Source organism: Croceitalea marina (assembly GCF_042684265.1).
Lineage (GTDB): Bacteria > Bacteroidota > Bacteroidia > Flavobacteriales > Flavobacteriaceae > Croceitalea > Croceitalea marina.
In genome coordinates, this window is sequence record NZ_JBHULB010000007.1 from 1 (window position 1) to 461,373 (window position 461,373).

Here is a 461,373-nt window from a genome sequence, read left to right on the forward strand (position 1 = left end):
TTTTCAGCTTATGTTCTTGGGGACAGGTATAGCAGTCTGTATTCATATCATAGATGAAGTGTACCACTTCGTGTTGGGAGTCGGAGGCCTGCGATGCTCTTCCGGTGTCGGGTACGCCCACCAGGTTGTGAATTCCCCGCTCCAATTCAATCATAATTTTGTTTTTGGTAAATTTAAGAAATATTCCTACATCTATTTTTAATACTTTTTCTTACAGTAAGAAAAGTTAAGTATTAGTTATTTATCAGATTTTTTCTTTTTTGTTAGTAAATTTTTTACAATCTTTATCTCAAAGATATAGTTTAAGACTATATCTCTATTTGGCCCCTTCTTATCACTAATTCATGGTTAAGTTCTCATGTGAGTTAGAATAGCGAAGCTATATTATAATCCTTAGTAATTTGAGTTTTACCTACGGCTGGCATGTACTGTATGTCAAACCTCGATGGGAGCAAAAAGTTTTTGATTCTCTAAATGAAATTTCATTGGAGGCCTTTTTACCTCGAGTAAAGACAATTCGGCAATGGAGCGATAGAAAAAAGACCATTCTAAAGCCTTTGTTCCCTTCATATGTTTTTGTAAATATCCATTCTTCCTTGGAGCTCCATAAAGCATTGTCGGTAAAGGGAGTGTGCGCCTACATCCGTTTTGGAAGGGAGTACGCAATTGTAGGGGACAAAGAAATTGCCCAGATTAGGTTTATAATCGGGGAAAAGGATATTACCAATATAGAAACTGTCACGGAGCTCCCAAAAATTGGTGAGAGCAAAAAAATCCTATACGGTGCTCTGGCCGGGTTGGAATGCGAGATAATCCAGGCCGACAATCACAGCAAAATCATTGTGCGGATTGATTCACTGAGACAGAATATCATGGCCACTATCCCACTCCACAACCTGGAAAGGGCCTGATCCCAAAAAACAGACGATTTTAATGTCAATCAAAGAACACCGATTGGTGTCCAATAAATATTGGGCAAAAAAACTAAAAGGAACTGATCCGGTCGTTGGGCCTGGCCCAAGGGAAAAGTCGGTATGCAGCAAAACCGTTCACGGGGATGATCTGCGGTACTTTCAAAAGCTGACGGGTTCCAACGGCATATCGGAGTACACGGTTTTATATGGTATTTTCAACGCTTTGCTAAAAAGATATCTTGATGTAGGAACAGGGTTTATCCTATCGGATAAAGTCAAGGAACCCAAAAGATTGTTGCTGCTCAAATTACATTCCCACGGGAAAAAATCCTTAAAGGAATCATTGGGCGCGGCAAAGAGGGAAGTACAGGATGTTTATCGATTTTCCGAACATGGACCAAATTCAGCAGGGGGTTTTTCCTTTGTCGACTACGCTTTTATCGGATTGTCATACGGAAAGGGTTTAAAGAACAATTTCGACAAATGCCGTTTTGTTTTGGGTGCAAACAAAAACCATAATCATTTGGAGCTGACCGCTTCCTTTGATCCTTCTTATGTTGATGGGCATGTAGCCGATCATTTCTTGAAAACTCTTGGTGACTGGTTGATAAACCTGGAAGCCTATCTCGGAAAACAAATAGATGAAATCGATATATTGTCCGAAGGGGAAAAGGGCCGAATCCTGAATAAATTCAACAGCACAAAACGAGATTTCCCCACAAACAAGACCATTGTGGACTTGTTCGAGGAACAAGTCAAAAAATCCCCGGAAAACATTGCGGCAACCTATAAAAAGGAAAGTTTGACCTACTTGGAACTCAACAGGAAGGCGAACCAGCTTGCCGATTATATCTCCGGAAGTTGTCCGGAATGCAGGGGAGATGTTGTCGGTGTCCTTATGCCCAAGTCCATTGACGCCATAATCTCCTACTTGGCCATTTTAAAGTTAGGGGCGATTTATATGCCCATTGACGCCTCCTACCCAAAAAACAGAATAGAATACATTTTAAAGGACAGCAATGCGAAATTCATTATTGGCAATTCAGGAACATTGGCCTCTGTTGGTATTGAAAAAGAAAACATCGTCGACATAGAAAATGTGGACTATGGGGGTTTTTCAAATGAAAATTTAGATGAAAAAATCTCCCCCTCCGATGTCGCTTATTTGATCTACACTTCCGGTTCCACGGGGAATCCAAAAGGGGTCTTGGCCAGCCATTCCGGCAACGTCAATATGTCGCTGGATCAAACCCGACAGTTTCGGGTCACAGAAAATGATAGGATAGCTTGGTTTGCATCAATTGCCTTCGATGCCTCCATATCCGAAATGATGATGGCTTTCTATCGCGGAGCAACATTATCCATTCCAACCGAAGAGCAAATTAAAAACAACGGGGAATTACTTGATTTTATAAACAAAGAATCAATTTCCGTCGTTACCTTCCCTCCTTCCTATTTGGATTTAATTGATGCCCAAGATTTAAAAACGCTTAGATGTATTATTACGGCAGGTGAAGCGGCAAACCCCATCAAGACCAAAGAAATCCTAAGCCAAGGGATTGCCTGCTTCAATGCGTACGGCCCAACGGAATATTCCGTGTGCACCAGTATCTACAGTGTCCCAAAAAAATTTGATGCCGGTAAAGTCCCGATCGGGAACCCCATAGCGAACACCAAGGTATATGTCTTGGACGACAACCTAGTCCCTGTCCCGATAGGCGTAACGGGAACTTTATATGTTTCTGGGGTCGGTCTGGCAAAAGGGTATCTCAACCGGGACGAGCTTACCAATGAAAAATTTGTCCCGAACCCCTTTGACCAAGGTACCTTGATGTACAACACGGGAGATCTGGCAAAATGGCTCCCTGATGGGAACATTGTCTTCGAAGGCAGAAAAGACTTTCAAGTAAAAATAAATGGACATAGGGTCGAACTTGGGGAAGTGGAGAATGCTCTATATAAATATTCTGAAGACATCCTCCAGGCCGTGGCCGAACCCAAGTCATTGAACGGAACAAAACACCTTACAGCCTATTACACCATAAAGGCAGGGCATAGCATCGAAAAAACAAGATTGAGGACGTACCTGAAGGAAACGCTCCCCGAATACATGGTGCCCTCCTTCTTTGTCCAGCTCAAAGAAATACCAATCAACCAAAACGGAAAAGTCGACAGAAAGCTCCTTACACGCCCCAAGGCCAAAGATATTATCCAAAAAGAATACATAGCACCAAGAAATGAAACAGAGCGGCAACTGACAGAAATATGGCAAGAGGTACTAAGGGTGGACAAAGTGGGCATCACAGATGATTTCTATGAAATGGGAGGGAACAGTTTGATGGTAGTTCTGATTCTGAACAATGTCCTTAAGAATCTAGGAATGCAACTCAATTATAAAGATTTCTTTGCCAACCCTACCATTGAAGCCATTGCAAAAAAAACTAATCGGAAAGATTATTGTTCGATACCGAAAGCTAAAAATCAGGAATACTATCCATTGGTACCTTCCCAGCATCGGATTTGGGTACTGAGCCAATTAGATGAAGGATCACAGGCTTATATCATGTCAGGAGCTGTTCTTCTTAAAGGNACATAGCCTACTAATGATTAAATTAAAAAGCCTTATACAGTCTAGATTTAATGTCAACTTAAATATCAAAGACTTCTACGATTATAAATCCATCCAATCCCTTACAGAAGTTATCCGGTCTAAAGAGAAAGCGGATAACCATAAAATCCCTCCTGTTGATAAATCAGTAAAAGGATATGAAATATCCAGAGAACAATACCGAATATGGCTCGCTTCACAAACAGTAGGAGGTTCCATTTCTCACAATATGGTACTGGATTTTCAGTTGAATGGAGATTTTGATGTAACCTTACTAAAAACAGCTGTAAAAAAAACCATTAGTCGACACGAAATACTTAGAACTTATTTTTTGTTGAACGCCAATGGAATGGTACTCCAATATCTAAGAGAAACTGTAGATATTGAAAAAGTGATAACTGTAGAGAAAGCCCAAGCAGAAAACGTAGAAAGCCTTCTTTCAGAGTCACACAATATTCATTTTAGACTGGAGGAGTGTCCCTTATTCCACATTTTAATAATTCAAAAGAAAGTAAACCAGTATATTTTTTCACTTGTGATACACCACATCATCGGGGACATGGTGTCTTTGGATCTGTTTTTCAAGGAAATATTGTTGAGATACAATGCATTGTCTCAACGTAAGAAACTATACTTACCTGCGCTTAACATTCAATATAAGGATTATGCCAAGTGGATTAATGACAACCTGAAAAGCTCATATTTTGATGAGCAACGGGAATTCTGGCAGCAATATTTAAATGGCATAGGAGATGATTCCAAATGGTATACTTATCACGGTCAAAGTACTTTTGAAGGAAAGACTTTAACGGATTCCTTTGACCCTGAACTGACGGATAAGATCAAAAGTTATTGTCAACAAAACAATCAAAGATTAATGAGCTTCATGGCAACGGCTCTAGGCATTTTGATTTACAAAAAAACTCATCAAAGAGATATTTTAATTGGTATCCCATCAAGTCTTCGACAGCATCCGGATTTAATGGAACAAATGGGGCTGTATCTAAATGTATTGCCCTTTAGAGTTACTATAGAAAAAGATCAGACATTAAGTGAACTACTAATCAGAAATTCCCAAAATCAAATTCAAATACTGCAAGCCTCTTTATTTCCTTTTGATAAAATTATTGAACGATTCGAAAAAAATCATCAGTTTAATCTGGCATCAAGAATCGACATCTTCCTTAACGTCCTAATAAATGACAGCACCTATCTCGATATAGCTAAAGATTTGGCCATTAAACCTTTAGAGACAAATAACAAGAAAAGCAAATTTCCTTTGTGCGTTTACATTCAACAGTTTGATGAAAAACTCATCTATATGATCGAATACCAAACAGCTGTTTTTACAGAAAATGAAATCAAAAATTTTGAGAAACGGTTGCTGAAAACAATTACTCAAATGATTGATTTTCCCAATAAGTATATCAATGATATTGAGTTAATCGAAAAGGATGCGCTTCCTTTATTTCAAATGTAAACAGATAATAACACTCTGATAAAATGAAAACCATTGCCTCATACCATCAACAAAGAATGTGGTTCATAGATAATTTTGAAAATGATTATCTCTATGATGGAGGTCCGGTGTATCACAATATTCCTTTGGCAATTGAGATTAAGCAATCAATTACTGAAAATGCCTTAAAAGACGCCTTTGCCAGACTTTTGCGCAATCATGAAATTCTGAGAACCCAATTCATATTGGGAAATGATACGAATATTTATCAAAAGATAGTTCCTATTCAGGATATTGACCTGAATAAACTATTGATAAAGAAAGAACAAATTTTCCAAAATGCAGAAGTCTACCGGATGTTACCCTTCGATTATGGAAAGGACTTTTTATTAAGAGGATATTACGAAATCAACCAAGATGCTACCCACTTATTGCTTATACTCAATCAGGCGATTGTGGACAAATATAGTCTAAAAAAAATCCGTGAGTTTTTCCTCGACGTGTTAGAGGAAAAAGGCCTTACCAAAACTCCTCAAATAGTTCAGTTCCAAAGTTTTTCTAATTGGCAAAACGGCTTGGATGGAAATCACCTAGAACCTCTTTTATTCTATTGGAAAGCTCAGCTTAAAGATATTCAAATACTTTACTTCTCCACAGATTATAAACGCGAACATATTCACATTTATAAAAGTAACTCCTTACAGCTAGTCTTACCCAAAAAGAAGATTTTGGAATTTTGCACCCAACATGGTGGATCGGTAAAGGAGTTCATGCTGGCTATGTTCAAAATGGTTCTTTACAAATTCACCTCGCTCAATGATGTGGTTGTCGGCAGTATACTTTCCCTGAGGCCTAAAAGTGAGAAAATACTACTTGGGCCAGTTGACAATATAGTAGTTTTAAAATCGAACATTGAGCCCCAAAAAAATGTATTGGAGAACTATAAGGAGGTAAGGCGAACCTGGAAAATGGCAGAAAAATACAAGTCCATACCTTTTGACAAATTAGTTTCGGAAATAAATCCCAAAAAAGATAGAAGCCGTACTGCTTTGTTCGACATCTTTTTCCATTATGATTTAGTAAATACCCAAAATACGGAGCAAGAACGTAAGATCAACAACAGCAATCTTGGTTGGGGCAAATATGATCTAAATTTATTGGTTAGCGAGGAGACTAATAACTTACTGTTAACCTTGACCTATAATGATTTGTATTTCAAGGAGTATACAATAGAGTCTTTACTAAATGCTTATAAAAAGTTGATTTTTGAATCCATAGCGAACTACAATTTGCAATTAGAAGCGTTTGACATCCCTATTAATGGGGGGGGTAATAAATTATTGACCTTTCCACAAAATGTCTTGTCTGAACAGAACAATCAACTTACCATAACAAGTGAATTTTTTGCCCAGGTAATCAAAAGGGGAGAAAATCCTGCGCTAGTGGGAAGCGGTTTAAGGTCTTTATCCTATAAAGAATTAGACAACCAATCCAATCGATTATCAAATCTACTTCGATCAAAATTGGATATCCACCCGGGAGACAAGGTTGCAGCGCTCCTACCCAAAAACGATGAATTAATAATCACACTCCTTTCCATTTTAAAATTAGGGGCAACCTATGTACCCATAGATCCTAATTATCCTGAAGAAAGAAAACTATTTATCCTCTCCGATTCCAAATGTAAGCTGACCATTGATGAAGGATTCTTTATAACTTGGAGGGACAAAGTCAAAACTGAGAGCGAAGTATTTGAGGCCATCGCGGTGCAAGGCGATACAACAGCCTATATAATATATACATCGGGAACAACGGGTAAACCAAAAGGAGTCAGGGTTTCACATAGCAATGTTGTCAGTTTACTACATTCTTGTTATGCAAATATCAAAGTTAGTGTAGACGATACTTGGGTGCAATTTCATTCATATTGTTTCGATTTTTCGGTATGGGAAATATTTGGATGTCTAATGACCGGTGGGAAATTGCTGATGATTACCCCTGCAGAAGCACGTGACATAGAATCTCTATGTCAACTCATGAATCGATATGAGGCAACCATCTTCAGCCAAACACCATCGGCATTCTATAATTTCATCAATTATGAATCCTTGAAAGTGAAATTACGCTATGTTATTTTGGGTGGAGAAATGTTGTTGCCAAACAAACTGAAAGAATGGAGTGATAATAATCCTGAGGTCAAGCTTATCAACATGTACGGTATTACAGAAACTTCTGTACATGTAACCTTCAAGGAGTTGGGCGTAAATGATATGACCTCCGAACTAAGCAATATTGGGGTGCCTTTGTCCTTTGCCAGAGTATACATTCTGAATCAGCAGTTACAATTGTTGCCCTATGGCAGGATTGGTGAAATGTATGTTGGAGGTAATGGCGTAGCTCAGGGATATTTAAACCGGCCTAAATTGGAGGAAGAGAGATTTTTACCAGACCCTTATCAGGAGGGTAAAAAAATGTATCGAACTGGTGACAAAGCAAGATGGTTGCCCAATGGGGAACTTGAATTTATCGGTAGAGTAGATAGGCAGGTCAAAATCAGAGGCTATAGAATTGAATTAGATGAGATAGAAAATACCATATCACAATTTTCTAATAGCGTACAGCAAGTAGCAGTCGAGTCGAAGATAATCAATCAAGAAGCTATAATAGTCGCTTACTACGTTTCCAAGGAGACGTTCCCTGAATCTGAGATTCGGAACTTTCTACAAAAAAAACTTCCTGAATATATGGTACCCGGCTTCTTTGTAGAACTGGACTCCATGAAATTGACCTCAAATGGAAAAATAGACCGTGAGGCATTGCAGGATATTTGTAAAAAAGATTTGCTCAAGCGGGAATATGTAGCACCCAGGAATGAAATAGAAGAAAAGTTAGCCTCTATTTGGAAAGAAATTCTCGGAATACAACAAGTAAGTATAACGGATGATTTCTTTGAGTTGGGTGGGCATAGTCTAAAAATTATTATGATGAAAACCCGCATTCGGAATGCCACCGGCATTGATCTGGACATTTCTAATTTTTTTGACCACTCCATTCTCAGTGATTTGGCAAAATTCATCAGTGATAAATTAGGAAAAATGACTGATCTACCGGCTTTGGAGTCCGTGCCAGCAGCCCGGGAATACAAATCAACCAAAGCACAACAAAGGCTTTGGTTTATTCATCAGTTAAAACAGAATAAGAGCGCTTATAACATTGCATTTGCCCTTAGCCTATCCGGAACATTCCATTTTGAGGCTTTCCAGAAAGCATTGAATTTTATGTTTGGAAGACACGAAATACTGCGTACGGTCTTTAATGAATCAAATCAAGTGATAAGACCATCAAAGGAATGTCTTGTTGATTTATTAGAAATGAAGCAAGGGGAAGACCTAAAAGATAAACTGCTCAAAATAGCAATGGCTCCTTTTGACTTGGAAAAGGGACCGTTACTAAAAGTCACTGTTCTAAGAGCCAGTGATAAGGTCAGATATTTATTGTTCAATATTCACCATATCATTTTTGATGATTGGTCGGTGACAATTTTTATAAAAGAGTTATTGACCCTCTATGAGTCTTTTATTCAAAATAAAGCCCCAAAACTCAAGCCGATAACATATCAGTACAAAGAATATGCGCATTGGAAAAACAAGATAGCACAAAGCGATTGGTACAAAGTTTCAGAAAAGTATTGGCTGGAACAATATAGGGAGTCAATCCAAGTATTGGAATTCAAATATGATTTCCCAAGACCTAGAAGAAAAACTTTCAATGGCAATAACCTGTTTCTGGAAATCGAACAAGATTTAGTCAAGAGGATTCAGAGTAAAATCAGTAGGGAACGATTATCTACTGTTTCTTTCTTTTTAGCGTGTTTTAAAATACTCCTTTATAAGTATACCAATCAAAATGATATAGCAGTAGGAATACCTGTTTCAGATAGAGATCATTCTGAACTAGAAGATCAAATTGGGCTTTACCTGAATGTAATTGCGGTCAGGTCAAAACTGAAAACTTCGTCCGTATTGAATGAGGTACTTCATCATGAGCACCAAACACTGTTAAAAGCCCTCGACCACAAAGAATATTCCTTTGATGAGTTGGTGGAAAAGCTCAATAAAAATAGAGATATTAGCCGTTCCCCACTTTTTGATGTTATGTTTGCCCACCAATTTGAAGATCAAATCCTACCGAGTAAAGATTCCTGGAATTTTGGCGGTCTTCAAATAGAGCAAATACAATTGAACCCGCCTACCAGTAAGTTTGATTTACTGCTGAATTTGGTGGAGTCCACCTCTAGATTTAGATTGAGATTTTCTTATAATTCGGACTTGTTTGAAAAGTCAACAATCCAACAAATGATGGATCATTTCGTATCCATTCTGGATGTATGCAGTGGAACGGGAACCACTTCAATAGTACAATTATCCATCCTATCCAAGGAAGAAAAAAACTCCCTTTATCCACGTAGGGAAACAACCAAAATTAATCACATCTCTCTGTTTTTAAGAAATCAATTAAAGCTGAGCCCTGACAACATCGTTGTACGATATGGTGAAGAAGAGTATAATTTTAAAACTTTTCATCAGCTCGCCGAAAATATGGCCAGCGCGCTCTATCAAGACTATGGACTAAGGGAGGGGGATCGTATAGCAGTATTCAGTAAAAATCCTGTTATATATCCACTATCGTTGCTTGCCATCATCAAATTGGGTGCTTGTTATTTACCACTGGATGCCAAAACACCGGAAAAAAGAAGGGCATTTATTTTGAACGAAGCAAAGCCCAAGATAATCATTATTGACAAAGAAGTAACTGATGACATTTCCCCCTACAAAACCGTCTATTGTTCGGAACTCAGGAAGGAGCTTAAGAATAAAGTAGTCCTTGATTCGACAAACCTGGACAACGAGTCCTTCATTATCTATACTTCCGGGACTACAGGAATCCCCAAGGGAATCATTCATAGTTATCATAATATTTCAAACCTAATTCAATGGCAAAGGAAAAACTTGGATGTTCTTCAATCCGATGGTTATTTACAATTTGCGGCTTTTACCTTTGATGTGTCGATTCAGGATATTATATTCTGCTTAGCGACTGGATTAACTATTCATCTTCCTAACGAAGAGGAGCGGCGAGACTTTGACAAATTATTCGCATTCATTGGCAGTAATAAAATCTCCATTTTGTCCTTGCCTTTTTCGGTTTTGAGGTCATTTGTTACCGCCATCGATTTGGACAAATTAGATCGATTAAACCTGAAGCACATCATTACCTATGGGGAGCAATTGATCGTTACTAAAAAATTGGGTGCCTTTTTGAAAAGAAATCCCAATGTACAGGTTCATAATTATTACGGGCCCTCGGAGACCCATGTCATTACTTTTAATACATTTAGTGGCACCGAACCTTTAGAAGAATATCAAAACATTGGGAAGCCAATCAGCAATAATGATGTATATCTGCTCGATGAAAACTTACAACCGGTACCCAAAGGAGTAGTAGGCACGCTATATTTTGGTGGTAAGAATATATTCCTTCACTACGTGGATAAGAATCTGCCAAGCAATAAGTATGATATCCCAATGCTCTACAAGGGTGGCCCGCTATACAACACTGGCGATTTGGCCTATTGGCGGGCAGATGGTAAGTTACAATACTATGGTAGAAAAGATCAGCAAATAAAGATAGATGGGAATCGGGTGGAAGTGCGAGAAATTGAACGGGTATTGGCTAATTATAAAGATGTTGAAGAGTCGGTAATCCTTTGTCTGAAAAAATCAGGGAACTATTCCTTGCATGGATTCTATGTCTCAAAAGCCCCTATTTTCGACGCAGATATTAAGGAATTTATAGCCAAGTTCTTGCCCCCATATATGATTCCTCAAACAATCTCCAGACTGGAGGCTGTACCTACCAATAAAAACGGTAAGGTAGATTGGCGTCAATTGGAGAGTATGCTCCCGAGTTCAGCTACTTTAGCGGATGCTAATTTAACCACGCAGTTGAGCGAAACGGGCAAGGTGCTGAAATCTATTTGGGAAGACAATCTCGGAGTATCAATAAACTCACCTGACAGTAATTATTTTGAGCTAGGCGGCCATTCGCTAAGTGCGATGATCTTGCTCAATCAGGTGAGGGAGCAGTTTAACTGCGCAATGGACATTGAAGATATATTTGAACATCGGATCTTTTCGAGAATGATTCATTTTATTACCCAGGCTACTACGTCATTGCGAAAAGAAATTCCAAGAGTAAAAGAGAAGATTTTTTACCCCTTGTCCCCTGCACAATTGAGTTTTTGGTTGAAAATTCAAAATCAGATGGACAAAGAGGCCCACAATATTGCCTTAAGCTTTCGCTTGAAAGGAGTGATTCAGATTAAAGCTTTGAAGGAAGCATTAATGAAAGTTGTTGAACGACACGAAATACTTCGAACAGTGTTTGTTTTGATAGATGGAGAACCACATCAGCAAATACTAAATAGAGATGATCTTGACTATGACATCGAAGTAGTTCAAACACTACTTCCTCAAAATAGATGGAGTGAAGCCATTCAACTGGATACTTCTTTTCAAATAGACACTTGGCCGCTTTTCAATTTTAAGTTGACCGAAGTGAGTGCGGAAGTAAAATTAGTCCAGGTTGAAATACACCATCTCATTAGCGACGGTTGGTCAATTGAATTATTTATCAAGGAACTAATCGGTTATTACTATGCAATTATCAATGATGAAGTTTTGGAGAACTTTCCACCAAAGATTCAATACAAAGATTATTCTGCCTGGATAAATGGCATTAAGGATTCCCAGATATACAAAAATTCAGAGGATTACTGGAAGAAAAATTTGTCGAATTTGGTATATCAGGATAGCTTTAGAAAACTCCGTATCTGTGAAGCTACTTCGTCACTCGATGGAACCAATTTTGTCTTTGAGATTCCAAAACATAGTGCCCTAACCCAATTTACAGAGCGACAACAAGTGAGTCCTTATATACTTGTTCTCAGTGCTTTGTTTTTGCTGCACTATAAATACAGTAAGCAAACGGATTTTATAATTCCTAGTGTGTCCGCAGGTCGGATACACAAAGATATCGAAAAGATAATGGGTTATTTTTTAAACTCCTACTTTTTGCGTATCCTTTTAGAGCACCAAATGAGTTTGTCGGAATTGATAAGGCAAGTCAAAGACATTTCTATCAAGGCACTTAAACATCAGGTTTATTCTTTTGAGGAAATGATAAGCATCATCAATGAAGAAAAAAGGTTGATTCCAGATAAGCCGCTTTATGAGCTGGGAGTTACCTACCAAAAATCGGTTTTCAGCAGAGATCACAAGATAGATGAGGTCCAATTGAATCAATTGGACTTCGCGCCATTTCCTCCCAAAGTGATAAAAGTAAAAGATCCACTTTGGTGGTACTTTACAGAACACGATCAAAATATATTGGTGGACATTCACTTCAATACCGAAATTTATAAAGTATCTGCAATTAGAAACTTGGTCAATGATTTTAATGATTTGTTTGGGTCCCTTATACAAAGTCCTTTGAATAGGACGATTGAAGCCTTATGCAATTCGCGAAATGAATCCTTTGCTGAAATGCAACAAAAAGCCTATCAAAAAATAGAATCAGATTTTTAAACTATTACTAAATCTACCATTTTATGAAATGGGATAACCAAAAGGGATTACCCTATACGATTCAATGTCAATTTATGGCAAATGACAAAGGCTTTGGAGCTTGGTATCTTGATAATCAAGCAATGATTGAAGAAAAGTTAAAACTTAATGGTGCGGTCCTTTTCAAGCAATGCGGAATATCTACCATCAATGATTTCAACCAAGTACTGGACCTTGTCACCAAGAACCTAAAACCCTACATCGATGGATTCTCTCCTCGCTCGAAACTTCAGTCGAATATCTATACCTCAACCGAGTATGATAAAAGCCAATACATAACCCTGCATAACGAGCTGTCTTATTCTTCGAATTGGCCAAACAAACTATTTTTTTGCTGTATTGTTCCATCTGCAACAGGAGGAGAAACTGCCATCTCAGATTGTAGAGAAGTATTGCATTCGATTCCTGAGTCAATAGTAGCTGAGTTTAGGGAGAAAGGTGTTCGATATATCAGAAACATTCATAGTGGCAAGGGTGGCGGTCCATCTTGGCAAGAGACTTTTGAAACCCATGATAAAAAAGAAGTGGAGGCTTTTTGCGATGCCAACGATATTGAATATGAGTGGAGAGACTCAGAAATGCTCAGGCTGACACAAAATCGTTCATCGATTATCAAACATCCTGTTACCAAAGAAGAAGTGTGGTTTAATCAAGTTGATCAATTTCATCCCAGTCATCTACCGAATGAAATTTATGAGACTCTAATGATGCTCAACAAAAATGTTCCAGAAGACCTTCCTATGTATGGCTGTTTTGGTGATGGAAGTGAAATTCCACAAGAATATTTAACTGAAATAAGAAATATTGCCGACTCCAAACGAGTAACCAACAAATGGGATACAGGAGATATACTAATGGTAGATAATATTCTGACCTCTCACGGACGAATGCCCTATACGGGTGAACGACAAATTCTTGTAGCCATGGAGTAAACGTTTTTTAATAGGAAGAATGATCAATAATGGAATCACACAAAGTATATAAAGGAGAAAAGGCGGCATCCTACGACGAAAATGCACAGTTCGAAAAAGGAAATCGAATTCTGCACAAGTATCTTCTAGAAGACATCCTCACTTTTCTGGACTATACTCCAAAGACATTTATAGATCTGGGATGCGGTACTAGTTTCTTCTCGAGTTCCTTTTTTGATTTATTCCCTAATATTAAAGGTGTGTTAATCGACGGATCAGATGAAATGTTGGCTCAGGCCACAGAAAAATTATCACCTCGCGATATCCAAGTCGAATACGTACATTCCTCTTTTCAAGATTTGGTTTTAAAAGATGTCGTGGATCCAATCGATGTTATTTTCTCCTGTCTAGCCATACATCATATCGATGAGGCTCAAAAAGAAATCCTCTACAATAAAATCTTCAATCAACTAACCGACCGAGGAGTATTCATCCTTTTCGATCTTTTTGCTTTGAAAGACCCGAGTGAACAAAAACTTCTGGCTCATATTGCCTACAGAGATATTCAGCGAAAGCTCAAAAAGTATTTAGGTATTGAACAGGAGGGTATAGAACTGGAAGAACTCAGCCTAGGAAATATCAAACGAAATGATACCAGAGAAAAAAAGAGAGAAGGAGACCAAGAATCCTATTTAGATGACATAGTCGGCACTTTGAAGAAAATTGGATTTAAACATGTGATTTTGGTAAATCAAGAGAATAGATTTATTTCAATAGTAGCATTTAAAAAGAATTAAATGAATAAATACTTATTGCACACCTTTATTGAAAAACACAGTGCAGAAAACGGTCATTGGGATGCCATTGCCCAGGGAAATTTAAGAATCAATTATAAAGACTTGAACGAGTTGGCAAATCAATTAGCCCATTTATTACAACAGAAAAAGGTAAATAAAGGAGATTTAATTGGAGTACTGATGTCCAACTCTATTGAGTATTTGGTATGTCTTTTTGCGATAATGAAAAATGGGTGCATTGCCGTACCATTGGAGGCTAACTATCCTAAAAACAGACTTAAAAGTATTATTGCAGAAATAAAGCCCAAAATTGTTTTTTCTACCGAAGAAAATAATAACTTACTCAATTGTTTACGAGGTGATTATGTCAAGGACAGCATAATCTTAGGTTACAGTGAGGAAGGATTAAAGTTGCGCGACAATGATAGGCTAGTTGATATTGAAAGTTTAAGTATAGAGAATTTAAGTGTCGACATAGACGGCAAGGATAGTTGCTATCTTTTATTTACCTCAGGCTCTACCAATAAACCAAAGGGAATCGAAGGTATTCATAAAAGCCTTAGTCATTTTATACATTGGGAAGCTAGTATGTTAAAACTGGATCATACGGCTAATGTGAGTCAATTGGCACCAGTTTCATTTGATGTCAGTCTACGTGATATTTTTCTTCCCATCCTTGTTGGAGGTACCATTTGTATTCCTCCGGGTCAATTAAAATTTCAGATTGATAGATTTATCCAGTGGATACAATCCTCTGAAATAAAAATCATTCACTGTGTTCCTTCCTATTTCAGGTTATTGATAAAGGCATTAGAGGATGATAAGTTTCTAATTCCTTGCCTATCAACACTAAAGAGTATTCTTATCGCAGGAGAACCACTATATGGCAGGGATGTCAACAATTGGTTTGATCTCTTAGGAGATCAAATTCAATTGGTCAACCTGTATGGTCCATCGGAAACCACTCTGGCAAAGTTTTTTTACCAAGTACCTTTTCAAAATTATGCTTCAAATCAAATTATCCACCTTGGCAAACCCATATCTCATACAAGTGCCTTGTTGATTTCAAATGGGCGAATGTGTTCAGAAGGGCAAAAAGCCGAAATCTTAATAAAAACACCCTTTAGAACTAAAGGATACTATAATGATGATGAATTAAATAAAAATAAATTCATCCAAAATCCTATGCACAATGACTTTGTAGATATCGTTTTCCGTACCGGAGATATTGGAAGTTTTGATGCTGATGGTAACATAAATTTTCATGGTCGCACCGATGATGTGGTCAAGTATAATGGCAATCGAATCGAATTACCTGAAATCCAGAATGTTGCTTTAAAAGCAGATGACATAGATCTGGCTATTGCGCAAATCCATTCGCAAAGAGGAAAAGAACAAAAACTGGTTTTATATTACAAATCTAAAAGTGATTTGGATCAAAGCAATGTTTTGAAACAATTATTTAATGCCAACCTTCCTCTTTACATGCATCCAGCCTTATTTGTAGCGATGGAGGAAGTTCCCCGGCTTCCCAACGGAAAAGTGAACAAGAAGGAACTGAGCAGTATACCTTTGCCGAGCCATTCAGTGGGAGAAGAAGTCATAGATGAATTGGAAATGGAGATAGCTGAAATATGGAGAAAATTACTTGATGTACCTTCGGTAACCAGAGAACAATCCTTTTTCCAATTGGGAGGTACTTCCTTAAAGGCCATTCAAATGATTTCTCAAATTTATAAGAAGAAAAAAGTATTACTAAACCTTAAGGGCATTTTTAACCAACCTACGATAGCTGGCATTAAAGAATTGATCTTGGCAGAAGCGGCTCCGGATAACAATATTACGGATAAAACAGAAGAATTGGATGAGGCTAGCGACAGAAAATTATTTACTCAAGCACAACTTACCCATTGGATTGGAGGGGAGCGTGAATCCGTTGATTTCAACATGCCGTATATATATTCAGTAACCGGAAACTTGGATGTTTCTTTTCTGGAGGATGCTATCAATAAGGTCACTGATTCATACAACTTTTTTCAACAAAATTCGGGAGACAAAAATTTACCCTATTTTCAATCTTCATTGGACCTTATCAATATGGAGGGTTCTGAATCCCAAGCGGTAGCAGATTATATGGCGGAATACCGAGGCACACCATTTCGGGAAGGTGATCCCGTAATTAAATTTAAAGTAGTACGGCTAGGCGAAAAATCACATTTATTTGCCTTGCTTACTCATTTGACAAAAATGGATGGGACTTCTGTGCATCTAATTTTTAAGGAGATAAGGAAAGCTTATCTCACCCTTCAAAAGAAAGAAGGATATGAAGCAAATTCCAAGTTGGTTTCGCTAAAAGAAATCGTTAATGCATCGGACTTATCCAATAAGGAACATCAGGAGTTTTGGGAAAAGAGATTTCAATGGTTTAAAAATTCTGAGCGACTGACCCCTAGTGAAACATTTGATAGTAGTTTGCTTAAGCATCGGCAATTTGTAATTAAGTCCGAAGAATTAGAACAATTAAACGCTTTTGCTCAGCACTATAACACCTCTCTTCAGATTCTTCTTACCGCCATCTTCGAGCAGGTATTGGATAAATCATTCGATGGCTCTAGAATGATTTATCACAATGTTATTTCCTCTAGGCATCTGTATGAGCAGTCGGTTTTGGGAAATACTTTATATTTTATTCCTTTCCGCACAATCAGAATGAGTACACTTCAAAATCAATTGAAAAATGTGCAGGATAATCTATTCGCCACACTAGAAAGATTACCAATCGATTTGAACGCCAACAAATATGGTCGACCTTACATCGTTCTAAACATGGTGGATGTGGGTACGGTGAGCGAAGAAACTTTAGGCGGTAGTAATCAAAATGGTTTAAGCATAGAAAACTACCCTCACTATCAAGTTCCTGGTAGATTTCCTATCTCCATTACTGTAAGTATTCACCCGGAAAAGGTCTTTATCGACATAAGTGCCCTGGAAGAATTGGTAAACCATGTAGAAAACGCTGAAAAAACCATAAAAGAAATCTTTGAAGATTTTCTTCTAAAGCTTAATTAAAATGGAGTTAAGGACTCTTGAAAATACGAGTATGGAAGATTTGCTTCCCGTTTTCAACAAATCTTTTGAAAATTATTTTGTTCCCTTCAATTTGAGTTTAGAACAATTGCAGTTCAAAGTCAAAGCAGACAACATACAACCTGATCTCTCGGTAGGAGTGTTTGATAATGAAAAACTAGTGGGATTCATTATACATGGCCTCAATACTAAAGAGCAATGCATTTATAATGGAGGTACTGGAGTTCTCCCTCCATATAGAGGAAGAAGAATGACTAAAAAAATGTATGATTACATCCTTCCGATACTTAGAGAAAAAGGCATTAAACACTCCAAACTTGAAGTAATCAAGGAAAATGTTGTGGCAAAAAAGATATATGAAAGCATAGGTTTTGAAGAATATCGGCTACTGAGTTGTATGCGCACTGAAAAAGAAATAGTATACACTGACACCTATAAAATTCACCGTTATACATCGGATGAAATTATATCTGACCTAATCGTTAGCGATATGATTCCTGCCTGGCAAAGTTCTATTCAGTCTATTGATTCTCAAAAAGAAAAGTTGGTGCAGTACGTAGTGAAAGAAAATAACACAGTGGCAGGAAATTTAATCCTTAACCTTTCTAATAGAATTTTAAGACTTAACGTTAGCAAAGTTCACAGAAGACGAGGGATTGGGAAAGCACTACTTGGCCACGCATCCAAAAGGAACCCAAATCTGAGCGTTTTAAACCTCGATGCTTCCAACAATGTGGTTATTGATTTTTTCAAGTCTCAAGGTTTCGATGTTTATTTAAATCAATATGAAATGAGAATGGACATGAATTAAGAAAGCACACTATGAATTACGATACTTCACCAATTAATAATTTCCTGCGTTTCTTGTTTAAGGAGTTAAATTATTCCCCTTATTCTTTGATCTATCCTTACTCTGCCGTATCATGCTAGTTTTTCCATGATTGAACGATTCTTCAATTTCTGTTATTATCGAGCACACAACTTCATCAATGTAACGAAGCATCCCTGCTTGAATAGCATTGGATGGAGAATCAGTTGAATTTTTGTTTTTAAATATTGGGAATCTCAAGTTTAATTCGCTGGCAATTTCGTATCCAAGGTTAAAGCCTTTTTTGAATTTTGGTTACAACTATTCGATTTTCGCCATTGATTTCGATGGGTTGGTGCCACCCTTTTAGTTTCAAACGGTGCCAATAAAACAGTTTAATTGGTATGGATTATTTCGATTGATTAATTCTTTTAAACTGTCACGTCCTATTTTGGTCTTTTTTAATTGTACCACAATTGCACCTTTCACGGAACACATTAAAATCACTGGATGAATATATAATTGGAAATCTTGCTTGGATACTATACAGAGCTATGGAGGGTAAATTATACCCATAGAAACCATAACTTTTATCCAATGTACCTTTTGTTTTTCCCTTTCTGACATGGGTTTGGGTTTTGGTACACCATCGATTCCGTCCCTTTCCCTTTTCTTTCGGACAAGGATGGCTTCAAGCTCCTCTATAGTGAGGGTTTCTACCACGGCATCGAGTATTTTATTGTTCACCAAATCCACTCACAGACTTTTAAGATCTTCTCCTCCTTCTTTTTCTTTTTCGCTTGTACCTATCCTGTTCTTCAAGTTCCAGCCTAAAGGCGCTCCAGGGATTGTCGTCTACTAATGGCTTTACCCATCCAATTGTTTTATCCTTTCCCACATGGTATTCTGGTTTTTCATGAGCATTTTTAGCCCTCTCAACATCTCCTTTTGGAGTTCCAATAGCTCTTTTCGGTCCATGTCCGATTTCTCCAACAGCTCGTGCATGTCTTTTACTTGGTCTGCTATTTTCGAGAATAATTGAACAGTCTCTTGCTTGGTCATAATCCAGATGTTTGATGATATTGTTCCATGAATATTGTCTTCCCAGGGTGCTGCCCTTGTAAACCACCCCTTGGTGGTCAAAGGATATCCCGGTCACCCTTCCCGTGGTCACACTGGCATTGAACATTGGGTATACTTTCTTGTTTTTGAGCTCCCTGATGAAGGAGGTTATATCGTTCGAACGGAGCATCGCGCCATCTATCCTTTGCTGAAGGACCAATTTTATGGGAGCTTTCCCCGTGCGTATCGCCTTTTCGATTTCCTGTTGGGTAATGCCCGATTTCTTTTTAAGTTCTGGGCTTTCCAAAGTGGAAAGGCCATATTTTGCCTCCAGTTTCCGCACCAGTTGTTCACTTCGTCTATAATCCTTGCTATCGGAGACTACCTCTCCCGAGTACTTTATCCTATTGGCGATGATATGGATATGCTCGTGCTGGGTGTCCGTATGGCGGTATATGATGTATTGGTTACTATCAAAGCCCATTCCTTTGAGGTAGTCAAAGGCCAGTGCCGTGAATTCCCTATCCCCCAGATTCTCACCGGGGGGAAGGTTGAGCGATACGTGGTAGACTGCCTTTCCAAGTCGCGGACGCAGCTGTCGGACGATGTTGAACTCCTTTGTCATATTGACCACGGTATCATGGGTAATACTGCTGTCCAGCACATAGCCCTGGTCATTTTCGACCTTCTTCTCGTTATAGGCTAAGAGCCCATAGAAATCCTTTCCCTTAATCTGCTTTGCTATCATCGATTAGGATTTTTGATTTGAGTTCGTCCAAAAGGCTCTTAAGTTCCTTCAATTGCTCACCGAGATGTATTGGGTTCCGCATACCCAGATGTGCCTGTTTGGTCAGTTGGTTGATGTTGTTCCCGATACGGGAAAGCTCCACGTACACCTTTCGGTCGATGGGCGAATACCGCATCCTTGTCAGCACTGCACCGGATATCTTTTTTCGGATAAATTCTGGAATGGTAAGGCCCAAGGTCTCGGCATTGTTGGCCAATTCCAGGTACCTGTCCACATTAAGCCTAAAGCTCACGATTATCGCCTTTAATGCCCTTACATCCTTTTTTGGTCGTGCCATATCTAGGGGTTTGGGGAGGATCCCCAACAAGCCTTGCGAACAGAGTGAGCAGTTTTTGTTTACAAAAACATGGCTTGCTTCGTGACCTCCGATTTACTTAGGACAAACCTAGGATAGTATTAGATGTATTTTTGGTAGTAGCGTACTCGGGTTGCTGTACGCTACACAAGGTTAGCATTGCAGAATATCCCTGTAGGTTTCCTCCAGCGATAGTACCGCTTCCTTTATTCTGAAGTATAGTTGGGAATAGGTGACCAAATGGGCGAGCGTCTGTCGGTATTTTGCCTTTCTGAGACCATCGTTCTCATAATAGCTACAAGGGTCTTTTGGATGAACCTCGTTGGGTTTAGCAAAGGAATTCATGGCACGATGGGAAAACTCAAATCGTTGCGAAGCTTTTCTATGGATGCTTTCAAGGGTAAGCCCTTTTGGATATTCCTTGACATCATAATAGCCTTCTTCAAGAATTACGATAAAAGCGCGCCTACGGGATAATTTCGGTTTTTTTCGGGACTGGTCCAATTCCTTTTGGGCATCCATCAAGAGTTGCTGGGCCAATTTTATCTGCTCGGAGGTATAGGTATTTCCCTCGATCAAGGTCTCTGTCCCTTGGTCTCTTTTTTTGAGGTATCGCAACAAGGCACCGACGTCGCTCATGGTTTGGGCCCTCCCTTGTCCCTTCCCTTTGAACGGCCATTTTCAATGGTGGTCTTTAAAACTGTGGCCAATCTCTCCTTCCGCAAAGTAAGCCCGACCAAATTGGATTGAACGATATCCCCGGCAAGCATATAATCCATCAAGGTGTAATTCTGTTCCAATACTTTGGTTTTGGACATCAGCAACAATAGGCTTTTTTCATGGTCGTCCAGCTCGGTGCCAAAAAGGTCTAGGCGGTTATCTAAACCTTCGAGATAATCCTCTATTTTGGAATTATCTTGTCCAACGGCAAGCTGCTCGGTTTTCCAATCCACACTTCCCAAAAACGATGTAGCCATGTGGTCCATGGCATAACGGCCATATTCCCATTTCCGATACGAAACCGATGGGTCGATAAGTTCCATTTCCACAAAGTCCATAAGCTGTTCATTGGACAGCATATCCCTTAGGTTATGGTCCATCTCAAGGAGTTTGCGAAATTCCAACCTTGCCCCCTCGTCCAAATTGTTCAGCAAATGGGCACAAAAGGTCATTGGTATATCGAACAGGCCAAGTTCATTGTCCTTTATGGATTCCATAAAAAACGGTCTTTGTTCCTGACCGACCTCATCGTAATGAAGGCCGTAGGTGAACAGCACTTTCACAAGTGAAATGAACTGTGCTTCCGACAGTCGTAGGTTGGTGTTGTCAGGGGAAGAACTATCCGCATTCCGAAAGACCTCCCTGAAGGATAGCCTGCCTACGGGGCGTGATAGGTCCAAAACGGTATGGATGGTTTCTGACATAGGGTAAATTTAGGCAAAAGAAGTATTCTTTTAACCAACCCTTGCCAAGAGGAAAGAGAGCAAGGCTAAAAAACCCATGGCACTACATAGCACCAATGAAAGACTCATTTGAAAATCTATAATTCGATATTTTCTTGGCATTGGTGCTTTTTTATGGTTCTTTATCCTCAAGCCAAAATCCACCCTTTTTGGAATGTCTTTACTGAACCCATGGAAATAGCATTAGATACACCCATCGTCAGCAAAGCTGTAGTAGGAACCATCGGGAGCCAGTATGATGTGGTCAAGAACCTGAATGTCGAACAGTTTAGAGGCGTTCTGTATCTTTTTGGTGATGCTCTTGTCGTTGGCACTTGGCTTTAGGGTACCACTCGGATGGTTATGGCAAATCAGGATGCCCACGGTAAGACTCTTGAGGATAACTGCAAAAAGGATGCGCAGATCGACCAAGGTTCCCGTTATCCCCCCTTTGGAGATCTCGTAGATGCCTTTGACCTTATTGCTATTGTTAAGCAATACCACTTTAAAGGATTCCTGCAATCCAATCGTGCCCTTGTCCCAATGCTCGAACAAGACCTCGGCGGCATCCGCTGATGAACCTATTTTCTTCCAGTGGGATGCGGGTATCTCATGCCGATAACTCACTTCTATTTCATTGATTGTCCCCATACTCCGCAATACCATTTATTTATCTGTTTTTCAATACCTTAACTTACTTCAAGATACGGCCGTATCCCTTTAAAAACCAGTACAACCCCTTCAAATCCCACCTTTCACTTCTTTCTCCCTAACCACAAAAAGGCACCCTTTAGGGTGCAACGGAAAGTATGGGAAAAGCCCATGCGATAGGGCGGTTTCACGCCCTATCGCATTATTGATAAACACAGACCGGGCATTTCTGAACCTTCAACGGTCTCAGGCAATCGGCCATGGCCATTTGCTCGCCAGATAGTAGCCCCAAATGGACAGTTCCATTGCAGCGAATAGCCAGAGCAGATCCTTGATAAAGGGAACGGCCAATAGCAGGAACAGGAACAATAATAGGGGAAGCCGTAAAAAGCGTTTCAATCGGAACAGCCCTTTCAGGGTCAGGGCGACAAAGAAGGCAAAGCCCAAAAAGGGCAGTTTTGAATAAAGGGTCTCCAAGGGTAGCATAGGTTCTTTTTTTAGGGTTTATTCTTCTTTTTGTATGATTGGTCAATTGGGCATAGTGTAGGGAAATGGTGAACTTTTGGATGTCCCTTTCAATCAGGCCTTTACAGCTTTTTAGTATGGATTCTCTGTTTTCGGTTACACCTTCAATTTACCCCAAATCATCGATAAAGTATAGTATTTCAAAGGGTTACACCACCTCTCACTTCATTTGCCCTATCCAAAAAATGCGCCCCTATGGGGCGCTGCGTTACCGATTGCAGCGATAGCTCACCAAGGTGCCCACTAGAGGGTCACCTTGGGGACTTTAAGCGGAAAGCGGGCCCGAACGCCCAAAATATGCCATGAAAGTACTTTTGAAATGGAATGGAACTGTCAGGTAAGGATCATATGACATCCTCTTCAGTTCGTTTGGCTCAAACGTCTGTATACCTCATATTTGATGTTAAAGGAAGGCGCGGGATCCAATCGATTTCCGTCCTTGATGGTCTCATAGTGCAGGTGTGGTCCGGTCGAAAGGCCTGAGTTTCCGACTGTGCCGATATATTCATGAGGGGGAACTTTTTCCCCGATGGTGACGGCCACTTGGTCCATATGGCCGTATAGTGTCACAAACCCATGGGCATGGGTAACAATTACGTGGAGGCCGTGACCCTTTGGATCGTTGCCAACATGGGTAACGGTCCCTGCCGCTGTGCAATAAATGGGGGTTCCCGCGGTTGCGGCCAAATCCACTCCGAAATGGTGTTGCGTAAATCTATGGACGGGGTGGAACCGCTGCCCGTAGGGACTCGATACTACGAAGCTTTCCTTGTAAAGGGGGACACAGGAAGGCACACTGTCCAGAATGGACGGTCGCATGGCAAAAAAGCGCAGCAATTTCTCCGTTTGGGCGAAGTCGGTAATCTCCGATAGTTTTAGGGCCATGCCCTTGTAGAGCATATCACCTTGGAGCGTTTGCCTATTTTCCAGGGAAAGGGTCGGTGACCTTTCTATGATCACTTGCGAGTAAATGGAATCGTCCGCCCAAAAGAAACCTAGTCCCCAGCTAAGGAAAAACAGTCCAATAAAGGCCCAATAATATCCATTATTTGGAGTAAAATGGGATGTATCCTTGGAGTCTATCTGTTGCTGCACCCGGTCAAATCCATAGTTGGCCCTCCAGTTTTCGGTAAGGGACCTGAACTTCGATCTGAGGTTTCGGTGCCACATGCTCAGAAGGATTTTTGCTTTGGGTTGGTCATTTCCAAAATTTAATTATATTTGTAGTGTTATTTGCAAATATAATCGATTTTTACACATATAAAAATATACATATGAACAACAAATGGCGAAAATGGGACGACCGCCTGGACCTAAATGCCCTTTTCAGGTATTTTGGTTTTGAGCCCTTTCGCAGGGAAAGCGGCTTCCATAGCTATAAGATGGGAAAGGACCATACCTTGGTCATCCAGACCGAAAAGGGGCAACGCTTTTATAAGGCCCGCAGTCCGGAGCGAAAACTGAAAGTCTTTGACCTTGTGTTGGAACAGCTATCCAAAACAGAAGGCACTACAAAACAGGGGCTCTGGTCCAAGATCGATGCTTTTTATGGGAAGTTGGAGCGGGAGGGTCTTTTCCGCTTGGAAGGGAGCCAAAACGGTGCCTTCGAAATAAAGGGGAAAGATTACAACCATTTTGAAGGGATGATAGCGGCCCATTCCCTACGCTCCCATGAAGTCTCCAATGACCACGAAGGCCAGTTCGCGGGAAAAGTGTTCACCGATACCAAGGGGAGGCTGGTGTTTCCGTTCCACAATCTTGCCAATGCCCTGACCGGTTATGTCATTGCCGATGGCAACGGACATTCGCTATTGGGGGAAAGTGACCTATCGGCATCGGTTTGGTTCAGTAACGTGCCAAAGTCAATCGAACACTTGGTAGTGCTTAGAAGTCCCATGGAAGCCCTGGCCTTCCATGGCCGTTTCCAACTGCGAAATGTGGTATACTTGGCGTTTTTGGACATCAACTACGATACCGCAAAGATTTTGGCGCGTATCCACAAGACCACCAAATTGAACAAAATGGCCCTTAGTCTTACGGGGAGGTCCAAAGTAGAGGGATATATCCAAGATCTTATGCTGATGTCATTTTTGAACGATTCCAAATTTTTGGTGCGGATGGGCAAGGATCATTTGGGCATCCGTTTCGCCCCGGAATCCGACAAGGCCCTCACCAATCTATTCAATGAGATAAAGAAATTCAACAATTCACTGGCCCAGGATTATCTGGGCTTCAATAAGATGCCGGACCAATCCCTATTGAACCAGCACAGCATCGTACTCACACGGGAAAAGGACATGATCCTATGCCGTCTGCCCTTTGATGTAAACGCCCTCCGCTACTTTTTGTGGAGCTATTACAGAAACTATATGGGCAAGACCATAGAGATTATAAAACCCGTGGATGCGAACTGGGCCAAGGAATTGGAACGGAGCGGTGTCTATGGCGGCGAGAGGGCAATGGAAACCTTTCGCATGGCCGTATAAAAAAAAGGGGCGCTCCCGCCCCTTTTATCCTTAATTCCGGATATGAAAATGGAAAGACATATCCAGAGGGTAAAGTTAAAAATTATTATTAATCCTTAATTCAATTTTAAAATGGAAAGACAAATCCAAGAAAAGGTTTTCGTCAAAGTGAACCAAAAGTGGCAAAAGGGTACGGTCATCTCCGAAAAGGACGGTACCGTATCGATCAAGACCAACGAGGGACAGGTTTTTGACCTTCCCAGGAACAGTAGATGGTTGGAACCCCTGAAATCACCGGCGCAACGGTATGCATACGGTGATGTGAAGGAGCAATTGGAGGGACAGTACATCAGTTTTGAAAAACTGCCCGAAAACATCCAGGACAACCTTGTGCAAGGCAGGGAGTACATGCACGAATCCACCTACATTTCCGAAGGGCAGTTGAAGGACAGTTCGAAAATGATCCAAATGGTGTATGACCGCAGCCAAGGCTCCCGTCTTGATGTGCAGTACAAAAGGAACGAGCCGGTGACCTTAAAAAAGGCCGTAGCCTACAACCATACCTTCACTGCCAAGGAATTTGAGCGAATGGTCGAGAAAAAAGAATTCATCGTGTTCCAGGGAAGTACCAACGATGGGGAAATCTTCCAGAAACTGGCCTATTATGAACCAAGACTCCAGGATATACGGACCAAACCAGCCCTTACGCCCAACACCTATATCTATGGAGAGAAATTGACCTCGGAACAGGCCAATGCCCTTAACAGCGGAAAGGAAGTGGAAATCGAGATAAAGAGCAAGGCCAACGGCAGCAAACCCTATCTGGTCAGCTGGTCGCCCAGAAAGGAGACCTTTATCACCAAGAATATCGATATGGCCAAGGCCATGAAAATGGAAGTGGTCACCGATGAAAAAAAAAAGACGCCCAGTAGAGGGGTAAAACTTTGATTGGGAACTACCCATAAGGGCCGTCCGGTGCGGACGGCCTTTTTATCACCAGAATCGTATTTCAATGAAAAGTTATTCGGAAGATCCGGGCCACTACAAGGCCCTGATATCCAAGATCAATACGGAAATCAATTTTCCAGGGCATTTGGGGGCCATGGGATATCGCTTGATAAAGCGCAGCGCTGGTTCTTCGGAGTTTGAAAAGGACGGGGACCGCATTGTACTGCAGACCAAACGAAGCCCGGTCACCTATTTCAATCGCTCGGATTCGTTGGACAAGGGCCTATTCTTCACCTTCCTCAAGCGCAGATCGGCCAATTTCTATGAGGCGGTACGACAGGGATTGGAAAGCATAGAGCGGTCTTATGAAATCGTAGAGCCTACTGCCGAAAAAAAACAGCTTGCACCATCACCATCCCTTGAGGAAAAGTACCGTATCGGTCCCTTGAGCCGATGGGACTATCTGATAAAGGAACGTGGCCTAGACAGGGTGACCTTTGAGTCCGAATCCTTTAAGGGGCGTATTTTCAATGCGTTCCATGTCAATGACAACAAGGGGCGTATTGCCAATATCGCCGTACCGAAATACGGTGTTGATGGTATTGTCAAGAACTATACGCTGTACAATCGGCCCTATACGGACCGACGGGACGGTAGGACCAAAAAATTCCGACTGTTCCTCAACGAACGCTACCAATACCTTTTTGTCAGCAATCCGGATATCAAGGCTCGGAGGATTGTGTGCTTTGAAGGTGCCTTTGACGCCTTGGCCTACCACGAGCTGCACAAGAGGCCCAACTGTTTTTACATCTCGCTCTCAGGACATATCGATGACCTAAAGTTGGAACAACTTTTTCAATGGAAAGCATTGGTCGACCCTAATGACCACCTGCCCCTACTCCTCGGATTTGATTGTGATATGGAGGGCATGCGATATGACCTGAGGCTTTTGTCCGCTTGGATGAACCGGAAATCCAAAGCTGTTTTCATGGAGGTGGTCTGGAAACGCCCCGTTGCGGAAATCCGGCTGAACTACCGCTCCGGGGGACACGGGCAGATGGAAAGGGACAGTGAACGTCTCAATACCCGGATAGCTGAGAGGTTCCAGGGGCATCCAAAGGGTACGAAAAAGGCCCTTTGCTTCAAGGACAAGGTGATTTGGGAAATGGACCTTCAGCAGATTCTGGATATGGGCGACAACACCTTGATATCCCGTGCCTATTGGAAAACGGCGATGCATGCCTTAAGCAGGCTTTACACGGGCAACAAGATCCATATGGCAAAACCAAAGATGGGAAAGGATTGGAATGATGAACTCATCATGGTAAAAAAAAAGTCCGTTCGTTGGCCCCGGAAAAAATCAAAAAGGTGGAGCAAGGGATGGGAAGCGAACAAATAACACGAAAAAATGCACGATAGAAACCGGGGCTACATGGGGATGTACCTCTCGGCCTTTTATTTTACCCTGGTACTCTTTATGGAAAATTATGCCCTATACGTGTACTATTTCGGCAATCGATGGCTAGCTGATCGTGCCTACGTCTTTGTGCTCCGCAGCGGATTGCCGATATCGGGAATGGAATCACGTTGGATTCTTTGTGGGCTGCTTTTTGGTGGTATCATGATGTACCGACCGAAAAAGAAAAAAGGACTGCACAAAAAGAGGATTGTTATGGGCCTTGTGCTAAGTACGGCATTTTTGCTCATGCCCGTTTGGTTCCCTGCCAAGAGCCCGGGGTGGATGTTGCTTTCGATGGCCGGTTATGGGCTCTCCTATTTTGGGCTGATGACCTATGGGATGCTACTTTTTGCGCTTTTCAACTTTAGCAACCCGGCCGAGGAAGACCCCTTCAACGATAGCAATGAGACGTTTTTACAAATGGAGGAACGCCTGGATACCGAATATTCGGCCAACATTCCCTATACCTATGTCCATAAGGGCAAAAAGCGAAAGGGTTGGCTCAATTTTGTAAACCTTTTCAGGGCCCTTTTGGTCATCGGCACCCCTGGCAGCGGAAAGTCGTTTTCGGTCATCGAGGAGATCATGGGGCAGTTCATTTTCAAAAAATATGCCATGGTCATCTATGATTTCAAGTTCAATGCGTTGACCAAAAAAGCATACGGATACCTCCAAGAGGCCAAGGCGAAGTTGGGAAAGCCGGAGGCACGGGAACTGCCAAAAATGTACTTCATCTGTTTTGACGATATCCGAAGAACCCACCGCAACAATCCCATCGACCCCTATGGGCTGATCAACCAGTCGGATGCCATAGATACGGCGGTTACCTTGATGAAAAACCTGAATCCGGAATGGATTAAGAAACAGGACTATTTTTCACGCAGTGCCATCAGTTTTACCAGCGGTTGCATATGGTATTTAAAGAAAAAAGCGGAAGAAACCGGACTGTACCTATGCACTCCTGGACATTTGGCCCTTTTGACGACCGTAAAGATCGATGTGCTGATGGAAATCATGATGCAGGATGTGGAAGTACGTCAGATACTGGTGCCCTTTAGGGATGCCCTTGAAAAAAAGGCCATGGACCAATTGGCGGGGCAGACCAGTACGGTACAGATAAGCTTGTCAAGTATTGCCACCAAGGAAATCTTCTATGTGATGTCGGGCAACGATTTCAATTTGGAGGTCAATGACCCCCAACATCCCAAAATCATCTCATTGCAGAACAATCCGGGGCGCAAAGAGGTTTATTCCGCCCCTCTGAGCCTTTACATGAACACCATTCTCAAGCGGATAAACCGACCGGGGAAAAGGCATATGGCGCTCATTATCGATGAGCTTCCTACAATTTTTATCATGTTGCTGCGTACGATCATCGACACGGGAAGGGAAAACAAGATTGCCACGGTGCTCGGGATACAGAGCGTGGGGCAGCTCATTTTGGATTATGGCAGGGAACTGGCCGATGTCATCTACGACAATTGCGCGAATATCATTTGCGGGGCAGCGAAAGGGGAAACTGCCAAAAGGCTGAGCGAACTTTTCGGGAAAATCCACCAGGAGAAGGTATCCACTAATACCAATAGTAGCGATACCAGCACCAATCTGAGCACCCAGATGATGGAATTGCTCCCAAAAAGCAAGATTGCGGCCATGTCCACGGGATATTTTGCAGGCTTGACGGCGGACACCTTCGAGGACCAGATCACCGAGAAAAAATGCTATGGGCTGTTACGTCCCGATATTTCCGCCAAGGAGCGCGCCATAGCCCATGAACTTCCGATAGTGAAGGACTTTAAGCCCGACGATTTCAAAGACCAGCGGGAAGAGTATATGCGATTGGTCCATGAACTTGATCTTCTGGAAGGGGTTCTACCTCTTTTCCAAAAGGAGGTGGGGTATCTGGAGTTTTACGGGCCGCTATTGGATAAGGTAGCCAAAGTGCGGTTTCAAAAGGGTACCCAACGTACGTTGTTCAAGGACCTGGTGAAGCGCTTAAAGCTCTTTGATTACAGACAAGGGTTCGGGGAGGTTATGGACCGGGAAAACAAAAAAGGGGCTTTGCGGAGGCTCTATGTCGAGATCATAGCGGAATTTTTGGTCCGCTGTGAAATGGACCGAGTGGCGCAGGAGGTGTTCGACCGTATCGTGGACGAGGTGGATGCACTGGTGAAGATGGAATACAAGGGCGTTACGGGCACGCAACTCGAAACGGCCATATTTGATGAAAAGAAAATAAATGGTGAAATTGCAAGATCAATGAATCGGTCAAAGACCGAGGTTGGTGCTTTTTACGATCATTGGGGAAAGGGACTCGATACGAAGACCGCTGCAATGATCGATGAATTAAAGGATGATTTTGAGAACGAAAATGGGGAAGGTTTTTGTAGCTTTCCCGTAGAAAACATGGAGTAATGGACATCGAATCGATTATCAATTTGGATTCCAATGATTTGGGATATATAGGCGAACGGCTTAAGGAGATTCGCAAGGAACTCATGGAAATGGATGATATCCAGGACAAGCGGTTCAGTGAGTTTTCCCTGACCAAATTGAGCGAACGTCTGAACATGGCACGATCCACTCTGGCCAATGTGGAGCGAGGTTCCTCCATGGTCAATTCCATCAAGATCATTCTTTACTTCTACAGCCTTGGGTACAATCCTATTTGGATACTCTTGCCTGACAACGAGTTCGTCACCAAGCGAAACCTTGGGGAGAACATGGTATACAAGGAGGACATCCAGGAAAAGTACCGCGACCTCGAACAAAAGGTGACCGATGCCCTTGGGGAATTCAAGAAATCCCTTTGAGCAATTCTTTCCGTTTTTGCATTTTCCCACATACTTGAACTCCTTATGGGCACGATAGGTCCCTAAGGCAATACGGGCGTAAAAGCCCAGTAGGGAAATCCGGGAAAATCGATGGCCATTTGGGCATTGGACTATGCCTTTTTTTAGAGGCTACCGGGGCATATATAGCACTATGGATAGTATTGAATATTGCTATAATCATTGCTATCAATAGGTATAGCTATACTCATATATAGCGATAATCAATTCATCATTTGACCATGGCATGATTGCACCCTATGGCCATAGTGTTATTTCTTCAAATGGTAGAATATCCATGGCATCATATGGTCATATGGTACCCTGGTCAATTAATTTTATTTTTATGGAAACAAAAATTATTTCTTGTGCCGGTGAAAAAGGCGGTTGTGGAAAGACCACAATGAACATTATCCTGGCGACCAATCTCTCAAAATCCTACGGAAAAAAAGTGGTCCTTATCGATATGGACGACCCACAGTACTCCGTGTTCAAAAAAAGGGAACGTGACCTGCAAAGGGTTTCCCCAGGGAAGAGGGAGGATTTGGAGTTGTATCCTGTGCTGCGTTCCAATGTGGGGACTTTGGACCAATGGATACGAAAGTATTACGGAAAGGTGGACTACATCATCATCGACTTTCCCGGAAACCTCAACGAGGAAATGGTACAGGGGCTATTGTACATCGAGCACTTGTTCATCCCGTTTTTCCTCGATGAACTGGAAATTGACAGTACGGCCATGTTCTATAAGACCTTGGAGGCGAATTTCCTCCATAACGAAGATCGGGTGTTACGGTCGCTCAATCTATTTTTCAACCGATATGAACTGGTGAAGACCAACAAGTTCAATGCCGTTAGGAATACCTTTGAACGGGCCGGCATGCCTATCATGGAGGAGGTGGTCATGGACCGTACCGTGTATCGGGAGCGCTACAGAAACACACTTTACCCCATACCGGAGGGAAAGGAGAACAGTGAAATGGGGATACGAAAATTTATAGAGCAGGTAATCAAAATTTCAAAAGACTAAACTATGGGAAAGAAAATAGACGTCCAAAAACTACTGGATTCTGCAGTACTGGACAATGTGGATACCGGTCAGGAAACCAGGGAATTAAAAGCGCAACGCAATACAAAGCTGTCCGGCAGCGTTGAGAATGATGGTAAGAAAGGTAGCCCGGCCCTGACAAAAGGAAAGGGGTACACTGCCAACACCTTTAGTGGAAAAGCAAACGCTACCAGCCTATCGAAACTAAGCGCTGGTGAACGGAAAAAAATAGAAGCATTTATGGCCCTTATGGAAAGCGATAACTATCCGGACAGGAAAGAGCAATTTATTTTTAGGCTCAGTAAGGCCTGTTTTTTGGATTACGAAAAACTGACCAGTGCCTTTAACTACAAAATGGGAGAAAAGGCATCCAGGAACGACATCATGCGCAAGGTGCTCGAACACTTTCATACCCAGTACATACCACAACTGTTAAAAACCTTGGAGCGGATTTGAACTTAGCATGGGATCATATGGTATATATTGTTATCGGCACCCTGTGCCTGATATGGTATGTGGTGGTTTTTCGGATACTTCGTAAGGACCGCAAAAAAAATCTTTCGGGAAATAAGTCATTTGTGCAAAATATGAATATATTTGCTAAAAATGAATCGTATCAAAATGTAGACATGGACCAATTACTCAACCAAGTCAATGAAAATGAAACCAGCTCAGAGCTGTTGGATATTTTCAATGCGTCCGATACCGATGAACACAAACAATCCTTAATTCCGAAAGAAAATGAAAAACTCAAGGTCATCAAAAAAACCGATGATCCCCCGGAAGGGGATCCCAAGGACACGGGCTAAATATCTTCTGCCCTTGACAGTCCTATTGTTTTGCCACACCCTAGGTCTGGCCCAGATAGAGGAACTGGTCAACCAGGTCGATGCAGCCGAGCAAGGGGCTGAGCGCATCAGCAACAGTATTTTCAGAATTGTCAAATATTGCGCCGGGACGCTGACCGTTATCTCGGGACTCGCTTTTTTGATCATCCGCGAACAGAACCAGGATATGGCCAGAAAAGTGGGCAACTTGGTCCTAGGGCTATTGATCTTTTGGGTACTTTCAGCGATGGCGGATAATTTGGCCCAATGACCATGGAAAACCATACGGTCAAAATACCAAAGGCCCTACAGAAGGATGTCTTCTTTTTCGGGCTCAGAGCCAAATATGTGGACCAGGCCTTCAAAGGTTCCTTTCTTTCCTTGGCCATGGGCCTGGTCATCAGTGGCATCCTCCCTACCCTTCTGAGCATGCTCCTGTCATTTGCCGTGGCCGTACTCTACACGGGCCTGATGTTGTACTACTCCAAGGCTTATGGGAGCAATGGCTTTATCAAATCCCGGGCGGACCGATCTAGACCGGATAGTATCAAGGGACATGTGAACAAAAAAAAGTTGTTGGTATGGCGAAGAAAATGACCCTTATGGACGCCTTCCCCATTTATGGCTATGAGTACCCGATATTGGTCTCAAAGGAGTGTGGTTGTATGGGGATACCCTTGCAATTGAAGCTTCCCGAAGTATATACCCTTGATGAAGGGGACTATCTGGCATTGAACCGTTTGGTATCCGGTATCATCGAGATCATGGGGGAAAATTGCCTTATCCATAAACAGGACCTGTTTTTTGGCGAGTACTATACCATGGACCGGGAACGTTTGGGGCGCGATTTCTTTGAGGCCGAGGACGAATGGTATTTTCGGGATAGGCCCTATTTGGAGCACCGTTGTTTTCTGACCATCCATAAGGTGCCAAAAAATTACATCAACAGGACCCCACAAGGGGCCAATCAGTATTTGCGCAAGGACAGAAAGTACTTTTTCAATAATCATGTTCCCCAAGAATATCTGGATACCGAGATCGCGTCCGACTTTGAGTCCAAGGTCCGGGCGGTGAACGACCTTATCAACGAGTCGGAGCTGATGCAATCCCGAATTTTGGATTTTGAGTCCCTGTTCGGCGAAGGCGGGTATTATGACGCTTACTTGGAGGCCAGTTTTAGTCAAGGGATGGGAAGGGACCTTGATTTTAGTGACCAAAAACTGTATATCGGGGACAAACGCGCCCAGTTTTTCACTTTAGAAAACTTGGACCAGTTTTTTAAGGAGGACATGGCCCAGCATGAATATTTTGGAAAGTACTGCGTCGGGGAGAACCTTTTCCCAGTGGGCAACCTTTTCTCCTTGGGGTTCAAGATTCCGCAGGAGCATATCATCAACCAATACATCTACATCCCCGAAAAGGAGAAGGCCATGTCTCGGTTACGGGCCAAGGCAAGACGCTTGGACAAGTATGCCCGCAATACTAAGGGTGATAAGAACAGCACTTATAGGGACCAGATATACGAGTTCCAGCACCAAATATTGAACGACCACAAAGAACTGGTCTACTACCATTTGAACGTCATGGGCATGACTACTTCGGACAAGGGTTTCGGGGCCATGTGCAATAGGATCAGGTCCAGTTTCAAAAAATTGGGAATAAACGTCAAGGAAAACACAGTGGACCGAAAAAACCTGTTTTTAGGGGGATTAATGGGCAATGGCATCGGAACCAGCATGGAAATGTACAGCCCCCTATCCTCTGAAATGGCGGCCAGTCTATGGTATTTTGAGGGAGGGTACAAAAACCCTTTACATGGTGCACATGGACTCCGTATGGTGGACAGGACTTCTGGAAAACCGCTGTTGGTAAGCATCTACAAAGAACCTGAACGCATGGATTGGATATTTAACCGAGGGATGTTGGTCGCTTCCGGTTCGGGAGGGGGAAAGACCTTTTTTGCAAACAGCTATTTATTTTCAGAATACAGGGGAGGTGCCGATATCGTCATCTTGGAAAATGGAAATTCCTATGATAAGTTACTGGCCGTTCTTGACGGTGTGGTCGTTGAAAATGACGATGAGCGCCCGTTCACCTTCAACCCCTTCGCCCTGGATAGCTACGATACCGTGGTTAAAAATGGAAAGAGGGCACTTTCGGAGCATAAGTTGACGCAATTGATTGCCTTGGTACACCTATTGACCACCCATCATGGGGAAGCAGCAGAAAGCAAGGTCAGTGATGGGGTTTCGCAGACGCTCATAGAATTGATGGTCCAGGGATATTATGATGAAAATTTGGGCCAAGAAGCCCCAGATTTTTCCTTTAACGGGTTTTACGACCATGTAAGGGAACGCCTGCCCAAAGTCATAAAGGAAAAAGGCATCCGAAGAACGGTGTTTGACCTAAATGTATTTTTGTTGCTCTTGGGGAAATATGCACATGGAGGGGCCCGCGCTTATTTATTGAACAGCGATGACAATCGGATATCACGCCTAAGCCAAGAGCGTCTCATCTATCTCAAATTGGGCAATCTGATTGACAACGAACAATTGTTCCCCATTATCGCTTTTTTGATGATAGATGTTTTCAACAAAAAGCTAAAGGACCCTCAAAAATTGGCGGTGAACAAGATACTGAACGTAGACGAGGCATGGAACCTGTTCGACAACCCCATTATGGCCAATTACCTGAATGCCCAATCCAGAATGGCGAGGAAGTTCGGAGGACAGCCCATCTTTATATCACAGAAGGTGGACGATTTTGTGAAATCCAAATACATCGGAAACACCATTGTGGTAAACAGCCACATCAAGGTGCTTTTGGATCTGAGCGAGTTCAGCAATTCCTTTGACGGTATTCGCAGCATGTTGGGCCTTAACAAAAAACAACAGCAAGCCATCTTGTCCCTGAACCGAGACCTACCGAAGGGAAGAAAGTTGAGGGAGATGGCCATTTGTTGGAAGGACAGGGTCAAGGTCTTTGGCCTAGAGACCTCACTGCCCACCAAATGTATTTTTGAGACCAATCCCTATGAAAAGGCCAAGATAGCCGAATTGCATGAACAACATGGAAAGGATTGGCAACACACCGCAAAAGCCTATGAACGGATAAATAACCATAACCATGAAAAACTATAGGATACTATTCTTCTGCACTTGCATTTTTCCGGTCTTGGCTTTTTGCCAGATACCGGTAACGGATGCCGCTGCAAATTCCCAATTGGTCATTCTGAACAAGAACATTTTGGCCATGAACTCGCAGCTATCGACCTTGAACTCCAACATGGCGACTTTGCTCAAACTAATGGAGCGCAATACGATGGCCAACAGCAATTCCTCGCAATTGCACTCCCAAGAGGTTGCCGCGAAAAGGACGCCCGCCAGTTATGTATTGGGCTCCCCTGAAATTGCGGAGCTGTCAGCCCTGAAGGACAAGGTGTTGGAGGCGTACAAGGGTTCCCGAAAAAGTTTGGACACCTTCAGCTATTTGCAGGCAACGGAAAAAAAGGAAGCGATGGAGTTTTTGGCCCAAGTCGTACTCCAAGTATCCACTTTGGTGGCCCAGGGAACAAAGGTATCCTCCACCCCTGAGCTTATGGATTCGGCAGACCGTTTGTCCGCCCTGTCCACGATCAATGAAAAGATGTCCAAAGTATTGGAGGAGGTCATTTCGTTGAACAATGCACTTGTCCAGAAAAATGAGCATCGCAAGGCGATGTATTCCATGATAAAAATTGATTGAATGTACTTGGTAAGAACAGAAACGGGATTTAGGGGTGTGGTCAACACCATTTTCGACCAATATGTGGATGATGCTTTCAATTCACTTGGCCCCACTTTGGGCATCGGTTTCCAGGTGGCCAAGATTGGTCTGATCATATTTGCATTGACCCATTATTCATCAGATGATAGGGCCGATGTGCTCAAGGCATTGAAATGGTTTCCGCTCATGTTCATCCTTTGGAATTACCGTGAATTTGCCTATTCCATATTCGAGTTTTATGACAATTTGGGAAAGGCTTTTATAGGGACCCAGCATAATTGGGATTCCATTGGTGAACGAGTGGCCCTGGCACAAATTGACGTGGCCGCAAAGAACGGTCTCAGTTGGAACCTATTGGACATGGACATCGATGCATTACAGTCAATCATGTTGGTGGGAATGGCCAGTTCGGTAACGACCTTTGCCCATATCATATCGACTTTGATATTCGTCGGGATAAAGGCCCTTTCCATAATTTACCTGTTCATCATCATCATTTTCGGCCCCATTAATATCGGACTTTCCTTTATACCGGCCTTTTCCAATATGTGGAGGGCATGGTTGCAAAAGTTCATGAGCGTATGTCTTTGGATCCCTATGCTCTATGTGGTGGACCTTTTCATGGTGAACCTAGTGGACAAGCTCGTGGAACATTTGATCAATACGGCGGCAAAGGACATTGCATTGATATTGACCTCATCGCTACTCATCCTGATGACCTCGTTCTTTTACATCAAGGCCCCTACCCTTGCCAATTTTGTGGTCCAGGGCATGAACATATCGGGTTCAGGCATCGTTTCCAAACCAAAACATTATGGAAAAAAGGCGGTCCAAACGGCCATGGATGTAAAGACCGGTGGGGCGAGCAAGGGGGTACGCACTTTAATACAATGATAGTATGAAAGGAAAGTATGTCATTTTCAACGATTTGGAAAAAAGCCGCAAACAGAACCGCAGCATCATTTACCTGTGTCTTTGTTTGGTGGTGCTGAGCTTTGGTGTGGCATTGCTCTATGTAAACAGGGCCAACCATTTGGCCCGGAACAACGCTTATGTCTTACATGCAGGACAACGGCTGTCGCTCGAACCGTTACGCGATAGGCAGCGAAATCTAGAGATATTGTGCGAAGGGCATATCCGTAATTTTCATGAGCTGTTCTTTTCCTTGGAGCCCGACCTACAATTGATCAAGCGAAACATTGAGGAAAAAGCGCTTTTTATGACAGATAATTCTGGTAAACGGCTTTATAGTCGTTTGGTCGAAAAAAGGTATTTCCACGACGTGGTAATGCGCGATTATCGCTACATTGTTGAGTCCGATTCCATTGAGGTGGATTATGCAAGCTACCCCTTTCATTTTACCTTCTATGGGAAACAGGCAATTGAAAAGGGCAGGTTCACCACCTACAGGAACTTGACGACCAGTGGTTACCTGAAAGAGGTAGGCACGACCCCCAACAATTTGAACGGTATTAAGATCTTGGATTTTAAAGTACTGGATAATTCAGATATACGGGACCAATGAAAATAGGGAACACAAAAAACATACAGGCATTCAAAAGATGGGTGGTACGGTATCGAAATTTTGCCATTGCCTTGCCCATAGCATTGATATTGACCAGTTTCTTTGTGGTGGAGAACGTAAAAAAGTTCAATGGCTCCAATGACCGGGAACAAGTACGGGAAAATGGGCTAAACCTTGAGCTTCCCGGAAAACAACCTGATTTGGACGTCAAGGAAAATACCGGCCTACGTACCGTCCAACAGAACAGCGAAGCCACAGAGAATACCCTGCCCCCTGGACCATCAATGGAAGATGAAAAAAAATCCGAAAAGGATTCCCTTCAGGAAATCGTAAAGCAGTTGGAGGCACTTTCCTTGGACATCCCCAAGAAATTAGATGGCAACCCAAATTCCCCGTCAACCCAGCGGACAAGTACGATGACGAAGGTAAAGGAGCCCTTGAATGACGAGGAACAAAAACAACGCATGGTGGAGCAGCGTTTGGCCTATCGGGAAATGCTGCAGGAAGGCAAGGAAAAGATTGTGGGCAGTACGGGGAATACTCCTTCAAGAAATGGCAATATGGCCGATGAGACCAATACATCCGGTGTTTTTAGAGCGGCAGTGTACCGAGACCAGTTCATCCTCCCTGGAGACAATGTGGAGCTCATCCTTCTGGAGGACATGGTGCTCGGGGGAAAGTTCTTCAGGAAAAACACATTTGTGTATGCACTGGCCTCGATACAGGGGAACCGTGTGCTCTTGGATATCGATAATATCAATCACGTCCAGGTTCAGGTAACGGTCAAGGATTACCGTGATGGACGGGAAGGGATTTACAATAAAAGGGCGGGTGAACTTTGGCGTGAGTTCAGTGCTGAAGTAAGCAACGATGCCATTGAAAGGGCCTCCAATTCGGTTGTCAATGACTCCGGGGGACTCGTCCGTGATATGGTCAGTGAGGTTGGGACCTTATTACGAAGCAAAAGGCTCAAACAACGGGACCGGATTTTGCTGGTTAACGACCACGAAGTATTGCTTTTGATGGAATGAAACGATTTTGTATACATACTATGCTATTCTTTGGTGCGGCCCTTTGTGCGTACGGGCAGGTGGATACCATCCAGGTGGCAAGGGACTATAAGACTATGTTGGTTTTTCCAAGTCCCTATGATTTTGCCGTGAATGGCAAGGAGCTCAATTTTTTAGAGTCCTTTCCGCTGGGAAGTAATTCACCAACTGCGCGTAACATAGTTCTATTGATATACAATGATGTAGCCCCAGATAAGAATGATTACACGAATTATACGGTGTACACCAAGGACGGACTTGCCTACGATTTTATCTTGGAACTGGTGGACATTCCAGAGAAAAAGCGATGGTCCATAACCTTACCCATGGCCGATAACAAAAACCAGATGGTTCGTAGCGCAATGGTAAGGCAATCACAGGAAAATGGCTTCGATGAACCAATGCGAACAATGGAGAACGTGGACGCTCCAAGGCATAACTTCAGTACTTCAAGCCAAATCGGGGAATTGGGAAATGAGGGGAACAAAAAGGATGAGGAGGTTTCACAGCCCGTTACCATGGAACTTTACCAAAAGGATAAAAAGGAGTACATCCGTAGGCGCTGTTTTTACAACCAGTTCAATAAACCCAAGGTGGCGAGATTGTTCGATAGGTCGGGCAGGGTATTCCTCTGGCTGAACGGGGTGTACTACGATAACAATGAAATCTATCTTCAGTTCCGTATCGAGAACAAAGAACCCATTGATTACGACCTCAACTTTTTAAAATTCAGTATTGCCACCAATTACCGCAACAGTTCAAGCAACCAAAAACTGGACCATCGGCCCTTGTTTCAATATAAGGTCCCAAAGCGAATACAGGGCAATTCTGAAAATCACTTTATCGTCGTATTTGAAAAATTTACACTGGACCGCAAAAAAGTATTGGTGGTCGATATGGATGAGGACAAGGGGAACAGGAACCTTTCCCTGCCCATTGACCACTACTTGATCAATAAACCCCTAAGCTTTTAGCCTATGATAAAACGATTACGCTGCCCTATTTTTTTGATTTTGGTGTTGGCCGGTGTTTCGCTACAGGCCCAAATGCGTGGAAACCTGGCCTCTTCAGTTGGGGTCAGTGGAGGATACGTAGAGGATGGTTTTGGGGTGATGGGAACCTTCAACTTCCATCCGAATCGGTTCAAGTATTTTCAGATAAGTGTTCTGGCGGCTTTTGCTGAGGATGGCCCTACAGACATTCCCTATAACATATTTACCATACAGCCTGGGCTCTACTACAGGGTCTATATATCACCCCGTAGAGGTTTCAGCCTTTTTTTGGGCGGGGGCGGCCTGTTCGGTTATGAGGTTATCAATAATGGAAGCAACGAGCTTCCCACTGGAGCATTGATCGATGCCAGGAGCCAGTTTATTTATGGGGGCTATCTGGGTGCAGAGGCTGAGTTTGCATTGAGCAACGATTTTTCGCTTTTGGTCAAGGCCAATGAATATTATCACGTCAATTCCGATGTTGGGAACTTTTATCCCTATGCTGGATTGGGATTTCGCTATTTTTTGTTTTGAGAATTTATAGGAAACACTATGAGAACACACACCCCACGCTACATAGTATCCGCTACAGTACTGTGTCTGATTTTATTTTTTGCATGTAGTAAGGATTTTGAAAATATCATCGAAGACTCCTTCGATTTTTCCTTTTCGGGAACCAATGAAGAGGACATCTTCATTTTTGAGGCTTCCAAGACCGACTTTTCCCTTGAACCGGAACGCATGGTGTCCGACGTTACCTATTTTATGCGCTACGATGTAATCAACGGAAAAGGCTATTATCTGAGGAGCACAAACGATACGATACGGGAAAACGATACGATCCCCCTTACCGATTTCGATATGAGTCTGAACTATATGGCCATTGATACAGGTGCCCATAAAGTAAAGGTATATGCGTGGGATTCGAATCAACTGGCCAAGGAATTGGAGCTTACCTACAATACGAGCTTTGCCAGTTTCAGCTTTGTATTGACCAAAGGTTCGGATGTCCTTATCATTAATAGCAAAAATCCCATCAATGCCACGCTGATACGGGACAAAGAGACTGTCGGACCGCAAGGCGACGGTAATGGGGATTTCAAAATCACCTATCAATTGGAAAATGGCACAGGGCTTTTATATGTTGGGGATACCGCCCACGAGCCGGGCAAGGAGTTCCTTTTGCCAAAGGGGGTGACCGAGTTTGGCTATCAGCCTGAGACCTTGGGTGAGCACCGTTTGAGCATGACTGCAGTAGCCCCTGACGGGGCCAAGATAACCAGGGAACTCTTGTTACCCGTCGGCAATCTGAACTTTAATTTTCGAGCTACTGCAGGGTCTTCCCAAGTGGAATTGAATACCAATTTGGCCGTGAACATCGACTTGCAGACACAGGATGAGGAAAGCGATGTCACCTATGAAATAAGCCATGCCTTTGCTTCAGAGAGTGAGGGCGGAGGAACGGTAAGGGACCAGAATGGCGGGGTCATGGACCCTGGAACGAACAGGCCTATATTACCGGGGAACTATAACTATACCTTCCAAAGTGTGGAGCTTGGCCAGCGCAAAATCTATTTTGATGTCAGGGACAGTAACGGTCAGACAAAACGGGACAGTGTCGAGATAGCCGTAGCCAACATTCCCTTTACCTTTTCGGGAAATTCGGAAAGTAACTCCGTCTTTATCGGGGAACGGACCCAGTTGAACTTCAACATCAAGTCCAATGGGAATACCAGCAATATCGAGTATAATATAGCCTATGAGATATTGGATGGAAATGGTACGCTCAGGAATGAAAGTGGCACGGAGCTCAGGAATTCCACGGATTATCCCGTGAACTTTGGCAATTTCTCCTTGTTCTATAGTCCCGAGACCACGGACACACACAGGATTTCCTTTGTGGTCACGGACAATTTTGGACAGTCTTCCGAACCCGTCATCATTGATCTTGAAATCAAGCAGAATGAATTTGAAGTGACCTTTACGCCATCCAAGACCTCGGAATTCAGTAATATCCCGGTCCCGGGCATCATCAATATCGATGAGGAACCCGAGGGCACCAAGGATTCCTACGAGGCGTTTTTCACTTCCGGCAAGAGCGGTGAGGTAAGCATTAGCGGAAATACCTATGGCCCCGGCGAAAAATTTAATTTGGGTGCGGACACCAACAATATCTTTTATACGGGCTTTGAGCCCGGGGAACACGATCTCGTCTTCAGCGTGGAATCCGGCTCGGGAGTGACTCATGCCACAGATCCCATTACCATCATCTACCAACAGGTCGATTTTTCATTTACAGGAGGTATCCAGAAATCGGATATTTCCATTGGGGAGGTCACCTCGGTCAATTTCAATATTTCGGAAACGGTGGGATCTTCCGACTACACCATGCGGTTCACAATGAACGGGAACGCACTGATAAAGGATACGAATGGGAACACGGTAAGCCCTGGCAACAGTTATGACATTCCCAAGGGGAATTTCAACTGGAGCTTGGAGGGGGTAAGCGAAGGAACGGTATTGATAACCTTTTTCGCCCAAAATGAAACGGGATTGGAGAAACCTGTGGAAATAACGGTCAATGTCAGTCCCAAGGATTACAATTTCACGGCCAATGCAACCGGTCCCGGAGGTTTCATCGGGGAATCCACCACCATCAATTTCAACATCACCGAGTTGGGACTTGGGGGCGACACGTATACAATGTACTATTCCACGGGTAATGCCAATAGCAGTTTTGAATTTGATGGGAACACTTATGGCCCCGGTGAAACGTTCACCGTCCCCATAGGTTCTTTCAATGGGAACTATATCGGCCTCTCGGAAGGTGACCATGATATTGTATTCAATACCAGATCCTCATCCAATGTACCAAAGACAGCTGATGTGAGTTTATCCTATGAACGATACGTGGAACCTTTTGACCTTACCATAAGCCAGGCCCCTGGGGAACGCCTGGAAGGAGATGCGTTCAATATAACAGTAATCACAAATGCCGAGGGGACACATGACCCTACCGTTACCTATGAGATGGCCTTCTCCTTTCGAGGGAATCGTGCAGGATACATCATTTATTCGGGAACTCGTTATGATGAAGGGGAAACCGTTCCCTTAAATTATGGCAGCACCAATATGACCTTTTACCCTGATACCCAGGATAAGTTTTCCATTGATTTTGTGGTGGACAATTCAACGGGCGAGACCCGCAATGGAAGTACCTTTGTGGATACCTTACGAAGACCGGTGGCCTTGGTAAAAGGGGAAAAGCATAATGTGAGCTGTGGCGGATTAAACGGCTGTGATTATCAGGTACGGATATATACCTGCTTTGACATCGGGTGTTCCGAAGCCTATGGCGGGGCTACGCTCGACCGGGTTGAAATCAGGATTTACAATAGAAAGGACAACAGATGGGATACTCGGGTCTTTAATTACAATGAGGCCGTAGGCACTGGTGTGGACCGGTACTTCCTATTGGAAGAAGAGGCCAGGGAGAGTCGTTTGCGATATCTCGACCAAGACTTTGAAGTCAGGGTCAGGGACACTAATAATCAATGGAGTGAAGTCACTTTAGGAAAGATAATAAGGGTGTAACACTGAAAACTGTTAGGTTCTAAGATTGATTTTACTAAGACTAACTACGCTTTAAAACATAAGTAATAATTACGTCTCGATCATCCAAAAAGTCCTCCTCCTGAACCACCAGTCGATTTTGGGTAAATTCGATAATTGTCCAATTATTCCGGTTATCAAATTGGATGATTTCGTTGTTGACGAGCTCATAAGTGTCGCTTTCAACATTCTGAAAGGCTGGTACTTCGCCACAAGAAAGCCCATTTTCGTTAATAGTAAAAACGTCTTTTTCACCTGGCGCCCTATCATTGAAGAAAGTCAAATTGTCTTTTATGCACTGACGGATTTCATTGGTATTGTAAAAGTCGTCATTGACCGCACCATCACCATTGATGTCCACTGCGATATTAGAATTGATAGCCTCATACTCCCATTGCCCGAACAGGGCCTCTACCCTATTATCCATGGCAACGGTGCCATCGTCATCACTACAGGATAAAAGTAGCGCCACAACGAGTAAAGGTAACAGCAGAATTTTTGAAGTTTTCATTACCGTAGGTTTGTGGGGTTTAACATAAAGATAGTGATATCCAAGGAATGCTATTCAAAGAAACCTCTATGATTCAAAATATCAATAAATGGGTTGTTGAGTAGTTAACGCCTTCTGATCACTGATTTACCAAATTATTTTTAAAGAACCCTTTATTTGAACTATTGAACTGCCTAAACAACTCTTTACAAAAAGCGGATTTTGTAAATAGTTCTAGTTTTTTAGTGGATATTTCAGGGAATTTAACCGCAATCATGAAATCTTATCCAAAAGGCATATTGTAAAGAGTTTCGAAAAAGGGAAGCTTAAACAGTTCTCGAAAATGTTGGCCTTAAAATGTCATTAACTATTGATCTAATCAAGGCGTAAAATTAATTTACTTTACGCTTATCTATAAAATGCACATAACATTTTGAGTAATTTAGTACATACTTAACTACAAAAGGGAATGCTCAAAAATTTACTCCTGACATTTTTCATTTTTTTTCATTTTAGTATTCATTCGCAGATTGATACTTTTAAAGTGGTCTCATGGAATATTAGGGATTTTGGCAAAACAAAGAATAGTGATGAACTTGAAGAGATTGCAGAAATCGTTAGGGATACTGATATTCTAGCAATCCAAGAGGTTGTAGCTGGCTATGGGGGCTCCCAAGCTGTGGCAAAATTGACTACTATTCTTAATAGAAAGGGTGCCAAATGGGATTATGTCATCAGCGATCCTACCAATAGTTCTAAGTATGTTACGGAGCGCTATGCTTTTATCTGGAAAACCAAACACATTAAAATAAAAAACCGGGGATGGTTACTTGACGAACTTGATGCCGAAGTAGATAGAGAACCTTTTCTACTTAATTTTTATTTGGGTAAAAAGAAATTCGCAATAATTAATTTCCACTCCAGGCCTTATAATCAAAATCCAGAGAGTGAGATTAAGGCCATTAACGAGTTTGTTATTGATTCTTTACCAACGCCCCTAATAATTGCTGGTGATTTTAACGTAAATGAAAATAGACCAGTTTTCAATTCCTTAAAAGCTAAAGGCTACAAGGCATCTATCACTAACCAAAGAACAACCTTGAAAAAGACTTGTAAGCGAGGGAAGTATTTGAATTACCCAATTGACAATATTTTTTATTCAAGGGATATTAAAAAGATTGATGGGGGAATTCTTGATTTTGTGCGGTTTTGCTACCGACTAGAACAGGCTAGAAAACTGTCTGACCATTTACCTGTTTTTTTAGAGTTCTATTTAGAATAACAATCTAAAACCAATTTAATGGAACAAACCGAATTAATAACTTTGGCCGCAGCGTTGGGAGCTCCCTTACTTGTTTTCATTGGTGGACTTATATCATGGTTTCTCAAAACAAGAAAAGAGGATTTACAAGCAATCGAAGAAAGAGCATTAGAGAGACGTATTGAAACTTACAATACGATACTTCATCCTCTAATTACCATGTTTGCAAATAAATCAAATCAAAAAATGAGAGAGAAGGCCATTTCTGAAATTGGTTCAGTACAATATCGAAAAGCGGGCTTCAATCTAATTACTTTTGGTTCTGATAATATGGTAAATGCTTACAATAGTATGATGCAAGCCTTTTATAAAGGAGAATCTGAAAATGAACCTAAAGAAACAATGAGAAAATTTGCAATCTTTCTGTTGAGTATTAGAAAAGACTTGTATAATAAAAACACTAAACTGAAAGAATGGGATATGCTTAAATTTATGATTACCGATATTGAGAAATTCATTGGGGAATAAAATTTATTTCCACATCAATCAATACCGCAAGAATTCTTTCATTTTACAATTTTGATATCAAAATCCAAAAAAGCCCTTTTTGTCTTTGCCTTCTTTTTTGAGCGCTCTTAGTTCAAATATAAAAGTGGCGTCTAATCCTGATATTGATTTATTGACTTTAGATAGGTTCATTTTTAATTCTTCATCTATTCGTTGAATTTTATCTGTCAGGAGTTTTATTTGGTTATCCTTAAGCACTTTCTTTAATTGCTCATTGGTAGTTTCCGTAACCTCGTTTATGGCTTCTTTGCTTATTTCCAAAGTGTCAGAAATCGTTTTTTCCCCATCTGCGGCTATTTGTTTGATTTTTCCATTTGTTATAGCCTCTGCGGATGATAGTGCATCTTCAATTTCGACTTTAATATCCTTTAAACTCTTTTCATAGTTAGAGACTAGCATCTTTATTTTTCCGTAAATTTTTTCCAACTCCTCGTTACTGCTTTCCAAAAGCGGTTTTAATTCTTTGTTCTTGGTGATATTGAGTTTGGTTTTTTCCATTAGTTTTTCCAGCAAATCGTTATTGGTCTTCAATAACTGGGTAAGCGAATGGTAATCTGTACTTATGAACGTTGTGAGTTCGTTGAATTTTTTGGTGCTATTTTCATTAAAATCACTCGCTTTTTGCTCTAGTTTTTTTAATATCGTATTCGATTCTTCGCAATGAAGGGTCATGTTTGATTCTACCAATTGAATGCTATGGGTAAAAGAGGAATTGATTTTACGTAGTTCGCCTGAAATATAATTATGGTTATTCTGTTTATAGGAATCTAGATTCTTCATTAGCAGATATAGAACCACGAGGTGCGTGATGAGTAATAAGATGATAATATAAATCATTTTCTATTGAGTTATTTTTATTGCCAATTTGGTTTTTAATATCCATTTTCCGTCGTCAAGAATCATTTCGCCATCCCTACCATTTTGAGATATTTTAGTACCATTTCTGTCAAAGTCTTCACTTTTTAAATCACAAATCGGTAATAGCAGAATATCATAACTCTGTATTCCTGCTAACATCATATCTGAATATTCATAGAGTAATTGAAAAGTAGCGCACGTTTTGTTTTTTGGGTCTAAAGTGAGTTTGATGGCACTATCACGTTCCTTCTCTTTTGATTTTTTATCGTCATAAAGTATGCCTTGCGTATCTGCATAAGGAAAGTATAATTGACTGTTTTCCGCAATCATTTTCTCAATTGCCATTACAATAGATTCCCTTAGGTTTTGGACATCCATTTCAAGGTCACTTTTAGAAATGACGTTAGGCATTTCGTCATAGAACCTTTTTTTGAGCGTCAACACTTTAGACCGTATTTCTTCCTCTGAAATAATAGATGATGCATATTTAAGCACAAAATTCTCGATGTCTAATTGTCGTCCAAACTGTTGCCTTGCAGAATGCTTGTCCAATATTTGTGCTAGCTTTTGACCTATTTGGATTTCATGTTTTTTTATCAAGGGAGACACAAATTGTTCAAGCTCATGTATTTCTTTAAATTGTTGTGATTTACTTTTTTCAGAAATAACCAGCTCATAAGATTTGAGCGCATCAATTTGGGTCACTACACAATCTGGATGATGATTTGTAGCGAAATGGGCTTGTAGTTTTTTAAAAGCTTGTGAAACATAATCAGATACTTCTAAAGGGGTAAGGGAAGTAATTGGAACGGATGCTTGCTCTTTTTCAAGAATTACATCACTTTCTTGAACATTAGTTTTCTTAGTTCTATTTCTTAACCATAGTGTGCCTAGAAGCAGATTTGTAAGCAAGCTTATTGCCAATAAGACAAGTAGCAAGATGTTGTTGTTTTTTAATATGGAATCAGAATCTTTTACTAATTCATTTTTACTTTGCTGATAAGTTTTAAACTTATTCTCTATAGAGGTATCATGCTTTTTAAGCCATGTATTTTTGGGAATGATTATTTCAAATTTTTCCTGTGAAGTCTTTATAAATCCTTCCACTCGGTTAGTTAATTTTATATAAAGCGAATCTTCTGCCTTATCCTTTAGAATATTTTGGAGGTACATTTCGCTTTTTACAATCTCGTTGGTTTCGTTTACAAAAACGGATTTTGTACTAAGATTTTTTTTTAAAAAGCTTTTCCTTAGTTTAACAAATTCATCAATATATTTTCGAATTGCGCTATCATTTTTACTGGAGCCTTTTATCTTCGATTTCATTTCACCCAACTTTATCCCTTTTAATTTGGGAGCTTCATTTGGCTTTGATTCATAAGCTCTATCGGTAAGTACTAAATCAACACTTCTGTAGGCAACACTATCAAAGAGTGTATTCAACAGGGTCTTGTTCTTCTTTATTACATCAGCTTTGTAATTTTTATAAAGTGAATCTTTAAAAGCTTCAAAACCAGGTTTGACTTCAACAGTAGTCACTTCGGGCTCATTTGAACAACTAATGATGAAAAGGACACCTACAATAGCGATAAAAAAATTGAAAATACCTTTCATGTTTATACGCCTTTAAATTCATTGATTTTTTCAGAAACTATAATTCGTGAAAAGGCATAGAGGTATGACTTTATAGCATCAAAAAATAGGGAATCATTTAACTCGGGTTCTTGCTCTACCTCAATCTTGTGGTTAATTACTTCTCGTATGGTATCACTAATTTTTGATGCATCGGCGAAAAAGTCCCGTAGCTTTTCTGGGTTATAGGATTTTTCCAGACCAAAATTTTTGACGAAATCTGCCTCATGCCATAGTTCATCAAAAAAGAAATCAAAGAAGTTTATTACGTTCTCTGTAATTTCGTTTATGGTTGTATCCGATGATTTGATGAAATTTCCATACTTGAATTTTTTCCTGGCTTGTATATCCGTTTCACGGAACAAATCTTTATTATTACCCACACACAAAAAGTAATTGTCAATATCTGCGGTTGCGTTTTTACGTATATATTCTAAACCTTTTATTCCTCCAATCGCTGTAGATTCTTTAGGGTGGTCCAAAATTTGCAACTCTACTTTAGGAGCTTTTTCTTTCTCAAAGACTTTCTTGATAATCAACGAAACTAATGATGCTACTCCTTTGGGTTTATTTAAATCTGTTAAGCCATTAGTGATTTCTAAAAGCTTTGCTCCGTTACCACTTATTCCGATATAACTGGGGAGTTTGTCTATGTCACTCATTTTTAGAACTTGAAACGAGTGGTAAAAAATGGAACTATTGTGAAGCAGAAAGAGTAGTTTAAATTCGCTGTCCAACATTAACTTTCTGCTGAAAGAATTGTAAGAGAAAAAGTAACTAATTAGATCTGTAGAGAGCAAGCCCTTAGAATTTTTGATATAATCAATAATATCTGTTTTAGTAAACTCTTCTCCGAATTCTGAACGCATGATAGCTTCATATTTAGAGACGAATCCATTATCAAATGGGTTATTTCCACTTCGCGATTCAAATAAGCTGTTACCCGCAAAGCGGAAAGAGGTAGTTAAAGCCGGTTGGTTATTACGAAAGAGTATCAGGTCTGTAGTGCCACCACCTATATCTAAGTTCATATAAACTTCTCCAGCGCCAAATGTTCTATCGTAACTATAGAAAGGAGCCCAAGATTCTGTAATGCTCATGAGCTTTTTACTTCCACTGTATTTGCTGTAATAGTTATCATATAATTTTTCCCAAATGCCATTGAATACAGAAGATTGGTTACTACCCATGCTTAAAGGTTTAAACCAGAGTACATCTGCCGCTGCAGGATTAAAGCCTTCACTCAAAAGCTTATTCCGTCCCAACCAAATTAGTTGCTCAATAAACGCTTTTAATTTGTTCTGAGCCGCAACGTTAGTGCCATCAGTAACACCCCACTTAATATTGGAATGGGTAAAATCAAAATCTCTACGCAGTTGATTTTGGCCAAATCCAAAAGGGATGTTTACGTTAGATAGTAAAGAGATACTATTAGTAACTTCCGGATTCGTATCATTGTCAATATTGATAATGGAACGTATAGGGAATTTAAAGAAGGAATCTTTCCCCACCAACGTAGGTAAAAATTCCGCTATCTGAGTTGCACCATAAATTGCCTTAACATTTTTTAAATCATATGTTTTGAGTCTTTCAAAATTTTCTTTGGGCGCATTGAGCATTACCAAATCTGGCTGGGCAGTACTTTTTTTACCTTTGTAAGTGGATAGGTGCTCAGGTATATTTCCTGTTTTGAAAGCTACAAAACTATTGCTGGTGCCAATGTCAAAGGCAATTACAGGTTTACCATCCATTAACTGAATAGGTTCCCCCATAATCGGAATCAAGACACCTTTTGATGTTTCGTTTATGTCTAAAAATTTAACAACAACATGTACGGCATCAAATGTGACATCAATTTCTGTATCTGCTATAGCTTCGCCTTGCTTATTGGTTTTAATATTGGTCAACTCTAAATAATTAGAAACACAAGGGTAACTTTCTTCTTTTCTGGTTCTTGAAATTAAACTTGAAGTAACTTTGGTGTGCTGTGGTGCAGCGGTATCTTCCCTGAAAAATTGGTAGGCTATCTCTTCGCCCATCATATGATAAGACAGCACTTTATAGCGGTCATTAAAACGGGAGTCTGCAACTTTAAAAAAGGGATAAACACCAAAGGCCATTGACGATTTTAAAATAGCGCCGTAATCATCGTTATCGATTGTATCTGGACTTACTAAATCGTAAGTTCTTTCAAAAGTGACTACACCTCGCCCGTTGTCAGCAGCTACCGGAATATCTAACCGTACGACAATGGCACCTAGTTTTAGCTTAGTAATAGAAAGCTGTTCTCTTAAATCAGTAATGGTAAAGTAGTTGAAATACTCAGGCATAACTGGAAGGAGAATGTTCTGTACATCACCATCTGGCAACCAAAATTTAGTAGTATTGACGGCATAATCTAACTGAATCAAATGCTTGGAAAGTACATCATTCCTAGTAATCCAAGGATATGAGATTACCGAACCCGGAAGTTTTCTTTTCTCGATAGGGGAAGAGGTAAGCAGTTCTAGCTCTGGAGTAAATTTATTACTTCCGTAATAGGTCCATCTTTTTTTGTTCAATGCCTTGGCCAATGCCAAAGGATATCGTTTGAGGTTTTTACTGGTTTGAATTACATAATCACTTTTTTTAACGGTAGTTTCTTCTTCTTCAGCATCAAACTTATCGCACATATACGGAATGCTTCCTCCTAAAAAAGAAACCTCATTACGGTCTATTTCTAAATTGGCGTATCCTCTCAGAAATTCTTCACCTCCATTACGCTCAATAGTTTTTATGAAGTTCTTTACTTCATAATTTTCAATGTGCTTTCGATTTATTTTAATGTAATTATAAACTTCTTTGAACGAACCAGAAATGCGACTATTACCTTCAAAAAAGGCATTGATGAATTCTTGAAATTCCTTACCACGTTTGAATAACGGTTCGTTAGTAGTAAAAAAATAGCGATTGTTGTAGTTACTCTTTATGGTCTTTGGCAGTTCATCACCGATGGTAAAAAAACCTGTGTAAGGCGAAGTGCCTGCAACGATAGTATTGTCAAGATAAACTAGGGCAAATTCGTTAAAGGCATTCCCTATTCCGTTAGTTTTAAATCTACTGGCGTTGTTGTAGTTGTTGATGAATATTTTTAGGGTTTCCGCAAAGGTTTTTATGCCGGGGTTATGGCTTTTCAACAATTCGTTTAACTCTTCTTTCTTCCAAATTTCGACTGCGATACGGCCTCTTAATTTCAAGGTTTCATAACTGAATAGAAGTTCGAAAACATCTAAACAGCTTGATATGTAATTGTGATATGTCGTATTGCCAGATAAAGCCGATACATCATTATTCTCGCTCGTGTATGCTTTATTAATGAATGAAAAAGAAGTTTCAAACAAATGCATTTGGGCAAAAGGGGAAGGAATTGAAGTTACCGGCACCTCCAACTTCCCCATATTATCAGTAATATCGGCAATTTTACCTTCGTCATATGGGTTGTTTGCAAATTGCCCCCACCCAGTTTCACTAACGGTCTGTTCTTTTATTAAACTTAACTTATGTGGCATAGCTTCTTTTATTGATTTTGATACTAAAGTGAAAAGCGTTCATCGATTATTTTAGAGATGCCTAGATTTAACATCTCACTTACCATACGCTCTTTGTTACTGTATTGATTCGCGATAAGGTCTTTGCTTATTTTTGAAAATTCCTCATCGTATTTAATGCGGTCTTTAAAGAAAAAATTGGAACTGTCTTTTGCAGGAATTGCCGTAACCAATGTGAATAGTTTTTTCTCGTCTACTATCAGTTTTGCTGATTGAGCACCACTTACATCTTTGTCTAGATCTGTTTTGTTCCGAATTATGGATAAATCAAAAGGAAGAAATTTTCTGTCGTGCCTATCTGCTGATAGTTCATACAACCACCTGTAGTAATAGCGACTTGCAAAGGATGCCATATCACCATAAAAGCGCTGTTTTTCATAGTTATTAGCAAGTTTCAATTCGTTTCTCCACGCTAGCTTATCATTCTTTAAAGCAGGAGTCATAAAATTTGACACGTAGATGTTGTAATGATGAAAGCATAAAAAGCGTTTGATATTCTCATCATTTCTAAGGTGCTTTAGATGTATAGTGCCCGTATCTGTAGTAATGCCATATTCAAAAAATTTGGAGGACTGGGCAAGGTCGTCTATAGTACCGGCATTGGCATCATAGTCCATAAACTCTATTATAGAGGAGGCTGCAGCAAGTTCAATAAAGTTAGAAGGATTCTTTTGCTCTAGCCCGCCATCAAAATTCTCGTAGTTGCTTTGTCTGGTATCGCCTACATAAAACATGGCATTGACCAACTGTTTTAAGTTACGGTTGTAATAAGATAAGGCCGCTTTGGTTTTGGTGATAAAAGTGCTCGAATTTATGGCACTTTCACCGCTATTGAACTTCTCAACATCTACTTGAAAATAGGGAAGTACAGATACCCCACCAATGATAGCATTATTGATATACGTTTTGTTGTTCATCCCACTGGTTTCATCTCTAAAGACGTTCATGAGCAACGGAAAACCAGCTGCACCGGTACCGCCGAAAATTGAGCTAATGACGAAAATTCTATCGTTCTCTTTAAAATCTTGAGTAAACTCTTTGAATTCTGAAGATTCTACCACATTTTTTAGAACAACGCTACCAACATTTGGATTGCCTAAAAATCCTTTTTCTAAGGGCATGTCTTTATTTTCATTACTATAGAGTAAATCAAATAATCCTTTTGTTTTTCCAAATCCTTTAGAGCCTAAAGCATTGTAATCAATCATTTCTCGAAGCGTTCCGTAGTCCGTTCCGCTAATGTTCAATTCTTTGGGGGGCATAATTTGGGTCCTAAAAAAATGACCTTGAGATTCTTCATCAGGTACACCATCGAATATGGTCTTATGAATATTATTATAGGTTTTTATAGTATTTCTGCACTTTTCTACATCGCCGTTATTAATATCGGTATCAATAATCATAGGGATGATTTTCTCAGTATTCATTTTCATGCCCGTGGCAAGCAACATGGTCAAGGAATTAAGGACTCTTGAACCCGTACCACCAATAGCGAATAGATATAATTTTGATTTTGACATGGTCTTAAAATTTTACGGGATAGTATTTTGAAAAAATGGAAAAACGCTTGAATACAAGGGAAAACAAAAAGTACAGTACAAAACCGTACAGGGCATTTATAATGGTAAACATCCATATTTCATAATAGAATTCGCCAAAAACGGATAATTCGAAAACTTGAAAACCTTCTAATAGAAGCGTACTAATAAAAATGGTAATAAGGTTATATAAACCAAATAGAAACCAGCTGCCCATGCTAGAGAATCGCATACTTTTTCTTCCTAAAAGGAGGTAGAAAATAGAAAGGTAGAGTAGTGTTGAAAAAATTAAGACGATAAAACCAATGGTATATCCTTTCTGGTCCCAAATAGACCAATTGTTGAGGTCTTCAAATAAAAAGTAGAAATTTTCCATAATTAGTTTTGATGTTTTCTGAGGAGTTTGAATTCTAATAAAGCTGGTGTATCACGGTATGCTTTATCAAAAGCATCTGTGATAAAATGGAAGGCAAAAGTTTTGTGTTCTAAAGTTTCTGCAGGCACCTGATAGTCATCTGTTAGATGAGTTTCTTTAAACCACGTGGACGGAGGATTTTTTAGAGAAAAGGTAATCTCTGTGGTTGCTACATCCATATCAAATTGTGTTGGTTGTAAAAAATGGGTAAAGCCATTGCCTACATTTCCTTTAAGTTCGTTTTTAGTTTTTGTCTCTAAGGCAGTTGTATTGGTTAAATGAGAAGGTAGAATTTCATAGTTCTCAACATTCATAAACAGGTTCTCATAAAAAGTGGGAAGCTTTTCTAGATTCACTCCAATTGTAAATTGAACAGGACGTTTTTGCTCAACATCTTTCATCAATACTGTATTTTTAACGGGATTAATGGCTACTTTCCCTTTTCGGGGTTCTTTTAAGATTGCAAAAGGCATATCCTCCATTGAAATATTATAAGCGTATACTTTATCATAGTCTTCAAGAAATTTTTGAGATAAAAGTTCTTCGACAAGTTTTTTGTTCCCTAAGACCCACGCATAAAAAGGCCTGTTTTTTAAGATGGTATCGTAGTAGGGTCTTTTCCTTTGATTCTTACTCCCAGTATTTTTACGGTCATAATAATAGGTGCCGTTAAAATCACTTAGATACTTAAAGACCGCTACAGCCGCGTCGGGTTTATTAATCAGATGCCCGTATATTTTTGTAGTGACCGAAGACCCTTCTGTCATCGCATCATCATCTCCTAAATCTAAAATACAGTCAGATACCAGAATACTAATCGCATTGGACTGTAATGAATCTATAATAGGCCCGAATATATTTTGAAGTTTTGATGACCTTCCATTTAGTAAGTTACCCTTACGCAATTGGTCATTGAAGTGTTCTTTGGTTTGTACATACTTTCTTGGGGAGTCACTTACTGTATATATGGTGGTAATATCATCATATTTGTTATCCAAATCGGTAATCAAATAAGACACCACATCTTTTAAAGGATAATCACCAGGTTTGTTTACATTGACATAACCTTTCATACTGACGGAAGTCTCTAGAAAAAAATCGATTTTTTCTAACTTGGGTTTTACATCGGAAGGCGGGGCATACGGAACAAAATCAAACAGATGTTTTTCAGTACACCCAATTAAAAACAAACTTAGTACCACAATGCCCAATCTGACATTCGTTTTGTGTATAATACTTTTTATTTTTTCACTTAACATTTCAATCGTTTTTCAAAATTCGTTGGTTGATTTCTGTGGACTTAAATACTTCGTTCCGTGCAGAAATCAATAGTTTGCCTTCTTTGTCATTTATGATATAGTAGCCTGGTCTACAATGTTTAAATCGGCAGCTAAGTGCTTTTAGGCCTTTTAGCAGTCCATCTTTTTTGGTGATGTCAAACACGTAACGCGAACAACTTTTTTTAAAAAGGCATTTGTTTCTTTTTTTAGGAGGAATTAAAAGCCAATAACCTTTGATAAGCCATAAGAGTAGTATGCTCATTTTTTTTGAAAAACGACCATTTGTTTATTGGTTGTATGACCTGGGGTAGCTCCCAAACCAAAACAACCGCTTTCACCAGAAACATAAGTTGAAATGACTTCGACTCGTATAAACTTCCAGCCTTGAAGATTGTAATGATTTATAAATTTTTCAAGATAATCGGATGCATCTTTTGTGGAAGATGCCTTTAAATCTAAGTTTGGTTCTAACGGTACTACCTTGTATTCCATTTTCAGTTGATTTTTGGTTCTGCATCAAACCTAAAGACAATCACCATCAATACCTTACAGATATCCGTAAAGCAAAAAAGAACAGCTTTTGAGCTGTTCTTTTTTCGTGTTTATAGTTTAAATAATGGTTAATCTTCCCAGCCACAAAGTGTTCTTTTCATTTCTTTTGCTTTTTTCAGTGTGACCTCGAATACTTTTGTAGAGCAACGGGAAAGGCCTCGACAAGACTTTCTGTAGTGGTATTTTTTGCTTCCTTTTCCTTTGCAGATATAGACATTGGTTTCAGTAGTTCCAGTAAAAAAAATTGGCAATAGAAGAAATGCGATAAAGATTGTAATTGTTTTCATGAATTTTATTCTACTGGAACTCGAATTTTAGTTTCATTAATATTCATGCGAGTTTTATTCAAAGTCAAATATTCAGGCTCTTGGCGTTCTCTCTTATAGATTACATTTTCATAAATTTTCGCTTGTTTCACCGCCATTACTTTTATATCGACTTCAATTCCTCGCCATTCATTATCATTCAATAACCCGATATAGAAAGTGCCTTTTATTAATCTATCATTACGACCATAGGCTGCTCTTCCTTTCCCATTGTCAAATTGAAGGAATTGCTGCTTGTTGTAAAATAATTGAGCATTCTGATAATCTGAAATGAAGTAATAGTTTACATCTTCACCTGTTTGGGGTGTTATCAGACTTGAGATTTCACCAACAGCTATGCCTGCGAGTGGCGTTTGATAATACAAATCTGCAACTTTACCCAATGACTTTGTTATTGAGCTTAGGTTTTTCTTATAAGCTTCCCTGGATTCCTGGCCTACGCCAATCCAATAGGCCCATGCCAAAATTTGTTCCTCTTTCATTGCTGTATTGTAGACCGCAGGCAAATCAACCTTAAGAACAGCCCGACTAATATTCTCATTATAAAAAGAGTGAACTGTTTGGGTTTTTTCAAACAACATGATTTCTTCTAATTTTGTAGACTTCAATTCCCTAACAGTTTCTTGATATTTTACAGTTCTATACCCCATTAAACTATCTTGTTGATAGGGAGTATAAACCGTATCTCTTACTATATGCCATTTCCAATTGGTATTAAAGTTTTTAGTAGCTGGACTCACTGGAACTCTATCAATCCGATATCTACAGACCCGATTGGTCAATGAAGAACTATAAAACCGAAACGCATATAGGCCTTTGTTCCTGACCTTGATTCGCTTATCTCTTAAAACCATTGCTTTAAAGGCTGAAAAAACCACATTGTTCGGTAGTTCCACTATTTCAACTGCTTTTATGTGCTTGCCCTGTATCATATTCATATTAAATACAATCTCATCTCCCTTAGCAAAACTGTAAAATACCTCAGCTACTTGGTCAAAACCTAATGATAATGTTGTTTCTGTAACAACTATCCTTTGTTGAGAGAAAACATTGAAGGAAACTACCAAGGCAATTACTAAAAAAACATTATTCATTTTCATAAAAATCAACGGTTTTTAATAAGTCTTCTTCAAACTGATAGATTTCATCAATCGACGCTATAGCATGTCGGGTCTCATCCTTATTTTCGTCAATTATACCCAAGTATTTATTGCCGGAATTAAGGTGTAATCTGCATAAGGGCTTACGATTATTATCATCCAATAAAATACCAAAATACGATTGGGTGTCTCTGTGCACGATACGCTCAACAGAGAGTTTTCTTCTTAAAATAGCCACCACAATTCTATAACCTTCTAATTCTTCCTCGGTGGTTTCAATTTTGCTTACCTCCTCAGGTTCTTGGGTTTCTTCTTGCTGTTGTTCTGCTTCTTTGTTTAATGCAGAATTTAAACGATCATTCACTTTTTCACTTATGGTCTGTGTAAAGGCCTTCCCAACCAAATCAGCAAATTCCCCCATTACTTTTTCGGTAAGTCGGCCAGAATACACATTACCAGCAAATAGTTTTACAAAGTGATATGAAGGTGATTGTAATTCTTCGGCAATCAACTTCTTTATTTCCTTGGTGTACTTTAAGGCACTGGCATTATTTACAATTTTTGCAACATCAAAATTTGATTTATGGAATTTGGAAATTTCATGAATGGTGTGTTCTTTTAGCTTGGCAATGTCAAACTCTAAAAATGGTTTTTCATCCATTTTGTTAGCAGCTTCCAAATCGGTATAAAACCGATATTTAATTCCGTTGGTGAGTAATGCAAAACGGGTTTTTGAAGCATGAAAATAGCGGAACAGTTGTGAGTTGTGCACGTCTAGATTTTCTTTCCAATTTTTGCATTCGATAATGATAATGGGCTGCTCATTTTGAAAGATGGCATAGTCTACCTTTTCACCTTTTTTAAGTCCAATGTCCGCTGTAAACTCAGGTACTACTTCAGTAGGGTTAAAAGTGTCATACCCTAACAGATTTATAAACGGAAGCACAAAAGCGTGCTTCGTAGATTCTTCGGTATCTATTTTGTCTTTAAGCTTGCCAATTTTTTCGGCTAGGGCTTTTAGTTGTGGTTGGAGTTGCATGATTATAGACCTATTTTTTTAGCTTCCTCTTTTTCTATTTCTTTCCATTTTTTATAGTTTGCTTCATCATTGGCTTGTAAAAATGCAGCTGCGACATAACTTGCTTGCGTATAGGCATCCACGTCAGAACCGTTTCTTTTTGCAATTTCATATTGCTTTATAGCATCTTCGGCTACCTGAACTTCAATTTTATTTATTTCTATTTCGGCATGGCTTTCAAGCCCACCTCCATAGAAATATCCAATAAAAACAATGACCCCAATTATTATTAAAACAGCTTTAAATATTTTTTTCATTTTGGTTAATTTTTAGCGGAAATCGCCTCGATAAATATTTTATTGAAGAAAATCGTGATTTCTGTTTCCCTTCCTTTTGAAGTAACATATTCCAGTCCTAGGGCCTCTAATTCTCCAACTACAAAACCTCTTTTGATCAATAACTTTGAATTTGGATTACTCTTTAGGTTCCGAACTTTTTTCAACCAAATATGGTATGGTCCACCAGTAGCAAATCCATATTTTTTAAAGCCATTATTATCTTTAAAGCTTTTCAATTCCTTATATAAAGATTTGAATTCGTCAAATACTTCATTTTGAGTCGATTGAGCAATTAAACAGTTTGCTGCTATTAGGAGTAGAAGAGTCAATATTATTTTTCTTATTTGAGTTTTATGCATTTAATTCCAATTTTTATTACAGTTGTTTACTCTTTCCCATGCCATTGCTGCAGCTCTAGTAGTTATATTTCCAACTTGCGTTATGTGGCCATTTTTCCAATAATATCTTTCCTCATTATATAAAGTATATCTGCCCGAATTTTTGTGTTGACCCTCTCTAACCGCAAGATTGTTTGTAATTCCACAATGTACTCTTAGGTTTCCAACCTTGAAGTAATACTTATAGGTATCTCTTTTTTCTGCCATACTTCAAGATTTAATTTTTACATCCATTTCTATCACATGTGATAGCCTCTGTTGACCTTTCCAGTGACTAGCAGAAGTGTCAAGTCCACATCCTGTCTCTCCACCTTTATTTCCTATATGAACTTCTCCTGTCTCAGTGTTTTTTACAGCCATAATTTTTCGATTTAAGTTTTACTAAACAAACTTAAACTCATTAAAAGACAATCCCTTACAGATATGTGTAAAGGATTAATTTTTCTGTTTAAAAGGAATTAGTTTACTCTAGTAAAATGATTGTATCTACTTTACATAGCCATTTCTCTTTGCATTCGCAATACAATCGGATTTGTTTTTATACCCTTCAGTTGAGGCTCCTACAATATCTCCGTTTGGAGCAGTTCTTCTCCATCTCCATTCTTTTTTTTTGTCTTTGTAAAATTCCCACTTGTCCATAATGTTTAATTTTTAAGATTAATAATACCCAAACCTAAAACCATTCAAAGACAATGCCTTACAGGTATCTGTTAGGGATATAAATTTGTTTGAATATCAGAGAGTTTTCAGGAAAGATTAAGTGTCAAATTTTACCTTCCTTCGCGAGTTTGAAGAGTAGATTTGTGGTATTCTTGGCTTCGTACTCATCATAAAGCCTGCTTATTCTTTTATCAATGGTACTTTCACTATTAGGAGTTCTATTTTCCTTTTTAAACTTATCGGAGACTTCTTTCTTGGTAAGGCCGTTAGCAAGTTCTTTTAAGATAGCGCGGTCAAAATCATCAAGTTCAACAGCATTATTTGCAGCGGTCAAATTCAGTTGTGGCGACACATAGGTTCTATTATGAAATACTTCATTAATGGCATTGACCAACTCCACCATTCCGTTACGGCCCTTACATACATACCCGTTAATTTTATGCTTTTTAAAAAGGGTGTTGATGTGAATGGGATTGTTTTCCATAGAATGGACAATAATTTTCAAATCCGGTTGCAATGCTCTTGCCTCTTTAATGAGTTCGCTGCCGGAAGTCAACTTTCGGTCGACATGGTCCGCCTCAAAAAATAAATCGGTGACCAATAACTCGTAAGGCTCCTTATTTTTTAGGGCTACTTTTAAGCGCGTAAATGCCTTATCACAATAGAACTCGTTTTGCAATTCTTTAATGGCCAATTTTTCATGCAAGGTTTCAGCGATACCTTGGTTTTCACCCTGAAAATCTTCGGCTAATACTACTTTTTTGAACATGGCGTACTATATTACTTAGGGATTCGGATTTCGACCCGAAAGCCTTTTCCTTCTTCTGAATCAAAAGTAATGCTTCCGCCTATGGCTTGAATACGCTTTTCTGTATTCTGTAGGCCATTTTTTCGCAACAACGATGCTTTTGATGCTCCGACCCCATCATCTTCATAGTAAACAGAGAGTTCTTTCTTTTGGTCTCTGAATAAAATCACAGTTTGGTTTGCCCTACTGTGTTTCGCCATATTCATAACCAGTTCTAGTAATACCTTAAAAAGTATCATTTTAGGTTGATGATCTACTAATGACCAATCCAGTTCTTTACCACCATCGAAAGTCATGTCAACTTCGGTAGGTTTCGTATATTCCAAAGTTGCTTTAAGGCTCTTCCAAAAATTAGGCCCTGTATCTACGGCATTGATTTCACGGGAGAAATTTCGAATCTGATTATAGACCGATTCCAATTTATCTAAAATTGCCGATTTATCTGTATCCCGCTGCACCATTAGCATGGCTTGGTTGAGTTTGCCACCATGGTCATCATGCAATTTTCGGGAGAGTTCCGCCTCGGTTTCATGAATCGCTTCTAGTTTTTCAGTTATATTTTTTTGTTTTAATCGTTTGGTGCGTTGTCTAAAACTGTATAATGAAAGCCCAAAAACTGTGGTAATAAAAAGAAAGCTCCCCAAGTATATAATCTTTTGAGTTCTTTGTTGACTTGCTTCCAGTTCTTTTTCAGCATTTTCTTTTTCCAAATGAAGAATAGACTCTTGCTTGATTTTATCATCATACTTATACTTGGCAAATTGGGTTTTGACTTTAAGTTCTTGTTGGTAAAGACTGTCTTGTAAAAAAACATAACGGTCACGAAGTTTTACATTTTTAGGCTCCAAATCCATCAAAAATTTGAGCGCATCTTTTTCTGCTCTTGGGTTTTTTAGCGTTTTTGAGAGTTGTATGACCTTATCAAAATAGGGTTTTGCTTTTTCAGGATTGGCTTTGCTGTAAAATTCTCCCAAATGGGTATAGCTGGCAATTAGTCCTCGTTTATCATTGTTTTGTATCCGTATTTCTAATCCACCCAAGAAGGACTCAGCCTTGTGTTCCTTTCCCGAAAGCCATTTAGCATAGGCAAGGTTATCTAATACCCGGGCGTACTCGAGTTGGTCTTGTCCTAACAAAGAATCTTGGAGAGTATGTTCAAATAATTTAAGGGCATCAGCATAACGAGCACCATCAATATATGTTGCGGCCAGATTATTTTGATAAATCAATCTGTCTTTTTTGGAGATGCTCGCTGTTATCGCTTTGTTATAATATTTTATTGCTTCCGAGTAATTTAGCAGCTTACGATGGTTAGTGGCCAAAAGGTTATAGCATTGGGCAATATAAATAATGTCATCTTTAGGCACTAAAAATTGTAATGCCTCAGTAAGGGTTTCTTTACTACCGAAAAAATCATTGTAATCCTTTTGAATTGTACCCATATTCAAAAGATTTATACCTACCCAACTCAGATTCCCTATTTGTTCATAGAAGCTTTTTGAAAGCGTGTAATTTTTAAAGGCCTTTTCAGAATTATTAGCTATCTCCGTGTAATAGTAACCCATTAGATAATATTGCTTCGCTAAATTGATAATATCATCATTCTTTAAAGCATAATCTATAAGTTCATCATTGTAAATTGACAAGCTATCTTGTTCTTCCAAGGAAAGGTGGAGCATATTTTTTTGATAAAGGACGTGCCCATAAATAGTATCCTTTTCATTTTTCTTCAAATGAAAATATAATCTATTTACCGCTTTGAACCTATCATCAATTGGAAGGTTGGTATCTGTTGAAATATTAAAGTAAAACGAAATGCTGTCACTGATACTTTCGATCTTTGAATCATGTTTCACAGTTTTTGATATGCAAGAAAAACAAAAAGCTATTATAGTTAGCGGTAGTAATTTTTTCAAACCAATTTTTTAAAAAAGCATTTAACCAAAAAAAGAGCCATACTCGAAAGTATAGCTCAAATTAGTAAAAATTATCCTCTTCATTGATTTCCTCCTGGTGGTGGTTTAGGAGGCGGATTACCATCATCTCCTTCTGTTGCTAGGGTTTCATACAAAGATTCGTCTTCAGCGACATTTCCCTTATCGCAGGAGAATAAAAACATATTAAAAACCATTGCCATTAAGGCTATCATTACTTTTTTCATACTATTTGTTTTAAAAAATTGGACATAGGAGTGGCTGTCTGGGATTTTCCCAGATTCATTTTCACCAATTCTATTAGAGTTTGGAGTACTCCGCTTTTTGGAAAGTGGAAATCTTATGCGGCAGCATTCAGCTACTTTCCAATTGGCCAAAAACTGGCCACATTATAGATTTCCGTAAGAATGATTTTTCTAGAAATACTATGTTAGCAATGCATAGTGAATCATTCCTAAGAACAAATTTATATGAGGTAAAATGTTATTTTTATAAGTGATTCCAAGAATTCCGATAGTTCCCAAGAATTCCAGAGAAGTTCCGAAAATTCCAACCAAGCCATGGAGAATAAGACAATCAAAAGCTATCAAAAGGAGATTCTAGCCAAATATAAAAGGGAAAAAGGTGGAGAATTGAGGGGGTATCTTGCTGCGCCAACTCGTAGTCAGATTAGAGATGCTTGTGTTTATTTATTCCATAGGAGAAATGAAAAAAACGACGAATATATTTTAAATCGTTTTTTTCAATTTAAGAACGATGATAATAAGCTCATAGAAATTGAAAATTTTGGAGATGGGAGGTTCAGGTCTATTGAAAATTTTTTAAAAGAAGAAGTTGAAAATACTAGTGTAAGAAACCTTAACCTGATAAGTTGGTTGATAGATTTCAAACCCCGACCTTATGAGGAATATTCAAAATTTGAGAATTCAAATTCTGAAGAGAAACCAGCAGATAAGCCTGAATCTGAAATTAGTGATAAGTTCGATGATGATGACAATAATGATGGACTTAAAATAAATCAAGAAGAAGAAATAGAAGAATTCAAAAGGAAAAAAAGGAAGGAAGAAACAAAAAAGATTGTAATGATAATTGGCATTGTTATCGGAGCTATTTTAACGACAATAGGGATTTTAAAAAACCAATCGGTTACTAATGAAGTTGACGATTTGCCTCCAAATAATGAAGTAATAAATAATACCTCTAATCAATTAGTTAATCCGAGCAGTTGTATGACATGGGCAGATTCCATCTATGTCGAAGTTTCCTGTGATAATGGGCCATTTTCCAGATATGGAACCAAAGTAGATACACTAGACCAAATGAAATTGAAAAAAATGAAAAAAGTAACAGTGGATGCTGCTTATAAGTTTTTTTCAGAATCGAACGAGCCTTTGATTTGGTATTACAAAAAAAGTAGTAGGGAAATCGAATATTTTACAGCACCAGGCTTACATCCAACAAATGGAGAAACTTTGCGTAAAATAACGCCTTATATTATTGAAACTTATGTGCCTATACATTCTAAGAAGAAAAACTCTTTTATAAATCAATAAAAACAAGAATAGTTACTATATCTATTTCTTACAAAACTCTTTGCAGAACGCACCTTGTGTAAAGAGTTTAATTTGCGGCGAGAGTTTTAATATCTTCTTAAAAAGTTCAAAAAAACGATAAGTTCATATATACCCCTTACATTGATTTAACTTTTTCGTTAACAAAATTTGAAATATATTCAGCACCTACCAAAGCCAACCATGACTGAAAACATAAGAAGATTGTTCAAGCAGATGAATCATAATACCAAGGAGGAAGCCTTGGTCTGCCTAAAAAAAGAGTTTAACCTTCAAAATAGGAAATTAATAATAGACGCATGGATTTTAGGTGGACTAATACCCGAGGCCTATCAAGAAAGAACCGTCAAATTGTTTCAAAATCTACTTAGGAAGCAGCAGGCTTTAAAAGCTAAATAAAGGATTTAAAAACCATAGATTAAATTAAGCATTAAAATTTATGTAGTTATTCCCACCTAAAGGCACCTTCCATTAGCTGCATTTCACTGTTCTTGATTCCTATTGTCTTAGCAACATCTTTCCAACATCTAACTGCTGTCAATACTTCACTCAAAATGACATTCATTTCCTCTTCATTTAAACGAAAATATTCCCTCACACTTTTAGCCAAATCAAAGTCCAATGCATTATCATCCATATCGATATTTAACGACAATCCGTCTTTTTCTATAGATGGGTTTAAATCATAGGCTGGAGATAAAATCCAACCCTTATTCGTTAAAATAAAGCCATGGTTTCGCAAATGGTCATCAGTATTTGAAATGGCGATATTGAAGACAATACGTCGCCAGAGCTGGTGCAAGTTGGCTTCCACATCAATTCCGTAATTCTCTATAAATTCCACAATTTCAAGATAACTTGGTGCCGCCTCTTTTATGGTATCTTCTGTATTCCCTGTCATGGTCATTGCCGAGGCAAAGTGTATACGTTTCTCCTCTTCCCTATCAAAGCGTTTGGTCAAGAAGGTATGGTACTGGCCGCTAATTTTTTCCACTTTGGATGCTGCCATATCAATGCCTGCAGCTACGGCCAATCGATAGGCCAAAAATTCCCATAGCGCTTTGTCAACGGTATCTGTTTTGGATGGAAACTTTGCAATCCACAGGTTTTTCCTTATATCAAAAACATTGGCCTTGGGTCTGGCACCACCCAATGAGGAACCTGGCGCAATCAATACGGCGATCCATTTTTTCAGCGCTTCATCCTGAGCATCACTTTCCAACTGTTTGACAGCTTCCTGCAAGTCGCCCAAGGATGACCAGGGCGGTGTTGGTGTCTGGGCATCGTTATCCAAAAACGGACCTTCCAAGTCGGTCTTAAATCGTAAAGCGCCCATTCGGCTTTCATCAAAAACACCTAGTAGATAATCAATTTCGTAAAGGGTTTTTAGCTTTTCATTTTTCGCCCGAGCATCTTGTGCAGCCCTGCGTTTCATCAGGGTTTTGCCCCAAGTATCAGGCATACTGTCTAGAAAAATGCCAAAATTCTCTTTGTTGGTAGGAAACTGTGGCCCGGAATAAAACTCAATGTCAGGGTCGAGCAAACGCTGTGCATCGGTTTTTAACCAGGTTTTATCGTATTCAAAACTGAAGGCTTTCTTTCCTTTAGCGAAATGCGCCGATAGCGTACCGATGAGCGTTGGTTTTTCTAAACCGTCCCAATCTGCAAAAACATATATGTCAAACTTTCCTTCTGCCATTATTATAATAAATCAAGGTCTTGCAGTTTTCTTCCGAATTCATCGTCTACTGCTAGCTTTTTGAAGTCCTCTTCAAGATTCAATACTCTAAACACATTGAAGTAAGAACCTATAGCAACCCTTGGGTCGCCCTTTTCTATTCTATACAATGTAGTTCGGTTAATTCCCGCGCGTTCGGAAACCTGCTCGGTCGTAAGCTTTCTTCGCCTTCTCGCCAACTTTATATTCTCGCCCAACCGCTCAAAAATCTTATGGTACTTTGGCAATAGAATAACCTTCTTAGGATTCATTTTGTTGTATATTTTCAACAAATTTAATGTTTTTGTTGATATTATGCAACATTTATGACGATTCAATAGTATGCACAGCATTTTCAATCCAGACCACCATTTGTCCATTTCCATGGGCGTACCCCATATGTTTCGATTCCGACCGCCCAATGATTATACCCTAAGCGAAATTGAAGAAAACTACATTTGGTTTTCTGACAGGGATTCGTTGAATGACGAAATGGATTCAAATCCAGAATTTGTGAAGCTTTCAACCAATCTAGATGAAATTAAACTATTATACGATACCATAGCAGCACATATCCTGGACCCAAGAACAAAAAAGTATTTTGATGAACACATGACCGAAGAAACTCTTCAGGAATTTGCTTCTTCAAAAATCAAACCCTTTATATCGAGTTTTGGCATTGCCTGCTTTACGATGTACCCGATGAACGCAAAGCTATGGGAAATCTATGCAGATAATAACCAAGGCGTCTGTCTTCATTTTGATAGTAGCAATGACCCTAAATTTTTCCATAACATTCTTCCAATCCATTATGTCTCCGGGCTAAAGGAGCATGAATACAACCCTATTTCGCAACCCAACCATATTGTCGATTTGTTCTACAAAAAGACAAAAGAATGGTCCTATGAGAAAGAGCTTCGCCTTCTAAAAGAGAAAGCTGGAAGGGTTTATTATAAGCCAACTTCTTTGCTGAATGTGCTTATCGGTCGCGATGCCAAATCAGACTTCGTAAAAGAAGTTGTGAACGCAGTCAAACAATATCACAAACATGTAAAAGTTTTTCAGGTAGCAGGGCCAGTATCGATAGGTAAACTTTCTTACAGACCTTTATATATTCCAGAATAAGAATCTAACGGGTTTAGTCGTCATTCCAAGCACAAGTTGCACCACCTTCTAAACTAGTATTTGACAACACCCCTAATACCAATAAATTAGAAATGAGTCATTATCGTAGTTTATGACTATCAATTCTTCATCAAGAAAAATTGATTCCGTTCTTACCTCTTACTACCTGTATACCAAAATTTTATGAATAATCTCACTATTACCTTTTGCCTAATTCACACTAAAGCGCATTTAAAAAGGGTTACCCTACCGAACAAAATTTAGAGCCTTTAAGCCCTAGAAAACAACTTAAATATGACCTCCACACTAACTGTATCAACCTGATACAATTGCAGGAATAGCTAGGAACACAGAAGATGTCAAAATTTTGTTTTTTAAAAATAAATCGTACTTTTACACACTTGAAAAGCGTACACGCGACCGCACAAAAAGTACTATTTCAAGAAATTTAACAAAAATATTAACCTTTTGGTTTTCAATTACTTAGGGTTTTAAAAATACATCGCGGGGTAGAGCAGTAGGTAGCTCGTCGGGCTCATAACCCGAAGGTCGCTGGTTCGAGTCCAGTCCCCGCTACTACATAACCCATTGATTGACAGTATTCTAAAACTGTTGTCAATGGGTTCTTTTTTTGATATATTGCAAAGCGCATACGCTACCGCATACAAACACGGATTGGAAAGGAAAAAATATACGGAACCGAAAATATATCATGGCGGGGATAGTTTTGACCTCTCCAAAAGGTGGTATGTCTACTACTCCTTCGCTAAACCCGACCTTTTAGACAAATTCGGAAATCCCGTTTTGATTCGCCAAACGCCGATAACCATGAGCGTCAATAAAAATTTTAAGTCCAAAGCGGAAAGGTTATTGCACTTGGGGATTATCAAGGAAGTTCTGCTGGAAATGCTGAAAGAAGGGTATTCCCCTTATAAGGACAAGCTTAAGCTCAACTCAAAATCCTTGGAATATACGGCTGGAGCGGCACTGGATTATGCGTATGGCATAAAGCTCAGTGAACTTTCGGAAACTTCCGTCAAAGATTACAAAAGTCGATATGGCAGGTTTAAAACTTATTTGGATAAAAAGAATCTACTTGACAAAAGTATCCTCAGCATTACCAAACAGACCGTCAACGATTATCTTCAAGGTATTGTCAAAACGTCCAGTGCAAGAAATCGGAATAACACGCGTATTGTATTGAGTTCCCTATTTGGTGAACTTGAAAACAACGAAATCATCCCAAGAAATTTTATCGAGAACATAAAGGTACTTAATACAAAGTCAGTGAGCCATAAGACTTACTCCCTAGAAGTTTTGGAAGGTTTGTTTGCCTATATGAAGAAAAACGACCCCATTCTGTTGCTTTTCGTGAAGTTTGTTTCTTATAATTTTTTACGCCCAATCGAGGTATGTAGACTAAGGGCCAAGGATATTTTTCTATCTCAAAAACTATTGCGCGTTCAGGCAAAGAACAAACCTGAAAAGACTAAAATAATACCTGACATAGTTCTTCGCGAAATTCAAGATTTTGACTTCTCAATTCAAAACCAATTTTTATTTACTCCAACTGGTATCGGAGAATGGGAAGCTACGGAATCAAGTAGAAGGGATTACTTTACAAAACGGTTCTGGAAGCTCAAAAAGAAATATAACGAATATCTACTTACAAATGGGAAAACTCTGCAATTGGGAAGTGAATACACCATCTATTCCTTTAGGCATACTTTTATCACACTGCTTTTTAGAAAGTTCAGAAAAGAATTTACGTACACCGAAACATGTGACAAATTGATGCTGATTACAGGTCATTCTACCTTAGATGCGCTTAAGTCTTATTTGAAGGACATTGATGCGGAACTCCCAGAGGATTATAGTGGTTTGTTATCACTTAACTAGTTCTAGACCAACAAACGTAAAACAATGTTGTTGTTAGACCTAAACTTAGCGATAACTGCTAAATTCATTATTTGTTCAAATGTAGCTTACCCATAGAAAGGAATAGGTTTCTATAATGTTTTTTTAGTTTTTCTCTTTCAGTCATGGGTTTTGGTTTATGGTCAGGACGTGCCTTAGCTATCTTCTGGGATAGAATAGCTTCCATATCCTCTACGGATAAGCTATCCACCAGGGCATTTAACAATTTTTCGCTGACCAGGCTTCCTTCCATGACGCACTATAACCTCCTTTTTTTTCTTTTCTTCCTTCGCTTCCAACGGTCAAAATCCTCCAGCTCCATTTTGAAAGGAGTGAAAGGTTCATCATCTAGGCCATCTTTTTGAGTGCCTCCCAAATCGTATTTTGGTTTTTCACTAATTTGGATTGTCCCTCTCGTAGCATCTTTTGTTTCTCCGCCAACGTTCCTTGATGAGCCTGTATCTTGAGCAACAGCTCCTTTATTTCCTTGTTCTGGATGATTATTTTCGAGAATAACTGTACGGTCTCTGATTTGTTCATAATCAATTTGTTTTATGATGTTGTTCCATGAATATTTTCGGCCCAGACTGCTCCCCTTATAAATCACTCCTTCATATTTAAAGGAGATACCGGAGACCCTTCCCGTGGTCTTGCTTATATTGAACTTTGGCCAAATATTTTTTGAATGCAATTGATGGATGAACTCCTCCGTCGTTTCTGAGTGTTTCAATGCCTCTCTCAGTTGCTGTTGAAGTATACTTTTTATCGGTGCGTTACCGGTCCGAAGCGATTTCTCGATTTCCTTTTGAGTGAGTGCCACCGTTCGCTCCAAAGTTGCGTCCGGTAGCTCTGAAAGACCATATTTCTTTTCCAGTTTTCGTACCAAACGTTCACTACGCTCATAATCGTTGCTATCGCTGACCAGCGCCCCGGATAGTTTTACCCTGTTGGCAACGATATGAATGTGTTGGTGGCTTTGGTCGTCATGGCGGTACATGATGTATTGGTTGTCATCGAATCCCATTCCCTTGAGATAGTCAGATCCCATCGAAACGAATTCCTTGTCACTCATTTTTTCATTCGGCGGAAGGTTCAAGGAAACATGATATACTGCTTTGCTTAATCTGGGGCGTAACTTTCTGACCACATTGAACTCCTTGGTCATCTCCACCGTACAGTCCAAATCGATGTTTGCGTCCAGCACAACGGCCTCGCCCTGTTCTACCTTTTTTTGGTTGTAGGCCAACAGTCCGTAAAAATCCCTGCCCTTTATCTGTTTGGCTATCATTTGTTCTTGATATTAGATTTTAGTTCATGTAACATTCGTCTTACCTCTGCAAGTTGCTGGTGCAGAATTTTAGGCGAGTGCATACGCAAATGGGAATTTTTCGTAAGCTGATTAATGTTATTTCCTATCCGGCTCAGCTCGACGAAAAGTCTTCTATCCTCCGGTGTTATTTTGGTCCTGGGAAGCGGTCTGCCCGTGACCCTTTTTCGGATGTAGTCCGGTATGCCCATGCCCAACGTGGCCGCATTTCCCGAAACAATCAAGTATTCGTTGATCGTCATACGCACATTGACCCGTATCGCTTTTAGTGATTCAATATCCTTTTTTGGCCGCGCCATAATTCTGGGGTTTGGGGAGGATCACCAACAAGCCTCGCGAACGAAGTGAGCGGTTTTTGCTTGCAAAAACATGGCTTGCTACGTGACCTCCGATTAACTTAGGCCAAACCTAAAACATATCGCAAGTCAAGAGGGGCTTTGGCGTACATGGAGTGTTGTACGGTAAATGGATTCAGCAAAGTTGTACGTCTTCGAACAAGATTTCAAGGGAAGTTTCGGCTTCGGGAACTTCAAAGTACCTGTGGGATTCCAATACAAGGTGTTGTAATGCGGTCCTGTAGCGTGCCTTGGCATGGGAATTGTCCTCATAATAAGTGCACGGGTCTTTAGGATGCACCTCCGTGGGCGTAGTAAAGGATTTTACATCCCTGTTCATATACTCGAACCTTTGGGAAGCCCTTCTGTGGATTCCATCAAGGGTAAGGTCATCTGGGTATTTCGGGACATTGAAATATAGTTCTTCCAAGATTACGATAAAGGATCGCCTACGGGAAAGTTTCGGCTTTTGTGAAGCGATGCCGATTGCTTTTTCAAGATCTCGCACCAAACGTTCGGCCAATATTATCTGTGATCGAGAATACTGTTTCCCATTGATTTCCGGATGTTCTTCCTTGGCCAGATATTCCAGATACTTGAGCAGTTTTTCGGATGGAATCATAACTTTGGACCGCCCCTGCGTTTGTTTATGGTTGGGACATTCTCCAAAGCATTTTTCAAGGCCGTGCTAAGTTTTTCAGACCGCAAGGAGAGACCCAACAGGTGCTGTTGCGTTATCGAACCCGCCAACAAATAATCCGGAATGGTAGTCTTATCTGGCCACAGCTTGGCCTTGACAATAAGATGCAACAATAGTTGTTCATGTGCATCGAGATTATAGCTGGAATTTTCCAATTCCTTGCCAAAATTTTTGAGATAAACCTCGGAGCGCAGTTTCTTTTCTTTCACGGTTTTCTCCACATTTTCCCATCCGACCTTCATTGATAAATGTGCGGCCAAATAAGCCACAGAGAATCGGCCATATTCCCATTTTCGGTACGAGGTGGTCTGGTCCAGCAGCTCCATCTCCACAAAATCAACCAGCAGTTCATTGGACAGCGGCTGTTTCAAATCATATTCGATATTTTGGAATGATTCCAACTGTGATTTCGCAGAGCCATTCAGATTGTTCATTAGATGTCTTGCAAATGTTTGGGACAGGTCGAACAGCGGTTGTTTACCTTCCAGAATTGCCTTTAAAAGCAGCTCCCTTTGTTTTTCAGGGACTTCATCATAATGAAGCCCATAAGTAAAGATGACAGCGATGAGGGTCTTCAGTTGATCCTCCGAAAGTGTAAATCTATTGTGGGAAGGGGAAGTATTATCCAGCTCTCTGATGACCCCCTTAAATGACTGTCGGCCGATGGGCCGACCGAAATCCAATACTTTGTTCATGGTTTCAGACATAGTATAAAATTAATCAATGAAACGGGATAGATTCAAAAATTCGATCACATTATATTCGATCTTCTCTAAATTGCCTTTTTCTTTTTTTCGGCAAATAAGATACCAATAATAGAAAGGTGGTCTTATATATCCTAATTACTTCCGAGACGTAATTTATCTCCTCCCTAGTTAATTTTGGCATCGTTTACTTAGACTTGGGTTTTTCAATAGAGAATAGAATTAATGGAACAATGGCCATTAATGTAAAAATAACCAGAGTGAATATTCTTATCACAAAAACCACTTTAGTCTCTTGAACGTCCAATTTTGCAAAAAGCGGCACTATGAACGAAAACAGAGATATAGACAGTAGTAAAGCCATTACGCTTAAATACTTCTTCGAACTGACCTTCATAATTTTTCCCATTTTGTTTACAAATTGATTATTGTCAGATAAACCCGGTAACCTCACAAAAATTAATCATGTGATTCTTTGTTATTACTTTTTAATATATAAAGTTATGACCAAAACCTTTCCTGACTATTCTCAACTTTTAGGTTTTGGAAATTCCAGTTTCATTCTCCAATCCAAGGCGTTCATTCTTTGTAAAAAGGCTTGGATTCCCTTGACCAAATCTTCATAGGCTGGGGAATCTCCATAAATCATCTGCTCCTGCATTGTTCTATAATCCGACTTCCATGCTTCGTCAAAATCTTGAGATGGAATGGGCAGTATGTGCTGGGGCTGATGCAGATTATAATCGACTCCACCAAGTTTTGTAAAAACAAACCTATGATTTACAATTATCTCATATAACCCTTTATCGCGGATGGCATTGTTCGCAAATTCCGTTTTCGATAATTGGAAAATATCATAAAGATGACGGCTTAACCTATCAACTCTTATCTTTTCCTTTGGACGTTGGAATTCCTCGTGCAACAAGAACAGTTTTTCCAAAAAAGTCCTTTCGGGAGTTACGGAAGGAACGGATACGGGAGGTTCGACAAATTTTGCATCAGGATATTGTTCGTCTACAAAAGAGTATATCGGTTTAAAATCAAAAGGTTCTCTTAGGGAGCGGCAACCGATCTCGACCTGCACCCTCGGCTGGATATATCCGGGAGATTTCGTGATATAAGGATAGTAGATTTCAATAATGCGCGGATCTTGGTCGCTTGATTCAGCGGGAATGATGTTGAAATCGACATCCTTAAATCCTCTTTGCTTAAATCGCTCTTGTAGCTCCAGATAAAATTCCCCAGAAATATAGGAGCTTGTTTCTTTCCTCAGCTTGGTGAGCTGTTTTTTTGATAATTCCCCGGAATATCCAAAAAATCCACGGTCAACAGCAAGGTCAATGTCCTCGGAGAACCGCTCGATAAGTTTCCATGCCTTGCTTAGCGAGGTCCCGCCCTTAAAGACTAGGTGTTGCGCTATCCCCATTTCAAAGATGATCTTCAATGTCTGAACGACCCACCAGTCCTTTTCAACGGCAAAATCAGGTATTCCCGTTTTGTTCTCAACATTTTTATAAATGGCAAGCCTATCTTCTTCGGGTATATTATAAAATTTCGTTTTATCCATTGTTCAAGCCCTTTTCCATAATCTTCCTAATCCATACCGGTGCCAACGCAATATCGTGAAGTAGGTCTTTTTGGTCTTCTTTTTTCAAAAGGGCCACGATTTTTGCTTCTTCCTCATCTGTCAATCGTCCTTTTCCGATTTCACGAAGGGCCTGTATCGCCAACTTGCTTATTTCTCCCTTGGCCGATAAATTCTTGGGGGTGGTCTTCTTTAATTTTATACTTCGTTTTCCCAGTTTTATCTCCCGGGGAGCTCCGTCTGTAAGAAACACAAGTTTCATGGGAACTTGCGTGCTAAGCCCTAAGGCACTTAAGGCATATACTCCCGTAGGCACTAACCTGATTTTGTCCCTTTTGGCTATGGCCATTGCGATTTCCTCTGCGGTTGGCAATACCTCTCCCGCGTATTCACTTACCTTTGGGCGAACATAGATTCCTTGGGCCACTCTTTTTATAAAGCCTTCTTTTTCGATTCTATGAAGGGCCAAACGTATGGCCTCGGGCGAACCCAATGCCCTAAAATCATCGGGAAACAATAGTTCCCCCCGCTTCTTTTTGGAAACGACCTTTTTTATTTTGGACTCAACACTCTCCATACACGCAAATCTATTTTGTAACAAATTTAGTAAATATTTGTTACAATTTTAATGCCGCAATTATGAAAATAGGGTCGAACAAAATAGTATAACCCATTTGAACCGATAATACGAAAGGAAATGTATGGAATCCCCGTTGGGGACTTCCATACGTTTCCGTTACGTTTCGAGGGGGTTGTGCGAAAGTAAACCGCTCGGCCCCGACATACCGTAGGGATTTCGGAAGGCCGTTAAGGTGCGGCTTTTGTACAACTCCCGCAGAAACAATGGGAAGGGAGAGAAAAAGATGGGTCAATAAAAATGGGGGTTACTATGAACGGTCAAGAATACGACCACGGCCATCGTTTGGCAATACGATATCCCCATGCGGATAATTCCAATGCTCCGAAGAGCCACACCAAATCCTTGATAAAGGGAATACCGACCAATATGAAAAGAAAAAGCAATAACGGTATTCCCAAAAAACGTTTGAGCCTTTGCATGCCCTTGAAAATTATGACCATGAAAATGATAAAACCTAAAAAGGGCAATTTTTGATATAGAATTTCAATGGACAGCATATAGGCTTGGTTTTACTTTCGCTTGGTAATTTATTTCAGACATTAATCGAGTTTACCTTACCGCTCTCCAAATTCACAAATGCCCCGTGCTTTTGGATTTGCTTATGGTACAATAGCCGAAACAGGCAATCGGAAGCGTGGGCAACCAATACATCGTTGATAAACAATGACTGTTCTTGCAACTTGTCGGAATAAGCGCAACCATTGCCTTGCAAGGTCGGGGTATCGTGCGCATCCAAATTGGGAAAAAAATCAATGATGTTTTTTAGTTTATCCACCATTTCAAAATCTTCCCGTTCCATTTTCCGCTCCTCATCGAACAATGTTCCTAAAATGAACTGCCCTATGTTCCTACTGTTGCCCAAATCCAACCAGTAATATCTATTGGCGTAATCGGACCCTTTGTGGTGTTGTAGAATCGATTGCGCCAATTGCATCCGAAAATGGGCGCTGTCAACGCAGGTGATGATGATATTCGCCCGTACATCCTCTCCTTCGGGCAGGGCATCCATCGGAATGCCCTGCCATTGTAGACCAAAAGCCATATTGACTTTGCATACGGCATTGACCACTTTGTATTCCCCGATATCCGCTAACGTATAAAGTTGCCGTCCTACATTGTTCGGCTCTACCTTATCGGAATCATAGGCAATAACATGCAACCCTGGGTGTCCTACTTGCCGTAGGGCATAATCTATCCTTGCCAATCTTGCGAGCATCAACGAGCCTGTCCCACCGACCCCTATCAACGCAACTGTAATGGGATGTGTCGGGTCATAAAAATAGTTGGGGGCAAAGTGTATCCTAGTTTTCATAGAGTTGGTTTAAGGTCAATTTGTTGGCTATCAATACTTCATCGTCAAATGACATTTTTTCAAGATTTTGCTTCATTACGTTCACTATGTTGCCATCTACCAATTGGTTATGGTGCGTTTCGGTGAAAACGGAGCGAAAAAACTGTTGTTCCACAAATCCCATAACGTCCTCGTAGTATTCAAATCCATCATAATCCATTGAGGCATTGCCCATACACACATTGCCTTGCCTACCTATATTCAGCAAAGGGGCGTGGTACAGGGGGGTATCGTCCGATAGGGATTCCTTTCGGTTCAGGGCGAATACCTTCAAGGCGTTGCCCTCTAGTTTAAAAATCAATTTCGGCATGGGATATTTTCCCGATGGAATACCTGTTTTGGTATCGAAGTAAAGCATCCGTTGTCTGGGATGTACGTACCATATCATTTGAAAATTACCCTTAAAATCGAAGTGTATCAGGTTCTTTGGAAGCATTCCCTTGAAGCGGAACTTTATCAGATCGCCCTCTAGGCAGGTAAAGATGTTTCGGGCGGTGTCCTTTGTCAAAGGCATTCCTGCGGTCAATTTTGTTCCTGCTACTTCGTGGTACGAAAAGTAGTGGTCGTTGCGATAGTTCTCGTCTTCCCGTTCATATCCGATGATCGCGAATTTTGGCAAGAAGTGATCTTTGGCGTTCAAAACTGCTGTTTGTTCCATGTGCTAGAGTTTATTTAAGAGTTCGCTCAGGTCGTTGATAAATTCTTCCAATTGGTTCAATCGGTGGGGAATGCCATCATCGAAGGGTTCAATATTTCCGTTTTCGGCAACGGTATGTTGATAGGAGGAAATAATATCGTAATCGTTCGAGCAGTCGTTGAGCATTTGGATGTACCCATTGGCGAATGCACTATCTTCCCTATCGACTACAAGAAACGATTCCCAATGCTCGAACATACAGTCATACCCGTCCTTGACGCTCAACAAAAATGGCACCTGAAAATCAATGGTTTCTGCATTTAGCAATAATTTCTTGATTTGTTTGTAAATCGGTTTTTGAGGTTGGTATTTGTCCAACAGGGTTTTCCAATCCCTGATTTCGTAGGATTCCAAAAAGGTTTTATACCGTGCGTAGAATTTGGTCGAATGGTTCTTCATGACATTCTTGTTATCCTTGTAGTATGCTACATCCTCAAAGAGAAATTCCCATAGCCAGTCGATCCTTGATTCACAGCTTGGGAACAGTCCACCGTAGGGCAGACTTTTGACGAAGGACAACAGAATGTGAAAGAGTGGTTGGTTTCGATGCCTTAGTTCGATAATCGGACGGACGGGAATAAAGTACACCGTACTGCGGTTGCCAATAAACTTTTTCAATATCAACCTTAAGTTTCCATCATCTCTAAGAACTTCGACATGGTCGATATTGCCCCTCGTCCTCAACCTATGGGTACACCGTAGTACTACATCGTCCAAACTATCGGTTGGTATAAATTCCCAATGGTCGATGCTGCCCGTGAACTTTCGGGTAACGGCTACCATCAATCGGGCAAGTTCACGAATGTCGGTATAGGAATCCTCTTCTATTAATGGATGGGATAGAACGGGCAACAGGTTTATGTCAGAAATGGAAAAACCTTGGGTTGCAGTACCTTCGGTCTTTGCGTTCCCCGTTGATAGTGTTTCTGCTGTACCGCCCGAAACAGTCGGTCGTGAAATGTTGTTAAATCTCTTGAGGGGTTCAATTTGTATGTCGGCTTGCATTGGTCTTGTTTTAAAAATTCGTCTATCTTCAAAACCCTATCCCTTTGTTCCTGCCAAGGTCTTGAAGTGGATTTCATGGTAGCCGTTTACGATTCCCTTGTCCATGATGTTAGCGTTGGTCAGTTCTGCATACAGCTGTGCATAGTGTTCCATGACCTGCTCGTGGGTCAAGTTGTAATCTATGTCATCCAATTCTATCGAATTATTGTTACCATTTTGGTAAACGTACTTTCGTGTTATCGTAGCTACTTCCATTAGTTGAAAAGTTGAGGGTTGTCATATGCTTTCATATCGTCAATGACCTTTTTGGCTTCCTTGTGTTCAGGGTCTATCTTCAAAATTGCTGTGGCAAGGTCTGTAGCTTTTTTGTGGTCTTGCATCGGGTTAAAGCCCTTCTCCTTTAAGAGTTGCTTAAGCTCGGTCGCTTTCTTGGCGGTCGATTCCTTTTTCTTTTTCGCCCGTTGGGTCTTTTGTTCGGTTTCCTTTAAGGATTCTTCAAAGGCTACTGTATTCCTAAAAAGGGCTTTAGTCTGTTCCAAAGGCTTTTGGAGTATTTGAAAGAATTTCTCGTCCACTTCCGTAACGTTTCCCCGTAGGGTAAGTGGTTTTAGGGATTGAAGTGCCTTGTCCTTGGCGTTCGATTTAGGAAGTACGGATACGCTGACCGTCTCATCATCGAACAGTATACTTATGCCGTACTGTTCGATACCCATCTGTTTCAAGGTCGAAAAAAAATTGCTCATCTTGAAGAGGTATTTGCTTGTTATACAATCACTTAACTACCTTCAAGATACACCCAAACCTTCGGGAACAGCCATAAAATCAGACAAAAATCCACCCTTGACTTCTTCTTCCCCTCCCCACAAAATACGCCCCGAAGGGGCGTTGGAACAGGTGCTTGTATGTTGGGATTGGGCGGAGTTACTTCAATTCTTTGGATGGACTTTGTGTACGTCTATATTCGTTTGTAGGAATGATTGAAAATAACCCTCTAAAGATTGAGAACTGATGTCGGAATCAGTTTATTGAAAGTAGAATTTATTTATTTTAACGGCTAAATTTTTGATACTCAAAGTTTCCCATAAAAGGTCAATTAACGAAACTACTAAAAAAGACTAAGAATGGGACACCTCGCAAAAAAAATGGATTAGGCCGAACCATCCCTTAAATTGGCCAATTTATAGCGCTAGAAATATTCAAATCATCTGGAACTTTAATTAAATAGAAACATCTTTCTTTAAGTTCTAAATAATCAAAAAAATGGTTAATTCGACAATTAGTGATTCAGGAACGGACACGTTTACTATCTTACATGGAATAAACAAAATCAATCAATGATATTCTTTTTGTCATTTTGAAATTATGAAAGCGGACATGGTCGAGGAAATGGAACCGAAATTTGAAGTAAAAAAAGCCAACCGGTTCTTACCCTACATTATATTAATTGGCTTGGGAATCGGGACTGCCAATTTTACAATGAATGGGGGTCTGAATTGGGTTCAATGGGCAATTCAATCTTTATCGACCAGCATGATAGTTGGGTATACAACTGTATTAATTGGGACAAACGTGGCTTGGACAAATGGTTTTATAAAACCAACATGGAAATTATATTTGTCAGTTTCCGTAATGTTTCTTTTGGCAGGGATAATTGCTACGGAGATAGAGCATGTTATTCGTTCATTAGTCTTTAAAAGTGAATCATTCCGTCCACTAAATGGTGGGAAAATGTATTTGTTCAACGGAATAATCTCCTTGTTTCTAGGTTTTAGCTTTTTTCAAAGTAAAAAGTTGGCCTTGGATAAAAGTTCAGGTTTAGACGAAACCACTAATGATATGGAAAGTAATATTTCTAAAATCAAAGAGCCCAAAAAGTTCGAGAAAAATACTGGAAGTGTTCCTGTCAAACAAGGCGGTAATGTGCTTTTGGTTCCAACTTCGGATATTGCCTATTTTGAGTCCTACGACAATTATTCTTTTCTTTACGACACAGATGGTAACAGGAAACTATGTGACTACTCCCTATTATTTCTTGAAAAAAGATTATCGGAATCTTTTTTGAGGGTACACCGGAAGTACATTATAAATACAAATCATGTCAAGCAAATAAAACCACACATAAACGGACGTTATGTAATAGAGTTCTCACAAAAAAGCTTATCTACCATTACAAGCAGCAAAAGCTACTCTCAAACTATAAAAAAACTTATTAGGATAGAGTAGAAATAGTTTATATCGTTCAAAACTAGTTCTCTCACATTTCTTCTTATTCATTCGCATCTTCTATAATATCATTCACTGACTATATTGACCATTCGCCATTAATATGTTTTTTTGCGCTTTTATTTTGACGTATTTGCACGATAAGTTTAATGACCTATTTAGTCAACATAATTTAACATTTTAAAACTAATCCTATGAGAACTTTAAATTTTTTTATCCCACTAATTATTTTTTTAATGATTGGTTTCCTTTCTTGCAAAGGAACTCAATCTATGGGAGAGACACAATCCCATAGTGCGCAAAACCATCCAGTCAGAGCCTTGTTTCTATCCTCAATTGATAAATTTAACAAAGGTAATCTAAACGCATTTCTTGAAAATTTTTCGCCTGACATTAAAATGTATGGAACCGATGGAACCTATTTTGGGCAGGATGCATTGCGTAAACGTTTTGAAGTTGTGTTTCAGCAATTCCCAAATATGCAAATGGACATCCCTCAACTGGATGTGGAAATCCTTTCTGAGGATGTTGTACTTGTCAACTTTGAATGGAAATTGTACCCGATGGGTCAAGGACCTGCATTTTATGGAATCGGTTCCGGCATATATAAACATACTGAAGATGGATGGATGGAGATACTGGAAGTTGAAACTACTACCAATGTTGATGATGAATTGAAACGATAATTGGAATCATTTTGAAACAGGTAATTATCTTGAGCATTTCTATCAAGGTACCCCAATGTGAATTATTGACCAAGTCTATTAAAACAAACATTTTTTAGGATAGTGTATTGGTCTGTGCTGGGAAGACATTTTAAGTTTACATACTGGTCATCGTTAAATTTTAACCGCCCTTTTTCGTTTGAGTTCTTTGATATCCTGTCTTAAAACCTGCATCTTGGCCATCTTATCATCCGGAAAACCAATGGCCGTTTTCTTACGATGGGTTTCCATCGAGCGTAGGTTATAATCCAAATCGAATTTTTTCGATTTGATTTCACGCGCCACCTTTTGACATAACTTGATAAGTTGCATGGCCACTTTTTCAGGGCCGAAACGCTGCTGTTTTCTACCTGAAATATGTATGTTTTTAAATTCCAATCCAAAAGAGTAAAGATAATGCTCGTTCGAAGGCACATATTCCGCTTGAAAAACCAGATTCGCATTAAGAGTGGGCAAATGAGCGACTCTTTTATGTTTTTGAATGTTCAAGTTTAGTTTTGACCGTTCGACAATTGTAAGCCCCAAATGCCTGACAAATTCCTTGGACGGCATAGTTTCGAGTTCTTTGGAGATAAGAACGGAATTTGAAATAAGAAGGCTCAATCCTTTTTTTAATTGGGACCAATCCTCGAATGCACTTTCATCTATCGGCAAGTTGAAACTTTTAATTTCCTTTTGTACGCTTTCAAGTTCGACCAATTGGGAAACTATATGTTTGTTCTCCTTTTCGATGCGCTCGATGGCCTTAAAGGAATTTGCTTTGTTGAGTTCATGCAATCGCTTCTGTGACTGTAAAAACTTAAGGTCATCGGAAAGCTTGACCAATTGGAACTGGTCCATATCCCCTATCAATGCGGCCTGCATCTGTTCATAGGAGAGGCTCTTATCATCTGGTACCAAGTCGTCATAAACGCGCTTGTTCGGGTCGGCTTCCCGAATTTGCTCCCGAAACTTTTCTTTATGGGTATTGAGCGAATAGGAAAATATATCGGTAGAATCTTTTATGCCATAGAAACGTTCTACCACTGTATTGCCATAAATTTGCGCCACTTCATTGCCCTTACGCAGACCACGTCCAGCTCGTTGGTCGAAAGCATCAGGGGAATAAGGAATATCCATATGAAAGATGCCCACCACCCGTTTTTGGATATTCGTGCCCGTACCTAAAACTTGGGTACTGCCCAGAGCTACACGAATTGAGCCGCTTCGGATTTTTTCCTGCATTTTATCGGTTCTATTCCTTGCTTTTTCCTCTTGGGCCAGGGCGATTTCATTAGAAGGAATGCCGTATTCTTCTATTAGGATCTCACGAACCGTGTGGTACGAATTGTATTGTCCCGGTTTCCAAACGTTCAGGTCGGAGAATACCAAACACACGCCTTTGTGTTCCGATGTTTTTTTATAAAGTTCGGCGACATCACGGCACAGGCGTTGGAGTTTGAACTGGTCGAGTTCCGAAAAGTCGATGGCGAGATTGTCTTTCGCCAAAGGGTCGATCAAAAGTGACCTGTTGATATTGAGTGCGGTTATGTGGGCGGACTTCATTTGTTCTTCGCTATATATGGGCAATTTGAACAATGCATTCTGGTTCCGGTCCTTGGTAAACTTTAGCGAGGCCTGTTTGAGTTCCTCGTATGTCGGTGTCGATTCCAAAATAATAAATTCCCTGTCGACTTCGAGGTCATGGGTCTTGAAATGTTTGTCCCTACAGATATGGGTAAAGGAGTTGTACATTTTGCTCAGTTCGGGCAGATTGGTATAGTATCGAAATCGTGCGTGCATCCGGGGATCGCCAAAAATATTCGGCTCTATACTTACGCTCTGCTTCAGGAAAATAGAGGCCCAGGCATCGAAATTGAAGATATTCTTGCGCTTTAGTGCCATTGGGGTAAGATAGCGCTGATAAGCATAAAGTTCGGTAACCGAGTTTTTCAAGGGAGTTCCGCTATAGAAAAAGATGTTCTTGTCCGGCCCCATGCGGTGGTGGATGGATTTTATACTGATTTCGAGATCCAGATTCCTTTGGCTATCCGAATGGTTGTTTAGGCCCGATACGTTCTGGTGCCGTGTCGTGAAACCGATATTCTTGAAATAATGGGCCTCGTCGATCATCAACGCCTCTATGCCCAAATCGGTCAGGGTCGTTTCCGTTTCCCCAGAACGTTCCTCCAATTTCTTTAAGGTCGTCTGGAGCTTGTCCTCCAAATGTTCCTTTCTTTTAATCAGGCCCTTGATCAGTTTTTTGGATTCCTTGATGTTTCCGTATTCCCGGGCCGTTTGCAGGTCCTGTTCTATCATATCGATTTTTTCTTCGAGGGTTTCCAGCACAAATTCCCTTGCTTTGGGAATCTGTTTTAAATGGCCGTGCTCGGCGATGATTAGGTCTATGGCCCTGTGGTTTTTGACCGTTCGTAAGGTTTTGGGCCGCTTGCTTTTGGCCATGTTTTTTGAACTCAACCGAAGCACGTTCAAGTGCGGGAAATTGGCCCTAATCTCTTCCTCTATTTGTGGGGCCACGCTTTTCAGGGTAAGCAACAGGGTTCTCCTACTCTTCCCGTGTTGTTTCAGTTTATGGGCCAGCATGGCCATGGAAAGGGTCTTTCCCTTGCCGACCTGGTGGTCGTTCAGGGCACTTCCCATGGTAAGACCGAAGAGCGTGGAGTCAATCTGGTGCTGGTAGGGCGGGTACACCAAGGTGTCCGGAAAGGTAAGCCAGCCTTTGGGCACCGTGATATTGACATCGGCCAAAAAGGCCCGGTAATAGTTTTCCTCAATGGTGGTTTTCAGCTCTTGGCGCCCCTCGATAAAGGACTTGAAATGGAGCTGAAGCTCCTCGTAAAGGTTTTGCGCCATCAGGGTAGCATCTTTATCCAATTTCCTGATGGTCTTTCCAGATCTGTCCTTATACGAAGTGAAGATGACGGGATATCTATTTTCCGCAAAATGCTGTAAAATCCGTTTATAGTTCGCCTTGACCTCATGATGCAGCACCACACTAAAACGTTCGTGGGCCTCTTGGTTAAAGTCCCTTGGAAACATAAGGGTCAGGGTGGAATTGAACTGGGTCATGTTGATCTGGACCTTTTCGCCTATAAGTTCCTCCAGAAAGGATTCCTTTGCGGAAACGGGGATAAAATAACTCTCAAAATTGAACTCTATTTCATCCAGGTCCAACTTTGCCGGAAGCAGTTCCATCAAAGCCTGTTCCATCATTTCTGTTCCAATCTCGTAAGGCGGAGGGTGTTTCCTGACATATTCGACTTTATCTTGGATATAGCCGCTGGAAAACAGAAAATAGGGAACCACAGTATAGCCCGTTTCCGATTCCGCATCGGGTTCGAGAAAAAAGGAACGTTTCTCCAATCCGTTCAATAACAGTTCCCTTTCCGTTGTCTTAAAGAATGTTGCCATGGCGCCTATATCGATCTGCCCGATATGGTCAAATTGGTAGCGTGCCATTTGTTCAGGGTTCTCGAACCGGGGCTTGTCGAGTTTTGATGGATCCGGGGCAATCTGTGACGGTACAGCGGCGGTAGGCAGTGATACTGCAATGGAAGCATTAAGAAATCGTTCCAAAGTGAACGACGGGTTTTTGCCATAACCCTCTCCCTCCACCTTTTTCTCGAACTGTTGTCGGACCTGCTCGAAATAATGGTCGTCTTTCAGAAATATGAGATGCCCTTTCAGGGGCCCCCATTTAAAATGGAAGGTGTCCAGTTGGTAGTCCAGATCTTGGAAGCGTGTGGTAATTTCTTGTTCTGAAAGGCGCTGTTTTTCGATATTGAGTTCGAGCAGAACAAGGCCGTTACGCATTCGGGCATAGTCCGACACCAATTCCTTGATCTTATGGGGTACTTTTCTTGTGCTATGCGGGTCGGTATAGAACAATACCTCGCCCTTCTTGTTAAAGTTGTAGGTCCCAAAGAACAACCGGGAAAATTGTTTGGCCTCTTCATTGTGTAGCGTGATTACCGGTAAATCGGTATCGGCAATCGGTTTCTCCGTTGCTACCGGCGATTGTTTCTCGGTTTCAACCGTTTTCCGTATGGGTCTAGGTTTTTCCTGTGTGTCGGGTGGTACCGAACCGACCTTGAATTCAAAACCATTGGACCGTTCTTCCAAAAAGCCGGACAAGGGCGTTCCATCGGGTTCGAAGACAATATTCGGCCGGTTGTGAAAAAACCCGAGCTTAGGTGTTCCGTGAACATGCTCCGGATTGTTCTTGAAAAAACGATTGGTCAGAAAGTTTTGGCCCTCCAATTCTATTGCTTCGGTATCCGCAAAATCCATCTCGTCGGCGGATAGCGCTTTTTTGTTGGAAGTCCTACGATATACCAATAGATCGGATACGACCTTGGTACCCTCGTTGGCGAACAGATCGGTATTGAAACGGTTGGCAAGGAGCAGATCGTTCTCCAGCAATATGGATTCCCTAAAGCCATTGTAGGCGCTTCGCTCGGCAAAGGCCGAAGAGGTAATCAGGGCGGTGACCCCACCGTGGCGTACCATTTTCGGAGTATAGAAATTGAAATAATTGCCCACATTTTTAAGCGCATCTTTTATCAGGTAATCGTGGCGGTAGGCCTTGGTAATGGGAATGTCCCCAAAAGGGATATTGGTCATGACCAAATCAAATTTCCCCTGTTTTGCATGATTCAAATAGAATTCCTCGAAGGGGATGTTGAGCACCGTTACATTCGGACTTTTGATATTATTGGCCTTTAAAATTTCAAAGGATAATATATCGGGTTCCAAAGCGGTGATATGGGCCTTGGGGAAAGCCTTTTTCAGTTCCTGAACATAGGCACCGTTGCCCGCCGAGGGTTCTAGTATGGTTTTGGGCTCGAACCCGTTTTTTTTCAGAAGACCGATCTTATATTCGATAAGGGCATTTGGCGTGTAGTAACTTGTCAAGTGGTACCGCTTCAACGAATCCAGAATTTCTTTCGAGGTCTCCGGAAACGCTTGTTCAAGTGTATATAATAACTGTTTTCCCTGTTTTTCCTTTTTGGATGAAGGATAGAACAAGAGTTCCCCCAGCTTGGAAAGTCCGGCATTATTGATATAATAGTTCTCGGGATTCGATGCCTTTATCAGAGCAACGATCTGAATCAAATGTTCCTGTTTCATCCCGGACTATTGAAGGGTTCTCAGGATGGCCGCCCTGCCCATGGGCCGTTTTTCGTCCAAGGCCCCATAGATTTTCAGGAGTTCATCATTGGCATACTCCCTCGCAAGGGCCCCGACGTGACCGTCTTCCAGAAACTGTCCCTGTAATTTTGCGTGAAGGATATGGGCGTTGATGGCAAAATCAAAACGGTATTCAGCAGCATCCAAACGCGCGGTCAGGTTAGGAAAAGTTTTCAAAGCGAAATAGCAGAAATGAAGGTCAGGGCCACATTTGCCGTTGGCAAGCTGTTGCTCCCAGTCCTTGATCGTTTCCTGATGGTCGGCCCGGAACTTTTGGATTTCCGAGGTAAGTAAGAGTTCTTCTTGTGTCATGGTCTATGTCGTTTTATAGGGTTCGTTTAAATGTGTCTATTCGTTGGCGTTTTCCATGTCTCTAGACGGAGTTTCGTTCAGTTCGATAAGGTGCCCGTACAAAGCATTTTTGAATTGCATCACGGCATCAAGTGAATCGAAGCGATGCAAAACGTGACGATTCTTTTCGGAGGAAATAATAAGCTCATAGGCATTTTCCGCGGTTGGTCCGCTCCACGGTCGCAATACCCCCAAAGAAAAATCCAGCATTGTTGTGATACTTTCCATGTAAAAAGCATCCTTAAGTATTGGGCGTCCGGTTGTATCAGTAATCTTTATCTCAAAAACCATGGTGTCAAAATGATATATTAATTCCTCTTTTTTCCTTTGCCCTTAGTGGTTGCAAAGAATTGGCTTTGTTTACATATTCTCGATAGGCAGCGTAATGTTGGGGATATTTATCTCTTAAATCGGTAATGGGCCTATAATCGGCAGGCTTCGGTTTTTTGCCGTTTTGTTTGACGGCAAAATACGTTCTTCCCGAAGCGTAGTGCTTTTTTAGCAGTAAGATATCCTTGGTCGCACGTATGGGGATTTCGTCCAGCACTACCATAAAGTCCTTTTTTTCGACAAGATTTTTGGCAACCTCATATTTTAATCGTTTCGGGACGTTTTTTGATTCCAAAAAATCGTCCAGCAACATCCAATGCTTTAAGGAATCCGTATTTGCTCCCCCATCTGTAGCCTTCAGGTAGATTTTGTTCCCATGAATTCCAAGGGAAACTCCGTATCTCGTTTCGGCAAGAACGCTTATCGATTTTTGTTCAAGCAGGGAACGGAACTCTTGTACCGAAAGATAAAGACGGTTTTTTTCATTGGCGACTTTCAGATAGGGCGTTAGCACGACAAAGTTTTTCCCAATGGTTACGGGAACGAAAAGTCCCTCGGGCCCTTGTTTGAATTGAATAGGCAACCTATTGGAAAGTTTCGGCAATTTGCCGACAGGGAGCATAATCGGTTGGATACCGTTTTTCAGATACCGATTATGGGAATGGATATTTTGTAAGGCACCATTGAAAAGACGGCGCAATTTCTTTTGGATTCCCGAATCCAAATGTTCCACGTCCCTTTCGAAATACCTGTGTTTCATAAATAAGTGGTCGGATATGGAGGGATAGAGACGCTGGACAGTTTCCTTAAGAAGCGATGTGGCATAGTTATGCCAGACCGGGCAATTGTTCACGTTGTAAAAGGACATATAAGCCCTATCCTCGGTCTTATTATAGCCCAATAACAGCTTTATCAGCTTATTTTCGTCTTCGTGAACGGATATACGGCCCACGGGAACAATACCTTGGTCTTTTTGGAACAATAGGTCCCTGCTTTTTAAATGGGCCAATTGCTCTTTTAATGCGGTATTTATAAAACCGTATTTTGCCAATTCCAAGTCCCGTACATATCTCAACTTCCTTAGGTCGTTCATCTGATCGGTTGGAACTGCCTTGAATTCGAATTTTTTAAACGTATCGAAATTGGGGTCCAGAAATCGGGATACCAGATTTTTAATCCTTTGAAAGAGTTTGATGGAACTATGGCTGATATGGTACAACTTTGTTTTCATCGGTTCAATCGGATTTCAAATTGGAATACACCTCATATTTAAGGTTGAACGAAGGTGCGGGATCTACCCTTTGGCCATCCTTGATGACCTCGTAGTGCAGATGGGGGCCGGTGGATATTCCCGTACTTCCAACGGTTCCGATAAAATCATGGGCATCGAGCGCTTCCCCGATGTCGACCGACACGGATTCCATATGCCCATAAAGGGTACTGAAGCCATAGGCATGGGAAATAACAAGGTGTAGGCCGTGTCCGTTAGGGTTATTTTCAATAAAGGTCACCTTCCCCGCAGCGGTGCTATAAATAGGAGTACCCTTTTCTGCCGCCAAATCAACGCCAAAGTGTTTTTTTGTAACACGGTGTACGGGATGGTGGCGGTTTCCGTAGGAACTAGACAGCACATAACGCTCACGGAAGAGGGGAACCGCCGAGGGTACGCTGTCCAGGACTTGGGGCCGCAAGGGCAGGTATGGTTTCAACCGATTCATTTGTCCGAAATTTTCTATCTGGTACAATAGGTCGGTGAGCCTTTGGTAAACCAAATCCTTCTTTACCGCTTCGGTCATAGGTTCTGCTATATGACCAGTAAGGTTACCCAAACCCTCGGTACTATTGGTGTCATTATAAAAAAATCGATTGGTGGCGAAGCAAAGAAAGAACAGCCCGACAAAAATCCAATAGCTACTGTTTTGCGGGGTAAAATGATTACTATCCTCGGAATTGGTCACGCCGCCCACCTTTTTGGCGTATCCCTTTATCCAACCTATAGAGGCTTTCTTAATGTTCTTCCATGCACTCATAATCAATTGTTGCAAGCTGTCTTAAATAAAATTTTGATAGTTCAAAAAATTATTTATATTTGTGGTAATTATTACAAATATATGTAATTTTTACAAATATGAATAACAGATGGCGAAAATTTGATGCGGTGCTAAACCTGTCGGCCTTAATGAATTATTTCGGACTTGAAGTCCAGCGAAAAACGGATAGGTTTATCTGCTATAAATTGGGAAAGGAGCGTTATGTCGTTATCCATACCGAATCAGGGTATCGATACTATAAACCCGACGCGCCAAAAACAAAGCTTACCTCCTTCGACTTCATATTGGAGCGGCTTTCCCGAACCGATGCGCAGGGAAAAATAGGGCTGTGGACCAAAATCGAAGATTTCTATACCGAACTTGAAAAAAAGCCGGAACTATTTCTAAATGACCGCTCAAAGAATCCCCTTGAACCGGTTGACAATGATTTCAACCATTTTGAAACATTCGCCGAGGAACTTGCCCTAAGTCCAATAAAACTGGAGGGTACGGGTTCCGACATTTTCGAGGACCGTATTTACGAAAATCGGGAAGGCCGATTGTATTTCCCCTACCGTAATTTGGCCAACACCCTAACCGGATATGGAACCGAGAAGGATGGAAAGCTATCCCTTGTTGCGGAGAGCGATATTTCCGCATCGGTCTGGTTCAGCAAGGTACCCGATATGATAAAGCATTTGGTAGTACTCCTTAACCCCATGGAGGCCATGGCCTTTCATCGAAGGTTCAAATTGGAGGATGTGGTCTATCTCACAATTTCCGACATCAATTACGAGACCTCGAAATTACTGGTGCAAATATTAAAACGTACCAAACTTAAAAAAATGGTGCTCAGTTTTACCGGATCATCCAAAATAGAAGGCTATATACATGACCTGATGCTTATTTCCTTTATCAACGATTCCCGCTTTCTGTTCAGGGTGGGAAAGGATCATTTGGCCGTCCGGTTCGACCCGGAAGACCAGAAGCCGTTGGCGAAGCTGCACAACGAAGTATTAAAATACAACAGCAGCCTAACAAAGGAATATTTAAAACACAATAAGGTCTCGGACCAAAGTCTTCTGAACCGAAAGAGCATCGTACTGACCAAGGAAAAACAATGGGTACGATGTCGTATTCCCTTTGAGGTGAACGCACTTCGCTATTTTCTTTGGAGCTATTATCGAAACTATATGGACAAGACCGTAGAAATCGTAAAGCCCGTACATGCCAATTGGGCGTTGGAGTTCGAAAAGGAAGGAGCCTATGGAGGAACCGAAAAATTAAAGGCCTTTAGGATGGCCGTATAAATAAAGGGGGCGCTCCCGCCCCCTTCAATCCTTAATTCCGGACATGAAAAATGGAAATGTCATATCCAGAATTACAAAGTTAACAATTGTTTATTAATCCTTAATTAAAACTTGAAAAATGGAAAAACAAGCAGAAAAGGTTTTCGTAAAAGTGAACCAAAGGTGGCAGAGGGCCACCGTTACCGGAGAACAGGACGGAAAGGCATCCGTTATGACCAATGACGGGCAGTCGTTCAACGTGCCAAAAAACAAGAAGTATTTTGAACCCGTTAAATCTATGGATCAGAAATTCGCTTATAAAGACCTCGAAGAACAGTTGAAGGGGCAGTACATCAGTTATGAAAAACTCTCCCCTAGTGTACGCGACAATCTGACCGAGGGGAAAGAACATTTTTATGAAGGCACCTATGTTTCGGATGGCGAGCTCAAGGAAAGTGCCAAGATGATCCAGATGGTATATGACAGGAATCTGGGTTCCCGATTGGATGTCCAGTACCGAAGAAACGAAGATGTGACGCTGGATAAGGCATGGGCCTACAACCATAGTTTCAGTACCGATGAGTTCAAACGCATGGTCGACAAAAAAGAGTTCGTCCTCTTTCAGGGAAGCACCAACGATGGTGAGGTGTTTCAAAAACTGGCCTATTACGAGCCGAAAGTACAGGATATCCGCACGAAGCCCGCACTTTCCACGAACACCTATTTTTACGGAAGAACCTTGACGGCAAAACAGGCGGATGCCCTGAACAAGGGCCAAGAGCTCGAAATGGAGATCAAGAGCAAGGTCCACGGCACCAAACCCTATTTGGTGTCCTGGTCCCCAAGTCGGGAAACCTTTATTACCAAAAATATCGATTTGGAAAAGGCCAAAAAGATCGAGGTAAAGTCCGAAGTAAAAAAAAAGTCACGGAACCGAGGCATGAAGGTCTAATCGGTTGACTTATCAAAGGCCGTCCGATACGGACGGCCTACTTTTCATTTATACTATCACAAAATAAGGTATCCGGCATTCGCATATTCATGTGAAGTGCCGTCAACAACTCCCATACCCTTATGAAAAACTATTCCGAAAATCCGGAGCACTATAAACAGCTGATTGCACAAATCAATAGCGAGGTTGATTTTCCCGGTTACCTGGTTGCACATGGATACCGACTTCTCAAAAGAAGTTCGGGCTCACAGGAATTCGGTAAGGAAGCGGAACGCATCGTCCTACAGACAAAAAGAAACCCGGTAACCTATTTTAATCGCAATGACTCTTTGGACAAGGGACGTTTTTTTAAATACCTCCACAAACGCTCCGCCAATTTTTACGTGGCCATAAAACAGGGCTTGGGCATTATACAAAGGGATTATCCGGAACCATCTCCCGTCAAAGTAAAAAAGAAAAACAGTAAGCCCATCAGCTTGGAAAAATGTTATCATATAGAACCTCTAACCAGACCGATTTATTTGACGGAAGGTCGTGGGCTTAATATCGATACGCTCAAATCCGCGGCGTTCAAAGGCAGAATCTTTAATGCCTTCCATATCAATGACAATGATGGCCGTATTGCCAACATCGCCCTTCCCAAATATGGATTGGACGGCAACATCAAAAATTATACGCTCTACAACAAGCCTTATCGGGATAGAAAGGACGGAAAAATAAAAAAATTCCGGTTGTTCCTCAACAAACGCTATGAGTACCTTTTCGTTTCGAATCCGAATATCGAAGCGGAAAAAGTGGTATGCGTGGAGAGCGGTTTTGACGCCATGGCCTACCATGAGCTTCACGGTCGTCCAAATGTCTTTTATGTATCCTTATCGGGGCATATCGACGACAAGAAACTTGAACAGTTCCATCAATGGCACAATAAAGTAAATCGCTCACATGACCTTCCGCTTCATTTGGCCTTCGACCACGACATTGAGGGTTTGCGCTACGACCTCGTTCTTCTAAGCTACTGGCTCAATCGAAAGTCAAACCAAGTATTTATCGAAACGGACTGGAACCGCCCCGTGATGCGCTTGAAACTGAACTACCTTTCCAAATCCGTCGCTATGATGGAGCAGGATACGGATTATATTAATGCACAAATCTCCAACTGTCCCCGCGGGATGCCCAAAGGCCTACAAAAGGCCATCTGCTATCGCGATAAGGTAATTTGGGAACTGGACTTGAACAGGATAGTGCTGCTCGCCCAGCATTCCAGAACTTTTTGGAAGCTAACGGTGGAGGCACTTTCAAAATGCTTCGCACAAGATATCCTGAAAATGGATAAATCCCCGACGATGAAGGACTGGAACGAGGAACTGATTTCGGTAAAAAAAAAGTCCGGTTGTCGCCTAGCGAGCCTGTTATAAAACCCATTCCGGAAAGGAAAAAGAAAACACTCAAAAGGAAGGGATATGCAAGATAAAAATAGAGGGTATATGGGCATGTATTTATCGGCCTTCCATTTTGCGATTATCCTATTTCGGGAGCAATATGCCCTGTACGTATTCCACCATGGGCATCAGGAATTTTTCGACACTATCCATGCCTTTCTACTCCGGTCCGGACTGTCTTCCCAGGGCATGGTTGCCCGTCTACTTTTATTGGGGCTATTGATGGGCGGCATCATGATGTACCGGCCGGTCAAGAAAGATGGGGTCAACCGTAGAAAAAGTACATTGGGCTTTCTCGTTTCCTTGGCCTTCCTGTTTGTGTCATGGTGGTGTTACGGAGTTTCCGAACTGGGGATGTGGGCATCCATGACACTTCTTTCACTGGCCTACTTGGGATTGATGACCCACGGGATGCGGTTGTTCCAGTTTTTGGACTTTATGAACCCGGCAAAAGAAGACCCCTTCAACGATACAAAGGAAACCTTTGAGCAGACTGGTAATAGAATCGAAACGCCCTATTCCGCCAATATCCCTTATACTTATTCCCACAATGGAAAGAAACGAACGGGATGGGTCAATTTTGTCAATCTTTTCAGGGCCTTGTTGGTCATCGGTACTCCGGGGAGCGGTAAATCCTTTTCCGTTATCGAAGAGATCATGGCCCAGTTCATCGACAAAAAATTTGCCATGGTCATCTACGATTTTAAGTTCGATACGCTTACCCGTAAAGCATACGGATATTTGCAGGAGGCCCTGAAAAAACACGGGAACGATTCCGAAATTCCCTTTCCGAAGCTGTACCGTATCTGTTTTGACGACCTTCGGATGACGCACCGGAACAACCCCATGGACCCCTATGGTCTGGTCAACCAATCCGACGCCATCGATACGGCCACCACTCTCATGAAAAACCTGAATCCCGAATGGATCAAGAGACAAGACTATTTTTCGCGCAGTGCCATCAGTTATACCGGTGGCTGCATCTGGTACCTCAAAAAAAAGTCGGAAGAAACTGGAAGGTATCTCTGTACCCCCGGGCATCTGGCCATTCTGACCACCGTAAAAATCGATATCCTGATGGAAATCATGACCAAGGACGTCGAGGTACGACAAATATTGGTTCCCTTTCGGGATGCTTTGGAAAAGGAGGCCATGGAACAATTGTCGGGCCAGACCAGCACGGTACAAATAAGCCTTTCGAGTATTGCAACCAAGGAAATCTTTTATGTCATGTCCGCCAATGATTTCAGTTTGGACGTGAACGATCCCCGATATCCCAAAATCGTATCGTTACAGAATAATCCCGAACGGAAAGAGGTCTATTCCGCACCTTTGGGCCTGTATATGAATACCATTCTCAAACGGGTGAACAAACCGGGCAAGCGGCAAATGGCCCTGCTCATAGACGAGGTACCCACCCTGTTCATTATGTTGTTGCGGACCATTATCGATACCGGTAGGGAAAACAAGATCGCTACCATTTTGGGATTGCAGAGTGTTGGACAGCTTATTCTGGATTACGGCAGGGAACTGGCCGATGTCATCTATGACAACTGTGCCAACATCATCTGCGGTGCGGCCAAGGGCGAAACGGCCAAACGATTGAGCGAACTTTTTGGAAAAATCCACCAAGAGAGGGTGTCAAAGAATATGAGCAGCTCCGATGTAAGCACCAACCTGAGCACGCAGATGATGGAACTCTTGCCCAGAAGCAAGATCGCGTCCATGTCCACGGGATATTTCGCGGGATTGGTCGCCGATACTTTCGAACACCAGATCAAGGAAAAGAAATGTTATGGCCAGTTGCTACCCGACATCGAGGGAAAGCGTAGGGCCATGAAGCATGAACTGCCGGTCATCAACGATTTTAGGCCAGAAAATTTTGAGGACTTGTTCGAAGAGCAAATGACGATCGTATGGGAACTTGAACTTCCAAGAAATGCTGTGGATCTGTTTAAAAGGGAAATCGGGTACATCGAATTTTATGGCACCCATCTGGAAGAAGTGGCCAAAAACAAATTTACCAACGGCACTAAGCGGCGAATTTTCAAGGATGTTGTCAGGGAGCTTCGCCTTTTCGATTTCAGGGATACTATTTTAGAGCTGTTGAAATCGAATTCAGGGCACTCTGAGTGGAACCATCTATTTGAACATATCGTGGAGGAATTTCTGGTGCGGACGGAAATGGACCGTGTGGCCCAGGCAGAATTCGACAAGATCATCAATGAAGTGGACAGCTTGGTAAAAGAGGAATACAAGGCAGTTACCGGAAAGGAGTTAAAGAGTGCCATATTTGACGAAAAGAAAATAAATGGCGAGATTGCAAAGGCCATCAACAACTCTGAGGCGGCCGTGGAAAAGTTCATGGACGATTTCGGTAATGGTCTGGACGAGTCCCTCTCCCAAAGTTTGGCGGCACTTCAGGAAGAAACGGAATATGATTTTGGGGAGGAATTTTCCTCGTATCCCATAGAAAACTTTGAATAATGGATATAGAATCAATCATCAAATTGGACTCCAAGGATCTCGGATATATTGGGGAGCGCCTAAAGGAAATACGTCTCGAACTGGTGGAACTGGACGACACGGAGGACAAAAGGTTCAGCGAGTTTTCCGTAACCAAGCTGAGCGAACGTCTGAACATGGACCGGACTACTTTGGCCAATGTGGAGCGTGGCTCTTCCATGGTCAATTCCATCAAGATCATTCTTTACTTCTACAGCCTGGGCTATAATCCCATCTGGATTCTGTTGCCCGATAATGAGTTCGTACAAAAACGTAATCTTGGAGAAAATATGGTCTATCAAGAGGGGCTACGGGAAAAATACCTTGAGATGGAGGAACGGGTTTCCGAGGCCATGAAGGATTTTAAGTCCGCACTGTAGCACACTCTTGGTTTTGAATATTCCCTAATTTGATAGCTTCAATTTCCCCAATTCGTTCATACCCCCGAACTACCATGTACATTGCTATATAGCGTTATAGCAATGTATAATGCAATAATCAATCAATGCTATATAGCAATATAGCATGCAATGACTATATGGTCATATGACCATATGATTTTTAAAAGTATATATATGGAAACCAAAATAATTTCATGTACCGGGGAAAAGGGCGGTTGTGGCAAGACGACCCTCAATATCATCTTGGCGACCAATCTGTACCATCTATACCAAAAGAAGGTTGTGTTGATCGATATGGACAACCCGCAGTATTCCGTATACAAAAAGCGGAAACGCGATCTGCGGCAGATGGGCCCAACCGAGATGCCAATATTTCCCGTGGAACGGGCAACGGTCGAAACCTTGGAATCGTTGATCAAGAGATACTATGCTACTGTGGATTTTATCATCGTCGATTTTCCCGGAAACCTTAATGAGGAAATGGTAAGGGGGCTGCTTTATGTCGAGCACATCTTTATACCTTTTTTTCTCGACGAACTGGAAATCGACAGTACGGCAGTGTTCTATAAAACGCTGGAAAGAAACTATCTCCAGAACGAAAATCGGGTATTACGGTCCGTCAACCTTTTCTTTAACCGCTACGAGCTGGTCAAGGTTAATAAATTCGATACGGTGAAGAAGACCTTGGCAAAAGCAGGTATGCCCATGATGGAACAGGTCGTCATGGAACGCACAGTATACAGGGAGCGGTACCGGAATACTTTGATCCCGATTCCACCGACAAAAGAGAACGGCGAACTAGGGTTAAAACGATTTATGGAAGAGGTTATAAAAATTTCAAAAAATTGAAGATGGGCAAAAAAATGAACGTAAAGGACTTGCTGGAATCGGCAATCGTAGACAATATGGATACCAAGGAAGAAGTCGAGGGACTTAAAGAACAACGAAGTACAAAAATCAATGAAGCCGAAAAAAGTTCCATTGATATAAAAGAAAGAAGCGATAAAAACGTTGAGGGTAGTAAAGCGCGGACAACGGTACAGGGAAAATTTACAATGACAAAGTTGAGCCGAAGGGAACAAGAAAAAGTTGTGGAATTCGAGAGGTTAATGGAACAAGACCACTATACCGACAAAAAGGAGCAATTTATCTTTAGGTTGAGTAAGGCCTGCTTCAATGACTATGAACGGCTGGCCAGTGCGTGCAGTTACAAATTAGAAAAAAAGGTTTCCCGAAACGATATTATGCGTAAGGCCCTTGAGCTTTACCACCAAGAAAACATTCGGGAACTAAATAGAATTATTGATAAGATTTGAATTGGCAATGGGAACATATCGTATACGTCATCATCGGCAGCCTATGTCTGTTATGGTATTTGTTTGTCCTTGTCGCACTTAAAAAATCAAAAAACGAAAAAAAAGTTCAGGAAAATGATTCATATATGCAAAAATCACATATATTTGTAAAAAACACATCTTTAAAGGATAAAGATATGGACCAGTTACTCAACCGTGTCGATGGGAATGAAACCAGCTCTGAGCTGTTGGATATTTTCAATGCGTCCGATAAAGATGTTCAGAATGAATCCTTAATTCCAGAACATGAAAAATTTAAGATTATTAAAAATTCCGAACCCCCTCCGGAGGGGGAAGCGAAAGATTCCGATTAAAGTCTTCCTGACTTTACTCCTACTTATCACTTTACATGCTGCCGGCCTTGCCCAAATCGATGAACTGGTCGATCAAGTCAACGAAGCGGAACAGGGTACGGCACAAATCGGGAACAGTATTTTCCGAATCATCAAGATTGCCGCAGGCGTACTTCTAGCCATTGCGGCGTTGGCCTTTCTTATTATCAGGGAACAGAACCAAGACATGGCCCGTAAAGTAGGCAATGCCATTGTGGGACTGGTCATCTTCTACGGCCTTATCGAGATTGGGGAAAACTTGGCCAACTAATCATGGAAAACAAGTTGGTCAAAATCCCTAAGGCCCTGCAAAAGGACGTTTCCTTCTTTGGGCTTCGCGCTAAATATGTGGACCAGGCCTTTAAGGGCTCGTTCCTTTCCCTGATGATGGGGCTGTTCCTCAGTACGGTCATCCCGACCTTTCTGAGCCTTCTTCTTTCCTTCTGTACCGCTGCCCTATACATCATACTTATGCTTTTCTATTCAAAGGCGTACGGGGAAAATGGTTTTATTAAGTCAAGGGCTGACAGAAAGGGACCGGTTGGTGTAAAAGGCCATGTCAACAAAAAAATGTTAGTGCTATGGAAAAAAGAATAAATCTTTTGGACGCCTTTCCCATTTACGGTTATGAGGCCCCGATTTTGGTATCCAAGGAAAGAGGTTGCCTAAGCATCCCGTTGCAGTTAGAACTTCCGGAAATCTACACTTTGGAAAGTAAGGATTACCTGAACCTCAATCGTATGGTTTCCGGCATCTTGGAAATACTCGGCGAAAATTGTCTTTTGCACAAGCAGGACCTGTTTTTTGGGGAAAACTATTCCATGGACAGGCAGAGGTTGGAGCGGGATTTTTTTGAGACAGAGGATGAGCTTTATTTTAAGGACCGGCCCTTCTTGGAGCATCGTTGCTATTTGGCCATCCACAAAGTACCCAAAAACTACATCGGCCGCACCCCGCTAGGGGCCAATTCCTTTTTGAAAAAGGAACGTAGGTTCTATGGCCAGAACCACGTTCCCAAAGAATACCTCGATGAAGGCGTTATGGCAGATTTCGAGGCCAGGGTCGGGGCCGTAAACGACCTTATCAACGATTCGGGCCTGATGACTTCGAAAATCCTTGATTTCGAGGAACTGTTCGGAGGGGCGGGCTATTACGATAGCTATTTGGAAACGGGCTACGGGGAAGGCATGGGCAAGGATATTGATTTTTCCGATAACGGTCTTAGGGTCGGCGACAAACAGGGGCAGTTTTTCACTCTGGAAAATCTGGACCAGTTCTCCAAAGAGGATATGGCCTTTCACGAGTATTTTGGAAAATACAGCACCGGGGACAACCTCTTCCCCATCGGGAACCTGTTTTCCCTTGGTTTCAAGATTCCCCAAGAACATATTATCAACCAGTATATTTATATACCGGAAAAAGAGAAGGCCATGGCCAAATTGAGGTCCAAGGCGAAACGCCTGAACAAATATGCAAGGAACAAAAAGGGGGACAAGAACAGTACCTACCGCGACCAAATTTATGATTTCCAACAACATACACTAAACGAGCATAAGGAGTTGGTCTATTACCACTTGAACGTTCTGGGCCTTTCCGGTACAAAGAAGTCCTTCAGGTCGATGTGCAATATCGTTAGGTCGGCTTTTAGGAAACTGGGCGTCCGTGCGAAGGAAAATACGGTGGATAGAAAGAATCTATTTTTCGGGGGTATCCTTGGCAACGGTATCGGATTGAGCTCGGAACTCTATAGCCCCTTTTCCTCCGACATGGCGGCCAGTCTTTGGTATTTTGAAGGGGGCTATAAAAACCGGTTGCACGGCCCACACGGATTGCGTATGGTCGATAGGGCCACTGGCAAACCTTTATTGGTGAGCCTTTACAGGGAACCTGAAGCAAAGGATTGGATTTTTAACCGGGGCATGCTCATCGCTTCGGGATCTGGAGGCGGAAAAACCTTTTACGCCAATGCCTATTTATTCTCCGAGTATCGCGAGGGAGCCGAGATCCTTATTCTTGAGAATGGGAACTCCTATGACAAACTGTTGGACTATTTGGATGGGGTCGTTATTGAGAACGATGATCAAAATCCCTTTACATTCAACCCCTTTGTGCTGGATTCGGTGGATTCCGTTGACAAAGGTGGTGAAAAGGTACTTACCGAACACAAATTGACCCAACTCATCGCACTGGTCCATCTTTTGCTGGGACAGCAAGGAAACGGTAAGGAAGACGGTCATGATGATGCCGTGACCAAGACCATCATTGAACTGCTTGTTCAAGGGTATTATCGGGAACAACTTGGAAAAAGCCATCCCGAATACTCTTTCAATACGTTTTACGACCATACCAGCAAATGCTTGGGCCCACTTATGGATGCCAAGGGTATCCGAAAGGAAGTCTTCGACCCCTATGTATTTCTATTGCTCTTGGGAAAATATGCCCATGACGGACCTAGGGGATATTTGCTGAACAGCAGGGATTCAAGGATATCCAGACTGAGCCATGAACGTCTGGTATACTTCAAGTTGGGGAACCTGATCAACAACGAGCAGCTTTTCCCGATTCTGGCTTTTTTGATGATCGATGTTTTCGATAAAAAGTTGAAGGATCCCAAAAAACTATCCCTGAACAAAATACTGAACGTCGACGAAGCGTGGGACCTTTTCGACAATCCGATAATGGCCAGTTATTTCGACGCACAGTCACGAATGGCACGGAAATTTGGGGGTCAGCCCATTTTTATCTCCCAAAAAGTAAGCGATTTTGTCAAATCAAAATATATCGGCAAAACCATCGTGGTAAACAGCCATATCAAGGTCTTGCTCGATCTTGGTGAATTTGGCAACTCCTTTGAGGAAATCCAGCAAGTATTGGGACTGAACGAAAAGCAGAAGCAACTGATCCTATCCAATAACAAAGATTTGCCTATCGGTCGGAAATTGCGGGAAATGGCCATTTGTTGGAAAGACCGTGTCAAGGTATTCGGATTGGAGACCTCCTTGCCAACGAAATGTCTTTTTGAAACCAATCCCAACGAAAAAGCAAAGATCACCCGACTACATAAGAAACATGGCCATGTTTGGGAAAGAACGGCCAACGCCTATAAACAGCTGCAAACCGAACTGGCGGAATCCGGTTCAGAGAATTTGAACGGCAGTGACCTTAACCCAAAATATAGAAAATGATGATGTATGTAAAACCAAGAATTGTATGTCTTACTATTTTGATAGGGCTGATAACCCATTTTGGAACCGCCCAAATACCCGTGACCGATGTAGCGGCCAATGCCCAACTGGTACTGCTCAATCAAAATGTGGCCACGCTCAATTCGCAACTGGTCACCTTGAACTCGACCATGGGGAAGCTTTTGGCACAGATGGAGCGAAATGTTACCGCCAATTCCAGCGCTTCAAAAATCCTAAGCCAAGACCTTACCGCAAAAAGAACTCCGGCCAGTTATGTCATGGGAAGTCCTGAAATGAACGAACTGTACGCCCTAAAGGACAAGATCGTGGAAGCCTATAAGGGCACACAGAAAAACCTGCGCTCCTTTTCCAATCTAGAAAAAGTGGAAAAGGAAAGGGCTACCAAGATTTTGGCCGATGCCCTGTTACAGGTTTCTTCCTTGGTATCCCAAGGATCCCAGATTGCCACCACTGGCGAAATCATCGAATCGGCCGATAGGCTTTCGGCATTACGGTCCATCTTAGACAATATGGACACTATTTTAGAAGCCATAATAAAGGTCAATACGTCCCTCTTACAAAAAAATGAACACCGCAAAGCGGTCTATTCACTGATTAAAACCAATTGATATACATTATGCAATCGGATACAGGTTTTAGAGAAACGGTGAACACGATATTCAATCAGTATATCGACGATGCTTTTACCAATTTGGCCCCTACCTTGGGTATAGGCTTCCAAATGGCAAAAATCGGGCTGGGCATCTTCGCCATCATGCATTTTGTGGGTAACGACAGGGCCGATGTGTTCAAGGCCCTGAAGTGGTTTCCTTTGATGTTCATCCTCTATAACTACTCCGAGTTCGCGCATGCCATCTTTGAATTTTACAACAACTTGGGCTCTTCCTTTGTCAGTACGCAAAAGAACTGGGACACCATCGGGCAGAAGGTGGCCTTGGCCCAAATCGATGTGGCGGCCAATAACGTTGTGGAATGGAACTTGTTCAGCATGGATATTGATGCGTTGCAGTCCTTTGCCCTTACCGGTTTGGCGGGTTCCATAACGGCGTTTGCCCATATCGTTTCTACACTGATTTTCGTTGGTATCAAGGCTTTGGCCACCATCTACCTTTTCATTCTTATCATTTTTGGACCTATTAACATAGGGCTTTCGTTCATTCCAGCCATTTCGGGCCTATGGAAAGCGTGGTTGCAAAAGTTCATGAGCCTGTGCCTATGGCTTCCCATGTTATATGTAGTCGATATGTTCATGGTCAATCTTGTGGATGCGCTGGTGGATCATTTGCTCCGTAAAAGTGCCTATGACCTTGGATTGATCCTGAGTTCATCTCTCTTGATCTTGATGACCTCCTTCTTTTACATCAAGGCCCCGACGTTGGCCAATTTTGTAGTCCAAGGGCTCAACATTTCGGGCGGTGGCATCGTCTCGAAGCCCAAGCACTACGGAAAAAAAGCGATACAAACGGTCATCGACGCGAAGAGTGGCGGGGCCACAAAAGCTGCGAGGACACTCATCCAATAATAAAGATTCGCTTATGAAGGATAGGTATATGATTTTTAACGATATAGACAGAGGCCGAAGGCACAACAAGCGGCTGGTTTATGGGTGTTTGGTGTTGGTGGCCGTAATCTTTGCCATTGCAAGCTATTATGTAACGGCGGCAAACGAGCGGGCCAACAATAACGCTTATCTACTATACGGAGGGCAACGCCTACCAATAGCTCCCATCAGGGATATCAAGCAAAATCTCGAAATTCTTTGTGAGGGACATATTATCAATTTTCATGAACTTTTTTTCGCTCTGGAACCCGAGTTGGACCTAATAAGAAAGAATATCGAGGGAAAGGCCTTGTTCATGGTGGATGGGTCAGGCAACCGCTTATATGCCCGTTTGGTCGAAAAAAAGTACTTCCATGATGTGGCAATGCGGGACTATAACTACTTTGTCGAACTTGATTCGATTCAAATCGACTATGCAACCTATCCGTTTCCGTTCAACTTCTACGGTAAACAGGCCATAGAAAAAGGCAAAACCACAACGTATAGGAAACTGGTCACCAAGGGATACCTGAAAAAAACGGGAATCACCTTGAATAACCTGAACGGAATCAAGATTTTGGATTTTGAGGTCGTGGACAATTCGGACATCAAACACTAGGGACATGAAATTAGGGGACAACATAAAACGTTTGAAACGCTGGGTCGTCAGGCACCGAAACTTTGCCATTGCCCTACCCCTGATCCTGATACTCACCAGTTTCTTTGTTATTGAGAACGTCAAGGATTTCCAATTAAGGCCTAACTCCGAGACCGATGTGTCGAATGGCTTTAATCCGGAGTTGCCCGGCAAAGTCCCGACCTTGGAATCCAGTGCTACCGATACACCTTTGAAAATTACGGATTCTTTGGCAAAGAAAAAGGTGGAGAAATCCTCGGCTTTACCGGACGTTGCCCGGATGAACGATTCAGAAAACGATTCGCTCCAAAGGATCCTGAAACGATTGGAAGGACTATCCTTAGAATCGGACCAGCAGGATGTTCCACAGGCCGAAATTTCAGATAGTAATAAAACAGTGGAAAGGGAAAAGAAGACTATGATGACCGTGGAGGAACAAAAGCAAAAATTTGTGGAGAATCGCTTGGCCTATCGTGAAAAGCTATTGGAGGGAAAAAAGAAAATAATCGGGGAATCCTCGGGGCAAATTCCCCATCCTGAGCAAGAGCAAGAGGAGGTGCCCGAAAACGGAAAGCCGACTTTCTTTAGGGCAACGGTATATGGCGACCAGTTCATTTTGCCCAATGAGAATGTACGGCTGCTGCTCATGGAGGACATGGTTCTACACAAAAAACGATTTCCCAAGAATACGTTTATCCATGCCTTGGCTTCGATACAGGGAAACAGGGTCTATTTGGACATAGACAATATCGAACATTACCCGGTCGATATCTCCGTCAGGGATTTTAACGACGGTCGGGAAGGCATATATAACAAGAGGGCCGGAGAGCTCTGGAGGGAGTACAAGGCCGAGACGGCAGGCGATGCCCTACAGGAAGCCGCTGACGAAATCACGAGCGGGGCACCGGATGTCCTGAAAGGTATTACTAGGGGTTTGGGAACGTTCCTGCGAAAAAAAAGGTTAAAGGAGAAAGATAAGATTTTATTGATCGATGATTATGAACTGTTATTGGTAATGCAATGAAGATGAAATCCCTATTGACAATTATTTGGTTATTCGGTTCGTTGTCGGCAATGGCACAGCTGGACACTATTCCGGTCTCAAGGGACTATAAGACGATATTGGTCCTGCCCGCTCCATATGATTTTTCCATTAACGGGAAAGAGCTCAATTTCATAGAATCCTTTCCGGCAAAAATTGGTTCCGGGACGGTCAGGAATATCGCATTGCTGATCTATAACGATGTGGCACCCGATATAACAGACTTTACAAACTATACAATCTATACCCGTGATGGCCTAGCCTATGATTTTATCCTGAAATTGGTGGACATCCCCTCCAAGAAGCGATGGACCATAACCACCGCCATGGCGGATAACCTTGACGAGCTTTCCAAAAAGCGAGGGAATCACGAAATAGACAAATCCAACGTTTCACGACAACTGGATATGGAGCAAACCGAGGTTCCTACCGAGACTTTCCAGGAAAAATTGAGCGTTAAGACCGGGGAGACCGAAGGTGAGCCTTTACCGCTTACCCGGGAACTGTATGTCTTGGACCGAATGGAATACATACGTCGGCGATGTTATTACAATCAGTTCAACAAGGGCAAAATAATTCGCTATCTGTCCAAATTCGATAACGTATTTCTTTGGCTGGAGAACGTGTACTACGAAAACGATGAAATTTACCTGCAGTTCCGATTGGAGAACAAGGAGCATATCGACTATGACGTCAATTTTATAAAATTCAGCATCGCTACGAAATACAAAAACAGTTCAAGTAATATTAAGAAAGCACAAAAACCTTTGTTCCGGTACAAGGTTCCCAAAAAGGTCGAGGGGAATTCAGAGAACTATTTCATGGTGGTCTTCGATAAGTTTACCCTTGATCGGCAAAAAGTTCTTACGGTGGAACTGGACGAAGAAAAGGGCAATCGAAACTTGTCTTTGGACATAGACCATTCTGTCATTAACAATCCTTTAGGCTTTAAATCATGAAGAGAACAGGATTTTTTGTTACGATTTTATTTTGTCTGGTGGCCTCATCCATCTTTGGCCAAATGCGGGGCAACCTTGCCTCTTCGGTCGGCGTGAGCGGCGGATATGTCGAGGATGGCTACGGTATTATGGGAACGTTCAATTTTCATCCCGATCGCTATCGATATTTTCAGATAAGTGTTTTGGCCGCAATTGCGGAGGACAAAGGTGACCAAAATATTCCTTACAACATCTTTACTATACAGCCCGGACTGTACTATCGCGTATTCATCGCCCCTCAGCGGAAAAATTTTAGCCTCTTCCTAGGTGGGGGCGGACTGTTCGGATATGAGGTCATTAACAACGGGAGCAATGAACTTCCCAGTGGTGCCCTCATCAACGGCAAAAGCCAATTTATATACGGTCTATATCTCGGTGCAGAATTGGAAGTAGGCATCAGTAACGATTTTTCCATATTGGTCAAGGCGAACGAATACTACCACGTCAATTCGGACGTGGGAAATTTTTACCCGTATGCCGGTGTCGGTCTGCGGTATTTTTTGTTTTAAAAAGACGACGTTATGAAATTCAGTACCCCACAACGTATAGTCGCCATAGGTATGCTATGCATGATTTTTATATTGGCATGTAGCAAAGATTTTGAAGGAATAGTACAGGATTCCTTTGATTTCAACTTTGATGGCACCAATGAGGAAAACGGTTTTGTGTTCGAAGCCGTTAAAACTGATTTCAGCTTGGAGCCCGAGCGGATGGTCTCCACGGTTTCCTATTTTATGAAATATGATATCCTCAATGGAAGAGGCTATTACCTTGGGACTGAAAATGATACCATTCGCGAGACCGATACGATACCGGTAAAGGATTTTGACCCATCCTACCGCTACATGCCCATCGATACGGGTATGCACAGGGTCAAGGTATTGGCCTGGGATTCGAACAAAATACAAAAAGAGTTGGAGCTGACCTACAGAGTCAGACACGCTAGCTTTAGTTTTCTATTGACCAAAGGTACCGACGATTTCATCATCAATAGCCGAAATCCAATTAACGTAACGCTGTTACGTGATAGGGAGACTTTCGATCCCGGCAAAGAGACCGATCAGGATTTCGAAATCACCTATCAATTGGAGGATGGTTCCGGCAAACTCTTTTTAGGCGAAAACACCTATGATGCCGGAACTCCGTTTATGCTGCCAAAGGGCGTAACGGAATTTAGCTACCAACCAGAAACCTTGGGTGAACATAAGTTGACAATGACTGCCAAGGCCCCTGATGGGGCCACATTGACCAATGAACTGCTATTGGTGGTAGGAAATATCAACTTTACCTTTAGGGCTACGGCGGCTTCCTCGCAGGTTGAGCTAGAAACCAATTTGGCCATCAATATTGACTTGCAAACTCAAGACGAGGAAAGCGAAGTAACTTATGACATAAGCCACTCTTTTTCGTCCGATAGTCAAGGTGCGGGAACTGTACGGGACCAAAATGGAGGGGTTATGGATCCAGGAACCTTTCGTGCCATCGGGCCGGGCAATTACAACTTCACTTTCGAGGACGATGAATTGGGACAGCGTAAAATCTATTTCGACCTCCGCGATAGCAATGGCCAGATGAAACGCGACAGTGTCGAAATCGAAGTTGCCAATATCCCCTTTACGTTTAGTGGAAACTCGGAAAGCAACCAAGTGTTCGTGAACCAGCGAACACAGCTTAACTTCAACATCAAATCGAACGGTAAAACGTCCAACATCGACTATTTCCTGACCTACGATCCGGAGGAAGGAAACGGAACGGTTACGGGAATCAATGGCGATATAATCCGCAACAATACGGACTATCCCGTGGAATTGGGCAATTTTCCATTGTTCTATACTCCGGAAACTTTGGGCCCGCATCGAATCAACTTTTTCGTTACGGACAATTATGGGCAGGAAGTCGGACCTGTTGAAATCGATTTGGAGGCGAAACAGCTAGAACTGGAATTTAATGCCTCCGCCAATAGTAATGAGGTGTTGGTTGGGCAACGCGGAACTATTTCATTGAGCCTCATTGAAAAAGGTGATTATAGCGGAGTAGCTTATGAACTGAATTATTTTATATCGGGTGGTGAGGCCCAGCTTTACAATGGGAATTCCCCGATTGTGCCGAGCCAATATTTTACGGTAAGACCTGGAAGTTTTGCATATGATTTTATTGCACAAGAGGCCGGGACTTATGAAATTACCTTTTTACTTCGGGATAGTAATGGACAGATTTTAGAAGAAAAAGTTACGGTCGTCGTGGGGAATAATGATTTTACGGTAAGCATGACACCATCAAAAGCAACGGAATTTTCCAATATTCCGGTTGGGATTATTGTGGATATTGATGAAGTACCCGAGGGAGCGAACGATAGCTACTCGGCCTTCTTTTCATCAAGCCAGAACGGTTCGATGTCGGTCAATGGTGTGGCCTACGGTCCAGGGGAAGAGTTCCCATTGGGTGCAGGAGTCAATAATCTCACATATACAGGACTGGAACCTGGCCAGCACAATATCATTCTAAGCGTGGAATCCGGTTCGGATGTTACTCGAACGGCCAATACTACTATAACCTACGACCAAGTGGATTTTACCTTTACGGCGGGAACCCAAAAATCGGATATAACTGTAGGGGAAACTACTGGCCTTAATTTCAATATTTCCGAAAGTGTGGGGTCTTCGGATTACACCATGCGTTTCAGTATGAACGGGAATGCACTCATCAGGGATAACAACGGTATCGAGGTAAGCCCAGGTAACAGTTACGATGTCAATACTGGAAACTTTAATTGGACGCTTGAGGGAACCAATGAGAGCACGGTTCGATTGGCTTTCACCGTTCGAAACGATACAGGGTTGGAGAAAACAGTGGATATTACGGTAAACGTGGCGGCCAAAGATTATACCTTTACTGCATCAGGCACATTGCAGCAGGCCTATACCGGGGAACAGGTGGATATCAACTTCAATATTTCCGAAATCGGAATCGGCGGGGATACCTACGAGATGTATTTTTCAGCAAGTGGTAACAATGGTTCTTTTGAATACGGAGGTACTAGCTACTCCGCCGGTGAAAGTTTTGACGTACTTGTGGGGGCATTTTCGGGAAAGTATACTGGAACGACCGAGGGCAACCACAACATCACTTTCACAGTGCGCTCTTCATCGGATGTTGAGAAAACGGCCAGCGTCAATATAAACTATACGGTATATGAGGAACCATTCGAATTGACCATTAGTCAGGCCCCCGGAGAACGTTTGGAGGGGGAACCTTTTAACATTGCGGTCATTACCAACGCCATTGGCACACATGACCCGGATGTAACCTATCAAATGACATTCTCCTTTAGTGGAAACCGCGTCGGTTATTTCCTTTATGGTGGAAATAGATATGATGAGGGGCAAACGATTCCATTGAATTATGGAAGTACTAACCTTACCTTCTATCCCGATAGCCAAGATACGTTTACCATTGATTTTGAAGTGGAGAATTCAACGGGGCAATCCCAAATCGAAAGCACATTTGTGGACACCATAAGAAAACCTGTGGCGTTGGTCAAAGGGGAAAAGTACAATGTCAGTTGTGGGGGATTGAACGGTTGCGATTATCAAGTCAGGATTTATACCTGTTTTGATATTGGGTGTTCGGAGGCTTATGGCGGTGCGACGTTGGATCAGGTAGAAATCAGGATATTCAACAGGAGTTCCAACCGATGGGATACTCGCTTATTCAATTACAACGAAGCCACGGGCAGTGGAGTGGATAGGTATTTCATGCTGGAAGAGGAACCCCGTGAAAGCCGCTTGAAATATCTTGATCAGGATTTCGAGGTAAGGGTCAGGGATACGAATGGCCAATGGAGTGAAAGAGTTACAGGAAGAGTGGTCAGAGTTTAAGCATCATGGGCGCTTTCAATACTACTGACTAAAGGCAATTAAAACTAGCTTCTTTTAAAAGTATAGGTAATAACGACATCTTGACCGTCCAAAAAATCCTCTTCGTCAACAACCAATTGGTCGTTGGAAAACTCTACGATAATCCAATCGCTACGATTATCAAATCGTATAATCTCATTGTTTATGAGCTCGTACCTATCATCTTCGACATTTTGAAATGCGGGTACTTCCCCACAAGATAGTCCGTTTTCATTAATAGAAAAAGCATTTTTTTCTCCAGGCCCCCGAGAGCTGAAAAAAGTTAAATTATCTTTTAGACATTGACGTATTTCGTTGGTGTTGAACAAGTCAACGTTGACCGTACCGTCCCCATTAATATCAACGGCAGTATTGGAATCAATGGCCTCGTACTCCCATTGGCCCAACAAAGCTTGGCTCCTATCCGACTCCGCTACGCTGTCATCATCATTATTACATGAAAGAAATAGCAGCATTGGGAGTGCAAGAAAAACGAAAACATTTGATTTCATTTGATGTGCCTTGGATTAGTACAAATATATTAATGAGGATTATATCTTTTAAACAAGAATTTTCAAAATTAATTGTGCGGCGGCAAGATAAATGCAAACAGGCGATTTTTTTCGTCTGTTTGGGTTTATGCGCGGTTCAGAGGGTGTTCAAAAATCTGGAACTGAAAGACCCCGAATGCGAACCGGCGTAGCGGTTCGCTCGGGAAGTCTTGAAGTGGAAGATTTTTGAACTTCCGCAGGAACATGGCAAACAAAGCCAAAGCTTCAAAACTATTGGTGTACACTTTTGATTCCTTTTCATTGTGAGCGCTCATATTAAAATTTCTTCATAGGCTCAAATTTGTTGAAGTTGAAAAAAGATATGGTCCCACAATAATCCCGCCCCAATTATTTCTTGGCTGATTGTAGATGATGACTCGTTATTTTTGGGCGGTGGCATTCCTAAAATGTTCGGGGAATGGGCTGGCTCAAACAAGAAAGGACATGGCCCATATACCTATTCGTTGCAGCAATAACCTCAAATTTAATTTTAAGTTCTTAGAAGAACACCACTCCATAGGAAATGAAGTTGGATTACGAATTCAGTCGGTTGTATTTATACGCCAAATCGTATGCGTTTTATCATCGGTTACCAATAATGACCCATCTTGGGTAACTATTGCACCTACGGGCCTACCGTAAACTTCGTCTTCATTTGGATTAACTATAAAACCTGTTAAAAAATCTTCTTCAGGTCCCGAGGGCTTCCCATTCTTAAAGGGAATGTAGATGACCCGGTAGCCTGAAAGTTTTTCTTTGTTCCAAGAACCGTGTTGTACAATAAACGCACCGCCGCGATATTTTTCCGGGAAACTATTCCCATCATAAAAGACCAATCCTAGGGAGGCCGTGTGTGATTTTAGGGCATAATCCGGAATCAAAGCTTCGCCCCTTCTCATGGGCTTTTCGATTTTGACTCTCGGATCTTCGTGTCCAAAGTAGGTATAGGGCCATCCGTAAAAACCATTTTCTTGAACGCTGGTCAGATAGTCGGGCACCAGAAAGTTGCCCAGCCCGTCGCGTTCGTTGACCACCGTCCATAAAGCTTGGGTTTCTGGTTCCCAGTCCATTCCAACGGGATTTCGAAGACCGGAAGCATGTACTTCCAATTCCGAACCATCGGTATTGCAGCGTAAAATGTTAGCTTTCAACAATTCTTTTTCAATACCATTCTCTGCAATATTGCTCCCACTTCCCACTGCAATATAGATTTTCGATTCATCTCCGTTCGTTATGATGTTTCGCGTCCAATGTTGATTGGCCTTTCCGGCCGGTAATGTGGCTATTTTTTCCCCTTTGGCGGTAATGCTCATCTGTCCCTCTTTATATGGATATCGCATCAATGCATCGGTATTCGCCACATAAAAAGAGTTTCCAATGAGCAACATACCGAAAGGTTGGTTCAAGCCATCGTGAAGAAAGGTTTCCCGAACATCGGGCTTTCCATCGTTATCGATATCACGGAGCAAGGTAATCAGGTCGGCACTAGGGGAAAGATTTTTGGATTTCCCCGCACCGATAAGCCATGCACCGATACGTTTAAAGAAACCATAGTTCGAATTGCCCTGTGCAACCAAAATATCACCATTGGGCAGTTCGTACAACCAACGAGGGTTCTCGAAACCATCGGCGTATTTGGTAACGGTAAAACCTTCCGGTGCTTTGGGCGTCCTACCGTCTTCCCAACCTATGACATTCGAAAAGTTAGAAACGGATTTCGTAGCGAACGGTTCGGGAAGCGAATCTATCGCTTTATCCTGCCCCAAGCCGTAAGCGAATATAGTAAGGCTAAAAATTACTGCTAAAGTTCTCATAATGTGCGAATTTTCCTGTTGGAAGTCAAATCAAAATCAACCCTCCTCGTTTTCCAAGCCAAAGTAATCTAGCTATTCAGTCAGGTTTCGTGTTTCTTCGCCTAGCTTTCCTTCAAACTTGGGCAAGGGCCTGTTTTTCCGTTCTTCTTCTGTTTTTACTAGACCATTCTCTTTGATATCGTTGATCAGCCATTCCATTTCCATAATTTCCCTACGCTGTGCCTTTATAATTTCGTCAGCAAGTTTCCTTACGCGTATATCCTTAATTTGAGACCGCTCACTTGTCAAAATGGCGATGGAATGGTGGGGAATCATGCCTTCCATATAATCAACACCAGTGACGGTAACCTGACTTCTAACCAAACCGATACCACCGGCTATCAATAGGATACCCAATCCGATTATTGCTATGTTTACTCCCCGCTTTTTGTACATATTCAACATAAAGAGGAGCATTATGACAATCATGGAACCGGCCATGATCAACGTCATGAAAAATCGGGTTTCACTGTACCAGAAATGATCAATGATCTGGTACGAATGGGTATACATTAAAAAGAACATTGCTACCATTGCGGTAGCAATCATCGTAAAAAATTTACCGTAATTGTTGCCGTTTTCGTGTTTGTTTTCCATTTTTTTAGGTTCTATATTAAAGTTATGTTCTTGAATAAATTGAAATTAAATTCTTAAAAGCGTTCTTTTCCTCTGGACGGTATGAATGTTTGTGCATAATCTGGCCCATAAGAGTGATTTGATTTGATATTTCGTTTACAAAAAGTTCATACAACTATTATGACGAGGCGATGTTAATCAACTTTCAGTGGCTGAATCGAATACTGGCTATCTTGTAGCGCCTCCTCTAAATTATCCAGTGGTACCTCATGCTGTGACTCAATAGTTGCTTGTGCGTCTTCCAAATCGACCGATACATCGGCGACGCCCGTTACGTTCAAAAGTGATTTTTCTACATGGCCGCGACATCCGTTGCAGCTCATCCCTTCGATTGAATATGTTTTCTTCATTTTCTTATAATTTAATCAGTTATATTTCTATTACTTCATCAACCAAACCGCAGTCCATCAACTTTTCCCCAACACATGGATTTTTGATTTCCAGAAGGTTCAACACCATACTTGTACCCAAAACCTTCTGCGAAGTATTTGGCTACCCTATAAGTTTGGGCTGCAGCCTTGACTTCGTGAGGTGTTAGTACCTTTACGCTCTGCTTCATTTTACCTTCCAAACAGTAGGTCAGCACTAAAAATGGGTTTAGAAATACAGCTGTTCTAAAAATAATTTTCATCTTGCTGTATGTTTGAGGTTTCATATTTCACTAAAGTATCCTTGCAGGCAGCCGCACATTTTCTACAGGCTTCCGCACATTCAACACAATGTTGATGTTCATGTTTTTCACATTCCGTGGCACATGACATACACAGCCTATGGCAATACTTTATCAGGTCGCCAACGTCTTTATAGGTCGTGGCCAGTATTTTCGAGGCTGTACCGCAAATTTCGGCGCATACGCGATTGGCACGAATGCAGTCTACCATTGAAGCGATGTCATCTTCATCCAAGCAGGCATCGACACAACGATTGCACTGAACAACGCAATTGTTCAGGGTTTCTATTAAAATTTTTGAATTATTCATGAATGTTTCCAATTTTTTTAGCGTGTCGTCTAACGAATTCAAATGAACACCTTTCCTAAATTTCTATTAAAAATATCATTCGAAACCGCATAGGGTTGCCGTAAAAGATTTCATTTTTAATTCTATTAATAAAGGGTTAAGAGACTGCTGTGAAGTTTAGAATCGAATTCGATGCTTGAAGTATTCTTTGGGGCGAGGTAAAAGGTTGGAACGATTGTTCTATGAAGTTTTGGGCAAGTAACTTTTCTTCAAATAATATCTAAAGAATAGAAACCACAAAAGCCATTCTCGAAGTGGGCGGCCTTTATGGTTTTAATAATTGAAATATACTTTTATCTACGCAAATACAGTATAATAAAAATTACTAGCAATATCAGTATCGCAATCAATATGCGAGTGAGGTTTTTACAGCATTTTTCGATTAGTTCGCCTATACTGCTGGGGTCATCCGTGCCCGTATTCCCTCCATTGGTTGGATTATCGCCGCCCCTAAATACTGCACCCGTGAAGGTCTGTTCTCTTGTGAATGCCGTTCCTCTTAACGTAGCACCACGTGCAACAAACCGACAAAAATAAGTCCCAGAGATTTGCGCAGGGAACGATTTCTCGAACACACCAGCTTCTATTTCATCAAGTTGCAGAACAAATTGTGTATTGTCGGGTCGTTCTACCTCGACATTTATTACTGCCCTGTTTTCAACGGGTTGGCCATATTCATTAAGTGTCGCCCTTAATACCATCTCGGAGCCTGGTTCAAGACTATCCTGATAAATGGCGGCTTCCATCTTTAGATTGGAATACGTATTGACAACCAACGAATATCTGGCACCGTGTGTAACAAAAGATTGTATGGCATTAGGGTCATTATTTTTTGTATCCCTAAGTATCGATACATATTTTTTAAAATCATCTTTATCCACTTTAAGGTGTGCAATCCATTTGCCGCCATGATTATTGGCAGGAAAGGCAACAGGCATTGTGAATTTATAGTTCTTGCTTTTGGAACCTTCGCCGTAGGAAATACCGAGACCCGCTGCATTGCCAGAATTAATTAAGTCCCCTCCGGGAGTTTCCAAAATGATATCCACCACTGGATAATCGGTCAGTAAAATTACCGTGCCGTCAATATCAGCCTCGTTTACATAAAAAGGAATACTAATTGTTGTACCAGGGGCTATGTAACCATTTGGATCAAGAATAATATTGTTATTGGTTACTCCTGCAAGTATTTGTAAAAAATACTTTGTTAGCCTAAAGTAATCGTCAATATTCGCCGATAGCAATCCGGTTAATAAAAGATAACCAACCTTCGGTGGAGTTTGCAAGTGCTGTGAGCGCAGTGGTGTTTACTTGACTTTCATTTCCAAGACCAATGGCAAAGGTTTGGTTATCTATAGCCCCGGTTACATCGGCAATATCTACCGGTTCGTTTTCCAGACCATCGGTAAATACGATAATGGCCTTTTGTTGATATTCCGAAAGAGGGATTGGGGCCAATACATCCCTTGCCAGTTGCACTCCATCGCCTACGGAAGTTCTCGCTCCCGGATTCGTGGCATGGCTCGTTACCGCATTGATTGCCATAATGCGATTCGCATCCAACATACTGTCCGAATTGATTTTGGTCACGTTTAGACCGGGGAAGGTAGCATGATTTACTGGATAAGCATTTGAATCGAATCGAATCAACCCAAGACCGTTTTGTTGCGGAATGATTTCCGCAAAAGTCCTCGCCGCATCCTTAAGTACCTCGATACGAGTATTTCCCAAATTTCCTGCTGGATCGTTCATACTGCCCGATTGATCTAAAGCAAGAATTACTGCCACTGTTGGCCTCTCTATAGCATTCGCCTTGAGGGTAAAGGTAAATTCCTGTCCGCTCTCTATGCATTCAAACGTGACCGATCCATCCGGTACGGCAACACCCGCCGCACCAGCCGTAAATGCCAACCATATACGACCTATCTTAAAAGCAACAGGTTCGTGCGCTACGGTTATCGAACCGGATATCGGATGTAGAATTGAAAACGGTGACGATGGCTCTGATCCAGGTTTTACCCTAATTGTAGCCTCGGCACAACCGAATATATTGAATACGGCTGCACGGGCAGCTGTATCTCCTTCAGGTATATCTTTAAAATTAATTAAAGGTGGCGTACCAACATTATCCACTTCAACAATGGGCTCATTGTTCAAATTGGTATCGTAACAGGGAGGAATCACAACCGATATATGTTTGGAGTTTTTGACTTCTTGCTGATTATCGGGTGCCGCCCAAGGTCTTAGTCCAGAGCCACCTGCCCATGGTTCTAGGTTTTCGACTATGGAAGGATCATTGGTCTCGTTTCCGTAAGTGAATAGCGGATCCAAACGCCACTCTTCGCCGACTTCCGTCTGCCATCTGGCCCACAGGCGATCTATGTTCGCGTGCATCACAAACACGAACGGATCTTCAAAGGCGGTATGGGCAGGGCCGATGGTGCCCCCAATATAGCCATGAATGCTGTTATGGTTGGGAGAACCTTCGAGCCTTAATCGAAATTCATGCCATTGTTCACTTTGCGGAAAGCCATCGGATGAATCGAGAATGGTCGTGTCGGACTCAACGCTAGGATGTGAAGGAGCGGCTGCACCTCCTGCAACATCTCTCGAAATGGGTGGAAAGCCAGCAAATGGCGCTCCCACATTTCCGTTGGATTCGCCCATAAAGGAAGTCGTGAAAATATTGTATGTTCCTCCACTTACATTAGCGGCGGCACGTGGGTCTTCCGTCCAATCCCAATAATGCAGTGACAAATCGGGATCAATTTCCCTTAATAACTGTTCGTAGCGATTTAACAGCTCCCTATGCCAGGGCAAGAACGAAGGCCCACCATGTACATGGGTAGCTTCATGTATTTGATCTTGTTTAACCCATTTGGAAACCCCATCGGCATAATAACGACTATTTAGTTGTACGACCGCATTGATAAAACGATCTCTTTCAACATCCGATACATGTGCAATGTTTCTTCTTATTCCGTCTCCCAGCGCCATAATATTCTATTTTCGATTAAGTAATTGAATTGCCGTTTCTTCAGAAAAAAGCAGTCCAATTTCTAGAAAGGAATTGGCAATCTTTCTTGCTTAAAGAATATCCGTTTATGTATGACCGCTCTGATAGGGGAAGAATGAGTAAAAATAGGCAGAGCTTATTATAGGATTCAAAATTATCTTTTTTCTACAATTTGTAGGAAAAATATGTACAATCTGTATTCAAAATTGTATGTGTTGAAGAAAATCGGAGGTTTATGAACTTGATTTGCAAGTAATTATTACAATAACGGACTCAATAGAGGCTGTCAAACAAGTCACACCATTGAATTAATTATGACTTTTTGGGCTCGTCAGTTTTAGGTTCTTGACGGAAACATTCAACCAACATTTGATATAATTCGGGATGTTTCTTTTTAAGCAAGCTCGGGCGTTCAAAAAAATACTCTGAAGCAACGGCAAAGAATTCAGCTTGATTAGTGCCTCCGTATTTTCTGATATCAGAGTGGTTATCATTTATCGCTTCCATTTCTTTATGGATTAAGTTTAACCAAGGTATGGCATATTGATGTTCCAATAGCCGTTCTGGCACACCGTCTGTTCTATCGTCCAACTTATCTATAAGATGTACGAATTCGTGTATGCCAGTATTACTTTTATCGGTTGTATTATTAAAGCCGTGATACAATGCTTTTTTAGAAAGTATCATCTGTTTCTCGAATCTTCCATTACCAACTATTCCACCAATATTCCGTGAGTTATCCTTACTGCTGAATTGCATATCCTCATTAAAATTATCTGGATATAAAAGGATGCCACTTAAATTTGTGTAGTGCCATTCCTTGAAGCCAAAAACTGGAATGACGGCACTTGCTGCAATTAAAACCTTATCCAACTCTTCCAGTTCAAACTGCACAGCATCGATATAGACCTCACTTAAAAATAGCATCATTTTTTGCTGAAAAAGAAGCTGCCTATCTTTTGAAAGGTTTCTATAAAACAGCACATTATCCATTAATAATTTATGCCAATGCTCTGGAAATGGCTTTACGCTTTGGCGTTTGGCTTTTCTATAAAAATGAACAGCAAAGAGAATAATCACAACCGAAATTAAAATATAAACCATATTAAAAGAAAGGTTTTAATCTACAGGTTCTGCTTTAAATCCCACTTTTTGCAAAGTTGCCTTTACATCTTCTTCGGTTGCACCATCGCTCTCAATAGTAAGGATTTTATCAGGATTAGCGGTATCCACCTCCCAACTTTCTACACCTTCTTGTTTGTTTAAAAAAGGGGTTACTTTTGATACACACCCACCGCAGTTGATATTTGTTTTGAATTTTAGAGTCTTCATAATTTTGAATTTATAGTTTACATTAAAGCTTTATCCGTTTTAATCTGAGGCTATTGGCAACCACGGACACGCTACTAAATGCCATTGCCGCCCCTGCAATCATTGGGTCCAATAAAAATCCATTTACTGGATACAAAACTCCTGCTGCAATTGGAATACCAATGATGTTATAAATGAATGCCCAGAACAAGTTCTGACGTACGCCCAACACGGTTCTTTTTGATAGTTCCAATGCTTTTGGGATAGATTGTAAATCTGATGTTATCAAGGTCATTTTTGCAACATCCATTGCTATATCCGAACCTTTACCCATTGCAATACTAACATTGGCTTGCGCCAACGCGTGCGAATCGTTGATACCATCGCCTACCATTGCGACAATTTTTCCCTCCACCTGTAATTCTTCAACAAAAGCCGCTTTGTCGGAAGGCATTACTTCGCCTTGATAATTTGTTATTCCTACCTGATGTGCCACGGCAGAAGCCGTTTTATTGTTATCTCCCGTGAGCATATAGACCTCGATGCCTCTTTCTTGAAGCGTAGCTATGGCTTTTTTTGAAGTTTCTTTAATCTTGTCCGCGATGGCCAGTATCGCTAGCACTTGATTTTCGTTACCAAAGAATATGACTGTTTTTGCCTTTTCTTCGAGACTTTCTGCCGTTTGCATTAAAGTAGCGTCGATTTGAATATTCTTTTCGACCATTAGTTTATGGTTGCCCACATAATATTTTGAACCATTCTGCTGTTGCGCCTTTACACCTTTTCCGGTAATGCTTTCGAAGGAAGTAATTTCTGCTTGTTCAATATTTTCCTCTTTCAAATGATTAACGACTGCTTCTGCCAAAGGATGTTCCGATTGTGCTTCGATAGCCAAGAGAACTTCCTTGTATTTATTTTGATTTTCAAGGGTATCCTTCCAAAGTATATCGGTTACCAATGGTTTTCCTTCCGTAATCGTACCCGTTTTATCGAGGATGACTGCATTTACTTTATGGCCAAGCTCTAAACTTTCTGCATCCTTTATCAAAATATTGTTTTCGGCTCCCTTGCCGATACCCACCATTATGGCGGTAGGCGTTGCCAAGCCCAAGGCACAGGGACAAGCGATGACCAATACGGCTACAGAAGTTAATAAGGCTTGTGAGAAGGCATTATCGCCTCCTATTGACATCCAGACCATGAAGGTTACAATGGAAATGCCCAATACCACAGGAACGAAAATACCGGCAATTTTATCGACCAGTTTTTGAACTGGTGCTTTACTCCCTTGCGCTTGCTGAACCATTTTAATAATTTGTGAAAGCAAGGTTTCTCCACCTACTTTTTCAGCGGTAAATTGAAAGCTCCCTTTTTGATTAACGGTACCAGCGAATACCTTTTCCTCTTGGGATTTTTGAACTGGAACAGGTTCTCCAGTAATCATACTTTCATCTACATACGAGCTTCCCTTGGAAACTTCGCCATCCACAGGAATCTTTTCTCCGGGACGTACCAAAATGGTCTGACCTACCTGTACGGATGCAATAGGAATTTCCTTTTCTTCCCCATTCTCAATAATTTTAAGGGTTTTAGGCTGAAGGCCCATCAGCTTTTTGATGGCTGAAGAGGTATTTGATTTTGCCTTTTCTTCCAATAGTTTCCCCAAGGAAATAAAGGTAATAATCACAGTAGCCGCTTCGTAATACACGTGAGGCTCGATGCCACGACTCAACCAAAATTCAGGAAAGAAAGTATTGAACATACTAAAGAGGAAGGCGATTCCGGTGCTCAACGCCACCAAGGTATCCATATTTGCTTTTCCGTGTTTGGCCTGCTTGAACGCATTGATAAAAAAGCTACGCCCAAACCAAAAAAGAATGGGAAAGGCCAATACCAAAGAAATCCATTTGCCAGGTTCCCATTGCATATAGAACATTCCCAACACGAAAATGGGTAGCGTAAGTATAGCCGACCAGATGGTACGGTTTTTTATGTCCTGATAATACTTCTGTTGAAGTTCTTGTTGTATTCCTGAAGGGTCTTCAGCATCTATAATAATATCATAACCGACCTGTCTTAAGGCATTTTGCAATTGTTCTTCGGTAGTGGCTTCGTCGTAATCCACCAATACCGAACTGTTGGCAAAGTTAACTTGCGCGTCGTTCACACCTTCGGTATGTGAGAGTATAGATTCAACACTAGATGCACATGCCGCACAGGTCATCCCTGTTACTGGGAAGGATTTTAGTATTCCTTTTTTAGTATTCCTTTTTTTGGTTTCAAATATGTTGATTGCCTCCATAAATCCATTCTTATTTGTACACTACAAATTTCAGGATTTAATGATTTTAATGTGTTACGTAATAAGCCGAATGATTTGCAGAATTTTCACTTATCTTAGATTTAAGTATATGAAGAGTAATTCAGCAACAATTTTCATTAAGCTGTATTGAAGGACATTTTACTGAACCAAAACTACAATAGACACAACAATCTCCCTCGTTTGGTCTTAATACTTCTTTACAATTCTCACACTCGTAAAAGAATTGGCAAGCGTTTGTCGGCATATCTTCTACTTTTTTGTATCCACAATTTGGACAGGTAATTTCTGATTTTAATTGAATCTCCATTAGTTTTTTCTGTCTGTTACTTTATAACCTGTTGAATTAATTGCCTTTTCAATAGCTGCTTTAGAGGTTTTAGACTTATCAAACTCTACGACGGTACTTCCCTGTTCATAGGAAGGGGTTACATTTATAATGCCGTCCAATTCATTTACAGCGTGTTTTATGCTTTCTTCACAGCCAGCACAGGTCATTCCTTGAATAGTAAAGTTTATGATTTGAATATCAGATTGGCTTACAATGACCACTTCTTTTTTATTGTCCGGATAAAAAATGGTTGAATAATATGGAAATGCAATAGCAATGACAGCGAACAATGTAATAACGATTAAGAACCCTTTGGTTTGATACCATTTTGGTTTTGCATCAACTTCGCAACAATCATCTTCTTTTTGAGGTTTTAAGTAAGCATACCAGGCATAACCAATTGCTACAACGGCCAAACCGATTAAATAGGGTCTAAAAGGTTCCATCCATGATAGTGCTGATGCGCTACCACCCACTCCTGCAATTAGCGCAATAACTGGTGGTATGCAACAGGATGATGCCGCAACCGCAGCGAACAAACCTGTATAAGCTGCGTTTTTTGATGTCTTTTCTGCTTTCATATCGTTTCTAAAACTTTGTTTTTATCAAGTATTTCAAAGAAAGGATTCAACAATATTGAATATTCAGGGGTTAGCGAGTAAAAAATGGTTTGAGCATCTCTTTCGGTATCCAATAAATTTCTGTCCTTCATTTTTCTCAGATGTTGAGAGATGGCAGAAATATTCATTCCGAGAATATCGCTTAAGTCGCAAACACAAAGTCGTTTCTCCTCAAAGAGTAAGTAAAGTATCTTAAGTCTTACACTATTACCAACCAATGAAAGTCCATTTGCTAAATAATCAAATGTTTCGTTTAGTTCTGAAACTGTTTCTTTACAACGGTTTACCTGTTTAATATCCGCTTGCTGTCTTATACAAGAATTATTTTCCATAAAACAAAGTTACAATTATTTCTTATTTAAGCAAATGCTAAAATAAATATAAAATGATAAAGAAGTTAACAGCATTATGTTCCTTTTGTTTTGGTTTATGTGTGGGTAAAAAATTAAAGTGCCAAAATGTGCATCTGTTTTTTTTAGTTTGCAGGTAAAGATATTAGTGGCTTCACAGTTAATTGTCTTTTAAAACTACAAAACAGAAAATTCTGTGTGGTGTTAGATGGTGTTAAGTGGTCCTCAGTTATACATTGAATTTTGTCAAATCCTTTTTTTAATTCTGATGTTAATTCCTCTTCATTGTATTGTTTTATATCAAGTCCGCTACATTTTTTTGGTCCGTTTTGTGAAAAGGTTCCTATTATTAAATAACCACTTACAAATTTTGTCGCTATCTTAATATATTTTTTAATCTGTTCATCCGTAGTAAGAAAATGAAAAGTTGCTCTGTCGTGCCAGACATCATAAGACGGATGAGGTTCAAATTCAGTAATGTCGCTCACAATCCAATTTACTTTACTCGCCTTTTCCCCCAGTCTTTTTTTAGCTTTTGCAATTGCTTTTTCTGAAATATCAAGCACAGTAATATTATTATACCCTTCTTCAAGTAAATAGTCAACAAGCTTACTGTCGCCACCACCAATGTCTATAATTTTTGCGTTTTTGTTTAGTTCGAACGAATGTATAAACTCCAGCGAAGTTTTTGGTATTTCTTGCGTCCAACTTACTTGGTCTGGATTTTTAGTTTCATAAACTGTTTCCCAATGTTTCTTTCTGTCTAATTTCATTTTGATATCTAAATTCAGTTTAATGGTAACTCATTATATTATCTATTGATTAAAAATATCCCTCTAAGACTAGTAAAAACATCTTAAATCTCATCCAAGGATTTTCGGTTTTTGTCCACAGACTTCTTGAATTGTGTGGGTGTCATTCCTGTTACTTTTTTGAATTGGAAAAGTTGTCAATTTATTCTCTTTGAAACCACTTTCACAACTTCATTTAAAAGCACTTCTGTATCTAATATTTTAAAGTATTAGATACTTCTTTTTCAGACATTGTAGAAATAAGTTTGTTAGAACCTTCTAACAAATAGATGTTTCTGATGGATGCAGGATATTCCGGATAATCTTTTAGAAGAATGTACTTTTCAAATTCGGCTAAAACACCTACTCGAAAGTATAAACCTCGTTTACAGATTCTGTAACCCTAAAATACCCAAAAGCGTAATTTTCTGGGTTTTCTGGATTTATATAATTACCTCTTAGTCTTGTTGGCACGGTTGCAAAGGGATCTCCTGCATTATCGCCTTGCTCAATTAATCTATTCAAAAAATTGTAATATTGTTCGGATACACCAAATATATTAATATCTACTTCATCTCCTGGTAAAATCTCATCTTCTGCATCTGCCTCATCTTCTTCATATAAAAGAGACATTTCATTACCATTTGTAAACTCATCAGACATTATTTCTCTTGTGGGAAGCAGATCCTCTCCTTCTAAAAAGGTGATGTAATAAAAATTCACTTCATTTGCCGGATCGTCAAAATAGATGGTTAGGTCCAGTTCTTCTTCATCTGAACCACCTTCACGAGATTGTTCAATTCTATTTATTTCAGAAACAGAAATTAAGGTTTCTTGAGCAGTATATGTTTCGTTGTTGTAAATTACCTCTAAATTGTATGTATTGTTAATTATAGGCACAAAGTTTGTAGTTGTATAGCTGCCATCTTGTTGATCATTAAAGATAAAAACGTCTCCATTTGTAGTATTTTCAACTATTACGGATGCTCCACTTACAGGGTTTGGTGCTGTATCATAATAAGGTGTGGAAAGACTTAGCTTTATGGTCTGATTATTTCCTAAAGTCCCTTTTTCCCAATCTAAAGATGCCTCAATAACTAATCTTGGAGATTCGGTTGGTACAGTTAGGTCTATGGGCTCTGTACAAGAAAAAATAATGGCACTTAATCCTATAAGGCTTAATACTTTAATCTTGTTTTCTATTTTAAATATATTTATTATGTACTTCATGATTCTTAAAATTTAAAGTTATAGCTTACGGAAGGAATTATACCAAATATTGTAGTCCTCAAGGCCTCGTTTACTCCAGTATTATAGTTTTGGTTAAATGATATGGAGGCTGCATTTTGCCTATTGTAAAGATTGTAAATGCTAAAAACCCACTCACCTTTCCACTGTTTATTAGGTTTGCGGTTGGGTTTATAGGTCGCTGAAATGTCTAATCTATGATAAGCAGGTAATCTGTCGGCATTTCTTTCATTAAAAATCACAACAGAGGAGCCCTCATATTCAAATTGTCCAACAGGATAAGTTACAGGACGACCGGTTTGGTAAATTGCATTTGCACTAAATGTCCATTTATCGGTTAATTTATAGACTCCTGTAATAGAAATATCGTGTGTACGATCAAAAGGGGCATTGTACCAATTGCCATTATTAATTCCAGGACCTCCGGCATTTCCTCCAAAAGAACGCTGCTCGGATTTAGCTAAAGTATATGAAATCCACCCTGTATAGCGACCTTTGTTTTTTCTAAACAACAATTCAAGTCCATAGGCTCTGGCCTCACCATTTAAAATTTCGGTTTCGATATTATTGTTTCCTATTAAGCTTGCCCCATCAATATAATCAATACGGTTTTGGGTAGTTTTATAATAGGTTTCTGCTTCAAATGAATATGCGTTATTATTAAATTTTTTATAGTAACCAAAAGCATATTGGTTAGATAATTGCGGTTTTACATATGTTCCGCTAGTTGTCCAAACGTCTAAAGGAGTCACCGACGCTGTATTAGACAGTAAATGCAAATATTGTGCTGTGCGAGTGTAACTTCCCTTTATGGACGAGTTGTCTGTTAATACATAGGACAAGCCTAATCGTGGTTCTAAATTTCCAAATTTTTCAATAGTCTGTCCTTTTGAGTAATCTGTTTCTCCAATGGCTTCTCCTTCTTGGTAAATACCCAACTCTTGATTGTAAATTACAGGTTGATTATTAGTGTAATTTGTAATAGACTGCCCTCCTAAGCGGCTAAACGTGCTATAGCGCAAACCATATCTTGCAGTAAGCTTATCTGTAATTTTATGTTCTGCACTCACGTAAAGCCCTCCTTCAAAAGCCCTTTTTTGGTCTAATGTTAATGGATTAATAGGAGAGGTTGGGGTCGTTGGCGTAATTTCTCCAGGATTGAGATTATATGAGATGCCACTTGCTCCAAAATCTATTTTTAGTTTATCGCTTGCATAATATCCAAAATCGTATTTTAGGTTATAATTTGTTATGTCAGATATCCAATCTAATTGATCAAAGTCCAGTATTATCTGATAGTCATATTTACTATATATAAGCGATAGGTTAGAAAACAACTTATCATTGAAAACATGATTCCACCTAAGATTTGCAGAAATGTTTCCGTAATTACTGTCTATTAGATTTACAATATTAAAAACATCTCGCCCAAAATAACTTGATAGGTATATCTTATTGTTTTCATTAATTTCATAATTGGTTTTTAGGTTTATATCGTAAAAACTAATATTACTATTTCCAAGATCGTCTAGCAAACCCGAAAAGAGCTGTGCATAAGTTGTTCTTCCGGCTAATAGAAAAGAGCCTTTCTTTTTAAACAATGGTGCCTCAACAGCGAGCCTACTTGAAATTAGCCCAATACCCCCATTGAGTTCGAGTCTTTTATTGTTACCCTCTTTTTGTCTTACATCTAATACAGAAGCTGTTCTCCCTCCAAATTTTGCGGGTATATCACCTTTGTACAGTTTTACATTTTTAATTGCATCATTATTAAAAACAGAAAATAATCCAAAAAAGTGAGATGTATTGTAAATAATAGCTTCGTCTAAAAGCACCAGGTTTTGATCCACTGCTCCCCCTCTTACATTAAACCCGGCAGAACCTTCTCCATTATTTGTAACTCCTGGCAAAAGCTGGATGGTTTTTATAAGATCTACTTCGCCCATTACAGCTGGAGCTATTTTTATTGTTGATGCGCTTAAAGTGGTAACTCCCATTTGAGGTTTTCGAATGTTTAGTCTTTTTGAGTCTTCTGTTGATGTAATAACAACTTCGTCTAATGTGTTTAGAGCTTCTGTAATTTCAATGTTTAATTTTATATCTTTAACAAGCGATATTTTTTCTTGTACCTCTTTGTATCCCAGAGACGAAATAACCAAAGTATATTCTCCTTTTGGAGCTGTTAGAGAGTAAAAGCCATACTCGTTTGTTGTGGTTCCTATTGTTGTACCTTTAAGGTATACTGCTATACCAAATACTGTTTCACCATTTGTTTTGTCGCTAATTGTCCCACGCAAGGTAAATTCTTCTTGGGCAAATAGGGTGCTGTTAATTAAAATAAAAAATAATGATAAAAATGATTTCTTGAATAATTGATTTGAATACTCCATGTATAATTTGATTGTTTTAAAATAGATTATTTTGCTTTGCCTATACTGTCCAAAGGTTTGCCCTTGGCTGTGATGCAAGCCAGCTTTTAAAGACTATATTAGGTTATGATTACCATATTACTGGATCTGCTGCGTTGTAGATTTATTAGCGATTGATCTCATCCAATAATTTTTGTTTTTTTACAATCTTTAATACTATGTAAATCATTGTTGAAGCCAAAGCACCATAAAACCAGAATTCAAATTCAATAGCCTTTCCTTTTACCATTTTGCCTGTAAAACTAAAAACCCAAAATATTAGAAACACGGCTGCTAAACCGTTTTTCTCTTTTTTTAATGCCTTTTTTATGCTAAAGGGATATTTGGCTTTTTGATAATATTTAAATGAGGGTATAAATGCAGGTGTGTTTTTTGCCCAATCCAGATAAGTGTCACCAAATTTTTGTATTAAAAAACTTTCTTCGGCATACATGATACGTTCATAATAAAATGCATATAACAAAATGAAGGCTATCACAAACCAAGTGTTATTAGTGAGCATTGCCACGCCTAGCCACATAAAAAAATTACCCAAATATAAAGGATGCCTAACTATTGAATAGATGCCTGTTGTGTTCAGCTGTTCAGCAATTTGCCCTTCTTTTGTATTTCTTCCAGATGTGTTTTTAGGTGTATGAGCCACCGTGACCACTCTTATATATAAGCCAAATAAACTAATGCTAAGCCAGATGTAGTTAAATAGTTCCGGTATCCGATTGTCTATTATTTTATTTTGATATTCAGAATGGATAAATACCGATAGACCGATAACCAAAATAATCAATGGTAAATAACTTCTATTTTTAAATAAAAAGTCACCTTGTGTTTTCAATTCTTCTTGTAGTGCCATGCTTTTAAGGATTTAATTACCCAAAGAACGAGATATCAATATACAAGATTATTTGCCAGTTGTCCAGAATGCTTATTCTGCACCTATTCTCTTTTTTTCAGCAATAGAATTCTTAAACTGTGTTGGTGTTATTCCCTTGATCTTCTTGAAAGTAGCATTAAAAGTGGACTTGGAACTAAAGCCAACTTCTGTTGCAATCCCCAAAAGGGTAAAATGGCCATGTTGTTCGTTTTCCAGGTTTTTTACAAACGCTTCAACCCTATATTCATTTACAAAATCCTGAAAACTTTTCTCTAAATGCAAGTTTAGAACTTCAGAAATATACTGTCTTGGAATGCCTAATTCTTGAGATAATTTATGGATAGACAATTTTTGGTCTCTATATAATGCTTTACGTTGCATGGCATCCAACAACGCTGTTTTGTAGTTTTTAACTTGCTCTTTATTTAATTTTGAACCTTTGTATTTAGTTGGTTTGGATATTGGCAATAATTCTTTAGGCCAAATAATTAAATAATAGGTCATGCTATAGAAAAGAAAAGCATATATGAGTAGAAGATAACTTTGGTATTGCACACTTTCTGATACGGCTATTGTTTTATATTCAGCCAACTCGGTCACTTCATTAAAGTAATTAAACCCCATGAGCAGCACTATTGGTATTGTGAGGTATAAAATCCAATACTTTGATTTATTCTTAAACAAATCAAAAATGATATATACTAAATATCCCAAAAATGCAAAATCTATTAATTCTTCAGCAGCTTCAACAAACATGGTTTCTTCACCCTGATATAGCTCAATAGATTCCATAATAAAGTAAAGAATATTTGGTAAAAAGAACAATAAATCTTTTTTATTGAAATGTGTTTTTTCCGTTTTATAATACTTAAAGAATAGTAATAAAAAAGTAATGAACAAAGTACTATCAGAAAGAAGCCAGTCTGCTCCTTCTTGAAAAAGATTATTGCTATCATCACCAATTATGAATAAAAGAATAGAAATAATACTTCCAACAAATAACCAGAATGTTGGTGTCTTATATTTACTACCCTTATGAAATAAAACAAGCAGTATAAAGACCCCTTGTATAACAGCTATTATTTGTACAGTTTTTAACATCTTTAAAGAAATATAAAATAATTTAGATTTGGTTTTTCATTGGTCCAATTTAAAATGCCCTCTATGGCAAAACCATGGAGGGCATCCATTTTGTGGTAAAGAAAAGTGCGACTTAATTTAGATTTACTCGATTGTTACATTAAAGGGTGCTGCAATGTCTGTATTGCCACCGGCATCATCAAGCCCCGTATTTGGTTTAGTAGGCAGATGTCTCAATGTAAAGGTCAATACCCCTGAACTTGCTGCCCCAGCCGTAAGCGTAAATTCTGTACCTAAGGGATTACCGTTGACGTCAAAATTGCCATACTCCGTTGTCACATCGAGACCGCCAGCAGTAGTATAGAAAAACTGATGGTCTACATCTTCTTGTTCTATTTCTACGGTAACGTTTTCAGGCGGACTCACTGTTTCATTAAGAATTACAATACTACCATTGTACGTAACTCCAGCACTTAGGTTGCCCGAAACGGTAACGACTGGCGGCTCTGGGCCATCGTCATCCAAATCCCGAGTCTGTAAAGTAATGGGTGTGCCTCCTCCATCGGGTTCAAGTGTCACCGTGAAAGTGGTTAATGGTTCTTCTTCATTTACTGGTTCTGGCGCATCATCGTCATTTGAACACGATACGAACAAAACGGTTGCAAAAATTGCAGTGGCTAAAAATTTTACGTTTTTCATCTGTTTTTGGTTTAAAAAATTAATAATTGAGTTTGAATTAAAAAGTTTTGCATTCATTGTATTTTGATTTCAAAGGTTAATAATTGAATTTGAGATTTAATAAAAAGTTCCTGCCCAAATCGTCTGCGTAAAAGCGCAGGCGATTCAGGTAATTTCTATAGGGTGTATTAAATAGGTTTGTAATGCCAAAACCTATCGTGAGTACTGATTTTTCAGTGGTCTTAAAATCAATACTAGAATTAAAATTGATTAAATGAAATGCATCAGGTGGTGTGCTCACGTCAACAACTTCCATCGTTTGGGTTACTGGTAAGAACACTTCAAAATTGTTATCTGGAAATTCGTTTTGACGAAATACATACTCGCTTTGTAGTGCCAACCTTATATTCTTAAAGTTTGGGTTTTGATATACAATTTCGTTTTTTGTGTTTATGGGTGGTATGTTTATCAAGGGCTCATCCCTTTTACTGTCGTATCCCTTTACGAGAGAAAATTGGTGGTTTAAGCGAAGGTTTGGGGCAAAGGCGTAAGAGGCATCAAAATCTACCCCTAAAAGTTGGGCATCTGTCTGCCTGTATTCCCAAACTTGAAAGCTACCTCGTATGGTTTGTTGGATTTCTACAGGTTCTATAATCATAAAGTCTTTGATAATATTTATAAAAGGACTTATTGAAAAACTGAACTTTTCATTTTCCCGCTGAAAGGTCAATGCGATTTTATTTCCGATTTCTGAATTGAAACTTAAATCGCCCAACTCGATGCGAGAGGCAGATTGATGTAAGCCCTCGCTAAAAAGTTCGGAAGGGTTCGGTGCACGAGATGCCAGTGAATAGTTGAAAAACAGTTTATATTCATCGCTAAAAGAGTATGTGGCACCCAACGTTGCCGAAGCGTTGTAAAAATTAAGTTGTGGATTGGTTAAAATCTGATTGGTCAATTCTTCGACTATAATTTCAGGGAAGAGTTCTCCGTAATTACGTGATTCCCAAAAGGACGTTCGGTAAAATTTGAAAACGTCCATATATGTGAAATCAAAACGTCCACCAGCTTCTAAAAGAAACTTGTCGTTTAACCTATAATCTGCTATGGCATATATCCCAAAATCATATTTGTCATAATCAGGTATCAACCTTCGTACTCCCGTATTGGGGTCAGCAAAGTTGTTTTGATACCTTGCCATTAAACCAGTTTTTAGGTTTACTGCATCGGTTAAGTGCGAATCTAAATCGAGCATCAATGTGTGTGTGTCCAATTGCAAATCCAATGAAGCCTTATCCCTATCCGCACCACGCCTGATATCAAATTCCAAACGGTTATTACGCTGAAAATCATATTGTAGGCTCACTTTTCCGAAACCGTCGAACCTCTTAAAACCTTTTATTCGTGCCAAATGGTGCGTGACATCTTGTTTTGGTGCAGCGATATCGTAGGTAAAGTCATTTATTCTTAAAGGCCTAGCACTATTTAATGCCATAACTAGGTCTTGAATACCACCCAAATGAGATGCCCTTAAAATGCCAATTTCATTTTTAAAAAGTGAATAATATGCCTCTACACCATAATCAAATTGATTTAAACCTACCTTTAAAGACAGGTTACGCTCAAAAGTTCCCGTGTTACTCAACACATAATCAGGTGCCTCAAAATCACCAAAACGTTTTAATGTTCCTTGCAACGTTGCGTGCCATCCGCTTTGATAGCTTTTGGTCAATTGCGAAGTCAGGGAAGCACCACGACCGTTGCTTGCTCCTGTTAGTAAGGTCTTACCGTAAATACTATCTTTAACGGGAACTTTTGAAGCTTCGGCAACTATTACACCTCCCACGGCGTCTCCGCTATATTGTAATGCTCCTGCTCCTTTAATCAACGTTAGGTTTCCTGCGGAATTGATATCCACATTTGGGGCGTGCTCTGCTCCCCATTCTTGGTCTTCCATCCTAACACCATTGTTGATGATGACAACACGACTACTGTGAAGTCCATTAATTAAAGGTTTTACAACTGTATTTCCTGTGTTGAGGGAAGATACACCGCTCAAGCTATTTAACGCGTCACCGAGTGTGCCGCTGCTAAAACGCTCCAATTTATCTTTTGAGATTGTGTTTTCCTGTATTGTTTTCGTTTTATTACCGTAAGCTTTCCCCCTAACGGTAACTTGGTTCAATTCTTCTAAATGATGCTCCAGTTTAAAGTTCTTGACCGTGTTGCCAGATACCTTAATGGTAAACCCTTTGGTTAGGCAATAGGGGTGCGAAACCTGTATGTTATACGTATCATTACAGAGATTTCTAATTATAAATTTTCCGTAGAGGTTTGTAACCACAGCTTGTTCAGAACCAGCAACAATAAGTGTTGCGCCTACAAGCAGAGACCCATCGTGCAGGTCTGTTACTGTGCCGGAAAGGGTGTTGTCACAATTTTGTGAAAAAGATGTGATACTGTTCAATAGCAGTATCAATAATGCATACTTGCGCATATAAATTCTTAATTAAAATAAAACGTATCAGTTAATTTGTCTATTAAGAAAAAAATGGGGGTGCGCGTAGTTGTTTATTGGTTATTTTAAGGGAATGGAACTGTAATAACGTTAAGGTTTCATCAACCTTTACAAAAATTATAGGTAATAATAAATCAGTGTATTTAGCTATATCGTAGTTGAGGGATGTAAAAAGAAAACTACATATTTCACATTTTGAAATGGATTTATGAATATGTGTGACCTTTTTTGTACAGGTGATATTTTCGTGGCCTTCGAGTGTATGAAAAAACTGAATGGCAGAAGGTGTCATTAATGCTACAAAGAGCACTAATGCAACTATACTTTTACCAATCTGTTTTTTATAATTCACTGTTCTTTCTTTATGTTATAATGTACAAGTTGTAAATTGTCACGTAAGTTGACCATATATCTTATTCTTTCATAAAAGAATTTATTAAACATCGTCCAAAGATTTTAGGTTTTTGTCCACAGACTTCTTAAACTGTGTAGGTGTCATTCCTGTAACTTTTTTAAACTGATTACTCAAATAGGCTACACTACTATAATGTAGTTGAAAAGCTATCTCACTCAAGGTCAATTCATCGTAAACAATCAGTTCTTTAATACGTTCAATTTTTTGGTTGATAATGTATTGCTCAAACGTGACACTTTCTACTGATGAGAATAGGGAACTTAAATATTTGTAATCCAGTTTGAGCTCGCCACTTATAACATCTGCCCATTTTTCATCGGTTTCTTCATTGGAATGATGTATTTTTTCAACTACTAAATTCTTCATTTGCTCAATAAGCTGTGATTTACGGTCATTAATTATATTAAAACCAGACCCTTGAAGTTTTCTGGCTAACGCTTCTCTTTGTGATTCGTTAAGTTTTGAAATCAATTCTACTTCACCCAACTTAATAGCCTTGAAGTCAAGATTTAAATCTGACAAAATTTGCGATACTGTCGATATGCATCTCGGACATACCATATTTTTTATGTGAATAATTGAACTCATTTTTTTTAAAATAGATTTACTCCTGCTTTTGAAAGTGAATAATAATATGCGGCTACAGCAGCAATTATAAATATGGTAACTATAGCCAGTATGCAAATGATTTTATCTTTTCGAGAAACATCATTTTTAGACTGTCGCTTGTTCTTTTTTGCTCTTCTTCTATTTCGTCTACTTTCATTCATCATTATTCTTCTACTTTTTTAAAGCTAAAGAACTTCAAAAAACCTATACAAATCGTGTGTTAAAATCGTATTTTATTCTATAGTCTCTTTTACTTCACCACAGGTTAACATTGCTTCTCCGTAATATGGGTTACGAATTTCTTTTTCTAAACTCAACCAATAGGCTCCCTTATTATTATCTGCCATAGGGCAAAACTCACTATATACTGTTTGGTTAATCCCAAAAAGCCTTACGCTACTTATCATATGTGCAGAAAGATGTTTAAAATGTCCTCTTTGCGCCGCTATGTTCGAATTTTTCTCAATAGCACTGGCAGAGTTTTTTAATTCTTTTTGTATGGTCATCCAATGGTTATGTGCTTCGTTATCGGGCAACAATTTCATATCTACTTTTGCTAAATTCTTTCCTATGTTTTTTGCAACTGTTTGTGCTTCTTCAGAGTTGTCATTAACAAGAGCATCTTTCAATAGAATATAATCATCAAAAACTTCCTTTAATTGATTTTGAAATTTATTGGGAACTTCGATTCTTTTATTCATCTCTGAATGGTTAGCCTCTTCCTTTTTATCTCCGGAACCATTGTCTTGCATACCTAGATGCCCTTCGTGCCCAGTTGTTGTTTTACCTCCTTCGGTGTTCATCATAGATTTTTTACCCTGTAATTGGGCCGCTGCATCTACTGTAAATGTTCCATTAGTCACCACTTCATCTCCATTTTCAAGACCTTCTAATATTGTATAATTAGTGCCATTGGTATTACCTAAAAGAACTTCTCTCATTTCAAAAACAGACTCATTTGGCTTTGTTTTAATATAAACCACAGAGCGTTCACCTGTCCACATTACAGCAGTAGCAGGAACCGTAACCGTACTTTTAGAACTCGATTGAATCCCTTCAACTTTACCTTCAACAAACATTCCTGGTTTAAACTTATCTTTTTTATTGTTGAGCACTGCTCTTACAACGATAGTTCTGGTTGTTGAATTCAGTAATGGGTCTATGAAAGAAATCTTTGCATCAAAAACCTCATTGCGGTATGCATTTGTAGTAACCTTAATAGATTGACCTTCTTTTAGCAAAGCAATTTGATTTTCATAGGCATCAAATTCTGCCCAAACCGTATTGAAATTGGCTATTTTATAAAGAGGTTGTCCTTGTTTTACGTAGTCACCTTCTTCTACCATTTTATGAGTTACCGTGCCTGAAACTGTTGCAAATACGGGAAAGTACTCTTGTACTTTTCCAGCAGATTCAATAGCGTTTATTTGCTTTTCTGAAAGTTTCCAAAGTTTAAGTTTGTTTCTAACAGCTTTATATAATTCTGGCTGCGATTCTTTTAGGGATGAAGCCGTAAGCAATTCTTGCTGTGCAGCAACTAATTCTGGTGAGTAAATAGTTGCTAGACGCTGTCCAGCACCTACACGTTCTCCCGTAGAATTAACGTATAGTTTTTCAATTCTTCCGCCAAAATAAGTGACTTGTACTGCATTAGACTCTTCATTGGCCTTTATTTTACCTGATAACTTTAAAGAGTTATCTTCCATTTCTCCTTGTCCTACCACGGATGTTTGAATGTTAGCCAATGCTGTCGCATTGTCTGTCATTTTAATCTCATTTGCACTAAGACCATCTGCACCAGTTTCAGCTGGAATTAAATCCATTCCGCAAATGGGGCAATCTCCTGCTTCCGGTTGCATAATTTGCGGATGCATAGAGCAGGTCCACATTTGATTGGAAGCAATTTCTTCTGAATGATTATGGTTGTCCATAACCTCATTTGTTGCACTATCGGCAGAATCTCCACCAAAAATTAGAAAGCCGCCCAACAGGCCAACAATCAACGCAACACCTATATAAATGATGTTTTTATTCATAATATTTATTTTTTATTTTTTTTATTAATTTTTCTAATCGTTGGTGATGACGTATACCAAAGCAAGAATCCACTTAAAACGGTTATCAAACCTAAAAGTGAAAATGCTCTTAAAACAATGGTGTTGAAATTATCTCGTCCCTCATAGTCCATAGTATGCGTCATCCAAAGAAAATCGAACCATCGCCAATCTCGATGACGTACTGTTTGAAAAGCTCCATTTTCAATCGCCACATAAGCCTTAAGATTTTCATCGGTTTTATATGAAATCTCATAAGCTGGTAAAGGTCTTCCCCTATACTCGTGATGATTGCCTACGGATTCAATTCTCTGTATTTTGTCAAACTCTAAATCTGACAACATATAGCGTTCAGCTACTCTAATTGCTTCCTGTTGGGTAATTTCTTTCTTCTTAGCTCCTGAAACAGCGTTGTACAGATGCTCTTCATTTATCCAATAATAAGGTTTGTCATCAATTTCTAATAACTCTAAAGATTTTACATTCAACTCATTTTCCAACTCAGATAAACCAATCAAGTTCTTAAATGTAGCTTGTTCAGGAACGTCTTTTTTGAAATGGTCACCATGAATCTCATCAATGTCTGTCCAACTGAAATATAGACCACTAATAGTCCACATTAAGAATTGAATGCCGATGAAAAGGCCTAAATACCTATGTGTTTTTCTAATTTTTAGTGCTGTATGCCTATTTACCATATTACTGATTTACCTTAAAGTTGAACTTTATAGATACTTTCTCCCAACTCAATGAAATTGTACCTTCGTTATCATTAATCTTATTCACTTGATATGCCAAGTGTTCTGTTACTTCGTCTGAAATGATAGGCTTAACTTTGAAGCGCAAGACATCATCTTTTTTGTCGTATTCATCCTTTCCGTGTTGGTCCCAATTTGAATTAAAAATTATAGTCCATTCATCTTTTGATGGAATTGTGAAAAATCCATATTTGCCGGCAGGCAACATTTTACCATCAATAACTAAATCCTTATTCATTTCTACCCAGGTAGCCATATGAGCACCCGCCTGCCATACTTGGTCATAAGCCAACAATCCACCAAAAACGATTCTATTTCTTACTCCTGGTGATGAATAATCTATATGAATATGGGCATCGCCTATCATTGCCATTGTTGATGTATGTGGGCTTAAAGGTTTCTTTTTATCTGGTTGTGCAGAAGTTTCTGAAGCTTTTTCCTCAACAACTACCTCTTTCACTTCTTTCACCTCTTTTTTACAAGAGGCACCTAAAAAAGCGATAAGTAATACAGAAAGATGGATATATTTTTTCATTAGATTTTACTTTATATTTCTTGATGAAGAATGTGTTTTAATAATTTTCCATTTACCATCTATCTTCTTTAAAATTGATGTTGCCACTCCTTTTTTCTTTATGGTTCTAGAATTGCCCTTATCATCAGGGTTTAGAACGATGGTATAGATATAGGTTTCTGTTGTAAATGCATAAGGTGCATCTACTTGTACATCGATTTCATAATCTGAAAATGTAAAACTTTTAAAGTGCCCTAATTCTGGACCCAAATGATGCTCTATATAGTGGCTGTAAGTTCCTTCTACGCCTCCAGATTCAAACACTTTAGAGTCTTTTGTAAATAACTCGAATGTACCTTCTGTAGTAAGGTTTTGCAAGGCATCTTTGTATGATTTCATTACTTCAAGAACAGTTTCTTTCTCTGTTTCTAAATCTCTGTTTTGGCTATAGATTTGACTAGTTGCAAATAACAATAGCGTTAAGAATGCTGTAAGTTTTAGTGTTTTCATAATTTTGGTTTTATTAAGTTTTATTTATTGACGTGTATTCTATTTATGTTGGCTATACCAAATACGAGTACCAAAAAGCTTAAAAAAACTTCCATCATCACTAAAAGTTTTCCTGAAATAGTTAATGGTACTATATCTCCAAAACCAACAGATGAAAAAGTGATTAAGCTGAAGTATGTAAACTCAAAGAATTGCAAAAAAGAGGAACCATTGAGTACTGTAGCAATTTTAAAACTTTCTGAATTCAATACGTACAACGCTAGATAATCTGCCGAAAATGAAAGGACAATCAAAACAATTAATACGCCAAATAATGTTAGAACGTGCGTAAGCTGATGACTTTCCCCTATTATTTTACTTAATTGTATAAAAGTGAGCCTGACAATAAAAACTGTTTTAATCAGAGCCAAACCAACAATTAAAAACGGTAGGAATGAGCTATCCGAATTCTCATAAATCCAAAACAGATAACTCAATGACACAATAGTCACTACGCTAGTGGTAAACAATACTTTTTTAAAAAGCTGTTCGTAAAAGCCTGTGTTGTTTGATATTTTTGTTATGTTCTCCATACTCACTTTGGTTAATACTCTTAATCAAATAATTGAAGTGCCAATGCACCACCAATTATTAATATAAGTATTGCGTATACTATATAATTGAACCATTTTCTAACTACAGATTTCTCTGTTTTGTTATAGCAACCGTCCTTGCAGCAATCTTTCATTACACTACTCTAGTTAAATTAAATTATAATTTTGCTTCATTATTATTTTCTCTTTAAACAGCACCTGAAAATGAGAGTTAGACGCTATCCATCAATCAAAAAACAGGTTCTTCTCTCAAAATCAAGTGCATTTAATTAAACTTCTCTTTTTCAAAAGCTTATGTTTTGCCTGAAAAAGGAAGAGAGATACTATATTATAGGGGATTATTCTCTCTCCCTTGCACAGGCTGCTATTAACCAAATCAACTTTTCTTTTTCAGAAAATCCATTGTGCCTAATTAAGAGAAAGGGCCTCATAACCAACCAACTAAAAACATGCGCCCTTTCTCTTATTAGGACTTTTATTTTTGCCTGACCTGGGAAGGAACTAACACTAACCATCAACTATTTTTCCTTCCCACGACAGGACTTCTAACTATTCAGATATCCTTGTCATTTTATCATCTTATGTTAACTAATAAACCAGAAGAATGTATAAAGACATAAGGAAGGGATTATCTATTGAATAGTCTTTTGAACTTTCCCGCACTTAAGCATTTTACTTCCATAATATGGGTTTCTCACCTCTTCTTTTGTACTTAACCAAGAACTACCCTTATCGTACATTGGGCAAAACTGTTCATACAGCGTATTCTTAGTGCCAGTTATAGCTACCATATCCGTAATATCCTTACTTAATGTCTTAAAATGTTCTCTTTGATGGCCTATTTCACTTTTTGCAATATGCTCTGCGTGCTCTGTAGCATCTTCAATAATATCCGTCAATTCTTTTTGCTCTCCTGCGGTGTAATTTGACTTGTCAAATGCCTTTAGTGAAGCCGCCAATTTAGAACCTGCCTCAGCTGCTTTTTTAGAATCATCTGCTACCAATACATCCTTCAAGCTGAAATAATCACTTAAAATCGCTTCAGATTTCATATTCATCATTTTACTATGGCCCATTTTCTTACCATTTTTTTCCATTTTACCATGGTCATGATTATGCCCATCTTGTGCATAAGTGAAAGATACTGCTAACAATAGCATTGTTGCGATACTCATTTTTAAATTTTTCATTCTTTTCATTTTTAATTGTTCTTAATTATAAACTGTCTTTTAAATTTTCTATATACTTAACTAGCTGCTGGGTTTCTTCTTCTGAAAACTTTGCGTCTTTATGAATCAAAGTGTAAGAATCCAGAGGCATTTCGCCACTTTCAATCTGCTTAATAATGGATCTAAGTTTACTTGCTTTTCTTCTACTAGACAACGAATCCCATTCATTAAAATTCAATTCTGCCTTGCCTTCTTTTATATGGTCTTCCAGCAACCAGGCTACCGGTTGCACCTTGTTGTACCAAGGATATTTTGTGTTGTTACTGTGACAATCATAGCAAGAGACTTGTAATTTGTTCTTGATATCACTTGGGACATCATTTACCAACATAAAGTCGGTTTTTGGAACACCTTCACTTTGATTGCGTGTTGTGGGGATAAATTGAATCCCCACAAACACTACCAATAAAACTATCGCTATGATTTTTACTACTTTCATTTAGTTAATTTCTCGCTGTACTTTACCGCACTTCAGCATTTTGCTACCGTAATAAGGATTGCGGACTTCTTCCTTTGTACTTAACCACGCCGTACCGCCATCATACATAGGGCAGAACTGCTCGTAGAGTTTCATCTCTGTTCCTGTTATAGCAACCATATCTATTACATCCTTACTTAAAACTTTAAAGTGCTCTCGCTGATGTGCTATATCACTTTCAGAAATATGTTCTGCATGCTCCACAGCATCTTCGATGATATCTTTTAAATCTGCTTTTTGACTGTCTGAATAATTTGCTGAAATATCAAGACTCCCTAAAGATTTTGCTAAGGCTGCCCCGAGTTCTTTGGCTTTTAAATTATCATCTGCTACCAAGGCATCTTTAAGACTGAAATAGTCATCTAATACAGTTTGTGAATTGCCATTTCCACTCATTGCCATTTCCTTTTTCTCACCATCATGATGCCCATCGGAATTATCGTGGTTCATTTTTGAATGGTCTTCCTCAGTACTCGTTTCAGAATTGGTACTGCTTTCTGTTTTAGCATCTTTACAAGACACTGCTGTTAAGGTTACAAATGCTATTGCAACCACTCCAAATACTAATTTTAATTTGCTCATTTTTATTTGTTTAAAGTTTATCATTTATAGTTTTAAAATCTGGCTAAAAGGCCACCACCCCAACCATATACATTATTATAATTTCCTTGTATTGAAAAATTTCTTGAAAGGATATAAGAAGCTCCTACCAACCATTGGGTCTCACCTTCATAAGAACTATTATTTTCTAAATCATTGACCCAACCAAAGTCGGCTCTATATTCATATTCCCCTTCCAGAAAAATTCTTGGAAAAATCAATATCTCTCTATCCAACCGTATTCTTGGGCGCAATTGATGGTCCATACTCACATCTACGTTAAATCTGTAAGGCGTGAAATATTTTAAACCTACCAATCCTACGGTATTAAATTCATCATAAGAATTTGGGATTTCGGTTTCAGTATTTACACCTACATAAACACGTACCCAATCATTCAAATACCTGTTATAATTTACTTCTATTTCGGCATTTTGGTCATAATCAAATTCGGCACGTAATCCAAATTCGTTACGAATGTTGCTCGTCGTTAAAAAGAGTTCATTAAAGTTTGAACCTATCCGCGCAGCTCCCCACGAGTAATACAGGTCTGTTTCATCCACTAGCTTTTGAGCTGGAAATTCTTTCATCCTTTCGTCTCTTGGTGTATCATAACTAAATACTCTTGCCATACCACCCATCATATGATATAGTACGTGACAATGAAAAATCCAATCACCAACTTCTTCATTATAGAACTCTATAATCACTTTTTGCATTGGTGGCACGTTAACCGTGTGCTTTAATGGTGAACGCTCCCCATTTTCATTAATCACCCTGAAAAAATGTCCGTGAAGGTGCATTGGGTGATGCATCATTGTTATGTTATTTAAGGTGATTCTTGTAACCTCACCGCCTTTAATTTTAATATTATCGGTTTCTGACAATGGTACGCCATTCATACTCCAAATGTATCGTTGCATATTTCCGGTTAGATTAAGCAGTATCTCATTTACTGGCGCATCTGTCTCAAAAGTGGTATTCTCTTTTGCCTTTAAAAAATCATAGTTGAAATAGGTTTTACGAGTACTGTAATCGAAAACGGAACTGTCTTTTTTCATCTTGGACGTATCATGATTCATATGACCTTTCATTTTGTCCGATGTTTCGTTATGGTTCATTGACATCGAGTCCTTTTTCATCTCCATCGTATTGCCCATATTCATTTTCATCTGCCCATCCTTCATATCCATCTTCATCCCGTACTTTTGCATTAATACTTCTGGCGTTTTTTTCTTTTGATTGCCCACCATTGCAGGTGCACCCATCTTCATATCCATTTTTGCCATTTGCTTCATCATTTCCACTTTGTCTGGTCTGTCTATTACAACTGCGGGAAAAAGTGTTCCTTGTCCTAGATGTAAAGAGGTGTTACCAGAACCATCTTGCGTTGTGGCAGTAATCTCTAAAGTACCTTCCGGGATAGTTACTATCACATCATAGGTTTCGGCTATTCCAAAAAGAAATCGGCTTTTATGCACAGGTTCCACATCTATACCGTCACTCGCAACTATGATTGGGTTGCCTCCACCAAAATCCATCCAATAATAGGTGGATGCTGAAGCATTTATAAAGCGAAGTCTGACCTTTTCACCTGGCTTAAACTCTGGGTATTCTGCTACTTTTTTTCCATTGGTCAAAAATGCTGGATAGTAGATATCCGAAATGTCAGCTCCTTCCATACGGTCTCGCCAAAATTTAAATTGTGCGGCCAATGCACCTTCTTTAATGACTCGACTCAATGGTACTGCTGTACCTTTTTTTACCTGATACCACTCGTTACCTCTTTTGAGGTTGCGTAATACATTTAGTGGTTTTTCATTGGTCCAGTCAGACAGCATTACAATCAAATCTTTATCATAATCCAATGTTTTTTCTTTGGGCTGAATGATAATGGAACCAAAAACCCCCTTTTGTTCTTGAAGCATTGTATGAGAATGGTACCAATAGGTACCTGATTGGTTAATAGGGATTCTGTATTGAAACGTCTCTCCAGGTTCAATTGGCGGTGTATTTAAATAAGGAACACCATCATAGAAATTTGGAAGAATTAGCCCGTGCCAGTGTACTGAAGTTTCTTCGTCCATTTTATTAGTTACATTGATTATCGCAAGGTCACCTTCATCAAATTCTAACGTAGGACCAGGAATACTGCCGTTGATGGTCATTGCTTTTGCAGTTACACCACCAAGTGTCATTTCATTCTTCTCAATAGTCAGGTTATACTCCTTAATATGTCGCCCTTCTTCTTTTCTGTCATCGCCGTTTGTACCAACTTGGGCAAAAATTGAAGAGGTAAATAGTAATAGTGCTATTATATTTATTATTCTCATTTTTATTGTGTTAAGTAATTAATCAAGGCATATTGTATATAATAGCCCTTAATAGATTCAATAAGATTGATTTGAAATTTTAACTGTAACTCCTGAACGTCTAATACATCATTAAAATCAATAGTACCCGTCTCATAATTTCTTATTAGGATTTGTTCAGCATCATTGGCTTGCTTCAAATTATCTGATTGAATATTGAACTTAATTCTTGTTGTCTCTCTACTATATTGCGCATCTGCAAGTAACGTCTCTAGTTTGTTTAGCCTATCTGCTTTTTGAGATTGTATTTGTAACTGTTTTAATTCATTCTGCTTTGTTACAGACTTATACTTGTTATTGAAAATTGGAATTGAAATAGATACCATTGGCATTACTATATCTTTTCCGTTATCACTGAAACTCAAATCAGGACGTTCAGAAACTGGCACATAATCCAAACCAAAACCTATGTTGGGTGCACTTTCTTTCTGATTTAATAACTCTGATTGTTCAACCGATTCGTATAACTTATCATACCTCAGCAGTTCAGGATTTAACTGAAGATTTTCGGTTAATATTAATGCATCCTCCTCTGGAATAAACATCTCCTCAACAACGGTTACCGTAATAGTTTCATCACGATTTAATAGATTGTTGAAAGCTACTTGTTCAGCAAGGTAATCTTGCTCCAGTACATCTTTTTTCTGTACAAGTTCATTTTGTCTTATTTGAAGGCGCAGTACGTCTACTGCAGATGCCTTACCAACTTCTACCGAGGTTAGTGCAAGGCGTTCATAAGTTTCTAAAAGCTCAATATTCTCATCTAAAACACGTTGTTTTGCTCTGATGGCATATAGCTTATAATAAGATTGAGATACTGCTAGGGCAAGTTTTCGCTTGGCAATCGCAATATCTACATATTGAGTTTCTGCCATTGAACTTGCGTAATTTTCTCTAGCTGTAATGGTTCCAAACCAAGGCAACATTTGCTTAACTGAAAAACGTGCGCGTTGTGCTCCTGTGCGGGTTTCGGGTTCACTCACAAAATAGCCAGCACTTACTTGAGTATCTGGTAAGGTATTGACCTCATTTACTTTTTCTTCGGCTATGTTATACCGCAATTCAAAAGCTTGAATTTCTGGATTATTCCTTTCAGCTTCCTGAATATAAGACACTAACTCTTGTGCATTTGTTTTCGTGAAAGCGAAAACAACTATTCCTATTAAAATTATATATCTCATTTTGTAGCTCTTTTTAATTGAAACTCGTGTTTCCAGCTAAATAAAACTGGCACAACAAATAGGGTTACTAAGGCAATGAGCATTCCTCCAAAAGATGGAATAGCCATTGGTATCATTATATCACTACCACGACCTGTCGATGTGAGTACAGGCAGTAAAGCAAGAATGGTAGTTGCCGTTGTCATCAAACAAGGTCGAATACGTTTTTCCCCAGCTTCGACTACAGAAGCCCTTATTCCTTTTCTGTCTTTAGGTTTATTTTTGTCAAAGGTTTGCGTTAGATAAGTCGCCATTACTACACCATCATCTGTTGCAATACCAAATAAGGCAATAAACCCTACCCATACGGCAACACTCAAGTTTATGGTATGCATTTGGAAAAGGTCTCGAAGGTTTTCTCCAAAGAAGCTAAAGTTTAAAAACCAGTCTTGTCCATAGAACCAAATCATTAAAAATCCACCGGCAAATGCAACTGCGATACCTGTAAATACCATTAATGATGTACCAACAGAACGGAACTGGAAATAGAGAATAAGAAATATTATTGCTAGTGCTAACGGCACAACCACAGACAGGGTTTTTTCAGCGCGCAATTGATTCTCATATGTACCAGTAAATAGGTAGTTAATTCCTTTGGGAACAATTAATTCGCCACTATCAATTTTTTCTTGAATGAGCGCTTGTGCATTTTCAACAACATCTACTTCAGCATATCCATCTAATTTGTCAAACAGGACATAGCCTACCAAAAATGTGTCCTCACTTTTAATAATCTGTGGACCCTGTTCGTAACGAATAGTAACCAGTTCACTTAATGGAATTGGATTACCTTTTTCTACAGGCACATAAATATCTTTTAAATCACTTGGATTTGCACGTAGCTCTCTTGGATATCGTACACGTATACCATATCGCTCTCTACCCTCAACGGTTTGAGTTAGTACCATACCACCAACAGATACCTGAATGACTTGCTGTACCTGTTCTATGGAAATCCCATAACGTGCAAGCCGTTCTCTATCGATATCTAACAATAGATAAGGCTTCCCTACAATACGGTCTGCAAAAACAGCTTCATCCTTAACACCATCGGCTTGCTTGAGAATATCTTCTAATTGTACTCCAAATGCTTCAATCTCATTTAAATCCTGTCCTTTTACCTTAATTCCCATTGGTGCTCGCATACCTGTTTGTAACATTACTAAGCGTGTTTCTATGGGTTGCAGTTTAGGTGCAGAAGTAACTCCTGGTAGTTTAGTGACTTTTACAATCTCTTTCCAAATATCATCTGGGGATTCAATTTCAGGTCGCCAGTTTCTAAAATATTCTCCATCATCATCTGGTATAAGTTGTGAACGACGAACTGAAAATGGGTCTTTGGTTTTGGAAATGTCGTAGTCTGCCCCTTCATTGATTTCGCTATTTGGGTTGACAACCAAGCTTCCATCTTTAAGTATAAAAAGCCCATCATTGTCTACTTTAAATCGTTGCCTGGCTCTTTTTTCATTTAGAATATATTCCGACTTATACTGAATTACATTTTCATACATTGATAACGGTGCAGGGTCTAATGCCGATTCTGTTCGTCCAGATTTACCGACTACAGTTTCAATTTCTGGAATACTGGCTACTGCCATATCCAATTGCTGTAATACCCTTTTATTTTCTTCTACACCTGCGTGGGGCATTGATGTAGGCATTAAAAGGAAAGAACCTTCATTTAATGACGGCATAAATTCTTTACCTGTATTACGCATTATCATCACACCAAAAATTATGATTACTGTGGGAAGAGAAAGGAACAATAATTTATTGCGCAATGCCCAGTTTAAAATACGTACATAATAGCTTCTAAACAGCGTAAAAACACCTAAAAGTCCGAAGCATATTAAGCCTACGAATATTAAATTCCAAAGAATACTTCTATCTACTCCCAATGGTCTCCAATACTCGGCTAGTAAAAATATGATAGCGAAAGCCGATACAAATATGTTAATAGTATTGGCACGTTTTGAAGTTATTTTCTCTTTTAGTGAAAGAAAGCCAACGACACCAAATGCTATTAATATTAACCCAAGAGGATATCCAAAAATAATGGAAAGAACACCTAGAATAATCATTGCTCCATTGAGCATATAACTAAAGGAAGTCTTAATGTTTCGCTTTTTAAACAAATATGCTGCAAAGGGTGGTATTAAAAACAAGGCTACAATTAGAGAAGCCGTTAATGCAGAGGTTTTGGTAAAAGCCAAGGGTCTAAATAATTTTCCTTCTGCACCAATCATCGTGAATACGGGAATAAAACTTATAATAGTGGTCATTACCGCTGTCAATATGGCTCCAGAGACTTCGGCAGTTGCATTATACACAACGGTATTCATTGGTAGGTTTTCATCATTTTCATCAATATGCCGCAGCACATTTTCGGATAGAATAACACCTACATCGACCATTGTACCAATAGCAATGGCAATACCTGATAAGGCCACAATGTTTGCATCTACATTAAATAGTTTCATTGAAATAAAAACCATTAATACAGCTACTGGTAACAGTCCTGAAATTAGCACAGAAGCTCTTAAATTGAATACCATTATTATTATCACGAAAATGGTAATCAAAATCTCTAACGTCAGTGCTTCATCAAGTGTACCCAAGGTTTCTTGGATAAGTTCAGTTCTATCATAAAAAGGAACGATGGTTAACTGCGACGTTCTACCATCACTTAACGTTTTTGAAGGTAGTCCCGAACTTAATTCACTTATTTTCTCTTTTACATTATTAATAACCGCCATAGGGTTTGCACCATATCGCGCCACAACTACTCCTCCTACAACTTCGGCACCTTCTTTATCTAAAAGTCCTCTCCTAGTTGCAGGACCGTGAGATACTTTTGCAATGTCTTTTAAACGTATTGAAGTAAAATCTTCTGATGTAACTACTGCATTCTCCAAGTCGGAAATGGACTTGACATATCCTAAACCACGAATAAGATATTCTGCTTGATTGATTTCTAATGTTTGAGCTCCAACATCTCGATTACTTTGTTTAACTGCCTTTACAACTTCATTTAAACCAATTTTATATTGTTTCATCAACTCTGGGTTGACATCTACTTGATATTCCAAAACGTAGCCACCAATAGATGCTACTTCAGAAACTCCACTTGCGGATGACAGCGCATATTTTACATAGAAATCCTGAATGCTACGCAATTCTTGTAAATCCCAACCACCGGTAACATTTCCATTTTCGTCACGGCCTTCTAGGGTGTACCAATATATCTGTCCTAGACCTGTGGCATCAGGGCCAAGTGCAGGATTAACACCACTGGGTAGCAAACCTGCCGGCAATGAATTTAATTTTTCGAGAATACGACTTCGGCTCCAGTAGAACTCAATATCTTCTTCAAAAATGATGTAGATACTGGAAAAGCCAAACATCGAAGAGCTACGTATGGTTTTAACTCCAGGAATTCCCAGAAGTGATGTGGTTAGTGGATAGGTAATTTGGTCCTCAATATCTTGAGGGGAACGACCATCCCATTTTGTAAATACAATTTGTTGGTTTTCACCTATATCGGGTATGGCGTCTACGGCTACAGGATTACGTGGTAAAGAACCAGTATTCCATTCAAAAGGTGCATTTACAACACCCCATGCCACGAATAAAGCTAGTAACAAAACAGCTACTAATTTATTTTCTATTAAAAATTTGATGCTTTTATTTAGCATAAAAATGAGTTTTTAAGTAGTTATAATTTTTGTTTTAAAAAACAAAAGACAAGCAGTTTAGTCCAAACAATTTAATGTTGGACTACAGTACTAATTACTTAAAAATCAAATAAGGAAGGTTTGGTCTAAAACTTGAACGTCCCTGACCAAGGGAGGAGGAGAATAATCTCTAAAAGAAGTGTTTTCTGTTTGTTGTTCAGTAAACAGATTTATGTATGAATAGATGAAAGTAGCAACCAATAACTGTTGTTCCTTATCTAATTTATCGAAAGAAATTTTTAAATTATCTTGCCTATCAACAACCAACTGCTCATCACTACAACAGTTTTTTTTGTTAATAAGGTCACATTCTTTTGAAGATGGTTTCTGCTGAACTTCCATACCACAAGATTCAACTGAACCAAACACAGAAGAATCCACTAAAACATCGCCACAATAATGACTCTCAATAGTGAAAGACAATGTTGAGACAAACACTAAAAGTGCCATGCAAAAAGATGATATTTTGAAAAGAATTTTCTTCATTCCAACAACAAAACTACAAAAATTTTAACACGAAAACTTTGTTTAACATAATTTTAGAGGCAGAAAAAAGATCATATCACTGCTTTTTTTGTACAGATCCACTGATGTTCAATATAAATTCCACAAGATCCCTGATTTCTTCCGGAGGGTTTCCATGGTCAAAGCCAGACGATTCATAAGCCTGCTTTTTTAAGGAAATTTTCAGTTTGGCATGGGCAGCGCCATCAGCCAACCTTTTATCCGATGGAGCCTTTAAGTAGGGTATTCCTTTCAAAGGTAAATCTTCCAACAATTTAGCCAATCTTGCCCGTAGTTCATCCTTGATCTCCAAGCTATCGGCAGTCTTGCTGTTTCGTGAGCTGTGATAGATAAATATTTTTTCCTTGACCACTATCCTTTTGAACATCCCTCTGGTAAGGGTCCGATATTCGATAATATAATCATCAAGTCCCTCCTGTGAAAACAGGGAAAAGTTTAAAAAAAACAGCAGAAATAGGACTTTGCCAATTTTCGAGATCATTATGTGTTTTTGTTTTTCAAAGATAACCATACTAGAACCACGGAAATTATGATATTGCTCATAGTAGCAAGGTAGCGGCATCGGGAAAAATAATCTGAAATATTATTTAGAATCCTTCTTAATTATTTTGCGACTTGGGAAAACATGCCTAGGTTTGTACTCTATTTTTATCAAATCTAAATAAATATTATATGAGAAATTACTTGTTCTCGGCCATTGCGGCGGTACTGGTAGCGCATACCGGCCTTTCTCAACAGAATGAAACCGAAAAAGATTCGGCAACTGCAAAAATTGAGGTGCTCAATGAGGTGGTGGTCAGCGGCAGCGTAATCTTAGGGAGTGAATTCGAGGCGAGGAATAGGACCGGATCGGCGCAATTTATTTCGGAAAAGGAATTGAAAAGATTTGGTTACACCGACATCAATCGAACGTTGAAAAGAATTCCGGGGGTCAATATATATGAGGAGGATGGCTTCGGTCTACGGCCCAATATCAGCCTAAGGGGCACCTCCCCGGAAAGGAGCGCAAAAATTAACCTGATGGAAGATGGGGTCCTGATCGCCCCTGCACCGTATAGTGCCCCTGCGGCCTACTACTTTCCTACTTTGGGCAGAATGCAGGCCGTGGAAATTTTAAAGGGAAGCAGTCAGATCCAATACGGCCCGAATACAACGGGCGGGGCGATCAATATGGTTTCTGCACGGATTCCCGATCAATTTGGGGGTAAGGTCTCCCTATCGGCCGGCAATTATAATTCAAGGAACGCCCAAGTTATTGTCGGCAATGATTTCGGAAATTTTGGATTCGTAAGTGAGTATTACAATTATAATTCCGATGGTTTCAAAAACCTCGATGGGGGAGGCAATACTGGTTTTGATAAATCCGACTATTTGGCAAAATTCAGAATAAATACGGATGAAGATGCCAAAATCTACCAAGCGCTTCTGTTTAAAATTCAATTTTCAGAGGAAAAGGCCAATGAAACCTATTTGGGCCTGACGGATACCGATTTTAATGAAGATCCATATCGAAGATATAGGGCATCTTCAGAGGACGTTATGGATACGGAGCACCGGCAGTATCAATTGACCCATTTTCTTAAATTTTCGCCTGCACTCAGTTTCAGTACCACTGGATACGTGAACAAGTTTAAACGTAATTGGTATAAACTGGACGATGTCAACCTAGGGGAGCGTGTTGGAATAAATGAGGTACTCTCAGACCCTGGCACATATGATATGGAATACAGTGCATTGCTGGGAAATACGGATACGGTAGCTGACGTGTTTGGAATAAAGGCCAATAACAGGGCTTACAATTCCAAGGGCATACAGTCCATTGCCAGGATGCGTTGGGGCACGGATTGGCTGCAAAGCCTGGAATTGGGGATTAGGTACCACGTAGATGAGGAAGATAGATTCCAATGGGTGGACAGGTATGCCTTCTCCAATAATGAACTTATACGGACAACAGTGGGGGTCAAGGGAGCCAATGCAAATAGAATCAGCAACGCGAAAGCATTTGCGGCTCATACCTTGTACAAACTAAATATTGGCAGGTTTACCTTAACTCCCGGGCTTCGTTACGAGAAAATAACCATGGAGAGAATGGATTATGGAACAGATGATACTAGTAGATTGGGCACGGAGCTTTCCGAGCGATCCAACAGGGTGGATGTTTGGATTCCGGGAGTGGGGGCAAATTATACCCTTTCCAATAACCTATCGGTTTTCGGCGGGGTACACAAAGGATTTTCTCCCCCTGGAAACATCGATGGCCAGGATGCCGAAAAAAGCATAAATTACGAACTGGGGACCCGTTTTAACCATAAGGGAATTCGCGGCGAGGTCGTCCTATATTATAATGATTACCAAAACCTATTGGGCAGTGACCTTGCCGCTAGCGGGGGCACGGGCAGTCTGGATCAGTTTAATGCCGGAGCTGTAAGGGTCAGTGGAGCGGAACTGCTATTGGGTTACAATCTCCTGAAGAATACCTCCGAAAAATTCGGCCTACCCATATCCTTTACCTATACCTTGACGGATACCGAATTTCTAAGCTCTTTTGAAAGTGATAATGACATCTTTGGTGCGGTCACGGCAGGGGATGAAATACCCTATATAGCCAAAAACCAATTCAATTTGAACCTAGGGCTGGAACATGAGAAATTTGCCCTTGATGTGGGGGCACGTTACACGGATGCTTTCAGGACACTGGCGGGAACAGGTGCGATTCCGTCAAACCTAAAGGTGGAGTCGAATTTTGTTATCGATATGTCGGCGCGATATTTCTACAACAAACACTTTGTAATTTCCACTAATGTCATAAACCTGTTGGATGAAGTTTACGCAGTATCAAGAGTTCCTGCGGGCTTAAGACCGGGGCATCCTTTTGGCATCAACTTTTCAGTAGCGTACAATTTTTAAAAAATGGAAGATTCAATCTGAATGCGTAATAGTACAAAATGTCCATAATTGTTTTAGTTCTGTCCCAAATGACGAAAAAGCATGAATAATACTGAAAACTTTTCTCTCAATTTCTCCTTCAGTATTTTAATCGCTTTTGTAAGATGCCCTTCTACCGTTTTAAGGGAAACGCCCAGGTAATCTGCAATTTCATTATTGGTCAATCCTTCCTTTTTGCTCAACAAAAATACTTTGGAGCATTTTTTAGGGAGATTCAGAATCTCCCTATCAATGATTTCCATTTTGCGCCTTAAAATTTCCTGGTTTTCTGACCAGACAACAGAATCGAGTGTCTCAACAAAAGCGGTTTCCAATAAATAAGTCTCTTTCCTGTATTTTTTTACGTGGTCTAGGAACTTGTTGCGAACAGATTTGTACAGCCATCCCTTAATCACCACTCCATCGCTTAACTTGTCCCTTTTTTTCCATAACGTAAAAAATGTTTCTTGGGTAAGGTCCTTTGCCAAAGTGTCATCACGACCTAAACTTTTGGCATACCAATAGACTTCTTTGTAGTACAGATCAATGACCGTCCTAAATGCCGCTTTGTCCCCATTTCGGATTGCATTGACATCAACATTTATATTACGATCATTTGAATTCATAAACTATTTTAACAAAAATTTATCAAAATTATAGGTAAATGTAAATAAAAAGCGAGGGTATTGTAAAGTTCGGTCGTTTGGTTAGTATGCATTGGCATTATCTTAATATTTCACAATGAAAAAAAGGAATATCAAAACCATCGTTCATAAATTCCTGGGCAATACCGCCACTGTTGAGGAAATTGAATTTTTGACGAAATGGGTTAATAACAACAAGGCCAGCTTTCAAGAAGAGATCAAACTGCACCATCTCGTTACAGGGCTTTTTGAGGAAGAAAAAGCGGAACGCCTGAAAAGGGACTTGTTGGACAATATTGAACAGTTCGAGATCAAGGAAAGAAGAATTCGAAGGTTCAATGTACTGAAATATGCCGCTGTCTTCATAGGTATTGTTACGGTCGGCACTTTATTTTATTTGGGGGGAATTGCGGATAAAGATTTACCCCAAAAGCAAATCACCATTACTTTGGGTGATGGATCCACCAAGGAAATTTTGGAAGCCAAAACTTCGGAAGTGGTCTCCAGCTCCGGCACGTATGTGGCCGAGCAGGAAGGAAGTAAAATCATTTACAAAAAAAAATCGGCGAAAACCCTGAAAAACTCAGGGCCGTTGGTCTACAATACTTTGGAAGTCCCCTATGGTAAGAAATTCCAGATAGTATTGTCTGATGGTACCGAGGTATACTTAAACTCAGGATCATCCTTGACATATCCCGTGGCTTTTTATGATGAAGGACCTCGGAACGTGGTCTTAAGGGGGGAGGCTTACTTTACTGTCAAGTCAGACTCCTTGAGGCCTTTCTCGGTGGACGCCGGTTTATTGGACACCCGGGTTTTGGGCACCGAATTTAATATCTCCAATTACCCCAACGATGAATATTCCAAGGTTGTTCTCGTGGAAGGTAGTCTATCGGTGAACAAAGACAAAAATTCTGATGAAGAGGCTATTGTTTTAAGGCCAGATCAAATGGCCTCCTATAGTTTCTCTGATAAGGAACTGGCTAAAACAAATGTTGATGTAAGCAGTCACATTGCATGGAAGGATGGTATCTTATTGTTTAAAAACGAGGACTTTTATCGAATCACCAAAAAGCTTGAAAGGCACTATAACATAAAGATTGATTTCAACGACGTAGAAGTGGGGAAAGAGCGGTACACCGGAAGGTTTAAAACGGAGACTATTCAAGAAATATTACAAGCGTTTCAACGTATAAAAGATTTTGATTTCGCAATAAAGGACAAAGAAGTAATCATTAACCCTAAAAGATAAAAGTATGAAATAAACAAAAGAATCAGGGACTGCTCTAACAATCCCCGAATTCCAAACAAACTTAAAAACTGATTGACCAATTTCTAAATTTTTACAAAAATATGAAAAGCACACTATGTAAAAGCTATTTTACGATTAAAGTAGACCTGAAAATGAAGATAACCGCATTGTTATTATTGGTTGCCCTATTCCAACTTAGTGCCAAGAATGCGTATTCCCAAAAGGGGAAAATTTCAATGAATATGGAGGATGCCACCATTGAGTCCATATTTAATGAAATAGAAAGACAGACGGATTTCAACATCCTGTACAAAAATTCCACCTTGGACACAAGCAGAAAAGTAACGGTAAAGGCGGATAAAGTCAAAATTGAAGATTTAATGGGCCTTATTTTAAAGGAAACAAATGTTTCTTTTGAAATAAGGAGAAAACTTATTGTTCTTCTGGAAAAGAAGATGGTTCCGAGAACGGAAATTAAGACATCATCCTTAGATCCTCCGAAGATAAAGCAGCAGGCAATGACGGTAACCGGAATGGTAACCGACCAGCAAAATGTGCCCTTGGGCGGGGTAAGTATAGTGATTAAGGGCACCACAAAAGGGGTTTCCACCAATTTTGACGGGCAATATGAAATTGAGGCTTCAGAAGGGGACATTCTTGTATTCTCTTACATCGGTTTCGCCAAACATGAGGTACAAGTAGCACAAGAAACGGTCATCAACGTAGTCATGAAGGCTGATTTGATGGATCTTAACGAGGTAATCGTTACCGCAACCGGTGTACGCCGTAAAGTCGAGATGGGTAATTCCATCGCAAATCTCAACGTTGTAGACGACGTAAAACAGCGTCCGATCAGCAATGTTTCAGACTTGCTTCAGGGTCAGGCCACCGGTGTCCAAATTTCAAGTAGTGGAGGTTCTACGGGCATGGGCTCCCGTATTAGGGTCAGGGGTTCAAATAGTGCATCCCTTTCCAATGAACCGGTAATATATGTTGACGGAATCCTCATCAACAACGAGGCCAATTCCATCTCGTTTGAAACGGGCGGGCAGTCACCTTCAAGGTTAAACGATATCAACCCGGAGGATATTGAATCTATCGAAATCATCAAGGGCCCTTCTGCAGCGACCTTGTACGGTTCAATTGCGGCGAACGGTGTAATTCGGATTACCACTAAAAAAGGGAAGCAAGGGGAACCGCGATGGTCCGCTTTTATGGAGAGCGGTCTGGTAGAGGATGTGACGACTTATCCTAGAAATTATCAGGCACTGGATGCGCAAGGTAATCCTGGCTTCAATTTTGAAGCGGCCGAGGGCACTTTTGTCCCCAGTACGGTCAATTCCTTTCAGCCCTTGAACGACCCGCGGACCTCGCCCTTTAGAACGGGACAGTCCTATGGCGCCGGATTGAGCGTATCGGGAGGTTCGGAAGTGCTTACCTACTTCCTTTCAGGTAGTCTTACCGACGGTGAAGGTGTACTGCCGGTAAATAATATAAAAAGAACCAATTTCAGGGGAAATTTTGGGGCCAAAGTTACTGATGATTTAAAGATCAATTTAACTACGGGCTACACCAATAGCGATTTGGAATTGCCCTTGAACGACAATTTTGCCCTAGCGTTGATGAGCCAGGGCCTGAATGGAACTTCTTCGATAGATATAAATAGTGGTTGGGGCGAATTTACCCCGGATGAACTGTTCACGATCGATACCCGACAAAGAATCAATCGTTTTACTTCGGGTCTCGAAGCTATATGGCAACCCACCGAAAAACTGAATTTTAGGGCCTCCGGTGGACTTGACTTTACCTCCCGTTGGGACAGCCAGTTTTTTCCAACGGGAGAAGCACCGGCTTTTCTCAATTATGACGAAGGTGCCCGATTTTCCAATAGGTTTAACGACTTTGTTTATACCCTTGACATGGTAGGGTCTTACAAAACCGATTTATGGGAAGGTATAAATTCACGTACTTCCCTTGGGTTCCAGTATTTACAGAATTTATCACAGGGTACATTTGCGACCGGGCTTCTGTTGGTTGCCGGTAGCAACTCCATTGCCGGGGCCGCTGTTACACAGAGTAATGAACAGACCATCGAATCACGTACCGTTGGTGTCTTTTTGGAAGAACAGGTCGGTTTTAACGATAGACTGTTCGTAACCGGTGCAGTAAGGGCGGATCGCGGAAGTTCATTTGGTGCCTCGTTCAACTCTATTTTTTACCCCAAGGTGAGTGCCTCATGGCTAATTTCCGAGGAAGAATTCTTTAATAATTCCGATAAATATGGAATAAGTTCCTTACGGCTCAGGGGGGCATGGGGCGCCTCCGGGGTCCAGCCCGGCACTAATGATGCCTTAAGATTTTTCAATCCTATCGCAGCTACCTTGGACGGGCAAAGTGTAACCGGGGTAACCATTGGAAGTGTCGGCAATACCGGTTTAAGTCCTGAGATATCCACAGAAGTTGAATTCGGGTTCGACGCCAAACTATTGTCCGATAAAATCGGTTTTGAAATGACCTATTTCAATAAACGTACCGAGGATGCCCTTATTTTCAGGCAACTACCCTTGTCATTGGGTGTGGGTGAAGGACGTTTTGAGAATTTGGGTTCCGTAAAAAACTCGGGTATCGAAATAGCAGTGAATACCAGAATCATCGAGACCGACAAGTTTTTCTTTGGACTGGATTTGGTCGGTTCTTTTATCGATAACGAGCTGATCGAACTGGGCGAGGGTATACAATCGGTCATATTTGGTCAGCAACGTCATGTTGAAGGCTTTCCCCTCGGTGGATATTGGGACGAAACCTATACCTTTAGCGATGCCAATGGCGACGGTTTCATTGGGCAAGATGAAATACAGGTAGGGGAAATAGGGTATTTGGGCACCCCGTTTGCAACCACCGATATTTCTTTTACCCCGACACTGAGCTTTTTCGAAAATCAATTTGTGGTCAGAGGGCTCTTAAACTATAGGGGCGGTCAAAAACTTTACAATAACACCGGTTCATGGAGAAACGGGAACAGTAATAACCGAGAACTGAACGACCCCAATGCCTCGCTTGAAGATCAGGCCAGGGCAGTGGCCTCAAAATTTTTGGGGACAAATGCAGGTTATATCGAAGATGCCTCTTTTTGGAGGCTTCGTGAAATCTCATTAACTTACAACGCACCGGGCACCTTTTCAAGCCAACTTGGTTTTGACCGTATAAGCGTTACACTTTCCGGACAGAATTTGGGCGTGTGGACGGATTACTCCGGACTGGATCCCGAAATTAGTTCTGAAGGACAGGCCAATTTCACCACCGAAGAATTTCTCAGTCAGCCGCCTGTACGTTCTTGGAAAGCAAGACTGAACCTATCTTTTTAACATAAAAATCTAAGAAAATGAAAAAGTCAATTAATGCAGAAAAAAACTATTCCAAACTTCTTTTCAACGTCATTGTCTTGATGGTACTTACCTCGTTAGGTATGTCATGCGATTCCGTGGTAGAAGTCACAGATCCTGATATCGTTACCCCGGAATCATTAAATAGTGAGGCCGGTATACAAACCCTTCGCGCGGGCTCTTTGGGGGATCTAGCGGTGGCCATGAGCGGTTCCGCTGCGGGCCACGGCGCCACTACGGGCCTAATTATTATGAGTGGCCTTATGGCTGATGAGTATACCTATTCGGGAACCTTTCCCACCAGGCGTGAGGCAGACACCCGTAATCTTCAAGATATCAACAGTGACGTAAATACAATTTATGGCAACCTGCATAGATCGCGAACGGGTGCCGAAACTACGGTTGACCTTCTTGCCGATTTCGGTGGAAACCCAGAAATTGAAAGCGAGATGCAAAGCGTTACTGGCTATGCCTATGTCATGTTCGCGGAAACCTTTTGCGGGGGGGTCCCGTTCAGCAAGGCCCCGGCCGATGGTGGGGAATTGATCTATGGGGAGCCTTTGACGACCGAGGAAATGTTTAACACGGCAATTAGCTGGTTCGATCAGGCGGCTGCCAATGCCGGTAGCAATGCCAACTTGGCGAACTTGGCCCGTGTAGGTAAAGCACGCTCCCTTTTGGGCTTGGGCCAAATTGAGAACGCCGCCGCCGAAGTGGCCGGCATCCCCACCGATTTTGTGTACAACATAGAGCAATCCGACAATAGTTTTAGGCAAGAAAACGGTATTTACATCATGAGCACCGTTCGCCGTCAGTTTTCCATCGCCGACGGAAAGGGGGGGAACGGCTTAATGTTCCGCTCTTCCATGGATCCCAGGACGCCTTGGGACGGCGGTACGGAATTTGGGCAGGATGATATCACCCTGTATTACAATCAGCTCAAATATGATTCTTCCAATGTGCCCGTAGTCCTGGCTTCTGGAACAGAGGCAAGATTGATCGAGGCCGAGGCAGCCGCCAATGCGGATGATGCTGCCACCGTGGAGGACATACATAATGCACTTAGGGCTACTATAGGTCTGTCAGATTTAGACCTCTCAGGAATTAGCGGTGACGACCTATTGCTGGCCCATTTTTCTGAGCGTGCCTTTTGGCTCTTCAGTACCGGTCATCGCCTGGGCGACCTTAGAAGACTTGTGGACGTTTATGGCATGATGCCCTCCAATGTATTTCCGTGGGGGCCGTATTTCAAGGGAGGGGAATATAGTTCCACCCTTAAATTTCTCGTTCCACAGTCAGAATCGAACAACCCTAATTATCTAGGGTGTTTAGATTAAATTGATCACCAAAATAATAGAGGGAAAAGAGGCTGCTATAAAGCCTCTTTTCTTTTTATGACTATCGGATTTGTTACATAGCTTTTTTTGTAGTCGGCACGTCGATCAAGTTATCCTCTTTTTTTCCGGATCATACGATTTACGACTAAATTTAGGCCTACACACCCCTTGATCCCCTCTTTTTAGAAGGGATACGATTTCTTCCCTCCTAGAAAGGAGGGATAGAGGGAGGTGTTTTTTTTACAAAACTTAAAAGTTGACTTCATGTGCAAACTATCCGATAGTCATATTTCTTTTTATGTTTGTAAAATACCACAATGAACTGATTTAAACTTTTTACATTTAAGTAAACTACCTCCGGGCAAGCCCACGAGGCATTTAAAGAAAAAACATTTTGATTTCGAGGCAAGTCTCAGAGCATTCAAATCTCGATTATCGAGTGAAAATTAGCCATTTTTTATGAAGGATAAGTTTATGTCTCCACAATTTGAACGTTCGGGAAACTTCACTTTTTTATATGCTTTATTTTTTCTGTCCGGTACCGCCGGCCTAATTTTCCAGGTGGTCTGGATGTACCGTTTAGGGCTGGTATTCGGAAACGCCGCGTACGCAACCGCGGCAACACTCTCCGTTTTTTTTCTTGGGCTCGCAATTGGGGGAAGGTTTTTTGGCAATGTCGGCGCTCGTTTGAAGAGACCGTTCCGTGTATATGGGCTTATGGAGCTGGGCATTGCGCTAACTGCCTTGTTGATAATACCAAGTCTTGATCTATATGAAATGTACTATGCCGAGGTCGTATCCTTTTTGGGCGGTTCAAAAAGTGCGCTTTTACTGGCGAAATTCTTTTTTGGCGCTTTATTGCTTTTGCCTCCAACGTTCCTTATGGGAGGTACTTTTCCCATATTGGCACAGTATATCGGTAAAGATCGCAGGTACCTCGAAAGGCGCGGAACCATTCTATATGCGGTGAATACATTGGGAGCAGCACTTGGAGCCTTTTTTACGGGGTTTTATCTGATCAGGGAATATGGGGTAAGTTCAACCTATGGCCTTGCATTGATACTGGCAGCTTCCGTAGGTGTTCTTGCCATTGTTCTTGATAAATTCCTTGTGTCTTATTCCGTTGCGCCCACGATGGCCGAGGTAAAGCCAAAACCCAAAAAGAATACCGAACGTTCGGCCAAGTTAAGTTATACCCAGTTTGCCGTGGTGGCTTTTTTTTCAGGAGTATTGGCACTATCGGCCGAAACCTTGTGGACCAGGATGTTCGCTCAAGTACTACAAAATTCGGTGTATTCGTTCTCCGCAATTTTGGTGGTATTTCTTTTGGCTTTGGCATTGGGTGGGTTCGTCGCACATCTGCTTGTTAGGTCAAGGATGCCCTCAAAAAGTGCCTTGGCCATACTCCTCTCCGTATCGGCCATTTTAATAGGGGTTTCCCCGAATGTTTTCAATATCGCGACAAGCGGCCTTGGGTATCTGGCAATGGGCGCATCTTGGTACGCCTATGTATGGGCCGTTTTTAAATTGGCCTTTTTGGTGGTCTTACCGCCAACGGTTGTTCTGGGCGCAGTGTTTCCATTCTTGCTCAAAGTAGCTCCCATGACAGATAAGCCGTCAGGGCAGCTCGTGGGCAGGTTGGTACTTTTCAATTCCATGGGTAGCTTCGTTGGCCCCGTACTATCAGGTTTCGTTCTGCTCGACACTTTAGGCCTTTGGGGCGGTATAAAAATCGTTGCCGTTTCGTACGGAATCTTGGCCGTTATGGCCTCCCTATCGTTTTATGGGCGAAAGAAAATTGGTTGGGCCTTAATGCCCATTGCCGTAATTATGGGGATCCTTGTTCTGAAAGATCCACCCATAGTGCGCTTGGACGCTGATGAAACTTTATTGGATTCCTGGCAATCGAGCGATGGTGTAGTTTCCATTGTGCAAGTACCAAAGAATATTCAGATGCGCTTGGATAACTTTTATGTGCTCGGGGATTCCGGCTCCCTGTTGGTCGAACAAATGCAGGCCCACATTCCGTTACTTATCCATCCAGCACCAAAAAAAGTAGTTTTCTTGGGCATGGGAACCGGTATTACTGCGGGGGCGGCACTCCACCATAATGTAGAAAAGGTAGTCGCGGTAGAGTTGGTATCCAACGTAATTCCGGCCGCACAGCGCTATTTTGCCCCTTGGGCCAACGGACTTTTCAATGACGAACGCGTAAGCATTGTTGCCGATGATGCCCGAAACTATCTTTTGGGCACGCACGAGCAATTCGATGTTATTGTTGGTGATCTTTTTACCCCTTGGCACGCGGGTACCGGAAGCCTTTACACCCTTGAACATTTTAAAGAGGCGAAAAAGCGGTTATCTTCCGGTGGGATTTTTGCACAATGGTTGCCAATGTACCAGCTTACTTCCGAAAACTTCGATATCATTGCCGCCACGTTCGCTTCGGTTTTTCCCCAAGTGACCCTATGGAGGGCCGATTTTTCAGGAACACGGGCAAGTATCGTGCTAATTGGCCAAGAGAAAGGTACGCCGCTAGACGAAAATACGCTTAGGCAAAATAGTGCCCATATCGTTCGTGGGCAAGGCAGTTCGACCAAAGACGATCATATGGCAGGCCTGTTCTATTTAGGCAACCTCGATGCCGTTCGAAACCGTTTATCGGGAATTCGCCCCAACACCGACGACAAAAGATCGGTCGAATTCGAAGCCCCCATTTTATCGCAACAAGCCAATGCGGGGCGGGCCAAGTATGTTACAGGAACAGAATTGGAAAACTTTCTCAAAGAACTGGCCGGTAACCTCCCCCCAGAAGAGGATCCCTACCTCTCGGACCTGCCACCGGACGAAATCCGGTACGTAAAAGTAGGTTCGCTCTATCAGCGTTATATTCGGCTTATGAATGCGGGGAAAGACAAAGAAGCAAAAATAGTACTTGAACGGATACAGCTTCTGGCGCCCGACTTCTTGAAAAAGGAAACCGGATCCCTTGACGATTGAGCTTATGGTATGTTCTTGCCACTTTGAAATCAAGGGATTCGAAAACTAGGTCCCAAAAAGGCATGTTAAAAAGGTCTAATAAAAAGCAACAGTAGATTGGTTTTTTTCAACCCTTTCCTGATTACCTTAAAAGCCTTGGAGATATGACCTTCAACGGTCTTTTTTGAAACGTTCAAATATTGGGAGATTTCTTGGTTGGTCAATCCATCTCTTTTACTTAAAAGAAAGACCTCTCTACATTTTTTGGGAAGCAGCTCTATTGCTATGTTTACTTTTTCCAATTTCTTTACAAGATCTTGGTCTTCTAGCTGAATAAAGGTATGTACGGTTTCCAATGAGATCCGATCCAAAAAATCGATTTCCTTTTTCTTTTTTCGATAGTAATCCACAAATTCATTGTGAATAGACCTGTACAGAAAACTTTTCAACGAAGTTTCTATAAATAGCTTTCCTTTCTTTGACCATAGCCTAAGAAATACTTCTTGAACTATATCCTCTGCCACCGCCCTTTCATTAACAAGACCGAGTGCGTACACGTAAAGAATGTCATAAAATTGCTCGACCACAATTTGAAAGGCCTGCAGGTTTCCCCTATTAAGGTTCTCGATCAAGTCCTTCTCGCTATCAAATTCCAAATTCATCGGCACAACTAATTTTAACATACAATATCATAAATTTTTATTTAAAGGGGCAAGGGTAGTGGCATATTCGTTCGTCATACTAATAATAAGCAACATTTTTGCTCAAGAATTAATTTCGCAAAATGATAGATAAAGAGGTCGAATTATTGATTTTTAAATACCTGGACAAAACGGCCGATGACAATGATCTTCGTGTTCTGGGCAATTGGGTAGAAGCGAACGAAGATAAGTTTGCTGAATACATTCGTTTGAACACCTTGATCAAAGGGTCCGTTGCAACGGAAAATATCAAAAAGGCTCGGAATGCCCTTTTGGCAAAAGTTAAGACCAGAAGAAGAGTAAAAAATCGGATAGCCCCGTTCTATAAGTATGCCGCATTGTTTATAGGGATCGTTGGGTTGCTCTTTTTCTATAAAAATTACACTTCTGAAAATATTATGGAAGGCACCGGCGTTTCGAATGTTTCAGATGAAAACATTATACTTAAACTGGGAGATGGTACTGTTGAAGTTATTTCCGATAAAAATAAAAAAGAGAAACAGATTATTAATACAAATGGTGAGGTAACAGTTGTACAAAAAGGGAATAGCCTACTTTATTCGAGCGGGAACACGAGCGGTAATGTCATTTATAACGAATTACAAGTACCCTATGGAAAAATATTCGAGCTGGTACTATCGGATAAAACAAGGGTTCACCTAAACGCCGGTAGTTCGCTGAGATATCCGGTCAGATTTAAAGAAAGCGGCCAAAGGCAAGTATTCTTGAAGGGAGAAGCTTATTTTTCGGTAACAGAAAATAGTGAAAACCCCTTTGTTGTAAATGCGGATCAGGTAGACATTGAGGTGTTGGGTACAGAGTTCAATGTTTCCTTTTATCCTGAAGATCCTGAGGTAAGAACGGTTTTGGTGGAAGGTGCAGTGAAGGTATTCCGATCGAACCTTGAACAATCCTCGACTTTGCTGAATCCAGGACACATGGCCGCATTTAATAGGAAAAACGGCTCACTGGATATCACCAGGGTAGATACCTCACTCTACACCGCTTGGAAAGACGGTATTCTACTTTTTAGGAACACCCCTTTTTCCAGCATCAAAAAGAAGCTTGAACGCCATTTTAACATCTCCATAGTGAATAACTACAAATTTTTGGACAATCAAATATATACGGCCTCATTTTATAAAGAAGAAGATGTAAAACAAATTTTAGAGGTTTTTAAGGAAGATACTCCGTTCGAGTACCGCACGGAAGACAAAACAATAACCCTTACCCGACCGATTCGTTAATAAATACCAGAAGAGCCTATGGGATAGAAAAACAATGACTTCAATAAATCATGAATAAAAAATCGGAAAATGCGCCAACATTTCCCGATAGTAGCATGATTTAAAAAAGAATTTAAACCACTAAAAACTATTTAAAAGTATGAAAAAATCAATCATAGGTACGTTTTTCAAATTGAAAAACGCATATAAATTTGATCTCAAAATGAAAATTACCACTTTACTGCTAGTTATATCATTGTTTGAGATTCATGCGAATACCTACTCTCAAAATAAAAAAATCTCGTTAAGACAGGACAACGTCTCCCTTCAAAAAGTACTGGATAAGATTGAATCCCTTTCGGATTTCAAATTTACCTATAACCACCGAAAAGTAGATATTAACAGAAAAATAACCATAAACGTGGAGAAAAAACCTATTTCCGCAATTTTGGAAAAAATTTTTTCAGAAACGAACATTGCTTATGTGGTACGAAAAAACTATATCGTTTTAAGGCTTAAAAAAGAAAAGGACGATCAACAACGAGTACTGTTAAAAGAACAGCAGTCCATGACCGTTACTGGAACTGTAACCGACAAGGAAGGGGTTCCCCTCGCCGGGGTCAATATTGTAATCAAGGGTACTACAAAAGGCGTTTCCACGAATTTTGATGGTAAATATAAGATAGTTGCCTCCGCCGGGGATATTTTGGTGTTCTCATACATCGGCTTTCAGACGGCAGAAGTTTCAGTGCAACAAGATAATGTCATTGACTTGGAAATGGCCCCGAGTGCCAATCAACTGGACGAAGTAATCTTGACGGCAATAGGGACCAAGCAGTTAAAAGACGAAACGGGTGCAACCAGTTCATCGGTAGAACCGGAACGAATAGTAAAATCCGGGGAAACTGGGGTTATCAATGCCCTGTCAGGAAAAGTGTCCGGTCTTCGCATTGTCAGGCAGAATGGGGATCCCGGTGCAGGTGCCAATATACAGATCAGGGGCATCAACTCCATAGAAGGAGACAGCAATCCACTCATTATCATAGATGGCATCCCTGTAAGTAATGATTCTTTTGATGATGATGGTGTAGGAGGCAGTACGAGTGTTACCCAGCAGTCGAGATTGAACGACATCAACCAGAATGATATTGAAAATGTTCAAATTTTGAAAGGAGCATCGGCTGCCGCCTTATGGGGTTCACGAGCGGCCAACGGGGTTATTTTAATTACCACAAAAGGAGGATCATTTAATAGACGTCCTACATATACCTACAGCTCTACCTATTCCTTTGACGATATATCGGTAAGGGTACCCTTGCAAGACAAGTTTGGACAAGGCCGGGGTGGTGTACGGGCATTGAACCGAACCGAATCATGGGGAGACCGTATCGCTGACCGGCCCGGAGGAGAAGATGATTTTGACACTAGCGGGGAATACTTTGTCACGCCCTCCGGCGAAATATTCTACCCGATTGCCAATAAAAACTCCAGGCAAACATTTATTGATGAAAACTTCAATGCTGTATTTAGAAACGGTACATTTCAACAACACGATTTCTCGGTTGCCGGTGGTGGCCAAAAGGCATCCTATTTCTTTAGTTACGGAATCTTGGAACAGGATGGGATCGTAAAAAATGCAGATTATAACCGTCAGAACATTAGACTGAACACCAAAGTAAATCTCACTGATTGGTTGGATGTCCGAAACAATGTGGCCTATACCTTTACAAAATCCAACAGGATTCGAGGTGGTGGAAGTATCACCGGCCTTTATATAGGTCTTTTGAGGAACCCTGCGGATTTTGATATCAGGGGCCAAATTGGAACCTACGTCAATGATAACGGTGATGTTTTTCAGAACAGGCAGCGATCTTATCGAAATCAGATAGGGGCCTCTAATAATGCAGGGTATAATAATCCATTATGGACAATATACGAGCAACGTAACGAAACAAAGGTAGATCGTTTTTTAATGGCTCCCGAAATAAATATTCGGGCTTCAAATTGGCTTGACTTTACACTTCGTGGAGGATTGGACTATTACTCCGATGAAAGACTACAGTTTCTGCCGATCAATACGTCCGGGGGGGCTAGGTTCGGTGATATGCGTTCAACCGTTGCGGTAAGCAAGGAGTACAATTTTGACCTTCTTATGAAAACCAAGCATGATCTCACGCCGGACATAAATGTAAACACAACATTGGGTTTTAACTTCAATAACAGAAATAGAGCCACATCATCCATAAGATTGAGACCCTTTGTAGTAGATTCGAGACAACCTATTTCAGATTTGAATCCGGATGATGCTTCCACGAGCTGGAGCAGGAATTTACGTCAAATCCGAACCAATAGAGGTTATGCGCTGGTCAGTTTTGGCTTGTTCGACCAGTTGTTCGTCAATGCATCTGCCTCTTTAGAGGCATCTTCTACCATTGAAGGGGCATTCTTTTATCCTTCCGTGGATATGGCATGGCAATTCAGCGACCTTTTTGAAAGTGACGAGCAATTTTTCGGAAAATTGAGGGCATCGTGGGGAAAAGTGGGGATACAACCAGGACCATATCGTTTTGAGACCTTGGCCACAACAGGCTTTACAGACTTTGGAGGGGCTTTTGAAGTCTCAGATGTTCAAGGAAACCGAAACCTTAGACCAGAAATAAAAACGGAATATGAAATTGGGGCCGATTTACGATTCTTTAAGAACAGGTTGAACCTAGGGGTCACCTATTATGAAAATGAAATAGATGACATTCTGTTCGAGGTCAAGACCAATCCCAGTTCGGGTTTCAATAACAGTTACCGTAATGCGGGAATCATAGAAAACAAAGGCTGGGAAATAGACCTTACCGGCAAGATCATCGAAAAAAAGGATTTTTCATTATCATTCAATGCGAATTTCAACAACAACGAAAATCTGGTGGTAGATATATTCGGTGCCGAGACGGTGGATATCGGTGGTACTTCCAAAGCTGTCAAAGGATTCCCAATGAGTTCCTTTTGGTTGCCCGCATCCGTGCTGAACGAAGACGGTACCCGTGCCTTGGATGAAAATGGATTTCCTGAAGTAGATACCCAAAGGCGGGTGATAGGGGATCCCAACCCCGATTGGAGAGGGGGCGCAGGCATGCAACTGAATTTTAAGGGCTTTGATTTTAGTTTTCTTTTTGAGCATTCACAAGGTGGAGATTTCATTAATAGGGGAAAAATTGTGATGTATGGTTTCGGTACCCATGCCGATGTGGGCAATGAGGTTACCCTCACTGAAGACCTTGTTAATGTAAATGGCGATGTCTTTGCCGCAGGAACAACCGTAAGAGGAAATATCGCCGATTTTGGGGCGGGTAATGTATTGCTCGATGAATCCTTTTATAGAACACGGGGCGGAGGTCTGGGGTTCAACAAACTCAACGACCTTTATATTGAGGATGCCACATGGACTAAACTTCGGAACGTGACCTTAGGATATACATTCGATAGGAACAGGTACAAAAACTTTCCCTTAAAAAGTTTAAGGGTATCCTTGACAGGAAGAGATCTTATCTTATGGACCGACATTGTCGGCTCAGATCCCGAAACCAGTTATTACGGTATTAGCAATGCGTCAGGCATGGACTATTTCACCAATCCTTCAACGCGTTCGGTTCTCTTTAACGTAACGGCCACATTTTAATCCACGAACACTAAAACAGTATAAAATGAAAACAAAATATAAAACCCATATCATCCTATTATTATTTTTCACCTCCCTTTTTATCGGATGCGAAGAATTGGTGGATGGTATTAACGAAAACCCCAACAGTTTTACATTAGACGAATTGGATCCGGGACTTTTCTTAAATGGTGCGGAACTCAATTCAATAAATATTTTATTAGGTTCCACAAGTCGTATGGCAGGCTATTGGTCTGGGCAATTAATCGGGTTTGACCAAACCGAGCTAGAGCGATTTAATTACAATGTTACTTTTACGGATTTTGACTGGAATGGATACCAAGGAATTTTGACCCCGGTAAGGGAAATCAGATCGCGTACGCCCGACAATAATCTATATCAGGGTATCACGCGGGTTTTGGAAGCACAGATTATAGGAAACTATGCCTCGATGTATGGAGACATCGTTTATTCCAACGCCCTGAAAGATGTTCTCAACCCTGAATTCGATAACCAAGCAGAGGTTTTTGGGTCTTTGCAGGAATTGTTGGATGAGGCCATAAACAGTCTGTCAAATGTGGGGCCACAAGATGTTGTTTTGGAAGATTTTCTGTTCAATGGCAATGCCACGAAATGGCTGCAGTCCGCTTGGACCTTGAAAGCGAGGTTCTATATGCTGACCCGGCAATATGATTTGGCCTATGCAGCGGCACAGAACGGAATAGCATCACAGGACAACAGTATGATCTTTGTTCCCTTGGATCTTGAGGACGTGACCAGCACAAAAAACAAATTTTGGATATTGCTTAACAACACGCCTAGTGTGGGAACTGGAAACAGTTACCTTGTCCAGCTTTTGGATCCGTCCAGTGGTATTTCGAGAAACAATACAAAAACCGATGAAACTGCCAGGTTACGGTACTATACCATCAACGAGAACGACCCCGACGGTAATTTGGGTATCGCCAATGAACTGGAACCACAACCCTTGATCACCTATAAAGAGAATATATTGATCTTGGCCGAGGCCGGTGCCCGTACCCAAGGTTTCAATGTCGGTCTGGGCCATCTGAACTCATGGCGGTCCCAACTGGCCACTGGTGATTTTTTCAATGCCAGTGTTGCGGGGGAACCCATTTTATACGATGCCTACACCGGTGCTGATTTTGGCCCGGGCGGTATAGAAAACCCTGACAATATAGATACGGACACTGCATTACTTCGTGAGATTGTAGAAGAACGATACGTAACGGGCTTTACCACCTTCATGCCGTTCGACGATGCCAGAAGGTTGCGTAGGGAGAATGCCGTGGCGGTACCTTTTCCAAATAATACAACCACCGCCCCAGGAAGGGTAGAACGGTTTTTGTACCCAGAGGATGAAGTTCTAGCCAACACAAGCGTGCCAGATGATCCAGGTCTTTTTGCGCCAAATCCCATTAATCAATAATAAATATCAATTTTCTTAAAATTAAATTCAATGAAAAAGCAAGTAAAAAATTTTATGCTACTAATGTTTACCCTTTGTGCTGTATCCCTTGGTAATGCCCAAGAGAAATCGACAGAATTCGAGGTATTGGGCAACTGCAATGGCTGCAAAAAACGTATCGAGAAAGCAGCTAACTCAATAGAAGGTGTGGCCAGCGCCTCGTGGAACAAGGACAGCAAAATAATAGAGGTGGCGTATGATTCGGAAAAGACCTCATTGGAAGATATATCCAAGGCCATAAACGAAGTAGGCCACGATACAAAATTTGGGAAAGCAAGCGATAGCGCCTATGATGCCTTACCGGGCTGTTGCCAGTATGATAGGGAAGGTCCTGATAATTCAAAAGCTTCCAAAGAAGAGGCCGTAGCTTCTTTTAGTTTTATGGTTTCCGGTAATTGCGGTATGTGCAAAAAACGTATTGAAAAAGCGGCCAAAGGCGTGACGGGCGTAATCGAAGCGAACTGGGATAAAGAGACCAAGGTTGTCAATATCAAGGTTTCGGATGAAAGCACGACAAGGGATATGGTTTCGGAAGCAATCTCCGGTGTAGGCCACGATACCGAATTTCATAAGGCCGAAGCGTCAATATATAATGACTTACCGGGCTGTTGCCAGTATGATAGGGTGCAATAAACATTTTAAACTTAGGGCTGTTCGCATTATTCGAATCATGACAGGACCGGATTGGAAGAAAAATTTAGCGTTAGTTTTCCTTGTTTGAGTTAGTCGATCCCGTTCTGGGTCAATAATGTTAGAACAGCCCTTTTTATCACAAAAGGATGGTCGAAGAAAAAACAACTGCCCTTGAAACCTATTTCCAGGGTTTTAGAAGGGATATCATAGGGGTTACCCATGAAATAGAGACCCCATATGGAAAAAAACCGCTGGTCTACGCGGATTGGATCGCCAGCGGTCGGCTCTACGCCCCGATAGAGGATATCATGCGCAACAGCATCGGACCTATGGTCGGCAATACCCATTCGGAAAGCTCGCAAACCGGTAAATTGATGACCCATTTGTATGAAACGGCCAAGCAGCTTATTAAGGGGCATGTGAATGCATCAGACGAAGATGTCATCATTACGACGGACACGGGCATGACCGGTGTTCTCTGTAAGTTTCAACGGATTCTAGGTCTTAAGGTTCCCGAAAAACTTTCGCATTTGTTGGAAATATCCGAAAGCGAACGTCCCGTAGTTTTTCTGACCCATATGGAGCATCACTCCAATCAAACCACTTGGCTGGAGACCATTGCAGATGTGGTGGTTCTGGAACCTTCGGAAGGATTGTTCGTAGATGCGAAAAAGCTTGAACAACAACTGGATAAATATAAGGACCGCAAATTAAAAATAGGCTCCTTTACCGCCTGCTCGAATGTAACCGGGGTAAGTGCCCCCTACTACGAACTGGCAGAGATCATGCATGAACACGGCGGATTTTGCTTCGTGGATTTTGCGGCCTCCGCACCCTACGTCGATATGGATATGCATCCCAAAAAAGAATCCCAAAGGTTGGATGCCATCTTCTTTTCGCCCCATAAATTCCTGGGAGGTCCCGGAAGTTCCGGTGTCTTGGTCTTTAGTAAAAACCTATACAAAAACCGTATCCCCGATAATCCCGGTGGAGGAACGGTAACCTGGACCAATCCTTGGGGCGGACATCATTTTTTTGAGAGTGTCGAGGCCCGTGAAGACGGTGGTACGCCCGGATTTCTCCAAACCATGAGAACGGTGTTGGCAATTAAGTTGAAGGAAAAAATGGGAGTTGAAAAAATCCGCCAACGCGAAAATGAATTGGTACGCAAATGTTTTGAAGGACTTCATAAAATTAGGGGAATACAAATATTGGCAAAAGAAGTACGGTACAGGTTGGGGGTCTTTTCCTTCTATTTTGAAGATGTACACTACAATTTGGCCGTAAAACTTTTGAACGACCGATATGGAATACAAGTACGGGGCGGTTGTTCCTGTGCAGGTACGTATGGCCATTTGTTGCTCAACGTTAGCAAAGAAGAATCCAAAAGGATAACGGATCAAATAGATGAAGGTGTCCTTGCCGAAAAGCCGGGTTGGGTAAGGGTGTCGCTGCATCCGACCATGACCAATGATGAGCTGGACTATATTCTCAATGCAATCAGAGAGATTTCGGAGCATGGAAAGGAATGGTCGAGGGAATATCGGTACAATGCAAACAAGAATGAGTTTTACCACATCCAAGAAAAATCGGAAAACCCCAACCTGACCGATTGGTTCAGCCTATAATCCATGAATACTATATTTATATGAAATTGAGATACTTTATAAAAGCTGAACGGACTTCATTGTTCTTTGCCCTGGTCTTTGGCTTTTTTTTTAACACCATGATTGGTCAGGAAACCTTTCCGAAAAACGATGTGGCAGACAAGAGGCCCGAAGCCTTTGCCCTTACCAACGCCATGATCGTCACGGCCCCTGGAGCAAAATTGGAAAACGCTACACTGTTGATTAGAAATGGTATGGTCGAAACGGTGACATCCAACGGGACGGTTCCGGATGGCTACACGAAAATTGATATGGCCGGGCATCACATTTATCCCTCATTTATAGATATTTTCAGTACCTATGGACAGCCTGAGGTAACAAAACGGCCAAGAGGAAATCCTTACGTTAAAAAAGAACAGATACAGTCGGACACCAAGGGTGCCTATAACGCCAACGAGGCCATAAAGGCTTCCTATAAAGCGGCGGACGGATTTGAAGTGGATACCCAGAACGCCAAAAAACTAAGGGAACAGGGGTTCGGTGCCGTAGCGAGTCTGCGCCCGGACGGTATTGCAAGGGGTACGGCCGCTTTGGTGCTTTTGGGCGACAAGCGAGAAAACCAAATGGTAGTACGGTCACAGGTTGCATCCCACTTTTCATTTGATAAGGGCAGCTCTACCCAAGATTTTCCGATATCCCCCATGGGTTCCATTGCGCTGTTAAGACAGACCTTTTATGATGCCGCATGGTACAAGGACCTGGCTCCCAAACCTTTTACCGATCTTTCACTGGAAGCCCTGGCAAATAGCAACCCGTTACCAAAGATTTTTGAAACGAACGGTTGGTTGACTGCCTTACGGGCGGCAAAAATTGCCCAAGAATTCAATATGCGGTTCATCATCAAGGGAGGCGGTGACGAGTACCAACGTTTGGAGGAAATTAAAGCAACAAATTCCCAGTTAATAATTCCCTTGAATTTCCCCAAGACATTTGATGTAAGCAATCCGTACATCACCCAAAAAATTTCCCTGGCAGACCTCAAACATTGGGAAATGGCCCCGAGCAATCCTGCCCTTCTGGAAAAAAACGGTATCACCTTTGCGTTTACCGCGCATCCGTCGGCCAACAGTAGTGATTTTCTTGCCAACCTCAGGAAAGCGGTCAGTTTTGGGCTAAATGAAGAAACGGCTTTGGCGGCACTGACTACCGTACCTGCCAAGATGCTGCGATCGGAAAGCAGTTTGGGTTCTTTGGAAAAGGGCAAGATCGCCAACTTTTTGATAACGGACGGAAATCTATTTAACCCTAATACGAGCGTATTGGAGAATTGGATAAGGGGAACACGACATACCCTACAACAACTTCCTATTGCCAAAATTTTGGGGACATACCGGCTTAAGCTACCCGAAGGCCGGTTCGATCTGAAACTGGAGTCCGCCAAAGGAAAATATCGGGCCCATGTCATTAACGCATCAGGGGAAAATCTCAAAGCCGATTTTTCGATTCACGGATCTATGGCAAGCCTACAATTTAGCTTGCCGAGTAAAGGAACCTATACTTTGGGCGGCTTCTATACTTTCGAAGACCAAACAGTCCTTTTTTCAGGAACGGGCAGCTTGAACTACGAAAATGAATGGAGTTGGAGCGCACGGAAGATTTCCCCCTTAAAAGAGACTATCAATGACAATGATTTGATCGATAGACGAATCAGCGGAAATATTGTTTATCCATTTATGGCCTATGGAAATACAGAGAAAATTAGGCCAGAAAGACTACTTATCAAAAACACCAATGTATGGACCAACGAAGACATCGGCGTGTTGGAGAATATGGACGTATTGGTAACCAATGGTAAAATTGAGCGCATCGGAACAAATCTGGAAGACACCACTGCCAAAAGAATCGATGGTACAGGTAAACACCTTACCCCGGGCATCATTGATGAACATTCGCATATTGCCATCAGTGCGGTCAACGACATTGCGGCCAACTCCGGTATGGTACGTATGGGGGACGTCATCGATTCCGAAGATATAAGTATATACAGGGCGTTGGCCGGGGGTGTGGTGGCCGCCCATATTTTGCACGGGTCGTCCGACCCCATAGGAGGGCAGTCCGCACTGATCAAATTAAAATGGGGAGAAAACCCTGAAAATCTAAAAATTAGCAAAGCGTCACCCTTTATAAAATTTGCCCTTGGCGAAAACCCCAAGCGTTCCAAAAGTGCTCCGTCCCTACGTTTTCCGAGGAGCCTTATGGGTCTGGAACAATTCTACACCAATGCCTTCGTCGAGGCCCTGGACTATAAAAAAGAATGGAATGCCTACAACGGATCGGGGAAAAAACAAAGAACATCGGTTTCCGCTCCTAGAACGGATATCCTTAAGCAGACCATGCTGGAAATTGTAGAAGGGAATCGCTTTATCTCGTGCCATTCCTATCAAGAAAAGGAAATGCTCATGTTGATGGATGTAGCCGACAGGTTCGGTTTTACGGTCAATACGTTTACCCATGCCTTGGAAGGTCATCGCATTGCCGATAAAATGGCCGCTCACGGGGTCGGCGGTAGTACATTTTCCGACAAATGGAATTTTAAGTGGGAAACCCGAAACGCCATTCCGTACAATGCGGTTATTATGCATCGGGAAGGAGTGACAACGGCCATTAATTCCGACAGCAGGGAAACCATTAGGCACCTGAACCACGAAGCGGCCAAATCGATGAAGTATGGGGGAATGAGTGCCGAGGATGCCCTTAAACTGATTACCCTTAACCCCGCCAAACTGTTGCATTTAGATAAAACGATGGGCAGTATCAAAGAGGGCAAATCCGCCGATCTGGTCCTATGGTCCGGCCCACCGCTTTCTATCTATGCAAAACCGGAAAAGACCATTGTTGAAGGTGCCATTTATTTTGATATGGATAGGGATCTTAAGCTCAGGGCCGAAATCAAAAAGGAAAGAGCACGAATCATCCAACTTATGCGCTCTGAAAAAGGGACGGCCAAAGCTGAACAAAAAATATCCACCACGAAGCCTGAATTTCATTGTGAGTATCTGGGCGAAGAGTAAAAAAAATGTTTATATGAAAACCAAAGAGTTTATTCAAAAATGTAGCTGTGTCCTTGTCCTACTTTTCTTTTTTAGTATTGGAACCGCACAACTGGTGCCGAAACCCGCCGAGGCCCAACAAGAACCTATAGTGCTGATAGGAGGAACTATCCATACCGCTACCGGGGAGGTCATCAACAATGGAGCATTGGCTTTTGCCGATGGTAAAATTTCGTTTGTCGGCAAGGCCAGCGATCCGGCGTTCGACGCATCAGGGTATACTAGTATTGAAGTAAGGGGACAACACCTGTACCCCGGCCTTATTTTGCCAAATTCCTTAATCGGTATCGAGGAAATCAGCGGTGTCCCCCACTCCAATGACAAGTTTGAGGAGGGGTCGATCAATCCGGGACTAAAGTCCTTTTATGCGTTCGACACAGGCTCAGGGCATATTCCCACGCTTAGGTACACCGGTATACTTATGGTAGAGACGATACCCTCCGGGGGTACGATATCGGGCACTTCCTCCGTAATGGAACTGGATGGATGGAGCTGGCAGGAGGCGGTCCATAAAAAGGAAGCTGCGGTACACTTGCACTGGCCTTCTTCATTGTCCCGCTCCTACGATTCCGATACCAAGACCACTAAGATAAAAAACAGCGGTTCATACGAGAACAGGGTACAAGAACTGGAGGCTTTGTTCCTTGCCGCACTATCTTACGGTAAATTAAAGAATAGGCCCGCCAACCTTAAATTAGAAGCCCTACAAGGGCTTTTTAAAGGTACTAAGGCCTTGATGATACATGCCAATGAAGCGAAAGAAATTGTGGAGAGTGTACAGTTCGCCAAAGGCATGGGCGTACAAAAAATAGGTATCCTAACCTCTTATGCGGCCCTTGACGTTGTAGATTTTCTGAAGAGCAACAATATACCCGTTATAATACCCCCAACGTACAATCTTCCGAATATGGACGACATGGATTATGATGCCCATTACAGCCTGCCACGTTTACTTTCAGAAAAAGGCATAGTAGTGGCATTGAGCCACAAGGGAATGTTGTCCACTTCCAGAAATTTTCCTTTCTATGCAGGTGTTGCGGCCGCTTTTGGAATGGACAAAGAGGAAGCGTTAAAGTTGGTCTCCCTGAATCCTGCCAAGATTTTGGGCATCGATGGTCGGGTCGGATCCCTTGAAGTTGGAAAGGATGCTACTTTTTTTGTTTCGATGGGCGATGCCCTGGATATTTTGGACAATTCACTTACCCATGCTTTTATCCGAGGTAAAAAGATAACTCTTGATGGTCCGCACCAAGAACTTTATCTTAGATATTCCAATAAATTTGGCCAAGAACACTAGTTGCGCGGAATGGATATTGAAAAAATCCTTGTCGATTTAAGCAACTGGATATGGGATCTGCCCTTATTGATATTGCTGGTAGGCGGTGGCATCTATCTTTTATTGTACTCCAGATTTTTACCGTTCAAGCATTTTTGGCATGCAATAGCCGTTTTACGCGGAAAATATGATAGCAAAGCCAGTGTTGGCCAGATCAGTGCCTTTAGGGCGTTGTCGACGGCTTTGTCATCTACCTTGGGCATGGGTAACATTTCTGGTGTAGCTATAGCTATTGGCATGGGCGGACCTGGTGCTCTTTTTTGGATGTGGATAAGTGCCTTGATCGGGATGGCGACCAAATACTATACCTGCTCACTGGCCATTATGTATCGGGGCAAAGATGATTCGGGTGTTGTTCAAGGCGGTCCTATGTATGTGATTATGCAGGGGCTTGGGAAAAAATGGAAACCCCTAGCTGTTTTCTTCTCCATAACGGGTCTTTTTGGTTCCCTTCCAATTTTTACGGCCAATCAGCTCACCCAGGTCTTAAATGACGTTCTCTTGCCCGGTCTGGGTTATGAGGCGTCCACGAAATCCTCATTGCTCATCGGAATTGCTATTAGTGTTATGGTGTCCATAGTCATCTTTGGAGGGATTCAACGTATTGCTAACTATGCAAGCAAACTCGTTCCTTTGATGGTATTGCTGTATTTCTTATCCGTATTTTATATTCTAGCCATGAACCATACCAACATTATACCGGCATTTGAACAAGTGTTTACGGATGCCTTGACGGGAAATGCCGTTTTGGGCGGTAGTCTTGGGGCTATTATCATTATTGGCGTGAGAAGGGCCGCTTTCTCCAACGAGGCAGGTATCGGCACGGCCCCTATGGCACATGGCGCATCCAAGAATACGGAGCCGGTTCGGGAAGGCTTGGTGGCCATGTTGGGCCCTTTTATTGATACCATTGTGGTATGCACCTTGACCGCCATCGCCATTTTAGTAACCAAAAGTTGGGAAACCCCGGACATCGGCGGCGTAACCGTAACATTAAATGCCTTTACAACGACCATGCCCGATTATGGTGCAATATTATTGGTGTTCATTGTATTCATCTTTGCGCTCACTTCCTTGTTTACGTATTCCTATTACGGCACTAAGTGTATCGCCTTTCTTCTGGGAACGCGGCACAAAAAAACCTACAATTATATGTATGTGGCCAGCATAACGTTGGGTTCAATTTCTACGATGAGCGGTATTGTAGGTCTCATTGACATTAGCTTTGCCTTGATGGCCATACCCACTATGCTATCTGCCCTAATCCTTTCTCCAAAGGTGAATAGGGCCACACTTATCTATTTTAAAAAGGTATATCTAAAATCCAGCACTATTTAAACCAAAGGCTATGAAAAAGATCGTAATTCTTTTATATCTAGCGAGCCTCACATCGATCAGCGCCCAAACGACGAAATTTCAGGGGCAGCCGCCAATTAAAATTGTACCTACTACTTCCAAACCAATACAAAAACAATGGAAGGCCAACTTTAAATTCAACAGTGGGGACGTGGTTTTTTCCAATGATTTTGAGGGGGCTAGACTTAATGGTGTCCTACAGGAAAATGATAGTACGTACACGGCTTTAATTACCTCTGAAAACACCCCGGTCAATACCAGTCCATGGTATGCCTTTAAGGTATGGGCGAAGAAAAGAAAGCGGATCAATGTGGTCATGACCTACCAAGAATCCGCCAAGCACCGGTACTATCCAAAGCTTAGTACCGATGGAATTCATTGGTCTGCCCTTGACTCTATCGACTATTCCGAGTTTGAGAAGGGCGATAAGGCTTTCGGCCCAGGTTCCCTTCCCATCAAAGTGAACATGAACTTGCAAATAGGTCCCGATACGTTGTGGGTCTCAGGGCAAGAATTGCATAATTCGCATCATGTTTCCCATTGGGTCGACAGTATGGCCCAAAAGGCATTTGTAGCCAAAACGACAATTGGAAAAAGTAGACAGGACCGGGACTTGAATCTGTTAGCAATTGGGAAAGAAGATTCAAAGAATATGCTCATGGTCATCTCAAGACAACATCCCCCGGAGGTTACCGGATATCTTGCCATGAAATCCTTTTTAGAGACTATTGCCTCGGATACCAAATTGGCCAAAAAATTCAGAAGAAAGTTTGTTACCTATGTAGTGCCCTTGATGAACCCCGACGGCGTTGACAATGGCCATTGGCGACATAATGCCGGGGGGGTTGACTTGAACAGGGATTGGGCCAATTTCAACCAACCGGAAACCCAAGCGGTCAAACGTTTTATGGAAGAAAAGGTTGAACAGACCCAAGGAAAGTTCTATTTTGGCATAGATTTTCATTCCACTTGGGATGATATCTACTATACCGTTGACCCAAAACTAGAAGGGAATATGCCCAATTTGGTTACCGATTGGCTTACGGGCATGAAAGAGGAAGTTGAAGGGTATAATCCCAATATCAGGCCCAGTGACAAAATGCGGCCGACCACGGTCTCCCGCAATTATTTCTTCGTAGAACATGGTGCCGAAGCTTTGGTCTTTGAAATCGGGGACAATACTCCGAGGGAGTTTTTAAAGGAAAAAACACGTATTAGTGCCAACATTTTGATGCAACTGATGTTAGAACGTTTAAAATAATTTTGAATGAATCAATTTATCCATAAACCTTTTTTTGTTTTGGGCATCGGCCTATTTTTTTTCATTTCCCAAACTCGATGTTTTGGGCAGGATGATATTGTGGATAGGGTCATTGCCGTCTATGGAACAGCCAAGTTGAAAAGTGCGCAAGCTTCATTTGACTTTCGTGACCATGCCTATCAATATAAAAGAGATAATGGACAATTTACCTATACTAGGATGGGTAAAAACCGAGATGGAAGTCCGGTCCGTGATATATATAGCAACGATGGGCTCGTTCGTTATGTTGGCGATACCTTGGTTAGCCTAACCGAGAAAAGGAGAAAGGCCTATGCCAATTCCGTGAACTCTGTTATATATTTTGCGTTTTTGCCCTTATGGCTGAAAGATCCGGCCGTCATACTCCAAGACAAGGGAACATCCAAAATCAAGGGCAGGGAATACCATAAAATTAAAGTAACCTTTGGACAGGAAGACGGTGGTGATGATTTTGAGGATATTTTCTATTATTGGTTTGATGTAAAGGACCTCAGTATGGATTACTTAGCCTATAAATATAAAACGGGCAAAGGAGGTATGAGGTTTCGAGAAGCTTATAATATTCGTAAGGTCAATGGAGTAACCATACAGGACTACCACAACTTCAGGCCAAAGTTAAAGGGAAGCGTTCCTTTTGACCTAATCGAAAAGGCGTTCGAGAATGGGCAATTGGAAGAGCTTTCCATCATAGAATTGAAAAATGTAAAAATAAAGGCAATACCCAAAACGTGAATTCGTACAATGGACTAATTTTGAATATACCCGAAAACGGGGTTAAAAACAAAATATTCTATTCAAATACCCGCAACAGACTACCTGTAAGTTCCGTGTTAAATACCTTTAACGGATTGTTTGTGATGTTGTTCAAGGGAGCTCCCTCTTGATTGAATCTGGCCCCGTGGGTGGCACAACGGTAGATGCCGCCATCTTCGGTAATAAACCGCACCTCTTCGGTTTGTTGATGGCTACAGATTTGGCTGGCGGCCACATACTGTCCCTCCAAGTTTTTAGCCACAACCACAAATTCCTTTAGGATAAATCCCCCGTTGTTCTGTAAAGGCGTACTTTCCTGAGCGTCAAGGTCAATGGTAAAATCAATTCCGGTGGGGACCGGAAGACCCGTTTCGGCACTGTCTTTGGAACAACCATGAACACAGGGAAAAACTATAGCGAATGCCGCACCGGCACCCAGACTTCGTAAAAATTGCTTTCTTTCCATAACAGATTTGTTTATAAGAAATGAACGACTTTATTGGAAAAATAGTATTAGTCAATACGTCGCTATTAATTATTAGGTCGTTTTCAACTTTTACAACAATTTCCTACAAACATGATAATGGTCATGTTTTTGTTTAAACCCTTCACTTACATTTGGACAGTTAATTAGCTAAAAAATAATATAACTTATTTGTTTTTAGTAGTTTACATATCTAAAATATAAACAAGTCATTTTAAAACTTTAAACATTTTTTATAGATGGAATCCATTAGAACGTATTGGATTAAGAACATGGTCTGTAGACGGTGTCTGAAGGTCATAAAACATGAGCTTGAAGAAATCAATATCGAAGTATTTTCCCTTGAATTGGGAAAACTGACCGTACGCACTATCAATAGTACTGATAAAGAAATTGATAGTAAAGTCTCTGATGTACTTCATACCAATGGGTTTGAAATCGCCAAAAGCGAAGAGGAAAAGTTGGTAGAGGAGGTAAAGATCACGCTCATCCATCTTATTAAAGAGCTGCCAATGCAAATAAAGGAAAAGACGTCGGAACATTTGGCATCGACCTTACATCGTGATTACAAGATTTTGAGCAAACTGTTTTCAAAAAACGAAAGCACCACTATTGAAAAGTACTTTATAAAACTAAAAATCGAGAAGGTCAAAGAGCTGATACAGTTGCAACAATATAGCTTCTCTGATATTGCATACCTGCTTGATTATAGTAGTGTAAACCATCTGTCGAGACAGTTCAAGAATACAACTGGAATAAGCATGACAGATTATAAGAACCTTGAAAACTGGGAGCGAAATTTCTATGACGAAATTATATAGATAAGAAAGAAAATTATGCAGACGAACACTTTCAAGAAAAAATAGATTTGTTAACAACTTAATACCAATAAAATGAAAAACAAAAAATTCTTACCAAGTATAACAATACTAACCGTGATATGTTTCCTGTTTGTGGGATTCAATACCCATGCACAGGAAAAATGGGTGGCACCCGCGAGTGCTGACAAGATTGTAAACCCACTTAAAGGAGATGCCAATGCCGCTGCATCGGGCAAAAGAACCTATAAGATGCTGTGTGTCGTGTGCCACGGTGCCAAGGGCAAAGGCGATGGTGTAGGAGGCGCGGGCCTCACACCTAAACCAACCGATTTTACCAGTGCCGAAGTCCAGGCCCAGACAGATGGGGCCCTTTTCTGGAAATTAGAAGAAGGCCGCTCACCGATGGCCTCTTATAAAACTGCCATCCCTGAGAAAAAACGCTGGGAACTAATTAATTATATCAGAACATTAAAGTAATGAAAAAGCTACTAGTATTACTAACAGCAGTTGTTTTTGGCGGTCAGATGTACGGCCAAACATACAACACTTTTGAACCTAGCAACACCCAGTTTATGCTAAGGGGCTACGGCCATACTGGATTTGAATATATGGACTCTGGGGATGAAACCGAATCTACATTCTTAGGCTTAGCCTATGCCCCAATTTTTCTATATAAACATTCGGACAGATTGATGTTCGAGGCCGAACTTGAGTTTGTGCTTGAAGGAAATCAACTGGAGACCGGTTTAGAGTATGCCGATGTCATGTACGTACTCAATAAGAACATGACGGTTCGGGCAGGAAAGTTTCTTTTGCCTTTTGGTACGTTTATGGAAAGATTGCATCCCGCTTGGATAAATAGATTGCCCAATGCCCCTTTGGGCTATGGACACGACGGTATAGCACCCTCTTCAGGAATCGGTGTGGAGCTTAGGGGAGCCTTCGATTTGGGCGGTCCAACATTGAATTATTCGGTCTATGCCACCAATGGCCCAAGGCTAAATGACGGAAGCGATGAACCAGAGGAAGCCGGCATCCTCAGGTTTGAAAATTATGAGGATACCAACCTCGCCAAGGCATATGGAGGTCGCCTGGGGATATTACCTTTTTCTGATTCTTCCACGGAGATTGGTTTTTCTGCATATTCTACAAGTGACACAGGGGAACAGGACTCAGAATACGAAGATGTTGGGGCGTTTTTGTTCGCTTTGGATTTTTCTTTCGTTAAGCAAATATCCGGATTGGGCGGCGTTGTGGATGTCAAAGCCCAGTACAACAATTCAAACGTGGATACGGCCACTTATTTTGAGCTGGAGGATGACATACTGGAGGAATACTCTTTTGACAACCAAAGCAACTCCTTCTATGGGCAGCTGAGTTACCGACCGACTATGGCCAGCAGCGATTTTGTCAAAAAACTGGAGTTTGTGGGCAGATACTCGGACTTTAATGCTCCGGAAGGCGCAGAATGGGAAGAAAAATCGGTCCAGTACGCCTTCGGTCTAAATTATTGGCTGAGCTGGCGTTCCGTAATCAAACTTAGTTATCAGACCACTGAAACGGAAGGTGGTCATGACGGAGATGGTTTAACCAACACGGATGGCCTCTTTGTACACTGGGCCATCGGATTCTAATAACAGTATTAAAAAAATAGAAAACATGAAAATAGTAAATCAGATAATAGTCATAGGTTTTTTTGTCCTGGCTATCGGGTATAGAATTGTAATGAAACTATTTAAAATCGAATAACATGAAAACAATACACAAAATCGTAGTAGGCGTCATAGTAATGACAATTGTGGGAATTACGGCTGTTGCCTGTTCTTCCACAAAGAAGGGCTATACCGATGTTACCGATACAGCAACCGCAGCAGCGGAGGAAGAATTCAAGATCGAAAAATCGGGAGCCCAAATGTGGGGAGAAACCTGCAATAGATGCCATATCGCACCATCCCCTGCGGATTATAACGATACGGATTGGGAGACCATCAGCCTTCATATGAGGGTCAGGGCCAACCTTACCGAGCATGAAAGTAAGAAGATAGAAGAGTTTTTAAAATCGGCCAATTAAAATGACCAAAAACACTCCAATAGTTGCTTCAATAATACAGCAATAGAGGCAAAATAATGCCCGATTCCAAAAATGGAACAAGGCAAAACAGTACTAATTTAAATTATTATGAATATGGAAAAATTACCAAAAATTGCGTTACCAGCAATAATTATTTTTATTGTACTGGTTGTTTTAATAGCAAAATCTGCAGTAACTATTGGATCCGGGGAAGCCGGGGTACTCTACAAGACTTTTGGGGGCGGAGTGGTTACGGATCAGCCGCCTTTGGGCGAGGGTTTTCATATCGTGGCACCTTGGAACAAGGTTTTTGTATATGAGGTTAGACAGCAAGAAGTCTTTGAAAAAATGCAGGTGCTCTCTTCCAACGGATTGGAGATAAAATTGGACGCCTCCGCTTGGTTCGAGCCAAAGAGGGAATTTTTAGGAAAGCTTCATCAAGAAAAAGGTACGGAATACGTTAACCGTGTACTACTGCCCACGATAAGATCTGCAGCAAGAAGCGTTGTGGGGCGCTATACCCCGGAGCAATTGTATTCCAGTAAACGAGATGCAATACAGGCAGAGATCTACGAAGAGACCAAAAAAATCGTTGACGGACAGTACATTCAGCTCAATGAGATACTAGTACGAGATGTTACTTTGCCAGCCACCATAAAGGAAGCTATAGAGCGTAAGCTTAAACAAGAACAAGAGTCGTTGGAATATGAATTTCGTTTGGTTACCGCCAAAAAGGAAGCGGAAAAAGTAACCATTGAAGCACAAGGAAAGGCGGATGCCAACAAAATTTTAAGCGCTTCCCTGACCGATAAAATATTACAGGACAAGGGTATCGATGCAACATTGGAACTAGCAAAGTCGCCTAACTCGAAAGTAGTCGTAGTTGGAAGTGGCAATTCTGGACTACCTCTGATATTGGGCAATAATTGATTTTTTGTTCAGCACAATGGGACAAAAAGTTGAAGTGAACCCATTTAAACTTTTGGATTGAAGCGAAAATTAGGGCACTAAATATGCCTCTGAAACTTCGGAAGTAAGTAAAGGATAAAGTTAAAACGAATCGAGTAAATCTTAAATCAAATACAATGAAAACAGCAACACTAATTTTTTTGACGATCGGGTTGGTTGCCTTAAACGGTTGCAACCAGAAAACTGATGTTAACGCAATGCTCGACAACTCCGAGACACGTAGTGAAATTTTTGATGCCATTGCGAACAACCACTCATACATGACCGGCCTTATGGAAAACATACAAGAGAGCGATCATGCAATGCAAATGATGCAGGGCAACCATAAAATGATGGGCGGCATGATGAAAGGCGATGGTATGCAAATGATGATGAAAGACAGTATGATGATGAAGAACATGATGAAATCCATGATGAAAGATGGTAAGATGATGGGGAACATGATGAAAATGATGCACGAAAAAGGCATGATGAGCGAAGATTGTATGGAGTCCTGTACACAGATGATGGGAGAAAAAGGCATGGACATGATGGGAATGATGGATGATGACAACAAAATGAAATCATCTGAAGATGACCATTCCGAACACCACTAAAAACACAAAATTATAACGTAAATACAGCAATAATGAAAAGTCATTGGATATGGATGGTTATCGGTTGTGGGCTGCCCCTACTACTGATATTTTTTGCCCCAGCATTGGGAATCACAGGGTATAATGGGCTTTTTGCCTTTATAATCGTGATGTTCGTATTGCACCTGTTTATGCCGCATGGCTCACATGGTCGCAGTGGACATAACCATACCGGTCATAGCGATAAGAAGCACGGAGAGGGTAAAGAGGAAGTGTTAGATGGGGACAAAAAAGGACATGAAGGGCATCGACATCATTAAAAAACAGTAAAACTTGGACAATGAGACGCAAATTTCAAATCGAAGGAATAAGCTGTGGCGGATGTGTGACAAGGGTCAAAAGAGCTTTGGAGGAACATCCGTCGGTAGAGAAAACACAGATTTTCTTGCAGCCGAAAGGTGCAACGATTATCAGCATGAAGGAAGAACTTTCAGTAGATGAGTTACAAGAACAACTCAACGAACTTGAAGGCTATACCATAACAGAAATCAATTAGAATAACAATAATCTTAAATCTAACAGTATGTTTTATAGAGACGGAGTTTTTTGGGGCATGCACCTTATATGGTGGGCCATATGGTTTGTATTGCTGGGCTGGATTTTCTTTGCCCCGTCCAGTACATCCTATGATGAAATTGAACACGATGACCCACTTATATCACTCAAAAGGCGGTTTGCCAAAGGAGAGATTACCAAGAGTGAATATGAAGAATCAAAAAAGCTTTTAAAATCGGACGGATAGTCCACAAAAACAAGTATTAACAACTAAAATTCAAAACTATGCACTTTTTCGAAGGACATTACGGCGGTATGCACTTTTTATGGTGGATCGTATGGTTGATCCTATTGATCTGGATCTTTTTTGTGCCCTACGATCTTCCCTATACCAAAAACAGAAAAGAAGACCCACTACGCATTCTTAAAAAGCGATTTGTAAAAGGAGAGATCACGAAAGAAGAATACGAGGAATCAAAGAAACTTTTAAAATCTGAATAAGGAGTAAACTACTTCGCGGCAAGCCCACGGGGCATTAAATGGAAAAAAATGGATTCGAGGCAAGCCTTGGAACATCTAAATCTCGATTATCGAGTAAAATTTTAACACTTAAAGCAAAATGAAATGAAAACAACGATCAAAATGGCAGTAGGTCTGGTACTGGCCACTTTTATACTATCGGCCTGTTCACAAAAACAAGAGAGCGCCATAAAGGACAGACTCAAGGATCCGTCCCAACAAGAAGAGGTTTTGACTTTGATGACCGAAGACCATGAACTAGGCAAAAAATACATCACAAAAATGATGGATAGCGACCATGACACGGGGATGATGGTAGATGAATTGGTCAAAGCAGCGGCAAACGATACCATACTTGCCGGGAAACTTAGCGATATGATAACAAGATACCCGGACCTGATGTTGCTTACCACCCACCATTTTATGCCGATCATCGCCAACGACAGTCTTTTGAGCGACACCTTTTGCGACCATACTTTGGAGCATGAAAATTTGGCTAAGGCCATGCATGAAAAGATGGAGTACAAAAAGAGCTTAGAGTTAAACCACTAGTTACAATCCTAGTTCGGTACGGAATGAATTTACAAGAATAATTAACGTAAAAAAAAACAATCATGAATCGATTAAATGTAAAAAAATTTGGATTTGCCATGGGCCTTACCGCCGCGATACTTTACGCCGGCTGTATGATCGTCCTTGCCACTGCTGGACAAGAAGGAAGTATAAAGTTTTTTAACAGCTTGCTGCACGGTTTGGACACTACTAGTATAATAAGGATGGACGTGCCTGTTTGGGAAGCCCTAATCGGCATTGTACAGACCTTTATAATCGCATGGCTTACAGGTGCCCTGATCGCGGCATTTTACAATGCGCAACTAAAAAGAAGATAGACGAAAACTATGGATAGAAGAGATTTTTTGGGAACCGGAGCAGTTTCAACAGCAGGAATGTTATTTTTCCCTGGTAATTTGCTGGCGAGCGAAGCCAAAATAGATAATCAGACAAGGCTTGTGCAGCCTTTGCGATATAAAAGAGATGGTGAATGGAAAGAATTTGAACTATACATAGATCTTCATACACACGAGCCTGCACCAGGATATAAATACCACACCTTGGCTTTTAATGATATGATTCCTGGACCAGAAATCAGAGTCAATGCTGGTGATAAAGTAAGGGTAAAATTCATTAACAAAACAGATTTAAATCATACGATTCATTGGCACGGTATTTTTGTGCCATGGCGTATGGATGGTGTCCCCTTTGTTACACAACTTCCTGTAATGCCAAAAAATGAATTTATTTATGAATTTGTGGCAGAACCCGAAGGGACACATTTTTACCATTGCCATTGGGGAACACTAATGCATATGCAAGCTGGTATGTTTGGTAGTTTAATAGTAGAAAACCCAAAAGACCCTATAAAAGAAAAGTTTCCATATGAAAGAGAATACACCTTGGTTTATTCGGCTCACGATACCAATTACATCCGTGAAGAAATGAACGGAATGTTAGAAAGAATGAAGCAACGGAGTTATTTAATGAAGCAAGGTCGGTTTACTAGTGAACAGTGGGGTGTTTTTGATAACAAAGAACAGTTTCTCGCGAGTATGGAGAATGGGTATCAACCACCTTATGTTACGAATAGAAGGTCTAATGCAGAGCTGCCACAAGCCAACTGGTTTACTGTAAATGGAAAATCATACCCTTCAACACCATACTTGTTTATAAAGTCAGGTGAAAATATTAGGGTTAGGCTAATCAATGCAGGGGCAGAAACACATCATTTGCATTTACACGGACACGATTTTTGGATGGTAGCTGATGATGGAGTCCCACTTGAGCATCCTTGGAAAAGAAATACTGTGCCGCTTACACCAGGAAAAACTTTCGATGTCATAATAGAAGGTAGTAATAGAGGTATCTGGACATTCCACGACCACGACACGCGTAAAGTGACCAATAACGGTTTGTATCCAGGCGGAAATCTGTTGGCATTAGTATATGAAGACTTACCAGCTGATGAGTTGATTATTTCAAAACATTCAGGAAATCCAATGTACAATCCAAATGCAGGTATGGGAGATATGAAAGGAATGGAAAATGAAAAAATGGGTAATATGAACAAAATGATGTTTGGAGAAGATAAACTTCCAAAAATCGCTCTTGATGAATAATTCATAAAACAGTTAAAATGAAAAAACTCATATATCTAACCCTATTCATTACAGGGCTTGTTAATGCACAAATAACACCAGAATTTGAAATCGGAGCCAAAGGCGTTTTCTCTGGGAATTTAAACTTTAATTCCGAAGAGTCCAATGCAGTTACAGATTTCTCTGATACCCAATTGTTAATGGGGCTTAGTCAAAAGCTTTATAACAACTGGAGAGCACAATTTGTTTTGGGACTTCAATTTCCTGATGCCAATTCAAATTTGGGCGAGGTCTTTTACAATAATATTTTTATGAAATTGGAAGACCAAACCAATGTTATTAAAGTAGGACGTACACTTGCACAGACCAATTTAAATGAATTTCCAACCCTACGTGACGATGATGCACAACAGTTTGTCTATGCGCTTAATCCTTTCTCTGATGGAGTAAATACAGAACGTGACCAATATGCCAATGTGTTGGATTATACACATATATTCAAACAACGCTTTTTTGTTTCAATACACGGTGAAAACTTCTACGATAGTTTAGAGCCTGACGATTTTAGGTTAAACTCTATGGGGTTATCGTTGGTATACAGAGTACCAGAAAGTCAAAGGTGGAATAGAAATATCGTGCAACAAATTGGGTTGAGTTACAACAATTATTTCACTGATAGACCAGGCTATTCTAATGATTTTGATTCTTCGGTCAAAAACTTACTCTTTAGTACGATACTAAATTTAAAGCCAGACCCAATAGATTTTGTGGATTTTAAATTTCAAGCTATTCAAAACTTTGGATGGGACGAAATAACGGAGCTTAATGACTATTTCGACTATACAAGAACGCAGTCAACATCTCTCTTTGGCACCTTTAGATTTTTGAAACAAAAACTAGAACGCCCGCATTATCAAATTTCTATTGGCGGTGGATATAAATCTTTGGGCAATCTGTCTACTGATTCAGACCAATTAATATTTATAACAAACGGGTTTTATCGAATGGGCCAGAATTTTGATATTGGATTTCAGTATCGCTATACTGAAAATGCAGGTTTTACCCAAAACTTATTTGGGAAGAATGAGCACCGTTTTCAATTGGCATTGGTTTATTCTTTTAGTCAAATATTCAATAAGCAGTTTGGTGACCGTGAAGACTTATTAAACCTAGAACACAATTATATCAAATAAAAGTTAGTGACCTATACCACGCAACATATTAAAACAATAATTGTTCAAATAGTGATTTGGGCAGGCATTTTCTATTTCTTGGTACACCCTTTTACAATGGTCCTCTATTGGTTTGAGTATAGCAATACAGCATTTTCATTTCCTTTGTTTCAAGACGTTTTAAAAACTCGTTTTTTAGAATCTTTCACTTTCGATATGCGGGGAATGGGTATTCTACTCATGCTTTTAGGAAGTTTTCTGGGTATAATCTCAGGTCTGTTTTTCATAACGATTAAACAAAAGAATAAGCTCATCGGCACACAACAACGATTACTTGTTCGTGATATTGAGGCATTGATACAAGCTGGTGAAAATGAAAAGGTGGAATTCAAGTCTTCCATACGCTATGACTATTATCGCAAAGCAACCAACCGCGACCTAGAAAAGGTTATCGCTAAAACCATTACAGGTTTTATGAATGCAAATGGTGGAAAATTAATTATTGGTATAGATGATGATGGAAATGTTTTAGGATTAGAAAACGATTTCAAGACCCTTAAACACAAAAACAGGGATGGTTATGAGCGAGAAGTTTTCAGAATCATTTCTACTCAATTAGGCCATGAGGCTTGTTTCAGCAATCATATTTCATTCTACAGCTTAAATGAAAAAGATGTGTGTTTGGTAGACATCGAACCTTCTGAAAAACCTATTTACGTTAACGATACCGAAAATACCACCTTTTATGTTAGAACTGGCAATGCCACATATCCATTGACGGTCAAGGAAACTGTAGATTTTTTAAAAACAAAAAAAACCTAAAGCTATGCAATATGTCTGGTTCATATGGTCTCTTATCATCCTCACCCTTTGGGCGGTAATCTATCTATTTAAAAAGGATACTAGGAAAGAAATGCTCAAAATGAGTTGGATCACCATGCCCTTTGGCCTTACGGAACCCTTGTTCGTGCCCGAGTACTGGTTCCCTCCTTCCCTTTTCGACCTAGCGCAAAATACTGGTTTTGATATAGAGAGCCTTATCTTCTCCTTTGCCATCGGCGGCATTGGAACGGTGCTTTACAACCTTATTTTTAAGAGGGCATTTGTTGAAATGCCGCATTCGGAAAGAAGCCACCGGAGGCATTCACTCCACGTTTACATTCTTTTTGTTCCTGTTCTGATTTTTGCGGCACTAAGCCTTTTTACAGGTCTTAATCATATTTATTGTGGGGTCATCGCCTTGTTTTTCGGAGGACTGGCAACCCTATACTGCCGCCCCGATCTAAAGGGTAAAATCTGGGTCGGTGGTATGCTGTTTACAGTGCTATACTTTATCTATTTCGGAAGTATCCTTCCGTTTTACCCCCAATATGTGGAGCTGTACTGGAATCTGGACAACCTGACACATGTACTTGTTCTGGGAATCCCCCTTGAAGAACTAATATTTGCCTTCACTTTCGGGATGTACTGGTCAGGGCTATATGAGCACCTGTATTGGAGAAAAGTAATGAAACCGATAACCATTGATTAATGGTTGTTTATTAAGAACATAAAGTATCACTTATAAATTAAATGTCATGAAAATACTATTGGCCATAGACGGCTCGGACTACAGCAAGGCGGCAGTAGAAGAACTATCAAGGTTATCGTTCCCCTCCAATACGGAAGTACGTATTCTATCTGTGTATGAAAATCCCATACTGGCCACTCCGGGAATAGCCCCCTTGGGAGGTTCGTTGGGCGGTTATTATGAAGAAGTGCTATCCAACGCAAAAAAATCAGCGGAAGAGAACGTAAAGGTCGCCGCAAGGCAATTGCAAAACAAGAACACCAATTTATCGGTTTCGAAAATAACTGTGAACGGCCTTCCCAAAATGGCGATTCTGGATGAGGCGGAGACATTTGGTGCGGAACTGATCGTGGTCGGGTCACATGGCCATGGTGCGTTCAAACGTTTCCTACTGGGCTCGGTTTCCCAGTCCGTCGCAGTTCACGCCGACTGCTCGGTATTGATAGTTCGTAAACCGAATACAGAAGAGAAAAGGTAATTCGCTTCAACCTCAGCGAAAAAAAATGAAGGAAGAGTTGGTTTGAAAAATATAGATACGTTGAACACTACTATGGAAAATACTTGTAAAATTACCGATTTGATTTGCTTACCGGACACCAAACTACCCCGGGTGGTGGTGGTCGGTGGGGGTTTTGCAGGCCTTGCCTTGGTAGAAGGGCTAAAAAAGAGAAATGTGCAGGTCGTGTTGATAGACAAGAATAATTTTCATCAATTCCAGCCCCTGTTCTATCAGGTGGCCACCAGTGCACTCGAACCCGACAGCATCGTATTCCCTATCAGAAAACAGATCAGCGGTTACAAGAATGTTCAATTCCGCCTGGCGGAAGTCGTAGAAATAGAGCCATCCCGAAACCTACTGTTTACGAACAAGGGCAAATTGACCTATGATTACCTGATTTTGGCTACAGGAACGACCACTAACTTTTTCGGACTTGAAAATGTGGAAAAAAATAGTTTGGGGATGAAGGATATCCGTGATTCCCTGAACATCCGCCACATGATGCTGCAAAACCTGGAACAGGCAGCGATTACCTGTGATGATGAAGAACGCGATGCCCTGACCAATTTTGTGATCGTGGGCGGGGGTCCCGCAGGGGTTGAAATGGCAGGGGCCTTGGCAGAGTTTTGCAGGTACATCCTTCCAAAGGACTATCCCGAATATCCCTCTTCAATTATGAAGATCTATTTGGTGGAAGCCATGGACGAGCTACTGGGAGCTATGTCCGATAAGGCCTCGGAAAAAACATTGGAGTACCTTAAAAATCTTGATGTTGAAGTTCTATTGAACGAAGCGGTCAGTGATTATGATGGCAAAGTAGTACAGACCAAGAGCGGTAAAATGCTATTGGCAAGAAACCTCGTCTGGACAGCAGGGGTCAAGGGACAATTTCCTAAGGGAATCAGCAAAGAGTCCATAGTAAAAGGGAATCGCTTAAAAACAAACGGGTATTTACAGGTGGACGGCCATAAGAACATCTACGCCATTGGAGACATTGCCGCATTGATTTCTGAAGCTACGCCGAAAGGACATCCACAAGTAGCACAGACAGCCATTCAACAAGGAAAATATCTTGCCGAAATGCTGACCGATCTAATCGATGACAAACCATCAAAACAGTTTAAATATAAGGATAAGGGATCGCTGGCTACCGTTGGAAAACGAAGAGCGGTCGCCGATCTCGGTAAGCTCAAATTTGGTGGTTATTTTGCCTGGTTACTATGGTCCGTTGTACACCTGATGTCCATCAGTGGGTTTAGAAACAAACTGTTGGTAGGCTTTAATTGGGTCATAAGTTATTTTACCTATGAAAAGAGCAATAGGGTCATCATTAGGAATTTCAAACAAAGTTCCCATATAGACTCCCCATCGGATGAACAATTTGGAACATTGGAAAAGTCCGAAAATATGCAAAAAACAAAAATCGATGCTTAAAAACCGTAATGATATAGGCATTCGAAAATTCTTTGGCCATTATGCCAAGGGACTCAACAACAGTGGGGTTGTTCTCTTTGTTACCGTGGTTATTGCAATGGTCTGGGCAAATTCGCCTTGGAAAGAGTTTTATACGCGTCTTATGCAAACGGATATCGGTTTTTACATCGCGGATTTTCGGTTATCGGAACCTTTGCTTTTGTGGATCAATGATGGGTTGATGGCACTTTTCTTTTTACAGGTCGGGCTAGAACTTAAACGGGAAATACTAGGAGGCAAACTTTCATCCCCCAAAAATGCGGTATTGCCCATAGGGGCTGCAATAGGTGGAATGGTGATCCCCGCCTTCATTTACTATTTGTTCAACGGTTCCGGGGAGGCTTCCCAAGGATGGGGCATTCCAATGGCCACCGATATTGCCTTTTCGTTGGGGGTCCTGGCACTTGTGGGGAAAAGATTGCCCACCGCTCTAAGGGTATTTTTGGTCACATTGGCAATCGTGGACGATCTGGGCGGTGTAATGGTCATCGCCTTATTTTATACTTCCGGTATTTCGGGAATGGATTTGCTCCACGGGCTGCTCTTCTTCGGACTTCTCATCATAGGAAATTTTGTTGGGGTAAGAAGCACTTGGTTTTATGCTATTATAGGAATAGGAGGCGTGTGGCTGGCCTTCTTTTTTTCCGGGGTGCACCCTACAATTGCAGGAATTCTTACTGCTTTGGCAATTCCGGGTCGGGTAAAAATCAAAGAGGGAACCTTTCTAAAACGTTTGGACGCACTCCATAAAAGATTTCAGGAATCAAAGTCGATCAAAGGCACCCTTATATCCAACCAACAGTTGGAAATATTGGAGGATATTAAAACCACAAGTTCAGAAGCCGAGACTCCGCTACAAAAACTGGAAAGGGCTTTACACCCTCTGGTAAGCTTCATCATTCTTCCTTTGTTCGCCTTGGCAAATGCGGGGATACATCTTCATGGGGATTTGCTGAAGGTACTAACCGGCCCGGTCGGCCTGGGAATCGGTTTGGGGCTGATTTTCGGGAAATTCATTGGTATTGCGGCCTTTTCGAGAATTCTTGTGGCACTTAAACTTGCCAAGCTCCCTGAAAACGTGAGTTGGAATATGATTTATGGAACGGCCTTTTTGGGGGGCATCGGTTTTACCATGTCCCTGTTTATCAATGAACTGGCCTTCTCAGATGAATCTTTGATTTTCACTGCAAAAGTAAGCATCCTATTTGCTTCTCTGGTCTCCGGAGTAGTAGGTGCCATACTATTGTATAAAAACAGTAAAAAATTAATAACGATTAAATAAATACAACATGAAAAAAGTAGCAGTAGTAGGATACGGGGTCATCGGGAAAAGAGTAGCCGATGCGGTGCATTTACAAGATGATATGAACCTTGTCGGAGTATGTGACATCATCAGTGATTGGCGCATACATACTGCCTTGGAAAAAGGTTTTGCGGTATTTGCCGCAACCGAGGAAGCCGATAAGGAAATGCGATCGGAGGCAATTCCCGTTGCAGGTTCGATGCAAGAACTTTTGGCGCAGGTGGACCTTATCGTGGATTGCACCCCTAAAAAGATTGCGGCAAAAAATGTTGAAGTCTATAGGGAAAAAGGTATCAAATTCATTGTTCAGGGCGGTGAAAAACATGAAACCACCGGTCATTCCTTTAGTGCCGAGAACAATTATAACTCGGCTTTGAATTTGGACTCTACTAGAGTGGTATCCTGCAACACCACCTCCATTCTTCGCACGCTCACCGCGCTAAAAAGGGCCGACCTGTTGGACTATGCCAGGGGCACTTTGTTAAGACGTGCCACAGACCCTTGGGAAAGCCATTTGGGAGGCATTATGAACACCATGGTTCCCGAAAAGGATATCCCCAGCCACCAAGGTCCGGATGCCCAAAGTGTAGATCCCGATCTCGATGTAATCACAGCGGCGGTAAAGGTGCCCGAAACTTTGAGCCATATGCATTATTGGAACGTGAAACTAAAGAAAAAGGCCACTAAAGAAGAAGTGCTCGATGCCTTTAAGACCTCAAGCCGGATTAAACTGATACACTATGACCAAGGACTGGTTTCCAACAACACCATTAAGGAAATGTATTTGGATATGGGACGGCCATGGGGCGATATGTACGAAGTGGCCCTGTGGGAAGATATGCTGAAAGTCGTGGGCGACGAGCTGTTTTATGCCTATGTGGTGGACAACCAAGCTATCGTGATTCCTGAGACCATTGATGCGATACGGGCATTAACAGGTATCGAAAGTGATGGTCAAAAATCTATCGTCAAAACCAACAAAAGTTTGGGAATCAATTAAAAAAAAGACAATGAAAACATATGAACATATCGTAGAACTCTTGGGGGATAAAGCACCCTACTATTTGGACCATGTGAGCGAGAAAATCACGAAGGACGAATTGCAGTTGCCAGAAAAAAATGTGGTAGACAAGGTATTCGTGCCCAGTGACCGAAATACACGGGTCCTCGGAAACCTATCTAAACTTTATAATCACGGCAACCTTGGAGGCACCGGATACCTTAGTATTCTTCCGGTGGATCAAGGCATTGAACATAGCGCCGCATTTTCCTTCTATAAGAACCCCGATTACTTTGATCCGGAGAATATTATAAAATTGGCCGTCGAAGCCGGATGCAATGGGGTGGCCTCCACCTTTGGGGGCTTGGGCCTTTATGCTAGGAAATATGCGCACAAAATTCCCTTCATTGTCAAGATAAACCATAATCAGCTGTTGACCCATCCCACCAAATACGACCAAACCCTCTTCGGAACGGTCAAGGAAGCTTGGAACATGGGTGCAACGGCGATCGGGGCGACCATCTATTTCGGTTCCGAGGAAAGCAATCGGCAGTTGAGGGAGATTTCCGAGGCATTTGCGGAGGCACACAGTCTTGGAATGGCCACTATTCTTTGGTGCTATACCCGCAATGAAGCCTTTAAAACCGATAAGGAAGACTATCATTCATCGGCCGATTTGACATCACAGGCCAATCACCTTGGGGTAACGATAAAGGCCGATATCATCAAGCAAAAATTGCCCACGAACAACTATGGTTTTAAAAACATCGGATTCGGCAAATACGACGATGCCATGTATGAAACCTTGACCACGGAACATCCCATTGACCTTTGTAGGTTACAAGTGGCGAATTGCTATATGGGAAAAATCGGGTTGATCAATTCGGGAGGTGGCTCCAAAGGCGAATCTGATTTGGCCGAGGCAATTACCACCGCAGTCATCAATAAACGGGCCGGAGGGTCCGGTCTGATTCTGGGAAGAAAGGCATTCCAGCGGCCGTTCAAAGAGGGGGTTGAACTTTTGCACGTGGTACAAAGTGTTTATTTGGAAAAGAAAATAACAATAGCATAACAGATACTAAGGAATGTTCGATACGGAAATAAAATCACTGAAATCCCTTAACCACTACCTGAAAAAATTGGTAGAAGATAGGCTATGGCTAAAGGTTATCATCGCTCTGTTCCTAGGGGTGGGCCTTGGTCTTTTGTTAAGTCCGCAAAATGGTTGGATAACCAAAGGCAAAGCTGATGTTTTGGGCAATTGGTTGGCCCTGCCGGGCATGCTCTTTCTCAAGTTGGTACAAATGATCATGATTCCCTTGATCGTTGCCTCGATAATTACGGGCATTGCCAGTAACGACAAGGATAATTTAAAAAGATTGGGGGGCGGTGTGCTCTTGTATTTTGTATCCACAACCATTATCTCGGTAACCATAGGTACAATCCTTGGATTGATCTTTAGCCCTGGAAAGTATCTGCACCAACAAGCGGTTGCAGATCATGAACAGGCTTTGGCCGATACAGCCGAAAGCACAGAATTATCATTTGGGATAAACGATATTCCCGATGCAATAACAAATTTGTTGCCCGACAATCCACTGGCGTCCATGGTTAGCGGCGAAATGTTAAGTATCGTCATTTTTACCATTATAATCGGGGTTGCCGTATTATCCCTTCCCGATTATCTGCTAAGACCCGTAAAGTTATTGTTAAGTGCCATTCAGGAAATATGCATGACCGTGGTCAAGTGGGCCATGTTGTTGGTTCCGGTAGCCGTGTTCGGTTTGATGGCACAGTTGACTTCTAGCGTTGGATTGAATTCCCTTTCAGGTCTGGGCTTTTATGTGCTCGTCGTTTTGATAGGGTTGTTGTTGTTAGTCGCAATTTACCTCATTGGCGTAAGCCTTTTGGGCAAGGGGAATCCATTACGATTTTTACGTAAGATCAGGGATGTCCAACTGCTGGCCTTCTCAACCACAAGTTCTGCGGCGGTAATGCCCTTATCCCTTGAAACGGCCGAGGAAGAACTTGAAGTGGATCCGGCCATCAGTAATTTTATCATTCCCATCGGAGCCACCGTGAATATGGACGGCACGGCACTTTACCAGACCATTACGACCTTGTTTATTGCACAGGCCTACGGATTGGAAATGGGCCTTATGAACATTATCGTAGTGGTGATTACTATCGTGGCCGCATCCATTGGCACTCCGGCAATACCTGGTGGTGGGGTAGTGATTTTGGCCTCCGTACTGTCCAGTGCCGGGATACCGGCAGAAGGCATCATCATCATCATAGGGGTGGAACGATTGCTGGGAATGTTCAGAACTGCGGTCAACGTTACCGGCGATCTTACTGCCTGTATGGTATTCAATCGATTTTATGGAAATAAGCCCATCATAGGCTCAGATAAAGTATTAAAAACACAAAAAGAGTACTCCACTTTTTAAAAGCTAAAAAAATGATGAAGTCAATCAACGATATTGATCTTTCCCCAAAACCGAAAAAGGAATATTGGATAAACTGCCATAGGGAATGGCGAGAGGAAATCATATACTTTCTTATGGTAGACCGGTTTCATGACAGTAACAAACGGAGCTCTTTGGACTTCGATGTTCGACATTCAGGTTTTGGCAATGAAGACGAATTGCAAAAACCCTTTGGGGGCACAATCAAGGGAATCATCGACAATATCGATTACATCAAAGACTTGGGCTGTACGGCCCTTTGGCTTAGTCCTGTTTTTGAAAACAATCCTAAAGCTTACCATGGCTATGCCATCCAGAACTATTTGGATGTGGACAACCGCTGGGGCACCAAAAAAGATTTGGAAAGGCTTGTTGACAAAGCACATGAATTGGATATACGGGTTTTCTTGGATGTTGTTCTGCATCATTCCGGTGACAATTGGTCGTATCCTTTTGATCATGAGTATTACTATTTAGACGGACAACGTTTTCCATTGGGAGATTGGCGCGAGAATGATAGGCCACTCCCGATAGAACTGAGAGACCCGGAGCTTTACAACCGAAAAGGACAAATAAGGAATTTCGATAAGTATCCCGAAACCCAGGAGGGTGATTTTTTGACCTTAAAAACATTCCGTAATGATGGTACCCCCGAAAGCGAGAAGTTAGGGGAACTATTGGCAGCCATACATTGTTACTGGATACGCGAGACCGACGTGGACGGTTTTCGGTTGGATGCGGTCAAACACATGAAGGGACAGGATATTAGCCGTTTTTGTTCCACCATTCGTGAATATGCCTACTCCTTGGGCAAGAGAAACTTCTTTTTGTTTGGCGAGATTATCGGCGATGACGAGACGGGCAATCCGTATATCGGGCCGAAAATGTTACCGGAGGACCAGAACGTGTATTATGGGCTGGATTCCGTTTTGGACCATCCGCTGCACAGTGTTCTGGCAGGGGTCATCAAGGGTGTTTCCTCACCTGAAAGACTATTGGAACGATATGCTTCTTTACAACGAAATGCGCTCAGACGTGGTGAATATGGAGATTTCTTGGTGACCTATATCGATGATCACGACCAAGTAGGCGCTGATTTTAAGCATCGCTTTGGCTATGATGCCACTCCTGAACAGATTGTAGCGGGCATGGGCTTTCTGCTCTGTGCCCTTGGCGCACCTTGTATCTATTATGGAACCGAACAAGGCCTGGATGGAAATGGGATGGATGACCGATATATCAGGGAAGGCCTGTTCAATCCCAATGATACCAAGACCAATGTATTGAACCCCAATTCGTGGATATACAGGACCATTGCAGATTTGGCACAACTTAGGCAAACAGAACCTATCCTGAAATTCGGTAGGATGTATTTTAGGAAAACTTCAAAAAAAGCAGTTGATTTTCATTATCCCAATTGCGAAGAATGTCTTTTGGCCTTTTCCAGAATACTCCACAACGGGGAGATTTTGGTGGTCTATAATTCGTCCCCAAAAGATGCGAAAGAAGAGTATGTCCTAATCGACGCTACCATTAACAAAGCAGGTGGCCAGATGAAATGTATTTATGGAGGTAAAACTAAAATAAAAGTGCAAAAAAATTCAGATAGGCAAGATAGCCGACTTTATATCAAGTTAAAACTGAAACCCATGGAGTTTTTGATATTCAAGAACAGTTAGTTAAAACAAGGATATTGTAGTAAGAGCTAGATTATTTTTTACGAATCAAATACTAGTTATAATCGAGTAGAACCATGAAAGATTTCATTATTAAAACGGGAAAAAGGATGTTGGTCTTATTACTGGTAGTAGCCGTACTTTTTATTTCTATAGGTGGGTATCAATACCTTGTTGTTGCCGTAGCACCTAAGTATAATCCCGAAACCATGGCCTTGAATTTTGAAATAGTGGGCTCTGGGGATAGGAATCTGGTTTTTATCCATGGCCTAACGGGCTCCAAAAACTATTGGAAAAGGGATTTGGATACCAGTTCAGGCACACATAAACTTCTGTTGGTCGACCTGCTCGGTTTTGGCGACTCCCCAAAGCCCAATAGCGATTACAGCCTTGAGATGCAGGTGGGAACTTTGGAAGCGATTATTTCAAAAGAAGGTTTTGATGGGGGCAGAACCGTGCTCGTCGCACACTCCATGGGCACTGTCATCGCATTGGCACTTCTTGAAAAACATCCCGATTGGTTTAAAGGGGCAATAGCGATAGGTACCCCGGTCTATAAGGATATGAAAGAATTTAATGATATAATGTCAGAACATTCTCTTTTTGACAGGCTTACGGCAAACAAATATTCCAAATACCTCTGTTTGCTGCATCCCATTTTTATGACCCGGATATTCAAGCCCGATAACCTGTCGGATGACGTATTTGCAGATGCCAATAAACACACTTGGCAGAGCTATTACAATTCGTTGAACGAAATAATCCTGGATACTGACCTATATGCCATCGCCAGAAACATCGGAAACAAAAAAGTTGTTTTTATCCATGGCGATCAAGATACCACGGCTCCCCTGGTTAATGCGGTAAAATTGGCCAATACCGTTTCAAATGCCGAATTTCTGACCGTCAATGGTGGCGACCATCAACTTTTTTTGAAAGACCCGAACATCGTCTGGAAAGCAGTCACGGATTTTTTCGGTTGATCGGCAGTAAAAATGGATTAGAATAAGAACTGGAAAATAAGAACTGGAAAATAAAAATGAAGATGAAAAAAACAAATAACACTACGCATCAACTCTACGGATCGATGCACACCGACATCGAGGGAGTAGAAAACCTCATAGAACTTGCCCTCAATATACGATGGTCATGGAACCACGCTTCCGATGAACTTTGGCAACAATTGGATCCCGAACTGTGGGAATTTACAAGGAATCCATGGGTCATATTACAGACCGTTTCACGGGATAAGCTGGAGCAGCATTTGTCCGATCCCGATTTTCGGTCAACACTGGACGCTCTTTTAAAGTTGAACGACGAAGCCCTTTCCGCTCCCTCTTGGTTCCAGCAAAAGCATCCAAAGACGCAGTTGCGCACCGTTGCCTATTTCAGTATGGAATATATGCTGAACGAGGCCCTTCCCATATATGCCGGTGGCTTGGGCAATGTAGCTGGCGATCAACTAAAATCGGCAAGTGATTTGGGCGTGCCCGTCGTTGCGGTGGGACTACTCTACGATAAAGGCTACTTCCGCCAGGAAATAGACAAACACGGCACTCAAAATGCCCTGTTCCCTTACAATGACCCCGGTCAGTTGCCCATTACGCCCTTACGTCTGCCCAATGGGGAATGGCTTCGCTTAAAAGTGTCTTTACCTGGCCATCCACTATGGCTACGTGCGTGGCAGGTAAAGGTAGGTAGGGCAAAGCTATATTTATTGGATAGCAATGACGCCGCGAATTTACCGGTCCATCGGGGTATTACCGATGAACTATATGGAGGTGGTCCGGACCATCGCATTAAACAGGAAATTGTTCTGGGCATCGGGGGCTACAAACTGCTCAAGGCCCTGGATATCGATCCCGAGGTTTGCCATATGAACGAAGGCCATGCCGCCTTTCTCGTACTGGAACGTGCCAACGATTTTATGAAGGCGAACGGCACTTCGTTCGAAGAGGCCCTAGCCGTAACCAGGGCGGGCAACCTATTTACGACGCACACTGCCGTCCCCGCCGGTTTTGACCATTTCAGCCCATCGCTTATGGAGCAATTTCTTGGCCGGTATGCCAAGGAAGAACTAAGTATCGATTTCAACGACTTGATGGCCCTGGGCCGGGCAGATGCCAATAATCAATGGGAGAGTTTTAATATGGCCTATCTCGCCATTCGTGGAAGTGGTGCCGTGAACGGTGTTAGCCGGTTGCACAGCGAAGTAAGTAGAAATCTTTTTACCAATCTTTTTCCACGATGGCCCATATCCGAAATTCCAGTCGACCATGTGACCAATGGGGTCCATATGCCGTGTTGGGATTCCAAATATGCCGATGAACTCTGGACGGAGTCCTGCGGAAAAGATCGTTGGAGAGGGGAACTCACGGACCATGAAGCACATATTTCGAAAATTCCTGATGCAAAATTATGGCAATTCAGGAACCAATCGAGAAATCGGCTCGTTGGTTTTATCAGGGAAAGATTTGAAAGACAAGCTATCGTTTCCGGTCTTTCCTCCGATATAATTGCTACCGCGAAAAAGGTGTTTGACCCCAATACCTTGACCTTGGGCTTTGCCAGGCGATTTGTATCGTACAAGAGACCGGACATTCTATTGCACGATCCAGAAAGGTTTAAGCGCATTCTAACCAATCCAGAACATCCTGTACAAATAGTCTTGGCCGGTAAAGCTCCACCATTTGACGAATCGGGGAAAGCATTGATACAAAAATGGGTGCAATTTATCCAACAGCATAATTTGTACAAGCATGTGATTTTTTTGAGCGACTATGACATGATGTTGGCCGAGAATTTGGTACAGGGTGTCGATGTATGGCTCAATACCCCAAGACGCCCGTGGGAAGCGAGCGGAACCAGTGGCATGAAAGTACTTGTCAACGGGGGCATCAATTTATCTGAACTGGATGGTTGGTGGGCCGAGGCCTATACCCCGGAGGTAGGTTGGGCCTTGGGAGACGGTCAAGAACACGGCGATGACCCCGCTTGGGATGCAGCCGAGGCGACAGCCCTGTTTGACCTATTGGAACAGCACGTCGTGCCCGAATTTTATGCGCGCAATAAAAAAAACGTGCCCGAACAATGGGTATCACGGATGCGAAAAAGCATGGCGACCCTTACTCCCCAATTTTCTGCCAATCGCACCGTACGCGAGTATACGGAACAATTTTACCTTCCCGCGGCGGCAAGATATAAAAAACGGGCGGCAAGAAAAGGAGCCGCAGGAAAAAGGGTTTTAGATGCTGCGCATGATCTTGGGCATAAATGGGAGGCCATAAAATTCGGAAAAGTTCAAATTGAGAGCGAGCGCCATAAGCATCATTTTAAAGTCCCGGTTTGGCTGAACGAAATAAATCCTAAAAATATTATCGTAGAGCTTTTTGCAGAAGGTATGAACGGCAAACCACCGGAAAGAATCAAAATGAAATTTGACTGGATGGGAGAACAAGGGGAACATAATTTTTATGCCCAGGCCAATACTCCCCGGCCCACCAATCACTATACCGTTCGTATTCTACCGGATTACGAAGGCGTTGCCGTGCCCTTGGAGGATAACATGATTCAGTGGCAACATTAACATCTATAAGAATTTAAAAATAAATAAGTAATGAAAACGCTTGAATACCATGAAGTTGTACTAAAGAAGGTAAGCTTTAATGATGAACTGTTAAAGAAAGAATTGGAAAAAGCGGTCAGGAATACCACTTGTTCGGAACAGCCCGCCCTGTTAGCGTGGTGTGGGAGGGAACTGGGGCCAAAATATGAAAAGATTGCCGCTTTTTATATGAAGGACAAGGATTGTGCCTTGCCAAATAAATGATTCTTGATAAACGAAAGAAATGGGTCAATCGGTCGAATGGGTTGAATCTTCATTACTAAAAGCCAAAAATTTTAATCTGATACAAATAATGTACCCGGAAAATTCAAACATATTTACCATAAATGGTGGTTCGTCCAGCATCAAGTTCGCCATGTACGAAATGGCCAAGACTCCTAAGCCTCTATTTTCCGGGAGCATAAACCGCATTGGATTAAAAAATACAAGCTTCAATGTTACCTACGTCAATCAGGATAAAAAAATGAGCTATGATGTATACTGTCCAGGTTTTTACGAGGCCGCCATCTTTTTGATCTCATGGCTAAAAAGGCAAAAGAGTTTTGATAGAATTAAATGTATCGGCCATCGTGTCGTCCATGGCATGGAACATTCCCGTGCCGAAGTGATAGATGCAACTTTAATTAAGGAATTAAAGCGAATAAGGGATTACGACCCGGAACATTTACCTGCTGAGATCGAAATCATTGAACTTTTTAAATATAGATGTCCGGGAGTATTACAGGTAGCCTGTTTCGATACCGCCTTTCACACAACAATGCCACGCATAGCAAAAATATTGCCTATACCAAGGCGCTTTGATCGAGCTGGAGTTCAGCGGTATGGTTTTCATGGATTATCGTATGCTTTTCTTATGGAAAAGCTAAAGGAAATAGCGGGTGCCGGTGAAGCGAACGGACGCATCATTCTGGCCCATCTTGGGAACGGGGCCAGTTTGGCGGCTTTGAAAGATGGCAAAAGTATGGATACCAGTATGGGCTTTACACCTGCAGGTGGATGTATGATGGGTACAAGGAGTGGGGATTTGGATCCGGGGGTTGCTTGGTACATGATGAACTGTGAGGGAATGAACACAAAACAGTTCAATCATTTGATCAATCATGAAGCCGGTCTTTTAGGGGTTTCGGAAACGAGTGCCGATATGCAGGATCTTCTGAAAACGGAAAGCTCAGATGTAAGGGCTGCGGAAGCGGTGGCTCTATTTTGCTACCAGTTAAAAAAATGGATCGGCTCATTTATGACCGTATTGGAAGGCCTTGATACCTTGGTTTTTTCGGGCGGCATCGGGGAGAACGCACCCATAATACGATCAAGGGTTTGTGAAGGCCTTCGTTTTGCAGGAGTTGAATTGGACAAAGACCGAAACATCCAAAATCAATCCGAAATTTCGATAGAGGGTGGCAAAGTAAAGGTATTGGTAATCCCTACCAACGAAGAGCTAATGATCGCGAAATGTACGACGGACCTCTATATGGAATCAAAAATAAAGAACAACGGTTCAAAAATAAGTAAGACATGGAAAAGCAACATAGTGAAATAGGACAAGAGGAATTATCCAACGAACATCTAGGGAGAATAGATGCCTATTGGAGGGCCACCAATTATCTTTCTGTGGGGCAGATATATTTGCGTGACAATCCGCTGATGCGGGAACCGCTGAAACCGGAACATATCAAACCTATGTTATTAGGGCATTGGGGTACTACGCCCGGCCAAAATTTCATTTACGTACATCTGAACCGTATCATCAAAAAATATGATCTGAATATGATATACGTATCAGGTCCGGGTCATGGCGGACCGGCACTTGTTGGCAGTACCTACCTTGAAGGAACATATAGTGAAGTGTATCCTCACATAAGTCAGGATGAAGAAGGATTAAAAAAACTGTTTACACAGTTTTCCTTTCCGGGCGGAATCCCTAGCCATGTCTCCCCCGAATGTCCTGGTTCCATACACGAAGGCGGTGAACTGGGCTATTCCCTGAGCCATGCATTCGGTGCGGCCTTTGACAATCCCGATCTCATCGTGTCCTGTGTAGTGGGTGACGGGGAAGCGGAAACCGGTCCGTTGGCTACGGCATGGCACTCCAACAAATTCCTAAATCCGGTGACCGACGGTGTGGTGCTTCCGATTTTACATCTCAATGGGTATAAGATTGCCAACCCCACTATCTTGGCCCGTATCGGGAATGAAGAACTGGAACAACTTTTTTCTGGGTATGGATGGAAACCCTATTGGATCGAAGGGGAAGACCCAATGGCCATGCACCAAAAAATGGCGCAGCTATTGGATCAGGTAGTCAAGGAAATTAAAGCGATAAAGGAGAATGCCGCCCAGGATGACAATTCGGAACGTCCTCGTTGGCCCATGATCATTCTCAAGTCCCCCAAAGGGTGGACGGGACCCAAGTTTGTGGACGGCCTACCGGTGGAAAATCATTTCAGATCGCATCAGGTACCCTTATCGGATGTGGCAAATAATCCAAAGCACCTAAAGCAGTTGGAAGATTGGTTTAAAAGCTACAGACCTGAAGCGCTTTTTGATGAACAGGGACGATTTTTATCAGAATTGGCCGACCTGGCACCTAAAGGCGAACGGCGAATGGGGGCTAATCCGCATGCCAACGGAGGAATTTTATTAAAGGATTTACATATGCCCGACTTTAGGAATTATGCATTGGATGTTTCGGAACGGGGAAAAATGGGAAATGGCGACACCCGCGTTCTAGGCGAATTTGCCAGGGATATCATAAAATTGAACGAAGCACAACGAAACTTTAGGATTTTCGGCCCCGACGAAACGCTTTCCAATCGTTTAAATTCAGTTTTCGAGGCTACTGATCGCCAATGGGAAGCCGAAACCATGGCTACCGATGAACTCCTCAAAAAAGACGGGCGCGTGGTGGAAATGTTGAGCGAGCACCAATGCGAGGGCTGGCTAGAAGGGTATCTCTTAACCGGACGACATGGTCTGTTCAATTGTTACGAGGCGTTCATCCATATTATCGATTCCATGTTCAACCAACACGCCAAGTGGCTAAAAGTAACCTCAGAGCTACCTTGGCGCAGAAAGATCGCCTCCCTGAACATACTTTTGGCGTCCCATGTATGGCGACAGGACCACAATGGGTTCACCCACCAAGATCCTGGCTTTATTGATCATGTGGTCAATAAAAAAGCCGAAATAGTCCGTGTTTATTTGCCGCCCGATGCCAATTGTCTTCTATCCGTCATGGACCATTGTTTTCGAAGCAAGCATTATGTAAATGTTGTCGTCGCCGGTAAACATCCCGCACCGCAATGGCTCCCTATGGAGGAGGCGGTCATACATTGTGCCAAAGGCATCGGTATCTGGGCATGGGCCAGTAATGATATAGATGCGGAACCCGATGTCGTTATGGCCTGCGCAGGCGACGTGCCTACCCTTGAAACCTTGGCGGCCGTATCCATACTTCGCGAAAAATTACCAAATCTGAAAATACGGGTCGTAAACGTGGTCGATCTGATGAAGCTCCAGACCGAGACGGCACATCCACATGGATTAAAGGATGCCGATTTTGATATGTTGTTCACTAAAGACAAGCCTGTCATTTTCGCTTTTCATGGCTATCCATGGCTTATACATAGATTGACCTACAATCGTACGAACCATTCCAATTTTCACGTAAGGGGCTATAAGGAAGAAGGCACTATAACTACCGCTTTTGATATGACGGTATTGAACGATATAGATCGATTTCATTTGGTACAGGATGTTTTGGACAGGTTGCCGAACCTCGGCGACGAAGTGGCATACCTGAAACAGGAAATGCAAGACAAACTGATCGAACACAAGTACTACATCCGTAAAAATGGGCTGGATATGCCCGAGGTCAGGGATTGGAAGTGGAACGGGCAAGCCTAAAGTGATAGCAAAGCTCGACTATCGAGTAAATAATAGTTTAAAAAAAAAGGAAAATGGATAATAGTAAAATTAAACATATCGGGGTATTCACTTCAGGGGGCGATTCTCCGGGAATGAACGCTGCACTATACGGAACAGTAAAGGTAGCTGAGCAACATGGCATTAGGGCAAGCGGCATCCTAAAGGGGTACGAAGGCATGATAGATGGGCATTTTATCCCTTTGGAAAGCCAACAGCTACAAAAAACGGTACACCGTGGTGGTACGGTATTGAAAACCGCCAGAAGCGAGCGCTTTATGGCCGTGGAAGGAAGGCAACTTGCCTTTAAAAACCTTCAGGACAATGATATCGATGCTGTGGTAGCCATTGGTGGCGACGGTACTTTTAAGGGCCTGCTTGCTTTTTCAGAAATTTGTGACATCCCATTCATAGGTATTCCCGGGACCATAGATAACGATATTTCCGGCACCGATTACACCCTTGGTTTTGATTCCGCGGTCAACACAGCCATTGAAAATATCGATAAAATTAAAGATACTGCCGAATCTCACAATCGGGTATTTATTGTGGAAGTAATGGGCCGGGATAGCGGCTATATTGCCATTCATTCCGGATTGGGCGTTGGTGCTGATGCCATATTGATACCCGAGAGCGGTGAAGATTTTCTCCAGTTGCTTAAAAAAGTCAAGGACTATAAAAGTGAAGATGGGTTTATCGTAGTGGTTTCGGAAGGAGATGAATTGGGAGCAGGACTCGTGGCGTCAAAGATCAAGGAAATCAATTCAAAAGTGGACCTGCGGATTACAAAACTTGGTCATGTGCAACGGGGAGGTAGCCCTTCGTCCCTAGACAGAATGTTGGGAATCAGACTTGGATCGGCCGCAGTGAGGGCACTTTTGCTGGGCAGAAGAAATGCAATGGTCGGGGTTTTGGACAATCAATTGAGCCTTACCCCCTTTGAGCAGGTGGTAAAACAACACCAAGTGAACGATGAGTTACAAGAACTTTTAAAAATATTCGGTACTTAAAAATGAAAAAATCCTTACCCGACATATTGATCATCTTCCTGCTGACCGCGGCGACCATTATCTTTGAGATCAGTCTCTCACGATTGTTCTCCTACCTTCTCAGTTTTCATTTCGTGCTCATTATCATTGCCTTTTCCATATTGGGATTGGGAATCGGCCAGATAAGCTATGCCAAGTTCTACAATAGAATGGACAAGGCATTGGGTTTTTGGGCCGCCTTACCTGCGATTGCCATGTTCTTGGGTTTTTCCCTATTGCTCGCACTATCAAAAATCAGTGGTTCGTCCTTTAATGATTTGGGCCTGCTTGCTTTTATTGTCTTCTCTATCGTTCCTTTTATAGCCATCGGGGTTGTCTATACCTTTATATTCGAAAGGAATAAACGGCATGCATCTACCTTTTATGCTATAGATCTTATTGGAGCGGCCGGGGGGGCACTGGTATCGGTATATCTGCTCAATACGTTCAGCTTAGTCTTTGTGGTGGCAATAGCCATAGCACTTTTGCTGGTCGTTTGGGCTATACACGCATTCGCAAGCAAAAATCGCTATTCAATGGCATTGTCCCTTTTATCGGTGGCCATTATCATTTTGATGGGGCTTGGAAAGGATGCCCTCGACATCGATATCCCCATTTCAAAAGACCCCTCGAAGGATATGTATCGTCTAATGAACAATCCTGCCCTACAAAGTGAAAAACTGGAAAGTCGTTGGAGCGCTTTTGGCAAGACCGATCTGGTGCAATTTACTTATCCCGACAGTACCGTATCAAAAACCATGTTCATCGATGGGGCCGCGGGGACCGAGGTGGTGAACATTGACGAGTTGGCAAAGGACAACATAAAAATAAGAAAGGCACTATCGGGATTCCCGGCCGTATTTGCCATGAATTTTGTCAATGAAAACGATAAGGATTCAGTCCTTATAATCGGACCAGGTGGAGGGATCGACATTGCAGCGGCATATTTTTCGGGCTACAGCTATGTTGATGCCGTCGAGGTCAATCCCTCTTTTGTGCAGCTCATGGAAAAATACAATCCCGCTACATTCCTTGAAAAGGAGAATATAAAGGTAGAGGTAAACGAGGGCAGGAATTTTGTGATCAAGAACAAGGGAAAATATGATGCCATACTATTGACCATTCCCGTAACCAAGGGTTCCCGGGGCACCGACTTTTATGGGCTTACGGAAAATTACCTGTTTACTATGGAAGCTTTGGCCGATTACTTAGAGGGCCTGACGGAAAACGGAGCTATCTATTTTACAATGCACGGCAGGCAGGAAGTATATAAAATGTTGGCCAACTATATGGAACTCCAAGATCGGATGGGGATCGGCCAAAAGGAGGCACTCAAAAAGGTCTATATCTTCTCAAATGGGATGAATCCCGTACTGGTCATTAAAAAGACTCCTTTTGAACAGGAAATAATCGAGGAGGTCCATCGTATCGCACATTATTTGGAACTGGACCAAGATGCGTTTTACTTTCCATACATAAAACAAGAGGGTTTGGATACTATCGTCCGGAACGTAAATTATCAATGGTTTATGTTCGACGACCTGATCTATGATATTTCCTCCGGAACCTATCCCCATGATGAACTTTGGAAAACGGCATCCATAAACCTAAGACCGGTCAGCGATGATTCGCCTTATTTCTTTAATTATAACAACGGTATACCCGATGCCATGGCAACGCCCCTATGGCTGGGTATATTCATCATTGGGTGGTTTCTGTTCAATCATGTAAACAAATGGAAATCTGTTTCCTTTTATGAAGACACCGCTGTAACCGCTCAAAAAAAGTTCCGTGTCTTGGCCCTATTGGTCTTTTTATTAGGGTTTTCGTACATTCTCATACAAGGTTACCTGTTCCAGGTACTCAATTTAAAACTGTCGAGCCCGTCGCAGTCATTTTCATTGTTGCTTTTTACATTTCTATTGGGCAATGGTATGGGCAGCTTAATGACGAGGGCGTTCAAAAAAAACCTTCCCCAAAAACTGACGGTGTATGCGGCATTGATTATTATAGCATGTTTGGTCACAGTGTATGTACTGCTCCCTATGTGGTACGAACGGTTATCAGAATTTTGGGTGGCTATTCTTTTACTATTTCCATCCTTTTTCGTAGGAGTTCCCTTTCCCCTGTTGTTAAGAATAGCCACCTCATTTAAAGAGAAGCAGATAATTTCCTATTTATTGGGTATATCCAGCGTGGCAGGGGTCGCGGCCTCTATTTTTGCCATTGTCATCTCTATCCTATACGGTTACAGCTACGTATTCCTGCTTGGACTCTTGGGGTATGCGGTATTGATAGTAATGGCATATCGATTAAAAAAAACCGAAATCGTACAACTATGAAAAAATGGTCGTTATTTATAGGAAGCTACTCCGGCATCAAGGTATTTATCCATTGGACCTTTTGGATCATCATTGGATGGATTTTCATGATGCACTTTCAAATGGGACATGGCTGGGCGGAAGGCATAAAAGGGGCTCTGTTCATTCTCGTTCTGTTCGCCTGTGTGGTGCTGCACGAGTTTGGTCATGCCCTGATGGCAAAAAGATATGGGATTCCTACACGCGATATTACACTCTATCCCATTGGTGGCGTGGCCAGTCTCGATAAAATGCCCGACAAACCTGCAAAAGAACTGGCCGTGGCCCTGGCCGGTCCAGCGGTAAACTTCGTCATTGCCGGAGTTCTCTATATCTTTCTGTACGTTAACGACCAATTGTTGCCTATCTCGGAAATAGACCATATGAGCGGCGACAATTTCTGGTTCAATATCATGGCCGCCAATGTGATCTTGGCCGTTTTTAATTTGATACCTGCCTTTCCGATGGATGGTGGAAGGGTATTGCGGGCATTATTGGCATTCAATATGGGCAAATTGAAAGCGACCACAATCGCCGCGCGGGTGGGGCAGTTTCTTGCGATAGTATTTGTATTTCTGGGATTCTTTTCCAATTTCTGGTTGGTCTTTATTGGTCTGTTCATCTATCTGGGGGCCGGGGCCGAGGAAGTCCTGGAAAGCACCAAATCAGCACTCACCGGATATACGGCCAAGGATGTTCTGATTCGGCAATATACCCGTTTGTTTCCCGAGGAAACCTTGGAAAAGGCCGTACAGTTATTACGGAATACCCAGGAACAAGGATTTGTAGTTGTAGAAAACGATCAGGTACAGGGTGTCTTGACACGAAAAGAGCTAATCAAGGGATTATCGGCATATGGAAATACCTCTCCGGTATCCAAAATAATGCGGAAAGATTTCGTCGTTATTGTCCCGGACATGCCTTTACAGCAAGTATATGAAAAGCTCATGACCGACAATGCCCAACTTGCCCCCGTCCTAGAGGGAGGGCATCTTATAGGCATTGTGGATGCCACAGGCATTAACGAAATGGTAGTAATAACAAAGGGAATCAAAAGATAATGCAAGCACATCAAAACATCAACGAGTTGTTAAGCCCCTATATTTTGGGTGTGCTCCTCAGTACCGGAATAGGACTTATCCTAGGCTTGGAGCGGGAATATGACAAACTAAAGGACGAACAGGGGTTTGCCGGTATCCGAACCTTCCCGATAGTTACCGTTATCGGGTTCATATTGGGTAGTTTGAACGAGATGTATACCCCATGGTTGGTAATTATAGGTTTAGCCACTATTATCCTGTTCTTCGGCATCAGTCATTTATCCATTGTCCAAAAACATTCGATGACCGGTATAACCACCAATTTAGCGCTAATCACCACTTTTATCCTTGGCATCATGGTTTCGGCCCATCTTTATAAGGAAGCCATTGCCACAGCGGTTATTGTAGTAACGCTGCTATCACTTAAGACGACCTTTCGTTCGTTCATTAAAAACATTACCCCTGCAGAACTGTTCGCTTTTATCAAGTTTTCAATCATTGCCTTGTTGATACTGCCTTTTCTACCCGATAAAGATTACGGTCCCGAAGGCCTGTTGAATCCTTTTGAAATCGGTGCCATCATAGTAATCGTTTCGTTTCTGAACTTTATCGGTTATTTTCTGGTAAAATATGTAGGGTCAAAAAAGGGAATCCTATTGACCGCTGTACTAGGTGGTCTGATATCGAGTACTGCCGTAGCCTGGATATATGCTTCGAGAAGCAAGGAATCCCCTGAACTTTCTAAAAAATACGCTTCGGGTATCATCATCGCCTCGGCCATTATGTTTCCTAGGCTAGCCGTATTGGCCTATATTTTTAATAGTGCCATCCTGGGATATTTGGCGATACCCTTTGGCCTACTTACGCTAGTTTGTTTGGCGGCTTCCCTATTGTTGATCAGAAAGGATACCGATCAGCCCAACACCGATATAAATTTAGGCAACCCGCTCAACATATGGAATGCGATAGGGTTCGGCGGTATTTATGTAGCGATCTTGTTCGCTGTTTTTTATGGGAATAAATTTTTTGGTGAAAGCGGGCTGTATTATTCAGCTTTGATAGCGGGTTTAGCCGATACCGATGCCATTACCATTAGCATGGCAAAATTTGCCTTGTTGGAAGATAAACTTATTCTTGCGGCCAATGTCATCATAACCGCGACCCTAAGTAATATGGCCGTGAAATTAGGGATTGTCTTTTTTAAAGGCTCCAGAAAAACAGGAAACCTTGTTGGATATTCTTTTGGGTCGGTAGTACTTCTGGGAATCCTTTATATTTTGCTTAACGCATGGATAAATTGATAAATTGAGAGATAAAAGAATATGAAAACAACGGTATTTAGTGCACATAAATTTGAAGAAGCCCATTTAGTATCCGCAAACAATGGCAAGCATGAATTAAAACTACTTGAGCTGCGATTAACTGAAAACACGGCATCCTTGGCAGAGGGGGCCGAGGCTATCAGTCTGTTTACAAGTGATGATGCCTCGGAGAAAGTACTTGAAAAGTTAAGTGCCCTGGGGGTAAAATACATCGCGCTTCGTACGGCAGGTTACAATAACGTAGCCAGGGAAAAAGCGAAAGAATTGGGCATCAAAGTTTCCCGAGTTCCAGCCTACTCCCCCTATGCCATAGCCGAACATACAGTTGCCCTGATATTGGCCTTGAACAGAAAACTGATTAGGGCGCACAATAGGGTACGGGACATGAATTTCTCCTTAAATGGTCTCACTGGTTTTGATCTAAACGGAAAGACGGTTGGCATCATCGGTACCGGTAAAATCGGAGCAATCCTTGTTAAAATCCTTCACGGGTTTGGATGTAAGATACTGGCCCATGACACTTCTGAGGATGTAGGTCTTATAGAAAAGTACGGCGTTCGCTATACCGATTGCGAAACGCTATGTGCCGAATCGGATATCATTAGCCTACATGTTCCCTTGACTTCTGGAACTAAGCATTTAATTGACACGAATCAAATTGGAATGATGAAAAAAGGGGTCATGCTGATCAACACAAGCAGAGGGGGCTTGGTGGATACCAAGGCGGTCATCGAAGGTCTAAAAACAGGTAAAATCGGTTATTTCGGGATGGACGTGTATGAAGAAGAGGAAGGGCTTTTCTTTGAGGACCGTTCGGACGAAATACTACAAGACGATGTCATTGCGCGTTTGATGACCTTCAACAATGTTTTGATAACCAGCCATCAGGCTTTTCTGACCGATACGGCGTTGACAAATATTGCCGAGACCACAATATACAATTTGGATTGTTTTGAGAAAGGAAAAAATTCTGAAAATGAAGTCTCTTAATTGAGAAAAACAAAATATGAATACAATAATTATATAAACTTAAGATATGGATCGAGTAAAAAATAAGGTGGCTATTGTCACAGGAGGTGCCTCCGGCCTAGGAAAATCAAGTGCTATTTTGTTGGCGCGGGAAGGAGCAAAAATAGTTGTAACCGATATCGATGAAGAAAATGGAAATCAGGTAGTTCAACAAATAAAGTATAATGGCGGTGAGGCCATATACATTGAACAAGATGTATCCAAAGAAAATCAATGGGAAATGGTCATCGAAACTACGCTCAAAAAATTTGGAAAGCTACATGTTGTAGCTAATGCCGCAGGTATAGGACTCGGTGGAACGGTAGAAGAAGTTAGTCTTGAAGATTGGAAAAATCTTTTGGATATAAACCTCAACGGCACCTTCTTAGGTACCCAATATGGCATCAAGGGGATGAAAGAGACCGGAGAGGGCGGCTCAATCATTAATTTCTCGTCTATCGAAGGACTTATTGGTGATCCCAATCTACCGGCATACAACGCGAGTAAAGGCGGTGTTACCATATTTACCAAATCTGCAGCGCTCCATTGCGCAAAACAAGGTTACAAGATTCGGGTCAATTCTATTCATCCAGCTTATATCTGGACACCGATGGTAGAAAATTTTCTGAAATCCCAAGGTGATGTGGAAGAAGGCAAAAAACAATTGGAAAGTTTACACCCCGTCGGACATTTGGGAGAACCCGATGACATAGGTTATGGCGTAGTGTATCTGGCCTCTGACGAATCTAAATTCATGACCGGCTCCGAATTGGTTATCGATGGAGGTTATACCGCACAATAAATGTTACACCAAAAATTAGAAAGAATGAGAAATATACTAGTACCAACAGATTTTTCCGAAAACTGCAATAAAGCTGCCAATGTCGGAATAGCGATGGCCAAACTCTATAATGCGGAAGTCCATTTCTATCATTTGATACATACCCCTGTGGACTGGGTTAAATTGGATAAGCTAAAGGAAAAAAGATATCCCGAAACCCTTAGAAAAATCGGGGCTGCGAAATCCGCATTGAGGGAATTGGAAAAAAGGGCGGAAAAGGAAGGTTTAGAATGTCGGACCTTTTTGGAATATCAGGTGGAGACTACTAAAGTTCTCAAACATTCCGGTCATTTTCACCATGATTTTATCATCACGGGGAGCAGTGGAACCAAAGGGGCGGTTAGGGAATTATTTGGCAGCAACGTTGAACAAATAGTACGAAAATCGGATGTTCCGGTAATCGTGGTCAAAGAGGAAGAGGTTTCCTTTCCATTTAAAAATATTGTTTTTGTTTCAGACTTTGACGAGGATATAAGTGAAGCTTTTAAGCATGTAATCTCCATAGCAAAAAAATGCAATGCACATACCCGTCTTTTGCGCGTCAATACAAAAACGGATACCAATAGCATTGAAGCGGGACTAAATCCCATCAAAACATTTGTTGATAAGTTCCCAGAGCTGAAAAATTATTCAATGTACGTCAATAATGAACCTTCAGTAGAAACTGGTATCAATACTTTCTTAACCTATGAACCGGCTGATTTAATTGCAATGTGCACGCATGGAAATACCGGCTTTTTAAGTTTGTTTTCCAAAAGTATTGCAGAGGGCGTAGCCAATCATTCCACACTTCCGGTTATGACGATTAAAATTTAAATAAATCATATTAAGATGTCGGGAAGCTTAAATCAAATACGAGAAAAACCCTTTTACAAATTATTGTTGGGAAGAACGACCTTGCCCCTTGTTACCATTTTGGGCATTGGAACCTTATATGCTGTTTTAATGTCTATGGTAGATCATAAATCGTTGCCATTCCACATTATCATTGTTACAGCTGCATTGGGCAAGACCATCGTGATTACGATGACCACTTTAAAACGGTTATCAAAATTGATAAAAATCTGTCATTCATTGGAGCGATTGCTATGGGTTTTTGGTTTGATAATCATCATAAGTGTTTTTTCTTTTGCGACTGATTATGCCTGCCTTTTTCAATTCAACAATTCAACATTTGTAGGTGTACCCGATTATTCAAATTCGTACTTGTACAATTTGTACCACTTTTTCTACTTCAGTGTAATAACTTTTTCAACGGTAGGCTACGGCGATATAATTCCAACATCCGATGTAGCCAGGTTCGTTGTTATGCTCGAAATATTCTTAAGTTTTTTCTTGATCGTCTTCGCCTTGGCCAATATTAAAAAAATACACATCAATGGATAAGATATACATTATAAAGGCTAGCGGCGAGAAAGCACTTTTTGAGATAGAAAAAGTGATAAATTCATTAGAACGGGCGGGTGCCGATAAATTGTTGATCAAAAAGATAGTTCAAGATATTAACAAGGAGGTTCACGACGGAATGACTACCAAAAAGATATATCAAATGGCCTTTAACTTATTAAAGAGAAAATCTAGGGCTAGCGCTTCAAAATACAAGCTCAAAAAAGCCCTTATGGAGTTAGGGCCTTCGGGCTATCCATTTGAAAAATTTGTAGGCAAGGTGTTTGACCATGAAGGTTTTGACACAAGAGTCGGGGTAATCGTACAAGGCAACTGTGTACAGCATGAAGTGGATGTGATTGCCCAGAAAGATCATAAACATTATATGATCGAATGTAAATACCATAGCGATCAAGGCCGATTTTGCAATGTAAAGATTCCGCTCTACATCCAATCTAGATTTTTGGATGTACAAAAGCAATGGGAAAAACAACAAGGCCATAAAACCAAATTCCATCAAGGTGGTGTTTGTACCAATACCCGCTTTACTAGTGATGCCATCCAATATGGTACCTGTGCAGGTTTGATGCTGACGAGTTGGGATTATCCTAAAGGGCACGGTCTAAAGGAACGAATAGACAGACTTGGACTACATCCTTTAACCTCTTTGACCACATTGACTAAAGCTGAAAAATCCAAATTATTGGATAAAGGCATTGTGCTCTGCAAGGAAATTAACGAAAACCCATCACTATTGGAGCAAATAGGTATCCCTAAACAAAGACAAAAAAACATTCTCAAAGATTCGGAAGAATTATGTACAGCACATTAAAATAATAAAATAAACATTCAGTAATCCTAAAACTATACAGATGAAAACAAAAGAATTACAAAAACAGAAGAGCATAGAGTTAGAGCCATTTTACCAAGCAATGGAAGACGAGCCAATGTTGCTGGAAGAAGCCTTTGAAATACTATTGGAAATGGTCAACTCAGAACCTAAATCCGCTAAGAAACTAGCCCTTTTGATTAAAGAGGACTTTCACGATTTGTATAAGGAAATAGAAACGTTATGCAAATCGAACCAAGACAAAGGAAACACACCTTCCTGCTGTGGAGGACTCTAGTAATAGGTAAATTAAAGACCTCAACAACTTGAAGTACCCATTCAACAGGTCTATATCCGTGCTAAGGTGCGAGGTAGTGAATTAGGTGATGATTAAAATTGGTAATAATACAATATGACGTTGGGTTTGCAGACAAGCGGTAAAAGGAATTTAGAGATTTGCCAAAATTGTGCAGCCGGCATTAACGAATAATAGTAATGGAAACAAATACAATAAAAATTCATTTTTTAGGAGCGGCTGGAACCGTTACCGGCTCCAAATATCTTTTGGATACTGGGGATAGAAAAATACTTGTGGATTGCGGTCTATTTCAGGGGCTCAAGGAACTACGCTTAAAAAATTGGGAATACCCACCTGTGAACGTCAACGACATTGATGTGATATTGCTTACCCATGGCCACATGGACCATACGGGCTATCTTCCAAGGTTGGTAAAACAAGGTTTCAAAGGGCCAATTTATGGCACCTACCCCACTTTGGACATCGCCAAGATTATATTGAACGATAGTGCAAAAATACAGGAACAGGAAGCCCAACGAGCCAATAAGGAAGGGTATTCAAAGCACAGTCCTGCTGAACCGCTTTACGATTTAAAAGATGTAGAACAAACCATCCCACATTTTAAAGCAATTCCCCAATCCCAATGGATTCCATTGTTTGATGGTATCAAAGCTCGATTTCAATATAATGGGCATATTCTTGGTGCAACTTTCATTGAATTGGATGTACATGGAAAACGCTTTGTCTTTTCTGGAGACATTGGCAGAACAAACGATTTGCTGTTATATCCACCCTTAAAACCAAAAAAAGCAGATGTCCTTTTCATGGAATCAACCTATGGTGGCAGATTTCATCCTGAAGAAGCAGAAGCCATTCCGCAAATAGAAAAATTGGTTAATGAAACTATTGACAAAGGAGGCAGTTTATTTATTCCAAGTTTTTCGGTAGAACGTGCCCAATTGATGATGCTTATTTTCTGGAGGTTACTCAAAGAGAACAAAATTCCCAAAGTACAAATGATTATGGACAGCCCAATGGGTGCCAACGTATTGGAACTGTTTCATAGAACGCGTGATTGGCACAGATTGGAAGACAACGAATGTGACGAAATGTGCTCACACTTTACAGTTGTTAGCAGTTATCGTGAAACAATGGAATTAAGAACAGATAACAAACCAAAAATCGTGATTGCAGGAAGCGGAATGCTCACAGGAGGAAGAATGCTAAACTATCTTGAAACACAGGCACAGAACCCAAATAACACCTTGCTTTTTGTAGGCTATCAAGCTGAAGGCACTCGTGGAAGAAAATTATTGGAAGGAGAAAAAGAATTAAAAGTGTACGGAAAGACCGTATCCTTCAAAATGCAATTGGCCGAGATAGAGGGGCTTTCGGCCCATGCAGACCATGCCGAACTGCTGGATTGGTTGAGCGATATAGAAGAAAGACCGGAACGGATATTCATAATCCACGGAGAAAAGGAAGGAGCGGAAGCCTTAAAAAAGGGAATTAAGGAAACCTATGGTTGGGAGAGTGAAATTCCCCAACTCTATGGTATCGAAGAGATAAAATAGGTAAGAAAAATACAAAAGAATAACATGGAAATGGAAGAAAAATCAAACATTCTCAAATACAAACCTCTAGGCATTTACACGCAAAATGAAAACGTTGTGTACATGCGAGAAGATTGTCATGTCTGCATTTCGGAAGGTTTCGAAGCATTGACCCGAATAAGGGTATCGAACAATAGCACCTCGATAATTGCAAGCCTTCATATCATTACTTCAGATGTACTTAGGCCGGGCGAAATGGGGTTGTCACAAATAGCGGCAAAAAAACTCAAAGTATCGGACGGCGAAACGTTATACGTTTCCCATTTGGAACCCATAGAATCATTAAGTTTTGTAAGGTCAAAAATTTATAATCAAAGACTCGATTACAAAGCCTACAAAGACATCATAACGGATATCATCGAAGGGGATTATTCAAACATCCACCTATCGGCATTTATTACGGCCTGTGCTGGCGACCGAATGGATTTAGATGAAATCTCGGACCTTACCAAGGCGATGATAACCTCGGGAAAACAATTGGATTGGAACAAGGAAATAGTGGTGGACAAACACTGCATCGGAGGCCTACCGGGGAATAGAACAACGCCTATAGTTGTCGCAATTGCTGCCGCATACGGGCTGACAATGCCCAAAACTTCATCACGGGCCATTACTTCGCCAGCGGGTACGGCCGATACCATGGAAGTACTAACGAATGTTACCCTCTCTGGCGAAGAAATCAAACGTGTCGTGGAACAGGAAGGTGGATGTTTGGTGTGGGGCGGTACGGCACAATTAAGTCCAGCGGACGATATTCTCATCAAGGTGGAAAAAGCCTTGGATATTGACAGTGAAGGCCAGCTAATCGCCTCTGTATTGTCCAAAAAAGCAGCCGCAGGTTCTACCCATGTGGTCATCGACATTCCTGTTGGAGAAACGGCCAAGGTGCGCAGCGAAGAGGCCGCGCAAAAACTCAAGGAACATATGGAAGCCGTGGGCGATGCTGTGGGGCTTAAAATAAAGGTGGTCATTACCGATGGCAGCCAGCCCGTGGGAAGGGGTATCGGTCCCAATTTAGAAGCGGTTGATGTTCTAAGTGTTTTGCAGAATAAAGAGGATGCGCCACAAGACCTTAAAGAACGGGCAATATTGTTGGCGGGGCATCTCTTGGAGCTATCCGAAAAAGTGAAGCCCGAAAAAGGTCTTGAAATAGCGAAAGAACTGCTGGAAAGTGGAAAGGCCTACCAAAAATTCGAGGCCATATGCACGGCCCAAGGAAGATTTTCCAAAACCTATGTTGCCCCTTATCAATTTGAGATGCATGCACCTAAACGTGGGACGGTCAAAAAAATAAACAATCGAAAGATTGCAAAACTCGCAAAACTGTCAGGAGCGCCACAATCCAAATCGGCAGGCATTTCGATGAACGTCCGGTTGGGCGATGAGTTAGAAAAAGGAGAGTTGGTGTATATACTCCACGCGGAAACAAATGGGGAACTGAACTATGCCTTGGAATATTATGAGAATCATGATGATATTATCGAAATCGAATAATATATGGTAGATAAAGATAAAATATTAATAATCGGAGGGTACGGTACCGTTGGATCTATTGTCTCGCGACAGCTTGCATTGCAATATCCTTCAAAAATCATCGTCGGAGGCAGAAACAAGGATAAGGCCCAAATGCTTATTGAACAAAATGGACTTAATGCCAAGGCCATATATTTAGATGTTGAGAAAGAAAGATTGAAAGAAGTAGATTTCAATGAAATACATACTGCTGTAAGTTGTATAGAAACCATGAATATTTCCTTTATTCTTGAGTGTCTACAGTTCAATATTAATTATACAGAGGTTGGTGCCTCTTTCAAGGCACACAAACGATTTTTTGAACTATCGGATTACATCGACAATGCCGATTGTTTAGTAATTCCCAGTGTTGGTTTGGTGCCAGGTCTTTCAAATATATTGGCATTCAACGGTGCTAAGCAATTTGCCGAAATAGATGAAATACATACTTATGTGATACTTGGTTTGGGAGAATCACATGGTGTTGATTCCGTTAGGTGGATGCTGGAAAAGGCCAATAGTTCCTTCAAAATAAAGACAAAAAAAGGAAGTGTTGGCGTGAAAGGTTTTACCCACCCTAGATCGACCCGCTTATTGAACGAACAAAGAGAACGGACTTTCTATTTGTTCGATTTCTCGGACCATCACGCCATTCCACTTCTTGTGGATACCAAGGCCATAGATACCCGCATTGGTTTCGATTCAAAGGTGATTACGTATTTGTTCTATCTATTTCAGAAAATCGGTGTTTTGAAATGGTTTAAGAATATAAGTCCAAAAAGATTTAAAAAGGTTCTGGATTTTATCCGCATAGGTTCAGAACGGTTTGGGCTACAAATAGAGATTAATGGAAAAGACAGTCTAGGGATGCAGTACAGTATAAAGTATTTGGCGACAGGAGAAAATGAGGCACTGGCTACTGCAACGGCTACTTCATACGCCTCTGAACTGATGTACTTGAATAAAACCCAAAAAGGATTGAAACACATTGAGGAAGTTTGTGATTTTGATGAATTGAAGGGCTATCTGGAAAAACATAATGTTAAAATTTTAAATACAAGTGATTATGAAAACGATACTGTTCAGCCTTCCGGGAAACCAGGAACTTACGGCACAACTAGCTAAAAAGATGAACGCCGAAATCGGGGAGTGCAAATTGCGCAAATTTCCTGACGGCGAATCCTATACCCGTATCCTTTCCGATGTGAAAGGCAAATGTGTAGTAATGGTCTGTACCCTTCATGAACCCGATGAAAAACTGTTGCCGCTCTACTTTTTAAGCCATACTGCCAAATCATTAGGCGCTATGTGCACCTGTTTGGTGGCACCCTATTTGGCATATATGCGTCAGGACAAAGTGTTTCACGAGGGGGAAGGGGTTACCTCTTCTTATTTCGGGAAATTGATTTCAGGATTTGCAGATAGCATCACTACTATTGACCCGCATTTGCATAGAATAAGTTCTTTGGGCGAGGTATACGATATTCCAAATAGGGTCATCCGTGCCGCGGATGCCATCTCCAAATACATCAAGGAAAATATACACAATCCTGTACTGATTGGCCCTGATTCCGAAAGCGAGCAATGGGTCTCCGATGTGGCAAAAAAAGCAGGGGTTCCGTTTACCGTATTACAAAAGGTTCGTCATGGCGACAGAGATGTTGAAGTTTCCGTACCCGATGTAGAGAAATATAAAGAATCCACCCCGGTTTTGGTGGATGATATCATATCTACAGCCCGGACTATGATAGAAACTACGGAACATTTGAAAAATGCCGGAATGAAACCGCCTATTTGTGTAGGCATTCACGCCGTTTTTTCAGGAAACGCCTATCAAGATTTATTGGATTCCGGAGTAGAAAAAATTGTAACTTGTAATACCATACCACACTCTTCAAATGGAATAGATTTAAGTGATATTATGGCAAAAGAGGTAAAAAAATTAATGCACCATATATGAGAAAACAAGGCTTTATAGTACTAATCACTTTGTTCAGCATCACAATGACTGGACAAACTGAAATGCTTATTGGGCAGATTTCAGGTAGAGTTGTTGTTCGAGAAAATTTTGATGAAGAAGGCTCTTTTCTAAACAAACAAACTTTTGAAGCTGGTGAAACAATAAAGAAAAATGGATACTATGAAATTGAGGTGGTTACGGAATTGTTCTATGAAGACAAAAAATCGACCGATAAATACACCACAACCTATCGCTGTAAACCTGATGAAGCGAGTATAATGGTAATGGCTTTTCCTTTTTCAAACCCAAAATCAAAAGAGACCGAAATTAATACCACCTCTAAAAAATTTAAAGAGCTCTACGATTTGGACAGCCTTGAAGATATAGAGTTGGAAATGAGCTTTGATTCGGGCTTGTTGAATTTTTTTGGTTCAAAAAGCGTCATAAAGATTTACGACCGAACATTAGAGGGCAACAAAACCAACATTAATTCAAAAATCAATATTAAGGCCTATGCCTGGGGAATTCGCATTAAGCAACTCAACTATACTGTCAATGAAAAAATAAATGGTAAAGGCTTTCTGACCTTTCAGAAATTTACAGAGGAAGATAATAGTTATTTTACAATGACTTATAAATAGAACGAAAATGAACAACTACGACACACTTTCAGAAGCAATTAACGATTTGCAGGCAAATGGTTATACATATGATTTTAACCTAAAACCTGAATGTTTGGAGTGTGCTTCACTAAAAATTGAAATACACCCGGAAGATTTTAAAGTTGATGAGGTACATCGTTTTGAGGGAATGAGCAGTACGGATGACAATAGTATCCTGTATGCCATCTCTTCCAAAAATGGAATCAAGGGAACCTTGGTCGATGCCTACGGAGTATATGCCGAGAATATTTCAGAAGCTATGAGAAAAAAATTACGATAACACTTAAACAAGATAATAATGGAAAATCACGAACACCACAATCACGAAGAAATGGACCATTCAAAAATGGACCATTCGAAGATGAAACACAAAAAAGAAGACCATTCTAAAATGAACCACAAAGGTGGGGACCATTCGGGTCACAATCCGGGTCACGGTCAAATGGGTCACGACCATCATAAAATGATGGTCAAGGACTTTAGAAAACGGTTCTGGGTATCATTGATAATTACCATCCCAATTCTGTTCTTCTCGCCAATGATACAGGAATTTTTTGGTTATGATTATTTATTGCCGGGAAATCCCTATGTGCTGTTTATCCTATCGTCCTTTGTATATTTTTGGGGCGCATGGCCTTTCTTAAAAGGCTTTTATAAGGAAATTAAAGCTAAAGGTCCAGGAATGATGACCCTAATCTCCATGGCTATCAGTGTTGCCTATTTTTATAGTACGGCAACCGTTTTCGGACTTAAAGGCGAAGATTTCTTTTGGGAATTGAGTACGCTTATTGTCATTATGCTTTTGGGGCATTGGTTGGAAATGAAATCAGTTTTAGGTGCTTCCAAGGCGTTGCAATTATTGGTGAGCATGCTACCTTCGGAAGCGCACAAAGTTGTGGGCGATAAAATTGAAGATGTTAGTCTTGAAAACCTGGTGAAAGATGACATCATCCTAATAAAACCTGGAGAAAAAGTACCGGCAGACGGTATTATTACCGAAGGCACCAGTTACCTAAACGAATCCATGCTCACAGGCGAATCTAAACCAGTAAAAAAAGAATTGGATGACAAAGTAATCGGCGGTTCCATTAACGGCAACAGCACCTTAAAAGTAAAGGTTCAACATACAGGTAAGGACAGCTACCTCAACAAGGTTATTAAAATGGTCGATGAGGCACAACGTACTAAATCCAAAATGCAAAACCTTTCAGATAGGGCTGCAAAATGGTTGACCTACATCGCTTTAGTAATTGGTTTTGGAACATTAGCAGTTTGGCTGGCTTTAGGTTTTCCGTTCGTATATGCTTTGGAAAGAATGGTTACCGTTATGGTAATTGCCTGTCCGCATGCTTTAGGACTTGCCATTCCACTTGTGGTTGCGATTTCTACCGCAGTTTCAGCACAAAATGGCTTGCTTATTCGAAATAGAACTGCGTTTGAAGAATCCAGAAAGATATCGGCATTATTATTTGACAAGACTGGAACATTGACCAAAGGTGATTTTGGGGTTACCCGAATAGAATCTGTTATCCATAATTATTCAACAGCCGAAATCCTTCGATTGTCAAGTGCCCTGGAACAAAGCTCCGAACATCCCATTGCGGTCGGAATCATAAAAAAGGTAAAGGATGACAAGATAGCCATACCAAAACCTAAAAACTTCAATGCCATTACAGGAAAAGGAGTGGAAGCGATTGTGGAAGGCAAGGAAATAAAGGTGGTAAGCCCCGGTTATCTACGGGACGAAAAAATAACCATTCCCGAGGATGCCTATAGCGATGCGGCCGAAACAGTAGTGTTCGTTTTAATTGATGGAAAATTAGCAGGATACATAGCCCTTTCGGATGAAATTAGACCAGAATCCGCTAGTGCGATACAAACCTTTAAAAAGAACAATATTAAAGTATATATGGCTACCGGAGATAATGAAAAAACCGCTAAAGCCGTAAGCGATAAACTTGGACTGGATGGCTATTATGCTGAAGTATTGCCCCATCAAAAAGTTGAAATCGTGCAAGAATTACAGGGCAAAGGTGAATTTGTTGCCATGACAGGCGATGGCGTGAACGATGCACCTGCATTAGCACAGGCAAATGTTGGTGTTGCTGTGGGTTCTGGTTCTGATATAGCTGCTGAAACAGCCGATATTATTTTAGTGAACAGCAATCCAAAAGACATCGCTAACCTGATCTTATTCGGAAAGGCTACCTATAATAAAATGATTCAGAATTTAATATGGGCTACAGGTTATAATGTCGTAGCCATCCCGTTAGCAGCCGGTGTACTATATTCAACTGGATTCGTATTGGGACCAGCCGTAGCTGCTGTATTTATGAGTTTGAGTACGATTATAGTGGCCATTAATGCACAATTATTAAAGCGAAAAATCGGTAAAAAATAATGAACAAGAAAGAAAAGCTCAACAGGATATTTTTGGTTTTGTTGAGCCTATTTGTAGTAATGTTGGGGTACGGTATTCTACTGCCCATTCTTCCCTATTATACAGAAAGATTGGCATTAAAGGATAATCTGGATACCGACCTAATCAACTTCCACGTAGGGATGTTGACCAGCATTTATCCATTTTTTCAACTGGTATTCGTAATCGTGTGGGGCAGACTTTCCGATAAATATGGTCGTAAGCCCATAATTCTGGTTGGGCTTATCGGGTTTATAACAATGAACCTATTGACCGGTCTGGCAACTTCGCTCACCATGTTGTATGTAGCTCGTATAATCGGAGGAATATTTACCTCTTCGGTAATTCCCGTCAGCAATGCCTATCTAAGTGATATAACCTCGGAAAAGCGCAGAATCAAGATAATGGCATGGTCCGAGGTCGCGATCAGTTCGGGTGTTATCTTTGGCCCTGTTTTGGGGGGGCTGTTATCACAGACCAACGTGCACTTGAAATATTCTTTTGGCATATTTCATTTTGACCGATTTTCGGTTCCATTTTTCTTTGCTTCCATATTAGGGTTAATCATATTATTCGTAATTATGAAATGGTTGAAGAACACGGCAATAGTGACCAAGATCAGAGAAAAAACGATAAAATTTAATTTTACTTTTAGTAATTATTTTATCATACTGTTGCTGCTATCCTTTGTAATGCAATTTGTTGTGACCCTGTTTGAAACCGTATTTTCAATCTATGGCAAGGATGAATTAGCGTTCAATAGTAGTCAAGTCGGTATTGGCTTTATGCTTTGCGGTTCAGTGATGGCAGTCTTACAGCCTGTTTTTGCTACTTATGGGGAAAAGATAATGACCTCGAAACAGCAAATCACGTTAGGCTTAGTGATTACCGGACTTTCACTTATTGTATTCCCTTTTTTGCGCAATGAGCTATCTGTATATGGTATGATAATACTATTTGCCAGTGGTGGTGCGATGGTAACCCCAAATCTGCTTTCAGCCGTCTCTTTGTTATCTAAGGAAGATACGGGAAGAAACATTTCCATACAAAGCTCAACGAACAGTATCGGACAGATTTTGGGGCCCGTATTGGGAACTTGGTTGCTTGCAGGTGGCTTTTATTATCCTTTTATAATTGCAGGATTAGTCGTTTTAGTTGCAATAGGATTGGTTTATTATTTAAGGAAATAGTGATGATACAGAAATCAGCAGAAGATAATACCAAAAAAGTATTGCACGTTATGGACCATAATGAAGACTATATCGAGTTGGTGCATTCGGGCGAAGATTATTTTTATAGGTTGGAAAAAACAATTGAAAAGGCGCAAGAGGAAATACATTTACAAACCTACATTTTTGAAAACGATAGTACGGGAAATCGCATAGCTACTCTACTGAAGGAAGCCGCCAAACGAAAAGTCAAAGTGTATGTCTTACTGGATGCCTATGGCTGTGCTGCGCTCCCCGATAGTTTTGCCCATGATTTGGTACAACATGGTATTTCACTACGTTTTTTCTCCCCTTTGTTCTCTTGGAACAATTTTTATCTCGGTAGGCGTATGCATCACAAAGTAGTCGTTGCCGACGGAAAAACAGCACTCATCGGGGGAATCAATATTGCCGACAAATACCACGGCACAACTGAATCGGAGCCTTGGCTAGATTATGCCGTGCAGTTGTATTGTCCGGCCGCAGAAGATTTACAGAAACTGTGTAGGGATTATTTTTTTAAACAAAGTAGCTCAAAAAAAATAAAGCCTGTCTTGCATTTGGTGGAAAAAGCAAGGGTTGGAATCTTACAGAACGACTGGCTTAAAAGTAAAACTGAAGTCTGCGATGCCTATACTAATGCCATTCTCCATGCCGAAAAAGAGATAGTAATCGTAGGCTCGTATTTTTTGCCTGGAAGCATAATAGCAAAGGCATTGAAAAAAGCCTGTAAAAGAGGAATAAAGACAACGGTAATCTTAGCGGGCATTAGCGATGTGCCGTTGGTACGTAGGGCAACCGAACATTTGTATTCCTCTTTTTTAAACCACCATATGAGGATATATGAGTGGAACAAATCCGTAGTGCATGGTAAAGCCTCCGTGGTAGATAAAAAATGGTCCACCGTAGGCTCATTTAACCTGAACAGTCTTAGTTGCTACGGTAGTATTGAAATGAACGTGGAAATTCACTCCGTAGAATTTGCCGAAAACCTTCGCGCTGACTTTGAAAAGGTTATCAGCGAGTGTAGCGAAATTACAAAGGAGAGTCTCAAACAAAGAGCAGGTATATTCAACAGGTTGGCAAATTGGGTTTCCTATCAAATGGTTCGTACGGCGATGCTTTTACTCACCTTTCTTCCCCATTTAAGGTTTTTGAAAGACTACAGGTTATAGAATATTGATAAATGGTTATAAGAACTATGGAGCCCGATTAGAAAACTAAATGCTAAAAGATGATAAAAATGTGAACACAAAGTCATTTATACATTTTAAGATAGCGAAAGAATGAATGGCTTTTTAAAAGATTTGACAATGAAAAAATTCTATTACAACGAAGAACAGCAATCCTATGATGCGATTGTTGTGGGAACCGGCATCAGCGGTGGCTGGGCCGCCAAAGAACTTTGTGAGAACGGCCTTAAGACCTTGGTTCTTGAGCGTGGAAGGATGGTACGCCATATCGAGGACTATCCGACTGCCTATAAAGATCCATGGGACTTACGGAACGGAGGGAAACCAACCCAGGAAGATTTAAAAAAACAACCAAAGCAAAATAGGACCGGGTACACGACCAATGCGGCCAGTGCCCTTTGGTTCGTGAACGATTTGGAACACCCCTACAACGAAATCAAACGTTTTGACTGGATGCGTGGCTACCATGTGGGTGGGCGTTCTATCATGTGGGGGCGACATAGTTACCGCTGGAGCGATATCGATTTTACCGCCAACCAGCGAGAGGGAATCGCAGTGGATTGGCCTGTTAGATATAAAGATATTGCCCCTTGGTACGATAAAGTAGAGACCTATATCGGCGTGTCGGGGGAAAATCTTGGGTTGAAACAATTACCCGATGGCCAGTTTTTACCGATGATGGAACTAAATTGTGTCGAACAACGTTTTCGGGAAAAGGTAAGCGAGAATTTCGATGGCCGTGTGGTCACGGCAGGAAGGGTCGCCAATATCACGGGAACCAAGAAATTCGAGGGACGGCAGCATTGCATGTTCAGAAATCGCTGTATTAGGGGTTGCCCATTCGGGGCGTATTTTAGCAGCAATTCATCTACTTTGCCCGCTGCCGAACGCACCGGAAATATGACATTGAGACCAGATTCCATCGTACATCAGATAATATACGGTCCGGATACGAAACGGGCAACCGGAGTTAAGGTCATCGATAGGGTCTCCAAGGAAGCCTACGAATTCAAGGCCAAGGTAATTTTCTTATGCGCCTCGGCCATTGCCTCAACCTCTATATTAATGCAATCGAGATCCGATCGCTTCCCAAACGGGATGGGCAACGACTCAGATCAATTGGGAAGAAATATCATGGATCACCATCTCGGTGTCGGGGCACAAGGAAAGTTCGACGGCTTCGAGGATAGATACTATAAAGGAAGAAAACCTAATGGCATCTATATTCCGCGTTTTAGAAATCTGGGCGACAATACCAACAGAAACGATTACAAAAGGGGCTTTGGCTACCAGGGCGGTGGCGGAAGGGGCAACTGGGAAGACTTGATCGCGGAACTATCTTTTGGCAAGGAACTCAAGGAGGCCGTTCTAAAACCGGGAGGTTGGTCCATGGGCCTTGGGGGCTTCGGTGAAGTGCTCCCATATGAAGACAACAGAATGACCTTGGACTATGATAAATTGGACGGCTGGGGGCTGCCCACGGTAACCTTCGATGCCGAATTCAAGGCGAATGAATGGGCCATGCGCAAAGACATGAAAGAATCCGCCGTTGAAATGCTCCAGAAGGCAGGTTTTCGCAACGTAGAACCTTATGACACCCCCGGGGCACTGGGTCTTGGCATTCATGAAATGGGTACGGCCCGGATGGGCAGGGACCCTAGGACTTCTGTCCTTAATGGAAACAATCAAATTCATGACGTTCCCAATGTATACGTAACCGACGGGGCTTTTATGACCTCTGCCAGTTGTGTAAACCCATCATTGACCTACATGGCCTTTACGGCGAGAGCTGCCGATCATGCAGCGCAAGAACTTAAAAAAGGAAATATCTAATGGAAAGAAGAAAAGCATTGAAGAACATGGGGCTGTCTCTTGGTTATATTGTGGCAACCCCGACATTGATGGGCATTGCCCAAAGCTGTAAAAATGAAAGTGCAACTACATGGACACCGAAATTTTTTACAAAGGAAGAAGGTACGGTTATTACTCACTTGGTGGACATTATTCTTCCAAAGACCGATACACCGTCGGCCTCTGAGGTAAAAACACACCTATTTATCGACAAATTTTTCGATGAGGCCATGGAGAAGAATCAGCAGGATTTCGTTAAAATGTCAATGGGCCGTTTTATGGACAAAGCTTTAAAGGATTCTGGCAAGGATAGGGCATTTGACCTCACTCCCGAGGATTTAAAGCCGGTCTTGGCCTCGTCATTAAAGGTATCCAAAGAACAGGAGGCCAAAAATTTTGAAACGATAAACTCGTATCAAGAATCGGTTGCCCATGGTAACATTGCTAATCTGGATGACATTGTTGCCCGATTTGGCTTTGCGAACAATCTTCGTGGGCTGACTATCTGGGGCTATAAAATCTCTGAATATATGGGTGAGGAAGTACTGGCCTATCTCCCTATTCCGGCAGAATATATTTCATGTGAGGCTACACAAAAACTTACTGGAGGTAAAGCATGGTCATTATAATTAATCGACCTGTTCCAAAACAGTCTCTAAACGATTTGTAATTTTAAAAAAAAAAACGATGACAGATTTAACAACAAGCGCAAGTACGCGTGTCTTCAGAAACAACTACCTTGGCCACCTGGCCTATCTATGGCAGGGCAAACCCTATGTAATTCCCATTACCTATTATTTTGATCCTACTGACAATACAATCATTAGCTATACCTCGGAAGGCCATAAAATCGATGCGATGCGCAAAAACAATTCGGTCTCCGTACAGGTTGAAGAAATACAATCCATGTTTAATTGGGAATCGGCCATGGCACACGGCACATTCGAAGAACTTGAAGGCAGCGTTGCAAAGCAAAAGTTACACGTATTTACCGAAGGCATAAAAAATACAATAAAACGAAAAGAACACAAAGAGGTCGAGTTCATCAACGAATTTTCAAGCAAATTATACTCTAGGGGTATTCCAATTGTTTACCGTATCAAAATACTGGAAATTATGGGAAAACGCAGGGAAACCTAAAGATACTATCAATAATGGGCTAAAGCTATAGGGCAATTTTAAAAAATGATGAAATGCCAAGAATAGATACATTGAACGTTATGATAGAAAGTAACTTTATACTACTATAGCTATGTTAAAACGGGCAAATCTTTTATTACCCTTAATTTTGTTGATTTTATTGGCATGTAATAACGACGACCAAGGTTCACAACAGGTTAACCTATTGTTTACCGAAGATAATCTAATAGGAGATTGGAAAAGGATAGCTGAATTTAGGGGGCAACCCAATGATTCGCTGGGAATATTATATCAACGGAAGATTTGTTTGCCAAGTTCGAAAGTTGTCGTAAAGACGATATTCTCCGATATGAACAGGGCACGACTCCCCAAGAAAACATCTATTTCTGGGGAATAGGGGAAATTGCATGCCATAGCCAGATAGCCAACTCATTCTTTGAGATTGGTACTTGGAACATCGAGGAATCGGGGAAACTGACCCATTCCTATTCTGATGTTAGCAAATCGCTTATCGTGATTATATTGACAACTCAGAAGTTACTTATTAGGAATGAATCAGGCACGAAAGCACTTGACGGAACCGTCTATGAATTTACTGAATATGAACGTGTGAGATAAAATTAATTGCATCGGTTGAGTCACTAAATTAAAAGGAATAGCTAAAATAGGAGCCATCTTTTTCTTATCACTCCATGTCAAACCTCCAATCAACAGAAACAAGTCACCTCTTTTGATAGATCAAAATGGAATTCTCCTTAAAATTTGTAATGTATAAATATTCCATATCCAATAAAACATCCGTAGGATAATTTATCCCTTCTTCCAAAACTTGAAACAGTTGCCCATCATAGCCATAAAGCAAAACACGATCGTTCTCTTGATCTGTTACCGCTATTTCCTGACTATTCAAAGCAATACCAGAGGCCACGTTTATTTGGTCATTTAGACCAATCGTCTTTAAGTGTTTTCCACCAAAACCAAAGACCTGAACCCTGTGGTTATAGGCATCCGTTACATATACTTTCCCCTCTTTTAGCTTGACATCTATTGGATAGTACAGTTCGCCCTCCTTGTGGCCCTGCTTGCCAATGGTAAAACTTTCATTCGATGTCTGTACTAGAATCCGATGATTGTAAAAATCCGCTATTAGAATACTATCCCCATATACCGAAACACCGGCCGGGGCCTGTGGTCGTTTATTGATTTTCAAGGGGCGGGAGTTTCCCATTTTATATTGCCAGATGGTGTCGGTCAAAAATTCGGGGATATATAGTGCTCCCTTGTCAAAATGTATGTTCATTGGCCTTTGGATACCGGTGATTGAATCTAATACCTGCCCATTCAGGGCAATTTTATATAAACGAAAATGATCAGGATCCGAAAACCAAATGGTTTCCCCGTCCTTGGCCAATGCCAAGGGGCGGGATTCTATGGGTAGCTTAATTTTCCTTTCGAAATGCCATTGTTTTTTAACCTTTTTACAACTAGATATGACAAGAACCAAAAAAACAACGGGGAAGATGTACACCTTTCTAAAATTCATACCAAAAGTTTACTATCATAGAAATTAAAACCAGAGATGTAATTATCCATAGAGACCAGGAGTTGATACCACGATTGATTTTACCATCTTGGCACGATTTCCTCCGGCAAAGCCTCTTCGAACCTTCAAAATTTTTATAGTGTGCGACTCCAAGGCTGCCAACCGAAAATAGAGTCAGATAGATCTCGGCGGGGTGTACCCATTGAAAACCTCTACTTATAAATCCCAATCCGGCCACCACCGAAAGCAATGCGGGAATGAAACAACACATCAAGGGAAGAACGGCAGCAAGCAAACTGGAGCTCAATAACATTTTGACGAAAGACTTCATAAAAACTTATTTGACTTTTGTAAGTATTATGGCCCATCGGCCCGAAAGGTTTCCATCCTCCTCATCTTCTACCGTACCACTTACAATTGCCATTCCAGGAGTCAATGCTTGCACTAGTTCAGTCGGTGAATGCTGCGATATATCAAATAGCTCTTGGCCGGTTTCAATTACCCACAGCCCGTTTTCCTTCTTCACGGTTCCTGAAATGGTGATTTGGGCTTTCTTTGCTGAAAAACCATTCTTCTTTACTTCCTCTTGGATATTTTTGAGGCTTAAACCGTTATTTTTCAAAAGTTGCAAATAGGCTTTCCCGTCGTTAAGACTTACCCTTACATTTTGAAGTCCGTCCATTTTGTTTAGACCGCGTTCAAGACCATAGGCACAAGGTGCACAATCCATTCCATAGACCTCTTGGTCAACTTTTTGAATTTGTGCCTCGGAACTCAAAGTACCGAGTAATGCTATTATCATAACCAATGCTATTTTTTTCATCTTCTTAATTTTTAAATTTTAATTCTATTATAACCAATAACTTAGATTAATGGATACCCTATAATTTTCTTTTACGGCACTTGGCGTCAAATCCTGCACCACCGGAAACAAGGCTCCAAATGAAATCCCCCACGCTCCGTACAACCCTAAAAATGAAGGTCCCATCAATACTTTTTTACTTCTTGTATCACTAAAATTTTGTTGTCCGTTATATTTATTGTCACCGGGGAATTCTGCCATTGTTTCCAAAAATATCCTCCAATCGGGTTTTGGATAATCGCCCATAAAGATATTGGGGCGATACCCTACCACAGCACTCGCGTATGGCAGGTCGCCGAGTTGTTCGTTATCTTTTTCAAAGTAATATTGATAGCCACCACCTAACCACGCATACCAGGTACGTGAAGCATATCCCGTAGAAATTGCACCGTGAATGGAATTGCCCACGTTTACTTGCGCGCGGACATCATCGGTAGGTGCTGAAACCCCGAGGACAGCTGTTCCCTCAAAACGTTTTCCCACCCCAAAGGCATTGGAAAAAAATCGATACCAAAGAGATGCTTCTATATCGCCATTTGCGGGCATATTGCTATTCCCCCTTGTTCTCGGCGCATTGTCAAGCCGCTCTATCATAGTGGGTGTGGTCAAGTTAATCTGCAAATCTTCGGTGATACCATAGGAAAACAAATAACGCAGCATATAAGAAGTTTCGTTCTCGGTGCTCAAACTCATACTTGCGACATTTAGATCCACGCCACCCCTCGCGAGGGTCGGGGTCTGTAAACCATATAATGGCCCGTGTCCCTGCGCATTAAGAATGGATATTGTCGATGAGCAGAGTATAATGATTAGAACGATTTTGAGATGTAAATTAGAAATGGCCATAAATCACTTGTTTTTAAATGTTAAGCTGCCATTTTTTTACAACTCTCGGCACAGGCATAGCATTTTTCCGCACATTGCTGGCAAACCTCGCTATCGAATTTTGCACATTCATCGGCGCAGGCTTTACATAAGTCCGCACAAATGGCACATAAGCGCTTCGAATAATCAGATTGGCTGGCGAGTAATTGAACACAAGCGATACATAGCGCAATGCAATCCAAACAAAACTGATGGCATTTTTTCATATCGGGTTCGCCCAAATGTTGGTCAAGGCAGATTCTTGCCGCAGTAATACAGGCATTGCAATCATCAATACATTTTTGTAATTCAGAATTTAATGGTTTCATATTTTTTGGATTTTAAATGATATCCTGTTGGTACGGCAACAGGATAATTGGTGAAAATGGCCGTACCCAAATCTTTTTTTAATTTTGTCCAATACCCGCTTTCATCAACTTTTCTTTGGTAATGGCGGAATCCTTGCAGCAATCCAATAATTTTCCGTTTACGGCTACTGCGGGTATTTTTTGTACCCCATATTCGTTCATCTTGGTAAGATAAGTCTTATCATCGCATTGTTTTACCAAATCGTATGTTGTTACTTCACATTCATCACAGGCCAGTTCCTCAATCATTTTGACCACTGGGTCACAAACGGGGCAGTTGGCTGTAAAGACTTCTACTTGACGTTTCATAATCTCTTTTTTTTATTAGTATTTCATTTATAATGGCTTATCAATTAAGCACGGTACAAAGGTAGGTGGGTGCCCGGGGTGGTCTCCAAACATTATTTCAAAAAAAAATGACCCATAACTTTGGGCCATCAACGGGGGTTGTTTTTTTGCGAGTTCTATTCCTCGTTAGAGTCTTCCAATTTGGATTTGAGCGTGGCAATTTCTTTCATTTTGTCGGTAAGACTGTCCAGCTCCAAATCAGGGAACTGTTTCCGTATAAATTCAATACGGTCTTCATTACCACAATCTCCAGGACAAGCTTCCACGGTTTCTGAAATCTTGATTGCCAAGGCCTTTCTGTAAGTTTCGTCCAGTAACAGGAAATGAGCCTTGTCCAAACCCTTTTGTGCTGCTTTGAACTGTATCAATATCTTTTCAGGATCTGTATCCTCGTCCAGCATTTTAATGAGGCCGCTAAGTTGCCCATTAATACTTTGTAACCTTGTTTTTATGTCCTTACTTAAATCCCGTGGTATCATTTGTTAAAATTTTATTGCAATGTAAGTATGCTCGTAGGGTGGTCTCCAAATATTTTTCCAATTTTATTAGCAATATTTTGAACCTTCCTGAATAGGTGGACAGGCCACAGTTCCGTAAGAACAGAATACGCAGCAATCGCCTTCTTTTGGTTTTAGTATTTGTTTGCAATTATCACATTCATAAAAGAATTGACAGGCCGTGGTTGGCATCTCTTCAGCCTTTTTGTGGCCGCATTCCGGACAGGTAATCGTAGATTTTAATATAGTAGTTTCCATAAATAATAGTTAGAGCATATAGGTTAGGTCAGATGCCATTGTAGGATATGAAAATATCATTGTCCGCAAATCGCTTATGGTCATCTTGGTCTTTATCGCCATTGCGAAAAGATTGATGGTTTCTTCACAGTGAGGCCCGATAAGATGTGCGCCCAAAATGGTATTGTTATCTTTATCGATGATTGTTTTAAAAGCATATTTATCCACATTCAGCCGTCTCGCATTGAACCAATCATCCACTTTTTCAAAATTGACATTGATATCATATCCCTTTTCTTTGGCCTCATCTTCCAATAGGCCAACGGTTGCCATAGCGGGCAAAGTGAAAACTACGGAAGGCATTGGGGGATAACTGACTTTCTTCTCATTTCCTTTAATGATATTTGAAGCTACGACGTGTCCTTCCAAAACAGCTACGGGTGTCAGGGGCAACCCTCTTGAGTCCGCTGCATCGCCAGCTGCATATATGTTCGCGTTCGATGTGCTCTGAAGGTATTCGTTGACCTCTATGCCCTTTTTTGAGAAGGATATACCCGCTTTTTCCAATTCTAAATCAAAAATGGCTGGGGGACGACCAGCGGAATTAAATACCGCTGCCGATTTGAAGTTAGTTTCCTTTCCGTTTGAAATTCCTGTAGTTATGTAGTTGTCATCTTTACGTTCAATTTTAGAAACTTCAGTTTCAAGAACGAGCTTAACACCTAATTTACGTGTGGCATCGACCAAATGTTTTACAATATCCTTGTCAAAGTTTTCCAATGGACGTTTGCCTCGATGTACTATTGTTACCTCGGCACCGGAACGTGCGGCAATATGGGCGAATTCAAAGGCGATATATCCACCACCGATGAAAAGCAGGGATTGGGGTAATTCCTTAAGGTTTAGAAAATCCGTACTCGTTTTCGCAAGCTGTCCGCCTTCAAAATCTAAAACTTTTGGTTTTGAACCTGACGCAATTACAACTTTATCAGCTTGAATGGTCTCGTTACCTACACATAAGGACTTTTCATTTATAAACGTAGCGGAACTGTGAAAGGTGTCGATGCCGTTCTTCTTATACCCCTTTTCTATTTTCCTCGGCATTTCATCGACAAAGGTCTGTTTGAACGCCATTATATCCTTCCAGTTGATATTCGGAATGGTATCAATGCCTTTCCCTTTAAGTCTTTTAGCGAAGTCGCGTACTTCCGTGGCACCGATAATCACTTTTTTTGGGTCACAGCCTCGTAGGGCACAAGTGCCACCATAAGGCAGTTCATCAGTAATGCCCACCGAAAGACCTTTTGAAGCGCATTTATTGGCGATTGTCATACCTGACATACCCGAACCAATAATGAAAACATCATATTTTTTCATCTACTTATTTTCTTTAGTGGTTTTCTCGACAACTTTATAGCCGGTGCTTTCTATAGCTTTTCGTATTGCGGGCAAATCGGTTTTGGCCTTGTCAAATTCCACTATGGTGTTGGCATTTTCGTAGCTGGCTTTGACCGAAATAATTCCGTCCAATTTATTGACTTCACTTTCTACGTGTGCCTCACAACCTGCACAGGTCATTCCAGCGACTTCAAAAGTCTGCTTTTTGATATTCGATTGAGAGACATAGACGATATCCTTGGTGGGCTGTGCATAAAATAGGTTGGAATAGTACGGAAAGGCCAGCATCAATGCGGCGAATAGTGTTACTATCAACAAGAAGCGTTTGGATTGCCAAAATGATGGTTTCGCATCATCTTCACAGGCGCAATCTATTTCTTCCTGTGTTTTCGGTCGCAGTTTCTGATACCAGGCAAACACCAAAACAATAATGGTCAAGCCGATAAGATAGGGTCTAAATGGCTCGACCCAAGAAAAGGTAGATGCAATTCCGCTTGTTCCGGCAATTAATGCCAAGACAGGGGTTATACAACATATTGATGCTGCAACTGCGGTAAAAATGCCGGTATAGGCCGCGGTATTTGAAGTTTTATTCGGTGCCATAATGTAAACTTTCTAAGCTGTTTTCTTTCTTGCTGAAATTGAATTGAAAATTCCATTCAAAACATTGTCCTCACTCTTTACCAGCGAATAATATAATGTTTGCCCTTCACGTCTCGACAAAATAATTCCTGCATCCTTCATTTTACGGATATGTTGGGATACGGCAGGAACACTCATTTCAAGAATGTCAGCAATATCGCAAGGGCATAATTCGTTTTCTATGTTCAAGAGGAACAGGACTTTCAGTCGCACCTCGCTTCCCGCGAGAGACAAAACTTTGCTTATTGCTTCTAAGCTGCCCGAAGAATTCTCTATGGTTTCCTTGCATCTCGATATTTGCTTCTTGTCTGCTTCGTTCCGTGTACAAGTTATTTCCAAGCTCATCTTTTTTTATTTAAAGTGGTCACAAATATATCATTATTATATTATTTAAGCAAATACTTAAATATATATTGTTGTTGCACTTGCAAACATTTTTCAAGCTCGATATGACTGCTTTGCAATCAGGCGGATTTAAGCTGATAAATAGGATATCACTTTAAAAATAGGTGCTGATTCCAAAATACCATGTTGCGGTTTTTGAGGCAGGATTGTTCAATATATCCTGCTGCCATTGGTACCTATAATTAATCCTTAGAACGGTCTGGGGTGATGGCCTCAAGCTCAAGGCAGGGGTCAAAGCAAACAGGTCAGCTCCAATATCGGTGTTGGTCTGGGCAAACTTCCCGATATTGTAATCCACATAATCCGTCCTGAGCGACAGGTTCAGTATTGCATCTTCCCAGTCAAGTATTTTCGTTTTGAGCACGGGTTGAATAATATCAACAAAAAAGCCCGCTTGTTGATTTCCAAATTGTTGTGTGAAAGTATCCGGTACATCCACCCAAATGTAGGTCATCTCGCCTATTAACCTCGTTCCTGTCTTATTGATCGTTGTATTTAAGTCGAAGGCAAGAACATCGACCCTCCTTGATTCAGTGTCAACTTGGAGGCCATCTATTTCTTCCCTGTTGTATGTGCCTCCCATATAAGAGATACCCAGTTCTCCAATTTTTCGATGTTTAATCGCCAATTTTCCATTTAATAGCGGGTTGCCACTAAAATTGTTCTCAAATCGCTCAGAATTTTCCTTTACAGCAGGTAAAAATGTCCGTTCCTCTTCGTTATTGATAATGCTGGTGTCAAAACCATTGGTTAGATACCCTTCATATCCCAAGGTCCAATCTCCCTTATACGTCTTTCCATATATGCCAAAACCGGCATTGGAGAAAGTGGCAGGCAACAAATTGGTGCTAACATCCGGTCGCTCCACGAATTCCCATTTCGGACCGTCATGATTTTGATTAAATGAGCCGATGGGATTCAATACAATTCCTCCTCGAAGATTGAGCAAGGGATGTAAGGCGATATCCATTGAGGCAAATTCGATGGCGATTTCCTCAGTTCCGTTTTCAAATTCCAACTCAGTCAAAAACTTAATGCGCTTCGATATGGATGCCGAAACGAAAAGAGTCAATCTCCTGGCCTGAAAAGATAACCCTTCTGACAATCCATCCTCAATGCTATAGATTGAGTTCGCCTCCAGATAACCACCCAGATTGACGGGAAATTTGTCAAAAGTCAAAAAGGGACGGTCATAGACTGCATCCATATTCATGGATGCCCTGATACTGTCTTTATCGCTGGTTTGGGCGCTAATGGTCGAAATGTAAATATTCACTATGAAAAGGGCAGCGTATATTTTAGGAGACATGTACATAGATATGTTCATTATCGGTTGTTATTGGGAATGACTTTAAGTTTTCTTCTGCAGGCCCTTGCATGACCCCGCCCGAGCGATCAAATTCGCTGCCATGACATGGACAATTATATATGCCACCACCAATGTTGAGTTCGCAGCCTCTATGGGTACATTGCATTAAACTAGCCGTATAGTCAAGCTTTGGTGTTCTGAAAATGCCGATGGGATATTGCATGGAATCGCTTTGGATGACCACAAAATCCCGCTCTATTTGTTTCTTTCCTTTTATCTGTTTAAACTCACCTTTTGATATTCTCAACATCCCCTCTTCCTCAGCGAAGGAGGCATAGTACAGGCCCGCACAGCCGTGGAGCAAAAAGGAGGAAGCCGGGAGGGCTGTTGCTAGATATCCCAAACGCTTGATGAAATCTTTCCTGCGCATCTATAGGGAGTTAATGAATTGTATCAATTGTGACTTTTCTTCTGGCTCTAATAAGAGGTACTGTGCCTTTGAATTATTTGCCTCGCCACCGTGCATTTCAATGGCTTCCCCAATACTTGAAGCCCTTCCGTCATGTAACAGGAACATTTGTCCACCTTGGGAATTGGCGGACAGGCCGATTCCCCATAACGGCGGAGTTCTCCATTCGGAGGTCTCAACATTGCCCTCTGTGAATCTATCATCAAGACCAGGACCCATATCATGTAACAGTAAATCCGTATAAGGATGGAACTCCTTAAAGGACAAAGATTCAATTGGCGAAAACCCCGTTGTCAGGGTCGGCGTGTGACAAGCTGCGCATTGTATGGACTGAAAAAGCTCTTTCCCGGCAATAACATCCGGATCTGTCTGGTTTCTTGGAATAGGAGCTTTAAGAGTTTTAAGGTAAAATACAACATCATTCAAAGTTTGGGTGCTTATCTCCGGATCTTCTTCAAGACCGCTGAATGGGTCAATGGGGTCGAAAAGGGAGGTTATCCCAATGTCTTGATTATATGCACCTACGGTTTGATGCAACAAATCATAACTACTGGCCTTCTTACCAAACCTGAAGATAAAATTATTTCCAATTGGAACACTGTTTTCCCGAATCTCGGTGAATTTGGGAGGACGATTATAGTGGGGTCTTCCACTAATTCCATCTCCGTCCTCATCCATTGGGTCGGCCAATGCCAGAATATCCATATCGGGGACAGCATCCAGTAAACCCAATCCTGTTACTGCAGGTGCCACTAAAATGGAAAAGGGCAAACCATCAGGAACGGTTTCAGGCTCAAAACCTGGTATGGCCTTATTTTGAATTTGGTTCCTGCCATCGCCGATAGTTGGCATTGAGGGTAGACCCAAATCATTGTTGCCAAACCTGATAAGTTGGTTGAAAGGATGGCCCTTGCCATCCCCTGAATGGCAGCTAACGCAGCTAGTCCCGACAAATAAGGGGCCAAGGCCATTTTCAACAGTAAAAACGTCATCGTTAAAAGCAATGTCACCAGCTAAAAACCGTTTTTGCTCGCTTGTGGACAGGCCATCGATAGGTCCATCCAACAGCTCAAATTCCATAGGTTCCTCGGGTCCCAAATTTTCACAGCCACAAAGCAGAAGTAAAGAGACCCCAATAAAAATATAAATTATTTTAGACATTACTATAAAAATATTTATACGAATATAATTATATTTTTAGATATGCCTAAATATTTTAATATAATTCCTCAGGGCAAAACTTATGGAATCTTTGGAAGGTCTGCGTTAGTGGATTATGGAAATACTATATTGTATGAGATGCTGTCAGTTGTCCAGAAAGAAAATAATGATCTCTGTATTTGGTATGATTTTAATCCCACGTCATCCGCTGCAACCGAACCGCATTGAAAATGGCCAAAAGTGCCACACCCACATCAGCAAAAACGGCTTCCCACATTGTGGCCAATCCACCCGCACCGAGAATTAAAACTATGACTTTGACCCCAAATGCAAGAACAATATTCTGCCATACGATTCTTCGCGTTGATCGACCAATTTTAATCGCTCTTGCAATCTTGCTGGGTTGGTCGGTCTGTATAATAACATCGGCCGTTTCAATGGCAACATCGCTTCCTAAACCACCCATCGCAATGCCTACACCACTTGCTGCCAAAACGGGTGCATCGTTAATACCATCGCCAATAAATGCTACTTTGGTTTCGGGTTGCTTTTTGAGCTCTTCAACCTCATTGAGTTTATCTTCAGGCAACAGTCCGCCTTTTGCCCAATCGATGTTTAACTCTTTTGCAACCTGTTGTGTAATTGAGTCTTTGTCGCCTGATAGCATTATGAGTTGCTGAATTCCTGAATACCGAATTTGTTTAATGGCTTGGTGCGCATCATCTTTTAATTCATCTGCAATGGTTACATAACCTGCAAATGTTCCATCTATGGACACCATAACGATGGATTCTACAATACCATCTGTTTCCGAGGGGACTTCTATGCTGTTTGAGGTCATCAAGGCTTTGTTTCCTACCAGTACGGTTTTTCCGTTGACCGTTCCTTTTAGTCCCTTTCCTGCAACCTCTGAAACATTGGTTGCCTCGTAATCCGAGCCGTCCGCTTTGTATTCGAGAATCGCCTTGGCAATGGGATGGGTGGATTGTTCTTCCATCGCCATCAGGTATTTCATAAACTCGGCTTCCTCAAATGTGATGGAATTGATTTCCTTGATTTTAAAAACGCCTTTGGTAACGGTTCCGGTTTTGTCCATTACGACCGTGTTTACTTGGGTCATTGCATCGAGAAAGGATGCACCCTTGAATAGAATACCATTGCGCGATGCCGCACCCAATCCACCAAAATAGCCGAGAGGAATAGAAATGACCAACGCACAAGGACACGAAATCACGAGGAATATCAATGCTCTATACAGCCAATCCCTAAACACATAATCATCTACAAAAAAGTAAGGTAAAAACGTAAGTCCGATGGCAAGGAATACAACGATAGGCGTATAAATCCGAGCAAATTTTCTGATGAATAATTCCGTCTTTGATTTTCTGGCAGTTGCATTTTGCACCATATCCAGAATTCGTGCAATGGAACTGTCTTTAAATTCTTTAGTGGTTTCAATCTCGATTACACCATCAAGATTTATGCTTCCTGCAAAAACAGTATCACCTTTAGCAATCGTATCAGGTTTGCTTTCGCCTGTCAAGGCAGCAGTATTAAAAGAACCCTTTTCAGAAAGTAGAATACCATCAAGCGGAACTTTTTCGCCTACTCGTACCTGAATCTTTTCGCCAATTTCAACAGTCTCGGGATTTACTGAAACAAAGTCGCCATCACGATAAACCAAAGCTTCATTTGGTCTTACATCGAGTAAGGCTTTTATATTTCCTTTCGCACGGTTAACGGCCGCATTTTGGAAGAGTTCGCCCACGGCATAAAACAGCATTACGGCAACACCTTCGGGATATTCGCCAATGGCAAATGCACCTAAAGTGGCTATGGACATTAAGAAGAATTCCGTAAAAAAATCACCATTTTTGATACTCTTCCAACCTTCTCTTATTACCGGAAAACCAACTGGAATATAGGCGACAGAATACCAAACGATTCTTATCCATCCTTTAAAATGTGGAAATGCTTCAAAATAATCAATGGCAATACCTGCAATCAACATCACAAAGCTGAAAATAGCTGGTAGATAGGTTCTGAAATTAGATAGTTGTTCTGGACTGCTGTGGTTATGGCCATCATCGTGTGAATGCTCGCCTGAATGCTTTTTAGTGTCTATATCCCGTAGGTTTATTTTTTTCTTTTTCATATTGTAAAATTCTTTAAATTAAGTATGCGACGGAAGTGCATTTATTGTCCGCTACACTTTTCGCAAATTCCTTTGAGCACCAAATTGGCATCCTCAGCAACATAGCCATCAGGCAAATTGATATGCGGGATTTTTTGTTCCGTTAAACAAACCGTTTCGTCACAGTTATTGCAATGAAAATGCAAGTGCAAATCTTGTTCAAGTTCACAGTTGCAACCCGGTTCGCACAATGCAAATTTTGAAATATGGGTGCCATCATCTATTTGGTGTACGATACCTTTTTCCTCAAAGGTTTTGAGGGTGCGGTAAAGGGTAGTTCTGTCCGCTTTTGCGAAAGCATTCTCGATATCCGTGAGCGCAACCGCAATTTCTTTTTCGGCCATATACTTATAAATCAATATGCGCATTGCCGTGGGGCGAACCCCATTGTCATTCAATCTTTTTTCTATTTCTTTCATTTCTCATCGATGCTGTTTTTGATTTTTTGTGCTTTGGAATAAGCTTCCCAACCCTCTTTTGCCGCGTATGGCACTATCAACAATGCCGCAACGGGGTCGGCCCACCACCAGCCCAGCCATTTCACGAGCAATAGACCTATTAGGACTACTATGGTTTGATACAGACAGATAAAAGTATCCTTGGCATCAGCTAATAAAGCAGGGCTATCCAATTTATGTCCGTACTTTCTTTTGTAATAAATCAGAAATGGATTTACCACTAAGGAAACTATCAGTATTACGATACCTATCGTGGACCAACATGCCGTTTCTTGACTTATCAATTTTGAAATGGAATCATAGGATATGAAAATGCAGATGAGTGCAAAGGATATTGCGATGACATAAAGGGTTGTCATTTTTCTTTGCTCTACACGCTTTTCGTCCAGACCCTTGATATCGCCGTGCAATCGCCAACCGAGCGTTCCTGCACTAATGACTTCTATGGTGCTGTCCAATCCCCAGCCTATCAAGGCGGAACTGTTTGCCGTGAATCCCGCGATGAGCGATACGACCACTTCGATAATGTCATAAATGACATTCCATATCTGAAGCGTTCTTGCTTCCTTTAAATTTTGCTTTCTTTTTTGGTCCATTTTTTAATGTCCTTCTTCTTCGTTTTCCCCTTTTTTCATTTCCGCCATTAAGTAGTAGGCGTTATTAAAGGCATACTTAGTATTTGGTTCTTGTTCGGTAAGAAAATCAATGGCAATCCAATCGCCATCGTGAGTTCCTTTTATAATTTCCACGGGCATAAACTTCCAATCCTCGCCTTCCTTTTTTGCTATAAATACAAAGGACTTTTCGCCATCGGCTGAGATGGCACTTTCAGGAATTGCCGTGGTCATTGTGTTGTCGGTTTGGATGCGTCCTTGAATATACATTCCCGGTATCAGGTTGCCTTCTTTGTTCTCGATTTCGGCGTGTACGTGTATCGCTTTGGGGTTCTGCTCAAAAGTTTTTCCTACGGAATAAATTTCCGCTGTCAGTTCCTTTCCCGGAATGGATTGGACATTGAACCGAACGGTTTGTCCTTCCTTTACTTTGTACACATCCTTTTCAAACACCATCAAATCGGCGTGTACGTGATGGGTGTCCACGATTTCCATTAGGTCGGTCTGGGGTTCTACATATTGTCCTGTTTTAACGGCTACTTTTTCCACAAAGCCTTGAATGGGACTTCGTAGCGCAACCCTTTGATAAATAGTGCCATTTCTCACACCTGATGCACTAACATTTAATTGTTGTAATTGTGCTTCCAAACCGTTCACCATACTTCTGGAAGCTTGATATTCCGCTTCTGCTTTTTGGAAATTGGCACCGCTGCCCACACCTGCATCATAAAGAGTTTTTTGGCGTTCGTATCCTTTTTTGAGAAACTGACTGTTACTATATGCATTGAGATAATCCGTCTGTTTTTGTATGATATTAGGATGTGACAGATAGGCAACAGTCTGACCTTTGTTGACCTTATCGCCCTCGATGACCTCAATAGAAACCACGTTCGCACCCACGACCGTAGTGATGGTCGCTTCATTTTGTGGCGGAACTTCCAATTGACCGTTCGCTTCTACGTATCCGCTCATATTGCGCTGGGCAAGCGTATCGACTTCCATTTGTAGGGCATCATACTGTTTAGCAGTAAGTGTTACTATTTCATCTTCTTCAGAGTGATTTTCTTCTTTTTCTGAATGTGTTGCATCATCGTGGTCGCTTTCGGTTTTTGACTCGCCACAACTAATTATTGTCAATGCCATAAGCATTGCGGTAATCGGTATATATTTTAATTTTTTCATCTTTTTAGTTTTGAAAGTATTGTAGTTCAAACAAGGCATCTAAATAATTGTCAAGCGCATCGAGCGCATCCATTTCGGTGTTTATGGCATCCCTTATAATCTGCGTGAATGCAGAATAATCCACCGCACCTTCCTTGTAGGCAAGTAACGCACCCTTACGCTGTTCTTCTGCAAGTGGCAAAGCTTCATCTCTGTAAAATTCCCAAGATGTTTTCCATTTTTGATAGGCTTGTACTGCCTGCTGAAATTCAGATTGTAGTTGGCGTTGGGTATAGTCCGCATTTGTCTTTGCGATTTCGCTATTGATTTTAGCGGCTTTGGCTTGACTGCGCTGTGTGCCCGAAAACAACGGGACGGAAATACCTGCCTGATAGGTGTAGAATCCGCTATCGCCATTGACCTGTTGCAATCCACCTTGAAGGTTTAATTTAGGAAGTAGCTCGGCACGAGCTGCAACATAGTTTGCTTCGGCTTCGTCGATGCGCCTTTGTGAAAGTTCCAACTCTGGATGTCTTTCTAAATTCGCACCCAATCCCAATAGAGCCACCTCATTTTCTTCAAGCGAATCTGGTACAGAATAAAAAATGTCTGTTGCCAGCCAGAGATTTAGCTTTTGCAAGGCAATGGCATAATCGCTTTCGGCCTGTTGCAGTTTGTTACTGATTTGCAACGCTTGATTTTTAGCCGATGAATATTCCAATCTGGAAATGGCTTCTACTTCAAAGTTGAGTTGGATGGCCGTTTCAAACTGTGAATAGATGGAATCCAGCTCGCGGTACAGTTCAAATTTCTGTCGCTGTTGGTATGCCTGCGACCAAGCCTTTTTCACTTCCTGTTCCACTTGCAATTCAGACAGGTCGAGAGCGGTTTCGGCCAAAGCTATTCGTTGTTTTTGAAGTCGCTTTTTTGCACCGATACCCAAGAGGTCTAAATTTTGTTGCCCTACACCAACTAAAGTATATATACCTTGACCATCTGTTATTTCTTCGCCACCCGTAAAAACTTGGGTGTTCCCAAAATCATAAGCAATACCTTTAAGTGCGTCCTGTCGTTGAATTTCCAACTGTTTCGTTTTCAATAACGGATAGTTTTCCTTGGAAATTTCTACTGCTCTTTCCAATGAAACAATTGGTAAAGAATCTTGAGGTTGGACTTGTTGTGCTTTCCCTTCGACTGCGCTCTGGGCAGGCGCGAAAGCGGAAGTAAACAAAAGACAGACCACGGCTGTTGCGGTAACAAATTTTGGATTGAATTTCTTCTTCCGTTCCGACCGTTTTTCGACCCATTGGTAAAAGATGGGAAGGATAAATAGCGTCAAGAGTGTTGAAGTTATCAATCCACCTATAACCACAGTTGCTAAGGGTCGCTGCACTTCAGCCCCTGCCGATGCTGAAATGGCCATTGGAAGAAATCCTAAAATATCGGTAAATGCAGTTAACATTATTGGGCGAATCCTACGTTTTGTGCCTTCTACGATACGGTCTTTCAAGTTGGTCACGCCTTCTTCCTTCAGCTCATTTAGACCGCTGATCATTACCAGTCCGTTCAGGACGGCAACACCAAAGAGGACGATAAAGCCGACCCCTGCGGAAATACTGAAGGGCATATCTCTTAACCACAGGGCGAAAACACCACCTATGGACGCCATTGGTATGGCCAAGTAAATCATCAAGGTCTGTGGAAAGGATTTTAATGCGAAATAAATCAAGATAAAAATCAACAATAAAGCAATCGGGACCACAGTCTGTAATCGCTCGCTTGCTCTTTCAAGATTTTCAAATGCACCACCATACCGAATAAAATAGCCTGGTGGTAATTCAAGATTTGCGTCCAGTTTATCCTTAATCTCGTTAACTAAGGATTCCACATCACGTCCGCGCACATTTACACCCACGTAGGTTCTTCGGTTGGTATTGTCCCGACTTATCTGCATCGGACCTGGTTCGTATTCGATTGTGGCCAGTTCTTGAAGCGGAATCTGCGAGCCGTTAGGCAAATTGATGTACAGATTCCTAATGTCATTGATGTCAGTTCGGTTCTGCTCGTCGAGCCTAACGACCAAGTCAAAACGCTTTTCGCCTTCAAAAATCACACCTGCATATCCGCCCGCAAAAGCGGACTGCACCATTATATTCAGTAGGTCGATACTCACACCATACTGTGCCAGTTTGTTGCGATTGTATTTAATGGTCATTTGGGGCAATCCAGAAGTTGCTTCTGCCCTCATATCACCTATTCCTTCAGTACCCGCTATGATTTTTGTAATCTCATCGGCCTTTGCAGCAAGTACGTCTATATCCTCACCATAAATTTTAATGGCAACATCTTCTCGAATACCCTCTAACAGTTCATTAAAGCGCATTTCGATTGGTTGGGTAAACTCATAATTTACGCCCGGTATAATGCTTACCGCTTCCTTCATTTTATCAATAAGTTCATCCTTGTTATCAGCGGACACCCATTCGTCTTGGGGTTTTAGAATAACAAATACATCAGCAAAATCCATCGGCATCGGGTCCGTGGGCACTTCGGCCACACCGATACGGCTTACAATTTTTTCAACTTCCGGAAATTCGGCCTTTATAATACGCTCTACTTTAGTAGTGGTCTCAATTGTTTCGCTAAGTGAGCTTCCGGGTTTAAGTATCGTGTGAAATGCAATATCGCCTTCATCCAGTTGGGGAATGAATTCGCCACCCATTCTTGTAAACATAAAAACGGTAAGGGCAAATATGGCGACGGCAATTCCAACAATCCATTTCCCTTTGTTTAAGGTCTTAACCAAAAGTGGTTCATACTTCCGCTGTACCCAATGCACGAAACGGTCACCCCAAGATTTTTTTTCCGTCTTGGGTGGTTTTAGGAATAGGGCAGACATCATCGGAACATAGGTCAGGCAAAGAAACATAGCACCTATCATTGCAAATATGAATGTCAGCGCCATTGGTTTAAACATTTTGCCCTCAATACCTTCCAACGCCAGTATGGGCAAGAACACAATAAGGATTATCAGTTGCCCGAAGAAGGCAGCGTTCATCATCTTTTTTGATGCGTTTGCAGCTATCTCATCACGTTTTTCCTTGTTTAAAGACTTCTTTTTTAGGATGTAGCTTCCCATTAAGAATACGCTGGCTTCCACGATAATCACCGCCCCATCCACGATGATACCAAAATCGATAGCACCTAAGCTCATAAGGTTTGCCCATACGTCAAAAACGTTCATAAGAATAAAAGCGAACAATAGCGATAAAGGGATAGTCGAAGCCACAATAAGACCGCCACGCCAGTTTCCTAAAAGGAAAACGAGTACGAAAATCACGATGAGCGCACCTTCGAGTAGATTGTTACGCACCGTGCCAGTTGTTTCACTTATAAGCTTGCTTCTATCCAATAAGGGCTGAATAACAACCCCTTCAGGAAGGGATTTCTGTATTTCGGCCATCCGGTCTTTCACACGTACAATAACCTCGTTTGAGTTTGCCCCTTTGAGCATCATAACAAGACCGCCAACGACCTCACCTTCGCCGTCCTGCGTCAAAGCCCCATAGCGCACGGCAGAACCAAAACGCACATCTGCAACATCACTTATGGTAATAGGCACACCATTTTCATTTTTGATGACGATTTTTTTAATATCATCAAGGCTTCGCACCAAACCTTCGCCTCGAATGAAGTTCGCCTGATGGTTTTTCTCAATGTACGCACCACCTGTATTTTTATTGTTCGCTTCCAATGCTTCGAACACATCGGTAATAGTAAGGCCGATTGCCTTTAATTCATTAGGGTCGACGGCCACCTCATATTGCTTTATTTTTCCGCCGATTGTATTAATTTCCACAACGCCAGGCACCATTGCCATTTGCCGCTGTACAATCCAATCTTGCATTGTGCGCAAATCGGACAATGAATACTTATCTTGAAATTCAGGTTCTACCTTCAGGGTGTATTGATAAACTTCCCCCAAGCCTGTTGAAATTGGTCCCATACTTGGCTGCCCAAAACCTTCTGGGATTTGTTCACGTACTTCTGTTAGTTTTTCAGAAACAAGTTGACGCGGTAAATAGGTACCCATATCATCGTCAAAAACGACCGTTACTACGGAAAGCCCAAAGCGGGATACCGAACGGATTTCCTTGACGTTGGGCAGATTGCTCATTGCAACTTCCACGGGATAGGTTACAAATTGCTCAATATCTTCCGTTCCCAGATTGGGCGATTGTGTGATGACCTGTACCTGATTATTGGTAATATCCGGCACAGCATCGATAGGGACTTGGGTCATACTGTATATGCCGGCACCAATCAATGCCAGCGTGAGCAGACCGATTATAAATTTGTTATTGATTGAAAAATCAATGATTCTATTAATCATAGATAAGGGTGTTAATTCAGTTGAAATTCTTGTTTTGTACTTTGAATAAAATGCAATGCACAATGTTGACGAATCCAATAGATGGACACGTCAAAACAGGATATAGTTATCCTATTAAAACTGAATTATGCCCGAGGTGGCTGAAAAAGGGAATGGGGAATATCTTTGCCAAGGTCATCAAAATGGACAAAGAATTCTTGAGGAATAGCACGCTGTAGCGGTTGAAATGCAACAAGCCCAAAATTTATCGTGTGAACGTGACAACAATGGCATTGGCAAAAAGGCGAGCATAACTCACAGTCTTGGTCGTGGTCCCCATCAATATCAATTACTGTAACAACTTGGGTATCATCGGCACTATTTGTCGCATCGCTACAAGGCACTACATTGAGTGCCAAAAAATAAAACGATAGTATGATTGCTACAACTTTCACGATGCAAAGATAAAAATATTTTGGTGCAACTGTGTTGCAAAGAAGTCCTGAAGGAGAGATAACTCAAAAATATTATTTAAGACTTAATAAACCTGAAAGCCTTAATAAATGGCTATCTACGCTTGTGCGAATACGAATTAAATAGCCCTTTTTTTACAAATTCCAACTACCATTCGGATTCTTCTTTTTTCAATTCAGGATATAGGACGTTGAGCAAGGGTATGCAATCAACTTTCTGTTTTGGATTCGTAGCATGGAACTTTGCCAACTTTTTATGAAATGTTTTCTTTTTGTCCAATAGCATCAATTTTTCCCAGATACCATAGTTCTTAAAGGCCTTTTCGATGTAACTCCAATAGTCGGTATAACTATGAATAGCATTGTTTGCAAAGGCTATCCATTGATTTTTCTGGTATCTGTAGCCAATAATCTCATCTCTTTTTGCGCTTTCAATTATGCAAATAAGAGGTTTGTGTTCGAAAAGTTCATCGATCATATAACTGCTATTAAGCTCATTTGCCAAACGAAAAATTATTAATGTCGATTCGTATTCAACAGGATCTGTTTCGATTTGGGCCAATATTGTTTCGTCCTCTTTTTTTAGTGTATATCCTTTTCGGATAAGCTTTCTTAAAAGCCACATTTTATGCTCAATAGCTTTATTTCTAAACATCGTTCCAAGAAGCGTAGCATTGTCCTTTGATTTTTCGTTTAAATCGATTTCCAAATATGCACTATCGATCATATGCTCAAGAAAACCCATATGGCCCTTTTTTGCAATTGAAAACCAATGGTGGATTCTTGGCTGACCATCTTTAGGTTTAAAAGCATCGGAATCATTCAATACAGATAGTTCGAATTCGTCCAAAGCTTCCATGTGTTCTTCGATTGAAGAAAAATTATAACCTTTACTTTGCCATAAGAATCGAAGGTCATCTATTATAGAACTTGCTTTTTCTTCCGCCACTACCTGCCTTCGATGCTCTTGATTTTTGATTTCCTCTTGCTTTTCCTTTTGAAGAAGTTTGGCATGTTCCTTCTCTCTAATCTTCAATTTTCCTCCATAGTCAAAATAATAAATCTGATAGGATTCAACATTGAACTTGAGTTGCTGAATGCTGACTGATTTTTCCAGCCATTTGCTGAGCAATTTATTGTCATCCGTCAGAAATGGATATTTGTACGTACACAGTAATCTAAAAGGTTCTGATTCTTCATCCAGTTTGAAGAAGTTTTGATAATCCGTAAGATATTTGATATCGCGTTCCATTTGTCGCTGGCCATGAACATCAAAATCATCCAATATCCAAATTAGAAAGATTCCTTTCCGTTTGTAAAAATCATGGCGGTCATAGATATAGCGCAGGGATAAATCGGATAACTGTATTTCGAAAACCAGTTCTTTGTACAAATATTTACAATACACATCGGGCCTGCGTTTTTCATTTTCGTCGTAAATAAAGGTATCGTCCACGCAGATAGAATGAACACCATCAATGTTGGATAGTTTTTCGGCTATTTTGTTCTTGAGTGTTTTATGCCTTGCACTTTCTTTTCCCCGATAAAGCTGTGCCATTTGGTCCGTTTCCTCTTGCGATAGGTTGGCTTCTTTTAAATAACAGAACGACGCATTTGGTTGGTGCTTAAAATGAAGTCTATCGTATTTGCTACTGGAAACATTCAACTTTTGGTCACACTCGCAGCAGTAAAGTTCTACTTCATCTCTATGATACTACCTGCGAAGTTCAAATGAATTTTTGGCTGTGTCAAAGACATCATCCGCTTCAAGAATCTCTCCAGAAGTTTTGTCAAATGCTACCTTTATAGATCTTTGAAACGTCATTTCTATTATTAAGGAGTGGTAGGGTTCGAAAACAAGTTTTGTAACTCTTGTTTTTTTACATTCAATTTCTGCAATCGAAGTATCGCCTCCTTTAACAATTCCATAAAATCCAGTTGCTTTTGTACAATTGGCAGTTCATTGATATAGATGCTCTCTGGATTGATTCCATTTTTAGGATACCTTGTCAATGAACTATGTTGAATGGTCAATAGCGCACAGAAGTAAAACGTATAATCAATAAATATAGAATCAAGTTGAATCGGAAAATAATGGCGCATTAAATTTTGAAAATATATATCCGATTTTTTCTCATCCGCAAGCAATTCCATGATTTCCTTTTCTGTTTTTGAAGCATCTCCCGTACCAAATTGGCCAATGTATTTTGCCATGGCTTGCATTTGGGATCTAAGTGTTGAATTGCTATTTTCAGGAAACTGATACGCTATGGTTTTTAACCCTTTTAGCAATTCTAGATAGCCATCGAGATCTTCCAATGTAAAATTGACCAAATCGTAATTTTTCAAACTGTCTATGACGCGAACGCCATCCGAAATTGATCTATAGTATTTGGCAAAACCTTCATTAGAAAACGGCTCTAAATCCTTTGGCATTGGATAGAGTTCAAGAAGTCCTATTGCAGCCTTCATTTTCTCTTGTTTTTGCACCATAATTTTTCTGGGGATTTTAAATTGATTGTGGGATGCCTCCTCTACTTCCTTTTCTGTAAAATCGCCGGAGAAAAGAGCCGCCGCTTTATTGGCTTTCTCGCTTGCCTGCTGGAACAGGAAATAGGAGTTTCTAAAATGTCCTTTTTGATGCAGTATGATTGCAGATTCCAAATCTTTATAGGCAATATTTAGCCAAGTGTTAACAGCTATTCTCATAAGGGATGTACGCGTTGCGTGAATAATATTGATATTTCAATCAGTTTGTAAAACATAAACCGGCATGCCGATATACTTTCTTAAATTTACGAATAGCAAATGATAAGTTCTTACCATTTTTCAATGGTCATTGACAATTAGTATTGCAAAAAATATCAGCGAATGCAATTAATAGATAGAAAAGATCTAGAAAACTGGGCAGACACTTATGATTCCATGGGCTATCTGCCCTACTTGATGTTGCGTTTGGTAAGGGCTTCTACACCGAATACGACTTTCGTTGATATTCCGTTCGGAAGTGCTGTGACCGTTGGAGGTTGGGACGGAGTTGTAAAATGTTCCGGATGTGGAAACCATGTTCCCGATGGAATTTCATTATGGGAGTTTGGGACAGATTCAAATGTCAAGGGCAAAGCAGAAAAAGAATATTCCAAACGAACTGCCGATCCCTTGGGTTATGACATAGACCAATCCACTTTTGTTTTTGTAACACCAAGATTTTGGAAGTTCAAAGAGAAATGGAGAAAGGAAAAGATTGCCGAAAAGAAATGGAAGGATATAAGGGTATACGACTCTTCTGATTTAGCGCAATGGTTGGATTCAACTATGGCTGTTGCCAGATGGTTCTCAAGTTACATCGGAAAATATCCTATGGACGGTATTGTAACGGCTGATGAATATTGGGAGGAATGGTCTTCAGGACCGGCTGGAATTTTGCCTCCTGAGACGGTTACCTCCGGACGGCAAAAGGAAATGGAATTATTGGCAAATTTTCTAAATGGCAGTCCTGCTATTAAAGGTATTAAGGCTTCTACCAAGGGGGAAGCGATCGCCTTTATCATTGCTTGTGCAAAACAATTTGATCAACCACTGAACGAGACATTCTTTTCTAAAACGCTATTGGTCGATACTGAAGGAAATTATAGAGGTATTCGCATTAACACGACGGCTCTCAACCTAATCCCAAGATTTGAAGACACCCAACCCCTCTATGCGGCAATAGCCAAAGGTCATCATGTGCTTGTTCCGCTCGGAGGGGATGATTCTTTCAATCAAGATACCATTGTGCTCCCAACGATTGAAAAAGATGGACAAGTAGCCAGTCTAATTGATATGGGCCTATCCAGGGAAGAGGCAATAAAGTATTCTAGGGAATCAGGTCGCAACATTACAATTCTAAAAAGGTTGATAGGTTTTCCGCATTTTTCCGCAAATTGGCTATATAAGGAAGATATCCGAGATATAGTACCTGCGTTACTGCTCGGTAGATGGAACGAAAACCACCTTGGAGATAGGGAGCTTCTGGAACAACTATCGGGTCAGACCTATTCTGACTATATCAAGGTCATAGCATACTGGAGGGATATCGATGAGTCTCCGATAATTCAAATAGGCGAAACTTGGAGGCTACTCTCCCCATTGGATGCATGGACGCATTTGGCACCTGTACTACTGGAAGAAGACTTAAAACTTCTAGGGCAGTGCTTTCTAAACGCTTTTCAAAATGGAAATCCCGATATAGAGGATGCCAATCCGTTATTTTCTGACGTACAATATTTAAGTCGGGAGAAAAAATTTTCTGGTTGGGCGCGAGAAGGATTGATACAGTCTTTGATACTGATAGCGCACTTTGGGAAAAATCTTAAAATTCCCCAGCTTGCTATGCCACAAGATTGGGTGGATGGACTACTAAGTCGATTGCTTAATGATGCGGACGGCAAAATTTGGATATCGTTCGATCATGAGTTACCACTAATTTCGGAAGCTTCCCCAGAAGTTTTCCTTAATTCGGTCGATAGATCGCTGTCTAAGGACCCGCCCCCAATTATGGAAATGTTCGAGGAGCATGAAGGGTTCTTATATAAAAATAGTAATCATACCGGTTTGTTGTGGGCATTGGAGGGATTGGCTTGGGCTCCTGAATACTTGTATGAAACAACCGTTCTATTATTAAAGTTATCTAAATTGGATCCAGGTGGAAATTTATCAAATCGACCTATCAATAGCCTTGCAGAAATTTATAAGCCATGGCACTATCAGACCCTCGCTGATTTTTCCGAGAGAATGGATGTATTGAAAAGGGCGGTATTTGAGGAAAAAGAATTAGGTTGGGTACTATTGTTGAGTATGCTGCCCGATAGCTTGGGTGTTGCACAGCCAACCCACAAAATGAGATGGCGTTTGTTTGCCGAGAATCTAAATCTTACGTACACCTATGATGAAATCTTTGGCACATATTCCACTGTCGTCGATTTACTTATTTCAATTTTTGACGACTCCGATGAGAAATTGGCCGAACTGATAAAAAATTCTGTGAAACTTTCCCCGCCTGATAGGGTTAAAATTTTAAAATTGGCGAATCAGAGTGTTCCAGATTTGAAACGTAACAAATTTGTTACTTGGGATGCCATTAGGGAAATCCTAAACCATCATCGGTCACACCCCGAAACCGATTGGGCTTTACCGGAAAAAGTATTGGCTGATTATGAAGACCTCTACAAAAAACTAGAGCCTCAAAATACCGTCAAAAGACATATATGGCTTTTTAACGACCACTGGCCCCATTTTCCAGAGGGCTTTAAAGATGTTGAAGATCTGGCCGTCGATCGTTATAAAACACAGGAAATAAAGATTGACGAAGAAAGAGAAAAAGGTTTAAAGGCTATTTTAAAGGAAGTGGGCATTGGAAAAACTCTTGAATTAGCTTCCGACGTTAAGGAGAAATGGAGTTTTGGCAAGGCGTTGGCCAATATAACGGATAACCATGGATCTGTGTTGACAGTAGTACTAAAACTTCTGAAAACAGGAGATTTTGAAGAATGGTTTGTGCACAGCTACATATACTTTAAGGTTCACGAGAATGGTTTTGAGTGGCTTTTGAAATTTTATGAAGGAATAAAAGGAGATTTTAGCAATGAACAGTTGGCGCATTTGTTCATACCATTGGATCAATCGAAAGAACTTTGGGATTTCATAGACGACACTAAGGACGAATTGGTCGAAAAATATTGGCTCAACATGTTACCTAGATTTCATAATTTAAGCCAAAAAGAAAAAATATATGGTACAGAACGGCTGATATATTTTAAGAGATTTTTTACAATTATCAATAGTGGACATACAATTTTTAAGGACATCCCATCGGATTTGTTGGTTGAACTATTAGAGAAAACGGCCTTAGTCAAGGCAAATGAAAAAGTCAACTTCAGGGAATATGAACTCTCCAAAATTTTTGAGGTGCTTGACGCAAGGAACGATGTTGAGCACCAAAAGCTCATAAACTTAGAATGGTTGTATCTTCCTGTGTTGGCAAGGTATGGTGCCCACAGAAGTCCAAAAATTCTTCATAAAGAACTTTCTGAAAACCCGGATTTCTTTATTGAATTGTTAAAGTGGGCTTATAGGCCGAAAGCTAACGATAGAGCAGAGGCCGAAGCAAAAGACACTTCTGATCCGGATATTCAGGAGCGTGCAAAACAAGCCTATCAGCTTTTGAGTTCATGGAAAGGTATTCCTGGGGTTGGAACAGATGGAACCATTGACACGGATAAATTGTTGAGCTGGATCGATCGCGTAAGAAGTTTGGCCAAGAAAGCAGATCGTATCGAGGTAGCTGATGCACAAATAGGGCAAAGTTTGGCTCAGTATCCGGAAACCGATATGGAATGGCCGCCCGATGAAATCTGCAAAATTATCGAGCGAATAAATACGGATAGCTTAAAAAGGAATTTTTCAAGTGCCACCAGCAACAAGAGAAGTTTTTCCTCAAGGGGTGCCTTAGAAGGCGGCGACATAGAACGTAATAAAGCCAAGTATTTCAATAAATTGGCTTCAAGGATAAAATCAAAATATCCTAATGTTGCCGCGATACTTCAAAGGTTATCAAAAAGATATTTGATAGACGCAAAAAGAATGGATGATCGCGCTGAAAGAGATAAATTGGAGTATTGACCCAAATTTTAAGAATCCTCCTTTTCTGAGGGTGTAAACAGAGCTTCTGTCTGAAATAAAATTAATGTCGCCATGATTGCCCACAAGTGAAGGTGGTATAATTATTTCTAAAAAATCTATACGAATCTTTTTGAAACAAAACTTTTTTATGATACTTTTACCGTATATGAAACCGCATACGCTGTATGTAGTTCATGAAATTTAAGCGATTATTAACTCGCTGTTAATTAAAGAGTTATAAAACCGCGGGATAGAGCAGTAGGTAGCTCGTCGGGCTCATAACCCGAAGGTCGCTGGTTCGAGTCCAGTCCCCGCTACTAAGAAAACCAGCTAAATTTAGCTGGTTTTTATTTGCGCAAAAGTCAAACCTGTTTGTGCATTAGAGCGAATAAAAAACAAAGCAGACACGAAGTGGCTGGTGGTATTCTTAGTTAAGCCACCCCAAGGCCGATTGCAGAATGAAATGAAGCAATGAATCCAGTCCCCGCTGCAAAAGAAAAAGCCTTTCAAAAAATGGAAGGCTTTTTCTTTATAATTTGCCCTCTAAATAAATCTATTTAAGATCTATAGCCGTAATGTAATTGTGGGTAGTCATAAAAAGCATTTTCTCATCTGTTCTTAAAGCACAATTTGCAGTTAATTGACCAGTATATACCCTTGCCAACAATTTACCTTCCATATTAAAAATCAATAAGCCCCGTGGACCAGTTGCAAGTACATAACCTGATTTTGTAATCTTTATACCATCCGGAAGACCTTGGTAACCTTCTTTGACCAACATATGGCCCACAGTATAAAATGTTTTTTTGTTGGATACTTTACCAGGTGATTCAATATCATAACTATAGTACGCCGGTTTCTCTATATTGGAAACGGCGACCATAAGTTTTTTTCCATCAGGGGAAAGGCACAAGCCATTCGGGTATTTCAGTTCTTTATCCAACAATATCAGCTCTCCGGTTGTAAGTAAGCAGTATACTCCTTGAAAATCCAACTCCTTTTTAGAGTCCTCTAATAATCCAGGTAGCCCATAAGGCGGATCTGTAAAATAAAGGTTTCCTTGTGCATCAAAAGCACCATCATTAGGGCTATTCAATCTTAGACCCTTGTAGTTATCCGCTAAAAACTCATAGTCTGCTCTAGGGGACTCTATCGGTGCTTTCATTTTACCCACAGCCCTATTACCGTGTTGCATTAAGATCAATTCTCCTTTGTTACTTAAGAGTAATCCGTTAGATCCCGGTTCTGCCCCCGTAAAATCATCACCCGACATTCCTGTCGGGTGCAGATAGGTAAGTGTATCCAAAGCTTTATCCAACTTATAGACCTTATTGTTAGGAATATCTGAAAACAATAAAAATTCACCTTCGTTGACCCATAGAGGACCTTCCGTCCACGTAAAACCACTAGCCAAAATATTAATTTTGGTATCGGCGCTTATTATTCCTAATGCTTCATCATCAAAAATCTCTACACCAAACATTGACTCCATTTCTTCCCTTGATCTAGGCTCCCATAATGCTCTCTGTGTTTTTAATTCTGTAATTGAATAGCCTTCATCATTTTCTGTTTTGACCTCTTGTTTTTGAGTTTCTTTACAGGAGCAAAGAAGTATTGAACAAAAAAATAGTAATCCTGAAAATTGTTTCATTATTTTAAATCTATAATCTACCATTCGTTAAAATTTCCATCTTTACCGCGCCAAATAGGATTGCTCCAATCATGGCCTATTTTAGCCCCTTCAATCAATTTTTCTTCGTTTATCGCTACACCAAGGCCGGGTTTATCAAAGAGCTTGATATGACCATCTTCAAGGTCAAAAACCTCGGGATTCAAAACATAGTCTAACAAATCAAAGCCCTGGTTGTAGTGGATACCTATACTATTTTCTTGTATTATGGCATTTGCCGATACAAAATCTACATGCAATGCAGAAGCCAATGAAATGGGTCCTAGAGGACAATGGGGTGCCAAGGTTACGTCATAGGCTTCAGCCATAGTAGCAATACGTCGTACTTCTGAAATTCCACCAGCATGGCTTAGATCTGGTTGAATAATATCTACCGTTCCCTGTTCAAATAAGGGCTTAAAATCCCAACGGGAAAACATACGCTCGCCAGTGGCTATCGGAATACTCGTATAATTGTAAATATGCTTTAGCGCTTCATTGTTTTCACTTAAAACGGGTTCTTCAATAAACAAAGGCTCAAAGGGAGCTAGTTCATCTATTAAGCGTTTCACCATACCCTTGTGAATTCTTCCGTGAAAATCTAACCCCACGTCTAAATCATATCCAAATTCTTCTCTGAGCAGTTTTATGTTATTAGAAACTGTTTTCACTTCTTTCATGGAGGAAATCCAATCCATTCCTCCGGTAGCATTCATTTTTACCGCCTTAAACCCCATCTTCATCTTCTCATGTGCTTGCTCTAGCACAACATCAGGGTTATCGCCCCCGATCCAACAATACATTTTCATCTGATGCCTCACAGCACCACCTAGAAGCTCATGAACCGGAATGTCCAGTGCTTTTCCCTTAATATCCCAAAGGGCTTGGTCTATCCCCGAAATCGCACTCATTAGCACTGGCCCGCCGCGATAAAATCCACCACGATAAAATACCTGCCAAATATCCTCAATATTTTTAGCCGACTTACCGATAAGATATTTTTCCATTTCCTTTACACAGGCCTCAACTGTAGATGCCTTACCTTCTACTACCGGCTCTCCCCAACCAATAATTCCGTCTTTAGTAGTTATTTTAAGGAACAACCATCTTGGAGGCACCTTAAATAAGTCTATTTTTTCAATTATCAATGAATCACTCATTCGTGTATCGTTTTTATCACATCTTTTGCCAAGGAAACAATGCTATCAAAATCTGATTGGTTATGAATAGGTTTTACCAAATTTCCACCGAGACCGAAACCTTCAACACCAGCCCCTTTCCATTCGGGAATGGTATCAATAGCCATTCCGCCGACGGCGAAAAATTTCACTTCACTCAACGGCCCCTTTACGGCTTTAAAATATTTTACGCCCATACTGGCAATAGGAAATAATTTTATGATATCGGCACCGATCTCAACGGCCCGACAAATTTCCGTTGGGGTCAGTGCACCCATTAATACAGGGACATTATTCTTATGGGCCACTTCGACAACTTTAGCATTTGTATTGGGTGTTACCAAAAATTGAGCTCCCGCCGTAACGGCCCTATTTGCTATTTCTGAATTGATGACCGTTCCGGCACCCACAAGAACATTTGGATATTTGGTTCTGGCCTTAGCGATTTCTTCAAGAAAACCAGGGGTATTTGATGTTATTTCTAAAACCTTAATTCCACCGGCCACTAAGGCATCAACGACCTTGGGGATATATTCTTGTTTATTCAATCGAATAACAACAACCAGTTTATGGCTATTAATAATTTGTACTATATCGTTTCTTGTCATCTTAATACGTGTCCTGATGTGTTACCATCCATTATAGAAAGTATTTCGTTTTCGGTACTTGTATGTTGGTCTCCTTTAATCGTATGTTTTAAAGCAAAAGCGGCCGTAGCAAAATCGACACACTTCTGTGAACTCCACTTCTTACTCAAACCATGCAAAAACCCTGCAGCAAAGGCATCACCTGTTCCAAAGCGGTCTAAAACATTTACGTTATAGGTGCTTGAAGTTGTTAGTTCTCCATCAACCGAACATATTCCGGAAAGTCTATTCTCACTGGCAGAATCGTGTTCCCTAATCGTAAACGCAAGATTCTTGACGCCAAATTTTTCCTTGGCTTTTTCTAATGCCCTTTCAGTTCTACTATAAGCATTTTCACCTTCAAAAGACATCTTATATACATCTTGAATTACCCCGGAATTACCAAAAAGTAAATTCGTATGTTCTAAAATGGAGTCAAAAATATGTCTTGCATCATTTTTATCCTTCCAAAGTGTACGCCTAAAATTCATATCAAAACTGACTTTTACACCCATTGCCTTAGCTATTCTGGCTGCTTTAACGGTCTCTTCAGCACAACTTTTAGATAAAGCAGGAGTAATGCCTGAAATAAAAAGCCATTGTTTTCCCTTTAGAATACTTTGCCAGTCAAATTCATTGGATGAGATGGTGCTTATGGCAGAATCGGCTCTATCATAGACCACGCTAGAAGGTCTTATTGATGAACCGATTTCAATAAAATAAGCGCCTATTCTTTTTCCACCTCTCAATATATCTTCTGTTCTCACACCAAAACCTTGCAAAGACATTAGACAAGCATCGCCAAGGGCGTTCAAAGGCAACTTGGTTACAAACTGCACCTCATTGCCTAAAATGGCAAGGGAACTTGCCACATTAGATTCTGAGCCAGCATAGTTTACTCCAAAACTCTGTGCCGTCCTTATTCTAGTGGCATGATCACTAGGGGTTAAACGGAGCATTATTTCACCAAAAGTTACAAAAGCCATTTAATTATTTTTCATTAAGATAGGAATCTATTGATTCTTATTAGTAATTAAGCGTTGGGGTTCACTGTTTTTTATATTGAAATTCTTTTTCGAAACCTACCTGCTTATAAGCTTCTGTTTGGGGTAACACAAATTGATATTCATGAATCTCATCGATTTCGATTTTTAGGTTTTTTGCCTCAAACTCCATAACATGACCTGCAAATTCCTTATCGTCAGAAATAAAATGTAGATGATATCCTGATGCATTGATATCTCCTATAAATTCAGGACAGAAAAAGCCCACCATTGTACCTGAAAAATTTTCCCTTTCAAAAATTGGTCTATTCGGAATCAAAATATCCAATCCGTCATTAAATGGTTTTGCCTGCTTATGCAGACCGCCGCATTTCATTCTTTTAAACTCGCCATGAATTTTAAAAGCGTAGAACATATTCTTAGATGATAATTTGCGATTTATATGTTTTCGTAAAGTTTCATAATCGGCGACCGATTCCAATTCAAAAGAATCGTCAACATCAAAAAATGTGGCATTGGCATAAACCACCTTAGTGGTGTCATTCGGGATAACTACAGTGCCATCTTCTTTTGCCTGGTAGAGTTCTCCATCCAACATTATGAGTTCTCCATCCAATAAATTATAGGATCCCAAACCAATGTCCCCATTTGCCTTTACTTCAGCCGCGGTAATGTCACCTTCAAAAATCTTATTTACAAAAGCATGCCAAATGGAATAGTGGTAAAATTTATCAGACTTTTCATTTTCCATTTCCGATTTAGAGAAATTATCCTTCTCGCCCTCATTTTTGCAGTGCAGAAAAAGCAGAACAATGCAACAACCGAAGACTATTTTTATGATGTTTTTTATCATTAATTACTCTCTTTTTAAAAACAATTGGCTTCTAAAACTTTATTTGACAGCCATTATCGCATTGCTTTTACTTCATTCAAATCTTCTACAACTTCTAAGGTGAGCGCATTCCAATCCAATAAATTAGTGCGCGCCAACATTTGGGGTCTATAGTTTGCGCTAGAAACCTCAGCATACTTTTTCCAATGTTTCACCGCAGTTTCCAGCAGCGAAATTGCTTCTTCATGAAATGACTTCGTATCTTCTTTCATGTAAAAGGCCAATGCTACCGCCGCATCTATTTTATCTGCATAGTAGTTGCCCAAATGCCCCATAGCCTTTATATCATCTAAAAGTGTTTTGTTTTCAGAGGATAGCCCATCAGCACCCTCTAGCTTATCGGCACCCATTAATGCCACCTTTGCATATGCTCTTAATTCTTCGGAAACATCTAAAGGGGTCTTGTAAGAGATTTTCAAACCTTCCGTTTTGGCCTTTACATAGTCATTTGGATTAAGCATACCCCCACCTTGAACCGTAGGATTATCCATAAAATCCGTAACCCGTCTGAAACCTCCCTCGACCGGTCTGGCAAGGCATGCTTCAGGAGACCAGAGATGATCCCAATCGCGCCAATGAAAACTATTAACCTTGGGAATAATTCTTGACGCCGATTCCCAAACGGATTTTAACTCTTTTGCAGTAAGACCTTTATGATGTTGTTCTATTTTTCGTTCAAAAAAGTTATCGCTCAAATCATTCTCATACCCCAAGCGCCCCCACAACATAAAATTGTACCAGTGTTTTTTTATTTCTAGTTCACCCGAAAGTTCTTGGCTCTTACTTATAAATTCCCTACCCCATACATAACCGTCGGAGCCATAATAATAACCGGCTGTTTCCTTTTTTGGAAGGTGTCGTAAAAATTCACGCACATAATCGGAATCTCCCCAACGATAAACAAAAATGTCATCGTTTCGTAAGTTCCACCATGACTTCAAATTATAAGATTTCATAGTCTCTAGGTGCGAATTTGCGAATGGAGGATTGGTGATAGAAAACAGTCGAGCTTTAGCGTATTTAAAACTTACTTCAAATGAATCTGGATAGTTTTTGAAGTATTTCATTATTTGGTCCATATCGGAATACCAAACCCTATGAATAAAGGCTACTTCCCTTTTGGGCTGAATAGCTTTAGCATCTATTATGCCCAGGCCATAAGTCTCCCAAAGCCATTGCTCCCTATTGTATCCTTCCCAACTGGGCGGCATGTATTCACCGGCAGTTACTCCTATTCCTTTTACATCAGGATATGTGAGTAAAAATATTTTAACCGCTTCACGGTAATAAGCGATGGTCTTCTTATTGTTGATTTGGTGTGATATACCGTACTTACCTGGTTTTTCTTCCCAAATCTTTCTGCCAAATGTTTTATGATAGGGCTCAACAGGATTTGCGACACTGTTCGGGCAAATATTCCATGTAATCCAATATACATCAATACCTCTCTTTTTTGCGTGGGCCATTACCTTTTTCCAAAAAGCAATCTTTTCATCAATAGTTATTTTTTTTACCGTTTTAAGGTTTTGCATCACATTGGTCGTCACCAACTGAGGATCTCCCCACTCATTTTCCCTACCCAATGGTTTTAGGGTAGTTACCTTAACATCATCTAAAGCGATATCAGGATAATCGGGCAGTTTTATCATAGATGGAAAAGGATGTGGGTTCCACAGCGATAAAGTATTATACCTGTGGATGGCCATATCATCAATAAATTCTTCCCAAAACTCCCAACTCCACATTTCTAAGATATTGCGCTGGGCAGCATCTCCGGAATCATCGTAACTTGGTGTGCGGGCATCTAGTGGAATATTAAATTTGATGCCTCTTTTTTCAAGAAAGGGTTTACACTCTTTATCGGTTATAATTTTATAGATTTCTATTTGTTCAGCAACCTCTAAACCACCATAAAGTAGGCCCTTACCATCACCTCCATAGATATTGACTTGTTTGCCATCGACCCTGACTTTAAATGCCTGGGAAACCAGATTTATAGAATCTAGTTTAAAATGAAAAGTATAACCTGAGAATTTTTCGGAATTGTTTGCGACAGCACTATTTATCCGTTGCTTAGCAAAATCTATATCGACCCTATTTTTCGCGTATAGGTTGGTCTTTAAAAAGAAGCTTATGCCTAACAGAAGAAAAACAAACGCTATTGTTTTTTTCTTCATCGAAAATAGACCGAGACCAATTTGATTACCCATTTTAACAAAGGCTTTGCGCGCCAATTACTATGAATGTTAAAATTAGGCAATGCACCTGCCAAAGGTTTAGCATCATGTTCTAAAGACTAACACAAATGATTAATCTCTGAGCCAATAAAAACCGGAAAGTTATTGCTCAATATCCCTGGCCTCGAAACCTACCAGTTCATTATCTTGAAATTGAGGACTAATTTCAATAGGGTTGCAGCATACCTCACAATCTTCGACATAGGTTTGATTGGAAATGGAAGTATCTAAAAGCATCGATATTTCTTCCCAACAGTATGGGCATTGAAAAAAGTGCTCAAACATCTTATAAAGCTATATTTAACAATTGTCCCGTCAGCTGTAACAGCTGCAGTTCGGCGAGTTTTGCGTTATATTTTGCCAGGTTTTTACTGGTCTTTGCATTTAATAAATTCAACTGTGCTTGGCGAAGTTCTACCGAAGTGATCTGACCGAGTTTATAACGCTCGCTCGAACGTTCATAATTGTTCACAGCTGTGGATACATTCTGTTCTTGCAAACGGTAAATCTGGAGTCTATTTTCATAGTTGCCTTTAGAATTGGCAATATCCCTAAGTATCTCTTGTTTTATCTGCTGTTGCAAGGTTTCTTGAGAATCCAGTAAAATTTTCGCATTCTTGATTTGGGTAATTCCGGTTCCACCATTAAAAAGATTCCATGATAAATTTACCCCGGCAGAAAATCCTGTTGAAGCACTAGAGGCCAAGAAATTTGTAGCAGGAAAATTACCTTCGTTCCACCCATAAGAACCCGTAAGACCTATGGTAGGAAGTAAGACCGATTTCCCGGCCTTTAAATTATAATCATTGATCATGATGTTCTTTTCCGCCTGTAGCATTCGAATATTATTTGACTCACCCTCATTTAAAAACTCCTCTAAAACAATCTTATTTGTAAAGGTTATTGTAGTATCAACCTTAAAGTTAACATCCAAATCTCTGTTCAACAATACGTTCAAATCGCGTTGGGTATTCATTAAGGCCTGTCTTTCGTTCATCAAATTGATACTATCATTTACCAAATCGACCTGGGCGTTTAAAACATCTAATTTGTTATTCTGCCCGTATTCAAAACTGTACTCCGCTCTTTTTAAACGATTTTCTGTATTCTCGTAAGTGTCTTTGAGAACCCCTATATTCTCTGTAATTCTTGCTACCTCAAAATACACAGTAAACAGTTGCAACATGGTAGTTTCGATAGTTTCACGGGCTTGTAGCTCACTTAAATTGTATTCTTCTTTAAGGCGTTTGTAATTGTACCACCTACCCAAACCATCGAATAAGGTATAGTTAAGATTAAGGGAGGCATTGTATCGGGTTGTTTCTGCTCCATCAATGGCCCTTACCGAGCCATCTTGAAATGTGGCCTCTTGATCGTTATTGTCATATGAAGCTCCAGTATTCGCAGTTAGGGAAGGTAAAAAACCAGAATTCAATACCCCTTTATTGTTTTCGGCGACCTTTACATTGTTTTTGGCGATGACGATACCGAAATTGTTCTCTAAAGTGAGTTTTACCGCTTCCTCTTTGGTTAGTTTTTCCTCTTGACCTTGTAATGGAAGTATCAAAACCATTAAAAATATCGGAAGTAAAATGTATGTTGTTCGCATCACGTTTCTTCTAATTATTTTGAGGTTTTTCCGTCAACACCATATGTTCTTCTTCTTTCTGCTCTTTTATAGCGCGTTCTACTTCTTCTTTACTGATTTTATTACCCGTAATCAGCCATTTCACGCCAACTTTTACACTGTTACTAAACGAAAGAAACAACGGTAATAATAACAAAGTTAAAATAGTAGCGAAACCAATTCCGTAAGCAATGGAGATGGCCATAGGTTTTAAAAATTGGGCCTGCCTACTTTTCTCAAGTAATAGCGGTGCCAATCCGGCGATTGTGGTAATAGAGGTTAGAAAAATAGCCCTAAATCTGGAGCGGCCAGCTTCAAAAATAGCATCATCAAAACGCATACCTTCTCTAAGGTTGCCGTTGAATTTGCCAATTAGTACCAATCCGTCATTGACCATAATACCGATGAGTGCAATAATACCCAACATCGAAAGAATATTTATCGGAAAACCATGAATCCAATGCCCCCAAGATACCGCGGTCAGGCTAAAAGGTACCAGAAGCAATAAAAGTAAAGGCTGGCTGAAACTTCTAAAGGTGAAAGCTATGGTGATATAGATTAGAAATAATACTGATAACCCAACAAAATTCAAAGAGTTCATCAGTTTCAATCGTTCTCTGTTTTGCCCTTCATAAGATGCTGTAACCGTAGGGTATTTTGACTGTATCTCTGGCATAATATCATTCTGGATCCAACTCATGATATCAGGCGCACTAGTAGTTTCGGCGTTCTTTAAATCTGCATTAATTTGAATTTCTCTTTGCCCGGCCAAATGATTTATGGCCACATCACCTCGAGCAATTGTATAATTTGCGATTTCTTTTAGGGGTACTCGAGAGCCCGCAGGGGTAACCACACGCATCTCATCCAAATCGGTAATGGAAGATCTGTTTTCTTTATCATAGCGTACCCAAACCCGAATTTCATCTTGTCCGCGTTGAAAGCGTTGTGCCTGAACACCAAAGAATCCTGACCGCACTTGGCTCATCACCATTCTAAGATCTAAACCCAATGCATAGGCATTTTCTTTAAGTTCTAATTGTATTTCTTTTATACCTGCCGGATCATTATCCGCTACATCTTTGAGCAATGAGTTATTGAGTAAGGCGGATTTTAATTCGCCCTTGGCAGCCTTTAACTCTTGAATGTTGTTGCCCAACAAAGAAACTGACACGGGCGAACCACCAAAATTACCGCCCGAACCATAAATTAGACTTTCAACGCCGATTACAGGCCCTACCAGTTCTTCTAACCGAGTCGTAATCAAATCTGCCCTGATGGCATCCGGTCTTTCTTCCCCTGGCAATAAGTTTATTGTCAGCGTTGCGCTTGATGCACCAGGACCTACGTTTTTAATCATATTCTCAAAGAGCATTTTATCAGTACCCTTTAAGTATTTTTCTGTCAGCTCTTGGTTAACGATAACTGCTTTTTCTTCGATTAAGCTGATGATAGAATCTGTAATTTTCTCGTTGGTTCCATTAGGCATCAACAATTCAATTGCTACTCGATCACTCGCAATTCGAGGAAAAAAGGCGGTTCTGATAATTCCGCCACCTATCGAACCAAAAGTGAGTATCAATGCCATTAGAAATAAGGCAAAGGTCAGTATCTTGTATTTTATGGCAAATCGCAGTGCAGGGCTATATAGTTTATCGCGCATCCAGACCATAAATCGGTCTCCTGCTTTATTGATTATCCGAAGTTTTGCAAAAAGTTTTGCAATCCCCTTCTTAGGTTCATCAGACTGTTTTTTTAAAGCTTTTGAGTGGGCCAAATGTGCAGGCAAAATGATAAGGGCCTCTATCAAAGACACCACAAGTGTAAGAATTACTATAACAGAGACCTCACCAAAAAAGTTACCTATTCGACCATCTAGAAAAAGGAAAATAGAAAATGCCAGAATCGTGGTGATAATTGCAGAAACTATTGGCGGAATAACCTCCATCGTTCCATCTACGGCAGCCTGTATCGGGCTTTTTCCTTTTTCGTAATGTTGGTAGATATTTTCTGCTATTACAATACCATCATCTACCAAAATACCTATTACGATAATCATCCCAAATAACGATAACACATTAATAGTAACATCGAAGTACCCAGCAAAAACAAACATCCCTAAAAAAGCCACAGGAAGTCCAAAAGCTACCCAAAATGCCAATCTTGTATTTAGGAATAGGGATAGAAATATGAGAACCAATATCATTCCCACAATGGCATTTTCTGCCAGTAATTCCGTTCGTTGCGTTAGTGTTATAGACCGATCATCTACAATACTTAACCTTACGTTATTATATTTTTGGTTAAAATCTTTTACATATTCTTTTACCTTCTCGGCCGCACCGATCAAATCTTCCGTATTGGTGCTGGTTATTGAAATATTTACCGCTAAATCTCCATTGAAGTAAGATGTATTTGGTGTTTCAGAAAACCGGTCACGTATTTCAGCAACATCTTTTAATCTGATGGAACGCCCTGAAGTATCCCCTCTTACTACAATATTAGAAAGTTCATCACCATAATATGAGCGATTATTGGCTCTAATCAAGTATTCTTCAGCATTTGTTTTGATATTACCCCCAGTTACCAAAATGTTCGCATTTGTTACGGCTTGAGCTACATCACTAAAGGATAGGTTAAAAGCAAGTAGGTCATTTTCATTGACGGCAATTTCTATTTCTTCTTCAGGATATCCGGAAACGGCAATTTGAGAGATACCATCCAAAGCGCGTAGATCATTTTCTACCTGTCTACCGATTTGTTTTAAGGTAGCCAGAGAAATGGCATCGCCACTTATAGCAAAACTGATCGTCTGCCTGACTGCTTCTAGCTTAGAAACTACCAAGGGTTCCATACCTGTAGGGAAAGTGGGTACCCTATCCACAGCATTTTTAACCTCTAACAACATGAAATCGATATCCTGTCCTTTTTCAATTTCCACATTGATGGAACCGGAATTCTCTCTTGAGGTAGATGTAACCCTGTCAACACCTTGAAGTCCTTTTAAGTTGTCTTCAATCTTGAGCACGATGCCTTCTTCGATTTCTTGGGGCGAAGCACCGGGATACGTAATACTTATTAAAACATTTTGGGACTCAGTAAGTGGAAAAAATGAGGATTTTAAAGAATATGCACCAACAATCCCAAATATAAAGAAGGCAATGATGATGACATTAACGGCAACATGATACTTGATAAAGTATTCTATTATCTTTCTCATTTCTTGGTTTTTTCAGCGGTCTCCGCACCGTAAACTTTCACTAGCATTCCCGCATAGGCACCAACTACTGGCTTAGAAATAATCATTTCACCGTTTGGCACATCTTTTAAGACCACTTTTTTGTCAGTGAAGTAAACAGGGGAAACGTTTATTAAATCTAATATAGAATCTCGAACTACATAAACTTTGCTATTATCTACCAAGAGTGAACGGTCGATCTCTATAGCTTCTTTCTCGCTTTTGGCATTGAGTCTTGCCTCTAAATATTGCCCTGCTTTTAAATTCTCACCATTTACTTCGATAAAAGCGGTTATCGTCTGTGACGCCTGATCTACCCTACCGTTCAGTCTTACGACCTTTCCAGTATATGATTGGGTGTTGTTAAGGTTGGCCAATTTAACCTCTGCACCGACCTTTAAAAAATCAGCATAAGTCTTACTTACCGCAACCTCAAGTTCGTAGGCACCTGTTTTGATAAATTCCCCAAGTTTTTGCCCTGCCCTTACCAATGTTCCTTCGGTTACCAAGGCCTCGGTGAGGATGCCCGAAAAAGGAGCTGAAATACTATATTTAGAAAGCCGCTGCTCCAGATTTTTAACGTTATAGTAACTACTAAAGATACCGCGACCTGTAATAAAATATTTTTCCTTATCTGAACTTATTTCTGGAAGTTTCGGTGTGGTTCTGTCTAAATCAAAATTAGCCAAATACTTCTGCCACTTTGGAAAATACTCTGGGTAATCAAGTTGTAGATCTGGCATAATTGAAGTTACCAAATTGTACAGATTGCTTTTTGCCGATTGAACACTTGCATAGTACTCCGAAGCATCTATTCGAATCAGGGTTTGTCCTTGTTTGTATTCTTGACCTGGTTTAAAGAGCTTGCTGCCAGTTTTAAATATACCCTGAACCTCAGCATAGAGCTCTACCCTGTTTTTGGCGACTAGATTGCCATTTGCGGATACCACTATTGGTACCATACCATTTTCGACAGTGTCGACAAATACCGTTTTTATAACCTTCTTAGGTCTTGGCCTTCTGTTTTCCTTACTGTTAATGATGTATTTAGCGGCAAAAATAGATCCTCCGATAATTAGGATTCCTGCCAAGACAGAGATAAGTATTTTACGCATTAAAGCAGTTGATTAGTGTTTGCAAAACTAGTGTCAAGATACTAGCTTATTGGTTAAAGATTTCATAAATGTTTAAGGTTTTGCACAAACTACAAAACAAAAAAAGGGATGCACCTCTGCATCCCCAAACCAAACAAACTAAAGTATAACTAACTACTCATTATCGTCTACATCCTCAAACTTTGTATCTGCCAAACGAGCGTTGATTATGGCATTTTCGTTAAATCTTGAATTGTATTTTTCCTCATCTGTATCAAAAACCAAAAATGATTTTGATTTCATTTTTTGTATTCCCCTGAAAGATTTAATATTATTATTCTGAATCTGTAATACTTTTAGGCTTGCCAATTGGTCTAGCTCTTCTGGTATTTCACCAGCAAGCTGGTTATTTGCCAAAACTAATTCTTCAAGATTTTGAAGATTACCCATTTCTTTAGGGATTTCGCCTTCTAAGGCATTTTCAAAAAGACCTAAAGTTTTAAGGTTTTTAAGATTACCTAAACTACTTGGTATTAATCCTTTTAAATTGTTACTTGACAAATTAAGAACTTTTAGATTCGAAATATTGCCAAAACTGTCCGGTATATCTCCAGTTAAAAAATTATTAAACATTGAAAATTCTTCCAAGTTTTGCAGACTGCCTATGCCTTCTGGCAAGCTACCTTTAATTCTATTCATTTCTAGCTTAAGTACTTTTAAGCGTTTTAATTCTACAATGTCTTTTGGCAAAACTCCCGTTATACTATTAAAAGCGAGATTAAGATTTTCCAACTTTTTAAGTTTACCTATACTTTCTGGTAAATAGCCGTTTAAATTATTATGGAATAAATTGATACTTACAACATGATTTTCCTTGATTTCAATACCTCTCCACGTTGAGACTGGTTCATTAAGGTTCCATCCCGTATTCCATCTTTCGCCCTGCGTGCTATTATATAAGTCTAACAGTGCCGCTTTTTCTGTTGAGGGTATTTCCTCGATGGAGGCGAAAATGAATGTACTCATAAAGAAAAAAGAAAAGCTTAAAAAGGTAAATTTTTTCATATGGCCTTATTTACAATGATAGGAATTTACCTACAAATTAAATCTACTTGTGGTTTACAGCCAAATAAATGCAGTGAATAATTGAAATATTGTTGTGAAAGTGCTAAAAAGTGTGGTGAACTGATTGTTTACTTGTAGGAATTTACCTATATTTTGAATCTATTTCTAAAGATATCCGCTCCCATTCCTTCATTAACTTCTCTAAATCTTCTTTCTTACCATGATAGCCATCAAAGAAGTTAGGAATCTTGACAGTTTCATCGTAATTGATCAAAAGTTGGTGGTCTAACTCGGCGATAGCCTTTTCCAATTCACTTATCTTACTTTCAACACTACTAAGTTTATTCTTTAAGGATTTTAATTTTTTTTGAACCTTGTAATCGTTTTGCTGATTAGGCTTATTATTTGCTTCTTTTGATTTTTTCTCGCCTTTTTCAATCTTTCTAAAATCTTCTGCTTTACGTTGTTCAAGGTAAAAATCAATATCGCCCAAATACTCTTTTATACTTCCGTTCTTAAATTCATAGACCCTATCGGTGAGCCCTTGTAGAAAATCACGATCATGAGAAACCAATATCAAAGTACCTTCAAAACTTTGTAAAGCTTGCTTTAATACATTTTTTGACTTAATATCTAAATGATTGGTGGGTTCATCCATCACCAAAACATTAAATGGTTGCAATAGCATTTTTGCCAAGGCCAATCTATTTCTTTCGCCACCAGATAGCACACGAACATATTTTTCGACCTCATCACCTTGAAAAAGAAATGAACCTAGAATATCACGAACCTTACTGCGGTTCTTTTCATTGGCCGCATCGATCATGGTATCTAAAATAGTTTTGCTACCATCTAAATATTCTGCTTGGTTTTGGGCAAAATACCCTATTTGCACATTGTGCCCCAACTTTAAATGTCCATGGTAATCTAACTCACCGACAACTATTTTGGCCAGTGTAGTTTTGCCTTGTCCATTTTGCCCTACGAATGCTGTTTTGCTACCTCGCTCGACCATCAGCTGGATATTCTTTAAAACTTCTTTGGGTCCGTAACTTTTAGAAAGCTGCTCAATTTCGGCGACCACTTTACCCGGAGTTACGGAAATAGGAAAACGAACGTTCATTACGCTGTTATCGTCAGCATCAACTTCTATTCTATCGATCTTGTCCAATTTCTTGATCAGAGATTGTGCCATAGATGCCTTACTGGCTTTAGCCCTAAACTTTTCAATAAGCTTTTCCGTTTGCTGAATCTGCTTTTCTTGGTTCTTTTGGGCATTTAGCTGTTGCTCCTTTATTTCCGAACGTTGGATGAGGTATTGGGAGTATGGTTTATTGTAATCATATATCCTACCCAAAGAAATTTCAATGGTTCTATTGGTAACGTTGTCCAAAAACATTTTATCGTGGGACACAATCACAACTGCACCAGAATAGTTTCTTAAAAACTGTTCTAACCAAATAATAGATTCTATGTCTAAATGGTTTGTTGGCTCGTCTAATAAGAGTACATCATTACTTTGTAGTAATAGCTTTGCCAATTCGATACGCATGCGCCAACCACCCGAAAAAGTATCCGTAGCTTTATCAAAATCATCTCTTAAAAATCCTAGTCCTTGTAATACCTTTTCAGTCTCTCCCTGGTAGTTGTATCCTCCTAAAATCTCGTAATGATGCGTGATATCATTTAAATCTATCATTAGTTGATTGTAGCCTTCGCTCTCATAATCGGTTCGTTCGGCTAGTTGGGTGTTGATGTCTTCAAGTTTGGTTTCTAGCTTTTTTATTTCATCAAAGGCTTGATAAGCTTCGTCTAAAACCGTTCTGCCCTCTTCAAAATCTATATCCTGCTTTAAAAAACCAATTTTCACTTCTTTATCAGAGGCAATAGTTCCCGAATCGGCTACCATCTCCTTACTTAGCAATTTCAGCAAAGTAGACTTGCCAGCACCGTTTTTTCCTATCAATCCAACCCTATCTCCGGCATTCAATCGAAAAGCGATTTCTTCAAATAAATATTCTCCACCAAAAGCGACGGAAAGGTTATGGATATTAAGCATAAGTGCTATACAGTTTCATTATTATTAAATCAACTTTAAGTATTGGTCAAGCATCGTAAAACTGCTTGAATACCTATTTTTGTTTAAAGTTTTGCAAATGTTAAAAAAAGGAAACAAACTCTACAGCATTTTAACAGGAAGTTGCCCAAAGTGCCACAGTGAAAGTATGTATGTAAACAGGAATCCTTTTATTGTTTCACAACTATTTAAAATGCACGAAAGGTGCTCACATTGTCAAACAAAATATAAAATAGAACCTTCTTTCTTTTATGGCGCCATGTATGTCAGCTACGGTGTCGGACTAATATTTGCCGGAATAGCTTTTGCAATAGCTTTTTTGATTATAGGAACGTCTTTAAAAAACACTTACATAACCATTGTGATCACTTCGGTTTTTTTGTTACCTGTGATAATACGGCTCTCTAGAAATATTTGGATAAATATTTTTATGAAGTACGATAAAGACTTGGTGAATTAACCAAAATAATGCTTAGCGGTAAATCTGTAAATATCCATTTCGATGTTAAGCTTATCGCCAAGTTCTATAAATTGAAATAATTGTTTTGAAGCATAAGGGGCGATCATGACCCCGCGTGAACCAAAACCGTTCAAAATATAAAGATTATTGAACTTTGGGTGCCTACCAACCAATGGTCTTCTATCGGCTACCGTAGGTCTGACCCCAGCCACATGTTCTACTACTTTAAAATCACATTTTAAAAAAGTTTTCAGTTTTTCTATGAGTTCTTCCCTAGATTCTTGTGTGGGTAAGTTTGTTTTATCTTTCCATTTGTAGGTGGCACCTATACGATAAAGGTCATCACCTAATGGTATTATAAAAACCGAAGACTTGATTACATTAGACTCTTTTAATTTAGGGGCTTTGATGGTAAGGAGCTCGCCTTTTGTACCATTTAGGGGTAAATAATTAAAGAAAGGATTCTTTTTAAGTCCATAACCCTCTGAAAAAACAACTTGCGTGGCTTTCATATCCTTATAAATAATTTCATTCTTCAGGATTTCTAGAGCATCAAAATCACAAGTTTCTTCAACTAGCAACCCTTTATCATTAAGGTAACTAGTGTATCGTTCTAAAAGGGTTTTGGTCTTAATTCTACCTGTATATCTAACCTGTCCGTATCCGAATGGGGAATCAAGGTTTGTATTTGCGTTGGAAATTATGTTTTGGTCTAAAAAATAATTTAGACCAGGCTTATCAGAAGCTTCAAACCAACTATTTTGCTCTTCTGCCGAGGCAAAACGTCTTAATACCGGAATTTTATAATCTAATTTTACCTTTAGCTTTTTTTCTAGTTCTTCGTAAAAAGGAAGCGCCAAATCCAGTTGTTCTTTGGCGTTCCAGGCCAAAGTAAATCGTTTTAGAATTACTGGGTTATACAACCCCCCTGCAACCATAGAAGCCTGTTGTGAATTATCGGAAACTACTTTAAACGATTTACCCTTACGCTCTAACTGTTCACAAAAAGAAATACCGGCAAGGCCCAAACCAACCACTAAATAATCTAGCATTCGGCTAAATTAGTCCATTTAAGAAAAAGAACATTGGTAGATTTATTATCAAATAAAAAACGCCGCACAAATGTGCGGCGCTTATATCTATTGAATTGGAATATTCTATTTATCTAGGCCTAATAAGCCCACATGTCTTGCTCTTTATCTCTGATAGTTTCTTTGATACGCTTGGCCTCTAATAATTGAAACAAAGCATTATCAAAAACGTAATCATCAATTTTACGGTCACCATGAACATTATCTTCTTTATAGATAACAGCGTTAAATCGGCGCGCATTCAACAACATATCAAAAGTGATCGGTTGTGCAGAATTACGCTGATTAAAGACCTTCGCCTCATGTAAAATCTCTCTTACGCTTGGGTACCACACCCAAAACAGCTCAACTTTATTGGCATTTTGGTCTGTAGATTCGTCATCGATAAAGTTAACATCTGGTGCAACAGGAGCAATACCTAATAAACGGTACTTAAGCTCACCTTGGCGCTTATCAAAATACCAGATACCCTTAATTCTGTACTCTTCAATATCAGCGGCTCCTAAATCTCTTCGGTTTATAAATTCCTGAGAAATCTGCTCGCCAGCATTTATTTGTTCGTACCCTAAGTCTGTGGTATCTATTTTCTGCAAGGTTGCAGTTAGGTCACCAAAATTTCGCTTTTCAGTAAAATATGAATCCGTATACACATCGGTCAATTTTCCATTTTTGATATTCTTCATCAAAACGTGGTACAAAGACCTTCTGTCTGCACCGATACCAATGGTATCGGTTGGATAGTATAACGGAAAGTTTACACGCTCATCTAAATCGATGGTCTCCCACACAGTTTTTGACCAAAGAATATCTCTATCGTCAACATAACCATATGCTAGAGGTGCATCATTATCCGCAGCCATTTGGGCCTCGGTTTTCTTACCTACTTCTTGAGGCTTTTTGGCATTTAAAATATTAGCCTGTGCCGCGAGAGTTATAGGTAGGAAGCTGAACGCTCCGATTACTAAAACATTTTTCCAATTCATCATTACTATACTTTACTTTATTAGTTTGTAAGCTCAACTACAACAGGAGATACTTTCTTCAACTTATAACTCTTGTTATTTGAAATGTAAGCTTGAATGTCAAATATCTGTACTGCGTCTCCTCTTCTTGCTCTCTTAAGGGCAGATTTAGCAGCACCATTTAATTTATTACCATTTACAACTACTGTCGGTTGACCAGGAACTTTAAATTTAAATCCGCTAATACCGAGATTTAAATCAAAATCAAAGTCTTCTAACATTGCCGATACTGTAGAAATCTCAAGGTTTCTTCTAGGCATTTTTACACTACCTGCTTCACCTCTAATAGCACCAGAAGGTCTTGGTATATCTTTAATACGGAATTCAGATGTTGTAGAGATGCCTTGTCCATCAGGTAAAGTACCAGAAGCAGTAATCTTAACAGTTCTACCTTTACCAGGATTCATAATATACTTGCTACCACTAACCGCTCTTAATCCAGGAGCTCTAGCAGACACTTTATTGTTAGGTATACCTGGAATAGAGATACTCATAGGGTTAGCTACACCACGATAAACTACATTCATCTTATCAGCAGCGATCAAAGCAGAATTAGGCTTAGAAATTGTTGCAAAAGAATTTTTAACTTCTACAGGAATTTCTTCTCCATCTTGCATAAAGAACATAGTACCCTTGATTTCGTGGTCGCCTGGGTTACCAGCACCAATCAACATTTGAATACCACCAGCTTCTAATCTATAATCTTTGTCTTCAGTCAATTTTCTACCATCTAAAGTCAATTCAGCTCTTACGGGAGTAGAAGTTGCATCAGTTTTGCTAATGATAATTTTACCATCGTACTTATCTCCATTATAGAAAGCAGATTTTGATGCTGCCAACGAAGTTGCAAAATTCTTTAAAGAAACCTGATTGCTCAAGTTACCCTCTAACATTGCTTTTAACGCATCTTCTTCAGTAGCTTTGATATCAGACTGCAAAGCAGTTAACTTAGTCAAAGAAGCAATCAATGGAAAACCTTCATAGTGATAGTTGATCCAATCTTGCTTTGTACCGTCACGCTTTTCAACTTTACCATTTGCATCACCTGTGTTAAAACGACTTTTAACAGTGGCTTGCAATCTTTCTGGTACTAAAGCAGATACTTCTTTACTATATGTTTCAATTCTGTTCAAGAATTCTTTACCGTCTTTGCTCAAGTTATCACCTTGAAAGAATTTTTGATCCAAATAATCAGACTTGTCCATCACTTGGTAGTCTGTAGGGTCTTCAATTCCTTCGGTCATTTCTTTTTTAAGACCTTCTAAATAATCATAATACTCTTGGGACATTTTCTGCACTTTCTGTGCATTCTCATAGTCCTTGGCATATTTAGCAGCGTTTTCTTCTGCTTTCGTTTCTAAACTTCCAAGAAAAGCTAAATTGTCTTCTGAAGTTTTTGCATTAGCTTGTTCCATTTTTACATTCATAAGACCGAATGCCGCTAATACCTCTTTACTCATGTTCAACGCCAACATACAAATGAAAACCAAGTACATTAGGTTTACCATTTTCTGACGTGGTGACTGTTTTCCTCCTGCCATCTTTTTCTAATTAGATTTAATTAATAATTGGGTTTGGATTTGAATTAAATCTCTAATTAGTTCTTAGACATTGCAGATAACATACCACCATAAACACCGTTCAATGAAGAAAGGTTAGATGATAAAGATGCCATTTGTTCTTTAAGCGCACTTGCATTCTGAACTACTTCTTCATTAACAGAAGCTTGCTTGCTCGCACTTTCTAACTGTACTTTATAAAGACTGTTCAAAGATTCCATTTGAGCGGCAGCATGCACCATCTCTTCAGAATACTTACGTGTAGATTCCATTGCATCTGTTGTTGGGGCAATACCTTTGGCAGCACCTTCAAAATTTCTAATGCTTTCCCCTAGACTTTCCATTAGGTTAGCATCTACACCAGCTTCTTTTAATAAGTTATCCAGCTTAGCAGATAAAGAAGCCTCTGCTTCTTTCATTTGAGCTTTTTCATTCTTTTTACCCGTAGAAGTAGCACCTGCCAATTCTGGGTATACTAAAGACCAATCGTATTCGTCATCAATTGGTTCGAATGCACTAATGGCAAAAATTAATGCTTCTGTAATAAGACCTACCGCTAGTAATAAACCTCCGTTAAGAAATCCAAATTCCCAGTGTAGAATTTTAAACAATGCTCCGATAATTACAATCGATGCTCCAAGCCCGTAGGCCATGTTAAACAGCTTTTTTGTTGATTTTGACTGTGCCATAATTTTAATTTTAAATTAAGTGTATATAAATAAGTATTTGGTTACTAGGTTTATATAATGTTCTCTCTTAATTGTTTTATAATCCGTTATTTCCTTTTGTTGAATCTTCTTCACCCATATAATCTTGTACGGTTCTGAAGCCGATGTAACTTCTTGCTGAGTCTTGATATTCATAGTCTCTTGTACTTACTTGCAAGAAATAAGCAACATCTTTCCATGAACCTCCTCTGATAACTTTTCTTTTGTTTTGACCAGAACCTGCATTTGGGTTCATAGTTGAAACATATTCATATGCTCCCGGGTCATAACTTGAGTTTGTCCACTCCGATACATTACCAGCCATATTATAAAGGTTATAATCATTTGGCTCGTATGATTTTGCTTCTACTGTATATAAAGCAGCATCGGCAGCATAATCTCCACGTTGTGGTTTAAAGTTTGCCATGAAGCAACCTGTATCACTTATAACGTAAGGACCACCCCAAGGATATGTTCCACCTTCTATTCCGCCTCTAGCGGCGTACTCCCATTCGGCTTCCGTTGGCAATCTGAACTGATTTACAAATTGCTTACCACGACTTTTTTGATCATCGTTTTTGAACTTTGTTCTCCAATTACAGAAAGCTTTTGCTTGTTGCCAGCTCACCCCTACAACAGGATATTCGCTGTATGCATCGTGCCAGAAGTAATCGTTGTGCATAGGTTCGTTGTACGAGTATGAAAAATCTCTAATCCACACTGTTGTATCAGGATAAATACCTAATTCTTCTTGACGGATAAAGTCTTTTCTGCTACCAGCTTTTGCTCTGGCCGCAGCTTCGATATCCATCCAATTGTACTTGTACTTTAATTTGGTAACATCAACGCTACGCTGACCATTATAGGTCTCTTCATCAGGTAAATAAATAGAATCTACCATGATTTCTGTGTAATATTCATCTGGATAATCTTCTCTATCCCAGATAAGGTCTACTTCTTTATTTAAGGCTCTACCTTCATAACCGGTATCTCCAAGACCAGCATAGTTATCTAACATATATTTATCATACGCGGACATTTTCGTGGTATCGGCATCTTTAAATGCATACTCACCTATACCTTCATCTTCTGGGCCTATACCTAACTGATCAGCAAGAATTGCCAATTTCGTTCTAGTAATGGAATCTTTTACCCATTCTACAAACTGACGATATTCACTGTTTGTTATTTCTGTATCATCCATATAAAATGAACGAACAGTTACAGTTCGTGTCGGAGCATTTTGAACTTTGGCTTGATCCTCTTCCGCTTTTCCCATTATAAATGAGCCACGAGGGATAAGTTCCATTCCATACGGTTTCTCAGGATACCATTTCTTACCCTGGACGCCTACCAATTCACCTTTTGATCTTGATTTTGAACCACAACTGGTCAATAAAAAAACAAGTGCTATAGATGACAACAATAGCTTTCTCATACTTTAGGTTAAATTTTTCGATTTAAGATTACAAACTGTAAACACAAATTCACTATTCACTAAAACTATTTTTTGAATAAATTATTGTGTAAATACAATTTATACTTAAAAATAATTTGTTTAGTTAAAGCCCTTTTTATAGGCCTTGAACCACCTTTCAGGAATGTTTTGGTTGCAAGCATCCAAATAGTCCTGCTCGGCGCAAGGTAATAACGCAGGTGAATTCGTTTTAGTATGTTCAGGTAAAATAGAAGGCACTTCTACCCACCATCTTTGGGTAAGATGGCTCTTGAAGAAAACGAGCTCATCTGAATCTGTTGGTACTGTAAACTTTGTAAAATCGTCACTGTTAGAGCTTGGTACTTCTCTTATACGATAACTTAAGCCCTCAATAAAGTACCAGATAATTTGGGCCACTAATTGAAATGATAAATTAGAATTTTCTATTTCATAAATACCAAAGAGTGATACATTATCGCTTATACCGGCATATCGTGCTATGGCACAAATCTCTCGCCCCGTAAATCCGTTAGGCGAAAACCCTGTTGATAAGCCCATTTCACTTGCTCGAATAGCACGGGCGTCTAGACTTACCAAATGTGCGTTACGCAATACCGGTTCTGCCAATTGAATATTGGAAGCGATATCTCCCAAACGGTAAGCATCAAAAAATAAGCGCTCCATTAAATCTATCTCTTCTTGGGCATTAAAATAACTTTGATAGCCTACATTAGAAAAATTATAAAGGTTATTGGGTTTATCCGTAATTATTTTGCTCATATAAGAATGTGAAGAAATCAGTTCATCATCCTCACCAAAATCAAAACGGCTATCTATTGCAACCATATTGATCATATCTTTAATGCCATCGAAAGCTCGGTACGTCGGAAAAGTAATATCTTGAGTAGCACCTATTACAATAGGTATGATGTTTTCTTCTAAGAGACCTGCAACAATTTCTTTAACAACAAAATAAGTATCCTCGACCTTATTACCTTCTTCAACATCACCAATATCGATAATTGTTGAATTCCAGTTACCTGTCATTAATCTATAAAGCTGAATGCGGATGGCATCTACATCGAGTTTTTCGGTTTTCTTTTCAAAAGCATTTCTTGACTCTAATACACCAAAAATTGCAACCGTAGCGTTCGCAAAAACGGGCAATCCTTTTTTCTCTGTATGCTTGTAAATACTTTTTCCTAAGGCTTGCGGGGGTAAAAATTCGGAAAACGCCAAGACCTTATCTTTGACGGGAACCAAAAAATCAAATGCCATAATAAATTGCTTGGGGTGTTATACTTACTTTTTTGCTTTGGTCTTCGCTTTTGCTCTTGTTTTTTTCTTCGGGGCTTTCTTTTCAATTAATGCCTTAGCTTCTTCTAAAGAAATTTTAGTCGCATCCACATCTTTCGAAAGTTCTACTTTTACCTTTCCTTTTAAAATGTTATGCCTTCCCCATCTAGCCTTTTCAATTCGAATACCTTCTTCGGGCCATTCTTGAATTAGCTTTTCTATCTCTTTTTGTTTTTTGGCTTCAATTAATTCAACAATATCATCCTTTGTCAAATTATCGTAATCGTACTTCTTGTTTACATTTATAAATAACCCGTTCCATTTAATAAAAGGACCAAATCTTCCTACCCCTTTGGTAACTTCCTCATCTTCATAATGAGCAATAGGGGCATCAGCAAGTTGTTTTGCCTTTATCAACTCAATCGCCCTATCCATATCTACCTCAAATGCGCTTTCCCCTTTTTCAAGGGAAATAAATTTCTTGCCAAATTTTACATAAGGACCATAACGACCAACATTGGCCTCAACCTCTTCACCTTCATAAACGCCTAGCTTTCTTGGAAGTTCAAAAAGTGTAAGGGCTTCATCGAACGTAATTGTGGTTATCGATTGGTCGGGCAATAAGCTGGCAAACCTTTTTTCTTCATCTTCTGCATCACCAATTTGCGCCATAGGCCCAAAACGACCTAAGCGAACTAGCAATGGTTTACCTGTCTTTGGATCTTCGCCTAAAATACGTTCTCCACTTGCTCGTTCTGCGTTCTCTTCAACATCCAATACGGTTGGATGAAAGTCTTTGTAGAAGGACTTCATTACTTTCTGCCAGTCTTCATCACCAGTGGCAATTTCATCAAAATCTTCTTCAACCTTTGCTGTAAAATTATAATCTAGAATATTGGTGAAATGACTTACCAGAAAGTCATTTACAATCATTCCGATATCTGTTGGCACCATTTTACCCTTATCGGAACCTATTGTTTCGGTAAGGTTCTTTTCATTGACCGTACCTTCTTCTAAAATTAACTGAGTGTATTTGCGCTCAACACCTTCTATCGTTCCTTTTTCAACATAACCACGATTTAATATCGTAGAAATCGTTGGCGCATATGTAGAAGGACGACCAATACCTAGCTCTTCAAGTTTTTTCACAAGAGATGCTTCCGTATATCGATAAGGTGGTCTTGTAAAGCGCTCTGTAGCAGAAATATATTCATTCAATAAGGTTTCATTAACCTTCATTGCAGGTAACATACCTTCTTGTTCTTCAGCATCTTCATCATCACTTCCTTCTAGATAAACTTTTAAGAATCCATCAAACTTCACCACTTCGCCATTGGCAGTAAACTCTTCTTGATGTTTATTTGCACTTATTCTAACATTAGTTCGCTCTAACTGCGCATCGCTCATTTGAGATGCTAAAGTCCGTTTCCAAATTAATTCATATAATTTGGACTGATCACGCTCCAAAGACGGAGACTGCAATTTCATATCGGTTGGGCGTATGGCCTCATGTGCTTCTTGAGCACCTTTAGATTTACCTGTATAATTTCTTACTTCACTATATTCTTTACCATAATTCGAAGTAATGGCTTCCTTGGCAGCATCCAATGCCTCTTTTGAAAGGTTCACACTATCGGTACGCATGTAGGTAATCAAACCTGCCTCGTACAAACGTTGCGCCACTTGCATGGTACGGCCAACGGAAAAGTATAACTTTCGAGAGGCCTCTTGTTGCAATGTGGATGTGGTGAACGGAGCTGCAGGAGATTTTTTAGCAGGCTTCTTATCTAATTTAGCCACCGAAAAATCAGCTCCAATATTTTCTTGAAGAAAAGCTTCGGCTTTTTCCTTTGATGAAAAGGCCTTGCTCAGTTTTGCTTCAAAAACTTTTCCGCTTTCTGTTTTAAAAGCTGCCTTTATTCGATAAGAAGCTTCGGGAGTAAAGCCTTCAATCTCTCTTTCGCGTTCAACTATCAAACGCACCGCGACTGATTGCACCCTTCCTGCAGAGAGTCCCGGCTTGATTTTTTTCCATAATACCGGAGATAATTGATAACCTACCAATCGATCTAAAACCCTTCGTGCTTGTTGGGCATTGACCAAGTTGTAATTAATCTCTCTTGGATTTTCAATTGCTTTTTGTATTGCAGATTTGGTAATAGAATTAAAAACAATTCTTCTGGTCTTACTTTTCTCCAGACCAAGTTCTTCTGCCAAATGCCATGATATCGCTTCTCCCTCTCGGTCTTCATCACTTGCGAGCCATATGGTGTCAGCTTTTTTGGCCAAGTCTTTCAACTTTTTGACCAAAGCCTTTTTATCCTTGTCGACTATATATTTAGGTTCGAAATTATTGTCTACATCTACTCCTAATTCTTTAGATGGTAAATCGGCAATATGGCCAAAACTGGATTCTACCTGAAAGTCTTTTCCTAAAAATTTTTCGATGGTTTTTGCCTTTGCAGGGGACTCAACAATAACTAAGTTCTTTGGCATTCAATAGGTTTTGAGGTAACAAAAGTATATCAATTTTTTGATTTCAGATTTTTATTAAAATTTCTGCGCAAAAAAATATCCCGTTAAAAACGGGATATTTACTTTAATCAGTCGTAATTCTAATTGAGTTGTAATTGACTTATGAGCTGAATATCATTGTCTAAATACCTATATTGATAGAGCACACCGTCACCTATCATAAGCAACTGTTCTTGCATAGGAATAACGTCATAAGTGACAATATCCTTAAAATGGTTTAACTGAGGTAGATCAGGCACATTGGATTTATCGTATACCTTTAGCCCAGAAGACCCATCACATATAAACAACTTATCATTTTTAGTACCTAGCCCATAAGGCTCATCCATAGGATATATGACTTTAAGTTCAGGGTTTTCAATATTAGATATGTCAATGACATAAAGTCCGCTTTCAGTAGCACCGCAGAAATTACCCCCACGAAGGGTCACATATGCATAATTACCATCTACCACTACTGGATCGCACGCGGTACCATGTTCAAAATCTGAAACAAATGTTGGAGTAGCTGGATTTGAAATGTCGTATATATACATTCCCCTATTTCCTCCTAAAAACAATAAATCACCTTGATTGAAAATGGTTTCAATTCCTCCACTTGTATAAACTTCATCCAATACCTCTGGAGCATCAAGGTCTGAAATATCAAAAACATTGATGCTTGACCATTCTACCGCATACAAATAATCGCCTACAATTCTAAAACGTGCCAAAGAACCCCCTTGCCCAGAATCTGAACTTGGTGAAGCGTCCGAATTACTTAAAGCGCTGTCTTCGGCAAAAGTATAGCCATATTTTTCATTGAATTCCTTTTCGGACATGATTACTTTTTTGGTCTCCCACCCTACAATGGCTTCGCGGTTTGCATCTAAATCACTGTAATCATAGGCATCGGCCGTAGGCCAGTCAACATCAAAGCCAACAGTACACCAAAATTGTTGGTAAATAGCATTTTCTAGACGTTTTATATTTCCAATATTATTCATGTCAGAAATATCCATTACAACCAAATCGCCATAACTATCACCATATAAACGGTCATTTTTTATCGAAATATCTTGATTACCTTCTAGTTTTATGAATCGAATTTTTTGTGGTGCCTCTGGATTGGTATTATCCAACACATGGACCCCTCTACCTATATCATTCACAAAAATGTAGTTTTTGTACGCATATATTTTACCAGACTGCACAATATCAATTGGGTCCGTAACCTCAACGGCCTCTTCTTTAAAAGTGATTAAATCGGTAGTCAAAGGAGTGGCGATTATATATTCGCTGTAGCCTGGGAGCAAATCATCAGAATCATTGCAAGCAACAAAACTGAGTAGAAAGAATAAAACGATAAATACTGGATTCTTTTTCATACTTGTTTAATTTTTGGATAGTAATTTTAAATTAATGATGAAAAAGATTAAACAAAGTTGCGTTGCGAACACATAAAATTTTAAAACTCGTACAAGGTGCTCACAATAACCCCCTTGTTATAATATTTCCTGACGAGCTCTGTATTCTTTTTTGCTTTTAGGTTAAATGGGGGCTTATGAAGAACAACCCCGCTACCCCTTGAAAGACGAATACTTGCACCTGTACTTTTATCCATATTGGCAGTAAACTCTTTTTTAGGTAGGTGTTCTGTAACAACTGCGTATTTAAATTTTTGAAGTTTTGGCAATACCTTTTCGATGTCATCATTTGATAAGTGCTGTAATACCTGCCTAATCAAAACACAATCGCCTTCAGGAAGCTTATCCTTAATAATATCAACACAATCAAAAGTTAGTTTTTCATTTTTGTACAAATTTCTATTTCGAACTATAAGCTCATCTACCACATCAACAGCTTTATACGCACTAGTAAAGTTCACAAGCTGTGAGCCTACGTTAAAATCTCCACAGCCAATATCACAAACAACAAACTTATTTTGATGAGAATCGAAAAAACGGCGTATTGCCTTAACATATGGTTTCACTACTTTTCTTGAATGTGAGCCGAAACCTGAATAAAAATCATGCTTTTTACCTCCCCATTTTTTGTTCAAATAAATATCGCGCATTATTTTACCTGCACTAGTCTCTTTGAATTCTGTTTGATCTTTTTGTTTTGGGGTATTTCGCTTCTTACGAAAAAAGGCTTTTAAGACATTCATTCTTTAATTAAAATCTTGGTTGGTTATATTTTATAAAGGTATACTTAAAATTTAACTGTCATATTGTCATCAATATGCATTATGCATTATCTTTGCAGACGCAAATGATGTATGATGAATCCTAACGAAGGAATAGAGAAAAAGATTGATGAAAGTGTACAGGGAGCAACCCTAACGCTGGAAATCAACGAAAAAAATACACGTAAACTCTATATAGAAAGTTACGGGTGTCAGATGAATTTTTCTGATAGTGAAATCGTAGCTTCCATTTTGGCCAAAGAAGGTTTTAATACTACTCAAGAACTTAGTGAGGCCGATTTAGTTTTAGTAAACACCTGTTCTATTCGAGAAAAAGCCGAGCTAACCGTTCGCAAGCGTTTAGAAAAGTTTAATGCGGTCAAAAAAATAAACCCAAATATGAAAGTTGGGGTTTTGGGCTGCATGGCCGAGCGTTTAAAAGATAAGTTTCTGGAGGAAGAAAAAATTGTGGATATGGTGGTTGGCCCCGATGCTTATAAAGACTTGCCCAACCTTATCCAAGAAATTGATGAAGGAAAAAACGCTGTTAATGTTATTCTTTCTAAGGATGAAACGTATGGCGATGTTGCTCCTGTCAGATTAAATTCCAATGGGGTAACCGCATTTGTATCTATAACCAGAGGTTGCGACAACATGTGCACGTTTTGTGTAGTTCCGTTTACCAGAGGAAGGGAGCGTAGTAGAGACCCTCAGTCCATTTTGGAAGAGGTAAACGATTTATGGGACAAAGGATTTAAAGAGATTACACTACTCGGTCAAAATGTAGATAGCTATTTATGGTATGGTGGAGGATTAAAGAAAGACTACGATAAGGCCTCTGAAATTCAAAAAGCAAGCGCTGTTGATTTTGCCAAACTTTTAGAACTTACAGCATTGGCCCAACCTAAAATACGTATTCGTTTTTCCACTTCCAATCCGCAAGATATGACGCTCGATGTAATACGTGTCATGGCGAAGTTTGAAAATATTTGCAACTATGTTCATCTACCGGTGCAAAGTGGAAGCAATCGTATTCTAAAAGCGATGAACCGCTTGCATACCAGAGAAGAATATTTTGAGCTTATAGATAATATTCGCGAGCTAATACCAGATTGCGCTATTAGCCAAGATATGATTACAGGCTTTCCTACAGAGACCGAAGAAGACCATAAAGACACCTTATCTTTAATGGAGTATGTAAAATACGATTACGGGTTTATGTTCGCATATTCAGAAAGGCCTGGAACCTTGGCCGCAAGAAAATTAGAAGATGATGTTCCGTTAGAAACCAAGAAAAGAAGATTGGCAGAAGTTATCGAAGTACAGCGAAAATCTTCTTTATACCGAACGCAACAACATGTAGGTAAGGTACAAGAAGTTTTAATTGAAGGACCCTCTAAAAAGTCAGACGCGCATTGGATGGGTAGAAATTCGCAAAATACGGTTGTGGTTTTTCCAAAAGAAAATTACAAGATTGGGGAGTTTGTAAACGTAAAAAGTTACGATTGCACCTCCGCTACTTTAATAGGCGAGGCAGTCGGTTATTCAAAGAACAATTAGTATGGAAGGTATACAATCCATTAAACAGCGTTTTGAAATCATTGGCAATGATGTAAAACTGAATCGGGCTATCGAAAAATCGATTCAAGTGGCGCCAACGGATATTTCAGTCTTGGTGACCGGTGAAAGTGGGGTTGGTAAAGAGGCCATTCCGAAAATCATACACTCGCTTTCACATCGAAAGCATGCAAAATATATAGCGGTTAACTGCGGTGCTATTCCTGAAGGAACTATAGACAGTGAACTTTTCGGACATGAAAAAGGCGCCTTTACCGGGGCAACGCAAACACGTAGCGGCTACTTTGAAGTAGCTGACGGAGGTACCATTTTTCTAGATGAAGTAGGCGAATTACCATTAACTACGCAGGTTCGTTTACTACGTGTTTTAGAAAATGGGGAATTTCTTAAAGTCGGTTCTTCACAAGTACAAAAAACCGATGTTCGTATTGTTGCAGCCACAAACGTCAATATGTTCGAGGCTATCAAAAAAGAAAAGTTTAGGGAAGACCTTTATTATAGGCTTAGCACTGTTGAAATTAATATTCCTCCTCTACGCGAGCGTCAAGACGATATTCATTTATTGTTTAGAAAATTTGCCTCTGACTTTGGGCAGAAGTATAAAATGCCCACTATCCGCTTAGAAGACAATGCTATTAATCTGCTTCTAAAGTACAGATGGCCGGGCAACATTAGACAGTTGCGTAATATTGCAGAGCAGGTATCCGTTCTCGAAGAAAAGAGAGTGGTTACGGCCAATACCCTGCATGGCTATTTGCCAAATTCGAATGCGAGCAACTTGCCAGCGGTTGTCGGGTCTCAAAAAAAGGAGAGCGATTTTAGCAACGAAAGGGAAATCTTATATAAGGTGCTCTTTGATATGAAAGGCGATTTGACCGACCTTAAAAAATTGACCTTAGAACTTTTAAAGAACAATGATTCTGAAAAAGTACAAGAAGAGAATGAAACCCTTATTCGCAAAATTTATGGCAGTAAAGATGATGAAATACGAGATGAGGAAGACACGCTGACCGAAGTATTACATTTGCCAGAACCTATTATTGAAAATGGACTTCAAAATACTCCTGTTCAAGAAGACCGTTATCATTTTGCAGAGGAAATTCAGGAAGAAGAAACCCTATCTTTACAAGAAAAGGAAATTGAACTCATTAAAAAATCTTTGGAGCGTAATAGAGGAAAAAGAAAGGCCGCAGCTGCAGAGCTTGGTATTTCGGAACGAACCTTGTACCGAAAAATAAAGCAATATGATTTGTAGCCAAATCGAGAATACAGAAAAATGAAAAGAAATATTTTAAGCTTATTGGCGATTATCGCAACAGTGCTTTTTAACGGTTGTGGGTTTTATAATTTTTCTGGTGCTAGCACCGGTACCGCAGAGAGTTTTCAGGTAAGCTTTTTTCAGAATTTTGCTGACCAAAGCCCAGGTTCTACTATAGAACCAGGACTGGACCGAGATTTTACCAATGCTTTGCAAGATGTTATTACCACTTTGACCAGTCTTAACTTAACCAATAACAATGGCGACCTTTTATATGAAGGAGAAATTGTTGAATATCGTGTCTCGCCAATGACGGCAACAGCGAATCAAACCGCAGCTCAGAACAGACTTACCATGACCGTAAATGTTCGTTTTTACAACAAAACCAAAGAAGACTCCGATTTTGAACAACGTTTTTCATTTTTTTATGATTTCCCCGGCACTTCGTTATTAGAATCCGTAAAAAGTGAGGCCCACGAAGAGCTTTTTGAACGAATCACACAAGATATTTTTAATAAGTCCTTAGCGGATTGGTAATTATACTATGAACGTTTCAGATTTTATACATATTCTTCAAAAATCAGACACTATTCTTTCTCCAAAGCAAACAAGGGAGTTAGAAGATATTTTAGAAGAATATCCTTATTTTCAAGCCGCACGGGCATTACATTTAAAAGGACTTAAAAATCTGGACAGTTACAAATACAACAACGCTTTAAAAATTACTGCTGCACACACGGCAGATAGAGAAGTACTTTTTGACTACATTACTTCGAAGGAATTTACCCAGAACGGTATCGCCGATAGTATTTTAGGAAGAACCCAAAAGCTCGAAGAAAAAGAAACCATATCCGAAGAGATCATTCCTAATCCGGAGACCGAAGTTTTTCTAGGAGAATCAGAAGAAAAAAGTCCTTTACCACAAAATATCAAAGATGCAGAGCAAATATTAGACCCTGCACTATTCGAGTCTAAAAAAGAAGAACCTGTTGACAATCAAAAAATTGAGGAGGCAGAAGAAAGTTTACAATTGGGTAAACCCCTCCCTTTTACTAAAACTGAAAAGCATTCTTTTGGTGAATGGTTGCAGATTGCGTCTCCAAAACCGATTCAACGGGAAGAAAATACACTTGAAAAAAAGAAAAAATTCGAGCTTTTAGACAAGTTTATAGAGAGTAAACCTAAGATAATTCCAACAGCGGCATTAGAAACCAAGGTCGATATAGAAGAATCGATAAAAATCGATAAAAACCAGTTGATGACAGAGACTTTGGCAAAGGTTTATTTAGAACAGAAAAAGTATAAAAAAGCCATTCAGGCCTTCAAGATTTTGAGTTTGAAATATCCGGAAAAAAGTGGTTTCTTTGCAGACCAAATTCGGAGAGTCAAGAATTTGCAGAAAAATAAAGATCGATAGTATGAGTACGTTTAGCATATTTTTAATTCTAATTATCGCCGTTTGTTTACTTCTAGTATTGGTGATTATGGTGCAGAACCCAAAAGGTGGTGGATTGTCATCTTCCTTCGGAGGTGGTGGAACACAAATAGCTGGTGGTGTAAAAAAGACAGGGGACTTTTTGGATAGAAGTACTTGGACTTTATCAGCGTTATTAATTGTTCTTATTCTTTTATCTAATGTGGCATTAAAAGGAAATTATACTCAGGCAGATTCAAAGCTGTTACAAGGTGATGATATTGAAGCTACGGTGCCAGAAACAGTACCGGAAGAAGTTCCAGAGGCAGTTCCAACATCAAGTGGAACAAATCCTTCGGATACCCTTCAATAAAGTTCAGCTATAGAGAAATAAAAAAATGCCAGCTTAGTGACAAGCTGGCATTTTTATTTTAACATATTGTCAGTTTTTATGCGTTGGCATAATTTCTGTCAATTACAAAGCATTCAACATAAAATTAATACCTAAAAATTTAATAAAATGGCTAAAGTTAACATTAAACCATTGGCAGATAGAGTTCTAATAGAACCTATGCAAGCTGAAACCAAAACTGCATCTGGCATTATCATACCAGATACGGCAAAAGAGAAACCGCAAAAAGGTAAAGTTGTTGCCGTAGGCCCAGGAACCAAAGATGAAAGCATCACCGTAAAAATTGGTGATTCCGTACTTTATGGAAAGTATGCCGGTACCGAATTAAAATTAGAAGGAAAAGATTACTTAATGATGCGTGAAAGCGACATTTTAGCAATCGTATAATTATTCTTTGTCATTCCCACAAAGTGGGAATCAAAAAAACTAACAGAAAGTATAATCATATAGATTCTCGACTTCACGGGAATAAAAAAAACAAAATTTAAAAATGGCAAAAGATATTAAGTTTGATATAGATGCACGTGACGGCCTTAAAAGAGGTGTCGATGCATTGGCAAATGCTGTAAAAGTAACATTAGGGCCAAAAGGTAGAAACGTAATTATAAGTAAATCTTTTGGTGCTCCACAAGTAACCAAAGATGGTGTTACCGTTGCAAAAGAAATAGAATTAGAGAACGCCCTTGAAAATATGGGTGCACAAATGGTGAAAGAAGTTGCTTCTAAAACCAATGATTTAGCAGGTGATGGTACGACCACCGCTACTGTTCTAGCTCAAGCAATCGTAAAAGAGGGATTAAAAAACGTTGCTGCCGGCGCAAACCCAATGGACCTTAAAAGAGGTATCGACAAAGCTGTAGAAGCAATTGTTACAGATTTGGCAAAACAATCTAAAAAAGTTGGTGACTCGTCTGATAAAATCAAGCAAGTCGCTTCGATTTCGGCCAATAACGATGATACTATTGGTGATTTGATTGCGCAAGCCTTTGGAAAAGTTGGAAAAGAAGGTGTTATTACCGTTGAAGAAGCCAAAGGTACAGATACATATGTTGATGTTGTTGAAGGTATGCAGTTCGACAGAGGTTACTTGTCTCCGTATTTCGTAACTGACTCTGAAAAAATGATTGCTGATTTAGACAATCCGTATATTCTTCTTTTTGACAAGAAGATATCTTCAATGAAAGATTTGCTTCCAATCTTAGAGCCGGTTGCGCAGTCAGGAAAACCACTTTTAATTATTGCTGAAGATGTTGATGGAGAAGCGTTGGCAACATTAGTAGTTAACAAGTTAAGAGGTTCTTTAAAAATTGCTGCTGTTAAAGCACCTGGTTTTGGAGACAGAAGAAAAGCAATGTTAGAAGATATTGCCATCTTAACCAACGGTACCGTAATTTCTGAAGAAAGAGGTTTCTCTTTAGAGACTGCAACCATCGATATGCTGGGTACTACAGAAAGAGTTACCATTGACAAAGACAATACTACTATTGTAAACGGTGCTGGTGCTGCTAAAAACATTAAAACAAGGGTAAACCAGATTAAATCTCAAATAGAGAGTACTACTTCTGATTATGATAAAGAGAAGCTACAAGAGCGTTTGGCCAAATTGGCCGGTGGTGTAGCCGTACTTTATGTTGGTGCCGCCTCTGAGGTTGAAATGAAAGAGAAAAAAGATAGAGTTGACGATGCACTACATGCTACAAGAGCAGCTGTAGAAGAAGGTATTGTTGCTGGTGGTGGTGTCGCTTTGGTTAGAGCTAAATCTGTTCTTGCAAAGGTTGCTACTGAAAACGAAGATGAAGCTACTGGTTTGCAAATCGTAGCTCGAGCAATTGAAGCTCCTCTACGAACTATCGTTTCTAATGCAGGTGGTGAAGGCTCTGTAGTAATCGCTAAAATCCTTGAAGGAAAAGGAGATTATGGTTACGATGCAAAATCTGACAAGTATGTTGAAATGATGAAGGCAGGAATCATTGATCCTAAGAAAGTAACAAGAGTAGCCTTAGAGAATGCTGCCTCTGTTTCAGGTATGATTCTAACTACAGAATGTGCTTTGACAGATATTAAAGAAGATGCTCCTGCTATGCCTCCAATGGGTGGCGGTGGCGGTATGCCAGGCATGATGTAATAATAAGAATTCAATACAAAAAAGGGCTTCCCTATATATGGGAACGCCCTTTTTTTGGTTAAAAAATTAATTATCTTTAAATGTGCGAATTGAATTCTTTATAAAGTATCTTTTATTTGTTTGTACAATAGCTATTTGCGCAAAGACGGAGCGTTGTTTTTCACAAAATAAACTACAGAAAGCTTACCAAGAATACTTTCAAATAGAACGGAAAGACATTCACCTACATATAAACAAAACTTCATTTGTAACAGGAGAAAATATTTGGTTTAGCACTTATCTATTTGACAAAAAGAATAGCAAAATATCGTATCGGCCAGAATATATATATGTAGACTTATTAAGTAATGAAGGGAACTTATTAAATACTAGAACTGTGCTATCCTTAAATGGAATAGGAATGGGAAGTTTTGATTTACCTCCAGAATTAACCTCCGGAATATATCATATACGCGCCTATACTATTGCAATGAATGATTTTGTTGAAGACGAATCATCGCTGTATACTATTGAAATATTAAACCTTGATTCTGAACACAGTATCGTAAACAAAAAAGTTTCAAAGGGTTTCAATATACGTTTAAATATTGAAGGCAATCACAGTATTGAAAATGTTTTTGCAACCTACGTCTTAAGAATAACAGACCTGCTAAACAATTCAATAGTGCCCGACTCTACTTTTTTAGAAAATTTAAACTCCGGTAAAAAAGTGTCAATAAAAATAGATTCTTTAGGTATTGGAAAATTTTCGCTAATACCTTCTAAAGAGTCTAGATTTACAATAAAAAGTTTTTTCAATGACAACATCTATACCTATAAGATTCCCAAAGCTAAACCCTTAGGATATAACATAGCGATTGATAATGATTATAGAAAAAAGAGACTATTAATTACTTTAGGCACTAATAATCAAACTCTTAAAACAAATAACCCAAACATTTCATTGTATGCCCATAAAGATGGAAAAATCCTAAAACTTCCCTTAGAAATAAGTTCAGACAAGACAACACAGGAGCTATTAGTTAGCTATGATCTATTATTTCCTGGAATAAATACGATTTCACTTTTTGAAAATGATTCTACTCTCTTAGCTCAGAGAAGTGTTTTCTGTAGCTCCCCATTAGACCAATTAACCCCTCAACTTTTAAATACGGAATTTACAAGAGACTCCATCAAGTTTATTTTTAGAAATAATAGAAAATATAACTCTTCGAAGAAAATTGAAAGTCTTAGTATTGCTGTACTACCATCCAATAATACCGGTGCATTTAAAAGAAGAGCTATTAATAATTCATTCTTAATTTCAAAATACATATCATCTTCCGATCTTAATATTCTTAGTGAGCTTGGCTCCCTAAAAAAGAACAAATCCAAGTATGATTTAGATTATTTGCTAATATTAAATAGTCAAAACAGATATACCTGGAAAAATATCTTAAAAGAAAATAAACCTAAAAAAAGACATGGTACTTCCAGTATCGAAGGTTATGTGAATCTTTTTGATACTAAAAATGACTCCCTTAAGGTTGTTTTGTATTCATCTTCTAATAACCTCTTTAAGTCAACTTTTCTAAATCAAGACAGAACATTCGTTTTTCAAGATTTATTACTTCAAAAAGGAAGTACTATTACTTTTACTTTAATAAATAATAAAGGTAAACCTGTTTACGCTAATTTCTTTTTTGTAGAAAAACCAACTTCAGTAAAATTTATTAAGTCATTCAAACAAAAACAGTCATTTGCTTTAGATTCTGTATCTACCTTGGAGAATTCAACACTTGTTAAAAGAATTGAACAATTGGATGAAGTTGTTCTCACAGCTGAAAAGTTAAAAAGGAGCCAACTTTTTGGCGATTTTCATGGACATAAAATTGATAGTTCTTTTTATGGAATGACCACCTTAGGAAGTTTTATGAAAACAAAAGGACTTCGAATGGTTACCGTTCCAAACAATCATCCAGACATACTTAAAGCAGGTTCTAGACAATTAGCTAGAGTTGATTATCCTGGAGGTTTTCTATCATTTCCTTATCTCATGGTTGATGGTGTTTTTCAGACTAATCCCATGAATTATATAGACTTACAAATGCAAGATATAGATGAAATATATTATAGGAAAGGTGGTCGAAAGGATCCCGGATTTTTTATAGTTTACACAAAAGACTCCTTTAAGAACAAACCCTTGCAAGAAAGTGATATAAAAACAAAGAGTTTTATTGTGAAAAATGGTTACGATTTACCTATTCCCTTTGTCAGACCTTTGTATTATGATTTTAAAAGCAAGGTTTTCAAAAATTACGGCATCGTTTCTTGGCATCCAAATATAACTCCAAATGAAAAAGGCATCTACTCTATTAAAATACCTAATGATGGTTTGGAGAAAATAAAGATTTATTTTGAGGGATTGGGAGAACAGTCTTATGTATCAGATAATATTGAAGTAAATCTTAAAGAATACCATGACAGTAAGTTTTAATCCATCTTTTGATTTAGTGTAATTGAGGTGTCGGCGGCAAATTTATACAGATCATAATTTAGACCTTTATAAACTGTATACTGGAAACAACAATCAAAAAATTCCCACTTAAATTAGGTGCGGTTTTGTTTTTTAAATCTTTTTCGAATGCTTGGGGAACTAATAAACCAAAGGCTAAAACCACTTAAAACTGTAATCAAGCCCATTAAACTAAATGCTCTTAAAACAAGTGTATTAAAATTGTCACGCCCTTGATAATCCATAGTGTGTGTCATCCACAAAAAATCGAACCAACGCCAATTTCGGTGCCTCACAGTTTGAAAAGCGCCGTTTTTTAAAGCTACATAAGCTTTAACATTTTCATCGGATGCATATGAAATTTCATAAGCCGGTAATGGTCTACCTCGATACTCATGGTGTGGCCCAACACTATCGATTCGCAGAACACTATTCACTTTCAAATCTCTCTTAACATATCTTGAGGCAACCTTTAAAGCCTCATCAGATGTTATTTCTGACTTTTTCTCTCCCGTTTTCGCATCAATCAGAATACTATCATTAATCCAATAATAAGCTTTGTCTGCAATAGCAGTAAGTTCCAATGAAGTGATTGTAGGAATAGATTCGATATCTGAAGTACCCAATAAGTTAGAAAAGGATGGTTCTGATGGAGGTAATTGTTTAAAATGGTCTCCATGAATTTCGTCAATGTTAGTCCAGCTAAAGTATAGCCCGCTTATAGTCCATAACAAAAATTGAATGCCAAGAAAAAGCCCTAAATATCTATGCGCTTTACGAATTCTAATTGCTACTTTTCTATTTACCATTTATTCTTTTTAGAAAACTTTAGCCAACATGCTAAATGCCATCACCAACATAATACTATTTTCGATAAAAGTAGCTTCTGCCATCGACAATTTCAAAGTGGTTTTTATGTATCTATTTTCTTTTATTCCTTCCACAAGCAATTGTTAAACATATCATATTGGATTATAATTCTTATTAACTTTAAGAAAATCCTTGTCAAAATGAATGCTAAGTATTTAATATTCTTTCTTCCTATCCTTTTTTTATTCAATGGCTTTACCCAAAAAAGTTACTCCCAACAACTTAAAACTGCGTACGAAGAACATTTTCAGCACCAACGTGAAACAGTTTATCTGCATTTGAACAAAACCTCTTTTTATATTGGAGAAGAAGTTTGGTGGACGGCTTATATATATGACAAAAAAATTGGCAAGCCTTCTATTGAAACTACAAATCTACATTGCGGTATATATGATATCGATGGAAATCAAATTAAAGAAGGATTGTTTCTAGTGCAAAATGGAATAACCAGTGGTAGTTTTAAATTAGAAGAGACCCTTAAGAGTGGAAAGTATTTTGTTAGAGCCACTACGAGTTGGATGCAAAACTTTGAAGAGGATAATGATTTTATTATACAAATTACAGTTATCAATAAGAGTTTTGACAATCCTCAAGTAGATAATTCTTTAGCGTATAATTTAAAAATACTTCCTGAAGGAGGGCATATCGTCAAAAACACCCAATGCAATATTGGGGTAAAATTAACCAATGAAAAAGGTAAAGGAACATTTGCAAGTGAAGGAAAAGTCATCAGCAGTTCAAATACCAAAGTTGCTGATGTGTATTTAAATGACTACGGATTGGGTAAATTCAGTCTTCCCGCCAATGCAAGTTTTCCACTTAGGGTAGAATTTTTACTTAAGGATGGAACCATCATTAAAAAAGACATTCCAGCTCCCAAAGAAAAAGGCATCGTATTGAACATAAACAACATCATTAACGATAAACTTTTTATTTCCTTAAAAACAAACCAACCTACATTAGAAAAAATAAAAGGAAAAGAGTTCTACTTAGCTGTTCATAGGGATGGGCTGATGGCGATAAAGACTTTTAAGATAAACGACTTGGAAAAAGAAATAAAGATTGACAAGTCAAAGTTGTTAAACGGCACCAATATCATCACCCTTTTTGATGAGGATTTAAATCCTATATCGGAACGATTGGTCTTCAATTTTCAGAATATTAAAATTGGTAAGCTCATTGTGGAAAGACCAAAAAGAAAAAACAAGGATTCTATTTCATTTAAGATAAATGCATTTTCCAAAAGTCAATCCTCGTTATCTTTAAGTGTTTCTGCACTTCCTTCAGAGACTAAGGCCAAAAAAAGCGAACCCAACATTATATCCGATTTTTACCTTATGCCCTATTTAAAATCAAAGGTGGAGAACCCTGCCCGATACTTTAAAGATAAAGATAGAGTAAAAGAATACGAACTTGATTTGGTCTTATTGACCCAGGGCTGGAGCAGTTACAAATGGGACAGTATTTTTATGGGGGCACCTAGAATTGAATATCCATTTGAAAATGGTATTAGCCTTTCTGGAACTATAACTTCCAAAACCAAAAAAGATGATGAACTAACTATTAGCCTTGGTGATGTTGCCAATATGGGGTTTATAAGACTAAATGACTCTACAAATTTTAGAGTAAATAACCTTATAAGCTACAACAACGACACTCTATTTCTTGCATTGAGAAACAGAAATAAAAAACTAAGGAAGCCAGAAATCGAAACCACTTTTTTGAAAGGTTTTGAATTAGCAGAAACCAATTTTAAAACCCCTGATGTTTTAAATACCCCTTTTGACTTTGAAGTTGATGAAACAAATGTTGAAAGTGCTATCTCACCGCTTTTTGTTGAGGACAGAACCATTGTCCTTAATGAAGTTGAAGTAACTGAAGAACGAATCGAGAAAAAATTAACACGAGCTTCGCCCTTAATAAATGATGCTTTTACCGGAATAAAAATTGGGGAAAAAGAACTAAGAAAAAACCCAACATTAACACAGCTCATCAACAAAAATGGATTTCGAGTGGTTAATGACTTGGCAAATAATATTTTTGCCATTATAAACACAAGACCCTTTTCTCCTCCAGCTAGGGTTTTCATCGATGACTTTTTAGCCAGACCTATAGACATCAAACGTTTGGTAGAAACCCCTTTAGATCGATATGATGAAATTTATTTTGAAAGAAACGGTCTTTCGGGTGATGTAAATGCTAACGGCGGTGTCATTAGGATTTATACAAAACTAGGAGATGCAACAATCAGACCTATCAATTCTAGCTTTGCAGAAAAATTGGTTGAGAATAGCTTTACAAGGCCCAAAAAATTCTATAGGCCTGATTACGTTTCCTATGACAGTCAAGATTTTGCAGATTATGGTGTTGTGCATTGGGAACCCAATTTGGTTACCAATGAAAAGGGTGAAACCACCTTAATAATTCCGGATAACGGCATCAAAAATATCACACTCTTTATGGAGGGCATGGCAGCCGATGGCACACTGGTATCAAAAGTTCACGAAGTCTCATTAGATTAGCATAAAGAGTGCCATTACCAGCATAATGGTATTTTCAATAAAGGTAGCTTCTGTCATTGGTAATTGTAATGCGGTTCCCAAACAAGCACAGCGTATTGATTTTCTGTCCAAAAGTGTTTTTACAACACCAAATGTCGTGATTCCTAAAATCAGGATTGTTGCCACCAAAGCAAATGTAATTTGAAATCGCATCAAGAAAAATAGCCCCAATGTCAACTCTAAAAAAGGATACATCCAACCATAAAAAGGTATTGCCTTAGCCAACGGGTCATACATTCTAAAACTCTCTGGAAAACCTTTTAAATCTAGGAATTTAAAGAAGCTAAAGACAATATAGAACAAGCCCATAAAATCCAGCATTGCTTCTGTAGTATTCCAATTCCTATAGTTCAATAAAAAAGCCGCTGAAAACAGATATAGGAATATGAGCAACAAGGGCTTTAATTGTTGAAGTTTAGTTTTTTTCTCACTTACCTCTTCGTTCAAGCTAGTGTGGGAATCTGCAAAAGACTCCTGTTTTTCTTGAATACTATACTTCTCAGGTAGCGCACTTTTAAATACCGAAATAGAAATAGGTACATCCATTTCTATTTCGGCTTCACCTTTTTGCAAATCAACTTCAACTGCCTCTACTCCATTTATACTTGAGAGCCTTTCCTTGACTGAAGCTACACAGCCTTGACATGTCATTCCCTCAACTTTAAAAGAATTTCTCATGACTCCATAACAACAGGGTTCAGGGTGTAAGATGATAATTTTCCATTTCTATAATTAATAATGTACAAAGTATTGTTCATAATAATCATATCCGTTGGCTTTTCAATCTCATCTTTTAATGTTTGTTTGAGATTGCCATCTTTATCAAAAATTAACACACGGTCGTTTTCAAAATCTGTTATAAACACCTCATTATCCGAAACATAAATTCCCGTAGCAGCGTTCATTTTTTGGTCGTCTCCCATCATTTTCACAAAACTCCCTTGCTTATCAAAAACCTGAATGCGATTATTATAAGCATCTGCTACCCAAATTAGACTATCGGTAATTTGCACATCGGTAGGATAATAGAATTCTCCTTGTTTCTTGCCTTCTTCTCCGAAAGAAATCCAATTTTTACCATTGTTATAAAGAATACGATTATTATAAAAATCGGCAATCGCTTTTTCTCCTCTAAAAACACCTACACCAGCTGGGGCATCCAGACTATCCTTTAAAAAAAGCTCTTCCATTGTGCCATTTTTATAAACGGCAACATTATCCCTACCATACTGGGGGATAAAGAGCGACGACCCATCAGTAGCTATGTGCATGGGCCTATCCAAAGAATCTATCGCTTTTATGATTTCGCCTTTGCTATCTATTTGAACTAAACGGTTATGGTCGCCATCTGATAACCATAAGTTTCCGTCCATTTCAGCTATTCCAATAGGGTTCACACCCTCTAATTGAACAATATTTAACAGTTCCCATTCTTTTGGCACTTCTTGTTTTTGCTTGCAAGAGCTGAACAGAATAGTTGCCACAACTAGTATATACAAGTATTTCATAACCCTATTTCGTTAAACGTTCGTAATGGCAACAAGCAGGCAACTCATCGTAAGTTCCGTTTTGCGCTTTGTGATTTTTAGTGTCGTGACCAGCATTGACAACCGCCATTTCAATTTCAGACAAACTTGTACTACCTGAATCAAAAGAGACCTTCATCATCTTGGTATCTTTATTCCAAAAAACTTCTGAAACACCGTTCACACTACTCGCCGCTTTAGAAATACGTGCTTCACACATACCGCAATTACCAGCAACCATCACATTTTTTGTAATTGTCCCTTTTGTATTTTCAGACAAAGTAGCACCCATAGATTCCTCAACCTTACCGTTTGCTCGCTCTATTTTAGAAGTTACCGGAGTATAGCCCGCTTTTTCAACTTGTTTTTCTACAGCTTCCATGGTCAAAGCCTTTTCTGCTGGGTAGTTAAAACTAAAATCCCCAGTTTCAATATCAATCTTTACGTTTTTAATTCCTTTAAATTCTTTAAATTTTTTCTCTAATCCGTATGCACAGAAAGGACAGCCCAAGCCGTCTACCTGTACCATAAATTTATCCATCGCTTTTTGTGCATTTGCACCAAACATTGTCATCATACCGACAACCAATGTCATTATTATAGTTTTTTTCATTGTTGTATTTTTTATTTTATTAAAATGTAAATCGGGTACCTAAAAAGATACTTTGCCTTAATCTTCGTCCTGCATCAACATCGTTGACCAAAGGAACTTGAACTGCCAAATCAAAAGTTATATTTTTCCGTGCGTATTGAATGCCTTGTGCATATAACAATTGATACCAATCACGCTCTACTAACCAAGAATTAGTATATTCAAAATATAAGTTTAACTGCTTATTTGGGTATTGTGGTTTTAGAAGCGGAAGACCAAAACCCAGTTTGTACCTAAACTCGTCAAGAGTTCCATTGGGCATCCAATTATAGCCTACTTCGTTCGAAATACCATACTTTAGGGTTTCATAACCTGCTACAATACCATAATACCCAGAATACTTACCGGTACTTAGTTCCATTACATCCAGTTCTTCGCCGGTAGGTAAACTTTGTAATGTTTTTGCTACTACCCTAAAAGTCTTTCCCGTAGCATCTTTTCTAAAGAACTGATATTTTCCTAAAATTTTGATATCGGCCAAAGAGCTTCCAGAAGCACCATTTTCAATATCATAATTTATATATGGCAAATGTACCGCTACCAGAGAATTTGATGTTGGTAAATAGTGCAACATAACTGGAACATAAACAAAGGTTCCGCGTTCAGTTGTTCTAATTTCCGTTAAGGTTTTGGCAGTAAAACTTCCACCGCCCAGCATAATTGGCTTATCTGCTGTAATGGGTGGGCCTTGAGCTGCTGCCATACTTGAGAACAATAGCACCAAGGTTAAAATTACATATGTGTTTTTCATTATTTCTTAATTTGATTTTAATTCTTAAACTATTGAAACCATCCAAAAATGGATGATATCAGATTTCCAAGGTATTGGAAATCCATTATTCAAGAATGAATCAAATTAGAAACACTTCATCAAGTAGTTGAATATCCTTGATGAGTATAGGAGGTGGATAGTATTCGTAAGAAAGCTTTTCGCTTTCAATCTTTTTGTTGAGATAAGGTAAGGATAAAGTATATGCAACTAAAAAAAGTTGTTGCTCAAATTCAAAATCATTAAAACTCAGTTTTAAATCATTCTGACCCTCAACAACGAAAGTTTCATCATCACAACAATGGTTCTCAACACCCTCTTCTTCCAAAACGGCAATGGCAGCCTCCATACCACAATCCTCAGCTTTTGCGAAGAGCGCAACATCCATGACCCTGTCCATGCACAAATGCTTGTCTACAGTCCAAGAGACGGTCGATAGCAATAGCATAAGTGCCATTATACTGGATAAGATTTTTTGTAACCTTAGTTTCACGCTGTAAAGATATAAAATATAAAAATGCCCAACTTACAATATAGCAATATGTTAACGAATATTTAGGTTACTAATTATTGTTAGTTAGTGTTTAAAAATCGACTTTTGACATTAGAAATCAAATTTCATTCCATGTTTGAGAAATTACAGAAAGAAGTGGTCACCTTACTTAAATCGGAAGGGGGCAAAGACTCAAAATTATTAGCAATTTGCAAATTATTGAAGTCCTCGGTTCCGTACTATGACTGGGTAGGTTTTTATTTTAAAAACGGTGATAAACGTGAACTAAAACTAGGCCCATACGCAGGTGCACCAACGGATCATACCATCATCCCGTTTGGAAAAGGCATTTGTGGACAGGTTGCCGAAAGCAATGAGAACTTTGTCGTGCCCGATGTACAAGCTCAAGACAATTACATTGCCTGTAGTATAACCGTGAAATCAGAGATTGTAGTACCACTTTTTAAAGATGGAGAAAATATTGGTCAAATTGATATCGATTCTAACACACCCGACCCATTCACTTCAGAAGATGAGCGCTTTTTAGAATTTGTAAATAGGGAAGTAGCCAAAATTCTTTAAAACTTATAGGTTTTTGTTGATAACCCGATGAATTTGTTGGCCTTAAAAAAAGTATTTTTGAAGCTTAATTTTTTGCATCAAAATACACATGAGCACTACCAAAAAAGCTACTTCGGCACTGATTTCGGTCTTTCATAAAGACGGTTTAGAGCCTATTGTAAAAAAATTCGATGAATTAGGTATTACCATTTACTCTACTGGCGGAACCGAAAAATTCATAAAAGATTTAGGAATAAATGTGGTTCCGGTCGAAGATGTCACGAGCTATCCTTCAATTTTGGGAGGACGCGTAAAGACATTGCACCCAAAAGTTTTTGGAGGTATTCTGAATAGGCAAGATCACGATGGTGATGTTGCCCAAATGGAAGAATTTGAAATTCCGCAGTTAGATATCGTCATAGTAGATTTGTATCCTTTTGAGAAAACGGTTGCCAGTGGTGCTTCTGAGCAAGATATCATTGAGAAAATCGACATAGGCGGCATTTCGCTCATACGTGCCGCTGCGAAAAATTATAAAGATGTGCTTTGTGTTTCTTCGATGGAAGACTATTCTGATTTCCTTCAAGTAATTTCAGAAGGAAATGGTAATACTACTTTAGAAGACCGAAAACGGTTCGCGGCAAAAGCATTTAACGTTTCTTCGCACTATGATACAGCTATCTTCAATTATTTTAATCAGAACCACGAAGAGGCGGTTTTAAAAATAAGCGAGCAAAAAGGTCAGGTTTTAAGATATGGTGAAAATCCGCATCAGAAAGGATTCTTCTTTGGTGATTTCGACGCCATGTTCGATAAGTTACATGGTAAAGCACTTTCATATAACAATCTTTTAGATGTCGACGCTGCTGTGCTTTTGATGAACGAATTTAAAGGAGATGCACCAACCTTCGCCATTCTAAAACACAACAATGCCTGTGGTCTGGCACAACGTGACACCGTTCATCAGGCTTATGTAGATGCCTTGGCCGGAGACCCGGTTTCCGCTTTTGGCGGTATCCTCATAAGCAATACCGAAATAGACTTGGCCACTGCGGAAGAAATTCATCAACTTTTTTGTGAGGTTGTTATTGCGCCTAGTTATTCTGATGAAGCACTTGTCGTTCTAAAAGGAAAAAAGAACCGAATTATCCTAATTCAAAACGAAGTCAAACTTCCTGAGACAATAGTTCGCACTTGTCTTAACGGTGTTTTGGTTCAAGATAAAGACCACAAAACAGATACGCTGGCAGATTTGGCCTATGCAACCGATACGAAACCGTCAGCGCAACAATTAGAAGACTTATTGTTCGCCTCTAAATTATGCAAGCATACCAAAAGTAACACCATCGTACTCGCAAAAAACAAACAACTATGTGCTAGTGGTACCGGGCAAACTTCGCGTGTAGATGCTTTAAATCAAGCCATACACAAGGCTGGTTCGTTCGATTTTGATTTGAACGGTGCCGTTATGGCGAGTGATGCATTTTTTCCGTTTCCAGATTGTGTTGAAATAGCCCACAAGGCCGGAATTAAAAGTGTCATACAGCCAGGGGGATCCATTAAAGATCAATTAAGTATCGATTATTGTAATGAAAATGGGCTTTCGATGGTAATGACCGGCACTCGTCATTTTAAGCATTAATTTTACTACTTTTGCCGATAAATTTTACCGTTAATCCGATAAACAAAAACTTTTATGGGCTTTTTTGACTTTATGACCGAAGAGATTGCCATTGACCTTGGTACGGCAAACACTTTAATTATTCATTTAGATAAGGTAGTAGTCGATAGTCCTTCCATAGTAGCTCGTGATAGGGTTTCAGGAAAAATCATTGCAGTTGGTAAAGAAGCCAATATGATGCAAGGTAAAACCCATGAAAATATAAAAACCATTCGTCCACTTAAAGATGGGGTTATTGCGGATTTTGATGCATCTGAAAAGATGATCAACATGTTCATTAAGAACATTCCTGCATTAAAGAAAAAATGGTTTCCGCCGGCCTTGCGAATGGTCATTTGTATTCCTTCTGGAATTACCGAAGTAGAAATGCGCGCGGTACGCGAATCTGCTGAACGCGTAAATGGAAAAGAAGTTTATCTTATTCATGAGCCAATGGCCGCGGCAATTGGTATCGGTTTAGATATCATGCAGCCAAAAGGAAACATGATTGTGGATATAGGTGGTGGTACTACCGAAATAGCAGTTATTGCCTTAGGTGGTATTGTTTGTGATAAATCGGTGAAAATTGCGGGTGACGTTTTTACGAACGATATCATTTATTACATGCGCACGCAACACAACCTTTACGTTGGTGAGAGCACCGCGGAGGCTATAAAAATAGAGATTGGTTCTGCGACCGAAGACTTACAGTCTCCCCCAGATGATAAATCCATTCAAGGACGTGATCTGCTAACCGGTAAACCAAAACAAGTTCACGTTTCATATAGAGAAATTGCAAAAGCATTGGATAAGAGTATTTTACGCGTAGAAGATGCCGTAATGGAGACCTTATCGCAAACTCCTCCCGAGTTGGCTGCCGATATATACAATACAGGTATTTATCTCGCCGGTGGTGGTTCAATGCTGCGTGGATTGGATAAAAGGCTATCGCAGAAAACGGATCTTCCTGTTTATATAGCAGAAGACCCTTTAAGAGCTGTAGTACGAGGAACGGGCATTGCACTTAAAAATCTTGAGCGTTATAAAAACATCTTGATAAAATAATAAAAAAGGTCTTAGGGCTAATTTCTTTGAACTCAAACAAAAGAATTGAATGCAACGGATTATCAATTTTATCCTAAGCAACAGAAATGCATTTCTTTATGCTTTTCTACTATTCATATCTTTAATACTTACGTTTCGCTCACATTCATTTCATCAATCAAAAGCCTTTAATTCTTCGAAATGGTTAACAGGAAATGTATATGAGACCTCTGCTAATATTACTTCATACTTCAATCTAAAAAAAGAAAATAAAAGCCTGGTTGAAGAGAATAGAAGATTGAGAGAACAATTATTCAACGTAAAGATTTCAAATTCGATTGACTTAGATAGTTCTGCTTCTAACTTTGATGTCGTTAATGCTCAAATCATTAAAAATAGTTATACCTCTCCAAGAAATTACCTTACCATCAATAAAGGAAAAAAACAAGGCATTAAGCAAGATATGGGCGTCATTACCACAAAAGGGATATTGGGTATCGTCGAAAATACTTCAACCAATTTTTCTACCGTACAAAGTATTTTAAACACAAAGTCTAACATAAATGCTAAAATTAAGAATACCGATTACTTTGGCTCTTTAGTTTGGAATGGAAATGATTACACCACCGTTCAGTTAACCGATATCCCTAGATTGGTACCGGTTGCTATTGGAGATACCATAGTAACGGGAGCAATGTCAAGTATTTTTCCTGAGAATATTCCGATAGGTCTTATTTCAGCATTTAATCTTAACGATGCAAAAAGTTTTTACAATATTGATATTCAGCTTTTTAACGACATGGCCAATGTTAAAAACACCTATATCATTCGCAATAAAAATAGAGAAGAAATCATTGAATTAGAAGCACGTACAGACAATGTTCAATAATAATATCGTCTTAAATAGCATCCGATTTATCCTTCTTGTGTTAGCACAAGTATTGATTTTTAATCATATGAATTTCATGGGGGTAATAAATCCTATGATTTATATCATTTTCTTGTATTGGTATCCGCTACGCGAAAATATTGCGGTCTTTTTACTTGTGAGTTTTTTATTAGGCTTCACTATTGATTTCTTTTCCGATACTATGGCGATTCACTCAGCGGCAATTGTAACAGTGGCCTTTGCTAGACCTGTTCTTATGCGCTTTTGTTTTGGAGCGAATTTTGAGTTTCAAGGATTTACATTCAAAAATACCACCAGGGTTCAGCGAATGACCTTTTTAGGCTTATTAACTGTATTTCATCATTTGATATTCTTTTCGCTAGAACTTTTAAGTTTCTCACATTTCCTGCTAATTTTGAAAAAAGTATTTATGACGGGGATAGCTACTTTTTTGATTTGCTTACTGTTAAGTTCACTTTTTGCAAAAGAAACCGAATAAAAGAGACTAACTTCCGTTATAGAATTAATTGCGGTCAATGAAAAAATTATTACTCTCATCCATAATAATTATAATAGGAATCACCTTTTTAGGTAGACTATCCTACATGCAATTATTTAGCTTTTCACCAAACCAAATTTTAGAAGATCCCGCGATTAAAATTGTTTACGATTATCCCGAACGAGGCTATATTTATGACCGAAACGGGGAGCTTCTGGTTGGTAATCAACCGGCCTATGATGTCATGGTTATACCGAGAGAGACAAAAGCATTGGATACCCTTGAATTCAGCCACCTGTTGGGATTAAAAAGAGAGGAATTCATCTCAAAAATGAAGAAAGCGAGGCGGTATTCCCCCCGTTTACCTTCGGTTTTGGTAGCACAATTGTCTAAAGAAGACTACGCACGACTACAAGAAAAAATGCGAAAGTATGCAGGTTTCTACATTCAGAAAAGATCGCTTAGAGATTATGTCACCAATAGCGCTGCAAATGTTTTAGGATATATTAGTGAAGTGAATGAAAGTGATTTACGGGTAAACCCTTATTATGCCGCTGGAGAATTAAAGGGGCGCACAGGAATCGAAAAACAGTATGAAGATGTTTTGCGAGGAAGAAAGGGTGTAAAGTACATACAAAAAGATCGTTTTAATCGTGATATCGGTAGATTTAAAAATGGTAAACTTGATACGCTGCCAGAATTAGGAACAGAAATACATATTACTATAGACAAAACGCTTCAGGAATATGGAGAACGTTTAATGCATGGTAAACGTGGTGGAATTGTCGCTATAGACCCTTCTTCCGGTGAGATTTTAACAATGATTTCCGGTCCAACCTATGACCCCGATCTTTTGGTAGGTAGAGAACGTTCTAAAAATTATACAAAGTTACATTACGATAGTATTGCTAGACCAACCTGGGATCGTTCTATTTTAGCAGAGCCCTCGCCAGGCTCACCATTTAAAACCCTAAATGCTTTAGCTGCCCTCCAAGAAGGTGTAATTCAACCTGACACAAAATTTAGATGTTACAACGGTTTTTATGTTGGTAAGAACAAAAAAGGATGTCATTGTGGGGGTGGCGTACGTGATCTGAACTCTGGCATATTTAATTCTTGCAACGCCTATTTTGCCGGTACCTTTAGAAAGATATATGGCAAGTACAAAACAACAGATGAAGGTATGGATGCCTGGGAAAAACATATGAAAAGTTTTGGACTTGGAGATTATTTAGGAACTGACCTACCTACAGGTCGACCAGGCAGAATACCAAACAAAGCCTATTATGACAAAGCCTATGGTGATGGTAGGTGGGCCTCATCATTTATAATATCAAATGCTATTGGCCAAGGAGAGGTAGCCGCCACTCCGATTCAACTGGCAAATATGACCGCTGCAATAGCCAATCGAGGATTCTTTTATACTCCACATATCATTAAACAAATTGGTAATAGTAGTACCATTGACCACATATATACGCAGCGACGCTATACCACTATCGATAAAGAGCATTTTGAACCTGTAGTAGATGCAATGACAAATGTTTACAAATACGGAACTGCAAAATGGCTTCGAGTTCCCGGAATTGAAATTGCCGGAAAAACAGGTACCGTAGAAAATTTCACCCGAATTGATGGAGAGCGGGTGCAGTTAACAGATCATTCCATTTTTGTAGCATTCGCACCGGTTAAAAACCCTAAAATAGCCCTAGCAGTTTATATAGAGCATGGGTATTATGGAGGGCGATACGCGGGGCATATGGCTTCTTTACTTATTGAAAAATATTTGAAAGGTGAAATTACCCGCACTGATTTGGAAAAAAAGATGTTGGAGAAAACCTTAGAACATGAGTATGCCAAACCTTTAAGTGGTGAGCCTTTTAAGATAAATGAATATGTCTGGTAATAGTATGCTAAGACGTATTGATTGGTTAACCGTTTTCTTTTATGCCTTATTGGTTTTCTTTGGCTGGATAAATATTTATAGCACTACTTTATCGGATACTTCGCTATCTCTTTTTGACACCTCTACTCTATATGGAAAACAACTCCTTTTTATTGGAATAAGCTTTTTAGGCATTCTGGCAATTTTGTTCGTTGATTCCAATTTTTTTGAAAAATTTTCCGGAGTCTTTTATGTAGTAGGGCTTGTTTTACTCATTGGATTATTTCCTTTCGGAAAAGTAATAGGAGGTGCTAAATCATGGTATGACCTAGGCTTTATGAATTTACAGCCCTCGGAATTCGTAAAGGTAGCGGCCGCTCTAGCACTTGCGAAATACTTAGGGGATATTCAAACTGATATCAAAAACAGAAAACATCAATTCTATGCCATCTTAGTAATCCTAATTCCTGTTTTATTGGTGTTACCACAACCAGACCCTGGGAGCGCACTGGTTTTCTTTGCCTTGTTCTTTGTTCTTTTTAGAGAAGGCCTGCCTATCTATTACTTAGGCCTTGCGCTATTGTTTATAGCGCTTTTTGTATTCACGCTAATGTTTGGCACTATTTGGGTAGCAATTGGCTTAGGTATGCTGGTATCGCTATTTTTTTTCTTTAAAAGACCTGATTTAAAAATACCAACATTACCGCTTGTTGTTTTTATAGTCGGATGCCTAGTTGTTTCACTTTCCGTAAACTTTGTGTTTAACAATGTTTTTGAACAACGACACCGAGACCGTTTTGGACTTTGGCTTAATTTAGAAAAAGACCCTGTAAAACTAGAGCAAATCAAGAAAACCATTGGTTACAACACCTACCAAGCAGAAAAAGCAATTGAGTCCGGCGGTTTTTTTGGCAAGGGCTTTCTTGAAGGTACCAGAACAAAAGGAGATTTTGTGCCAGAACAACATACAGATTATATTTTTAGTTCAGTCGGCGAAGAATGGGGTTTTATCGGCACATCACTAGTCATTATTATTTTTACTTTTTTCTTTTTAAGATTGGTTCAGCTAGCGGAGCGACAGAAAAGGCAGTTTAGTAGAATGTATGGCTATGGTATAATCGCTATTCTACTGATACACTATTTTATCAATATTGGTATGGTTATCGGGATACTGCCAACTATCGGGATTCCCTTACCTTTTTTTAGCTATGGAGGTTCAGGATTGTTATTTTTTACCGCTATGCTATTTATCTTTTTGAAGTTTGATGCTTCAAGACTGAATGAGGGTATTTAAAATTTCCATTCTTTTTTTGAAATCTTTTTTTCGAATTCATGCTGCAATTCTTCAGATTGTTGGTGAAAAAAATCTATCCCCGTTCTTGCTTCTAAAGCATCAATAGAAATTATAAAATTAGTTAATGGTTTGCTACTCTCTTCATGCGGAAATAAAAAAGCAAGCGCTTGTATTTGTTCATTCTTTTTTCGAAAGACCACTTTATAAAATGATTTGGGTACGTCTACATCCTCATCTCCTATCTCCTCTAATCCTTCTTCCAACACACCCCCAGTTATCACATACAAATCCCCGCCTTTCTTACACCATTGACGAATCTTCTGTTCGAGCCTATTCCATACCCCTGCATTAAAATCTTTTTTTTGTGGTGAAATATTACTAGTATAAAAAGTCTCATTGTATGCATATTCAGAAAATCTTCTGTCACCAGCGGGGCATAAATGGCCCCTGTCATAACCAGAATTCTTATAGTTTCTCCAGTCTGCAGATTTTGATTTTACCTTTGGGTCTTCAATAAAATAAGGCCTTCTTCTATCATCATAGGTTAAATGGTCTTTTTTTAGCTCATACATTACCCACTCCGCTTGTTCAAAAGGTTCGTTGTAAGATAACATATAATAATCGTGAGACACAATTGCATTTGTACTTGAACTGGGCAGTAAATCTGAAGGGACATTAGAAGTAGTCCTTCCTATTTCGGTACTTGAATATGTGTTCGGGGTATAAAAATTCTCGAATAGCCAGAATCCGACAATACAAACTATAATCAAAATGGAATAAACCGTTCTATTTTTCATTTCCTCATAATAACAGGCTAAATATAGAAACAAAAAAGTCCGGTAAAAACCGGACTTAAAATATATTTTAGCTTTTAAACTTATCCTTTTACGGCAAGTTTTGAATTATTATGTTTTAACGCATTAAGTTTCAAGTCTTCAAGTACGTTAATAGCTTCTTCTACATACACATCTTTGGCCAAATCAATGTGCCATCTATCTCTTTTCTCTCTTAATATCGGGTCTTGAGTAAATAACTCTTGTTCATATTTTAAAGATTCGAATGTAAGTTTAGAATCATAATCCGTTAGCGACTTAAAGTAATTTGACCTTTGTCTGTTCTTTTCTTGAAGACCCTTATAACTGTCATAGTTCAACGAAACCGTAGTCTCATTTTGCTGGTCACGCAGCCATCTTGCATTTTCTTCAATCAATTTTATTTGAGGGTTACCTTCCATTCTTGCCTTGCTTCTTGCAATGGTTTCTTCGTAGTCAATGTAACCATCCCACACTTTATAATCAGCAGGAGATATCTTATCCCAACCTAATGGATTTTCTTGATCACGCTCACCCAAATCAATATAACTATATCTATCTGGTACAACAATATCACTCTTCACCCCTTCTAACTGGGTAGAGCCACCGTTAATACGATAGAATTTTTGTGTAGTAAGCTTAATGGCGCCTAAATCACCGTGCTCATTACTTCTTACAATATTGTCTAAAGGAATTACATTTTGAACGGTACCCTTACCAAAAGTTTGTTTGCTTCCGATAACGACCGCTCTTTTATAATCTTGCATCGCTGCTGCAAGAATTTCAGAGGCCGATGCAGAAAGTTCGTTTACTAGAATCACTAATGGGCCATCCCATTGAATTCGTTCATCTTTATCTTCATGAACTTCTTTTCCTTGACCAGAAGAACGTACTTGAACTATTGGGCCATCTTTAATAAAAAGACCTGCCATTTCAACCACGGTTTTCAATGAACCACCTCCGTTATCTCTTAAATCTAATATCAATCCCTCTGCTCCAGCTTGTTTTAAACGATCCACTTCTTTAGCTACATCTGAAGCCGCATTACGGTTGGTATAATCATCAAAATCAACATAGAATTTAGGTAGATTTATTAGGCCGAATTTGCGGTCATCTTTTATTACAGTGGCAGATTTTGCATAAGATTCTTCTAATTCGACAACGTCTCTGGTAATGGAAACCACATCGACCGTACCATCGACTTTACGAACGGTTAAATCGACCACGGTACCTTCAGGACCCTTTATCAGTTTAATGGCATCATCGATGCGCATTCCAGCAATATCGATAGGCTCCTCACCTGCTTGACCTACTTTTATAATCTCATCACCAACTTCAAGACTCTTTGCTCTCCATACGGGTCCTCCAGAAATAATTTCTACAACTTTTGCGCCATCTGGTTTCTTTTGTAAACGAGCTCCAATTCCTTCGAATTTGCCTGACATACTGATGTCAAACTTGTCTTTTTCATCAGGAGCAAAGTAAAATGTATGTGGGTCAAATTCGTCAACAATAGTATTTATGTATTGCACAAACCAATCTTTACGCTCAAGGTCATCTACAAAATCAAAAAACTCATCTAGAGTATTTTCAGTGGTTTCCCTTGATTTTTTTTCAACCTCCGCAACGGTCAAGTTTTTCAATTCGCTTTGCTCCTTTGGCAGTTCAACAGAGGTATCTACACTCACTAAATCTTCACTTTTACCGGTGCCCGCAGCAATCGCTTTGTCTCTAATTTTTATTTTATTGTCGAAAACGCTTAAAGAATTATATTTCAACTGCTTTCTCCAACGCTCTTTAAGCTCCTTTTTGTTCTTGGCAAATGGCTGATCTTTATAATCGATTGTAATTTCTTCGTTTGCATTAAAGTCAAAAGGTTTTTCTAGGACTTCTTTATAGATTCCCTTCGCGTCATCCATTCTTTTCATTAATCTCTGATATACAAGATTGAAAAAAGTAATATCGGTGTTCTTTATTTGATCATCAATCTGATACTTATACTGCTCAAATTCTTTGATATCGCTCTCTAAAAAGTACCGTTTGGTCGGATCTATAACATCAATAAAATCTTCGTAAATGTTTGCCGAAAAATTATCGTTGATATCCTTTGGTTCATAATGACCACGCTCTAAAACATAGGTAATGAGATCAAGTAATAACTTGTCTTTATCGTTTGTTTCAAAAGATTTATTGGTAAAGCTACAGGAAGCAACGGCAATTAAAATTATTAGAAAGCCAAATGCAAAATTCTTCTTCATATTATAGTTTTTGGGACTGTAGTTAACTGATACTAAACAAAAGCGCTAAGCTTCAGTCTTAATTTTTATCGATATTAATTCCCTAAGATACTGAAAAAATCATGCCAGTTTTTTAGCTAGCTTTTAATTTTTTGTTAAACACCAAGATTATCATATCCTATTTAAAAACGTATTTTTACGTCATTAATTATATCCCATGAAAAAACCTTTGATTCTGGTCACAAACGATGATGGAATCACGGCTCCCGGGTTGCGAGCTCTTGTGAAGTTTATGAGTACCATTGGTGAGGTTGTTGTGGTCGCTCCTGACAGTCCACAATCGGGTATGGGGCATGCGATAACCATAGACAATACTTTATATTCAAAAAAGGTGAAATTGAGCGATGAAAAAGATGCTCCCATAGAGTATAGCTGTAGTGGAACACCTGCGGACTGCGTAAAATTAGGGCTTCAGGAAATTTTGGATAGAAGACCCGATATCGTTGTCAGTGGCATTAATCATGGTTCAAATTCGTCGATAAATGTAATTTATTCGGGTACGATGAGTGCCGCAATCGAGGCGGGCATTGAAGGTATACCTGCAATCGGGTTTTCGCTCTGTGATTATTCTTGGAATGCCAATTTTTCAGGAGTTGGCGAGATTGCCAAAAAAATTGTCTCAGAAGCCTTGAAGAATGGCATGCCCAAAGGAACGGTTTTAAACGTTAACATCCCAAAAACTGATGGCGCTAAGCCAAAAGGCGTAAAAGTCTGTAGGCAAGCCAAAGCCAATTGGAAAGAAAAATTCGATAAACGCTCAAGCCCCGCAGGAAAGGAATATTATTGGCTTACTGGTGAATTTGAATTATTGGATAAAGGAGAAGATACCGATGTGCACGCCTTAAACAATGGTTTTGTATCTATCGTTCCCACCCAATTCGACTTAACCGCGCATCACGCTATTCAGAATATAAATAATTGGAATTTAAATGAATAAAAAAGAAGTCTTAATAGGTTTTGTTGTTGGAATTATTGCTAATACGATTGGAACATTACTTTACATACTCCTTTTCTCTGATTTTGGTATTGAAGAAACTTTTAAGGCAGCAATAGCCCAAGAACATATTGGAAGTTTATTGGCTTTAGGCGCTATTCTAAATTTAGTTGCTTTTTTCGGTTTTTTAAGACTAAAACGGGATTATAGGGCAAGAGGTGTGATGATTGCAACCATCTTAACAGCTATGATAATCTTATATTACAAGGTTTTCTAAAATGAAATATTACATTATCGCCGGTGAGGCATCAGGTGACCTTCACGGGTCAAACTTGATAAAAGCCTTAAAAGAAAAAGACACGGCAGCAACCGTTCGTTGTTGGGGGGGCGACTTAATGCAAAAGGCCGGAGGTGATTTGGCAAAACACTACAAGGAAATGGCCTTTATGGGATTTATAGAGGTCATAAAAAACATACCCGCCATTTTTAAAAATATAAAATTTTGCAAAGAGGATATTTCAAGATTTCAACCTGATGTTATTGTTTTTATTGATTTTTCCGGTTTTAATCTTCGCATAGCAAAATGGGCGAAACAACAGAATTTTAAAACAAATTATTATATATCACCTCAAATCTGGGCCTCTCGTGAAAGCAGGATTCATAAAATTAAAAGGGATATCGATAAGATGTATGTTATTCTTCCTTTCGAAAAGGCCTTTTACAAAAAGCATAATTATGAGGTAGAATTTGTTGGCCATCCTTTACTTGACGCTATTTCCAATAGTCCGATAGATAAAGAAAGTGAGTTTAGAACAAAAAACAAGTTACATTCTACCAAGCCTATAATCGCACTACTTCCTGGGAGCAGAAAACAAGAAGTACAAAAAATGTTAGCGTTAATGCTTTCGGTCGTTAGCGATTTTGATGGGTACCAGTTTGTAATTGCTGGCGCACCAAGTCTTGATGATTCTTTTTACGCGTCATTTTTAAAGCGTGAAAGTATTGGTTTTGTATCCAATAAAACCTATTCACTTTTAAAACACTCACATGCAGCTCTAGTGACTAGCGGCACCGCAACCTTAGAAACCGCACTATTTAAAATACCCCAAGTCGTATGCTATAAAGGAAGCTGGATTTCTTATCAAATAGCCAAACGAATCATTACTTTAAAATATATTTCTTTGGTGAATTTAATCATGGATAAAGAGGCTGTAAAAGAATTGATTCAGAAAGATTTAACCACTAAGAATCTTAAAAAAGAACTACATAAAATTATCGGTGGTGCTCATCGCGAAAAGATGCTTGAAGACTATAGTATTTTAGAGCAAAAACTTGGTGGAAAAGGGGCAAGTGAAAAAGCCGCCGCTTTAATTATAGAAAATGTTTAATTTTATGCACCAAGAAGAAACTTAGTTCTTGGATGTATAAAAAAATCCTCATTTTAGGTATTGCCATTTTGCTATCGGGTTGTTTTGCAAAGAAAAAGACAAGCTATAGCAAAACGCACACTGTTACCGTTGAGTCTTCAGATACTACAAAAATTCTTAAAAAAACGAGGGCGAAAGTCGAAGAGAACCGAGAAGCTGATAAGGTTATTGCTTCGGCGATGGCATTCAGCGGTGTACGTTATAAATACGGTGGAACGACCAAAAAAGGCATGGACTGTTCTGGTCTTATTTATGTCGCACTGCAGGAAAATGATATTGTTTTCCCTAGAATATCGCATCAAATGGCAAACGAAGGAAAAAAAATTCGCGTTGATGAAGTGCAGAAGGGAGATTTGTTATTTTTTAAGACCCGCAAGAACAGTAAAAGAATCAACCATGTTGGTTTAGTAGTAGCCATTGATGATGACGAAATTAAATTTATACACTCCTCAAGTTCAAGAGGAGTTATTGTCTCTTCCTTAAGAGAAGGGTTTTGGAATTCTGCCTTTATAAAGGCCACTCGAATTTTATAATGCGTCAATTTAATTTTATTTCGGTCAAACTTACAATCGCTTTGATTTTAGGTATCATTTTTGGGTTCTATGCTGAACCCAAACTTCATTTTGTTCTTACTGCCCTAACTATTTTAATAGTAGTATTAGCCATTACTTTTAAAAAACAGCAAAGGGATGGATTCCCTTTCTTTGGGCTTATAGCTTCTTTTACCGTTGTGGCCTTGGGAGTATCTATAGTCGCGATATCAAATCCGAAAAACGGTAAAAGTCATTTTTTACATCAGCTTAAGACCGACAAAAATGTTTGGGTCATAAAGGTCGATGAAATACTAAAACCATCGCCCTTTTCTAAAAGATATATTGTAAAGGCAAAAAACCTAAATGAAAATAAGGTAACAGGAAAATTAGTTTTACGAATTGCATCCGACAGCTTAGGCCATTCGTTACAAGTAGATGATGAGCTTCTTGTATATGCTAATGCAGAAACCGTGCCTGGGCCATTAAATCCAAATCAATTTGATTATCAAGGATTTTTAAAGAAGAAACAGATCTATCATCAATTAAATATAACAGAAAGCCAATTTTTATTGCAATCCAATTCCCAAAAAACGCTATTTGGTTATGCATCGTCCATAAGATTTTCTCTAATAGAAAAACTTAAAAAAGAGAACTTTGGTGAAGAGGAAAGGGCCATTATCCAAGCACTACTATTAGGGCAACGAAATGATATTTCTGAAGACACCTACAATAACTATAAAAACGCTGGGGCCGTTCATATTTTGGCTGTTTCAGGGCTACATATCGGTATTCTTCTATTACTACTGCAATTTATCTTAAAACCCTTAGAATTCTTAGCCCATGGCAAGATCATCAAGCTAATCGCAATAATGGTTTTTCTTTGGGGTTTTGCCTTTATTGCCGGCTTATCTGCTTCAATAGTTCGTGCGGTAACCATGTTCTCTTTTATCGCTTATGCCCTATTTTTAAACAGGCCAACAAATACCTTTAATATTGTTGCGCTATCCATGTTCTTTATTTTGCTCGTGGAACCCTTATTTCTTTTTCAGGTCGGATTTCAGATGAGCTACGCTGCTGTAATCACAATCGTTTGGATTTATCCAAAACTACAGCGGTTTTGGCATCCTGAAAATAGGAGTCTAAGAAAGGTATGGCAACTGCTCTCGGTAAGCATTGCTGCTCAATTAGGCGTTTTACCATTAAGCCTATTTTACTTTCATCAATTTCCAGCACTCTTCTTTGTTTCCAATCTTGTTGTAATTCCGTTTTTAGGACTCATTCTTGGTACTGGAATTTGTGTTTTAATCTTAGCTAGTCTAAATATTCTACCAGAGTTCGTTGCAACATTCTACAATTTTTTAATTGGATCTATGAATTCGGTAATCGAGTTTGTAGCTGCACAAGAAGCTTTCGTTTTTCGTGATATTCCTTTTGACAGTATTCAATTGCTCTTATCCTATAGCATAGTGGTCTTTTTTGTAATTTTTCTTTCCAGACCTAAGTTCAAAAACCTTGTTTTTGTTTTGGTCGGTTTGATTATTTTTCAAGCTTGGGTAGTTTTAAAAAATGTAGAAAGCGCTTCAAAGGAAGAATTAATTCTTACCCATGAAATTGCGAACACAACATTACTAAAGCAGAAAGGCAAGCATTTACAGGTTTTTGGCAAACCCACTCAACTTTCAAAACAGCTAGTGAGCGACTATAAAACGGCCGAACGCATTGATACTATAAGTAGTTATTCGCTACAGAACAGTTTTTCAATTGAGAACTCAAAAATATATGTAATGGATAGTCTTGGAATTTACCCACGAACCGAATTAGACCATCTAGTATTAACCCAATCTCCAAAAATAAATCTTGAACGCCTGCTAGATAGCATCAAGGTTAAAAACGTAATAGTCGACGGAAGCAATTACAAAAGCTACATTAATCGTTGGAGAGCTACTTGCCAAAAACAAAAACTCCCTTTTCACTATACAGGCGAAAAGGGAGCTTATTATTTTAAATAGTTTTTTTAATGCACGTTGCCCATTAACCTTTTAATTAAAGGTGACGCTAGCAGTACTATTAATCCTGCTCCAATGGAATATTTTGCTATCAACATAAATCCGTCTGTATACACCGTTAAGGTATCAAAACCACCAACGTTCGCATCGGTGCTTTCTATAGCTAATTGTTTGCCTATAAAACCAACCACCTGAAATGCAAAGGCAGAAGACAAAAACCAAACCCCCATCATGAACGCAACGATACGTTTTGGAGATAAATCAGTGATTTTTGATAAACCAACTGGAGACATAAACAATTCACCGACCGAAAGTAAAAAGTACATTAAAAGTAGGTAGGCGAACGGTACCAATCCGTTATCATTTGCGCTAGCACCGCTAATTGCCAACACATAAAAACTAATACCCGCAAACAGAAGTCCAAGTCCAAATTTATAAGGTGTTCTAGGATTTTTACCAGTCTTTGACAACCATGTCCACATCATGGATATTGGAATAGCTAGAATAATAATCCACATAGAGTTTAAGGAATTCGTTTGTGCCGCTGTCATAATACCATCTAGGGCAACGTTTCGTGAAGCAAACAATGTTATTACACTACCCGAAAGTTCATGAAAGCCCCAAAAAATAGTCATGAAAAAGGTAATCAGTACAGCAACAAAAAGCTTCTTTCGTTCATCTAAGGTAGCCTTGAACATGATGTATGCTATGTAGCCGAGAACTGCTATGCCAATAAATTTAAAAATAACATTTACTATATTCTGATCTGCGAAAAAGCCATCGGTCGCAACTGCTTTATAAGAAGATAATAAATATGCAATGAAAGGTGCTGAAAGTACAGCCAACGCCGGAACTAAAATTCCTTGTTTGATACCTGCAAAGGTTTTGTTGATACTTCCATTTTCTGGTGGTAATCCTCTATCACCAAAAACCCCTTTTTTTATTCCGCTCCAGAAAAATATAAGTCCAGTTAACATGCCTATTCCAGCAAGTCCGAAACCGTAATGCCAACCGTAGGTTGCAGCTAACCAACCACATAGTAATGGTGCAACCCAGCCGCCAATATTAATACCCATATAAAAAATGGTGAAACCCGAATCTTTTTTAGGGTCACCTTTCTCATAAAGTGTTCCAACGAAAGTAGAAATATTGGGCTTAAAAAAACCATTTCCTACTATGATAAATGAAAGTGCCAAAAAGAAAGCAATATCATTTTCTATTGCCAATACAAAGTGCCCAACAGACATTAAAATTCCCCCAAGAAAAATAGAGTTTCGCATTCCTAGAATAGAATCCGATATTTTTCCTCCTATTACTGTAGAGGCATAAACTAATGAGCCATAAGAAGCATAAACGGCGGCAGTAGCATAATCACGTTCTGCCAAGGCCTCAAAGATTACATTGACCATGTATAAGGTAAGCAGCGCACGCATACCATAGAAACTAAATCGCTCCCATAACTCGGCAAAAAACAGATAAAATAATCCTTGCGGGTGGCCTAGTATTTGTTTTTCGCTTGGTTTAATGACTTCTGACATATTAATTTGGTTTGGTTACTATTCTTTTATTATCCTTTTATCTCTTCAGACTTAATTGTTTTATCTGTTTTAGGTCTATCGCGCAGGTTCTTATGGGCGAATTCCGTCATTTTTTTATACAAATGGTTTCTTGTGTTCCCTCCAAAAATACCATGATTTCTATCTGGGTAGATGGCCCATTCAAAATCTTTATCAGCCTGAATCAATGCTTCTATCATTCGCATGGAGTTTTGAACATGTACATTATCATCACCAGAACCGTGGACTAATAAATAGTCTCCTTTCAACATTTCTGGATAATTAAAAGGGGAATTATCATCGTAACCACTAGCATTTTCTTGCGGTGTCTGCATGTAACGCTCCGTGTAGATGGTATCGTAAAAACGCCAGCTGGTGACAGGTGCAACGGCAATTGCCATTTCAAAGGTTTCACTTCCTTTTAGTAATGCATTGGTAGACATAAAACCTCCATAGCTCCAACCCCATATTCCGGTTCTGTCGGCATCTATGTAGGGTAATTCACTTAATTTGTCGGCAGCGGCAATTTGATCTTCCACTTCAAGTTTACCTAATTCTAGTTGTGTTACTTTTTTGAAATCTCTTCCTTTTAAACCTGTTCCTCTTCCATCTACGCAGGCAATAATATAACCCTCAGATGCCAACATTTGATACCAGTAATCGTTAGCACCATTCCAACGGTTTGCAACAGATTGTGAGCCTGGTCCGCTATATTGATACATAAGCAGCGGATACTCTTTATTGGCATCAAAGTCTGTTGGTTTGATCATCCACATATTTAAATCGTTTCCATTTATCGAAATAGTAGAAAACTCTTTAGGACTGATTTCATACGCTGCCAACTTAGACTTTAAAGCTGTATTATCTTTAATTTCTTTTACTTTTTTACCATCAATAGCCTTGTGCAGCGTATATTTAAAAGGGGTATTGGCGTTAGAAAAGGTATTTATAAAGTACGTATAGTCAGCACTAAAAGCAGCTGAATTTGTGCCTTCGGCATTCGACAATCTTTTCTTGTTTTTACCTGAACTTGAGATACTGTAAACATCTCTATTAATCGAGCCATTTTCTACTGATTGGTAGTAGATTCTATCATTATTTTGATCATAACCATAATAATTGGTTACCTCCCATGGGCCTTTGGTGACTTGATTCATTAATTTACCATCTTCATCATGCAAATAGATATGATTGTAACCATCTCTTTCACTTGTCCAGATGAAGCTATCATCGGCCAAAAAAGTTAGGTTATCGTGAATGTCGACATAGGCGTCATCTTTTTCTTCCAATAAAATAGAAACCGTATTGTCTTTTGCATTGACCTCATGTAGTTTTAAATGGTCTTGATGGCGGTTTATGGTCTGCACACTCAGATAGTTCGGGTTGTTCATCCATTTAATTCTTGGAATATAATAAGCCTCTCCCAAATCAATCGTAGAAGTAATTGCTTTTTTCACATCGTACATATGCAAACTTACGACGGCATTATCCTCTCCAGCTTTTGGGTATTTAAATTGATTTTGGGTCTGATATAAATTAGCACCATAAACATCCATCGAAAAGTTAGGTACGTTGGTCTCGTCAAATCGTAGAAAAGCAATTTTAGTGCCATCGCTGTTCCATTCATAGGCCTGTACAAATGCAAATTCTTCTTCATATACCCAATCAGTTATACCATTTATGATACTACCTTTTTTACCATCTGTGGTAATTGGCTTAACCGTATTGGATTTTAAGTCGCGCACATAAATATTGTTTTCAAAAACGTAGGCCACTTTTGAGCCGTCTGGTGAGAGTTCGGGCTCTTGAATTTTTTGTTCGGCTATTTTAGTTAAAGATTTACTGGCCAGGTCATATATATAATAAACGCCAAGTCTGGAACGCCTAAAAATGGGCTCAACCTCCGTTGCTAAAATTAGTTTTGATTCATCCTTATTGAACTGATATGAACTAAAAGGAGGTATTTCTTCTGAAGATGAAACAATAGTACCTACCTTTTGTTGGGTTTTATAATCATACTTATCAATGCTTCTGGTCCCCGTGCTTCTATCGAAATTGAGCACAGTATACTCCGTTCCGCTTTTCATAGAACGAAGCACGTCAAGGCCTTCTGTTCTAAAGGTTCCACCCCAAATTTCTTCTAAAGAAATTTTCTTTTTTTGAGCAATAGAAATATTGGTAAAGAGTATAGAAATAAAGAACAGGCAACTTAGTTTTCTCATGTTTGTGAAAAATTGATTAAAAACTATCAAGTTTACTAATAATTTATCGAAAAAGTAAACTTTGAATCACAATTGTGTATCAAGAATCAGACCGCAATAGGCTAATCTATTATCTTTGAAATTTAACTTTTACTATGCAAACTCCAGTAGCGGGATTTTCAAGATTTACCAAAGCCGAAAAAATTGATTGGGTAGCCAAAAATTATACCGACAATTCTGAAGAAACAAAAGCACTATTAGCATCATATTGGAATACTGATACCAAACTTCAACAACTGCATGATGAGTTTATAGAAAATACATTATCGAACTATTACCTACCCTTTTCCGTTGCCCCCAACTTTTTAATCAATAACAGACTCTATACCGTTCCTATGGTTATTGAAGAAAGTTCTGTTGTGGCTGCGGCAAGTAAAGCTGCTAAATTTTGGCTAGAAAGAGGAGGGTTTAAGGCTACAATTTTAGGTACGGAAAAAGTGGGCCAAGTTCATTTTATGTATCATGGAGAACCTTCTAAACTGAAGTCTTTTTTTAAGGATAACAGGTCCGTTTTTTTTGAAGAAGCAAAGAGCATTACTCGAAGTATGAAAAAGCGCGGTGGTGGTATCACCAGTATTGAACTACGCGACCTCACACATAAACTTGATGGTTACTACCAACTGCACTGCACTTTCGAGACCTTGGACGCCATGGGCGCAAATTTCATTAATTCATGCCTCGAACAGTTTGCCAAAACATTGGAAGCACTGACAAGTGGTTCAAGTATTTTTTCTGAGGAAGAAGATGCCATAGAAATTGTAATGAGTATTTTGAGCAATTATGTACCTAATTGCGTAGTAAGAGCTGAAGTCAGCTGCCCTATTACAGCGCAAGGTGATAGTAGTTCAGTCTCTAAAAAGTTTGCCGAAAAATTGATGCAGGCGGTGACTATCGCAAAGACAGAGCCCTATAGGGCAGTTACCCACAATAAAGGCGTTATGAACGGTATCGATGCAGTTATTTTAGCTACTGGGAATGATTTTAGAGCAGTTGAAGCGGGTGTTCATGCATACGCCTCAAAAGATGGTAGTTATTCAAGTCTAACGCATGCCGAAATAGAGGAAGAAACTTTTAGATTTTGGATTGATGTACCATTAGCGCTCGGTACGGTAGGAGGTCTAACCTCTTTACATCCTATGGTAAAAATAGCCTTGCAAATATTGCAAAAACCGACAGCGAAAGAATTGATGCAAGTAGTTGCCGTTGCCGGGCTAGCACAAAACTTTGCAGCCCTGCGCTCTTTAGTAACTACGGGTATTCAAAAAGGGCACATGAAAATGCATCTCATGAATATTCTAAATCAATTGGGTGCCGATAAAACCGAAAAAACAACACTCATAGACTATTTTAAAGATAAAACGGTCAGTAACGCTTCGGTCAAGGAAGCCTTGGAAGATATGCGCAACTAATGCAACAAGAGTTTTACAGTAACGGTAAATTATTGCTTTCTGGTGAATATGCCATATTAGATGGGGCCAAAGGACTTGCCGTACCTACAAAATTTGGTCAATCGTTACAGGTAAGTCCAACCCAAGACGATAGTATTCATTGGAAAAGTATTGCCTTAGACGCAAAAGTCTGGTTTTCGTGTCAGTTTAACCCGTATGATTTAAAGCTTATAAAGAGTTCAGATAATCTCATAGCGAATACCCTTCAAAAAATCTTAGTAGCGGCTAGAAATAGCAATCCTGAATTTTTAAATACCCCTAATGGTTTTGAGGTTGTTACCAAGCTCGATTTTCCAAGGGAATGGGGACTGGGAACTTCGTCGACCTTACTTAATAATATTGCAATGTGGGCTCAGGTGGACGCGCACGAGTTACTTTGGAATTCTTTTGGTGGAAGTGGCTATGATATTTCATGTGCACAACACAACAGCCCTTTAGTATATCACATAGAAAAGGGGGTGCCAAAAACAGAATTGGTCACCTTTAACCCAGCATTCACTAAGTCCATTTTCTTTGTCTACCTCAACCAAAAACAAAGCAGCAAAAAGGCGATCGCGAATTACCGAACCAAACAATTTAACAAGCAAGACCTAATCAATTCTATTGATGTGCTCACCTCAAAAATGCTTTCTGCCAATAAATTGTCAGCTTTTGAAGTTTCGGTACAGGCACACGAAGAGTTATTATCAAAAATATTAGGGCTTACCCCAATTAAAGAACAGCTTTTTCCCGATTATTTCGGAACAGTAAAAAGTTTAGGTGGATGGGGAGGTGATTTCGTCATGGTCACCGGAAACAAAAAAACCCCTGAATATTTTAAATCCAAGGGTTTTGATATTGTCATTCCTTTTACGGAAATGGTTCTTTAGTGTTGTATTTATCCTAGTACAGACTCAAGACGACAATACAACACCTTAGCAAGTCAATTTTAATAAAAGGTTGCTCTTTTGTCTTCAATTTCAGCGCCTTCTTTTAAGGCATTGTAAACCGCACTATTCACACGATTTGCATTTGAAGTACTTAATGTTTTGGCGTAGGTACTAAAGTTCTGAATTTCTGCCGCCGGAGTTTTCTTGGTTACTTTCACCATAAATACCCCTGTCTCACCTTTTAATAAGCTAGATGAAGCCCCTTCATCTAAGGCGAAAGCACTACCCACTACAAATGGCTCTCTACCCGCCCCAGGAATTGTTGGAGACTTCATTGTTAGTGCAGAAGCGGTAGAAACCTTTACATTGTTCGCAGACGCCAGATCTTCTAGTGATTTTCCTTTGTTAGCTGCAATGATTTGCTCAGCTTTGCGCTCTTTTCTAATTTTTGGCAGTGCAGTTGCAGAAGCATCTTCTGAACTCATTACACCTTCTTTATACTTTTTAGTAAGCTGCACAACGGCATAGCCGTTTGTTAAATCAAATCTTTTAATGGCCCCTACTTTGGTATCGTCATTAAAAGCCCACTGTACAACAGCTCGTTGCGAACCCAGACCTGGCAGGTTTTCATCCATCTCTTTAATCTTGTTCACCGGTCTTACGGTAAACTCACTTTCTTTGGCGATATCAGAAAAATCATTCGCATCGGCATCTATAGAGGCCATTTCGAATTTCGTTGCTTCGGTAAATAAAGTATTTATGGTTTCTTCAGAAGATTCTACCTCTCTAGATAGGGTGGCAACCTTAACAATATCTACCTTATCATCTACCCTAATCACATGGAAACCAAAATCAGTTTCTACAAGACCAACTTTACCTACAGCATTTGCAAAACAGAAATCATTAAATTCATCAGCCATAATTCCTTCTTGAAAATAACCTAAGTCCCCTCCTCTTGGTGCCGAAGGACCGTCAGAATTATCTCTTGCCAAGTTTGCAAAAACAGCATCTTCTTTCTGAGCTTCGACTAAAATCTTTTTAGCTTCTGCTTCTGCCTCTTCTTTTGTTCTTTTTATCTCTGGGTTAGCCCTAGTAGCACCTTCATATGTGAAAAGAATATGACTCGCTTTAACAGAACCATTAGGCTTTCTTTCCATCATTTTAGATAACTTAAAGAAATCTCCGTCACGATATGGTCCATAAATTTCACCTACTTTTAAACTCATTATTGAATCTGCTGCGACCGCAGGCAGGTCTTTTTTAGCTTTAAAAATAGTATCGTATTTAGAATCAGAGTTGCGATCCAAGAACGCGGCCATATCGGTGGCGTTTCTAAAACCTGCAATAGTATCGTTCTGGTCTGTAGATTGATTATATTCTACAGTATCGTCCAACAAGGCTACAAGACCATCTTTAACGGCATTCTCATCTTCAAGAGAAGGTTTCTCTTCAAAGAATACAAAACGCACGTCTCTTGCCTTATCTTGCTTGTAATCTTCTTTATGCTCTTTTACATAAGCTTCTATTTCTTTTTTAGAAACCTGAATGGTACTATCGGCAATTGAAGAATAAGGCACTCGAACGTATTGTAGGTCTACCTTGTTGTTCGTTAGATTGTAATCGAACTCTCCCTCATTCAAGGTTGCGCCAGCACCCGCCTTGACTAAATTAAAATATAATTGCTCCTTGGCCGCTTGCATAATATTCTTCTCGTCTTGTAACCAAGCATCGTAACGTAATGGATCGTTTACCTTCCAATCTGCAATAGCGCTTTTGAAAATCTCTGCATTAAAGATTCCGTTTTCATCTTGAAAATCAGGAATCTGTGCATATCCTGAAGTTTTTACAAACTCTACAATCTGATCGCTTTCGATCGTAATACCTAAATCCTCGAACTGCTGATTCAGTAGTGCACTTCTTATCTCTTGGTCATACACTGTATTTACCAATTGGGTAGATGAAAAATTAGCTCCATATCTTCTAGAAGCCTGCTCTACCTTCTGTCGGAATTCATCAATGGATAAATCTTCTCCATTGACCTCGGCCACCGAAGAACCTATTTTAGCACCACTATCATTTCCTGTAAAGATTCCTGATATTACAAATGCGAACAATGCAAGACCTATAATTAAAATAAGTACCGTAGTTCGTTTTCTTATATTCCCTAGAATTGCCATCTTACCGCGTGTTTTCTTTCAAATTAGTGCGCGAAAATACCATTTTCTTTTCAAAAAAGAAAGCTAAAAAATAGTTGATAAATGCTTTGGTAATAACAGTTACAAATTATTGCTCCGGTTCTGAAACATGAACACTGACCAAATCTATTTTGGTATTAGATACTTCAAGAATTTTAAAAAGGAAGTTTTCCACTTTTATTTCTGAATTCAGCTCAGGTATCTCACCTGTTTCGTTCATGATAAGTCCGCCTAAAGTTTCATATTCATCACTCTCTGGCAATTCTAACTTATAGTTCTCATTGATATGGTCTACCTCCATCCGTGCCGAAAATTTATAGGTAGATTCATCGAGCTGCTCTTCAATTAAATCAGTGGTATCATGTTCATCCTCTATCTCACCAAATAGCTCCTCTACAATATCTTCGACAGTCATAATACCCGACGTACCGCCATACTCATCAAGCACTACGGCAATACTCTTTCTGCGTTTGGTAAGTACGTTCAATATCTCATGAATTAGCATGGTTTCGGGAACAAACTCTACCGGAAGCAGAATGCTCTTTATCGTTTTAGGCTTTTTAAACAGCTCGTAAGAATGCACATAGCCAATGATTTCATCTATGGAATCTTTGTAGACGATAATCTTTGAATATCCGGTTTCCGTGAATAGTTTTGTCAAATTCTTTGGCGTTTCGTGAAGCTCCACCCCCATAATCTCTGTTCTTGGCACCATTACTTCTCTTGCCTTGACCTCAGAGAACTCTAATGCATTCTGAAAAAGCTGGATTTCTGAATCGATATCATCCTCTTCTTCTACAGACTCCATCTGTTCTGTAATATAATCGCCCAGCTCTAATTTGGTAAATGCCAACTGCACTTCGTCGCCATCGGTTCTAAAAAAAGTTTTTAAAATAAAGTCGGAAACTTTTATAACAAACCATGAAATCGGATAAAAAAACAAATAAAATACATACCCAGGTACCGCAAGTATCTTAAGTAAGGTATTTGAATATATCTGAAACAATACCTTGGGTAAAAACTCAGCCGTTACTAAAATAACAAGGGTTGAAATAACCGTTTGGGTCAAGAGGTTAAAATCTATAAAAAGGAGATTTATAAGATTAGAAGTCGACGGAAGAAAATTCTGAAACCATGCCATTAATATATCGCCCATAAAAAACCCATAAACCACAAGAGCAATATTATTGCCAATTAACATGGTAGCAATAAATTTAGATGGTTTTTTGGTCAGCCAAGTTAATAGCTTGGCAAGAAAACCTTCTTGCTTTTTCTCTATTTCGATATGAATTCTGTTCGCAGAAATAAACGCAATTTCCATTCCTGAGAAAAAAGCGGAAAACAGCAAAGAAACTATAATAATTAGTATAGAGGCACTCAAAATTTATTCTTGATTTTCACGCTTTCGTGCTTCGAACTTTTTACGGTAGTTTCTTCTAAAAAAGAACATTGCTAAAGAAATCACAGCAAAAAAGACAAATAAATATGCTGAGTTTTTGTCCGTATTCCAATCCGTAAAAATTCGATATATCGAGAAAAAAGCTACTACGATATAAAGATATTCGGTATATCTTAAAATCTTGACCATATTAATCTTCTTCTGAAATGGTCATAAGACCATATGTTTTATGAGCGTTAAAAAAAGTAAAATCCCTATTAAAATCCATACCTTCGCCGTCCATAATAGTTCCATCTTCCGGATTGGTATATTTAAAGGTCTCTTCGGTAAAAATCCAATTATCAGACCTATCCCAATATAACTGGGGCGTTTCGAGTTTTTTGCCGTCATGGCTCTCGATGACCACATTACCTTGTAAATCTATCAAATTTGTGCTAGAATAAACAATTCCGTAATCTGCAGTAATGACACTTTTTTTATTGTCTTCATCATAAAAATCTACTTGCAGACCGTCTGGAAAAATGCGGTGCTTAAAACTAAGATTATCGTAATTTTTAGTTAGAGGGCTTTTTAGAACCGCAATTATTCTAGTTTCAGATGAATCTTGATTACTTAATTCTTTAACGGCCTCAGTGTAGGTTAAAGTGAAGTTTTTAGCCACGCCTTCAGGAAAAATATTGGTTGCCGCCTCTTCGCCTACCCTTTTATAATTATCTTGACATGCCGTAAAAAGGATTGCCACGGTTAAAACCGTGGCAATTAAACCTATTCTATTTTTTAAGGTGTATAACACTCCTTATAAGTTAGGCACTTTTACACTACCACCAACCCAGCAGTTGAAAGTTACTGTTTTGCCTCCCATACCTGAGTTGAATATCATTGTCTTGTCCGGTGCTTTAGCGTTATAAGATGCCGCAGCTTGGTTTGCCCTACCACTTAAAGATGGGTCTACCCTTGCTGCTTTTCTAGCCATATCCGCAGCTTTCCAATAAATCGCTCTTTTTTCGAAAGCCGTTGTTCCGCAAGCATTGGCACTAGAGGCGTATAAACCTGCAATTAGTAAATATGCCTTACCATTAGATGGGTTTTCATTTATAGCTTTTTGAGCATAGTTTCTTGCCTGCGATTTACTACCTCTCTTTTTCATCATTGTAGCAACTTTATAAAGGATGTCCGATTTTCTATTACTATCAGATTCCAATTCCACAGCTTTATTAAAATCTGCAACCGCTCCATTAGAATCTCCAGACTTAGACTTCAAAACGCCAGAGTAAAAATAGGCATCTGCCGAAGGGTCCATTGCAAGTTGCTGCTCAAACAATTTTTGGAACATTGGGTCATCTGTACATTCTTTGGCGTACATTCTACCTACGGCTCTTTTCACCCATTTAATATCACTTTTCTTAGCATCAAAATTCTTTTGGTATAAAGGAATTAAGTTATTACAATCTGCCAAAGCACCTAATTTACTATCGATACTGCCAGAAACTTTACCTAACAACTCAGAGTTACGAGAATAAATTCCTAAGTTCTTTTTTTCCTTGGCAGTCAACGCCGTACCAACTTCTTCTTTTTGAAGGTACTTGTTAATATTACTTGTATACCCTTTGTTAATAACCTCCATTTGACCAGTTACATCATCATATACATCAAAAACCTCTTGTAAATCTTTGCTTCCGGCATTATGCAAATTCACTAAGCTAGAAAAATAGATATATAACACCTTAGCGTTTTTAAAACCTTTTAAGTTTGAGTCGAACTGAGGCTTGATCATGTCGTAGAACTGCTGATCAGATGCCAAATCTTCATCACTTTTGAAAACCACCTTGTCCTCTAGAACGGCTATTTCTGAATATTTAGCAGGAAAATATTTGTTGCTATCGTCGTACATCTTTAACAAATCTTGGATGTAACCATCCTTGTCCGCCCCTGAAGAGTTCTTAATCTTATGCTTTAAGATTTTTTCTCCTAAAGAAAAGTTTGCCTTATTGATATCAGGGCAAGCCTCATACGTCTTTTTCCAAGGCTCGTAAGCTGCATCATAATTTCTAACTTTTGCATGCTCTGCATAAATAGACAGATTTGTCATGCATTCTGGATTTTGTGCTTGAGCCATACTTAATCCTATCGACATAAGTATCGCTATCATCGTTAAGTAGAGTTTCGTCTTCATTTTTGTATTTTTAAAGTGGTTAATGTACAAATTTTTATAAAATGTTTCTCTTAACTAACTGTTTATCAAACATAAATTATTGAATTAAGAAAAAACACCGTGTTAGTTTATCTTTCTTTTAATGAACCATTTGTCATTTAATGAAAGTCCTACGTTTACTTTAAAGTAACTTTCTTCAATTAGACCGGCATCAGTAGTACCTCTTCTGCCAAGTTCAAAACCTAGATTCAAATTAGAAAAATTGTTTCCTAACGGTAGACCAAATCCAAAAGTTATGCCAAAGTTGTTTATCTCTTTATTATTAACTACCATACCGGTTTGATCATAGCGCAATCCGGCTCTGTAGGTTATTCTCTTAAAGTAACTGGTAAAAGAATCATAATCAGGAACAAAGTAGCCACCAAATGCTATACTACTTGCATCATCATACTGTATATTTTCGATTCTTAAAAAGGTGTTCTCAAAAGAACTTAATTGCTGAAAACTATATTCGGCACCCATGAACCATTTGCGTTCTTCGCCAAACCCAAGACCTAAAGTTGTATTGGTAGGTATCTTTAATTCTGTATTTCTTAGGTTTTGTGCATCTAAATCTACATCTATGACTTCAATCTCTTGCCCGTTAGTCGTTGAAAAAGACCCAATGATTTCGGTATTTTTAGACACAAGGTTTACTTGGGTGTTAACCCCGGCATGGGCAAAAAAAGTATATTTTTCCCCCACCTTTTTCATGTAATTGGCTGCGTAGTTAAAATCAAAGCCATTTACTTTAGATTCTCTATTATCAATAGTACCAAACTGAACGCTTTCGACAGTTTGCAAACGGTCATAATCTAACTTACCGAAATTGTAATTTATAGTTGCCCCTAGGCTGAGATTTTTAATTGGCTCAAAGCCAATAGAAAGGTATACCCTATTTAATCCGCCTTCACCAGAAAATATATTTGTAGTTTCACCGCTAACCGAAGTAAGGTTATAACCTACCGAAGAATAGGGCATTAATCCGAAACCAAGACCTACCTTATTCGCTATTGGAAAACCAATGGCCAAATAATCTAAATTGGTAACCGAAGTGTTCTGTTGTTCTGTAAAATCTTTTAAACGTAAGGTGTTATTAGAAATACCGGCGGTATATGTTGTTAAAGCCAGTCTCGAATATGCTGCCGGATTGCGTAAATTAATGTGAATACTGTCTGAATACATTTGCAAACCGCCCATCATCTGGTTTTCTACGGTTCCGTTTGAGCGGGAGTCTCCAATACCAAAGTACGAATAGGGAGAAACTGTACCATTCTGCGCATATATACTAAAAGAGATTAGGCATGCACAAGAAATCAAAAAATTCTTAATCATCTAGCTTTTATTGTATTCCAGCAGGTAATTTAACCCCTCCAACAGAAATTTAGAATTCGCAAATATGGAATTTTTTAGCCGTTTACCAAAAAAATGAGCGTCACCGCCTGTTAAAATAACTGTTAAATCTTTAAAGCGCAGTTTATATTGTTCGATTACACCATCTACTTCGTTTGTCAATCCATTAATTACACCGCTTTGCATGCTACTTTCCGTAGTATTTCCAACAAAATCTAGCAGTTCATTTGGCTCTAATAATGGCAAGCCATCTGTCTGGTTGTGCAGCGCCTTATATCGCATGGCCAACCCCGGGGAAATTGCACCACCTAGGTATTCACCATAATCATTAATCATATCATAGGTAATACAAGTACCAGCATCTATAACCAAGGTGTTTTTTCGAGGGTTTTTGTAAAAAGCGGCGGTTACCAGGGCTATTCTATCAACACCCAATGTTTGTGGCGTTGCATAACTATTTTTAAATGGTGTTTTTGAGGTATGGGCCAATACATGAACCTTACAAAACAGTGCAAGAATAGCAGGCTCTTTATCAAGTTTTCTGACCGATGAAATAATGGCATTTTCAATTTTTGGAAAAGCCTCAAACATTTCTTTAATCTTTGAAAGAAAAATTACTGAGGTTATTTTCTCATCGATTATCAATTTTTGATTCTCAAAAATGGCGAGCTTTATGCGCGTGTTTCCAATATCTACGACCAGATTCATATTACAAAGATGCCTATTTGTAAAAAAATGGAAGTGTTTTTTAAAGTTTTTGTTTGGATATCATAAATTTGAAATTATATTTGCAGCCCCTTACAAAGGGCAGAAAGGTACCTTAGCTCAGTTGGTAGAGCAACGGACTGAAAATCCGTGTGTCCCTGGTTCGATTCCTGGAGGTACCACAAAAAACCCCGAAGTTTTCGGGGTTTTTTGTTTAATAAGGTCTCGTTTTGATATGTTTTAAAACTCTTAAAGTTTTTATAAATATTAAATACTGATGATTCTATTGATACAAAATATGGTAACCTTACTTTTTTTTTATAGATTACCGCATAATTTTACATAAAAATGACCAAAGAATTACTTGAGAAGGCAGATGAGTTTGAGAATAGAACATTAAGTCACATGTCTACTAGTGACCGTGTAGCTGCATCTAGAGAAGCAAAAGCACTTATACTTTCTATCAACGAAATATATAAAGAGACCAAAGACTCCAACTTAATGGATATCATGAAGCGTCTTACAGAAAAAAAGAAGAAAATTGAAAAACGATTAAAAGGCAATCCGCTTGCTTAATACCTAAGTCTTCACTTTTTATTTTTATAGAACTTACCTCCAACAACAAGGGCGGCAGAAATTATCATTACATTTTTAACTATGTATTGACCTTCTAGTGTAGGCAACAAATAGTTTCCTTTTTGAAAGGTTATTTCTGGCAGAAATACTAGGGGCATAAAAGTGCCGACCATTTGAAGAAATAACAATCCTATTGCGATTTTTGTAGTTTGCTTAAATAGAAATGTAATTCCGATAAGCATTTCCCACCAACCTATAATGCTCAACCATTGTTGTGGCCCACCAAAAGGAAGCCATGCCACAGTTGCCTTAAGTAAAGGCTCTGCCGAAGAAAGACCCAATGGTTTTAATATGCCAAACCAAAAAAATAGTATCGCAAAAGATAAGCGTATGGCAGGCATCCCCAGCTTTCGCATATTTTTAGAGATATTTCGATCTACAGTCTTAAAGTCCATTCACAACTTATTTACTACCATCTATAAAATACTACCTACAGGCTATATAGTTGTTCTATTTTAAGGCTAATTTATTAATAATTTAGACCTATCGACAACCATAGATAAACACAAAACTTCAATCAAATGAACACTGTAGAAGAAAAATTGGGTTATGCTTTTTGGTATCTAGTTTTAGCAAGTTCGCTTGTTTTGCTTGCCAATAGTCTTTACCTATACATTAACTAGCCTTAATCCCAAATTGATGACATTTTAGCTATGCTAAGGTCTTTTAAACTAAGCCCTGCCATGGCATTGGTATTTTTAATATACAAATCTGTATAATTTTCATTAGGAAAAAGCTGCTCAGTCATAACATACTGCCCTCCATTTATAAACAACTCCATCGAAGATCGGTCCATTAGAATTTGAACTTCAAATTGTGAAGCCGGTAAATTATTTATTGGCATATAGTGAAGTTTATTCCCAAACTCTGGCTGAAAATCCGTTTTACCTGACTTTGTCCTATCAATAATTACCAATTCAGAAGCTGAATCGAACTTTATTGAAACAGACTCTCCAGCTTTATTTCCCAATTTTATCTTGAAATCTTTAGAATCTGTTTTGAAAGTGATTTTTGTTTCGTTTAAATTATCATATATCAGCTTCTTCTCTTCATTTGATGCGATATTTAAAGTTTCCTTGTTTGTTTTTTGCATCAATGTACTTAAACTTTCCAATGGATAATTTTGTAAGGTATACGACTCATTGTGCTTTTTAAGGCTTAATCTTCTAGGAACGGTCATAGCACTTCGCCATGTTGTTGTTGGAGTAGATAAGGCGTACTGCCAATTGCTCATCCATCCAACAAAAATTCTATCATCATTAAGACTATTATTATAGGTGACACCAGCATAATTATCGGTTCCCCAATCGAGCCACTTAAACTCTGTCTGTTCTGAAGTAAATGTTGTTCCATCAAAATCGCCTACAAAATATTGTGTGCCGCTACCACCGTTTGGTCCTCCGGAGCCAATGCTAATAATAAGCACCCACTTTTCTTCGTCCGTTCCCTCAACTTTTAGTTTAAATAAATCTGGGCATTCCCATACTCCTCCGTGCGCACCTTGGTTTTTTCCAAAATCGCTTATATAATTCCATTCTTTTAAATTCTTCGACCTGTAAAACTTTGCATGATCACCTGCAACTAAGGCCATTACCCAACTTTGTGTCTCATGATGCCAAGAAACTTTAGGGTCCCTGAAATCTTTAATTCCATTATTCTCAATTACCGGATTTCCGTTATATTTTATCCAGCTCTCTCCATTATCCAAACTATAAGCTATTCCTTGTGTTTGAAAATCCTTTCGTCCCGCTTTCTCGCCTTCCATTAAATGGTAGGTATAAATGGCAACTAATGGGGTTTCACCCTCTTTGCCAAAACCACTGGTATTGTTGTTATCAACAACAGCACTTCCAGAGAATATTAGACCATGCCTATCAGGGTATAACGCTATCGGCTTATTTTCCCATGTGACCATATCTTTGCTAGTGGCATGACCCCAGTGCATTGGACCCCAAACAGTCGCATCAGGATAATATTGATAAAACAAATGATATACCCCATCATTATATACCAGTCCATTTGGGTCGTTCATCCATTTTTCAGGCGGAGAAAAATGAAATTGCGGCCGGTAAGTTTCTTTATAACTTAACTTACTTTCTGCAACACCAATTTCTTCTTGCTTTTTTGCATTCTTGCAGCTAAAAATAACCGTGCCAATTAGCAATAAATAGGCAAATTTCTTCATCTTTACTTCGTATTTTGTCCAAGCAATATAATCATTAAAGCAAAAACAGTTCTTTTAATACTTTATCTTTGCCATTGAATTTTACCGCGTGCGACCAACTGTTCACATACTCTTTTTTTTCTTTTTTTGTGTTGAAGTTTTTTCTCAAAAATCCATTGATCAAACTTTGGGAAAATTCAATAGAAATACGGTCACCTATATTTCTGTAGATGAATTAAAGTCTTTAAAAGAAGTAGCCCTTTTAGACACTAGAAAGAAAGAAGAGTACATCATCAGCAAAATTGAAAATGCTATCTGGGTAGGGCATAAAAAGTTTAGAATAGATTCCGTACAAAAAATTATCCCTAATAAAAATACACCGATAATAGTTTACTGTTCTATTGGCGTACGTTCTGAAAACATTGGTGAAAAATTACTACAGGCCGGTTACTCAAATGTCAAGAACCTTTATGGTGGAATCTTTGAATGGAAAAATAAAGGAAATCCGGTATTTGACAATCAAAATAACCAAACGGAAAAAGTACATGCATTTAGTAAGCATTGGGGCAAATTATTGACCAATGCCGAAAAAATTTATTCAACCAAATCTAAAAACCTTGAAGAAAACTTCAGATAACCTTCTACTTATTTTTACTAGAAACCCTGAACTGGGCAAATGTAAAACCCGATTGGCATCAACCGTCGGAAACGAAGTAGCCTTAGATATCTACAAATTCTTACTTGAGCATACGGTAGCAATTACCAAAGACTTGAATTTTGACAAATACGTTTATTATTCCGAAGAAGTCTGGGAAGATGATGTTTGGGATTCCAAAATATTTACAAAAAAACTACAACAAGGTATCGACCTCGGAGCTCGCATGGCAAGCGCTTTTGAACAGGCATTCAGTGGCGGATACAAGAAAATATGCATCATAGGCAGTGATATGTTCGACCTTTCGCAAAAAGACCTTGAAAATGCTTTTGCCGAACTTGACACTCATGATTTTGTAATCGGACCGGCGGAAGATGGTGGCTATTACTTATTGGGCATGAAGACTTTAGAGCCTAAATTATTTCAAGATAAAGCGTGGGGCACTGGTAATGTTTTAAAACATACCTTACTCGATTTGCAAGAGCGAAGCTTCAACACCTTGGATACCAGAAATGATGTTGACCTTTATGAAGACATTCAAAATATTGATGCCTTTCAACCTTTTTTAAAAAATCTAAAAAAATGACTCAAAAACAACTAGACGAATCAGTAGCACATTTAAAAACCAAAGGTTTTGATACCCCAGAGATCGGTATCGTATTGGGCACAGGCCTCGGGCAACTTGTTAATGAGATAGAAAACCCGATAGAGGCACATTACAATCATATCCCCTACTTTCCACTTGCCACCGTAGAATTTCATACCGGGAAATTGATCTATGGAACTATTGGCACTAAAAAAGTAGTAGTCATGCAGGGCCGTTTTCACTTGTATGAAGGTTACGATTTTTCGGATGTGACCTATCCTATCAGAGTAATGCGGCAGTTAGGAATTGATAAACTTTTTGTTTCTAATGCGGCGGGAGCGATAAATCTAAATTTTAAGAAAGGTGATATTATGCTTATTGAAGATCATATTAATCTTCAAGGTGGTTCACCTTTGGCCTTTAAGAACGTTGCCGAGTTCGGAGACCGTTTTGTGGATATGATGGAACCTTATGATATTGGCATGCGTAAAAAAATTGAAAAAATTGCGGAGCGCGAATCCATTTCATTACAAAAAGGCGTTTATGCCTCGGTTGTTGGCCCACAATTAGAGACAAAGGCGGAGTATCGAATGTTAAAAATAATAGGTGCAGATGCGGTAGGTATGAGTACGGTGCCCGAAATTATCGTCGCCAATCATTTACGCTTGCCAGTAGTTGCGGTTTCTGTATTGACCGATGAGTGTGACCCAGATAATCTGCAGCCTGTGAATATTCAAGAGATTATCGAAATTGCAGGAAATACAGAGCCAAAAATGATTAAGCTCTTTAAAGAATTGCTGAAAGAAATTTAGATTATTGCTGTAAGTTTTGGTAATTCTTTACTACCTAAAATGGGTAACTATATATGATGACCAAGGTTAAAGAACCCAAAATAAGTATCATAATACCTGTTCTAAATGAGGCTGCTGGAATTGGCAGATTGCTTGACCATATTCTGGGCATAAATTCAAAATACATTTCTGAAATCTCCTTAATTGATGGTGGTAGTGCCGACGGCACTTTAGATATTTTAAAAGATTATAATATCAAGGTTTTTTCATCTAAGAGGGGGCGGGCAGCGCAAATGAATTTTGGTGCAAAAAAAGCTTCGGGCGATATCTTATATTTTCTTCATGCCGATACTTTTCCTCCAGATGATTTTGACAGATTAATAGTTGACGCATATAAAAGCGGTGCTGAAACTGGGTGTTTTAGAATGCAATTTGACTCCAAAAATCCCATTCTTAAATTTTTTGCTTGGTTATCTCGCATAAACCATACGTTATGTCGAGGCGGTGATCAGTCTTTGTTTATAGATAGATTACTTTTTGAAAAACAAGGAGGTTTTAATGAAAACTACCTCATTTATGAAGATAGCGAGTTTATTTCTAGGCTCTATAAAGAAACACGTTTTACCATTTTACCGCAAAGCGTGATTACATCCGCAAGAAAGTACCGCCAAAAAGGATGGATACGAGTGCAGTTTCATTTTGGAGTAATTCATTTAAAAAATTACTTAGGCGCAGGCCCTAATGAGCTGTATCGCTACTATGCCCAAAACTTACTGTCTTAGATTTCTATTTATCAAAAGAGGTTGAAGCCTCAAAGTCTAAAATAACCCCTTCAGAAATCCATTTGGCAAGGGCCTGTCTATTATCAGGGTCTAGAATACGTCTTTGATCTTTTTCACTACGAATATTTCCCACCTCGATATAAACCATTGCAGGCAATGTTTTTTTCACCAAATAAAGAGAACTGCGGTCTTCAAAAGTGCCTTGATAACCTCTATTTGGCTGAAACTTGGCGTACTTCTTTAAAAAAGTCTGGTGAATACTTTCTGCTAAACGCTTTCCATTTTTGCTTTTTTCATGATGATAAAAGAATACATCTATATTGGTTCCTTTACTACGACTATCTACATGGGTAACCAATAGGCGTTGATACTTGCCTAGGTTTTCTTTATAAAGCTTATTGATCACCTTTACCCTTTGCTTTAGCCTTGCCAGTTGGCTTAGAGGAATTTCTTTGTTTGGATAGGTAACCTCATCAGTATCGAGTTCTAATCTTCTACTATCTCTAATACCATCATTTTCATCTTTAATAATCAGAAATACCTCAGCACCGTGCGAAATTAATTCTCTTGCCAACCGCAATGTAATGTCATAAGCGTACTCGTCTTCCGCTATCAACTTTCCGTTATAATTCTCCACTGCTCCAGGGTCAGGACCTCCGTGACCAGAAACCAGATAATAGATATTGCCTTTTAGGCGATTGCTGAGTGAATCTATTCGTGCAAAATCTTCTCCAAAAATTGGATACTCTCTAAAAGCTGATAAATTCACATTTTTAACCTTACTTAATACCGTTGTATCTGGAATAAAATAAGTTTCGCCGATTTTTAAAAACTCTTCTTCCGAAAGTTTGGCTTTATTTACCTCAACGAAAGCATTGTAAAACTTGCTGGGATTCACCCCATTTTTTCGGAGAAGGGAATAGATACCATCACCTTTTTCCGCAGTCACGGTTTTTAAGGAATCTTGCGCAGTTATACCTGCGCACATAAAAAGAAAAAAGAGTAAGAATGATTTGCCCAATTTTTTTAAGCAAATCTAACAGCTATTTTTCAATTTCTAAATCGGCATAATCATTTAAAACCCCGCTTGTGATAATATTTGACAGTAACTCTTGATTCGCATTTACAAGAATCGTGTCTTCAATGGTAGGTTTTTTTCCATTCCCAATCTCGATCAAGGTGATTGCCGGAAGGGCATTCTTTGCCAGGTACAGATTATTCTTATCAATAAAAATCTCTGTATATTCTCTAAAGGGTTTACTTTCTATACTGTTTTCATTAAAAGTGCGCTGTATATTGGCAGCAATACGTCGTCCATTTTCGCTAGAGTTGTGATGGTAAACAGAAACCTCACAATGTTCGTCAGTGATATCGTCGTTTACCCTTGTAATCAGTAAGCGCTGGTATTTACCTTGATGTTTTAAATACTTCTTATTAATAATTTCAACGTACTCTTGCATCTGACTTAAGGGAGCCATAGCACCTTCTGTCTTTTTATATGGTGATTTTTGCACTAGTGCATGTTTATTTTCTGCCTCACTTTCTATTAAGTATACCTGGGCACCGTGCACCATTAATTCTTGAGCTAAATTTAGCGTGATTTCATCCGTTAGTTTATTTACAGATGCAGATGTTCCGTCAACACTATTGCCTGAAATAAGGTAAATCACAGCATTCTTAAGCTTCGTACTCTTTGGTGAAATTTCCGCCAACTCCGATTTAAAAATCGATTCTTCCATTTTATTATCAGTTCGAACTTGAACTGCAGTTTTCTTAAAAGAATCCGCTGCATAGGGTATAAGGTATGCTCTACCTAAATGAAGTTCACTTCCATTTCTTAGGTTCTTCTCATTTAACGCTACAAACTCCGCATAATACTTTGTCGGATTTAAGCCTTGCTTTCTGAGGATTGAGAAAATGCCATCACCACTTTCTGCAACAGCAATATAATTGCTGTTTTGCCCAAGCATTAATAACGGACATAAAATCCAAAGGACAGAAAATACTACTTTCATGATAAATTATTTATGCAGTGGGATGCCCTGCAAATATGCATAAATATCGATGAAATGCAAAAAAATACGATGAAATGTATTAAAATATTTATTTCATAAAGAAAAATATTACAAGCCAGTGTCAAAAATACTGTCCAATTCCAAAAACTACGCCCCTAGTAGCATCCTTAGTAATGCCATGGCCGTAGTCAATTCTGAAAATGGCATTAAAAATACGTTTATGGATAAATCGAATACCGATTCCCGGATATATCCTCAGATTTTGGTTGTCGGCAAAATCTCCGAAATCTCCTCCAGGATTACGCCAACTACCTCCATCAACAAATAGATTTCCTTGCAGTACGAACCAATCTTTGTCTACTAACGTATGTCGATACTCGGTATTCAATACAATGGCCCCGGTACCGCGATCAATCGTATTACCAACGCCTCTAATATTTAGATTATTATCTACTGCGAAAGGGGCAAAAGGCGTATTTAAATTACTTGCCAGGCCCAATCTTAATCTATTGGCCCAATTACCTCGCTTGCCCACTCTTGTAAAATAAGAGAAGTCATTAAACCCTATTGCAAATTCTGGCAACGTCGTATTGGCGCTGTTTACATACTGAAAATTCAAGGTACTTCTAAAGCCTGATAGGTATTGGTAATAGTATTCAATGCCATCATAATTATAGATGAACTTATATAAATACTTATCTACGTTAAGACTTTGCGGTACGTTTGGGTCGGTAGCACCCGAAATATATTGGTAATCTTCCGTAAAGAAGTTTACTCCAAACTCAATTCTATGTTTATAATTGAACTCGTAAAGTACCAACAGTTCAATAGATTCATTGTTGTACCTATAATCTGCATTACCATTTTCAAGAAAAACAGGTTCTTGTGTAGTCAAATCTTGGTAATTAATTGCTAAGCCTAAATGTTTTGAAAACAAATAAGGTGCTCTCACATTAATACCAAATGAATTAAAGATATCGTATTGATAAAATCCCCCAAGGGTAACATTTTGTCCTAAAAAATTAAATTCTTGTAGGCCTACCCTAAATGCAAACTCATCGTTGTTCGATGTGAAAATATTCGCAAAAGGTATCAAGGTGAAGTTTTCTTCAATACCATAGACGACATCTGCTTTTTCTTGCTTGTCGTTATAGAAAACCTGATAATAGGCATGCGATACTGATGGCAATCGCTTTAATCGGGCAATGTCATCTTCAAGGAGAACGGAATCTAACAACATACCCGGTTCTAGTCTTGTGACTTTTTTTACAAAAGAAGTTTTGGTTCTTTTATTTCCATGTATTTTCAATTCTACCACAGTACTTTGTGCAAAAATCCCTGTGGAAAACAGCAGTATTAAAATACCAGAATATTTTAAAATGGGTTTCAATTTTTTTCTTTAAATATAGTTGAAAACATACTAAGGAATATTAAATGGAACAGTAGAAAACAGATTTACCCAGTTATCTTCACTTACGGCCAAAAGTGTAAAATCATAGCCTTCACCTGTTTCCAATATTGGAGGTATCTCTTCCGTGATGTTTAATACAACATTATCCAATTTGTAATATTGAAACCTCTTCTCAAACGTATAGGTGCCCGATAACAAATCGTTATTAGCGCTTGAAACCACATGAAAATATATTTTCGTATCATCAAAAACTCCATCTTGCCAAGTAAATACCGGCATGTTGGATGATTGAACCATAACATTTTCAGACAAATACTCGGTCGGCTTAGAAGTTTGCTTTAATCTAATTGGGTTTGAAAGGTGAATTTCTCCGCGCTCTTCAAAAGATACGATTATCCATTTCTCTTCTTCTGGCACTATTTCATATTTTAAAAGATGACCGTTAAAAACATCAATTAAATCACCTTCTCCTTTAGTGTATTCCGCAAAATTATTCTTATCAACATCTACGGTTTTGGTTTGATAAAAATTTATGTTGCTTACCCCTGATCGAGGGTATAAAAAAACGCTAACCACGTTCGAATCTATATTGCTGGCTGCGCAGGCAATTACATTATCAATACTAAATTCTTTGTTTCGCAATGCCTCTTCTAAAGAAATTTTAGAATCTGCAGAACTGTCATCAGAAGAACAGGAATAGAAGAATATGAATACTAAAAAGAAAAAAGAAGCTTCCCTTTTCATCGGCATATTTTTCTTTAATAGTCGCCGTAATACGCTCTAATTACATTTTCAACTGGTTTATTTTGGGGGGTAAAACGATTATCCTCAATTCCGCCCGATTTTTCGTGATTTATAAACCATTTCCATACAAATCCTCCAGCGAACCAATCTTCCTTCCAAAATTCTTCAAAAATAGCTTTTGTGGCATCTACCTGCGCTTGAAGATTTACCGCCATTTCATTTCTATCTACTAACCATGGCTTTTTTGCTGTATAATCCATACTGCGATAACCAAATTCGGTAAATAAAATCGGCTTGTCTTTTTCGGTAGAAACCGCTTTTAACTTTGTCTTCCATTTTTGCCAACCTTCTTGCATTTGCTCTTGAGATGGAAACTGTGCTTCATTGAGGGGAAAATAGGCGTCTACCCCTATAAAATCAAGTTGGCCCCAAAAAGGTGTTCTGGTATATTCATCCCAATTTGCGGCATAGGTCAGTTTTCCTGTGTAAACTTTTCTTACTTTTTTAATGAGCCCTTGCCAATAGTCGGGCCTATTCTTTACAAACTCTTCCAATTCCGTTCCAATACAGTAGATATCTGCCTTGGTTTCTTGCGCTAGCTCCGCATAGGTCACTATAAAATCTGTGTAGGTCTTTTCTAAAGTCTTCCAGTCTTCTTCAGACTCCATAAGCATATCTCCGGTAAACTCACCATGCCAAACCCATATTTGAGGTTTAAGCATTATTTTCACTTTGTTCTTTTGAAGTAGTTGAATATACTGTTTGGCACCAGCTCTAGTCTCGCCAAACCATTGCCTATCCGTATTAAAAACGACATTCGGCGTGCTCAGGCTTCTTATGAAGCCAAAAGGCATAATGGCCGCATAGTTCGCATTTACCTTTACGACCGGGTCTACATTTGACTGCGTGACCTTGTTTCTTGAACCAACAAAACTTACTCCGTTTATCTTTTCATCAATTTGACTGACACAAGAAAACTGGAGTAGGCATAAAAAAAGAAGCCCTAATCTTTTCATAGTTAAAAAATTAAGACTTCTAAAATACATCATTGTTTGCTAGAGACTAAAAAACTGCCCGCAAACCTATGTTAAATGTTTCTCCAAGACCGGTATCCCTGCCCTTTACAAAATTAGTATATAGTACCTCAACGTTCAGTTCATCCGTTAATTGATACTTGGCACCACCGCCTAAAGCCGTGAAGTTTTGGCTAAAATTATTGCCCAAATCTATCAGCTCTGTATGTTGTCCCAAAACAAGAACAGTAAATTTAGAACTTGGAAAATAGCTTAAGAATAACCCAGGAGTAACTCGAAGGCTGTTGTTAGCAAAACTACCCTCTACAGTAATACCGTTGACATTTTCAACTGCGTCTTTACCAAAATTATATTCAGAATTAATCTCTGTGAACAATTGCCATTTCTTTCCTGGAAAGGTATAGTCATAGAAGAATCTGTTCTGCCAGGTAAACCCATCTTGATCCAAAAAGACTCCGTTATCATCTTCTTCTTGACTTATCAAAGGAATTGAAAATGCACTTAAAATCGAGAAATTACCTACATTTTTAAAAGGTACAAACTTAATAGCCGGAGCAATAGATGTAATCCCTGAGGTAGTCCTACGCTCGGTACTCCCATCTCCTAAAACAAAATCCCTTCCATTGGCCCTATATTCAACAATGGCCCCAATATTTACTCTTTTGTTTTCTGAAACCCCTGTAAAAGCTTCTAGAGTAGAAGTAAAAAAGTTTTGTCGAATTCCATCCTCAGAAGCAAAAGTACTCTCTGTTTGGGTGTAAAGATTATTGAACAGTTTAAGATCCCATTGGCCTTGGCCTATCAATTTAGAAGGGGTAAGGTTTTGAATAACACTTCCGCCATCATCACTGTCATCTTGTGCAATTAGGCTAATTGTGGACAATAAAAGCCCAGCCATAAGAATATGGTTTTTTAAAATTTTCATTTCAGTTGTTTTTAAAGGATTGTTGTTTTAATTATTTAATCTCGTTCAAAGTCCAGTCATAATTGTAGTAACTTACTTTAGCCCCTGAATCTATTTTTTCGTTTCTATATTGGTTTACAAAATCGACTTGGCTTTTTCCGTCTTGCGTAAAGTCACCTTTGTACCATTCAAAAAGTTGCGAAAGCTGCACTTTATTACCCTTGACTTTGATAAAATTAGGGTTGTTCAAAGCCTTTTTCGTCTGCTTTTGCAATTGCGTTTCTAGCGTTGATGGTAAATAAGCATTACTGACAATAGGAGGGCAGCCCAAACCAGCACAAACCAGCACGAAATGAAAACGTGCCTCTTCAGGAAAGTTACCTCTCAGTAATTTGTTCTCTATATCATTTAAAGTGATGGCCTTTCCACCTATGTTATATTTGGTTTTATCAAAGAAGCCTGCCTTGTCCAAGGGAGATTTTATAGGATAGTTATCGACAATGCCCTTTATAACAGAAAGGTTATACCCATTAATCCAAAAAGCTTGATAAGTGGTTTTGTCACTTTTAGAAACTGAAATATTCTCAGCTATATCTACCAATTCGTTTAAAGAAGATGGATTTTCCTTAATACGCTTGTAGTCTACCCTACCGTTTTTTACATAGGTCTTAAAGAAAGTATCTGATTTTGAAAAGAAATCAGAAGTGCTTTGTCCTATACTAAACTGAAAAACAAGCACGAGAAAAATACCGGTTAGTGTTGTTCTATTTATCATTTTAAAAAATTTAGTTGATTAAAATCTTGTGCTTAAGTCGTACATAACTAAAACTACCTACAAAGAATTTAAATTTTATGAATTATTTAAGATTTTACAAATCAAAGGGTTACACGTTCGTAATTACCATAATTACCTTACGAAACCCAGATATATTTATATTCTTTCTAAATTAAGGTTTTGTTTTAAGTTCCTATCTTTAAAAACGACATTTAGTAAACAACCAATAAATATTCAATGGAGAACATTGTTATTATAGGAAATGGCATTGCAGGAGTTTCCGCTGCAAGACATATTCGAAAACTCTCAGATAAAAGAATCATAATAGTTTCTGCCGAAACAGATTACTTTTTTTCCAGAACCGCACTCATGTATGTTTATATGGGTCATATGAAATTCGACCACATACAACCATATGAGAATTGGTTTTGGGAGAAAAACCGCATAGAACTGGTCAGGGCTTATGTAAATAAAGTGGATACCAATAAAAAACAGCTATTATTGGATGGTTCAAGAGCTTTGAATTATGACAAACTGATTATCGCCACAGGTTCGAAGCCTAATAAATTCGGATGGCCAGGCCAAGACTTACACGGGGTTCAAGGTCTTTATTCTAAACAAGACCTTGATTTATTAGAAGTAAATGCCCCCAATAAAGATGTTTGTAAAAGGGCAGTAATCGTTGGCGGTGGCCTAATAGGAATAGAACTTGCCGAAATGCTGCGAAGTAGAGATATCCCTGTCACGTTTCTTGTAAGGGAAAGCAGCTTCTGGAATGGGGTCTTGCCAGAAGGCGAATCACAATTGATCAATGAACATATTAAAGAACATCATATCGATTTGCGCCTTTCAACTAATCTTAAAGAAATTGTTTCTGATGACAACGGCAAGGTAAAATCGGTAATCATGGATGAAACCGGTGAAGAATTGGCCTGCGATATGGTCGGTCTAACAGCTGGCGTAACCCCAAATATTGATTTTCTTAAAGGTTCGGGCGTTGAACTAGGTAGAGGGGTGAAAGTAAATCGGTTTTTAGAAACAAATGTGAGTGACGTGTATGCCATAGGTGATTGTGCCGAACAGCAGGAGGCAATTGGCAATAGACGACCCATAGAGGCGGTATGGTATACAGGGCGTATGATGGGCGAGACAGTAGCTCAAACGATTTGCGGTAATAAGTTGGAATACAAGCCCGGACATTGGTTTAATTCTGCCAAATTCTTAGATATTGAATACCAGACCTATGGTTGGGTTTTTGGTGCCAGAGGTCAAAAAGATTACGAAGAGCAATTTCATTGGAGACATTCCAGCGAAAAAGTTTGTGTTACAGTATCCTTTCATAAAGAGACAAATCTGTTTTTGGGCATCAACACATTCGGCATCCGTATGCGTCACGAAATTTTTAATAGATGGTTGACCGAAGAACGTGATGTTGATTATGTAATGGAACATTTAACAGATGCCAATTTCGACCCTGAATTTTACAAACAATACGAAAAAGAAATTGTTTCTAAGTTCAATTCTGATTTCAACAAATCGATACAAACAAAAAAGAAAAGTTTAAAACGAATATTTCAACTCAAATAGCGTACAATGAGTAACTACGATAGAAGTATGGCCTTAACGGGTCAACCACCTACAACTTTAAGCAGAAACCAAAAAATTGCAACACTAATTGGCCTTGCAGGCCTAGCTGTAATTCTGCTTGCGGCTTTTAATATTAGCTTTCCAAATAAGGGATTATGGTTAAGTATTTCTTTGGCCGCCATTTCTACAGGTATTATCTGGTTTTCTTGGGATGCTTATTCCAACAAAGAACCAGGGATTAAAAACGATGGCGTTTGGTTCAAATCCATTTCGAGTAAAGGATTTTGGGGTTGGATAGCTGGTATCGCCCTAACGAGTTTCTATATTATTCTTTATTTCTATCCAGAGTATTTAGGATTGGTCGCCAAAGGTGACAACAAAGGGGTTATTGGCCTTTTTGATCCTTTAAGTAGACTTTTAAGTGGCAACCCCGCCAGCCAATGGTTTGTTTACGGAACCCTATATACTGTTGCTATTTTGGCATTTGGCATAAAATTCATGTGGAAATATCGCCATAACAGGTATGAGCGAATTCGTACGATGAGCGTTATGTTCTTTCAAACGGGTTTTGCATTCATCATACCTGAGTTAATGGCTCGTTTAAATGGAAGTTCGGTCTTAAATGGTGGTAGTCTGCCCTACTATGATCTAAAAAATATGTGGCCTTTGAACTACTATAATTTTGAAGGCTATCGAATAAAAGGCTTCTTGAGTTCAGGAGATATCGGTTTTGCGCTCTTGATTTTTGGTGTTGCAACCGTATTCATTATAAGCCCGATACTAACCTACAAATACGGTAAACGTTGGTATTGTTCATGGGTTTGCGGCTGTGGCGGTTTGGCAGAAACTGCGGGAGATTCTTTTCGCCAACTTAGTGACAAAACCGTAAAAGCTTGGAAAGTTGAGCGCTGGGTTGTGCATAGCGTTGTAGTTTTTGTAACCTTAATGACGACTGCTGTTGTTTACTCGTATTTAGGAACGGACACCAGTAAATATTGGCTCACCAAAAGCACCTTCTTGATTGGCGTTGCAGCATTACTTACCACCGTTTTTACCTTGGTAATGATTTTTAAAAGGGAGCAACTTCAACAAGATGCTAAATATGGCGCGATAGGTTACTTGGTCATAATACTTGCTTTAATAGGTATCCATTTTTTTAGTGGAGAAGGCAATGTGTTTTTATTCAAATCAGAAACGCTGCGTAAGTCGTATTCTTTTTTAATTGGCAGTATTTTCTCAGGGGTAATCGGAACTGGATTCTATCCAATCTTTGGAAACCGTGTTTGGTGTCGCTTTGGATGCCCTATGGCGGCCATTTTAGGTTTTCAACAACGCCTATTCTCAAAATTTAGGATAACAACGAATGGAGGGCAATGTATTTCTTGTGGTAACTGCTCCACTTATTGCGAAATGGGTATAGATGTACGTGCGTATGCCCAGAAAGGCGAAAATATTGTTCGTTCTAGTTGTGTTGGTTGCGGTATCTGCTCAGCCGTATGCCCAAGAGGGGTTCTAAAATTAGAGAATGGCCCTTTAGAAGGTCGCATAGATAGCAATCAGGTTTTATTGGGTAATGATGTAGATCTAATGTCTTTGGTAAACAAAAAATAAACATGCTACGTTTTAGTTTTGTTATTTTATTTTTGGTTGTTTCATCTGCAAAAACCTATCATCGCGACTATTATGAGAACGGAAATCTAAAAGCGCAAGGTTGGAAAGAAGGAGAATCTAAAGAAGACTTCTGGAAATATTATCACCAAAATGGTGGCATAAAAGCTCAGGGGCACTATAGCCAAAATCGTGAAATAGACTATTGGTATTTCTACAATAAGAACGGGACATTAGAGATGGAAGGCCATTTTAAAAATGGACAAAAAGTAAAGTGGTGGCTTTTTTACGACGAAAATGGTAAAGTTAACCACAAATGCCAATTAAAAGATGGTATTAAAAATGGCTATTGCCTTAAATACATGGATGAAGAATTAACGTCGGCCGAGAAATATAGAAATGGAAAAAAAATAAAGGAGTGGTTTAGCTTTAGTAGTTTTAAAAAAGAAAACAAACTTTCTGACCTCAAGTAATGGCTGATATTAAAGTTATTATTCCTGCTTACAACGAAGGTGATTCTATAGGCCATGTGGTATCCGAGATTCCGAAATCGGTTTCTGAAATTATTGTGGTCAATAACAATTCTACTGACGATACGGTTACAAATGCACAAAAGGCAGGGGCTACTGTATTAACCGAGAACAAAAGAGGCTATGGTTATGCCTGTCTAAAAGGAATGGATTACATAGGCAAACAGTCCAAACAACCTGATATTATCGTATTTATTGACGGAGACTATTCTGATTATCCAGAAGAATTGGATAAAATTGTAGCTCCTATCTTAAATCAGAAAATGGATTTTGTAATAGGAGCTCGAAAAAAAGAACTTAGGGAAGCAGGCTCAATGACTTTTCCTCAAATCTTCGGCAACGAATTGGCCACTTTTTTAATGCGTATATTTTTTAGTGCAAAATTTACGGATTTAGGACCTTTTCGTGCAATTCGATATGAAAAACTCAAAGAATTGCAGATGGAAGACAAAACTTATGGATGGACGGTAGAAATGCAGTTAAAAGCCTTACGTAAAAAACTAGCATATACCGAAGTACCAGTGCGTTACAAAAAAAGAATTGGTGTCTCAAAAGTTTCTGGTACCGTAAAAGGTGCTATATTTGCAGGCGTAAAAATTTTAGGTTGGATATTCAAATACAGCATTAAATAACTATGGGACTCACAATAGCTTATATTATAATTGCGGTTTACAGTTTAGCCTTAATTCTGATTTTTTTCTACAGTCTGGCGCAATTGAATTTATTGGTCAATTATTTGAGTAATAAAAAGCAAAACGATGAGGCACCCAAATTCAATCTTTTAGACCCTAGGGAAATTCCTCATGTTACCATACAACTCCCTGTGTATAATGAGGAGTATGTGATGGAACGATTACTTGAAAATATATCCGAAATAGAATACCCAAAAAGTAAGTTAGAGATCCAAGTTCTAGACGACTCCACCGACGATACCGTAATAGATACCGCAAAACGTATTGAGGCTCTTCAAGAAGCTGGATTGGATATTAAACATATATGCAGAACTAACCGCCAAGGCTTTAAGGCCGGAGCTTTGAAAGAAGGACTTGAGATTGCAAAAGGGGAGTTCATTGCCATTTTCGACGCTGATTTTCTACCTGAGCGCGATTGGTTAAAAAAGACCGTACCTTACTTCAAGGATAGTGAGATTGGTGTTGTTCAAACAAGATGGGGGCACATCAATAGAGACTATTCCACTTTAACAAGAATTCAGGCTTTTGCTTTAGATGCCCATTTTACTTTAGAACAGGTCGGTCGTAATTCAAAAGGGCATTTTATCAATTTTAACGGTACTGCAGGCATTTGGAGAAAAGAATGTATCCTCGATGCCGGTAATTGGGAAGGTGATACGCTGACGGAAGATTTAGATTTGAGCTATCGCGCACAACTTAAAAACTGGAAGTTCAAATACTTAGAAGATGTAGAAACTCCTGCAGAGCTACCTGTTGTAATGAGTGCAGCGCGTTCGCAACAATTCCGTTGGAATAAAGGTGGTGCTGAAAACTTCAGAAAAACAGTGTTAAGTGTAGTAAAGTCGAAGAATATTGATTTTAAAACCAAATTTCATGGGGTGATGCACTTACTGAACAGTTCAATGTTCCTTTGTGTATTCATTGTTGCCTTGTTGAGCATACCGATGCTTTACATCAAAAATACATATGGTCATCTAGCATGGGTTTTTGAGGTAACAAGTTTTTTCATTGTTAGTACTATAATTTTATTCTTTTGTTATTGGTATACCTATAAGAGTATTCAAGGCAGTGGCTTTGATAAGTTTATTGATTATATCAAGTTATTTTTTACCTTTTTCTCGGTAGCCTTAGGCCTTTCCTTGCACAACTCTATCGCAGTTATGGAAGGTCATTTAGGTAAGCGAAGTGAATTTGTTCGCACACCAAAATTTAATATCAATAATCTAACGGATAGTTGGAAAGGTAATCGCTATTTAGCAACCAAGCTTTCTCCAAATATGATTATTGAGTTTGCCCTAATGCTTTACTTCTTGTTTGGAATGTATAGTGCCGTTCCTTTAAATGATTATGGGCTTTTTCCTTTTCATTTAATGTTATTCTTAGGTTTTGGTTTTGTTTTCTTTAAGTCCTTGACGGCAAAAGCCTAACGAATGTATTCTTACTGGAAATTACACAAATACCCCATAATCATTGCACTGGGTTGTGTTTTTTTCTATTACACATTTGCCTATCATTTAATTCGTGAAGACTTCGTAAAACTACTTAGCCTATATTCTGTGCTTTTCTTCTTTTATTACAAGCTTATTCAGTTTGAAAAATGGAACTTTAAATTTCTTTTAGTTACCGGTATACTTTTTAGGCTTATTTTTCTTTTTTCAGACCCTAATCTTTCTCAAGATTTTTACCGTTTTATATGGGATGGGGAACTCATCAAGAATGGCATTAATCCCTATTTATATACACCTAATACTTTAATAGAACAATCTGATTTAGCTGTAGCGAACCCGCAACAGCTCTACGAAGGAATGGGTTCTTTAAGCGCTAGGCATTTTAGCAACTACCCTCCGTTAAACCAACTTATTTTCACCATTTCTACCTTTATAGGAGGTGGAACCATATTAGGGTCATTAGTTGTGATGCGTCTCGTCATTATTTTAGCAGATATTGGCATCCTAATTTTTGGAAGAAAGCTGCTATTGCATTTAGGGCGTTCAAATCATCTTGCTTTCTGGTATTTTCTAAACCCCCTAGTTATAATAGAGCTTTCGGGAAACTTGCATTTTGAGGGGGTTATGCTCTTTTTCTTTGTTTGGGCGATGTACTTAATTTCAGTTCAAAAATGGAAATTGGCAGCTCCCGTCTATGCGCTTTCAATTCTGGTAAAACTTGTTCCCATTTTATTTTTACCCTTATTTTTAAAACATTTAGGGCTTAAAAAAAGTACCCTATTCTATAGTTTGGTAGGTTTTACCTGTATCATATTTCTCCTCCCGTTTTATTCGTCAGAGTTCATTACTAACTATGCACAAACTGTAGGGCTATGGTTTTCTAATTTTGAGTTTAATGCTTCCGTCTATAATTTAGTTAAAAAAGTAGGCGTTGTCTATTTTGAAGCCAAACCGTGGGAGCTTGTTAAAGCTTACGGAAGTCTAGTTCCAAAATTGGTCATTAGCATTGCTTTGCTTCTCACTTTTCTAAGAAAAAACCAAGACCTAAAAAAATTACTTGGTTCTATGCTTTTATTGCTTTCTAGTTATTATTTTCTTTCTAGTACGGTGCATCCTTGGTATATCGTATTCCTCTTGGTGCTGGCAATTTTCTCTGATTACCGTTTTGCTATGGTGTGGTCTGCCACTGTTGTTCTTAGCTATTTTACCTATGCAAATCCTGATTTTAAAGAGAACTTATGGTTAATTACCCTTGAATATTGTTTGGTATTTGGGTACTTCATTTATGAAATTTTCAAAAATCATAACATAAAAGCAAGGTTTAGTAAAAAAATCAACCTTGGTTAGGTGCTTTAAAATTAATTTGTACTTTTGAACCATAATGAACGAACAAAACTACATATCCACACTTGAGAGCTACTCAGCTCCAGTACGTCCGTTCGCTCGTCGCCGTCGCCCGTAAGGGTGCATTATATCTATGGGAATAGGTGAGTCCATTCCCGCAAGTCTCAAAAACAATTTTATTATTTATTCTAAAACATTTAGCAATGGAAATCATTGTTGCTAACGAATCACATTTTAAATACGCTCAAATTATAAGCGATACCATAACCGAATCTGCAAAGGTTAGGGGTACCGGTATTGCGCAGCGTACACCAGAATATATTCTGAAAAGGCTCGAAAATGGCAATGCGGTAATAGCATTAGAGGACGATAAATTCGCTGGCTTTTGCTATATAGAAGTTTGGGGAAATAAAGGATTTGTAGCCAATTCTGGATTAATTGTTCATCCTGATTTTCGTAATCAGGGCCTTGCCAAAAAAATCAAAAAGCGAATCTTTGAATTGTCACGAGAAAAGTTTCCTGATGCCAAAATTTTTGGAATCACTACCGGGCTTCCCGTAATGAAAATGAATTACGAGTTAGGTTACAAGCCTGTTACCTTTTCGGAATTAACGGATGACCCTGATTTCTGGAAGGGCTGTCAGACCTGCAAGAACTTTGATATTCTTACCCGGACAGAAAGAAAAATGTGCCTATGTACCGGTATGTTATACGACCCCGTAACCAAATCAAAAGATAAAGAGAAACTAAACAGTAAGGCCTTTCAAAGACTAAAAGGAATTAAAGAAAACCTGTTTTTAAAGAAAAAATCGAAATAACCCTGTCACATCGAGCGCAGTCGAGATGTATAGTACAAAAACTCGTTCTCGACTACGTTTAAGCTGACATTTAGCTATATAAGACAATGAAAAAATTAATACTCGCATACAGTGGTGGATTAGATACTTCGTATTGCGCCAAATACCTTTCAAAAGAAAAGGGATATGAAGTTCACGCCGTAAGCGTAAACACCGGCGGATTTTCGTCTGAAGAAATTGTGACCATAAAAGAAAAGGCTCTTGCCTTGGGCGCAACCAGCTATACTTCTATCGATGCCGTGCAGAACTTTTATGATAATGTAGTAAAGTACCTGATCTTCGGTAATGTTTTACGAAACAATACCTACCCGCTTTCGGTTAGTGCAGAACGAATCGTGCAGGCCGTTGAAATTGTAAATCACGCTAAAAAGGTAGGTGCTAAATACATCGCGCATGGTAGTACCGGTGCCGGTAATGACCAAGTACGGTTCGATATGATTTTTCAAACCTTGGCTCCAGAGATTGAAATAATTACCCCAATCAGAGATAATAGATTGGCCAGAGAGGAAGAAATTGAATATTTAAAAGCTAATGGGGTAGACTATTCTTGGGAAAAAGCGAAGTATTCAATCAATAAAGGGCTATGGGGAACTTCTGTTGGTGGTTCAGAGACATTGACATCTAACCTGCCACTGCCTGATAGTGCCTACCCAAGTCAACTGCAACAAAAAGAGCCTTCAGAAGTAAAATTAACCTTCAAAAAAGGGGAATTAACAGCTATAAATGATGAAAAAAATACTCCTGTAAAGAACATCGAAAAACTTGAAGCTATGGCTTCAAAGTACGCTATAGGCCGAGATATTCATGTGGGAGACACCATTATCGGTATTAAAGGCCGGGTAGGTTTTGAAGCTGCAGCGCCACTGATTATTATTAAGGCCCATCATTTATTGGAGAAACATACGCTAAGTAAATGGCAGCAATATCAAAAAGAGCAACTGGGAAATTTTTATGGTATGCTCTTGCATGAGGGTAATTATTTGGATGAAGTAATGCGAAATACCGAAGCCTTTTTATCGGATACTCAAAAGTATGTTTCTGGTGTTGTATTTGTAGGCCTTTATCCTTTTCAATTCAGATTAAACGGTATCTTCTCTGAACATGATCTAATGAACGCCTCCTTTGGAAGCTATGGCGAAATGAATAAAGGCTGGACAGCAGATGAAGCTAAAGGTTTTATAAAAATAGCATCCAACGCTGGGAAAATTGCAAACCATGTAAATCAACATCATGATTAAGGCAGGCATTATAGGGGGTTCTGGTTATACCGGTGGTGAACTGATCCGATTGTTATTGAATCATCCTGAAGTTGAAATTGATTTTGTCTACAGTACAACAAAAGCGGGGACAAAAATCTCATCGGCGCATCAAGATTTACTTGGTCAAACCGATTTAAGGTTTTCTAGCACCGTAAATGAGCGCATCGATGTTTTGTTTTTATGCCTTGGGCATGGTAATTCTTCTAAATTTTTGAAAGAATATACCTTCGCAAATCAAACAAAAATCATAGACCTCAGCAATGACTTTAGACTACGGGCAGATGCAACTTTTGATGGAAAAACATTTGTTTACGGATTGCCAGAACTGTTCAAATCAAAAATTGAACAGACACAATGTATTGCAAATCCTGGATGTTTTGCGACAGCAATTCAATTGGCATTACTACCATTGGCAAAAGCAGAACTATTAGCCAATGAAGTTCATATCAATGCAATTACAGGTAGTACCGGAGCAGGTATAAAACCTTCAGAAACCTCCCATTTCAGCTGGCGCAACAATAATGTAAGCTGGTATAAACCTTTTACCCATCAACACTTAGGTGAAATTGGTGAAAGTTTAAGCTCATTTGGGCATGCTACGGGAAAACTACGTTTTCTTCCTAATAGAGGTAATTTCACCAGGGGGATATTGGCAACAGCCTATACCAAATTTGATGGTTCTTTAGAGGATGCTATTAAATTGTATAGGAGTTTTTATTCCGAAGCATTATTCACACAAATCTCAGAAGAGCCTATACATCTAAAACAAGTTGTAAACACCAACAATTGCCATATTCATTTGCATAAAGATGATGACGTTTTATTGGTAACCTCAGCTATCGATAATTTACTAAAAGGCGCATCCGGGCAGGCCGTACAAAATATGAACCTTATGTTCGGTTTTGAAGAAGCAAAGGGCTTACAATTAAAAGCAGGCGTATTTTAAAATAAAAACAATGAAAATAGCAATTATAGGAACAGGTAACTTAGGGCTAGCCATTGCCAAAGGAATTTTGCATAGTAACGGTGCTACAACAATGTACCTTACGAAAAGAAATACCGCTGATATCGAAGATTTTGAAAAGTATGGCAATGTAACGGTAACTAATGACAACAAAGAGGCCGTAAAAAATTCGGATATTTTAATTTTTGCCGTTCAACCAGGGCATTTTGAGGGCATTTTGCATGACATTAAAAATGAATTGGGCGAAAAGCACGTAATAATGAGTACTATTACCGGTTTTGGTATTGATAAGATAGAATCTATAATCGGTTCCGATAATTACATTATTCGAACAATGCCCAATACGGCTATTTCGGTCGGTAAATCAATGACATGTATTTGTAGTAATGGCTTGGGCCAAAAACGAATTGAATTGGCCAAAGCTATTTTCAACAGAATGGGACATTCTTTAGAAATACCGGAAGAACAGATGCAAGCGGCAACGGTTATTTGCGCAAGCGGAATTGCTTTCTGGATGCGACTAATCCGTGCGACTACCCAAGGTGCTATTCAACTGGGTTTTGATGCCAAAGAAGCCCAAGAATTGGCAATGCATACTTGTAATGGGGCCGCCAGTCTATTGATTGAATCCGGCAGTCATCCTGAAGAAGAAATTGATAGAGTAACCACACCACAAGGGTGTACCATTTCAGGGCTTAATGAAATGGAGCATCAAGGTTTAAGTTCTTCACTGATACGAGGTATTGTAACCTCCTTTGAAAAAATAAGTGATATTAGAAAAGGTTAACACTGTCAGGTCGAGCGGAGTCGAGACCTAAATAATGAGATTCCCGTCTACGCAGGAATAACAAAAAAGTAATTATGGAACTATTTGATGTATACCCCCTTTATAATGTAACTCCGGTTTCCGCAAAAGGAATCGAAGTTATAGATGATAAGGGGCAAAAATATTTGGATTTTTATGGCGGACACGCTGTTATTTCAATTGGGCACTCGCACCCGCATTATGTTAAACGCTTAAAAAATCAGCTAGATAAAATTGGATTTTACAGTAATTCTGTTCAAAACCCATTGCAGGCTGAGCTTGCTCAAAAATTAGGTACACTTTCAAAATGTGAAGACTACAACCTGTTTTTGTGCAATTCTGGAGCCGAGGCCAATGAAAATGCACTTAAAATGGCCTCTTTTCATACAAAAAAGTCTAAAGTTATCGCGTTTAAGAATGCTTTTCATGGTAGAACTTCGGCAGCGGTCGCGACTACGGATAACCAAAAAATAAATGCCCCCTTAAACCAGCAACAAAAGGTTACATTTCTTGATTTTGAAGATTTTACGGGTTTAGAAGGCGAACTAAAAACTGGTAATTACTGCGCTGTAATTTTAGAGGCCATACAAGGTGTAGGCGGCCTTGATGAACCAAGCTCAGAATTCTATCAATTTATACAAGAAAAGTGCAAAGAAAACAATGTTTTGGTCATTGCAGATGAAGTACAATCAGGTTTTGGTCGCAGCGGTAAATTCTTCGGTTTTCAACATCATGGTATTCAGCCAGATATCATATCAATTGCGAAAGGCATGGGCAATGGCTTTCCGGTAGGTGGAATACTGATTCACGAATCCATTAAAGCATCTTACGGACTTTTAGGAACCACTTTTGGCGGCAATCATTTAGCCTGTGTTGCAACACTGGCAGTTTTAGAAGTTTTAGAACGTGAGAACTTAATTGAAAACGCATCAACACTTGACTCTTATTTTAAAGAAATTGCCAGTACCATTCCTGAGGTAAAAAGAGTAAAGGGAAGAGGTTTAATGTTAGGGCTTGAGTTTGATTTTGAAGTTTCCGATTTAAGAAAAAAATTAATCCATAATCAACATGTGTTCACAGGTGGTTCGGCCAATAAAAAACTCCTCCGATTTCTACCTGCCCTAAATATTACAAAAGAGCAAATCACTAGTTTCTTTAATGCGCTTAAAGCAGAATTATAATGAAAAATTACCTTCATATCAGCGATTTAGGAAACCTGCAAGATGCCGTTAAAGAAGCTATTGCACTAAAGCAAAATCCGTATCAGTTTAAAGAATTGGGCAAACAAAAAACCATTTGTCTATTATTCTTCAATAATAGCCTTCGTACCCGTTTGAGCACGCAAAAAGCAGGTATGAATTTGGGGCTTGATGTCATGGTCATGAATTTTGGAAGCGAGGGGTGGCAGCTAGAATATGAAGATGGAACTGTAATGAATCAAGGAAAATCGGAACATATTAAAGAAGCGGCACAGGTAGTTTCACAATATGCAGATATTGTCGCCATAAGGGCATTTGCAGGTTTAATTGATAAGGAAAAAGACGAAGCAGAAATAGTTCTCAAAGGTTTTGAAAAATATGCTAGCATTCCTGTTGTGAACATGGAAAGTTCAGTGGGCCATCCACTACAAGCCCTAGCCGATGCCATTACCTTAGAAGAACATAAAACCGTAAAGAAACCAAAAATTGTCTTGTCTTGGGCACCCCATCCGAAGTCCCTACCCCATGCCGTGGCAAATTCCTTTATTGAAATGATGAAGCTGCAAGATGCCGAGTTTGTAATAACGCATCCTGAAGGGTATGAACTAAATCCAGAAATCACAAAGGACTGTAAAATTGTGTATGACCAAGAAAAAGCCTTGGAAAATGCGAACTTTGTATATGTTAAAAATTGGAGTAGTTATTCGAATTACGGAAAGGTTTTATCTGAAGACAAGAATTGGATGATGACCAAGAAAAAATTGGGTGATGCCAAATTCATGCATTGCCTTCCTGTGAGGAGAAATGTGGTGGTAGAAGATGCTGTTTTAGACAGTAACCAAAGTTTGGTTATCGAACAGGCAAATAATAGAACTTATTCGGCACAATTGGCCTTAAAAAGAATTTTAGAAAAACTGTGAATCAGCAATTATCCATAGTAAAAATTGGTGGTAACATCATTGAGAATGAGGTAGAACTCTTAAAGTTCTTGACTTTGTTTTCAAAGCTAGAGGGTTCTAAAATTCTAGTTCATGGGGGGGGCAAAAAGGCAAATCACATTTTAGAAAAAATGGGGATAAGCCCTAAAATGGTGAATGGGAGAAGAATTACCGATCTAGAAAGCCTAGATGTGGCCATTATGGTTTACGGCGGGTTGACAAACAAGAAAATAGTAGCCCAACTTCAGGCCTTAAATTGTAACGCAATCGGAATGAGTGGCGCAGATGCAAATGCAATTCAAGCCCATAAAAGATCTGTAAAGGAGATTGACTATGGCTTTGCTGGTGATATAGATGGGGTTTCAAACAATACGTTGAATTCCATTTTAGAATTGGGCCTTACACCTGTTTTTTGTGCATTGACCCATGACCAAAAAGGACAATTATTGAATACCAATGCCGATACTATTGCATCTGAATTGGCGATTGGTATGAGCAAAAACTTTGAAACGACACTTTATTACTGCTTTGAGTTAAACGGTGTTCTGAGAGATTTTGAAGATAAAACTTCGGTTATTAAAAAAATTGATTCTGCTTCTTATGCAAATTTAATTTCTGATGGAATTATTGCAGATGGAATGCTTCCGAAGATGCATAACTGTTTTCATGCCCTAAATAATGGTGTCAAAGAAGTTAGAATGGGTAATTTAGCCCTATTCGAAAAAGAAAATACAAACTATACAAGATTAGTTTTATGATTATCGATAAAGATACTTTGGCCCAAGAGGCCATTACTCTGTTAAAGCAATTGATTTCCATTCCTTCATTTTCGCAAGAAGAAGATGAAACTGCTGAAGCTATTGATGTTTGGCTCAAAAAATTTGGTGTGGAAACCAAACGCCAATACAATAATATTTATGCGTTCAACAAGTATTATAATGAAAACAAACCCAATTTATTACTTAACTCGCACCATGATACGGTTAAACCTAATTCTGCATACACCAAAGACCCATTCAATCCGCATGTGGAAGATGGAAAACTGTATGGTTTAGGAAGCAACGATGCCGGGGGCTGTCTGTGTTCGTTATTGGCGACTTTCGTTCATTTTTATGAGCGAAACAATTTAAGCCATAACATTATAATGTCGGCAACCGCAGAAGAGGAAGATGCTGGTGAACTAAGTATTTCGGCCCTATTACCGATTTTACCAGAAATTGAACTTGCCATAGTTGGTGAACCTACTTTAATGCAACTGGCAATTGCTGAAAAAGGACTAATCGTGTATGATGGTAAAGTAAGTGGTACTCCTTCTCATGCGGCACATCCAAATGACAACAATTCTATTTACAATACCATTGAGGTTTTAGAATGGTTTAAAAACTATCGTTTTCCAAAAGTTTCCGATGTGCTTGGCCCTGTAAAGATGACCGTTACCCAAATTAAGGCAGGTTCGCAACATAACGTAGTTCCTGCTCATGTAGATTTGGTGATCGATGTACGTGTAAATGATTGTTATACGAACGAACAAATAAATGAGATACTACAACAAGAAGCACCTTGTGAGCTCATACCGCGCTCCCTTGATAAAAGCAGTTCAGCTATCTCGATAGACCACCCTTTGGTAAAATCGGGCATTGCGCTCGGAAGAGAGACTTACGGTTCACCTACCCTTTCTGACCAAACCGAACTAAGTTGCCAGTCTTTAAAGTTAGGCCCTGGCGATAGTACACGTTCGCATTCGGCCGATGAATTTATTTATGTAAAAGAGGTAGAAGAAGGGGTTAAGCTTTATATCGCAATTTTAGAAAGATTTTTAAAAAAGTAGATTTGAGATGTTAGAATTAGAAAAGAAGTATAAAGGAATACCTATTAAAGGATTAAAGTTTTACCAGTTACTTTTTGAATCTGAACAATTTACATCAGAACTAGGAAAAATGGCATTGGCAGCAAGCAATCTCGAAGCGAAATTAATTATGCTGTTAATCAACAATAAAGTAAAGGGAAATTATCAAGAAGCTCCTTTAGGCAAATTAATAGACCTTGCTCAACAAAGTCAACTCCTTGGTGAAAACACTATTCTAGCTCTAAAATCTCTCAAAACCCAAAGAAATTATTTAACTCATAAACTTTATCAACTTTTTTCTTATTCTATTAATGAAACTATAGTTGAAAGGAATAATTTATTAGACTCCGATGTCTTGATATTTACTGAGTGGGCGTGGCAACTTCAAGAAAACCTTAAACATTTAGCAGATATTATTCTAAAAGAAAAGTCAGAATACTAGACACAGAAGATGCTTTTCACTAAAATTCTAACATCTAACATCTAACATCTAGCATCTGGCTTCTAACATCTATAACACTATGAAACTCTGGGATAAAGGTTTTAGTACCGATGAAAAAATAGACCACTTCACTGTCGGTAATGACCGTGAACTCGATTTGCTTTTGGCTAAATATGATGTTATCGCATCTAAGGCACATGCGAAGATGCTAGGCAAGGTTGGTCTAATCAAAGATGAGGAAGCAAAACTACTTGTCAAGGAGCTGGACATTATAGCAAAATCTATAGAAAAAGGAACTTTTACCATTGAGGACTCTTTTGAAGACATGCATTCAAAAATTGAGTTTCTACTAACCGAAAAACTAGGTGACACCGGAAAAAAAATCCATTCTGCACGTTCTAGAAACGATCAGGTTTTGGTGGCCATGCATTTGTATTTAAAAGATGAGCTTACCGAAATAAAAGCAATGGTAAAAAGCCTTTTCGATTTACTCTTACAATTGGCAGAGAAACATCAAAAAATATTACTCCCAGGGTATACCCATCTGCAAATTGCAATGCCTTCCTCCTTTGGGCTTTGGTTTTCAGCCTATGCGGAAAGTCTTATTGATGATCTATATTTTGTAAATGCTGCTTACAAAGTTGCCGATCAAAACCCTTTAGGGAGCGCGGCAGGTTATGGAAGTTCCTTCCCTATCGACCGAAGTTTTACGACCCAGGAAATGGGTTTTGAAACTATGAAATATAATGTGGTTGCCGCGCAAATGAGCCGAGGAAAAGTGGAGAAAGCAGCAGCTTTCGGAATGGCCAATATCGCCGCTACGCTATCAAAAATGGCCATGGATATTTGCCTATATATGAGTCAGAATTTTGATTTTATTTCTTTCCCAGATGAATTGACTACTGGCTCTAGTATCATGCCCCACAAAAAGAACCCCGATGTATTTGAATTAATAAGAGCCAAATGCAATAAAATTCAGGCAATCCCCAATCAACTTACATTAGTCACAAACAACCTCCCTAGTGGCTATCATCGTGATTTGCAGTTGGTAAAAGAAATTATAGTACCTGCCGTTCAAGATATGAAAGCGTGCCTTGAAATTCTGACCTTTAGTCTTAAAGAAATCAGGGTCAACGGAGGTATTTTAGAAGACCATAAGTATGATTATTTGTTCAGTGTAGATACGCTAAATGAAATGGTCAAAAACGGCATGCCGTTTCGTGATGCTTATAAAACAATGGGAAAGGCCATCGAAAATGGAAACTTTAAACCAAAAAGAGATATTTCACATACTCACGAAGGCAGTTTGGGCAATTTGTGTTTGAAGGAGATAAGGGCTAAAATGGACAATCTACCTTAGGGAAAATGCTTTATTCCAAAACTTCAATAGTCTCTATTTCTTGTGCATCGATGGTTTGTGGATTAAAAACCCTAATTAAGATGATAATAATGGGCAATGCTATAATGGTCGTAAATAACAACTTGTAAAAAGTAGCTTGGTCATTTTTAAACCATATGAGAAGGCAAAAAATGACAAAACAGACCAAACCGAATACTCCAATAATAATGATTGTGAAAAAAGTTCCAAGTCCGTCTGGGCCTGCATCCGCATAAAACATAAAGTAATAGCACAGAATCGTAAAAACCCATGTTAATACGGCAAAGACTAGAGCTGATTTTTTCATTCTAACGGGTTCATTTGTATTATAAAACAAACCTAAGAAACTTCTACCATAGTTATTTCTCTGTTACCAGGGAGTAATAGGTAAGTAATTCGCCCTAGTTTTAAAGTGATCTATTAGAATTAAAACATGAAAGCACCAATAAAATCTCAGTCTTGTAGTAATTTGGGATAAGTCCCTAAAAGTTTGGAATTCATACTTCATCCTAATATCTTTAAATATAGCAAATCATTGTTTCCCCAAAAATGCACAGATTTTTACCATTGTATTTTCTCTTTTTCGGTTTTATTGCAATTGGCCAGTTACCAAAATCTTCAGGGCAAAAAGATTCCGTAGCGGTTTCAAAGGCTAACTTTTATCTAAAAAAGCTTCGAACAGAATATAAAAATGGAGATTACCAATCGCATAAACTATATAGCGATTCGCTTTATAGGTTATCCAAAGAAAAGGGGTTACCGAAATTTCAGATTTTAGGTATGGTAAATCAAGCGGTTTACTATAATAATCGAGCCGAGCACGATAAATCGATTCGACTATATAGAGATGCCCTGGTTCTTGCAGATAGCATTCCTGAAGATTATAGAACCAAAATCATTGTCTTGGTCAATTTAGGCAATGTTTATACGAATATCGATTCTCATAAAAAGGCTATCGCCACAATGCACGATGTTCTTGATATGCTAGATAAATATGAAGACAATCCGAAAATAAGGGCATCGGCCTACAATGGTCTTGCCAATAACCATGAAGGTTTAGGTGAAATAGAAAAGTCTTTAGGCTATCATTTTAAATCAAAAAAGTTAGGAGAAGATATAGAAAATGAATCTATTGTGGTAACTGCTTTAAGCAATATCAGTGATGCCTATATTAAACGTGAAAATTATAAAGAGGCCATAGAACATATAAATACCGCACTATTGTTTGAACATGCTCAAAAACCGACAAAACAAAGGGCTTGGTTGCTGTTGAACTTAGGTATAGCAGAACATGGATTAGGAAACAATACGAAATCTATTGAAGTTTTTAAGAAAACGCAAGAATTGGCCGCAAGCAAAGGCCTGCCAAAGATTGAAATGGAAGCTTACAAACATATGGTCGATTCCTATAAAGAAAATAATGATTTTAAAAGCATGAGTCTTGCCAATGAAAAATTCTTGGCTTTACAGAACAAGATTTTAGCAAATCGCCAAAGTGCTACCAAAATGGACTTTGAAGAGGACATCTCAGCTAAAAATGAGATTATAAAGTCCAAAGAGTCGGTTATTTCAGGTTTATTAAAAAACAAGAATAGGCTTCTTCTTTGGAGTGGGGCATTTGCCAGTATCTTAGCCATCGTTTCCCTATTGTTTTTTGTAAACCACAAAAGGTTTAAGAAAGAGCAAGCATTGCTTCAAGAGCAATTTATATCTCTTAGGGATAGTTATCAAAATCAGCCTGAAGATTCTTATTCAGATTATCCCGAATCTACAAAGACAAGAATGGCGGTTTATAAGAACTCTTCGCTGACCGAGGAAGATTTTACCAAGTATAAAGCGCAATTGTTAAGTTATATGGCAGAACAAAAACCGTATCTTAATAACGAATTATCGCAGTCTAATTTAGCTTCGCAATTAAACATTAGTAGCCATCATTTATCGGAGGTTTTGAATACTGGTTTTGATCAAAACTTCTACAATTTTATTAACTCTTATCGGGTTCTAGAAGCACAAAGACTTATGGAAAAAGATGAGTTTAAGAACAGTAAAATTTTAGCAATTGCTTTTGATTCCGGTTTTAAAAGCAAGACTTCTTTCAACAGGGTTTTTAAAGCGCATACGGGTACCACGCCATCAGAATATAAGAAAAATCTTACCTCTTAGTGCCCGTAAACAGTGGAATTTACCAATAAACTGGTCTCACTCCCTTGAGTGGTACTTTCTAGCATACTTTCGGTCTTGTCATTGCGTTAGATATTCGAATATTTGATCAATGTAAAATCTATTCTTTGCCCCAAAGCATGCATTTTCAAAAGCTTTCACTGTTTTCAGTGTAGCATCTAACCTTGGTTACAGATAGTTTTACAACAAAAATTGAAATAAGTTCTTATCAAATAAGAATATAACTTATCAGCCGTTGAAAAAGAACACCAAACAAAAACAAATGCTTAGAAAACTACCCCTTCTTTTACTATTCTTTAGCATAAATATATTTGCTCAAGAATTTAGAGCCATTTGGAATACCGCTAATATTGAACCAGGTTCATCAGCAACGGATCAGGTGACCATTCCTACCAATCCAGCTTACACAACATACAACTATGATATCGACTGGGGCGACGGAACCTCTGATACCGGGGTCACCGGAAACATTACGCATACCTATCTATCAGGTGCTGGAACTTATACAATTTCGATAAGCGGTGATTTTCCAGCGATTTATTTTAACAATGAAACAGCAAGTGATAGGTTAAAAATTGAAGAAATTTTACAATGGGGCACCATTCAATGGAAAACCATGGAGAATGCATTCTACGGTTGTCAAAATATAAATTTTGATGCCATAGACTCCCCTGACTTATCTCAAGTCAGCTCTTTGAAGAATATGTTCAGAGGAGCAACATCTTTCAATGGTATCGTGAATAATTGGGATGTCAGCACAATCACGGATATATCCGGGATTTTTGCTGAAACTGAAATCTTCAATAGACCATTAGATAATTGGACTACCGCCAATATCACGGATATGTCATATGCTTTTTATAGAGCAAGACAATTCAATGAGCCACTTGACAATTGGAATACAGGTGCCGTGACCAACATGGAATATCTATTTTCGGAAGCATCTAGATTCGACCAAAATATAAATAACTGGAATGTGGCCCAAGTAACGAACATGTCAGGTACTTTCAGATATGCAAGCAGTTATAATCGGCCTTTGAACAATTGGGTTGTAGATAATGTTACCAATATGTCATACATGCTTGCGGGTTCCGCCTTCGATTATCCAATAGAAAATTGGAACGTAAGTAATGTAACCGACATGTCGGGTATGTTTTACCAAGCTTCTCAATTTAACCAACCTATTCAAGGTTGGGACGTATCCAATGTTACTGATATGAACAGTATGTTCGCAAGAATGCCACAGTTTAACCAACCTTTAAATGGGTGGAATGTATCAAATGTAACCAACATGGCTAATATGTTTGATGGATGGCCATCACTAAACACCCCATTCGATCAACCTTTAAACGGATGGGATGTATCGAATGTAACGGATATGAGCTATATGTTTCGATATACTGGGGATTTCAACCAACCCTTGAATAATTGGGTTGTCGATAATGTAACCGATATGGAACATATGTTTGATAGAGCTTTGGCTTTCAATCAGGATATAAGTGGCTGGAATGTCGCTTCAGTTACCGATATGGGTTCCATGTTTCGACAAGCAATCCTATTTAATCAAGATATCAGCAGTTGGAATACGGCTGGCGTTACTGATATGAGCTATATGTTTTACAGTGCTGAGGTTTTTAATCAACCTATAGGCAGTTGGGATGTTAGTAATACCAGAAATATGTCTTATATGTTTGGCCAAAATCTAGCATTCAATCAAAACTTAGACAGTTGGAACACCTCTAGCGTCACGAATATGCGTCAAATGTTTGAAAATGCGAGCGCGTTCAACCAAAGCCTTGCTTCGTGGAACATCGGTTTGGTAACGAATATGGTGTCGATGTTGTCCGATTCAGGACTTTCACAAGCAAATTATGATGCTACTTTAATAGGTTGGGAAGGACAAACTGTACAATCAAATGTCAGTTTAGGAGCCACAAATTTGAACTATTGTGACGCTTTAGACGAAAGACAAAATCTAATTGATAATTCCGGATGGAACATTTCAGGAGATATAGTCAATTGTTCTTTTGTACTTTGTACCAATTTGGTCTCACCAGTAAATGGAGATACCAACGTACCTGCCAGTGCGAACCTTACGTGGGCACAGACCCCCAATGCCACAGGGTATCGTGTTACCGTAAGAATTATAAGAGGTGGTGTAGAGTCCATACCATTTAATGACCATGATGTTCCCGGGGGAAACACCGTTGGCCTTAACCTTGAAACAGGCGGAGGTGCTGATTTATTGGAACCAGGAGATGAAGTTTTCGTAACGATAGTGCCATACAACGACACTGATGGACCAGCTACAGGGTGTACAGAAGAAAGTTTTACGGTAGTCCCTTCTTGGGTAAACAGTCCTGCCGCATTTAAATTAACTTATGATACAAGCTTGATAGATACGGGTACTACCCCCGCAAATCAGCTTAGAATCGAGACACTTACCGGTTATCCTGCATATCTGGATTATGATTACTCAATAGACTGGGGTGATGATCAATTTGACAATAATGTTACAGGAGACATTGTACATACCTATTTAACTCCAGGTATTTATACTGTTTCTATTATTGGAGATTTTCCTGCGCCCTTTCATGACTACTCCGGAACGGACAGTTACAAACTTATTTCAATAGATCAATGGGGTACGCAAGTATGGCAATCTATGGAAAGGGCATTTTACTATTGTGAAAATATGGAGTACAATGCAACAGATATTCCAGATTTATCGAATGTTACTAGTATGAACAGCATGTTCTCAGGTTGTAATTTATTTGATGGAAATATCAATTCTTGGGATGTAAGCAATGTCACCGATATGAGTTCATTGTTCATTGGCGCACGAAGTTTCAATCAACCATTGAACAATTGGAATGTTGAAAATGTTACATCGATGTGGGCTATGTTCTTGGCGGCAACTAGTTTTAATCAACCACTTAATAATTGGAATACGGGCAATGTCATTACCATGTCAAGAATGTTCGAGCAAGCGGAAGTATTCAATCAAAACATCAACGGTTGGAATGTCAGTAATGTGACAGATATGTCAGCGATGTTCGAAAGGGCCATAGCCTATAATCAGCCTTTGAATGGTTGGAATGTAAGCAATGTAACGAACATGAGCAAAATGTTCGATGGCTTCGTTTTCGATATGGTTTTTGATCAACCTCTTGATAATTGGAATGTTAGCAATGTGACTGATATGAGCTTCATGTTTCGCAGAAATATCACTTTTAATCGGCCATTAAATGTTTGGAATACATCAAACGTTACCAGCATGGCTGGTATGTTCCAAGATACAGATCTCTTCGATCAACCTTTAAACAATTGGAATGTTTCATCAGTCACCAATATGCAGTCAATGTTTTCAGGTGCCGGAGTTTTCAATCAAAATATTAACGTTTGGAACGTTACCAATGTTACTACAATGAGTTCGATGTTCAATGGTGCAGTAGCATTTAACCAACCTTTGAACAATTGGGACGTAAATTCTGTTGTTAATATGTCATCAATGTTCCGGGGTGCATCAGCCTTTAATCAACCTTTGAACAGTTGGGATGTAAGTGCGGTGGCTACAATGGCCTCCATGTTCGAAAGAGCATCATTATTTGACCAGCCTTTAAATTCATGGAATGTTTCCTCAGTAACACTGATGAATTCTATGTTTCAAGAAGCTTCAGCATTTAATAACCAAATCGAAAATTGGAACGTTGGTTCAGTAACTAATATGGAAGCCATGTTCAAAGATGCTATTGCTTTCAATCAAGTGATTCAAAACTGGGATACTGGAGAAGTACTAACAATGGAAGAAATGTTCCATGGCGCATCTTCATTTAATGAGTCTATTGATTCATGGAACACCTCTTTTGTAAGAACAATGGAAGGCATGTTTGAAGATGCTACTTCTTACAATCAAACTATGAATTCTTGGAATGTAGCCTCAGTGCTAACTACAGAGAAAATGTTCAAAGGGGCAATAGCATTCAATTCAGATATAGGTGCTTGGAATGTTAGGGGCGTAGAAACAATGGAAGAAATGTTTAGTGGTGCATCTGCTTTTAACCAAAGTATCAATAACTGGCGCGTATCAGGTGTGAACAACATGAACGAAATGTTTAATGAAGCATCCTCATACAACCAAGCCATGGATTTATGGAATTTAGGAAACGTCAGTATGCGATCAACTTTCTTCAATGCTACATCCTTAAATCAGAATTTAGCCGATTGGGACGTAAGTGGAGTAAGTGATATGCAAGATATGCTTGACAACACTGCACTGACTCGCGAAAATTATGACAACACCCTAATCGCCTGGTCTGAACAGACCTTAACAAGTGGTATTACCCTTGGGGCGGAAGGTCTACCTTATTGCGATGCACAAGAAGAACGACAATCAATGATAGATAATTTTGGCTGGTCTTTTAGTCTAGATGTACGTGATTGTCCTATTCCTGAATGTACGCAATTAGCTTCTCCGCTTAATGGTGATACCGATGTCCCCGTAAACACAAACATAACATGGGACGCCACTCTTTTCGCACAAGGTTACCGATTGACAGTTGGCACATCTCCGGGCGGAAACGATGTTGTGAACAATCTAACAATCACTAACGAGACCTCATATGAATTTGCAACTGATTTCAATACAAGTGATGTTGTATATGTAACTTTAATTCCTTTCAATGACGAAGGCGATGCCGTAGGACCATGTGTTGAGGAGAGTTTTACGATTTCAAGTGACCCGGCTACAATACCGGATTGCACCAATTTAAACCAACCTTTAGACGGTACAAATGACGTTGTAGTGACAACGGATTTAGGTTGGAATCCGATTTCAAACGCTGATGGGTATAGGTTAACCGTAGGAACGACCTCAGGAGGCAAAGACCTTGTAAACGATGAAGATGTCGGCAATACTACAACCTATGAGTTTGGTACAGACCTACCTGAAGACACAGACATTTTTGTAACCATTACGCCTTACAATGATGAAGGAGATGCAACAAGCTGCCTTGAGGAAAGTTTTGATACCGAGTTGATTCCCGTTCCTCCCATATGTACTAATTTGACAAGTCCGGCAAATAATGACACAAACGTACCTGTAGACACAAACTTAAGTTGGGCACCCGTCGCCAATGCTACAGGATACCTAGTAAGTATAGGAACAACCTCTGGCGGAATAGAAGTAGCCAACAATATTGACGTCGGCCCTAATACAACCTATGACATCACTGATGACCTTCAAGGAGACAGATTACATTACGTAACCATCATTCCTTACAACGATGAAGGTGATGCGACTGGTTGCACGGAAGAAACTTTTAGAACAATAGATTCAGCTATCCCACCGCCATCATGTACTGAGCTTATAATACCGGCCAATGGAGATACAGACATTGCAATTGACCTAGTGTCTATTACATGGAATAGTACGCCAGGGGCAACACAGTATCGGATTACCATCAACGGAAGCACCAGTAATGCCAACGATGTAACCGACTTGGTCGTGAATGGCACCACACACTCATTTGCCAATAATTTTGATAACGGTGAGAACGTTACGGTTACCATCGTTCCCCTAAACGGAACAGTCGAGCCTACATCAACATGCAATACAGAAACTTTTACCATCGTTGATTCCGCTCCTTCGAACAACGCATTCATTACTACTTGGGAAACCACTGTGGCCAACGAAACCATAACCGTACCAACATTTAATACAGAAACTTATGATTATGATGTCGATTGGGGAGATGGAAATATTGATACAAACGTAAATGGAGATGCTACCCATACCTACACAACTCCAGGCATTCATACGGTTTCGATCACTGGGCTTTTTCCAAGAATTTACTTTGACAACTCAGGCGATAGAGAAAAAATCTTAACAATTGAGCAATGGGGCAGTATTGAATGGACCTCTATGGAAAGTGCTTTTTATGGCTGTACTAATCTAAATATTACCAATCCTTCTATTGATGCTCCAGATTTATCAAGAGTAACATCTCTAGAGAATACATTCCGTGATACCTGGCAGTTTAATGGAATGGTCAACAATTGGAATACCGAAAACGTTACCACACTTAGGTATATGTTTGGAAATAGTTTCTTATTTAACCAAGATATTAGCAATTGGGATGTAAGACAAGTGGAAAACATGTCTTTTATGTTTTCTCAAGCTAGTTTTAACCAAAGCTTAAACAACTGGCAAACAGATAGTCTCGTAGATTTGCGAGGCATGTTCAGTAGAGCTAGTGCATATAACCAACCTATGGATAATTGGAATACAGAAAACGTTACCATAATGTTTGGAACATTTAGCGAAGCTAGCTCATTTAACCAAGACCTAAGTGCTTGGAACGTGGATAAAGTGACTACTATGAGAAGCATGTTTGATAATGCTTTGGCTTTTAACCAAGATATTAGTGGTTGGAATGTAGGTAATGTAACTGAAATGCGCGCCATGTTTAGAGCAACACCATTTAACCAAGACATTAGCGGTTGGGATGTAGGGAATGTAACAACAATGCAAGATATGTTTGTAAATGCAACAAATTTTGACCAAAATCTTGGAAATTGGGATGTTAGTAGTCTAAATAATGCTTCATCTATGTTCAGTGGTGTACAGCTCTCTACAGCTAATTATGATGCACTTCTTATTGGCTGGAACACAAGAGTCTTAATCGCAGACGTTGTCTTTGATGGTGGCAATAGCCTTTATTGTAATGGTGCTGCAGCCAGAAGTGCAATGACCAGAAATGATAACTGGACTATCACTGACGGGGGCACTACAGGTCCTGAAATTGAAAGTATAATTGACCAGAACAGCGTAGATAATTTTACATTTCCTGCAATTACAGGAACACAACTTACAGGTGGTGAAGCCTATTATACCGAACCCAATGGTGGAGGAACTCGATTCGATACAGGTGATGTCATTAATTTTGTAGATTTCCCAAGTTATCCTGTCACGATATACATCTATGATAGTTCTGGAACTTGTTTTGACGAGGAAAGTTTTGCACTCAACATCACAAATACAGGAACGACCCCTGCTTGTACATCTCTTATAGCACCAGCCAATGAAGACACCGATGTTTCAGTTGCCACAGACCTTACTTGGAACGCGGTCACCGACGCAAACGGCTACCGATTGACTATAGGAACTTCAGCAGGGGGGAACGATATTCTAGACAACGAAGATGTAGGTAACCTACTTACCTATAATCCACCGAATGACCTCCCTGGCAACACCGAAATATTCGTAACTATTGTTCCTTATATAGGAACGGAGAATGCTACTGGGTGTGCGGAAGAAAGCTTTACTACAGAAGTTGCCCAACCTGGTTGTGCCAATTTGATTATACCTACATTTGATGCAACAGATGTACCCATAGACACCAATTTAACATGGAATACGGCCACTAATGCAGTTCGCTATTCTATTGCTATTGGTACGTCCACAGGATTGGATGATATACTCGCTACAACTGATGTAGGCAACAATACCACTTTTGACCCACCTGCAGACCTGCCGGCAAATACAAGGGTATTTGTAACTATAACTTCGTTTAATGCCGCTGACGAATCCATTGTTTGTGGTGATGACCAATTCACCACTGGAGATAGAACCGCTGTCTTACCAGATTGTACCGCCTTATCAAGTCCATTAAACGGAGATAGCAATGTTTCGGCAGATACCGACATTTCATGGAATGCCGTGGCCAATGCCGATGGATACCGATTGACAGTAGGAAGCTCGCCTGGAGGAAATGATATCATTGACAATTTTGACGCAGGAGATACCCTGACATTCGATTTTTCCGGTCCTTTTGCTGAAGGAATAACTGTATATATCACTATAACACCTTATAATATGGATGGTGATGCCCTTAATTGCGCCGAGGAAAGTTTTACCATCGCTTCTCCAATGGCAGATGTACTTTCATGTACCGTATTGACCACACCATTGAATGGGGCTACCGATGTTATCGAAGATACAAATATTGCTTGGAACGAAGTTCTAAATGCTAACGGTTACCGTTTAAGCGTGGGCACAACTGCTGGAGGAAATGATATTTTGGATAATGAAGATGTGGGTATTCTTACCTTATATCAATTACCAAATAACCTCCCTTTTGAGCAGCAAATATTTGTTACTATTATACCCTATAACGCTGACGGAGATGCCGAGAATTGTGAAGAACAGTCTTTTACGACCATTGCAGAAGTTTCTCCTGAAATTGAATCACTTAACGGCATATCTCCTGATGGTGATGGTATCAACGAGTTCTGGAGAATTGAAGGAATAGAAGAATACCCCAACAATACCGTTGTTATCTACAACAGATGGGGCGATATGGTCTATAAAGTTGAAGGTTATAATAACACGACCAATACTTTCAACGGTGAAGCCAACCAGTTAAATGGTTTAGGAGCTTCACAATTACCGGAAGGCACCTACTTCTTTAATATTATCATCCCCGAAACAAACAATTTAAAGCAGACCAAAGGCTATTTGGTGCTAAAAAGATAATTATGAAGAAAAATTACCCCATATATTTCTTGATACTCACGGTATTAGGGAGCACGTTAAGCCTTCAGGCTCAACAGACCCCAGTATTTACCGAATACAATTACAATCCGTTTTTGATCAATTCTGCCTACGCGGGTACTAACCTTGATGCAGAAGCGACCCTAAGCAATTCAGGTTTTAACAATCAGTTTCCCGGTACGCCTAAAAACTTTGCCTTTACATTTAGCACTGCTCTAAACGATGGTAAAATGGGCCTGGGAGCCGGAGTCATTAATGATGAAATCGGGGTAACCTCATCTACCCAAGTGTTTGCCGCATATTCGTATAAGTTGTTTTTTGATTTTAAACAGAATAGACCTTATTGGCAGCTATACGAGCGTACGGTACTTTCTTTTGGTGTTACTGCTGGAGCTCTACTTTACAACGAAGATTTGCTACAACTAGGCATTCAAGACGACCCTAATTTTGCTGAAAATATAGACGCTACCCTACCATCAGCAGGTGTTGGAATTCTTTTCGGGCATTCAAACTTTTTTATTGGAGCATCTATGCCAAATGTTATTGGAGATGCTTTTTCGAATCAAGACAATCTAAAACTTTCAAGGCCTGTTTATGGCTATACAGGATATTATTTTTCTACGAGCAGGTTTAATGATGATTTTATTTTAAAGCCCAGTATGCTATTTAAATACGAGAATGGGGCTCCCTTTCAAATAGATGTAAATATGGGCATTAGTTACAAAAACAGTTTTGAACTAGGCTTGGGGTATCGAACGAGCAGTTCTATAAACTTTGCTGCTGGTTTCTATCTACTTAAAAATTTTAGGGCCATGTACAACTATACCCAAAGAGGTGGTGATGCCCCTATTGGAAATACGCATGGTATTATACTTAGTTATCGAGCTGGGAATGGGTTTGCATCAAGATGATAAATCTCTGCTAGCTAGAATTTAATTACTTATTAAAACCCTTGAAATTTTTACCTAATTTATAGGAAGAGTAAGCTAGTGTAAATTGAAAAATAAGAAATATTCCTAAGGAAATATAGTATGCCAATCTCCAGGGTTCATCTATAGGGGTAGCATCCTTTGTATTATTAAAAATAACTCGGTTAAACATAAATTGAATTTTTAATACCATAGATAACAATACAAGCATATTAGAAGTAATAAGTATTATGTTTGAGGTTTTGCTTTTATAACCAAAAATGGCACTTCTAATTAAATAACTAAAAAAGAAGATTAACGGAATACATGAAAACCACAAATATAAATTGGCTATTACAAAGTATGTATCATGAATATTAATATCGATTACACCATCTGGGGTATATATAACTAAGCATGTAGCAATAGCAATTAAGAAAGTAATACTAAGCCAAATTAGGTCTCTCCTTTTCACTTTATCATCCCTAAATTAATCACCTCTTGTGGGGTTAAATTCCGCCAATGCCCTCGCGGTAAATCTTTTTTGGTAAGTCCTGCGAAAACTACACGGTCTAGTTTGGTTACTTTATATTCTAAATGTTCAAATATTCGGCGCACGATTCTGTTTCGCCCAGAATGAATCTCAATACCCACCTCTTTTTTGGTACTTCCCTGAATGTAAGCGGCTTCATCTACTTGTACGGGTCCGTCTTCAAGTTCCAAACCATTTTGAATTTTCTTGAGGTCGGCGGCAGTTACATTTTTATCTAAAACCACATGATAAATCTTTCGAACTCCAAATTTGGGGTGCGTTAGCTTTTTGGTCATATCACCATCATTGGTGAATAAAAGTAATCCTGTTGTGTTTCGGTCTAAACGCCCTACCGGAAAAAGACGGTTATTGGAAGAACTTGAAATAAGTTCCATTACAGTTCTTCTGCCCTTTTCATCATTCGTGGTAGTAATAAAACCCTTGGGCTTATTTAGCAGAATATATTCCTTTTTTTCAGGATTCAAACGCCTTCCGTCGTAACGAACATCATCGGTACGTTTTACTTTATACCCCATTTCGGACACTACTTTTCCGTTTACGGTTACACTCCCTGCAGCGATATAGGTATCCGCTTCTCTACGCGAACAAACGCCGGCGTTGGCGATAAACTTGTTTAACCGAATCTCATCAGGATTTGTATTTGTTTTTGGAGGTGCTTTTCTTTTGTTATGAGGTATGCTTTTTGAAAAGCTTTTCTTTTTGAATCCGCCACCCGCGGGTCGCTTCTTACTGCTATCGCTATTGGGTTTTCGATTACCCTTATAGTCTGATTTCGCCATCAGTCATTTAATTTTTGCAAAGGTAGGCCAATAATAACTAAACTAGCATATCACTTTAATATTACTCCATCTTAAATTTCTCAAGATAATAGAATTCTATACTAAAAAGTAAATGAAAAGTTGAACAAATAGTATCTATCTAAAAGGTTTACTTGAAAAGTATTTGCAGAAATTTCACCTATATTTCTTTCAAAAAAGAAATTTTCATTCAATAAATTAACCCCTGAAAAACCAACTTCCCAATTTTTATTTTTTGGTTTAAAAACAAGTTTTGTACTTAAGAAGGAGTAGTTGTTCGTATTATCTTCTATGCTTGGTATAAAATAATCGTAAGTTACAGCACCCGACAATTGTTTTGATGGTGTAATTGTAAGCTCAAATTTATTTTGTAACAAATTGTTTGAAAAAACACTCTGGCCTTTATTTTTTTGAATAACCAATTTAGTGGTATTATTAAAATTAAACATTGAATTAAAAGCAGTTTTAACCAACAAGCTATTACTCATAAAAGTGCTCTTATTATCTACTAAACTTGAATTATTGATAATATTTTTAAAATTAAAAATTCCATAATTTGAAGTTACCTTAACGTTAGTTTTAATAAATGGTACTAGTTTACTTAAGACTAGATAGAAATCTATATTCTCTGTTCGCTCTGGCAAAAAAAAACTTGTTAATCTAGTAGTGTTTTCGGTAATCACTGCGTTTGTAAAAAAATTACCTTTTTGAGCTAAATACTGGCCACCGAAAGACAGTTCAAATTGGTTGTACAAATCGTTTTTAGAAAAAGAAAGACCGTAGTTTTGACTTCGCTGTAAAGTTATATCAGGAGTGTTGTTTGTAACAATGCGGTTATTGATTAATATCTGATTTGAAAAAAATCTGTTTGTAGCTTGTGTATTTCTATTGAAGCCACCATAAACAGTTAGCAAAGAAGTTTTATCAACTTTATAACTAAGACTTAACGAGGGCTCAAAAATTAAATTTTTAGAAGTAAGGTTTGTAGTATTTTGTTCTAAATCTTGACTAAGATAGGTGAGCGAATATTTTGGTGCTATCACAAGTTTACCTAATCTCCAATTGTAGGTTCCCTGGTTATAGATTTCATTTTTAATAAACTCAAAATTATTATTGCTAATAGCTGCGATCAGCTCTTGAGCATTATTTTGATTACTTAAAAAAGAATTAAAACCATCCTTAGTTCTATTTACCCCAAATAATACGCTATAATTATCGTTGCTTGGTCTTTTACCCAACAATATAGCATTCAAATTACTATTGTACTTGTTCGAAGTAATATTCTGTTCATCAAGAACATTATCTGCATCATTAAAAACAGAAGGATCAATGTCAAAATCTTGATTAAGATTATTCACCGTATTAAGAATATTTACTTGCACTGCTTTAGTTGAAGAAACCTTTTTTGTGTATTGTAAATTCTGTTTTAACAATTGATTGCGAGAAGATAAATTCGATTTAAAATCGTTCTCTTGGTTAGATAGAATTATTCGACTTGTATTTATTGTTTCGTCTCGGTAACTTATATCATATTCTAGTAAAGAAGATTTAGACAGATTATACTTTAATTCTGCATCACCACGATATTGGGTGGGTTTTTTTGTAATAAAATTATTATCGAACGTTGTAAACTGGTTTTCTAAGGTATTTATTCTACTTTCTAAAAATTGATTGCTATTTAAATCGTCGTCCAAATAGTAAAAATTCACTTTTGCTTTCATTTTTTTTGATAGCTGAAAAATAGTATTAAGATTACCAAAAAACTGATTGTTAATATTAGATAGATTATTGTTAGTTAGTTGAGATACTGCAAATTCTGGAATTATTACTTCAGTATAATAGTCCCTATCTTTAATTCCCTCAATCGTAATGGAATTACTGTAATAATCAAATGGCGATACATTTTCACCAATTGTATTAAAAGCAGCCACTGCAAAAGATTTATATTTTTTATTAATGCCCAAAATATCTAAAGAGGAATCTACAGGTACTGTGTCATCATCAGCATAACCAAGTCCTAAATTTGCGGTACCAGATATATCGCTTTTATTATCTTTTAGCTTAAGATTTAAAATAACCTTATCACTACTCTCTATCCCTTTAAGCAATTTGTTTTCAGAATAATTTTCAATGGCTTCAATCTCTTTGACCAAATCTATATTTATATTTTTAGTGCCAATACTGTAATTGTAGTCAAATAAATTATCCCCTTCTAGTGTTACCGTTTCAATGGATTTACCTCTATATTTTATAACACCGTTGGCATCGTTAATCTCAATACCAGGTAATTTTTTTAATAAATCTTCCACTTTTTTTTCAGTACCATCGGCATAAGAATCAACATTATAAACCACGGTGTCTTTTTTTATGGTAAAGGGTTTTTTACTTTCTACAATCACTTCATTAAGCTGATGTATTTTTTCTTTTATTAAAGTAAAATTGAACTGTAGCTCATCTTTTAAATCGGTCGGTTTAGTATACGCTTCGTAACTTGTATATCCTGTCGCTACTACCTCTAGAAAAAGACCCTTTAAATCATATGATTTTTTTAAAGTATAGCTAAACTTTCCTTTAGGAGACAAAATAAACTCCCTTATAACTTTTGAGTCTTTGCTAGTTTTTATAAGGATTTTTGAAGGTATTGGGTCGCCTAATGTATCTAAAACAGTACCTTTTAACAATTGTGCATGACCAATACCAAAACCAACAAATAAAAAAATATAGAGATTAATTTTTTTAATACTTTTTTTGGTCAAAATTAATTTTTAGAGGCTTCTTTTAATGCTTTATTATATTCTTCGTCATCTTTGGCAATATAGTTCTCAATACCTCCTCTAGAGGAGATGATACCCGCAGAATATTTATTTGGTCTATAACTAATAAGTTCCAATGCTTTTTTCTTGTAAAGTGCCTTGAACTCGTTCCAAGTAAGAGTTTCTTTACCGTCAAAAGGATTATCAATTAATTTTTCTTGGCTTAGCTTTCCGTTTTTTATAGCTATAGTTTTAAAAGCAATAAAATTGTCTATCGATTTCAGCTCTAAAATCATACCCGGAAGTCCATCGTACTTCCAAGGACCGCCAACAGGAAGTTTAGGAGCAAACCATGCTTCATAAGTTCTACCTCTAAAATCCATGGTAGCAAATTGGCACTTAAACCCTAAAATTTCTTTTGTTTGTTCTTCGATATTCCAATTAAAAATATCGAGACTGTCTTGAACAACAAAGTATTTGTAAGCAACTTCATGTTTAGAATAAAAAACAGCGTCATTATAGTCTTTGTAAACAGCAGTTACATTTTTACCAGATGGTGTAAAATATAAGATACTATCATCATCTTCGTCTTCACTTAAAACTGAGGTAGTTTTAATTTTGTTTTTCTTACCGTATAGTGATTTATTAATCTCTATAAATTTTGTGTATTCATAATTAGCAACCAAGGGTTTAGGATTTTTCTCAAGTGTTAATGTTCTTTCATATTCGATTTGATAAACATTTGTAGAATCTTGAAAAGCGTAAATATTTATAATTGAAAAAATTAAGGAAAATAAATTAAAAAAGAATCTCATTTAGTCATTCATTTAAAATTTTAAATTAAACTAAATTTCTCTTATAGTTGGTTTTCGCGAAAAATATAAGACTTGATAAATCTCAAAAAAAATAAAAAAGAACAGTTATGTAAAAACCTTAGAAATTTTGAGGGTTTTCTCTATTCTATGTTATTTAACTTTTTATTAACCAGATAAATAACGTTAAATTAATTTTTTGCAAGAAAAAACTTAAATTATTTAGTTATCCTACTAAAAACTCAATCTTCTATGACCACTGTACTTTGCCTTTCCCTATTTACAGTAAGTTTGGTGACATCCGGTCTTGAATAATGCCCAACGGCATCAAAGTTTTGACGCTCTTCATATATACGATTGAAGTCCAAGGTATGATAAATCAATCCTTCTTTGTTCACAACCGGTTCTACAAGCCATTCGCCATCGGGGCCTGCGATACAAGAGCCTCCGTTACCTAAAACTTCGGGGGCTTTATCCAAAATCTTATCTAAATGCGGGGTATTCTTGGGAAAGTCTTTCTTTTGCATTAACGACGAAACAGAAATCACATAGCTGCGCGATTCGCGGGCAATAAAACGGGTAATATCCTTGGTATTATTCAAATTTCCGGGCCAAACCGCTATGTGTAAATTTTCACCTTGACCATATAGGGCGGTTCGTGGTAAAGGCATCCAATTTTCCCAACAATTAAGGCCTCCTACAGTAAACTGTTTTAATGGGTGTACTTGAAGACCATTACCATCGCCAGGGGCCCAAGTCAAACGTTCATCATAAGTGGGTTGTAATTTACGATGCACCGATTTAATTTCTCCTTGTTGATCAATATAGACCAAAGAACAGTACAAACTATGACCTCCGCGATCTTTAGCTCGCTCCATAATGCCCAAGTATATAGAAATATGATGCTCTTTTGCCAATTTACGAATGCCGTCAAGCTCCCCTGCTTCAATCTGAATTGAATTTCTGGCATAATGTGCATGTAATTCTTTGTTCACTTTTAAATCCCATGCAGCACCTTCAGTATACGCCAACCAAAACGGATAGCCTGGCAACAGGGCTTCTCCAAAAACAATTAATTCACTGCCGTTCTTGGCGGCTTCAATAATTGTTGTCTCAATTTTTTCCAGTGTTGCTTTTTTATCTAACCAAACCGGTGCTATTTGAGCAAGGGCGACATTAAGTAAGTTTTCCATTATAAAATTCGATTTAGAACCAAATCCACATCAATCAAAAGAATACTGAACACTCCTGATATGATTATAAGCTTAAGAATATTATGTAACCAAACATAGTCTTTTTTACTCTTTGCTTTCCATAATAAAAAGATAAAAATTACAAGTAATAGGCTACTGGCCCCAAAATAGAAATACATATAACCAACATCAAATTGGTTAGTTAACAACCAAGCAGGAACAAGTGTCAATACAATAAGAATACCTATGATAAGTTTAGACATTCTTGGGCCATACAGTATTGGCAAAGTCTTATAGTTTTGGGCTAAATCACCGGCCATACTCTCTAAATCTTTAATAAGTTCACGAGCCAAAATCAATAAGAATAGAAAAAGAGCATGAAAAAAGATGACGGTTTCAAAATTTCTATAGTACACAAAAACCACAAAGAAAGGTGCTATGGCCAATATCGCCGATACTATATTACCTAAAAACGGAATGCGTTTAAGTTTATGGGAATACAACCAGATTCCAAAAATATAGGCCGAAAAGAACAGTACTGCCCTAAATGAAATATAACTTGCCAAAAAAGCAGCGGCAAAGTTCAATATAAAATATGTGGTTAGCTTAAAACGTTGGCTTACCAAACGATCTAACATACTTTTGGTTGGTTTATTGATCAGATCTTTTTCTGCATCGTAAAAATTATTGATGATATAGCCCCCTGCGATGACCAATGCCGACGCTGTTACAATAATGAAAAGGTTTATGTCAAAAACAACTTGACTTAGCGGCAAATCGGGTGAAAGAATAAAAATAGAGGCCAAGTACTGGGCAAGGGTTATCATTAAGATATTATAACCTCTAACCACCGAAAATAGGCTCAACAACTTGTAGAGTAACAGCCTATTTTTTCTATTAAGCATTAGAATTTTTCTAGAAATTGTAAACCACTTCCAATTTGTGGTCTTGAAGTGCTTTTCTAGCCTTATCGATATCTTCTGTAAAGCCCAAAATATAACCACCACCGCCCGAGCCGCAGAGTTTTAGGTAATAATCATTGGTTTCGATACCCTTTTTCCAAAGATTATGAAACTCTTTTGGAATCATAGGCTTAAAATTATCAAAAACCACATTTGACAATTGCTTTACATGACCGAAAAGCGATTTAATATCACCATTTAAAAAGTGTTCAACGCAAGCATCCGTATGTTTGATAAATTTATCTTTTAGCATGCTACGGAAGCCTTCTTGCTTCATTTGCTCCATAAAGATTTGTACCATTGGAGCAGTTTCACCGGTGATTCCGCTATCTAATAAAAATACTGCGCCTTTACCCTCTTTGTTTTGGGTAGGAAGGCTAGTAGATTCGATATTATCTTGAGAATTTATTAGAATCGGTAAACTTAAATAACTATTTAAGGGATCTAGACCAGAGCTCTTTCCGTGGAAAAAAGATTCCATGTTGCCAAAAATAGTTTTAAGCTTTAATAGCTTTTCTCTAGTTAGATTTTCTAAGACGGTAATCTTATCTGATGCGTATTTGTCATAAATAGCGGCGACCAATGCCCCACTGCTACCAATACCGTACCCTTGAGGTATGGAGCTCTCAAAATACATTCCATCTTGAACATCTTTACGGAACGAATCAATATCAAACTGCACCAAATCCTCACTTTGAATTTCCGATAAATACTCACAGAATTGCTCTAAACTTCTGTTAGATTCTTTTGCCTCTTTAGAAGTATTGTCATCTGTTTTTAAGGCTCCTTTAAAAAAGTTATATGGTATCGAAAGTCCTTTAGAATTTTTAATAATTCCATACTCCCCGAAGAGAAGTATTTTAGAATAGAATAAGGGTCCTTTCATAGCTATTGTCTAGACTTTAGTACGTTAAAGGTAAACATTATTGGTAGTGATATCAAATTGCTTCGTTCTAATTCCTGTTTATCCTTTCAATTGCTTGGCGCCATGACCAATTCGATCACAAATATAATGTCCATTTTCACAGAACGCAACTAGTTCATCCTGAATAAATTGAAATACCTCTTTCTTTTCGGACTCAGGATATAAAACATGAACATTGGCCCCTGCATCCAATGTAAAACAGACATGGGTTTTTGATTTTTTACGAAACGCCCAAATTCTATTGATAATTTCAAGTGTATTCGGTTTCATCAATACAAAATTAGGTAAGCTGGTCATCATCATTGCATGTAGCGTTAAGGCCTCGCTTTCCACAATTTTAATAAATTCATTGAGATTACCTTTTTCGAACACTTCTTTCAATTTATCTAAATTATGGTGTGCCTGTTGAAAGCGTTGTTGCGCAAAAGGATGGTCATGCATTAAGTCATGCCCAACTGTACTACTTACAGTTTTTTGGCCTTTATGCACCAGTAAAATAGTATCGTGATAGTTTTTAAAAACGGAATCTACTCTGAAAGGATACCGTATTCCATATAAATCAGAGCTTTTCGAGATGGGTTCATAAGCGCCCCATTGAATCAAGTCTCCTTCTATACTTCTGCAGGCACTACCAGAACCTAATCTTGCCAAAAAAGAAGCTTTCATCTTTAAATAATCTTCTCCTAAAGTAGGATTAGCTAATTTTTCAATTGATAACAAACAAAGGGCCAAAGCGGCCATTCCGCTGGCGGAAGAAGCAATTCCACTGCTATGCGGAAAGGAATTGGAAGTCTCTATGATAAAGTGATACCCTTTTAAAAAAGGGACATATCTTTCAATTCTTTCAAAGAATGTGATGATTTTAGGGGTAAAATCTTCCTTAGGTTTTCCTTCAAAGAAAAGATCAAAGGAGAATGTATCTGACTTTTTATCCAGCTTTTGAAAAGCCAAGCTAGTTGTCGTTGCACAAGCATTTAAGGTAAAGCTAATTGAGGGATTTGCAGGTATTTGATTTGGTTTCTTTCCCCAATATTTTACTAAGGCTATATTACTTGGTGCTTTCCAGGCAACTTTACCTTCGTTAGGGTATTCAAAACCATCTTTTAAAATAAACTCGCTCTCTGTCATGCAAACAAATTTTGGCAAAGATAACAATGCGTTTTTGACTACATCATTTGCTAAAAATAAATTGCTATTTTAGTGCAAATAGTGCCCCTTATGAAAAGAAAAATTCTTAAGATAACTATCACTGTTGCCATTTGCCTGATTATTGGGTTTCTTTCAAGTTTTGCGACCCAAAGCTCGGTGAATGACTGGTACCTTACCCTCAATAAGCCCAGTTTTAATCCACCCAACAGTATTTTTGCCCGTGTTTGGAGCGTTCTTTATTTAATGATGGGTGTTGCTGCCGGGGTAGTTTGGGGAAAAGGCTTTCACCATATCTGGGTTAAAACTGCATTATATCATTTTGGCTTTCAACTGCTTTTAAACTCACTTTGGAGTATGGTATTCTTTGGATTGAAAAATGTTCTGGCCGCGCTTTTCATAATCATTGCCTTAGTCGTAGCTATAATTCTTACTATAAAATGGTTCAATGTCGTGAGCAAAAAGGCCGCGTTGCTCATGGTTCCCTATTTACTTTGGGTATGCTTCGCTACCATACTTAATTATAAAATTTGGGAACTTAACTAAGAAGCAAGTAAGAGCATTTTTTGCATTGTTCTTAAGTTTCGGGTTGTGGCCGTTACCTTCAATTTTTTCTCTATCAAATTGTTGTTCAATTTTGCCTTTCCGGCACCCCCCTTACAATTTAAGTAGACGCAGTCTTCTGCAATTAAGAAGTCCTCCGTATTAAATTTAAGGGTATTGAACCCGTCTACTAAGTTTGCATCGGGCTTATCGAACAACAAGGTGTAATATTGATTCTTATCATCGGCATCTTTAAATGGATATTTCTCTAGAATAACACCCAACACCTCTTTTGTTGTTACTAAAACTGGCACTTCTAAACCAAAATCTTTTAAAATAACTTTTCTGATACCCTCTTTGATAGAACAGATATCTTCTTCACTATTTAAAATAATATTTCCACTTTGAATATAAGTTTGAACTTTTTTATAGCCTTCTTTTTCAAGACTGGCCTTCAATTCTATCATTTTAATTTTTTTTTGACCACTTACATTGATTCCTCTCAAAAAAGCAATAAAAGTCTTCATTCTAATGTAATTTTTACTTTGACATACTTAAATCTACTATAATTATTTTTAGTAATTTCCGTGAATTAAAATACCGCAATGAGTCAATACATTTTAGCCTTAGATCAAGGCACTACAAGTTCTAGAGCAGTTGTTTTTGATAAAAAGGGCGCCATAGTCTCTACTGCCCAAAAGGAGTTTACACAGATTTTTCCGAAACCGGGATGGGTGGAACACGATGCTACAGAAATTTGGTCTACTCAAGCTGGTATGGCCGCAGAAGCAGTGGCCAAAAAAGGTATTCAAGGAAATCAAATTGCAGCTATCGGAATCACTAACCAAAGGGAAACCGCGGTTGTCTGGGACAGGAAAACGGGCGAACCTATCTACAATGCCATAGTCTGGCAAGATAAAAGAACGTCGGATTTTTGTGATGAATTAAAAAAAGCTGGCAAATCGGCTTTGATCCGAGAAAAAACAGGTTTGGTAATCGACTCTTACTTTTCTGCAACCAAGGTAAAATGGATATTGGACAATGTGGATGGCGCACGAGCACGAGCTGAAGCTGGAGAATTAGCCTGGGGAACCATAGATTCTTGGTTAATCTGGAAAATGACCCAAGGCAATCTTCATGTGACCGACGTGACAAATGCCTGCCGTTCATTGATTTTCAATATCAATACCATGGCTTGGGATAATGAGCTTCTTGAGCTTTTTACCATTCCAAAAAGTATACTCCCCGAGGTAAGACAATCAAGTGAAGTATATGGGCATACAGCCCCTAATTTCTTTGCAAGTGAAATACCAATTGCAGGCATTGCAGGTGATCAACAGGCTGCGCTATTTGGCCAAATGTGCACGCAGAAGGGCATGGTAAAAAACACCTATGGCACTGGTTGTTTTATGTTGATGAATGTTGGTGACAAACCGGTTCCATCAAAAAACAATCTCTTGACAACCGTTGCATGGAAGATTAACGGAAAAACCACCTATGCCCTCGAAGGAAGTATTTTTATTGCGGGTGCCGTTGTTCAATGGCTTCGCGATAGTTTAAAAATTATAAAAAAGTCTTCAGATGTGGAGCAGCTAGCTGGTGCTGTAGAAAGTTCTGAAGGGGTATATTTTGTTCCCGCCTTTGCTGGTCTTGGTGCTCCGCATTGGAATCAACAGGCACAAGGAACCATATTCGGATTAACCCGAGGTAGCACCGATGCCCATATTGCTAAAGCGGCCTTAGAATCAATTGCCTATCAAACCATGGATGTTTTGAAAGCTATGGAGGCGGATTCTGGAATCACCATCAAAGAACTTCGCGTAGATGGCGGTGCAACGGTAAATAATATGCTAATGCAGTTTCAGGCAGATGTTTTGAATACGGTTACTGTTAGACCTAAAATAATAGAAACTACTGTGATGGGCGCGGCTTATTTGGCAGGCCTAGCGGTCGGTTTTTGGAAAAGCCCCGAAGAAATTCAAGATATTTGGCAATCTGATGTCCACTTTAAACCGACTGAAGAACGAGAGGTAATCGATAGCGGTATCAAAGGCTGGTATAGAGCGATTGAAGCTTTGGAACATTGGACAAAACAGTAGGCAGTTGTCGAAACAACAAAATCAGCATTAACCCTGAACTAAGATTAACATGACTCCTTTTATCGCAGAAATTATAGGGACCTTTCTTTTAATATTGTTGGGTTGTGGTGTAAACGCCAATGTTTCCCTTGCCAAAACCTATGGTAGCGGTTCAGGTTGGATTGTAATCACTACTGGCTGGGCTATTGCGGTTTACGTAGGTGTTGTCGTTTCGGCGCCTTACAGTGGGGCACATTTAAACCCGGCAGTGACTGCAGGGCTGGCTATGGCAGGTAAATTTTCATGGAGTGATGTTCCCTTGTACATTTTAGCTCAGTTTATAGGTGCTATTTTAGGCGCCTTTCTAGTTTGGCTAATTAATAAAGATCATTTTGATGCAACCTCGGACGGAAATACGAAAAGAGGGGTTTTTTGTAACACACCGGCCATACCGAATGTGCCAATTAACATTCTTAATGAGATTGTCGGCACTTTTGTTCTGGTATTTACTGTACTCTATTTTTCGGATGCTACAATTAAGGATACCACTATTGGCTTAGGTTCTTTGGGTGCTCTTCCTGTAGCACTATTGGTCTGGGGAATTGGCTTATCCCTAGGAGGTACTACCGGATATGCCATAAACCCCGCAAGAGACTTAGGCCCACGAATAGTACATGCATTGGCCCCTATTAAAGATAAAGGTTCGAATGGTTGGGCATATTCTTGGATTCCTGTAGTTGGCCCAATTTTAGGCGGATTACTGGCGGCAGGATTATTTCTGGTCTTGCAATAGGCTATGTTCTTGCCATTGCTTTAGCAGCAACATAGGCTCCCGTCCAGGCATTTTGAAAGTTAAACCCACCAGTAACGGCATCAACATTAATAACTTCTCCGGCAAAAAACAGATTCGGCAATTTTTTACTTTTAAAGCTTTTAAAGTCAATCTCTTTTAAACTTACTCCGCCAGCCGTAACAAACTCTTCTTTAAAGGTGCTTTTTCCTTCAACTTTAAACGAGCTTTGAGTAAGTTGTTGTGCCAAGTCTTTAAGAATATCTTTTGTCGCATCGGCCCATTTTAATCCCTTGTCAATTTTGGCCGCGGCGACTAAATTTATCCATAAACGTCTGGGTATATCAAATGCATTTGTGCGAGCGATTGTTTTTTTACCCTCTAATTCTTTAATTTCAAATAACACCTGTTCTAGCATTTCGGTAGAATATTCAGGTATCCAATTTACGTTGATTTTAAAATTGTAGTTGTATTCATTAAGAATGTTCGCCCCCCAAGCAGAAAGTTTTAAGATTGCGGGGCCGCTCATACCCCAATGTGTTATCAGAAGAGGACCGTCACTTTCTAAAATGGGCTGTTCGTTCACCTGACTTTTAAGTTGTACTACAATTTTCGAGTTGTATTGTTTTTTAGCAGGAATTTTAACCTCAACATTTGTGCTTAAACCAGGTATATTAGCTATTCTTTCGTCCTTAATATTAAATGTGAAAAGTGAGGGAACAGCAGGTACTATAGTGTGACCTAAATCATCTAATTGCTGCCATATCTTAGGGTTACTACCAGATGCGATTAAAAGGGTTTTACACTTATAATGCTTGTTCATTGTGGTAATCTGCCAACCGTCATTTTCTTTTAATGGCAAAAAAGATTTTACCGAGCTGTTTTTAAGAATGCTTATTCCCAAACGCTCGGTCTCTTTTAAAAAACAGTCGATTATACTTTGTGAAGAATCGCTCTTTGGAAAAATACGACCATCATCCTCAATCTTTAAAGGCACTCCCCGTTCCTCAAAAAAAGCCATAACATCACCCGTAGAATGGGCATGGAAAGGACCTAAAAGTTCTTTCTTGCCTCGCGGATAATTACTCACAAGTTCTTTAGGATCAAATTCTGCATGCGTCACGTTACATCGCCCGCCCCCGGAAACTTTCACCTTACCCAATACGGTTTTTCCACGTTCAAAAATTGCAATATCTAAACTAGGGTTTTCGATAGCCGTTTGAATTGCTGCATAAAAACCCGCAGCTCCACCACCGATAATTATGATATCGTACATTAATTTGCCCTATCTGGATAGTTGGTAAAGATCCCGTCTACACCGAACTCTCGCATTTTGGCGATATCTTCAATTTCATTTACTGTATAAGTATATACTTTAAGACCTTCTTTTTGTATGGCTTCAGTTTGTTCAGCTGTCAATTTTTCGAACCAAGGATTTATGGCAATTGCATTTAGTTCTTTTGCTACTGGAACAGCGGCAATAGGATTTTCTTCTGTCAATATAGCGATAGCAATATCCGAATTAATTCTTCGCATCTCGCGAAGCTCATCCCAATTAAAACTTGATATGATAAAATTTTCTGCTGACCAGCCTCTTTTTTTTATATAGAAATCGGTAATAAAGTTAACCCTATTCGCAGTACCAGCACCTTTCAATTCGATATTAAGGGCAACCTTATTATCGATCAGTTTTAAAACATCTTGAAGCAAGGGAATTTGATGATTACCATCAAGAATGACCTTTTTTAAATCCCCAATATTATATTCTTCAATATTTCCAGCTGCATTGGAAAGTCTTTCCAAACTCTCATCGTGGAAAACGACGGTTTCGCCACTTTTAATATTAAACACATCAATTTCAATCATATCAACTCCAATATCCATTGCCTTTTGGATCGAAGCTAAGGTGTTTTCAGTTTCATAGCCCATAGCTCCTCTATGACCAATAACTAAAAAATTATCTTCTTCCATTTTACAACTATTCAGAAAAAAAAATAAAACAAGTGCGAGTATAGTAAGTTTATTCATGCGTCCCATTTTAGAATCTAAAAATACAATTTGAAAATGAAAAACGTACTACTTGCTTTTAGCAATTAAAATATCTTCTTAGGGGGTTTTTAAAGTGAAATCTAATCAATTATTTTATATATTGTATTGATTATTAACCAACTAAATAAATTATTATGTTTTCAAAATCTAATTTATTAGCTACCCTGATAGGGGGTATCGCTATGTTTGTATTAGGGTATGTTTTATGGGGTATGCTAGGCGAGAGCTTAAATGGGGACAATGTCTTGACCAATGTTATGAAGACCGAGCCAGATTTCATTCATTTATTTTTAGGCTGCCTGTTGAGTGCTTTTGCCATGAGTACACTTTATGGAAAATGGGCACGTGGTCATCACAGCGCTAAAGAAGGGGCTGAATTTGGTATTTGGATTGGAATCTTCGTAGGACTGGGGATGGGACTAATTTGGTACGCAACCTCTACAATGATGAATTTAACCGGGCACTTAATCGACGCCGTCTTAAACATTATTTACTACCTGTTAATCGGTATTATAATTGCTCTTATTTACAAATCAACTAGCAAAAAAGCAGATTCCTGATGGTGCATAAAAATTGAAAACTAGGCGGACTTCAAGTCCGCTTTTTTTATTCCATAACCTGCAAAATAAAAGATTCTAGTGGTCTTAGTCGTAGATTAATCAGGCCTACCTCATTTTCAATATTTAATTCATAGTCAGTACCGTCATAAAGTTGCTCCTGCAATTTATATGTATTTCTACATAACCTCCATTTTTTAATAATTTCAGTTGGAAGCTTAAATTCAATATCATACGATTTTTCAGCATCAAAATTGGAAATCACTACCAATTTTTCATCATCGACCCATCGAACATAAGATAGAATCCTATGGTCATAGCCTTCTGTATGTTCTTTGTTATAAAAGTGAATCTCTTGATATTCGCCCATTAAAGCGTCACTTGTTATTGTAAAATTCAAAAGCCGTTTGTAAAAATCTCTAAGGTCCTTTTCATCATCAGTAAGTTGACCTCCATCAAACTTTTTATTGTTTACCCATCTTTGATGGTTTGGAACCCCTAAATAATCGAAAATCGAGGTTCTTGTCGGGCTACCAAAACCTGCGTTTTCTTGAGCCGGTTCTCCTACCTCTTGCCCAAAATATATCATGGTCGGTGAGGTACTTAAGGTTGCAGAAACAACCATTGCAGGTTTTGCAATCTCCGCTTTGCCCACAAAGTCTGGGCTTGCAATTCGTTGCTCATCATGGTTTTCAAGAAAATGTAACATATGATGCTCAATATCTTGCATCCCTTTTTGCACAACGGGGATGTGATCTGTCCAACCGTGGCCCTGCATAATATGTTTTATACTATCATACAGTTCAACTTTATCATAGAGATAATCCATTTTTCCTTTTTGGATGTAATCTCGATACAATTGCGGATTGTAGACTTCGGCCAAAAGAAAAGCCTCAGAATTCTTCATTTTGATAGCTGAGTTCATAAAACTCCAAAACTCAACAGGAACCATTTCAGCCATATCAAAACGGAAACCATCGACACCAAAATCTAACCAGTAGAGTGCTATATCGCGAAACTTTTTCCATGAATCTGGTACATCCTTAGCTTCCCAAAACTCAAAATGTTCTTTGAAGTCTTTTTCGGCATAAGAGTCTGGAAGTTCTTCAAATTCTTTGCTTCCATCTGGTCGAACGCCATAATTGATTTTTACGGTTTCGTACCAATCATTAAAATTGGGTTGAGGTAGTCTCGATCCATTACCTGTCCATTTCGCAGGAACTTCGATAAACATATTATCCTCTAACGTATTCGTATTATCTCCTAAAGGAGAGTAGCCGTTTTCCCAATTTGGCACTTTGAATTCTGATCCCGGGATGTAATAAAAATTGTTATCCCTTTTATACTCTAAAGAAGTATCGTCATCCACCCCGAAATCAACAATACCCTTAGGGTTAGTGAGTCCCTCGTAATTTCTAGCAACATGATTAGGTACGATATCAATAAGAACCTTCATACTGTGGCGATGCGTTCTATCAATAAGCGCCTTAAACTCTTCAAGTCTCTTATCTGGGTCTACAGCCAAATCAGGATTTACATTGTAATAATCCTTAACAGCGTATGGCGACCCTGCCCTACCTTTTACGACATCGGGATCATCATTTGAAATTCCGAATTCTGTATAATCAGTGATTACGGCGTGGTGTGGCACCCCTGTATACCAAATATGGGTGATACCTAAATTTTTAATCTCGGTAAGCGCATTACTATCAAAATCTTTGAACTTACCTACGCCATTTTCTTCAATAGTTCCCCAAGGTTTGTTTGTAGTGTTTGTATTTCCAAAAAGTCTTGTGAACACTTGATAAACAACTGCCTTTTTCTTCTTCATGATTTTAACTTCATTTTTATTTGAATCTTCATTGGCGCATGCTGCAATTAAAAGAATGATCAAGCTTAATGAAGTCCAAATAGTCTTCTTCATACCTTTACTATCTTACCAGGAATAAGAACTACTCTTTGGCCATTAACCCGAATTGACATTTCTTCTTTGCCGGTCAGCTCAAAGCTTGATTCTTTAGCCGATACCGTTACCTTAATAATTCTATTTCTAAAGTTGATTTTAAAGGAATAAGATTTCCATTGTTCAGGAATTCTTGGGGTAAAATGTAATTTATCATCTAACACGCGCATACCTCCAAAACCTTCTACTACGCTCATCCAAGTACCGGCCATAGAAGTTATATGAAGTCCTTCTTCGACTTCTTTATTGTAGTCATCAAGGTCTAAACGAGAGGTTCTTAAATAAAATGCATATGCTTGGTCCATTCGGCCTAATTTTGCAGCCTGTATGCTATGGACACAAGGCGACAACGAAGACTCGTGAACCGTGAAAGGCTCATAAAAATCGAAATGCCTTTCTAATTCTTCATTGGAAAAGTGATCTTCAAAAAGATAAAAACCTTGTAAAATGTCTGCCTGTTTTATGTAAGGAGAACGCAAAATACGATCCCAACTCCACTTTTGGTTTATGGGTCGTTCCGATAAAGCCAAATCATCTACTTTGACCAGTTCTTTATCTAAAAAACCATCTTGTTGTAAAAAGACCTCATGCTTTTTAGAATAGGGGAAGAACATATTTTCAGCGACCTCTGACCATAAATCGGTTTCGGCTTTGGTAAGTTTTGTCTGAGCCACTATTCTATCATAATCTACTAAATACCCATCTTTTACCTTTTCAAGCTGTTCTAAAGTATATTGAATACACCATTTTGCTAAATAATTGGTATACCAATTGTTGTTGACATTATTTTCATATTCATTGGGGCCTGTTACTCCTAAAATCACATACTTTTTCTTCTTTTTGGAATAATTGGCTCGTTGATGCCAGAATCTAGAAATTCCTATTAAAACCTCTAGTCCCATTTCGGGAATATAGCTGTAGTCACCTGTGAAACGGTAGTAATTGTAAATCGCAAAAGCTATAGCCCCATTTCTGTGAATTTCTTCAAAAGTGATTTCCCATTCATTGTGACACTCTTCGCCATTCATGGTTACCATGGGATACAAAGCTGCTCCATTAGAAAAGCCAAGTTTTTCGGCATTTTCTATTGCTTTCTCTAAGTGATTATAACGGTATTCCAATAAATTCCAGGCTACGGTCTGGTTTTTTGTAGCCATATAAAATGGTAGACAGTATGCTTCAGTGTCCCAATACGTACTCCCACCATACTTTTCTCCGGTAAAGCCTTTTGGACCAATATTTAATCTAGAATCTGTACCTAAATAAGTCTGATTCAACTGAAAAATATTGAATCGAATTCCTTGTTGCGCTTTAACATCACCGGAAATAGTAATATCGCTCATTTCCCATATTTCAGCCCAAGCCTCTTTCTGTTTTTTAAGAAGAGTCTCATAACCAAGTTTTGAAGCTTGGTCTAAAGTTGTATTGGCAGCTTTTACCAGATTATCCGTTTTATGATTTCTAGAAACAGTATACCCCCCGTATTTCACCAGGCTTACTTTCTGATTCTTCTTTAGGGCTTGTTGAAATTCGATAGAAACAAGATTTTCAGACTTTTCAGATTTTGTTGCGGCTACTCTGTTTCCTTCTAAAAAAGCCTCCGCCTGCATAAAAGTGCAGGTGGCGAAGTTAGTCTTCATAGTATACGCTTCTATAAAAGCTCTATCATCTTTATAAGAGACATTAGTGGTGTTCCAGAACTTATCATCCCAGTTACTGTCCTCATTCTTAATTCCAGAATCCAAATAAGGAATTAGTTTTACATCCGCATCAGAGTTCAATACTTCGAGCGTATACTCGATGGCACCAAGTTCGTCTATGGTCAAGCTCAAAAATCGGGTGGTAGAGACTGAAACTTCTACTCCATTAGGCATTTCGGCAATAAAACTACGTTTATACCAACCTTCTTTCATGTTAAGCTCCCTTTCGAAGTCTTTAACCATTTTACAGGTATTCAAATCTAGTGCTTCCTTATTAACAAAGACATTGATACCTATCCAGTTTGGTGCATTTAAAACCTTAGCAAAATACTCTGGATATCCATTTTTCCACCAACCTACACGGGTCTTATCAGGATAATAAACGCCTGCAATATAACTTCCTTGAAACTTTTCGCCGGAGTAATGCTCCTCAAAATTGGCTCGCTGCCCCATGGCCCCATTTCCAATACTAAAAAGGCTTTCTGAAGATTTAACTCGTTCATAATCAAAGTCTTTTTCTATAATTGACCATTCATTAGGTTGTATATAATCTTGGTTCATCTAAACTTTTGCTAATTTTTTTAAAAAATCTAAATCTATTTCCGTGAAATCGCTAAAATTATAATCTGCTTCCTGTAAAATTTTTGCATCTCCTATTCCAATGCTTGTCATATTTCCGGCATTAGCAGCTTCAATACCTGCAACGGCATCTTCAAAAACGATACAATTCTTTGGAGGAACATCTAACTTTTCAGCAGCGATAAGAAAAACTTCTGGGTCTGGCTTCGCCTTTGATACTGAGTTTCCATCTATAATGGTATCAAAATAAGATAACAGATTTACTTTCTCAAGTATGGGTTGCGCATTTTTACTTGCCGAACCCAATGCAATCGGTATGTTGTTCTTTTTTAAAAAATCTAACACTTTGGGTACATCTGGCAAAATTTCGGAAGCATCCATCTTCTCAATATAAGCCAAATAATCTCTATTCTTTTCGACCATCCATATATCAAACTGTTCTTCTGTTGCTGTTGCATCTGCTAGATTCAAAAGTATATCCAAACATCTTTTTCTACTTACACCTTTGAAAAGTTCGTTGTGCTCTTTGGTAAAATCAAAATTCAACTCTTCTGCCAACTTTTTCCATGCTAAATAGTGGTATTTAGCGGTATCGACAATTACCCCGTCTAGGTCAAAAATAAATCCGACTTTATGCATGCTCTAAATGTTTGGGCAAACTTAATTAATTGTAGAATTACGTTCTATCAAAGTAGGCTCTAAAATTTTCGTTTGATAGGTCTCTTCCTCTTCTTCACTTTCTATTTTCTGAATCAACATTTCTGCTGATATTTCGCCCATTCTTTCGCCATGCTGGGCAATAGATGTTAAACTCGGGTTTGCATACTTCGATAATAAGCCATCGGTAAAACCGATAAACGAAATATCATCCGGAATTTTCAAACCCAGATCCTGCGCTACTTGCATACCATAAATAGAGAAAATCTCGTTTACGGTTAGAATAGCGTCAACCTTAGAATTTTTAATGAAATTCTCTATCAATTGACCATCCATTTCCATAGAAGGCATTTTTAATATCAAATCTTGTTGTTCGCTAACCCCAAACTCTTTTAGGGCTTTTTGATACCCAGTTGTTCTAGCCTTACTCACACTTAAATAATCGTGTGTGGTAATGAGTCCGATACGTTTTCTTCCTTGTTCAATAAGTTTCTTGGTAGCCAAGTAAGCTCCCATAGCATCGTCAATAATAACCTTATCACATTCAACTTCATTTGTAATTCTATCAAATAAAACTAAAGGTATGCCTTGCTCTGTTACCTCTTTTAAATGATTGTAGTCATTTTCTTTTTGGGTTCCCGAAGATAAGGACATGATAAAACCATCGATACTGCCATTTGCAAGCAGTTCCATATTTATGACTTCCTTATCAAAAGACTCATCAGATAGACATACAATTACATTATAACCTTTAGTATTGGCATATTTTTCAACACCCCGAACCACAGTGGTGAAAAAGTGATGTACAATGTCAGGAATAACGACCCCAATATTTTTTGTACGCTTGTTTTTTAAGCTAATCGCAATGTTATTGGGCTTGTAATTATAAAGTTTTGCAAATGCCTGTATCTTTTCTTTGGTTTCTCTGCTGATTTCCTCACTATTTTTTAGGGCTTTGGAGACTGTGGATATAGAGACCTCAAGTTCTCTAGCTATATGTTTAAGTGTTATTTTTTTTTTGAGCATTTTCCGATTTTAAAAACTTCATAAAAATAGCATACTTTTTGGGTAAAATATCTCTAACATATTAACCTTTAGTTAACGCTTAGATCACAATTTTATCACCGTTCAAAGTAAATACAATAAAGAACAAAAAAAACATATTCCAAGGTATTTCCACCGAATTTGCATATATTTCGCTCATTAATTATGAATTATGTATTTTCTTCCTTGTTGAATTATCTAGCCCACAATCACGAGAAGTTATCAACACGAAATCGTTTTCGAAAGCTGGAGTTCTTAAATAAAGGGGATTTAACATAATTTTTATATATGTTTAACTCTTGAATTTAAATTAACTAAACTTAAAATTAATTATTTATGAAGATTACGCTACTTAAAGGTTTACTGCTACTTGGAGCATTTGTTTGCTTTAATGCGGTAAAAGCCCAGACGGTATCAGGTACTGTTTCCGATGCAAGCGGTCCCCTGCCGGGTGCCAGTGTTGTTGTCAAAGGGACTACCAATGGTACACAAACAGATTTTGATGGTAATTATACCCTCAATGATGTAGCTGCTGACGCGGTGATTGTATTCAGTTACATCGGTTTTTCTGCACAAGAAATACCAGTAAACGGTCAATCAACAATCGACGCAATCTTGCAAGAAAATGCAAGCGAATTAGATGAGGTTGTAGTTATTGGTTACGGTACAACTACCAAAAGAAGTACCACAGGTGCTGTAGAAAGTGTAAAAGCCGAAGAATTCAACAAAGGTGTTATCGTTAATCCACAACAGTTGATTCAAGGTAAGACAGCTGGGGTACAGATTGCCACAACCAGTGGAGAGCCTGGAGCCGCGGTCAATGTAAGGGTAAGGGGCACCGCCTCTGTACGTTCGCAGAACAATCCTTTATTCGTGGTTGACGGGGTTCCTTTAAGTGGGGCCAATACTACTCCGGCCACAAGTGGAGGTGCCGACGGGGGTAACGATATTGGTAGTTCTGGTTCTTTAGATCCCTTAAGTTTCTTGAATCCTAATGATATTGCCAGTATCGACATCCTACAAGATGCTGCTTCCACAGCTATCTATGGTTCCAGGGGTGCCAATGGGGTCGTTTTGATCACGACCAAGTCAGGGACTTCGGGAAGGGACGTTTTAGAATTTTCTTCCACATTTTCTGTTGGTTACATAGGCAATCGCCCAGAAATAGCTTCCAGAGAACAATTCTTGGCTGCCCAAAACACCATCACCGGTGGTACTTTTATTGATGGAGGGGCCAATACTGATACGTATGATGTAATATACCGTACATCTTTTACCCAGAACTACAATCTGGCCTATGGAGGAGGAGGCGAGAATGGGAACTACAGGATTTCTATGGGGTATCAAGATCAAGAAGGTGAAGTAGATGACAGTACATTTGACAGGTTGACCGCTCGATTCAATGCTTCACAACGCTTCTTTGACAACAAATTGAAATTGAGTACCCAAGCAACTATTTCCAATGTTGAGTCCCAAAGACCTCCAATAACCAACAACCCCAATGCAAGGGGTGATTTACTCTCCGCTTCCATTGGTTGGGATCCAACCCAACCTTTAACAGGAGATGGCACGAGAGACCAAGGTTTTATAGCTGGATTTAACCAGCCTTCCAACGAAAGAAGGAATCCATTGGCACTTTTAGAGCTGACTCGCGCAACCTCTAGCACAGTACGGGCTCTTATAAATGTGTCAGCACAATACAAGATAACTGATAATTTGAATTTTAATACTTTGGTAGGGCTCGATAAATCTGCATCTTCTGCCAGTTCTGCGAATTCAAGGAATTTCGCCGGTAATGGTATTCTAGATAACGGTAGAGCCGACTTAGACGAAATTGATTTGACTAATACTACATGGGAATCCTATTTAAATTATAATAAAGAATTTGGTGATGATGTATTGGATATGGTGCTAGGACATTCTTATCAAGAATTTGTAACGGAAACCATTAATTTAAGAGGCTTTGATTTTGATACCGCTGATTTGTTTCAAATGGTAAACAATATTGCTGGAGCACAAGACTTTGCTGCAAACTCCTCCCTTGAAAGAGATGAATTACAATCATTCTTCCTAAGAACCAATTATTCTTTAAACAACAAATTCAATTTTTCTGGTACAATACGTATTGATGGTTCTTCAAGATTTGGTGGAAACAACCAATATGGAACCTTTGGTGCGGTGGGTGCTTCTTGGTCATTAGATCAGGAAAGCTGGTTTCCAGAATTTTTTGACACGTTCAAACTTAGGGCCAACTGGGGGGTAACCGGTAATCAAGAAGGTTTGGGATCCAATCGGTTCATAGAACGACAACGTTTTGGCATTGGAAACCAAAACGATCCTGGTGCTTTAGGAACGGTCGCCTTTAATAATCCTGATTTACAGTGGGAAGAAAATGAGCAATTAAGTATTGGTGTGGACTACGGGTTTTTGAACAATCGGGTTTCAGGATCTGTGAACTACTTTAAAAGGACTACGTCACAATTCTTATTAGAAGTGAACAGTGCACAACCTGCACCACAACCTTTCGTTTTTGCCAATGTGGATGGTGATATTGTCAATGAAGGTTTGGAATTTACAATTAATGCCATTCCTGTTCAGACTGAAGATTTTTCATGGGATTTGAACTTTAACATTACGTACACGGATAATATCTTGGAGAACTATGAAGGCCCAGCTATTGATGCGGGCCAAATTAATGGACCTGGATTGTCCAGGGCTTTTGCGCAAAGATTAGCCAACAATCAGCCTTTGTTCAGCTTTTTTACAAGGGATTGGCAAGGTTTGGATGAAGATGGAGGTAACATCTTTGCAAACAACGGAGCACAGGTTTTTATAGGTGAAAGTGCCCTGCCGGACTTCTCCCTTGGTTTTACCAACAATTTCAGTTATAAAAATTGGGATTTGAGTTTGTTCTTTAACGGACAGTTTGGACAGTCTATCTATAACAATACTAGAAATGCCTTCTCCACCATCCCTAACCTATCCCAAGGTAGAAACGTGTTTGCTGATACCTTACCACTGGTTGGCGTTGAAAACCCTTTTAATCCCCAATCAGTTTCTTCGAGATTTATAGAGGATGGATCCTTTTTGAGGTTACAGAACCTAACTTTGGGGCATAATTTTACCGTGGGAGACGATAGTGTGTTCAGTAGTTTGAGATTGTTCTTAAATGCGCAGAATTTATTTGTTATTACAGATTACACTGGACAAGATCCTGAAATCTCAACAGACAGAACGTTAAATAATTTACCCTCTTTAGGTATTGATTTGACCTCTTATCCAAGACCTACTACTTTTTCGCTAGGTGTTAATGCAAGTTTTTAAAAAAAAAAAGAAATGATGAAAAAAGATTTATTAAGTAACAGATTAGCAAAGATGCTCGGATTAAGTGCACTGATAGTCACTTTCCAAGCATGCACAGATCTAGAACCCAATTTTGGGGATTCAATTTCCGTTGAATCGATTGGGGGTAGCTTTAATGGAGTATCAAACACCTCTGCAAGTCTTGAAGCACTCTATACCAGCGGGGATAGTGACAATTTAGGACTTTACCGCCAAGATACCCAAGAAAACTCATATGCGCTTATGGAGGTATCCGCAGACAATATCGCGGTGCTGACAAGAGGTGCTGACTGGGGTGATAATGGGGTTTGGCGTACCATGCATAACCATACCTGGGATGCCAATCACGTTTATGTACTGCAAGCATGGAACAGACACAATGCTGCATCTTTCCGTGCTAGTCAGTTGTTGGACTCCAGATCCAATGCAAGCCCTAGCGAAACTGCCCAAGCCCAGGTGATTCGTGCGTTTAATATATATTCCGTACTGGATTTCTTTGGTCAAGTGCCCATTAGGGGAGTAGATGATGGCCCCGATGTTGACCCGACTGTAATCTCCGCTCAAGAGGCACTTACCCTTATCTTGGACGATTTGAATGCTGCAATTTCTAGTGGAAACCTTTCGGATAATGGTCCCGGTGTAGCTTTGAGACCCGCAGAATCAGGAGGAGATAGGGCTGGAACCTTAACTGGTATAGGAGAGGCATTTGCGCGTTTTTTAAGAGCAAGGGTTCAATTAAATGCCATTCACCTTGTTGGGACTGCAGGAGATATGAATCAAGTCATTGCAGATGTCAATGCTATAGAAGCACTAGGTTTTCAATTGGACCCTGTTGGAGCAGAGGATCCTGATGGGGATGATAGCTACTTTGATATTTGGGATCCAGCTAACAACACCAATCTAGAAGTGATTTTTATGTTGGATGGTGATGTACGGACCCGTATGTATAACCAACTACACCCCAACCAAGGTGGTTGGAATGGTTTTGTTACGCTCACGGAAACTTTTAGGCTGTTCGGTACCGATGATATCAATCAGGATGCGAGACTCGGCTTGCCAGGAGAGGAAGTTGATGGTGTATCTACCGGTTACATTAGGGGTCAACAAAGAAGTCCGGCCGGAACCAATCTGACCGATAGACAAGAGAATCCTTTGGTTTATGAAGATGTTATTCTTACAAATTTAGAAGTCAACAACGAACGCAATGGCATTCGTATTGTTAAAAACCCCCAAAGGAATGATGATGGCAATCTGCCGGGAGATACCGCTAGAGACTTCACTTGGATTCGCTTTGCAGATGCCATGCTAATGCGTGCTGAAGCTACTTTACGTGGCGGTGGCGGTGGACCCACGGCTTTGGAAGATGTAAATGCCATACGTGAAAGAGCAGGTGCTGCTCCACTTGGTAGTGTATCATTGGATGATATGCCAGACATTATTGCAAGGGAATTGAACTCCGAAGGAGTAATGGGAGGTAGAAGAGCTGTACAATTGCGATTTGGAAATTTTGCCTCGGGCACTTGGGAAATGAAGACAGTTAATGAAGATTTCAGGGTTAAATTTCCTATTCCTGCGGCTGCTTTGGCAACCAACCCAAATCTAGTTCAAAACGAAGGATATTAATAAAATTTTTATTTGATATTTTCAAAAAAGAGGGCTTAATAAAGCCCTCTTTTTATTTTTTGATTTGACCTAATAAATATACTTAATGTACAATGTTTCTGTAAATATTCAAGATACAGTTATGAAATTCATACATAATTAATTAGATTGAACTTAAAGGAATTGTTATCAGTCATTTCTTAATCTAAAGAAATAATTAGTAAAACCTATTTTATAAAAAATAAATGAGTGAACTTAATAAAATTTATTATTTCTTGCTTATGTTCTTATGTCTAACTAATTGCACAAATGATTTAGAAAAAAATAAGACTCAAAGAGCAGAGAATAAACTATTTACAAAATTAGAAACCCAAACTACCGGTATAGATTTCATTAATACGATTGAAAATGAGGAAGACTTTAATATTTTTCTCTATCGTAATTTTTATAATGGTGGTGGTATAGGTATTGGAGATATTAACAATGATGGCTTGCCAGATATATACCTTACTTCAAATAGAAAGCAAAACAAGCTATACCTGAACAAAGGGAATTTTAATTTTGAGGATATTACTGAAAACGCAGGGGTTTCAGGCACCAAAGCTTGGTCTACCGGTGTGATATTTGTAGATATCAATGCAGATGGACTTTTAGATATATATGTCTGCAATGCAGGAAATATTGAAGGCGATGATCAAAAAAATGAACTCTTCATTAATAATGGCCCTTCGGCAGGCTCAGGACAAGTAACTTTTACCGAAGAGGCTGAGGCATATAATCTAGCAGACAGCGGCCTTACCACACATGCCGCTTTTTTTGACTACGATAAAGATGGTGATTTAGATGTGTATCTATTGAACAACAGTTTTATACCAGTTGCTAGTTTAGGATACGAAAATAAACGAAATGTTAGGGCCAAAGATTGGAATGTGCCTGAAAAATTGAAAGGCGGTGGCGATAAGTTGTTGAGAAATGATAATGGTGTTTTTATAGACGTGAGTGAAGAAGCTAAAATATATGGAAGTCTGATTGGTTTTGGTTTAGGTGTGACCGTCGGTGACATAAATAACGATTTATACCCTGATATTTATGTCTCTAATGACTTCTTTGAACATGACTATCTCTATATAAACAATCAAGATGGAACTTTTAAAGAGGATATTAAAAACTGGGTGAGTCATTTAAGCCTATTTTCTATGGGAGCCGACATGGCAGATATCAATAACGATGGTAAGTCAGATATTTTCGTTACAGATATGTTACCAGAAGGCGATGAAAGACTTAAAACCACAACTAATTTTGAAACTTATGACACCTATCAGCTTAAATTAAGAAACGATTATTACCATCAATATATGCAAAACACTTTGCAGTTGAATCAGGGTAATACCTTCGCAGAAATTGCAAACTATGGTGGTGTTTCTAACACAGATTGGAGCTGGGGAGCACTACTTTTTGATATGGACAATGATGGTTTTCGTGATATATTTGTCAGTAACGGCATCTATCATGATTTAACCAATCAAGATTTTATTGATTTTTTTGAAGATGTAACTAGACAGCAAACAGCAATAAGTGGTAGTAAAGATGAAAAACAAAAGGTAATTGATGCTATGCCTTCAGTACCAATTGCCAACTATGCTTTCAGAAATAATAAAAATCTATCTTTTACAAATAAAGCAAGCGATTGGGGTTTAGATACGCCAAGCTTTTCTAATGGTTCTGCTTATGGAGACCTCGATAATGATGGTGACCTTGATTTGGTTGTAAACAATGTAAATCAAGAAGTGTTTGTCTATAGAAACAATAGTGAAAAATTGGGTAACAGTTATATCAAGTTAAAATTAAAAGGTCAAGACAAAAATACATTTGCAATTGGTAGTATAGTAGAGCTATATAAGGATAATAATATAATTAGACATGAGTTAATCCCTTCACGTGGTTTTCAATCATCTATTGATTATACAATTACTTTAGGACTAGGCAAAAGTACCGAAATAGATTCGCTAAGAATAATTTGGCCCAATGATAAAGTGCAACTATTAAAAAAAACCAATCTAAATACGGTTTTAACTTTTAATCAAGAAGAGGCAGATTTAAATTATAGTTTGGTAGAACCAGAAACTAAACCCCTACTCAAGGAAATTGAAAATAATTTTTCTAAGCATATTGAAAACAAACATAGTGATTTTGACTATGAGGGCTTAATATCACAAATGCTTTCACAAGAAGGTCCGGCTGTTGCAATAGCGGATATTGACAATGATGGAAATGAAGATGTTTTTATCGGAGGATCCAAAGGACAAACTGCAAAATTTTATTTGCATAAAGGTGGTGGAAAACTAGTTCCTAAAAAGACTTTAGATATCTTTCGTGAAGATCGCTCTTTTGAAGACATTGAGGCTAATTTTTTCGATGCTGATAACGATGGTGATAACGATTTAATTGTAGGCTCTGGGGGTAATAATCCGAATGAGGTAGACGAATATTTAAACCGGTTGTACTTAAATGATGGAAAAGGAAATTTTAGTAAAAGTCCAAATCCTCTACCAAGTTTCAAACAAAATGTTTCCGATATTTTACCTTATGACTTTGATAATGATGGGGATATTGACATTATCATAACCAGCAGAAGTGTGCCTGGTATATACGGTGTTAATCCAAAACACCTGTTTCTAGAAAACTTGGGAGGGAACATTTTTTCTGATGCAACTGAAAACAGGGCGTTTGCCTTAAAAGATATTGGAATGGTAACTTCAGCAGAATGGGCTGATATTGATCAAGACTCAAAGAAAGATCTTGTTGTTGTTACCGATTGGGGAGCGCCAAAAATATTTAAGAATAATGGCAGGCGTTTAAGCCAACTAAAAACAAATTTAGATAGCTTAAACGGTTGGTGGAACGTTGTTAAACCAATAGATATTGACAAGGATGGAGACATAGATCTAATTTTAGGGAATAGCGGTAGCAACATCACCTACAAGGCTTCTAACAAAAATCCTGCTAGAATCTACATCAATGATTTTGACGAAAATGGTACCATTGAGCAAATCATGACACAAAGTATAAATGGTAAAGACTATCCAATAATTTTAAAGCGAGAGCTAACAAACCAAATTGTTTCTTTAAAAAAAGAGAATCTAAAATTTTCAGATTACGCCCAAAAAAGTATTGATCAACTATTCCCTAAAGATGTTCTTAATAATGCTATTGTAAAGACCGCTAACACAATGGCAAGTGTTATCGCCATAAACGATGGAAATGGCGATTTTAATATTCAAGAGCTTCCTCAACAAGTACAATATTCCTGTGTTTGTGCCATAAACTGCACAGACATTAACAAAGACGGTTATATGGATATTATTTTAGGAGGCAACAATCATGACCTTAAACCACAATACTCCAGGCAAGATTCAAGTTACGGTGATATAGTTTTAGGTTCAGATAATGGCAATTATGAATGGCTTTCTCATGCTAAGTCGGGTTTTTTTCAAAAAGGAGAAATAAAACATATCGCCTCCTTTAAAGATGTCAATAATAATAGTTTCTTATTTGTAGCAAGAAATAATGACACACCTATAACCTACAAATTCAATTAGTTGCTTTCATATCTAGAGTTTTCGTCGGTATAAAATAAAATGTAAACGTTTACATTTTATTCGTATGTTTATCAAAATTTATTATGCTAAATAAATTAGCTACATACGGTATTGTATGCCTTGTTTTTATAGGAGTGCTTTTCAGTTTTATTTCACCCGCTTTGGCATTGGGTCTTGGTATGTTAAGTGGTATTTTTAAACTGGCAAACGAAGATTTGGTGTCAATAAGTAAGCCTTTTCAGAAATACCTTCTTCAAGCATCGGTAGTAGGTTTAGGGTTCGGCATTCATATTAAGCAGGCCATTGCGATAGGCTCAAGTAGCTTTTTTATAACACTCATTACAATAGTTTGTGTATTTATAATAGCCTTTGCAATTGGTAAATTACTCAAATCAGACAGAGTAACAACAATATTGGTTGCCTCTGGCACTGCAATTTGTGGAGGTAGTGCAATAGCCGCTGTTAGTCCAAGTATCAAAGCAAATTCTAACCAAACATCTATCTCATTGGCCATTGTATTTTTGCTTAATGCTGTGGCGTTATTCATTTTTCCTTCAATAGGGAATTATTTTAACCTTAGTCAGGAGCAATTTGGCTTATGGTCAGCGATAGCAATACATGATACAAGTTCAGTGGTAGGTGCCGCAGAATTATTTGGTGAAGAAGCATTGAATATTGCAACTACTACGAAATTAGTGAGGACATTATGGATTATTCCTTTGGTATTGATTATATCTTTTGGAACCGACTCTAAAAAAGGTTTCACGTTTCCTTGGTTTATTCTAGGTTTTTTGGGTGCTATGGTATTGGCCTCTTACATTTCTCAAATACAAACCATAAATGAATATATAGTATGGGGAGCCAGAAAATTATTAATTCTTACATTGTTTCTAATTGGACTTCAAATCAATATTTCACAATTAAAAAAACTTGGTTTTAATATTTTAATAGTAGGTGTTCTTACTTGGCTTATCTTAGCAATCATCTCTTTGGCATATATCATTAACTATTTATAAATTAATCCATATCGCTGCAATAAGCTATGGCAGGAATAAAGGACATTGCAAAACTAACGGGACTTTCTCTCGCAACAATTTCTAGGGTTTTTAACGATAGCCCTTTGGTATCAAAAAAAACCAAGGATAAAGTGTTAAAGGCTGCCAAAAAGCTTGACTATCAGCCCAACCTCATGGCAGCTGCCTTAAGAAGTGGCAAAAGCAAAATTATTGGAGTAGTTGTCCCAGAAATAAATAACTCTTTTTTTAGCAAAATTATAAACGGTATTGAACAAAAGGCCAACGCCCATAAATATACCATTATCATAGCTCAATCCCATGAATCTAAAGAAAGGGAAACTAAAGCTATTCAATCTTTAATTCAGTCAAAAGTAGATGGGATATTAATATCAATTTCAAAAGAAACTGATGATTTTGATATCATTAATCGGTTAGACTCAAACGGCACCCCAATTGTTTTTTTTGACAGAATCCCTCCGTTAGAAAACGTAAACCAAGTAGTTTTTGATGATTATGAAGGTGCCTATATAGCCACTAAACACTTAATTGAACAGCGATGTAATAGGATAATACATATTGCCGGAAATCCTAAAATATCAATTCATAAAAAAAGACAAAATGGATTTATTGATGCGCTCAAAAAGAATAATTATCCCTTTATTGAATCTGATATTATTCACCTAACCATGGATGAATCTGAAGATATAAAAACAATTCAAAAACTATTAAAAAATAAAATATCATTTGATGGGGTTTTTGCCCATGGTGATGAAAGTTGTCTTTATCTTTTAAATGTCTTGAAAACTATTGGAGTTAGTGTTCCCAAAAATGTGAAATTGATTGGCTTTGGCAATAATAAGTTCAGCGAACTAATACAACCTAAACTCAGTACTATAGATCAAAGATGTCTTGAAATGGGCGAACTGGCTACTTCAAGGCTTTTAGAGTTACTGAAATCTAAAAATCGTATGAACCCAGAAACTACGATTCTTTCTCCTAAACTTATAATTAGAGCGTCTTCTTCTTTTTAAAACTTTAAAAGTTGCGAAATCTGTATCTGCAATGTTTTTGCAGTTTCATCATTTACTTTATTAGATTCTGCATCAAGTAATTTATATATTGACGAAATAGGGTTCTTGTTAGAATGAACATTTATACCCAAGTGATTCAATACATCAGCTAAATGATCCATCCCCCTTAAATTTCCTGCCCTGCCTGAAGCTATACCCGTAATACAGGCTTTTTTATCGTTAAAGCTATTCTTGTATTCCCTAACAGACATTGAATCTAAAATCAACTTTACTATTCCTGGATAACTGCCATTATATTCAGGAATAAAAAACCAAAATTTAGTAGCAGGTATAAAGTAAGTGTTTTGAATGTGCTGTATAATTTCTGGTTGATTGGAATCTTTATACATAGTTTGGCTAACTACACTTCCATCTAAAGTGGATAAATCTAAGAATAAAACCTTCTCATCGGTTGTTTTTTGGAGCAGTTCAAAAGCAAATTTGGCAAAGTGTAGTGTCTTATTGTTACTCCTATTAGAACCTGAAATAATTGTAATCATTAATTACGGTTTAATCATTCATAAATCAAGTAGTAAAATTAGGTTATTTTTTAATGTAAACGTTTACATTTTGAATAATTTGGTTACATTTGATTAAATCATTTCTCTATATGCTTTCAAAAGAAAATATATCCCCGTTCATTATAGGCACTATGCGTTTGGGCAAGTGGGGCAGCAATTTATCTACCAAAGAGTACGAACGATTTATCGAGGGATGTCTTGATTTAGGTTTAATTGATTTTGATCATGCCGACATTTATGGCCATTACACTACAGAAACCGAATTCGGTACAGTTTTAAAAGATAGGTCAGATCTTCGTAAAAAAATGAGGATAACCACAAAGTGTGGTATTAAATTGACTTCTGAAAATAGACCTCAACATAACATAAAATCTTATGACTTATCAGCTAAACATATAAGAGATTCCGTAGAAATTTCATTGAAAGAACTCAGTACCGATTATCTCGATGTACTATTGTTGCATAGACCAGATTACCTTTTTGACCCAAACGAAATTGCGGAAGTTTTTTCCGATTTAAAAAAAGAGGGTAAAGTACTTTCTTTTGGTGTTTCAAATTTTTCACCCTCACAATTTGATCTTTTGAATGCCTACACTCCATTGATAACAAACCAAGTTCAAATATCATTGCTACATAGAAATTCATTTGAAGATGGTACCCTGGACCAATGCCAAAAATTGGGTATAATACCTTGCGCATGGTCGCCTTTAGGTGGTGGTGAGTTATTCAAAGAAACAACTGATAAATCTATTTTAAGAATACAAAAGACCTTAAAAAAACTATCCAAAAAATATAATTTAACAGAAGACCAGTTACTATATGTCTGGTTGAGAAAACACCCAGCGGGAATTATACCCGTTCTTGGCACCTCAAAATTAGAACGCATTATAACAGCACAAAAGTCATTAAATACAAGCCTTTCACATGAAGAATGGTATATGCTATGGGAGTCCGCTTTGGGAAGAGAAGTTGATTAAACATAAATAAACACAATGAAAAATAATAAGATACAGATTAGATCTCCACATTTAGAAGGCGCAGAAGTTTCTTGGTTTGCGCCAATATGTAATGGAGACGATAGATACTTGGGCGAGCGAAACATGGAATATAAAAGCACATTTGAGAATGCTTCGCAAATTCTCTTAACTGCCGATAGAAATGGGTATCGAAATATTTTATGCCCTTCATCATATCAGGTAGGGCAAGATACATTACCGTTTGCCGCTGCAGTCGCTCCAATGACTGAACAGATAAACATTTTGGCCGCTGTACGATGTGGTGAAATTCATCCGCCCATGCTTGCCAGAACATTAACAACAATCGACCATATCCTAAAAGGAAGATTTACTATAAATATTATTTCTTCCAATCTTCCGGGAGAAGATTTATCATCAGAAGATAGGTATCAAAGATCAAGAGAAGTCATCGAAATCTTAAAACAAGCTTGGACAAAAGACGAGATTGACTTTAAAGGAAAGTTTTATAATATGAAATTACCTTCTAGTCCGGCTAAATCATACCAAAAAAATGGCCCATTACTTTATTTTGGAGGATACTCCCCTGCCGCAGTAGATTTATGTGCTGAGCATTGCGATGTGTATCTTATGTGGCCAGAAACCGAGGAAAACCTGAGGACCTTAATGGAAAACATGAGTGAAAAGGCAGGCAAATATGGTAGAAAAGTAGATTTTGGACTTAGGGTACATGTTGTAGTTAGAGAAACTGAAGAAGAAGCAAGAGCATATGCTGACAGTATTATCTCTAAATTAGGTGTAGAACAAGGTATAGAAATGCGTGAACGTGCATTGGATGCCAAATCTTACGGGGTTAGTAGGCAAGCTGAAATGCGAGAAATTTCTAAAGATGATGGTTACGTAGAGGATAATTTATGGACCGGTATAGGTAAAGGACGTTCGGGCTGTGGAGCGGCATTGGTTGGAACTCCTGATCAGATTGTAGCAAAACTTAATCGTTATATGGATATGGGAATAAGGTCATTTATCTTTTCTGGTTATCCCCATAAAGAGGAATGTGAAAGATTTGCAAAATTGGTGCTACCAAAAATTAAGACCTTTTCAATGCCTATTGCGCAAGGAAAAGTTACTGATGAAGAATCCTTATCTCCATTAGCGGCTGGTATACGTGTATAACAATGTTTGAAATACCTTTTTTAACAACAAAAGCCTTATATTACAGTATTAAACCAACCGAATAAGTACCACATTTTATGATTGACTTACTGATTGTTTGTGCATATTTTATTATTGTCTTTGTAACTGCGATTACTGGTAAAACCTCTAAGGATGCCACTACAGAAGAATATTTTTTAAGTTCTAGAAACCTTCGTTGGCCGTCTATCGCTTTTTCAACAATTGCTACAAATGTACAAGGTTATCAGTTTTTAGGTTTTATGGGTTCTGCTTACTTGTATGGTTTGGCACAGGCAAATTTTGAAATCAATGCCATTCAAGGCTTACTATTAGCAGCTTTCATATTTGTTCCAATGTATCTTCGGGAGAAGATTATTACGATAACCCAGTTTATAAAAACCCGTCTGGGAAGTACCATTGCGTTATTATATTCTGGATCTAATATCCTACTCTTTTCTACAATAACCCTTGGTGCAGCACTATTTTGGGGTGCTTATTCCGTTGATTTGGTTTTTGGTGATTACTTGTCATTTATCCATCAAGATAGGTTAACACGTATCGCCATTTTGATTGTTTTTTTAGGATTATTCTCAGCAACATATACCTATTTTGGAGGCTTAGCAGCGGTTGTACGTACTGATGTCATTCAGTTTGCGATATTGCTTTCCGGAGGAATAGTGGTCATGCTCATCGCTATTCACCATTTGGGTGGGTGGTCACAATTGTATACCAAAACTGGCGATTTGATGCACTTACATTTACCAGCTGATCATCCTAAGCTGCCTTGGATACATGTTTTTGGAGCTTTTTTACTTAATATAAACTACTGGTGTGCCAATCAATCTGTGGTACAACGCTCTTTGGCGGCAAAAAGTCTAAAAGATGTTCAAATTGGTCTTATGGTAGGTGGTCTAATGAAATACTTTATGGCTGCCATTATTATTCTCCCGGGTATTGCACTTGTCGGTATACTTGGAGAGAACGGGTTGACCGATCCAGATTCTGCTTTCCCATATTTGGTGAATACATATCTTCCTGTGGGTCTAAAAGGGCTTATTTTATGTGCCTTATTTGCATCTCTGATGAGTACAGTTGATTCTACTTTTAATTCATTAGCAACTCTATGGTCAATAGACATTTATAAAGTCTATATCAAAAAAGATGCTACGGACCAACAAATAGTAAAATCGGGTAAAAAAGCCATCTTAATATCTTTTATATCTGGGGTAATCATTGGAATTGTATTACTCTATATCAAATTTAAAGACTCCGGCGCCGCATTTACCCACACACTCAATGAGTTGCGATATTTTATCAATTGCGGAATAGTAGTGTTGATATGTGCTGCCGCTTTCTTAATGGCTCCAAAACATCGCGTGGCATTGTTTGGTTTTGTGGCGACTATACCACTTCAGTTTTTGTTTATCTACCTGTTCCCAGATATGAATTACCTTGTTAGGGCCATGTGGGTAATGTTAATTGGGTTTACCATTATTTGGTTAGGGTCAAAAAGTAGTTTTATAAAAGATAAATTAAAACCCGAACCCGCATCTCCTTTATTGGGTAAAGTAGGTATTGGCATGGCATTATCCCTAATTGCACTACATATTATTTTTCATTAAAACGCATAAAATAAGGTAATCTCTTACCATTAAAAAATAGGGCTAGCAACATTCGCAATTCTTCAAATAGACAACACGGTTTATTTTAGCAAAAACATTAACTAAAAGTACTTTTCCCATATAATGGTTAATCCTTATATTTCTCTTTTCATAAAATGAAAGCTCATCTCTTCACTATTATTGGTATTAGTATTCTTTTTTGCGGATGTAATCAAAAGAAAGAAACTAGCCTTTTTATAAAAATACCCTCCGCTACTTCTGGTATTAAATTTAAGAATGAACTAAAAAGTTCGCCAGAACTTAACATCCTCAATTACCTATATTATTATAACGGTGCAGGGGTGGCCGCCGGTGATTTTAACAATGATAAACTAATCGATCTATACTTCACTTCTAATCAAAAACATGATAAATTATACCTGAACAAAGGAGATTTTAGGTTTGAAGATGTTACCGTCCAATCAAAAATCTCTAGTGTTGGAAATTGGACCACCGGCGTAACACATGTAGATATAAATAACGATGGGCTGTTAGATATTTATGTCTGTAAAGTTGGCGGTTATAAAGATTTTAAAGGATGTAATCTATTATATATTAATCAAGGAATAAATAAAGACGGCATACCGGTTTTTAAGGAAGATGCTAGCAGATATGGATTGGATTTCTCAGGGTTCTCAACCAAGTCTGCTTTTTTTGACTATGACCTTGATGGTGATCTTGATATGTTTTTATTAAACCATTCCTTACACCCAAAACGCACATATGGCAAAGGAATTAAGCGTAAACAAATTGACGAAAAATCTGGTGATAAGCTTTTTCGTAATGATGATGGTAAATTTGTAGATGTTTCTGCCGAAGCTGGAATATTTCAAGGAAATATTGGATATGGATTAGGATTAGGAATCAGTGATTTAAACAATGATGGATACCCTGATATCTATGTTGGTAATGACTTCTTTGAAAATGACTACTTATACATTAACCAAAAAAATGGAACTTTTAAGGAAATCATCAATACGAGTGATACTCATTTAGGGCATACGACACACTTTTCCATGGGAAATGACATTGCAGATTTAAACAACGATGGCCTGACCGATATTGTCTCGTTAGACATGCTACCAGAGGATTTAAAAACCTATAAAACATCAGGGCTCGAATTTCCATTCTCTACCTATCGGCAATATTTAAGAAATGGTTATGCGCCACAGTATATGCAAAATACGCTTCACCTAAACTTGGGTAATACCAATTTTAGTGAAATTGGAAATTTAAGCGGTATCTCTGCAACTGAGTGGTCTTGGGGAGCATTATTAGCTGATTTAGACAATGACGGCCTTAAAGATATATTTATTTCAAACGGTATAAAGGGAGCTACAAACGATATGGACTTTATCAGTTTTATTGCCAACGATAATATTCAGAAAAGAATAAACAAGGGCATGACAGAAAAAGAAATGATCTTCATTAAAGAAATTCCAGAAAAAAAAGTGGCAAATTATTTTTTTAAAAATAAGGATGGTGTCACATTTGATAACGTAACCGATACTTGGTTTAAAAGTGAAGAATCTTTTAGTAACGGTTGTGTTTATGCAGATTTAGACAACGACGGTGATTTGGATATTATAGTAAACAATATCGACACAGAAGCTTATATTCTGAAGAATACTTTGCATAATAAAAACAGATCTCTGAAAATCAGTTTAAAGGGAAATGAAAAAAATAGATTTGGTATCGGCTCTAAAATTATTGCGTATAATGACAGTATACAAATGACTATTGAGAACTATCCCTCTAGATCTTATTTATCTGCGGTACCAAATGAATTACTAATTGGTATTGGCAACGATAGCATCATAGATTCTTTAAAAGTTATTTGGCCCAACCATCGATATCAAACATTGAACAAAGTAAATAGTACTGTCCCACTTCTTCTAGATTATGCTAATGCTTCTGGAGACTATTTCGAGTCAAACAGTCTTAAAGGAAACATCTTAGCCTCCCAAAAAGACCTTCCTTTTAAGTTCGTACATAAAGAAAACACAACAATAGAGTTTGATCGTGATCCTTTAGTTCCTTTTGTAAATTCCAATGAGGGTCCATCAATTTCAGTTGCAGATGTAAATAACGATGGGTTAGACGATTTTTTTATTAGTGGTGCCAAAGCACAACCTTCAGCATTATATCTTCAAACTTCAGATAAAACATTTCAATTGACGCAAGAAGAGTTATTTTCTATAGATGCCATGAGTGAAGACATTTCGCACGTTTTTTTTGATGCTAATAACAATGGTTTTAAAGATTTATTAGTTGTAAGTGGTGGCAATGAATTTAAGACCTCAGATAATATTAGACCTAGAATCTATTTCAATAACAACGGTATTTTTTATAAAGATTCAGTTCAATTTGAAGGGATAGAATTAAATGCCGCTAAAGTAAGTGTTTCCGATTTTGATAATGATGGTGATAGTGATATTACTATTGCGTCCGACCAAGTGCCAAGACAATTTGGAAAAAACCCTAAACAATATCTTTTTGAGAATGATGGAAAAGGATACTTTACTACCATTACAAAAACTAAAGCACCTGATTTTGAAAATATCGGAAACGTAAAAGATGTTTACTGGATAGACGTTGATGGCAATGGTTTTCAAGACCTTATTTCAGCTGGGCACTGGATGCCCATATCTATATTTTTAAATGATGGAAAGACACTACAAAAAAAGGAGTTCGGCGGATTAAAAGACACGAACGGTTGGTGGAATACTATAAAAGCTGAAGATTTTGACAATGATGGCGATATTGATTTAATTGCTGGTAATTGGGGCAAAAACAGCAAGTTTGCAGCTTCAAAAAAAGAGCCCATTACACTTTATAATAACGACTTTGATAGTAATGGCTCAATAGAGCCTTTGGTGACTTATTTTTACAAGAACCGAGAAACCCCATTCACATCAAAAGATGAATTGGTCAAGCAAATGCCTTTTTTGAACAAAGAGTTCTTGTCTTATAATGATTTTTCCTCAGCCTCTATAGAAACCTTATTTGGGGCAAAAAAGCTTGAAGAATCAGATAAAGAAAATGTATTTGAATTGGCAAGTTGTTACTTTGAAAATGATGGAAAAGGAAGTTTCATCAAAAAAGAACTCCCCCTAATGGCACAAATAACTACTGTTCAAGATATACTCGTTAAGGATTTTGATTACGATGGATTTAAGGATGTGTTGCTTGTTGGGAATACATATGAAATAAGTACGCAATTAGGTAGAATGGACGCTTCTCATGGCATATTTTTGAGATTTGATGAAAAAAATGGATTCGAGCATGCAAAAAATTGGCAAATAGACATTTCTGGTCCAGCAAGAAATATTACAGAAATCGATATAGATGGTGAAGTCAATTTTCTAGTTGGCATTAATAACATGAAGCCTATTCTATTTACAATAAACAGAAAGTGAAACGCTACTTTATGAAAAACAGTATTTATATTTTATCTCTATTATTCATACTAGGTTGCAAAAACAAAGAAGGGGAGCTTTTTTCAAATGCCAATCCTACTGACACTGGCATTACTTTTAAAAATACGCTTAATAGTAATGACGACCTGAACATATTAGATTACCTCTATTATTACAATGGTGGTGGAGTAGCTGTAGGCGATATCAATAACGATAATTTACCCGATATTTTCTTTTCTGGAAATCAAGTTAAGAATGCTTTGTATTTAAATGAAGGCAATCTAAAATTTGAAGATATTTCTGTTTCTGCTGGGATTCAAGGTAATAGTACATGGAATACTGGTGCCGTAATGGGCGATGTAAATGGGGATGGCCTCTTAGATATTTATGTATGCGCAGTTGTAGGTTTAAATGGTTTTGATGGTTACAACGAACTTTATATAAATAATGGCCCTTCTCCAGGTTCAGGACAAATTACTTTTACAGAAAGTGCAGGCAAATATGGTCTAGATTTTGATTCTTACAGCAGCAATGCGGCTTTTTTAGACTATGACCTTGATGGGGATTTAGATTTATACTTATTAAATCATGCCGTACATACCCAAAAATCTTTTGGGAAGATGGATTTGAGGTATGAAAGAAATTATCAAACCGGAGATAAATTAATGCGAAATGATGGGGGTAAGTTTGTAGAAGTAAGTGAACAAGCGGGCATTTATGGGGGAATTAACGGATATGGACTAGGTATATCCATTGCAGATTTTAACCAAGATGGTTACCCGGACATTTACATTGGAAACGATTTTCATGAAGATGATTACTATTACTTAAATAATGGCGATGGCACTTTTAAAGAAAGTCTTAGAGACTACTTTGGCCATACAAGTAGGTTTTCAATGGGTAATGATGCCACTGATATTAACCATGATGGATTTCCTGATTTAATTTCTTTAGATATGTTGCCCGAAGACGAAATTCCTTTAAAATCCTCGGAAGGTGATGATAATGTTCAAGTTCAAAAATTGAGAATTAAAGACTATGGCTACCATTATCAATTTACCAGAAATATGCTTTATATCAACCAACCTTCTGGTCAATATATGGAAACTGCATTATTAAGCGGCGTTGCTGCCACAGACTGGAGCTGGAGTGCACTTTTTGGCGATTACGACCTTGACGGTGAGCAAGACCTTTTTGTTGCCAACGGAATCTCAAGGCGTCCAAATGACCTTGATTTTGTGAAATTTGTTTCAAGTGAGCAAATACAAAAGAAAATGGATAACACAAAACTGGTTGATCAAAAAGCCATCAATATGATGCCCTCGGGTAATGTCCATAATTACATTTTTAAGGGGAGTAATGACTTGACTTTCAAAGATATGTCGGGTCAATGGATGGACAAAGACACCATTATCTCTGGGGCCACTGCAATAGGTGATTTAGATGGGGATGGAGATTTAGACTTAGTCACTAACAACGTTAACAAGGCGCCATCAATTTATATCAACAAAATAAATGATGCTGCCAACCATTTAAAACTAAGATTTGATTATACCTCCAGAAATACGCAAGGTATAGGCACTAAAGTATATTCTTATCATAATGGCAAATTACAATATAAAGAACTCTTCCCTACTCGAGGGTTTCAAGCCAGTTCTGAACCTATAATTCACTTTGGTTACGGAACAGCACAAAAAATTGATTCCATTAAAATCGTTTGGCCAAATATGACCTATCAACTACTAACAAATGTAGACGTAAACCAAACTTTGACGATCACTCCTAAAAACACTAAAACGTTCGATTATAATACCTTAAGAAGGAAAGAGCTCCCTTTGTTTAAAAAAACAGCTCATAATTTAGGGATTGATTTCAATCACAAAGAAGATAACTTCAATGATTTTTTAAAAGAAAAATTAATACCCTACAAGGCTTCGGATAGAGGCCCTGCGGTCGACGTGGGTGATTTAAATAATGATGGCAAAGAAGATATTTTCTTCGGAGGATCCAGATTTATTCCTTCGCAGGTATATGTTCAAAAAGATTCAGGTTTCGTAAAGCAGAAAATAAACACTTTTGCCAACGATTCCATTAAAGAAGATGTTGCGGTCGCCATTTCAGATTTCAACCAAGATGGCAAGAACGATATTGTTTTGGGCTCTGCCGGTGCACATTTTTTTGGAAACTCAAAACCCCTTTTAGATAATTATTATATCCAAGGTGATACAGGTTTCTTACTAGGCGATTTACCAGAATACTTTCAAAATGCATCGGTAATTCGACCTCATGATTTTGATAACGATGGTGATTTGGATGTTTTTGTTGGTGGGCATACTGTAAGTTCGAGCTTTGGAAAAATTCCAGAGTCGGTATTATTGGTAAACACCGACGGTAATTTTTCAATTCTTGAGAATTTTGCAGCTAAAGAAATCGGCATGATAACTGATGCCATTTGGGACGATTTTGATGGTGATGGCATAAAAGATTTAATTGTAGTTGGCGAATGGATGTCTCCCACATTCTTTAAAAACTCAAATGGAACGCTGGTAGAATCCAATTCCATCAACTTGAGCGGACTTTGGCAGACCATTCTACCTTTCGATATAGACAATGATGGCGACAAAGACTATCTTTTGGGCAATTGGGGCACAAATTCAAAATTCAAGGCTTCGGAAAAAGCACCTTTAAAACTATATTTTGGAGATTTTGACAAAAACGGACAAACAGAAACCGTTACGGCAATTCAAAAGAATGGAAACTATTACACCTTGGAAGGGCTTGATGAACTTAGCTCACAAATGGTATCATTGCGCAAGAAATTTAGTAGCTACAGTTCATTCGCTGGAGAAACAGTAGAACAAATTTTAGGAGAAGAAAGTTTAAAAAAAGCTACAGTTTTAAAGGTAACCCAACTTGCATCAGGGTATTTAAAAAATGAATCGGGAAATTTTGAATTTGTTCCTTTTTCAAATGAACTTCAAGTTTCTCCCCTGCTGGATTTTCTATCCTATGATTTTGATGACGACGGCAAAAAAGAAGTATTGATAGCCGGCAATTACTTTGGGGTAAAACCTTACCAAGGTCGTTTCGATTCCTTTTCTGGAGCACTGCTTAAAAATGAAAATGAAGTAACTTTGGGAAATGTATTGGGACTAGATTTTACAAAAAAATCCATCCGCCACCTGAATATTGTAAAATTTAAAGACAAACCATATTTACTAGCTACATTTAATGATGATAAAGCACAGGTATATGAATTCAACCATAAATAATAAATAGACTATGAAAGAACGATTGTTTGCAGCAGCATTAGCGCTTTTAGTGTTTACTGGCTGTCAAAAAAACACAGAACCTATTGTAATAACCCCAGAACATTATCATAGTTCTGTTGACAAGGTCACGAAGATTATGATTCATGATATTTTCTCACCTCCAGTAGCTAGTAGAATATATGCCTATCCTAATATCGCTGCCTATGAGATATTAACTCATAAAGAGAACTCTTATACATCACTTTCAAACCAATTACATGGTTTTAAAGGTATTCCAGAGCCCAATAATGGTACAGAAGTTAATTTTGACCTTGCCGCTTTAGTTGCCCATATTGACTTAAGTAAGAGGTTAATTTTTTCAGAAGAGAGAATCGAAGTTTTTAGGGATAGTCTTTATTCAATTTGGGAAAGTCAAAATGAAAAAGAATTTAATGCTTCAAAAACGTATGGGCTTCAAGTTGCAGAGCACATTGCAATATGGATGGATAAAGACAATTATAAGCAGACCCGTACTATGCCAAAATTTTCGGTTGACTCGGAAGACCCATCAAGATGGCAACCTACCCCACCTGCATATATGAGTGGTATTGAACCACATTGGAATAAAATTAGGCCTTTTGTTATTGATTCAGCAAGTCAATTTAAACCTACACCACCGCCAACATTTTCTATGGAAAAAGAATCCGATTTTTATAAAGAATTGAAAGAGGTTTATGATATCAGTAACGAAATCACAGCCAAAGGTGATACTTCAGAAGAAGTAGCAATTGCACAGTTTTGGGATTGTAATCCTTATGTTTCCATTACTAGAGGGCATTTGATGTTCGCGACCAAAAAAATTACTCCTGGCGCTCATTGGATTGGCATTACCAAAATTGCTACTCGAAAAACAAACTCAAATTTGACAGCGACTGTACATGCCTATACCAAAACATCTATAGCCATTGCAGATGCATTTATCAGTTGTTGGGATGAAAAATATAGAAGTAATTTAATTCGTCCAGAGACATTAATCAATGAACATATTGATGATAGTTGGGAACCTGTATTGCAGACGCCTCCTTTTCCTGAATACACTAGTGGTCATAGTGTTGTTTCTGGTGCAGCCGCAACAGCACTTACCAGTATTTTTGGTACCGATTTCGCTTTTGATGATGATACTGAAATTGCTTATGGGCTCCCGGTCCGTAGTTTTAATTCTTTTCGCGAAGCTGCTGATGAAGCTGCTATAAGCAGAATGTATGGTGGTATTCATTATAGAAAAGCCGTAGAAATAGGGGTTAAACAGGGTAGGGATCTGGGTGATTTTGTAATAGCCAATTTAAAAATGAAGCAAGCCCCAACTAATTAATTCTTTAAATGAAAAAAGTAATTCTAGCAATTGGTGGTATAATAGTAGTCACCGCTTTTTGGTATTTTTTTATTAAATCATACGATTACCAAGTCAACTTTAAGGCAAAAACATTTCCAGGCGCTATCAACCAAGTTATCAAAGCTTGGGGGGTTACCATGGAAGGTTCAGAAATTCTTGATCAAAAAGATATTACTAGACTTACACAAAGCTTAAAGTTTGGAGATTCCACACATATTTATACTTGGAAAATCAAAAAAATCAATGATTCTTTATCTCAGATAAAAGTTTTTGCTTCAGATAAGGATTATAGTTTAAAGAATAAACTTCAGATTCCTTTTTTAGACACGGATTTTGAAAAAAATACTCGAAAAACTTTGGAGGATTTTATTAAAACCCTAGATGAGCATTTAGAAAAATTCAAAGTTGAAATTGCCGAAGAAGAATCTACCAGAACAACTTATTGTGCCTGCACTGAATTACAAACCTCTCAAATTGGTAAAGCTGAAGGAATGATGGGAGATTTTCCATTACTAACCGCTGTTATTAGTGAAAATAATCTTAAATCCAATGGACCTCCCTTTTTAGAAGTAATAAATTGGGATAAAGAAAAGGATAGTATTCAATTCAAATTTTGTTTTCCAATTCAGCAAATGGATACTCTACCTGAACACCCAGAAGTGGAATACAGAAATTATGATAGTCGGCCAGCACTAAAAGCTATATATAATGGTAATTACATCACTTCGGATAGAGCTTGGTACGCCCTAATAGATTATGCAAAAGAAAATGATATCAAGATTACCGGCCTTCCGATTGAAGTGTTTCATAACAACCCAAATATGGGCGGTAATGAGCTGGATTGGAAAGCTGAAATTTACATGCCTATCAAAGTGGATTTAAATGAATAAACTGGTCATTCTAAGCAGTTTCATTATACTACAGGCTTGTGCCCAAAAAACATGGCACGGTGATTTAAATCATTTAGGAAAATTTCCGAACAATTTAAGTGAAGTCTCCGGTATTGCCATATACAATGATCACCTTATTTGGGTTATCGAAGATAATGGCAATAAAGATGATATTTATGCCGTAAACCATCAGGCGATAATGGTCAAAAGTCTTGATGTTAAAGATGCTGAAAACAAAGACTGGGAAGATTTGACTACGGACAAAGAAGGTAATCTTTACATTGGGGATTTTGGTAATAACGGTAATTACAGAAAAGATCTCTCTATTTATAAACTACCAAATCCTGAACGAGAAAAAGGGAATAAGATTCCATCTGATAAAATCACATTTCATTATCCTGAGCAGAAGAAATTCCCCCCGAAGAAAAGTCGCCTGATTTACGATGCCGAGGCTTTTTTTCATTGGGATGGCCATTTGTACATCTTCACAAAAGACCGTTCCAGACCATATTTAGGGAAAACCTTGGTCTATAGAATTCCTGATAAAAAAGGAAATCATAAAGCGAAATTGGTAGGCACTATAAACCTGTGTAATGACCAAGACCATTGCTCCGTAACTGGTGCCGACATTTCAGAGGACGGAAAAACCATTGCCTTAATTGGATATGGCTATTTATATTTAGGAAAAGACTTTAATATAGATATAATTTCAGAAACCAAATTTGATTCCATTTATTTGAAACATGAAACTCAAATTGAATCGGTTTGTTTTTTAGATAATACTACAATTTTGATTGCAGACGAACAGTCAAAGACTAAGGGGAGAAACCTTTACAGCTATACGATTAAGTAAATTCATTAATTAGGAATCATTTCCATTAATTACTAAAACCCAAACCCTACTCCAAAAGCAAATCGCAATCCATCTGTACTGTTGAACAATCCAAAATTTGCCGAAATTAAATCGGAGCCATTTAAGAAAAAACCTCCTCCATACGAATTGTGCCAAGTATCAGAATCTTCTTCTGGAAGCCATACCCTTCCATAATCAAAACCGCCATAAATACCAGGGGTAACAGGTAATAGACCTGTATTTCTTTTTCTAAAACTCAATCGCAAGTCAGTATTCTGAAAATAGGCAGACTTACCTGTAAAACGTTGAAAACGGAATCCTCTTAACCCATTATTGGCTCCAATACTAGCTCCTTGGTAAAACTCAAAATCATCTCCAATATTAAAATGTCCTTTAAACTTGGTCGCCAATACCAAACTGCCATTGGGAACTAATTTATAGTCAAAAGACAAACTGGGTATAAAAAATCCGAAGGCACGACCAGATTCACTCAAATTGGTTTTGTAGCCGCCATGCAATGAAAAAGCCATCCCCATTGTGGGAAAAGCTTCATTGTCTGAATTGGCGTAGCTATATTCTGCATCAACCCCGAAAAAGTCTTGCTGAGTATCTCTCCCTGTATTGGTAAAAAACCCTTCTATAAAACGATTTTCAGTTTCTTCAACGTCATAATTTTCATAAGAGGCCCCTAACCTTACTTTTGATCCCAAATTACCTCTCCAAACTAATGATGGCGCAAACTTAATCGTTTCAATTTTTACGCGATTAAAATCAAGCTCCAACGGATTCTCCTCATCTGTATTCACCGTTTCGTTACCAAATCCGAAAAAGTTAATTGCAAAATTTGGACTGGTGAACTTAGCTGCCAATTCAAGGTTTATACCTTCAAAAATATTAGCGAATTCCCCTTTATAACCTAAATCAAAGCCACTAGTTGCAAAGTAATACGCAGCATTAATGGTATGTTGCTGTGTAAAAGGATTTTGTCGAAATCCATTAAATGTATAGGTATTGGTCAAACCTACTCGAAAACCATCGTCTGGGTTAAAACCAATGGTCGGCAACAATTGGTTATTACTTGCCTTAATTTTTAAAAACTGATACGTATTGGCGTCATAATCATTGATTTTATGAATTCTACCGCCAAATGCCTCATCATAAGTATTGTTTTTAGTTTTAAAATCATAGGCATGTACGCCGCGGGCTTTTTCATGGATTTTGTACACATCATTATTCTGACCACCAACTAAACGAATCTTTATTTTTCCATCTGTATTATTGACATCAAAAACATCATCATCGTCCAAACCATAAATCCAGATTTCTTTGGTGGTATCGGGACTGTAAACTTTGTCAAAGAACAAATCGGTTTTAGTTCCATTTTTAATTCGAAATGCTTTGACAGCAACACCTCCATTTTCAAGAGAATTGATTACAAAATAATCATCCTTGTCCGTACCTGTAACGACGCTATATTTATTGATGATACTAAAATATTCTTTTGCCGTAGATAGTAAGTCTGATTTTCTGGCCAAAAGCGTTTTCCTTATTTTGGTAACAGTCTCATCCCTCACTTCATCAGGGAATTCACCTAAAGCTTTATCAATAATTTCTTCAGTTATGTTCTTTTGAATAAATTTTGCTTGGTCTTCCCAATCGTGAATAGTAGTTTCCGGCAACAAAGCCATATCTAAGGCAAATGTTCTTGGTGAAGCATTAAATCCTTTTACACTTCGTATTTCTTCATTGAAACCCTCAAAAATTCGTAGCGAAGGCACCGTTCTTGAGGCAAAATTCAATAGCGCACCGTCTCCCCAAATAGAATATGCTTGGTCCCTATCACGGGGTATAGGCCTAAAAACGGTATTTCCGCTATCATCTTTAAATCCTGCCCAACGCCATTGATCCACATGCCTATCCCAATCACCAATCAACATATCGAACAAACGTGCTTTTACATATTCTTTTGTATCAATGCTATATTCTTCATCTTTTCGTAGCTTATTTATAAGGTCATAAGTACTTTCAATCTTTTTAGTTTTTCCAAAACTTTCAAGACTGGTATGTCCCTCTGACACATGCTCTTCAATCATATACAAACTATCACCAAAGTCATTATTGTAATCTCCAAGAGCATTTTGTTTTGGTATGTAATATAATTTAGGATTGGTATGATAGATACCGACCGCATCTGAAAGTACCCCAACAGTAAATGGTGCATAAGGATGCGCGCCCGTATAAATATCCATAAGAAATTTTTCGGTGAACGAGTCTTCAAAGTCCCCAATGACATATTGATTTTGAAAAGCAATTGCCTGTAAATAGCGTTCCGCGCTCTTTCGCAAAGCCCTCATTACAAATTGCCTACCATCTTTATGTTGAAGCCTTAAGGAATTCGATTGGTTTCCCCCACCTTTCTTAATTACCGTTAGCCCTCCGAGTAAAGTGTCTAAAAGCACAGTAGGGGCTTTTACTTTAGTGGCATAATGTTCTCTATATCGATTACCCCAAAGCCATTTATAAAAACCACTTTTATCAATCTCTTCATCAGAATATATTGAGGCCTGCATTTCGGATGGGAACTTATCCTTAAAATCTACTACTTTTCTATTCTTATCAGCTTCTAATACGTTTGTACTGTAGGTCAATTTTTCCTTATCGTTTTCAACTCCAAAAAAATCGACATTTGATGAACCATCTTTAAAGATTTTTAAAATAGCGAACCCCATCTGTCCGGTAGAAAACTTGCTCCCATTTAAAAGTCTGGTCGCGCCGGTTTTTGCTCCTGAACCACTTACGATTTGAGGAATTCCATTCTCTACAATATATTGTAAACTATGCTCATGGCCAGAGGCGAAAATTACCTTTTTAGAATACTGCGCTAGGGTAACTATTCGATTTTTCAGGTGATTGTAGTGTTTATTAGATTGATCTTCAATACTAGCTCCTGAAGTTCTTCTTAAAACGTTGATAAAAGAGCCGATAAAAGGTAATGGCAATCCGCCACCACTGGGAAAAATATGTTGTTTAATGGAAAACTGCCCCCCATGTGAGCCGTAAGTAAACATAGGATGATGCATCACAATAAGCGTAGTTTTGTCAAGATTTTTCTTAATCAAACTTTCCAGTTCTTCAAAAAATCTACCACGGTCCTTAATTTCACAATTGTCATTTATTGTGGGGTGATTGTCCCAGTTAACCAAATACCATTCTGTATCAATAGCAATTACAACAATGTCATCATTAATTTCAATTTTTTCGATTGGACATCCGTTCTTAGGTAAAAACACTTTTTTACTTTCTAGTGCTTTCTGAACGTATTCTCTCTCTCTCTTGAGTCCTTTTAAACCATTACTATACCAATCATGATTACCAGGAATGAAAACAGTTTTTCCTTTAAAATCAGCAACTGTATTAAGTTGGGCATCTATATGGTTTTTTGCATTAGCATGACCCGTTGCATCATCTCTCTTACTTGGGAAGCCTGCAGGGTAGATATTATCACCTAAAAATATCGCAGTACTATTTGAAGGCGCGCCATCTAACTTAGACTTAAAAGATGTAAGAACGGGGTTCATTCCCCCTATTGGCGACAATCCTGCATCGCCAATCAAATAAAAAGTATGTATTGCCTCTTTATTACTATTTACTGATTGCCCAGAAAATTCTTCCGCATATTTGGACTTATTGGTTGCGCAACCTAAAATAAACAATGAAAGTGTGGCCAGGTAAATTTTTTTCATATCGCAGGGCTTCGTTCCAAAATTTTGTATTTTGGATTATTCAATATACAACTATGTCAGAGATTGTTCAAAAAGCTGAAGAATTTGTTACCGAAATTCTTAAAGATAAACTTGATAAAAAATTTCTGTACCATAATTTAAAACACACACAACGTGTTGTCAAAAGCACTAAAGTGCTGCTTGAAAATCATGATTTAAACAATGATGACCATGAAAGGTTACTGGTGGCAGCTTGGTTTCATGATACTGGTTATACCACTGGGGTTGAAAATCATGAAGAAGCCAGCTGTAAAATAGCAACTGAATTTTTAGAAAAAGAAGCCTATCCAGAAGAAGATATAAAAGAAGTAGGAAGTTTAATAATGGCCACAAAACGGCACTACATGCCGCAAAATCTTAGTGAAAAAATAATTAGAGACGCCGATTCTTCACATTTTGCCCAGAAAAGCTATTGGGAAACAACAGACTTTTTAAAAGAAGAACTGAAAATGTTGGGTATTGCCAATTATAGCGAAAAGCAGTGGCGAAATGAGAATATAAAAATGTTCAGAAACGAACATCAGTTTTACACCCCATATGCCAATGAAAATTGGGAAAGTACCAAACAAAAAAATCTTAAACAGCTTCTAAAAGATAAAAAAACCGAGAAAGAAATAGCTAAAAAAGAGCAACTTAAGGCAAAGTATAAAAGTGAAAGTCCTGATAGGGGTATTCAGACCTTATTCAGGGTTACCTTAAAAAATCATTTGACGCTTAGTGATATTGCCGATACCAAAGCCAACATCTTATTATCGGTAAATGCCATAATTATTTCTGTAGCACTATCTAACCTTATCCCGAAATTGGATAATCCTTCAAATGGCTATTTAATTTATCCAACATTAATTTTCATCACCTTTAGTGTTATTTCTATGGTTTTGGCGGTTCTAGCAACAAGACCAAACGTTACCAGTGGAAAATTCACAAAAGAAGATGTAGAAAAGAAAAAAGTAAATCTCTTATTCTTCGGAAACTTTCATAAAATGAGTTTGTCTGAATACGAATGGGCCATACAAGAACTAGTTAAAGACAATAAATTTATTTATTCATCTTTAACTAAAGACTTATATTTTCTTGGTTTAGTTCTCAATAGGAAATATAAAATACTACGACTTACTTATACCATTTTTATAATAGGTATCGTAATTTCTGTACTGGCATTCGGAATATCATTTCGGTTTTTTGGGCCGGATAGAATGGTTTTCTAAACTATTTATAATCAAGCCTTTAATTCCTCCATCAAATCATTATAGGTAAACGTTTTGGCAGATTTTTCATCCTTTTTGTAAAGAATCTCAGCTCTAATGGCTTTGAGCCCTGTTACACCTTGTAAACCTTCTAATTCAACAATTTCAATATTGTTCGTAAAATAGCCTTTTGACTTTAAGAATTTCACATAACGTAAATATTCTTTTTCATCTTTCTTTTGAGAATATACAATAGCAAGTTTACCCTTTTGCGTCAAACGCTCATTGGTTCCTTTGATATATGACTTATCTATTCGTTTTTTAATTATCTCATAGCGCGCATTATAGGTGCCGTCAACATCAAATTTTTTCTCATCCATTCGAAAACGAATGGCAAGCGGAGTACTATACACTAGCATTAAAGAGGCTACATCTAATTGTAAGGGAAGATTTGGTTTTAACTCATAATGTTTATTTTCCATTTCAACCATTACCTGCAACTGCCACAATCTCAAATTATTGAGATAAAGAGAATCGAAATTTCTATCATTTGCAATTTCCTTCCCGATATACATATTATGCTCTACGCCATCAGTCTTATAACGTTCAAAATAATGCGGGAACATTTCTTGCGCCTCTATCTGTTTTTTATCAAGCATAGCGGCCAATTTCTTGTTTATTTCCATAACACTTTCATCGTAATTACGGCGATGATCGTAATACGATTCCGTACCCATATCAATACCACTCTCGTAGGCTATGATTAAGTCATTTAAGTATTTGTCTTCACGCTTTAAATGATGAAATACAGGGTTGATTTCTTCCTGTACAAAGTCGAAAATAGCCTGCTCGCTATTTGTATATAAGGTTTCTTTTATCTCTTCTAAGTAATCATTTACCCGAAATTGAAGCTCTTCATAAATCGGCAATTTAAATTTCTTTAATGCCTCTGATAAAATGGAATTAATCTCTGAAAGTTGAATCATTAAATCTCGCTGAATAGCCAAATTACGTTCCCTTGAAGAATCTTTAATGTCTATTTGACCATATAGCGGATATACATCTTTAAAAACTATTTCTTTAAATGCCGGTTGATTGCCACTAAGTTCATCCGTCATAAATCTTTTGGCCTCTTCTTGAAATTTCCAATAAACCGACGAGTGTACTGTTGTACATTCATGCTGTATGATTGCATCTATCAAATTCTGCTCTTCTTCAATAGATCTTAGTACCGCAGATACAATGTACGGCATAACATCAACGAGCTTATTTGCGTTTATACTATTGAGCTCATTTACCTTTGTGGATACCAATTCTAACACTCCCAAAAGATTTCCTTTATCCGCAATTGGGGCTAGAATAGCACTTTTAATACCTTGTTCATATAGGTTTTTATAGGGTTGAACCTTACCCTTAGATTTCTTATAATATTTCTCCACATTCGAAATAGCGTAATATGTGCTGTCTTTCAATAGCTTTCCATAAGAATAATCACATAACATCGCGTCACATGACTCCATTTCTTGCCCTTTTAAAAGATAACTTTCTATTCCCTTACCATGTATTTTAAGAAATTTATTAGTGTTTGGGTCATAGCCCGCAAAACCTACATTTATTCCGTTCAAATTAAAGAGAGAACTAAATGTGTTTTGAAAATCAAGCATGAAATTATCACTCCCGCGCTTGTTGCTCCCTATGAGAGTCGACTTTATTTCAGAGATGGAATGCTCGGCCGTTACATCGAACATATTAGAAATAACGAAACCTTTTGATATAAAACTATTAGGCGGTATTTTCTCTTTCCAAAGCTCTAAGTCTTCAAAATTCTCTAGTAGTTCATCAACATCGTTCTGATTTAGTTTTTTTGCTTTTTCCGTCGGAATAATCTCCATAAAATCGGCATTGTACAAAATGCGATAATGGCGCATAACACCATTTTTATCAGGAATATCATAAAAAAGCGGTCTTTTAAAATCAAGCATATAGCCATAATAGAAACCCAAAATAACCGTGCATTGCATGATGTAATGCAAATGATCGGGCATATTTCTCATCTCAAGCTCAAAACCCTCTCCTGCATCTTCAATAATTTTTTGAAAACGTTTTGACGAATTAAAGACCAAATTTTCAAATGCTATTGAGGCAGTTTTAATCTCATTATGAGTTAAAACCGGCGAAAAGGTATCTGCCAAAATAGTGCTAATGACCTCTTTTCTTTTCTCCAAAACGGAAAGGTCATCAAAGCCATCTCTTAGTTCAGGATACGGTGCTTGTTGTTCAAGCACATACTTTGCCCTTGCCACCAGCGATTTATCTTTGCTTTTCAGCTGCTCATCATAATGATTAAGGAGCTTATTAAAACTAACCAGCTGCACCATAGGTGCCTCACCATTGTAATCCTGTTTCATACCTCTATTGGTCTCGGTTTCTCTAGTAAAATTACAAAAAGAAGAAATACGTTATTGTTAACGTAATCTTTATGGTTTTGAGTACTTTTTTATGATATTTAAAGAAATTTAAAGCATGTCTTCATTTTCAAGATTGAACAATGCCTACGCCGCCGCAAAGCGGATTTCTTTCAATGATGCTACCAAGTTGGTTTTTTTTAGTGATTGTCACCGAGGCGACAATAGTTTTGCGGACGATTTTGCCAACAATAGAAACATTTATTTTCATGCCTTGAATCATTATTACAACCAAGGTTTTCAGTACTGTGAGCTTGGTGATGGAGATGAACTTTGGGAGAACTTGAATTTTGAATCCCTTTTTGAAGCACATAAAAACGTTTATAAGCTCTTACGTCAATTTCACTTAGAAAATAGATTACACATGGTTTGGGGCAATCACGATATGGTTTATCGTGATCAGGCCTACGTAGACAAACATCTATCAAGCTATTTTGAGCCTATTGATGGGGTAGACAAAGAACTTTTTGAAGGCTTAACCTATAGCGAGGCATTGCTGCTTACCCATGAAAAAACCGGACAGGAAATTTTTTGCATGCATGGACATCAAGCAGATTGGTGGAACTATAGATGTTGGCGTATTGGACGTTTTTTAGTTCGTATTTTATGGAAACCTTTACAGGTTGTGGGTATAGCAGACCCGACTAGTCCTGCCAAAAATTATAAAGAACTTATCAGAATCGAAAAGCGGATTAAACGCTGGATCTTAAAGAAAGATTTAAAAATAACCATCGCTGGGCATACCCATAGACCTCGTTTTCCAGAGCCAGGGCAAATTCCGTTTTTTAATGATGGTAGCTGTGTCCATCCAAGAAGTATAACTGGTATTGAGATTGAAAACGGGCAAATTTCCTTAATTAAATGGCAAATTGCCACCAAGCCAGATGGCACTTTACAAATTGTGCGTTTGGTGTTAGAAGGCCCTGAAAAGTTGGTTGATTATATAGAAAACTAAAATTGGACAGCATTCAGCAAATAATAGACCAGATACCCATAAGACATAATCTTGCGTCCCAGCTTATGTTTTTGGGTGTGGTTCAAGGTTTTTTTCTCAGCTTATTGTTATTTATCCGTACTAAAAATAATTCTGCAATCTTATTCTTAGGTTGGTCCTTATTCTTTCAAGCGCTTGTTTTTCTTGACACTTATTTATGTTATACAGGCCTTATTAAATATGGATTGATTTTTAATGACTCTACCGAATCGTTCGTGCTTATGATTGCCCCTACTTTTTATTTATTTATCTATTGTGCCATAAAAAGGGAATTTCCAGTCTTTAGAAAGCAATTGCCACATTTTATAATTCCACTTTTTTATGCAGTAACCCAATTTTCATTTTATACTGCCCCAAAATCGGTAAAGCTTAATGCATATTTAGGGGCCTACTATGATCAGCTTGAAACTGCAAGCGTACCCGATACATTTAACTACAATTATCATTGGATCAAAGATGAATTTGACTGGCTCATCCTTTTCAGTTTTTCATTCTATTCAATATTGGTTTTTAGATTGGTTTGGAAAGAACGTAGTCGAATAAAAGAAATACCGCACCAAGCCAACTTAAACAAATACTTGTTTACCAGAAACTCAGCAATTTTATTATGTATCTTATTGGGAATTATATTTCTTGTCTTATATAATTATGACGATGATGGTGGCGACCATTATATTGGAATGGTACAAACTCTAATTGCTTTTTCCACGTCCTATGTGATTTTTATGGAATCTCGTTTTTTTGAAAAATCATGGTTCGCGGACAAATACGAAACTTTAAAAAGTCAAACAGTAGATTTTGACAAAATAGAGGGCTATATCTATTCCACGAAATACTTTCTTTCAGAAAAAGCAAACTTAAAAGAGCTTTCGGAAAAGCTGAACAGTAATCCCAACTCCGTTTCAAAAGCAATTAATACTAAGGAAGGAATCAACTTCAACGATTATATCAATAAAAAGCGTGTTGAAGTCACTAAAGAACGACTTCTCGATTCAAATTTTTCCCATTTAACCATTGAAGCAATTGGTAACTCTGTAGGCTTTAATTCTAAATCTGCCTTTTACAATGCTTTTAAAAAACATGTTGGCACTTCTCCATTAATGTTTGTAAAAGGAAGAAAGCACCAAAACTAACCTAAGTTCTCCTGAATTGTAATTCAGTACATTTTCAAAACCAAAAAATTTCAAGATTCGAACCATAGATTTCATCTTTGGCTAAAACAAATTAGTCATGGAAAAAACTATTAGAAGATATGATTTAGATTGGTTACGAGTTATTGTATTTGCCCTTCTTATATTCTATCATGTAGGAATGTTTTTTGTTCCCTGGGGTTGGCATATTAAAAATAACGAAACCTATAATTGGATCCGTTGGCCAATGGCATTCTTAAACCAATGGCGATTGCCTATTCTGTTTGTAATCTCTGGTATGGGTACCTATTATGCCCTTTCAAAGAGAAATTTGAGACAATTTTCTTTAGAACGTATTAAACGTTTAGGCATCCCTCTTTTAATTGGAATGCTACTAATTGTACCACCACAAATTTATATTGAAAGAATCGTTAATAGTGAATTCGTTGGTTCGTATTTAGAGTTTTACCAAAAAGTCTTATTTAGGGGCGGCACCTACCCTAAAGGAAATATTAGCTGGCACCATTTGTGGTTTCTGCCTTATCTTCTATGTTTCTCACTTATTTTAAGCCCAGCCTTTATTTACATAAAAAGAAGAGAAACAAAATTGATTAGTTGGGTGAAAAAATTAATTCAAAAGCCTATAAACCTATACCTCTTCATAATTCCGTTGTACTTGCTAGAAGCCTTTATGGAACCTTTTTTTGATGTTACACATGCTTTGATCGATGATTGGTTTAACTTTAGTTTTAGTATCGTTTTATTTTTTTATGGCTTTATTTTAATTGCCACAGGGCAAGTTTTTTGGGAAAGTTTAAAAAAGATTAAGACAAAAGCCTTGGCCATAGGTTGTTTTGCCTTCTTAGGGCAAGCAGTAATTTGGTCTTTCTTTGAAGACGGCTTCGTAATTCATTTTACGGAAGCCCTACTAAAAGTCACCAATATTTGGTCTTGGATTTTAGTACTTTTTGGTTTTGCTGCAAAGTATCTAAATAAACCAAGTAAGAAAATAGCTTATGCCAACAGAGCAGTTTATCCATTCTATATATTGCATCAAACCATTACAATAACTATTGCTTATTATTTAATCGATTTGAATTGGAGCTTTATTGCAAAATCTTCTATATTGATTGTTGGCACATTTGGACTAAGCTGGTTGATTTATGATTTGATAATTTTAAGAATCCCTTTTTTACACCCATTATTCGGACTAAAAAAGAACCCTTTGTCGAATGTAGCGCAGTTTTAACAGCTCTTTATCAAGACTATGGCAGGGTATTTGTAACTTTATTAATCTATTTCGACTTAGTTTTTACATGAAACATGTTTTTCTATTTCTGGTTTTCATTTTCTTTTGCAATGTCTCTATCGCTCAAGGAGATATTCCTACCACCAAACCTTTAAAGGTTGGTGCCAAGAATAATCTCGATGTTAAAGCCAGTAATAAAGGTACATCATTAAGAATGCCCTCTGTATTGGATGAAAACCTCACCTCTAAAAATAATAAGCCAACAATTCAAATGTTACCTACTAGAGAATTGGTGCGTGCAGGACACGATTTAGTCATTGACCCAAAGGTTGGAGTTAGAGAGAAAAAAGGGTCTAAAGAACATTTTGGAGACCAATATTTAGGCGATGTTAAAACCGGAGCCAAATTTATAGGTATCGTCTGTAGGGACCATGAATATGTAGATGGTGATCGCGTCAAGATTTATTTAAATGGTGAAGTGGTAGAACCCAATATTTTACTCACAGGTTCTTATAAAGGCATAAACATTGACTTAACAAAAGGCTTTAATCGAATAGATTTCGAAGCATTAAATCAGGGGTCATCTGGCCCTAATACCGCTCAAGTCATAATTACCGACGATTTAGGTAAAATCATACATAACAACAAGTGGAACTTATCCACGGGCTCTAAAGCTAGTATGATCGTAATTAAAGAAGGAAAAGAATAATTACTCTCCTGGTCTATATGTTCTTTTGGCCCTTTTTAAAACATCTTCCCTATAATAAGGTACCTCTTTCCAATCCACATAGGCATATTTCTGAATCTGGTCATTAAAATGAGGTGATTTTGGGTCGCCACTTTGCCCACCCGCTAGAATCGTTTTTGCTTTTACTATATCACCAAATTCTACTGCAGCGACAAAACTATTACCACGCGTTCCATAAATTTTCTTTGCCCCGTCGGTGGTATACCTTGCTCCGTACGCTGCTAAAGCACCCCATCTGCCAGAAGCAAACCCAATTGGGATACTTGGTTTACTATCATCAAAATTTTGACGGATATCACCGTTCAATCTTTGATAACGATTTACCTCTCCCCAAGGCATCTGCCATGTTCCAAAGTCTTCATCTAATTTATCTATTACTAATTCAAATAGTTTAATCATATCACTGTCAGAACATAGGTTTTTAGGATTCGAAAGAACCTCCAACTGAGTTGGATATGTTTTCATTTTTCCAGCAAAGCTCCATTTCAAGAAATTAATACCATAATAATTGGCTAGGGTCATCGCAACCGATTTTTTAGAGGTTTTAAAATCCCAATCTTTCAATACATCTATAGCTCCCTGCAGTTTTGGGTTCCTATCATGATGTTGATAATACGCTTTAACTAAACTTGGTATCAAAGATTTAAAAGCCGGCAAATAGGGGTCATGGGCAATTTCAATTAAACTATCCAAGGTATAACCACTCCTATCTTTTAATAATTCTATAGCGTGAACACCACGAAAATTTTCTTGGTCACGAGACATATAATAGGGATAGTCTTCTTTCTTAGGGCTAAATTCCGCTGCCGAAGTGTATGGTGTAGAATTGCAATTTTGAATCCATCCGTTTTCAGGATTTAATACCAATATATTTTCATCTACAGTATGTAAGCCTTGCCAATCTGTCTTTGGATTAAAACCATCCACAGGTTTTGAGTAGTCAAAACTAACATCTCGTTTAGGGACAAAATTCCCATGGAAATAGGCAATATTCCCGCCAGCATCTGCATAGACGGTATTGTTACTGGAGTTGGTTCTAATATCCATCATCTCACGAAACCCTTTGTACCCGTCTTGCTTTGTTCTTATAAAAGATTGTTCTAAAGCTTTTACAGGTTCCCACATCATCGCAGATGCCGTCCACATACCTTCTGCCTTATGAGTTATGGGGCCATGATGAGTTCGGTATGCAGGATACGTTTTTGTTTGCAGACTATCACCTACTTTGTATTTTAAGTTAATCTCTGAAACTTCAACGGGTCTCATTTCTTCTCCATACTGATATATCACCTTACCATCTAGTGAAGTGATGTTTTCCTTAAACTCATCCATCACATCTGTATAGGTAGAAGTATGCATCCAACCTGTTTTCTCATTAAAACCTTGGTAAACAAAAAATTGCCCCCATGTAACTGCTCCGTAGGCATTTAAACCTTCTTCCGAAACAACATGAACCTCTCCCCTAAAATAAAATGAAGTATGCGGATTAATCAACAACATGGCATTACCAGATTGTGTTAATTTTCCCGAAATAGCTATACCATTAGAACCTTGTGGTTCAGCCATCTCTTTTTCTTTTTCAAGAGAAATTAATTCAGCTTCCGGAATCTCCATATTCCCTTCATAAAATGCTTTTATTTTTCTTGTGCTTATTCTTTCAATATCACCGCCAATAGACCCTTCGCTAAAATACATTGGCATCCAAGGCTCAAAACGAGTTAGTAGTTTTGGTTTTACTTGAGGATGCGTATGTAAATAATAGTTTATCCCATCTGCAAATGCATCACATAGCTCCTTTAGCCATTCGGGGCTTTTCTCATAGTTCGCTTTTGCTTCTTCTTCGGTCATAAAAAGTTTAGCTCGTAAATCACTATACAAGGCCTCTTCACCTTCTACTTCAGCCAATCTACCAGTTGCCCAAATATAATTCTGCTCTACACGATTAAAGTCATCTTCACATTGCGCATAAAGCAATCCAAAAACGGCATCTGCATCCGTTTTACCATAAATATGGGGTACACCATAATCATCGCGAATAATTTCAACATTATCAGCTTGTTGCTGCCATTCTTCGAGCTCCGTATTAGGTTTATTATCCGTCTTACATGCAACTACTAGGAGAATTATAAAAATGAAATTAAAGACTCGCATATTTTTAATATTTAATATTATGAAAATACAAGAAATACAGGGTAATTGCTAATTACCAACTACCACTAGCTCCACCACCACCAGAACTACCACCACCTCCAGAGAATCCTCCTGAACTACCGCTAGATGAACTAGAACCAAAAGAGTGCGAACCAGAAGAAGAAAAGGTTTTTCTCATATAACTCTTATTGGTTTTAAACCAAGAAATATCTAAATCCTCTTTCCCTTTTAAACGAATCTTTATTAATGCAATTAACAAAGCAATCCCAAAAAAGGGCACCAAAAGCCATAAAAATTGCTTGGGCTTATCTAATAAATATTCATATTTTTTTAAATCAGCACCAAAAATAGCAGAACCAGCAATTAAAGGAATAATAATGAAGACCAACCCAAAAGAGCCGCTTAACCCTGCAAACGGAACCATGAAAAGCCCATGAAAAAATCCAAGCTTCCCAATAAACATCCCCCTAAAAACTTCGATTAAATTTCGATATGATTTAACAAAAAAGAACCCTCCAACACCTACAAAAAGGGATAAAAACCCAACCATAAATATGATTCCTATGTTTTTATTCTTTTTTTCACTTGCTGCTATCTCAGCTTTGAGTTCATCGAGGATTTCCGGGTTTTTTAGATATAGGATTATTTCATCAGTTGCAGCATTAATTCCTTCAAAATAGAGTTCTTCTTTAAACCTAGGAATCATTGTATTCCTGATAATACCGGAAGCAATTGCATCAGTTATAAATGGTTCTAAACCATAGCCAACTTCAATTCTAACTTCTCTATCATTACTAGAAAAGAGTATTAAAATACCATTGTCTTTGTCTTTTTGGCCTAGTCTGTTTTTATTAAAAGTGCCGTTCGCATACCCTTCAATAGTTTCATAACCTAATTCTCTTATTGTTAGCACAACCAATTGATTGGTTGTTTCGGCTTCAAAACTGGTAAGCTTTGTTTTGAGTTCTTCTAACTGATTTGTCGTAAATATTCGAGCGCTGTCGGTAACTATTTCACGCAATTCGGGGTAATTGCTTTGAGAGAAAACAGAAAATGAAATTGATAAAAAAAGAAGTAAAATACCTTTTTTGAACATAGAACAATTAAAGACCAACATCTCAAAGATACATTAGTTGCTTAAAAGTTAAATTGAAGTCATTACATCAACATATCTGTATCCTTTTTTCTACAATTTCAAGTACCTTGCAACTTACTTTCGAAACAATTTTTATGGCAGATAAAAAAGTTAGCATTTTAAAAGCATTTAGAACCATTATTTGGCCAAGACGTAAACTGGTTTTTATTGGTCTATTCTTAATTGTAATAAGTAAGGCTGCTAGTTTTGTTGCACCTGTCTCATTGCGCTATTTTTTAGATGATATTGTTCCAAATAAAGATTATGACTTCTTAAAAATTTTGGTCGTTGTAGTGGTGCTTTCATTTTTGGTGCAAGCTATTATGTCTTTTCTTTTGACGAAAGTATTAAGTATACAAGCGCAATACATGATTTCCGAACTAAGGGCTCAAGTTCAAAAACAAGTACTTTCTTTACCTATTCGCTTTTTTGATAACACAAAATCCGGTGCCTTAGTTTCTAGAATTATGAGCGATGTTGAAGGGGTTCGTAATCTAATTGGAACCGGATTAGTTCAGTTGGTTGGCGGAACAATTACAGCAGTAGTATCTCTTATCCTCTTATTACAGATTAGCCCAGCAATGACCTTACTAACTTTTGTGCCGCTTATTCTATTTGCTGTAATTGCTTTAAAAGCCTTTAAAATTATACGTCCTGTATTTCGAGAGCGGGGTAAAATAAATGCCGAAGTTAAGGGTAGATTGACTGAAACTTTAGGAGGGATTCGAGTTATAAAAGGATTTAATGCCGAAGAACAAGAAGGGAAAGTTTTTGAAACAGGAGTTGAAAGATTGTATCAAAATGTAAAGAAAAGTTTAACTGCTACTGCCGTTATGACTAGCTCTTCTACTTTTCTTCTTGGCCTTGCCACGACTGGCATTATGATGGGCTTTGGTGGATATAAAATGATGCAAGGAGAACTTACCACTGGTCAATATTTTGAGTTTACTTTTCTACTGGCACTAATGGTAGCTCCAATTGTTCAAATGAGTAATATAGGAAGCCAGTTGACTGAGGCTCTAGCTGGCTTAGACCGAACAGAAGAATTAATGAATGAGGTATCTGAATCTGATGAAAAAGAACGGACCATTGAACTTTCAAACATTCATGGTGACGTTTCTTTTAAAGATGTTTCTTTTGCCTATGAAGAAGATAAAGACGTATTACACAATATCAGTTTTGAAGCTAAATCTGGAGATGTTATTGCTTTAGTTGGCAGTTCTGGTTCTGGAAAATCTACTATTGCGGGTTTAGCAGCCACTTTTCTTAATCCAGATTCTGGTCAAATTACCATTGACGGTAAAGATTTAGCTAAAGTTGACTTAACCAGTTTTAGGCAGTTTTTAGGTGTGGTTCTGCAAGATGATTTTCTATTTGAAGGTACTATAAGAGCTAATATTCTATTTCCTAGACCCAATGCCTCAGAACAAGAATTAAAGGAAGCAGTAAAAGCTGCTTATGTGGATGAATTTACTGAACGGTTTGATGATGGTTTAGATACTTTAATAGGTGAGCGAGGTGTAAAACTTTCTGGAGGACAACGACAACGCATTGCTATTGCGAGAGCTGTTTTAGCAAACCCTAGAATTTTAATTTTAGATGAAGCAACTTCAAATTTAGATACCGAAAGTGAAGCTTTAATTCAAAAAAGTTTAGCGGAACTAACTAAAGGTAGAACCACTTTTGTAATTGCCCATCGTTTAAGTACTATTCGTAAAGCAAACCAAATTTTAGTGATTGAAAATGGTAGAATTGCAGAGCAAGGGACTCATGAAGAACTAATTGCTACCGAAGGTAGGTATTATAACCTGTTTACGTATCAGGCTAGGATTTAAACTTCCTCAGGTGCCAATTCTACCTCAAGTCCATCCAATTCTTGGGTCATATGAATTTGACATCCTAAACGAGAATTATCCTCAACATTAAATGCTTCAGAAAGCATGGCATCTTCATCATCTGATTTTTCTGGGAGTTCGTGTGCTGACTTTACATAGCATTGGCAGGAAGCACACATTGCCATACCACCGCAAATACCAATAGTTCCCTCAGGAGCTAGTTCGTAAGAGCGAACCACTTCCATCAAGTTCATATTCATGTCTGTTGGTGCATCAATCTCGTGAGTGACACCTTCCCTGTCTGTAATCTTAATTTTTATGTCACTCATTAGAATCTATGAAAGTATTACCCTTCGACTGCGCTCAGGGTGACATTCGTTATTAATTAATCAATTGTTTTTACTACCGCTTTAGGTGCTTCTTTTTTACTTCCATCAAAGCCAGTTACACCCCCTACTGTAGTATATTTCATAACATACTTCTTATCCGGAAAAATACGTTGATAGGCACTTTGGCACATTAATGTAGCTTCATGGAAACCACAAAGTATCAATTTCAATTTTCCTGGATAAGTGTTTACATCGCCTATGGCATAAATTCCAGGGATATTCGTTTGATAATCTAGGGTGTTATCTACTTTTATTGCGTTTTTTTCAATTTCTAATCCCCAATCCCCAATTGGTCCCAATTTCGGCGAAAGCCCAAAAAGTGGAATAAAATTATCTACTTGAACCTCAATGTTCTCTTTTGTATCAGTTTTTTGAACTACAACACTTTCTAAACTATTTTCTCCTTTTAGTTCAACAACTTCGGCCGGTGTAATTAGATTTATATTACCAGCATTTTTAAGCTCTTGCACTTTTTCAACTGAATCTAATGCTCCCCTAAATTCATTTCTACGATGAATTAAAGTAACCTCAGCAGCAACATCAGCTAAAAAAATGGACCAGTCTAAAGCAGAATCTCCACCGCCAGCAATTAGTACTTTTTTATCTCGATAAACTTCTGGGTCTTTAATAATATAAGCTACTCCGTTATCCTCAAAAAAGTCAAGATTTTCCAATTTTGGTTTACGTGGCTCAAAACTGCCCAAGCCTCCTGCAATTGCAACAATTGGGGCATTATGCTTTGTTCCTTTTGTTGTAGTTATTACAAAAGAATCATCGGCTAACCTTTCTATCGTTTCTGCGCGTTCCCCAAGTGTAAAGCCAGGCTGAAAAGGCTTTATTTGTTCCATTAAATTATCCACCAAATCTCCTGCTAATACTTCAGGAAAACCTGGAATATCATAAATTGGTTTCTTAGGGTATATCTCTGAACATTGCCCACCTGCTTGGGGTAGTGCATCAATAAGATGGCATTTTAGTTTTAAAAGTCCAGCTTCAAAAACAGCAAAAAGCCCAGTTGGGCCCGCGCCAATTATCAATATATCTGTTTTAATCATGAAAATCTCTTAGAATTGGTCAAAACTAAGTAGTGTAGTCTATGGAAAACTATGACTTATACGATTTAACTAAGGTTTATTACTTCTTCAATTTGAGGCACATATTTTTTGATGGTCATCTCAACACCGCTTTTCAATGTCATTTGATTAACACTACAACCGATACAGTTACCTTCTAATTTTACTTTTACCGATGTATCATTATCGATAGATATCAAAGAAATATCCCCTCCATCACTTTGCAAAAAAGGACGAATTTCTTCTAATGCTTTTTCTACATTTAATCTTACTTCTTCTGATGTCATAAGAATTATTTTTTAACAGCGGCACAGCCTGCCATTGTTGTGATTTTAATTGCTTCCGTTGGTGGTAAAGCCGTATTTCTATTCACCAATTCCTGCACTACATTTTTGGTCAATTCCTCAAAAGCTACTTCGGTCGTTGTAGCGGTTTGCAATGCAGCCGGTCTTCCTACATCTCCTGCTTCCCTAATACTTTGAACCAAAGGAACCTCCCCTAAAAACGGAACTTTCAAATCTTCGGCCAAATGCTTTGCTCCATCTTTACCAAAGATATGGTATTTGTTCTCGGGCAGTTCTTCTGGTGTGAAATACGCCATGTTTTCTATAATCCCTAGAACCGGCACATTAATTGCCTCTTGCTGAAACATTGCTACGCCTTTTCTTGCATCTGCCAAAGCAATCTCCTGTGGAGTGCTAACTACAACTGCACCGGTCACAGGAAGTGACTGCATGATACTCAAATGAATATCTCCGGTACCTGGGGGCAGATCCAATAATAAAAAATCAAGTTCTCCCCAATGTGCATCAAAAATCATTTGATTTAGAGCCTTCGATGCCATGGGGCCTCTCCAGATCACGGCCTGATTTGGCTGCGTAAAAAAGCCGATGGATAATAATTTAACACCATAATTCTCTACAGGTTTCATTTTATTTTTACCATCAACATTGATAGAAAGTGGTTTTTCTAAAGCAACGTCGAACATTATGGGCATAGAAGGTCCATAAATATCAGTATCTAAAACACCCACATTAAAACCCATTTTAGCCAATGTAACGGCCAGATTCGCCGTGACAGTAGATTTACCAACCCCTCCTTTGCCTGAGGCGACAGCTATAATACTTTGTATACCTGGTATTGGTTTCCCTTTAATTTCATTGACCTTCGGTTTTGTTGCAGCCTCTACCTTTAGGTTTACCTTAATCTTAGCCTTCGTATATACCTTTTCATGGATAATTTTTAAAATCTCAACTTCGGTTTTTTTGCGGGCCTGCAGACTAGGATTTTTTATTGTTAAATCTACTTCTACCTCATCGCCAAAAACCTGAACGTTGGTAACCGCACCACTTTCAATCATATTTTCGCCTTCACCAGGAACGGTAATATTCTCAAGAGCTTTTAAAACTTCTTTCTTATCTATCTTCATTAATCAAATTTGTCTTGTGATTCTGAGCTTATAAAAGCACAGTCGTTTAAATTGATTCTAAATTACAAAGATACGGCGTAGGCCTCAGATTAAGAAGTTGGTAGATTGAAAATGAAGATGGTATAATAAGTCTCCTTTATTAGTAGAAAGATTCTAATTCTTTACCAGGGTCCCAAAAATGTTTTTGAAAATCAATAATTTGATTATTTTCAACTTGAATACCCTCATTTTCCAATAGTTGTTGCATCAGATTAGTACCGTCAAAGTGTTGTTTGCCTGTAAGCAAACCCACTCTATTCACAACGCGATGCGCAGGTACATCTTTCGTAAGTGAATTGTTCATGGCCCAACCCACCATTCTAGCGCTGCGTGCCGCACCCAAATATTTCGCAATGGCACCATAGGAGGTTACACGACCATAAGGAATTTGTTGTGCCACCTCGTAAACCTTATCGAAAAAGTTTTTCTCTTCCATTTAATGATAAAAAACACGTATTAGGGTTATACAAAGTAAAACCAACATTAAGCCACTCAAGATATAATTCGAATTTTTAGAAAAACGGTTTGATTTGCGTTCCATTTTATTAAAATAAAACACGTACAAATACATCACCAAAAAAGTACCCAAACCTGCCGCTAAAATAAAGATAACCTCATCGATTATTTCATAATCCATAAACCCTTGTGAATTAAATAGGGTGTTCAATCCGCTATAATAGGGCACGGTCAACAGGTTTATTGCGGCTAAAAACAGACCCTTACTAAAACTGCTTCTCTTCTTACCTTCAACAAATTGTAATGGTTCGCTGTTTGATTTCTTAGCCTTGAAAAAGAAAAAGATAGCAAGTACCCCAAATACAACTATGGCTAGTTGTAATAACATTGCTATTACTTCTGGGTTTCTTAAAAGGTATTTGGCTATTCTAACGGCCAAGTATACTTGTAACATGACCATTAGAGCGACTCCTAATCCAAAAATAATACCATTGGATTTCCCTTTTTCTACACTAGTTTTTGCTGCATTTACATTTAGTAGCCCCGGTGGGGCCGAAGCCAAAAAAGCAGCAGAAAAAGTAGCTAAAAAAAGCGTTAGCAGTTGTGTCATTTAGTTTGTTATCCTAAACTGGATATAGGTTATTGGTTTTCCCTTTTCAAGATACTGATTTTCATAGAAAGTCTGAATTTTTAAGACTTCTTGGGGGCTGCCCTCGTTTTTATAAACATCGTGATTTGCATAAAGAACCTCATGATTTAAGCCATGAAGTACCCCAAGTGTATAGCCGTGCATAAACTCGCTATCTGTTTTAAGATGCATTATGCCGTTCGGCTTTAAAATCTTTTGATATTTTTTAAGGAAGACCTCATTGGTCATTCTATGTTTGGTTCTTTTATACTTTATTTGAGGATCCGGAAAAGTTATCCATATCTCTGAAACTTCATCCTTTTCAAATAGCTGGTCTACCAATTCTATTTGTGTTCTAACAAAGGCAACATTATTTATATTTTCTTCAATTGACGTTTTGGCACCACGCCAAAAACGGGCTCCTTTGATATCAATTCCAATATAATTTCTATTGGGGTTTAATCTTGCAAGACCAACGGTATATTCTCCCTTACCACAACCCAATTCCAATACAATAGGCTTCTCATTTTTAAAAAATGAACTCCATTTGCCCTTGAATTCAAAGCCCTTTAAAATTTCATCTCTAGTAGGTTGAATTACATTCGAAAATGTTTCATTTTCAGCAAAACGCTTTAGTTTATTCTTGCTTCCCAAAACAACTGTTTAATTTTTGGCAAAACTAATCAAATCTAAAACGACTCGACTATCAAGAGCAATAAGAATGAACTGTTTTAGGGGGCTAATCTCGCTTAGATACTTTTTCTAAGGTAAAAGAAAACTCAGAACCAACATCTTCTTCACTTTCCACATAAATTTTTTCACCGTGAGCTTCTATAATGTGCTTTACTATAGATAAGCCCAAGCCAGAACCTCCAACGTCTCTATTACCTGTTTTATCAACTCTGTAAAATCGCTCAAAAAGTCTTGGTATATGTTCTCTTGAAATGCCTTCTCCGTTGTCTGTCACCCTTATAATAACTTTGTTTTTAATGAGATTTTCTACGCTAACCTCAGTAGTGCCATTTTCGTGCCCATATTTGATAGAGTTGACCAATAGGTTTGTTAAAACCTGTTGAATTTTTTCGTCATCACCCAACACATAAATAGGGTTGGCATACGCCATATCAAATGTCAACGTAATGTGTTTTTTAGCAGCCTTCATTTCTAAAAGTTCAAACACATTCTTGATAAGCTCAATAATATCAAACTCTTCTTTCTCAAGGTTTAAATCGCCTACTTCCAATTTTGTAATCAAGTCAAGGTCCTTAACTATATAGATTAGGCGTTCTACCCCTTTGCTCGCCCTTTTAAGGTATTTTTCGTTTACTTTATTGTCTTTTAGCGCACCATCTAAAAGTGTTAAAATATAGCCTTGTACCGTAAATAAAGGTGTCTTTAATTCATGCGACACATTACCTAAAAAGTCTTTTCTATATTCTTCTCGAATCTTGAGTGTGTCTATTTCCACCTTCTTATCCTTCGCAAATTTGCCAATCTCTTCAGTTAAGGTTTTCATATCGGTGGTTACCGGTCTTGAAGAAAACGAAGAAGATTCCAGTAAGGAAACATCATCATATATTTTCTTTACTCGGCGGTAGATAAAGCGTTCTACCCTAGTCTGAATAATAATGAAAGGAATCAGGAAAGAAATAGGCAGAAAAAGCAACAATTGTTTCCAATCTAAACTGTCGGTTATCCAGAAAACCAGTAAAAGTGATGCCGTAAGAAGGATTGAAATATATAGCGAGGAACGCAGGGCAAATCTATATGACTTTTTAAGCTTAATAGCCATTATAGAACAAACTTATACCCTACCCCTTTCACAGTTTTAAAGTGATGGTCTCCTATTTTCTCTCTTAGTTTACGAATATGAACATCTATTGTTCTACCCCCGACAACAACTTCATTTCCCCAGACCTTATCAAGAATAACCTCTCTCTTAAATACTTTACTAGGTTTAGATGTAAGCAATGCTAAAAGCTCAAACTCTTTTCTTGGCAAGATAATTTCTTTGCCATCATTTACAATCTTATACTCTTCTCTATTAATGACGATATTACCTACTTTCACGATATCCTCAGCATCTTCTTTATCCTCTTTCAACCTTCGCAAAAGGGCCTTCACTTTACTGACAAGTACTTTCGGTTTAATAGGTTTGGTAATATAATCGTCTGCGCCAGCATCAAAACCGGCAACTTGAGAATAATCTTCGCCACGTGCTGTAAGAAAGGTGATAATCGAGTTTTCTAAACCAGGGGTGTTCCGCATAATTTCACAGGCCTCGATACCATCCATCTCAGGCATCATAACATCTAAGATAATGAGGTGGGGATGTTTTTTTTTGGCTTTTGCGACACCTTCCACACCATTCTTGGCCGTAAATACTTCATACCCTTCAGAAGCGAGATTATAACTTACAATTTCAAGAATATCTGGTTCATCATCAACCAAAAGTATTCTAATATCACTGGTTTTCATCTGTTATAAATTTGTGTTAGAAACCGATCAGATGCAATTCGCCTCAACTTTTTATCGTCTAAATAATTCACTGTAAAAGCTTATTTCGCGGGATGGTTTTTTCTTTGTTGTTTACCCAAATGTAAATATAATACAATTACACTTTGATCTCTTAACGTTGATTTAATGTGATAACATTATGGTAATACTTTTAAAATAAACTCTTAACCTACGCCTTACACAGCTTTTACAACACATGTCTTTCTTTGCGCAGCGTTAAACCACAAACCGTACAATGAAAAACGTTTTTACCATATTAGTATTAATATTCACTACAACTGTGCTTTCGCAAGGAACAGGTAGTATTATTGGTAAACTTACCGACAAAGAATTAAACGAAGAACCATTACCTTTTGCAAATGTTCTAATTAAAGGAACAACAATAGGAACAACATCAGATTTTGATGGTTTGTACGAAATTGCGAATCTAGAGGCAGGTGTTTACACAGTTCAGTATAGTTATTTAGGTTACGAAACTGTTGAGATACCTAATGTAGCAGTAGTTGCGGATAAAGTTACTACAATCAATGTACCCATGAGTGCTTCTCAGGGTTTTGCATTAGATGAAGTGGTGATTACTACTTCTGCCAGAAAAGATTCTGAAATTGCCTTGCTTTTAGAACAAAAAAATGCTGTCGTTCTTCAAGAAGCCATAAGTGCAGAGGCATTGACCTTAAAAGGAATAGATGATGCCGCGGGTGCCGTAGCGCAAATATCCGGAATCTCAAAACAACAGGGTTCAAGTAACGTTTATGTACGTGGTCTTGGTGATCGCTACCAAAACACAACAATGAACGGCTTATCACTTCCTTCCAACGATGTCAATAAAAAGAACATCGATTTAAACTTATTCTCGTCAAGTATTATAGAAAATGTAGCTGTAAGCAAGGCATATAACTCTGATTTTTACGGGGATTTTGCGGCAGGTAACGTTAATATAGACTCCAAAGAATATACAGGTGATGGTTATTTATCTGTCTCTTTAGGTAGTGGTATTAACAGTAATGCCATTGGTGAAGACTTTTTACAGAGCGAGGGAACTAGCTTCTTTGGTTTCTACAATAGGTACAACAACAATCCATTTGCTGTAATTCTATCTCACGGAGTAGACCCAGAAAGTATGTCTGCACCTATTAACATTAATGGTTCAATCGAGGGAGGTTACTCTATCAATCTAAATGATGAATCGCGATTGAGCTTTTTTGGCACCGCAAGTTTTGGCAATGGCTATGAGTTTTTACAAGGCCCGGCAAGAGATTTTACCAATGTACTAAAGTTTGACTTTCCGAATACCGCAGAGTACGCATATAAAACAACTACTACGGCACTCGGAAACATTGTTTATAAAATAAATAACGAGAATAAGATTAAATACAGCTCATTATTCATAAACAGCGCCAAAGATGCGGTAAGCTTTTTTGGAGTAGATGGACAAGGATTCAACCGTGATGGTATAACTTCTGACAATGGTTTTTTCGTTTCAAATATTCAGTTCAATCAGGATATGATTTTTGTGAACCAACTTACAGGTCAGCATCGTTTTAACGAAAAATGGAAGTTGGACTGGGGCACTGGTTATAACAAGGTTTTTTCGGATGAACCGGATAGAAAACGTATTACCCTAGAGAATTACCAATTTGCCTTGGATGATGACCCAAATACCAATCCTGTGTTTTTTACGAATACAGCTTTCGAAAATCAACGTTTCTTTCAAAACATTGAAGACGAAGAGTTCAATAGCTTTATCAATTTAAGCAACCAATTATCTGAAAAAACAGTATTAAAATTTGGCTATAACGGCAGAACCAAAGAACGTAACTTTAAGAGTATTCGTTATGGCTATAGAATCTTTGACCGAACTACACCAGTTACCGACGTCAACAACTTTGATGATTTTTTCACCATTGAAAATAGCAGTTTAGCTGGTGTAGAAGGGGCGCTTTATGAAATAAGAAACTTAAACCCGATAAACAACGACATAGGTGCCGTAAACAGACCTGGTCTGCCAGATAATACGTATACCGGAAAACTTGATATCCATGCTGGTTATCTAATGGCAGAATTAAGCCTTAATGATAAATTTTTGATTGTCCCTGGTATTAGGGCAGAATCGGTAAGTCAGCAAATTCAATATGACGTAATCAATCTTCCGCCTTCTGACCCTGGGTTTAGAAATGTTTATGAAAATATTTTCCTTCCCAGTTTAAATATGAGGTATAAACTAAATGAAGATGCCAATTTAAGGTTTGCATTTAGTAATACCGTCTCTTTTCCAGAATTTAAAGAAGTAGCTCCCTTTGTCTACGAAGGTGTTACACAGCGCTTTGGTGGAAACCCCGATCTGTTCGGAGGTAAGAATGGGGATGGCGTAAATTTCTCTAAAATCTACAACTTTGACCTCAAATATGAGTGGTTTATGGAACGAGGTGAGATTTTATCCATAGCCGCTTTCGGAAAACTAATTAAAAATCCTGTGAATAGGGTTATTGCAGCCGATGCTACCGGTACGCAACGTCTTTTCCGTACAGGGAATCAAGCAGAAGTAATTGGTTTAGAAGTAGAGGCAAGAAAAAATCTAATCACCAATGCCGAGGAAAAAACAACCCTTTCCCTTGGTATAAATGCAGCTTATACAAGAACTAATCAAGATTTAAGAAATATTGAGGCTGGTGAGGCAAATACATTCGGCACCACTTTCGACAGAAGTTCTGATGAACTACAGGGGGCATCTCCTTTCATCATAAATGCAGATTTAAATTATAGCCCAGTATTTGAAAATTATAGCCCGAAAGCAACTTTGGTGTTTTCATACTTCTCTGACAGAATCTCTGCCTTAGGTGCGGGTTCTTTAGGAAACATTGTAGAAAAAGCTGTTCCAACACTAAATTTTATTTGGAAAAATCCATTTGGAGAGCATTTTGAAGCTAACCTAAGTGCTAGCAATCTATTGAATCCAGATATTACCTTACTTAGGGAAAATACTGGCGACGGCGATGTTGTGATTAGAGAATATAATCTTGGAATAAACGTAGGAATTACTTTGAAATACAAATTTTAAAAAACCATAATAATTACTTTTTAAACTTAAAACGATGAGAAATAAATTTTTAGTATTTGGTATTGCTTTAGCAGTATTTGCTTCTTGTGAGCGTGATGACACTTCCGATATTGTAATTAACGATAACAGTGTTACTACAGTAAACAATAATCAAGGAACTACAACCGAAGAAGACACTGTGGTTTTAACTCCTGCATCTGGATCTATCACGGAAGATACTACATTAGAGGCTGATGTTGAATATATGCTAACTGGCGCAACTATTGTTGCATCTGGGGTAACCTTAACTATAGAGCCTGGAACAATTATTAAAGCAGAAGCAGGACCTAATGTTTATTTAGCTATTGAGCAAGGAGCTCAAATTATGGCTGAAGGAACGGCTTCTAATCCAATTATTTTCACATCTAATTCAACAGCTCCTTCTGCTGGTGATTGGGGTGGTATTATTTTGTTAGGTAGAGCACCAGTAAACTCTGTAACAGGAACTTCTACAGCGACCTCAGAAATTGGAAATTTACCATACGGAGGCAACGTAGCAGATGACAATTCTGGTATTTTAAGATATGTACGCGTACAATACTCGGGTGGTGCTGCAGACGGGCAATCAGAAAATAATGGCTTCTCCTTTTATGGTGTAGGTAATGGAACGACAATTGAATATATACAAGCTTTTGAAGGTGCTGACGATGGTGTTGAATTTTTTGGAGGAACAGTTAATGCAAACTTTGTGGCCGTTGTTAATGCACAAGATGATTCTATTGACTGGACGGAAGGTTACAACGGTACAATAACCAATGCTTACGTGTTACAAGGCAATGGTATTGGAGATGAAGCTTTTGAGTGTGATGGTTTTAATACGGATTTCACCAATGCTTCTGGTTCTTTCTCTAACCCTACCGTAACCAATGTCACTATTAAAAGTGAAAGTGGTTCTAACGATAGCACAAGAGGTTTCTTATTGCGCGCTGGTACCCAAGGTACTTTTACAAACATTTTAATTGAAGGTAAGAACACAGGTATATCAGTTGATGATGATGAAGCTTCTACACCTACATCTCAAGAAATAGGGTCTAACCTAACTTTTACTGATGTTACTTTTACTGACGTGGTTTCCAATACATCTATTGATGGAACTGCCACGGAAGGCGATTTAGTTACAGGAATAGGTAACGGTACAGGTACAGATGTTGCTTCATGGGGAGCAGGTTGGACCGTAGGAATTAACTAAAAAATCGATTTTTCATACTAAAGCCTCGCTTAGCGGGGCTTTTTTTGTGCAGTTCATCGAAAAGTGTGGGATTTATCTTCATAGCACTGGTCGTTCCTTCTTCAAATTTTTATATTTGTGGCATACCCTTTGTAACCAATACTTTATATGAAGCAACTTTACTTAGTAATCTTCTTTATGGTATGCTCGTTTGGTTTTTCTCAAAACCAAGCCAAGGGTGATATTGACGGATTCAAATTGTATCCGAATCCTGTTACCAACGGAAAGATATTTATTAGTACTTCCCAAAACGCCCCTAAAAAGATTTTAGTCTTTGATGTTCTAGGCACAAAAGTTCTAGAGACCACCATTCTAGGCAAAGAATTAAATCTATCCAATTTAGATAAAGGTGTTTACATTCTTCGTGTTATGGAGAAAGATAAGATGGCTACACGTAAATTAGTTATCAAGTAATTCCTAAATTACCATATAGGAGTTCTTACCACTTCATGAAATTCAAAGTTTTATTTTACTTCTTATGTGCGGCTCTCTTTTGTTTTCGCAAAAAGATGAGGTCATTGGCAAATATTACCTAGAATTACTAAACAATGAAAACAATATCATTAGGTATCGATTAGAACTAAGGCCAGATTATACGTTTCTATTCCATGCATATAACAATCGTAAAAAAAGCAATCCAGCCGTACTAAACAAATATGGAAAAGGTATATGGAACGCATCGGATAAGGTAATTTCTTTTATGACGGATAAAGAAAAAGATATTGATGACGAATACCAATTGAACTTTACCGACACCAGGGCGAGATTCATACAAAAACATCCTAGGAATAAAACCAAAAGCTCCATAGCAACAAAACTTCTGTTACTTGAATCTGAAATTCCTTGGATATCAAAAATTGAAATGTTCAAATTACATTGAAAATGGAGTGCCTTAAGTAAAAATGGTCATTGAAATACCATTCCTTCATCGATGATTTTGACTGTTCATCGTTCTCACCACCAATGCCCTCCCTTTCACAACATAAAATAGCCCAACACCCTGCCTTTCAGTAATTTTACTTCAGATATCCCAAATCTCGAACATGAAAAAAATCTACTTCATAGCACTAGTAATTTTGCCGTTACTATCTTTTGGACAAGAATTGGTTACCGTGAACGACGAAAAAGAAACGCAAGTAAAAGGTTTTAAAATGTATCCGAACCCCGCTTATGGGGAAGAAATATATATTACGACAACATCTAATGCCAAAAAGAATATTAAGGTGTACGATGTTTTTGGAGAACTTGTTTTGGTCGATAAAATAAGTACGAATACTCTAGATATTTCTAGACTTGTACCGGGCGTTTATGTATTGCAGGTAACAGAAGATAAAAAAACAATGACAAGAAAACTTGTCATAAAATAATAACCCATACTAATCAATTTAAAAGCCTCTGACAAGATTGTTAGGGGCTTTTTATTTGGTTATTTTTGTGCTGTATGGCAAACTTTGAAATTGATACCCTTTTTGATATTCAAAGTCAAAAAGAATTTGATTCGTTGGCACTTAAAACGTTCAAATTTCAATACCGATACAATGGGGTATACCATACTTTTTGTGAGCATTTAAAACGAAATGAGGATAGTGTACAACAAGTCTCTGATATTCCCTTTTTACCTATCCAATTTTTTAAGTCCAAAAAAATACTGACTGCAAAAAAAAATACTGAAATAATCTTTGAAAGTAGTAGAACTACCGGCGCTATCACTAGCAAGCACTTTATCGCGGACACCACTATCTACAAAAAAAGCTACTTAAACGGATTTAAAGCGTTTTATGGTGATGTACAAGACTATTGCATTCTCGCTCTATTACCGGCCTATTTAGAACGTAAAGGTTCTTCGTTGATATATATGGTCGATGACCTTATTCGAAAATCAAATCACCCAGATAGCGGCTTTTACTTAAATAACCTGAGCGAACTGAAGATTAAATTAGAAAAATTAGAAAGCCTGGGTACTAAAACCCTACTCATCGGGGTCTCATTTGCTTTACTAGATTTAGTTGAAAAATATACCTTCTCACTTAGGCATACCATTGTTATGGAAACTGGAGGCATGAAGGGCAGGCGTAAAGAGATGATAAGAAATGAATTACACAACAAGTTAAAAAAGGGGTTTGGTGTTGATGCCATACACTCAGAATACGGTATGACCGAACTACTATCTCAAGCATACTCAAAAGGCCGGGGCATTTTTAAATCTCCCCCATGGATGAAGATTTTAACTAGGGATACCGAAAACCCATTGGAAATTCAACAAGTTGAAAAAACCGGAGGCATCAATATCATTGATTTGGCCAATCGTTATTCTTGCTCTTTTATTGCTACCCAAGATTTAGGAAAAACGTATAAGGATGATAGCTTTGAAGTTTTAGGTAGGTTTGACCATTCTGATATTAGAGGGTGTAATTTAATGGCTTTATAAATCAGTTTCTAACAAAAGAATAGCTAACCTCATCATCTGCAATTTCAGGAGAATCTACAAAAACAAGCAATAATCTATCTTCTCTTATTTCAATGTCAAAGGACTGACCATTTTGAAAAGTAATACGTGTATCATCCCCTGAAAAAGTATAGGTGCCATCCTCTCTAAAATACACTTCATTACCACTATTTAAAACACTCATTTCGTTAGTTGTACTGCTAAAAGTAACTGTAGTCAAATTAAAGTTTGGAGGGTCAGGAAATGCGCAAAAACAACTTACACTGGCAAGCGTCCACTCGCCAACTAATGCACTATTGAGTAGTTCGCTATCATCATCATTACTAGTGCAAGACATAAAAGCAATTGTTAATAGTACAATCAGTATTTTTTTCATCTTCATGGGTTTATAAATAGATACTTTGCATATAAAAGTGTTGCTTATCACTTAAAAACCAAAACAAAATAATTTTTCTTACCCCGTTGCAATAGCACAAACTTGTTATTGATTAAATCTGACTCCTTGATAAGATAATCTTCTTTAACTTTCTCTTTATTTACCGAAATGGAGTTCTGCTTTAACTCACGTCTTGCTTCTCCATTTGATCCTAAAAATCCTGTTTTGGCAGCCAAAGCACCGATCATATCAAGCCCCGAATCTAACTCAGATTTATCGACTTCAGCCTGCGGCACACCGTCAAAAACATCTAAAAACGTCTTTTCATCCAATTGCTTTAAATCTTCAGAAGTAGATTTTCCGAATAAAATGTTACTTGCTTTAATTGCGTTGTCTAAATCCTCTTGAGAATGTACCATTTTGGTTACTTCTTCGGCCAGTTTTTTTTGCAAGCTCCGCAAATGGGGTTCTTGTCGATGACTTGAAACTAAATCGGTTATCTCATCTTTTGATAAAAAAGTAAATATCTTAATATACTTCTCGGCATCTTCATCTGACGTATTCAACCAATATTGGTAAAATTTATAGGGTGAGGTCCGTTCCGCATCCAACCAAATATTTCCTCCCTCAGTTTTTCCAAATTTTGTGCCATCTGCCTTAGTAATCAATGGACAGGTGAGTGCGTATCCTTTTCCACCACCAATACGGCGGATAAGTTCGGTACCTGTCGTAATATTTCCCCATTGATCGCTTCCACCCATTTGCAATGTGCAATTATGGGCATTATACAAATGGAGAAAGTCATAGCCTTGTACCATTTGATACGTAAATTCTGTAAAAGACATTCCTTCTTTGGCATCAGAAGAAAGTCTTTTTTTTACCGAGTCTTTAGACATCATATAATTTACGGTAATATGTTTGCCTACATCTCGAATGAAATCTAGAAAGGAAAAATCCTTCATCCAATCGTAATTATTGACCAAAATTGCTGCATTAGCACTTGCGTTATCAAAGTCAAGAAATCTTGAAAGTTGTTTTTTAATCGCTTCTTGATTGTATCTTAAAGTTTTTTCGTCCAACAAATTTCGCTCCGCTGATTTTCCTGATGGATCACCTATCATTCCGGTTGCACCACCCACCAAAGCAATAGGTTTATGACCTGCTGATTGAAAGTGGCATAACATCATAACCCCAACAAGATGGCCAATGTGTAATGAATCAGCGGTAGGGTCAATACCCAAATAGGCAGATTGCATTTCAGTCATCAGATGTTTGTCAGTGCCCGGCATTACATCATGCACCATTCCTCGCCATGTTAACTCTTCAACAAAATCTTTGGTCATTTTACTTATTTAAAATTGAGTGACAAATATAAAATCAAACTCTTATTGATATCTAATAATTTAACCAAAATACCCTAATTTTAAAGAAAAACGCCTCCCATGAAAAAGATTGAATATTTTCTTTATAGTCTTTTTACCCTCCTTATTTTTTCCTGTTGTCCAGATGTAAGTCCAGAAATAGTTACCGCCGAAATTGAAGAGTTAGAAATTTTAAACTACGAAGCTGATGAGAAATTAAGATTACCATCCAATCAAAGCATAATAAATTCAAGCGCTTATGCAATTATAATAATTCCAAATTCTCCAAGTTTAAGCGAATTTGAGCCCCAGGAAAGAAACGCACTATTTCGCTCTCCTGATTGCAATAAAACTGTTGACCCATCTTTTGTTTTTGAAGATAATATAGTTGAAGTGAATATTACATCTAGCGAAGACTTTTATGAGAACCAAATAGGCAATCAGGATGTTTCGGCCCTTTTTGAATTTGCAGAGATTTTACCTACAAATGAGTTTGGAAACGGTTATGTTCAAATTTTTACAGCGGATAGATTTAGCCGTTTCAATGAGGTAATTCAATCTGGAGCTGTTCGACAAGGTTATGAAAATGAATCCTTAGTATCTTTTTTTGCACTAAAGTTGAATTTCTTTCCAATCGAGACAATTACAACAACCTTTACCGTAGAGTTTATATTTGAATCTGGGCGGCGACTAAGTGAAATAACCCCAGAAGTAACAATAATACCTTAAAAAGAATATTACAATTGATAACTTAGCCAAATGATTTTAGTAACAGGAGGTACTGGTTTGGTTGGTTCACATTTACTGTTTCATTTAGCTAGTAAAAGAATTCGAATTAGAGCAATATACCGAAACGGAGACCGTATTGCTTTAACCAGAAAGGTTTTTGAGTATTATACCGATACCCCTGATAAAACCTTTAATGAAATTGATTGGGTCAAAGCCGATATAAATGACATACCTTCTTTAAGCATAGCCTTTAAAGGAATTACCAGAGTATACCACTGTGCCGCATTAATTTCCTTTGATCCAAAAAAAAGAAAACAGCTCTTTAAAGTTAATGCAGAAGGCACAGCAAACCTTGTCAACCTCTGCATTGAACACAAGGTTGAAAAACTGTGCCATGTGAGTTCTATAGCCACAATTGGGGAGTCTTTAGATAAAAAACCAGTTGCCGAAACTAAAGAATTCAATGCTTCTGTTGCAAATATTTATGCACTATCAAAACACCAGGCAGAAATGGAGGTTTGGCGTGGCTCACAGGAAGGGATAAATACCATTATCGTTAATCCTGGGGTTATCATTGGTCCAGGATTTTGGGACAATGGAAGCGGTCGTCTTTTTAAAAAGATTTCAGAGGGATTAAAGTTCTACCCCCCTGGAGGCACCGGTTTCGTTACCGTTAAAGATGTGGTTGGCGCTATGGTCAACTTAATGGATTCTGAGATTACAAACGAAAACTATATTCTTGTCTCTGAAAATTTGACTTATAAAGAGGCATTCACAAAAATTGCCGAAGCGGTAGAAAAGAAAGCCCCAAAACTATTATTAAAAAAAGGACTCTTGGCTATTTTATGGCGACTTGATTGGTTAAAATCTAACCTCATCGGCTCCGAACAGGTCTTATCTAAAAAACTTGCGAGTTCATTTGATACCACTACTATTTATAGCAATGAAAAAATAATAAAGGATAGCAATTTTAAATTCGAAAATTTAGCAGCTGCCATAAATTCTTGTGCCGCTACTTTTTTGAAAGAGAATCATTCAACTGCAGAGTACTAGGCTTTTTTATACTATCTCTGCGCTGCTCATTTGCCTTTTTAATACTATCATTTTTTCGCTTTTTTTGCTCCTCTAAAAGTTTAACCTCATTTTCTAGTCGTGCCTCTACATTTTCATATATGGCTTGATATTCTAGAGGTACTGAAGCATAATACACATCACTTTGCGTAAATTGAATACTATCGATATCGTACTTTCTAAATATAAAAGGCATAACCTCAATATTGTTCTTGCTCAAAAGGCTTGGACTAGTACCTTTTGTACTATTCAAAATCGCCATATCATATAGGATAGAAGCCATCTTTTCTTTAGAGATTAGATTTTCAGGTGGCTCTATTACTTTTTCGCCACAAGAAAGAAGCACGAAAGAAATACAAAAAAAAAGAAGCTTTAAACGCATAGCTTATCTATTAAATGTCAAACGTTTTGCATGTTTTTCTTTTGAAAACCCACTATTTTCATAGGCTAGATGCCCATTTATAAAAGTACGTTTCACCTTAGAATCAAAAGTAACACCTTCGAATGGTGACCATCCGCATTTATATAAAATATTAGCTTTTTTAACTTCCCATTTAGAATTCAAATCAACTTCAACCAAATCGGCAAAAAATCCTTCTTTTACATAACCACGTTTTTCAATGTCAAAAAGCTTTGCCGGGTTGTGACACATTTTTTCAACCAACTTTTCTAAACTAATTTTTCCTTCTTTGTGCTTTTGCAACATTGCGGGCAAAGCGTGCTGTACCAATGGTCCGCCAGAAGGGGCTTTAGTATAGGCATTGTCCTTTTCTTCTAGCAAATGCGGTGCATGATCCGTAGCAATAACATCAATACGGTCGTCCAACAATGCATCCCAAAGCTGTGCTCTATCATTCGCTGTTTTGACAGCAGGATTCCATTTGATAAGCGTGCCTTTTGTGTCATAGTCCACATCACTAAACCAAAGGTGATGAATACAAACTTCAGCAGTAATCTTCTTTTGCTCTAATGGAATATCATTCGTGAATAGATTTGTCTCCTTCCCTGTGGACAAGTGAAAGACATGAAGTCGAGCCCCCGTCTTTTTTGCTAATGCAATGGCCTTTGAAGAAGACAAATAACAGGCTTGCTCACTACGAATTATTGGGTGATATTTTATGGGAATGGCATCACCAAATTGATTTTTGTAGTGTTCTAAATTTCTTCTAATAGTGCCTTCATCTTCACAATGGGTAGAAATCACCAACTCGGTATTTCTAAAAATCTTTTCTAAAACTTCTTCATTGTCAACCAACATATTACCCGTTGAAGAACCTAAAAACAACTTTACGCCCGAACAACTTTTGGGGTCTAATTTTTTAAGCTCCTCAAGATTATCATTCGTACCTCCGAATAAAAAAGAATAGTTTGCATAAGAAGCTTTTGACGCTACGGAAAATTTTTCTTCTAATTTTTCAATAGTTGTCGTCTGCGGATTCGTATTGGGCTGCTCCATAAACGTAGTAATTCCCCCAGCTAAAGCCGCCCGACTTTCACTTTCAATATTTCCTTTATGGGTTAAACCTGGTTCTCTAAAATGTACTTGATCGTCTATAACCCCAGGTAAAATATAATTCCCTGAGACGTCAACAGTCTTTGCATTTGAGTCTGATAGTCCGGCCTCTATCTTTTCAATATAATCGTCTTTAATAAGTATATCGGTCTCAAACACTTTACCCTCATTAACAACCTTAGCATTTTTTATGAGTATCCGCCCCATTATTTAAAACTATTTTTATTGAACATGCTTCTAAATTTCATACCAATAACTCCAAAAATAGCCTCCCTAATTATTGAGGAATTCATTTTTGATTCCCCATTAATTCGATCGGTAAATATTATTGATACTTCCTCTATTTTAAACTTTTTCAAATAGGCTCTATATTTCATTTCAATTTGAAAAGCATAGCCTATAAAACGCACAGCATCTAAATCTATAGCCTCTAAAACACTCCTTTTATAACACATAAAACCGGCAGTAGGGTCGTGTACGCGCATCCCTGTAATTAGTTTCACATAAAAAGATGCGCCATAAGACAATAAAATTCTAAAAAGTGGCCAGTTTACCACATTGACGCCTTTTTTATAACGAGAGCCTACCGCAACATCGGCACCATTCAAACAGGCGCGATGCAATCGTTGTAAATCACTTGGTTTATGCGAAAAATCGGCATCCATTTCAAAAATATAATCATAACCCTTCTTGATTGCCCACTTGAAGCCATGAATATAAGCGGTTCCCAAGCCAGATTTTTCTTTTCGCACCTCTAAAAACAATCTGTTAGAAAACTCTTTTTGAAGTTCTTCAACATTTTGCGCAGTACCATCGGGTGAGTTGTCGTCTACCACCAAGACATGAAAGTCTTTTTTAAGGTCAAAAACAGCTCTTACAATAGCCTCGATATTTTCAATCTCGTTATAAGTAGGTATGATTACAAGTCCGTCTGCCAATTCATTCAAATTAAAAAGTAAAAATAGTGTTTTTTATCAGCCCAGTTTTTATGAATGGTATTTGAGGTAATAGTAAAAATTGCATCTAAGCATTATTCGTAACTTTGCCAGCGGTAATAGTGCATGTAATGACTCAGAAGTTTCCAAAGCTTTTTTTATATCTTTTAGGAGCGTTGTTCCTTTTAAATTTGGTTCAAAGTTTTTTTACGGAACTTATCTACGATGAAGCATATTACTGGTATTACGCGCAAAATCTAGACTCGGGCTATTTTGATCATCCACCAATGGTGGCCTTGTTGATTAAACTAAGTAGTTTTCTGTTTAATGGAGAACTAGGCGTGCGTCTAATGAGCTGTATTCTTGGTATTGGTACCCTCGCAGTATTATGGCATATCATAGAAGACGAGCGAAAGAAAGACTACGTTGTCCATTTTTTTCTAATGATGTTCGCAATGCCTTTGTTGAACGTCTATGGTTTTCTAACACTACCCGATACTCCACTCTTATTTTTTACGGCACTCTTTTTATTGATTTATAAAAGATTTTTGGTAAAAGCTTCAATGGGCAACACGGTATTTCTGGGATTAGTTATGGCAGGTCTGATGTATAGTAAATACCACGCGGTTTTGGTCATCTTTTTTGTTCTATTGTCAAATCTTAAGTTACTTCGAAACAAATATGCGTGGTTAGCTGTCTTTATTTCTTTGCTAGCCTATTTGCCGCACTTTGCCTGGTTATATAATAATGACTTTGTAACCATAAAATACCATCTATTTGAACGGCCTAACCAACCCTATAGTTTTGAAGGGTTTACACTTGGTTACATTCTTAACCTCGTCTTGAATTTTGGGTTGATTTTTCCTTTTGCCTACTGGGCGCTTTTTAAGAAAAAAGCTAATGAAGATTTTGACAAGGCACTGCTCTTTTTAAGTTATGGTATTATCCTTTTCTTTTTACTATCTAGTTTTCAGCGGCGTACCCAAACTCAGTGGGTCATTGTTATATGCATTCCTATGGCCTTACTTGCTTATGACTATCTTATACAAAATGCTAAAAGCCGCAAATGGATGTACAGATTGAGTATACTAAGTTTAATACTACTTTTAATAGGTCGTATCGGACTCGCCTACCAACCTCTTTTCCCCATTGTCTATGAAACACATGGTAATAAAGAATGGGTAAACGAGTTAAAATCAAAAGCTGGAGATATCCCTATTGTATTTGAAAATAGTTATCGCAGATCCCCGATGTATCAATTCTATTCGGGAGGCACAACTACCTTTTCATTGAATAATGTTCATTACAGACAAAACCAATATACCATTGATGCTTCTGAATCCAAAGTTCAAGGCAAAAAAGTCGCCTATGTATCGCTCTACATGAACAAAGGTGATTTTGAATATCAAGACCTTAAAGGTGGTGTATTTAAAGGTGTTTTCATTGAAAATTTTGAATCTTTCAGAAAACTTAGGTGTTATGCAGATAGCGAAGTAATTCAACTTTCGCAAAAGAATATGCCATTGAAAATTTATAACCCTTACGATGTTGCTATTCCTTTAGAAAAAATAAATATTAGGGTCGGCTATCTCAATCCTTACAAACAACTAAAAGAGACAAAAGATATAAAGTACTCACCAATTGAAGGCGGAGCGACTTTTCTAAAGGCAAGGGATACGACCTATTTTACTTGTAGTCTACCCGATTCTAAGTTAGAAGACTTGAGCTATCTTAAATTTTCTATTTCAGAGAATGGCCTTCAATCAGGAATTAGTAGTCAAACTTATAAAGCTGAACGCTAATGGAGATCATTTACAGGAGCGTGGATTCTTTAGATTGGATTACCCTGGTTATTTTCTGTAGTCTATTACTGTTGACATTGAGCAAATATCTGTTCAAAGGAATGTTTTCTAACTTTATCATTTTACCTTTCAATAACAAGTACGTGACCCTTTATAATAAAAAGGGAAAGCTCTTTAACTGGTTTCATTTATTGCTTACGGTTTTTCAGCTCGTAAATTTTTCCTTATTTATTTTCTTGTCTAAAAATACTTTATCCTCAGAAGGGTTTGGTTCTTACCCTGTTGTCTTTTTTGCTGCATTAGGTATTTTAATCGGTTATCTTCTTGTTAAGATGGGTATACAAATGGCAAACGGATTCGTATTTGATGCCAATGAATTGGTCACAGGATTAATCTTTAATAAATTATCTTACTTTAACTATAGCAGTTGTATCGCCTTTCTAGCGAATATAATTTTAACTTATATATTAAAAGACTCAAAACCTGTAGTATACATAAGTATTTTCTGTATTTTTTTCGTTAATGGCATTGGTCTGGTCAATGCATTGCGAAACCATCAAAAGTTGATTTCAATCAACATTTTCTATTTTATTTTGTACCTTTGCGCACTCGAAATTGCACCCTTAGTGCTTATCGGAAGCTATCTAAACGATTGATTCTTATGAAAGTAAAAACGATTTTGGTCTCTCAACCGGAACCTAAAATGGATAACTCTCCATATTCTCGTTTGATTGAAAAAGAGAAGGTAAAAGTCGATTTTAGACCTTTTATTCATGTTGAGGGCGTAAACGCTAAAATTGTTAGAGAGCAAAAGATTGATCTTAACGATTTTACAGCTATTATTCTTACGAGCAGAAATGCGGTTGACCACTTTTTTAGAATTGCAGAGGAAATGCGATTTAAAGTTCCCGATTCTATGAAGTATTTCTGCCAATCTGAAGCAGTTGCTTATTATTTGCAAAAATATGTGGTTTACAGAAAGCGCAAGATTTATGTAGGGAAAAGACTTTTTGACGACCTTACACCTATGTTCAAGAAATATAAAGACGAAAAGTTTTTACTTCCTTCGTCGGACAGTTTAAAACCAATAGTACCACAAACTCTTGACAAATTAGATCTTGATTGGAAAAGAGGTGTTTTCTATAAAACCGTTATAAGCGACCTTTCTGATCTTAAAGAGGTTTATTATGATGTCTTGGTTTTCTTTAGCCCCTCGGGAATAGAATCTCTTCTAAAGAATTTTCCTGATTTTAAACAAAATGATACACGTATAGCGGTATTCGGTAATAGCACGGTGAAGGCGGCCGCCGACGCTGGCCTTAGATGTGATATAAAAGCGCCAACACCAGAGACACCGTCTATGACTATGGCACTTCAAAAGTATATTACGAGTGTCAATAAATAGAACTCGAAAGAAAAAGCATAAAAAAAGCCCCATAAAAAATGGGGCTTTTTTAGTTATTTAATATGCATATCGCTGTGGCCCGCCACGCCTAATCTCTTCATTTGCATGTGCTTCGAACTTTTTAAAATTCTCTCTAAAAGCATTGGATAGCTTAAAGGCAGTTTTGTAATATGCCTCATCATCGTTCCAAGTAGCTCTAGGGCTCAAAACTTTCGTTGGCACCCCAGGGCATTCACGTGGTTGGGCTACTCCAAAAACCGAATGAATGTGATAGTTATCATAATTATACAAACCAAGCTCACCGCTCATGGCAGCACTAATCATTGCCCTGGTATACTTTAATTTCATTCTAGTTCCTACTCCGTATGGGCCACCTGTCCAACCCGTATTTACCAACCAAACATCAACCCCAGATTCTTGCATTTTTTGACTAAGCATTTCAGCATACTTTGCTGGATGTAAAGGCATAAACGGAGCACCAAAACAGGCCGAAAAAGAAGGCTGTGGCTCTACCACTCCCGCCTCGGTACCTGCAACTTTAGCGGTATAACCTGATATAAAATGATAAGCCGCTTGTGCTGGCGTAAGTTTAGATATTGGAGGAAGTACCCCAAAAGCATCTGCTGTTAAAAAGAAAATATTCTTGACATTTTTGCCAATTGAGGGTTCTTGAATATTATCAATATGATAAATAGGATAACTCACCCTAGTGTTTTGTGTGATGGAGGTATCTTCAAAATCAACTTCCCCAGCGTCATTTAAAATCACATTCTCGAGTATAGCTCCTTTCTTTATAGCTCCATAGATTTCTGGCTCATTTTCTTTTGAGAGATTGATTACCTTGGCATAACATCCGCCCTCAAAGTTAAAAACAGTATTTTCTGCTGTCCAACCGTGCTCATCATCTCCAATAAGTTTTCTATTCGGATCTGTAGAAAGCGTAGTTTTTCCTGTACCAGAAAGTCCGAAAAAGATTGAAGTATCCCCGGCTTCGCCAACATTCGCAGAGCAATGCATGGGTAGTGTATTTTTAAATACCGGCAGTATAAAATTAAGCGCAGAGAAAATTCCTTTTTTAATCTCCCCGGTATAACCAGTGCCACCGATTAAAGCTATTTTCTTAGAAAAATTTAGAATTGCGAAATTATGTTGTCGTGTTCCGTCAACTTCGGCATCCGCCATAAAACCAGGTGCATTGATTACCGTCCATTCAGGAATAAAGTTCTCCAACTCTGCTTCCGTGGGTCTCAAAAACATGTTATATGCAAACATATTAGACCAGGGATACTCATTTATCACTCTAATATTTAAACGATAGTCATCTTCTGCGCAAGCATAAGCATCACGTACAAATAACTCTTTTTCATTTAAATACGAAATGACCTTTTCATGAAGCGCATCGAACTTGGTACTATCAAAAGGAATATTAATATTACCCCACCATACTTTATCTTCCGTAATCTCATCCTTAACAATAAAGCGATCCATGGGAGACCTTCCTGTAAACTCACCCGTATTGACAGCAATAGCTCCCAGAGAAGACTCAACACCCATGCCTTTGGCAATGGTAATATCATGCAGTTCTGCTGAGCTTAATTGATAATGAATGTTGTCATGGGTGATTCCATCTTTGTGTAACGAAATCGTTTTCGTTGATTGGGCATTAGTTGCCATAAAACTTTTTTTTTAAAGTTAGTGCAAAGCTAAAAAAAATATAACCCTAACACCTTCAAAATAATGACCAATTACATTATTTTTTGGTTAAAACGGAAAATACCAAATACCCCCATGCCGCGATCAACAAAGTTCCACCGATAGGAGTAATGAATCCGATTTTTTTAAAGTCAAATGAAGTAAGTGCGTTAGTTGCAAGAAAATAGATAGAGCCTGAAAACAAAATCAATCCAACTACAACCAGGTAAAAAACAATATTTTTAGTTCCATTTGCGACATCTGGTAACATGCTCAATAGTATTAAAAACAAGGCATGGTACATTTGGTATTTGATTCCTGTCTCAAAGGTATTGAGTTCATCAGGGCCGATGACACGCTTTAAACCATGGGCTCCAAAAGCTCCTAAAAGAACAGCCAGCAATCCAATAATCAGTCCTGTAATTAAAATTGTTTTGTTCATAACTCAAATAGCTTAATTCTTTAAAAATATAACAATTTGATACCTTAGCAATCGTTATATACAAAGGTAAGCGAATCTTATGTCTCGAAAAATATTAGTGCTCGGAGCAGGAAAATCAACTTCATATCTGCTTGATTACTTTTTAGAAAAATCTACAGAAGAAAATCTTCATTTGACTATTGGGGATTTAAATCCGAAAAATATTCCTGAGCACATCAGCAATCATCGCAATTGTGAGGTGGTAGCTTTAGATATTTTTGATGATACTGCTAGAAAAGACTTAGTTTCAAAAGCAGCTATAGTCGTTTCTATGCTTCCGCCTAGGTTACATATAGAAGTGGCCAAAGACTGTATTGAATTTAATAATCACTTAGTGACCGCATCTTATGTCAGTGATGCCATAATGGAGCTTGATTTAGAAGCCAAGCAAAAAGGGTTGGTATTTATGAATGAAATCGGCTTAGATCCAGGAATCGACCATATGAGTGCTATGGAAGTCTTGGACCGCATTCGTGAAAAAGGGGGCAAAATGTTACTTTTTGAGTCGTTTACTGGCGGACTGGTAGCACCTGAAAGTGATAACAACCTGTGGAATTATAAGTTTACATGGAACCCAAGAAATGTTGTTGTGGCAGGCCAAGGTGGAACAGCAAAATTTATTCAAGAAGGCACCTATAAATACATTCCCTATCATAAACTTTTTAGAAGAACTGAATTTCTAGATGTTGAAAACTATGGAAGATTTGAGGCTTATGCCAATCGCGATTCTTTAAAATATAGAGAGGCTTATGGCCTTACCGATGTCTTGACACTCTATAGAGGAACGATGAGGAGAATTGGATTCTCTAAAGCATGGAATATGTTTGTGCAACTCGGAATGACCGATGATAGCTATGTTATTGAGAACTCTAAAGGAATGTCTTATCGAGATTTTACCAATCTTTTTCTTCCTTATTCACCAACAGATTCTGTCGAGCTTAAATTAAGACATTACTTAAAAATCGAACAAGACGATATTATGTGGGGCAAACTTATCGAGCTCCATATTTTCGATAAGAACAAGACCATTTTACAAGATAAAGGAACACCTGCACAAATACTTCAAGAAATACTTGAAGCCAGCTGGACTTTGGAAAGCGACGAAAAAGACATGATAGTGATGTACCATAAATTTGGGTATGAACTTAACGGTCAAAAGAAACAGATTGATGCCAATATGGTCGTTCTTGGCGAAAGTCAAACTCATACCGCCATGGCAAAAACCGTTGGTTTACCTGTAGCGATGGCGACACTGAATATCTTAAATGGAAAAATTACTACTCCGGGAGTTCAAATACCCATAAACAAAGAAGTTTACGAACCTATACTCGCCGAACTTAAGTCATACAACATACACTTTAAAGAATATCAAGTGCCTTATTTGGGGTATAACCCAGATTCTATTTTAAGTTAACAAATTAAAACTGTTTCAATATCTTTGAGTTTCTAATTCGAAGTTTATAATGAAATTATCTAACAGTTTGGTTAAAATTGATGGTATCGACAAAAAAATACTTAGGTATTTAATGTCTGATGCTAGAAGACCTATTCTTGAAATAGCCAGAAACATTGGTATTTCGGGCGCCGCTATTCATCAAAGGCTTCGAAAGCTAGAAGCTTCTGGCCTATTATCTGGTTCTAAATTTGTTATCAATCCAAAAGTTCTAGGCTATACGACTATGGCCTATATCGGTATTTTTCTTGATAAAGCCATGTCAAACCCAAGGGCTGTTGCCGCACTTGAAAAAATTCCTGAAGTTTTAGAGTGCCATTATACGACCGGAAATTGGTCTATACTGATCAAAGTTCTTTGTAAAGACAATGAACATCTAATGCACCTTTTAAACAAAAAAATTCAGCAAATAGAAGGGGTTTCAAGAACAGAAACCTTTATTTCTTTAGACCAACAAATTGATAGGCAAATCACTATTTGACGACCAAACGATTCATGTTCAAAGAACTTCTTCTTTTTTTGGGTCTTGCGACCTTATTTGTGCTTTTTTCGGTGCAATTATATTCGCAGGACATTTCTCAAAAAAATATAAGTCAACAACTTGAGTTACGGCACGATAATGATTTTTTTATGCTTACCGATCGCTATTACTCCTCAGGCTTATTTTTGACCTACCGCAAGCGACTGTCAAAAGGTATTTCTAAAACTGACCAAGAACAATTAGATTTTACTATCGGGCAAGAGGTTTACACCCCTTCACAAACACAATCAACGAATAGTGCGGTTTTTGATAGACCTTATGCAGGATTTTCTGGTCTCAAAGCGACATGGTCAAGATCAAGGGCTGATCATCTATATCAAATAAGTGCTTTGATAGGCATTGCGGGCCTTAACTCGGGGGCTGGAGGTTTTCAGCGCTGGTATCACAGGGCGATTGCCATTTCAGATTCTCCCTTATGGATAGACGAACTAAATGATAGCTTTCATCTAAATTTCTACTTTAGTTATGTAAAAGAATGGGAGATAGTGCCAAATCCTTTTGGTGTTCGCTTTGCATTAAAGCCCAATCTAGCTTTAGGGTCGCGTGATATTTATGCAGAGCCAGAAGCAATTTTTTATTTCGGGAGAAGAAATGAAGTAGCTAAAACTATTGCTTATGATCAGATTGGTTCAACCGATAGGGAAATCTATTTTGCCTTAAGAGCAAGCTACCGAAGTGTGTTCTACAACGGTCTTATTGAAGGCAATCTATTTGGTGACAATTCTCCAGTACTAAAAGAGCCGTCTAACGGTATCTGGCGTTTAGGTTTTGATTTTTACCATCGTTTTCAGCGAAATGACTATAAATTCGGATTGCGCTACAACTCCGCAGAAACGCAACTTTCACAAAAACATAAATATGTAATGCTCTCGTACGGGCTTCGTTTTTAAACTAAAAAACCTGTCGCATAAACGACAGGCTTCATCCATATACTATTTAAAAAAAGAATTAGTCTCTTCCACCAAAAACTTGCAGTCCCCAATAGACTAAGGTCGCCAAAGAGCCTATTGCTGCAACCAAGTACGTTCTTGCTGCCCATTTTAAAGCATCTTCAGAACCTTTGTATTCTTGTTGGGTTACTATGTTTTTTTGTTTTAACCACTTTAATGCACGATTACTCGCATCATATTCAACAGGAAGCGTAATAAAACTGAATAAAGTCGCGAAAGACATCATCACCAGACCGGCAACTGCTACCCAATACCCTAATCCGATACCTGCAGCGGCTCCCAAAGCCAAACCTCCAAAGACTACCCAAGTGGACATACCTGAAGTTACACTAACTATCGGGACAAGCTTAGAACGCATTCCTAACCATTCGTAGGCTTGTGCATGTTGCACTGCATGACCTACTTCATGTGCAGCAACTGCAGCCGCCGCCGCATTGCGCTGACTGTAAACCCCTTCACTTAAGTTTACCGTTTTATTTTTTGGATTGTAGTGATCGGTAAGCATTCCCCCCGTTGAAACAACTTTTACATCCCTGATGCCATGGTCGTCCAACATTTTTTGGGCTATTTCTGCGCCACTCATGCCATTTTGCAAATGCACTTTTGAATAGTGCTTAAATTTACTCTTTAATCTACTGCTTACTATCCAGCTGACAAGCGCAATTGCACCTATCAATATATAATATCCCATCATAATTTTATCGTTTTATACTTTAAATATAACAACTAAAACGCAAAAACCCCGCCATTTTAGAGCGAGGTCTTTAATACTGCCAAATTGCTGGTTATACCAATACAGGTGTATCCCAGTTAAAAGCTTCGTTTATTTCTTTATAAACCACTTTTCCTTCAATGATATTTAATCCTTTTTGTAAAGATTTATCTTTTTCGCATGCACTTTGCCAACCTAGATTTGCTAGCTTAAGTACGTAAGGCAAGGTTACATTGGTCAGCGCAACGGTTGAAGTATAGGGCACCGCACCAGGCATATTTGCTACGCAATAATGTACTACATCGTCAATAATGTAAATAGGGTCTTCATGGGTAGTAGCTTTTGTTGTTTCCACACAACCTCCCTGATCTACAGCGACATCGACAATTACAGTGCCTGGGCGCATTTCTTTAAGCATATCCCTAGTGATAAGGTTAGGAGCTTTTGCCCCTTTTAATAACACCCCACCAACAATCAAATCGTGCGTTTTTATATGTTTTCTAATACTATATTCGTTGGAAAAGTCGGTAACTACGTGAGGTGGCATCACATCGTTCACATAGCGTAAACGCTTCATATTCACATCCATTATGGTAACATGGGCGCCCAGACCTGCTGCCATTTTTGCAGCTTGAATGCCAACAACCCCAGCGCCAAGTACTAAAACCTTACCTGGTGCTACACCTGGCACTCCCCCTAAAAGTAACCCCCTGCCTTTTGCAGGTTTTTCTAAGTATTTGGCCCCTTGCTGTATAGCCATTCTACCGGCCACTTCAGACATTGGGGTCAATAAGGGTAAGGTGCCTTCTTCATCTTCAACAGTTTCGTAAGCGATACATATTCCCTTTTGCTTGATCATTGCCTTGGTAAGCGGCTCACTTGAGGCAAAATGAAAATACGTAAATATAATCTGCCCTTCCTGTACCAAATCATATTCTTCAGCGATAGGTTCTTTTACCTTCACTATCATTTCACTCATGGCATATACTTGGCCAATCGTATCTAAAATAGTAGCTCCGGCCTGTTGGTAATCTTTATTAAAAAAACCACTACCATCACCTGCACCAGATTGTACATAAACGGTATGATTGTTCTTTACCAATTCAAAAACACCGGCCGGTGTCATACCTACACGACTTTCATTGTTCTTAATCTCTTTGGGTACGCCTACTATCATCTTTGTATTTATATTGATTAATGCATCAAAAATGAATTAAATAATTGACCGAAGGAAGAAAAAATCGATAAAATGCAGATAATTTAACTTAAAAAGTATATTTATAAATATATAACCCCTATTTTTATAGGGTTAATTTCATAATTATATAGTTAATTTTATTTTGACCCCTATTTTTTTAGGGGTCTTTTATTTATATTTAATTTTAGCTATAATGATAAATAATGCGAATACAGTTGTAATTGTATTGGCAACCATCACACTCAAACTGTTTATAGCAATACCATAAATTAGCCATAACACTGTTCCTATAATAAAAACCATGTACATCGTTAAGGAAATATCTTTGGTAGATTTAAACTTCCAAGCTTTATAGACTTGCGGGATAAATGATGACGTGGTCAAGGCTGCTGCAATAAGCCCTAAAATTTCAATTTTCTCCATGGTAACTAATTGTCATACGCATCGTGTAGAAGTATTGCTAGACTATAAATTAACGTTTTAACAGCACTTCGACAAGCTGAGTGTGATAGCTTCTGCAGGATATTATCCTACAATATTTACAATCTTCCCAGGAACCACAATTACTTTTTTAGGCGTACGCCCTTGTAGTTGCGCCTGTGTTTTTTCATGGTTCATTACGGCAGCCTCTATCTCATCTTTAGACATATCTAATGGCAGTTCCATAGTAAAGCGCATTTTTCCATTAAATGAAATTGGGTATTCTTTACTACTTTCTACCAAATAAGAAGCTTCAAATTTTGGAAAAGGCGCCTCAGAAATTGATGAAGTATGCCCCAACTTTTGCCAAAGTTCTTCTGCAATATGCGGTGCATAAGGCGAAACCAAAACCGCAAAAGGTTCTAAAATAGCTTTGCTCGTACATTTTTGAGCCGTTAATTCATTTACACAGATCATAAAGGTAGAGACCGATGTATTGAAGCTAAAGTTTTCAATATCTTCTTCTACTTTTTTGATGGTTTTATGAAGCGTTTTCAAATTTTCCTTTGACGGCTCTGAATCATCAATGGTTAAAAACAATTTCCATAGTTTCTTAAGAAAACCATGCACGCCCGTAATGCCCGAAGTATTCCAAGGTTTTGATTGCTCTAACGGCCCCAAAAACATTTCATATAAACGCAACGAATCCGCCCCATACTCATCGCAAATAGCATCTGGGTGGACAGTGTTGAACATAGACTTGGACATTTTTTCAACTTCACGAGTAACTTCAAAACTTCCATCTTTCTCAAATTCAAATTCCGCGTCTTTATGTTCTTCTCTCCAATCCTTGAATTTATCAATATTTAATTGGTTTGAATTATTAACAAACGATACATCAACATGAATTGGAATAATAGTAAACCAAATATTACTTCTCAATTCATCTATAATTTCATCTGTTGATTTATTTTCAAACTTTTTTGATACCCAATTATCCGTTCCAAAAATTTGATTAAAATGACTGGGTAAAAGTTGTTTTAAGCGATTGTTTAACAAATCCTTCTCTCTTGATTCATCTTTTATTCTGTCCATAGACTTTGTAAAAGTTCCTTTAGATATGAATCTTAATGGCAGTTTGATTGGATGATATTTAGTCACATTTTTTTGTGGTGAATAAGAATACCATGTCAGTGCAGAATGTACAAAAGCACTCGTACCTGTAATCATCCCCTGATTAATCAATTTTTTAGCAAACTCATCTTTTGGCGCAATACCTCTATCAAACAAAAACTTTTGCCAAAAACGGGCATATAATAAGTGTCCAGTAGCATGTTCGCTACCGCCAATGTATAAATCTACATCTTCCCAATAATCAATAGCCTCTTTTGAATAGATAGCCTCATCATTGTTTGGGTCCATATAGCGGTTAAAGTACTGCGAACTGCCTGCCCAACCTGGCATGGTGTTTAATTCAAGCGGGTAGACACCATTGTCAACAAAACCTTCTTCTCTCGACTCCGCTCGAGATGACAGGTTTTTATTGCTTACGACCTTGTTCGTATTCGTATCCCAAGCCCAATCGGTAGCATTGCCCAATGGTGGCTCACCAGTTTCTGTAGGTAGGTATTTTTCAACTTCAGGGAGTTCAATTGGTAAATGTTCGTCCGCAATCATCTGTGGCATGCCATCTGCATCATAATAGACCGGGAAGGGTTCTCCCCAATAGCGCTGGCGACTAAAAACCGCATCCCGCAAGCGGTAGTTGATTTTTCCTTTTCCTTGTCCTAATTTTTCCAGTTCAAAAATGGCGCGTTTTACTGCCTTCTTATACGGTAAGCCATTTAAGAAATCGGAATTTGCAATTACGGTCTTTTCTTTATCTGCAAATGCTTCTTCAGAAATATCCACCCCTTCAAAAATATTTGGGATAGGTATATTAAAATGTTTTGCAAAATCATAATCACGCTGGTC

Annotated in this window: 400 protein-coding genes, 3 tRNA genes and 2 pseudogenes (1 of these 405 only partly in view); 209 read left to right on the forward strand and 196 right to left on the reverse strand. The window is 39.0% G+C overall.

Going from position 1 to position 461,373, the window contains the following annotated elements; all coding sequences use genetic code 11:
- Positions 1 to 401: 401 nt before the first annotated feature.
- The 8 genes from ACFSQJ_RS04065 to ACFSQJ_RS04100 all read left to right on the forward strand — a co-directional run bounded on the left by ACFSQJ_RS04065 (position 402) and on the right by ACFSQJ_RS04100 (position 18,272).
- On the forward strand, positions 402 to 911 hold the full coding sequence (locus ACFSQJ_RS04065; RefSeq protein WP_377765799.1) for a UpxY family transcription antiterminator: 510 nt from the start codon (positions 402 to 404) through the stop codon (positions 909 to 911).
- Positions 912 to 933: 22 nt separating this feature from the next.
- Entirely contained in the window at positions 934 to 3,510 is a 2,577-nt protein-coding gene (locus ACFSQJ_RS04070) for a non-ribosomal peptide synthetase (protein ID WP_377765800.1), read from the forward strand.
- A 7-nt stretch (positions 3,511 to 3,517) separates the two neighbouring features.
- Positions 3,518 to 5,002 carry a condensation domain-containing protein gene (locus ACFSQJ_RS04075; protein ID WP_377765801.1) on the forward strand — a complete coding sequence of 495 codons (1,485 nt, stop codon included), beginning with the start codon at positions 3,518 to 3,520 and terminating at the stop codon, positions 5,000 to 5,002.
- Between the two features lie 23 nt (positions 5,003 to 5,025).
- Positions 5,026 to 12,627, forward strand: a complete 7,602-nt coding sequence (locus tag ACFSQJ_RS04080) for an amino acid adenylation domain-containing protein (RefSeq protein ID WP_377765802.1) — start codon at positions 5,026 to 5,028, stop codon at positions 12,625 to 12,627.
- A gap of 23 nt (positions 12,628 to 12,650) precedes the next feature.
- Positions 12,651 to 13,598: a TauD/TfdA family dioxygenase gene (locus ACFSQJ_RS04085; protein WP_377765803.1), complete on the forward strand. Its 948-nt coding sequence runs from the start codon at positions 12,651 to 12,653 to the stop codon at positions 13,596 to 13,598.
- A gap of 29 nt (positions 13,599 to 13,627) precedes the next feature.
- A complete protein-coding gene (locus ACFSQJ_RS04090; RefSeq protein ID WP_377765804.1) occupies positions 13,628 to 14,374 on the forward strand; it encodes a class I SAM-dependent methyltransferase in 747 nt (248 codons plus the stop codon).
- A complete protein-coding gene (locus tag ACFSQJ_RS04095; RefSeq protein ID WP_377765805.1) occupies positions 14,375 to 17,443 on the forward strand; it encodes an AMP-binding protein in 3,069 nt (1,022 codons plus the stop codon).
- 1 nt (position 17,444) lies between these two features.
- Positions 17,445 to 18,272, forward strand: coding sequence for a GNAT family N-acetyltransferase (locus tag ACFSQJ_RS04100; protein ID WP_377765806.1), 828 nt, complete (start codon positions 17,445 to 17,447; stop codon positions 18,270 to 18,272).
- Between the two features lie 549 nt (positions 18,273 to 18,821).
- On the opposite strand, the gene ACFSQJ_RS04105 is transcribed toward ACFSQJ_RS04100, so the two are convergent.
- From ACFSQJ_RS04105 to ACFSQJ_RS04140, 8 genes are all read right to left on the reverse strand, one after another.
- A complete protein-coding gene (locus ACFSQJ_RS04105; protein WP_377765807.1) occupies positions 18,822 to 19,025 on the reverse strand; it encodes a hypothetical protein in 204 nt (67 codons plus the stop codon).
- Positions 19,026 to 19,035: 10 nt separating this feature from the next.
- Positions 19,036 to 20,079: a relaxase/mobilization nuclease domain-containing protein gene (locus ACFSQJ_RS04110; protein ID WP_377765808.1), complete on the reverse strand. Its 1,044-nt coding sequence runs from the start codon at positions 20,077 to 20,079 to the stop codon at positions 19,036 to 19,038.
- A complete protein-coding gene (locus ACFSQJ_RS04115; RefSeq protein ID WP_377765809.1) occupies positions 20,060 to 20,416 on the reverse strand; it encodes a MobC family plasmid mobilization relaxosome protein in 357 nt (118 codons plus the stop codon). The genes ACFSQJ_RS04110 and ACFSQJ_RS04115 overlap by 20 nt, the downstream gene beginning before the upstream one ends.
- A 171-nt stretch (positions 20,417 to 20,587) precedes the next feature.
- Positions 20,588 to 21,073, reverse strand: coding sequence for a hypothetical protein (locus tag ACFSQJ_RS04120; RefSeq protein ID WP_377765810.1), 486 nt, complete (start codon positions 21,071 to 21,073; stop codon positions 20,588 to 20,590).
- Positions 21,070 to 21,858 (reverse strand): hypothetical protein, encoded by a 789-nt coding sequence (locus ACFSQJ_RS04125; RefSeq protein ID WP_377765811.1) that lies wholly within the window; start codon positions 21,856 to 21,858, stop codon positions 21,070 to 21,072. The genes ACFSQJ_RS04120 and ACFSQJ_RS04125 overlap by 4 nt, the downstream gene beginning before the upstream one ends.
- Before the next feature lie 222 nt (positions 21,859 to 22,080).
- On the reverse strand, positions 22,081 to 22,527 hold the full coding sequence (locus ACFSQJ_RS04130; RefSeq protein WP_377765812.1) for a JAB domain-containing protein: 447 nt from the start codon (positions 22,525 to 22,527) through the stop codon (positions 22,081 to 22,083).
- 202 nt (positions 22,528 to 22,729) lie between these two features.
- Positions 22,730 to 23,059, reverse strand: coding sequence for a hypothetical protein (locus ACFSQJ_RS04135; RefSeq protein WP_377765813.1), 330 nt, complete (start codon positions 23,057 to 23,059; stop codon positions 22,730 to 22,732).
- Between the two features lie 353 nt (positions 23,060 to 23,412).
- Complete coding sequence (locus ACFSQJ_RS04140) at positions 23,413 to 24,222, reverse strand: M23 family metallopeptidase (protein ID WP_377765814.1); 810 nt, start codon at positions 24,220 to 24,222, stop codon at positions 23,413 to 23,415.
- 104 nt (positions 24,223 to 24,326) lie between these two features.
- On the opposite strand from ACFSQJ_RS04140, the gene ACFSQJ_RS04145 reads away from it, so the two are divergent.
- The 11 genes from ACFSQJ_RS04145 to ACFSQJ_RS04195 all read left to right on the forward strand — a co-directional run bounded on the left by ACFSQJ_RS04145 (position 24,327) and on the right by ACFSQJ_RS04195 (position 35,770).
- On the forward strand, positions 24,327 to 25,538 hold the full coding sequence (locus tag ACFSQJ_RS04145; RefSeq protein ID WP_377765815.1) for a hypothetical protein: 1,212 nt from the start codon (positions 24,327 to 24,329) through the stop codon (positions 25,536 to 25,538).
- 111 nt (positions 25,539 to 25,649) lie between these two features.
- Positions 25,650 to 26,465: a hypothetical protein gene (locus ACFSQJ_RS04150; protein WP_377765816.1), complete on the forward strand. Its 816-nt coding sequence runs from the start codon at positions 25,650 to 25,652 to the stop codon at positions 26,463 to 26,465.
- A 64-nt stretch (positions 26,466 to 26,529) separates the two neighbouring features.
- On the forward strand, positions 26,530 to 27,864 hold the full coding sequence (locus ACFSQJ_RS04155) for a hypothetical protein (RefSeq protein WP_377765817.1): 1,335 nt from the start codon (positions 26,530 to 26,532) through the stop codon (positions 27,862 to 27,864).
- Between the two features lie 9 nt (positions 27,865 to 27,873).
- Positions 27,874 to 30,339: a type IV secretory system conjugative DNA transfer family protein gene (locus tag ACFSQJ_RS04160; protein WP_377765818.1), complete on the forward strand. Its 2,466-nt coding sequence runs from the start codon at positions 27,874 to 27,876 to the stop codon at positions 30,337 to 30,339.
- The gene (locus ACFSQJ_RS04165) at positions 30,339 to 30,737 is read left to right on the forward strand and encodes a helix-turn-helix domain-containing protein (protein WP_377765819.1); all 399 of its coding nucleotides are present in this window, start codon (positions 30,339 to 30,341) and stop codon (positions 30,735 to 30,737) included. The genes ACFSQJ_RS04160 and ACFSQJ_RS04165 overlap by 1 nt, the downstream gene beginning before the upstream one ends.
- Before the next feature lie 265 nt (positions 30,738 to 31,002).
- The gene (locus ACFSQJ_RS04170) at positions 31,003 to 31,785 is read left to right on the forward strand and encodes a ParA family protein (protein WP_377765820.1); all 783 of its coding nucleotides are present in this window, start codon (positions 31,003 to 31,005) and stop codon (positions 31,783 to 31,785) included.
- A gap of 3 nt (positions 31,786 to 31,788) precedes the next feature.
- The gene (locus ACFSQJ_RS04175; RefSeq protein WP_377765821.1) at positions 31,789 to 32,259 is read left to right on the forward strand and encodes a hypothetical protein; all 471 of its coding nucleotides are present in this window, start codon (positions 31,789 to 31,791) and stop codon (positions 32,257 to 32,259) included.
- Between the two features lie 131 nt (positions 32,260 to 32,390).
- Entirely contained in the window at positions 32,391 to 32,612 is a 222-nt protein-coding gene (locus ACFSQJ_RS04180) for a hypothetical protein (RefSeq protein WP_377765822.1), read from the forward strand.
- 13 nt (positions 32,613 to 32,625) lie between these two features.
- Positions 32,626 to 32,901 carry a hypothetical protein gene (locus tag ACFSQJ_RS04185; protein WP_377765823.1) on the forward strand — a complete coding sequence of 92 codons (276 nt, stop codon included), beginning with the start codon at positions 32,626 to 32,628 and terminating at the stop codon, positions 32,899 to 32,901.
- Positions 32,902 to 32,903: 2 nt separating this feature from the next.
- Positions 32,904 to 33,227 carry a DUF4133 domain-containing protein gene (locus ACFSQJ_RS04190; RefSeq protein WP_377766240.1) on the forward strand — a complete coding sequence of 108 codons (324 nt, stop codon included), beginning with the start codon at positions 32,904 to 32,906 and terminating at the stop codon, positions 33,225 to 33,227.
- Entirely contained in the window at positions 33,212 to 35,770 is a 2,559-nt protein-coding gene (locus ACFSQJ_RS04195; RefSeq protein ID WP_377765824.1) for a TraG family conjugative transposon ATPase, read from the forward strand. Before ACFSQJ_RS04190 ends, ACFSQJ_RS04195 begins: the two co-directional genes overlap by 16 nt.
- On the opposite strand, the gene ACFSQJ_RS04200 is transcribed toward ACFSQJ_RS04195, so the two are convergent.
- Positions 35,765 to 35,932 carry a hypothetical protein gene (locus ACFSQJ_RS04200; protein ID WP_377765825.1) on the reverse strand — a complete coding sequence of 56 codons (168 nt, stop codon included), beginning with the start codon at positions 35,930 to 35,932 and terminating at the stop codon, positions 35,765 to 35,767. The two genes, ACFSQJ_RS04195 and ACFSQJ_RS04200, sit on opposite strands and share 6 nt — an antisense overlap.
- Before the next feature lie 4 nt (positions 35,933 to 35,936).
- Here ACFSQJ_RS04200 and ACFSQJ_RS04205 point away from each other — a divergent pair, with 4 nt between their 5' ends.
- The 8 genes and pseudogenes from ACFSQJ_RS04205 to ACFSQJ_RS04240 all read left to right on the forward strand — a co-directional run bounded on the left by ACFSQJ_RS04205 (position 35,937) and on the right by ACFSQJ_RS04240 (position 43,555).
- Complete coding sequence (locus ACFSQJ_RS04205; RefSeq protein ID WP_377765826.1) at positions 35,937 to 36,374, forward strand: hypothetical protein; 438 nt, start codon at positions 35,937 to 35,939, stop codon at positions 36,372 to 36,374.
- Positions 36,375 to 37,289 carry a type IV secretion system protein gene (locus ACFSQJ_RS04210; protein WP_377765827.1) on the forward strand — a complete coding sequence of 305 codons (915 nt, stop codon included), beginning with the start codon at positions 36,375 to 36,377 and terminating at the stop codon, positions 37,287 to 37,289.
- A gap of 85 nt (positions 37,290 to 37,374) precedes the next feature.
- Positions 37,375 to 37,920, forward strand: coding sequence for a hypothetical protein (locus ACFSQJ_RS04215; protein ID WP_377765828.1), 546 nt, complete (start codon positions 37,375 to 37,377; stop codon positions 37,918 to 37,920).
- Positions 37,917 to 38,951, forward strand: coding sequence for a conjugative transposon protein TraM (traM, locus tag ACFSQJ_RS04220; RefSeq protein ID WP_377765829.1), 1,035 nt, complete (start codon positions 37,917 to 37,919; stop codon positions 38,949 to 38,951). The genes ACFSQJ_RS04215 and traM (ACFSQJ_RS04220) overlap by 4 nt, the downstream gene beginning before the upstream one ends.
- The gene (locus tag ACFSQJ_RS04225) at positions 38,948 to 39,943 is read left to right on the forward strand and encodes a DUF4138 domain-containing protein (protein WP_377765830.1); all 996 of its coding nucleotides are present in this window, start codon (positions 38,948 to 38,950) and stop codon (positions 39,941 to 39,943) included. Before traM (ACFSQJ_RS04220) ends, ACFSQJ_RS04225 begins: the two co-directional genes overlap by 4 nt.
- A 3-nt stretch (positions 39,944 to 39,946) precedes the next feature.
- Positions 39,947 to 40,495 (forward strand): conjugal transfer protein TraO, encoded by a 549-nt coding sequence (locus tag ACFSQJ_RS04230; RefSeq protein ID WP_377765831.1) that lies wholly within the window; start codon positions 39,947 to 39,949, stop codon positions 40,493 to 40,495.
- Between the two features lie 18 nt (positions 40,496 to 40,513).
- Positions 40,514 to 41,833, forward strand: a pseudogene (locus tag ACFSQJ_RS04235) (TraQ conjugal transfer family protein); the annotation flags it as partial.
- Positions 41,834 to 42,199: 366 nt separating this feature from the next.
- Positions 42,200 to 43,555, forward strand: coding sequence for a hypothetical protein (locus tag ACFSQJ_RS04240; RefSeq protein ID WP_377766250.1), 1,356 nt, complete (start codon positions 42,200 to 42,202; stop codon positions 43,553 to 43,555).
- A 40-nt stretch (positions 43,556 to 43,595) separates the two neighbouring features.
- On the opposite strand, the gene ACFSQJ_RS04245 is transcribed toward ACFSQJ_RS04240, so the two are convergent.
- Positions 43,596 to 44,084 carry a hypothetical protein gene (locus ACFSQJ_RS04245; RefSeq protein WP_377765832.1) on the reverse strand — a complete coding sequence of 163 codons (489 nt, stop codon included), beginning with the start codon at positions 44,082 to 44,084 and terminating at the stop codon, positions 43,596 to 43,598.
- 448 nt (positions 44,085 to 44,532) lie between these two features.
- On the opposite strand from ACFSQJ_RS04245, the gene ACFSQJ_RS04250 reads away from it, so the two are divergent.
- Both ACFSQJ_RS04250 and ACFSQJ_RS04255 read left to right on the forward strand, forming a co-directional pair.
- Complete coding sequence (locus ACFSQJ_RS04250) at positions 44,533 to 45,345, forward strand: endonuclease/exonuclease/phosphatase family protein (RefSeq protein ID WP_377765833.1); 813 nt, start codon at positions 44,533 to 44,535, stop codon at positions 45,343 to 45,345.
- 18 nt (positions 45,346 to 45,363) lie between these two features.
- Positions 45,364 to 45,852, forward strand: a complete 489-nt coding sequence (locus tag ACFSQJ_RS04255) for a hypothetical protein (protein WP_377765834.1) — start codon at positions 45,364 to 45,366, stop codon at positions 45,850 to 45,852.
- Positions 45,853 to 45,909: 57 nt separating this feature from the next.
- Here ACFSQJ_RS04255 and ACFSQJ_RS04260 read toward each other — a convergent pair whose 3' ends face one another.
- The 18 genes from ACFSQJ_RS04260 to ACFSQJ_RS04345 form a co-directional block, all read right to left on the reverse strand.
- Complete coding sequence (locus ACFSQJ_RS04260) at positions 45,910 to 46,671, reverse strand: hypothetical protein (RefSeq protein ID WP_377765835.1); 762 nt, start codon at positions 46,669 to 46,671, stop codon at positions 45,910 to 45,912.
- Between the two features lie 60 nt (positions 46,672 to 46,731).
- The gene (locus tag ACFSQJ_RS04265) at positions 46,732 to 48,363 is read right to left on the reverse strand and encodes a hypothetical protein (protein ID WP_377765836.1); all 1,632 of its coding nucleotides are present in this window, start codon (positions 48,361 to 48,363) and stop codon (positions 46,732 to 46,734) included.
- Between the two features lie 2 nt (positions 48,364 to 48,365).
- A complete protein-coding gene (locus ACFSQJ_RS04270; RefSeq protein WP_377765837.1) occupies positions 48,366 to 51,929 on the reverse strand; it encodes a hypothetical protein in 3,564 nt (1,187 codons plus the stop codon).
- A gap of 23 nt (positions 51,930 to 51,952) precedes the next feature.
- The gene (locus ACFSQJ_RS04275; protein WP_377765838.1) at positions 51,953 to 53,488 is read right to left on the reverse strand and encodes a hypothetical protein; all 1,536 of its coding nucleotides are present in this window, start codon (positions 53,486 to 53,488) and stop codon (positions 51,953 to 51,955) included.
- A 4-nt stretch (positions 53,489 to 53,492) separates the two neighbouring features.
- Positions 53,493 to 53,882, reverse strand: coding sequence for a hypothetical protein (locus ACFSQJ_RS04280; RefSeq protein WP_377765839.1), 390 nt, complete (start codon positions 53,880 to 53,882; stop codon positions 53,493 to 53,495).
- A 2-nt stretch (positions 53,883 to 53,884) separates the two neighbouring features.
- Entirely contained in the window at positions 53,885 to 55,180 is a 1,296-nt protein-coding gene (locus ACFSQJ_RS04285) for a hypothetical protein (RefSeq protein WP_377765840.1), read from the reverse strand.
- A gap of 1 nt (position 55,181) precedes the next feature.
- A complete protein-coding gene (gene yidD / locus ACFSQJ_RS04290) occupies positions 55,182 to 55,463 on the reverse strand; it encodes a membrane protein insertion efficiency factor YidD (protein ID WP_377765841.1) in 282 nt (93 codons plus the stop codon).
- Entirely contained in the window at positions 55,460 to 55,693 is a 234-nt protein-coding gene (locus tag ACFSQJ_RS04295) for a hypothetical protein (protein WP_377765842.1), read from the reverse strand. Before ACFSQJ_RS04295 ends, yidD begins: the two co-directional genes overlap by 4 nt.
- A 128-nt stretch (positions 55,694 to 55,821) precedes the next feature.
- Positions 55,822 to 56,040: a hypothetical protein gene (locus ACFSQJ_RS04300; RefSeq protein WP_377765843.1), complete on the reverse strand. Its 219-nt coding sequence runs from the start codon at positions 56,038 to 56,040 to the stop codon at positions 55,822 to 55,824.
- A gap of 5 nt (positions 56,041 to 56,045) precedes the next feature.
- Positions 56,046 to 57,179 (reverse strand): hypothetical protein, encoded by a 1,134-nt coding sequence (locus ACFSQJ_RS04305; RefSeq protein ID WP_377765844.1) that lies wholly within the window; start codon positions 57,177 to 57,179, stop codon positions 56,046 to 56,048.
- Positions 57,166 to 58,218 (reverse strand): type I restriction endonuclease, encoded by a 1,053-nt coding sequence (locus tag ACFSQJ_RS04310; RefSeq protein WP_377765845.1) that lies wholly within the window; start codon positions 58,216 to 58,218, stop codon positions 57,166 to 57,168. The genes ACFSQJ_RS04305 and ACFSQJ_RS04310 overlap by 14 nt, the downstream gene beginning before the upstream one ends.
- A 2-nt stretch (positions 58,219 to 58,220) precedes the next feature.
- Positions 58,221 to 58,514: a hypothetical protein gene (locus tag ACFSQJ_RS04315; protein ID WP_377765846.1), complete on the reverse strand. Its 294-nt coding sequence runs from the start codon at positions 58,512 to 58,514 to the stop codon at positions 58,221 to 58,223.
- A gap of 5 nt (positions 58,515 to 58,519) precedes the next feature.
- Positions 58,520 to 58,894, reverse strand: a complete 375-nt coding sequence (locus ACFSQJ_RS04320; RefSeq protein ID WP_377765847.1) for a hypothetical protein — start codon at positions 58,892 to 58,894, stop codon at positions 58,520 to 58,522.
- Entirely contained in the window at positions 58,895 to 59,140 is a 246-nt protein-coding gene (locus ACFSQJ_RS04325) for a hypothetical protein (protein ID WP_377765848.1), read from the reverse strand.
- 279 nt (positions 59,141 to 59,419) lie between these two features.
- Positions 59,420 to 59,572: a YegP family protein gene (locus ACFSQJ_RS04330; protein ID WP_377765849.1), complete on the reverse strand. Its 153-nt coding sequence runs from the start codon at positions 59,570 to 59,572 to the stop codon at positions 59,420 to 59,422.
- A gap of 124 nt (positions 59,573 to 59,696) precedes the next feature.
- A complete protein-coding gene (locus ACFSQJ_RS04335; RefSeq protein WP_377765850.1) occupies positions 59,697 to 60,362 on the reverse strand; it encodes a DNA-binding response regulator in 666 nt (221 codons plus the stop codon).
- 11 nt (positions 60,363 to 60,373) lie between these two features.
- Complete coding sequence (locus tag ACFSQJ_RS04340; RefSeq protein WP_377765851.1) at positions 60,374 to 62,257, reverse strand: tetratricopeptide repeat-containing sensor histidine kinase; 1,884 nt, start codon at positions 62,255 to 62,257, stop codon at positions 60,374 to 60,376.
- A gap of 140 nt (positions 62,258 to 62,397) precedes the next feature.
- Positions 62,398 to 62,562: a hypothetical protein gene (locus ACFSQJ_RS04345; protein ID WP_377765852.1), complete on the reverse strand. Its 165-nt coding sequence runs from the start codon at positions 62,560 to 62,562 to the stop codon at positions 62,398 to 62,400.
- Between the two features lie 333 nt (positions 62,563 to 62,895).
- Between ACFSQJ_RS04345 and ACFSQJ_RS04350 the strand changes: the two genes are divergently transcribed.
- On the forward strand, positions 62,896 to 63,888 hold the full coding sequence (locus ACFSQJ_RS04350; RefSeq protein ID WP_377765853.1) for a hypothetical protein: 993 nt from the start codon (positions 62,896 to 62,898) through the stop codon (positions 63,886 to 63,888).
- A gap of 201 nt (positions 63,889 to 64,089) precedes the next feature.
- Entirely contained in the window at positions 64,090 to 64,305 is a 216-nt protein-coding gene (locus tag ACFSQJ_RS04355; protein WP_377765854.1) for a hypothetical protein, read from the forward strand.
- 46 nt (positions 64,306 to 64,351) lie between these two features.
- Here the strand turns inward: ACFSQJ_RS04355 and ACFSQJ_RS04360 are convergent, their stop codons facing one another.
- Both ACFSQJ_RS04360 and ACFSQJ_RS04365 read right to left on the reverse strand, forming a co-directional pair.
- Positions 64,352 to 65,605, reverse strand: a complete 1,254-nt coding sequence (locus tag ACFSQJ_RS04360; protein ID WP_377765855.1) for a type II toxin-antitoxin system HipA family toxin — start codon at positions 65,603 to 65,605, stop codon at positions 64,352 to 64,354.
- Between the two features lie 2 nt (positions 65,606 to 65,607).
- Entirely contained in the window at positions 65,608 to 65,895 is a 288-nt protein-coding gene (locus ACFSQJ_RS04365) for a helix-turn-helix transcriptional regulator (RefSeq protein ID WP_377765856.1), read from the reverse strand.
- A 70-nt stretch (positions 65,896 to 65,965) separates the two neighbouring features.
- Between ACFSQJ_RS04365 and ACFSQJ_RS04370 the strand changes: the two genes are divergently transcribed.
- The 3 genes from ACFSQJ_RS04370 to ACFSQJ_RS04380 all read left to right on the forward strand — a co-directional run bounded on the left by ACFSQJ_RS04370 (position 65,966) and on the right by ACFSQJ_RS04380 (position 68,647).
- Complete coding sequence (locus tag ACFSQJ_RS04370; RefSeq protein WP_377765857.1) at positions 65,966 to 66,748, forward strand: DUF2971 domain-containing protein; 783 nt, start codon at positions 65,966 to 65,968, stop codon at positions 66,746 to 66,748.
- A 503-nt stretch (positions 66,749 to 67,251) separates the two neighbouring features.
- A tRNA-Met gene (locus tag ACFSQJ_RS04375) sits at positions 67,252 to 67,324 on the forward strand.
- Positions 67,325 to 67,366: 42 nt separating this feature from the next.
- Complete coding sequence (locus ACFSQJ_RS04380) at positions 67,367 to 68,647, forward strand: tyrosine-type recombinase/integrase (RefSeq protein ID WP_339337100.1); 1,281 nt, start codon at positions 67,367 to 67,369, stop codon at positions 68,645 to 68,647.
- Between the two features lie 67 nt (positions 68,648 to 68,714).
- Here ACFSQJ_RS04380 and ACFSQJ_RS04385 read toward each other — a convergent pair whose 3' ends face one another.
- From ACFSQJ_RS04385 to ACFSQJ_RS04420, 8 genes are all read right to left on the reverse strand, one after another.
- On the reverse strand, positions 68,715 to 68,918 hold the full coding sequence (locus ACFSQJ_RS04385) for a hypothetical protein (protein ID WP_339337101.1): 204 nt from the start codon (positions 68,916 to 68,918) through the stop codon (positions 68,715 to 68,717).
- A 6-nt stretch (positions 68,919 to 68,924) separates the two neighbouring features.
- The gene (locus ACFSQJ_RS04390; RefSeq protein ID WP_339337102.1) at positions 68,925 to 69,953 is read right to left on the reverse strand and encodes a relaxase/mobilization nuclease domain-containing protein; all 1,029 of its coding nucleotides are present in this window, start codon (positions 69,951 to 69,953) and stop codon (positions 68,925 to 68,927) included.
- Positions 69,950 to 70,291, reverse strand: a complete 342-nt coding sequence (locus ACFSQJ_RS04395) for a plasmid mobilization protein (RefSeq protein WP_339337103.1) — start codon at positions 70,289 to 70,291, stop codon at positions 69,950 to 69,952. The genes ACFSQJ_RS04390 and ACFSQJ_RS04395 overlap by 4 nt, the downstream gene beginning before the upstream one ends.
- Positions 70,292 to 70,463: 172 nt before the next feature.
- Positions 70,464 to 70,949: a hypothetical protein gene (locus ACFSQJ_RS04400; protein ID WP_339337104.1), complete on the reverse strand. Its 486-nt coding sequence runs from the start codon at positions 70,947 to 70,949 to the stop codon at positions 70,464 to 70,466.
- Positions 70,946 to 71,734 (reverse strand): hypothetical protein, encoded by a 789-nt coding sequence (locus ACFSQJ_RS04405; protein WP_339337105.1) that lies wholly within the window; start codon positions 71,732 to 71,734, stop codon positions 70,946 to 70,948. Before ACFSQJ_RS04405 ends, ACFSQJ_RS04400 begins: the two co-directional genes overlap by 4 nt.
- A 184-nt stretch (positions 71,735 to 71,918) precedes the next feature.
- Positions 71,919 to 72,128: a hypothetical protein gene (locus ACFSQJ_RS04410; protein WP_377765858.1), complete on the reverse strand. Its 210-nt coding sequence runs from the start codon at positions 72,126 to 72,128 to the stop codon at positions 71,919 to 71,921.
- A gap of 132 nt (positions 72,129 to 72,260) precedes the next feature.
- Positions 72,261 to 73,298: a nucleotidyl transferase AbiEii/AbiGii toxin family protein gene (locus ACFSQJ_RS04415; protein ID WP_192462272.1), complete on the reverse strand. Its 1,038-nt coding sequence runs from the start codon at positions 73,296 to 73,298 to the stop codon at positions 72,261 to 72,263.
- On the reverse strand, positions 73,291 to 73,893 hold the full coding sequence (locus tag ACFSQJ_RS04420) for a DUF6088 family protein (RefSeq protein WP_339337106.1): 603 nt from the start codon (positions 73,891 to 73,893) through the stop codon (positions 73,291 to 73,293). The genes ACFSQJ_RS04415 and ACFSQJ_RS04420 overlap by 8 nt, the downstream gene beginning before the upstream one ends.
- Before the next feature lie 312 nt (positions 73,894 to 74,205).
- Here ACFSQJ_RS04420 and ACFSQJ_RS04425 point away from each other — a divergent pair, with 312 nt between their 5' ends.
- Positions 74,206 to 74,430 (forward strand): hypothetical protein, encoded by a 225-nt coding sequence (locus ACFSQJ_RS04425; protein WP_339337107.1) that lies wholly within the window; start codon positions 74,206 to 74,208, stop codon positions 74,428 to 74,430.
- 58 nt (positions 74,431 to 74,488) lie between these two features.
- On the opposite strand, the gene ACFSQJ_RS04430 is transcribed toward ACFSQJ_RS04425, so the two are convergent.
- From ACFSQJ_RS04430 to ACFSQJ_RS04450, 5 genes are read right to left on the reverse strand one after another with little or no spacing between them, the layout of a single operon-like run.
- On the reverse strand, positions 74,489 to 75,268 hold the full coding sequence (locus ACFSQJ_RS04430) for a PRTRC system ThiF family protein (RefSeq protein ID WP_339337108.1): 780 nt from the start codon (positions 75,266 to 75,268) through the stop codon (positions 74,489 to 74,491).
- Complete coding sequence (locus ACFSQJ_RS04435) at positions 75,258 to 75,965, reverse strand: hypothetical protein (RefSeq protein WP_339337109.1); 708 nt, start codon at positions 75,963 to 75,965, stop codon at positions 75,258 to 75,260. The genes ACFSQJ_RS04430 and ACFSQJ_RS04435 overlap by 11 nt, the downstream gene beginning before the upstream one ends.
- 3 nt (positions 75,966 to 75,968) lie before the next feature.
- Positions 75,969 to 77,009, reverse strand: a complete 1,041-nt coding sequence (locus tag ACFSQJ_RS04440) for a hypothetical protein (RefSeq protein ID WP_339337110.1) — start codon at positions 77,007 to 77,009, stop codon at positions 75,969 to 75,971.
- Positions 77,010 to 77,045: 36 nt separating this feature from the next.
- A complete protein-coding gene (locus tag ACFSQJ_RS04445; RefSeq protein ID WP_339337111.1) occupies positions 77,046 to 77,264 on the reverse strand; it encodes a PRTRC system protein C in 219 nt (72 codons plus the stop codon).
- On the reverse strand, positions 77,264 to 77,752 hold the full coding sequence (locus ACFSQJ_RS04450; RefSeq protein WP_339337112.1) for a PRTRC system protein E: 489 nt from the start codon (positions 77,750 to 77,752) through the stop codon (positions 77,264 to 77,266). Before ACFSQJ_RS04450 ends, ACFSQJ_RS04445 begins: the two co-directional genes overlap by 1 nt.
- A gap of 619 nt (positions 77,753 to 78,371) precedes the next feature.
- Here ACFSQJ_RS04450 and ACFSQJ_RS04455 point away from each other — a divergent pair.
- Together ACFSQJ_RS04455 and ACFSQJ_RS04460 are read left to right on the forward strand one after the other, a co-directional pair.
- On the forward strand, positions 78,372 to 79,232 hold the full coding sequence (locus tag ACFSQJ_RS04455; protein WP_339337113.1) for a LytR/AlgR family response regulator transcription factor: 861 nt from the start codon (positions 78,372 to 78,374) through the stop codon (positions 79,230 to 79,232).
- Positions 79,233 to 79,504: 272 nt separating this feature from the next.
- On the forward strand, positions 79,505 to 79,918 hold the full coding sequence (locus tag ACFSQJ_RS04460; RefSeq protein WP_377765859.1) for a YybH family protein: 414 nt from the start codon (positions 79,505 to 79,507) through the stop codon (positions 79,916 to 79,918).
- Positions 79,919 to 80,071: 153 nt separating this feature from the next.
- Here the strand turns inward: ACFSQJ_RS04460 and ACFSQJ_RS04465 are convergent, their stop codons facing one another.
- The 5 genes from ACFSQJ_RS04465 to ACFSQJ_RS04485 form a co-directional block, all read right to left on the reverse strand.
- Positions 80,072 to 85,087, reverse strand: coding sequence for a helicase-related protein (locus tag ACFSQJ_RS04465; protein WP_339337115.1), 5,016 nt, complete (start codon positions 85,085 to 85,087; stop codon positions 80,072 to 80,074).
- 6 nt (positions 85,088 to 85,093) lie between these two features.
- A complete protein-coding gene (locus ACFSQJ_RS04470) occupies positions 85,094 to 85,459 on the reverse strand; it encodes a hypothetical protein (RefSeq protein ID WP_339337116.1) in 366 nt (121 codons plus the stop codon).
- Between the two features lie 36 nt (positions 85,460 to 85,495).
- A complete protein-coding gene (locus ACFSQJ_RS04475; RefSeq protein ID WP_314012039.1) occupies positions 85,496 to 85,726 on the reverse strand; it encodes a hypothetical protein in 231 nt (76 codons plus the stop codon).
- Positions 85,727 to 85,793: 67 nt separating this feature from the next.
- Positions 85,794 to 87,059 carry a hypothetical protein gene (locus tag ACFSQJ_RS04480; protein ID WP_314012040.1) on the reverse strand — a complete coding sequence of 422 codons (1,266 nt, stop codon included), beginning with the start codon at positions 87,057 to 87,059 and terminating at the stop codon, positions 85,794 to 85,796.
- Positions 87,060 to 87,063: 4 nt separating this feature from the next.
- Entirely contained in the window at positions 87,064 to 87,858 is a 795-nt protein-coding gene (locus ACFSQJ_RS04485) for a M23 family metallopeptidase (protein ID WP_339337118.1), read from the reverse strand.
- A gap of 98 nt (positions 87,859 to 87,956) precedes the next feature.
- On the opposite strand from ACFSQJ_RS04485, the gene ACFSQJ_RS04490 reads away from it, so the two are divergent.
- The 18 genes from ACFSQJ_RS04490 (at position 87,957) to ACFSQJ_RS04575 (ending at position 107,432) form a co-directional block, all read left to right on the forward strand.
- A complete protein-coding gene (locus tag ACFSQJ_RS04490; RefSeq protein ID WP_339337119.1) occupies positions 87,957 to 89,168 on the forward strand; it encodes a hypothetical protein in 1,212 nt (403 codons plus the stop codon).
- 118 nt (positions 89,169 to 89,286) lie between these two features.
- Complete coding sequence (locus ACFSQJ_RS04495) at positions 89,287 to 90,099, forward strand: hypothetical protein (protein ID WP_339337120.1); 813 nt, start codon at positions 89,287 to 89,289, stop codon at positions 90,097 to 90,099.
- A 122-nt stretch (positions 90,100 to 90,221) separates the two neighbouring features.
- A complete protein-coding gene (locus ACFSQJ_RS04500) occupies positions 90,222 to 91,514 on the forward strand; it encodes a hypothetical protein (protein WP_339337121.1) in 1,293 nt (430 codons plus the stop codon).
- A 45-nt stretch (positions 91,515 to 91,559) separates the two neighbouring features.
- Positions 91,560 to 94,025 carry a type IV secretory system conjugative DNA transfer family protein gene (locus ACFSQJ_RS04505; protein ID WP_339337122.1) on the forward strand — a complete coding sequence of 822 codons (2,466 nt, stop codon included), beginning with the start codon at positions 91,560 to 91,562 and terminating at the stop codon, positions 94,023 to 94,025.
- Positions 94,025 to 94,423, forward strand: coding sequence for a hypothetical protein (locus ACFSQJ_RS04510; protein WP_339337123.1), 399 nt, complete (start codon positions 94,025 to 94,027; stop codon positions 94,421 to 94,423). The genes ACFSQJ_RS04505 and ACFSQJ_RS04510 overlap by 1 nt, the downstream gene beginning before the upstream one ends.
- Positions 94,424 to 94,573: 150 nt before the next feature.
- Positions 94,574 to 95,293, forward strand: coding sequence for a ParA family protein (locus tag ACFSQJ_RS04515; RefSeq protein WP_377765860.1), 720 nt, complete (start codon positions 94,574 to 94,576; stop codon positions 95,291 to 95,293).
- A 2-nt stretch (positions 95,294 to 95,295) separates the two neighbouring features.
- The gene (locus tag ACFSQJ_RS04520) at positions 95,296 to 95,760 is read left to right on the forward strand and encodes a hypothetical protein (protein WP_339337125.1); all 465 of its coding nucleotides are present in this window, start codon (positions 95,296 to 95,298) and stop codon (positions 95,758 to 95,760) included.
- Positions 95,761 to 95,885: 125 nt separating this feature from the next.
- The gene (locus ACFSQJ_RS04525; RefSeq protein ID WP_339337126.1) at positions 95,886 to 96,113 is read left to right on the forward strand and encodes a hypothetical protein; all 228 of its coding nucleotides are present in this window, start codon (positions 95,886 to 95,888) and stop codon (positions 96,111 to 96,113) included.
- Positions 96,046 to 96,402, forward strand: a complete 357-nt coding sequence (locus ACFSQJ_RS04530; RefSeq protein WP_339337127.1) for a hypothetical protein — start codon at positions 96,046 to 96,048, stop codon at positions 96,400 to 96,402. Before ACFSQJ_RS04525 ends, ACFSQJ_RS04530 begins: the two co-directional genes overlap by 68 nt.
- A gap of 2 nt (positions 96,403 to 96,404) precedes the next feature.
- Entirely contained in the window at positions 96,405 to 96,728 is a 324-nt protein-coding gene (locus ACFSQJ_RS04535) for a DUF4133 domain-containing protein (protein ID WP_339337128.1), read from the forward strand.
- A complete protein-coding gene (locus tag ACFSQJ_RS04540) occupies positions 96,713 to 99,316 on the forward strand; it encodes a TraG family conjugative transposon ATPase (protein ID WP_339337129.1) in 2,604 nt (867 codons plus the stop codon). Before ACFSQJ_RS04535 ends, ACFSQJ_RS04540 begins: the two co-directional genes overlap by 16 nt.
- Positions 99,313 to 99,945 carry a hypothetical protein gene (locus tag ACFSQJ_RS04545; RefSeq protein WP_339337130.1) on the forward strand — a complete coding sequence of 211 codons (633 nt, stop codon included), beginning with the start codon at positions 99,313 to 99,315 and terminating at the stop codon, positions 99,943 to 99,945. The genes ACFSQJ_RS04540 and ACFSQJ_RS04545 overlap by 4 nt, the downstream gene beginning before the upstream one ends.
- Before the next feature lie 8 nt (positions 99,946 to 99,953).
- Positions 99,954 to 100,859: a type IV secretion system protein gene (locus ACFSQJ_RS04550; RefSeq protein ID WP_314012055.1), complete on the forward strand. Its 906-nt coding sequence runs from the start codon at positions 99,954 to 99,956 to the stop codon at positions 100,857 to 100,859.
- Between the two features lie 13 nt (positions 100,860 to 100,872).
- Positions 100,873 to 101,496 carry a hypothetical protein gene (locus tag ACFSQJ_RS04555; RefSeq protein ID WP_314012056.1) on the forward strand — a complete coding sequence of 208 codons (624 nt, stop codon included), beginning with the start codon at positions 100,873 to 100,875 and terminating at the stop codon, positions 101,494 to 101,496.
- A 202-nt stretch (positions 101,497 to 101,698) separates the two neighbouring features.
- A complete protein-coding gene (gene traM / locus ACFSQJ_RS04560; protein ID WP_377765861.1) occupies positions 101,699 to 102,538 on the forward strand; it encodes a conjugative transposon protein TraM in 840 nt (279 codons plus the stop codon).
- A gap of 2 nt (positions 102,539 to 102,540) precedes the next feature.
- Positions 102,541 to 103,515 (forward strand): DUF4138 domain-containing protein, encoded by a 975-nt coding sequence (locus ACFSQJ_RS04565; RefSeq protein ID WP_339337132.1) that lies wholly within the window; start codon positions 102,541 to 102,543, stop codon positions 103,513 to 103,515.
- The gene (locus ACFSQJ_RS04570) at positions 103,512 to 104,063 is read left to right on the forward strand and encodes a conjugal transfer protein TraO (protein ID WP_314012059.1); all 552 of its coding nucleotides are present in this window, start codon (positions 103,512 to 103,514) and stop codon (positions 104,061 to 104,063) included. The genes ACFSQJ_RS04565 and ACFSQJ_RS04570 overlap by 4 nt, the downstream gene beginning before the upstream one ends.
- A 12-nt stretch (positions 104,064 to 104,075) precedes the next feature.
- On the forward strand, positions 104,076 to 107,432 hold the full coding sequence (locus ACFSQJ_RS04575; protein ID WP_339337133.1) for a TraQ conjugal transfer family protein: 3,357 nt from the start codon (positions 104,076 to 104,078) through the stop codon (positions 107,430 to 107,432).
- Between the two features lie 44 nt (positions 107,433 to 107,476).
- Here the strand turns inward: ACFSQJ_RS04575 and ACFSQJ_RS04580 are convergent, their stop codons facing one another.
- The 36 genes from ACFSQJ_RS04580 to ACFSQJ_RS04755 form a co-directional block, all read right to left on the reverse strand.
- Positions 107,477 to 107,962: a hypothetical protein gene (locus tag ACFSQJ_RS04580; protein WP_314012063.1), complete on the reverse strand. Its 486-nt coding sequence runs from the start codon at positions 107,960 to 107,962 to the stop codon at positions 107,477 to 107,479.
- A 581-nt stretch (positions 107,963 to 108,543) separates the two neighbouring features.
- Positions 108,544 to 109,815, reverse strand: a complete 1,272-nt coding sequence (locus ACFSQJ_RS04585) for a PQQ-dependent sugar dehydrogenase (protein ID WP_339337134.1) — start codon at positions 109,813 to 109,815, stop codon at positions 108,544 to 108,546.
- Between the two features lie 72 nt (positions 109,816 to 109,887).
- Positions 109,888 to 110,451, reverse strand: coding sequence for a DUF305 domain-containing protein (locus tag ACFSQJ_RS04590; RefSeq protein ID WP_339337135.1), 564 nt, complete (start codon positions 110,449 to 110,451; stop codon positions 109,888 to 109,890).
- 173 nt (positions 110,452 to 110,624) lie between these two features.
- Positions 110,625 to 110,840 carry a heavy-metal-associated domain-containing protein gene (locus tag ACFSQJ_RS04595; RefSeq protein WP_339337136.1) on the reverse strand — a complete coding sequence of 72 codons (216 nt, stop codon included), beginning with the start codon at positions 110,838 to 110,840 and terminating at the stop codon, positions 110,625 to 110,627.
- A gap of 38 nt (positions 110,841 to 110,878) precedes the next feature.
- Positions 110,879 to 111,121 (reverse strand): hypothetical protein, encoded by a 243-nt coding sequence (locus ACFSQJ_RS04600; protein WP_339337137.1) that lies wholly within the window; start codon positions 111,119 to 111,121, stop codon positions 110,879 to 110,881.
- Complete coding sequence (locus ACFSQJ_RS04605; RefSeq protein ID WP_377765862.1) at positions 111,105 to 111,470, reverse strand: four-helix bundle copper-binding protein; 366 nt, start codon at positions 111,468 to 111,470, stop codon at positions 111,105 to 111,107. The genes ACFSQJ_RS04600 and ACFSQJ_RS04605 overlap by 17 nt, the downstream gene beginning before the upstream one ends.
- 332 nt (positions 111,471 to 111,802) lie before the next feature.
- Complete coding sequence (locus tag ACFSQJ_RS04610; RefSeq protein WP_339337139.1) at positions 111,803 to 112,753, reverse strand: hypothetical protein; 951 nt, start codon at positions 112,751 to 112,753, stop codon at positions 111,803 to 111,805.
- Positions 112,734 to 114,506 carry a tyrosinase family protein gene (locus ACFSQJ_RS04615; RefSeq protein WP_377765863.1) on the reverse strand — a complete coding sequence of 591 codons (1,773 nt, stop codon included), beginning with the start codon at positions 114,504 to 114,506 and terminating at the stop codon, positions 112,734 to 112,736. The genes ACFSQJ_RS04610 and ACFSQJ_RS04615 overlap by 20 nt, the downstream gene beginning before the upstream one ends.
- Before the next feature lie 331 nt (positions 114,507 to 114,837).
- Positions 114,838 to 115,629 (reverse strand): M90 family metallopeptidase, encoded by a 792-nt coding sequence (locus ACFSQJ_RS04620; protein WP_339337142.1) that lies wholly within the window; start codon positions 115,627 to 115,629, stop codon positions 114,838 to 114,840.
- Between the two features lie 15 nt (positions 115,630 to 115,644).
- Positions 115,645 to 115,857: a heavy-metal-associated domain-containing protein gene (locus ACFSQJ_RS04625; RefSeq protein WP_047418647.1), complete on the reverse strand. Its 213-nt coding sequence runs from the start codon at positions 115,855 to 115,857 to the stop codon at positions 115,645 to 115,647.
- A gap of 22 nt (positions 115,858 to 115,879) precedes the next feature.
- Entirely contained in the window at positions 115,880 to 118,138 is a 2,259-nt protein-coding gene (locus ACFSQJ_RS04630; protein WP_339337143.1) for a heavy metal translocating P-type ATPase, read from the reverse strand.
- A gap of 121 nt (positions 118,139 to 118,259) precedes the next feature.
- Positions 118,260 to 118,466: a GDCCVxC domain-containing (seleno)protein gene (locus tag ACFSQJ_RS04635; RefSeq protein WP_339337144.1), complete on the reverse strand. Its 207-nt coding sequence runs from the start codon at positions 118,464 to 118,466 to the stop codon at positions 118,260 to 118,262.
- Positions 118,466 to 119,068 (reverse strand): mercuric transport protein MerTP, encoded by a 603-nt coding sequence (gene merTP, locus ACFSQJ_RS04640; RefSeq protein WP_339337145.1) that lies wholly within the window; start codon positions 119,066 to 119,068, stop codon positions 118,466 to 118,468. Before merTP (ACFSQJ_RS04640) ends, ACFSQJ_RS04635 begins: the two co-directional genes overlap by 1 nt.
- Positions 119,065 to 119,439, reverse strand: a complete 375-nt coding sequence (locus ACFSQJ_RS04645) for an ArsR/SmtB family transcription factor (RefSeq protein ID WP_339337146.1) — start codon at positions 119,437 to 119,439, stop codon at positions 119,065 to 119,067. The genes merTP (ACFSQJ_RS04640) and ACFSQJ_RS04645 overlap by 4 nt, the downstream gene beginning before the upstream one ends.
- 143 nt (positions 119,440 to 119,582) lie before the next feature.
- The gene (locus tag ACFSQJ_RS04650) at positions 119,583 to 120,230 is read right to left on the reverse strand and encodes a class I SAM-dependent methyltransferase (protein ID WP_339337147.1); all 648 of its coding nucleotides are present in this window, start codon (positions 120,228 to 120,230) and stop codon (positions 119,583 to 119,585) included.
- Positions 120,231 to 120,611: 381 nt separating this feature from the next.
- A complete protein-coding gene (locus tag ACFSQJ_RS04655) occupies positions 120,612 to 121,478 on the reverse strand; it encodes a DUF4249 family protein (protein WP_339337148.1) in 867 nt (288 codons plus the stop codon).
- 5 nt (positions 121,479 to 121,483) lie between these two features.
- The gene (locus ACFSQJ_RS04660) at positions 121,484 to 123,886 is read right to left on the reverse strand and encodes a TonB-dependent receptor (RefSeq protein ID WP_377765864.1); all 2,403 of its coding nucleotides are present in this window, start codon (positions 123,884 to 123,886) and stop codon (positions 121,484 to 121,486) included.
- 145 nt (positions 123,887 to 124,031) lie between these two features.
- A complete protein-coding gene (locus tag ACFSQJ_RS04665) occupies positions 124,032 to 124,775 on the reverse strand; it encodes a methyltransferase family protein (RefSeq protein WP_377765865.1) in 744 nt (247 codons plus the stop codon).
- A gap of 72 nt (positions 124,776 to 124,847) precedes the next feature.
- Positions 124,848 to 125,897 (reverse strand): helix-turn-helix domain-containing protein, encoded by a 1,050-nt coding sequence (locus tag ACFSQJ_RS04670; protein ID WP_377765866.1) that lies wholly within the window; start codon positions 125,895 to 125,897, stop codon positions 124,848 to 124,850.
- Positions 125,898 to 126,020: 123 nt separating this feature from the next.
- Complete coding sequence (locus tag ACFSQJ_RS04675; RefSeq protein WP_339337153.1) at positions 126,021 to 126,575, reverse strand: type 1 periplasmic binding fold superfamily protein; 555 nt, start codon at positions 126,573 to 126,575, stop codon at positions 126,021 to 126,023.
- 76 nt (positions 126,576 to 126,651) lie between these two features.
- The gene (locus ACFSQJ_RS04680; protein WP_339337154.1) at positions 126,652 to 129,051 is read right to left on the reverse strand and encodes a TonB-dependent receptor; all 2,400 of its coding nucleotides are present in this window, start codon (positions 129,049 to 129,051) and stop codon (positions 126,652 to 126,654) included.
- 457 nt (positions 129,052 to 129,508) lie between these two features.
- Positions 129,509 to 130,075: a helix-turn-helix domain-containing protein gene (locus ACFSQJ_RS04685; RefSeq protein WP_339337155.1), complete on the reverse strand. Its 567-nt coding sequence runs from the start codon at positions 130,073 to 130,075 to the stop codon at positions 129,509 to 129,511.
- A gap of 5 nt (positions 130,076 to 130,080) precedes the next feature.
- The gene (locus ACFSQJ_RS04690; protein WP_377765867.1) at positions 130,081 to 130,260 is read right to left on the reverse strand and encodes a hypothetical protein; all 180 of its coding nucleotides are present in this window, start codon (positions 130,258 to 130,260) and stop codon (positions 130,081 to 130,083) included.
- Between the two features lie 69 nt (positions 130,261 to 130,329).
- Entirely contained in the window at positions 130,330 to 132,132 is a 1,803-nt protein-coding gene (locus ACFSQJ_RS04695) for an efflux RND transporter periplasmic adaptor subunit (protein ID WP_377765868.1), read from the reverse strand.
- 5 nt (positions 132,133 to 132,137) lie between these two features.
- Positions 132,138 to 132,848 carry a PepSY domain-containing protein gene (locus tag ACFSQJ_RS04700; RefSeq protein ID WP_339337158.1) on the reverse strand — a complete coding sequence of 237 codons (711 nt, stop codon included), beginning with the start codon at positions 132,846 to 132,848 and terminating at the stop codon, positions 132,138 to 132,140.
- A gap of 1 nt (position 132,849) precedes the next feature.
- Entirely contained in the window at positions 132,850 to 133,443 is a 594-nt protein-coding gene (locus tag ACFSQJ_RS04705) for a DUF2911 domain-containing protein (RefSeq protein WP_377765869.1), read from the reverse strand.
- A gap of 6 nt (positions 133,444 to 133,449) precedes the next feature.
- A complete protein-coding gene (locus ACFSQJ_RS04710) occupies positions 133,450 to 133,932 on the reverse strand; it encodes a YybH family protein (protein WP_089369714.1) in 483 nt (160 codons plus the stop codon).
- A gap of 20 nt (positions 133,933 to 133,952) precedes the next feature.
- Complete coding sequence (locus ACFSQJ_RS04715; protein WP_339337160.1) at positions 133,953 to 134,504, reverse strand: potassium channel family protein; 552 nt, start codon at positions 134,502 to 134,504, stop codon at positions 133,953 to 133,955.
- A gap of 653 nt (positions 134,505 to 135,157) precedes the next feature.
- Positions 135,158 to 135,715 (reverse strand): DUF3347 domain-containing protein, encoded by a 558-nt coding sequence (locus ACFSQJ_RS04720; RefSeq protein ID WP_339337161.1) that lies wholly within the window; start codon positions 135,713 to 135,715, stop codon positions 135,158 to 135,160.
- 25 nt (positions 135,716 to 135,740) lie between these two features.
- Positions 135,741 to 136,193, reverse strand: a complete 453-nt coding sequence (locus ACFSQJ_RS04725) for a heme-binding domain-containing protein (protein WP_339337162.1) — start codon at positions 136,191 to 136,193, stop codon at positions 135,741 to 135,743.
- Positions 136,194 to 136,814: a DUF3347 domain-containing protein gene (locus tag ACFSQJ_RS04730; RefSeq protein WP_377765870.1), complete on the reverse strand. Its 621-nt coding sequence runs from the start codon at positions 136,812 to 136,814 to the stop codon at positions 136,194 to 136,196.
- 32 nt (positions 136,815 to 136,846) lie between these two features.
- The gene (locus ACFSQJ_RS04735) at positions 136,847 to 139,165 is read right to left on the reverse strand and encodes a multicopper oxidase domain-containing protein (RefSeq protein WP_377765871.1); all 2,319 of its coding nucleotides are present in this window, start codon (positions 139,163 to 139,165) and stop codon (positions 136,847 to 136,849) included.
- A 2-nt stretch (positions 139,166 to 139,167) separates the two neighbouring features.
- A complete protein-coding gene (locus ACFSQJ_RS04740; protein WP_339337165.1) occupies positions 139,168 to 140,385 on the reverse strand; it encodes a TolC family protein in 1,218 nt (405 codons plus the stop codon).
- Positions 140,382 to 144,119: an efflux RND transporter permease subunit gene (locus tag ACFSQJ_RS04745; protein WP_377765872.1), complete on the reverse strand. Its 3,738-nt coding sequence runs from the start codon at positions 144,117 to 144,119 to the stop codon at positions 140,382 to 140,384. The genes ACFSQJ_RS04740 and ACFSQJ_RS04745 overlap by 4 nt, the downstream gene beginning before the upstream one ends.
- Before the next feature lie 105 nt (positions 144,120 to 144,224).
- Positions 144,225 to 144,644, reverse strand: coding sequence for an HYC_CC_PP family protein (locus ACFSQJ_RS04750; RefSeq protein ID WP_449257565.1), 420 nt, complete (start codon positions 144,642 to 144,644; stop codon positions 144,225 to 144,227).
- Positions 144,645 to 144,720: 76 nt separating this feature from the next.
- Positions 144,721 to 145,164, reverse strand: a complete 444-nt coding sequence (locus tag ACFSQJ_RS04755; protein WP_339337168.1) for a hypothetical protein — start codon at positions 145,162 to 145,164, stop codon at positions 144,721 to 144,723.
- Positions 145,165 to 145,355: 191 nt separating this feature from the next.
- On the opposite strand from ACFSQJ_RS04755, the gene ACFSQJ_RS04760 reads away from it, so the two are divergent.
- Entirely contained in the window at positions 145,356 to 147,590 is a 2,235-nt protein-coding gene (locus ACFSQJ_RS04760) for a TonB-dependent receptor family protein (protein ID WP_339337169.1), read from the forward strand.
- A 53-nt stretch (positions 147,591 to 147,643) separates the two neighbouring features.
- Here the strand turns inward: ACFSQJ_RS04760 and ACFSQJ_RS04765 are convergent, their stop codons facing one another.
- Positions 147,644 to 148,234 carry an RNA polymerase sigma factor gene (locus tag ACFSQJ_RS04765; RefSeq protein ID WP_339337170.1) on the reverse strand — a complete coding sequence of 197 codons (591 nt, stop codon included), beginning with the start codon at positions 148,232 to 148,234 and terminating at the stop codon, positions 147,644 to 147,646.
- Between the two features lie 115 nt (positions 148,235 to 148,349).
- On the opposite strand from ACFSQJ_RS04765, the gene ACFSQJ_RS04770 reads away from it, so the two are divergent.
- The 4 genes from ACFSQJ_RS04770 to ACFSQJ_RS04785 all read left to right on the forward strand — a co-directional run bounded on the left by ACFSQJ_RS04770 (position 148,350) and on the right by ACFSQJ_RS04785 (position 157,224).
- Positions 148,350 to 149,504: a FecR family protein gene (locus ACFSQJ_RS04770; RefSeq protein WP_339337171.1), complete on the forward strand. Its 1,155-nt coding sequence runs from the start codon at positions 148,350 to 148,352 to the stop codon at positions 149,502 to 149,504.
- Between the two features lie 101 nt (positions 149,505 to 149,605).
- Entirely contained in the window at positions 149,606 to 152,869 is a 3,264-nt protein-coding gene (locus tag ACFSQJ_RS04775) for a SusC/RagA family TonB-linked outer membrane protein (RefSeq protein WP_339337172.1), read from the forward strand.
- A gap of 17 nt (positions 152,870 to 152,886) precedes the next feature.
- Positions 152,887 to 154,224, forward strand: a complete 1,338-nt coding sequence (locus ACFSQJ_RS04780) for a hypothetical protein (RefSeq protein ID WP_339337173.1) — start codon at positions 152,887 to 152,889, stop codon at positions 154,222 to 154,224.
- A gap of 459 nt (positions 154,225 to 154,683) precedes the next feature.
- Positions 154,684 to 157,224, forward strand: a complete 2,541-nt coding sequence (locus tag ACFSQJ_RS04785) for a fused MFS/spermidine synthase (RefSeq protein ID WP_339337174.1) — start codon at positions 154,684 to 154,686, stop codon at positions 157,222 to 157,224.
- A gap of 65 nt (positions 157,225 to 157,289) precedes the next feature.
- On the opposite strand, the gene ACFSQJ_RS04790 is transcribed toward ACFSQJ_RS04785, so the two are convergent.
- On the reverse strand, positions 157,290 to 157,886 hold the full coding sequence (locus ACFSQJ_RS04790; RefSeq protein WP_339337175.1) for an RNA polymerase sigma factor: 597 nt from the start codon (positions 157,884 to 157,886) through the stop codon (positions 157,290 to 157,292).
- Between the two features lie 101 nt (positions 157,887 to 157,987).
- Here ACFSQJ_RS04790 and ACFSQJ_RS04795 point away from each other — a divergent pair, with 101 nt between their 5' ends.
- From ACFSQJ_RS04795 to ACFSQJ_RS04840, 10 genes are all read left to right on the forward strand, one after another.
- On the forward strand, positions 157,988 to 159,151 hold the full coding sequence (locus ACFSQJ_RS04795) for a FecR family protein (RefSeq protein WP_339337176.1): 1,164 nt from the start codon (positions 157,988 to 157,990) through the stop codon (positions 159,149 to 159,151).
- A gap of 139 nt (positions 159,152 to 159,290) precedes the next feature.
- On the forward strand, positions 159,291 to 162,800 hold the full coding sequence (locus tag ACFSQJ_RS04800) for a SusC/RagA family TonB-linked outer membrane protein (RefSeq protein ID WP_377765874.1): 3,510 nt from the start codon (positions 159,291 to 159,293) through the stop codon (positions 162,798 to 162,800).
- 25 nt (positions 162,801 to 162,825) lie between these two features.
- On the forward strand, positions 162,826 to 164,229 hold the full coding sequence (locus tag ACFSQJ_RS04805) for a SusD/RagB family nutrient-binding outer membrane lipoprotein (RefSeq protein ID WP_377765875.1): 1,404 nt from the start codon (positions 162,826 to 162,828) through the stop codon (positions 164,227 to 164,229).
- 30 nt (positions 164,230 to 164,259) lie between these two features.
- Positions 164,260 to 164,901 (forward strand): heavy-metal-associated domain-containing protein, encoded by a 642-nt coding sequence (locus tag ACFSQJ_RS04810; RefSeq protein WP_377765876.1) that lies wholly within the window; start codon positions 164,260 to 164,262, stop codon positions 164,899 to 164,901.
- A 146-nt stretch (positions 164,902 to 165,047) separates the two neighbouring features.
- Positions 165,048 to 166,529 carry an aminotransferase class V-fold PLP-dependent enzyme gene (locus ACFSQJ_RS04815; RefSeq protein ID WP_339337180.1) on the forward strand — a complete coding sequence of 494 codons (1,482 nt, stop codon included), beginning with the start codon at positions 165,048 to 165,050 and terminating at the stop codon, positions 166,527 to 166,529.
- A 20-nt stretch (positions 166,530 to 166,549) separates the two neighbouring features.
- Complete coding sequence (locus tag ACFSQJ_RS04820; protein ID WP_377765877.1) at positions 166,550 to 169,579, forward strand: amidohydrolase family protein; 3,030 nt, start codon at positions 166,550 to 166,552, stop codon at positions 169,577 to 169,579.
- A 13-nt stretch (positions 169,580 to 169,592) separates the two neighbouring features.
- A complete protein-coding gene (locus ACFSQJ_RS04825; protein WP_339337182.1) occupies positions 169,593 to 170,915 on the forward strand; it encodes an amidohydrolase family protein in 1,323 nt (440 codons plus the stop codon).
- Between the two features lie 9 nt (positions 170,916 to 170,924).
- Positions 170,925 to 172,292 (forward strand): alanine/glycine:cation symporter family protein, encoded by a 1,368-nt coding sequence (locus ACFSQJ_RS04830; protein ID WP_339337183.1) that lies wholly within the window; start codon positions 170,925 to 170,927, stop codon positions 172,290 to 172,292.
- A 10-nt stretch (positions 172,293 to 172,302) separates the two neighbouring features.
- On the forward strand, positions 172,303 to 173,571 hold the full coding sequence (locus ACFSQJ_RS04835; protein ID WP_377765878.1) for a M14 family metallopeptidase: 1,269 nt from the start codon (positions 172,303 to 172,305) through the stop codon (positions 173,569 to 173,571).
- 6 nt (positions 173,572 to 173,577) lie between these two features.
- The gene (locus ACFSQJ_RS04840; RefSeq protein ID WP_339337185.1) at positions 173,578 to 174,342 is read left to right on the forward strand and encodes a DUF6503 family protein; all 765 of its coding nucleotides are present in this window, start codon (positions 173,578 to 173,580) and stop codon (positions 174,340 to 174,342) included.
- 58 nt (positions 174,343 to 174,400) lie between these two features.
- On the opposite strand, the gene ACFSQJ_RS04845 is transcribed toward ACFSQJ_RS04840, so the two are convergent.
- Entirely contained in the window at positions 174,401 to 174,829 is a 429-nt protein-coding gene (locus tag ACFSQJ_RS04845) for a Rieske (2Fe-2S) protein (protein ID WP_339337186.1), read from the reverse strand.
- 257 nt (positions 174,830 to 175,086) lie between these two features.
- Here ACFSQJ_RS04845 and ACFSQJ_RS04850 point away from each other — a divergent pair, with 257 nt between their 5' ends.
- The 51 genes from ACFSQJ_RS04850 (at position 175,087) to ACFSQJ_RS05100 (ending at position 225,287) form a co-directional block, all read left to right on the forward strand.
- A complete protein-coding gene (locus ACFSQJ_RS04850) occupies positions 175,087 to 175,668 on the forward strand; it encodes a helix-turn-helix domain-containing protein (RefSeq protein WP_339337187.1) in 582 nt (193 codons plus the stop codon).
- 114 nt (positions 175,669 to 175,782) lie between these two features.
- Complete coding sequence (locus ACFSQJ_RS04855; protein ID WP_377765879.1) at positions 175,783 to 176,145, forward strand: c-type cytochrome; 363 nt, start codon at positions 175,783 to 175,785, stop codon at positions 176,143 to 176,145.
- Positions 176,145 to 177,302, forward strand: a complete 1,158-nt coding sequence (locus ACFSQJ_RS04860; RefSeq protein WP_339337189.1) for a hypothetical protein — start codon at positions 176,145 to 176,147, stop codon at positions 177,300 to 177,302. The genes ACFSQJ_RS04855 and ACFSQJ_RS04860 overlap by 1 nt, the downstream gene beginning before the upstream one ends.
- A 116-nt stretch (positions 177,303 to 177,418) precedes the next feature.
- Positions 177,419 to 177,739 carry a hypothetical protein gene (locus tag ACFSQJ_RS04865; protein WP_339337190.1) on the forward strand — a complete coding sequence of 107 codons (321 nt, stop codon included), beginning with the start codon at positions 177,419 to 177,421 and terminating at the stop codon, positions 177,737 to 177,739.
- Positions 177,740 to 177,853: 114 nt separating this feature from the next.
- The gene (locus ACFSQJ_RS04870) at positions 177,854 to 178,669 is read left to right on the forward strand and encodes a prohibitin family protein (RefSeq protein ID WP_339337191.1); all 816 of its coding nucleotides are present in this window, start codon (positions 177,854 to 177,856) and stop codon (positions 178,667 to 178,669) included.
- 155 nt (positions 178,670 to 178,824) lie between these two features.
- Entirely contained in the window at positions 178,825 to 179,304 is a 480-nt protein-coding gene (locus tag ACFSQJ_RS04875; protein WP_377765880.1) for a hypothetical protein, read from the forward strand.
- A 32-nt stretch (positions 179,305 to 179,336) separates the two neighbouring features.
- On the forward strand, positions 179,337 to 179,603 hold the full coding sequence (locus ACFSQJ_RS04880; protein WP_339337193.1) for a hypothetical protein: 267 nt from the start codon (positions 179,337 to 179,339) through the stop codon (positions 179,601 to 179,603).
- Positions 179,604 to 179,623: 20 nt separating this feature from the next.
- A complete protein-coding gene (locus tag ACFSQJ_RS04885) occupies positions 179,624 to 179,839 on the forward strand; it encodes a heavy-metal-associated domain-containing protein (RefSeq protein ID WP_339337194.1) in 216 nt (71 codons plus the stop codon).
- 27 nt (positions 179,840 to 179,866) lie between these two features.
- Positions 179,867 to 180,085 carry an SHOCT domain-containing protein gene (locus ACFSQJ_RS04890; RefSeq protein WP_339337195.1) on the forward strand — a complete coding sequence of 73 codons (219 nt, stop codon included), beginning with the start codon at positions 179,867 to 179,869 and terminating at the stop codon, positions 180,083 to 180,085.
- A gap of 38 nt (positions 180,086 to 180,123) precedes the next feature.
- On the forward strand, positions 180,124 to 180,339 hold the full coding sequence (locus ACFSQJ_RS04895) for an SHOCT domain-containing protein (RefSeq protein WP_339337196.1): 216 nt from the start codon (positions 180,124 to 180,126) through the stop codon (positions 180,337 to 180,339).
- A 123-nt stretch (positions 180,340 to 180,462) separates the two neighbouring features.
- Positions 180,463 to 180,909, forward strand: a complete 447-nt coding sequence (locus ACFSQJ_RS04900; protein ID WP_339337197.1) for a hypothetical protein — start codon at positions 180,463 to 180,465, stop codon at positions 180,907 to 180,909.
- A 62-nt stretch (positions 180,910 to 180,971) separates the two neighbouring features.
- Positions 180,972 to 181,247: a DUF5676 family membrane protein gene (locus ACFSQJ_RS04905; RefSeq protein ID WP_339337198.1), complete on the forward strand. Its 276-nt coding sequence runs from the start codon at positions 180,972 to 180,974 to the stop codon at positions 181,245 to 181,247.
- 9 nt (positions 181,248 to 181,256) lie between these two features.
- On the forward strand, positions 181,257 to 182,531 hold the full coding sequence (locus ACFSQJ_RS04910) for a multicopper oxidase family protein (RefSeq protein ID WP_099543638.1): 1,275 nt from the start codon (positions 181,257 to 181,259) through the stop codon (positions 182,529 to 182,531).
- 17 nt (positions 182,532 to 182,548) lie between these two features.
- A complete protein-coding gene (locus ACFSQJ_RS04915) occupies positions 182,549 to 183,703 on the forward strand; it encodes a hypothetical protein (RefSeq protein ID WP_339337199.1) in 1,155 nt (384 codons plus the stop codon).
- Between the two features lie 6 nt (positions 183,704 to 183,709).
- Positions 183,710 to 184,504 (forward strand): AlbA family DNA-binding domain-containing protein, encoded by a 795-nt coding sequence (locus tag ACFSQJ_RS04920; RefSeq protein WP_099543643.1) that lies wholly within the window; start codon positions 183,710 to 183,712, stop codon positions 184,502 to 184,504.
- A gap of 4 nt (positions 184,505 to 184,508) precedes the next feature.
- Entirely contained in the window at positions 184,509 to 185,213 is a 705-nt protein-coding gene (locus ACFSQJ_RS04925; protein WP_339337200.1) for a lycopene cyclase domain-containing protein, read from the forward strand.
- A gap of 46 nt (positions 185,214 to 185,259) precedes the next feature.
- Entirely contained in the window at positions 185,260 to 185,730 is a 471-nt protein-coding gene (locus ACFSQJ_RS04930) for a universal stress protein (RefSeq protein ID WP_339337201.1), read from the forward strand.
- A gap of 72 nt (positions 185,731 to 185,802) precedes the next feature.
- Complete coding sequence (locus ACFSQJ_RS04935) at positions 185,803 to 187,185, forward strand: NAD(P)/FAD-dependent oxidoreductase (protein WP_339337202.1); 1,383 nt, start codon at positions 185,803 to 185,805, stop codon at positions 187,183 to 187,185.
- Positions 187,178 to 188,506 carry a Na+/H+ antiporter NhaA gene (nhaA, locus tag ACFSQJ_RS04940; protein ID WP_339337203.1) on the forward strand — a complete coding sequence of 443 codons (1,329 nt, stop codon included), beginning with the start codon at positions 187,178 to 187,180 and terminating at the stop codon, positions 188,504 to 188,506. Before ACFSQJ_RS04935 ends, nhaA begins: the two co-directional genes overlap by 8 nt.
- 7 nt (positions 188,507 to 188,513) lie before the next feature.
- Positions 188,514 to 189,527: a type II glyceraldehyde-3-phosphate dehydrogenase gene (locus tag ACFSQJ_RS04945; RefSeq protein ID WP_339337204.1), complete on the forward strand. Its 1,014-nt coding sequence runs from the start codon at positions 188,514 to 188,516 to the stop codon at positions 189,525 to 189,527.
- Between the two features lie 10 nt (positions 189,528 to 189,537).
- Positions 189,538 to 190,599, forward strand: a complete 1,062-nt coding sequence (locus tag ACFSQJ_RS04950; RefSeq protein WP_339337205.1) for a class I fructose-bisphosphate aldolase — start codon at positions 189,538 to 189,540, stop codon at positions 190,597 to 190,599.
- 13 nt (positions 190,600 to 190,612) lie between these two features.
- Complete coding sequence (locus tag ACFSQJ_RS04955; protein ID WP_339337206.1) at positions 190,613 to 191,977, forward strand: dicarboxylate/amino acid:cation symporter; 1,365 nt, start codon at positions 190,613 to 190,615, stop codon at positions 191,975 to 191,977.
- 11 nt (positions 191,978 to 191,988) lie between these two features.
- Positions 191,989 to 193,674 (forward strand): alpha-amylase family glycosyl hydrolase, encoded by a 1,686-nt coding sequence (locus ACFSQJ_RS04960; protein ID WP_377765881.1) that lies wholly within the window; start codon positions 191,989 to 191,991, stop codon positions 193,672 to 193,674.
- A gap of 74 nt (positions 193,675 to 193,748) precedes the next feature.
- The gene (locus tag ACFSQJ_RS04965) at positions 193,749 to 194,654 is read left to right on the forward strand and encodes an alpha/beta fold hydrolase (RefSeq protein ID WP_339337208.1); all 906 of its coding nucleotides are present in this window, start codon (positions 193,749 to 193,751) and stop codon (positions 194,652 to 194,654) included.
- Positions 194,655 to 194,758: 104 nt separating this feature from the next.
- A complete protein-coding gene (gene glgP / locus ACFSQJ_RS04970; protein WP_377766241.1) occupies positions 194,759 to 197,257 on the forward strand; it encodes an alpha-glucan family phosphorylase in 2,499 nt (832 codons plus the stop codon).
- Positions 197,258 to 197,287: 30 nt separating this feature from the next.
- Positions 197,288 to 197,500 (forward strand): hypothetical protein, encoded by a 213-nt coding sequence (locus ACFSQJ_RS04975; RefSeq protein ID WP_339337210.1) that lies wholly within the window; start codon positions 197,288 to 197,290, stop codon positions 197,498 to 197,500.
- A gap of 19 nt (positions 197,501 to 197,519) precedes the next feature.
- Positions 197,520 to 198,836 carry an acetate/propionate family kinase gene (locus ACFSQJ_RS04980; protein WP_339337211.1) on the forward strand — a complete coding sequence of 439 codons (1,317 nt, stop codon included), beginning with the start codon at positions 197,520 to 197,522 and terminating at the stop codon, positions 198,834 to 198,836.
- Positions 198,812 to 201,202: a phosphoketolase family protein gene (locus tag ACFSQJ_RS04985; RefSeq protein ID WP_339337212.1), complete on the forward strand. Its 2,391-nt coding sequence runs from the start codon at positions 198,812 to 198,814 to the stop codon at positions 201,200 to 201,202. The genes ACFSQJ_RS04980 and ACFSQJ_RS04985 overlap by 25 nt, the downstream gene beginning before the upstream one ends.
- A 53-nt stretch (positions 201,203 to 201,255) precedes the next feature.
- Entirely contained in the window at positions 201,256 to 202,230 is a 975-nt protein-coding gene (locus ACFSQJ_RS04990; protein WP_339337213.1) for an ATP-dependent 6-phosphofructokinase, read from the forward strand.
- 2 nt (positions 202,231 to 202,232) lie between these two features.
- Positions 202,233 to 204,590 (forward strand): hypothetical protein, encoded by a 2,358-nt coding sequence (locus ACFSQJ_RS04995; protein WP_339337214.1) that lies wholly within the window; start codon positions 202,233 to 202,235, stop codon positions 204,588 to 204,590.
- Positions 204,587 to 205,669, forward strand: a complete 1,083-nt coding sequence (locus ACFSQJ_RS05000) for a site-2 protease family protein (protein ID WP_339337215.1) — start codon at positions 204,587 to 204,589, stop codon at positions 205,667 to 205,669. The genes ACFSQJ_RS04995 and ACFSQJ_RS05000 overlap by 4 nt, the downstream gene beginning before the upstream one ends.
- Entirely contained in the window at positions 205,669 to 206,949 is a 1,281-nt protein-coding gene (locus tag ACFSQJ_RS05005; RefSeq protein WP_339337216.1) for an MgtC/SapB family protein, read from the forward strand. The genes ACFSQJ_RS05000 and ACFSQJ_RS05005 overlap by 1 nt, the downstream gene beginning before the upstream one ends.
- A gap of 21 nt (positions 206,950 to 206,970) precedes the next feature.
- Positions 206,971 to 207,960: a 2-hydroxyacid dehydrogenase gene (locus tag ACFSQJ_RS05010; protein ID WP_272651034.1), complete on the forward strand. Its 990-nt coding sequence runs from the start codon at positions 206,971 to 206,973 to the stop codon at positions 207,958 to 207,960.
- A 46-nt stretch (positions 207,961 to 208,006) separates the two neighbouring features.
- The gene (locus ACFSQJ_RS05015) at positions 208,007 to 208,780 is read left to right on the forward strand and encodes an SDR family oxidoreductase (protein ID WP_272651035.1); all 774 of its coding nucleotides are present in this window, start codon (positions 208,007 to 208,009) and stop codon (positions 208,778 to 208,780) included.
- A 24-nt stretch (positions 208,781 to 208,804) separates the two neighbouring features.
- On the forward strand, positions 208,805 to 209,635 hold the full coding sequence (locus ACFSQJ_RS05020; protein WP_377765882.1) for a universal stress protein: 831 nt from the start codon (positions 208,805 to 208,807) through the stop codon (positions 209,633 to 209,635).
- A 15-nt stretch (positions 209,636 to 209,650) separates the two neighbouring features.
- A complete protein-coding gene (locus ACFSQJ_RS05025) occupies positions 209,651 to 210,205 on the forward strand; it encodes a potassium channel family protein (RefSeq protein WP_093978437.1) in 555 nt (184 codons plus the stop codon).
- Positions 210,198 to 211,037: a restriction endonuclease gene (locus ACFSQJ_RS05030; RefSeq protein WP_377765883.1), complete on the forward strand. Its 840-nt coding sequence runs from the start codon at positions 210,198 to 210,200 to the stop codon at positions 211,035 to 211,037. The genes ACFSQJ_RS05025 and ACFSQJ_RS05030 overlap by 8 nt, the downstream gene beginning before the upstream one ends.
- Positions 211,038 to 211,077: 40 nt before the next feature.
- Positions 211,078 to 211,332 (forward strand): hypothetical protein, encoded by a 255-nt coding sequence (locus tag ACFSQJ_RS05035; RefSeq protein ID WP_093978435.1) that lies wholly within the window; start codon positions 211,078 to 211,080, stop codon positions 211,330 to 211,332.
- A gap of 197 nt (positions 211,333 to 211,529) precedes the next feature.
- Positions 211,530 to 212,906 carry an MBL fold metallo-hydrolase RNA specificity domain-containing protein gene (locus tag ACFSQJ_RS05040; protein WP_377765884.1) on the forward strand — a complete coding sequence of 459 codons (1,377 nt, stop codon included), beginning with the start codon at positions 211,530 to 211,532 and terminating at the stop codon, positions 212,904 to 212,906.
- Between the two features lie 24 nt (positions 212,907 to 212,930).
- Positions 212,931 to 214,439, forward strand: coding sequence for a thymidine phosphorylase family protein (locus ACFSQJ_RS05045; protein WP_449257566.1), 1,509 nt, complete (start codon positions 212,931 to 212,933; stop codon positions 214,437 to 214,439).
- A gap of 3 nt (positions 214,440 to 214,442) precedes the next feature.
- The gene (locus tag ACFSQJ_RS05050; RefSeq protein WP_272651042.1) at positions 214,443 to 215,582 is read left to right on the forward strand and encodes a hypothetical protein; all 1,140 of its coding nucleotides are present in this window, start codon (positions 214,443 to 214,445) and stop codon (positions 215,580 to 215,582) included.
- Positions 215,524 to 216,417, forward strand: a complete 894-nt coding sequence (locus ACFSQJ_RS05055) for a ribose-phosphate pyrophosphokinase (protein ID WP_377765885.1) — start codon at positions 215,524 to 215,526, stop codon at positions 216,415 to 216,417. Before ACFSQJ_RS05050 ends, ACFSQJ_RS05055 begins: the two co-directional genes overlap by 59 nt.
- Positions 216,414 to 217,058 carry a hypothetical protein gene (locus ACFSQJ_RS05060; RefSeq protein WP_377765886.1) on the forward strand — a complete coding sequence of 215 codons (645 nt, stop codon included), beginning with the start codon at positions 216,414 to 216,416 and terminating at the stop codon, positions 217,056 to 217,058. Before ACFSQJ_RS05055 ends, ACFSQJ_RS05060 begins: the two co-directional genes overlap by 4 nt.
- A gap of 7 nt (positions 217,059 to 217,065) precedes the next feature.
- A complete protein-coding gene (locus ACFSQJ_RS05065) occupies positions 217,066 to 217,359 on the forward strand; it encodes a phosphoribosylpyrophosphate synthetase (RefSeq protein ID WP_377765887.1) in 294 nt (97 codons plus the stop codon).
- 18 nt (positions 217,360 to 217,377) lie between these two features.
- The gene (locus tag ACFSQJ_RS05070; protein WP_339337223.1) at positions 217,378 to 219,480 is read left to right on the forward strand and encodes a copper-translocating P-type ATPase; all 2,103 of its coding nucleotides are present in this window, start codon (positions 217,378 to 217,380) and stop codon (positions 219,478 to 219,480) included.
- Positions 219,480 to 220,688: an MFS transporter gene (locus ACFSQJ_RS05075; protein WP_377765888.1), complete on the forward strand. Its 1,209-nt coding sequence runs from the start codon at positions 219,480 to 219,482 to the stop codon at positions 220,686 to 220,688. Before ACFSQJ_RS05070 ends, ACFSQJ_RS05075 begins: the two co-directional genes overlap by 1 nt.
- Before the next feature lie 2 nt (positions 220,689 to 220,690).
- Positions 220,691 to 221,881: a phospholipase D-like domain-containing protein gene (locus tag ACFSQJ_RS05080; protein ID WP_339337225.1), complete on the forward strand. Its 1,191-nt coding sequence runs from the start codon at positions 220,691 to 220,693 to the stop codon at positions 221,879 to 221,881.
- 138 nt (positions 221,882 to 222,019) lie between these two features.
- Complete coding sequence (locus tag ACFSQJ_RS05085; protein ID WP_339337226.1) at positions 222,020 to 223,732, forward strand: GMC family oxidoreductase; 1,713 nt, start codon at positions 222,020 to 222,022, stop codon at positions 223,730 to 223,732.
- A complete protein-coding gene (locus ACFSQJ_RS05090; RefSeq protein WP_272651050.1) occupies positions 223,732 to 224,379 on the forward strand; it encodes a gluconate 2-dehydrogenase subunit 3 family protein in 648 nt (215 codons plus the stop codon). Before ACFSQJ_RS05085 ends, ACFSQJ_RS05090 begins: the two co-directional genes overlap by 1 nt.
- Positions 224,380 to 224,437: 58 nt before the next feature.
- Positions 224,438 to 224,890 (forward strand): pyridoxamine 5'-phosphate oxidase family protein, encoded by a 453-nt coding sequence (locus ACFSQJ_RS05095; RefSeq protein WP_339337227.1) that lies wholly within the window; start codon positions 224,438 to 224,440, stop codon positions 224,888 to 224,890.
- A 112-nt stretch (positions 224,891 to 225,002) separates the two neighbouring features.
- On the forward strand, positions 225,003 to 225,287 hold the full coding sequence (locus ACFSQJ_RS05100; RefSeq protein ID WP_377765889.1) for a hypothetical protein: 285 nt from the start codon (positions 225,003 to 225,005) through the stop codon (positions 225,285 to 225,287).
- Between the two features lie 324 nt (positions 225,288 to 225,611).
- On the opposite strand, the gene ACFSQJ_RS05105 is transcribed toward ACFSQJ_RS05100, so the two are convergent.
- From ACFSQJ_RS05105 to ACFSQJ_RS05205, 22 genes and pseudogenes are all read right to left on the reverse strand, one after another.
- Positions 225,612 to 226,433 (reverse strand): hypothetical protein, encoded by an 822-nt coding sequence (locus ACFSQJ_RS05105; RefSeq protein WP_339337229.1) that lies wholly within the window; start codon positions 226,431 to 226,433, stop codon positions 225,612 to 225,614.
- Positions 226,434 to 226,770: 337 nt separating this feature from the next.
- Positions 226,771 to 227,256, reverse strand: coding sequence for a heavy-metal-associated domain-containing protein (locus tag ACFSQJ_RS05110; RefSeq protein WP_339337230.1), 486 nt, complete (start codon positions 227,254 to 227,256; stop codon positions 226,771 to 226,773).
- A gap of 27 nt (positions 227,257 to 227,283) precedes the next feature.
- Positions 227,284 to 228,141: a hypothetical protein gene (locus tag ACFSQJ_RS05115; RefSeq protein WP_377765890.1), complete on the reverse strand. Its 858-nt coding sequence runs from the start codon at positions 228,139 to 228,141 to the stop codon at positions 227,284 to 227,286.
- A 20-nt stretch (positions 228,142 to 228,161) separates the two neighbouring features.
- On the reverse strand, positions 228,162 to 228,488 hold the full coding sequence (locus ACFSQJ_RS05120) for a four-helix bundle copper-binding protein (RefSeq protein WP_339337232.1): 327 nt from the start codon (positions 228,486 to 228,488) through the stop codon (positions 228,162 to 228,164).
- A 78-nt stretch (positions 228,489 to 228,566) separates the two neighbouring features.
- A complete protein-coding gene (locus ACFSQJ_RS05125; RefSeq protein ID WP_339337233.1) occupies positions 228,567 to 228,836 on the reverse strand; it encodes a thioredoxin family protein in 270 nt (89 codons plus the stop codon).
- Between the two features lie 155 nt (positions 228,837 to 228,991).
- Complete coding sequence (locus ACFSQJ_RS05130) at positions 228,992 to 229,354, reverse strand: metal-sensitive transcriptional regulator (RefSeq protein WP_339337234.1); 363 nt, start codon at positions 229,352 to 229,354, stop codon at positions 228,992 to 228,994.
- Between the two features lie 66 nt (positions 229,355 to 229,420).
- On the reverse strand, positions 229,421 to 229,630 hold the full coding sequence (locus ACFSQJ_RS05135) for a GDCCVxC domain-containing (seleno)protein (protein ID WP_339337235.1): 210 nt from the start codon (positions 229,628 to 229,630) through the stop codon (positions 229,421 to 229,423).
- 9 nt (positions 229,631 to 229,639) lie between these two features.
- Positions 229,640 to 230,986: a dihydrolipoyl dehydrogenase family protein gene (locus ACFSQJ_RS05140; RefSeq protein WP_339337236.1), complete on the reverse strand. Its 1,347-nt coding sequence runs from the start codon at positions 230,984 to 230,986 to the stop codon at positions 229,640 to 229,642.
- Positions 230,987 to 231,610, reverse strand: a complete 624-nt coding sequence (gene merTP / locus ACFSQJ_RS05145; protein WP_339337237.1) for a mercuric transport protein MerTP — start codon at positions 231,608 to 231,610, stop codon at positions 230,987 to 230,989.
- 12 nt (positions 231,611 to 231,622) lie between these two features.
- Entirely contained in the window at positions 231,623 to 231,994 is a 372-nt protein-coding gene (locus ACFSQJ_RS05150; protein WP_339337238.1) for an ArsR/SmtB family transcription factor, read from the reverse strand.
- A 154-nt stretch (positions 231,995 to 232,148) separates the two neighbouring features.
- Positions 232,149 to 233,381: a hypothetical protein gene (locus ACFSQJ_RS05155; protein ID WP_377765891.1), complete on the reverse strand. Its 1,233-nt coding sequence runs from the start codon at positions 233,379 to 233,381 to the stop codon at positions 232,149 to 232,151.
- Positions 233,353 to 233,793 (reverse strand): QcrA and Rieske domain-containing protein, encoded by a 441-nt coding sequence (locus tag ACFSQJ_RS05160; RefSeq protein ID WP_377765892.1) that lies wholly within the window; start codon positions 233,791 to 233,793, stop codon positions 233,353 to 233,355. The genes ACFSQJ_RS05155 and ACFSQJ_RS05160 overlap by 29 nt, the downstream gene beginning before the upstream one ends.
- A complete protein-coding gene (locus ACFSQJ_RS05165; RefSeq protein WP_339337241.1) occupies positions 233,794 to 234,993 on the reverse strand; it encodes a di-heme oxidoredictase family protein in 1,200 nt (399 codons plus the stop codon).
- Between the two features lie 190 nt (positions 234,994 to 235,183).
- On the reverse strand, positions 235,184 to 237,148 hold the full coding sequence (locus ACFSQJ_RS05170; RefSeq protein WP_377765893.1) for a heavy metal translocating P-type ATPase: 1,965 nt from the start codon (positions 237,146 to 237,148) through the stop codon (positions 235,184 to 235,186).
- Between the two features lie 41 nt (positions 237,149 to 237,189).
- Positions 237,190 to 237,606 carry a Fur family transcriptional regulator gene (locus ACFSQJ_RS05175; RefSeq protein WP_339340025.1) on the reverse strand — a complete coding sequence of 139 codons (417 nt, stop codon included), beginning with the start codon at positions 237,604 to 237,606 and terminating at the stop codon, positions 237,190 to 237,192.
- On the reverse strand, positions 237,603 to 238,241 hold the full coding sequence (locus tag ACFSQJ_RS05180) for a cation diffusion facilitator family transporter (protein ID WP_339339057.1): 639 nt from the start codon (positions 238,239 to 238,241) through the stop codon (positions 237,603 to 237,605). The genes ACFSQJ_RS05175 and ACFSQJ_RS05180 overlap by 4 nt, the downstream gene beginning before the upstream one ends.
- Before the next feature lie 3 nt (positions 238,242 to 238,244).
- Entirely contained in the window at positions 238,245 to 239,441 is a 1,197-nt protein-coding gene (locus ACFSQJ_RS05185) for an efflux RND transporter periplasmic adaptor subunit (protein ID WP_377765894.1), read from the reverse strand.
- Between the two features lie 4 nt (positions 239,442 to 239,445).
- Positions 239,446 to 243,813, reverse strand: coding sequence for a CusA/CzcA family heavy metal efflux RND transporter (locus ACFSQJ_RS05190; protein ID WP_377765895.1), 4,368 nt, complete (start codon positions 243,811 to 243,813; stop codon positions 239,446 to 239,448).
- 125 nt (positions 243,814 to 243,938) lie between these two features.
- Positions 243,939 to 244,247, reverse strand: a complete 309-nt coding sequence (locus tag ACFSQJ_RS05195) for a DUF6660 family protein (protein WP_339337015.1) — start codon at positions 244,245 to 244,247, stop codon at positions 243,939 to 243,941.
- A gap of 166 nt (positions 244,248 to 244,413) precedes the next feature.
- Positions 244,414 to 245,124 carry a DUF7829 domain-containing protein gene (locus ACFSQJ_RS19890; protein WP_449257569.1) on the reverse strand — a complete coding sequence of 237 codons (711 nt, stop codon included), beginning with the start codon at positions 245,122 to 245,124 and terminating at the stop codon, positions 244,414 to 244,416.
- Positions 245,125 to 245,319: 195 nt separating this feature from the next.
- Positions 245,320 to 245,961, reverse strand: a pseudogene (locus ACFSQJ_RS19895) (DUF6035 family protein); the annotation flags it as partial.
- Between the two features lie 137 nt (positions 245,962 to 246,098).
- Positions 246,099 to 246,974, reverse strand: a complete 876-nt coding sequence (locus tag ACFSQJ_RS05205) for a HEPN domain-containing protein (RefSeq protein ID WP_339337014.1) — start codon at positions 246,972 to 246,974, stop codon at positions 246,099 to 246,101.
- Between the two features lie 162 nt (positions 246,975 to 247,136).
- Between ACFSQJ_RS05205 and ACFSQJ_RS05210 the strand changes: the two genes are divergently transcribed.
- Together ACFSQJ_RS05210 and ACFSQJ_RS05215 are read left to right on the forward strand one after the other, a co-directional pair.
- Positions 247,137 to 250,925 (forward strand): hypothetical protein, encoded by a 3,789-nt coding sequence (locus ACFSQJ_RS05210; protein WP_339337013.1) that lies wholly within the window; start codon positions 247,137 to 247,139, stop codon positions 250,923 to 250,925.
- Between the two features lie 244 nt (positions 250,926 to 251,169).
- Positions 251,170 to 251,242: transfer RNA gene (locus ACFSQJ_RS05215), tRNA-Met, on the forward strand.
- A 236-nt stretch (positions 251,243 to 251,478) separates the two neighbouring features.
- Here the strand turns inward: ACFSQJ_RS05215 and ACFSQJ_RS05220 are convergent.
- The 12 genes from ACFSQJ_RS05220 to ACFSQJ_RS05275 form a co-directional block, all read right to left on the reverse strand.
- Entirely contained in the window at positions 251,479 to 252,576 is a 1,098-nt protein-coding gene (locus ACFSQJ_RS05220; protein ID WP_377765896.1) for an SMP-30/gluconolactonase/LRE family protein, read from the reverse strand.
- Between the two features lie 17 nt (positions 252,577 to 252,593).
- Positions 252,594 to 253,754 (reverse strand): galactonate dehydratase, encoded by a 1,161-nt coding sequence (gene dgoD / locus ACFSQJ_RS05225; RefSeq protein ID WP_449257567.1) that lies wholly within the window; start codon positions 253,752 to 253,754, stop codon positions 252,594 to 252,596.
- Positions 253,751 to 254,380: a bifunctional 4-hydroxy-2-oxoglutarate aldolase/2-dehydro-3-deoxy-phosphogluconate aldolase gene (locus ACFSQJ_RS05230; RefSeq protein ID WP_377765897.1), complete on the reverse strand. Its 630-nt coding sequence runs from the start codon at positions 254,378 to 254,380 to the stop codon at positions 253,751 to 253,753. The genes dgoD and ACFSQJ_RS05230 overlap by 4 nt, the downstream gene beginning before the upstream one ends.
- A complete protein-coding gene (locus ACFSQJ_RS05235) occupies positions 254,377 to 255,384 on the reverse strand; it encodes a PfkB family carbohydrate kinase (RefSeq protein ID WP_377765898.1) in 1,008 nt (335 codons plus the stop codon). Before ACFSQJ_RS05235 ends, ACFSQJ_RS05230 begins: the two co-directional genes overlap by 4 nt.
- Before the next feature lie 61 nt (positions 255,385 to 255,445).
- The gene (budA, locus tag ACFSQJ_RS05240; RefSeq protein WP_377765899.1) at positions 255,446 to 256,255 is read right to left on the reverse strand and encodes an acetolactate decarboxylase; all 810 of its coding nucleotides are present in this window, start codon (positions 256,253 to 256,255) and stop codon (positions 255,446 to 255,448) included.
- A gap of 53 nt (positions 256,256 to 256,308) precedes the next feature.
- Positions 256,309 to 258,504 (reverse strand): hypothetical protein, encoded by a 2,196-nt coding sequence (locus tag ACFSQJ_RS05245; RefSeq protein ID WP_377765900.1) that lies wholly within the window; start codon positions 258,502 to 258,504, stop codon positions 256,309 to 256,311.
- Positions 258,505 to 258,633: 129 nt separating this feature from the next.
- Positions 258,634 to 258,816 carry a CPXCG motif-containing cysteine-rich protein gene (locus ACFSQJ_RS05250; RefSeq protein WP_377765901.1) on the reverse strand — a complete coding sequence of 61 codons (183 nt, stop codon included), beginning with the start codon at positions 258,814 to 258,816 and terminating at the stop codon, positions 258,634 to 258,636.
- Between the two features lies 1 nt (position 258,817).
- Positions 258,818 to 260,140 carry a TolC family protein gene (locus ACFSQJ_RS05255; protein WP_377765902.1) on the reverse strand — a complete coding sequence of 441 codons (1,323 nt, stop codon included), beginning with the start codon at positions 260,138 to 260,140 and terminating at the stop codon, positions 258,818 to 258,820.
- Positions 260,141 to 260,150: 10 nt separating this feature from the next.
- Positions 260,151 to 263,378 carry an efflux RND transporter permease subunit gene (locus ACFSQJ_RS05260; RefSeq protein ID WP_377765903.1) on the reverse strand — a complete coding sequence of 1,076 codons (3,228 nt, stop codon included), beginning with the start codon at positions 263,376 to 263,378 and terminating at the stop codon, positions 260,151 to 260,153.
- Positions 263,375 to 264,511 (reverse strand): efflux RND transporter periplasmic adaptor subunit, encoded by a 1,137-nt coding sequence (locus tag ACFSQJ_RS05265; protein WP_377765904.1) that lies wholly within the window; start codon positions 264,509 to 264,511, stop codon positions 263,375 to 263,377. Before ACFSQJ_RS05265 ends, ACFSQJ_RS05260 begins: the two co-directional genes overlap by 4 nt.
- Positions 264,512 to 264,664: 153 nt before the next feature.
- Positions 264,665 to 265,555, reverse strand: coding sequence for a leucine-rich repeat domain-containing protein (locus tag ACFSQJ_RS05270; RefSeq protein WP_377765905.1), 891 nt, complete (start codon positions 265,553 to 265,555; stop codon positions 264,665 to 264,667).
- 142 nt (positions 265,556 to 265,697) lie between these two features.
- Positions 265,698 to 267,614 (reverse strand): ABC-F family ATP-binding cassette domain-containing protein, encoded by a 1,917-nt coding sequence (locus ACFSQJ_RS05275; protein WP_377765906.1) that lies wholly within the window; start codon positions 267,612 to 267,614, stop codon positions 265,698 to 265,700.
- A gap of 97 nt (positions 267,615 to 267,711) precedes the next feature.
- On the opposite strand from ACFSQJ_RS05275, the gene ACFSQJ_RS05280 reads away from it, so the two are divergent.
- A complete protein-coding gene (locus tag ACFSQJ_RS05280) occupies positions 267,712 to 268,092 on the forward strand; it encodes a DUF983 domain-containing protein (protein WP_377765907.1) in 381 nt (126 codons plus the stop codon).
- Here ACFSQJ_RS05280 and ACFSQJ_RS05285 read toward each other — a convergent pair.
- The 9 genes from ACFSQJ_RS05285 to ACFSQJ_RS05325 form a co-directional block, all read right to left on the reverse strand.
- Complete coding sequence (locus tag ACFSQJ_RS05285) at positions 268,089 to 269,144, reverse strand: NAD(P)/FAD-dependent oxidoreductase (RefSeq protein WP_377765908.1); 1,056 nt, start codon at positions 269,142 to 269,144, stop codon at positions 268,089 to 268,091. The genes ACFSQJ_RS05280 and ACFSQJ_RS05285 overlap by 4 nt on opposite strands.
- 119 nt (positions 269,145 to 269,263) lie before the next feature.
- A complete protein-coding gene (gene porN, locus ACFSQJ_RS05290) occupies positions 269,264 to 270,166 on the reverse strand; it encodes a type IX secretion system ring subunit PorN/GldN (RefSeq protein WP_377766244.1) in 903 nt (300 codons plus the stop codon).
- 20 nt (positions 270,167 to 270,186) lie between these two features.
- The gene (gene porM / locus ACFSQJ_RS05295; protein ID WP_377765909.1) at positions 270,187 to 271,746 is read right to left on the reverse strand and encodes a type IX secretion system motor protein PorM/GldM; all 1,560 of its coding nucleotides are present in this window, start codon (positions 271,744 to 271,746) and stop codon (positions 270,187 to 270,189) included.
- A 56-nt stretch (positions 271,747 to 271,802) separates the two neighbouring features.
- A complete protein-coding gene (gene porL / locus ACFSQJ_RS05300; RefSeq protein WP_377765910.1) occupies positions 271,803 to 272,453 on the reverse strand; it encodes a type IX secretion system motor protein PorL/GldL in 651 nt (216 codons plus the stop codon).
- Positions 272,454 to 272,529: 76 nt separating this feature from the next.
- Positions 272,530 to 273,909, reverse strand: coding sequence for a T9SS ring complex lipoprotein PorK/GldK (porK, locus tag ACFSQJ_RS05305; RefSeq protein WP_377765911.1), 1,380 nt, complete (start codon positions 273,907 to 273,909; stop codon positions 272,530 to 272,532).
- 120 nt (positions 273,910 to 274,029) lie between these two features.
- Entirely contained in the window at positions 274,030 to 275,187 is a 1,158-nt protein-coding gene (locus ACFSQJ_RS05310; protein ID WP_377765912.1) for a formimidoylglutamase, read from the reverse strand.
- Positions 275,188 to 275,211: 24 nt separating this feature from the next.
- Entirely contained in the window at positions 275,212 to 277,701 is a 2,490-nt protein-coding gene (gene topA, locus ACFSQJ_RS05315; RefSeq protein WP_377765913.1) for a type I DNA topoisomerase, read from the reverse strand.
- Between the two features lie 119 nt (positions 277,702 to 277,820).
- On the reverse strand, positions 277,821 to 279,107 hold the full coding sequence (locus tag ACFSQJ_RS05320) for an LVIVD repeat-containing protein (protein WP_377765914.1): 1,287 nt from the start codon (positions 279,105 to 279,107) through the stop codon (positions 277,821 to 277,823).
- 80 nt (positions 279,108 to 279,187) lie between these two features.
- On the reverse strand, positions 279,188 to 279,889 hold the full coding sequence (locus ACFSQJ_RS05325) for a class I SAM-dependent methyltransferase (RefSeq protein ID WP_377765915.1): 702 nt from the start codon (positions 279,887 to 279,889) through the stop codon (positions 279,188 to 279,190).
- Between the two features lie 132 nt (positions 279,890 to 280,021).
- On the opposite strand from ACFSQJ_RS05325, the gene miaB reads away from it, so the two are divergent.
- The 8 genes from miaB to ACFSQJ_RS05365 all read left to right on the forward strand — a co-directional run bounded on the left by miaB (position 280,022) and on the right by ACFSQJ_RS05365 (position 289,170).
- Complete coding sequence (miaB, locus tag ACFSQJ_RS05330) at positions 280,022 to 281,467, forward strand: tRNA (N6-isopentenyl adenosine(37)-C2)-methylthiotransferase MiaB (RefSeq protein ID WP_377766245.1); 1,446 nt, start codon at positions 280,022 to 280,024, stop codon at positions 281,465 to 281,467.
- Position 281,468: 1 nt separating this feature from the next.
- Positions 281,469 to 282,740, forward strand: a complete 1,272-nt coding sequence (locus ACFSQJ_RS05335) for a sigma-54 interaction domain-containing protein (protein ID WP_377765916.1) — start codon at positions 281,469 to 281,471, stop codon at positions 282,738 to 282,740.
- Between the two features lie 21 nt (positions 282,741 to 282,761).
- Positions 282,762 to 283,280 (forward strand): LPS assembly lipoprotein LptE, encoded by a 519-nt coding sequence (lptE, locus tag ACFSQJ_RS05340; protein ID WP_377765917.1) that lies wholly within the window; start codon positions 282,762 to 282,764, stop codon positions 283,278 to 283,280.
- Between the two features lie 7 nt (positions 283,281 to 283,287).
- Complete coding sequence (locus tag ACFSQJ_RS05345; protein ID WP_377765918.1) at positions 283,288 to 284,160, forward strand: hypothetical protein; 873 nt, start codon at positions 283,288 to 283,290, stop codon at positions 284,158 to 284,160.
- Position 284,161: 1 nt separating this feature from the next.
- Positions 284,162 to 284,530 carry a preprotein translocase subunit SecG gene (gene secG / locus ACFSQJ_RS05350; protein ID WP_377765919.1) on the forward strand — a complete coding sequence of 123 codons (369 nt, stop codon included), beginning with the start codon at positions 284,162 to 284,164 and terminating at the stop codon, positions 284,528 to 284,530.
- Positions 284,531 to 284,677: 147 nt separating this feature from the next.
- Positions 284,678 to 284,956: a co-chaperone GroES gene (locus ACFSQJ_RS05355; protein ID WP_377765920.1), complete on the forward strand. Its 279-nt coding sequence runs from the start codon at positions 284,678 to 284,680 to the stop codon at positions 284,954 to 284,956.
- Positions 284,957 to 285,059: 103 nt separating this feature from the next.
- Positions 285,060 to 286,694 carry a chaperonin GroEL gene (gene groL / locus ACFSQJ_RS05360; RefSeq protein ID WP_377765921.1) on the forward strand — a complete coding sequence of 545 codons (1,635 nt, stop codon included), beginning with the start codon at positions 285,060 to 285,062 and terminating at the stop codon, positions 286,692 to 286,694.
- Positions 286,695 to 286,776: 82 nt separating this feature from the next.
- Complete coding sequence (locus ACFSQJ_RS05365) at positions 286,777 to 289,170, forward strand: hypothetical protein (RefSeq protein WP_377765922.1); 2,394 nt, start codon at positions 286,777 to 286,779, stop codon at positions 289,168 to 289,170.
- A gap of 113 nt (positions 289,171 to 289,283) precedes the next feature.
- Here ACFSQJ_RS05365 and ACFSQJ_RS05370 read toward each other — a convergent pair whose 3' ends face one another.
- Positions 289,284 to 289,997, reverse strand: a complete 714-nt coding sequence (locus tag ACFSQJ_RS05370; protein ID WP_377765923.1) for a PepSY domain-containing protein — start codon at positions 289,995 to 289,997, stop codon at positions 289,284 to 289,286.
- A gap of 201 nt (positions 289,998 to 290,198) precedes the next feature.
- Here ACFSQJ_RS05370 and ACFSQJ_RS05375 point away from each other — a divergent pair, with 201 nt between their 5' ends.
- Positions 290,199 to 292,580 carry a hypothetical protein gene (locus ACFSQJ_RS05375; protein ID WP_377765924.1) on the forward strand — a complete coding sequence of 794 codons (2,382 nt, stop codon included), beginning with the start codon at positions 290,199 to 290,201 and terminating at the stop codon, positions 292,578 to 292,580.
- On the opposite strand, the gene ACFSQJ_RS05380 is transcribed toward ACFSQJ_RS05375, so the two are convergent.
- The 5 genes from ACFSQJ_RS05380 to ACFSQJ_RS05400 all read right to left on the reverse strand — a co-directional run bounded on the left by ACFSQJ_RS05380 (position 292,572) and on the right by ACFSQJ_RS05400 (position 296,059).
- Positions 292,572 to 293,297 (reverse strand): heavy-metal-associated domain-containing protein, encoded by a 726-nt coding sequence (locus ACFSQJ_RS05380; RefSeq protein WP_377765925.1) that lies wholly within the window; start codon positions 293,295 to 293,297, stop codon positions 292,572 to 292,574. The genes ACFSQJ_RS05375 and ACFSQJ_RS05380 overlap by 9 nt on opposite strands.
- Entirely contained in the window at positions 293,294 to 294,127 is an 834-nt protein-coding gene (locus tag ACFSQJ_RS05385; RefSeq protein WP_377765926.1) for an NHL repeat-containing protein, read from the reverse strand. The genes ACFSQJ_RS05380 and ACFSQJ_RS05385 overlap by 4 nt, the downstream gene beginning before the upstream one ends.
- Positions 294,128 to 294,131: 4 nt before the next feature.
- Positions 294,132 to 294,758 carry a heavy-metal-associated domain-containing protein gene (locus ACFSQJ_RS05390; RefSeq protein ID WP_377765927.1) on the reverse strand — a complete coding sequence of 209 codons (627 nt, stop codon included), beginning with the start codon at positions 294,756 to 294,758 and terminating at the stop codon, positions 294,132 to 294,134.
- A 19-nt stretch (positions 294,759 to 294,777) separates the two neighbouring features.
- On the reverse strand, positions 294,778 to 295,548 hold the full coding sequence (locus tag ACFSQJ_RS05395; RefSeq protein ID WP_377765928.1) for a hypothetical protein: 771 nt from the start codon (positions 295,546 to 295,548) through the stop codon (positions 294,778 to 294,780).
- A 100-nt stretch (positions 295,549 to 295,648) separates the two neighbouring features.
- The gene (locus ACFSQJ_RS05400; protein ID WP_449257568.1) at positions 295,649 to 296,059 is read right to left on the reverse strand and encodes an HYC_CC_PP family protein; all 411 of its coding nucleotides are present in this window, start codon (positions 296,057 to 296,059) and stop codon (positions 295,649 to 295,651) included.
- A gap of 132 nt (positions 296,060 to 296,191) precedes the next feature.
- Between ACFSQJ_RS05400 and ACFSQJ_RS05405 the strand changes: the two genes are divergently transcribed.
- The 7 genes from ACFSQJ_RS05405 to rodA all read left to right on the forward strand — a co-directional run bounded on the left by ACFSQJ_RS05405 (position 296,192) and on the right by rodA (position 303,891).
- Complete coding sequence (locus ACFSQJ_RS05405; RefSeq protein ID WP_377765930.1) at positions 296,192 to 296,641, forward strand: GAF domain-containing protein; 450 nt, start codon at positions 296,192 to 296,194, stop codon at positions 296,639 to 296,641.
- An 88-nt stretch (positions 296,642 to 296,729) separates the two neighbouring features.
- Positions 296,730 to 298,262, forward strand: a complete 1,533-nt coding sequence (gene purH / locus ACFSQJ_RS05410) for a bifunctional phosphoribosylaminoimidazolecarboxamide formyltransferase/IMP cyclohydrolase (RefSeq protein ID WP_377765931.1) — start codon at positions 296,730 to 296,732, stop codon at positions 298,260 to 298,262.
- 54 nt (positions 298,263 to 298,316) lie between these two features.
- The gene (locus ACFSQJ_RS05415; RefSeq protein ID WP_377765932.1) at positions 298,317 to 299,345 is read left to right on the forward strand and encodes a rod shape-determining protein; all 1,029 of its coding nucleotides are present in this window, start codon (positions 298,317 to 298,319) and stop codon (positions 299,343 to 299,345) included.
- A 49-nt stretch (positions 299,346 to 299,394) separates the two neighbouring features.
- Positions 299,395 to 300,213, forward strand: coding sequence for a rod shape-determining protein MreC (gene mreC, locus ACFSQJ_RS05420; protein ID WP_377765933.1), 819 nt, complete (start codon positions 299,395 to 299,397; stop codon positions 300,211 to 300,213).
- A 76-nt stretch (positions 300,214 to 300,289) separates the two neighbouring features.
- Positions 300,290 to 300,712, forward strand: a complete 423-nt coding sequence (locus ACFSQJ_RS05425) for a rod shape-determining protein MreD (protein WP_377765934.1) — start codon at positions 300,290 to 300,292, stop codon at positions 300,710 to 300,712.
- A gap of 37 nt (positions 300,713 to 300,749) precedes the next feature.
- Positions 300,750 to 302,618, forward strand: coding sequence for a peptidoglycan D,D-transpeptidase FtsI family protein (locus ACFSQJ_RS05430; RefSeq protein ID WP_377765935.1), 1,869 nt, complete (start codon positions 300,750 to 300,752; stop codon positions 302,616 to 302,618).
- Positions 302,608 to 303,891 carry a rod shape-determining protein RodA gene (gene rodA, locus ACFSQJ_RS05435; protein ID WP_377765936.1) on the forward strand — a complete coding sequence of 428 codons (1,284 nt, stop codon included), beginning with the start codon at positions 302,608 to 302,610 and terminating at the stop codon, positions 303,889 to 303,891. Before ACFSQJ_RS05430 ends, rodA begins: the two co-directional genes overlap by 11 nt.
- Here rodA and ACFSQJ_RS05440 read toward each other — a convergent pair.
- Together ACFSQJ_RS05440 and ACFSQJ_RS05445 are read right to left on the reverse strand one after the other, a co-directional pair.
- Positions 303,888 to 304,688 (reverse strand): DNA/RNA non-specific endonuclease, encoded by an 801-nt coding sequence (locus ACFSQJ_RS05440; protein ID WP_377765937.1) that lies wholly within the window; start codon positions 304,686 to 304,688, stop codon positions 303,888 to 303,890. The genes rodA and ACFSQJ_RS05440 overlap by 4 nt on opposite strands.
- A gap of 80 nt (positions 304,689 to 304,768) precedes the next feature.
- Positions 304,769 to 306,961, reverse strand: coding sequence for a carboxy terminal-processing peptidase (locus ACFSQJ_RS05445; RefSeq protein ID WP_377765938.1), 2,193 nt, complete (start codon positions 306,959 to 306,961; stop codon positions 304,769 to 304,771).
- Positions 306,962 to 307,157: 196 nt separating this feature from the next.
- Here ACFSQJ_RS05445 and surE point away from each other — a divergent pair, with 196 nt between their 5' ends.
- The 5 genes from surE to ACFSQJ_RS05470 are packed head-to-tail and all read left to right on the forward strand — an operon-like array spanning position 307,158 to position 311,903.
- Positions 307,158 to 307,937 (forward strand): 5'/3'-nucleotidase SurE, encoded by a 780-nt coding sequence (surE, locus tag ACFSQJ_RS05450; protein WP_377765939.1) that lies wholly within the window; start codon positions 307,158 to 307,160, stop codon positions 307,935 to 307,937.
- Complete coding sequence (locus ACFSQJ_RS05455) at positions 307,930 to 308,211, forward strand: hypothetical protein (protein ID WP_377765940.1); 282 nt, start codon at positions 307,930 to 307,932, stop codon at positions 308,209 to 308,211. Before surE ends, ACFSQJ_RS05455 begins: the two co-directional genes overlap by 8 nt.
- A gap of 1 nt (position 308,212) precedes the next feature.
- Positions 308,213 to 309,322 carry a lipid-A-disaccharide synthase gene (gene lpxB, locus ACFSQJ_RS05460; protein ID WP_377765941.1) on the forward strand — a complete coding sequence of 370 codons (1,110 nt, stop codon included), beginning with the start codon at positions 308,213 to 308,215 and terminating at the stop codon, positions 309,320 to 309,322.
- Positions 309,323 to 309,354: 32 nt separating this feature from the next.
- Positions 309,355 to 309,894, forward strand: a complete 540-nt coding sequence (locus ACFSQJ_RS05465) for a C40 family peptidase (RefSeq protein WP_377765942.1) — start codon at positions 309,355 to 309,357, stop codon at positions 309,892 to 309,894.
- Positions 309,894 to 311,903 carry a ComEC/Rec2 family competence protein gene (locus ACFSQJ_RS05470; protein ID WP_377765943.1) on the forward strand — a complete coding sequence of 670 codons (2,010 nt, stop codon included), beginning with the start codon at positions 309,894 to 309,896 and terminating at the stop codon, positions 311,901 to 311,903. Before ACFSQJ_RS05465 ends, ACFSQJ_RS05470 begins: the two co-directional genes overlap by 1 nt.
- A 5-nt stretch (positions 311,904 to 311,908) precedes the next feature.
- Here ACFSQJ_RS05470 and ACFSQJ_RS05475 read toward each other — a convergent pair whose 3' ends face one another.
- Together ACFSQJ_RS05475 and ACFSQJ_RS05480 are read right to left on the reverse strand one after the other, a co-directional pair.
- Positions 311,909 to 313,438 (reverse strand): peptide MFS transporter, encoded by a 1,530-nt coding sequence (locus ACFSQJ_RS05475; RefSeq protein WP_377765944.1) that lies wholly within the window; start codon positions 313,436 to 313,438, stop codon positions 311,909 to 311,911.
- Positions 313,439 to 313,467: 29 nt separating this feature from the next.
- Entirely contained in the window at positions 313,468 to 315,678 is a 2,211-nt protein-coding gene (locus ACFSQJ_RS05480) for a S9 family peptidase (protein ID WP_377765945.1), read from the reverse strand.
- Between the two features lie 134 nt (positions 315,679 to 315,812).
- Between ACFSQJ_RS05480 and ACFSQJ_RS05485 the strand changes: the two genes are divergently transcribed.
- Positions 315,813 to 317,126: a hydroxymethylglutaryl-CoA reductase, degradative gene (locus ACFSQJ_RS05485; RefSeq protein ID WP_377765946.1), complete on the forward strand. Its 1,314-nt coding sequence runs from the start codon at positions 315,813 to 315,815 to the stop codon at positions 317,124 to 317,126.
- Positions 317,126 to 318,034: a GYDIA family GHMP kinase gene (locus ACFSQJ_RS05490; RefSeq protein ID WP_377765947.1), complete on the forward strand. Its 909-nt coding sequence runs from the start codon at positions 317,126 to 317,128 to the stop codon at positions 318,032 to 318,034. Before ACFSQJ_RS05485 ends, ACFSQJ_RS05490 begins: the two co-directional genes overlap by 1 nt.
- Positions 318,035 to 318,093: 59 nt before the next feature.
- On the opposite strand, the gene ACFSQJ_RS05495 is transcribed toward ACFSQJ_RS05490, so the two are convergent.
- From ACFSQJ_RS05495 to ACFSQJ_RS05525, 7 genes are all read right to left on the reverse strand, one after another.
- On the reverse strand, positions 318,094 to 320,211 hold the full coding sequence (locus tag ACFSQJ_RS05495; RefSeq protein WP_377765948.1) for a peptidylprolyl isomerase: 2,118 nt from the start codon (positions 320,209 to 320,211) through the stop codon (positions 318,094 to 318,096).
- A 106-nt stretch (positions 320,212 to 320,317) separates the two neighbouring features.
- Complete coding sequence (locus ACFSQJ_RS05500) at positions 320,318 to 321,610, reverse strand: hemolysin family protein (protein WP_377765949.1); 1,293 nt, start codon at positions 321,608 to 321,610, stop codon at positions 320,318 to 320,320.
- Positions 321,611 to 321,613: 3 nt separating this feature from the next.
- Positions 321,614 to 321,817 carry a hypothetical protein gene (locus tag ACFSQJ_RS05505; RefSeq protein ID WP_377765950.1) on the reverse strand — a complete coding sequence of 68 codons (204 nt, stop codon included), beginning with the start codon at positions 321,815 to 321,817 and terminating at the stop codon, positions 321,614 to 321,616.
- 1 nt (position 321,818) lies between these two features.
- Positions 321,819 to 322,421, reverse strand: coding sequence for an LPS export ABC transporter periplasmic protein LptC (gene lptC, locus ACFSQJ_RS05510; RefSeq protein ID WP_377765951.1), 603 nt, complete (start codon positions 322,419 to 322,421; stop codon positions 321,819 to 321,821).
- A 3-nt stretch (positions 322,422 to 322,424) separates the two neighbouring features.
- Entirely contained in the window at positions 322,425 to 323,801 is a 1,377-nt protein-coding gene (locus tag ACFSQJ_RS05515; RefSeq protein WP_377765952.1) for a tetratricopeptide repeat protein, read from the reverse strand.
- Positions 323,802 to 323,903: 102 nt separating this feature from the next.
- Complete coding sequence (locus ACFSQJ_RS05520; RefSeq protein WP_377765953.1) at positions 323,904 to 325,154, reverse strand: hypothetical protein; 1,251 nt, start codon at positions 325,152 to 325,154, stop codon at positions 323,904 to 323,906.
- Positions 325,155 to 325,880, reverse strand: coding sequence for a type III pantothenate kinase (locus ACFSQJ_RS05525; protein WP_377765954.1), 726 nt, complete (start codon positions 325,878 to 325,880; stop codon positions 325,155 to 325,157). It abuts the gene before it with no gap.
- A 106-nt stretch (positions 325,881 to 325,986) separates the two neighbouring features.
- Between ACFSQJ_RS05525 and ACFSQJ_RS05530 the strand changes: the two genes are divergently transcribed.
- A tRNA-Phe gene (locus ACFSQJ_RS05530) sits at positions 325,987 to 326,059 on the forward strand.
- A 166-nt stretch (positions 326,060 to 326,225) separates the two neighbouring features.
- Positions 326,226 to 326,453, forward strand: a complete 228-nt coding sequence (locus ACFSQJ_RS05535) for a hypothetical protein (protein ID WP_377765955.1) — start codon at positions 326,226 to 326,228, stop codon at positions 326,451 to 326,453.
- An 11-nt stretch (positions 326,454 to 326,464) separates the two neighbouring features.
- Here ACFSQJ_RS05535 and ACFSQJ_RS05540 read toward each other — a convergent pair whose 3' ends face one another.
- Together ACFSQJ_RS05540 and ACFSQJ_RS05545 are read right to left on the reverse strand one after the other, a co-directional pair.
- On the reverse strand, positions 326,465 to 326,908 hold the full coding sequence (locus tag ACFSQJ_RS05540) for a hypothetical protein (RefSeq protein WP_377765956.1): 444 nt from the start codon (positions 326,906 to 326,908) through the stop codon (positions 326,465 to 326,467).
- A gap of 230 nt (positions 326,909 to 327,138) precedes the next feature.
- Entirely contained in the window at positions 327,139 to 328,698 is a 1,560-nt protein-coding gene (locus ACFSQJ_RS05545) for a glycoside hydrolase family 32 protein (RefSeq protein ID WP_377765957.1), read from the reverse strand.
- Between the two features lie 166 nt (positions 328,699 to 328,864).
- Here ACFSQJ_RS05545 and ACFSQJ_RS05550 point away from each other — a divergent pair, with 166 nt between their 5' ends.
- From ACFSQJ_RS05550 to ACFSQJ_RS05565, 4 genes are read left to right on the forward strand one after another with little or no spacing between them, the layout of a single operon-like run.
- Positions 328,865 to 329,314 carry a rhodanese-like domain-containing protein gene (locus ACFSQJ_RS05550; RefSeq protein WP_377765958.1) on the forward strand — a complete coding sequence of 150 codons (450 nt, stop codon included), beginning with the start codon at positions 328,865 to 328,867 and terminating at the stop codon, positions 329,312 to 329,314.
- Complete coding sequence (locus ACFSQJ_RS05555; RefSeq protein WP_377765959.1) at positions 329,295 to 329,918, forward strand: TIGR04282 family arsenosugar biosynthesis glycosyltransferase; 624 nt, start codon at positions 329,295 to 329,297, stop codon at positions 329,916 to 329,918. Before ACFSQJ_RS05550 ends, ACFSQJ_RS05555 begins: the two co-directional genes overlap by 20 nt.
- Entirely contained in the window at positions 329,915 to 330,730 is an 816-nt protein-coding gene (locus tag ACFSQJ_RS05560) for a purine-nucleoside phosphorylase (protein WP_377765960.1), read from the forward strand. Before ACFSQJ_RS05555 ends, ACFSQJ_RS05560 begins: the two co-directional genes overlap by 4 nt.
- 53 nt (positions 330,731 to 330,783) lie before the next feature.
- Positions 330,784 to 331,491, forward strand: coding sequence for a TIGR04283 family arsenosugar biosynthesis glycosyltransferase (locus ACFSQJ_RS05565; RefSeq protein WP_377765961.1), 708 nt, complete (start codon positions 330,784 to 330,786; stop codon positions 331,489 to 331,491).
- A gap of 4 nt (positions 331,492 to 331,495) precedes the next feature.
- Here ACFSQJ_RS05565 and ACFSQJ_RS05570 read toward each other — a convergent pair whose 3' ends face one another.
- The 7 genes from ACFSQJ_RS05570 to ACFSQJ_RS05600 form a co-directional block, all read right to left on the reverse strand.
- Complete coding sequence (locus tag ACFSQJ_RS05570) at positions 331,496 to 332,512, reverse strand: N-acetylmuramoyl-L-alanine amidase family protein (protein ID WP_377765962.1); 1,017 nt, start codon at positions 332,510 to 332,512, stop codon at positions 331,496 to 331,498.
- A 22-nt stretch (positions 332,513 to 332,534) separates the two neighbouring features.
- The gene (locus tag ACFSQJ_RS05575) at positions 332,535 to 333,506 is read right to left on the reverse strand and encodes a hypothetical protein (protein ID WP_377765963.1); all 972 of its coding nucleotides are present in this window, start codon (positions 333,504 to 333,506) and stop codon (positions 332,535 to 332,537) included.
- A gap of 121 nt (positions 333,507 to 333,627) precedes the next feature.
- Positions 333,628 to 334,896: a POTRA domain-containing protein gene (locus tag ACFSQJ_RS05580; protein ID WP_377765964.1), complete on the reverse strand. Its 1,269-nt coding sequence runs from the start codon at positions 334,894 to 334,896 to the stop codon at positions 333,628 to 333,630.
- A 30-nt stretch (positions 334,897 to 334,926) separates the two neighbouring features.
- A complete protein-coding gene (locus ACFSQJ_RS05585; RefSeq protein ID WP_377765965.1) occupies positions 334,927 to 335,661 on the reverse strand; it encodes a hypothetical protein in 735 nt (244 codons plus the stop codon).
- Between the two features lie 14 nt (positions 335,662 to 335,675).
- Positions 335,676 to 336,677 carry a glycoside hydrolase family 113 gene (locus ACFSQJ_RS05590; RefSeq protein WP_377765966.1) on the reverse strand — a complete coding sequence of 334 codons (1,002 nt, stop codon included), beginning with the start codon at positions 336,675 to 336,677 and terminating at the stop codon, positions 335,676 to 335,678.
- 46 nt (positions 336,678 to 336,723) lie between these two features.
- Positions 336,724 to 337,620: a hypothetical protein gene (locus ACFSQJ_RS05595; RefSeq protein WP_377765967.1), complete on the reverse strand. Its 897-nt coding sequence runs from the start codon at positions 337,618 to 337,620 to the stop codon at positions 336,724 to 336,726.
- A 31-nt stretch (positions 337,621 to 337,651) separates the two neighbouring features.
- The gene (locus tag ACFSQJ_RS05600; protein WP_377765968.1) at positions 337,652 to 338,374 is read right to left on the reverse strand and encodes a DUF547 domain-containing protein; all 723 of its coding nucleotides are present in this window, start codon (positions 338,372 to 338,374) and stop codon (positions 337,652 to 337,654) included.
- A 237-nt stretch (positions 338,375 to 338,611) separates the two neighbouring features.
- Between ACFSQJ_RS05600 and ACFSQJ_RS05605 the strand changes: the two genes are divergently transcribed.
- The 16 genes from ACFSQJ_RS05605 (at position 338,612) to argH (ending at position 355,253) form a co-directional block, all read left to right on the forward strand.
- Positions 338,612 to 339,961: an NAD(P)/FAD-dependent oxidoreductase gene (locus tag ACFSQJ_RS05605; RefSeq protein ID WP_377765969.1), complete on the forward strand. Its 1,350-nt coding sequence runs from the start codon at positions 338,612 to 338,614 to the stop codon at positions 339,959 to 339,961.
- A gap of 6 nt (positions 339,962 to 339,967) precedes the next feature.
- Positions 339,968 to 341,572, forward strand: a complete 1,605-nt coding sequence (locus tag ACFSQJ_RS05610; RefSeq protein WP_377765970.1) for a 4Fe-4S binding protein — start codon at positions 339,968 to 339,970, stop codon at positions 341,570 to 341,572.
- Positions 341,573 to 341,574: 2 nt separating this feature from the next.
- The gene (locus ACFSQJ_RS05615) at positions 341,575 to 342,042 is read left to right on the forward strand and encodes a toxin-antitoxin system YwqK family antitoxin (RefSeq protein WP_377765971.1); all 468 of its coding nucleotides are present in this window, start codon (positions 341,575 to 341,577) and stop codon (positions 342,040 to 342,042) included.
- Positions 342,042 to 342,731 (forward strand): glycosyltransferase family 2 protein, encoded by a 690-nt coding sequence (locus ACFSQJ_RS05620; protein WP_377765972.1) that lies wholly within the window; start codon positions 342,042 to 342,044, stop codon positions 342,729 to 342,731. The genes ACFSQJ_RS05615 and ACFSQJ_RS05620 overlap by 1 nt, the downstream gene beginning before the upstream one ends.
- 2 nt (positions 342,732 to 342,733) lie before the next feature.
- On the forward strand, positions 342,734 to 344,218 hold the full coding sequence (locus tag ACFSQJ_RS05625; protein ID WP_377765973.1) for a cellulose synthase family protein: 1,485 nt from the start codon (positions 342,734 to 342,736) through the stop codon (positions 344,216 to 344,218).
- A 3-nt stretch (positions 344,219 to 344,221) separates the two neighbouring features.
- Positions 344,222 to 345,586: a mannosyltransferase gene (locus tag ACFSQJ_RS05630; protein WP_377765974.1), complete on the forward strand. Its 1,365-nt coding sequence runs from the start codon at positions 344,222 to 344,224 to the stop codon at positions 345,584 to 345,586.
- Between the two features lie 200 nt (positions 345,587 to 345,786).
- On the forward strand, positions 345,787 to 346,401 hold the full coding sequence (locus ACFSQJ_RS05635; RefSeq protein WP_377765975.1) for a GNAT family N-acetyltransferase: 615 nt from the start codon (positions 345,787 to 345,789) through the stop codon (positions 346,399 to 346,401).
- Between the two features lie 86 nt (positions 346,402 to 346,487).
- On the forward strand, positions 346,488 to 347,678 hold the full coding sequence (locus tag ACFSQJ_RS05640; protein ID WP_377765976.1) for an argininosuccinate synthase: 1,191 nt from the start codon (positions 346,488 to 346,490) through the stop codon (positions 347,676 to 347,678).
- Positions 347,671 to 348,645 carry an N-acetyl-gamma-glutamyl-phosphate reductase gene (gene argC / locus ACFSQJ_RS05645; protein ID WP_377765977.1) on the forward strand — a complete coding sequence of 325 codons (975 nt, stop codon included), beginning with the start codon at positions 347,671 to 347,673 and terminating at the stop codon, positions 348,643 to 348,645. Before ACFSQJ_RS05640 ends, argC begins: the two co-directional genes overlap by 8 nt.
- Before the next feature lie 10 nt (positions 348,646 to 348,655).
- Positions 348,656 to 349,450 (forward strand): pyrroline-5-carboxylate reductase, encoded by a 795-nt coding sequence (gene proC / locus ACFSQJ_RS05650; protein ID WP_377765978.1) that lies wholly within the window; start codon positions 348,656 to 348,658, stop codon positions 349,448 to 349,450.
- A gap of 74 nt (positions 349,451 to 349,524) precedes the next feature.
- Positions 349,525 to 350,649, forward strand: a complete 1,125-nt coding sequence (locus tag ACFSQJ_RS05655) for an aspartate aminotransferase family protein (RefSeq protein ID WP_377765979.1) — start codon at positions 349,525 to 349,527, stop codon at positions 350,647 to 350,649.
- Positions 350,649 to 351,587 carry an acetylornithine carbamoyltransferase gene (locus ACFSQJ_RS05660; RefSeq protein ID WP_377765980.1) on the forward strand — a complete coding sequence of 313 codons (939 nt, stop codon included), beginning with the start codon at positions 350,649 to 350,651 and terminating at the stop codon, positions 351,585 to 351,587. Before ACFSQJ_RS05655 ends, ACFSQJ_RS05660 begins: the two co-directional genes overlap by 1 nt.
- The gene (gene argB, locus ACFSQJ_RS05665) at positions 351,584 to 352,363 is read left to right on the forward strand and encodes an acetylglutamate kinase (protein WP_377765981.1); all 780 of its coding nucleotides are present in this window, start codon (positions 351,584 to 351,586) and stop codon (positions 352,361 to 352,363) included. The genes ACFSQJ_RS05660 and argB overlap by 4 nt, the downstream gene beginning before the upstream one ends.
- On the forward strand, positions 352,360 to 353,433 hold the full coding sequence (locus tag ACFSQJ_RS05670) for a M20 family metallo-hydrolase (protein WP_377765982.1): 1,074 nt from the start codon (positions 352,360 to 352,362) through the stop codon (positions 353,431 to 353,433). Before argB ends, ACFSQJ_RS05670 begins: the two co-directional genes overlap by 4 nt.
- Before the next feature lie 7 nt (positions 353,434 to 353,440).
- Positions 353,441 to 353,893, forward strand: a complete 453-nt coding sequence (locus ACFSQJ_RS05675) for a hypothetical protein (RefSeq protein ID WP_377765983.1) — start codon at positions 353,441 to 353,443, stop codon at positions 353,891 to 353,893.
- A gap of 79 nt (positions 353,894 to 353,972) precedes the next feature.
- Positions 353,973 to 355,253, forward strand: coding sequence for an argininosuccinate lyase (gene argH, locus ACFSQJ_RS05680; RefSeq protein ID WP_377765984.1), 1,281 nt, complete (start codon positions 353,973 to 353,975; stop codon positions 355,251 to 355,253).
- A gap of 10 nt (positions 355,254 to 355,263) precedes the next feature.
- Here the strand turns inward: argH and ACFSQJ_RS05685 are convergent, their stop codons facing one another.
- Positions 355,264 to 355,578, reverse strand: coding sequence for a hypothetical protein (locus ACFSQJ_RS05685; protein ID WP_377765985.1), 315 nt, complete (start codon positions 355,576 to 355,578; stop codon positions 355,264 to 355,266).
- A gap of 242 nt (positions 355,579 to 355,820) precedes the next feature.
- On the opposite strand from ACFSQJ_RS05685, the gene ACFSQJ_RS05690 reads away from it, so the two are divergent.
- From ACFSQJ_RS05690 to ACFSQJ_RS05700, 3 genes are all read left to right on the forward strand, one after another.
- Positions 355,821 to 357,434 (forward strand): helix-turn-helix domain-containing protein, encoded by a 1,614-nt coding sequence (locus ACFSQJ_RS05690; protein ID WP_377765986.1) that lies wholly within the window; start codon positions 355,821 to 355,823, stop codon positions 357,432 to 357,434.
- Between the two features lie 280 nt (positions 357,435 to 357,714).
- Positions 357,715 to 365,988 (forward strand): BspA family leucine-rich repeat surface protein, encoded by an 8,274-nt coding sequence (locus ACFSQJ_RS05695; protein WP_377765987.1) that lies wholly within the window; start codon positions 357,715 to 357,717, stop codon positions 365,986 to 365,988.
- Positions 365,989 to 365,990: 2 nt separating this feature from the next.
- On the forward strand, positions 365,991 to 366,917 hold the full coding sequence (locus ACFSQJ_RS05700; protein WP_377765988.1) for a PorP/SprF family type IX secretion system membrane protein: 927 nt from the start codon (positions 365,991 to 365,993) through the stop codon (positions 366,915 to 366,917).
- 468 nt (positions 366,918 to 367,385) lie between these two features.
- Here ACFSQJ_RS05700 and ACFSQJ_RS05705 read toward each other — a convergent pair whose 3' ends face one another.
- The 7 genes from ACFSQJ_RS05705 to ACFSQJ_RS05735 all read right to left on the reverse strand — a co-directional run bounded on the left by ACFSQJ_RS05705 (position 367,386) and on the right by ACFSQJ_RS05735 (position 376,037).
- Complete coding sequence (locus ACFSQJ_RS05705) at positions 367,386 to 368,246, reverse strand: pseudouridine synthase (protein ID WP_377765989.1); 861 nt, start codon at positions 368,244 to 368,246, stop codon at positions 367,386 to 367,388.
- Between the two features lie 101 nt (positions 368,247 to 368,347).
- Entirely contained in the window at positions 368,348 to 371,020 is a 2,673-nt protein-coding gene (locus ACFSQJ_RS05710; protein ID WP_377765990.1) for a hypothetical protein, read from the reverse strand.
- Between the two features lie 2 nt (positions 371,021 to 371,022).
- Positions 371,023 to 371,832 carry a GLPGLI family protein gene (locus tag ACFSQJ_RS05715; RefSeq protein ID WP_377765991.1) on the reverse strand — a complete coding sequence of 270 codons (810 nt, stop codon included), beginning with the start codon at positions 371,830 to 371,832 and terminating at the stop codon, positions 371,023 to 371,025.
- 239 nt (positions 371,833 to 372,071) lie between these two features.
- Entirely contained in the window at positions 372,072 to 373,022 is a 951-nt protein-coding gene (locus ACFSQJ_RS05720; RefSeq protein WP_377765992.1) for a carbon-nitrogen hydrolase family protein, read from the reverse strand.
- Positions 373,022 to 373,927 carry a geranylgeranylglycerol-phosphate geranylgeranyltransferase gene (locus ACFSQJ_RS05725; protein WP_377765993.1) on the reverse strand — a complete coding sequence of 302 codons (906 nt, stop codon included), beginning with the start codon at positions 373,925 to 373,927 and terminating at the stop codon, positions 373,022 to 373,024. The genes ACFSQJ_RS05720 and ACFSQJ_RS05725 overlap by 1 nt, the downstream gene beginning before the upstream one ends.
- Positions 373,928 to 373,937: 10 nt before the next feature.
- The gene (locus tag ACFSQJ_RS05730; RefSeq protein ID WP_377765994.1) at positions 373,938 to 374,870 is read right to left on the reverse strand and encodes a mevalonate kinase family protein; all 933 of its coding nucleotides are present in this window, start codon (positions 374,868 to 374,870) and stop codon (positions 373,938 to 373,940) included.
- A 78-nt stretch (positions 374,871 to 374,948) separates the two neighbouring features.
- A complete protein-coding gene (locus ACFSQJ_RS05735; RefSeq protein ID WP_377765995.1) occupies positions 374,949 to 376,037 on the reverse strand; it encodes a diphosphomevalonate/mevalonate 3,5-bisphosphate decarboxylase family protein in 1,089 nt (362 codons plus the stop codon).
- Positions 376,038 to 376,127: 90 nt separating this feature from the next.
- Here ACFSQJ_RS05735 and ACFSQJ_RS05740 point away from each other — a divergent pair, with 90 nt between their 5' ends.
- Positions 376,128 to 376,601, forward strand: coding sequence for a TspO/MBR family protein (locus ACFSQJ_RS05740; RefSeq protein WP_377765996.1), 474 nt, complete (start codon positions 376,128 to 376,130; stop codon positions 376,599 to 376,601).
- Here ACFSQJ_RS05740 and ACFSQJ_RS05745 read toward each other — a convergent pair.
- Entirely contained in the window at positions 376,598 to 377,125 is a 528-nt protein-coding gene (locus ACFSQJ_RS05745) for a DUF1697 domain-containing protein (protein WP_377765997.1), read from the reverse strand. The two genes, ACFSQJ_RS05740 and ACFSQJ_RS05745, sit on opposite strands and share 4 nt — an antisense overlap.
- Before the next feature lie 78 nt (positions 377,126 to 377,203).
- Between ACFSQJ_RS05745 and glpK the strand changes: the two genes are divergently transcribed.
- Together glpK and ACFSQJ_RS05755 are read left to right on the forward strand one after the other, a co-directional pair.
- Positions 377,204 to 378,697, forward strand: a complete 1,494-nt coding sequence (gene glpK / locus ACFSQJ_RS05750; protein WP_377765998.1) for a glycerol kinase GlpK — start codon at positions 377,204 to 377,206, stop codon at positions 378,695 to 378,697.
- 49 nt (positions 378,698 to 378,746) lie between these two features.
- Positions 378,747 to 379,469, forward strand: a complete 723-nt coding sequence (locus ACFSQJ_RS05755) for an MIP/aquaporin family protein (RefSeq protein WP_377765999.1) — start codon at positions 378,747 to 378,749, stop codon at positions 379,467 to 379,469.
- Between the two features lies 1 nt (position 379,470).
- On the opposite strand, the gene ACFSQJ_RS05760 is transcribed toward ACFSQJ_RS05755, so the two are convergent.
- Together ACFSQJ_RS05760 and ACFSQJ_RS05765 are read right to left on the reverse strand one after the other, a co-directional pair.
- Positions 379,471 to 380,742 carry a BaiN/RdsA family NAD(P)/FAD-dependent oxidoreductase gene (locus ACFSQJ_RS05760; protein WP_377766000.1) on the reverse strand — a complete coding sequence of 424 codons (1,272 nt, stop codon included), beginning with the start codon at positions 380,740 to 380,742 and terminating at the stop codon, positions 379,471 to 379,473.
- Complete coding sequence (locus ACFSQJ_RS05765) at positions 380,742 to 381,437, reverse strand: glycerophosphodiester phosphodiesterase (protein ID WP_377766001.1); 696 nt, start codon at positions 381,435 to 381,437, stop codon at positions 380,742 to 380,744. The genes ACFSQJ_RS05760 and ACFSQJ_RS05765 overlap by 1 nt, the downstream gene beginning before the upstream one ends.
- A 212-nt stretch (positions 381,438 to 381,649) precedes the next feature.
- On the opposite strand from ACFSQJ_RS05765, the gene ACFSQJ_RS05770 reads away from it, so the two are divergent.
- A complete protein-coding gene (locus ACFSQJ_RS05770) occupies positions 381,650 to 382,075 on the forward strand; it encodes a hypothetical protein (RefSeq protein WP_377766002.1) in 426 nt (141 codons plus the stop codon).
- A gap of 46 nt (positions 382,076 to 382,121) precedes the next feature.
- Here the strand turns inward: ACFSQJ_RS05770 and ACFSQJ_RS05775 are convergent, their stop codons facing one another.
- The 4 genes from ACFSQJ_RS05775 to ACFSQJ_RS05790 are packed head-to-tail and all read right to left on the reverse strand — an operon-like array spanning position 382,122 to position 387,997.
- Positions 382,122 to 383,996, reverse strand: a complete 1,875-nt coding sequence (locus ACFSQJ_RS05775) for an alpha-amylase family protein (protein WP_377766003.1) — start codon at positions 383,994 to 383,996, stop codon at positions 382,122 to 382,124.
- The gene (locus tag ACFSQJ_RS05780) at positions 383,993 to 386,296 is read right to left on the reverse strand and encodes a glycoside hydrolase family 65 protein (RefSeq protein ID WP_377766004.1); all 2,304 of its coding nucleotides are present in this window, start codon (positions 386,294 to 386,296) and stop codon (positions 383,993 to 383,995) included. Before ACFSQJ_RS05780 ends, ACFSQJ_RS05775 begins: the two co-directional genes overlap by 4 nt.
- A complete protein-coding gene (gene pgmB, locus ACFSQJ_RS05785) occupies positions 386,297 to 386,953 on the reverse strand; it encodes a beta-phosphoglucomutase (protein ID WP_377766005.1) in 657 nt (218 codons plus the stop codon).
- Between the two features lie 21 nt (positions 386,954 to 386,974).
- On the reverse strand, positions 386,975 to 387,997 hold the full coding sequence (locus tag ACFSQJ_RS05790; protein WP_377766006.1) for a LacI family DNA-binding transcriptional regulator: 1,023 nt from the start codon (positions 387,995 to 387,997) through the stop codon (positions 386,975 to 386,977).
- 354 nt (positions 387,998 to 388,351) lie between these two features.
- Between ACFSQJ_RS05790 and ACFSQJ_RS05795 the strand changes: the two genes are divergently transcribed.
- The 5 genes from ACFSQJ_RS05795 (at position 388,352) to ACFSQJ_RS05815 (ending at position 398,605) form a co-directional block, all read left to right on the forward strand.
- Positions 388,352 to 391,339 carry a SusC/RagA family TonB-linked outer membrane protein gene (locus tag ACFSQJ_RS05795; protein ID WP_377766007.1) on the forward strand — a complete coding sequence of 996 codons (2,988 nt, stop codon included), beginning with the start codon at positions 388,352 to 388,354 and terminating at the stop codon, positions 391,337 to 391,339.
- Positions 391,340 to 391,351: 12 nt separating this feature from the next.
- Positions 391,352 to 392,980: a RagB/SusD family nutrient uptake outer membrane protein gene (locus ACFSQJ_RS05800; RefSeq protein WP_377766008.1), complete on the forward strand. Its 1,629-nt coding sequence runs from the start codon at positions 391,352 to 391,354 to the stop codon at positions 392,978 to 392,980.
- A gap of 224 nt (positions 392,981 to 393,204) precedes the next feature.
- A complete protein-coding gene (locus ACFSQJ_RS05805; protein ID WP_377766009.1) occupies positions 393,205 to 396,558 on the forward strand; it encodes a VCBS repeat-containing protein in 3,354 nt (1,117 codons plus the stop codon).
- A gap of 83 nt (positions 396,559 to 396,641) precedes the next feature.
- The gene (locus tag ACFSQJ_RS05810) at positions 396,642 to 397,574 is read left to right on the forward strand and encodes a YeiH family protein (protein WP_377766010.1); all 933 of its coding nucleotides are present in this window, start codon (positions 396,642 to 396,644) and stop codon (positions 397,572 to 397,574) included.
- A gap of 26 nt (positions 397,575 to 397,600) precedes the next feature.
- Positions 397,601 to 398,605, forward strand: a complete 1,005-nt coding sequence (locus ACFSQJ_RS05815) for a LacI family DNA-binding transcriptional regulator (protein WP_377766011.1) — start codon at positions 397,601 to 397,603, stop codon at positions 398,603 to 398,605.
- Here ACFSQJ_RS05815 and ACFSQJ_RS05820 read toward each other — a convergent pair.
- The gene (locus ACFSQJ_RS05820) at positions 398,602 to 399,144 is read right to left on the reverse strand and encodes an NADPH-dependent FMN reductase (RefSeq protein ID WP_377766012.1); all 543 of its coding nucleotides are present in this window, start codon (positions 399,142 to 399,144) and stop codon (positions 398,602 to 398,604) included. The two genes, ACFSQJ_RS05815 and ACFSQJ_RS05820, sit on opposite strands and share 4 nt — an antisense overlap.
- Positions 399,145 to 399,254: 110 nt before the next feature.
- Between ACFSQJ_RS05820 and ACFSQJ_RS05825 the strand changes: the two genes are divergently transcribed.
- From ACFSQJ_RS05825 to ACFSQJ_RS05860, 8 genes are all read left to right on the forward strand, one after another.
- The gene (locus ACFSQJ_RS05825; protein WP_377766013.1) at positions 399,255 to 400,142 is read left to right on the forward strand and encodes an aldo/keto reductase; all 888 of its coding nucleotides are present in this window, start codon (positions 399,255 to 399,257) and stop codon (positions 400,140 to 400,142) included.
- Between the two features lie 15 nt (positions 400,143 to 400,157).
- Positions 400,158 to 401,315 (forward strand): LLM class flavin-dependent oxidoreductase, encoded by a 1,158-nt coding sequence (locus ACFSQJ_RS05830; protein ID WP_377766014.1) that lies wholly within the window; start codon positions 400,158 to 400,160, stop codon positions 401,313 to 401,315.
- A 77-nt stretch (positions 401,316 to 401,392) separates the two neighbouring features.
- Positions 401,393 to 402,937, forward strand: a complete 1,545-nt coding sequence (locus ACFSQJ_RS05835; RefSeq protein WP_377766015.1) for an SLC5 family protein — start codon at positions 401,393 to 401,395, stop codon at positions 402,935 to 402,937.
- Positions 402,938 to 403,092: 155 nt separating this feature from the next.
- The gene (locus ACFSQJ_RS05840; protein ID WP_377766016.1) at positions 403,093 to 406,395 is read left to right on the forward strand and encodes a VCBS repeat-containing protein; all 3,303 of its coding nucleotides are present in this window, start codon (positions 403,093 to 403,095) and stop codon (positions 406,393 to 406,395) included.
- A gap of 11 nt (positions 406,396 to 406,406) precedes the next feature.
- Positions 406,407 to 409,667: a VCBS repeat-containing protein gene (locus ACFSQJ_RS05845; protein WP_377766017.1), complete on the forward strand. Its 3,261-nt coding sequence runs from the start codon at positions 406,407 to 406,409 to the stop codon at positions 409,665 to 409,667.
- A 10-nt stretch (positions 409,668 to 409,677) separates the two neighbouring features.
- On the forward strand, positions 409,678 to 411,018 hold the full coding sequence (locus tag ACFSQJ_RS05850) for a vanadium-dependent haloperoxidase (RefSeq protein ID WP_377766018.1): 1,341 nt from the start codon (positions 409,678 to 409,680) through the stop codon (positions 411,016 to 411,018).
- 8 nt (positions 411,019 to 411,026) lie between these two features.
- Complete coding sequence (locus ACFSQJ_RS05855) at positions 411,027 to 411,929, forward strand: GyrI-like domain-containing protein (protein WP_377766019.1); 903 nt, start codon at positions 411,027 to 411,029, stop codon at positions 411,927 to 411,929.
- Positions 411,922 to 412,782, forward strand: a complete 861-nt coding sequence (locus ACFSQJ_RS05860; protein WP_377766020.1) for a hypothetical protein — start codon at positions 411,922 to 411,924, stop codon at positions 412,780 to 412,782. Before ACFSQJ_RS05855 ends, ACFSQJ_RS05860 begins: the two co-directional genes overlap by 8 nt.
- A gap of 32 nt (positions 412,783 to 412,814) precedes the next feature.
- Here ACFSQJ_RS05860 and ACFSQJ_RS05865 read toward each other — a convergent pair whose 3' ends face one another.
- Positions 412,815 to 416,525: a metallophosphoesterase gene (locus tag ACFSQJ_RS05865; protein ID WP_377766021.1), complete on the reverse strand. Its 3,711-nt coding sequence runs from the start codon at positions 416,523 to 416,525 to the stop codon at positions 412,815 to 412,817.
- Between the two features lie 53 nt (positions 416,526 to 416,578).
- Between ACFSQJ_RS05865 and ACFSQJ_RS05870 the strand changes: the two genes are divergently transcribed.
- The gene (locus tag ACFSQJ_RS05870) at positions 416,579 to 417,772 is read left to right on the forward strand and encodes a Pycsar system effector family protein (RefSeq protein ID WP_377766022.1); all 1,194 of its coding nucleotides are present in this window, start codon (positions 416,579 to 416,581) and stop codon (positions 417,770 to 417,772) included.
- An 11-nt stretch (positions 417,773 to 417,783) separates the two neighbouring features.
- On the opposite strand, the gene ACFSQJ_RS05875 is transcribed toward ACFSQJ_RS05870, so the two are convergent.
- On the reverse strand, positions 417,784 to 420,159 hold the full coding sequence (locus ACFSQJ_RS05875) for a GAF domain-containing protein (protein WP_377766023.1): 2,376 nt from the start codon (positions 420,157 to 420,159) through the stop codon (positions 417,784 to 417,786).
- Between the two features lie 115 nt (positions 420,160 to 420,274).
- Between ACFSQJ_RS05875 and ACFSQJ_RS05880 the strand changes: the two genes are divergently transcribed.
- The 4 genes from ACFSQJ_RS05880 (at position 420,275) to ACFSQJ_RS05895 (ending at position 424,298) form a co-directional block, all read left to right on the forward strand.
- On the forward strand, positions 420,275 to 421,171 hold the full coding sequence (locus ACFSQJ_RS05880) for a metallophosphoesterase (protein ID WP_377766024.1): 897 nt from the start codon (positions 420,275 to 420,277) through the stop codon (positions 421,169 to 421,171).
- 2 nt (positions 421,172 to 421,173) lie between these two features.
- Positions 421,174 to 422,343 carry a helix-turn-helix domain-containing protein gene (locus ACFSQJ_RS05885; protein ID WP_377766025.1) on the forward strand — a complete coding sequence of 390 codons (1,170 nt, stop codon included), beginning with the start codon at positions 421,174 to 421,176 and terminating at the stop codon, positions 422,341 to 422,343.
- Between the two features lie 97 nt (positions 422,344 to 422,440).
- A complete protein-coding gene (locus tag ACFSQJ_RS05890) occupies positions 422,441 to 423,589 on the forward strand; it encodes an acyltransferase family protein (RefSeq protein WP_377766026.1) in 1,149 nt (382 codons plus the stop codon).
- A gap of 67 nt (positions 423,590 to 423,656) precedes the next feature.
- Complete coding sequence (locus tag ACFSQJ_RS05895) at positions 423,657 to 424,298, forward strand: hypothetical protein (RefSeq protein ID WP_377766027.1); 642 nt, start codon at positions 423,657 to 423,659, stop codon at positions 424,296 to 424,298.
- Here ACFSQJ_RS05895 and ACFSQJ_RS05900 read toward each other — a convergent pair whose 3' ends face one another.
- Both ACFSQJ_RS05900 and ACFSQJ_RS05905 read right to left on the reverse strand, forming a co-directional pair.
- Positions 424,299 to 426,488, reverse strand: a complete 2,190-nt coding sequence (locus tag ACFSQJ_RS05900) for an acylase (protein ID WP_377766028.1) — start codon at positions 426,486 to 426,488, stop codon at positions 424,299 to 424,301.
- 52 nt (positions 426,489 to 426,540) lie between these two features.
- Positions 426,541 to 427,584, reverse strand: coding sequence for a TPM domain-containing protein (locus tag ACFSQJ_RS05905; RefSeq protein ID WP_377766029.1), 1,044 nt, complete (start codon positions 427,582 to 427,584; stop codon positions 426,541 to 426,543).
- Positions 427,585 to 427,718: 134 nt separating this feature from the next.
- On the opposite strand from ACFSQJ_RS05905, the gene ACFSQJ_RS05910 reads away from it, so the two are divergent.
- Positions 427,719 to 429,458, forward strand: a complete 1,740-nt coding sequence (locus tag ACFSQJ_RS05910) for an ABC transporter ATP-binding protein (protein WP_377766030.1) — start codon at positions 427,719 to 427,721, stop codon at positions 429,456 to 429,458.
- On the opposite strand, the gene ACFSQJ_RS05915 is transcribed toward ACFSQJ_RS05910, so the two are convergent.
- The 9 genes from ACFSQJ_RS05915 to ACFSQJ_RS05955 form a co-directional block, all read right to left on the reverse strand.
- The gene (locus tag ACFSQJ_RS05915; protein WP_377766031.1) at positions 429,455 to 429,787 is read right to left on the reverse strand and encodes a 2Fe-2S iron-sulfur cluster-binding protein; all 333 of its coding nucleotides are present in this window, start codon (positions 429,785 to 429,787) and stop codon (positions 429,455 to 429,457) included. The two genes, ACFSQJ_RS05910 and ACFSQJ_RS05915, sit on opposite strands and share 4 nt — an antisense overlap.
- A 56-nt stretch (positions 429,788 to 429,843) precedes the next feature.
- Complete coding sequence (locus tag ACFSQJ_RS05920) at positions 429,844 to 430,902, reverse strand: NAD(P)/FAD-dependent oxidoreductase (RefSeq protein ID WP_377766032.1); 1,059 nt, start codon at positions 430,900 to 430,902, stop codon at positions 429,844 to 429,846.
- A gap of 65 nt (positions 430,903 to 430,967) precedes the next feature.
- A complete protein-coding gene (locus ACFSQJ_RS05925) occupies positions 430,968 to 431,207 on the reverse strand; it encodes a NifU family protein (protein WP_377766033.1) in 240 nt (79 codons plus the stop codon).
- A 5-nt stretch (positions 431,208 to 431,212) separates the two neighbouring features.
- On the reverse strand, positions 431,213 to 432,349 hold the full coding sequence (locus ACFSQJ_RS05930) for an Mrp/NBP35 family ATP-binding protein (RefSeq protein ID WP_377766034.1): 1,137 nt from the start codon (positions 432,347 to 432,349) through the stop codon (positions 431,213 to 431,215).
- A 139-nt stretch (positions 432,350 to 432,488) separates the two neighbouring features.
- Entirely contained in the window at positions 432,489 to 432,824 is a 336-nt protein-coding gene (locus tag ACFSQJ_RS05935) for an MGMT family protein (RefSeq protein WP_377766035.1), read from the reverse strand.
- The gene (locus tag ACFSQJ_RS05940; protein WP_377766036.1) at positions 432,825 to 433,454 is read right to left on the reverse strand and encodes a LysE family transporter; all 630 of its coding nucleotides are present in this window, start codon (positions 433,452 to 433,454) and stop codon (positions 432,825 to 432,827) included.
- Positions 433,455 to 434,126: a tRNA (guanosine(46)-N7)-methyltransferase TrmB gene (trmB, locus tag ACFSQJ_RS05945; RefSeq protein ID WP_377766037.1), complete on the reverse strand. Its 672-nt coding sequence runs from the start codon at positions 434,124 to 434,126 to the stop codon at positions 433,455 to 433,457. It lies immediately after the preceding gene.
- 85 nt (positions 434,127 to 434,211) lie between these two features.
- Positions 434,212 to 435,264: a sensor histidine kinase gene (locus tag ACFSQJ_RS05950; RefSeq protein ID WP_377766038.1), complete on the reverse strand. Its 1,053-nt coding sequence runs from the start codon at positions 435,262 to 435,264 to the stop codon at positions 434,212 to 434,214.
- On the reverse strand, positions 435,264 to 435,950 hold the full coding sequence (locus ACFSQJ_RS05955) for a response regulator transcription factor (protein ID WP_377766039.1): 687 nt from the start codon (positions 435,948 to 435,950) through the stop codon (positions 435,264 to 435,266). The genes ACFSQJ_RS05950 and ACFSQJ_RS05955 overlap by 1 nt, the downstream gene beginning before the upstream one ends.
- A gap of 274 nt (positions 435,951 to 436,224) precedes the next feature.
- Between ACFSQJ_RS05955 and ACFSQJ_RS05960 the strand changes: the two genes are divergently transcribed.
- The 6 genes from ACFSQJ_RS05960 (at position 436,225) to ACFSQJ_RS05985 (ending at position 442,742) form a co-directional block, all read left to right on the forward strand.
- Positions 436,225 to 439,047, forward strand: coding sequence for a TonB-dependent receptor (locus tag ACFSQJ_RS05960; RefSeq protein WP_377766040.1), 2,823 nt, complete (start codon positions 436,225 to 436,227; stop codon positions 439,045 to 439,047).
- Between the two features lie 34 nt (positions 439,048 to 439,081).
- Positions 439,082 to 440,275 (forward strand): multidrug transporter, encoded by a 1,194-nt coding sequence (locus tag ACFSQJ_RS05965; RefSeq protein WP_377766041.1) that lies wholly within the window; start codon positions 439,082 to 439,084, stop codon positions 440,273 to 440,275.
- Between the two features lie 147 nt (positions 440,276 to 440,422).
- Positions 440,423 to 440,728: a T9SS type A sorting domain-containing protein gene (locus tag ACFSQJ_RS05970; RefSeq protein ID WP_377766042.1), complete on the forward strand. Its 306-nt coding sequence runs from the start codon at positions 440,423 to 440,425 to the stop codon at positions 440,726 to 440,728.
- 64 nt (positions 440,729 to 440,792) lie between these two features.
- The gene (locus tag ACFSQJ_RS05975) at positions 440,793 to 441,194 is read left to right on the forward strand and encodes a hypothetical protein (protein WP_377766043.1); all 402 of its coding nucleotides are present in this window, start codon (positions 440,793 to 440,795) and stop codon (positions 441,192 to 441,194) included.
- A 163-nt stretch (positions 441,195 to 441,357) separates the two neighbouring features.
- A complete protein-coding gene (locus ACFSQJ_RS05980) occupies positions 441,358 to 441,681 on the forward strand; it encodes a T9SS type A sorting domain-containing protein (RefSeq protein WP_377766044.1) in 324 nt (107 codons plus the stop codon).
- A gap of 74 nt (positions 441,682 to 441,755) precedes the next feature.
- A complete protein-coding gene (locus ACFSQJ_RS05985; RefSeq protein ID WP_377766045.1) occupies positions 441,756 to 442,742 on the forward strand; it encodes a LuxE/PaaK family acyltransferase in 987 nt (328 codons plus the stop codon).
- A 1-nt stretch (position 442,743) separates the two neighbouring features.
- Here the strand turns inward: ACFSQJ_RS05985 and ACFSQJ_RS05990 are convergent, their stop codons facing one another.
- Positions 442,744 to 443,136: a lipocalin family protein gene (locus ACFSQJ_RS05990; RefSeq protein ID WP_377766046.1), complete on the reverse strand. Its 393-nt coding sequence runs from the start codon at positions 443,134 to 443,136 to the stop codon at positions 442,744 to 442,746.
- A 47-nt stretch (positions 443,137 to 443,183) separates the two neighbouring features.
- Positions 443,184 to 444,479: a tyrosine--tRNA ligase gene (gene tyrS, locus ACFSQJ_RS05995; protein WP_377766047.1), complete on the reverse strand. Its 1,296-nt coding sequence runs from the start codon at positions 444,477 to 444,479 to the stop codon at positions 443,184 to 443,186.
- A gap of 99 nt (positions 444,480 to 444,578) precedes the next feature.
- On the opposite strand from tyrS, the gene ACFSQJ_RS06000 reads away from it, so the two are divergent.
- Positions 444,579 to 445,226 (forward strand): hypothetical protein, encoded by a 648-nt coding sequence (locus ACFSQJ_RS06000; RefSeq protein ID WP_377766048.1) that lies wholly within the window; start codon positions 444,579 to 444,581, stop codon positions 445,224 to 445,226.
- Positions 445,227 to 445,256: 30 nt separating this feature from the next.
- The gene (locus ACFSQJ_RS06005; RefSeq protein WP_377766049.1) at positions 445,257 to 446,279 is read left to right on the forward strand and encodes an NAD-dependent epimerase/dehydratase family protein; all 1,023 of its coding nucleotides are present in this window, start codon (positions 445,257 to 445,259) and stop codon (positions 446,277 to 446,279) included.
- Here the strand turns inward: ACFSQJ_RS06005 and ACFSQJ_RS06010 are convergent.
- Genes ACFSQJ_RS06010 through ACFSQJ_RS06020 form a run of 3 tightly spaced genes read right to left on the reverse strand, consistent with a single transcriptional unit; the run spans position 446,239 to position 448,748 of the window.
- Positions 446,239 to 446,679: a DUF4296 domain-containing protein gene (locus ACFSQJ_RS06010; RefSeq protein WP_377766050.1), complete on the reverse strand. Its 441-nt coding sequence runs from the start codon at positions 446,677 to 446,679 to the stop codon at positions 446,239 to 446,241. The genes ACFSQJ_RS06005 and ACFSQJ_RS06010 overlap by 41 nt on opposite strands.
- 3 nt (positions 446,680 to 446,682) lie before the next feature.
- Positions 446,683 to 448,017, reverse strand: coding sequence for a dihydroorotase (locus tag ACFSQJ_RS06015; RefSeq protein ID WP_377766051.1), 1,335 nt, complete (start codon positions 448,015 to 448,017; stop codon positions 446,683 to 446,685).
- The gene (locus ACFSQJ_RS06020; protein ID WP_377766246.1) at positions 448,017 to 448,748 is read right to left on the reverse strand and encodes a polyprenol monophosphomannose synthase; all 732 of its coding nucleotides are present in this window, start codon (positions 448,746 to 448,748) and stop codon (positions 448,017 to 448,019) included. Before ACFSQJ_RS06020 ends, ACFSQJ_RS06015 begins: the two co-directional genes overlap by 1 nt.
- Positions 448,749 to 448,876: 128 nt before the next feature.
- On the opposite strand from ACFSQJ_RS06020, the gene ACFSQJ_RS06025 reads away from it, so the two are divergent.
- The 3 genes from ACFSQJ_RS06025 to ACFSQJ_RS06035 are packed head-to-tail and all read left to right on the forward strand — an operon-like array spanning position 448,877 to position 451,952.
- Positions 448,877 to 450,547 carry an ArnT family glycosyltransferase gene (locus ACFSQJ_RS06025; RefSeq protein ID WP_377766052.1) on the forward strand — a complete coding sequence of 557 codons (1,671 nt, stop codon included), beginning with the start codon at positions 448,877 to 448,879 and terminating at the stop codon, positions 450,545 to 450,547.
- The gene (locus ACFSQJ_RS06030; RefSeq protein ID WP_377766053.1) at positions 450,547 to 451,203 is read left to right on the forward strand and encodes a DUF4271 domain-containing protein; all 657 of its coding nucleotides are present in this window, start codon (positions 450,547 to 450,549) and stop codon (positions 451,201 to 451,203) included. The genes ACFSQJ_RS06025 and ACFSQJ_RS06030 overlap by 1 nt, the downstream gene beginning before the upstream one ends.
- A 5-nt stretch (positions 451,204 to 451,208) precedes the next feature.
- A complete protein-coding gene (locus ACFSQJ_RS06035) occupies positions 451,209 to 451,952 on the forward strand; it encodes a uroporphyrinogen-III synthase (protein ID WP_377766054.1) in 744 nt (247 codons plus the stop codon).
- Positions 451,953 to 452,009: 57 nt separating this feature from the next.
- On the opposite strand, the gene pckA is transcribed toward ACFSQJ_RS06035, so the two are convergent.
- Together pckA and ACFSQJ_RS06045 are read right to left on the reverse strand one after the other, a co-directional pair.
- Complete coding sequence (gene pckA / locus ACFSQJ_RS06040) at positions 452,010 to 453,626, reverse strand: phosphoenolpyruvate carboxykinase (ATP) (RefSeq protein ID WP_377766055.1); 1,617 nt, start codon at positions 453,624 to 453,626, stop codon at positions 452,010 to 452,012.
- Positions 453,627 to 453,702: 76 nt separating this feature from the next.
- A complete protein-coding gene (locus ACFSQJ_RS06045) occupies positions 453,703 to 454,086 on the reverse strand; it encodes a DUF423 domain-containing protein (protein ID WP_377766056.1) in 384 nt (127 codons plus the stop codon).
- Between the two features lie 79 nt (positions 454,087 to 454,165).
- On the opposite strand from ACFSQJ_RS06045, the gene ACFSQJ_RS06050 reads away from it, so the two are divergent.
- From ACFSQJ_RS06050 to ACFSQJ_RS06060, 3 genes are read left to right on the forward strand one after another with little or no spacing between them, the layout of a single operon-like run.
- Positions 454,166 to 455,539: a saccharopine dehydrogenase family protein gene (locus ACFSQJ_RS06050; RefSeq protein ID WP_377766057.1), complete on the forward strand. Its 1,374-nt coding sequence runs from the start codon at positions 454,166 to 454,168 to the stop codon at positions 455,537 to 455,539.
- 49 nt (positions 455,540 to 455,588) lie between these two features.
- Positions 455,589 to 456,059 (forward strand): Lrp/AsnC ligand binding domain-containing protein, encoded by a 471-nt coding sequence (locus ACFSQJ_RS06055; RefSeq protein ID WP_377766058.1) that lies wholly within the window; start codon positions 455,589 to 455,591, stop codon positions 456,057 to 456,059.
- A gap of 14 nt (positions 456,060 to 456,073) precedes the next feature.
- Complete coding sequence (locus ACFSQJ_RS06060) at positions 456,074 to 457,009, forward strand: lipid A-modifier LpxR family protein (protein ID WP_377766059.1); 936 nt, start codon at positions 456,074 to 456,076, stop codon at positions 457,007 to 457,009.
- 58 nt (positions 457,010 to 457,067) lie between these two features.
- Here the strand turns inward: ACFSQJ_RS06060 and ACFSQJ_RS06065 are convergent, their stop codons facing one another.
- The 4 genes from ACFSQJ_RS06065 to ACFSQJ_RS06080 form a co-directional block, all read right to left on the reverse strand.
- A complete protein-coding gene (locus tag ACFSQJ_RS06065) occupies positions 457,068 to 457,763 on the reverse strand; it encodes a zinc metallopeptidase (RefSeq protein ID WP_377766060.1) in 696 nt (231 codons plus the stop codon).
- Between the two features lie 91 nt (positions 457,764 to 457,854).
- Positions 457,855 to 458,958 (reverse strand): alanine dehydrogenase, encoded by a 1,104-nt coding sequence (gene ald, locus ACFSQJ_RS06070; protein ID WP_377766061.1) that lies wholly within the window; start codon positions 458,956 to 458,958, stop codon positions 457,855 to 457,857.
- A 189-nt stretch (positions 458,959 to 459,147) separates the two neighbouring features.
- The gene (locus tag ACFSQJ_RS06075; protein WP_377766062.1) at positions 459,148 to 459,402 is read right to left on the reverse strand and encodes a SemiSWEET family sugar transporter; all 255 of its coding nucleotides are present in this window, start codon (positions 459,400 to 459,402) and stop codon (positions 459,148 to 459,150) included.
- A 102-nt stretch (positions 459,403 to 459,504) separates the two neighbouring features.
- Positions 459,505 to 461,373, reverse strand: the 3' portion of a protein-coding gene (locus ACFSQJ_RS06080; RefSeq protein ID WP_377766063.1) for a leucine--tRNA ligase. Its footprint extends 1,212 nt past the window's final position; 1,869 of the gene's 3,081 nt are visible here — the last part of the coding sequence; the start codon falls outside the window, past its right edge; its stop codon occupies positions 459,505 to 459,507.

Coding starts and splice junctions, on each gene's coding strand:
- ACFSQJ_RS04540 (WP_339337129.1), top strand. CDS start 96,713: ATGGAAAAAAGAATAAATCTTTTGGACGCCTTTCCCATTTACGGTTAT.
- ACFSQJ_RS05135 (WP_339337235.1), bottom strand. CDS start 229,630: ATGGAAACTACTATATTAAAATCTACGATTACCTGTCCGGAATGCGGC.
- ACFSQJ_RS05390 (WP_377765927.1), bottom strand. CDS start 294,758: ATGAAAAAAACTATAATAATGACATTGGTTGTCGGTATGATGACAATG.
- ACFSQJ_RS05655 (WP_377765979.1), top strand. CDS start 349,525: ATGGAACTATTTGATGTATACCCCCTTTATAATGTAACTCCGGTTTCC.
- ACFSQJ_RS19890 (WP_449257569.1), bottom strand. CDS start 245,124: ATGGAAGCTTTGGACGAATTCGAACTATCTGTATTGAATGATTCCGAT.
- ACFSQJ_RS05865 (WP_377766021.1), bottom strand. CDS start 416,525: ATGAAAAAAATTTACCTGGCCACACTTTCATTGTTTATTTTAGGTTGC.
- ACFSQJ_RS04925 (WP_339337200.1), top strand. CDS start 184,509: ATGCAATATGTCTGGTTCATATGGTCTCTTATCATCCTCACCCTTTGG.
- ACFSQJ_RS05220 (WP_377765896.1), bottom strand. CDS start 252,576: ATGAAACAATTTTCAGGATTACTATTTTTTTGTTCAATACTTCTTTGC.
- ACFSQJ_RS04250 (WP_377765833.1), top strand. CDS start 44,533: ATGCTCAAAAATTTACTCCTGACATTTTTCATTTTTTTTCATTTTAGT.
- ACFSQJ_RS05170 (WP_377765893.1), bottom strand. CDS start 237,148: ATGAAAAAGAAAAAAATAAACCTACGGGATATAGACACTAAAAAGCAT.
- ACFSQJ_RS05770 (WP_377766002.1), top strand. CDS start 381,650: ATGTTTTCAAAATCTAATTTATTAGCTACCCTGATAGGGGGTATCGCT.
- ACFSQJ_RS05505 (WP_377765950.1), bottom strand. CDS start 321,817: ATGGTCAAGATTTTAAGATATACCGAATATCTTTATATCGTAGTAGCT.
- ACFSQJ_RS04730 (WP_377765870.1), bottom strand. CDS start 136,814: ATGAGCAAATTAAAATTAGTATTTGGAGTGGTTGCAATAGCATTTGTA.
- ACFSQJ_RS05310 (WP_377765912.1), bottom strand. CDS start 275,187: ATGGCATTTGATTTTTTGGTTCCCGTCAAAGATAAGGTCTTGGCGTTT.
- ACFSQJ_RS05425 (WP_377765934.1), top strand. CDS start 300,290: ATGGGGGTAATAAATCCTATGATTTATATCATTTTCTTGTATTGGTAT.
- ACFSQJ_RS04385 (WP_339337101.1), bottom strand. CDS start 68,918: ATGGAAGGAAGCCTGGTCAGCGAAAAATTGTTAAATGCCCTGGTGGAT.
- ACFSQJ_RS05985 (WP_377766045.1), top strand. CDS start 441,756: ATGGCAAACTTTGAAATTGATACCCTTTTTGATATTCAAAGTCAAAAA.
- ACFSQJ_RS04355 (WP_377765854.1), top strand. CDS start 64,090: ATGACTGAAAACATAAGAAGATTGTTCAAGCAGATGAATCATAATACC.
- ACFSQJ_RS05845 (WP_377766017.1), top strand. CDS start 406,407: ATGAAAAACAGTATTTATATTTTATCTCTATTATTCATACTAGGTTGC.
- ACFSQJ_RS05025 (WP_093978437.1), top strand. CDS start 209,651: ATGTCGGGAAGCTTAAATCAAATACGAGAAAAACCCTTTTACAAATTA.
- ACFSQJ_RS05445 (WP_377765938.1), bottom strand. CDS start 306,961: ATGAAGAAGAATTTTGCATTTGGCTTTCTAATAATTTTAATTGCCGTT.
- ACFSQJ_RS05690 (WP_377765986.1), top strand. CDS start 355,821: ATGCACAGATTTTTACCATTGTATTTTCTCTTTTTCGGTTTTATTGCA.
- ACFSQJ_RS04275 (WP_377765838.1), bottom strand. CDS start 53,488: ATGTCAAAATCAAAATTATATCTATTCGCTATTGGTGGTACGGGTTCA.
- ACFSQJ_RS05870 (WP_377766022.1), top strand. CDS start 416,579: ATGTCAGAGATTGTTCAAAAAGCTGAAGAATTTGTTACCGAAATTCTT.
- ACFSQJ_RS05955 (WP_377766039.1), bottom strand. CDS start 435,950: ATGAAAACCAGTGATATTAGAATACTTTTGGTTGATGATGAACCAGAT.
- ACFSQJ_RS04875 (WP_377765880.1), top strand. CDS start 178,825: ATGAAAACAGCAACACTAATTTTTTTGACGATCGGGTTGGTTGCCTTA.
- ACFSQJ_RS04080 (WP_377765802.1), top strand. CDS start 5,026: ATGAAAACCATTGCCTCATACCATCAACAAAGAATGTGGTTCATAGAT.
- ACFSQJ_RS04990 (WP_339337213.1), top strand. CDS start 201,256: ATGGATAATAGTAAAATTAAACATATCGGGGTATTCACTTCAGGGGGC.
- ACFSQJ_RS05695 (WP_377765987.1), top strand. CDS start 357,715: ATGCTTAGAAAACTACCCCTTCTTTTACTATTCTTTAGCATAAATATA.
- groL (WP_377765921.1), top strand. CDS start 285,060: ATGGCAAAAGATATTAAGTTTGATATAGATGCACGTGACGGCCTTAAA.
- ACFSQJ_RS05320 (WP_377765914.1), bottom strand. CDS start 279,107: ATGAAAAAGAATCCAGTATTTATCGTTTTATTCTTTCTACTCAGTTTT.
- ACFSQJ_RS05600 (WP_377765968.1), bottom strand. CDS start 338,374: ATGATAAATAGAACAACACTAACCGGTATTTTTCTCGTGCTTGTTTTT.
- ACFSQJ_RS05740 (WP_377765996.1), top strand. CDS start 376,128: ATGAAAAGAAAAATTCTTAAGATAACTATCACTGTTGCCATTTGCCTG.
- ACFSQJ_RS04685 (WP_339337155.1), bottom strand. CDS start 130,075: ATGAGTTCAATTATTCACATAAAAAATATGGTATGTCCGAGATGCATA.
- ACFSQJ_RS04155 (WP_377765817.1), top strand. CDS start 26,530: ATGAAAAGTTATTCGGAAGATCCGGGCCACTACAAGGCCCTGATATCC.
- ACFSQJ_RS05235 (WP_377765898.1), bottom strand. CDS start 255,384: ATGGCTTTTGTAACTTTTGGTGAAATAATGCTCCGTTTAACCCCTAGT.
- ACFSQJ_RS04525 (WP_339337126.1), top strand. CDS start 95,886: ATGCAAAAATCACATATATTTGTAAAAAACACATCTTTAAAGGATAAA.
- ACFSQJ_RS05795 (WP_377766007.1), top strand. CDS start 388,352: ATGAAGATTACGCTACTTAAAGGTTTACTGCTACTTGGAGCATTTGTT.
- ACFSQJ_RS05465 (WP_377765942.1), top strand. CDS start 309,355: ATGTATAAAAAAATCCTCATTTTAGGTATTGCCATTTTGCTATCGGGT.
- ACFSQJ_RS05255 (WP_377765902.1), bottom strand. CDS start 260,140: ATGCGAACAACATACATTTTACTTCCGATATTTTTAATGGTTTTGATA.
- ACFSQJ_RS05380 (WP_377765925.1), bottom strand. CDS start 293,297: ATGAGAAATTCTTTTAAAGTTGAGGGAATGACATGTCAAGGCTGTGTA.
- ACFSQJ_RS04585 (WP_339337134.1), bottom strand. CDS start 109,815: ATGAGAACTTTAGCAGTAATTTTTAGCCTTACTATATTCGCTTACGGC.
- ACFSQJ_RS05480 (WP_377765945.1), bottom strand. CDS start 315,678: ATGAGAAAACTAAGTTGCCTGTTCTTTATTTCTATACTCTTTACCAAT.
- ACFSQJ_RS05835 (WP_377766015.1), top strand. CDS start 401,393: ATGATTGACTTACTGATTGTTTGTGCATATTTTATTATTGTCTTTGTA.
- ACFSQJ_RS05210 (WP_339337013.1), top strand. CDS start 247,137: ATGCAATTAATAGATAGAAAAGATCTAGAAAACTGGGCAGACACTTAT.
- ACFSQJ_RS04650 (WP_339337147.1), bottom strand. CDS start 120,230: ATGAAATTAGACAGAAAGAAACATTGGGAAACAGTTTATGAAACTAAA.
- ACFSQJ_RS04365 (WP_377765856.1), bottom strand. CDS start 65,895: ATGAATCCTAAGAAGGTTATTCTATTGCCAAAGTACCATAAGATTTTT.
- ACFSQJ_RS04780 (WP_339337173.1), top strand. CDS start 152,887: ATGAAAAAGTCAATTAATGCAGAAAAAAACTATTCCAAACTTCTTTTC.
- ACFSQJ_RS04255 (WP_377765834.1), top strand. CDS start 45,364: ATGGAACAAACCGAATTAATAACTTTGGCCGCAGCGTTGGGAGCTCCC.
- ACFSQJ_RS04950 (WP_339337205.1), top strand. CDS start 189,538: ATGAAAACATATGAACATATCGTAGAACTCTTGGGGGATAAAGCACCC.
- ACFSQJ_RS05375 (WP_377765924.1), top strand. CDS start 290,199: ATGAATGCTAAGTATTTAATATTCTTTCTTCCTATCCTTTTTTTATTC.
- ACFSQJ_RS05720 (WP_377765992.1), bottom strand. CDS start 373,022: ATGGAAAACTTACTTAATGTCGCCCTTGCTCAAATAGCACCGGTTTGG.
- ACFSQJ_RS05660 (WP_377765980.1), top strand. CDS start 350,649: ATGAAAAATTACCTTCATATCAGCGATTTAGGAAACCTGCAAGATGCC.
- ACFSQJ_RS04840 (WP_339337185.1), top strand. CDS start 173,578: ATGAATCAATTTATCCATAAACCTTTTTTTGTTTTGGGCATCGGCCTA.
- ACFSQJ_RS05345 (WP_377765918.1), top strand. CDS start 283,288: ATGAACGTTTCAGATTTTATACATATTCTTCAAAAATCAGACACTATT.
- ACFSQJ_RS05850 (WP_377766018.1), top strand. CDS start 409,678: ATGAAAGAACGATTGTTTGCAGCAGCATTAGCGCTTTTAGTGTTTACT.
- ACFSQJ_RS04140 (WP_377765814.1), bottom strand. CDS start 24,222: ATGTGGCACCGAAACCTCAGATCGAAGTTCAGGTCCCTTACCGAAAAC.
- lptE (WP_377765917.1), top strand. CDS start 282,762: ATGAAAAGAAATATTTTAAGCTTATTGGCGATTATCGCAACAGTGCTT.
- ACFSQJ_RS04860 (WP_339337189.1), top strand. CDS start 176,145: ATGAAAAAGCTACTAGTATTACTAACAGCAGTTGTTTTTGGCGGTCAG.
- ACFSQJ_RS04425 (WP_339337107.1), top strand. CDS start 74,206: ATGAACGGTCAAGAATACGACCACGGCCATCGTTTGGCAATACGATAT.
- tyrS (WP_377766047.1), bottom strand. CDS start 444,479: ATGACCAAAGATTTTGTTGAAGAGTTAACATGGCGAGGAATGGTGCAT.
- ACFSQJ_RS05030 (WP_377765883.1), top strand. CDS start 210,198: ATGGATAAGATATACATTATAAAGGCTAGCGGCGAGAAAGCACTTTTT.
- ACFSQJ_RS05815 (WP_377766011.1), top strand. CDS start 397,601: ATGGCAGGAATAAAGGACATTGCAAAACTAACGGGACTTTCTCTCGCA.
- ACFSQJ_RS05940 (WP_377766036.1), bottom strand. CDS start 433,454: ATGACACAACTGCTAACGCTTTTTTTAGCTACTTTTTCTGCTGCTTTT.
- ACFSQJ_RS05860 (WP_377766020.1), top strand. CDS start 411,922: ATGAATAAACTGGTCATTCTAAGCAGTTTCATTATACTACAGGCTTGT.
- ACFSQJ_RS04225 (WP_377765830.1), top strand. CDS start 38,948: ATGAAACGATTTTGTATACATACTATGCTATTCTTTGGTGCGGCCCTT.
- ACFSQJ_RS04090 (WP_377765804.1), top strand. CDS start 13,628: ATGGAATCACACAAAGTATATAAAGGAGAAAAGGCGGCATCCTACGAC.
- ACFSQJ_RS04230 (WP_377765831.1), top strand. CDS start 39,947: ATGATAAAACGATTACGCTGCCCTATTTTTTTGATTTTGGTGTTGGCC.
- ACFSQJ_RS05000 (WP_339337215.1), top strand. CDS start 204,587: ATGAAAAAATGGTCGTTATTTATAGGAAGCTACTCCGGCATCAAGGTA.
- ACFSQJ_RS05670 (WP_377765982.1), top strand. CDS start 352,360: ATGATTATCGATAAAGATACTTTGGCCCAAGAGGCCATTACTCTGTTA.
- ACFSQJ_RS04345 (WP_377765852.1), bottom strand. CDS start 62,562: ATGAAAAAAGTAATGATAGCCTTAATGGCAATGGTTTTTAATATGTTT.
- ACFSQJ_RS04530 (WP_339337127.1), top strand. CDS start 96,046: ATGAAAAATTTAAGATTATTAAAAATTCCGAACCCCCTCCGGAGGGGG.
- ACFSQJ_RS04495 (WP_339337120.1), top strand. CDS start 89,287: ATGGAAAAACAAGCAGAAAAGGTTTTCGTAAAAGTGAACCAAAGGTGG.
- ACFSQJ_RS04625 (WP_047418647.1), bottom strand. CDS start 115,857: ATGAAGACTCTAAAATTCAAAACAAATATCAACTGCGGTGGGTGTGTA.
- ACFSQJ_RS04115 (WP_377765809.1), bottom strand. CDS start 20,416: ATGGCACGACCAAAAAAGGATGTAAGGGCATTAAAGGCGATAATCGTG.
- ACFSQJ_RS06035 (WP_377766054.1), top strand. CDS start 451,209: ATGAAAGTAAAAACGATTTTGGTCTCTCAACCGGAACCTAAAATGGAT.
- ACFSQJ_RS04075 (WP_377765801.1), top strand. CDS start 3,518: ATGATTAAATTAAAAAGCCTTATACAGTCTAGATTTAATGTCAACTTA.
- ACFSQJ_RS05175 (WP_339340025.1), bottom strand. CDS start 237,606: ATGAAAGAAATAGAAAAAAGATTGAATGACAATGGGGTTCGCCCCACG.
- glpK (WP_377765998.1), top strand. CDS start 377,204: ATGAGTCAATACATTTTAGCCTTAGATCAAGGCACTACAAGTTCTAGA.
- ACFSQJ_RS06050 (WP_377766057.1), top strand. CDS start 454,166: ATGTCTCGAAAAATATTAGTGCTCGGAGCAGGAAAATCAACTTCATAT.
- ACFSQJ_RS04305 (WP_377765844.1), bottom strand. CDS start 57,179: ATGAAAATGAATAATGTTTTTTTAGTAATTGCCTTGGTAGTTTCCTTC.
- ACFSQJ_RS05590 (WP_377765966.1), bottom strand. CDS start 336,677: ATGAAAAGATTAGGGCTTCTTTTTTTATGCCTACTCCAGTTTTCTTGT.
- ACFSQJ_RS05055 (WP_377765885.1), top strand. CDS start 215,524: ATGAAAACGATACTGTTCAGCCTTCCGGGAAACCAGGAACTTACGGCA.
- ACFSQJ_RS05910 (WP_377766030.1), top strand. CDS start 427,719: ATGGCAGATAAAAAAGTTAGCATTTTAAAAGCATTTAGAACCATTATT.
- ACFSQJ_RS04580 (WP_314012063.1), bottom strand. CDS start 107,962: ATGAAATCAAATGTTTTCGTTTTTCTTGCACTCCCAATGCTGCTATTT.
- rodA (WP_377765936.1), top strand. CDS start 302,608: ATGTCTGGTAATAGTATGCTAAGACGTATTGATTGGTTAACCGTTTTC.
- argC (WP_377765977.1), top strand. CDS start 347,671: ATGATTAAGGCAGGCATTATAGGGGGTTCTGGTTATACCGGTGGTGAA.
- ACFSQJ_RS04470 (WP_339337116.1), bottom strand. CDS start 85,459: ATGACACAAGAAGAACTCTTACTTACCTCGGAAATCCAAAAGTTCCGG.
- ACFSQJ_RS05640 (WP_377765976.1), top strand. CDS start 346,488: ATGAAAAAATTAATACTCGCATACAGTGGTGGATTAGATACTTCGTAT.
- ACFSQJ_RS05765 (WP_377766001.1), bottom strand. CDS start 381,437: ATGGAAGAAGATAATTTTTTAGTTATTGGTCATAGAGGAGCTATGGGC.
- ACFSQJ_RS04515 (WP_377765860.1), top strand. CDS start 94,574: ATGACTATATGGTCATATGACCATATGATTTTTAAAAGTATATATATG.
- ACFSQJ_RS05920 (WP_377766032.1), bottom strand. CDS start 430,902: ATGATTAAAACAGATATATTGATAATTGGCGCGGGCCCAACTGGGCTT.
- ACFSQJ_RS05060 (WP_377765886.1), top strand. CDS start 216,414: ATGAGAAAACAAGGCTTTATAGTACTAATCACTTTGTTCAGCATCACA.
- ACFSQJ_RS06015 (WP_377766051.1), bottom strand. CDS start 448,017: ATGGGGCGGATACTCATAAAAAATGCTAAGGTTGTTAATGAGGGTAAA.
- ACFSQJ_RS05905 (WP_377766029.1), bottom strand. CDS start 427,584: ATGTTCAAAAAAGGTATTTTACTTCTTTTTTTATCAATTTCATTTTCT.
- ACFSQJ_RS04485 (WP_339337118.1), bottom strand. CDS start 87,858: ATGAGTGCATGGAAGAACATTAAGAAAGCCTCTATAGGTTGGATAAAG.
- ACFSQJ_RS04095 (WP_377765805.1), top strand. CDS start 14,375: ATGAATAAATACTTATTGCACACCTTTATTGAAAAACACAGTGCAGAA.
- ACFSQJ_RS05745 (WP_377765997.1), bottom strand. CDS start 377,125: ATGAAGACTTTTATTGCTTTTTTGAGAGGAATCAATGTAAGTGGTCAA.
- ACFSQJ_RS04835 (WP_377765878.1), top strand. CDS start 172,303: ATGAAAAAGATCGTAATTCTTTTATATCTAGCGAGCCTCACATCGATC.
- glgP (WP_377766241.1), top strand. CDS start 194,759: ATGCACACCGACATCGAGGGAGTAGAAAACCTCATAGAACTTGCCCTC.
- topA (WP_377765913.1), bottom strand. CDS start 277,701: ATGCCAAAGAACTTAGTTATTGTTGAGTCCCCTGCAAAGGCAAAAACC.
- ACFSQJ_RS04795 (WP_339337176.1), top strand. CDS start 157,988: ATGATAGATAAAGAGGTCGAATTATTGATTTTTAAATACCTGGACAAA.
- argH (WP_377765984.1), top strand. CDS start 353,973: ATGAAACTCTGGGATAAAGGTTTTAGTACCGATGAAAAAATAGACCAC.
- ACFSQJ_RS04285 (WP_377765840.1), bottom strand. CDS start 55,180: ATGTTAAGTGAAAAAATAAAAAGTATTATACACAAAACGAATGTCAGA.
- ACFSQJ_RS04550 (WP_314012055.1), top strand. CDS start 99,954: ATGCAATCGGATACAGGTTTTAGAGAAACGGTGAACACGATATTCAAT.
- ACFSQJ_RS05495 (WP_377765948.1), bottom strand. CDS start 320,211: ATGGCAATTCTAGGGAATATAAGAAAACGAACTACGGTACTTATTTTA.
- ACFSQJ_RS04735 (WP_377765871.1), bottom strand. CDS start 139,165: ATGAGAATAATAAATATAATAGCACTATTACTATTTACCTCTTCAATT.
- ACFSQJ_RS04545 (WP_339337130.1), top strand. CDS start 99,313: ATGATGATGTATGTAAAACCAAGAATTGTATGTCTTACTATTTTGATA.
- ACFSQJ_RS05805 (WP_377766009.1), top strand. CDS start 393,205: ATGAGTGAACTTAATAAAATTTATTATTTCTTGCTTATGTTCTTATGT.
- ACFSQJ_RS05975 (WP_377766043.1), top strand. CDS start 440,793: ATGTGCGGCTCTCTTTTGTTTTCGCAAAAAGATGAGGTCATTGGCAAA.
- ACFSQJ_RS04660 (WP_377765864.1), bottom strand. CDS start 123,886: ATGGAGTATTCAAATCAATTATTCAAGAAATCATTTTTATCATTATTT.
- ACFSQJ_RS05755 (WP_377765999.1), top strand. CDS start 378,747: ATGACTCCTTTTATCGCAGAAATTATAGGGACCTTTCTTTTAATATTG.
- porN (WP_377766244.1), bottom strand. CDS start 270,166: ATGAATTGGAAAAATGTTTTAGTAATCGGAGCGTTCAGCTTCCTACCT.
- ACFSQJ_RS04130 (WP_377765812.1), bottom strand. CDS start 22,527: ATGGGGACAATCAATGAAATAGAAGTGAGTTATCGGCATGAGATACCC.
- ACFSQJ_RS04905 (WP_339337198.1), top strand. CDS start 180,972: ATGAATCGATTAAATGTAAAAAAATTTGGATTTGCCATGGGCCTTACC.
- ACFSQJ_RS04125 (WP_377765811.1), bottom strand. CDS start 21,858: ATGTCAGAAACCATCCATACCGTTTTGGACCTATCACGCCCCGTAGGC.
- ACFSQJ_RS05005 (WP_339337216.1), top strand. CDS start 205,669: ATGCAAGCACATCAAAACATCAACGAGTTGTTAAGCCCCTATATTTTG.
- ACFSQJ_RS05675 (WP_377765983.1), top strand. CDS start 353,441: ATGTTAGAATTAGAAAAGAAGTATAAAGGAATACCTATTAAAGGATTA.
- ACFSQJ_RS04885 (WP_339337194.1), top strand. CDS start 179,624: ATGAGACGCAAATTTCAAATCGAAGGAATAAGCTGTGGCGGATGTGTG.
- ACFSQJ_RS05820 (WP_377766012.1), bottom strand. CDS start 399,144: ATGATTACAATTATTTCAGGTTCTAATAGGAGTAACAATAAGACACTA.
- ACFSQJ_RS05615 (WP_377765971.1), top strand. CDS start 341,575: ATGCTACGTTTTAGTTTTGTTATTTTATTTTTGGTTGTTTCATCTGCA.
- ACFSQJ_RS05595 (WP_377765967.1), bottom strand. CDS start 337,620: ATGAAAATTTTAAAAAACCATATTCTTATGGCTGGGCTTTTATTGTCC.
- ACFSQJ_RS04770 (WP_339337171.1), top strand. CDS start 148,350: ATGAAAAAAAGGAATATCAAAACCATCGTTCATAAATTCCTGGGCAAT.
- ACFSQJ_RS05735 (WP_377765995.1), bottom strand. CDS start 376,037: ATGACAGAGAGCGAGTTTATTTTAAAAGATGGTTTTGAATACCCTAAC.
- ACFSQJ_RS04430 (WP_339337108.1), bottom strand. CDS start 75,268: ATGAAAACTAGGATACACTTTGCCCCCAACTATTTTTATGACCCGACA.
- ACFSQJ_RS05635 (WP_377765975.1), top strand. CDS start 345,787: ATGGAAATCATTGTTGCTAACGAATCACATTTTAAATACGCTCAAATT.
- ACFSQJ_RS04930 (WP_339337201.1), top strand. CDS start 185,260: ATGAAAATACTATTGGCCATAGACGGCTCGGACTACAGCAAGGCGGCA.
- ACFSQJ_RS04635 (WP_339337144.1), bottom strand. CDS start 118,466: ATGGAGATTCAATTAAAATCAGAAATTACCTGTCCAAATTGTGGATAC.
- porM (WP_377765909.1), bottom strand. CDS start 271,746: ATGGCAGGAGGAAAACAGTCACCACGTCAGAAAATGGTAAACCTAATG.
- ACFSQJ_RS04655 (WP_339337148.1), bottom strand. CDS start 121,478: ATGAAGTACATAATAAATATATTTAAAATAGAAAACAAGATTAAAGTA.
- ACFSQJ_RS04350 (WP_377765853.1), top strand. CDS start 62,896: ATGGAGAATAAGACAATCAAAAGCTATCAAAAGGAGATTCTAGCCAAA.
- ACFSQJ_RS05490 (WP_377765947.1), top strand. CDS start 317,126: ATGCAACAAGAGTTTTACAGTAACGGTAAATTATTGCTTTCTGGTGAA.
- ACFSQJ_RS04465 (WP_339337115.1), bottom strand. CDS start 85,087: ATGAAACAGGAACATTTGATTCAGATCGTTGCTCTGATAAAGGCATCG.
- ACFSQJ_RS04195 (WP_377765824.1), top strand. CDS start 33,212: ATGGCGAAGAAAATGACCCTTATGGACGCCTTCCCCATTTATGGCTAT.
- ACFSQJ_RS05855 (WP_377766019.1), top strand. CDS start 411,027: ATGAAAAAAGTAATTCTAGCAATTGGTGGTATAATAGTAGTCACCGCT.
- ACFSQJ_RS04170 (WP_377765820.1), top strand. CDS start 31,003: ATGATTGCACCCTATGGCCATAGTGTTATTTCTTCAAATGGTAGAATA.
- ACFSQJ_RS04955 (WP_339337206.1), top strand. CDS start 190,613: ATGTTCGATACGGAAATAAAATCACTGAAATCCCTTAACCACTACCTG.
- ACFSQJ_RS05250 (WP_377765901.1), bottom strand. CDS start 258,816: ATGTTTGAGCACTTTTTTCAATGCCCATACTGTTGGGAAGAAATATCG.
- ACFSQJ_RS05725 (WP_377765993.1), bottom strand. CDS start 373,927: ATGCTTAATAGAAAAAATAGGCTGTTACTCTACAAGTTGTTGAGCCTA.
- ACFSQJ_RS05915 (WP_377766031.1), bottom strand. CDS start 429,787: ATGAGTGACATAAAAATTAAGATTACAGACAGGGAAGGTGTCACTCAC.
- ACFSQJ_RS05525 (WP_377765954.1), bottom strand. CDS start 325,880: ATGAATCTGGTCGTAGATATTGGAAACACGCGCATAAAGCTCGCCATT.
- ACFSQJ_RS05535 (WP_377765955.1), top strand. CDS start 326,226: ATGACCAAAGAATTACTTGAGAAGGCAGATGAGTTTGAGAATAGAACA.
- ACFSQJ_RS04985 (WP_339337212.1), top strand. CDS start 198,812: ATGGAAAAGCAACATAGTGAAATAGGACAAGAGGAATTATCCAACGAA.
- ACFSQJ_RS06055 (WP_377766058.1), top strand. CDS start 455,589: ATGAAATTATCTAACAGTTTGGTTAAAATTGATGGTATCGACAAAAAA.
- ACFSQJ_RS06045 (WP_377766056.1), bottom strand. CDS start 454,086: ATGAACAAAACAATTTTAATTACAGGACTGATTATTGGATTGCTGGCT.
- ACFSQJ_RS05970 (WP_377766042.1), top strand. CDS start 440,423: ATGAAGCAACTTTACTTAGTAATCTTCTTTATGGTATGCTCGTTTGGT.
- ACFSQJ_RS04790 (WP_339337175.1), bottom strand. CDS start 157,886: ATGTTAAAATTAGTTGTGCCGATGAATTTGGAATTTGATAGCGAGAAG.
- ACFSQJ_RS05035 (WP_093978435.1), top strand. CDS start 211,078: ATGAAAACAAAAGAATTACAAAAACAGAAGAGCATAGAGTTAGAGCCA.
- ACFSQJ_RS04395 (WP_339337103.1), bottom strand. CDS start 70,291: ATGGCGCGGCCAAAAAAGGATATTGAATCACTAAAAGCGATACGGGTC.
- ACFSQJ_RS05415 (WP_377765932.1), top strand. CDS start 298,317: ATGGGCTTTTTTGACTTTATGACCGAAGAGATTGCCATTGACCTTGGT.
- ACFSQJ_RS05485 (WP_377765946.1), top strand. CDS start 315,813: ATGCAAACTCCAGTAGCGGGATTTTCAAGATTTACCAAAGCCGAAAAA.
- ACFSQJ_RS05515 (WP_377765952.1), bottom strand. CDS start 323,801: ATGAAGACGAAACTCTACTTAACGATGATAGCGATACTTATGTCGATA.
- ACFSQJ_RS04260 (WP_377765835.1), bottom strand. CDS start 46,671: ATGAAGAATCTAGATTCCTATAAACAGAATAACCATAATTATATTTCA.
- ACFSQJ_RS04555 (WP_314012056.1), top strand. CDS start 100,873: ATGAAGGATAGGTATATGATTTTTAACGATATAGACAGAGGCCGAAGG.
- ACFSQJ_RS04180 (WP_377765822.1), top strand. CDS start 32,391: ATGAATATATTTGCTAAAAATGAATCGTATCAAAATGTAGACATGGAC.
- ACFSQJ_RS05245 (WP_377765900.1), bottom strand. CDS start 258,504: ATGGGTAATCAAATTGGTCTCGGTCTATTTTCGATGAAGAAAAAAACA.
- ACFSQJ_RS04720 (WP_339337161.1), bottom strand. CDS start 135,715: ATGAAAAATTTAAAAATGAGTATCGCAACAATGCTATTGTTAGCAGTA.
- ACFSQJ_RS04450 (WP_339337112.1), bottom strand. CDS start 77,752: ATGAGCAATTTTTTTTCGACCTTGAAACAGATGGGTATCGAACAGTAC.
- ACFSQJ_RS04880 (WP_339337193.1), top strand. CDS start 179,337: ATGAAAAGTCATTGGATATGGATGGTTATCGGTTGTGGGCTGCCCCTA.
- ACFSQJ_RS04605 (WP_377765862.1), bottom strand. CDS start 111,470: ATGAATAATTCAAAAATTTTAATAGAAACCCTGAACAATTGCGTTGTT.
- ACFSQJ_RS04980 (WP_339337211.1), top strand. CDS start 197,520: ATGGGTCAATCGGTCGAATGGGTTGAATCTTCATTACTAAAAGCCAAA.
- ACFSQJ_RS05205 (WP_339337014.1), bottom strand. CDS start 246,974: ATGAGAATAGCTGTTAACACTTGGCTAAATATTGCCTATAAAGATTTG.
- ACFSQJ_RS04705 (WP_377765869.1), bottom strand. CDS start 133,443: ATGAAAAAATATATCCATCTTTCTGTATTACTTATCGCTTTTTTAGGT.
- ACFSQJ_RS05015 (WP_272651035.1), top strand. CDS start 208,007: ATGGATCGAGTAAAAAATAAGGTGGCTATTGTCACAGGAGGTGCCTCC.
- ACFSQJ_RS04475 (WP_314012039.1), bottom strand. CDS start 85,726: ATGGAAAGTATCACAACAATGCTGGATTTTTCTTTGGGGGTATTGCGA.
- ACFSQJ_RS05700 (WP_377765988.1), top strand. CDS start 365,991: ATGAAGAAAAATTACCCCATATATTTCTTGATACTCACGGTATTAGGG.
- ACFSQJ_RS04765 (WP_339337170.1), bottom strand. CDS start 148,234: ATGAATTCAAATGATCGTAATATAAATGTTGATGTCAATGCAATCCGA.
- ACFSQJ_RS05925 (WP_377766033.1), bottom strand. CDS start 431,207: ATGACATCAGAAGAAGTAAGATTAAATGTAGAAAAAGCATTAGAAGAA.
- ACFSQJ_RS04510 (WP_339337123.1), top strand. CDS start 94,025: ATGGATATAGAATCAATCATCAAATTGGACTCCAAGGATCTCGGATAT.
- ACFSQJ_RS04535 (WP_339337128.1), top strand. CDS start 96,405: ATGGAAAACAAGTTGGTCAAAATCCCTAAGGCCCTGCAAAAGGACGTT.
- ACFSQJ_RS05150 (WP_339337238.1), bottom strand. CDS start 231,994: ATGAGCTTGGAAATAACTTGTACACGGAACGAAGCAGACAAGAAGCAA.
- ACFSQJ_RS05890 (WP_377766026.1), top strand. CDS start 422,441: ATGGAAAAAACTATTAGAAGATATGATTTAGATTGGTTACGAGTTATT.
- ACFSQJ_RS04895 (WP_339337196.1), top strand. CDS start 180,124: ATGCACTTTTTCGAAGGACATTACGGCGGTATGCACTTTTTATGGTGG.
- ACFSQJ_RS04145 (WP_377765815.1), top strand. CDS start 24,327: ATGAACAACAAATGGCGAAAATGGGACGACCGCCTGGACCTAAATGCC.
- ACFSQJ_RS05830 (WP_377766014.1), top strand. CDS start 400,158: ATGAAAAATAATAAGATACAGATTAGATCTCCACATTTAGAAGGCGCA.
- ACFSQJ_RS04615 (WP_377765863.1), bottom strand. CDS start 114,506: ATGGCGCTGGGAGACGGAATAAGAAGAAACATTGCACATGTATCGGAT.
- ACFSQJ_RS04405 (WP_339337105.1), bottom strand. CDS start 71,734: ATGTCTGAAACCATGAACAAAGTATTGGATTTCGGTCGGCCCATCGGC.
- pckA (WP_377766055.1), bottom strand. CDS start 453,626: ATGGCAACTAATGCCCAATCAACGAAAACGATTTCGTTACACAAAGAT.
- ACFSQJ_RS04865 (WP_339337190.1), top strand. CDS start 177,419: ATGAAAACAATACACAAAATCGTAGTAGGCGTCATAGTAATGACAATT.
- ACFSQJ_RS04715 (WP_339337160.1), bottom strand. CDS start 134,504: ATGGAGAACATAACAAAAATATCAAACAACACAGGCTTTTACGAACAG.
- ACFSQJ_RS04945 (WP_339337204.1), top strand. CDS start 188,514: ATGAAAAAAGTAGCAGTAGTAGGATACGGGGTCATCGGGAAAAGAGTA.
- secG (WP_377765919.1), top strand. CDS start 284,162: ATGAGTACGTTTAGCATATTTTTAATTCTAATTATCGCCGTTTGTTTA.
- ACFSQJ_RS04700 (WP_339337158.1), bottom strand. CDS start 132,848: ATGGTAAATAGGCATACAGCACTAAAAATTAGAAAAACACATAGGTAT.
- ACFSQJ_RS04975 (WP_339337210.1), top strand. CDS start 197,288: ATGAAAACGCTTGAATACCATGAAGTTGTACTAAAGAAGGTAAGCTTT.
- ACFSQJ_RS04190 (WP_377766240.1), top strand. CDS start 32,904: ATGGAAAACCATACGGTCAAAATACCAAAGGCCCTACAGAAGGATGTC.
- ACFSQJ_RS04995 (WP_339337214.1), top strand. CDS start 202,233: ATGAAAAAATCCTTACCCGACATATTGATCATCTTCCTGCTGACCGCG.
- ACFSQJ_RS05565 (WP_377765961.1), top strand. CDS start 330,784: ATGATGACCAAGGTTAAAGAACCCAAAATAAGTATCATAATACCTGTT.
- ACFSQJ_RS04670 (WP_377765866.1), bottom strand. CDS start 125,897: ATGTTAAAAACTGTACAAATAATAGCTGTTATACAAGGGGTCTTTATA.
- ACFSQJ_RS05760 (WP_377766000.1), bottom strand. CDS start 380,742: ATGTACGATATCATAATTATCGGTGGTGGAGCTGCGGGTTTTTATGCA.
- ACFSQJ_RS05180 (WP_339339057.1), bottom strand. CDS start 238,241: ATGGACCAAAAAAGAAAGCAAAATTTAAAGGAAGCAAGAACGCTTCAG.
- ACFSQJ_RS05605 (WP_377765969.1), top strand. CDS start 338,612: ATGGAGAACATTGTTATTATAGGAAATGGCATTGCAGGAGTTTCCGCT.
- ACFSQJ_RS05325 (WP_377765915.1), bottom strand. CDS start 279,889: ATGAATGTCTTAAAAGCCTTTTTTCGTAAGAAGCGAAATACCCCAAAA.
- ACFSQJ_RS05790 (WP_377766006.1), bottom strand. CDS start 387,997: ATGCTCAAAAAAAAAATAACACTTAAACATATAGCTAGAGAACTTGAG.
- ACFSQJ_RS04390 (WP_339337102.1), bottom strand. CDS start 69,953: ATGATAGCCAAACAGATAAAGGGCAGGGATTTTTACGGACTGTTGGCC.
- ACFSQJ_RS04505 (WP_339337122.1), top strand. CDS start 91,560: ATGCAAGATAAAAATAGAGGGTATATGGGCATGTATTTATCGGCCTTC.
- ACFSQJ_RS05095 (WP_339337227.1), top strand. CDS start 224,438: ATGACAGATTTAACAACAAGCGCAAGTACGCGTGTCTTCAGAAACAAC.
- ACFSQJ_RS04665 (WP_377765865.1), bottom strand. CDS start 124,775: ATGGCACTACAAGAAGAATTGAAAACACAAGGTGACTTTTTATTTAAA.
- purH (WP_377765931.1), top strand. CDS start 296,730: ATGAGCACTACCAAAAAAGCTACTTCGGCACTGATTTCGGTCTTTCAT.
- ACFSQJ_RS05475 (WP_377765944.1), bottom strand. CDS start 313,438: ATGTCAGAAGTCATTAAACCAAGCGAAAAACAAATACTAGGCCACCCG.
- ACFSQJ_RS04460 (WP_377765859.1), top strand. CDS start 79,505: ATGGGAGAGACACAATCCCATAGTGCGCAAAACCATCCAGTCAGAGCC.
- ACFSQJ_RS04565 (WP_339337132.1), top strand. CDS start 102,541: ATGAAATCCCTATTGACAATTATTTGGTTATTCGGTTCGTTGTCGGCA.
- ACFSQJ_RS04910 (WP_099543638.1), top strand. CDS start 181,257: ATGGATAGAAGAGATTTTTTGGGAACCGGAGCAGTTTCAACAGCAGGA.
- ACFSQJ_RS05685 (WP_377765985.1), bottom strand. CDS start 355,578: ATGAAAAAATCAGCTCTAGTCTTTGCCGTATTAACATGGGTTTTTACG.
- ACFSQJ_RS05540 (WP_377765956.1), bottom strand. CDS start 326,908: ATGGACTTTAAGACTGTAGATCGAAATATCTCTAAAAATATGCGAAAG.
- traM (WP_377765829.1), top strand. CDS start 37,917: ATGAAAATAGGGAACACAAAAAACATACAGGCATTCAAAAGATGGGTG.
- ACFSQJ_RS05070 (WP_339337223.1), top strand. CDS start 217,378: ATGGAAAATCACGAACACCACAATCACGAAGAAATGGACCATTCAAAA.
- ACFSQJ_RS05090 (WP_272651050.1), top strand. CDS start 223,732: ATGGAAAGAAGAAAAGCATTGAAGAACATGGGGCTGTCTCTTGGTTAT.
- yidD (WP_377765841.1), bottom strand. CDS start 55,463: ATGAGCATACTACTCTTATGGCTTATCAAAGGTTATTGGCTTTTAATT.
- ACFSQJ_RS04320 (WP_377765847.1), bottom strand. CDS start 58,894: ATGCATAAAACTCAAATAAGAAAAATAATATTGACTCTTCTACTCCTA.
- ACFSQJ_RS05430 (WP_377765935.1), top strand. CDS start 300,750: ATGAAAAAATTATTACTCTCATCCATAATAATTATAATAGGAATCACC.
- budA (WP_377765899.1), bottom strand. CDS start 256,255: ATGATAAAAAACATCATAAAAATAGTCTTCGGTTGTTGCATTGTTCTG.
- ACFSQJ_RS05810 (WP_377766010.1), top strand. CDS start 396,642: ATGCTAAATAAATTAGCTACATACGGTATTGTATGCCTTGTTTTTATA.
- ACFSQJ_RS04590 (WP_339337135.1), bottom strand. CDS start 110,451: ATGGAAAACAAACACGAAAACGGCAACAATTACGGTAAATTTTTTACG.
- ACFSQJ_RS05100 (WP_377765889.1), top strand. CDS start 225,003: ATGTTAAAACGGGCAAATCTTTTATTACCCTTAATTTTGTTGATTTTA.
- ACFSQJ_RS05960 (WP_377766040.1), top strand. CDS start 436,225: ATGAAAAACGTTTTTACCATATTAGTATTAATATTCACTACAACTGTG.
- ACFSQJ_RS05585 (WP_377765965.1), bottom strand. CDS start 335,661: ATGAAAAGGGAAGCTTCTTTTTTCTTTTTAGTATTCATATTCTTCTAT.
- ACFSQJ_RS05440 (WP_377765937.1), bottom strand. CDS start 304,688: ATGAAAAATAGAACGGTTTATTCCATTTTGATTATAGTTTGTATTGTC.
- ACFSQJ_RS04710 (WP_089369714.1), bottom strand. CDS start 133,932: ATGAAAACACTAAAACTTACAGCATTCTTAACGCTATTGTTATTTGCA.
- ACFSQJ_RS04265 (WP_377765836.1), bottom strand. CDS start 48,363: ATGAAAGGTATTTTCAATTTTTTTATCGCTATTGTAGGTGTCCTTTTC.
- ACFSQJ_RS04805 (WP_377765875.1), top strand. CDS start 162,826: ATGAAAACAAAATATAAAACCCATATCATCCTATTATTATTTTTCACC.
- ACFSQJ_RS04175 (WP_377765821.1), top strand. CDS start 31,789: ATGGGAAAGAAAATAGACGTCCAAAAACTACTGGATTCTGCAGTACTG.
- ACFSQJ_RS04750 (WP_449257565.1), bottom strand. CDS start 144,644: ATGAAGAAAATTCTTTTCAAAATATCATCTTTTTGCATGGCACTTTTA.
- ACFSQJ_RS04815 (WP_339337180.1), top strand. CDS start 165,048: ATGGTCGAAGAAAAAACAACTGCCCTTGAAACCTATTTCCAGGGTTTT.
- ACFSQJ_RS05230 (WP_377765897.1), bottom strand. CDS start 254,380: ATGACAAGAAACGATATAGTACAAATTATTAATAGCCATAAACTGGTT.
- ACFSQJ_RS04800 (WP_377765874.1), top strand. CDS start 159,291: ATGAAAAAATCAATCATAGGTACGTTTTTCAAATTGAAAAACGCATAT.
- mreC (WP_377765933.1), top strand. CDS start 299,395: ATGCAACGGATTATCAATTTTATCCTAAGCAACAGAAATGCATTTCTT.
- ACFSQJ_RS04600 (WP_339337137.1), bottom strand. CDS start 111,121: ATGAAAATTATTTTTAGAACAGCTGTATTTCTAAACCCATTTTTAGTG.
- ACFSQJ_RS05775 (WP_377766003.1), bottom strand. CDS start 383,996: ATGAAGAAGACTATTTGGACTTCATTAAGCTTGATCATTCTTTTAATT.
- ACFSQJ_RS04210 (WP_377765827.1), top strand. CDS start 36,375: ATGTACTTGGTAAGAACAGAAACGGGATTTAGGGGTGTGGTCAACACC.
- ACFSQJ_RS04820 (WP_377765877.1), top strand. CDS start 166,550: ATGAAATTGAGATACTTTATAAAAGCTGAACGGACTTCATTGTTCTTT.
- ACFSQJ_RS05705 (WP_377765989.1), bottom strand. CDS start 368,246: ATGGCGAAATCAGACTATAAGGGTAATCGAAAACCCAATAGCGATAGC.
- ACFSQJ_RS04110 (WP_377765808.1), bottom strand. CDS start 20,079: ATGATAGCAAAGCAGATTAAGGGAAAGGATTTCTATGGGCTCTTAGCC.
- ACFSQJ_RS05965 (WP_377766041.1), top strand. CDS start 439,082: ATGAGAAATAAATTTTTAGTATTTGGTATTGCTTTAGCAGTATTTGCT.
- ACFSQJ_RS04850 (WP_339337187.1), top strand. CDS start 175,087: ATGGAATCCATTAGAACGTATTGGATTAAGAACATGGTCTGTAGACGG.
- ACFSQJ_RS06010 (WP_377766050.1), bottom strand. CDS start 446,679: ATGCGTTTAAAGCTTCTTTTTTTTTGTATTTCTTTCGTGCTTCTTTCT.
- ACFSQJ_RS04775 (WP_339337172.1), top strand. CDS start 149,606: ATGAAAAGCACACTATGTAAAAGCTATTTTACGATTAAAGTAGACCTG.
- ACFSQJ_RS04150 (WP_377765816.1), top strand. CDS start 25,650: ATGGAAAGACAAATCCAAGAAAAGGTTTTCGTCAAAGTGAACCAAAAG.
- ACFSQJ_RS04325 (WP_377765848.1), bottom strand. CDS start 59,140: ATGGCAGAAAAAAGAGATACCTATAAGTATTACTTCAAGGTTGGAAAC.
- ACFSQJ_RS04335 (WP_377765850.1), bottom strand. CDS start 60,362: ATGTTCAAAAAAGTAGTATTAGCCGAAGATTTTCAGGGTGAAAACCAA.
- ACFSQJ_RS05130 (WP_339337234.1), bottom strand. CDS start 229,354: ATGATACCACGGGATTTAAGTAAGGACATAAAAACAAGGTTACAAAGT.
- ACFSQJ_RS05050 (WP_272651042.1), top strand. CDS start 214,443: ATGGTAGATAAAGATAAAATATTAATAATCGGAGGGTACGGTACCGTT.
- ACFSQJ_RS04100 (WP_377765806.1), top strand. CDS start 17,445: ATGGAGTTAAGGACTCTTGAAAATACGAGTATGGAAGATTTGCTTCCC.
- ACFSQJ_RS04575 (WP_339337133.1), top strand. CDS start 104,076: ATGAAATTCAGTACCCCACAACGTATAGTCGCCATAGGTATGCTATGC.
- proC (WP_377765978.1), top strand. CDS start 348,656: ATGAAAATAGCAATTATAGGAACAGGTAACTTAGGGCTAGCCATTGCC.
- ACFSQJ_RS04245 (WP_377765832.1), bottom strand. CDS start 44,084: ATGAAAACTTCAAAAATTCTGCTGTTACCTTTACTCGTTGTGGCGCTA.
- ACFSQJ_RS04725 (WP_339337162.1), bottom strand. CDS start 136,193: ATGAAAGTAGTAAAAATCATAGCGATAGTTTTATTGGTAGTGTTTGTG.
- porK (WP_377765911.1), bottom strand. CDS start 273,909: ATGAGAAAGCTATTGTTGTCATCTATAGCACTTGTTTTTTTATTGACC.
- ACFSQJ_RS06000 (WP_377766048.1), top strand. CDS start 444,579: ATGAAAAAGATTGAATATTTTCTTTATAGTCTTTTTACCCTCCTTATT.
- ACFSQJ_RS05560 (WP_377765960.1), top strand. CDS start 329,915: ATGACTCAAAAACAACTAGACGAATCAGTAGCACATTTAAAAACCAAA.
- ACFSQJ_RS04445 (WP_339337111.1), bottom strand. CDS start 77,264: ATGGAAGTAGCTACGATAACACGAAAGTACGTTTACCAAAATGGTAAC.
- ACFSQJ_RS05395 (WP_377765928.1), bottom strand. CDS start 295,548: ATGAAAAACACATATGTAATTTTAACCTTGGTGCTATTGTTCTCAAGT.
- ACFSQJ_RS04165 (WP_377765819.1), top strand. CDS start 30,339: ATGGACATCGAATCGATTATCAATTTGGATTCCAATGATTTGGGATAT.
- ACFSQJ_RS04455 (WP_339337113.1), top strand. CDS start 78,372: ATGAAAGCGGACATGGTCGAGGAAATGGAACCGAAATTTGAAGTAAAA.
- ACFSQJ_RS05900 (WP_377766028.1), bottom strand. CDS start 426,488: ATGCGAGTCTTTAATTTCATTTTTATAATTCTCCTAGTAGTTGCATGT.
- ACFSQJ_RS05105 (WP_339337229.1), bottom strand. CDS start 226,433: ATGAATTTTAGAAAGGTGTACATCTTCCCCGTTGTTTTTTTGGTTCTT.
- ACFSQJ_RS05935 (WP_377766035.1), bottom strand. CDS start 432,824: ATGGAAGAGAAAAACTTTTTCGATAAGGTTTACGAGGTGGCACAACAA.
- ACFSQJ_RS05110 (WP_339337230.1), bottom strand. CDS start 227,256: ATGAAAAAAATAGCATTGGTTATGATAATAGCATTACTCGGTACTTTG.
- ACFSQJ_RS04680 (WP_339337154.1), bottom strand. CDS start 129,051: ATGCGCAAGTATGCATTATTGATACTGCTATTGAACAGTATCACATCT.
- ACFSQJ_RS05620 (WP_377765972.1), top strand. CDS start 342,042: ATGGCTGATATTAAAGTTATTATTCCTGCTTACAACGAAGGTGATTCT.
- ACFSQJ_RS05730 (WP_377765994.1), bottom strand. CDS start 374,870: ATGAAAGGACCCTTATTCTATTCTAAAATACTTCTCTTCGGGGAGTAT.
- ACFSQJ_RS04595 (WP_339337136.1), bottom strand. CDS start 110,840: ATGAAGAAAACATATTCAATCGAAGGGATGAGCTGCAACGGATGTCGC.
- ACFSQJ_RS04120 (WP_377765810.1), bottom strand. CDS start 21,073: ATGAGCGACGTCGGTGCCTTGTTGCGATACCTCAAAAAAAGAGACCAA.
- ACFSQJ_RS04675 (WP_339337153.1), bottom strand. CDS start 126,575: ATGAAAAACGTAAAATTTTTAGCCACTGCAATTTTTGCAACCGTTTTG.
- ACFSQJ_RS05045 (WP_449257566.1), top strand. CDS start 212,931: ATGGAAATGGAAGAAAAATCAAACATTCTCAAATACAAACCTCTAGGC.
- ACFSQJ_RS04915 (WP_339337199.1), top strand. CDS start 182,549: ATGAAAAAACTCATATATCTAACCCTATTCATTACAGGGCTTGTTAAT.
- ACFSQJ_RS05010 (WP_272651034.1), top strand. CDS start 206,971: ATGAAAACAACGGTATTTAGTGCACATAAATTTGAAGAAGCCCATTTA.
- ACFSQJ_RS05125 (WP_339337233.1), bottom strand. CDS start 228,836: ATGAAACGTCAAGTAGAAGTCTTTACAGCCAACTGCCCCGTTTGTGAC.
- ACFSQJ_RS05545 (WP_377765957.1), bottom strand. CDS start 328,698: ATGAAGAAATTTGCCTATTTATTGCTAATTGGCACGGTTATTTTTAGC.
- ACFSQJ_RS04370 (WP_377765857.1), top strand. CDS start 65,966: ATGCACAGCATTTTCAATCCAGACCACCATTTGTCCATTTCCATGGGC.
- ACFSQJ_RS04785 (WP_339337174.1), top strand. CDS start 154,684: ATGAAGGATAAGTTTATGTCTCCACAATTTGAACGTTCGGGAAACTTC.
- ACFSQJ_RS05085 (WP_339337226.1), top strand. CDS start 222,020: ATGAAAAAATTCTATTACAACGAAGAACAGCAATCCTATGATGCGATT.
- ACFSQJ_RS05825 (WP_377766013.1), top strand. CDS start 399,255: ATGCTTTCAAAAGAAAATATATCCCCGTTCATTATAGGCACTATGCGT.
- ACFSQJ_RS05065 (WP_377765887.1), top strand. CDS start 217,066: ATGAACAACTACGACACACTTTCAGAAGCAATTAACGATTTGCAGGCA.
- ACFSQJ_RS05280 (WP_377765907.1), top strand. CDS start 267,712: ATGTTAAAAAAAGGAAACAAACTCTACAGCATTTTAACAGGAAGTTGC.
- ACFSQJ_RS05455 (WP_377765940.1), top strand. CDS start 307,930: ATGAATAAAAAAGAAGTCTTAATAGGTTTTGTTGTTGGAATTATTGCT.
- ACFSQJ_RS05155 (WP_377765891.1), bottom strand. CDS start 233,381: ATGAACATATCTATGTACATGTCTCCTAAAATATACGCTGCCCTTTTC.
- ACFSQJ_RS04520 (WP_339337125.1), top strand. CDS start 95,296: ATGGGCAAAAAAATGAACGTAAAGGACTTGCTGGAATCGGCAATCGTA.
- ACFSQJ_RS05980 (WP_377766044.1), top strand. CDS start 441,358: ATGAAAAAAATCTACTTCATAGCACTAGTAATTTTGCCGTTACTATCT.
- ACFSQJ_RS06005 (WP_377766049.1), top strand. CDS start 445,257: ATGATTTTAGTAACAGGAGGTACTGGTTTGGTTGGTTCACATTTACTG.
- ACFSQJ_RS04745 (WP_377765872.1), bottom strand. CDS start 144,119: ATGCTAAATAAAAGCATCAAATTTTTAATAGAAAATAAATTAGTAGCT.
- ACFSQJ_RS05840 (WP_377766016.1), top strand. CDS start 403,093: ATGAAAGCTCATCTCTTCACTATTATTGGTATTAGTATTCTTTTTTGC.
- ACFSQJ_RS05075 (WP_377765888.1), top strand. CDS start 219,480: ATGAACAAGAAAGAAAAGCTCAACAGGATATTTTTGGTTTTGTTGAGC.
- ACFSQJ_RS04420 (WP_339337106.1), bottom strand. CDS start 73,893: ATGGAGAGTGTTGAGTCCAAAATAAAAAAGGTCGTTTCCAAAAAGAAG.
- ACFSQJ_RS05370 (WP_377765923.1), bottom strand. CDS start 289,997: ATGGTAAATAGAAAAGTAGCAATTAGAATTCGTAAAGCGCATAGATAT.
- ACFSQJ_RS04870 (WP_339337191.1), top strand. CDS start 177,854: ATGGAAAAATTACCAAAAATTGCGTTACCAGCAATAATTATTTTTATT.
- ACFSQJ_RS04825 (WP_339337182.1), top strand. CDS start 169,593: ATGAAAACCAAAGAGTTTATTCAAAAATGTAGCTGTGTCCTTGTCCTA.
- dgoD (WP_449257567.1), bottom strand. CDS start 253,754: ATGAGTGATTCATTGATAATTGAAAAAATAGACTTATTTAAGGTGCCT.
- ald (WP_377766061.1), bottom strand. CDS start 458,958: ATGATAGTAGGCGTACCCAAAGAGATTAAGAACAATGAAAGTCGTGTA.
- ACFSQJ_RS04845 (WP_339337186.1), bottom strand. CDS start 174,829: ATGGAAAGAAAGCAATTTTTACGAAGTCTGGGTGCCGGTGCGGCATTC.
- ACFSQJ_RS04310 (WP_377765845.1), bottom strand. CDS start 58,218: ATGCAACTCCAACCACAACTAAAAGCCCTAGCCGAAAAAATTGGCAAG.
- ACFSQJ_RS04415 (WP_192462272.1), bottom strand. CDS start 73,298: ATGGATAAAACGAAATTTTATAATATACCCGAAGAAGATAGGCTTGCC.
- ACFSQJ_RS05185 (WP_377765894.1), bottom strand. CDS start 239,441: ATGAAAAAATTAAAATATATACCGATTACCGCAATGCTTATGGCATTG.
- ACFSQJ_RS05140 (WP_339337236.1), bottom strand. CDS start 230,986: ATGAAAAAATATGATGTTTTCATTATTGGTTCGGGTATGTCAGGTATG.
- ACFSQJ_RS04330 (WP_377765849.1), bottom strand. CDS start 59,572: ATGGACAAGTGGGAATTTTACAAAGACAAAAAAAAAGAATGGAGATGG.
- ACFSQJ_RS05385 (WP_377765926.1), bottom strand. CDS start 294,127: ATGAAATACTTGTATATACTAGTTGTGGCAACTATTCTGTTCAGCTCT.
- pgmB (WP_377766005.1), bottom strand. CDS start 386,953: ATGCATAAAGTCGGATTTATTTTTGACCTAGACGGGGTAATTGTCGAT.
- ACFSQJ_RS05880 (WP_377766024.1), top strand. CDS start 420,275: ATGTCTTCATTTTCAAGATTGAACAATGCCTACGCCGCCGCAAAGCGG.
- lpxB (WP_377765941.1), top strand. CDS start 308,213: ATGAAATATTACATTATCGCCGGTGAGGCATCAGGTGACCTTCACGGG.
- ACFSQJ_RS04570 (WP_314012059.1), top strand. CDS start 103,512: ATGAAGAGAACAGGATTTTTTGTTACGATTTTATTTTGTCTGGTGGCC.
- ACFSQJ_RS05190 (WP_377765895.1), bottom strand. CDS start 243,813: ATGATTAATAGAATCATTGATTTTTCAATCAATAACAAATTTATAATC.
- ACFSQJ_RS05355 (WP_377765920.1), top strand. CDS start 284,678: ATGGCTAAAGTTAACATTAAACCATTGGCAGATAGAGTTCTAATAGAA.
- ACFSQJ_RS05260 (WP_377765903.1), bottom strand. CDS start 263,378: ATGAGAAAGATAATAGAATACTTTATCAAGTATCATGTTGCCGTTAAT.
- ACFSQJ_RS05405 (WP_377765930.1), top strand. CDS start 296,192: ATGTTTGAGAAATTACAGAAAGAAGTGGTCACCTTACTTAAATCGGAA.
- ACFSQJ_RS05165 (WP_339337241.1), bottom strand. CDS start 234,993: ATGTCTAAAATAATTTATATTTTTATTGGGGTCTCTTTACTTCTGCTT.
- ACFSQJ_RS05630 (WP_377765974.1), top strand. CDS start 344,222: ATGTATTCTTACTGGAAATTACACAAATACCCCATAATCATTGCACTG.
- ACFSQJ_RS04900 (WP_339337197.1), top strand. CDS start 180,463: ATGAAAACAACGATCAAAATGGCAGTAGGTCTGGTACTGGCCACTTTT.
- ACFSQJ_RS05990 (WP_377766046.1), bottom strand. CDS start 443,136: ATGAAAAAAATACTGATTGTACTATTAACAATTGCTTTTATGTCTTGC.
- ACFSQJ_RS05610 (WP_377765970.1), top strand. CDS start 339,968: ATGAGTAACTACGATAGAAGTATGGCCTTAACGGGTCAACCACCTACA.
- ACFSQJ_RS04500 (WP_339337121.1), top strand. CDS start 90,222: ATGAAAAACTATTCCGAAAATCCGGAGCACTATAAACAGCTGATTGCA.
- ACFSQJ_RS04645 (WP_339337146.1), bottom strand. CDS start 119,439: ATGGAAAATAATTCTTGTATAAGACAGCAAGCGGATATTAAACAGGTA.
- ACFSQJ_RS05875 (WP_377766023.1), bottom strand. CDS start 420,159: ATGAAACAGGATTACAATGGTGAGGCACCTATGGTGCAGCTGGTTAGT.
- ACFSQJ_RS06025 (WP_377766052.1), top strand. CDS start 448,877: ATGACTCAGAAGTTTCCAAAGCTTTTTTTATATCTTTTAGGAGCGTTG.
- ACFSQJ_RS05575 (WP_377765963.1), bottom strand. CDS start 333,506: ATGAAAGTAGTATTTTCTGTCCTTTGGATTTTATGTCCGTTATTAATG.
- ACFSQJ_RS04620 (WP_339337142.1), bottom strand. CDS start 115,629: ATGGTTTATATTTTAATTTCGGTTGTGATTATTCTCTTTGCTGTTCAT.
- ACFSQJ_RS04085 (WP_377765803.1), top strand. CDS start 12,651: ATGAAATGGGATAACCAAAAGGGATTACCCTATACGATTCAATGTCAA.
- ACFSQJ_RS05120 (WP_339337232.1), bottom strand. CDS start 228,488: ATGAAACCATTAAATTCTGAATTACAAAAATGTATTGATGATTGCAAT.
- ACFSQJ_RS05270 (WP_377765905.1), bottom strand. CDS start 265,555: ATGAAAAAATTTACCTTTTTAAGCTTTTCTTTTTTCTTTATGAGTACA.
- ACFSQJ_RS05950 (WP_377766038.1), bottom strand. CDS start 435,264: ATGGCTATTAAGCTTAAAAAGTCATATAGATTTGCCCTGCGTTCCTCG.
- merTP (WP_339337145.1), bottom strand. CDS start 119,068: ATGAAAGCAGAAAAGACATCAAAAAACGCAGCTTATACAGGTTTGTTC.
- ACFSQJ_RS04740 (WP_339337165.1), bottom strand. CDS start 140,385: ATGAGATATATAATTTTAATAGGAATAGTTGTTTTCGCTTTCACGAAA.
- ACFSQJ_RS04160 (WP_377765818.1), top strand. CDS start 27,874: ATGCACGATAGAAACCGGGGCTACATGGGGATGTACCTCTCGGCCTTT.
- ACFSQJ_RS04480 (WP_314012040.1), bottom strand. CDS start 87,059: ATGAAAACAAAGTTGTACCATATCAGCCATAGTTCCATCAAACTCTTT.
- ACFSQJ_RS06030 (WP_377766053.1), top strand. CDS start 450,547: ATGGAGATCATTTACAGGAGCGTGGATTCTTTAGATTGGATTACCCTG.
- ACFSQJ_RS04695 (WP_377765868.1), bottom strand. CDS start 132,132: ATGAATAAAAACATCATTTATATAGGTGTTGCGTTGATTGTTGGCCTG.
- ACFSQJ_RS04890 (WP_339337195.1), top strand. CDS start 179,867: ATGTTTTATAGAGACGGAGTTTTTTGGGGCATGCACCTTATATGGTGG.
- ACFSQJ_RS04440 (WP_339337110.1), bottom strand. CDS start 77,009: ATGCAAGCCGACATACAAATTGAACCCCTCAAGAGATTTAACAACATT.
- ACFSQJ_RS04690 (WP_377765867.1), bottom strand. CDS start 130,260: ATGATGAATGAAAGTAGACGAAATAGAAGAAGAGCAAAAAAGAACAAG.
- ACFSQJ_RS06060 (WP_377766059.1), top strand. CDS start 456,074: ATGTTCAAAGAACTTCTTCTTTTTTTGGGTCTTGCGACCTTATTTGTG.
- ACFSQJ_RS05020 (WP_377765882.1), top strand. CDS start 208,805: ATGAGAAATATACTAGTACCAACAGATTTTTCCGAAAACTGCAATAAA.
- ACFSQJ_RS04630 (WP_339337143.1), bottom strand. CDS start 118,138: ATGGAGGCAATCAACATATTTGAAACCAAAAAAAGGAATACTAAAAAA.
- ACFSQJ_RS05265 (WP_377765904.1), bottom strand. CDS start 264,511: ATGCGTAAAATACTTATCTCTGTCTTGGCAGGAATCCTAATTATCGGA.
- ACFSQJ_RS04965 (WP_339337208.1), top strand. CDS start 193,749: ATGAAAGATTTCATTATTAAAACGGGAAAAAGGATGTTGGTCTTATTA.
- ACFSQJ_RS04935 (WP_339337202.1), top strand. CDS start 185,803: ATGGAAAATACTTGTAAAATTACCGATTTGATTTGCTTACCGGACACC.
- ACFSQJ_RS06065 (WP_377766060.1), bottom strand. CDS start 457,763: ATGATGGGATATTATATATTGATAGGTGCAATTGCGCTTGTCAGCTGG.
- ACFSQJ_RS04315 (WP_377765846.1), bottom strand. CDS start 58,514: ATGAAAAAAATATTTAAAGCTGTTTTAATAATAATTGGGGTCATTGTT.
- ACFSQJ_RS04400 (WP_339337104.1), bottom strand. CDS start 70,949: ATGATTCCATCCGAAAAACTGCTCAAGTATCTGGAATATCTGGCCAAG.
- ACFSQJ_RS06075 (WP_377766062.1), bottom strand. CDS start 459,402: ATGGAGAAAATTGAAATTTTAGGGCTTATTGCAGCAGCCTTGACCACG.
- ACFSQJ_RS04270 (WP_377765837.1), bottom strand. CDS start 51,929: ATGCCACATAAGTTAAGTTTAATAAAAGAACAGACCGTTAGTGAAACT.
- ACFSQJ_RS05715 (WP_377765991.1), bottom strand. CDS start 371,832: ATGAGATTCTTTTTTAATTTATTTTCCTTAATTTTTTCAATTATAAAT.
- ACFSQJ_RS04810 (WP_377765876.1), top strand. CDS start 164,260: ATGAAAAAGCAAGTAAAAAATTTTATGCTACTAATGTTTACCCTTTGT.
- ACFSQJ_RS05040 (WP_377765884.1), top strand. CDS start 211,530: ATGGAAACAAATACAATAAAAATTCATTTTTTAGGAGCGGCTGGAACC.
- ACFSQJ_RS05115 (WP_377765890.1), bottom strand. CDS start 228,141: ATGGCCATTTCTAATTTACATCTCAAAATCGTTCTAATCATTATACTC.
- ACFSQJ_RS04490 (WP_339337119.1), top strand. CDS start 87,957: ATGAATAACAGATGGCGAAAATTTGATGCGGTGCTAAACCTGTCGGCC.
- ACFSQJ_RS05285 (WP_377765908.1), bottom strand. CDS start 269,144: ATGCTAGATTATTTAGTGGTTGGTTTGGGCCTTGCCGGTATTTCTTTT.
- ACFSQJ_RS04435 (WP_339337109.1), bottom strand. CDS start 75,965: ATGGAACAAACAGCAGTTTTGAACGCCAAAGATCACTTCTTGCCAAAA.
- ACFSQJ_RS05470 (WP_377765943.1), top strand. CDS start 309,894: ATGCGTCAATTTAATTTTATTTCGGTCAAACTTACAATCGCTTTGATT.
- ACFSQJ_RS04760 (WP_339337169.1), top strand. CDS start 145,356: ATGAGAAATTACTTGTTCTCGGCCATTGCGGCGGTACTGGTAGCGCAT.
- ACFSQJ_RS04295 (WP_377765842.1), bottom strand. CDS start 55,693: ATGGAATACAAGGTAGTACCGTTAGAACCAAACTTAGATTTAAAGGCA.
- ACFSQJ_RS05625 (WP_377765973.1), top strand. CDS start 342,734: ATGGGACTCACAATAGCTTATATTATAATTGCGGTTTACAGTTTAGCC.
- ACFSQJ_RS05080 (WP_339337225.1), top strand. CDS start 220,691: ATGATACAGAAATCAGCAGAAGATAATACCAAAAAAGTATTGCACGTT.
- ACFSQJ_RS05930 (WP_377766034.1), bottom strand. CDS start 432,349: ATGAAGATAGATAAGAAAGAAGTTTTAAAAGCTCTTGAGAATATTACC.
- ACFSQJ_RS04300 (WP_377765843.1), bottom strand. CDS start 56,040: ATGAAAACAATTACAATCTTTATCGCATTTCTTCTATTGCCAATTTTT.
- ACFSQJ_RS05160 (WP_377765892.1), bottom strand. CDS start 233,793: ATGCGCAGGAAAGATTTCATCAAGCGTTTGGGATATCTAGCAACAGCC.
- ACFSQJ_RS05800 (WP_377766008.1), top strand. CDS start 391,352: ATGATGAAAAAAGATTTATTAAGTAACAGATTAGCAAAGATGCTCGGA.
- ACFSQJ_RS05335 (WP_377765916.1), top strand. CDS start 281,469: ATGGAAGGTATACAATCCATTAAACAGCGTTTTGAAATCATTGGCAAT.
- surE (WP_377765939.1), top strand. CDS start 307,158: ATGAAAAAACCTTTGATTCTGGTCACAAACGATGATGGAATCACGGCT.
- ACFSQJ_RS05895 (WP_377766027.1), top strand. CDS start 423,657: ATGAAACATGTTTTTCTATTTCTGGTTTTCATTTTCTTTTGCAATGTC.
- ACFSQJ_RS04830 (WP_339337183.1), top strand. CDS start 170,925: ATGGATATTGAAAAAATCCTTGTCGATTTAAGCAACTGGATATGGGAT.
- ACFSQJ_RS05275 (WP_377765906.1), bottom strand. CDS start 267,614: ATGCTTAATATCCATAACCTTTCCGTCGCTTTTGGTGGAGAATATTTA.
- ACFSQJ_RS04280 (WP_377765839.1), bottom strand. CDS start 53,882: ATGGAAAATTTCTACTTTTTATTTGAAGACCTCAACAATTGGTCTATT.
- ACFSQJ_RS04380 (WP_339337100.1), top strand. CDS start 67,367: ATGGGTTCTTTTTTTGATATATTGCAAAGCGCATACGCTACCGCATAC.
- ACFSQJ_RS04755 (WP_339337168.1), bottom strand. CDS start 145,164: ATGATCTCGAAAATTGGCAAAGTCCTATTTCTGCTGTTTTTTTTAAAC.
- ACFSQJ_RS04410 (WP_377765858.1), bottom strand. CDS start 72,128: ATGAAGGTCAGTTCGAAGAAGTATTTAAGCGTAATGGCTTTACTACTG.
- ACFSQJ_RS04205 (WP_377765826.1), top strand. CDS start 35,937: ATGGAGCGCAATACGATGGCCAACAGCAATTCCTCGCAATTGCACTCC.
- merTP (WP_339337237.1), bottom strand. CDS start 231,610: ATGGCACCGAATAAAACTTCAAATACCGCGGCCTATACCGGCATTTTT.
- ACFSQJ_RS05520 (WP_377765953.1), bottom strand. CDS start 325,154: ATGATTAAGAATTTTTTGATTTCTTGTGCATGCCTAATCTCTTTTAGT.
- ACFSQJ_RS04360 (WP_377765855.1), bottom strand. CDS start 65,605: ATGGCAGAAGGAAAGTTTGACATATATGTTTTTGCAGATTGGGACGGT.
- ACFSQJ_RS04960 (WP_377765881.1), top strand. CDS start 191,989: ATGATGAAGTCAATCAACGATATTGATCTTTCCCCAAAACCGAAAAAG.
- porL (WP_377765910.1), bottom strand. CDS start 272,453: ATGGCACAGTCAAAATCAACAAAAAAGCTGTTTAACATGGCCTACGGG.
- nhaA (WP_339337203.1), top strand. CDS start 187,178: ATGCTTAAAAACCGTAATGATATAGGCATTCGAAAATTCTTTGGCCAT.
- ACFSQJ_RS05780 (WP_377766004.1), bottom strand. CDS start 386,296: ATGAACCAAGATTATATACAACCTAATGAATGGTCAATTATAGAAAAA.